The sequence below is a fragment of the Pseudomonas sp. TH39(2020) genome (assembly GCF_016650715.1).
In the GTDB taxonomy this organism is placed as follows: Bacteria; Pseudomonadota; Gammaproteobacteria; order Pseudomonadales; family Pseudomonadaceae; genus Aquipseudomonas; species Aquipseudomonas mandelii_C.
In genome coordinates, this window is the sequence record NZ_JAEKFF010000007.1 from 686,173 (window position 1) to 1,145,702 (window position 459,530).

The window sequence follows — 459,530 nt, forward strand, 5'->3', positions numbered from 1 at the left end:
GCAGTGTCGGCCAGGGCAACCAGCGGATCGAGTCCGGCGGGCACGGCCATATAACGGGGTTCCCAGTCTGGCTGGAACTTGTCTTTGAAGCGGCGCAAGCCTTGGAAGTTGTAGAGCTGCTCACCACGGCGGAAAACCATCGAGCCCAGACGCTGGGTCAGTGGTGCGCCACGACGGGGTTGCAACCCCGACAACGGCACCATGCCCAGGCTGAAGCGCGCGTATCCATGATTTTTATAATGTTGAATCAGGCCGACCATCATGAACTCCATGGTCAGCTTGGGGGCATCCGGGTGTGCGCGCATCAGGTCGAGACTGGCCAGGTCATGGCCATACGTCTCGAGCAGGTTGGCGAACGCCACCGGACGCCCTTCGAAACGAATCACCGCGACGCGGAAATGCTTGATGTAGTCATCGCTGAAACGGCCGAGCGAGAAGCCTTTCTCGCGCACGTTCTTGCCGGTCAGCCAGGCATCGGAAATCATCTTGAGTTCATCCATCGGCGCTTGCCCCGGATCAAAGATCTCCAGCGACAGGCCATCGCGAGTGCCGCGGTTCCAGGTGTAGCGCAGGTCTTTCATCTCTTTGCCTTTGGCCTCGAGATCAAAGCGAAGCAGATCGACCCGGGCTTCTTCGCCGAGTTTGATCGCGGTCAGGCCGATGTCCATGTAGTACGGCAGGTTCTCGGCGCGCACTTGGTAGAACACAGGACGGGCGTGGTGGATGTCGCAAAGGTCGCGGAACTGCCAAATCATTTCCGCCCGTTGCTGGGTCGGGCCGATCGGGTCATACAAAGCCACCAGGCTGCGACCACGGCGTGCGTACATCAGGAACGCCTGGTCGTTGGGGTGAAACAGCAGTGCCTTGTCACCGGTCAGAGCGAGGCCACCATCCGGTTGTGCGGAGGCCATCAGGATCTTTACCGCGCGGTCCAGTTCATCGGGCGTTGGCAGATGGATCACCGGGCGCGCGGTGCGCAGCAGCCAGGTCAGGGACACCACCACCAGCAGCACGGCGGCGCCGAGCAGCGAGCGCAAGCCACGCGGGGCATCGGCGTCGAGGGTGAACTGCCACCAGAGCTGATGACTGTAGGGGACGTCCTGATAGGCGAACAGCAACAGCCAGATCGACGCACCGAGTACGCACAGGCTCGCCACCAGATACAGCGGCGAGAACGGCACCTCGGTCAGACGACTGGGGCGATAGAACGAGCTGCGGAAAACCCCCAGTAAGCTCGCAGTCAGCGTCAGCAAGCAGGCTTCTTCCCAATCGAAGCCCTTGAGCAACGAGAGCAGGGCAGCGACCAGCAACAAGATGGTGGTCAGCATCCAGGCGGCCGATAGTCGGCGGCGCAACCCTTGGGCCAGCAGCAAGCAAAGCACGCCGATCAGGCTGGCCCCGAAGTGCGAGGCGTCGACCAGTCGATGCGGGATCAGAAAGCCGATGTGTTCCAGGCGTGTGTCGATTTCCGGGGTGGCGCCGGAGAACAACAGCACCACGCCGGACAGAAATACCAGCACCGCCAGAATCGGCGCGGCCAGGCCGGACGCCACCCTTAAGGACTGACGCGATTGAAACAGGCGCTGACCTTCATTGATCAGCAGGAATACGCAGGCCACCAGCAACGGCAGCACCACGTAGATCAGGCGATAGAGCAGCAGGGCGGCAGCGAGTGGCGCGGCACCGAGTTTGTCGGAAAAGGCGGCCAGCAAAATCGCTTCGAACACCCCGACCCCGCCGGGAACGTGACTGAGCACCCCGGCGGCCAGGGCCAGCAGGTACACCAGCAGGAACGCGCCGAAGGGCGGTGCTTCAGGCAGCAACAGATAGAGCACAGTTGCCGCGGCGGCAACGTCCAAGGCCGTGATGATCAGTTGCAGGAACGTCAGGCGTCGGCCCGGCAGGCGCAAGGTGCGGCGTCCAACCTTGACCAGCAGGTTGTCCGGGTAAGGTTGCTCTGGCAGGCGGCGGCGGTAAATCCCGATGGCCAGTACGCTGAAGAGCAGCAAAACGGCCACGGCGATGGCACCCAGCAACGTCTGGGACAGACCCAGGGCGGCAGAAGCGCCAGGCAGGTTGCTGAGGGTGGCGAGGGCGGCCAGTGGGGGCAGGGCGCAGCCGAGCGAGAGGCTGGCGAACAGCGTCATGTGAGCGACTTCAGAAGCGCCCAGACCATGACGTGCATATAAACGGTAGCGAACCGAGCCCCCCGAGAGCATCGAAAGGCCAATGGCATTGCCGATGGCGAATGCGGTAAACCCACCCAGAGCCAGGATTCGTGGCGCCAGTGTCACGCCTGCGTAGCGGCTGGCCGACCATTCGTAGCCCAGCAGGATAATGAAGCCGACCACGGTCGCGCCTAGTGCGCCCAATAAGGCCGGTTTCGGAACGTCGAGAATCGAGTCGTGCAGAGCGTACAGATCGAGTTCGCTCAGCAGGTGGCGACAGGCAATCAGCGCGATAGCGAACAACAGCAAAGTGACTGCCAGGCCGATGGGCTGGCGATATTTGCTGATTCGATCAAGCAAGCGCAGCCGCTCGGCCTTGATCGGTTGTGTCGCTGTGACGGTGTCTTGTGGATCAGACGAGTTGGCGCGCATCAATCACCTCTTGGATTGTGCGCGACAGGATGGGGGTATCCAGCCAAGTTACCAATCCCTGTAGAAAAAAATAATCACAAATATTAACGCCTCTCACCGGGTATCGGCGATGGTACGTCATCAGTCGTAGAAGGTTCTGTCTGTGGCTCAGCATAGTCTGGGCTCAGAACATCGGGGATCCCGAACGGCTCGGTACACAGTGGCAGATCATTGTTGCGAAAGGGCTTTTTCAGCAGATACAAAAAAGGCCACTCTTTCGAGTAGCCTTTTTTGATGTTTGGTTGCGGGAGCCGGATTTGAACCGACGACCTTCGGGTTATGAGCCCGACGAGCTACCAGACTGCTCCATCCCGCGTCTGTGTGGCGGCATTCTACAGGCGAACGCTAGAGTGTCAACCGTTAATCCTGAATAGGGTCAAATAAGCGTAAATGAGCGGCGAACGGTCGTGAGGAAGACTTAAGTTTCGGAATCGGAACGATTTCTCGTTTCTGCATCGTCAGCCGTTACCCGCTCTTTTCTATCTCGTGTTTACAAAAGAGACGCGCACAAAAAAGGCCACTCTTTCGAGTAGCCTTTTTTGATGTTTGGTTGCGGGAGCCGGATTTGAACCGACGACCTTCGGGTTATGAGCCCGACGAGCTACCAGACTGCTCCATCCCGCGTCTGTGTGGCGGCATTCTACAGGCGAACGCCGGAGTGTCTACCGTTAATCCTGAATAGGGTCAAATAAACGTAAATGAGCGGCGAACGGTGATGGGGGAGACTTAAGTTTCGGAATTAGAACGAATTCTCAATCCTGCGCCGTCAGCCGTTACCCGCTCTTTTCTATCCTGTGTTTACAAAAGAGACGCGCACAAAAAAGGCCACTCTTTCGAGTAGCCTTTTTTGATGTTTGGTTGCGGGAGCCGGATTTGAACCGACGACCTTCGGGTTATGAGCCCGACGAGCTACCAGACTGCTCCATCCCGCGTCTGTGTGTCGGCATTCTACAGAGGATCGGCAGGCTGTCAACCTTCAACCCAGAGAAAACCTCTTCCCGTTCAATCGCTTAGCTTGAAAACAGGGCTGAGTGATGGGCTGTAAGGTCGGTGTGGCAAGGCTTTCAGCTCTATCGGGTGAAGCTTTTCGATTAAGAAAATAAATTCATCGGCACTTTTCCTACAAGTAGAAAAGAACATTCAGAGTACTGGTGCTATATACAGGTGTCAGTGAGATACTGCCGATCTGACTCGCCAGTACTCCATTTCTTCACCATGAACACTGCTTTTATATGACGCAGCGAAAAATCATCCACGTCGATTGTGACTGCTTCTACGCCGCCATCGAGATGCGTGACGACCCGCGCCTGGCCGGGAAGCCTCTGGCAGTGGGCGGTTCTGCGGATCGACGTGGAGTGATCGCCACCTGCAATTATGAGGCGCGGGCTTATGGGGTGCGCTCGGCCATGTCTTCCGGACATGCCATGAAGCTGTGCCCGGACCTGACCATCGTCAAGCCACGCATGGAGGCCTATAGAGAAGCCTCTAAAGAAATTCACACGATCTTTCGCGATTACACCGACTTGATCGAGCCGCTTTCCCTGGATGAGGCCTACCTCGACGTATCGGACAGTGCGCATTTCGGTGGCAGCGCCACGCGGATTGCCCAGGACATTCGCCGTCGCGTCTCTAATCAACTGCACATCACCGTTTCGGCGGGCGTTGCGCCGAACAAGTTTCTGGCCAAGATCGCCAGCGACTGGAAGAAGCCAAACGGCTTGTTCGTCATTACGCCGGATCAGGTCGAGGATTTTGTCAGTGGTTTGCCAGTGAGCAAGTTACACGGCGTTGGCAAAGTGACCGCGGACAAATTAGGCAGGCTTGGCATCGTCGATTGTTCACATCTGCGCGAATGGGACAAGTTGGCGCTTGTGCGCGAATTCGGCAGCTTCGGCGAGCGACTCTGGAGCCTGGCTCGTGGGATCGATGACCGGTTGGTGCACAACGACAGTCGTCGGCAGTCGATCAGTGTCGAAAACACCTACGACGTGGACTTGCCGGATCTGGTGAGCTGCCTCGATAAATTACCCGAGCTACTGGAAACCCTGGCCGGCCGCATGGCGCGAATCGACAGCAGCTATCGACCGGGCAAGCCGTTCGTCAAAGTGAAATTCCATGACTTCACCCAGACCACTCTGGAGCAGGCCGGGGCAGGGCGGGATCTGGGGAGCTATCAGTTGTTGCTGACCCAGGCGTTCAATCGCGGCGGGAAACCGGTGCGGTTGCTGGGGATTGGGGTGCGGCTGGAGGATTTGCGGGGCGGGTTTGAGCAGATGGAGTTGTTTGAGCGGTAGTGGAAGCGTTTTGATTCGGCGGTGAATGACAGCCCGTCATCGCGAGCAGGCTCACTCCCACATTAGGCCGAGTTCGTTTGAACAACCCGATCAACTGTGGGAGCGAGCCGGCTCCGGGCGGCGTTCCGACGATGCTTTTGCTTTTAATTCGGTCCCGGATCCGCAACCAGTCGCCCGGCATCCTTGGTCAATGACTTGAGGAATTCGGTCTGCAACTCAGGATCGTTGCGCGTCAGTTCGATCAGGCTCTGTTCCAGCTCGGTGGCTTCTTCTTCCAGGCCCAGTTCCGACAAACGTTTGACCCGGTGTACCCACTGGCTCACTTCGTCGTCTTCGAGGTCGTCGTAAATCAGCCCGTGAGCTTCAAGCAGCTTGCCGCGCAAGGAGCTACTGACCGCCAGGGACGAGTTGGTATGCACGTCGTCCTGAGTATTCTGGACACTGATCAGCAGCCGGCTCAGATGATTGATGTCGTGTTCTGCGAACGGGCTGTCCAGCAGGTTCACGCGCAATACACCGTTTTTGTCGGTACTCATCTCGAACGTTTCCTTGCCGGCCTTGACCTCAACCGGACGCTCGCTCCATGGCAGGCTTGAGTATTCGGTGCGCTTGTCGAGCTGGACCTCGTCGATTCCCGCCAGGTTCTGTTGCGCGCGACCATGAGACTGCACGTTCATGAACGGGTTGAGCCCGGCGAAACCGTAGCTCAACCAGTCTTTCGTCACGCTGTCCGGCAGGTTGCCGAGGGCGAACACGTTGACCACGTTCGCACCGACACCGGCCACCACGGCCACCGCACCCAGCGGGATCTCGTAAGCCTCCCGCCAGGGTTGGTAAGGCGTGTAGCGGTCGTAGTGGCGTGTGACTTCGAATTCGGTGACTTCGAAAGTCTTCTGCTCGTGGATCTTCACCCGACGTTGGGGCAGCTCAAGCACCTTGGGCTCACCGACATCAATCTGCAGGCTGTGATCGAGCAATTTACGCTCGACACGTTCCTCGTGCTCGCTGCGTTGTGACATGTGATTGGCACAGCCGCTGACCAGCAGGGTGCCGCACAGGGCGGCACCACCGAGGCCTAAGGTGTTTCGCTTGAACATGACTTCTCTATCTGGTGTCAGCGGCGGATACGGGACTGAAGGAAGGACAGCACGTCTGCGACCGGCAGCGCTTGCGCGTCGGGTTCGGTGCGGCTCTTGTATTCAAGATTGCCTTCGGCGAGGCCGCGGTCACTGACCACGATCCGGTGAGGAATGCCGATCAGCTCCATGTCCGCGAACTTGATGCCCGGGCTGGTTTTCTTGTCGCGGTCGTCCAGCAGTACTTCGAAGCCGGCGGCAGTCAATTCTGCATACAGCTTGTCGGTGGCTTCGCGAACCTGTTCGGTTTCATAGCGCAGCGGTACCAGAGCGATCTGGAACGGGGCCAGCGTGTCACTCCAGATGATCCCGTTGGCGTCGTTGTTCTGCTCGATGGCCGCAGCCACCACGCGGGAAACACCGATGCCGTAGCAACCCATTTCCAGGGTGACTGGCTTGCCATTCTCGCCCAGCACTTCGCACTTCATCGCTTTGCTGTACTTGTTGCCCAGCTGGAAGATGTGCCCGACTTCGATGCCGCGCTTGATTTCCAGGGTGCCCTTGCCATCCGGGCTCGGATCGCCGGCGACCACGTTGCGCAGGTCGGCAACGGTCGGAACCGGCAGATCACGCTCCCAGTTCACGCCGAAGTAGTGTTTGTCGTCGATGTTGGCGCCGATGCCAAAGTCGCTCATCAATTCGACGGAACGGTCGATGATGATTGGCAGCGGCAGATTCAACGGGCCCAGGGAGCCGGCGCCGGCGCCAATGGCGTCGCGCAGTTCGGCTTCGGAGGCCATGACCAGCGGGCTGGCAACGCCAGGCTGGTTGCCGGCCTTGATTTCGTTCAGCTCGTGGTCGCCACGGATGATCAGGGCAATCAGCTTGCCTTTCTCTTCAGCGTGAACCACCAGGGTCTTGATGGTCTTTTCAATCGGCAGGTTGAAGCCTTCGACCAATTGCGCGATGGTCTTGGCGTTCGGCGTGTCGACCAGGCGCAGCTCTTCGGCAGGTGCGGCGCGGGAAGTCTCGCGTGGCACGGCTTCGGCTTTCTCGATGTTCGCGGCGTAGTCGGAACCGTTGCTGAAGACGATATCGTCTTCGCCGGATTCGGCCAGCACGTGGAACTCGTGGGAGCCAGCACCACCGATCGAGCCGTTGTCGGCTTCAACCGGGCGGAACTTCAGGCCCAGACGGGTGAACACGTTGCAATACGCCTGGTGCATACGGTCGTAGGTGACCTGCAGCGATGGCTGGTCAGCGTGGAAGGAGTAGGCGTCCTTCATGATGAATTCGCGACCGCGCATCAAACCGAAGCGTGGACGGATTTCGTCACGGAATTTGGTCTGGATCTGGTACAGGTTGATCGGCAGCTGTTTGTAGCTGCTCAACTCGTTGCGCATCAGGTCAGTGATGACTTCTTCGTGAGTCGGGCCGGCGCAGAAATCGCGACCGTGGCGATCCTTGAAGCGCAACAATTCAGGGCCGTATTCTTCCCAGCGACCGGATTCCTGCCACAGCTCAGCCGGTTGGGTGCTCGGCATCAACACTTCGAGAGAGCCCGCGGCGTTCATTTCTTCACGAACGACGGCTTCGACCTTGCGCATCACTCGCAAGCCCATCGGCAGCCAGGTGTACAGGCCCGAGGCGAGTTTGCGGATCATGCCGGCGCGCAGCATCAGCTGATGGCTGATCACGACCGCGTCGGAAGGCGTTTCTTTCTGTGTGGCGAGCAAAAATTGACTGGTGCGCATGGTTGGCCGTTGTCGGTTGCTGATGACGAGAAATGACGGAGCATTGTACGGGCGAGATCTGCTGGCGTACAGGCGTGCGGTCGGCGGGGTGTGGCGGGAGAGCGGGAACCCCCGCGCCCTCTGCGCTGCTTCCTGCTTGAGAGTCTACGATTCTTCCGCGACCTGGGTCGGAACCGGTTCTGGTGCTGGCGTTGGCGTCGGGCCTTCGCGACGGCTTTCCTGGAACCAGTGCAACGCGATCAACAGCAGCGTCGGAACGCCCAGCAGGGCAGTGATCAGGAAGAAATTGTGATAACCGAATTTCTCCACCATGACCCCCGAGTAGCCGCCGATCAGGCGTGGCAGCAAGAGCATGATCGAGCTGAGCAGGGCGTACTGGGTCGCGGAGAACTTCAGGTTGGTCAGGCTCGACAGGTAGGCGACAAACGCCGAGGTCGCCAGGCCCGAACTGAAGTTATCCAGGGAAATGGTGAGGATCAGCATGTTCAGGTTGGCGCCCATGTCGGCGAGCATCAGGAACAGCAGGTTGGTGCCGGCTGATGCAATGCCGCCGATGAGCAGAATCGGCAAGATACCGAAGCGCACGATCAACAGGCCGCCCATGCCGGCGCCGACCAGGGTCATGATCAGGCCAAAGACTTTACTGACGCTGGCAATCTGATCCTTGGTGAAGCCTTGGTCGATGTAGAACACGTTAGCCATCACGCCCATGACCGTATCGGACATCCGATAGGTGGCGATCAGCCCGAGCAGCAGGAACGCTTGCCAGCGGTAGCGCAGAATGAAGTCGTTGATCGGCGTCAGCACCGGCGCCAGGCCGCGGCGGCCAATGGCCGACAGGCACAGCGCGGTGAGCGTGGTGTAGAGGATCGCTCGCAGGAACGCGCGGTCTTCGAGCAGCAGGTTGAGCAGGCTCACGCCTTGGAAGAGCACGCTGGCAAAATCGGTGTTGTACAACTGGGTGAACATGGCCGGCACGGAAACCAGCAGCACGATCAGCACAAACACCGATGCCAGTTGATGCACAAAGCTGTAGCGCCCGGCCTGAAGCTGCGTGCGCAGCGGCACCGGCGGTTCGCGCATGAAAAAGGAGGTCAGCAACGCCGGAACCATCAAGACGCCGAACAGGATGTAGGTGCCGGCCCATGCCGAATGCTTATAGTTGAAACCGGTGGAGCCGAAGCCTTCAGCGAAGAACAGGGCGCCGGCGGTGGCCAGCAGCGCGGCGATCCGATAACCAGACATGTAACTGGCGGCGAGGGCGGCCTGACGAGTATCGTCGGCGATTTCCAGGCGATAGGCGTCGACCGCGATGTCTTGCGTCGCCGAAGCGAAGGCGACAACCACAGCAATAGCGATCAGCCAGGACAAATGCTTTTGCGGGTCGCAGAAACCCATCCCGATCAGGCCGAGAATGACCAGTGCCTGGGAGAGCACCAGCCAGGAACGTCGGCGACCGAGCTTGCCGAGAAATGGCAGGCGCCATTGGTCGAGCAGCGGTGACCAGACCCATTTAAAGGCGTAGGCCAGGCCGATCAGGCTTGCATAGCCGATGGTTTCGCGAGCCACACCGGCTTCGCGCAGCCAGACCGAAAGTGTCGAAAACACCAACATGTAGGGCATGCCGGCGGCGAAACCAAGCAGCAACAGTACAAGCGTCGAGGGGCTGGCATAGGCGGCGAGCGCGGCGCGCCAGGTTTTACGGGGCATGGGCTGGAGTCTGCCTCAAGAAATACGGAAACAAAGCGCGCACTCTAACCGCTGTGCTCTACCGGGCGCCAGCCATGGCGCTGAATATCAACACGATTGTTCAGGATACTGATGCCCTCCATGCGCAAGCGTGCGCGTTGTTCGTCCCCTGACGGGCTGCCCGCAGGCAGGCTGATACGCCCGCCAGCGGCGAGCACGCGGTGCCAGGGTAATTTGCTGTCGCCCGGCAGTTGGCTCAGCGTCCGCCCGACGAAACGGGCGGCGCGACCCAGTCCCGCCAACTCGGCGAGCTGACCGTAACTCACGACTTTACCCTCTGGGACTTGCGCCAGAGTCAGGTACAGCGCCGTGCGTCGGATTTGCGCCGGACTATCGGTTTCAGCGGTTGAGTCGGTCACGTCGGCAGTTCCTGAAAAAGTTCGCCTTACCGTCTGTAGAGTAAATCCTGGATCACCTATTGAGAAATGAACTCAATAGAAATAGTCGGGTCAGTCCTTGCTAGGGTCTTATTCGTATGGATAATGCCGACTTTTTTTCGCAAACTTGAGCCTGTATTTGCTTATGTTGTCCAGAACCCTGCTGTGCCTTGCTGTCGTCAGTGCCTCCACGCCTTTGCTCGCCGATACCGTCTGGTTGAAGAACGGTGACAAGCTGAGCGGCAAGATCACTGTTTTCGATGGCGGCAAGCTGTTGATCCAGACCGAGTACGCCGGTGCCGTACCGATCGACTGGAAGCAGGTTAAAACCCTGGAAAGCGATCAGGAATTGCTGGTCAAGCAGGATGCCTACACCGGCGAAAAGGCCAAGGCGCTGCATGCGGCAGAAGACGGCAAGGTCACCCTGGCTAACGGCGAGACGCCCAAGACTGTGGAACTGGCGAGCATTCAGCAGATTCTCAAGCCCAAGCCTGTCGTCGAGGATTTGGTGTGGAAGGGTAATGTCGATGCCGCGCTGGATTATCAGCGGGCCGAGAAAGATACCGACGATTACGATATCGACTTCAAGACCACTGCGCGTCATGGTAGATGGCGACACACCGCAGAAGGCGAGTACAACCGCGAGTTTCAGGATGGCGTGGTCACTACCGACAACTGGCGGGGCGAATACTCGCTCGACCGCTTCCTGACCGAGAAGTGGTTCTGGCAGGGTCGCGCAGTCTATAAGCGCGACAAGGTCGAAGAGCTCTCTCGTCAGCGCACCGTCGGTACCGGTCCGGGTTACCAGTTCTGGGATAACGAGCTGGGCGCATTCTCGCTGGGCTCGCTGGTCAACCGCACGGACTATGAGTTCGCTGACGGCAGCAAAGAAAACTTCTATTCCGTGGCGATGAAGTGGGATTACAACCGCTACCTGATCGGCAAGAAGGTGGAGTTCTTCACGAACGGCGAAGTGGGTAAGCCGTTGTCGGGCGTGGCGGATTACGCGCTCGATGCCGAAATGGGCTTGCGCTACAAAGTGACCGAATGGGCGTCGCTTAACCTGAAGGCCGAGAGAGACATCATTAGCGGCACCGACGATGCTGATTTGGACAAGACCCGGTACACCGCAGGGTTTGGCGTGGCCTGGTAAGAAGCAAAAAATCGCAGCCATGGGCTGCGATTTTTTTTGCCTGCAAAACAGACAGGCACAAAAAAGCCCCGCTTTTGAGGGCGGGGCTTTTTACTAAAGCAAGTACAAGTTAGATAACTTGAACTTCTTCAGCTTGCATGCCTTTCTGACCGCGGGTAGCGATGAAAGAAACCTGTTGGCCTTCTTTCAGGCTTTTGAAGCCGTCGGATTGGATAGCTTTGAAGTGAACGAACAGGTCGTCACCGGATTGTGGAGTGATGAAGCCGAAGCCTTTTTCATCGTTGAACCACTTAACGGTACCAGTTTGGCGATTAGACATGGTGTAACTCCTTGAACAAAGATAACTGCGACGCAGGAAGAACCCTGGCCGAGACTGAGTGCAAAGAGCAGGAAAAATTCTTGTAGATGGTTGGATCGAAATTCAACATATCGTGTAGAGATTCTCAGTGACACAAGCAGCACAGTGGCGCCACCTTAACCCTTTTTCCGGAACGTGCCAATGCTTCCTGCGAAGGTTTCTCTGTTTTCATGACTGACGGTCCGCCGGTTTACCCGCAAGAGCCGGAAATTACGGGGGATCGGCAAGATTTGTGACCCGGACTTTGAACCCGAAGCGCGCGCCCGGTAAGATGCCGGACAGATTTTTTCCACCTCGCTATTCAGGACACCCGCCATGAGCATCAAATCGGACAAGTGGATTCGCCGCATGGCGCAAGAGCACGGCATGATCGAGCCCTTCGTAGAGCGCCAGATGCGCGGCGAAGGCGCCGACCGAGTGATTTCCTACGGCGTGTCGAGCTATGGCTACGACGTACGCTGCGCCGATGAATTCAAAGTGTTCACCAACATCAATTCGGCGACCGTTGATCCGAAGAACTTCGACGAGAAGAGCTTTGTCGACGTCAAGAGCGATGTCTGCATCATCCCGCCGAACTCCTTTGCCTTGGCACGCACCGTGGAATTCTTCCGTATTCCGCGCAATGTGCTGACGATCTGCCTGGGTAAAAGCACCTACGCGCGTTGCGGCATTATCGTCAACGTGACGCCGCTTGAGCCTGAGTGGGAAGGCCACGTGACCCTGGAGTTCTCCAACACCACCACGCTGCCGGCAAAAATCTACGCCAACGAAGGTGTGGCTCAGATGCTGTTTTTCGAATCCGACGAAGAGTGCGAAGTGTCCTACAAGGACCGTGGCGGCAAGTATCAGGGCCAGCGCGGCGTCACCCTGCCACGCACCTGATCCGTTCGTCTGGCAAGTCGTGGGAATTCTTGAGCGGGTAGACACTCTATTGGGTGTACTGCCCGGTTCGCGCAACGCGGACGGGGCCATCGCTCAGGAGTGCTTTATGAAGATCGATCCCCGAATAAGTGCCGAACTGGCAAGGCTTGAGCCCAATCAGGTTGGCGTTTTGGCCTGGTCCTTGTTGGCACATCCACCTATCAGCATGGCAGGGGGCATTCCCGGTCAGCCTGATCCCGATACCCCCAACGAACAACCTACCGAGCCCGGTGAGCCGACTCTGCCGGATGAGCCGCCTCCCGCGCCTGTTGCCTAAGGTCTGACTACATGATTCCTGCAACCTGTAGGAGCTGCCGAAGGCTGCGATCTTTTGTGGATTGCGAGATTTTATAGCCGAAAAGCAAGATCAAAAGATCGCAGGCTTCGCCAGCTCCTACAGTGATCTGTAGCGGCGGGCGAAACCTGTGATTTTTTTACTTCAGGTTGCCGCTCAGGAACTGCTTCAACCGCTCACTCTTCGGATTGCCCAACACGTCTTCCGGTGTACCTTCTTCCTCCACCAATCCCTGGTGCAGGAACAACACCTGATTCGAGACCTTACGGGCGAAGCTCATTTCGTGGGTCACCATGATCATGGTTCGGCCTTCCTCGGCCAGGCCCTGGATCACCCTGAGCACCTCACCCACCAGTTCGGGATCGAGGGCCGAGGTGGGTTCGTCGAACAGCATCACTTCCGGCTCCATGGCGAGTGCCCGGGCAATCGCCACGCGTTGTTGTTGACCGCCGGAAAGAAACGCCGGGTATTGATCCGCGACGCGCGAGGCCAGGCCCACCTTGTCGAGATAGCGTCGGGCACGGTCTTCGGCTTCCTGCTTGCTGCACCCCAGCACCCGACGCGGGGCCATGGTGATGTTTTCCAGCACCGTCATGTGGCTCCACAGGTTGAAGTGCTGGAACACCATGGCCAGGCGGGTGCGGATCCGTTGCAGTTCATCGGCATCGGCCACGTGCATGCCGTGGCGATCCTTGATCATGCGGATGTTCTGGCCGTCCATGCTCATGGCGCCGTCGTTGGGCTGTTCGAGAAAGTTGATGCAACGCAGAAACGTACTTTTGCCCGAGCCGCTGGCGCCGATCAGGCTGATGACGTCGCCGGTGTTGGCCTTGAGCGAAACGCCTTTGAGTACTTGATGATCGCCATAGCTTTTATGCAGGCCTTCAATGGTCAGTTTGTACATGGGGCATGCATCCTCAAGGCGAAAGTAGGTAGCCGCTGCGATAGGCTTCGGTGCCCGCAATGTGGGCGATCACCATGCCGGCAGTGGCCATGCGCCGTAGCGAACGGGCGTACATCAACCCGGCGACGGTGCAATGAACGGGGGTGACGCGGTCAAAGATCGGGTCGATGATTTCAGCAATCAGTTGCCCGGCTTCGAGGTATTCCCCTGGTAGCGCGGTGAACACCAGCAGCCCGCCGACCGGTGTCGCTACCGGTTCAACACCGGCAAGCGGCGTAGCCGGGTAGGGCAGTTCAGGCAGCGACGCGGGTTCGCCGGCAATGGCGCCGAAGTGAATCAGGTAATTGATCAGCGCCTGGCAATCGAGGCTGGCCAGCGGGTGATTGACGTCACCCTGACCGCGCAATTCGACGGTGACCGAAAAACTGCCCAGTGGAATATTAAAGTGTTCGCCGAAGCGTTCCTTCAACTGCCACCAGAGCAGGGTGAAGCATTCATCGAACGACTGACCGCCGGAGTCGGTAGCCAGCAGGCTGGCTTCGGCACCGATGTACCGCGCCAACGGCTCGACCTGCGGCCAGGCCTCGGGCGTGGTGTAAAGGTGGGCGACCGCTTCGAAATCGCAATGCAGGTCCAGCACCATGTCGGCATCGCAGGCCAGCCGTTGCAGAGCCAGGCGCTGGGATTGCAGTTGCGTGCTGGCCGTCTGTTGGGCGAGGGCATTGCGCAGGCTGCTGCGAATCAGTTCGAGGTTGTGCTGCGGATCGTCGCCGAGCAGGCCTTCGATCTCGTTGCCAACGGCTTCGCTCAGATCGACGAACCAGCGATTGAAGTTCTGCCCGCTTTCGAGGTCGTAACGGCCCAGCGGCACATCCATCAGCACTTGTTCGAGGCCGACCGGGTTGGCCACCGGCACCAGCACGATTTCGCTGCGCAGGCGGCCGGCGGCTTCGAGTTCCGCCAGACGTTGCTTGAGGTGCCAGGCAACCAGCATGCCGGGCATTTCGTCGGCATGCAGGGATGACTGGATGTAAATCTTGCCTTTGGCCGATGATGGGCCGAAGTGAAAGCTGTGAATCTGTCGAGCGGTCCCCGGCAGCGGGGCCAGGAGGTCATGAATCTGGTGGCGCATGTCTCTTTATCCCTAAAGCGGGTCCTAGTGGGTCGGCCCGAGGAAGGCCAGCCATCGGCGTTCGGCGAGGCGGAACAGGCCGACCAGCGCAAAGGTTACGGTCAGGTAGATCAGCGCAGCAATGCCGAACGACTGGAAAGTCAGGAAGGTCGCCGAGTTGGCGTCCCGCGCGACTTTCAGGATATCCGGGATGGTCGCGGTGAATGCCACGGTGGTCGAGTGCAGCATCAAAATCACTTCGTTGCTGTAATAAGGCAACGAGCGACGCAGGGCCGAAGGCATGATCACGTAGGCATAAAGCTTCCAGCCTGTCAGACCGTAAGCCTTGGCCGCTTCGACTTCACCATGCGCCATGCTGCGAATCGCCCCGGCGAAAATCTCCGTGGTGTAGGCACAGGTGTTCAGGGCGAAGGCCAGGATCGTGCAGTTCATCGCATCGCGAAAGAATGCATCCAGTACGGGTTGGGCGCGCACGGCGGCCAGGCTGTAGATGCCGGTGTAGCAAATCAGCAGCTGGATATACAGCGGCGTACCGCGGAACAGGTAGGTGTAGAACTGCACCGGCCAGCGGACGTAGAAGTGCGGTGAAACCCGGGCAATGGACAGCGGAATCGACACCAGGAAACCGATGAAGATCGACGCACTGAGCAGCCACAGGGTCATGGCCAGGCCTGTGATGTTGTTGCCGTCGCTATAAAGGAAGGGTTTCCAGTATTCCTGCAGAAGTTCGATCATCGTACGGCCTCCCGGGAACCGGCGGCGTAACGGCGTTCAAGCCAGCGCAGGATGACGTTGGAAGCACTGGTGATCAGCAGGTAAATCACCGCCGCCAGCACCAGGAAGTAGAACAGCTGGTAAGTGCTTTTGCCGGCATCCTGCGCCGCCTTGACCAGGTCGGCGAGGCCGATGATCGAGACCAGTGCGGTGGCCTTGAGCATCACCATCCAGTTGTTACCGATACCCGGCAGGGCAAAACGCATCATTTGCGGGAACACCACGATCCAGAAACGCTGGCCACGCTTGAGGCCATACGCGGTAGCGGCTTCGACCTGGCCCCGTGGGACCGAGAGAATCGCGCCACGGAAGGTTTCGGTGAAGTACGCGCCATAAATAAAGCCCAGGGTGATGACCCCGGCGCTGAACGGGTTGATCTCGATGTATTCCCATTCCATGAAGTCGGTAAACGACGTCAGCCAGGTTTGCAGGCTGTAGAAGATCAACAGCATCAGCACCAGGTCCGGCACACCGCGAATCAGCGTGGTGTAGACCTGCGCCGGTACGCGCACCAGTTTGACTTTTGACAGTTTTGCACTGGCGCCGAGCAGGCCGAGCAACACGGCCACCAGCAGCGACAACGCCGATAATTTGATGGTCATCCAGGTGCCTTCCATCAGCAACGGACCGAAGCCCTTGAGGCTGAAGGCGGAGAGCCCCAGGTTTTGTAAGAGGTTTTCGAACATAAATCAGCAACCTGATCGGATGAAAAAAGCGCCCATCGAGAGATGGGCGCCGGGCATTATTTGCCGCTGTACAGATTCAGATCGCCAAAGTGTTTCTTCTGAATGGTGGCGTAGGTGCCATCGTCGTGTAACGCTTTGATACCTTTATCAAGAAGTGCCTTGAGGTCTTTGTTACCTTTCGAGATACCGACAGCTGTTTTGGCTGGCAGCAATTCGTTGTCGACCGGCTTGCTGACTTCGTAATTGGCACCTTGTGGCGACTTCAAAAAGCCCAGTTCGGCCTGCAGCATGTCCTGGATGCCGGCGTCGAGACGACCGGAAGTCAGGTCGGAATACACCTGATCCTGGTTGGCGTAGGCCTGGGTTTTCACGCCCGCCTTGTCCAGAACGGCTTTGGCATAGGCTTCCTGAATGGTGCCTTGTTCGTAGCCGACGGTTTTGCCCTTGAGCGAAGCGACGTCTGCGGTTACGCCAGAACCTTTCTTGGACACGTAAGCGGTTGGGCCGGAGAACAGCTCGCTGGAGAAGTCGATGACTTTTTCGCGGGCCGGGGTGACGGTCATCGAAGAGATCACACCGTCGAATTTATTGGCCTTCAAGCCCGGAATCATGCCGTCGAAATCGCTTTCGACCCATTTGCACTTGACCTTCAGTTCGGCGCAGATCGCGTTACCCAGATCGATGTCGAAGCCTACCAGGCTACCGTCAGCCGCTTTTGACTCAAACGGAGCGTAGGAAGGATCAACGCCAAAACGCAATTCCTTGTATTCCTTGGCCAGCGCGGAACCGGCTGCCATGCACAACGCCAGTGCAGAAAGGGTCAGCAATGCTTTTTTCATTATTCAATCCCTAAAAACCAATATGAGCGCTTGTGGCGCAGAATTATTGTTACTGGAAAGCGTAAGACCCTATGAAAGTAGCAATTTCCGAACCAGAGTCCCGAACAAGTGTTTTAAAAGGTGATTCAAGAAATGGCAAGGAGGGATTTGTGCACGAAAACGGGCGGCGGAAAACAGCCGCACCGATAAGGGGCGTAACTGATCGTTCCCACGCTCTGCGTGGGAATGCCTCCATGGACGCTCTGCGTCCAATCTGGGACGCGGAGCGTCCCGGGCTGCGTTACCACGCGGAGCGTGGGAACGATCAGAAGCTCGCTCCCACAAGGGATCGGATCAGCCGAGTAAATCCTGCAACGTTCCCAGATTGTCCGCTTCCTCAACCGACTTATCCTGCCGCCAGCGCAGCATCCTCGGAAACCGCACCGCAATCCCGCTCTTGTGTCGCCTGGACAGGGCGATGCCCTCAAATCCCAGTTCAAACACCAGGCTCGGCGTCACGCTGCTCACCGGCCCGAATTTCTCTACGGTGGTCTTGCGCACGATAATGTCGACCTGGCGCATTTCTTCGTCGGTCAGCCCTGAATAGGCTTTGGCGAACGGCACCAGTGCGCGTTCGCTCGCGTCAGACGGCCCGTCCCACACGGCGAAGGTGTAATCGCTGTAGAGACTGGCGCGGCGACCCTGGCCGCGTTGCGCATAAATCAGCACCGCGTCGACACTGAACGGGTCGACTTTCCATTTCCACCAGACGCCCATGTCCTTGGTCCGCCCGACGCCATACAACGCCTCCCGGGCCTTGAGCATCATGCCTTCGACACCGAGCTTGCGGGAGGCTTGCCGTTGTCGGGCGAGGTCGAGCCAGTCTTCGCCGGTGATCAGAGGTGAAAGGAGTAACACCGGGTTGTTGCTCCTGGCGACGACGTACTCCAGTTGAGTGCGACGCCGGGATTGAGGCTGGTTGCGCCAGTCTTCACCCTGCCACTCCAGCAGGTCGTAGGCGAGGACCACCACCGGCACTTCTTCGAGGATTTTTTTATCCAGGGTTTTACGGCCGATCCGCTGTTGCAGCAGCGCAAAAGGTTTTACCGCAGGTGAAGCCGGGAAATGAGGGTTGAAGGCGTCCTCGGTGGTGGGGCGTTCGGTTTTCCAGGCGACGATTTCACCGTCGATCACCGTGCCATCGGGCAAGCAGTGAACCAGACTCTCGAGTTCGGGGAAGCGCTCAGTGACCAGCTCTTCACCTCGCGACCAGATCCACAGTCGCCCGTCGCGTTTGACCACCTGGGCGCGAATGCCATCCCACTTCCATTCCACTTGCCAATCGCTGGCCGAGCCGAGCAGGGCTTCGAATTGTTCAACGGGTTGTGATAGCGCGTGAGCGAGGAAAAACGGGTACGGCTGACCGCCGCGTTGGGCATGTTCGTCAGACGATTCGGCGGCGATCAACTTCAAATAACCCGGCGCGCTCGGGCGGTTGGACAGGTCGGTGTAACCCACCAGTCGCTGGGCGACGCGTTTGCTGTCCAGCCCGGCCATGGCCGCCAAGGCGCGGGTGACCAGCAACTTGGAGACGCCAACACGGAAGCTGCCGGTGATCAATTTGATGCAGAGCATCAGGCTCTGGCGGTCCAGTTGCGACCACAGGGCAGGCAGTCGCTCGGCGAGGACTTGCGGGGTTTCACCGCGCAGCGGCAGCAGTTTGTCTTCAATCCAGGCCGCCAATCCATCGTTGGAGCTGTGAAGCACTTCGGGTAGCACCAGCGAAATGGTTTCCGCCAGATCGCCTACCGCCTGATAACTCTCTTCGAACAGCCACGGCGCGAGGCCGGAGATCTCCACCGCCAACTCTCGCAGGATGCGCACCGGCACCAGTTGCCGAGGTCGCCCGCCGGATAAAAAGTAAACAGCCCATGCGGCATCTTCTGGCGCGGCCTCGGCGAAGTAGTGTTGCATCGCCGCCAGTTTGGCGTTGCTCGACGTCGTGGCATCGAGTTCGGCATACAGCTCGGCGAACGCCTTCATGGCAGCACCTCGGCGCTCTCGGGTTCGATCACTGCGTTTTCTTCCTCATCGTCGCCGTACTCGGTACTGAAACTCATGGCATCGAGACCCTGTTCGCGCAGATGACGCACCAGTACCCCGACCGAACCGTGGGTGACCATCACTCGCTCAGCACCGGTCTGTTCGATGGCCCAAAGCAGGCCCGGCCAGTCGGCGTGGTCAGACAGTACAAAGCCACGATCCACGCCACGTCGCCGCCGTGTACCACGCAAACGCATCCAGCCGCTGGCGAAACCATCGCTGTAGTCACCGAAGCGACGCATCCAGCTGCTGCCGCCAGCCGAAGGCGGGGCCAGGACCAACGCCTTGTGCATCATGGGGTCGCTCTTTTTTACCTCGCCGGCATAGATCGTTGGCGGTAAATAAATACCACCTTCGCGGTAAACCTGATTGAGCGGTTCCACGGCGCCATGCACCAGAATGGGGCCGAGGCTGGCATCGATACCGTGGAGAATTCGCTGCGCCTTGCCGAAGGCATAGCAGAACAACACGCTGGTTTTGTCGGCGGCGGCGTTGGCTTGCCACCACTGATTGATCTCGGCAAAGACGTGCGCCTGGGGTTGCCAGCGATAAATCGGCAGACCGAAGGTCGATTCAGTGATGAAGGTATTGCAGCGCACGGGTTCAAAGGGCGCGCAGGTGCCGTCGGGTTCGATCTTGTAGTCACCCGACGCGACCCAGACTTCGCCGCCATATTCCAGACGCACCTGTGCCGAGCCGAGGACGTGGCCGGCGGGGTGAAAACTCAGGGTGACGCCCTGGTGGGTCAGGGGTCGACCGTAGGGCAGGGTTTGCAGGTTGATGTCCTGGCCCAATCGCGCACGCAAAATCCCTTCGCCGGGAGCGGCCGCCAGATAACGCTGATTGCCGGTGCGGGCATGGTCGCCGTGAGCGTGGGTGATGACTGAGCGTTCGACCGGCCGCCACGGGTCGATGTAGAAATCCCCGACCGGGCAATACAAACCTTCAGGACGCGCGATAACAAGATCCATGTTGTTACCAAAAATGGAGGGACTTGTTAGCTATGAGGTTTGCGCGTAGCCAGAAGTTCTATTGTTTTTTTCGGGGATAAGATCGTTCCCACGCTCCGCGTGGGAATGCAGCCCGTGACGCTCCGCGTCCCTAGAGGCATTCCCACGCAGAGCGTGGGAACGATCAATCGTGGAGGCGGGGTTACTTGCCCGGTGTCAGCGTCAACCGCGTCTTCCCATACACCTTGTCAAAGTTCTGCGGCTGCATCGGCAGACTCATGTATTGCCCCTTCAGCCACGGATCAATGCTGTCGAGGTAGTTCGGACTCGCCGGATTACCGGATTGCCCCGTACCGTTCTGCCCCATCAGCGGTTCCGCCTGGCCGAAGTCGACGATAAAGCGCATGGCTGGCGCCAGGGTGGTGTTGAAGTCCTGGCCCCAGGCGAATGCTGCAGTATTCAGCGTGGTGTGGTCGCCACCGGCCGCCAGTGGACCGCGCACTGTCTGGCCACTGGTGTTTTTCCACTCGTAGCGGTGCAGTTTGCCCCATTGCCAGGCTTTGTGATCGCCGCCCAACTGACTGTCGCCCGCGCTGATCGCCGCTGCCAGGCTGCGGGCTAGGATCGCCGGTTTATCTTCTTTTTGCGGTGTGCGAGCGTCATCCCAGAACGGACTGTCCTCACGACCCAGCAGGTGATCGGCCTGGGCCGCGTAGGACAACTTGCCGTTGGCGATAAAGGCTTTCCACGCCGGGCTGCTTTCCGGGCCCAGTTCGTCGAGGAAGATTTGCTGGGTGCTTTGCTGCAGGAACAACTCGTAAATCGCTGCATCAGCGGAGGTCGGGCTGAGTTTTCCGTCGAAGGCCATCAGGCGGGTATACGCCTCGCGAGCCTTGCCGCGATCCGCCACAGGTAACGCTTCGATGGCCTGTTTGAGCGGTTGGGCCATGCCCGGTGCGTCAAACATCTTCTTCAGCTTGGCAGCGAAAGTGGTGGTCTGGTCGTATTGCATGGCGATCAGACTGCGCGTGTCGTGTTTGCCCACACCCGCCAGTTCGGCCAGGCGTTCGCCACGCTCCGGCGCCGCCCAGGAGTTGGACAACTGCATGCCATAGCCATGGGGAATGACTCGCTGGTTGGCGGTGCCGAGCCAGCCTTGGGCCGGATCCTGGTCATAGGGATGGAGCATCGGGTCGGCGTAACCATCCCAGTCGTAACGACCTTCCCAACCTGGCGACGGCAGCAGGCCTTCGCCTTCGCGTCGGTTCGGGAAGCGACCGGTGACTTGCCAGCCAATGTTGCTGGCGTCGGCAAATACCAGGTTCAGCGCGATGGCGCGGATTTCGCGGCTGGCATCCGAGGCTTTCTCGACGGTCTGGGCGCGGGACAGGTCGAAAAACGCGTCCAGGGACTTGTCATCGGTGAAGTTCGGCGTCTGCAAGGCCAGGCCAAAACCATTAGCCAGCGTCGTGCCTTGGGCACTGTTGAGCAGCGGGCCATGGCGGGTTTCGTACACCACTTCGCGAATCGGCCGCTGGCCTTTGACGAAGTAGGTTTCGTTGCGCACGATCGCTGGCTGCCATTTGCCGCCGACCTCGTAGGAAAGACCATTGCCCTGGCGTTTGATTTTTTCCAGGAACAGGTCCTGGTTGTCGCCCATGACCGTGGTCATGCTCCAGGCCACTTTGCCGTTGAAACCGCCAAGCACCATCGGCAAACCGGCAATCGTCACACCAGAAGCCTGGTACTTCGGCGCGCGAATCTGCACGTAACTGAACAACGACGGCACGCCCAGTGGCCCATGGCTGTCGCTGGCCAGCAGGCTTTTGCCGCTGCGGCTGCGTTGCGGGCCGATCGCCCAGTTGTTCGACGAGGTGGCGCCCAGCAGATTCAGATCGGACAGTTGGCTCGTGGCTTTGCTGATCTCGGCCAGGCCCGGGATTTGCCCGTTGAGCTTGATGCCCTGAAGTTTTTCAGCTTCGGCCAGCGGCAGCTTTTCATCGGGGGCAGACGGCGTCAGCCACGGGAGTTTGTCGGTGCTGACGGTCTGGGCCAGCATCAGCGAGGAGATTTCTTCCGGCAGGTTGGCCGACTGGCTGAAGTTCAGCAGGCAGAAAATCAGCGCCGAGTCTTCCGGCTTCCAGTATTCAGGCTTGTAGCCGGTGGCCGCGAGGTCCGCTGGCAGTTTGTCGCGATAGCGGAACAGGTAGGCGTTGACGCCGCGGGCATAGACTTCGAAGAAGCGTTTGAGGCGCGGCGAAGACGCCTTGTACAGCTCGCCGGCGCTTTTCTTCAGATTGACGGCGCGCATGTAGCGGTCAGCGTCGAGCAGGTCCGAGCCAGACATCTCCGACAAACGGCCCTGAGCCAATAGGCGCAGGGTGACCATTTGCGTGATGCGGTCGGTGGCGTGGACGTAACCCAGGGTGAACAGCGCGTCGTGGAAGGTGTTGCTTTCGATCAACGGCATGCCCATGGCATTGCGGCGTACCGAAACGTTCTGCGCCAGGCCCTTGAGCGGCTGCACGCCGGTGGTCGGCGGGAGGGTGTCCTGGGTGTTCCAGGTCTGACAACCGGTCAGGCTCAAAACACCGGCCACTGCTGCGGCAACGCCGAACCGGGGAAGAAAATGTGTAAGGGCTGGCGAGGCCATGGCAAAGCTCCTGCGGGGGTAGTGGTGCCCGGCCTCGAAAGTCGCTGTTCACTTTTGACGGCGTCTAATGTCGCCAGACGGCGTTGCCGCTCCTCGCCATAGCGGGCTATGACTCGTCGCGGCGCCTTGTCTGACAACATTAGCCACTCGTCAAAAGATGAACGGACTTCCGAGGCCGGGCACATTAAAGGCGCTACGTTAGTGAGCAGGAGGTGGCCGCGCAAGCGGCGGCGGCGTTATTTCTTCACTGTGATCGTTCCCACGCTCTGCGTGGGAATGCCTCAACGGACGCTCCGTGTTCGGCTCTGGAAGTGACGCGGAGCGTCACGGGCTGCATTCCCACGCAGAGCGTGGGAACGATCGGGAGAATGGGTCAGGATTTAGGCGGGTTGATCTTGGCCACCAGGGCATACGCCTTCACCGTCGCCGGACGGCTCTGGATGCGGTTGAACCAGCGCAACACATTGGGGAAGTCCTCCAGGTTCTGGCTCTGCCACTTGTGGGAAACGATCCACGGGTAGATCGCCATGTCGGCAATGCTGTATTCGCTGCCGGCGACGAAGTCTTTATCGGCCAGCTGCTTGTCGAGTACGCCATAGAGGCGGGCGGTCTCGTCGATGTAGCGCTTGATTGCGTAGGGGATTTTCTCCGGCGCGAACTGGCTGAAGTGATGATTCTGCCCGGCCATCGGCCCCAGGCCGCCCATCTGCCAGAACAACCATTGCAGCGCTTGTTGGCGACCGCGCAGGTCTTTGGGCAGGAATTTGCCGGTTTTCTCTGCCAGGTACAACAGAATCGCCCCGGACTCGAACAGTGCCAATGGCTCACCGCCATCGGCCGGTTCGGGATCAACGATGGCCGGAATTTTATTGTTCGGGGAAATTTTCAGAAAATCGGGTTTGAACTGGTCGTTCTGGCTGATGTTGATCGGGTGCACGTTGTAGGGCAGGCCGGCTTCTTCCAGGAATATCGAGATTTTGTGGCCGTTGGGGGTGGTCCAGTAATACAGGTCGATCATGGAGTACTCCAAATCAAGAGATGTCGTTACTTGCGGACAGCAAACGCCGGCATCAGGTCGTCCTGTTTGCGTTCGATAGCTTGCCTGTAGGAACAGGTGATGCTGAAGTGCAGGAAATTCAATGACCCCGCATGAGAAAAACCGGCATGGAGCTCAAAGCAAGCGCGGCGCTGATCATCATCGATCAACAAAAAGGCATCCTGCATCCCAAACTGGGTCGCCGAAATAATCCTCAGGCCGAGCAGAGAATCCTCGATTTGCTAGGGGATTGGCGTCGAACGGGGCGACCGGTCATTCATGTGCAGCACTTGTCTCGTTCACCTGACTCGGTTTTCTGGCCGCAGCAATCGGGGGTGGAATTTCAGGAGCGGTTTCAGCCACAGACCGGTGAGCAGCTTATTCAAAAGCAGGTGCCGGATGCGTTTTGCTCGACCGGGTTGGAGGCGAGTTTGCGCGAGGCAGGGATTGATCAACTGGTGATTGTTGGCGTAGCGACTAACAACTCGGTGGAATCCACGGCACGAACGGCCGGTAATCTGGGGTTTGATACGTGGGTCGTGGAGGATGCGTGTTTTACCTTCGACAAGGCTGACTACTTTGGTAAAGCCCATTCAGCCGAGGAAGTGCACGCAATGTCATTGGGGAATTTGCATGGCGAATACGCGACGGTCGTGAGCACCGTGCAGATCCTGAAGTGAAGGGTGACTAACCGTCCGTCTTCGCGAGCAGGCTCGCTCCCACAGGGACTCACCGGGCCAATGTGGGAGCGACGGTGCGACGATTCGACCTGCTCGCGAAGACGATTCAACAGGCGAAGAAGTTCTTCGCCCGAAGCATCAAGCGCCGTGGCACTTCTTGAATTTCTTGCCGTTGCCGCATGGGCAAGGGTCGTTGCGGCCGACGTCTTTCAGGGCGTTGCGCACCGGTTCCTGGTGGGCGTGGCCGCAGTTTGGGCCGTGGACATGGCCATGGTCGTGATCATGGTGGTCGTGATGGTCATGATCGTGGTTGCAGTCAGGACCATGGACGTGGGGTTGCTGGGTCATCGGTTTTGCTCCGGAATTAAATCGGCGGGGATTATCACGCCATTGCGCGCCAGGTGCACGTAGTGCGCGATGAATAAACCGGTTTCCAGTTCACCTTCCAGACGATAGGGAATGGGCTGCCTGGGGTTTTTCAGCAGTTTCACCAGATCCCGCACCTTGGGCCACAGGTTGGTGCGGATCGGTACTTTAAAGTAGGCACTGCGTTTGGGACCGACCGTAAACCAATGTTCGTGCTCGCCTTCGGTCAGCAACATGTCGCCCAAGTGAATGCGGTACTCGATGCCCCGCACCGTCAGGTCACTGTCGTTGGGGTTGTCGACGCGAAAGTGCAGCAGGAATCGCTGCTGCATCAGTTTGGCCTGGACCACTTCGACCTTGACCAGATGCACCTGCGGTTCCGGTTCATCATCGCCGAACCAGGACACACAACCGCCGAGCCCCAGAAACAGGAACAGGGTGAGGGCGTGTAAGACGCGTCGCTGACTGAGCATGGACTGACTCCCTTTGATGCCCAGTCTAGCCTCTTGCGATTACCTCAACTGCTGAAATAACCCGCACAACACTTCTTGAACTTCTGCCCGCTGGCGCAAGGGCACGCATCGTTGCGTCCGGCCTTGAGTTGTACGGTGGGGTCGATGAAGTACCAGTGACCGGCGTTCTGCACGAACGACGAGCGTTCGCGGTGGCTGTGTTCTCCGCTGCCGTCGTGCCAGCGCGCGGTGAAAGTCACGAAGGCATGTTCCGGCTGGCCGCCCAAGACCTCGGAGCTTTCCACTTCAAGGCCCAGCCAGGTGCTTTGGGCGCTCCAGTCGCTGATGGACTGCCGATCCAGGCCTGCCTGTTGTGCGGGCAGGGTGGTCGCCACCAGATAATCGATCAGCCCCAGTACATAGGCGCTGTAGCGCGAACGCATCAAGGCTTCGGCACACGGCGCCGGATGACCGGCATGGTAATGACCGCAGCAGGCATCAAGCGGCGTGCCGCTACCACAGGGGCAAATGGATGTACTCATTGCGTTACCACCAATATTTCCCGAAGTTTTCCGGATTGGCCCAGAACCGTGAGTTGAGCCAGTCGGGGACTTGTTTGTAGTCAAGCAGATCATAGGTGAACAGGGTCAGCACTTGATCGTCGCGCTGGAAGCGTTCGCTGGCTTGCAGGGCCAGGGAGAAAAAATCGGTTTCCTGCCAGCCGCTGGCCGGCAAGTCCGCCAGCACCGCGATGCGACTGGCGTTGAGGTTACGGATCCCGCCCAGCAGGTTCAGGCCATCGCGTTTGGGCAGGTGTTCGAGGCAATCGACCACCAGCGCCAGGTCAAACCGGCGCGCCGCCAATTCGGCCGGCAACACCCCGGGGGCCGCGTGGGCTACACAAGTGTCCGGGTGCGCCAGCTTGAAGGCCTCAAGCGCGGGGAACTCGCTGGCGCCAATCAGCAACAGGCGCGCGGGGGCGTAACGATCAAGCAAAGCGGCCAACGCCTGCTGGGGCGTGCGCGAAGAAATACCTGCAATCATCGAAGATCCTCAATCAGAGCTGCCAAGACTAGCCTGCTCAAAGGGCCGGGCCTAGAGGTGGTTTGTCGCAAAAGCGTCGATCTACCGTGAACACGGGACAAAACTGCAATGGCCTATTGCTGGCGGAGATTAAAACTCGGGTCTTTACTACCTGAATCGGTTCTAAGCCGATCCCTCAGGAGAAAACTAGATGAGCATAGTTCGCACAGCATTACCCTTGGTTCTGCTAACCGGTGTGTTGACTGGTTGCGCAGGTTTGCAGAAAACCGACTGGCCGACCTGTGCGGCGGTCGGTGGTGTCGTGGGTGCAGGTCTCGGCGCGACCGAGAGCTCGGCATGGGCGGGGTATGGCGCGCTGCTCGTCGGCGGCACGGCTGCGGCTTATTGCTGGGTTCACGGTGATGGCGACGAAGACGGTGATGGCGTGCCGGATAGCCGCGACAAGTGCCCGGGAACACCTAGAGGCGTGCGTGTCGATGCCGACGGTTGCCCTCCACCGGTACCTGCGCCAGTGGTCGAAGAAGCGGCCGTGGTTAAAGAAGAAGTCATCGTCATTCGCGATGTCCACTTCCAGTTCGACAAGGCCACACTTACCCCGGCCGACAAATTGGTACTCGATAAAATTGCCACTCGCCTGAAAGGGGAAGCGCCTAACGCCCAACTGACTGTAACCGGTCACACCGACAGCGTTGGCAGCGATACCTATAACCAGAAACTGTCGGATCGTCGTGCTCATTCGGTGGTTGAATACCTGATTTCCCAAGGTGTACCCCGCAGCGAATTCGTGTCTGTTACCGGTGCCGGTGAAAGCCAGCCGGTTGCCGATAACAAAACCGCTGACGGCCGGTCGATGAACCGTCGCACGGAAATCAAAATCAACCGCTAAACCCCTCGTACTCCGCGGCTTGTGCAGTCGCGGATGCGGGTCTTTACTCCTGTGTGACCGGCATTGGCCGGTAACACAGGAGCTTTCACCATGAGCGTTCTCACACGGACCGTCTTGCCGGTCGTGCTGCTTGGCAGCCTGTTGACCGGTTGCGCTACTCACAGCGATGGCACCGCCCCCTCAATCAACGAACCTGGCCAATCTGCAGCGTGATCGGCGGCCTGGTCGGTGGAGGTCTGGGCGCTCTCGAAAGTGGCGGTTGGGCGGCCGGCGGAGCGGCGCTTGGTGTATTGACCGGTGGCTTGATCTGTTACGCCCAGGATGGCGACGAAGACAACGATGGTGTCTTCGATCGACGTGATCGCTGCCCTGATACGCCGGCCAATACCCCCGTCGAACATCATGGTTGCCCATTGCCGCAGTACCCGGCCAGTGTGAAACCTGAACCTGCTCAATCGGAGGTCATCACCCTGAGCGACGCGGGCGACGTGCTGTTTGCCTTCAACCAATCCGAACTGACCCCTGCCGCGCAGAGCAAGCTGGATTCGCTGATGCCCAAACTGCAAAGCGCCGATGTGGTGAGCATCAAGGTGATCGGACATACCGACAGCGTCGGCTCGGACACCTATAACCAGGCACTCTCGGAACGTCGCGCCAGTAGCGTGGCGGCCTACCTGTTGAGTCAGGGAGTGGCGCCGAACAAGCTCACCAGCGAGGGCAAGGGCCAAAGCCAGCCGGTGGCCGATAACGAAACGGAAGAAGGACGGGCGAAAAACCGTCGGGTGGAGTTGCACATCAATCGCTGAGCCCCGTGATAGAGCCGTCGGACCACAATTGCAGCCGGTCCGGCGGCCATTCGGCGGCCTTCATGAAGAATTTTCAGTTGCCCTCTGGCTTATCCCGCGTGTAAGCCGGTACTGTGCGCGCAAAGAATAATTCTCAACGGGGGAGCGTATGAACGTGTTTTGGGGGCTGGGGAAGCTGTTGACCCTGCTGTTCTGGCTGGTGGTGCTGGTCAATCAGCTCATGCCGTTTGTCAATCCTCTGCATCTGCTGGTCGATCTGGCCGGCGGCCTGCTGGCCTGCCTTCATCTTCTTGAGGCGGTGTTCTGTTTCCGCAGCCTCAGAGGTCGCACCCACCCTTGGCTTGATCGCCTGAAGATCCTCTTTTTCGGCGTTTTCCACCTGCAAACCATCCCGGCTCCGACCGCGCCTAAGGCTTCCCATGCGTAAACTCTGTCTGCTCGCTGCACTCATCAGCCCGTTGGCCTGCGCCCAAGTGGTGAGCGTCGAAACCAACTCGCTGATGCGTTTGCCCAACACCGCCAGCACCTTGCAGCTGGAACGCCTGGAAGTAGCCGACTACGGCACGTTGTTGATTCCCTCGAATGTGACCGAGGTATCCGTCGGTGAATTGCGTCTGGGTCGTGAAGCGCGGATTGCCATCGTACCCGGCGAACAGCCGCTTGAGCTGAAGGTCAGTCGTGCGCAGTTGTCCGAAGGCAGCCAGATCACGGCTCGCGGCGCGCCGGGAACTTACCTCAAGGCAGCCCGCTCCGGGCGTAACCTGAACTTGCAGATCAAGGCACTGAGTGCGCCGCAATTGTTGGTGGACGCTCGCGGCGGTGCGGGCGCACCGGGTTTTGTCGGTCTCGATGGGGCCAACGGTCAGGCACCGGGTTGTACCTGGGGCCAGGCCGGTCGTGGTGCCGATGGCAGTGATGGCAGCGACGGCCAGCCGGGCGCGCCGGGTGCATTGGTTCGTCTGGAAGTGCCGCGTGATTTCCCGGCGCAACTGATCAAGGTTCAGGTGGCTGGCGGTGACGGTGGTGTGGCCGGGCCTGGCGGTAAACCGGGCGCGGGTGGCAAGGCCAAGGGCTGTTTGGTTTACAAGGCCGATGGCGGCAAGAGCGGCCGCCCTGGCGCTGACGGTCAGCCGGGGCCTGCCGGTGCGGCGGGTTCGGTGACCGTGCAGCGGTTGTAACCCCTGACCGATCGTTGATCGTTCCCACGCAGTGGGAACGATCATGAGGCCCTAGAACATCGGTCGTGCCGCAGCAATCGCCACCAGCACCAACCCGACAATCAGATTAATCCCCACCAACTTGCGAATTTTCCCAAGCGTCGTAGCCCCGGTCGGCCAGTCCTGCGCCGCCACTGCCGTGCGCAACTCTGGCAACAACAACGCCTGAATCCGGATAAACAGCGCCGTCATCACCACGTACAACCCCATCATCACCTGCACATACCGCGGCGCCGCTTCAAAACCGCTGTACTGCAAATGAATCATGCCCACGCCGCTGACCGGCAACAGCACCACCGCGATCCAGACCCACCGGAAAAAACCTTGAAACACTTCTACCCACAGCTTCAAGCGGGCAGGGCCTTCCAAAGCCTTCATTGCCGCGGGCCGCAAGACCATCCACGCGAAAAACATGCCGCCGACCCAGACCAGGGCTGACAGGACATGCAGGGTGTAAAGGATGCCAAAAGGTGTCATTGGGGTACTCCGTTCTGCGCGGGATTAATTAGCGGGGTATGATAGCGGCCGATCCGAACCACTGAAAATTTATCCAGCGTTTTTTGCGCCCGACAATCCATGATCAGCACTGAACTCAAAACCACGATCCAGGGCGCCTACACGCGTTTTCTCGAAGCCAAGAGCCTCAAACCGCGCTACGGGCAACGCCTGATGATCGCCGAAATTGCCAAGGTCCTCGGTGACATCGACACCGACGACGAAGGCCGGCGCAGTGGCGACCCCGCGATTGTCGCGGTGGAAGCCGGCACCGGTACTGGCAAAACCGTGGCCTACAGCCTGGCGGCCATCCCCACGGCCAAGGCTGCCGGCAAACGTCTGGTAATTGCCACGGCCACCGTGGCCCTGCAAGAGCAGATCGTCTACAAGGATCTGCCCGACCTGATGCGCAACAGCGGGCTGAATTTCAGCTTTGCCCTGGCCAAGGGGCGCGGGCGCTACATGTGCCTGTCCAAGCTCGACATGTTGCTCCAGGAAGGTCACGCGCAAACCGCCACGGCGCAGCTGTTTGAAGAAGAAGGTTTCAAGATCGAGGTCGACGAGGCCAGTCAGAAGCTGTTCACCAGCATGATCGAGAAACTCGCCGGCAATAAGTGGGACGGCGACCGTGACAGTTGGTCCACCGCCCTGGAAGACGCCGACTGGGCGCGTCTGACCACCGATCACAGTCAGTGCACCAACCGCCATTGCCCGAACTTCGGCCAGTGCGCCTTCTACAAGGCCCGCGAAGGCATGGGCAAGGTCGACGTGATCGTCACCAACCACGACATGGTCCTGGCCGACCTGGCGCTGGGCGGCGGCGCCGTGTTGCCGGACCCGCGCGACACCATCTACGTGTTCGACGAAGGCCACCACCTGCCGGACAAGGCCATCGGCCATTTCGCCCATTACACGCGTCTGCGTTCCACCGCCGACTGGCTGGAAACCACCGCCAAGAACCTCACCAAATTACTCGCCCAGCACCCGCTGCCGGGCGATCTGGGCAAGTTGATCGAGCAGGTGCCGGAACTGGCCCGCGAGATCAAAACCCAGCAGCAATTCATGTTCAGCGCCTGTGAGCAGGTTGCCGATTTCAAACCCGGCGAAGACGTCGAAGGTCGCGAGCGGCCGCGTCATCGTTTCGTCGGCGGGGTGATTCCCGAGCACATGCGCGAAATGGGCGTCGAACTGAAGAAGGGCTTTGCCCGTCTGACCGATCTGTTTACCCGACTGACCGAACTGCTCAAGGAAGGCATGGACGGCGAGGTCAATATTGGCATCGCCAGTAACCAGGCCGAAGAGTGGTATCCGCTGTTCGGCAGCCTGTTGTCCCGTTCTTCGGGCAATTGGGAGTTGTGGGGCGCGTTCACCGCTGAAGACCCGGAAGACAACCCGCCGATGGCCCGCTGGCTGACCCTGGCCGAAAGCGGCTCGCTGTTCGACATCGAGGTCAACGCCAGCCCGATCCTCGCGGCGGAAATGCTCCGTCGCAATTTGTGGAACGTGGCTTACGGCGCTCTGGTGACCTCCGCGACCTTGACCGCGCTCGGCACCTTCGATCGTTTCCGTATGCGCGCCGGTCTGCCGAAAAAAGCCGTGACCGCAGTGGTCCCGAGCCCGTTCCATCATGCTGATGCTGGCGTGCTGCGGGTGCCGGACCTGAAGGCCGATCCGCGTGATGCGCCGGCCCACACCGCAGCGATCATCCGCGACTTGCCGGCATTGGTCGAAGGTTCGCGCGGCACGCTGGTGCTGTTCTCCTCGCGCAAACAGATGCAGGACGTGTTCGACGGCCTCGACCGCGACTGGCGCAAGCAAGTGTTCATTCAAGGCAACCTGTCGAAACAGGAAACCCTGAACAAGCACAAGGCGCGGGTCGATGGCGGCGATTCCAGTGTGTTGTTCGGCCTGGCAAGTTTTGCCGAAGGGGTCGACTTGCCTGGTGCGTACTGCGAGCACGTGGTGATCGCGAAGATTCCATTCTCGGTGCCCGATGATCCGGTCGAAGCGGCCCTGGCCGAGTGGATCGAGGCTCGGGGTGGCAATCCGTTCATGGAAATCTCCGTTCCGGATGCTTCGCTGAAGCTGGTCCAGGCCTGCGGTCGCTTGCTGCGCACCGAAGAAGACCGCGGCACCATCACCTTGCTCGATCGACGCCTGGTCACCCAGCGTTACGGCAAGGCAATCCTCAATGCGTTGCCACCCTTCCGACGTGAAATTTCCTGATACACCGGTGGGCAAATTTGCCCACCGCGTTGTCTATCTCTCTGTCATCGCTTTTCCACTGGCCATTGTTGGTCGTTAGGGAGAACTTCGTTCTTATGATCCGCCGTTCGTTGCCTGCTGTTTTCGCTCTGATGTTCGCAGCCCCTTTGCTGGCGGCCCCTGCCGGCCAACAGACGCTGTTCAACTTTGTGCGCCCCGCCGATGTGGTCCAGGTGGCGACTCAGGACGCCAGCCTGCCGCAATCCAACGCCGAGCAAACGGCCGAAGGCGAAGTGCTGCGTCGGGTGACGTTCAACCCGGTGGCACAACCGACCTTGCGTCTGACCCCGCAGACGGGCGCCTGGGACTGGTCGCAGTCGGGCTTCATGAGCTTGCGGATTCAGAGCGCAATGGACTGGGCCGTGACCCTGTACGTGAAAATCCAGAGCAACGATGGCAAGACGCTGGTCAGCCGCGTCGACTTGCCGGCCGGTCCTGCGCAAACTTTATTGGTGCCGCTGCAGCCATTTACGCCATTGAGCCTTGGCCTCAAAGCCGGCCCGCCAATGCCGATGACGTTCGATGGTCAACGTGTATTGCTGGCCAGCAGCGCCGGTGAGCTGGAGCGCAGCCAAGTGGTGTCGGTGACCTTGTCGATGGATCAGCCGAAAGTCGCGCAAAGCATCCTGCTGGAACGCTTTGGTGTGCAGGACGGCGATGCAGCTACCCAGGCGGCTTTTGGCGGCCTTGTAGACGCTTACGGCCAGTCGACCCGGGCCAAATGGCCAGAGAAAATCAGCAGCGACGAGCAACTGAAAAACGCCGCCGCCAAGGAACATCAGCAACTGAAAACCTGGCTGGCCGAGCGTGAGAAGTCGTCCCTGGACAAGTTTGGTGGCTGGAACAAAGGCCCGGCATTCAAGGCCAGCGGCTTTTTCCGCACTGAAAAACGCGACGGTCGCTGGTACCTGGTGACGCCGGAAGGGCATCCGTTCTATTCGCTCGGGGTCAACACCGTCACCCCGGACGTCGACCAGACCTACGTCGCCGGCCGCGAGTGGATGTTCGAGTCCCTGCCCAAACCCGACGAGCCGCTGGCCAGCCATTTTGGCGAAGGCGACAACCGTGGTGGCAACGGCGTCGATCAGGGCCGAGGCTACAATGCCGGTCGCTGGTACGACTTCTATGGCGCCAACTTGCAGCGTCTGTATGGTCCGCCGTGTGTGGTGACCAGCGACACCAAGGCCGGTGTCGCCGAAGCGGCCAAGGCTGACGCGGTTGCGGCAACGGCAACGGTGGAGAAGGCTGCGGAGCAACCTGTCGTTCCTTCGACGGCCGAATCTGGTGTCGCCGAAGCCGCCAAGACCGGCGCCGTTGAAGCGACCGCCGCGAAAGCAGCTGAGCAAACACCTGCCGAACCCTGCAAAGCGGTGGTTGATGAACAGCGCTGGGCCAGCCACACCCTTGATCGCCTGCAAGCCTGGGGCTTCAACACCATCGGCAACTGGAGCGCCCCGGCGCTGGCCAACGCTGATCGCGTGCCTTATACCTTGCCGCTGTCGATCGTCGGCGATTACGCCAGCATCAGCACCGGCACCGACTGGTGGGGCGGCATGCCTGACCCGTTTGACCCGCGTTTCGCCATGGCCACCGAACGTGCCGTGGCCATCGCCGCGCGCGACCATCGCGACGATCCATGGCTGATCGGCTACTTTGCCGACAACGAATTGGCCTGGGCCGGTCCCGGCGACGACCCGAAAGCCCGTTACGCCTTGGCCTACGGCACCTTGAAAATGACCACCGACGTGCCGGCCAAACGCGCGTTCCTCAAGCAATTGCGCGACAAGTACCGCAACCAGGCAGGCCTGTCGAAAGCCTGGGGCATTGACCTGCCAGCCTGGGAATTGATGGAAGATCCGGGCTTCGAAGCGCCGCTGCCAAGCGCCGAACACCCGGAAATCGAAGCCGACTTCAAATACTTCCAGAAGGTCTTCGCCGACACTTACTTCAAGACCATTTCCGATTCGCTCAAGTGGCACGCGCCGAACCAGTTGTTGCTGGGCGGCCGGTTTGCCATCAGCACCCCGGAAGCGGTTGAGTCCTGCGCCCAGTATTGCGACGTGCTGAGTTTCAACATGTACACCCTGCAACCGCAGGACGGTTACGACTTCGCCAAACTGCGCAGCCTGGACAAACCGGTGCTGATCACTGAGTTCAACTTTGGCTCGGCGGATCGCGGCCCGTTCTGGGGTGGTGTGACGCAATTGGCCAAGGAAGAAGACCGTGGGCCCGCTTACGCCAATTTCCTCAAACAGGCGATGAGCGAACCGTCGATCGTCGGCGTGCACTGGTTCCAATACCTTGATCAACCGGTTACCGGTCGTCTGCTGGATGGCGAGAACGGGCACTTCGGGCTGGTGGGCATTACCGATCTGCCGTTCCAGGGGTTCGTCGACAGCGTACGCAAGAGCAATTTGCAGACCGTCGATCAGCTCGGTAAAGAGGCCGAGAAGGCCAAGGCTGAGGCGGATAAAGCCGGTCAGGCAGCTGAGGGCGGCAGAAAAGGCGATGCTGGCAAAGGTGCAGGGCAGGGCGCTGGCCATGCGGGTGGGCATTCCGGCAATGGCCACTGAGTGCTGACAGGTACGTAAGATTTTCTGAGTGTTTCACCCGGGCGGGATGGCGACCGCCCGGCCCGGCCCTGTTCCCAAAACCTTCAATGGCTGGAACAATGCGGCCACTTTGTAGAGCGTTTATCCAGAGGAGTTGCGGGTGCAGATTCAGGGTTTTTACGAGCTGAAGTTCGAAGCGGTGCGTGAGGCTTTCGCGGCGCTGTTCGACGATCCTCAGGAACGTGGCGCAGCGTTGTGCATCCAGATCGGCGGTGAAACCGTGGTCGACCTTTGGGCCGGCAGCGCTGACAAGGATGGCACCGAAGCCTGGCACAGCGACACCATCGCCAATCTGTTCTCCTGCACCAAGACCTTTACTGCGGTGACCGCCCTGCAACTGGTGGCCGAAGGCAAGCTGCAACTGGATGCACCGGTTGCCCGCTATTGGCCAGAGTTCGCCGCCGCCGGCAAAGAGTCCGTGACCTTGCGTCAACTGCTCTGCCATCAGGCCGGTCTTCCGGCGGTTCGAGAACTGTTGGCGCCGGAAGCCCTTTATGACTGGCAAACCATGGTTGACGCCCTGGCCGCCGAAGAGCCGTGGTGGACGCCAGGGGTTGGCCACGGTTATGCGGCTATCACCTACGGCTGGCTGGTGGGTGAATTGTTGCGTCGTGCCGACGGACGTGGCCCGGGTGAGTCCATCGTGGCGCGGGTTGCGAAGCCTTTGGGCCTGGATTTCCACGTCGGCCTGGCGGACGAAGAGTTCCATCGTGTGGCGCACATCGCCCGTGGCAAGGGCAATGTCGGCGATACCGCGGCCCAGCGCTTGCTGCAGGTGACCATGCGCGAGCCGAATGCCATGACCACGAGGGCGTTTACTAATCCGCCGTCGATCATGACCAGCACCAACAAACCCGAGTGGCGGCGCATGCAGCAACCTGCCGCCAATGGCCACGGCAATGCCCGCAGCCTGGCCGGGTTCTATGCCGGTTTGCTCGATGGCAGCTTGCTGGAAAGCGAAATGCTCGAGGAACTGACGCGCGAGCACAGCGTCGGCGAGGACAAGACTTTACTGACCCGGACCCGTTTTGGCCTGGGTTGCATGCTCGATCAACCGGATGTCCCCAACGCCACCTATGGCCTTGGCCCTCGGGCCTTTGGACATCCAGGTGCTGGCGGCTCCATCGGCTTTGCCGATCCGGAACACGATGTGGCCTTCGGCTTTGTGACAAATACCCTGGGGCCGTACGTCTTGATGGATCCGCGCGCACAAAAGCTTGTGCGGGCACTGGCCACTTGTCTGTAAACCGCGCTCAGGGGTTCCAGGGCCGGAACCCCAAGGCCTTTTTGATTTCCAAGCGTCTGTTTATCCGGGTCAATCCGGCCTGATTTTTCATTACTTATTTTGTGGATATCCAATGTCTTCCCATAAAACTCTCGCCTTGGCCCTGTGCTTCGCTATTACCGGTTGCGCACAAACTCCACAAAATGACTCGGATGGCAGCAGCTGGTGGCCGTTCGGTTCTTCCGACAAAGTCGCCGCTAAAGGCCCGGCTCCGGCTCCGACCCCAGCCCCGGCACCTTTGAAACCTGCCGCGACCGCTCCGCTTGCCAAGGCTGAAAGCTCCAACCCTTGGTACTGGCCATTCGGTTCCGAAGAAGTTCTCGACAAGAAGCCAGAGGTAAAAGCGGAAGCCAAGCCTGAAGCCAAACCGGTCGAGGTGGCCAAGGCTGAGGCCGATGCAGGTGGCAAGTGGTGGTGGCCGTTCGGCGGCAAAGAGCAAAACACTGCCAAAGCCGTGCCGATGCCTGATCCTAAAGTTACCCAGGCCTGGCTCGACGACTACGAACCGCGCCTGCGCGAAGCGATCAAGGGTAGCAACCTGCAACTCGAGCGCCGTGAAAACGTATTGGTGGTGACCGCGCCGGTAGAAGGCTCGTTCAACCCTGACCGTCCGGCCATGTTGCTGCCGGTGACCCTCGGCCCGTTCACTCGCGTCGCGAAAATCCTTGAAGTCGATCCGAAAACTGCCGTACTGATTCTGGGCCACAGTGATACGTCGGGCGCCGCACCGGCCAACGTGAAACTGAGCCAGGAGCGTGCCCAGGCCGTGGCAGCGATTTTCCGCCTCAGCGGTCTGCAGCGCGATCGCCTGATGCTGCGCGGTATGGGTGGCGAAGCCCCGCGTGCTGCCAACGACAGCAATGAAGGCCGTGCCTTGAACCGTCGCGTCGAACTGCTGGTAACCCCGCAAAACACCATGGTCGCGTTGCTGAGCAAGTACAACATGCCAGCCCCGGCGCCAGTGAAGTTGGTCGCTGCCCAGGACGTCAAGCCAGTGGTCAAACCGGTTACCCCGGCGCCAGCCGCGAAGAAAGCCGATGTGCCTGCGGCGAAAAAAGCCCCGGCCAAGAAAGCCGCCGCCAAGAAGGCACCGGCTAAAACCGCGACCCCGGCGAAAAAGACTGCACCGGCCAAAGCCGCTGCCGACACGAAAAAAGTCGCGGACACCGCCGATACTGTAAAAAAGTGATTCGTTAACCAAAAGGAATGCGCCATGACCCAGGGCCTGGCTGATATGCGTCGCGACTACACCCGTGATGGCCTGACCGAGGCGCAAGCCCCGGCCGAGCCGTTCGCGCTGTTCCATCAGTGGTTCGCCAACGCGGTGAAAACCGAGCAGGCGCCGGTGGAAGCCAACGCCATGACCCTGGCCACCGTCGATCAGGACGGTCGGCCACATTGCCGCATTCTGCTGCTCAAGGGGCTGGACGAGCAGGGTTTCACCTTCTTCACCAACTACGACAGTGCCAAGGGCCAGCATCTGGCCGCGAATCCGTTCGCGGCGATGACCTTTTTCTGGCCGGCCCTTGAGCGCCAGGTGCGCATCGAAGGGCGGGTGGTGAAGGTTACGCCCGAGGAGTCCGACGCCTACTTCCAGGTCCGGCCGCTGGGCAGTCGTCTCGGCGCCTGGGCATCGCCCCAGAGCCGGGTGATCGCCGATCGTGCCGAGCTGGAAGCGCTGCTCAAGAACACCGAGCAACGTTTCAGCGACACGCAACCTCATTGCCCTGAGCACTGGGGTGGTTACCGTTTGTTACCGGAGCGCATCGAGTTCTGGCAAGGCCGTCCGAGCCGCCTGCACGATCGCCTCAACTACCGCTTTCAGGGCGCCGACTGGATTCTTGAACGTCTGGCACCTTAAGCCGTCTACCGATTGGGATAACCTGCTGCAGCGGCTTCAAGCCACTGGGGCAGGTCCCGGCGCTTGATCTTCTGCGCTTGAGCGTTCGCCAGTTGCTGGAGCATGAACGCTTTTTTCTGCTCGTCTTTACCCGCGAGTGCCAACGCCAGATCGCGGTCCATCCAGCGTTTGATCCGCACGTATAGCCACCAGTGGAAATACAATCCGGCAACGCTAGTGACGACAATGATGAAGTAATCCATGACAATCCTTGGGGCAGCGACGCAGATTCCGGAATTTGCCGCTACTGTGTGGTGAGTTCGTGGAGGTGTCTGTACCGGGCCTGAATCAAACCAATTTTATCCGGGCGAGGCCGTGACAGGCGTCAAGCTGCGGAGTTTAATGAATACCTGTCCTTTGGAGTTGATGCTATGCGTAAGTCTGTTCTGCTGGTTGCTTCTTTTTCCACGATGGCGATGTTGCTCACTGGTTGCCAGTCCAGCCTGACCGGTGACTCCTATTCCCGTGACGAAGCGCGTCGCGTGCAGACCGTTCGTATGGGTACTATCGAGTCCCTGCGGCCGGTCAAAATCGAAGGCACCAAGACCCCAATTGGCGGCGCCGCTGGCGCAGTCGTCGGTGGTGTCGGCGGTAGCGCCATCGGTGGCGGTCGCGGCAGCATCGTGGCAGCGGTGATCGGCGCCGTCGCCGGCGGTCTGGCAGGTTCTGCAGCCGAAGAAGGCCTGACCCGCACTCAGGGCGTGGAAATCACCGTGCGTGAAGACGACGGCAGCATGCGCGCCTACGTGCAACAGGTTCAGGAAAATGAAGTGTTCCGTGTTGGCGAGCGTGTGCGGATTGCCACTGTTGATGGGACTAGCCGCGTTTCGCATTAAGCGGGAATACGGGTAAAAGAAAACCCCGATCAGGTGACTGGTCGGGGTTTTTGTTTGTTAAGGATTTTCACGACGCGGCGCGGGGGCCTATGTAATATTCCAACCCCTCGGGTAAGTCGATTTCTAATAGTTCGGCAACCCGTAGGATTTGAGCACCTGTCAGCTCCAGCTCTCCAGGCTCTATTTCTTCCAGTTTTTTTGACTCGGTCAATTGAGCCAATGCCTGGTTCATCTCATAGTCTTTGATGGTCAGTTGGAACTGCAATGAATTGTCTTGTTTTTCATCAGGGTAAAAACCGGTGATGGATAGATAGCGCATAATTTTCTCTTCAGTTTCTTGAGGTTTTTCTACCAGGCTTTGCCTTTTTAGTTCGCTCGCCGGTTACGTGATTGAATTCGCCCAAATGCACTCCGAATTTATCGTAAAGCTCTACAGCACCGCTTTTGGAATCCCATTCATATATCCGGCCTCTGCGGTCTAGCCATCGGGCTCGTTTTTTACCTCCACCTCGAACTGAAACCTTCGGTTTTACGGGGAGTGCATCAGGGAAGCCAGGGAGAGTTTCTGGATCATCATAGTACTTATGATCCCCCGGCATGCTCATCACTACATAAACCGGATTTACCCCCGACCCCACCGGAAACACAAGAATGAAATCCTTGTACTCAGGCGGATACACCGGATTCACGATGATGCTATCCGCCGCTTTCGTCGGCGGATAAACCCAAATATGCGGCGCTTGCGGCGCAGCCTCCAGAGCTGGAATACCGAGGATGTCTGAACCATCCACGGCCGGTGTCCAGATCAGCTCAACACCATCCCCTAGATCCGCCACCTGCTGACTGCCGCGCAAGCTGAACTTCACGACATCAACCATTTCCCAATCGCGGTTCTTGCCGGTGTAGAAACCGTATCCCTTGAGACTGCCGTCAGCCTGTTGCTCGACTCTTAGCCGAACACGAGTTCGAGCCTGTTTCAGGGCGCGCAACTGATCTTCGGTATAGAGCGCGCTGTCGCCCAGGCTCGGCGTCCAGAAGAACGCGACCAGGCCGGCCAATAGGGTGGTTCCAGCAGCACCGAGTGCTGCGGTGGGAACAGCGATAGTCGGGGCGCGAAGAGCCATTCGACCAATACCGAGCGAGACGGTACTGCCGCTGATGGTTTCGAGATTCAGCAGCCCGGTATCGTCTACTTCGCGAGCGCCGAGCCAGGCGACTTCTCCGTAGTCCTTGAGGCTGTCGGTGGGCACCATTCCCGAAGGATTCGAGTAATCGATGATGGCGTCCGGCAGCTTGCAGGACTTGGCAAAGACGCAGCCCGCGCGAACGGTTTCGTGCTTTTTGGCGACGACCTCACGACTCCGTTCGAAGTTGTCTTGCCTCGCGAGCATGGCATCGTAAGCGTTTTGTCGGGCATCCCGCTCGGCCAGTTCGGTAGCCGTCATAAAGCGGTGAGTGACGTGATGACCGTCGCCTGACGGAGGGTTCTTAACCCGCGGAATGTCCTTATTGCCAGCCACTGATCTTCCTTGCGTTCGTACGTCGACAGTCCCCAAAAATGGGGCTGTGCGACGTTAACGAACGAGGCTGGTCGTGGCTGTAGGACGAGTCTTCAATGACTCTAAGAGTTGTCTCTGTTTATCAGGATTGCAGAGCGGCGCTCTTGCGACTCGCCGCCGCCGTCACCGCATAACCAATCAATGCCGCCAGTATCGAACCGGTCAAAATCCCCATCCGATCCATCCCGGCGTATTCACTGACACCCGGCTCAAACGCCAGGGAGCCGACAAACAGGCTCATGGTGAAGCCGATGCCGCAGAGGATTGCCACGCCCAACACCTGGCCCCAGTTGGCGCCTTGGGGCAGGGTGGCGATGCCGATTTTCACGGCCAGCCAGGTCAGGCCGAAGACGCCGAGGGTTTTGCCCAGCAGCAGACCGACAGCGATGCCCATCGGCACGTGGTGGGTGAAGCTTTCGACGGTCACGCCACTCAGGGACAGGCCGGCGTTGGCGAAGGCGAACAGCGGCAGGATGCCGTAGGCCACCCATGGATGCAGGGCGTGTTCGAGGGTCAGCAGCGGCGAAGGTTCGGCGTTTTTCGTGCGCAGGGGGATACAGAAGGCAAGGGTCACACCGGCCAGTGTCGCGTGGACGCCGCTCTTGAGCACACAAACCCAAAGGATCAGGCCGATGATCATGTAGGGCCCGAGCTTGACCACCCCGAGCCGGTTCATCGCGATCAGTGCCACGATGCACGTCGCGGCCAGAGACAGCGAAAGGGTCGAGAGCGTACCCGAGTAGAAGATCGCAATGACGATGATTGCGCCGAGGTCGTCAATAATCGCCAAGGTCATCAGGAAAAGCTTCAGCGACACCGGTACCCGCTTACCCAGCAGGGCCAGTACGCCGAGGGCGAAGGCGATGTCGGTGGCCATCGGAATGGCCCAGCCACCCAGGGCTGCCGGGTCTTCGCGGTTCAGAAACCAGTAGATCAGTGCCGGAACCACCATGCCGCCAATCGCCGCCGCGCCGGGCAGGACGATTTGCGACGGTTTCGACAATTGACCGTCAAGAACTTCGCGCTTCACTTCCAGACCGATCAGCAGGAAGAACAAAGCCATCAGGCCGTCGTTGATCCACAGCAGCGCCGGTTTGGCGATTTGTAACGCGCCGACCTGCGCCACGACCGGAGTGTCCAGAAAATTGCTGTAAAGCCACGACAGCGGGGAATTGTTGATGATCAAAGCCAGGGCAGCAGCGGCGATCAATAACAGTCCGCTGGCAGCTTCCAACTGGAAGAAACGCGTGAAAGTGCTACGCAGAGGCAAGGTCGCTCTCCATCGATGAATTCAAAAGGTGGCACACCCTAACCCGTACCGTTAGTTGTTAAAACAAAAGTTATATTCTTTTTTGTTATATGCCGTTACAACGCGAAGGGCCGGCAAGGACCTGAGCCTAGCAGTTGTCGGGCGTATTGAGCCTCAGCTGTATCTGTGCGTGATGTAGGTTTTTTCCTAAGCTTGTTAGCTGAGCCTTGCAACAAGGCCGACTCAACGAGAAAACCACCATGAGCGACAACCGACAGTGGGCCCGCGAAGCCATCCGGATCATCGAAGCCGACTTCCAGCGCAGCGCCGACACCCACCTGATTCCCTTGCCGCTGCCGGGTTTTCCGGGCATCGAGTTGTATTTCAAGGATGAGTCCAGTCATCCCACCGGTAGCCTGAAGCACCGTTTGGCGCGCTCGCTGTTTCTGTATGCGCTGTGTAATGGCTGGCTCAAGCCCGGGGCGCCGGTGATTGAAGCGTCCAGCGGTTCGACGGCGATTTCCGAGGCGTACTTCGCCAGTTTGCTGGGCTTGCCGTTCATTGCGGTGATGCCGGCGACCACCTCCAAAGAGAAGATCGCGCAGATTGCTTTCTACGGCGGCAAGAGTCATTTGGTCGACGATCCGACGCAGATCTACGCCGAATCCGAGCGGCTGGCCCGCGAACACGATGGGCATTTCATCGACCAGTTCACCTATGCCGAGCGCGCTACCGACTGGCGGGCGAACAACAACATCGCTGAGTCGATCTTCCAGCAAATGCGCTTCGAACTGCACCCCGAGCCGAGCTGGCTGATCTCCAGCCCCGGCACTGGCGGCACTACCGCGACGCTGGGCCGTTACGTGCGTTACCGCCAGCATTGCACCCGCGTGCTCTGCGCCGATGCCGAGCGTTCGGTGTTCTTCGATTACTACCAGACCGGCGACGCCAGTCTGCGTCTGGAATGCGGTTCGCGGATTGAAGGCATTGGTCGGCCTCGGGTAGAAGCGTCGTTCCTGCCCAAAGTGATCGATGCGATGGTCAAAGTGCCGGACGCGCTGTCTCTGGCGGCCATGCATTACCTGGCGCAGCGTTTGGGACGTCGGGTTGGCGGGTCGAGCGGGACCAACCTGATCGGCGCGTTGATGGCGGCCCAGCAGATGGCGGCGGCGGGGGAGTCGGGGTCAATCGTGGCGATTCTGTGTGATGGCGGCGAGCGTTATGCCACCACCTATTACGATCAGGCTTGGCTCAAGGCCCAAGGGTATGAGTTGAGTGGTTTGATGGATGCGGTGGCGGGGAGTGTCGAGCGCGGTGAGCCGTTGCCTGCGACTGTGCTGCGCGCCAACATCTGACACAACGCTGAACCAATGTGGGAGCGAGCCTGCTCGCGAAATGGATAGTTCAGTCAACCTATCTGTTGAATGTTAATCCGCTTTCGCGAGCAGGCTCGCTCCCACAGGGTATTGCGTTGTTTCAGGCGTTGCGTATCAGGCCTCGAGGCCGAGGATGTCGCGGGCCACGGCTTCTGCAATCCGAATCCCGTCGACACCCGCCGACAGAATCCCGCCCGCATAACCCGCGCCTTCACCCGCCGGGAACAAGCCCTTCACGTTCAGGCTCTGCATCGACTCGTCACGGGTAATCCGCAGCGGCGACGATGTACGTGTCTCGATCCCGGTCAACACCGCGTCGTGCAGCGAGTACCCGCGAATCTGCTTCTCGAACGCTGGCAAGGCTTCGCGAATGGCTTCGATGGCAAACGCCGGCAAGGCCAGCGCCAAATCACCCAAGGCAACTCCCGGTTTGTAAGACGGCTCTACGCTGCCCAACTCGGTGGACGGCTTGCCGGCAATGAAGTCACCGACCAGTTGCGCTGGCGCTTCGTAGTTGCTGCCGCCCAGCACAAAGGCGTGGGATTCCAGGCGTTCCTGCAGCTCGATTCCCGCCAGCGGGCCGCCCGGATAATCGACTTCCGGGGTGATCCCGACGACGATCCCGGAGTTGGCGTTGCGCTCGTTACGCGAGTACTGGCTCATGCCGTTGGTGACCACGCGGCCCGGCTCGGACGTCGCCGCCACCACGGTGCCGCCGGGGCACATGCAGAAGCTGTAGACCGAACGCCCGTTGCTGGCGTGGTGCACCAGTTTGTAATCGGCGGCCCCGAGTTTCGGGTGCCCGGCGTACTTGCCCAAACGCGCGCGGTCGATCAGTGACTGCGGGTGTTCGATGCGGAAACCCACCGAGAACGGCTTGGCTTCCATGAACACGCCACGGCCATGCAGCATGCGGAAGGTGTCCCGGGCACTATGGCCGAGGGCCAGAATCACGTGTTTCGAATGGATCTGCTCGCCGCCATTGAGCTCGACGCCGACCAGTTGGCCGTCTTCGATCAACACATCGGTAACGCGCTGTTGAAAGCGCACTTCGCCACCCAACGCACGAATCTGCTCACGCATGTTTTCCACGACACCGGTCAGACGGAACGTACCGATGTGCGGCTTGCTGACGTAGAGAATTTCTTCCGGCGCACCCGCTTTGACGAACTCGTGCAGGACTTTGCGACCGATGAATTTCGGGTCTTTGATCTGGCTGTAGAGCTTGCCGTCGGAGAATGTCCCTGCGCCGCCTTCACCGAACTGCACGTTGGATTCGGGGTTAAGCACGTTTTTACGCCACAGCCCCCACGTGTCCTTGGTGCGCTGACGCACTTCGGTGCCACGCTCGAGGATGATCGGCTTGAAGCCCATTTGCGCCAGCAGCAGCCCGGCGAAAATCCCGCAGGGGCCGAAACCCACGACCACAGGACGTTGCTCAAGATCAGCCGGCGCCTGGCCGACTACTTTGTAGCTGACATCCGGCGCCACGTTGACGTTACGGTCATCGGCGAACGTGTGCAGCACCGCCGCCTCATCGCGAACGTTAAGGTCGATGGTGTAGATGAAGCACAGTTCGGAAGACTTTTTGCGCGCATCGTAGCTGCGCTTGAACAAGGTGAAGTCGAGCAGGTCATCACTGGCGATGCCCAGGCGCTGCACGATGGCAGGGCGCAGGTCTTCTTCGGGATGGTCGATCGGCAGCTTGAGTTCGGTGATTCGTAACATGACAGGATCCGGTTCGCGGGGCGCACAACTGCGCCAAGGCGTTTGAAGCCCGCGATTATAAGCCTCAAAGAAAGATTCCCGTGAGGCTAAAACGATCAGTCGTTACGCGAACCGCCGAAATACCCGCAGCCACGCTGAACCTGGCCGTCGATGCGCAGTTCGGCGCTCATGTGCTGGACACTGCCGGTGGTGCTGTCGACGCAACGTTGCGGTGCAACCCACAATTCGATGTGCTGGTTGTTGGCTTCGGTGCTGAGGTTGAAGCGGCCATCGCCCAGTTGCTCTTCAACGTAGGGCACGGCCAATGGCGGCTGGCCGGCGCGCTCGATGACCATACCTTTACCGCTGACTTTCACGTTCCACTCAGGCCCATGGCCGGCGGCACGGAGGATAAGCAATTTGAAATTCGGATCGTTGCACGCGGTGCCCGAACGCTCGACGCGGTACAGCTGCGCAAGATCGAGGCGGCTGTCGACGACCCGCCCGCGTACGTCAGCAAAAAGCTTGCCTTGGTCATCGGCCAGGGTCGCGGCCTCTTGCAGCACGCTGGTGCCACCGGTGTCGTTGACCACATAACTGCGCTGTTCATTGCACGGCTGGAACAACAGCTTGCCGTCGGCCGCCGTCAACTGGCCCTGCATGCGGGTCTGGCCCACGTGGGAGGCACTTTCACGCGGGCCATCGAGCAACTGGCAGGCGGCAAACAGCGGAAGCAGGGCAACAAGGACTAAGGAACGGGCAACACGCATCTTTGAGTCTCCAGACAAGTGCCGCCACGTTACTCAGCCTGACCGTTCATCACAAGGGTTTAGCCCACGTGAAAGGTCTGGCCTGTTTGCAGGCCTTCCACACTTTTGGCGTAGGCCAATGCCACATCCGCTGCCGGAACCGGTTTGTAGCCGCGGAAATACGGCGCGTATTTGCCCATGGCTTCGACCAGTACGTTCGGGCTCACCGAATTAACGCGCAGACCACGAGGCAGTTCGATGGCGGCGGCGCGGACGAAACTGTCAAGGGCGCCGTTGACCAGCGCTGCCGAGGCGCCGCTGCGAATCGGGTCGTGGCTGAGCACGCCGGTGGTTAAGGTAAACGAGGCGCCGTCATTGGCGAACTCGCGGCCGATCAGCAGCAGATTGACCTGGCCCATCAACTTGTCTTTCAGGCCAAGCGCGAAGCTTTCTTCGGTCATTTCACTGAGGGGTGCGAAGGTCACGTTGCCGGCGGCGCAGACCAGTGCATCGAACTTGCCGGTTTTCTCGAACAGCTTGCGAATCGAAGCGCTGTCGCTGATATCCACATGCAAATCACCGCTGTTGCGGCCGATGCGGATGATCTCGTGACGCTCGGACAGCTCCTTGTCGACCGCCGAACCGATGGTGCCGCCTGCGCCTATCAAAAGAATTTTCATGCTGCTGTTCCTTGAATGGGTTGAAAGAGGCTTCAGTCTAGAGTGGTTTTTTCCATTGATAAGCGCGCTAATAGGCAACCTTTGGTTTTCAAATGGAAACAATCCATGAGCGAAATGGATGATCTGGCGGCGTTCGCGATATTGATTGAAGCAGGAAGTTTCACACTGGCGGCGCAGCAGCTGGGGTGCAGCAAAGGACAGTTGTCCAAGCGCATCAGCCAACTGGAATCGCGGTTTTCAGTGGTGCTGCTGCAACGCACCACCCGCCGTTTGAGCCTGACGGCTGCGGGTGCGGCGCTGTTGCCGCAAGCCCAGGCGCTCGTAGTCCAAGTCGAGAGGGCGCGTCAGGCATTGGCGCGGCTGAAGGACGACATGGCCGGGCCGGTGCGTATGACGGTTCCCGTGTCGTTGGGGGAAACCTTCTTCGATGGCTTGTTGCTGGAGTTCTCTGGCAAATATCCCGAGGTGCAGATCGAGCTGGACCTGAGCAACAGCTACCGTGATTTGTCCCGCGACGGGTTTGATCTGGCGGTTCGCTCCGAGGTGGGCAATGACGAGCGCCTGGTGGCCCGGCCGCTATTAGCCTGGCATGAAATGACCTGCGCCAGCCCGGCTTACCTTGAGCAATACGGCGAACCGTTGACGCCTCAAGCGCTCGCTGAACATCGTTGCTTGCTCAACAGCCATTACAGCGGTCGCGAAGAGTGGCTCTATCACCAGCAGCACGAATTGTTGCGGGTGCGGGTCTCGGGACCGTTCGCCAGCAACCATTACAGCCTGTTGAAGAAAGCTGCACTGGCCGGCGCCGGTATTGCGCGGTTGCCGTCCTACTTGTTGCAAGCCGAATTGGCTGACGGACGTTTGCGCTGGCTCCTGCGTGACTATCAGACCCGCCGTATGCCGATGTACCTGGTTCACCCGTATCAGGGAGGGTTGCCGAAACGCACCCAAGTGCTGGCGGATTACCTGATCGGCTGGTTCAAGCGCAGCGGCGAAGCGCTGGATCGACTCCAGCACACCACATAGATCCCTGTGGGAGCGAGCCTGCTCGCGAAAGCGGTAGGGCAGACAACATTTCTGTTGAATGTGAAATTGCATTCGCGAGCAGGCTCGCTCCCACAGGGGATTTTCATCGTTGCGGAGTTTGTGTCAGGCATAAAAAAACGGCCCGAAGGCCGTTTTTTATTTACCGCAATCACTCAACCGCCCAGATACGCCTCGCGCACTTTCGGATCAGTCAGCAGTGCTTCACCCGTGCCTGTCATCACCACCCGGCCGTTCTCCAGAACATACGCGCGGTCAGCAATTTTCAGCGCCTGGTTGGCGTTCTGCTCCACCAAAAACACCGTTACACCGTCCTTGCGCAGTTGTTCGATGATGTCGAAGATCTGCTGGATGATGATCGGTGCCAGGCCCAACGAAGGTTCGTCGAGCAGCAGCAGCTTGGGTTTGCTCATCAGCGCACGGCCGATGGCGAGCATTTGCTGTTCGCCGCCGGACATGGTGCCGCCGCGTTGGGCAAAGCGCTCTTTCAGGCGTGGGAAAAGTCCGAGAACCTTGTCCATCTGTTCCTGATAATCACCCTTGTCGGTGAAGAACCCACCCATGGCAAGGTTTTCTTCCACGGTCAGACGGGCAAACACCCGACGACCTTCCGGAACCACGGCGATGCTCTTGCGCATGATCTGCGCCGAGGTCTGCCCCACGAGTTCTTCACCCATGTACTTGATGCTGCCGCTGTGGGCTTGCGGTGAACCGCAAAGCGTCATCAGCAAGGTGGATTTGCCCGCGCCGTTGGCGCCGATCAGGGTGACGATTTCGCCCTGACGGATTTCCACGTTGACGCTGTGCAGGGCCTGGATCTTGCCGTAGAAGGTGGAAACGTTTTCGAATTGCAGCATTTACGCTTCCCCCAGGTAGGCTTTGATCACTTCGGGATTGTCGCGGATCTGTTCCGGCGTGCCGTCGGCCAGAGGCGTGCCCTGGTTGATCACGACGATGTGGTCGGAAATGCTCATGACCAGTTTCATGTCGTGTTCGATCAGCAGCACGGTGACATTGTGCTCTTCACGCAACATGCTGATCAGCGCCTTCAGGTCTTCGGTTTCCTTCGGGTTCAGGCCGGCGGCCGGTTCGTCGAGCATGAGGATCCGCGGACGGGTCATCATGCAGCGAGCGATTTCCAGACGACGTTGCTGACCGTAGGCCAGGGTGCCGGCCGGACGGTTGGCGAACGCCTTGAGGTTGACCTTGTCCAGCCAGAACTCGGCGAACTCCATGGCCTCGCGCTCGCTCTTGCGGAACCCCGGGGTCTTGAACAGACCGGCCAGGAAGTTGGTGTTCAGATGACGGTGCTGGGCGATCAAGAGGTTCTCGACCGCCGTCATGTCCTTGAACAGCCGCACGTTCTGGAAGGTGCGCACCACGCCTTTGAGGGCGATCTTGTGGCCGGGCAGGCCTTCGATCGGCTCGCCGTCCAGCAGGATGCTGCCGCCGCTCGGTTTATAGAAACCGGTCAGGCAGTTGAACACGGTGGTTTTGCCGGCGCCGTTCGGGCCGATCAGTGCCACGACCTGTTTTTCCTTCACGCTCAGGGCTACGCCGTTGACCGCCAGCAAGCCGCCGAAGCGCATGCTCAGATTTTCGACTTTAAGGATCTCGCGGCTCATTTGCGCAGCTCCATGTGAGGACGTTGCATGGGCAGCAGTCCTTGAGGACGCCAGATCATCATCAGCACCATCAAGGCGCCGAACATCAACATGCGGTATTCACTGAACTCACGCATCATTTCCGGCAACAGGATCATCACTGTGGCGGCGAGTACGACGCCCAGTTGCGAGCCCATGCCACCCAGCACCACGATGGCGAGGATGGTCGCCGACTCGATGAAGGTGAACGACTCCGGTGTCACCAGGCCCTGACGCGCGGCGAAGAAGCTGCCGGCGAAACCGGCGAAGCAGGCACCGAGGGTGAAGGCCGAGAGTTTGATGATGGTCGGGTTCAAGCCCAGCGCACGGCAGGCGATTTCGTCTTCACGCAGCGCTTCCCAGGCACGACCCAGCGGCATGCGCAGCAAGCGGTTGATGACGAACAGGGCAAACAGCGCCAGCAACAACGCAACGAGGTAAAGGAAGATCACCTTGTTGATCGAGTTGTATTCCAGGCCGAAGTACTCGTGGAACGTCTGCAGGCCTTCGGCGGCTTTTCGTTCGAAGGTCAGGCCGAAGAACGTCGGTTTCTCGATGTTACTGATGCCGTTCGGACCCCCCGTGAGGCCGGTCAGGTTACGCAGGAACAGACGGATGATTTCACCGAAGCCCAGCGTCACGATCGCCAGATAGTCACCGCGCAGACGCAGGACCGGGAAACCGAGCAGGAAGCCGAAGGTGGCCGCCATCAGGCCGGCGATCGGCAGGCAGATCCAGAAGCTCAGACCGTAGTAGTGCGACAGCAGCGCATAGCTGTAGGCGCCGACGGCATAGAAGCCGACGTAACCGAGGTCGAGCAGACCGGCCAGACCGACCACGATGTTCAGGCCCAGGCCGAGCATCACGTAGATCAGCACCAGCGTGGCGATATCCACCGCACCGCGGGAGCCGAAGAACGGCCAGACCAGAGCACCGATGATCAACGCGATGATGATCCAGCGCTGGGTGGTCGGCAAAGTCAGGAACGTACTGGCCTTGGCCGGCATCACCGGCATGTTCGGCGAGGATTTCCAGGCCGAGCTGATCTGCTGATCGAACAACACCCGCAGGAACATCAGCACCGAGCACACGGCGATGGTGATCAGCGTTGCAGTGCTGGTGCCATGGACTTCGAGGTTGATGCCGACAATGGTCAGTTTCAGACCGAGTACCGGGTAGGCAACGGCCCACACCAGCAAGGCGCTGAACAACGCCTGTTTAAGATTCCTAGTCATACTTTTTCAACCTCCGGACGGCCCAACAGGCCGGTTGGCCGGAACAACAACACCAGAACCAATAAGCCGAACGCCACGACGTCCTTGTACTGGTCGCCGAAGATATCGGCACCAAAGGCTTCCGCCACCCCCAGCACGATCCCGCCGAGCATGGCTCCGGGGATGCTGCCGATACCGCCGAGTACCGCTGCGGTGAAGGCTTTGAGGCCGACCAGGAAACCGGCGTTCGGGTTGATCACGCCGTATTGCATGCTCAGCAACACAGCCGCGATGGCTGCCAGTGCGGCACCGATGACGAAGGTCAGGGCGATGATGTTGTTGGTGTTGATACCCAAGAGGTTGGCCATCTTGATGTCTTCGGCACAGGCGCGGCAGGCGCGACCCAGGCGAGAGCGGGAGATGAACAGCGTCAGGCCGAGCATGGCGACCAGGGTCACCACGAACACCACGATTTGCATGTAGGAAATCAGCACTTCTTGTGCGCCACCTGGCCCGATGGAGAAGTTACCGGGGATCAGGTTGGGGATGGATTTGTCCTTGGAGTCTTGCGCCAGCAGAACCGTGTTCTGCAGGAAGATCGACATGCCGATGGCGGAAATCAGCGGGATCAGACGGTTGCTGCCGCGCAGAGGGCGGTAGGCGATCCGTTCGATGCTGTAACCGTAGGCACTGGTCACGACAATGGTCGCGAGAAAAGCGGCGGTCATCAACAGCGGAACACTGTCGAGTCCCATCATGGACAGGCCCGCAATGGCGATGAACGCCACGTAGGAACCAATCATGTACACCTCGCCGTGGGCGAAGTTGATCATTCCAATGATGCCGTAAACCATCGTATAGCCGATGGCGATCAGGGCATACGTACTGCCAATGGTCAGACCATTAACCAGCTGTTGGAAGAAGTGATAGATGTCAGGCATTACAGCGCTCCTAAAAACCTGATACGCATTTCACTGGTGGAGTCATTTTCCCGCTCGAGCCCCGTGGATCTGCATCCACTTCGAACGCGAGGTTTGCCAGCGAACCGCTGATGACGGTTTTGAGATTTTCAGGTGGGGAGACTGGCGGATCACGCCAGCGCAGCCCAATACGTTCGTAAAACAAAGCCCACGGCACGCCGTGGGCTTTATTGGCAGTCAGTCAGGCAACGCCTTACTGAGGCTTGGCTTCAGTTTTAGGTTTGCCGAAGTGCCACTCGTAAACCACAAATTTGAAGTCTTTCAAGTCGCCCTTGGCGTCGAAGCTCAGGTCGCCAGTCGGGGTTTTGAAGGAACCTGCGTGGATGGCAGCAGCCACTTTGGCAGGGTCTTCGCTCTTGGCAGCAGTGATACCACCAGCGATGACTTCAACAGCCGAGTAGGCCGGGAACACGAACGGACCGCTTGGGTCTTCTTTCTTGGCTTTGAACGCATCAGCCAGGGCGATGTTGGCCGGATCCTGGTCGAAGGATTTCGGCAGGGTTACCAGCAGACCTTCGGAAGCGTCTTTGGCAATCTGCGAAATGGAGTCGTTACCCACGCCTTCCGGACCCATGAACTTGGCTTTCAGGCCTTTTTCCTGGGCTTGACGCAGGATCAGACCCAGCTCCGGGTGGTAGCCGCCGTAGTAGACGAAGTCGACGTTGGCTTGCTTGAGCTTGGAGATCATCGAAGAGAAGTCTTTGTCGCCGGCGTTGATGCCTTCGAACACGGCAACCTTGACGTTTTTGCCTTCCAGGGTTTTCTTCACGGCGGTGGCGATGCCTTCACCGTATTGCTGTTTGTCGTGCAGAACAGCAACGATCTTCGGTTTTACGAAGTCGGCAATGTAGTTACCGGCGGCAGGGCCCTGGGCGCTGTCCAGACCGATAGTACGGAAGATCATTTTGTAACCGCGATTGGTGATGTCCGGGCTGGTGGCAGCCGGGGTGATCATGATCACGCCTTCGTCTTCGTAAATGTCCGAAGCCGGTTGAGTGGAGCTGGAGCACAGGTGACCGACCACGAACTTGACGCCGTCGTTGACGACTTTGTTCGCAACCGCTACCGCTTGTTTTGGATCACATGCGTCATCGTATTCAACGGCTTCGAGTTTCTTGCCGTCTACGCCGCCTTTGGCGTTGATCTGTTCGATGGCCATTTTGGCGCCACTGAACTGCATGTCGCCGTATTGGGCTACAGGGCCGGTTTTAGGGCCGGCGATGCCGATCTTGATGGTGTCAGCTGCGAACGAATGGCTGGCAACCCCGGCCAGAACCATAGCGGCAAACAGTTTGGAAATCTGCTTAGTAGCCTTAGTCATAGTGCTCCACTCTTACTGTTGTAGTTTTTATAGTCCTGGCGCCGTAGCAGCAGAACCGGGTCAGATATCTTCGATATCCTCCGGAAAATGCCCCCGGCAACTGTACCGGTACAGTGTAGAGCGCCAATTGTTAGCCTGGGAAGCTGGCGCCAGGGGGCAAAACCTGAGGGTGTCGCTTTATTGAAAGAAAAAGACAGAATGGCGGCGGGGGTTATAGCTGAAATATCAGCAATCCTTGGCTTTCCTGCTGTTTTCAATCGATCACTCAATTGCATCCGGGTTTTTCTGCCAGACCACCGACGTTATGATTGCGTCAATTTCTTTTCCGGACAGGACCCATGACTCAAGAACCTAGCACCCTCTATGCCAAGCTGCTTGGTGAAACCGCATCTATTACCTGGAAGGAGCTTGAGCCGTTCTTCGCCAAGGGTGCCCTATTGTGGGTCGATCCCGATCTGGATTTGATTGCTGCAGCGGAGGCAGTCGCGACCGATGACGGCGAGAAAGTGGCAGCCTGGCTGGCCGCCGACAAGGTCGCCAAGCTGTCTGAAACGCGGGCGCTGGATCTTTTCGAACGCGATCCGGAGCTGTGGGCAGTGGTCGTTTCGCCATGGATTCTGATCCAGGAAAGGGCGACGAGCTGAAAGCTTGCACTTGATTGGTGCATGACTTTGTCGGGCAAAAGTGTGTAGCCGAGTAGCGTGATGGCATGTTGCCGTAGAGAAAGGCCACAGAAGGGTCTTGGCGAGGGTGACGTAAACGTAACGGGAACAGTTTAAGGGGCAGCCTGATGGCTGCTTAATTGTTTCTGAATGTTGGATTTTGCGGTGAATCTACCGCCGCCTTCGCGAGCAGGCTCGCTCCCACAGGGATCAGTGACGACCTTGTGGGAGCGAGCCTGCTCGCGAATGGGGGCGACGCGGTTTTAGAAGGTTTTACCGGTATGGTTATTCAGCGAAATAACCTTGGTCTTGCCAATCCGGTGACGGTAGATCTCGCGCAAGTACTTGATCGCCTTCTTCACGCAGTCCCGGGACAGACGAATGTCATTGATCGAGACGAACTTGTCTTTGTCGTTGATTAGCTCGCGGTACTTCTTCTCGTACATCGGTTTGATCGCGTACCAGTTGGTGTCGAGGATCTTCGCCGGGTTCTCGAATTCATTCAGTAGTTCGTCGATCCGGTCCTCGTCAAACTCTTCATTGATGATGAAGTCCAGGATCGAGTTATCCAGAGTCTCGTCAAAGCGGTACGGGTTTTTCGCGAAGCAACGCTTGATGAAGGCCACGATCAGCGTCAGGAAGTCGTCCGACAGGCACGGGCTCTTGGCGATCAGGGTGGTCAGCGACAGGTTGGCCGAGGCGCCGATGACCAACGCATAGCGCTTGAGCGTGGTGTTCGGGAACAGGCTGTTGAGGTGGGTCTTCAACCGGTTCAAGTCCATGTAGGACAGCTTGTAGTCCTTTGGCAGCGAAACAATCGAGACCACCGACGAGCAGTTCTTGAAAAAGTGCAGGTCGTGCAACGCGGCCGCGTCGTATCCCGAATTCTTGTACTGCTCCAGCGAGGCGCGATAGCGCTTGGATTCGATCGGCAACAAGCTGATGCCTTCGATCGCCTGGGTCACTTTGTTGAAGTGCGGCAAGTCGATGGAGCGGAAGAACAGATCGTCGATGTTCAGGCGCTGCGGTTCTTTCTCGAACACCTTGAACTTGTCGCTGCTCGGCGGCGGGGTTTCCGGCACCACGGACTCGGCGTAGGCAATCGCTACGGGGCCGGCCAGACTCATGAACAGGTCGTTGGCGTCCAGGCGAATGGTTTCGCCAATGTCGATGCCGGCCCGACGGAAATAGTTCTGGTCGTAGTCGGTGGTGACCGCTTGCGCCGTCAGAATGTTGAAGATCTGCTGTGAGATGTACTGGTTGGCGTGCTTTTCCATCGCGTTGACGTCGATGTTCTGAATGTTGCCGTCATCGCTTTCTTCGGCGTAACGCATGATGTCGTTGGAGATCAGCATCATCGCGTTCCATGGGCGGATACGGCCCATGACACTGGCTTCGCTGCTGTCTTCGTTGGCGAAGTTGTAGGAGAAGTCCCACTCTTCCGACAGGTATTTGCACAGCAGGCGACCGGCGTTGATGTGCAACGCTTCGGACATTTCGCTGCGGTGATCGGAAATGTTCGGCAACACGCAAATGCCACTGGTGAAGATCGGTTCGAAGACGAAGGAATGACCGCTTTTGCCGTCGTGCTCGTCCATCGGTTTGGTATCGAACGTCTTGTTCATGTACGAGTGCTGCTGGGCCAGGCCGAATTCCGAGGCCATGCCCGAACCGGTACCGCCACCGGCGCTGAAAATCGAGAAGTACAGGCGCGACTGGTTGGCCTTGATCCCGCAGCTATCGATCAGGTACGAATGAATCATCTTCCAGTCAGGGCTGGAGAAACGCTGGGTGTCCTTGTTCAGGATGATCTTGGCCAGGTACTGACCGAGGATCGGCGCGTTACCGGCGCCACCGGCGTGGACTTCCGACAAGTCCATGATCTTCATTTTGCTGTAGTCGCGCAGGAAGCCGCTTTTTTCGCCTTTGCGCGAGAAACGGATGCGGCCGGCGATGTCTTTGTCCAGGTCGCCGAGCATGACCAGCGGTTCTACCAGAAACACCGGTTTGCTGGCCTTGTTCGAACCCAGGCGCAGGTTGTTGCGAATCCACTGTGCCGGGCTGTAGCCCTTTTCGGCGAAGCGTTTGTCCGGCGAAGGACGGTCTTCGTTATTGAATTCGTTGAGGTAGAACTTGCGGGCGTTGTACACCAGCTCCGCCACGTCCAGCGCGATGTTCGAACCGCAGCGGCCCAGGCCGATCAGGCACACCGACGGGAATTCCTGATCGCTGTGATGTTCACTGTCGCCTTCCAGATGCGGTGGGCGCGGGAACACCATGTCGCGCAGACCGTCGAGATTATCGAGAATGCGGTCGGTATTGGTTTCGGTGAAGTACAGGTATTGCTGAGTCGCCAACGGGCGCGATGGCGTCAATGGCTTCGACGGTGCGGGGCTGTTTGCCGCGGGGCTCAGCGTCAGATCGGATATCGCAGTGGCCGGATTATTTTTAGAAGTCATTGTGCGCCATGTACCTGGGCTGGTTGGTTGAGCGACACGATGTCGTCGAACCATCACGGATGGGATCTCGCGTCTTTTTTCTGCGCGTATTTGGCCCAAGCGTCAGGGCCTTGGCCTGAGCATCGCTCGGGGGAATCCTTTCCTAAGTCATGATGAATCGGCCAATATTCGACGATCTTTAATCAAAAGGAGGCCAAATGATGGCAACGTTACCTTCGCTCGGGTTTGCCGGGATCGGCTTGATGGGTTTGCCGATGTGCCAGCGACTGCTGGCAGCGGGTTATCCGCTGACGGTGTGGAACCGCAATCCAGCCAAGTGCGCGCCGCTGGTCGAGGGAGGTGCACGACAGGTCGCCACGTCGGCTGAGCTGTGTCAGCACGCCGACGTGGTGATGTTGTGCCTGGCGGACACCTCGGTGGTTCGTGAGGTGGTGTTTGGCGTGGCAGGGATTGCGCAAGGTGCGAAAAGCGGTCAATTGCTGGTGGATTTTTCCAGCCTGGAACCTACCGCGACGCGGGGAATGGCGACAGCGTTGGTCAGCCAAACCGGCATGAGCTGGCTGGATGCACCCGTGTCCGGCGGAGTGGTTGGCGCCGAGGCCGGCAGCCTGGCGATCATGGTGGGCGGTGAAACGGCGGATCTTGAGCGCGTCAGGCCTGTGCTGTTGAGCCTCGGCCAGCGCGTGACCCACATGGGCGCCGTCGGAGCGGGGCAGGTGACCAAGGCCTGCAATCAGATGATCGTCGCCTGCAACGCGCTGGTGATCGCTGAAGTGGTGGCGTTGGCCGAGCGTTCCGGGGTGCAGGCCAGTCTGATCGCAGAGGCGCTGGCAGGCGGGTTTGCCGATTCAAAGCCCTTGCAGATCCTGGCTCCGCAAATGGCCGAAAGCCGTTTCGAACCGGTGAAATGGCATGTGCGCACGCTGCTCAAGGACCTCGACACCGCGGTGAAGTTTTCCCGTGAGCAAGGCTCGGCCACGCCGATCAGTGGACTGGCCGCACAACTGATGCGACTGCATGGGAGCCAGGGATTCCTGGAAAAAGATCCGTCGACGCTAGTGCAGTTGTACCGCGAGCCAGACTCAAAGGGCTGACACTGTGCGGGTGCTTGCGCTGGTTGATTTCGCTCAGCACGGGACGCAATTGCGCCAGCGGTACCGGACGACTGAGCAGGTAGCCCTGCACGAAGTCGCAGCCGTTACGCTCCAGAAACTCGTATTGCTCAAGGGTTTCGACGCCTTCGGTCACCACCTGCAAATGCAGCGTGTGGGCCATGACGATGATCGCTTGAACGATTTCCATGTCCTGGGTGGCCTTGGGAATGTCCTGGATGAACGAGCGGTCGATCTTCAGCGTGTTGAGTGGCAGCCGTTTGAGATAGGCCAGTGATGAGTAACCGGTGCCGAAGTCATCAATCGACAGCGACACGCCGAGGGCACGAATCTGGCGCAGCAACACCAGCGTATCGGCGATGTTGCCCATCAGCGCATTTTCGGTCACTTCCAGCTCCAGCCGCTGCGGCGCCACTCCGGCGACCCGCAGCGCGTGTTCGATTTCATCGGCCAATTCGTCGCGCGCCAGGTTCAGGGGTGAGCAGTTCACGGCGATGTGGAGTTCCTCGCAACCCTGGCGCGACAACTCGCCCAGATCCTCACAGGCTTTGCGCAGGACCCAGTTGTCCAGTTCGGCGATCAGGCCGTTGGCCTCGGCGATGGCAATGAACCGGTCCGGTGCCAGCAGTCCGTGAACCGGATGTTGCCAGCGGATCAGCGCTTCAAGTTTGCTGACCTGAGCGGTTTTCAGGTCATAGATCGGTTGGTAATAGAGCATCAGCCCGGTGTTTTCGCGCAGGGCGTGGCGCAGCTCTTCTTCCAGTTGCAGTTCCAGCGTCGCGCGGGTTTTCAGGTTTTCGCTGAAGAAATTCAGGCCATTGCGCCCGCTGTCCTTGGACTGATACAGCGCCAGGTCAGCGTTTTTCAGTAACTCTTCACAGGTCTTGCCATCTTCCGGAAACACGCTGATGCCGATACTGGTGGTCATGACCATGCGCCGCCCGGACAGCTCGATGGGCTCCTTCATTTTCGCCATGATGCGCTGGGCCATGTGCCGCGCTTCATCACGATCATGCAGGCCGATGAGGATGCAAAACTCGTCGCCTCCGAAGCGCGCAACCACATCTTCGTGGCTGCGCACCGAACACTTTATGTGGTTGGCCAGGACTTTGAGCAATTCGTCGCCGGCATCATGGCCGAGGCTGTCGTTGATCCGCTTGAAATGGTCGATGTCCAGGAACAGCACCGCCAGCATGCCGCCTTCGTTGGTTTTCTCGATGAGTTTCTCGGCAAAAATCTGATTGAAGCCACGACGGTTGATCAGGTTGGTCAGGGGGTCGTAGTGCGCCACCTGTTGTAACGACATCCTCGCCTGGTCCAGTTGACTGAGCAGGGCGTTGACCCGTTGCAGGTCGCGCTCCTTGTTTTGCAGTTTCTTGTCCGCCAGCGCCGCGCTGATGCTGCTGCCGATGATCAGCAGCGTCATGACCGCCACCGTCAGACCCAGTTGCAGATGATTGTTTTCGCCGGGCAGCGGCTGGAGGCTGTCGGCGGGCAGCACCAGATTGAGCGCTGCCATGCCAGTGAAGTGCATGCTGACGATACCGGCCCCGAGCACCAGGCTGGCGGTGTATTTGAGTAGTTGATGTAACACACCGCTGCCTTCGCGCAGGTGACTGGAAATCAACAATGCGGCCAGGCTTGCGCCAATCGCGATCACGATGGAGAGGGCAAACAGGGCGGGTTGGTAATAGGCCGTCGCAACCGAACGCATGGCGGCCATGCCCATGTAGTGCATGGTCGCGATGCCCAGGCCAATCCACACGGCGGCCCGCAAGTATTGCCAGAAACTCAGATGAGGATGGCTGAGGGTATGCATCGCCAGCCACGAGGCCGTCAGCGCGAACAACAGTGAGATCAGAGTGATGGGCAGCTGGTAATGGATTTCGATCGGCGCCTGGAACGCCAGCATGCTGATGAAGTGCATGGCCCAGATACCGCCCGCCAGACACCCGGCACCGATCCAGCACCAGAGACGCTGGGACGCTGATTTTTCTGCATGGCCAACTCGTTCGGTTATGTCCAGCGTGGCGAAGCCGGCCACACAGGCGACCACATAGGCCAGTAACACCAGAAAGGGGTTATGAGCGCAATTGAGTATGACCTGCCCGAACTCTGGTAGTTGGGTAGTGAAATATAAAGCAGGCCACTCCATCGTACGCCCCGCATCCATTATTCTGGCCAACACCATGAACCTGGTGAATGCGTTGGAGTATAGGTGTCATGCACAGAGTGCAAGCGGTAGTGGCATATTGGTTCTAATGATTTTGGAATGAGCCTCTGAATTTTTAGAAATAAAATGTTGCATGGGCGGCGCCTCATTACATGGGGCGCTATCACCTTTACAAATAATGACAGACAGCTCTGGCGGGCCTGACTAGATTGCAGGTTCCGGGCTCGGATGCGCTGGCAGTGAAGCCCTAAAAACAATAAAAGAGACGGACCCATGCAGAACTCGACCCAAGCGGCGAATGCCTGGCGCATTCTGTTCCTGCTGTTCCTGGCCAACCTGTTCAACTTCTTCGATCGCACCATTCCGGCCATCATCATCGAACCGATCCGCATGGAATGGCACCTCAGCGACTTTCAGCTGGGGATCATCGGTACCGCATTCACCCTTGTTTATGCCATTGCCGGCCTGCCGCTGGGACGGATGGCCGATACCGGTTCGCGCAGTAAATTGATGGGCTGGGGCCTGGCGGCGTGGAGCGGGCTGACGGCGGTCAACGGCCTGGTGGGGAGTTTCTGGGCTTTCCTGATCGTGCGCATGGGCATCGGCATCGGTGAAGCCAGTTACGCACCGGCCGCCAACTCGCTGATCGGCGACCTGTTTCCGGCCCACCGTCGGGCGCGGGCGATGGGCATTTTCATGCTCGGCTTGCCGCTGGGGTTGCTGTTGGCGTTCTTCACCATCGGCGCCATGGTCAAGGCGTTCGACAGCTGGCGCGCGCCGTTCTTTATCGCGGCAGTGCCGGGGCTGATCCTGGCGATCTTCATGTTCTACATCAAAGAACCGAAACGCGGCGCCGCGGAGAGTGTGCAGGTTTCTCAGGAGCGCGTAGACCGGCCGATCCGTCGGGTGCTGGCGGTGCCGACTTTCCTGTGGCTGGTGATGGCGGGGCTGTGCTTCAACTTCGCCACGTATGCCTGCAACTCGTTTCTGGTGCCGATGTTGCAGCGCTATTTCCTGATGCCGTTACAGGAAGCGGCGGTGGCGACCGGGGTGATCGTCGGCGTGACCGGGTTGTTCGGCCTGACACTGGGCGGTTGGGTCGCGGACAAGATTCACCAGCGGGTGGCCAATGGGCGACTGCTGTTTGCCGCGTTCAGCTTGATCATCTCGACGGTGTGCACGGCTTGGGCGCTGCATGCCGGGCGGATCGAGATCGGGGTATTTGTGGCGGTGTTCAGTGTGGGCTGGTTGTTTGCCTACAACTTCTACACCTGCGTTTACACCGCCATTCAGGACGTAGTCGAGCCGCGCTTGCGGGCTACGGCCATGGCGCTGTTCTTTGCCGGGTTGTATTTGCTGGGGGGTGGTTTGGGGCCAGTGGTAGTGGGCGCATTGTCCGACCACTTTGCACATACGGCGATGCTCTCGGCCGGTGCTGACCAGATGACCGAGGCGTTCAAGGCTGTCGGCTTGCATGACGCGATGTATTTGATCCCGGTGGCGCTGTTTTTCACCATGGTGTTTCTGTTCCTGGCTTCGCGGTGTTTTGTGCGCGATGCCAAGCGGATGAAGGAAGGGTTGGTGGCGGTGGTTGAGCCTGTGGGTTCTGCGGTGACTGCCTAATGGCCTTCGCGAGCAGGCTCGCTCCCACAGGGGATTTGTGAACGCCACAGAACCAGTGTGGGAGCGAGCCTGCTCGCGAAGAGGTCATCAGCAGCACAGCAACAATCAAGCAGACAAAAAAAGGCCCGCATCGCTGCGGGCCTTCTTTTTATAGCGGGGTGGAGCAGGGGATTTAGCCCGCCACCAACACCCGAATCGCTTCCAGTCGCAGCGCAGCCTTGTCGAGCATGGCCAGGCCTTGCTCGCGTTGCTTGCGCAGGGCAATCAGTTCGCTGTCGCGCACGGTCGGGTTGACCGCTTGCAACGCAGTCAGGCGCGCCAGTTCTTCGTCGGTGTCGGCGGCCAGACGACGCTGCGCCTCAGCCACGCGCTCGGCGTGACGCGGGAAGATCTTCTCTTCGCCGGCGTTGATCCGTGGCGTCAGCTGATCGCGCTGGGCCTGGATGAACTTGTTGGCGCTGGCACGCGGCACGCTTTCCAGCTGATCGTTAAGGGTTTCGAACGACACACGGGCCGACAGGTCGTTGCCATTGGCATCGAGCAGGCAGCGCAGGGCGGCCGGTGGCAGGTAACGGCCCAGTTGCAGCGAGCGCGGGGCAACCACTTCGCTGACGTAGAGCAGTTCCAGCAGCACGGTGCCGGGCTTCAGCGCCTTGTTCTTGATCAGCGCCACGGCGGTGTTGCCCATGGAACCGGACAAGACCAGGTCCATGCCGCCCTGAACCATCGGGTGTTCCCAGGTAATGAACTGCATGTCTTCGCGAGACAGCGCCTGGTTGCGATCGTAAGTGATGGTCACGCCTTCGTCGTCGCCCAGCGGGAAGCTGGCGTCGAGCATTTTTTCGCTCGGCTTGAGGATCAGCGCGTTTTCCGAATGGTCTTCGCTGTCGATGCCGAAGGCGTCGAACAGGGTTTCCATGTAGATCGGCAGGGCGAACTGGTCGTCTTGCTCAAGGATGTCCTCGACCAGTGCATCACCTTCGCCAGCGCCGCCGGAATTGAGTTCCAGCAAGCGGTCACGGCCGGTGTGCAGCTCGGCTTCCAGGCGTTCGCGCTCGGCGCGGGCTTCGTCGATCAGCGCTTGCCACTCGCCGTCGTCGGCATTTTCCAGCAGCGGCAGCAGGCGCGGGCCGAACTGATGCTGCAGGGCGTTGCCGGTCGGGCAGGTGTTGAGGAACGCATTCAGCGCTTCGTGGTACCACTGGAACAGACGCTCTTGCGGGCTGGTTTCCAGGTACGGCACGTGCAGTTCGATGATGTGCTTCTGGCCGATCCGGTCCAGACGACCAATACGCTGCTCCAGCAGGTCCGGGTGCGATGGCAGATCGAACAGCACCAGGTGGTGCGAGAACTGGAAGTTACGACCTTCACTGCCGATTTCCGAGCAGATCAACACTTGCGCGCCAAATTCTTCGTCGGCGAAGTAGGCGGCAGCGCGGTCACGCTCAAGGATGTTCATGCCTTCGTGGAAGACGGTGGCCGGGATGCCGGAACGCACGCGCAGGGCGTCTTCCAGGTCCATGGCGGTTTCAGCATGGGCGCAGATCACCAGCACTTTGGTGCGCTTGAGCATCTTCAGCGTGTCGATCAGCCACTCGACGCGCGGGTCGAATTTCCACCAGCGTTCTTCTTCATTGGCGTCCGGCTGAGCCTGGAAGCTGACTTCCGGGTACAGCTCGGCGTGATCACCCAATGGCAATTCGAGGTATTCGTCGGGGCATGGCAGCGGGTACGGGTGCAGTTTGCGCTCCGGGAAACCCTGCACGGCGGCGCGGGTGTTACGGAACAGCACGCGGCCGGTGCCATGGCGGTCGAGCAGTTCGCGGACCAGGCGGGCGGCGGCTTCGGTGTCGCCATCGTTGACCGCAGTCAGTAGCGCTTCGCCTTCGTTGCCGAGGAAACCGTGAATGGTCTTGTGCGCTTCAGGCGACAGGCGCCCCTTGTCCAGCAGCTCCTGGACGGCTTCGGCCACCGGGCGATAGTTTTCGCTCTCGGCGCGGAAGGCGTGCAGGTCATGGAAACGGTTCGGGTCGAGCAGGCGCAGACGCGCAAAGTGGCTGTCCTGGCCCAGTTGTTCCGGGGTCGCGGTCAGCAGCAGGACGCCGGGAATGACTTCGGCCAGTTGTTCAACCAGCGAGTATTCCGGGCTGGCCTTGTCTTCATGCCACACCAGGTGGTGCGCTTCGTCGACGACCATCAGGTCCCAACCGGCGGCGAACAGCGCGTCCTGGGCCTTCTCGTCTTCCACTAGCCACTCGAGTGCAACCAGCGCGAGCTGGGTGTCTTCGAACGGGTTGGCGGCATCGCTTTCGATGAAGCGTTCTTCGTCGAACAGCGCGACTTGCAGGTTGAAGCGGCGGCGCATCTCGACCAGCCACTGGTGCTGAAGGTTCTCCGGAACCAGGATCAGCACGCGGTTGGCGCGGCCCGAGAGCAGTTGGCGATGGATCACCAGACCGGCTTCGATGGTTTTGCCCAGGCCCACTTCGTCTGCCAGCAATACCCGCGGCGCAATGCGGTCGGCGACTTCACGGGCGATGTGCAGCTGGTGCGCGATCGGTTGCGCACGCACGCCACCCAGGCCCCAAAGCGCGGACTGCAATTGGCGGCTGGTGTGTTCCAGGGTGTTGTATCGCAGGGAGAACCAGGCCAGCGGGTCGATCTGCCCGGCGAACAAACGATCGCTGGCCAGGCGGAACTGAATGAAGTTCGACAGTTGGGTTTCCGGCAGGGTAACCACTTCGTTATGCCCGTTGAGGCCGTGGTAAACCAGCAAGCCGTCGACGTCGTCGACTTCTTGTACGGTCAGTTTCCAGCCTTCGAAGTGAGTGATCGAGTCACCCGGCGAAAACCGCACGCGGGTGAGGGGCGCATTCCGTAGCGCGTACTGGCGAGTCTCGCCAGTGGCCGGGTAGAGCACGGTCAACAAGCGGCCGTCCTGTGCCAGAACGGTGCCTAAACCCAGCTCGGCTTCGCTGTCACTGATCCAGCGTTGCCCCGGTTGATACTGCTGCGCCATGCTGCCTGACTCCCACCTTGAAAAAGCGGGCTATCTTAACGGAATCGGCCCTCCAGACCAAAAGGTTTACGGCACAGGAGCTGCCGAAGGCTGCGATCTTTTGATCTTGGGGAACGCTTGAGTTCTATGTTGTCCGATAAAGATCGCAGCCTGCGGCAGCTCCTACAAGTGCCAAACGGGTCACAGTTTGCGACCGATGGCTCAAGTCGCCATCCCCGCAGCCGACAGCCTGCTGACAGGAGACTAATAATTATGCTGCCACCGATGCTCCCCTTGAGTGCCGTGCCAATCACCTCACAGCAGGATCCGATTCGCCAGCGGCCGGATATTCCGCCCGTGGTGCCGGTGCAGGAAAGCTCCAACGAAAGCACCATCGACCTGCAACAGCGCGATCCGGAAGAGGCGGCGTTTCAGCTGCGCGAGGAACAGCGCCGCAAGCAGGAACAGCAAAGGCGCCGCCGTGAAGCCGATGAAGATCCTGAAGAGCACCTGGCGATTCCCGGTGACGAGCTCAACGCTGACAATACCGTGCCAGTGGCGCCATTGATGGAAGATCAGCCACGGCAGGGTTTGTGGGTCGATATCCAGATTTGAGGTCACGGCTGGTCAGCGCCGCGATCAGACCGCATTATTGGCACATCCTTGCCTGCAGATGCGGCAACTGAATTTCATTCCAGGCGATGCACTGAGCACCATGAGCCAAGACGACAAGCTGATCGATCTCAACGCCGAACGCGCCAAGCGGGTTCATGACCTTAATGAAAAGCGCCTGAACGAAGTGCGCCAGGCGTTCGAGCACGCCATGCCGTTGGGTAAAGCGAAGAAAAAGCCGAAGAACAAACCGAAAAAGCGTTGAAACACCCTGCATCTGTTGATGCAGGTCAGTTATTTCCCCTCCTTTACGCCCAGTCTCGGGCGACATTGATCCCGGTCAATTTTTTCCCCTGCCTGATTGGTTAACTTAGCCCTATCGCAACAGAGCAAGTGCAGGAGGCCAGTCATGTTTTTCGACAACGTGGTGATCGCCGGAGTGCTGACAGTCGGCCTCATGGTTCTGTTTTTTGCAGGGTTTGGATATTTCATCTGGAAGGATTCGCATAAGCGCAAACCGTAGGTCCTTCTGGAAGCAATGAGCACGCAAGGCATTTTGGGCAACTTCGGTTGCCCTTTTTTTTGCCTGCGAAAATCTGTCGGATGTACATAGAACTACTGTGGGAGCGGCGGTGCGGCGATCCCACCGTTGATCGGTGGTGTAGCGAAGATTGCGGCATAAAAAAGGCGCGAACCTCACGGAACGCGCCTTTTTTTTAGCAGCGATGTATCAGCTGCCCAGTGCCTTAGACGCCAGCCAGAACAGGCCGGCCGACAGGCCCACTGTGGCTGGCAGGGTCAGGACCCAGGCCAGTAGGATGGTTTTGACCGTGCCACCTTGCAGGCCGCTTTTATTGGCGACCATGGTGCCGGCCACGCCCGAGGACAGGACGTGGGTGGTGGAGACCGGCAGGCTGAAGATGTTGGCCAGGCCGATCATGCACGCGGTGGTGATCTGTGCAGACATGCCTTGAGCGTAGGTCATGCCTTGCTTGCCGATCTTCTCGCCGATGGTCAGAACCACGCGCTTCCAGCCGACCATGGTGCCCAGGCCGAGTGCCAGGGCGACCGCGAGAATCACCCAGAACGGGGCATATTCGGTGGTGGTGGTCAGGTCTTTGCGCAGCTTGTCCAGGTCAGCCTTTTCACGGGGGGCGAGGCCAGGCAGCTTGCCCACTTTCTTCGCCGTGTCGTCCAGGCAGAGCAGATAACGACGCACTTCGATGCGGCTTTCAGACGGCAGCGAATGGTAGTCCGCTACACCTTTAAGGGTGCCGAGCAGGGCGGTGATGGTCGGTTCGGTCTGTTGCGGGTTGCAACGGAATTTCTCCGGCAGATCGCCTTCCACGCTTTTGCCCAAGGCCAGGTACTCACCCAGCGTTTCGGCATTGCGCTTATAGAACTGACTCAGGTGCAGGGTCGCATCGCGGGTCCGCTCGATCTGATAAGTCGTGCTGCTCAGGTCGAGTACGAACTGCGCCGGCACGATACCGATCAGCACCAGCATGATCAGGCCGATGCCTTTCTGGCCATCGTTGGAACCGTGCACGAAGCTCACGGCCATGGCCGAGATCACCAGTACCAGACGGTTCCAGAACGGTGGGTGCTTCTTGTCATCGAGCTTGCGGCGCTGGTCCGGCGTCTTGTGCATCTTCGACAGTGGGCGCCACCATTTCAGTCCGATCAGCACCAGAGCGGCAACGATGAAACCGGCCATTGGCGAGAACACCAGGGACGCACCGATATCAATTGCCTTCTGCCAGTTCACGCCATCAGCCAACGGAATATCGTTGATCAAGGCGTTGGCAAGGCCGACACCGAGGATCGACCCGATCAGCGTATGGGAGCTGGAAGCCGGGATACCGAAATACCAGGTGCCCAGGTTCCAGGTGATGGCTGCGGCGAGCAGCGAGAACACCATGGCCAGCCCGTGACCGGTGTTCACATTGATCAGCAGCTCTACCGGCAGCAGGTGGACGATGGCATACGCCACGCCGACACCGCCCAGCAGCACGCCGAGAAAGTTGAACACACCGGAAAAGAACACCGCCAGATGGGGCGGCATGGCTTTGGTGTAGATAACAGTGGCCACCGCGTTAGCGGTGTCATGAAAGCCGTTGATGAACTCGAAGGCGAGGACAAAGGCCAGGGCGAGCAAGAGGCTCACAAGCACCCAAGCATCTAGTCCGCTGAATAAATCGATCATGAAGGTTTTCTGACCCGGTCGTAAGGGGGCGCGATTATGCCAGAAAAGACTGCAAATCGATGCACTAGGTGCTCATCGGTAACATTCTTCAACGAATTAATTTGTGACAGCAGCCCAAGGCCCAGGTTTTTACTGGGTTTTGCAAGTCATTGAATTTCTTTGAAAAGGCCGCAGCCACAAGGCGTCCTCTCGTAGAAACAAGAGGTTTTAACGCTTGTGTGAAATATCTGAAAAGAGGGCCAGACATGCGCCATTTGCCTCATCCGGTGGGTGAGGTGGCCGCTGCCCGCTGGTAGCGGGCGCGAAAGGCATCATCGATACATCCCGTTTTTAACGGGTGCAGACGCAGACCCTTGAAAGGATTCAGGCCGAGGGCTTATGGCTCTTCGGCTTTGAGTTCCTTTTCCATTTTCTGCAATTCTTGAGTGAAAGCCTGATCCTGAACGGTGGCGCGTTTACGCCAGGGTTTGCGTTCCGGTTCGGGCTGAGCGGCGTAGGTGGTGACTTCCCCGCCATAAACTTCCTTGTAACGTTGTTCCTGGCGCTCAAGTTCCGCGCGCAGTTCGTCTTTCGTCACAGTGCTACCTGATTGAGTTGAGATAAACTCTGGTGAAACGCGCTGCATCAAATGTATTTGACCACGCTCGCCGAAAGGACAAGACCCGCAAAGGCATCATTTTTTACGGCATTGCGATCAATTACTTCCATGTTGCAGGCGGCCACGGCACCAGAGATAAACAGCTGACGTAGCATCAGTTTCCTGTTTCAGCGAACGCCTTGGCTAAGCATATGAAATAAATGTCAGGCGCTTGCTGCGGGTAACGGCGATGGAACATCGCGCTACCGGGTGGCGGAATCGGCAATTAAAAACCGGACACCACTGAATTGCATTATAGCGGTCGATTCGAAGAACACTATCACCAAAGAGTTAAAAGTGGGTCTTGATGTGTGATTGTTTTGTTACTCGCAACTTTATACGGCTAACTAGGTCGTTCGGCGGCACGACGTTACAGTGATGCCTTTCTGACGCCATTAAGTCGAACAAGTTAGGACAATTACATCGACCCTTTTAGTCTGCGTCAGAGCCAGTGTAAAAATAGGTGCAAGCCCGTTCAATAATCGGCTGGTCCGATTGCGATTATCGGTCGATGGTTCGATAATCGAACAGTCTTGGCTGTCCGGGGTTGTGTGAGGGACCGGCTGACGCTTGTAATAGCCGCTGAACCGTGTGGGAAAAGGACCTTATATGAACGATCAAATGCGCAATTCCTTCGCTTCAGTGGCGCCGCCGATCGTTGCCTCGCCCGCCAAGCGGATCCAGGCACTGACTGGCGACCCGGATTTCATGACATCCCTGGCCCGTGGCCTGGCCGTGGTGCAAGCGTTCCAGGAGCGCAAACGTCACCTCACCATCGCCCAGATCAGCCACCGCACGGAAATTCCCCGCGCCGCTGTGCGACGTTGCCTGCACACGCTGATCAAACTCGGCTACGCCACTACCGACGGCCGCACGTATTCGCTGCTGCCCAAAGTACTGACGCTTGGCCATGCCTATGTGTCCTCGACGCCGCTGGCGGTTTCCGCTCAGCCTTACCTGGACCGCATGAGCGAGCAACTTCATGAAGCCTGCAACATGGCCACTCTGGAAGGCGATGACATCTTGTACATCGCTCGTTCGGCCACCACCCAGCGACTGATTTCCGTTGACCTGTCGGTGGGTGGACGTCTGCCCGCCTATTGCACTTCAATGGGCCGGATTCTTCTCGCGGCGCTGGACGATACATCATTGCGCGAGTACCTCGACCATGCAGAGCTGCAAGCCAAGACCAGCCGAACCCTGCACACCCCCGAGGCGTTGCTCGAATGCCTGCAAGAGGTGAGACAGCAAGGTTGGTGCATTGTCGATCAGGAACTGGAGCAGGGCCTGCGCTCGATTGCCGTTCCGGTGTACGACGCTTCCGGCCAAGTCGTAGCGGCGCTAAACGTCAGTACCCACGCCGGTCGAGTCAGCCGCAACGAGCTGGAACAACGTTTCCTGCCTGGCCTTCTGAGCGCGAGTCGCGATCTCAGCGCGCAACTCTTCGCCTAAGCTGTTCGATAAACGCACAGAGTCGCGTTTATCGAATTGACGCTCTTTCCCTTGGATCATTAATGTCGCGGCAGCGTCATCCGGCGCTGCTGTTCTCGCTCCATTGCCGGACGACGACCCCAATAATAATGAGAAGAGGCACCTCCCATGCGTACGTTTCCCGACTGTCGCTGTTCCCATCGGTTTCCCTGCCGGAACCGCATCGCCTGATTCCGACACCTCTTTCTTGTGACAGTGTCAGCCTTGGCTGGCACCTGTCCGACTGCGTTCTTTGCGTGGAATAAAAATAATGAACCAGCCTCAGTCTGCTGTAGGAAACTGCCTCGACGTGCAGTCCTTCATCAATGCTCAACCCATTTCGCGCTACCAATGGCGAGTGGTGATCCTGTGTTTCCTGATTGTTTTCCTCGACGGCCTCGACACGGCGGCCATGGGTTTCATCGCGCCCGCCCTGTCTCAGGATTGGGGCATCGACCGCGCCAGTCTCGGCCCGGTGATGAGCGCGGCGTTGATCGGCATGGTCTTCGGTGCACTGGGTTCTGGCCCATTGGCTGACCGCTTCGGGCGAAAAATCGTACTGGTGGGCGCGGTCCTGTTGTTCGGCGCGTTCAGCCTGGCTTCGGCGTACAGCACCAACGTCGATCAGTTGCTGGTGCTGCGATTCCTCACCGGCCTGGGCCTTGGTGCCGGCATGCCGAACGCCACGACGCTACTGTCCGAATACACCCCGGAGCGCAAGAAATCCCTGCTGGTGACCAGCATGTTCTGCGGCTTCAACCTCGGCATGGCGGGCGGCGGTTTCATTTCCGCCAAACTGATTCCGGCCTTTGGTTGGCACAGTCTGCTGATGATCGGCGGGATATTGCCGCTGATCCTCGCCGTCGTTTTGCTGTTCTGGTTGCCGGAATCGGCACGCTACCTCGTTGTCCGCAATCGCGGCACTGACAAAGTGCGCAAGACCCTGGCGCCAATCGATCCAATCGTCGTCGCCCAGGCTGCGAGCTTCAGCGTGCCGGAACAGAAAACCGTGAAGGCGCGCAACGTGTTCGCGGTGATCTTCTCCGGCACCTACAGCACCGGCACCTTGTTGCTGTGGCTGACCTACTTCATGGGGCTGGTGATTGTTTATCTGCTGACCAGTTGGCTGCCGACGCTGATGCGTGACAGCGGCGCGAGTATGGAGCAGGCCGCGTTCATTGGCGCGTTGTTCCAGTTTGGCGGGGTGTTGAGCGCGGTGGGCGTGGGCTGGGCGATGGACCGGTTCAATCCGCACAAGGTTATCGGCATTTTCTATCTATTCGCCGGGGTATTTGCCTACGCGGTAGGGCAGAGTCTGGGCAACATAACGCTATTGGCGACGTTGGTGCTCGTGGCCGGGATGTGCGTCAACGGCGCGCAATCGGCGATGCCTTCACTGGCGGCGCGGTTTTATCCGACGCAGGGGCGGGCGACCGGGGTGTCGTGGATGCTCGGGATTGGCCGCTTTGGCGCGATTCTCGGTGCATGGATGGGCGCAACGCTGCTGGGGCTGGGTTGGAACTTCGAGCAGGTACTGACAGCGCTGGTGATTCCAGCGGCATTGGCAACCACGGCGGTGGTGATCAAGGGCATGGTCAGCCATGCGGATGCGACCTGACAGTCTGATCCTGAATCTCAAGTGGTTTTGATGGCCTCTTCGCGAGCAGGCTCGCTCCCACGGTTGATCGCGTTCCCCTGTGGGAGCGAGCCGGCTCCGGGCGGCGTTCCGTCGAAGCTTTTGGGGATCGGTAGGCAGACAACAATGTGTTCGATAATCGAACGATTAGTCGATTATCGGATTGTTTGGCGTTTTTAAGGGGCTTACTCTTCAGTCATTCCGGCGCTGCGCATCGCGCCTTTTTCTTCCACTGTCGGTTCATAACAAAACGGGAGCCTGCCCCATGGCTGAAATCCTTTCGCTGCACGACGCGGTGAAGCAATTCGTAAACGACGGCGATACGGTCGCGCTCGAAGGCTTCACTCATCTGATCCCTACGGCGGCGGGTCACGAAATCATTCGCCAGGGCAAGAAAGACCTGACCCTGGTGCGGATGACGCCTGACCTGATCTACGATCAGTTGATCGGCGCCGGTTGCGCTCGCAAGTTGATTTTCTCCTGGGGCGGCAACCCGGGCGTCGGTTCGCTGCACCGTCTGCGTGACGCCGTCGAGAAGCAGTGGCCCCATGCGCTGGAAATCGAAGAACACAGCCATGCCGACCTGGCCAATGCCTACGTCGCTGGCGCCTCCGGCCTACCGTTCGCGGTGCTGCGTGCCTACGCCGGTTCCGACCTGCCGAAGGTCAACCCGCTGATCAAAACCGTCACCTGCCCATTCACCGGTGAAGTATTGGCGGCCGTGCCTTCGGTGCGCCCGGACATCACCGTGATTCACGCGCAGAAGGCTGACCGCAAAGGCAACGTACTGTTGTGGGGCATTCTCGGTGTGCAGAAAGAAGCCGCACTGGCCGCCAAACGCTGCATCGTCACCGTCGAAGAAATCGTCGACGACCTCAATGCACCGATGAACTCCTGCGTGCTGCCGACCTGGGCCTTGAGCGCAGTCTGCCACGTTCCCGGCGGTGCGCATCCGTCCTACGCTCACGGCTACAACGAGCGTGATAACCGTTTCTACCAGGCCTGGGACCCGATTGCCCGCGACCGTGAAACCTTCACCGCGTGGATTAACGAGTACATCCACGGCTGCGCTGACTTCAGCGAGTTCCAGGCCAAACTGGCCGCTGCTTCGGAGGCCAAGTAATGACTTACACCACCAATGAAATGATGACCGTCGCCGCTGCCCGCCGTCTGAAAAACGGTTCGGTGTGCTTCGTCGGCATCGGCCTGCCGTCGAAAGCCGCCAATCTGGCGCGTCTTACTTCCTCGCCAGATGTAGTCCTGATCTATGAATCGGGTCCGATCGGTGCCAAGCCAAGCGTACTGCCGCTGTCGATCGGTGACGGTGAGCTGGCGGAAACCGCTGACACTGTCGTCCCGACCGGTGAGATTTTTCGCTATTGGTTGCAGGGCGGGCGCATCGACGTCGGTTTCCTCGGCGCAGCACAAGTCGACCGCTTCGGCAACATCAACACCACCGTGGTGGGCGACTACCATCAGCCGAAAGTCCGCCTGCCGGGTGCCGGCGGTGCGCCGGAGATCGCTGGCTCGGCCAAAAGCGTGCTGATCATCCTCAAGCAGTCGGCGCGTTCCTTTGTCGACAAACTCGACTTCATTACCTCGGTCGGCCATGGCGAGGGCGGTGATTCGCGCAAGCGTCTCGGCCTGCCGGGCGCCGGTCCGGTCGGCATTATTACCGACCTGTGCATCATGGAACCGGAAGCGGATACCCATGAATTCGTGGTCACCGCGCTGCACCCAGGCGTGACGCGTGAACAAGTGGTCGCCGCCACCGGTTGGGCGATTCGCTTCGCCGACACGGTTGAAAACACCGCCGAGCCCACCGAGGTCGAACTGAAGGCGCTCAGGGATCTGGAAGCCCGCACCGCGGCGGCCCACGGCCAAGCACCCGGAGAAGCCTGATGCGCGACGTTTATATCTGCGACGCGATTCGCACCCCCATCGGCCGTTTCGGCGGTGGCCTGTCGGCGGTTCGCGCCGACGACCTGGCCGCCGTGCCGATCAAGGCATTGATGGAGCGCAACCCGTCGGTGGACTGGAACGCGGTGGACGAGGTGTTCCTCGGCTGCGCCAATCAGGCCGGCGAAGACAACCGCAACGTGGCGCGCATGGCGCTGTTGTTGGCGGGCCTGCCGGAAACCATTCCGGGCGTGACCCTCAATCGCCTCTGCGCCTCGGGGATGGATGCCATTGGTACCGCCTTCCGCGCCATCGCCAGCGGTGAAATGGAGCTGGCGATTGCCGGCGGCGTCGAGTCGATGTCCCGCGCGCCGTTCGTGATGGGCAAGGCGGATGCGGCGTTCTCGCGCAACATGAAGCTGGAAGACACCACCATCGGCTGGCGTTTCATCAACCCGTTGATGAAAGCCCAATACGGCGTGGATGCGATGCCGCAGACCGCCGACAACGTGGCAGACGACTACGAAGTTTCCCGCGAGGATCAGGACGCTTTCGCACTGCGCAGTCAGCAGCGGACAGCCGCCGCGCAAGCCGCAGGATTTTTCGCCGAAGAAATCGTTGAAGTGCGCATTGCCCACAAGAAGGGTGAAAGTGTCGTCAGCCAGGATGAGCATCCTCGCGCCGACACCACGCTGGAAACCCTGGCCAAACTGAAACCGGTCAATGGTCCCGACAAAACCGTCACCGCCGGCAATGCTTCCGGGGTGAACGACGGTGCTGCGGCGTTGATTCTGGCCTCCGGCGACGCCGTGAAAAAGCACGGGCTGACCGCCCGCGCCAAAGTGCTGGGCATGTCCAGTGCCGGTGTTGCACCGCGTGTAATGGGCATCGGCCCGGTACCGGCGGTGCGCAAACTGACCGAGCGCCTCGGCCTGGCCGTCAGCGATTTCGATGTGATCGAACTCAACGAAGCGTTCGCCAGCCAGGGTTTGGCGGTGCTGCGCGAACTGGGGCTGGCGGACGACGCGGCCCAGGTCAACCCGAACGGTGGCGCCATTGCCTTGGGCCATCCGTTAGGCATGAGCGGCGCCCGCCTGGTACTGACTGCGCTGCATCAGCTGGAAAAGACCGGTGGCAAGAAAGGTCTGGCGACCATGTGCGTCGGCGTTGGCCAAGGTCTGGCCTTGGCGATCGAACGGGTCTGACACGCGGCGTGACTAATAAGAACTGAGGAAATGCTCCATGACTGACAAGCCTGGTTACCGCCGCCCGCAAGAGGGCACCCAGCCGGACTACCTGCACCCGGCCTATCAATCCACTAACCGTCGCTCGCCGTCCAAACCGTTGGTGTTTTTGCCCCATTCGCTGTCGGAAGTTACCGGTCCGACCATCGGTGCCGAGCGCATCCAAGCGCAGGACAACGACCTGACCGCCCAGCACAAGGGTGAGCCACTGGGGGAGCGCATCATTATCCATGGCCGCGTGCTGGATGAAGATGGTTTGCCGGTGCCGGGGATTCTGGTGGAGATCTGGCAGGCCAACGCCGCCGGTCGCTACAACCATGACCGCGACCTGCACGATGCACCGCTGGACCCGAATTTCACCGGTACCGGCCGCACCGTGACCGACGCTGACGGCTGGTACCAATTCCAGACCATCAAACCCGGCGCCTATCCGTGGGGCAACCACCACAACGCGTGGCGCCCGGCGCACATCCATTTCTCACTGTTCGGGCCGAGCATTCTGACGCGCCTGGTCACGCAGATGTACTTCCCGGGCGATCCATTGCTGGCGTATGACCCGATCTACAACTGCGTACCGGATACCAGCGCCAAAGAGCGTTTGATCGCCAGTTTCGACCTGGAAAAAACTATCCCTTCCTATGCCCTCGGTTATCGCTGGGACATCGTCTTGCGCGGCCGTGAAGCCACGCCGATGGAGAAATAAGATGACGCTGAACGCGACCACATCCCACACCGTCGGGCCGTATTACCACATCGGCTTGACCTGGTTGAACCGCGAAGACCTGACGGTCGAACAAACCCTGGGCGAGCGCGTGGCGATCACCGGGCAAGTCATCGATGGTAACGGCGACGTCGTCAACGACGCGATGCTGGAAGTCTGGCAAGCCAACGCCGCCGGCAAGTATGACCACCCCGAAGACGATCAGGACAAACCCCTGGACCCGAACTTCGAAGGGTTTGGCCGGGTGCCGGTGGATGCAGAAGGGCGCTTCCGTTTCACCACGATCAAACCGGGCACGGTGGAAGGCTTGAAAGGCACGACCCAGGCGCCGCATCTGGTGGTGTTGGTGTTTGCTCGCGGGTTGGTGAAGCACTTGCTGACGCGGATTTACTTTGATGGCGAACCGGCCAACGTGGCGGATCCGCTGCTGGAATGTGTGCCGTCTGAACGCCGCCATACCTTGCTGGCCAAGGCTGATACGTCGGGTGTTTACCAGTGGAATGTGATTTTGCAGGGCACTGATGCAGAGACGGTGTTCTTCGACTATTGAGTGAGCATCGCTAACCTTGTGGGAGCGAGCCTGCTCGCGAAGGCGTCGTATCAGCCACCATCAATGTTGCCTGTGCCGACGCTTTCGCGAGCAGGCTCGCTCCCACAGGGACTGTGTTGCGCTCAGGTAATGCATTTGTGGAACGGGGCTGTTGCAAAGTGTGTCTAGACTCTGACAGTCCCCATTGAGTAAAAAACAATGACAACTAACACCTCTACTACAGAGCACTACACCGGCGAAGAGCGCAGTAAACGGATCTTTGCGATTGTCGGCGCCTCGTCCGGCAACCTCGTCGAATGGTTCGACTTCTACGTCTACGCTTTTTCGGCGATCTATTTTGCCCCGGCCTTTTTCCCTTCAGATAATCCGACTGTACAGTTGGTCAACACGGCTGGCGTATTCGCCGCCGGGTTCCTGATGCGGCCCATCGGTGGCTGGATCTTCGGCCGTGTCGCGGACAAGCACGGGCGCAAGAATTCGATGATGATTTCGATTCTGATGATGTGCTTCGGCTCGTTGCTCATCGCCTGCCTGCCGACCTACAACAGCATCGGGGTCTGGGCGCCGATCATGCTGTTGTTCGCCCGCTTGATCCAGGGCCTGTCGGTGGGCGGTGAGTACGGCACCACCGCGACCTACATGAGCGAAGTGGCCCTCAAGGGCCAGCGCGGTTTCTTCGCCTCGTTCCAGTACGTGACGCTGATTGGCGGGCAGTTGCTGGCGGTGTTGGTGGTGGTGATTCTGCAACAGTTCCTCACCGAAGATGACTTGCGTGCCTATGGCTGGCGGATCCCGTTTGTGGTCGGTGCGTTGGCGGCGTTGATTTCGCTGTTCCTGCGTCGTTCGCTCAAGGAAACCACCAGCAAGGAAATGCGTGAGAACAAAGACGCTGGCAGCATCATGGCGCTGTTCCGCGACCACAAAGCCGCGTTTATTACCGTGCTCGGTTACACCGCCGGTGGCTCGCTGATTTTCTACACCTTCACCACGTACATGCAGAAGTACCTGGTGAACACCGCCGGCATGCACGCCAAGACCGCCAGCTACATCATGACTGGCGCACTGTTCCTTTATATGTGCATGCAGCCGCTGTTCGGCATGCTCGCGGACAAGATTGGCCGACGTAACTCGATGCTGTGGTTCGGCGCTCTGGGGACGTTGTTCACCGTGCCGATCCTGCTGAGCCTGAAAAGCGTCAGCAGTCCGTTTCTGGCGTTTGTGCTGATTACTGTAGCGCTGGCTATCGTCAGTTTTTACACCTCCATCAGTGGCCTGGTAAAAGCCGAAATGTTCCCGCCGGAGGTGCGCGCGCTGGGCGTCGGCCTGGCGTATGCGGTGGCGAATGCAATCTTCGGCGGTTCGGCGGAGTACGTGGCCCTGAGCCTCAAAGCCGGGGGTATGGAAAACTCCTTCTACTGGTACGTGACGGTGATGATGGCGGTGGCGTTCCTGTTCAGCCTGCGCTTGCCGAAACAGGCGAAGTACTTGCACAACGACCTTTGATCTTTACCCGTGGGCCTGATCGGCCCACGCCTCCAGGGACTGTTTATGAACGAGCGACCGGGCAATCAATTGTTCGATGCCTATTTTACTGCCCGCGACATGCGTGAGGTGTTCTGCGATCAGGGGCGGGTTCAAGCGATGCTTGATTTCGAAGCGGCACTGGCCCGGGCCGAGGCGCGAGTCGGGCTGATTCCGCAAACGGCTGTCGCGCCGATTGAAGCGGCCTGTCAGGCCGGGCATTACGACTTCGCCGCCCTCGGCGAGGCGATTGCCACGGCCGGCAATTCGGCAATTCCGTTGGTCAAGGCGCTGGGTAAACAGATCGCGGCCAACCATGCCGAAGCCGAGCGCTATGTGCATCTGGGCGCTACCAGCCAGGACGTGATGGACACCGGTCTGGTGTTGCAACTGCGTGGCGCGCTGGCGCTGATCGAAAGCGATCTGGCGCAACTGGGCGAAACGCTGGCGACCCAGGCGTTGCGCTACGTCGCCACACCACTGGCCGGGCGCACCTGGTTGCAGCACGCGACACCCGTCACCCTCGGCATGAAAATCGCCGGTTGGCTGGGCGCTGTCACTCGCAGCCGTCAACGTCTGCAACAACTCAAACCGCGACTGCTGGTGCTGCAGTTCGGCGGCGCCTCTGGAACCCTCGCGGCCCTCGGCGAGCAGGCGATGCCGATTGCCCAGGCGCTGGCTGAAGAATTGAAACTGACGCTGCCGGATCAACCTTGGCACACCCAGCGAGACCGCTTGGTGGAGTTCGGTTCGGTACTGGGATTGATCGCCGGCAGCCTCGGCAAACTGGGCCGAGACATCAGCCTGTTGATGCAGACCGAAGCCGCTGAAGTGTTCGAACCTTCCGCGCCGGGCAAGGGCGGTTCTTCGACCATGCCGCACAAACGCAACCCGGTGGGCGCGGCGGTGTTGATCGGTGCTGCGACGCGCGTTCCGGGTTTGCTCTCGACGCTGTTCAGCGCTATGCCTCAAGAACACGAGCGCAGCCTGGGCCTGTGGCATGCCGAGTGGGAAACCCTGCCGGAGATTTGCTGCCTGGTGTCCGGCAGCCTGAAACAAGCGATGCTGGTGGCGGATGGGCTGGAAGTGGACGCCGAGCGCATGGCCCGCAACCTCGATCTGACCCAAGGCCTGGTGCTCGCCGAAGCGGTGAGCATCGTGCTCGCCCAACGGGTCGGCCGCGACACCGCGCACCATCTGCTGGAGCAATGCTGCAAACGCGCCGTGACAGAACAACGTCATCTACGAGCGGTACTCGGCGACGAGCCGCAAGTGACTGCCGAACTGTCGGATGCTGAACTTGATCATCTGCTGGACCCCGCCCATTACCTCGGTCAGGCCCATACCTGGGTCGAGCGAGCGGTGGCTGAACATTCTGCGTTGACTGCCTGAAGGAGATTGCTGTGGCTTTCGTACAACTCGCCGAGGGCGAACTGCACTACCAAATTCAAGGGCCGCAACTCGATGGCCCGGCGGATGCGCCGGTGCTGGTGCTGTCCAACTCGCTGGGCACCGACCTGCACATGTGGGACGCGCAGATTGCGGCGTTCACCGAGCATTTCCGCGTGCTGCGTTTCGACACCCGTGGCCATGGCAAATCGCTGGTCACGCCGGGGCCGTACAGCATCGAGCAACTGGGCCATGACGTGCTGGCGTTGCTGGATGCGTTGCACATCGAACGCGCGCATTTCTGCGGTCTGTCCATGGGCGGGCTGATTGGCCAGTGGCTGGGGATCAACGCGGGTGATCGCCTGAACGCACTGGTGGTGTGCAACACCGCGGCGAAAATCGGTGATCCGTCGGTGTGGAACCCGCGCATTGAAACCGTGCTGCGTGACGGTCCGGCCGCCATGGTCGCGCTGCGTGATGCGTCGATTGCGCGCTGGTTCACCGCGGATTTTGCTGAAACCAATCCTGCCGCCGCGAAGAAGATTACTGACATGCTCGCCGCCACCTCGCCTGAAGGCTATGCCGCGAACTGTGCCGCCGTGCGCGATGCCGATTTCCGCGATCAGCTGTCCTCGATCAAGCTGCCGCTGCTGGTCATTGCCGGCACCGAAGACGCGGTCACGCCGCCGTCCGGCGGGCACTTCATTCAGGAACATGTGCAGGGCGCCGAGTACGCCGAGTTCTACGCCGCGCACTTGTCCAACGTCCAGGCCGGTGCTGCGTTCAGTGACCGGGTAGTGACGTTTTTGTCAGCTCATTAAGGGGATTGTTGTGGACGAGAAACAACGTTACGACGAGGGCCTGAAAGTCCGCCGCGCAGTCCTCGGCGACGCCCACGTCGACCGCAGCCTGAACGCGCTGACCGAGTTCAACTCGGAGTTTCAGGAGATGATCACCCGTCACGCCTGGGGCGACATCTGGACCCGTCCGGGGCTGCCGCGCCATACCCGCAGCCTGATCACCATGGCCATGCTGATCGGCATGAACCGCAACGAAGAACTCAAACTGCACCTGCGCGCCGCCGCCAACAACGGCGTGACCCGCGGCGAGATCAAGGAAGTGATCATGCAGAGCGCGATCTATTGCGGCATTCCGGCGGCGAATGCGACGTTCCACTTGGCAGAGTCGGTGTGGGATGAGCTTGGCGTCGAATCGCGGGAGTGATTCTGGCGATTTGCGGTGCCTGAGCTGACGCCTTCGCGAGCAGGCTCGCTCCCACAGTTTTCGGCGTGAACGTCAATTTTGTGTTCACTGAAAATCCCTGTGGGAGCCGGGCTTGGTCTGGGCGGCATTCCGACGATGGCGGTGGTGAGGTTTACAACAAACTGATCGGATAGCTGACGATCAACCGGTTTTCATCGAACTCGTTGTTGCTGAAATCCCGGCGAATGGTCGAGTTGCGCCATTTGACGTTGAGGTCTTTGAGCGCGCCGCTCTGCACGGTGTAACCCAGTTCGCTTTCGCGGCCCCATTCCTTGCCGTTGGTGATGGTGCCGGTGTGGACGTTGTCGCCGCTGATGTAGCGGTTCATCAAGGTCAAGCCGGGAATGCCGAGGGCGACGAAGTTGTAGTCATGCCGTACCTGCCAGGATTTTTCTTTCGCATTGTCGTAACTGGCGTTGTAACTGTCGTTGGCCAGGGTGCCGCCGCTGGTGCCATTGACCCGCATCCACGCGCTGTCGCCGGTGAGTTTTTGCAGGCCGACATAGAAGGTGTTGCCGCCGTATTTGGCCGAGAACAGGCCTGACCACGTCTTGTTGTCCAACTCGCCGGCCTGGGCGCCGCCGTCATCCTTGCCGTAGAAGAAACCGAGGTTGGCGCCCAGGGTCCAGTCGCCGATGGGCTGGCTGTGGATCAGATTCACGTATTGCTGGCTGTAGATGTCCTTGAGTTCGGCATTCCACAAACCAATCTGGGTGCGTTTCTCGTTAAAGGCGTATTCACCGCCCTGGAAGTTGAAACGGTCGGAGGTAAACGCCGGTTTGCCGGTCATCGACATGTCGCTCATGCTGCTGTCGTCGCGCGGGCTGTTGGCGCGGAACTGGCCGCCGTAGAGCGTCAGGCCGTTGATTTCCTTCGAGGTGATCTGGCCACCACGAAACGTTTGCGGCAGGGAACGACCGTCGTCCGAACGCAGGATCGGCAGCACCGGCATCCATTCGCCCACCTTCACTTCGGTCTGCGACAGCTTGGCCTTGAACGCCACGTTGGTGCGACCGAAGTTGTCCGCCGGGCGACCGTCGTGATCCAGCGGCAGCAACTGCGTACCGCCCGTGCCTTTACCTCCGTCGAGTTTCACCGAGTACAGGCCCAGCACATCCATGCCGAACCCGACGGTGCCCTGGGTGAATCCGGACTTGGCGTCGAGGATGAAACTTTGTGTCCACTCCTCTGCCTTGCCCTGAGCTTTGGTCGGGTTGGTGAAGTTGCGGTTGATGTAGAAGTTGCGCAGGTTCAGGTTGACCTTGGCACCTTCGACAAAGCCTGACTCCTCGGCCATGGCGGGCAGAGCCGTACTGGCCAGTGCAACGGCGATGAGGCTGGGGAACAAGTATTGAGTATTGGAAGGTGTCATGTGTCGGGTCTCTCTAATTTTTAGGTGTGAAACGGGGTGCTGCCGCCACCTGGGGGGTGCAGACAAAAATTTGAAATCAGGGCAAAAACGAACGAGATCAGCCGGACAGGGCAGGGCGCGGGGGCATGGTGTCGAACCTGTTGTTATTGGTCTTGTGCGACGAATGGTGCGGGGAATGGACTGGATGGTTCAATCGGGAAAAGCGGGTTTTGGGCGATTATCGAACATAAGATTGGCTGGGAATTTGTGTTGTCTGTTCCGGCCTCATCGCGAGCAGGCTCGCTCCCACAAGAGATTTGTGTCTGGCTCAAATTACATACACGCAGGTAGTCCCCTGTGGGAGCGAGCCTGCTCGCGAAGAGGCCAGTGAGGCCAACACAACTTTCCTGTGTTCAACAAAAAGCCCACCAATCGGTGGGCTTCTTGTTTTACAGCGCTATCAGAACAACTTCAGCTTCGGCGCTTCTTCTTTCAACGGTTCGTTCTTCGCCGTCTGCTCGTTCCAGCCACCGCCCAGTGCCTTGTACAGATTGACGGCACTGACCAGTTGCGCCAAACGGTCGGTGATCAGTACCTGTTGGGCACTGAACAGCTGACGTTGGGCATCGAGGAAGGTCAGGTTGCTGTCGACACCAATGCGATAGCGACGCTCGGCCAGACGGTAGTAGTCCTGGTTCGCGGTGACGAAATCACGCTGGGCCTGCAACTGATCGGTGTAGGTCTGGCGGGCGGCCAGGCCATCGGCGACTTCCTGGAAGGCCGTTTGAATGGACTTCTCGTAGTTCGCCACGCCGATGTCTTTCTGGATTTTTGAGTAATCCAGGCTGGCGCGCAGGCTGCCGGCGTTGAAGATCGGCAGGTTGATCTGCGGCTGGAACAACCAGGTGCCCGAACCGCCCTTGAACAGACCGGACAAGTCCGGGCTCAGGGTCCCGGCATTGGCGGTCAGGCTGATGCTCGGGAAGAACGCCGCCCGCGCCGCGCCGATGTTGGCGTTTGCCGCTTTCAGGTCGTATTCGGCCTGGAGGATGTCCGGACGACGATGCAGCAAGTCTGATGGCAGACCGGCCGGCACGTCGCTCAGCAGGTCGTCAGCCAATGGTTTGGCCGCTTGCAGGTTGGCCGGGACACCGGTGCCGAGCAGTAGCACCAGGATGTTTTCATCCTGGGCGACTTGACGGGTGTACTTGGCCTGTTGCGCGCGGGCGTTTTCCACCGAGGTACGCGACTGGGCGAGGTCCAGGGCCGAGGCGACACCCACTTCGTTGCTGCGGGCGGTGAGCTTGTAGCTCTCCTCGAACGCACCGAGGGTGTCCTGGGTCAGTTTCAGCAGTTCCTTGTCGGCCTGCCAGGTCAGATAGGCATTGGCCACGCTGGCCACCAGGCTGATCTGGGTGCTGCGGCGCGCTTCTTCAGTGGCGAAGTATTTCTGCAGGGCTTCTTCGCTCAGGCTGCGAACCCGACCGAACAGGTCGAGTTCATAGGCGCTGATGCCGACCGTGGCCGAGTAGGAACTGGTGATACCCGCTTCGCCGGTTTGCGAGGCCCGAGCCGGGACCCGCTGACGGCTGCCGGTGCCGTTGGCCGACACGGCCGGGAACAGATCGGCACGCTGGATGCGGTATTGGGCCGCGAAGGCGTCGATGTTCAGCGCCGCGACACGCAGGTCACGGTTGTTTTCCAGGGCGACCTGGATCAGCTGTTGCAGCGCCGGGTCATGGAAAAACTGCTTCCAGCCCTGTTCAGCGGCAGCCTGGGCAGGCGCCTGGGCCGAGGAATACGCCGGACCTTGCGGGTACTGGCCCGCCACCGGTGCTTCAGGCTGCTGATAATCGGGTATCAGCGAGCAGCCACCGAGCACGAAGGCGGCAACAGCCAGGGAAAGTAGCGACTTGCTCATAAGCCAGCCTCTTTAGAAGGTTCTAGAGCGTCGTCCTGGTCAGCGATTTTGCGCTGCCCCATGGCCGACACGGTGACGAAAAACAGCGGGACCCAGAATATCGCCAATACGGTGGCGGTGATCATACCGCCAATCACCACCGTACCGATGGCGTGCTGGCTACCCGAGCCGGCGCCAGTGGAAATGGCCAGGGGCACGACGCCGAGGACAAACGCCAGGGACGTCATGATGATCGGACGCAAACGCATGCGGCAAGCCTCGATGGCGGCCTCCTGCAAGCTCTTGCCCTGTTCATGCAGGTCTTTGGCGAACTCGACGATCAGAATGGCGTTTTTCGCCGCCAGACCAATGGTGGTCAACAGACCCACCAGGAAGTACACGTCATTGGACAGACCGCGCAGGCTGGTCGCCATCAAGGCACCGATAATCCCCAGCGGCACCACGAGCACCACCGCAATCGGAATCGACCAGCTTTCATACAACGCGGCCAGACACAGGAACACCATCAGGATCGACAACGCAAACAGCGCCGGCGCCTGCGAACCCGCCAGTCGTTCCTCGTATGACAGGCCGGTCCAGGATATACCAACACCGGCCGGCAGTTTCTGGGCCAGGGCTTCGACTTCGGCCATGGCTTCACCGGTGGAGTAGCCGGGTGCCGGGGCACCGAGGATTTCCATCGCCTCTACGCCGTTGTAACGCGACAGCTTCGGCGCACCGTAAATCCACTCACCCTTGGCGAACGCGGAGAATGGAACCATGGTGCCGGCGCTGTTGCGTACGTACCATTTCTTCACGTCTTCAGGACTCATGCGCGCGCCCGGCTGGCCTTGTACGTAAACCTTCTTCACCCGACCGCGGTCGATGAAGTCGTTGACGTAGCTACTGCCCAGGGCAATCGACAGGGTGCTGTTGATGTCGGCGATGGTAATGCCCAGGGCACTGGCCTTCTCGTCATCGATTTCCAGTTGGTATTGCGGTTCGTCGTTCAGACCGTTCGGGCGGACCTGCGACAGCACCTTGCTCTGCGCCGCCATGCCGAGGAACTGGTTGCGTGCAGCCATCAGTGCGTCGTGACCGATACCGGCACGGTCTTGCAAGAACACGTCGAAACCGGTGGCGTTACCCAGCTCCAGCACCGCCGGAGGTGCGAACGCAAACACCATGGCGTCACGGAAGGTGAAGAAATGCTGTTGGGCACGGGCCGCGACTTTGAACACGCTGTTGTCGGCGTTACGTTCGTCCCACGGTCGGAGCATGATGAACGCCATACCCGAACTCTGACCACGGCCGGCGAAGTTGAAGCCGGTCACGGTGAACACCGAGGCCACCGCATCACCTTCACCGCCGTCCTTGCCCGGACGCAGCAGGAACTCACGCATCTCGTCCACGACCACTTGCGTGCGCTGGGAACTGGAACCGGCCGGGGTTTGCACCTGGGCAAACAGTACACCTTGGTCTTCTTCCGGCAGGAACGCGGATGGAATACGCAGGAACAACCAGATCATGCCGACGACGATGATCACGTACACCAGCAGATACGGCACCTTGTTGCGCAGAATGTTGCCAACGCCGCGTTCGTAGCTTTTCACGCTACGGTCGAAGTTGCGGTTGAACCAGCCGAAAAATCCGCGTTTCGGGACGCCGTGCTCACCCTTGGGAATCGCTTTGAGCATGGTGGCGCAGAGCGCCGGGGTAAAGATCAGTGCAACCAGTACCGACAGGGCCATAGCCGAGACGATGGTGATCGAGAACTGCTTGTAGATCACACCGGTGGAACCGCCGAAGAATGCCATCGGCAACAGTACCGCCGACAGCACCAGGGCAATACCGACCAGTGCACCCTGGATTTGCCCCATGGATTTCTTGGTGGCTTCCTTGGGTGACAGGCCTTCTTCACTCATGACCCGTTCGACGTTCTCCACCACGACGATGGCGTCGTCCACCAGCAAACCGATGGCCAGCACCATACCGAACATGGTCAGGGTGTTGATGCTGAAGCCGAACGCCGCGAGGATCCCGAAGGTCCCCAGCAGTACCACGGGCACGGTCATCGTGGTGATGACGGTGGCGCGGAAGTTTTGCAGGAACAGGAACATCACCAGGAACACCAGCACGATCGCTTCGACCAGGGTTTCAACCACACCCTTGATCGACTCGGTCACCACCGGCGTGGTGTCGTAAGGGAATACCACTTCCATCCCTTGCGGGAAGAACGGCTTGAGGGATTCGATGGTCTTGCGCAGGGCTTTTGCAGTGTCGAGGGCGTTGGCACCGTTGGCCAGTTTCACCGCCAGACCGGAGGCCGGGCTGCCGTTGAACTGGGCGCTGATCGAGTAGTTTTCACCGCCCAGACCGACATCCGCCACGTCGCCGACACGCACTTGCGAACCATCCTTGTTGACCTTCAACAGGATCGCCTTGAACTGCTCAGCCGTTTGCAGACGGGTCTTGCCGATGATCGTCGCGTTCAACTGTTGGCCGGCCACGGCAGGCAAGCCACCGAGCTGACCGGACGACACCTGGACGTTCTGCGCGGCGATGGCGGTTTTCACGTCCCCCGGGGTCAGGTTGAAGTTGTTCAACTTGGCCGGGTCGAGCCAGATCCGCATTGCGTACTGGGCACCGAAGACCTGGAAGTCACCAACACCGGCGGTCCGCGAGATCGGATCCTGCATGTTCGACACGATGTAGTTGGACAGGTCGTCCTTGGTCATGCTGCCGTCGCGCGACACCACGCCGATCACCATCAGGAAGTTTTTCACTGCCTTGGTCACGCGGATACCCTGTTGCTGCACTTCTTGCGGCAGCAGCGGGGTGGCCAGGTTCAGCTTGTTCTGGACCTGAACCTGCGCGGTATCGGAGTTGGTGCCCTGCTCGAAGGTCGCGGTAATGGTCATGCTGCCGTCGGAGTTACTTTCCGAGGAGACATAACGCAGGTTATCGATACCGTTGAGCTGTTGCTCGATCACTTGCACCACGGTGTCCTGCACGGTTTGTGCGGACGCGCCAGGGTAAGTCACCTGGATCGCAATGGCCGGAGGCGCAATGCTCGGGTATTGGTTGATCGGGAGTTTGAGGATCGATAGAGCCCCGACCAGCATGATCACCAAGGCAATTACCCAGGCGAAAATCGGACGGTCGATAAAAAATCTGGACATGGTTTACTCCCCTTTGCCGCTGGAAGCCTTGTCAGCTACTTTTGCGGGGGCCGGGTTCTTTGCGCCAACGTTTGTCGCCTCAGTGGCTTTGACTTCAATGCCAGGTTTGACGAATTGCAGTCCTTCGGTGATCAGACGATCGCCGGCCTTCAGACCGTCTTCGATCAGCCACTGGCTGCCGACAGTGCGGCTGGCCTTGAGCTGACGCAGTTCGACCTTGTTGTCCGGGCCGACGACCAGCGCGGTCGGGGAGCCTTTGAGGTCACGGGTCACGCCTTGTTGCGGGGCGAGGATCGCCGCGCTGTTCACACCGGCCTGCAATTGGGCGTGTACAAACATGCCTGGCAGCAGGGTGTGGTCAGGGTTCGGGAACACCGCACGCAAGGTCACGGAACCGGTGGTCTGATCCACCGAGACTTCGGAGAACTCGAGTTTGCCTTCCTGTTTGTACTGGCTGCCGTCTTCGAGGGTCAGCTTGACCGCGGCCGCGTTGTCGCCAGATTTTTGCAGACGGCCGCTTTCCAGTTCGCGGCGCAGTTCCAGCAGCTCTACGGAAGACTGGGTCACGTCGACGTAGATTGGGTCCAGTTGCTGAATCACCGCCATCGCTTCGACCTGGCCGCTGGTGACCAGCGCGCCTTCAGTCACGGTCGAGCGGCCGATGCGGCCGGAGAGTGGCGCGTAAACTTTGGTGTAGCGCACATTGATCTGGGCGCTTTGCAGGGCGGCTTCCGATTGCAACCGGTTGGCCAGGGCTGTGTCGTATTCCTGACGGCTTACAGCCTGTTCGCTGACCAGTTGCTTGTAGCGATCCGAAATCGATTTGGTCTGCTGCAGATTGGCTTCGGCGCTTTTCAGGGTGGCGTCATAGACGGCCGGATCAATCTGATACAGCTGTTGGCCGGCCTTGACGTCGCCGCCTTCCTTGAACAGGCGCTTGAGAATGATGCCGTTGACCTGAGGGCGAACTTCAGCGATGCGGTACGCGCTGGTACGGCCCGGAAGCTCGGAGGTCAGGGTGAAGGCTTGAGGTTGCAGGGTAACGACGCCGACCTGAGGGGGTGGTGCGGCAGGTGCCGCCTCTTCCTTTTTGCATCCGCTGAGCAGCGATGCCAAGGCGAGGGCGGTGACCAGAGCGGTAACAGCTGGCTTGAATTGCATGAAAATCCTCGGGTCAGGCGCGCAAATTGCGCACTCGAAATGTGGAAAGGTAAAAAATGTGCGCTGAGTGGATAAGTAGCTTGCTAAGGAATATACTTACGTTCATGGTTGTTTGTAAATACCTTGGCCGCGTATCCACACCGTTACAAAAGCCGTTCAAGGGTTCGAATTGTAGGCCGGGGACGACGCCTGAGAGCGATCGCCCCACTTTTATTCAGCGGATGTTCAGACATCGCTGAAGCATCCTGATTGAGGTTGTACTGCCATGGTCCGTCGCACCAAAGAGGAAGCTCAAGAAACCCGCAGCCAGATACTGGAAGCGGCAGAAAAAGCCTTTTACGAAAGGGGCGTGGCGCGCACGACACTGGCGGATATCGCTACCCTGGCCGGGGTCACGCGCGGGGCCATCTACTGGCATTTCAGCAACAAGGCGGATTTGGTGCAGGCCATGCTTGATACCCTGCAAGAGCCGCTGGATGAAATGGCCAAGGCCAGTGAAAGCGAAGATGAGCTCGATCCCTTGGGCTGCATGCGCAAGCTGCTGATTCATTTGTTTCATCAAGTTTCTCTGGACCCGAAGACCCGACGCATCAATGAGATTCTGTTTCATAAGTGCGAATTTACCGATGAAATGTGCGACCTGCGCCAGCAGCGCCGAGCGGTCAGCCTTGATTGCAATGTGCGAATCGCCCTGGCCCTGAGTAATGCGATCAATCGGGGACAGTTACCGGAAAGCCTCGATACGGCCCGTGCGGCCATCAGCCTGCATGCGTATATCGATGGCATCCTGTATCAGTGGCTGTTGGCGCCCGACAGTTTTGAATTGCACACTGAAGCCGAGCGTCTGGTCGATACAGGGTTGGACATGCTGCGCTTGAGCCCCAGCCTGCGCAAATGAAACAAAATGCGTAATTGGATCCGGCCATGTCAACATTTGAGGGCGGATGAGGATCATCCCGACGCTCGCCTGATTGCAATGGGTTGCTTTTATATACGTAGGCTCGCCAGGTTGATAGGTAGTGAGCTACCTGATTTGTAGGGATTTTGTGAGTAACCCGGTTGCAAAAAAGCCCCGGCTCTTTCGAGTCGGGGCTTTTGCGTTTCAAGCGGGGACGCTTACAACACCGGGTAGTCGATGTAGCCAACCGCGCCCTTGGAATAAAACAGCTCAGGACGTGGCTCATTCAACGGCGCATCGGCCTTCAAACGTGCCGGCAGGTCCGGGTTGGCAATGAATGGCACGCCGAAGGCCACCGCATCAGCCTTGCCGCTGGCGAGCCAGGCGTTGGCGCTGTCTTTGGTGAAGCGTTCGTTGACGATGTACGGGCCGCCGAACGCTTCCTTCAATTGTGGACCCAGGCTGTCGCCATCTTCTTTCTCGCGGGAGCAGATGAAGGCGATGCCACGTTTGCCCAGTTCGCGAGCGACGTAAGTGAAGGTCTCTGACAAGTTGTCGTCACCCATGTCGTGGGAATCGGCGCGCGGTGCCAGGTGCACACCCACGCGGCCAGCGCCCCAGACTTCAATCGCTGCGTCGGTCACTTCCAGCAACAGGCGAGCACGGTTCTCCAGGGAGCCGCCGTAATTATCGGTGCGCTGGTTGGTGCTGCTTTGCAGGAACTGGTCGAGCAGGTAACCGTTGGCGCCGTGAATTTCCACGCCGTCAAAACCGGCCGCCTTGGCGTTCTCGGCACCGGTGCGGTAGGCGTCTACGATGTCGGCGATCTCAGCGGTTTCCAGAGCGCGCGGGGTTGGGTAGTCGGCCAAAGGACGGACCAGGCTGACATGACCTTTTGGCTGAACGGCGCTGGGTGCAACCGGCGCTTCACCGCCCAGGTACGACTCGTGGGAAACCCGGCCGACGTGCCACAGTTGCAGGAAAATCTTGCCGCCCGCGCCGTGGATCGCTTTGGTCACATTGGCCCAGCCACGCACCTGATCGTTGGACCAGATGCCCGGGGTGTCCGGGTAGCCGACGCCCATTGGCGTGACCGAAGTGGCCTCGCTGAGGATCAGGCCGGCCGAGGCACGTTGTACGTAGTACTCGGCCATCAGTGCGTTTGGCACGCGGCCTTCGTCGGCGCGGCAGCGGGTCAGCGGTGCCATGATGATGCGGTTGGCCAACTCGAGGTCGCCCAGTTTGATCGGATCGAAAATAGTCGTCATGAAGTAAAACCCTCGTGAGGTTAGTTGATAGCAGGAGCCAGTTCGGGGTTGCCGCTCTGGCGGAAAGTAATCAGGGTCACCAGCAGGGCGAGAACCGCCAGTGCGGCTGCCGCGAGAGGAACGCTGGTCAAGCCGAAACCGTGGGCGATGACGCTGCCGCCGACCCAGGCACCCAGTGCGTTGCCGATATTGAAAGCGCCGATGTTCAGGGTCGACACCAGGTTCGGTGCGGCCTTGCCGTAGGTCACTACGTTCACTTGCAGGGCGGGCACGGCGGCAAAGCACGCGGTGGCCCAGAGGAACAGGGTGATTTCGGTAGGAATCAGCGCAACGCTGGTCCAGGTCAGTACGGTGGAGATCACGGCCATCGAGATAAAGACGCCGATCAACGTTGCGGCCATGCCTTTGTCAGCCAGTTTGCCGCCGATGATGTTGCCGACCGTCAGGCCCAGGCCGATGAGCATCAGGGTCCAGGTCACGCCTTTGGGCGAGACGCCAGTGACATCGCCGAGCAGCGGGGCGACGTAGGTGAACAGGGTGAATACGGAAGCCGCGAACAACGCGGTCATGCTCAACGACAGCCAGATCCCGGCGCCTTTGAGGGCGCGCAGTTCGGCGCGCATGTCGAGTTTCTCTTCATCGCGCTTGGCCGGCAGGAAGCGAATCAGGCCGATCAACGCGATCACACCAATCACGGTCACCGCCCAGAAGGTCGAACGCCAGCCGGCTTCCTGACCGAGCGCGGTGCCCAGCGGAACGCCAAGCACGTTGGCCAGGGTCAGGCCGGTGAACATCAATGCCACCGCCGAAGCCCGCTTGTTCGCCGGAACCAGACCCGCTGCCACCACCGAGCCAATGCCGAAGAACGCACCGTGGCAAAGCGCAGTGACCACACGGGCAAACATCAGCACGTTGTAGTCGGTCGCCATTGCACAGAGCAGGTTGCCGACGATGAAGATGCCCATCAACGCTACCAGCGCGGCCTTGCGCGGCAATCGAGAGGTGGCCAGTGCCATGAACGGCGCACCGATGGCCACGCCCAGGGCGTAACCGGTCACCAGCCAGCCAGCGCCGGGGATCGATACACCGAGGTCCGCCGCCACATCGGGCAACAAGCCCATGATGACGAACTCGGTGGTGCCGATGGCGAAGGCGCTCAAGGCCAGTATGAGTAGCGAGAGGGGCATTGTTGATTCCTTATCGGCGTACTGACGTAAAGGGTCAGAGCTCTTTGCTGAAGGTTTTGAGGAATTCCTGAATGGTTTCCTCATTGCGTTTGAAAAAATGCCACTGGCCGACTTTGCGGCTGCTGATCAGGCCGGCGCGTTGCAGGGTTGCCAGGTGTGCAGACACCGTGGACTGCGACAAACCGCAACGTTGATCAATCTGCCCGGCGCAGACGCCGTGCTCGTTGCTGTGGGACTGGTCGGGGAATTCGACGGTCGGGTCTTTGAGCCAGTGCAGGATTTCTCGCCGTACTGGGTGTGCCAGGGCTTTTATTATTTCGTCGAGATTGATGGTCATGGTATTGGGCTCGTGATGAGTAAAACGCTATATCGCGATGAGGCGAACTTTAAATCTGTAATTCGCGATATACCAATATGATTTTGGTCTGAGGACCGCTTAATTCGGTATATCGAGTTATAACGATATGATGAGTGTAACGATACAAAGGCGCAGTGCTAAGCTGCGCCCATGAACTATCTCGCACATCTGCATCTCGGTGGCCAGCGCCCCGGTCAATTGCTCGGCAGTCTTTATGGCGATTTCGTCAAAGGGCGGTTGCAAGGGCAGTTCGATCCGGAGATCGAAGCGGCCATTCAGCTGCATCGCAGCATCGATGTCTTTACCGACCGCCATCCGTTGGTGGACGTTTCGTTGTCACGATTTTCCCTGACCCGCAGGCGTTACGCCGGGATCGTGCTCGACGTGTTTTTCGACCATTGCCTGGCCCGGGACTGGACACTCTATTCGGATCAGCCGCTGGAGCAATTCACTTCGGGCGTGTATCGGGTGCTGTCCACCGAGGCGCAATTGCCCGAGCGTCTGGCGCAGATCGCGCCGCACATGGTGGCTAATGACTGGTTGGGTTCATATCGGGAATTTGCGGTGCTTGAGCAAGTGCTGCGAGGGATTTCACGGAGACTGACGCGGCCGGAGGAACTGGCCGCAGCGATGCAGGAATTGCGGGTGTTGTATGAACCGTTGAGCAATGACTTTCGGTTGTTCTATCCGCAGCTTCAGGATTTCGTGGCGCAGCGTGTGTAGCCAGGATCAAAAGATCGCAGCCTTCGGCAGCTCCTACAGAGATCGGCGTAGGAGCTGCCGCAGGCTGCGATCTTTTTCTTTCAGGCAGCGATCAATTCGCCGACACGTCGCGGTTCGGCAGGTTTGGCCACTTCACCAAACAACGCCTTCTGCACCGCCTGCTGCGCCTCGAACGCCAGTGCCGCACGCTCGCGACCTTCACACGCGATTGGCTTGAGCAAATGAATCTCCACCTCACCCCGATCATGGGCAAACAAGCGCATCAGGTGCGAGAGCAAATCATCGTCGCCAATGAACGGCGCCAGCGCATCGAGCTCTCCGTCGCGCAGATAACGAATCGCCACCGGCTGCAGCTTCACTTCTGAGTCGATCGCTGCAGACAGCAATCGACCGTGGAAAGTGCGCAACGAACGGCCATCGGTGGTGGTGCCCTCGGGGAACATCAGCAACGGATGTTCCTGCTCCAGATGACGGGTCATCTGTTTGCGAATCAACTGACTGTCGCCCGACCCCCGGCGGATGAACAAGCTGCCAGCCTTGGCCGCCAACCAGCCCGCCACCGGCCAGGTGCGCACTTCGGCCTTGGACAGGAACGACAGCGGCGTGAGCATGCCCAGCAGCGGAATGTCGGTCCAGGACACATGGTTGCTGACCCAGAGCATCGGCGCCTTCGGCAATTCACCGTGCACGGTCACGCGAAAGGGCAGGGCATTACTCAGGCGAGCCATGAAAAACCGCGACCAGCGCTGGCGACGCACCATCGAATGAGCAATCCCCAAACGCTCGAATAGCCCAAACACTCCAGCCATGCTCAAACCCAGCGCCACCACCACCAACACTCGCGCAATCCGCGCGTACACCCGTAACCGACTCATCATACGGCCGCCTTGAAGTGCTTGGCATAACGTGGGCAGAGTTCGTCGCGCTTGAGCAGGATGAACACGTCGGCGACCTGGAAGTCTTCGTCCCAGCACGGCTCGCCGCAGATCTTCGCGCCAAGCCGCATGTAGGCCTTGAGCAGCGGTGGCATTTCGGCGATGACATTGGACGGGATGTCGAGGCTCGGCAGCGGCTTTTTCGGCTCCGCCCGCAGGTGTTCCGTACACAGGTAGCGCTCGCGTAGGCGCTGCATGATCGCGTGGGCCTGGATGCCGCCGTCCTGCATCGGGATGCTCGCGCAACCCATTAAGTAGCTGTAGCCGCCCTGGTTCAGCACTTCGGCCAGTTCGCCCCAGAGTACGGCGATGGTGCCGCCGTTGCGGTACGCCGGGTCGACGCAAGTGCGGCCGATTTCCAGGATCGGGCCTTTGAGATGGACCAGGCCGTGCAGGCTGAATTCTTCTTCGCTGTAGAACTTGCCCAGGCTGCTGGCGGCCGTGTGGTCGAGCAAACGGGTGGTCGCCACCAGACGCCCGGTGTTCAAGTCACGCACGCCGATGTGGGCGCAGTGAACATCATAGTCATCCATGTCCAGACCCAGCTCAGCGCCTTTGAGCTTGGCGTTGAATTCGCCGCTGAACACGTTGAAGCGCAAGGCCTGGGCTTCCTGCAAGGCCTCGGCGCCCACCAGGCGTTCGGCTTGCAGGCGGCGTTCATTGCCGGTGTCGCTGATGCGGGCGATCTGAGTCATTGCGAATCTCCATACGGGCCGGTCACCCGTCTTGGGTAGCAGCCGATCGACTTTCTTTATGCAGCCGTGTTGTGCAAAGTCAGGCTATGTAGCCCCGGTGTCATCGCCATGAAGCTTTGGTGATGCTTATATGACAGCCTTTGAGGAGCCTCTTATGCCCTGGCAAAACCTGCTGCGCCGCCGCGATCGCTTGCCCACCAACCCGGACCTGGCCGAGGGATTCGCGACCTTGTTGCACCAGTTGGGTAACGTCACGCCGTTCGAATTGGCGGTGGCCGGCGGGCGTTTGATGTCGACGCCAGGGCTGGCGTTTCTGGTGGGCTATCAGGCGGCGTTGCGGATGCTCTGGCCGAGCGCGCCGCTGAGCCTCGGCGCCTTGTGCGCGACCGAACAGCGCAGCCTGAAGGTGGCGGACATGCAGACCCGTCTGCACGATTTGCGTCTGAGCGGGCGCAAGGATTTTGTCACCGCAGGCGATGCCGCCGATTGGCTGCTGATTGCTGCCCGCAGTGAAGCTCCCGACGAAAAACCGCGCCTGAGTCTGGCGGTGGTTTATCCCGATGAACCGGGCGTGCGTCTGGAGAAGCTTCCGGCGATCCCGTTGATGCCGGACATCAGCCATGGCCGGCTGTTTCTCGATAACGCTCAGTGCGAACTGTTGGCGGGGGATGGCTGGGATGCTTACATCAAACCGTTCCGCACCCTTGAAGACATCTATGTGCTGAGCGCCATGACCGCTTGGCTGTACGGCATCGGTCAGGACAGCGACTGGCCACAAGCCTTGCAACTGCGTTTGCTGGCGCTGCTGGCCGGGTGTGCGGAAGTCAGCCGGCAGGCGCCGAATAATCCGTCCGGGCATGTGTTGCTCGCAGGCTTGTTTGCGCAGTTCGATGGGCTCAAGGCCGAGGTGGCTCAGGCACTGGCCGATGGTCCGCAGCATTGGGCGGCGATTTGGCAACGCGATCAGTCCGTCATGGATTTGGCGGTGGGTGCGCGGGGGAAGCGGTTGGCCAAGGCACTCGCTGGATCGTCAGTGGGCTGACTGGCCTCTTCGCGAGCAGGCTCGCTCCCACAAGGGAATGCATTTCAAAGGTGGGAGCGAGCCTGCTCGCGAAGAGGCCGCATTAATGACACAAATCCCGGAACTGTCATCAAGCGCGACTAGGCTCAGCAGGTCCATACCGCCGAGCCCCCACCATGTCCAAAGGCTTGTCCCTGGTTTTTATGCTCCTGCTCAGCCTCACGGCCCATGCCGAATACTGGCCTGCCGAGCAATGGTCAACCGGTCCGACAGTCAGCGGGCCGGCGCTTCAAGCGCTGGAGACTTACGCCTTCCCACCCCGTGATGAGGCCACCCGAAAAGGCATCCGCACCGACGCCTTGCTGGTGATCCGCGACGGTCAACTGATCTACGAACGCTACGCCGGTCCGACCATCGCCGACACCCCGCATCTGACCTGGTCCATCAGTAAAAGCCTGATGGCCACGGTCCTTGGCGTCGCCTATGGCGAAGGTCTGTTCAAGCTCCAGGACCCGGCGCTGAAGTTTTATCCACCGCTGGAAAAACACCCGACGATGACCATGGCCGACCTGCTGCACTGGGCCTCGGGCCTGGACTGGCAGGAAGACTATGAATACGCGCCGTTGAAATCCTCGGTGGTCGCGATGCTCTACACCCGTGGTCACCCGGACATGGCCGCGTTCACCGCCGATCACGGTGAATACGCCAAACCCGGTCAGGCATTCCGTTACTCCAGTGGCGACAGCAATCTATTGTCCGCCGCGCTGAAAACCATTGTCGGCCCGACCCGCTATCCGGACTATCCATGGACTGCTCTGTTCGAGCCTTTGGGGATTCGCCACGCCGTCTGGGAAACCGACGCCACGGGGGCATTCGTCGCTTCATCCTATGCCTACCTCACCGCCAGGGATCTGGCTCGAGTCGGGCTGTTGATGGCCCGCGACGGTCGTTGGGGCGAGCGCCAGTTGCTGCCCAAGGACTGGGTTTCTTTCAACCGCGAACCGTTCGCCCGCTATCAAGCCCATCAGGACGACGCCGTACCCGGCGGCCATTGGTGGCTCAATCGAGCAGCGGATGGCGCGGCAAAACCATGGCCCGATGCACCCGCCGACACCTTCGCCGCGCTGGGTCATTGGGGTCAGGCGATGTACGTGATTCCCAGCGAAAACCTGGTGATCGTGCGCTACGGCGATGACCGCGACGGCAGCTACCGGCACAACGATTTGCTCAAACTCGCGCTCAACGCATTTGCCGCGAAGGTGCAGCCATGAAGCGTCGCAGCTTTGTTCGTCGCCGACCGTTCAGCACGCTGTTGTTGATCCTGCTGATCGTCATGCTCGGCTGGATCTGGCAGGAGCGCGTGGCGCTGTGGGCGTTCCCGGACATCATCAGCGCCTACACCGCCAAGGAATATTGTTCGTGCCGTTACGTGATGAACAACCCGGCCGAGTACTGCCACGGCTATGTGAAGCAGTGGCTGCCGCCCCGTGGCTTTACCGATGACGCCGCCAGCAAGCGCGTCACCGTCAGCGGTATGGGCCGCAACAACAGCGCCGTGTGGGTCGGAGAACGCCAAGGCTGCCGCCTGTCACCCTGAAACCCTCCTCAGGTTCCACGTGGTGGAACCACATTCGATTGTCCTCGCGCCGAACTCGCGGTTATCTGGCGGTGAGCGCGACCTGCCTTGATGTGTCGCGAAATCACTGCGAACAAAAAGAACGGGAATACACCCGGCCCGAGGACAATCGTCATGACCCGACATCAGCATATTCTTGCCTGGCTCAACGACGTGGCCAGCGACCTGCACGCCACGCGCCAGGATATCCACGCCCACCCTGAACTCGGCTTCGAGGAAAACCGCACCTCGGCGCTGGTGGCCAAATCCCTTGAAGATTGGGGTTATGAAGTTCACACCGGGATCGGCAAGACCGGTGTGGTTGGCGTTCTGCGCAATGGCAGCAGTTCACGCACACTGGGGCTGCGTGCGGACATGGACGCCTTGCCGATCCTCGAGAATACCGGCGCGGCTTACAGCAGTCGGCATCAGGGCTGCATGCACGCCTGCGGTCATGACGGCCACACCACCATGCTGTTGGGCGCGGCACGTTACCTGGCGGCGACCCGTCAGTTCGACGGCACCCTGACCCTGATTTTCCAGCCCGCCGAAGAAGGTCAGGGCGGCGCCGAAGCGATGCTTGCCGATGGCCTGCTGGAACGGTTTCCCTGCGACGCGCTGTTCGGCATGCACAACATGCCGGGCTTGCCGGCGGGGCATCTGGGCTTCCGTGAAGGGCCGATGATGGCGTCCCAGGATTTGCTCACGGTGGTCATCGAAGGCGTGGGCGGACACGGCTCAATGCCGCATCTGGCGGTGGACCCGCTGGTGGCGGCGGCCAGCTTGGTCATGGCCCTGCAAACCGTGGTTGCGCGCAACATCGACGCGCAGCAGGCCGCCGTGGTGACCGTCGGTGCGTTGCAGGCCGGGGAGGCCGCCAACGTGATTCCGCAACAAGCGATTCTGCGTCTGAGCCTGCGTGCATTGAACGCCGAAGTTCGCGAGAAAACCCTCGACCGCGTGCGCGCGATCATCGAATCCCAGGCCCGCAGCTTCGGTTGCAGTTCGAAAATCGAACATCGCCCGGCTTACCCGGTGCTGGTCAACCACGCCGCTGAAACCGAGTTCGCCCGGCAAGTCGGTGTCGAGTTGCTCGGTGCCGACGCGGTGGATGGCAACACACCCAAACTGATGGGCAGCGAAGACTTTGCCTGGATGCTGCAACGCTGCCCCGGCGCCTATCTGTTCATCGGCAATGGCGTTTCGCGGCCGATGGTCCACAACCCCGCTTACGACTTCAACGACGACATCCTGTTGACCGGCGCGGCGTATTGGGGCGCGCTGACCGAGCGCTGGCTAAAGCCCGCCTGACGATCTCACTTTCTACTGCCGCTGGATCGGGCGCGCATTGTCGCGTCCGTTATCGCCCAACAGGTTTCTGGAGAGTTCCCCATGCAGACTTCGAGCACAGGCGTTTCGCGCACCCGGCAGGTGGTCGCCGCCGTTATCGGCAACGCGCTGGAATGGTATGACTTCATCGTTTACGGCTTTCTCGCGAGCATCATCGCCCGGCAATTCTTCCCGTCCGAGGACGAATACGCGTCACTGCTGATGGCGCTGGCGACCTTTGGCGTCGGGTTTTTCATGCGCCCGGTGGGTGGCATCCTGTTGGGCATGTATTCCGACCGCAAAGGGCGCAAGGCCGCGATGCAGATGATCATCCGTCTGATGACGGTGTCCATCGCGCTGATCGCTTTCGCGCCCAATTACGCCGCCATCGGCATGGGCGCGCCGTTGTTGATTGTGGTCGCACGGATGCTCCAGGGCTTCGCCACGGGCGGCGAATACGCCAGCGCTACGGCGTTTCTGGTGGAAAGTGCCCCCGCGCACAAAAAGGGTTTGTACGGTTCCTGGCAATTGGTCGGGCAATGTCTGGCGGTATTTTCCGGGGCGGGGATGGTGGCGTTGTTCACTCATCTGCTTTCCCCCGAGGCGCTGGATAGCTGGGGCTGGCGGATTCCGTTCATGATCGGTTTGTTGATCGGCCCGGTCGGGCTGTGGATTCGCAAGCACATGGAGGAACCGGAAGAATTTCTGGAGGCGCGTAAACAGGCCAAAGGCGCGAGCCCGAGCTTGCTGCAAGTGATCCGCGAACATCGGCGCAGCATTCTGGTGTCGATGGGCCTGGCGTGCGGCGCGACGGTATCGTTTTATGTGGTGCTGGTGAACATGCCGACCTTCGCCCATAAAAACCTCGGCCTGCCGCTGGATCAGGTACTGCTGGTGCAGATGCTCGCCGTCGCGGTGATGACCGTGATCATTCCGCTGTCCGGCGCGCTGTCGGACCGGCTCGGGCGCCGCCCGGTTTTGATGGCGTTCACGTTGGCGTTTTTCGTGATGGTGTATCCGCTGTACGTGTGGGTCGCGGCGGCGCCATCGGTGGAGCGTTTGCTGGTGATGCAACTGTTGCTGTGCAGCGCCATCGGCGGGTTCTTCGGCCCGGCCCCGACCGCGCTGGCCGAACAGTTTCCGATCGAAGTGCGCTCCACCGGGGTATCGGTGGCCTACAACGTTGCGGTCATGGTCTTCGGCGGTTTCGCGCCGTTGATTGTCACCTGGCTTAGCAAAGCGCTGGCGACACCCGTGGCGCCGGCCTTCTATGTCCTGTTCGCTTGCGTGCTGACGCTGATGGGCACTTACTGCATGCACGAAGCGCCACGCGCTAAAAAATCCGAAGCACTTAATCTTGAGGTGAAGCCTTGAGCATCAATCCGATTGTTGAAATGGACGCCGATGCGTTGTCCCGGGCGATTCACGCTCGCCGGGTTTCCTGCCGTGAAGTGATGCAGGCGTATCTGGCGCAGATCGAACGCTTCAATCCGCAGGTCAACGCGCTGGTCTCACTGCGCCCGGCCGATGAGTTGCTGGCGGAGGCCGACGCCTGCGACCGGCAACTGGATCTGGGCCAGTCCCGCGGCTGGATGCACGGCATGCCGCAAGCCATCAAGGATCTGGCGGCGACTGCCGGATTGCGCACGACCATGGGCTCGCCGCTGTTCGCCGAGCAGATCCCGCAACACGATGCGATCAGCGTGGCGCGTGTTCGCGACTGTGGGGCGATCATCATCGGCAAGTCCAATGTCCCGGAATTCGGCCTCGGCTCGCAGACTTACAACAGCGTGTTCGGCACCACCACCAACGCCTACGACCCGGCGTTGATCGCCGGTGGCAGCAGCGGCGGGGCGGCGGTGGCGCTGGCGTTGCGCATGCTGCCGGTGGCCGACGGCAGCGACATGATGGGTTCGCTGCGCAACCCGGCGGCGTTCAACAACGTGTTCGGCTTCCGACCGTCACAGGGCCGCGTGCCCCACGGCCCGGCGCCGGACGTGTTCGTCCAGCAACTGGCCACCGAAGGGCCGATGGGCCGCAGCGTGACGGATGTTGCCCGCCTGCTCGCCACCCAGGCCGGTTACGACCCGCGCGTGCCCTTGTCGCTGACGCAGAATCCGGAAATCTTCCACGACACGCTGGTGCGGGATTTCAGTGAGGTGCGGCTCGGCTGGCTGGGGGACTACAACGGCTACCTGCCGATGGACGACGGCGTGTTGAGCCTGTGCGAATCGGCACTCGAGGATTTCGAGGCGCTGGGTTGCCGGGTCCAGGCCTGCCAGCCGGACTTTTCCATGGAACGCCTGTGGCAAACCTGGCTGGTGCACCGACACTGGCTGGTGCAGGGCAGCCTCGGCGCGCTGTATGCCGACCCGCAAAAACGCGACCTGCTCAAACCCGAGGCACAATGGGAAATCGAGGGTGGTCTGCGCCTGACGGCGGCGGATGTTTACCAGGCGTCGGTCAGTCGCAGCGATTGGTACCGAGCCTTGAGCGAGTTGTTCGAACGTTACGATTTTCTGCTGCTGCCCACCGCGCAAGTGTTCCCTTTTGATGCACAAACCCCGTGGCCGCGCGTCGTCGGCGGGCAGAGCATGGACACCTATCACCGCTGGATGGAAGTGGTGATCGGGCCGACCCTGGCCGGCTTGCCGAGCATGAGTGTGCCGGTGGGATTCAACCCGGCCGGTTTGCCGATGGGCCTGCAAATCATCGGCCCGGCCCAGGCCGATCGGGCGGTGCTGCAACTGGCGTATGCCCATGAGCAACTGACGCAATGGGTCAAGCGCCGGCCGCCGGGTTGTCTGCAAGACGCCTGAGTTCACCGAGCGGGCCCGCATCTTGCTGCATAAAGCGATCATCCATCCGGGCTATTCCATCAGGGCTTAGGGAGATCGAAACCATGGACAGCAAGGCAGAAACCGGCAGCGTGCGTTCCGTTGAACGGGCGCTGGCCATCGTCGAACTGCTGGGCGAGCATCAGGCGTTGGGTCTGGAGGAGTTGCACTACCTGACGACCCTGCCCAAGGCCACGGTGTCGCGGATGTTGCTGACCTTGCAGGAGCAAGGCTGGATCTACCGTGGCTTGAGCGACCGGCGTTATCGGCTGTGTGCCAAGCGCCTGTTCGGCGACAGTCAGCAGCGTTTCAAACGGCGACTGGTGGAAAGCGCCGCGCCGCTGTTGCTGGAGTTGAGCGAACGCACCGGGCTGGTGGCGGACTTGTCGAGCTTCGACGGCGAGCGGGTGGAAGTCATGGAAAGCGCAATCCCCACGGTGCTGCGCAAGCGCTATCCGAACAACTGCCAGATCGTCGGTCAGCACGCCAGCTTGTTTCATTCGGCCATGGGCCGGGCATGCCTGGGCGAACTGGACACCCAGGAAGTGGAACGACTGGCCGGTCGTGAACGGCTGACCGATGAGAGCCTCTTCAGCGCCAGCGAACAGGCGTTGCATCAGGGTTTCGGCCAGCGCACCGAAGGTTACTGGGAATACCCGGTGCGCCTGCCGTTTCTGATTCGGGCGGTAGCCTTGCCGCTCCATGCCGACGGCCGACTGGTCGGCAGCATGGCACTGCACTGGCCGATGGATCAGGCACCGGTGGAGCGGGTGTTGAGCCTGCACCTGAACAGTTTGGCCTCGACCATCGGCGATGTGCAGCACGCGTTGGCCTGACATGCACACACCCTGTAGCAGCTGCCGAAGGCTGCGTTCGGCTGCGAAGCAGTCGCCAATCCAGCCACCTCGGTCTTCCTGAAAAACCGTGGTGCCTGATTTCACGACTGCTTCGCAGCCGAACGCAGGCTTCGCCAGCTGCTACACAAGTTTGCAATTGGCTCACGGGCGGTTAAGGTTCGTGCAGGTTTATCTGCCCCACGAGTCTCTATGTTCAACCGCTTCCTCTGCCAAACCCTCGCCTTCCTGCTACTGGCCGGAGCCGCCCTGTCGGCTCACGCCGATTGGTATCTGGATGGCGAGTCCTCGCGGCTGTCGTTCATCAGCACCAAAAACACCAACATGTCCGAAGTGCAGCGCTTTCTGGTGCTGCACGGCAAGGTCGATCCCAAAGGCCTGGCCGAGGTGGAAGTCGAGATGGACTCGGTCAACAGTGGCATCCCGCTGCGCGATGAACGCATGCGCAAGGACCTGTTTGAAATCCAGACTTTCCCCGAAACACTGATCACCGCGCAGATTGACCTACGCCCGATCAACGATCTGGCGCCCGGCGCGCAACTTGAATTGCGCCTGCCGCTGACCGTCAACCTCCATGGCAAACAACACGAATACACCGCCGAACTGCTGGCAACCCGTCTCGATGACCGACGCTTCCAGGTGGTGACCCTCGAACCGCTGATCATCAATGCCGCGGATTTCGACCTGGCCCCCGGCCTGGAAAGTTTGCGCAAGATCGCCGGTTTGTCGGCTATCAGTCTGTCGGTGCCGGTGGGTGCGGTACTGATTTTCACGGCGCGCTGACATGGCCGGCGCGATTTTCCCCTGGCGTGAAGGCAACCGTTTTGAACTGTTGATCGACGGTCCGCAGTTTTTTCCACGCATGTTGGTCGCGATTGCCCGCGCCGAAGAGCAGGTCGAGCTGGAGTTGTACCTGGTGGAGGCGGGCGCCTGTGCCGAAGCGATGGTTCAGGCGTTGGTCCAGGCTGCCGAACGTGGTGTACGCGTGCGCTGCCTGTTCGATGATTACGGCAGCCTCGCGTTCACCCTGACCTTGCGCCAGCGATTGATGGCGGCGGGGGTGGAGCTGCGCTTCTACAATCGCCTGAGCTGGCGGCGCTGGGTCGGCAACTTCTACCGCGATCACCGCAAGCTGTTGCTGGTCGACCAGAGTATGGCCGTGGTGGGCGGCACCGGGGTGACTGATGAATTCTGGACGCCGGGTGAAGACACCAGCGAATGGCACGAAGTGATGGTGGAAATCACCGGCCCCTTGGTCATCGACTGGCAGTTGCTGTTCGACCGCCAATGGATCGCCAACCGCCATCGGCGCGCCTGGAAACCCGCTTCGCATTTCGGCTTGCCGCGTCTGCCACGCGTGCCGCCCGTGGGCGAGGGCATGGGCCGGGTCGCTTATGCCGACGCCCGCCAGCACCGGGACATCCTGCAATCGTTGACTCGCGCGTTGAACAGCGGCCAGCGGCGGATCTGGCTGGCGACGCCGTATTTCCTGCCAACGTGGAAAGTCCGCCGCTCACTGCGCCGGGCCGCGGGGCGGGGTGTCGATGTGCGTCTGCTGCTGACCGGGCCACGCACCGATCACCCGTCGGTGCGCTACGCCGGGCATCGCTACTACCCGCGATTGCTCAAGGCCGGGGTGACGATCTTCGAATACCAGCCGTGTTTCCTGCACTTGAAAATGGTCCTGATCGACGACTGGGTGAGCATCGGCTCGTGCAATTTCGATCACTGGAATTTGCGCTTCAACCTGGAAGCCAACCTTGAGGCGCTGGACCCAGGGCTGACGCGGGCGGTGGCGGCGAGTTTCGAGAGGGACTTTGCGCAGAGCCAGGAAGTCAGCCTGGAGGCATGGCAACGCCGGCCGCTGTGGCGGCGGGTGAAGCAAAGGATTTGGGGATGGGTGGATCGGCTGGTGGTGAATCTGCTGGATCGACGGGGGTAGTCGTCACACCAAAAATCACTGTGGGAGCGAGCCTGCTCGCGAAGACGGAATAACATTCAACGAAGATGCTGAATGTCAGACCGCTTTCGCGAGCAGGCTCGCTCCCACATTTTTTTATTGCGGTGTGTCAGGGATTACAGCAGTTCAAAGCTCTGCTGCGTCACGTCCTGGGAATCCAGGCCGATCTCCACGTTGAACTTTCCCGGTTCTGCCGCGTACTTGAGCTGGGTGTTGAAGAACTTCAGGTCGTCCTCGGTGATGGTGAAGTGCACGACTTTCTGTTCGCCGGCCTTGAGCGTGATTTTCTGGAAATTCTTCAGTTCCTTGATCGGACGGATCATCGAGCCCGTCACGTCCTGGATGTACAACTGCACCACGGTTTCGCCGTCACGCTTGCCGGTATTCTTCACCATGACGCTGGCGTCGAGTTTGCCGGTTTTGTTCAGCGTGGTCGACGACAGTGCCATGTCGCTCAGGCTGAAATCGGTATAGCTCAGGCCGAAACCGAACGGGAACAGGGGCCCGGTGGTGTCATCGAAATACTGGGAGGTGTAGTTGCCCGGTTTGCCCGGCGTGAACGGTCGGCCAATGCTCAGGTGGTTGTAGTAGGTCGGAATCTGGCCTACCGAACGCGGGAAGGTGATCGGCAATTTACCCGACGGGTTGTAGTCGCCAAACAGCACGTCGGCGATGGCGTTGCCGCCTTCGGTGCCGGTGAACCAGGTTTCCAGAATCGCGTCGGCCTGTTCCTTCTCTTCGAGAATCGTCAGCGGACGGCCGTTCATCAACACCAGCACCAGCGGTTTGCCGGTGGCCTTCAGGGCCTTGATCAAATCGCGCTGGTTGGCCGGGATGTTCAGGTCGGTGCGGCTCGACGATTCGTGGGACATGCCACGGGATTCGCCCACCGCGGCCACCACCACATCGGCATCCTTGGCGGCTTTCACGGCTTCGTCGATCAGCACTTGGGCCGAACGCGGATCGTCCACCACTTCCGGTGCGTCGAAGTTGAGGAAGTTCAGGTAATCCAGCACCTTCTTGTCGCTGGTGATGTTGGCGCCGCGAGCGTAGATCAGCGTCGATTGCGCGCCCAGTGCAGTGGTCATGCCGTCGAACAGGGTCACCGATTGCGCGGGTTTCCCCGCGGCGGCCCAGCTGCCCATCATGTCGATCGGTGCCTTGGCCAGCGGGCCGACCAGGGCGATTTTTGCAGTTTTCTTCAGCGGCAGGGTTTCGCCCTGGTTCTTCAGCAACACCATGCTGCGGCGCGCGACGTCACGGGCCTCGGTACGGTGCAGGCGGCTTTCGGCGTAAGTGTCGGCCGGATCATCCTCAGCCTTGCCGATGCGCAGGTACGGGTCCTTGAACAGGCCCATGTCGTACTTGGCGGCGAGCACTTCACGCACGGCGTTGTCGATGTCGCTTTGCTGGATCTCACCCGCCTTCAACAGCCCCGGCAGCTCTTTACCGTAGAGGGTGTCGTTCATGCTCATGTCGATGCCGGCCTTGATCGCCAGCTTCGCGGCTTCGCGACCGTCACGGGCGACGCCGTGTTTGATCAGCTCGAAAATCGCCCCGTGGTCGCTGACGGCCAGGCCTTTGAAGCCCCATTGCTTGCGCAACAGGTCGTTCATCAGCCAGGTGTTGGCGGTGGCCGGTACGCCGTTGATCGAGTTCAGCGCGACCATCACCCCGCCAGCACCGGCGTCGATAGCCGCACGGTACGGTGGCAGGTAGTCCTGGAACATCTTGACCGGGCTCATGTCGACGACGTTGTAGTCGCGACCGCCCTCGACCGCGCCGTACAGGGCAAAGTGCTTAACGCTGGCCATGATGCTGTCGGCCGCGTTCGCGCCCGTGCCCTGGAAGGCTTTGACCATGACGCCGGCAATGCGCGACACCAGGTAAGTGTCTTCGCCGAAGCCTTCGGAAGTCCGGCCCCAGCGCGGGTCGCGGGAGATGTCGACCATCGGCGCGAAGGTGATGTCGAGGCTGTCCGCCGCGGCTTCCTTGGCGGCGATGCGCCCGGACAGGCCGATGGCGTCCATGTCCCAGCTTGAGGCCAGGGCTATCGGGATCGGGAAAATGGTGCGGTGACCGTGGATCACGTCATAGGCGAAGAACATCGGGATCTTCAACCGGCTGCGCATGGCCGCGTCCTGCATCGGACGGTTTTCCGGGCGGGTGATCGAGTTGAACGTGCCACCGATGTTGCCGGCGGCGATTTCCTTGCGGATCAGCTCCCGTGGCATTTCCGGGCCGATGCTGATCAGGCGCAACTGGCCGATCTTTTCATCGAGGGTCATTTGCTTCATCAGGTTGCTGATGAACGCGTCCTTGTTTTCCAGAGGTGCGGGCGTCGTGGCGGCCAGTACGTTATGACTGGCCAGGCTGACGAACAGGCCCAGCAAATACAGCTTCTTCATGAATAGTTTTCTCAAAAGCCTAAACGGCAGTGAATACGCGCCGGTCAGCCAAAATTTAGGGAGCGACTATTGTTGTTCAGGTAAATGCAGGCACACTTGCGCAGTGTTTTAGCGCAGGGGCATCTTTTAGCCCATTGGCGCGATGCAATCCAGTGGTCGCGGCAGATTTTGCCCCAAGAGCCGGGTTCAAAGTTCGAAGGTTGTTTTTCAACGGAACGTGCAAGGGAGCATCAACCAGATGAATGTACGACACCACTATCGGTCGAGCCTGCAGGTTGCAGTCTTGATGTTGCTGACCACACTGCTGGCCGGCTGCGGTATCAACACGATCCCGACCCTCGACGAACAGGCCAAGGCCGCCTGGGGCCAGGTGCAGAACCAGTACCAGCGCCGCGCCGACCTGATTCCCAACCTGGTGGAAACCGTCAAGGGCTACGCCAAGCACGAAGAAGAAACCCTGACCGCCGTGGTTGAAGCCCGGGCCAAGGCCACGTCGATCCAGGTCGATGCCAAGACTCTGGATAACCCGGAAAAACTCAAACAGTTCCAGCAGGCCCAGGATCAGCTGACCGGTGCCTTGAGCCGTCTGATGGTGGTGTCCGAGCGTTACCCGGACCTCAAGGCCAACCAGAACTTCCTGGCGCTGCAATCGCAACTTGAAGGCACCGAGAACCGCATTGCCGTGGCGCGTCGGGACTTCATCCTCGCCGTGCAGAAATACAACACGGAACTGCGTACCTTCCCCGGTCGCCTGTGGCACTCCGTGATGTACAGCGATTTGCCGATCCGCGAAACCTTCGAGGCCACCAGCCCCGATGCGGAAAAAGCGCCAGAAGTGAAATTCAAGTAAGTACCGGGATGGGTTTGAAGCGTCACCACGGATGAGGTTGCCCATGCGCGTGTTGAAAGTTGGCCTGATGCTGTTGCTCTGGGTGTTTGCCCTGACAGCCCAGGCTGCGTTGAAATTTCCGGAACTGACCGGGCGGGTGGTCGATAACGCCCAGATGATCGAGCCTGCGGTGCGTGAGCAGCTGACGCAACAGCTTCAGGCCCATGAAAAAGCCACCGGCGAGCAGTTGGTGGTGGTCACGTTGCCGGATTTGCAGGGCACCGACATTGCGGACTTCGGTTATCAACTGGGGCGCTACTGGGGCATCGGCCAGAAGGACAAGAACACTGGCGCACTGCTGATCGTTGCGCGTGATGATCGCAAGCTGCGGATTGAAGTCGGTTATGGCCTGGAAGACCGGCTGACCGATGCGCAAAGCTCGGTGATCATCAATCAGGTGATCACCCCGGCGTTCAAGACCGGCAATTTCAGCAAGGGCATCAGCGACGGGGTCGCGGCGATGCTCGTGGTATTGGGCGGCAATCCGCTGGATGAACCGTCCACGGTGTATGACTCCGGCGGCAATCAGGAAAGCGACTTCGTCTCACGGCATCCGGGGATCTTCGTGTTTCTGGTGATGCTGTTCATCCTGACGATGTTTGTGTGCCAGATGCTCGGGATCCTGCCCAGCGGCGGCGGTGGCCGAGGCGGTTCGAGCGGCGGGTTCGGCGGTGGAGGTTTTGGCGGCGGTGGAGGCGGGGGCTTCAGCGGCGGCGGGGGCAGTTTCGGGGGCGGCGGTTCCTCGGGCAGCTGGTGATCACACAACAATAGCGAGTGGGCATTCTTAGACATGGCATTACTGACCGAACACGAACAACGCAAAGTTGCCGAGGCGATTGCCCGGGTCGAGCGCGACACCGACGCCGAACTGGTGACCGTGCTCGCGGCCCGCGCCGACGACTACGCGTACATTCCGTTGCTCTGGGCCAGCCTGCTGGCGCTGGTGGTGCCGGGTATCGTGCATTACCTCACGGGCTGGCTGACCCTGCACAGTTTGCTGCTGGTGCAATGGATCAGTTTCATCGTGCTGTGCCTGGTGTTCCGGATTCCGAAAGTCACCACGCACCTGATTCCGCGCTCGGTGCGTCATTGGCGCGCCTCGAACCTGGCGCGCCGACAGTTTCTGGAGCAAAACCTGCACCACACGGTGGGCAGCACCGGCATGTTGATCTTTGTCTGCGAAGCTGAGCGTTATGTGGAAATTCTGGTCGATGAGGGGATTTCGAAACGGCTGGACAACAAGAACTGGGATGGAATTGTTGCGGCGTTTACCCTGCAGGTGAAGCAGGGGCAGACGTTGCAGGGGTTTGTCACCTGCGTCGAGGCGTGTGGCGAGTTGCTCAAGGTGCATGTGCCGGTGACGCATGTGAGGAATGAGTTGCCGAATCGGTTGGTGGTGTTGGGTTAAAAGCCCCCCTCACCCTAACCCTCCCGAAACGTCGGACCGCCCCGAGGGGCGAGGGGACTGACCGATGTGTTCTCTAGATATTTTGCGACCGGGGAAATCGAGTCGAACTCAGGTCCTGAAAAGCTTGAAGATCGGCTCCTTTCCCCCTCTCCCCATTGGGGAGAGGGCTGGGGTGAGGGGTGCTTTTCAAACCGTTCGGTAAATAACTGCGTGTCCCCAACCCCCATCCCCCTAAAATACCCGCCTTTCCCCGATCCGCACCGCCCGAGGCCGTTTTTCCCATGTCTGTCACCGCCACTCCCGCCAGCCTCGCGCCGGATCATCACGCCCAATTCATCGACCTGCTGCAAACCAGCCTTGACCAGAATGCCTTCATCAAACTGGTGCTGGCCAAGTACGTCGGCACTGAAGCGGACTTGCAGCGGCTGATCATCAAGCAGCTGACAGTCAAGGATCAGCCCTGCCTGTCCTTTGTCTACCGCTACAAGACGCGTGACATCACCAAGAATTTGCCGATTGCCGAGGGTGTAGCGACCATCGCCGCGCTCTTGCCGGCATCGTTCAAAAATGCGCATTTGCTGTCGCTGACGGATGAAGCTCAGCTGGAATACAGCAAAAAGGGCAAGTCTTCGCTGTTCAAGAGCAAACCTCAGCAATTGCGTGAAGTGCCGTCCGCTGAGCATAACCGCGAGAAGAACCGCTTTCTCGACCTGAACCGGCCGTTCCTCGCTGACCTCGGCGTGACCAACAAGCAACACGAGCTGATCCCGGCGATGTCGCGCAAGTGGAAGCAGATCAACAAGTTCATCGAAGTCTTCAGCCATGCGCTGACCACCTCACCACTGGCGCTGGACAAGCCGGTTCAGGTGGCGGATTTCGGCTCGGGCAAGGGTTACCTGACGTTCGCGATCCATGACTATCTGCGCAATACCTTGAAGGCCGAAGGCGTGGTGACCGGCGTCGAGTTGCGCGAAGAGATGGTGGATTTGTGCAATGCCGCGGCCGCAAAGCTCGAGCATCCAGGGCTAGTGTTCAAGTGCGGTGACGTACGCAGCGTCGCGCCGAGCGAGCTGGACGTGATGATCGCGCTGCATGCCTGCGACATCGCCACCGACTATGCGATTCACACCGGCATTCGTTCCGGCGCCTCGATCATCATGTGCTCGCCGTGCTGCCACAAGCAGATCCGCCTGCAAATCCAGAGCCCGGCGCTGCTCAAGCCGATGCTGCAATACGGTCTGCATTTGGGCCAGCAGGCGGAAATGGTCACCGACAGTTTGCGTGCGTTGTTCCTGGAAGCCTGCGGTTACGAGACCAAGGTGTTCGAGTTCATTTCACTGGACCACACCAACAAGAACAAGATGATCCTGGCGGTCAAACGTGCCGAGCCGGTTGATCCGGCCCAGCTGTTGGTGAAGATTCAGGAATTGAAGGATTTCTACCACATCCGCGAACATTGCCTCGAGACCCTGCTGCGGGCTGACGGTTATTTAGCCTGAATTCCCGGTGGTAACGTGCCCGGTTGCGCCGGGCGCACGCTGGTCTTGCGTCCGAGCATCACCGTCACGATCACCCCGGCGGCAAACAGCCAGGTGATCGGCTCGATGTGTTCGCCGAAGAACAGCGCCGAAAAAGCGATGGTGAAGAAGATCTGTAACAGCTGGATCTGACTCACCCGGGCAATCCCCCCCATCGCCAGCCCGGCGTACCAGGCAAAGAAACCGATGAACTGCGAGAACAGCGAGACGTAACCGAAGGCCCACCAGGTCTTGGCCGAAATCTCGCCCTGATGTTGCAGTGCCAGGTACACCACCGGCCCGATCAGCAGCGGCGTCGACAGCACCAACGCCCAGCAGATCACCTGCCAGCCGCCCATCTCCTTGGCCAACCGGCCGCCCTCGGCGTACCCCAAACCGCCCACGGCAATCGCCCCGAGCATCAGCAAATCACCGGCCTGAATGCTGCCGGCCCCGCTGATCAGCGCATAACCCAGCACCAGCGCACTGCCCAGCGCGGCGCAGGCCCAAAAGGCTTTCGACGGTCGTTCGTGGGACAACCACGCGGCGTACAGCGCTACGCACAACGGCTGTAAGCCGTTGACCAGTGCACCGTGAGACGCCGGCAAGGTTTGCATGGCCCAGGCCGACAACACCGGGAAGCCGAGGATCACCCCGGCAATCACCAGGGTCAGGCCTTTGACCTGCTTCCAGGTCGGCCACTTCTCCCGGCGCCACAGCAACAGCAACGCCGCCGGAACCGCCGCGAACAGTGCACGGCCCAGGCCGTTGAGCAGCGGATGGAGTTCCTGCACGACGATCCGTGTGAAGGGCAGGGTGAGGCTGAAGATCACAACGCCGAGCAGGCCGAGGGCCATGCCGGTGTTTTCGCGCGAGGACATGATGGCACCAGAATCTAGGGTGGCGGGAAGACCTTCATCTAGCCATAAACCGCGGGGATCGCGCTGTTACAGCTAGGTGCAGAGTTATCCGTACAGTTTGAGGACGCCTTCGCGAGCAGGCTCGCTCCCACATGGGAACGCATTCCAATGTGGGAGCGAGCCTGCTCGCGAAGAACGATAACGCCGTAGTAGCTGGTTATTACCCGACCTGCTGGATAAGGACTACCTTGAATACTCCTGCAGGCCCACGTATTTCCCAGAGGAGTCCTCCCCATGGCGGCTAAAAAAATTCTGATGCTGGTCGGCGATTACGTCGAAGACTACGAAGTGATGGTGCCGTTTCAGGCGCTGCTGATGGTCGGCCACACGGTGCACGCCGTTTGCCCGGACAAAACCGCCGGTCAGACCGTGCGCACGGCGATCCATGACTTCGAAGGCGACCAGACCTACAGCGAAAAACCCGGTCACCTGTTTGCCCTGAACTTCGACTTCGCCAAGGTCAAGTCCGAGGACTACGACGCCCTCCTGGTACCAGGCGGTCGTGCGCCGGAGTACCTGCGCCTGAACGAGAAAGTCCTGGAACTGGTGCGAGCGTTCGATAAGGCCGGCAAACCGATCGCCGCCGTGTGTCACGGCGCACAATTGCTGGCGGCAGCGGGGATTCTCGAAGGTCGCGAGTGCAGCGCCTACCCGGCCTGCGCCCCGGAAGTGCGCCTGGCGGGCGGTACGTTCATCGATATCCCGGTGACGGAAGGTCACGTTCAGGGCAATCTGGCCACTGCGCCAGCCTGGCCGGCGCACCCGAGCTGGCTCGCCGGTTTCCTCGGGTTGCTGGGCACCAAAATCACGCTGTAACGAGGGACCTTTCCATGTGCGAGCTCTACGTCAAAGCCGATCCGATTCTCTACGAATCGCGCTCCCGCTCGCTGCGCATCTGCGGGGTGGTCACCACCCTGCGGCTGGAGAATCAGTTCTGGGACATCCTCAGCGAAATCGCCGAGGTCGACGGCATGACCACCAACCAGTTGATCGCCAAGCTGTATGAAGAGGTGATGAACTACCGCGGCGAGGTGGTGAATTTTGCCTCGTTTTTGCGGGTCAGTTGTATGCGCTATTTGAGTCAGCGGCGGGTGCAGGCACCGGAGTTATCAGTGGTGCGTGCGGCGGTGAAGTAGGTGATTTTGCGCTGACCTTACCGGCCTCATCGCGAGCAGGCTCGCTCCCACAATGGATCGATGTACACAATTCCCCTGTGGGAGCGAGCCTGCTCGCGATGAGGCCCGGACAGGCGACAGATGTCCCAGCCTGGTCTTTACTCTGAGGCGCGAAACCTCTCAATTGCCAAGGAGAAAGAGCATGTCTGGATGGTATGAAGTGAACAAAAGCAGCAATGGTCAATTCAAGTTCGTCCTGAAGGCCGCCAACGCGCAAACCATTCTGACCAGCGAGCTGTACACCACCCGCGCTGCCGCCGACAAAGGCATCATGTCGGTTCAGAGCAACAGCCCGAAGGATGAACGCTACGAGAAGAAAACCACCAAGGATGGTCATCCTTACTTCAACCTCAAGGCTGGTAACCACGAGATCATCGGTAGCAGCGAGGCTTACACCTCCGCTGCCGCGCTGGAGAAAGGCATCGCCAGCGTAAAAGCCAACGGGCCGACCACGGTGATCAAGGACAAGACCTTGCCGGTGCTCTAAACACACCGACGATCTAATGTGGGAGCGGCGGTGCGACGATTCGACTTGCCCGCGAAGGCGTCAGCCGCGTCGCCGCCTAAACCTCGACCGGCACCGTCAGCTTCGGGCTACCCAACGCATGGGTCTTCGAATCAAAAAACCGCAACTCACTCCCGGTTCCTTCAAACACCTTCGCGTAATGCCGCTTCTGGTGCTGAATGAATGCCTTGCTGCGCGGATAAATCGAGATCGCCACCCTTTGCGGTTTCGCCTGGCGCAAGGCGTGAATGATGTGGCTGTCCTGCTCACCCAGGGCATGGCCAAACAGGCACAACCCGTCGCCATGGCCAAGTAACTGGTCGTAGCAGAACGACAGATAGTCCGAGCTGCGAATGGTTTTGAGCTTGTCCTGCGCCGGACCTTCATTGACGAACAGCGGCACGTCGTCGAGGGTCTTGATTGTGTTGTTGATCGCGAAACTGCCGAGCAACGTGCCCTCGGTCGACATCAGTTTGCGCGCCGTGCCGTCCTGATTACGCACCAGATGCAACCCGCCATGCAGGTAAAGCAGCCGGGTTTTATCGGTCGTCGTGGCGCTCAGATCAAAGCTTGATTCTGCACCCTGAAACAGGTCGCTGATCACATCAGGCTGGTGCTGGATCGCCCAGTAGCTGAGCAGATCGTAGTTGGTGGTGAACACAGTCCGGTAGCGGCCCAGTTCCTGATTGATCGTCGTCAGCGTCGAAGGCACCACCAGCCGCCATGGGATGTGCACCGCGTGCACAGTGTTGATCAGCGCTTCCTTGATCGCGTAGTAACGATTGCGCGGCGCGGCGGAACTCACGGCCAGGGCCTTGTTGACCCGGCTGGTGGTTTTCAGCGCGCTGAGCACTTGCTCGAAGCTGCGCGTCTGCAGGGCGTCAAACACGCTCAGCTCGGACTGGCTCAGGGGTTTTTCTTCGACGGTACGGGCGTTTTCGAACAGCGAGTCGTAGCCGAAGTCGTCCCACACGGCGCGGCTGGCGCCGTTGCCCACCAGCAGGCCGCTGAACGAGGCGGTGGCGCGCAAGGCGTTCCAGTCTTCAAGTTGGGCATCAACATCCTGGAAATCGGTCATTGCGGTCAAAGTCTCAAAGCAAAGGGGCTGATGGGCGGCGACTTTATCACGACCAAGACTTGAGCCAGATCAAGTTACTTCATGACCGATAGGTCGATTCTGTGGGCCCCGCCAGATCGGCGCTGCCGATTCGGCCTCAGCCAGGAGACTCGCTCATGAGCAGCACGTTTTTCATCCCCGCCGTAAACATCATGGGCATCGGTTGCCTGGACGAAGCCATGGACGCCATTCGCAAGTATGGTTTTCGCAAGGCGCTGATCGTCACCGACGCCGGGCTGGCCAAGGCTGGCGTGGCGAAGATGATTGCCGAGAAACTGGCGATGCAGGACATCGATTCGGTGATTTTCGACGGCGCCAAGCCTAACCCGAGCATCGCCAACGTCGAGAGCGGTCTGGGTCTGCTGAAGGAAACCCGCTGTGATTTCGTGGTGTCCCTGGGCGGCGGTTCGCCCCATGACTGCGCCAAAGGCATCGCGTTATGCGCGACCAATGGTGGGCAGATTCGCGATTACGAAGGCGTCGATCAATCCACCCAGCCGCAACTGCCGCTGATCGCCATCAACACCACCGCCGGCACCGCCAGCGAGATGACCCGTTTCTGCATCATCACCGACGAATCCCGTCACGTAAAAATGGCCATTGTCGATCGCAATGTCACGCCGCTGCTGTCGGTCAACGACCCGGCGCTGATGGTTGCCATGCCCAAGGGCCTGACGGCAGCCACCGGCATGGACGCGTTGACCCACGCCATCGAAGCCTACGTTTCCACGGCGGCCAATCCGATCACTGATGCCTGCGCACTGAAGGCGATCACGTTGATCAGCAACAACCTGCGCCTGGCCGTCCGCGACGGCAGTGACATGGCTGCGCGGGAAAACATGGCTTATGCACAGTTCCTCGCCGGCATGGCGTTCAATAACGCATCCCTGGGTTTTGTCCACGCCATGGCTCACCAGTTGGGCGGTTTCTACGACTTGCCGCATGGTGTGTGCAACGCGGTCCTGCTGCCCCACGTACAAAGCTTTAACGCCCTGGTTTGCGCCGATCGCCTCACCGATGTCGCCCTTGCGATGGGCGTCGATGTTCACGGTTTCACCCCGGAAGCGGGCGCCCAGGCGGCCATCGTGGCGATCCGCAGCCTGTCCAAAGACGTGGAAATTCCCGCCGGTTTGCGTGAGCTCGGCGCCAAGCTCAACGACATCCCGACCCTCGCCAGCAATGCCTTGAAAGATGCGTGTGGCGTGACCAATCCTCGCGTGGCGGATCAGCGCCAGATCGAGGAGATTTTCCGCAGCGCTTTTTAGGAGATTTTTCGACCGGGCGCGAGCATTACGCAGAGCATCGCGCCCAACGCCAGCAAGGTACACAACAGTGACAACGGCCATGCTTGTGGGCTCGCGATCAAACTGGCGATCCCGCCGATAACGGCAGCCATCAGCTGATGAATGAAACCGCTCAACGCCATCGCATACGCACCGCCAACCGGCGAACCGTCATTGGCCAGGGACAGGCTGATCGGATAAGTCAAAGACTGGCCGAACACCGCTACGCAATAGGGCAGCCAGAACAGCAGCGCCACTGAAGTGCCCGCCAGACTCCCCAGCAACATTACCGCGCTGCCAGCCAGCACCAGCCCCACACCCGCCGTTATCAACCCGCGTTGACCGGTGCGAAGTACAAAGCCATTGACCGCCAAAGCCCCCAGAAAATACGCCGCGCTGATTGGCCAGCCCAATAACCCGTATTCCACGGCCGACCAGTTGAACGGTCCTTGCAGAATCAGCGGCGCAGCGGTGTTGAACGCCACAATCACCCCGTACCCAAGGCCGCCGGTGAGGGCCGGCAACAGAAAGGCTCTATGACGCAAAATGCGCCAGTAGCTCGGCCAGGCGGATGACGGGGCATTCTCCTCGGTCAGCATCGGGAATGTCACCCGGGCCACGACCAGCCCCACCATCAGACTCACACCCCCCAACAGGTAGAAAATCGCCGGCCAGCCCAGCGCCACCTGGATGATCGACCCCAGGTATTGGCCGATCCCCAGCGCCACCACAAAGGAAATCGAAATCCAGGACAACGCCTTGGCCAGCAGGTCGCCGCGGAAACTGTCGCGGATCAGCACCCGGGCCATGACCGAAATGCCGCTGGCGCCAATGCCCTGAACCAGTCGAAACGCCAGGAACGATTCAAGCGACTGGCTCAGGGGCAGGGCCAGATTGCCCAGCCCGTAGATGCCCAGCGCGGCGAGCAGCACCGGTTTGCGACCGATGCGCTGGCCCAGGCTGCCCCAGAACAACATCGGCAGCGCCATGCCGATCAGATACACCGCCAGCCCCCAGGAAACCTGCGAGGCGTCGGCGGACAGATCCCGGGCAATCTCCGGCAGCGCCGGCAGGTAAATGCTCATGCCCAACTGGGCGAGGAAAACCGTGCAGCAGGTGACGAGGAGGGTGGTGCTGCTCTTCATTGAATCTTCCCTGGTTTCAGTTCAACAGCCGATTTCCCGGCCTTGAGTGCGTAAAAGCTCGGTAATCAATTCACAAAAGTGGCGGATCAGCGTCGGCTCCATGTCAGCGCGCAGGGTGATTCTGATGGCTGCCTTGTCTTGTGCGACCACCGGGAAAAACACGGCCGAGGTGAAGAAGCCGTGATTGGCCAGTTCCATGGCGATGCTGTTGGCCAGCGCTGCTTCGCCGCAGTTGACCAGTCGAATCGCCATGTTGCTGTTGTGTTGGTCGGTGCGTATGAGGCTGTCGAACAGGCGGATATTAACCTGAAGTTTTTCCTGCAACGCGGCAAATTCCAGCGTGCGATGAAGCTGGATGGACGCTATACCCGCGCCAATGGCTGCACTGTTCAGGCATTGCGACCAATTGCTGGGGCCGCCGTAGCGCGCAATGAGCTTCTTCTGCCGTTCATTGCCCAGCATCACCAGACCACCGCTGGCGCCAAACGACTTGGCCAGCGAGGCGACGATCAGGCAGTCATCCTCCAGGGCATGCATCCTGGGGCGCACGAGGCCAGCGCCCATTGTTCCGACGGCGGACAGCGCGTGGGAATCGTCCAGATAGAGAAACAACCCATAGCGGTCCTTCAGGTACAAAAGACTGTCCATGTCTGCGACCCCGCCCATGCTGTAGGCGCTGTCCGCGACATAGGCGACAGTGCGGTGTTGCTGGCACTGCTTCTCGAGAAAATCCATGTCGTTATGAGGACAGGTCACGACTGTGGTTTCATCAGCGCAGGCGGCTTTGAGGTGACTCATCGAGTAATGCGCCAACCGGTCAAAGACCATCACGGGAGGGCGGTTTTCCGTGAACACACCGCTGGCCAGCAACGGCAGGATTCCGGCACTCGCCGCGCTGCACGACAAGGTGCTCAGGCAACTGGCGCCGAACAACTCGGACAGTTCGGTTTCGTACTGTTCCAGAATGGCCAGCTTGCAGCGGTTCTTTGAGTTGGCGACGCGAAGGGTGCCGGTTTCCCACAGTGTATTCATGGCGCCGTCGAGAATGTCGGGATGGTGATCCAGGCCCAGGTACGAGGTCGTGCAGAAATGATGAAACGCGCGCCCGTGCTGATCGAGCATTCGGTTGGCACTTTTGATTTCGACGTTAAGCCCGGAAATTTTCCCGGCTTCAGCGCTCTCCCAATCGTGATCGGCCAACGCGATGACTTTGCGGTAGTTGGTGTAGCGGTTTGCCGCCTGTGCTGTCTGGTCCATATGAAAATGACTTTCCTTGAGTGAAACGATCCATGGGTTTGTTGCAATTCGTGTGTGTTTCCAGACTTTACAGAGCGCGGCGAAGGCTTTGAATCGGCTGTTTCCGGTACGGCTGAGTGTTACAAGAGATTTATGTGTAGGACGACGCCTCGTGATGTTGTGGGCCAAATGCTTTGTCGAGTCGCGTGGAAACCGGGCTATCCTGCCGACTCAGCCGAACAGAAGTCATTGAGCCCTCCATGCTGCAAAAAAGCCTGATCCGCCGCCTCGACCTGATCACTCTCCAACTGTTTGTCGCCGTTCATGAGGAGGGCACGCTGACCCGTGCCGCCGCGCGTGAAGCCATCGCTGTGTCGGCGGCCAGCAAGCGGCTGATGGAGTTGGAAGAAGCGCTGGGCATCAGCCTGTTCGTGCGCCAGGCCAAGGGCATGACCCTGACGCCGGCCGGGGAAACCTTGTTGCACCATGCTCGGCAGATGCTGTTCAACGTCGAGAAAATGGGGCTCGAACTGGGCGAACACAGCCACGGTATCCGCGGCTATGTGCGAATGCTCGCCAACCTGTCGGCGATCATTCAGTTTCTGCCCGAAGACCTGCGGGACTTTTCCGAGCGTCATCCTCAGGTCAAGACCGACCTCGAAGAACGCCCCAGCAGCGGGGTGATTCAGGGTGTGCTGGATGGCGTGGCGGACCTTGGGATCTGCTCCAGTGACAGCGACGTCAAAGGTCTGCACAGCGTGCTTTATCGACAGGACAAACTGATGGTGTTGATGCTGCCCGATCATCCGTTGGCGAGTCGTTCCAGTCTGGCCTTCGCCGATACGCTGGACAGCGATTACGTCGGTCTGCATTCCGCCAGTTCGATCAATATGCGTACCCACGCGGCCGCGCGCGAGGCCGGCAAAGTGCTGCGGCTGCGGATTCATGTCCCGGGTTTCGATGCCATGTGCCGGATGGTCCAGGCCAACATGGGCATCGGCATCCTGCCGCAAAAAGCCTATGAGCTGTTTGGTCGGGCGTTGGGCTTGCATGCGGTGCCGTTGATGGATGACTGGTCGGACCGCGCGTTGGTTCTGGTGGTGCGCGATGAAGCGGCGCTGTCGCCGGTGAGCCGGATGTTGTTCGAGCAGTTGCGCGGGCAGGTCTGAGAGATGTGTTGGCAGGGCCGGCCTCTTCGCGAGCAGGCTGACCTGAGGTCGCGGTAATCTCAGAGCGTTCGCGTTTCGCGAACGCTCGTTGCCAACTGAAGGTTGGATTCCTTCACCCGTGGTCCTCTAGCCTTGGCACCTATTCCAAGAACAACATGAGGTACCCCGCGATGACTGCCCCCTTGAGTGCAATCAAAGTGATCGAGATTGGCACACTGATCGCCGCGCCGTTCGCCGCACGCATGCTCGCCGAGTTCGGTGCCGACGTGATCAAGATCGAAGCCATGGGTCAGGGCGACCCGCTGCGCAAATGGCGCAAGCTGCACGAAGGCACGTCGCTGTGGTGGTACCTGCAATCGCGAAACAAGAAGTCCCTGGCGCTGAACCTGAAATCCCCCGAAGGTATTGAACTGGTCAAGCAACTGGCGACCAGCGCCGACGTGTTGATCGAAAACCTGCGTCCCGGCGCTCTGGAAAAACTCGGCTTGGGCTGGGACGTGTTGCACGCCCTCAACCCTAACCTGACGCTGGTGCGTATTTCCGGTTATGGCCAGACCGGCCCGTACCGTGATCGTCCGGGTTTTGGTGCGATCGGCGAGGCCATGGGCGGGATCCGCTACACCACCGGCACGCCCGGTTCGCCCCCGGCTCGGGTGGGCGTCAGCCTCGGCGATTCCCTGGCTTCTCTGCATGCGGTGATCGGTGCCTTGATGTCGCTGCTGCGGGTCAAGACCGGGCAGGGCGGTGGGCAAGTGGTCGATGTGTCCCTGGCCGAAAGTGTGTTCAACGTCATGGAAAGCCTGGTGCCGGAATACGACATGCTCGGCCATGTTCGTGAGCGCAGCGGTGGGGCCTTGCCGGGCATCGCGCCCTCCAACACCTATCTGACGGCCGATGGCGCCTACGTGGTGATCGCCGGCAACAGCGACCCGATCTACAAGCGCTTGATGGACGTGATCGGTCGTCGTGATCTGGCCGACGCGCCGGAGTTTGCCCATAACGACGGGCGTGCCGCCAAGAGCAACGTGCTCGACGCGGCGATTACTCACTGGACCAGCAGGCTGCCGATCGACGATGTGTTGTCGGCACTGGAAGCGGCCGAAGTCCCGGCCGGGCGCATCTATTCAGTCGCCGACATCGTCGCCGATCCGCACTATCAGGCGCGGGACATGCTGCTCAACGCCGACCTGCCTGGCGGCGTTACGGTGAAGATGCCCGGCATTGTGCCGAAAATGTCCGAGACGCCCGGTGGCGTGAACTGGTCCGGACCTACGTTGGGCCAGCACACCGACGGCATCCTCGCGGGACTGGGCCTTACAGGTTCGGACATCGAACGGCTGAAAGCTCAAGGGGTGGTGCAATGATCACTGATTTTTCCGAGACCCTGATTGTTCAGGAAGTCTCCCCCGCGACGGCTTGCAGATCGAGCCGACCTGGGTCGAAACCGTCGACAAGATTGCCTTGATCGATCAGCTGTCGCTGGCTGGTTTCAGCCGCATCGAAGCAGGCTCGTTCGTTTCGCCCAAGGCGATTCCGGCGCTGCGCGATGGTGAACTGGTGTTCAAGGGCATCACCCGGCAACCGGGGGTGATTTACGTCGCGCTGATCCCCAACCTGAAAGGCGCGCAACGGGCGCTGGCGACGAGGGCCGACGAGTTGAATCTGGTGATGTCCGCCAGCCAGACCCACAACCTGGCCAACATGCGCATGCGTTGCGAAACCTCATTGGCGGCATTCGGCGAGATCGTGCAATACGTTCGCGGGACGACGGTGCGACTCAACGCCAGCATCGCCACCACCTTCGGCTGCCCGTTTGAAGGCAAGATCGATGAGGATCGCGTACTGCAAATCGTCGAGGCTTATCAGGAACTCGGGATCCAGGGCATTACCCTGGCCGACACCACCGGCATGGCCAATCCGCGGCAGGTTGATCGTCTGGTGCGGCGGGTCTTGCAGCGCGTTTCACCCACGGACTTGACCCTGCATTTCCACAACACTCGCGGGCTCGGTCTGTGCAACGTGCTGGCCGCCTACGAAGCCGGTGCCCGTCGTTTCGACGCGGCACTGGGCGGGCTCGGCGGTTGCCCATTCGCGCCGGGCGCCTCGGGTAATATTTGCACCGAAGACCTGGTTAACCTGTGCGATGAGATCGGCATTCACACCGGCATCGATCTGCCGCTGTTGCTGCAATTGTCGCGAGGATTACCCGCACTGCTGGGCCACGAAGTGCCCGGTCAACTGGCCAAGGCCGGACGCAATTGTGATTTGCATCCAAGCCCTTCCTGACCCCACCGAAGAACCCCTGTGGGAGCGAGCCTGCTCGCGAAAGCGGTCTGGCATTCAGCATTGTCGGTGACTGACACACCGCCTTCGCGAGCAGGCTCGCTCCCACAGTAAAAGCTTTTCCAGCCTATCAACCAGACAACAAAAACAATCGGACACCCACGGGCAGTCCGCCTGGAGAACCATCATGAGCCTTAATGTACTGGAGGCGGGCGCGAGCTCGTCCGTTAGCCACGACGAAGAAAAAGCCCTGGTCAGCAAAGTCGCCTGGCGCCTGATGCCGTTGATCATGGTCTGCTACCTGTTCGCGTTTTTCGACCGCATCAACATCAGCTTTGCCAAGTTCCAGCTGCAGACCGACCTGAGCCTGAGCGACACCGCTTACGGCCTCGGCGCCGGGTTGTTCGTGGTCGGTTACGTGATTTTCGAAGTGCCGAGCAACATGATGCTGTACAAGGTCGGCGCCCGACGCTGGATCGCCCGGATCATGATGTCCTGGGGCCTCGCTACTGCGGCCATGGTCTTCGTCAATAGCGAATGGCAGTTCTACGCGCTGCGCTTTGTGATTGGCGCGATGGAGGCCGGTTTTGCGCCGGGAGTCCTGTATTACCTGACGCTGTGGTTCCCGCAGCACTATCGCGGGCGCATCACGTCGATGTTGTTTCTGTCGTCGGCGTTTGCCGGTCTGGTCGGCGCACCGTTCTCCGGGCTGGTGCTTCAACACCTCGACGGCTTCCTCGATATGCGCGGCTGGCACTGGCTGTTTCTGCTGGGCGGTGTGCCTTGCATCGGCCTTGGCTTACTGGTGCTGACGTTGCTCAAGGACCGCATCGAAGACGCCCATTGGCTGACGCCATCCGAGAAAACGCTGCTGGCCAGCCGTATCGCTCACCATGAACCGCACAAGAGTGGCGGCTCGTTGCTCGCCGCACTGCGGATTCCGGGTTTCCTGACTCTCGGGCTGATCTACTTCCTGATTCAGGTGGCGTCCTACGGCTTGAACTTCTGGGCCCCGCAACTGATCCGCAGTGCCGGCACCGAAAGCCCGGTGATGATTGGTTTGCTGACCGCCATCCCTTACATCTGCGGCGCCATCTGCATGGTGGTGATCGGACGGTTGTCCGACTCGACCGGTGAACGACGCAAGTTTGTCGCAGGTTTGGTCGCGGTGGGCGCGGTGGGGTTCTTCTGTGCGGGGATCTTCGCTAACCACACGACCTTCCTGATTGTCGCGCTGGGCTTGCTTGGTGCCGGGATCATCGCGTCTATCCCAAGCTTCTGGACCCTGCCGCCGAAACTGCTGGCCGGTGCTGGTGCAGGGGCTGCTGGCGGGATTGCGGTGATCAACACCCTTGGCCAGTTCGGCGGCATTGTCAGCCCGGTGATGGTAGGGCGGATCAAAGACCTGACCGGTAGTACCACGCCGGCACTGTATGTCATCGGCGTCGCTGCGCTGATCGCCGTCGCGCTGCTGATGTGGGGGTTGCCGCAGAAGCTGCGCACGCTCGACAAGTTTTAAAAAATCGCAGCCTTCGGCAGCTCCTACCTGGGACCACGCATCCCTGTAGGAGCTGCCGGAGGCTGCGATCTTTTGTTTTTCAAGAGGCTGCAATCAGCGCTTTGGCCGGTGTAGCGCTGAACTGAATCAACACCACTCCCGCCACTAGCAACAAAGCGCCAACCCCCCGCGACACGGTCATCTGCCGCTCGACCAATCCAAACATTCCGAAGTGATCCAGCGCCAGCGACGCAACCACTTGCCCGGCCAGCGCCAACGCCATAAACCCCGACGCCCCGAGCTTGGGCAACAGCATCAGCGCCAACGAAATGAAACACAGATGAATCTCCAACAGGTTTTGCTGGACTCTAGAGTATTCGTCACGCAGATTTAAATTCCAAATTTCTATCCAGAACATGCAGCAGATGAATGATCTTCGTCGCGTCGACCTCAACTTGCTAGTGATCCTCGACGCCTTGCTCAGCGAGCAACACGTGACCCGTGCCGCCGAGCGCCTGCACCTGAGTCAGCCGGCCGTCAGTCATGCCTTGGCGCGATTGCGTGATCTGCTCGGCGATCCTTTGCTGGTCCGGGCGGGCGCCAGCCTCGTGCCAACCCCGCGAGCCCTGGAGTTGATGGCTCCGTTGGCCGAAGCCCTTGCTCAAGTGCAATCGCTGCTGGCACCGAATACCTTCGATCCGGCCACCGCCAAGCGCACGTTTCGACTGGCAATGTCCGACTATGGCGCTGCAATCGTCCTGCCGGGGTTGATACGGACCTTGCGCCGGGAAGCGCCGGTCATCGATCTGCAAATCAGCCATGCCAGTCGCGAAGGCATGCTCGAGGGGGTGCTCAACGGCGACATCGACGTGGCGGCAGGCGTCTTTCCAGAGTTGCCGAACGAGTTGCGCAGCACCCCGCTGTTCGAAGAGCACTACGCTTGTCTGGTCGACCGCAACAGCCTGCCCGCCGATGGCGTGCTCGACCTGCCGACCTACCTCGCCCGCCCCCACATCCTGCTGGAAATGCGCGGCAGTGGCACCCCGGAAATCGAACGGGCTCTCACAGCCCTGCGAGAACGCCGTCGTGTGGCGATCAGCCTGCCGCACTGGAGCGTCGCCCCGGAGTTCATCAGCGGCACCGACCTGATCCTCACCGTCGCTTCCCGAGGGTTGCTCAATATCGATGAGCAGTCGTTGATCGTGGTTCCGCCCCCGTTTCATATTCCGTCGTTTACGTTTGTGTTGGTTTGGCACAAGCGGCGGGGAGGGGATCAGGCGTTGAATTGGTTGAATGGACGGATCGAGGAGGGGATAGTGCGCGGCTGAAACTGTCTGGGTTTTTGAGGTAAACAAGGAGCAGGGCATGACATTGAAGTCTGGGTTGATGGGGAGTTTGGCTGCGTGCAGCCTGATAATGACGGCCCAAGTGTTCGCCGAATGTGCGTCACCGCCGTTGAGTGACGAATTCGGTTTTTCCGTTTGTAAGGACTGGCCCGCTTATCCCGGCCTAACTCTGACTGCCACTTCGCAGCACGAAGCGAATCCGTCTTTCGATAGTTCGGGTAGTGACGGAATCTATGACCTCAGCCTTGCGGTCGTGTCGGGCAGTGATTTGAAACCTCTGGCGTCCTTCCATCAGGCGTCTGCCTTCGTGTCTGATGCATTTGGTATTGAAGACCTGCAACTGGATACCGCTCGCTACACACTCACGCCAGAACTGCGAGCCTTTGGCGTACGGATCAGATTCAGCGGTTCTTCTCGCGCCAATCCCATGGCTGAAACCTGGCTGTCGCTCTATGTAAAAGAAGGCAACAAGTTGCGCCCGATCCTGGACAGGCTCATCACGGAAGCGGAAAGCGGCGAATGGGATACCAATTGTGCTGGTGAGCGCTACAACACCGTTCGAACCGTCGAGATCGGCAAAACCAGCTCACATGGATTTGCGGATTTGATCGTCAAATCGGTGGCCACCCGTATTATCGGGAAAGGCGAGGGGGAGGCTTGTGAATCCAGATCAATCACCGCCAAACCCGTTCTGACGACACTCCGATACAACGGCAAAGCCTATGTCCTTCCACAAGGGTTCAAGGGCGTTTAAGTACTACGAGCGATTTGTGATGATCAGGGAAGACTATGACTACTATCAGGAAACTGCTGAGCTCAATTGCCGTACTCGGCCTCATCATTGCTGCCGGCCAGGCTCAAGCGGGTTGCGAAGATGAGGCGCCATTCGGCCAGCGTTCATTCACGCTGTGCAAGTTTTGGCCGGCTTATGACGACCTGACGATTGTTGCCACATCGACGTTTACCCCGGACTTCGTAGATGCAGGCAATGACGGCGGGAATGTCGATCTGGAGTTGTCGCTCATCCATTCATCCAATTCGAAGCGCCTGGCCAACTATCGAAAAAAAGACGCCTATTATTCGGACGCTGTGGCGTATGAAGGGCTGACCATTGATACGGCAAGGTACAAGCTGAACACTGACGAGCGTGCGTTTGGCATTCGTTCGAAATTTGCGCATGAGTCCAGTGTCAGCCCCTATTCGAAAACAGAACTGGCCCTGTATCTCAAGGATGGAAGTGTTCTACGCCCGGTGCTGGAAGGGCTGGTGGTCGACAGCAGCAATGGCGAGTGGGACGGCAATTGCGCAGGAGAGGGCGCGCGGACGCAGCGAACGGTCGGTATCGCCCCGTCGATGCAAAACGGGTTCGCGGACCTCATTGTCAGCTCCACTGTGACGCTGACGAAAAGCTTCAAGGTCGGCGAACTGTGCGATGGCGAATCCAAAAAATTGAAGACAACCCAAGTCACTCTCCGCTATGACGGTAAGCAATACGTCGTACCAGAAGCACTTAGAAGTTAATCGGTCGGCAACGGCCCTATGTGGGAATGAAGTTCTTCGACGATCAGTCAGTCGGGCCGCGGGGACCTGAGATAGACTTGCGTGCATTCACCCCGGCTCAACAGGACGTCCAATGACCCCATCGCTGCTAATGGCTGTTCTCGCCTCTGGCTTTATCTACGGCATCACGCCGGGGCCGGGTGTGTTGGCGGTGTTCGGCATCGGTGCGGCGCGTGGTCGGAGGGCCGGGGCGGGGTTTCTCTGCGGGCATTTGCTGGGGGATGTGGTCTGGTGCAGCACTGCGTTAATCGCGATTGTCGGTGCGCGGGAAATCGGCAGTACCGCATTCGATGTGCTGGGAGTACTCAGTGGGCTGTACCTGTTCTGGCTCGGTCTGCGCGCGGTTCGCGCTCGTCGCAGCAGTGACGAAGCCCCTCAAGGCCCGGCGCGGCAGCCGTTCTGGCACGGTATTCTGTTTGGCCTGACCAATCCGAAGGCTTACCCGGTGGCGGTAGCGACTTTTACGGCGCTGCTGTCCAGCCGTGCCGAATTGCTGCACTGGTCGATGCTGCCGTGGCTGATTGTCCTGAGCTTCGTCGGTGGCCTTTTGGCCTACGCTATCCTCATTGGGATCGTTGGTGCGCGACAGGTCCGTACCTTGTATCAACGCCATGAACTGGCGATTACCCGGCTGTGTGGGGTGATGTTTATCGGATTCGCCATCAATGCCCTGGCGCATGCATTACCGGGGCTGGTGACGAACAAGGCGTGAGGCTGATTGCAAGGAGGCGTCAGTTGTACTGATGGGGCAGGGAAGATTCTTTATTGCTGCATTGGCCGGGCACGCTCACCGCACTATGGCAACCAGAAATTCCGCGCCGTTGGCGAGCTTCATCGATCTCTTGCTGGACGCCGTCTGTGCGGTCGACAAACAAGGTCGCTTCGTATTTGTCAGCGCGGCCTGCGAGCGTATTTTCGGTTATACCCCCGAAGAGCTGATCGGCCAGTCGATGATCGATCTGGTGCACCCCGCCGATCGTCAGCGCACCCTCGATGCCGCGCAGGAGATCATGGGCGGCGACCCCAAGCTCAATTTCGAAAACCGCTACCTGCGCAAAGATGGCCGAGTGGTGCACATTCTCTGGTCGGCGCGCTGGTCGGAGGTCGACCAACTGCGAATCGCCGTGGCGCGCGACATCACTGAACGCAAGCAGGCCGAATCCCGGCAAGCGGCGTTGTATGCGATTTCCGAAGCCGCCCACGCGGCGGAAGATTTACTGGCGCTGTTCAAACGCGTCCATTTGATCATCGGTGAATGGCTGCCGGCGCTGAATTTCTCCGTGGCGTTGTATGACGAACACTGTGCACAGCTGAGTTTCCCCTATCACGTCAACGACCATGAGCAGCAACCCGAGCAGCCCGGAACGATCACCGGACGTCTCTGCGCCGAGGTGATTCGCAGCGGCCAGCCGATTCTGCTGACCCCGGATCAGGACAATCCACTGGCAGGGTTTGAGGCGCTGGTCGCGGGCCGGCATTCACCTTGCTGGCTGGGTGTGCCGTTGAGTTCACAAAACGGCACCATCGGTGCGCTGATTGTTAAAAGCGTGCCCGGTGGTGAGCGCTACACCGAGCAGGACAAGGAACTGCTGCAATACGTTTGCGCCCAGGTCGCCACAGCGATTGAGCGCAAGCAATTGCATGCCAGACTGCAGCGCATGGCCCAGTACGACCAACTGACTCAGCTGCCCAACCGAGAGTTACTCCGTGACCGGTTTAAAGATTCTCTGACGCTGGCGCGGGCGGACTCCGGCCGAATGGCACTGCTGTACGTCGACCTCGACCGCTTCAAGCAAGTCAACGACACCCACGGTCATGCGGTCGGCGACATGCTGCTGCAGGCTGTCGCCAATCGTCTCAAAGGCTGCGTGCGAGAAACCGACACGGTGGCGCGCATCGGCGGTGATGAGTTTGTAGTGTTGTTGCACAGCATCCACGCTTCGGAAGACGCCGACAGCGTAGCGGGAAAAATCCGACAGGTTTTGGCTCAGCCCCTGCGTCTGGACGGCCACAGCCTGATCATCCAGACGAGTATCGGCGTTGCGCGATACCCCGACGACGGCACTGAAGAAAAGCAGTTGTTCCGGCATGCCGATGAGGCCATGTACGCCGTCAAGCGCCAACATCATCAACGCCTCGGGACCTGAAAAATCTGCCACCGTTCGTCGCGGCGATTTCAACTTTTCTAAACCTTTGCGGTGATCGAAATTCTGATTCTATGCGGGCTCCTGCTCGCCGCGATCATCACCAAGAGGTAGAGAATCATGCCTAATTCAAGAAACTCGAACTCGGGAAACTTCGCCAACGATCGAACGAAGGCGTCTGAAGCGGGTCGCAAAGGTGGGAAAACTACCACCACGACCGTCGATAAAGACCCTGCGAAACCCGATATGGGCCGCAAAGGTGGTCAGAAATCGAAGTAGCGGTGAAGGTAGTTTTGATTGAGAGGCGGGAGCGTAAGCTCCCGTTTGAATTTTTTAGGAGGAGGGCGCGACCATGAGCCGGATGGCCACCCGATTACGCAATGCCAGTTTTGCTACGTTACTGGGCCTGTTTGCCTGCAGTGCCTTTGCCCAGTCCCCCGCCGAATTCATTAACGATGCGTCGGCCAAAGGCATGGCCGATATCGAAGCCAGCCGCCTGGCGCACCAGAAAACCGAATCCAAAGAGGTCAAGGACTACACCATTGTCGTCATCAACGACCGCACCACCGCCAACCAGCATCTGGCAAAAATCGCCAAGCAGCTGGATTTGCCGGTGGCCCCGCGCGAAGAGGTAGTCGATAAAGCCAAAGCCTTGATGCCGCAAGTGCAGGACGGCGCCAGCTTCGACCAGGCCTACGCGGCCAGTCAGGTGAAAACCACCCAGGAAGCCATCGAACAGCTTCAACAGGCAGCGCAGACCACCGACGTGCCTGAAATCAAAGCCTTCGCCGAAGAAACCCTGCCAAAATTGCAGAGCCATCTGCAAATGGCCAAGGCGCTGCAAGCCAGTCGCTAACCCACGAAGTACGCGGGTGACCTCGGGCCACCCGCGATGATCCCGATCAGCATTCATTCAAATCCTGCTTACCTTTTTCCTGGACGACGGTACCGTCCAGAGAAATCGTTTCGCCCTCGCCAAGTTGCCGATACTGCTTTCTCAGCGCTTCCAACTGCTTGAGGTCCAGCGCCTCAAGCCCCAGCATCGCGTTCTGCGCCTCCTTCGTCACCCGCAGCAACTCATCGACCTTCAAATGCAAAATGTCCGTATCGCGGTTCTGGGTGTTCTGGATCAGGAACACCATCAGGAAGGTGATGATGGTGGTCGACGTATTGATGATCAGTTGCCAAGTGTCGTTGAAGTGAAAAATCGGCCCACTCAGACCCCACAGAAAAATCAGAATGATCGCCCCCATGAACGTCTTGGGGCTGCCCGCCCACAGGGCAAGTTTCTGAGCGACTTTTGCGAATTTCATAGCCGTGTTCCTTATAGGGATGCGCCTGATTTTCAGACAGCGACGGCGTGTTGGAAATTCTAATTACATTTCCATATTCAATAAAAAAACCGGCCCTTGAGGCCGGTTTTTTTGGATTTCTGTTCACTCCGCCAACTTCACGTCCACCGTCCAACTGAAGTACCCCAATGCCTCGCAGCTTTTATTGATCAGCATGAATTTCAGTTCGCACGCCGCTACCCCAGCCGCCAATTGCGTGCAGTGCCAATAATGATCATCGGCCGTGTGGCTGCCCGGTTGGGTCGGGTTTTCGGGATCGGGTGCGGGGACTGTCAGGTTTGCGTGGACCACCAGTTCAGGCGGTGAAAGTACCCCGGCATCACCTACAGACATCTCGTAGAACACTACGCTGTGTTCGGCGAGCAAGCTGACGGTCCTGCCACGGATATGGAAGTTCTTTCCGTTATTTGCGGCAAGCGTCATTAAGCTGTCATTAATTGTACTTTGTGTGAGATTTGTATCGCTGATGGAAAAGATTAAACCTTCCTCAATCCCGGTCGGATTTTTCGGCTCAAGACTGGGTTGCGGATAGCGTGAAAGCAGTGATTCGGCATCGACGATCAGTAGCACATTATTGGCTGGCGCAATACTCGCCGAGGGGAAGGCAATCGGTTCGGAAGTCATCATGGATTCCTTTCATGATGTTGATTCAAGACGGCAGCCGCATCGGTTCAAGCAAGACATCCCGTCCCGGCCGAAGCGGCAACGAACTCGGCAGGCCCCTCGTCGCCAAGGGGCCTGGTCATCGTCAGTTACGGATGGTAATGAACGGATCCCACGAGCAGCAGCCTACGATCTTGCAGTCGCGATCAACGATCAGGAAGTGGAAGTGGTAGGTCACGCTACCGCACGAAAGTGTTTCTGAAGACCAGTAATGGTTGTCGACTTTCTGGCAGCTCGGTACCGACGGGTTGCTGGTGTTGGGAACGGCAACGCACGCTGTAGCCTTGCGGGGCGTGGGTGTGGAGATCAACTCGTTGCCGACATTGCCGATGAACTTGTAGAAAATCACTGCAGTCTCGAAGCTCTGCGACAGGCTGGTTTCACGCCAGCGAATCAAGTCGCCTACCTGGGCTTTCAAGTTAAGTTCGCCACCGGCCTGGCCGCTGACCACGTTGTTCTGATTGGTCACCATGTACACATGATTGACGTCGATTAACGTCGGCGAGGCAGGGTTTTTGCTGATGTTCGGGTAGTTTTTCAGAATGGTTTCAGTGTCGATTGAAACAAGTACATCCGTGACTCGAGACATAGTAAAGCTCCTTGTTCATAGTGAATGCCTGGCATCTTCCAGGCACAACAACGCTTGCTTGCCTTACGGCCGTTGCGAACACACTACGGGCGGAACCCACCTGTCACGGGCATGAGCTGGCCTTGCTCCTTGCGTGCAAACTAACGGGTTCGGGTTCCTTCCGACGGGCCGCGATTGGACTATAGATGTGAATTTTAGGCTGTCAAAATTGCTTGGCTTCTAGTTCGACGAACGGTCGGTTTGGTTATGACTTCAGAAGATTTTGCGATAAAAAATGCTCATTCAAATTCTCGTTGTTATGTCGGTGCCAAGTCATACAAGTTCAGGTAATAGACAGATACGACCTGCTACAAGATCAATTAGCCAAGCAGGAGCGTGGCTGGAAAAGGGGGGATTTTTGCTGATTCACTCAATGCGGCGGTCAAGCCTGAGGAGGCAGCATGTGGTTACGTTATATGGCGTTATTGGCGGTGATGTTCGCAGCGTCCGGCTGTGTGCAGGAGCGGGTCGTTCATGAGCGGCGTCCGGTGCAGCATGAGTACGTTGAAGTCATTGCACCGCAGCCGCCACCGGAACGCGTAATCGAAGTAGAGCCTGTGGCGCGTCCGGGGTACGTCTGGTCCCGAGGATACTGGCGTTGGGAAGGTGGGCGTTATGTCGCTGTTCATGGCCACTGGGTACCGGAACGACCGGGCTATCGTTATGTGCATCCCCACTGGGAGCAGCGTAATAATGGCTGGTATTGGCAACGAGGGGGCTGGGTCAACTGACATCTTTCGCCATAGGTCGGATAGGGCAGAGCACATCGGTCGGCGTATCGTAGCGGACTGTTATCTGCCCTGCCCATGACAACGCACCGACAGGAGAACGCAATGAGTTGGTCCGCCAAACAATACGTCGCTTTTGAAGATGAACGCACACGTCCCGCCCGTGACCTGCTGGCCGCAATCCCTGCTGTAGACGCGCGCTCGGCAATCGACATCGGTTGCGGCCCCGGTAATTCCACCGAGTTGCTGGTTGAGCGCTTCGCCAATGCCGCGGTGCGTGGCCTGGACAGTTCGACCGATATGATCGAGGCCGCCCGCAAGCGCTTGCCGCAGGTGCAATTCGATACGGCTGATATTGATACCTGGAATGAAAACGGCCCGTTCGATGTGATTTTCGCCAACGCGGTGTTGCAGTGGTTACCTGATCACGCGAAGTTGCTGCCTGCACTGGCGAGCAAGCTGGCGCCTGGTGGCAGCCTGGCGATCCAGATGCCGGACAATCTCAACGAACCTTCGCATCGCTTGATGCGCGAAGTTGCAGCCGATGGTCCATGGGTAGGCAAACTGGCGGGCGCCGCCGGGCAGCGGACGGAGATGGCAGATGCCAGTGGTTATTACTCGATGCTGCGAGCCCACTGTTCCCGTGTCGATGTGTGGCGCACGACTTACCATCATCCACTTGCTGGCGGCGCGTCTGGTGTGGTCGAGTGGTTCAAGGGCAGCGGATTGCGGCCGTTTCTTGATCCGCTGGATGAGGCGGAGCGGGCGCAGTATCTCAAGCAGTATCAGGCCGCGATCGAGCTGGCCTATCCGCAGTTGACCGATGGTTCAGTGCTGCTGCCGTTCCCACGGTTGTTTATCGTTGCGACGCGCTGATGCATTAATGAAAAAGGGACAGATTCCGCTCTTTTCGTCTGTCCCTTTCGCGTACCAATGGCCGAGAATTCCGTCGTAGCTAGGCGTCAATCAGCTGATCAATCAAAACCGCGTTGCTATAGATCAAGCTTCCATCACTCGCTCGATGCCCGACCAAATGGAACTGACCGCGTTCGTTGTGTATATAGACGCGCATTTGGCAGTCGGATAAAGGGCCGTATCCCTCCGGCAAGTTCAACTCCAGTGTGTCCATGTCGACATCGACCATGGCTTCACGCTCATGGGTCTTCTGCAGGCGTTCTTCAGCTTGCTCCAGACCCCGATGGAGGGGGCCATCGACGTAAAAATGGATTTCACCCACAGGGGTCGACTTTTGTTCTCCGTTGACTTTGCACCAGCCTTCGATCGTCAAGGCACTCATGACGAAATCTCCGTTGTGGACGGCTGGACGCTGTAGCTCTTGGCCGTCACTTGTCTGACCGCTATGCATAGGCAAAGACTTTTGCGGGCGCTTGCCGATCTTTGCCTTCCGTAATCAGACCTAATTATAGCTGGCAACCGGGCCCCGCTTACTCGACTGTCGTTCAGGCGAAATGTGTTGCTGAAGAGTTACAGTTATATATAGCGAATAGGTTTTAAGTGATCAAGTTGATGCTGAAGTTGGAATATCCAGGCAATAAGGCTTTTCAGCGAAAAGCGCTTGTTCCGGCCATGAACTATACTTCCTGCGGACTTTGCCACAAAGATAGGTGGTATTTGTCTAGCCTGTTTTGGCGTCAGATTAGTACGGATTTGACGATGTTGTTCTGTGGCGATGCTTATGCATGCCGATGAGTAACAGGAATAGGATGAAAGCAAAATGGCAATGGCAATTATTCTTGTACTAATCGTTATTGCATCAGTGCTGTTCCATATATTAGCGCCTTGGCATGCGACACCGGCAGCGTCCAACTGGGGGTCAATAGACACCACCCTGTTCATCACCCTGATCATTAGCGGAATATTTTTCATCGCCGTCACCCTGTTCATGGCGGTGGCCGTGATACGTTTCCGTCACAAGGAAGGTGCCAGGGCGGCCTACCAGCCAGAAAATAAAAAGTTGGAAACATGGTTGATTATCGTGACCTCGGTAGCTATTGCCGCGATGTTGGCGCCAGGCCTGGTTGTTTACAGTGACTTTATCCGGGTGCCGAAAAATGCTTATGAACTTGAAGTGGTTGCTCAGCAGTGGCAATGGGCCTTTCGTTTTCCCGGCCAGGACGGGAAGCTGGGCAAATCGGATATTAAGTTTGTTGATTCCACCAATCCCTTCGGCCTCGACCCCAAGGATCCTCTTGGGCAGGACGATGTACTTATAATAAACAATGACGTTCGCCTTCCGCTCGATAAGCCGGTAAAAGTTTTACTGCGCTCTAAAGATGTGCTGCACGATTTCTATGTCCCACAAATGCGCAGCAAGATGGACATGGTGCCAGGGATGGTGTCGTACTTTTGGTTTACACCGACTAAAACGGGGAAATATGAAGTCCTTTGCGCTGAATATTGTGGCGTAGGTCATTACAATATGCGCGGCCATATGATCGTAGAAGAACAGGATGCCTTCGATCAATGGCTGAACAGCCAACCAACTTTTGCGCAAACATTAACGACAGCTGCCAAACCCAGTCGGGACAGCGTGCTGGAAAAAGGTCGCCAGTTGGTCGAAAAACTCGGCTGCAGTGCCTGCCATAGCCAGGATGGCAGTGCCAGTCTCGGCCCGGGATGGAAGGGCCTGTACGGCCGCACTGAACAGCTTGCCGATGGCACCAGCGTGCTCGTCGATGAGGCCTACGTGAAAGAGTCGATCCTCGATCCGAAGGCCCGACTGGTACAAGGCTACCCGCCGGTCATGGTGACCTATACTCTCAATGACGATGAACTGGGTGCGCTCGTCGCCCTGATCAAATCACTCGGTGCCGGGCAGCAAGACAAAGAACCTACTCCCGGCGAAGCGTCGAGCCCAGGTGACGACTTGGCGGCACAGGGACAGAAGTTGGCTCAGTCGCTCGGCTGTCTGGCCTGCCACAGTGTCGATGGCAGCAAGGGTGTTGGCCCCAGCTGGCAGGGCCTGTATGGCAAGGCAGAAACCCTTGCCGACGGTACGAGCATAAAGGTCGATGAGGACTATATAAAAGATTCGGTTCTTAATCCCGGTGCCAAAATCGTCAAGGGCTACGCGGCCGTCATGCCGGCCTTTACTCCGAGCGACAAGGACCTGAACGCACTGATCGCTTTTATCAAATCCAAAGCGAATGCCGACGCTGATGCGAGCAAGACGCAACCAGGGAAGTAGCCGTAAAGCAGCCAGGAATGCACCGAAACTTCGACAGGAGGATGACGTGATGGCCTATGCGGAGCAAGCCGAAACAGAAGCACTACACGAACCCAAAAGCTTCCTGACCAAATATATCTGGAGTCAGGACCACAAGGTCATAGCCATTCAATATTCCTTGACGGCTCTGTTCGTGGGTCTTATCGCCGTGGTGTTGTCCGACTTGATGCGCATACAGATAGGCTTCCCCGGCAGCTTGGCGTTCATGGACGCCAGTACTTACTATCAGGCGATGACCATGCACGGCATGATCATGGTCATTTATTTGCTGACGGCCTTGTTTCTGGGGGGCTTCGGCAACTATTTGATCCCGCTGATGGTGGGCGCCCGCGACATGGTCTTCCCCTACGTCAACATGCTGAGTTACTGGTTCTACCTGCTAGCGGTACTCGTGCTGCTCTCCAGTTTCTTTGTTCCCGGCGGCCCCACCGGTGCGGGTTGGACGCTCTATCCGCCACAGTCCATTTCTCAGGGGACACCAGGGGTCGAGTGGGGCATCGTCCTGATGCTTGTCTCACTGGCGATTTTTATTGTCGCAGCCACCATGGGCGGGTTGAACTACGTCACCACGGTGTTGCAGGCGCGCACGCACGGCATGACATTGTTTCGCATGCCGCTCTCCGTATGGGGAATCTTCATGGCCTCGATCATGGCCTTGCTGGCCTTCCCGGCGTTATTTGTCAGTGCGGTCATGATGCTGTTTGACAAGCTGTTGGGCACCAGCTTCTTTATGCCGGCGATGGTCTCGTTGGGGCAGTCGCTCGATCACCAGGGCGGCAGCCCGATATTATTCCAGCACCTGTTCTGGTTCTTCGGCCACCCGGAGGTCTACATCGTTGCTCTCCCTGCGTTTGGTCTGGTGTCCGACTTGATCAGCACGCATGCGCGTAAAAATATCTTCGGCTACCGAATGATGGTGTGGGCCATTATTGCGATTGGCGTACTCAGCTTTGTGGTCTGGGCGCACCATATGTATGTCAGCGGAATGAACCCGTACTTTGGCTTTTTCTTCGCGACCACCACCTTGATCATCGCGGTGCCGACCGCACTGAAAGTCTACAACTGGGTGCTGACCCTGTGGCGCGGCGACATTCATCTGACTGTGCCGATGCTGTTTGCCCTGGCCTTTATCGTCACTTTCCTGGTCGGCGGTCTGACCGGCTTGTTTCTGGGCAATGTGATCGTTGATATCCCGCTCTCGGACACCTATTTCGTCGTAGCCCATTTTCATATGGTCATGGGGGTTGCACCGGTACTGGTGGTGTTCGGTGGCATTTATCATTGGTTCCCGAAAGTCACCGGGCGCATGTTGAACGACACCCTGGGCAAGTTGCATTTCTGGATTACCTTTCTGGGCACCTACGCCATCTTCTTCCCCATGCACTACCTGGGATTCCAGGGCATGCCACGCCGCTACTACGCCTATGAAAACTACGCGTTCATCCCGCAGTCAGCGCAAGAGTTGAATGCCTTCATTACGGTGATCGCATTGACCGTCGGCGTTTCACAGTTGCTGTTCCTGTTCAACCTGGCCTGGAGTGCATTTAAGGGCAAACCCGCAGGCAGTAATCCCTGGGGCGCGGCCAGTCTGGAATGGCAAACACCGAACACCCCGCCGATACACGGTAACTGGGGAGCCAAGCTGCCGGTCGTGCATCGCTGGGCCTATGACTACAGTGTGCCGGGGATAGAACAGGATTTCGTTCCGCAAACAGTCTCCGCCGAGGAGCTGGAGCAGATGCGGCAACTGAGTGCCGGAACCAAGATAGCGGACGTTAAAACATGAGCAGGTTGCTATTGAGAAACGCCGACGGCGCTGACCCCGGCGGCAGCTGGAATCGCGATCCGGAGGGTATTCAGGCCGGCGAGGGTGCCGACCGAAACCAAACCGCAAGAATAGGCCTGCGCTTATTTCTGGTCGTGGTGAGTTCGTTATTCTTTCTCTTCTTGCTCGCCTTTATCGCCCGTTCACAAATGACCGACTGGCTACCCCTGACAGAGCCCTTGGCACCGTTAGCCAATCTCTGGCAGTTATGGCTGAATTCGGCTTTTCTGGTGTTCAGTTGCGTCGCACTGCAGTGGTCACGCATGGCCGCGCGACAGGCTCGACTGGACGCAACGGTCATTGGCTTTGTATTGGGGGGCGTATTTGCAATTGCCTTTCTGGTGGGGCAATTCTGGGTCTGGCAGCAGTTTGTCGCCTGGGGCTACTTTGTCGCCAGCAATCCGGCCAACAGCTTCTTCTACCTGTTGACCGGTGTGCATGGGCTCCACCTGCTGGGCGGGTTGATCGCCTGGGGCAGAACCGTCGCCAAATTCCTGCGTCATGTGCCGCTGCCGCAACTCAGCGCTAGCGTGGAGCTGTGCGCCATCTATTGGCATTACTTACTGGGTCTTTGGTTCGTGCTATTCGCTCTGCTGACCAGCACGCCGCAAACCTATGAAGCCATCGCCAGATTCTGCGGCCTGAGGTGAAAAGCCATGGCATCGCATTCACCCGCCCCAGGCGAGTCCAGTTCATCCAATCCCCCCGGCTTGCCGCCTGCAGCAGGATGGCAGGGCATCGCCAGCGACTGGTCCTCGGATAAGGAGGCTTTCAAGCAGGTCCCCTGGGGCAAGGCGATGATGTGGATATTCCTGCTCAGCGATACGTTTATATTCACCTGTTTTTTAACCGGCTACATGTCGGTACGCATGACCATCACCACCGCCTGGCCGAACCCCAGTGAAGTGTTCGCATTGACGATCGGCGGTAGAGAAATCCCGCTTATTCTGATCGCCATCATGACCTTTGTGCTGATCAGCAGCAGCGGCACCATGGCCATGGCAGTCAATTTCGCCTATCGCCGTGATCGTGCGAAAACCACAGCCCTGATGCTGGCGACCGCTGCCTTGGGTGTGACCTTCGTCGGCATGCAGGCATTCGAATGGAGCAAGCTCATCGCAGAAGGGGTGCGTCCCTGGGGGAACCCTATGGGGGCGGCGCAATTTGGTGCGAGTTTTTTCATGATTACCGGTTTTCACGGGCTGCATGTGTCAATCGGCGCCATCTACCTCAGCATTGTGGCGTTGAAAGTAATGCGGGGAGATTATGAGCGCTCCGGGAACTATCAGAACGTCGAGATAGCCGGGCTTTACTGGCACTTCGTGGATCTGGTGTGGGTGTTTATTTTTGCTTTCTTCTATTTATGGTAGAGGAGCACGGGTGATGGCACATGCTCAGGGTCAACAACATCCGATTAGTTTGTATCTCAAAATCTGGGGGCTGTTATTCGTCCTCAGTACGATGTCGTATCTTGTCGACTATTTTCACTTCCAGGGCTACCTCAGGTGGTCCCTGATTATTACTTTCATGTTGTTGAAGGCAGGTTTAATTGTCTCCATCTTCATGCATATGGCCTGGGAACGGTTGGCCATGGTCTACGCCATACTGGTGCCACCTTTGTGTTTGCTGGTACTCGTCGGACTGATGGCCACCGAGGCGGACTATGTTTTCCTCAGCCGGGTCATTTCCTTCGGCCAATAAGCAGCTTCCGGATGGCCTTCAGTCTCCAGGGGCTAACCCGATATCACTCGCTTGAACTGATGCCATTTGTGCTGCCAGGCCACTGTCCAGTGGGGGGCTGCGGTTCCCGTGCCGGCAATCTCCAGCGCTGGGTGATGTTCGATAACCCCGTCCAATACCGACTCCTGAGCCGGCTCGACATCTACGAAGAAAATATGTTTTCCCTCTCCTACCACCTGTTTAAAACTGCGGAAGTGAGTGTTTGGCACCTGAATACCAAAAAAACCGCCTTCCCAGATGCAGAAGCCACATACAACAATGGCAAGAAAGATAAAAGGCATCCAGCCTGCGGCGGATTCGGTCCAGCCCAGCCAATAGGCGCCGCCAAGAACCAGCGCCGCGAGTGGCACACCGATCACTGCACCAATTTCGCCAGAGCGAACAACATCCTGTTCCATTAACGAGTTAACTTCGTGAAGGTGATGTTGTTCAACATCGGCAACGTGTTGACTGAGCACATGAATTTGTTCGGAATTGATGCCGCTGGCTTCCAGTTCATTTTCAACGGCTTCAAGATCGTCGAGATTATTGCTGATGTAATAGTGTCGATTCATGCCACACCTCCCATCTCGTGCTTGCCGTAGACCTCCTTTGTCTTGTAGCTGCCAGTCGAGATTTGCAGTCGGTATCAGTACCTGTGGGGAACGTTGTGCGCTTCATTCAAGCCATAAAAAAGTATAGCACTGCATATCATTCAGGCATGGGGACGGGAAGCATGCGGTCTGATGCTCCCGGCAGGTTCCCCGGCACCCTAAATTCTGGACATAAAAAAACCGGTCACAACGGACCGGTTTTTGTGTTCCTGCATCTCTCGTCAAAACCCTCCTGACGTGAGACCAAATTCGATTGGAGCGGGTGAAGGGAATCGAACCCTCGTTATCAGCTTGGGAAGCTGGAGTAATGCCATTATACGACACCCGCTCAGAGCGGCTGACTTTGTACCAGATGTGGGCGTAGAAATGAAGTTTTTCTTTGCGTGCGACGGCTTTAGCGCAGGTGAAACAAGACACAGACCGGGTGGCGGTCTATCGCGGGCAAGCCTTGCTCCTACAGGAACGCATTCAACACTGTAGGGCGAAGCCTGCTCGCGATGACGCTGTTTCAAATGGCCAATGCATGTTGGTTCTGGACGTAGTGATAACGCGGTCGGCTTTCGTGTTGCGAAGGTTTCAGAAAGCCCAATAGTGCGTTGCGGCTGTCTCGGCAAGCTGCTTTGTGCTCCATGTCGAGAAAGTGGCCGGTGGCCTGCAGGGTGCTGAAGGTGGCGTCCTGCACGTGGTTGGCGAACAATCGGGCGCCGTCGGCAGCGGTGTACTCGTCCCATTCGCCGTTCATGAACAGCACCGGCACGTTGATTTTCTCCGCGGCTTTGAAGAAGCACTGGCGATCACTGTGCAGCAGATCGCTGATGTGGAAGTGCATCTGCCCGTATTCATGCTCGGCCAAAGAGCTGACGTGCCGATAATTGAAGCGCTTGAACAGCGTCGGAAGGTGTTTGCCAATGGTGCTGTTCACCAGGTTGCCGACCCGGTCACCGTCCCGGCTACCGAGGTAATCGATGCCGCGCTCGAGGTAGTCGAGCATGTGCGCGTTGATCTCCGGGGAGAACGAACTGATCACGGCTTTTTCGATGCGCCGTGGCTGGTGGGCCAGGGCGACCAGGGTCGCGGCGCCACCCCAGGAAAACGACAGCACGTGTTCGGCGGCGAAGTGGTCGATCAGCTCCAGGAGGATCTGCCCTTCGACTTCCTTGGTCAGCAATTTCTCGTGCAGGTTGTGGGCTTTCGACTTGCCCGCGTAGGGCTGGTCGTAGCAGACCACATTGAACTGCGGGTGAAGGTTTTTCACGGTTTGTGCAAACGACGCAGTCGTGGCCATCGAGCCGTTGACCAAAATAATGGTCTTCTCAGCGGCGTCTGCGCGATAGAACTCCGTGTAAACCCGATACTGACCCTGTATATCCAGCACAGCGATTTCTGGCCTCATGTCATAAGACTCCAAGCAAGCGGGTATGCGCGCAAATGAGATTGCACGAGCTTTGTGACAGGTAGGCATACGCCTGGAATTTTGGAGCCCATGTCGATCCAATGCAGGCCGGTCGACGGGTATTGTTATTGGAGGGCAGTCTGCCGGGGGAAAGCGGAACCTGAGGGTTCTCTACCGGCAAAAAGTTTCTTAGAAGTATGTTGTGACTCGTCGGTCACATTTCGGCCGACGTCCTGATTCAAGCAGGGGTCACGTCATCGCGCAAGTATCTTTGGCAAATTGTTCGACAACTTCTGCTGAGCGGTCGTCTGCTTAGAACAATTGAATCTCTTCAGTGCGTAATGCGCGGTACTCGCCCGGTTTCAGGGCACTGTCGAGCACCAGCGGGCCCATGCTTTCGCGGTGCAGGCGCAGCACCTTGTTGTCGAAATGGCCGAACATCCGCTTCACCTGGTGATAACGGCCCTCGACGATGCTCAGTCGTGCGGAGGTTGGTCCGAGTACGGCCAGCTCGGCGGGTTGGGTGGTGAGGTCTTCGAAGGCGAAGTACAGGCCTTCGATGAATTTCAATGCGTATTGCGGGCCAATCTCTTGCTCGGTCTCTACGTAGTAGACCTTGGGCAGTTTGGTTTGCGGCTGGGTCAGGCGTCGCGACCAGCTGCCATCATTGGTGATCAGCATCAGGCCGGTGGTGTTGAAGTCCAGGCGTCCGGCGATGTGCAGGTCCTCCTTGTCCGGCTCATGGATCAAGTCGAGCACGGTCGGGTGTTGCGGATCGCGGGTGGCACTGACGCAGCCGGGCGGTTTGTGCAGCATGAAGTAGCGTGCAGGCTTGCCGACTTGCAGCAGCTCATCGTCGATTTCCACGCGGCTGAATTCCAGTACGTCGGCGTGAGGGTCGCTGACGATGTTTCCGTCGATCCTGACGCGCTTTTCCACCAGCAACAGACGCACTTGCTTACGGTTGAAGCGCGGCAGGTTGCTGAGAAAACGGTCAATGCGCATGACGAGGGATCGGTAGGAATGGGGCGCGTATCTTACGTGATCGGTTGTGCGGTTGCTTACAGCTGCGCTTCGACTTGCGCGCAGCGTGGGCACAAACAGGATTTGTCGCGCAGTTCGGGCGGCAGCGCTTCGAGCACCGCCGGGTCGATGCTGACGCCATAGCACCAGCAGGCCCGATCGGCGGTTCGCGGGTCGGCCAGCGTGCAGTCGTTGGAGGCGCCGCAGGCCGGGCAGAAATCTGGCTTATTCATGTAGGGTTATGCATAACTGGAGTGAGGCATTTCCACGCAGGTGCGGTTACGGCCGGCTTGCTTGGCCCGGTACATCGCATGATCCGCTCTCGACAGCAGCGTGTGCAAGGTGTCATCGGTCTGCAGGGTGGTCAGGCCGATGCTCACGGTCAGCTGCAAGGCATTATCGTTGTAGGCATAACGCTGTTGCTCGATATGCTGACGAATTTTTTCGGCGATCATCAGACCTGTCTCACCATCAGTGTCCTTGAGCAACACGATAAATTCCTCCCCGCCCCAACGGCAGACGATGTCGGAGTGGCGCAGGCAACTCTCCAGATCCCGTGCAAAGCCGATCAGCACCTGATCGCCGGCAAGGTGACCGTAGGTGTCGTTCAACGCCTTGAAATGGTCCAGATCCAGTAGCAACGCGGTCAGCGGTTTGGGCTCGCGCTGGGCTTCGTGCATGGCTTGCGCCGCCAACAGGTCGAAACCGCGGCGGTTTGGCAACTCGGTCAGGCTGTCGAGGACCGCCTGGGCCTGGATCTTGCCCTGGTAGCGCTTGATCACCCGGTTGAGCAGGATCAGCACGATCAGCGTGACGATCAGGCAGATCAAGAGGTTGAGGTACAGCGATTGGCGGATTTCACTGAGGGCGCCGTCTTCGCGTTTGTCGACGAACAAGTACCAGTTCAGCTCCGGAATGAAACGCACATTGAGGAAATGTCCCTGGCCCCGGACGGAATATTCGTAGCTACCGCTGTGAGGTTTGGGCAGTTGGCTGACCAGGTCCTTCATGCTGTCGAGTTCGCCGAGGCTCTGCCCGATCTTCGCGCCTTGCGGACCGCCCTCGGCTCCGGTGAGCACCAGGCGCCCGAAGTTGTCGACGAAGTACACACTGCGTTGGTAGCGCTGCTGATACTTGTCGATCAGCTTGATCACCGCATCCACCGTAAGACCGACACCGGCCGCGCCGATGAAACGGTTGTTGTAGTCATAGACCTTGTAGTTGATGAAGAAGGTCAGGTTGTCCTTGTTGGCAAGGTCCGGGTCAACATTGATCTCGTAGGGATCGGCCATGTCTCGTACGCGGAAATACCACGCATCGCGGGGTTCAGTGGCTTTGACCTGTTTGAGCACGCCCTTGGCGTGGTAGTAGGTGAGGCTGCTGTTAGAGACGAAAAATGCGGTGTAGGCGCCATAGTGGGTCATGACCTCGTTGAGATAGCGGGTCATTTTTTCGGGATCTAGCTCGCCGTTTACCACCCAGTCACGCATGAAGGTGTCGCGGGACATCATCGAGGAAATCAGGATCGGTCTGACGAGGTCTTTCTGGATTTCCGAGTAGACCGTGTCCGACGTCAGCGGCAGTTCGGTGTTGATGATGTTGTCGCGGATCGACGCTCGCGAGGCGTAGTAACTGAGCAAGGATGTGGCGAGAAAGCCTGCGCCCAGCAACGCGATCAGCGTGAGGACCAACGAACGTTGCGAATACAGCGGCGAGCGAAGCGGCATGACGATTCCGTTGGCAGTGACCCGATGGCAGGCATTCTAATGGCACTGCCGGGAAATAACTGCTCTATGTGCAGGGCGAATGATCGTACACACGCCCCTGAGTTGATCGTTCCCACGCTCTGCGTGGGAATGCCGCCCGGGACGCTCCGCGTCCCTTCGCGAGCGTGACGCAGAGCGTCACAGGATGCATTCCCACGCAGAGCGTGGGAACGATCATTTGGCGAGGTAGGCACGCCATCCGCCTAAATGGCTGATATTGGCGGCCCCCTCCAAGCCATACGCCTCACAGATAAACCCACTCTCCCAACGCCCATCCGCCAATTGCACCTTGCCCAACCCTAGTGGCGCCGGAATACCGGTCAGAAAAGAACCCAGCTCATGGCTCGGCAATTCCCAAACCTCGACGGCAATCGCCACACCCCCGTCCTTCACGCGAACCATCCCGGGACGAAACGGCGGGCCGCCGGCCAAGGCATACAGTTGATAGTCCGGCGAGCTGAACGTCGTCTCGACCCGTCGAGCCCCGCGCTGCCTCAATTGCCAATTCAGCGCCAACCCATCCAGATGCGCGCCACACATCACCAATCGCGCACGATCATTGCGTGCGACAGCCGACGGAACCGGTGTCGCCAAACCTTGCTGGCGCTGCAAGGCATCCGCCACGCTCAACAAATACTGATCAGTAAACGCCCGCCCGAACAACGTCACACCCCAAGGCAAACCATTGCCCATGAAACCGCTGGGCACGGCGACGGCGGCGTAATCGAGCAGGTTCATGAAATTGGTGTAGTAGCCCAGTTCCGAATTGCGCAGCACCGGCTCGGCGTCCAGTTCCGCCCGCGTGACGGGGCGGCCGATGGTGGGGGTGAGCACGCAGTCGAGACCGTCCAGCGCTTGGTCGCACAGGGCTTTCAGGGCTTGCAGCCGGTACTGGGCGCGGAAAGTTTGCACGCCGTTCACCGCTGGAGCCTTGGCCAGCACCGCACGAATCACCGGCAGTACGGCTTCAGGGTTTTGCTCCATCAATTCGCCAGCGACGCTGTAGCGCTCAGCCACCCACGGGCCTTCATAGAGCAAACGCGCCGCTTCAAGGAACGGTGAAAAATCCAGCTCCACGGCGTCACCACCCAAAGCCTTGAGCTGATCGATGGCATCACCGAACAACAACGGGCCTTCAGGGCAGCCGAAGAACTCCAGATCCTGAGCACGCGGCACGCCAAAGCGGAAGGGGCGAGGCGCACCAAACGCCGAGCCGTCATTCCACAACGGATTGCTACGGCTGTATTCATCGCGGGGATCAAGGTGCGCAGTGAGCGCGAGCAACTGACTGGCTTCCCGAGCAGTCGCGGTGAACGTGGTCACGCAATCGAGGGTGCGGCAGGCCGGAACCACACCGGCCGTGGAGATCAACCCTTTGCTGGCTTTCAACCCCACCAGATTGTTCAGCGCCGCCGGCACACGCCCGGAACCCGCCGTGTCCGTGCCCAGGGAAAAACTCGCCACGCCGAGCGCCACCGCCAGCGACGACCCGGCGCTGGAACCGCCCGATGGATATTCCGGCAACACGCTGTTTGGGCACGCGCCATAGGGTGAGCGACTGCCGTTAAGCCCGGTGGCGAATTGATCAAGATTGGTCTTGCCCAACGGAATCGCCCCCAGCGCCAGCAATTGCTCGACGATGGTCGCCGAACGTTCGGGCACGTAGGCAAACGCCGGGCACGCAGCGGTCGTCGGAATGCCCGCCAGGTCAATGTTGTCCTTGATTGCGAACGGCACGCCGAACAGCGGAAGGCTTTCAATGTCACGACCGTCGAGTGCCGCGAGGTACGGTTCCAGTTCTTCAACACTGAGCAAGTGGATGAACAGGTGATAGTCCGGGTTCAACGCCGCGGCTTTATCGCGCAGGCTCAGCAGCAGTTCACGGGACGTGATGTTGCCGATGCGATAAGCGCTGCGCAGGGCGTCGAGTTGCAGATTGATGTTCATGGCGTTAATCCTTTTCAAAATGGGTTCACTCAAGTTCCAGCACCACGACACGCTGTCCGGCGCGCACGGCCGAACCCGGTTGCACACGAATCTCGCGTACCACTCCGGCCGTGGGTGCGAGCAATGGGATTTCCATCTTCATCGACTCCAGAATCACCAGCACATCACCCGCGGCAACCCGGCTGCCGGTTTCAACCTGAACCTGCCAAAGGTTGCCGGCGATGTGGCTGTCGACGCTCTGTTGACCGCTGGCCAGCGGTGCGTCGTCGGTCACTTCCGGGACAAGTTCTTCACTGTCGAAATGCGCCTGGCCACTGGCAATCCAGCGCTCGCGTTCGGCGTTGAACGCGCCTTTTTGCTGATCACGAAACGCGGAAATGCTCTCGGCTTCCTTCGTCAGGAAGGCTTGGTAATCCGCCAGATTCAACTGACTGTGCTCGATGTTCAGATCGAATCGCCCGAGTGGGAAATCCCGTCGAGTGCGCAACAGTTCATCGGCACTGACCGGGTAGAAACGGATCTGATCGAAGAAGCGCAGCAACCACGGTTTGCCGTCGAATGCGGCGACCTCGCGATAGCGATTCCACATCTGCAAAGTGCGGCCGACGAACTGATAACCGCCGGGGCCTTCCATGCCGTACACGCACATGTAAGCACCACCGATGCCCACCGAGTTTTCCGCGGTCCAGGTGCGGGCCGGGTTGTATTTGGTGGTCACCAAGCGATGCCGCGGGTCGAGCGGCGTGGCGACCGGCGCACCGAGGTAGACGTCGCCCAGGCCCATCACCAGGTAGCTGGCGTCGAACACCGTGCGCTGCACTTCGTCGAGGTTTGGCAGGTCGTTGATGCGGCGGATGAACTCCAGATTGCTTGGGCACCACGGGGCGTCCTTGCGCACGGTGGTCATGTATTTTTCGATCGCCAACTGGCAGGCCGGGTCGTCCCAGGACAACGGCAGATGGACGATGCGCGAGGGCACTTGCAGGTCCTTGGCGGCGCACACGGCGTCCCATTCGCCGGCGACGATGCCGAGCAGATCGGCCAGCGGCAGTTGTTCGGGTTGGTAGTGCACTTGCAGCGAGCGGATGCCGGGTGTCAGGTCGATGACGCCGTGCAGGTTTTGGCTTTCCAGGGCTTGCATCAAGGCGTGGGCGCGGAAGCGCAGGACCAGGTCCAGTTCGGGGGCGCCGATTTCCAGCAGCAGGTGAGTGTCGCCTGACAGCCGTGCAACCAGCCGCGTATCCCCCTGGCCCAAATCCAACACCACAGGCGACACAATCCCCTGTGGGAGCGGCGGTGCGACGATTCGACTTGCTCGCGAAGAGGGCGTGTCAGTCGACATTGATGTGTCTGATACACCGCTTTCGCGAGCAGGCTCGCTCCCACAGTGGGTATTCCATTTCAAGACGAGGTTGCGGGCGGTCTTGAGATCGACCGGGAGGAACTGCACCTTATCCCCCGCCTTAAGCTGCCCCAGTTGCCAGAGGTCGGCTTCGATCACCGTCACCGGGCAGACAAACCCGCCGAGGCTAGGGCCGTCGGGACCGAGGATTACCGGCATGTCACCGGTAAAATCCACCGCCCCAATGGCGTACGGATTGTCATGGATATTCGACGGATGCAGACCCGCCTCGCCACCATCGGCACGCACCCATTCAGGCTTCGGCCCGATCAACCGCACGCCGGTTCGGCTGGAGTTGAAATGTACTTCCCACTGGGTGGCGAAGAAGGTGCCAATGTAGTTTTCGGTGAAATATTCCGGCGCACCATGAGGGCCGTAGATCACCCGGATTTGCCGCACGGTGGACAACTCGGTGACCTGTTCTACAGGCAGTTGAAGACCGGTGCTGCGATCGCTCAAAGCAAGGACATGCAACACGTCGCCAGCCCGCAACGCACGACCACCATGTCCACCAAACTGGCCGAGGGTGAAGGTGCTTTTGCTGCCCAGATAATCCGGCACTTGCAGGCCACCGCGCAGGCACAGATAGCTGCGGGCGCCTGCACCGGCAATTGTGCCAAGGCTCAAAGTAGCGCCCGCCGGTACGAGAAAAGCCGTGTTCATGGGCACCACTTCACCATTAAGGGTCAGTGGAATCACTGCCCCGGTGACCGCCACCACCACCTCGCAATTGAAGCGCAGCAGCGGCCCGCTCATGGTGATTTCCAGCGCCGCGGCGCCTTCGTCGTTACCCAACAAAAGGTTGCCCAAACGCAACGCACGACTGTCCATCGGCCCTGACGGCGGCACGCCCACGGCCCAGTAACCGAGGCGGCCGGGATAGTCCTGAACGCTGGTCTGAGTCCCGGCGCTGAGCACTTCAAACGTGTTGGCCTGATACACCAAGCCTTCCAGGCAACGCGTCCACGGCTGACCGCTGGCGAAAGGCACATCGAGCAGAATCTGCCGCAAATAATCGCGGTTGGTTTCCACCCCGTAGAGCTGGCTGTCGCCCAGCGCTTGATGCAGATCGGCAGCGGCTTCTTCGCGGGTCGGCGCCCAACTGATGACCTTGGCGATCATCGGATCGAAATACGGTGGAATCTCGCAACCGGCCTCGACCCATGTGTCGATGCGCAGGTGCTTGCCATCGGCGGCAGGGAAGTTCACGGCGGTCAGCAAGCCCGGGCTCGGCTGAAAATCGCGGCCCGGATCTTCTGCATAGAGCCGTGCCTGAATCGCATGACCATCGGCTTTCAAACCTTGGCTCAACGTGCTCAACGGCGGCAAATCCCCGGCCGCCAGTTCCACCATCCAGCGCACCAGATCCACGCCCCAGACTTGCTCGGTGACGCCGTGCTCCACCTGCAAACGGGTGTTCACTTCGAGAAAGTAGAAACGCTGAGCCTCGCTGTCGAAGACGAACTCAACGGTACCGGCGCTGCGGTAATTCACCGCTTTCGCCAGTTTGATCGCCGCTGCACACAGCTCTTCGGCCATGCCTTCAGGCAGGTTCGGCGCCGGGGTTTCTTCGAGGACTTTCTGGTTGCGCCGCTGCACCGAACAGTCGCGCACGCCGAGGGCAATGACTTCGCCCTGGCCGTCGCCGAACACCTGGACTTCCAGGTGACGGGCGCGCTGGATGTACTTCTCGATGAACACCCCGGCGTCGCTGAAGTTGTTCTGGCCGAGGCGTTTGACGGCTTCAAAGGATTCGCTCAACTCGGCCGCACTGCGACACACGCGCATGCCGATGCCGCCACCGCCGGCGGTGCTTTTGAGCATCACCGGGTAGCCGACCTGTTCGCCAGCAATCAGCGCCGCGTCGAGGCTGTCGAGCAACTCGGTGCCTTCGAGCATCGGCACGCCGTGTTGCTTGGCCAAGGCGCGGGCGGTGTGCTTGAGGCCAAACACTCTCAGCTGCTCTGGCGTCGGGCCGATGAAGGCGATGTTGGCGGCTTCGCAGGCTTCGGCGAACGCGGCGTTTTCCGAGAGAAAACCGTAACCCGGATGGATCGCCGTGGCGCCGGTGGATTTGGCGATGTTGAGGATTTTTGCGACGGCCAGATAGGTGCCGGCGGCTGCGCCTTCACCGAGGCTGTGGGCTTCATCGGCCTGCAAGATATGCAAACTGGCGGCATCGGCTTCGGAGTAAACGGCAACGCCCTGGACCTGCAACTCACGCAGGGTACGCAGGATGCGACAGGCTATGGCGCCACGGTTGGCAATCAGGACTTTTTCGAACATGGCATAACCCCCGGAGGCGATAGCGCATCAGCCTCGACCTGGGATGCGGGCCGTCCCGCAGTTTTTCGATAGGCGCCAGGGTCGTCCCCGACGGCAACATCAGTTCATTCCAAAACACCACCGAACCCCTGTGGGAGTGAGCCTGCTCGCGAAAGCGGTGCATCAGTCGACATCATTGGTGAATGTGCTGACGTCTTCGCGAGCAGGCTCGCTCCCACAGGTGGGGGTAGTGGTGTTTTTACTTTTTGAGGCACTGCCCGGAACGCGCCTGGCACAGGGCAAACAACCACTTACGCACACGCGATATTTTCAGTTCCATACCAGCAGCTCCGCAGGGGTGGGGTTGTAGGCGTTGCACGGATTGTTCAGTTGCGGGCAGTTGGAGATCAGCACGATCACGTCCATCTCGGCCCGCAGGTCGACGTATTTGCCCGGCGCCGAAATGCCGTCTTCAAAGGTCAGCCCACCATCCGCCGTGACCGGTACGTTCATGAAGAAGTTGATGTTCGGCCCGATGTCGCCCTTGCCCAGTCGCCCGTCGTGAACGCAGGCGCGCAGGTAGTTGTCGCGGCAGCTGTGCATGTAGCGTTTCTCCAACGCGTAACGCACGGTGTTGCTCTCTTGTGCGCACGCACCGCCGAGGGTGTCGTGACGGCCGCAGGTGTCGGCAACGATGGTCAGCATCGGCTTGCCGAGGTTGGAATAGAGCACGCTGCCGGTGCTCAGGTAGACGCTGTTCTGCCGGCGCAACGTGCGCTGCACGTCATAGCGTTCCTTTGGATTAGCGACGCTGTAGAACAAGGTGTCGACCGCTTGGTTGCCTTCCAGGTCGAGGATGCGCAAGGTCTGGCCGGCCTTGACCTCCATCAGCCACGGTTCCCCGGCGGGGATGGTGGCGCGGTAGATCGCGGTTTCGGGCAGCTGTTGAGCGGTAGCAATTGCGAGTGACATGGCAGCGATCCTCAGGCGAACAGACGGTCGGTGTTGATGAAGCCGCGCTCGTTTTCCGGGCGCGACGTGCGGCAGTGTTCGGCGACGCTGGCGTCAGCGTTCATCCAGCTGAGTTTCAGCGGTTTTGGTGCGTACTCGGGCGAAGGGTCCATCGGATGTTGCAACGCGGTGAGCACCACCAGCGTGTCCATCGGCGCATACAACTCGATGTAGTCAGTGGCCTTGGAATTGCCTTCGACGAAATGAAAACGCCCGGCCTCATCGACGTTTACGCGGCTGAACAGGTTGAGGGTCATCAGCAAATCGGACAGGCCCAACCCCCACTTGCCCAGTTCCACCAACAGGTTGTCGGTGCCGTTGCGGAAGAAGCCGTTGCGCAGTTCCTGATAGCGGCCCTGGCCGTATTTTTCCGCGACTTCTTCAGCGCAGAGCACACCGCCGAGGCTGTCGCTCCAGCCGCAGGTGTCCGCGGTAATGGCGGCCAGCACGCGGCCCATGTCCGAGTACAAACAGTGACCCGCGGTGAGCTTGGCGGTGTGTTGGCATTTGAGGCTGTCGGGCAGGTTCAGGCGTTCGGTTTTTTCGTTGGCGTTGAGCAGCGTCAGGCTGACGTTGGCGCCACCGCGCAGGTCGGTCAGGCGCAGCAGTTGGCCGCGTTTCAGAACGAAGGAACGATGGCCGCCACCGGGGAGCATTTCTTCGGCGAAGGGCGGGAACAGTTGGGTCGAATCAGTCATGTGCAAAGTCCTCTTAAGCGGTACGAAGCGTGCCTGCCAGCTCTGCCGGCAAGGCATCGACGGCGGCGCGATGGGCGCGGCGGTCGCTGTTCAAAGGGATGTCGTAGGTTATGCGCGCGCCATAGGCGCCGGGGGCATGCGGGTCGACGCGGACCTTGTCGAACACCAGCAGGCGCGTGCCGAGGCTGAAGCCTTCGGACAGGTCGTGGGTGACCATGAACACCGTCAGTTGCGTCTCGCGCCACAGCTCCAGCAGTAAACCGTGCATGTCCTTACGGATGCCTGGATCGAGGGCGCCGAACGGTTCGTCGAGTAGCAATACCCGAGGCTTCATGATCAGCGCCTGGGCAATCGCCAGTCGTTGCTGCATGCCGCCGGAGAGCTGCGCCGGGTACTTGTCCAGCGAATGGCCCAGGCCGACTTTGTGCAGCAGCACTGATGCCTGTTCTCGTGCATCTTTTTTTGCGCTGCCGAACAAACGTCCGAGCAGAGGCGAGCGCGGCAGTTCGAGGCCCAGGGCGACGTTGTCCAGCACCGTCAGGTGCGGGAACACCGAGTAGCGCTGGAACACCACGCCACGGCTGGCATCCGGCTCGCCGGCCAAGGCCTGGCCATCCAACAAAATCTCGCCGCGACTGGCGCGTTCCTGGCCGAGCAACAACCGCAGGAAAGTCGATTTACCGCAACCGGAGGCGCCGACCAAGGTGCAGAACTCACCCTCGTTGACGTTCAGGTTCAAGCCTTCGAGTACCACCTGATCAGCGTATTGCTGCCAGACGTTTTTCACCGTGATGAAGCTCATGCCCGCGCTCCTTCATACCAAGGGAACGCTCGCTGGGTCAGGCGTTTCAAGCCCCAATCCATCAGCCAGGCGAGCAGGGTGATCCAGACCACGTAGGGTAAAATCACGTCCATCGCCAAGTAGCGGCGCACCAGGAAAATCCGATAGCCGAGGCCATCGGTCGAGGCAATGGCTTCAGCGGCGATCAGGAACAACCACGCCGAGCCAAGCATCAGCCGCAGCGAGATCAACAAGCGCGGCAACAGTTGCGGCAGCACTACTCGCAGCATCAGCGTCCAGGTCGAAGCACCGAGGGTCTGGGCCTTGATCAGCAACTCGACGGGAATTTCCCGGGCGCGTTGCTCCAGATCACGGGCCAGGCACGGGGTGATGCCGATCACGATCAGCATCACTTTCGACAACTCCCCCAGACCGAACACGATGAACAGAATCGGCAGAATCGCCAGCGGCGGCACCATCGACAGCACCGTCAGCAACGGCGACAGCGGCGCGCCAAACAGCGGCAGCGTACCGGCGGCGATGCCCAGGCACAGCCCGGCCAGCGCGCTGATGCCGAGGCCGATGGCCAGGCGTCGCAGGCTGGACGCGGTGTCTTGCCACAACACGTATTCACCGGTGCGGGTGTCGGCGGTGAACGCCAGGCGTTTCACCGCGTCGGTCATCTGCACGGCGCTCGGCAACAGCTTGTCGTTGGGGTTGTCCGTCAGCCGCTCGGCCGAGCCCATGAAGTAGGCGAACAGCACCAGGGCGAACGGCAGGATCACCAACAGCAGGCGACTCGGGCGATCCGGGTGGCGATTGATCAGGCGCATGGCCAGGTCCTCCTGATTACAGCTTGGCGTCGGCGGCCATCTGCACGTAGGTCGGGTCGAAGCGCAGCTTGAGGTTGGTCTTGTCGCCGCTGGTCACGCCATTGGCGAAGGCCATGCCAACTGCGCTGGTGTCCTTGGCGCCCTCACCGAGCAAGCCGTGCTGGAACGAGAACTCGGCCACCTTGCGCATGGTTTCCGGCAGTTGCTTGCTGGTGGAGAAGTCCAGGGCTTCTTTGGGCGTGGCGAACAATTTGGTGGTGTCGAGTTGTGCCTGGAAACCGGCCAGGTCGGTGCCCGAGGCTTTGGCCATGTGTTCCAGCGCAGTTTTACTGGCGGCGTTTTTAGGGTTCATCAACTCGACCACTTCGAACCAGGCGCCGGTCAGCGCTTTGCCCAGGGCCGGGTTGTCTTTGAGGGTGGCGCTGTTGACCACCATCATGTCCATGATTTCGCCGGGGATCTGACTGGAGTTGAACACTTCGGTCACCGCGGGCTTGGCCTTGATGTCCGAAAGCATCGGGTTCCAGGTGGTGACGGCGTTGACCTGATCGGTGTTGAAGGCAGCCGAGATGTCGGCGTCGGAGGTGTTGACCACTTTCAGGTCTTTCTCGGTGAGATCGACCGAATCCAGCGCCCGGGCCAGCAGGTAGTGGGAAACCGACAGCTCCACCAGATTGACGTCCATGCCTTTGAGGTCGGTGACTTTCTTGCCGTCGCCCTTGAGCACAATGCCGTCGTTGCCGTTGGAGAAGTCGCTGACGATCAGCGCGGTGCTGTCGACGCCACCGGCCGCCGGAATGGTCAGTGCATCCATGTTGGTCATGGTGCAGCCGTCGAACTGGCCGGCGGTGTATTGGTTGATGGATTCGACGTAGTCATTGAGCTGCACCACATCGATCTTGATGCCGTACTTCTTCGCCCATTTATCGACGATGCCTTGGCTGCCAGCGTATTCCCAGGGCATCCAACCGGCATAGATGGTCCAGCAAACACTGAAGTGGTCTTTCTGGGCGGCTTGGGACGAGAAGCTCACGAAGGCTGCGAAAGCAGCGGCGAGCAGGGCGGGTAAACGAAGCTGGGACATGGGTGGTTCTCCAGTTGGTCAAGGGCGGGCAGGAGTCAACGCGGCACCGCGAACGGTGGCTTGTCTCCCGGGCTTTTATCCCGCCGTGTAACCTCAACTGGAGGTCGCCAACTCTCGGACCAGCCACTCGCCTTAGCGAGCCGGAACCCTAGTCAGCCATTGCAAATTGTGGTGCCGCGAACCTGTGATGACTCCTGCACGTCTTTGCTAAAGCGAGAGCCGTGCCAAGTCGGCTTGAACGCTCTAGCGTGGGCGATTACGCCATTGGCGCGTTGGAGACAGGTGGCGGCGTTGCCTTGTGATGGTGCATGGGTGCACCGCAATGGATCGGGCCGGCCGCTGATCTGAAGGTCCGGGCGGCTCGGCACTCGGCGCAGCATTGCCAGTCAAAAATGGTGTCAGCCGGCCTGTTCCGGCTGTGGGTCTTTCAGGAGGCCGCCATGTTTCGTCGATTGTTGTTCGGTGTTGTTCTCGGTCTGGGGGTGTCCGGCTGCTACTACTACGCCGGTGGCTACGATGTGTATTCCGAGCCTTATTACTACCCCGGCTATTCGCCCTATTCCTACTATTACGGACCGCGTTATTACTATGGTCCGCGCTTTTATGGCGGCTATCGCTACTACTATTGGGGCGGGCATTCGCCACGTTATTACGGCGGTGGATATCGTGGTGGCCACCATTAATCAGCGGGTGAATGGATGAAAAACCTTTCATCGGTGACTTGTTTCAATGTGTTTCAGGAACGCACCAGATTTGGAAAACGATGTCTGATCTTTCGACAGTCACCGAATAATTGACTGTCGCCTGCCAGCGTCGCTGGTGTGGCTCACTCGCGGTCCAGGAGGCCGCCATGTATCTGCGAATTCTTCTGATTGCTGTATTGGGATTGTCTCTTGGTGCATGTGTGCCTTATTCCGATGGAGGAGCCAGCTACTACAGTTCCGAGGTCTATACCTCGCCAGCCTATTATGACGGCGGGCCTTACTATTCAGGCGGCGGCGGTTACTACACGCAACCACGTCGGTACTACGCACCGCCAGCGCGGTATTACCAGCCAACGCCGCGGTATTACCACCAGCCGCGGGTTTATCAACCGGCACCACGCTATTACCAGTCGCAACGAGGCGACTATCGGGCCCATCAGAATCGCGGCTGGGATGGCCAAAACCGTGGCGGTTGGGACGGCCGTAACCGCGGTGGAGACAACGACTATCGCGGCGGCCATGGCGGACGCGACAACCGTGGCGGAAGGGGCGACCACAACGGTCGCGGTGATAACGATGGCCGAGGCGGCCACCGGTAGTCCTCACAAAAACCTCTACAAAAAATGCGGCGCATCAAGCGCCGCTTTTTTTTGGCTGAGTCAGGCATCGCTCGTTGGGTCGTGACTGGCGTTGGAGGTGAAACCCTCAACGAAATCGTACAGCCGGTGGCGGGAAAGAAAGAGGGGCGCTCCTACTCGATTCGAAAAATCACTCGTCTTGCCATCTCCTCGGGTGTTCTCGGAACCATCCTACAGTTTTACTTCTGCGCATTTGTTAGCGTTTGTGCATTCACATTGATGTTGGAAAACTTCAATTTATGGGGGTATCTAAGGAAAGAAGCCACTCAAATTATGAATCTACTTATTATTCATCAAAACTTTCCCGGTCAATTTCGGCATGTTGCTTTGGCGGCGCAGAGTTGCCCGGACATCGAAGTGACTGCGATAGGGCGAGATACCGCTCCAGGAGTTCATGGGGTAAAGCTTCTTCGATATCGACCTATAAGAAAAACATCGAATTTTGCTCATCCGTATTTGCATAAATATGAAGAGGCGATATTTGATGGGCAACAAGTTTTGGGGGTGTTGACAAGGCTCAAACAAAAGGGTTATTGCCCCGATGTGATACTCGCCCATCCGGGATGGGGTGAAACACTGTTCGTTAAGGATGTATATCCTGACATTCCGCTCATTCATTTCTGTGAATATTATTATCATTCAAAGGGTGCGGATATGGGGTTCGATCCGGAATTTCCGTGTGCCGTAGATGTATCATCAAGGCTTCGTCTCCTGAATTCGATGCATCTTTTGAACCTTGAGCAATGTGATGTTGGAATTTCACCAACACATTGGCAACGCAGTCTGTTCCCACCCATGTATCACTCTAAAATTCATGTGATTCATGAAGGCGTCCCTTCGCAATCTCCCGAGCCTGTGCCGGCTGCCTCTGTAAAGCTACCCAGTGGGCACGTGATAAAAGCCGGCCAATCAATCGTGACGTATGTTGCCAGAAACCTCGAACCCTATCGTGGATTTCATAGTTTCATGAGGTCCATTCCATACATTCAAGCCCAGTGCCCAGACACCCAAATCGTAATAGTAGGAGGAGATGGCGTAAGTTATGGGCGTATGCCTATAGGGTATGAAAGCTGGCGCAGCAAAATGGTGGCTGAATTAAAAGTGGATCTTTCCAGAGTGCATTTTACCGGCAAACTGCCTTATGAAACTTATAGGGCTATTTTGCGGGTTTCAGTAGTTCATGTTTATTTGACTTATCCCTTCGTTCTGTCTTGGTCATTGCTTGAGGCTATGGCGTCTGGATGTGTCGTTATAGGTTCCGATACCGCTCCAGTCAAAGAGGTGATTGTTGACGGTGTAAATGGATTGTTAGTGGATTTCTTCGATAGTGAATCGATAGCAGGAAAAGTTTGCAATGTTCTAAGGTCTCCTGGTGATTTTAGGCTAATTAAAAGATCTTCGGATTTGACAGCAAGCAGGTTTGATGTAAGGCATGGTGTCAAAGGCTATTTTGAGATTTTTGATCGCGTGATGTCTGGTTGTTGTTCTAGATAGGCTGTTTGATCATTTTAAAATGGAGTTTGAAATGCATAAATTGTTTCGCAAAGGTGTAAGTCGGTGGTGTAAGGCGATACTGAAGTACGGTTTGGTTTTGGCTCTGTGTTATTGGGTCGTGGATTTTTATATTGAATGGGAGCGCATGGCAGAAGCAAGAGAACGTCATTATCAGGAATCAAAAAAATGTAGTCAGAAACTTGCCGGTATGGAACACGTTCCTATATTGGGAGGGGGGCTCCTTGATAGAACTAAAATACCAGGGTTCCATTTTGGTTCTTCAACGAGGGACGGGCTGTGTATTGCAGATGTTCTTGAGGGTTCTTTTTGGTGGACGGGTACTGAGCTGCGCACAGAATATCAGGAGAGCGGGAAAGAGCCTTCATCTAGTTGGGGGCATTTCAATGTAGCGGCTAGGCTATACACCAGAAAACCATCCACCGAACCATACAATATGGGATTTAAGGTTGTTGATTGGCCTGAAGAACTGATTGTGAAACTCAAAAATTACCCAGGCTTGGAGCTTTGGCTTAATGAGCGACCTCCTAGTACAAAGAATGAGTTCTCAGTTACAGATTTTGTAATACGTGACTGGCGCCGACGTGACGGAACACCGCGCACGATATCGTGTGACGGTTTGGGCTCCCCGAGGAAGAAAACTTTAGAAAGTGGAGTGAGTAAGGCGGATCTGTTGAGGTTTAATAAAACGCAACTGGAGAATTTAGATTTTGGTGATTTGAGTGCCTATTGTACGGTCGGATTGCATGATTTCGATTTTGCAGGTGGAGATGCTCGTATAGGAACTGGAACTGAATCGTTACTTGGCGCTCCCATAGCGCTTCAGATGCTTAGTGAATATCTTTCGAACGCTATAATTACAGGGAAGTAACTATGAACTATGTTTTTAGTGTCTTAGAGAAAACAAGAATTTTCGATGTTGTCAGTATATGCAATGGGATGGTGTTTGATTCGGAAAAAGAACGGTACAAAGCAGTAGCTATAGATGGAAGAAATTGCACACCTTTCTATCAAGAACTGTCAGATATTATTGGTGAGAAACTTTCTGGGCGAGTTGTGTTCGATGGGAACGTCAAGCGTGCTTTAAAAAGTGCCAGGCTCTGGCTTGATGTGGCGATTGATGCCAATGGAGGAAACGGTGCTTACTCTGCTCTAATTCGTGCCTATACGTTACGGCAAGGACAGTTGAGGCTGAATGAAACGTTTAACGCTGGTTTGATGCAACAAGCGTCTAATGGGGTGGCAGTCAATTTTGTAAATGCTTTGATTTACGGGTCGGTTAAAGATAATTTGGCACCGTGGACCGTACCTTTAATTAGCCAAATCGCTTCCATCGATGCAAGAGCTGTCGGTGAAATATTGTTCGAAGAAAAGAGTGGTGCAGCAGACACTGCTTCAAGTCGTAACTCAGGATGGTCGGGCACAATCGCCTTTAGTCTGTTGGGTGGGGAGTATCCCTATGAAACGTGGAGGTTAATATCGGCAGGTGATCCCGGATCGGAAATAAAAGGCAGTCATGAACAAGCAAAGGTTAATAGAATCGATGATTTCAAGAACATCCTGTTTGCCATAGATTCATACAGTGTGGCGCTTGAAGCGGTGATCAAAAATTTCGGCAGAAATATTTTTGAAAGCTTGTTTTCAGTTGTGCCAGAGCAGATAAATGTGGCGCTTAGTAGTGGGAGTGTCAATCCGTTAATCCAGTATGTGGTTAAAGGCACACCTATTTCACCAGCGGTTAATCTGATATTAAGATACGGTGTGAATGCCTTCTTTGACATGTTTAGACGAACCTACGAAGGTGACGCTACTTTTACGGCGACCACGGATGAAACGTTTGCTGATAACGCCTATACATTTTTCTCATCGCTCTCACCGAGTCAATCCCAAAGCATTGTTGCCAAGACGATTGGGGAATACGGCAGCGCTTCGGAGTGGGGAGTACTAGCCGCCGAGGATACGTCTACCGGGCAGGCGTTACGTAACTCTCTCAAACACCTGAGTGAAATAGTTATAGAAAGAGGCGAAGATTTTTCAGGTGATGGTCTGGAACTCTATAACTCGAAAACCGGTGAAGGTGTCATTACGGAACAATGGCTACTTGATCGCGCAGACATGTTAGGCCGCCTGATAGCCAGAACCAACGGATCATTCGGTGAAAACACGGCTCAGAAGTTCTCTTACTCAGATCTCGCATCAGGTAAACAGGCGGCAATGACTACAGGGGTTTCAAATCCTCTGGTTATGTTTGGTGATGATGGAGGCCGTTCGTTCAGCGGTGGAACAAATATCGACCATCTCTATGGTGGCGCGGGCAATGACACGATCAACGGACTGGACAGGAATGATCATATTGAAGGTGGACATGGTAACGACTCGTTAACGGGCGGAGATGGGAATGATGCGCTGCACGGGATGTCCGGTGACGATGTATTAGTGGGTGGAAAAGGTAACGATATTCTGATTGGCGGGGCAGGCAATGATCGATATGAATTTTCGAGTGGCGATGGAGTCGATCAGATTTTCGATTTTAACGCCGATGGTCAGATACTTATAAATGGCCTTCCGATACCTCCCCCAAAACGTAGTGGCCCTCTGAGCAATACCTGGATCACTGAAGATGGCGCCATTACTTTAACCCTCATCGAAGAACTCGCTGAAAAAACACTTAATATCAAATACGGTCAGAATGACCTGATTGTCATAAGACACTACACACCGGGAATGTTCGGCATCCAACTGCCAGGCTACGTAAGCCTTCGCTTTGCGAAGCCCCATCTCACTATTACCGGTGACCGAAAAGCTGAAGATGCCGATCCGGATGTTCCCGGTGAGCAGCTTTCTTACGATGAACTAGGCAACGTTGTGGTGATGCCGAATGTAAAGCAGAGAAACAAGGCTGACATGCTGCACGGATCGCCGAACGACGACTTGCTCATTGGGCTTGGCGGTTCTGATCGGTTATTCGGTCGTGCCGGAAATGATCGTTTGTTTGGAGATAAGCAGACAACTATCGAAAAAGCGATGGTGGGTGGGGCCGTTGGTGGCCGAGCAAGCCGTGGCGATTGGCTAGATGGGGGACTAGGCGATGATCTACTGATTGGCACCCCATCCCGAGATGTGCTGCTTGGCGGAAACGGACTAGATACGCTAATTGGCGGGGCGGGTGACGATAATTTATCGGGTGATGATGCGACCACTGGCCTGGCGGAAAACTGGGCCTTTAAAACCGTTAACGTCCCTCTTGGCATTGGTGTTATCAGCAGGAGTGGCGTCCTTTCCAATGCCTCCTCCAGCAATGCCGTGGAGGGTGGTGACGACATTCTTTATGGTCAAGGTGGTCACGACTTTATGACGGGTGGCTGGGGCGACGATTTGCTCGATGGCGGAACCGGGAATGATGTCATGAGCGGTGATCAGGGAAATGACACCCTTCGCGGAGGCAGCGACGACGACATTCTGTTGGGAGACAACCTCGACTGGGCTGGAGGGCTCCAAAGCAGAAATCATGGAAATGATTTTTTAGACGGTGGGGATGGCAATGACGAACTTGCCGGTAATGGCGGTAGCGATGTGTTGTACGGCGGTCTCGGTAACGACTATTTAAAGGGTGATGATCCAGTCCTGCAGGGTATTGAGGGTAATGCCGCAGACTATTTCGGCAGTGATTTTCTTGATGGTGGTGCGGGTGACGACACCCTCCAAGGTGGCGGTGCCGACGATTCACTTTATGGTGGCGTAGGTAATGATCTTCTATCGGGCGATTACATCGATCACACAGTTCGTTACCACGGTAATGATTTTCTTGACGGAGGTGTTGGTGATGTGTAGTGGTCAACTAATCCCGGACACGACGTTAAGTTTTTCCTCGGCCCGAGCTGGCGCCAGCCCACCGTTGAATTGGTGAGGCCGAATCCGGTTGTACCGATGCATCAAAAAATGGCTGATGTCGCGCTGTGCTTCCTGCGCAGTTCTGTAGCCTAAGGTCGGTATCCATTCAGTTTTCAAACTCCGGAACACTCGCTCCATCGGTGCATTGTCCCAGCAATTTCCCCGGCGACTCATGCTCTGGCGTATGCGGTATCGCCACAACCGCTGGCGAAACAACCGGCTTGCATATTGGGACCCTTGATCCGAGTGGAACAGCAGATCCGAAGGCCTGCCACGCTGCTCGTAGGCCATATCCAGGGCTCGGATCACGAGTTCGGCGTCCGGTTTTTCCGACAGTGCCCAGCCCACTATCCGGCGCGTGCAGAGATCCAGAACGACAGCCAAGTAATGCCACTTTCCTTGTGCCCAAATATAGGTGATGTCACCGCACCAGACCTGATTGGGGGCTGGCACATCAAACTCACGGTTCAAGGTATTCGGGATATCAAGTCTTTCTACTGTCGCTCGTTTATAGGCATGTGAGCCGGGTTGTTTACTGACTAAATCAAGCTCACGCATCAAACTGCGCACTTTGAATCGACCGAGTTGCTCACCATCTTCACGCATCAGTGACAGGATGCTGCGACTGCCCGCAGCGCTGCGACTTTGCGAGAACAGCTCACTGACCCGGCTACGCAACCGAAGCCGTTCAACATCGGGAGTGCGGCGCCGCAGGCGCTGGGCGTAGTAGCACGAGCGGGTGACTTCAAACACCTTACACAGCCAATCAACCGGCTCATGGGCACTCAACTGATCAATCAGCGCAAACGCTCGTGATCTTCCGACATCAAGAGCGCGGTAGCCTTTTTTAGTATGGATTTTTCTCGCTCAAGCCGAGCGATCCGGGCTTCCAGTTCCTGAATTTTCTGCTGCTCTGGGGTCAGCGCCTTGCTCTGCGGAGTGACGCCTTGGTGCTCTTTCTGAACCTGGTCAACCCAGCGGCGCAGCGCTGACTCACCAATGCCGAGTGAGCGGCTGGCTTCGATGTAGCTGTAGTTTTGCTTGAGCACGAGGTCAGCAGCCTCGCGTTTGAATTCAGCAGTAAAGGAGCGGCGTTGTTTGGTCATCTGACACCTCGATCTGGCGAGTATTCTCGCCTAAATGGGTGTCCGGTTTCATTAGACCACTACAATGACACGCTTATAGGCATGGGTGGCTCAGATACGCTGATAGGGGGAGAAGGAAATGACGCCCTGGATGGAGATGAGCACAACCTGAAAGCGGGAGGAACTAATGATGACTACATTCAAGGAAATGCAGGAAACGACACGCTCTGGGGAGGCTTGGGCGCCGATACCCTTTATGGAGGTGCTGATGACGACTTCTTGCTGGGTGACTATGAGCTAAGACCCGAAACGGAACATGGCGCAGATTATCTTGATGGCGGTTCCGGGAATGACACTCTGTTAGGCGGCGGTGGAAACGACACGTTATATGGTGGTGCAGGTGTGGACTATCTTCGCGGTGGCTCCGGCAATAACGTTTTTGGAGGAGGCAGCGGCAACGACCATCTGGATGGGCTAGACGGCGATGATACTTATCATTTCGGCACCGGTGATGGTCTCGACGTTATCGCAGATACAGGCGGAAATAACGTCATAAAATTTGGATCTGGATTTACTGCGGATAGTTTAAAGGCTGACATCATTGTTGTTGATGTTGGGCCGGTATTACGGCTGTGGAATGGTTCAGGTGACGCCATTCTGATCCGTAATTTTGAAAAATGGCAAAATTCATCATTTAGTTTCAGTGACGGGGGGACTTTAAATTTTCAGGATGTTATGAAAATAGTCCAGGGGCCGGTAGACGTTTCATCTTTGGTAGAAACATCTCTGGTGGGTGGCGAAGATGGAAGTAGCGTCGGGGCTACAGATAACCCTAATGTTTCGGAGCAAGCCGGAGGTAGTGACAATTCTAATGGGGCGGCGGGCATTAATAATGCTGCGGCCGATACTCCGCGCCTTGAAGGTGATAATGAAAAGCTATGGGGCGAAGAGTTTCTGGCGAACATGAAAAAGCGCCGCTCGGCATTGATACTGGCATCGGGGTTCGTGCTAAATGCTCAGGGCGCCTGGGGCAAAAGCCATATTACTGATGATGAGTACAGCTACCACGAAAAAACCAATTTAATTGTTGAGAGCTTCCAGGCAGGATCATTGACGGAAACACCGGATCGAATGAGTCTTGTTTCTGGTAGAGCAGTACTCAGTGAGAGATCCTCAAATACAACGTCCCGCACTGAGTCAATACCTTCAGTGGTAGGTGGGCTGAAATATACGCCAAAACAAGAGCCGAAATACTATCCCTCTGGCTCAAGCTATAGCGGGTTTGCTTTAAGTGCTGGGGAAGTTGTCATCGAAAATAAAAGCGTCACAGGTGTCATTCAAGGTTGGTATGTTTATCCTGCTGGAAGCTTCGAAGATGGTGCGGTTAGTTACAAACAGTTCAGTTGGGATGTCACGACTGAAATCATTAGGCACCAAGTTGTTCAGGGCGATGATGCAGGCGGTAGGGTAAATCTCGAAGGTGGCAACATTTTTCATGGCGGGACGGGCGATGATTTAGTAGTCACCTGTAAGGATCCCGACGTTTATTATGGTGAACATGAAGGTAAGACACCCGGTGCGTTTCTTTCAGGCGGGGCAGGAGGAAACGATACGCTGCTTGGATCAGACGGTGCGGATTATTTAATCAGTGGCTCAGGGCATGATTGGCTTTACGGTGAGAACGGTCCTGATACTTATATAATAGGCGCGCATGCTGGAGCGACTACCATTATTGCGGATATGTTAAGCCCTGTTTTTCTCAGCCCTGAAGTTGGGGTTGCTGGGTGGAAGTCTGAGTCCGGACTAGACGACACTGATACCGTCAGACTTCCGGATGGGATAATTCTTGAGCAGTTGCAATTAAGTTGGGGTGCCGTATTGGTTGAAGCGGTCAATGTAGAGTTATCACCAAAACCACAGCGTGGCACCTATCGCAGTCCACCTCGAGGGCTGATGCTGTACTCAACAATTGATATTTCCTGGGGTAAGGAACAACAAGTTCGTATTGTCTTGCCGAATGCAAGTGATCCTGGTGGTTCTGGTATTGAAATTATAAAGTTTGCAGATGGTGCGACCATTCGCTTGGAACAGCTTATCGCTAACAGTAAATTAGGTCCTGCGCCTGATAATTACCATAGTGGTATTTTAGTAGCCGGTGCTCCTTTGGTCAGATCTTCTCGTGATAATAAAGCGCTTCCTCTCGTTGGTGGTCGAGGTGATGACACTTTGAGTGGGGCAGGTGAGATAAGAGGCATGCAGGGAGATGACTCGATTTCGGGCGGTCCAGGAGACGATGTTCTTTGGGGAGGACCGGGTGACGACACTCTAGCAGGTGGCGCGGGCAATGACGTTTACAAATATGACGGGCTGGGACGAGATTTGATTGTTAATGCATCTGGCGGTATTGATGGAATCGATTTTACGGATTTCGATACATCCATCCAACAGCTGAAATTTCACCGCGACAATGATGATCTCGTCGTAGTGGTGAATTATGGTTCGTCTCCGAAAATACGAGTGGTTAATCATTTTTTAGGAGGCGATGCTGCGATAAGTTTTATAAGAGTACAAGGAGTGGACAGAACTCCTCAAGACTACACTGCGGGCCAACTTGTTGAGCTTCTACACGCTTTACCCCCGCTAAGGGATGTGGAAGACATCTTGTTGCGTAATGACGATGAGGCGTTGCAGGCAGTGAAGGAAATAATACAATTTTATGGGCTTAACGGTTAACTATTACTTCGATGCCAAAGGTGATGACTACAAACTATTCCTCCGCTTGCGGTAAGAGGCTCGTTCCGGGAATAGGGTAGGAACGAAGTGCAGTTAACAACGTGTACGAGCATGGCTTGCCCGCGATAAGCCCTTGAGATAGCCATCGCGGGCAATGCCCGGATTTCAGTATTCCTACAGATCGGCCAGAGGATGCCGGCCTTCCCAGGCCTTGTGGAAATGCGCTTCTATCACTGCATCCGGCAGGTTATTGATGTCTGGCCAGTGCCAATGGGGTTTTTGATCCTTGTCGATCAACCGTGCGCGCACGCCTTCGCTGAACTCAGGATGACGGCAGCAGTTGAGGCTCATGGTGTATTCCATCTGAAAGACTTGCGCCAGCGACATGTGTCGGGCGCGGGCGATCTGTTCCCACACCAGATGAGCGGTCAGTGGCGAGCCTTCGCTCATGGTTTTCGCGGCGCGGCTGAGCAGCAGATCCGTGTTGTCGCGCAACTGGCTGATGGCCTTCCAGGCGCAGCGCACGTCACTGACATCCAGCAGCTCATCGATCTGCTGGCGTCGCGGTAGCCACTGAGCTTCAGGCATTTGCGTGATCGCTTCCTGCTGCAAGGCCTTGAGCAGGCTGTTCAGCTGCATCGGCGTCTGTTCCTGCCAGTTCAACTGCAGCAGGCCTTCCATCAGCTCTTCCTGCTGTTCGTCGAGCAGGAAACGGTCGGCCAGGTCCAGATCGATCGCATCGCGACCGTTCATATGGGCGCCGGTCAGGCCGAGAAACAATCCGAGCTTGCCGGGCAGGCGCGACAAAAACCAACTGGCCCCGACATCCGGGTACAAACCGATACTGATCTCCGGCATCGCCAGGCGGCTGCTCGGGGTAACAATCCGGATGCCCGCTCCTTGCAGCAGCCCCATGCCGCCGCCGAGCACATAGCCATGCCCCCAGCAGATCAGCGGTTTAGGGTAAGTGTGCAGATTGAAGTCCAGGCGATATTCCGCCGCAAAGAAATGCGCGGCCAGCGGCGGCACTTCGCCGGGATGGGCGCGACAGGCTTCCACCAGGCTGCGTACTTCGCCACCGGCGCAAAAGGCCTTGGTGCCGTTGCCGCGCAGCACGACGCAGACGATTTGCGGTTCTTTGGCCCAGACGTCCAGTTGATCGCGCAAGGCGTTGATCATCGGCAAGGACAGGGCGTTGAGGGACTTTTCGGCATCCAGGCTGGCGACTCCGATGCGTGCGCCGTCGGTGCCAGTGAGTTCTTCGAAGTGCAGATTCATCGTGACCTCGATCGGGAATTTGAGCGTTCAGTATGATCGCTATGTAGGAAAGTGCCGGATCTGCGTCAGATCAATTGACAAGCGTGATGGGCTTTCCTAGGGTTCGCCCCATTGTTTTTGCCGGATGTAACCATGACTGCTGACGACCGTATCAAACTCGAACCGAGCTGGAAGGAGGCACTGCGTGCCGAATTCGACCAGCCCTACATGGCAGAGTTGCGCAACTTCCTGCAAGAGGAGCGCGCGGCCGGCAAGGAAATCTACCCTCCAGGACCGATGATTTTCAACGCACTCAATTCGACGCCGCTGGATAAAGTCAAAGTCGTCATCCTCGGCCAGGACCCGTACCACGGTCCGGGACAGGCCCACGGCTTGTGCTTTTCAGTCCAACCGGGCGTACCGGCGCCGCCGTCGCTGGTGAACATCTATAAAGAGTTGAAACGCGATCTGAACATCGACATCCCGGCCCACGGTTGCCTGCAAAGCTGGGCTGACCAGGGCGTGCTGATGATCAACACCACCATGACCGTGGAACGCGCCAACGCCAACGCCCATGCGGGTAAAGGCTGGCAACACTTTACCGATCGGATTATCGAAGTGGTCAGTGAACACCAGCCACATCTGGTGTTCCTGCTGTGGGGCGCGCATGCCCAGAGCAAGCAGAAACTGATCGATGCCACCAAGCATCTGGTGCTGACCTCGGTGCATCCGTCACCGTTGTCCGCCTATCGCGGCTTCCTCGGGTGCGGGCACTTCAGTCGAACCAATAAGTATCTTGAGCAGAATGGCGAGACGCCGATCGAGTGGCGGTTGCCGCCAGTTTGATGCGTTGACCGAGTTGGCCTCTTCGCGAGCAGGCTCGCTCCCACAAGGATCACGCGAACCCTGTGGGAGCGAGCCTGCTCGCGAAGGGGGCGACTCGGTCTTTCAGACAGAATCCGGCTGCCGATTCCAATACTTGAACAACGGCTCCGCCAGAAACAACACAAACAACAGCCGCATCACCTGCATCGCCGTCACCAGCGGCACCGACAACTGCAATGTCTCTGCCGTCAGGCTCATCTCCGCAATCCCGCCGGGCATCATGCCTAACGTCAGCGAACGCAAATCCAAATGCGTCAGCGCACTCAACCCCAATGCTGCCAGCGTGGCGATCAACATGGTCAGCACCGTGCCGATCAAGGTCCGTCCCATAAAAGAAGGCGCACGCCGGAAAAACTGCCGATTGAAGTGACACCCCAACCCGCTGCCTATCAACCATTGGCCGATCTGGCTGCCGCCGTTGGGTAAGCCGATGTGCAGGTCCCAGCCGATACTCACCGCTGCACTCACCAGCAACGGCCCGAACAGCCAAGGGTTGGGTTGACGAAGACGTTCCCACAGCCACGCGGCCAAGGCGCCGGCCGGGAATAGAAAGACCAGCCACCACCAATTGACGGCGGACGGATGAAAAACCGGCGTGCCGCTGCCCAGCAAATACTTGAACGCCGCCGGCACACACAGCACCACCACCAACACCCGCAGACTTTGCCCTGCCGCAACACGACTGAGCACCGCGCCATTGCGGGCACCGAGGTTGACCATCTCCCCGGAGCCGCCTGGCATGCTGGAAAAAAACGCGGTCGCGCGATCTTCACCGGTACGCCGCATCAACCAGACCCCGACCACGGCCGACAGGCTGGTGACCAGCGCACCGAAGAAGATCAGACCGAAGTGGCTCAGGACCTGCTCCATCACCACCGGGGTGAAGTGCAGGCCGATACCGATGCCGACAATCCACTGGCCGCACTTGCGGCCGCCAGGGATTTCCGCCAATTGCCAGGGTGTCAGGCAACGCACCAGGATGATCGCCAACAACGAGCCGACCATCCACGGCAGCGGCCAGCCGATCTGACTGGCCAGGTAACCGCCCAGCAGACCGACCAGCGGGGTTCCCCACCAGGCTTTGAAGGGTGTTCGATCAGACATCGGCGATAGCGCGCCGGGCGACCGAACGTTTGCGCCAGATTCGCAGGATCGGCATGAGCAGCATGATTGCGGTCAGCACCCAGACACCGAAGGTGATCGGGCTGGACCAGAGGATTTCCAGCGCACCGTTGGAAATCGACAGGGCGCGACGCAGGTTCTGCTCCATCAGGCCACCAAGGATGAAGCCCAACAGAACCGGCGACAACGGGAAGTCCAGCTTGCGCAGGATGTAACCGAAGATGCCGATGCCGATCATCAGGAACAAGTCGAAGGTGGTGGCATGCACCGCGTAGACGCCGATTCCGGTGATGATCGCAATCACTGGCACCAGCGCCCAGTTCGGCACGGCCAGGATGCGGGTGAAGATGCGGATCATCGGGATGTTGAGGATCACCAGCATGATGTTGGCGACGAACAACGAAGCGATCAGGCCCCAGACAATGTCCGGTTGCTGTTGGAACAGCAGCGGACCCGGGGTGATGTTGTACAGCGACAGCGCGCCGATCATCACCGCCGTGGTACCGGAACCCGGAACGCCGAGCGTCAGCATCGGCACCAGGGCACCGCAGGCGGCGCCGCCGATGGCGGTTTCCGGCGCCGCGAGGCCACGCATGTCGCCTTGTCCGAACGTGCCATTGGCGCCGGCAATACGTTTTTCGGTCATGTAGGCCACGGCACTGGCCAGTGTTGCGCCGGCACCCGGCAGAACGCCCATGATGAAACCGAGCAGACCGCAACGGATGTTCACCACGAACACCGACGACGCTTCCTTGAAGTTGAACATCATCCGGCCGGTAGCTTTCACCGCTTCCTGGCCGCGATGGGTTTTTTCCAGCAGCAGAAGGATTTCACTGATGGAGAACAAGCCCAGTACCAGCACAACGAACTGAATACCGTCGGTCAAGTGGATGTTGTCCCCGGTGAAACGGTACACGCCGCTGTTGGCATCGATCCCGACGGTCGACAAAAACAAACCGATCAGCGCGGCGATAAAGGTCTTCAGTGGTCGATCACCGGCCATGCCGCCGAGGCAGACAATCGCGAACACCATCAGCACGAAATACTCCGCCGGTCCAAAGGCAATCGCCCATTTCGCCAGCAGCGGGGCAAACAGCACCATGCCGCAAGTGGCGATGAACGCACCGATGAACGAACTCCACGCCGACAGCGACAACGCTACACCGGCCAGACCCTTGCGGGCCATCGGGTAACCGTCGAGGGTGGTCATGACAGTGGAGGCTTCGCCCGGAATGTTCAGCAGGATCGAGCTGATCCGGCCGCCGTATTCACAACCCAGGTACACCGCCGCCAGCAGGATCAGCGCCGACTCCGGTGGCAGACCGAGGGCGAACGCAATCGGAATCAGCAGCGCCACGCCGTTGATCGGCCCCAGGCCTGGCAACAGCCCGACGACGGTGCCGATCAGGGTGCCGCACAGCGCGGTCACCAGGTTGTACGGGCTCAGCGCGACGCCGAAGCCCTGGCCCAAATAGCCAAGAGTATCCATATCAGTTCTCCAGAACGTCGAGCACGCCCAACGGCAGTGGCACGTCCATCACCTTGTCGAACAGCAGATAAAGACCGATAGCCATCAGGCTGATGATCACCGTGCTGGGTAGCCAGCGGCCGCCATACAGGCGTGCCATCGGGATCCCGATCAGAATGCTGGCGACGATGAAACCAAGGGGTTCGAAGGCCCCGGCGAACACCAGCAACAGCAGTACGCAGATGCCGATTTTGGTTAGGGTTTCACGGTCCAGTTTCGGGTCGTCATCGCTGTGGATGATCGGTGTCGGGCGAAACACCATGTACAGCAAGCCAAGGCCCATCAGGCCGAGCATCAATAGCGGGAAGGCTCGCGGCCCCACCGGTTCGTAGGAAAAAGACGCTTGATACGGCCACGCCATCAGCGCCAGGCCAACACAGACCAGCAACAGCGCCGAAGCGAAAATGCGTTGTAAGAGCATGGGAAACTCCTGTGCCGCGGCCCCGCAGAACGGGGGCCGCAGCCGCTAGACAGAGGCGATCACTGAATCAGGCCGAACTCTTTGGCCAGCACTTTGTAGTCCGCAACCTGCTTCTTCACGTAGGTGTCCAGCTCCGGGCCGGTCATGGCGAACGGGAAGAGCTCACGTTGATCGCGAAGCTTGGCGAATTCCTCGGAAGCCAGCAGCTTGTCGAAAGCGTCTTTCCACCAGGCGTAGTCTTCGTCGCTGACCTTTGGCCCGAGGTAGAAGCCGCGAACCACCGGCCAGACGATGTCGTAGCCTTGTTCTTTAGCGGTCGGAATGTCTTTCATTTCCGGCTCGTCCAGACGCTTCTCGGAGAACACGGCCAGCAGGCGCATGTCACCACTCAGGATGTGCGGCATGGAGTCGGAGATGTCGGTGCTGCCGACCTGGATATGGCCGCCGAGCAGGGCGGTGGCGATTTCACCGCCGCCTTCGAGGGCGACATAACGCAGGTCACGCGGGTTGATCCCGGCAGCCTTGGCGACCAGCGCGGTTTGCATCCAGTCCTGGCTGCCGACGGTGCCGCCGGAGCCGATCACCACTTTGCTCGGGTCTTTTTTCAGTGCCTGGACCAGGTCGTCCAGGTTCTTGTAAGGCGAATCGCTTTTCACCGCGATGGCGCCGTAGCTTGTTCCCACGGCGGCCAGCCAGCGCACGGCGTTTTCATCGAAACGACCAAACTTGCCTTGGGCCAGGTTCAGCAGCGAACCGCTGGACCACGCCACCAGTGTGCCGGCGTCGGCCGGACGCTGAGCGACCACCGCGTTGTACGCCACCGCGCCGACACCGCCGGGCATGTAGGTCACACGCATCGGTTTGGTCAGCAGTTTCTGATTGACCAGCGCGCTTTGCGCCAGCTTGCAGGTCAGGTCGAAGCCGCCGCCTGGCGAGGCCGGGGCGATGCATTCCGGGCGTTTGGGCTCGGCCATCAGTTGGCCAGCGAACAGCAGGGCGCTGGCGGTGAGTGCTATTTTACGCATTGATAAGTTCATTCAAGTCTCCTTGGGAGTTGTTGTTATAGGTGTATTGAATTACCAAAGGGCAACGCTATAGCTCACCAGCAGACGCACTTCATCGGCATCGCGAGCGGAGTAGTTGGAACGGTAGGTGGCATTACGCAGGCGCACGGCGACGTCCTTGAGCGCGCCGCTTTGTACGACGTATTTGATTTCGGTGTTGCGTTCCCACTCTTTGCCTTCGTCACCGTTCTTGAGCTTGATGTTGTCACCGCTCAGGTAACGGCTCATGAAACTCAGGCCGGGGATGCCGAGTTTGGCGAAGTCGTAGTCGTAGCGCGCCTGCCAGGAATGTTCTTCGGCGCCGGCAAAGTCGTTGATCTGAACGAAGTTGACCAGATACGGGTCACTGCCATCGACATAAGGAAACGCGCTGTCGCCGGACATGTGCTGATAGCCGGCGCTGAATTTATGCCCGTTCAAGGCGTAGCTCACCAGGCCGTTGAGGGATTTGTTGTCGATCTTGCCGCCACGGGCCGCACCCTGGTCATCACTGATGGCCAGGCGCAAATCGGTGCCGAAAGTGCCAGGGCCGAACGGTTGCGAAGCGACAACACCGAGGAAGTGCTGGTTGTAGACTTCATCAAGTTGCGCGAAGTGGTAGCTGCCGGTGATTTTGTCTGTGAACTTGTAGTCCAGGCCGCCAAAGTCGAAATGCTTGCCGGCTGCGGTGCCAGCGAAGCGGCTGTTCTTGTTGTTGAGGGCGATGTCCTCGAAGTCGGTGCTGTCGCGGTCCTTGGCTTTCTCCAGACGCCCGCCGGTGAAGGTCAGGTTCTTGATCTCTTTGGAGGTCAGCATTCCACCTTCAAAAGTCTGTGGCAGGATGCGCCCGTCGTTGGGCTTGAGGATCGGCAGTTCCGGAATCAGGCTGCCGATTTTAAGTTCCGTGGCGGAGATCTTCACTTTGCCGGTCAGGCCCAGCTTGGAGTACTCATCGGCGGCGCGGCCGTCGTCATGGGTTGGCAGCAGGCCGGTGCCGGTGCGGTCGGGACTCGAATCGAGTTTGACCCCCAGCATGCCCAGCGCATCGACACCGAACCCCACGGTGCCGTCGGTGTAACCCGATTGCAGATTGAGCATGAAGCCCTGGGCCCATTCGTCACGCTTGGATTGCTGGGCGCTGGTGCCGTCGCGAAAGTCGCGGTTGAAATACATGTTGCGGGTTTCGAGGGTTGCCGTACTGTCTTCGAAGAAGGCAGCCTGACTCAACGGCGAAAAACCGGCGAGGGCGGCGGCACTGGCAAGGGCGGTGTGGTTGAGGCGGGAAAAGCGAGCAGGCGGGCGAGCCTGAAGCTGCATGGACAGCATCTTGAAATACTCCGTTTATTGTTCTTATTGGCGAAAACGCTTCGAGGCGTTTTTCGTACGCTATGTGCGGTAGCGACGGCAGTCGAAACTGTCCGTGGCTGGACTCTAACCGGCCAACCTTTCGCTAACCTTTCAGAAGACTTTCACGGTTTTCGGGCTTCACAGCGGCGGTTGCGGCTGTAAACTCCGCGCCAAAGAATGGCATCGACCATCCCTGAATGAGGTAAAGATCCATGCGTGTTCTGCTCGTCGAAGACCATCTGCAGCTCGCCGAAAGTGTCGCCCAGGCGCTCAAGAGCACCGGGCTGACCGTGGATGTGCTGCACGACGGCGTGGCGGCCGACCTGGCGTTGAGCAGCGAGGAATACGCCATGGCGATCCTTGACGTCGGTCTGCCGCGCATGGATGGCTTCGAAGTGCTGGCGCGCCTGCGGGCGCGGGGCAAGAACCTGCCGGTGTTGATGTTGACCGCCCGCAGCGACGTCAAGGATCGGGTCCACGGCCTGAACCTTGGCGCTGACGATTACCTGGCCAAACCCTTCGAACTGACCGAACTCGAAGCCCGGGTCAAAGCCTTGCTGCGCCGCAGTGTGCTCGGTGGTGAGCGCCAGCAGCGCTGTGGCGTGCTGGCCTATGACCTGGACACTCGGCGCTTCTCCCTCGGCGAAGAATTGCTGACCCTGACCTCCCGCGAACAGGCTGTTCTTGAAGCGCTGATCGCCCGTCCTGGCCGGGTGATGAGCAAGGAGCAACTGGCCTCGCAAGTCTTCGGTCTGGACGAAGAGGCCAGCCCTGACGCCATCGAAATCTATGTTCATCGCCTGCGCAAAAAGCTCGATGGCCAACCTGTGGTTATCGTGACGTTCCGCGGTCTCGGCTACTTGCTGGAAAGCCGCGATGCATAAGCCCAGCAGCCTGCGTTGGCGGTTGCTGTGGAATCTGGCGTTGTTGCTGGTGGTGTTGATGTTGGCCAGTGGTCTGAGCGCTTACTGGAACGGTCGCGAAGCGGCCGATACCGCCTATGACCGGACCTTGCTGGCCTCGGCGCGGACCATCGCTGCGGGCGTCTCCCAGCGTGACGGCTCGCTGAGTGCCGACGTGCCGTACGTGGCCCTCGACACCTTCGCCTACGACAGCGCGGGGCGGATTTTTTATCTGGTCAACGACATCAATCAGAAACTGATCTCCGGCTACGAAAACCTGCCGCCACCGCCGCCGGGAACGCCGCGAACTGATGACTATCCGGCACTGGCGCGTTTCTATAACGCCAAGTACCAGGGGCAGAACGTGCGCGTGGTGAGCCTGCTCAAACCCGTGAGCGAGCCGAACATGAACGGAATGGCGGAAATCCGCGTGGCGGAAACGGATGAGGCGCGGGTCAGCATGGCCCGCAGCCTGGCGGCGGACACGTTGTTGCGTCTGGGCATGCTGGCGGTGGGGGCGTTGCTGTTAGTGTGGTTTGCGGTCAGCGCCGCGTTGCGTCCGCTGGAACGCTTGCGCACCGCGGTGGAAGAACGTCAGTCGGACGATCTGCGGCCATTACCGTTGGTGGAAGTGCAGCACGAATTATGGCCACTGGTGCGCGCGCTCAATCACTTTACCGAGCGCCTGCGCGGGCAGTTCGAGCGTCAGGCGCAGTTCATCGCCGATGCCGCCCATGAGCTGCGTACTCCCCTGGCGGCGCTCAAGGCACGACTGGAACTGGGTTTGCGCTCGACCGAACCTGAAACCTGGCGCAGTACATTGGAAACCGTCGCCCAAGGCACGGACCGTTTGACCCACCTCGCCAATCAATTGCTCTCGCTGGCACGGGTCGAAAATGGCGCCCGGGCCATCGCCGAGGGCGGCGCGCAGTTGCTTGACCTCAGTCAGCTGGCTCGCGAACTCGGCATGGCCATGGCACCGCTGGCCCACGCACGCGGTGTGGCGCTGGCGCTGGAAGCGGACGAGCCGGTGTGGTTGCGCGGCGAGCCAACGCTGTTGAACGAACTGTTGAGCAATCTGGTGGATAACGCGCTGGCGCACACGCCGTCGGGTGGCAACGTGATTCTTCGGGTCACGGCACCGGCCGTGCTGGAGGTCGAGGACGACGGCCCAGGCATTCCTCTTGAAGAGCGCGATCGGGTGTTCGAGCGCTTTTACCGGCGCAACCAGCAGGTGGCTGGTTCGGGGTTGGGGCTGGCGATTGTCGGTGAGATCTGCCGCGCCCACCTGGCTCAAATCAGCCTGCACGATGGCGAACAGGCGGGGTTGAAGGTGCGGGTGAGTTTTATTGCCGGGTAGTTTTGTGGTGTCCGGGCTGGCCCCTTCGCGAGCAGGCTCGCTCCCACAGGGAACTTCGGTACTACAAAGATTCAGTGTGGGAGCGAGCCTGCTCGCGAAGGGGGCCGCTGCAATTCCTCTATCAGTAAAACATCGACCGCGACTCTTCCAGATCGCGGCACATCGACTCGTTCTCCGGATCAATTCCCAGCTTTTTGAACGCCGGCACGCTGAATGCGTCGATGCGGGCGAGGGGATGGTCGGTGTCCTTGTGGTAATACAGGTTGGCCACTTGCACCAGATCGACATAATCGACCCGCTCGGACTGTCGCTTGAAGTCCAGATAAAGTCCCGGCAGCTGTACCAGCATTTCCGGAAATTCCCAGACTCTGAGCAGTTTGTCGCCGAGCAGTGGATGAATGTGATCGATCACATGGTTGAGGCTGACCGGATCCGCCAGCAGTTCATAGTGATCTTCGGCGTAGGTCAGGATCGGCAACACACCGATCTGATGCACCAGTCCGCCAAGGGCGGCCTGATCGGGCTTGAGCTGCGTGTACCTGCGGCACAATGCATAGCTGATCCCGGCGATTTCCAGGCTTTTGCGCCAGACATCGCGCATTTTGTGTTCCACCACCTCGGAGCGGGCATGGAAAATCTGTTCCATGACCAGACCGATGGCCAGGTTGCTGCTGTAATTGATGCCCAATCGAGTGATTGCCGTGTGCAGGTCAGTGACTTCCTGGGTCGCGCGCAACAGCGGGCTATTGACCACTTTGATCAGACGCGCCGACAGCGCGGTATCGCGGCCGATCACTTTGCTCAGGGTGCTGACACTGATTTCCGGGTCTTCAGCGGCCTTGCGAATCTGCAGGGCCACTTCCGGTAACGTTGGCAGAACCAGGTCATCGTTATCGATGGCCTCAACCAAATCCTGTTGGACCTTTTCCGCCAGCTCGCTCATTTCGTTTCTCTAGGTATTGCGACAAATGCTGCTGTTAACGCTGGATTTCGCGATCGCGATCCAGTTCGTAAGGCAGGTCGAGCAGGTGCAGGGCTGGCCCTTCGAGCGCGCCCAGATGGATATCACCCCCTTCTGCTGCTTCGGCTTGCAGCACGGCCAGGAGTTCAATGTTTTGCCCGGTGTTGGCGGCCAGTACCACTTCGCCGATAGAGCTGCCGTGGGTAGGGGAAAACAATTGTGTGCCAGGTTCAGGCTGGTCGTTGGCATCCAGTTTCAGGCGGTACAAGCGGCGCTTGAGTTTGCCCAGGTACTGCATGCGTGCGACGATTTCCTGGCCGGTGTAGCAGCCTTTCTTGAAGCTCACGCCACCCACGGCTTGCAGATTGAGCATCTGCGGGATGAACAACTCGCGAGTGCTTGGCATGACCTGACCGATCCCGGCGCGGATCTGGCCCAACAGCCATTGATTCAGGTCGCCTTCGGCCAATACGGCGGACAGCTTGCTCTTGATAAGGTCGGCCTGGTCAGCGGCGACCCAGAGTTCGGCGCGCTCCGGCGAGACGCGAATGGCGATCATGCCGTCATTGCGCACGACGCTGTCGGTGTCAGCTGGCAGCTCAAGACCGAGGCTGATCAGAGCCGCATCGCCATGGTCGATGCCGAAGCGGACCCAGGCAGCGCTTTCATCGGTCAGTTTGGACTTGGAAAACACTGCGTACTTTTTCAGATCCGCCAGTTGTGGTTCCAGCAGTTCGGTGGCCATGGCCATCAGAACGCCGTCGCCTTCCAGCAGGATGCGGAAACTCGACTGCATCCGGCCCTTCTGCGTGCAGCGGGCGCCGAGGCTGGCCTGGGTGTCACTCAGGTAATTGAGATTGCAGGTCAATTGGCCTTGCAGGAATTTGCCGGCATCCGCGCCGCGTACTGCGAGAACGCCTTCGTGAGACAGGGTGCAGAAAAAAGCAGAATCGGCCATGGGTCATCGCAGGGTAAAGAGTCTGGGGGACATCATAAGGGGGCGCTCTTGAAATGGGTAGTTCACAAAGGATCGTTGGTGGCCGACCAAAGCCGAGTGTTCGACTCCGCCTGGGGCTGTATACTTGCCGCCTATTTGAGGAGCGCTCCATGGTCGAAGATGTTGAACTGAATCGCCTCTACTGGCACAGCCGCCGCGGCATGCTTGAGCTTGACGTGTTGCTGGTACCGTTCGTGAAAGAGGTCTATCCGCACCTCAATGATGTCGACCGCGATTGCTACCGCAAGCTGCTCGAATGCGAAGATCAGGACATGTTCGGCTGGTTCATGGAGCGGGCCGAATCGGAAGATCCGGAGCTTCAGCGCATGGTTCGCATGATTCTGGATCGTGTCCAGCCCAAGTAATGCGTTCGAATGCCGCTGGCATGCCTCACGGCAATTGCTGGCGGCGTATCTTTTAGCCCAGCTGTTCGCGCTGGGTTCGCTCTTCCTTCTATCTATTCCGGTCTGGGCCTGTCTGCTCGGCGTTGTTTGCTGTCTGGCTCACGGCGCTTGGGCGTTACCGCGACAGATTCTGCTGACACACCCAAGGGCATTTCGCGGCTTGCGTCGCAATGCCGATGGCTGGCAATTGTGGAATCAGGAGGAGGGTTGGCAATCGGTGCAGTTGCGACCGGACAGCCTGGCGCTACCGTTGCTCGTTGTGCTGCGTTTTCGACTGCGGGGCGAACGACGAGTCAGGGCAGTTTGTGTGCCTCGTGACTCGCAGGCGGCGGATCTGCACCGACGCCTGCGGGTTCGGCTCACGTTCAGTCGACGTAGGTGGGCGGCACCAGAATAGTGTCCAGGGCAACCGGCAGCATGTTTGGATAGTCGAGGGTGTAATGCAGGCCGCGACTCTCCTTGCGTTCCATGGCTGACTGGATCATCAGTTCGGCCACTTGGGCCAGGTTACGCAGTTCGATCAAGTCCCGACTGACCTTGTAGTTGCTGTAGAACTCGTCGATTTCGTCCAGCAACAACCGCACACGGTGCTGTGCCCGTTGCAAGCGCTTGTTGGTGCGCACAATGCCGACGTAGTCCCACATGAATCGCCGCAGTTCGTCCCAGTTGTGCGCAATGATCACGTCCTCATCGGAGTCGGTGACCTGGCTCGCATCCCAGACGGGCAGGGCGATCGGAACCGAAACCTGCGGCAGTTGCTCAAGAATGTCCGCCGCCGCCGAGCGCGCGTAAACGAAGCACTCCAGTAACGAGTTGCTGGCCATGCGGTTGGCGCCATGCAGGCCGGTGAAGCTGGTTTCGCCAATGGCATATAGCCCCGGCACGTCGGTGCGACCCTGCTGATCGACCATCACGCCGCCGCACGTGTAGTGCGCCGCCGGAACCACTGGAATCGGTTGCTTGGTGATGTCGATGGAGAACTCGAGGCAGCGTTCGTACACCGTCGGGAAGTGAGTCTTGATGAACGCTTCCGGCTTGTGGCTGATGTCCAGATAGACACAATCGACGCCCAGGCGCTTCATTTCATGGTCGATGGCCCGGGCGACGATGTCGCGCGGGGCCAGTTCGGCGCGAGGGTCGAAGCGTTGCATGAAGCGTTCGCCGTTGGGCAGCTTGAGGTGTGCGCCTTCGCCGCGCAGGGCTTCGGTGATCAGGAAGCTCTTGGCTTGCGGGTGATACAGGCAAGTGGGGTGGAACTGGTTGAACTCCAGATTCGCCACCCGGCAGCCCGAACGCCAAGCCATGGCAATGCCATCACCGCAGGCGCCGTCGGGGTTGCTGGTATAGAGATAGACCTTTGCTGCGCCGCCCGATGCGAGGATCACAAAGCGAGCGCCGTAGGTGTCGACTTCACCGGTCCCGCGATTGAGGACGTAAGCGCCGAGGCAGCGATCACCTTCAAGGCCCAGGCGCTTTTCGGTGATCAGGTCGACCGCGACCCGCTGCTCCAGCAGTTCGATGTTCGGTCGTTGTCTGGCCTTGTCGAGCAAGGTTCTGAAAATCGCTGCGCCCGTGGCATCGGCGGCATGGATGATGCGCCGATGGCTGTGACCGCCTTCGCGGGTCAGGTGGAACTCGAATCCGCCATCTTCAGTGCCTGACTGTTCATCGCGGGTGAAGGGCACACCTTGGTCGATCAGCCATTGAATCGCCTCTTTACTGTGCTCGACGGTAAAGCGCACCGCGTCTTCATGGCACAGGCCGCCGCCAGCATTGAGGGTGTCATCGACATGTGATTCAACGGTGTCGGTGTCATCCAGGACGGCAGCGACGCCACCTTGGGCCCAGAAAGTCGAGCCATTGGCGAGGTCGCCTTTGCTCAGCACGGCGATGCGCAAATGACCGGGCAAGGTCAGGGCAAGGCTCAAGCCGGCAGCACCGCTGCCAATTACCAGAACATCGTGTTGAAACTGTTGGCTCATTTCAGGATTCCGCTCAAAGCGACCCGGGTCGGGGTTGGCGCAAGACACCTGGATCGGCGAGTCAAGACAGCCACACAGCCCACTAGTATATAGAGGGGGGGAGCGGCACAATAGCGAGCACACATGGCATTGTGAAACTACTGTGACGGAAAATACCTGACGCTTCGTCGGATGGTTTTTCGGCCGGTTCGGCGACAAGACGACTGTATCAACGATTTAACAGTCTTTTTCTATTCACGGTTGCACAATGTCGCTCTTGCGCAGCTATAAATATTTGGAACTTTTGCCAAAGGCCCAAGATCAATAGACCGTTGCCTGATTCAAGGGACAGTGTCGGCTTCAACGCGGGATCTGAGATTTGATCCTTGCCGGCGAATCCGATGACAAGATTATTCGCGCAGCCGGGTTGACCCGCGCTGCGCTTTTCGTGCGTGCCAAATCAGAGCCCGCAGGAAACTTGCTTGGAGGGGGAGAACTTTTGCGAAAAGCCCGAGTCTATGTTTGCAAGTCTGGTCGTTTAGTTATGCAAGCCTCCTCCGAGCTTATCGAGGAGTGTTCATGCTAACCCAGGAAGAGGATCAGCAGCTGGTCGAACGCGTTCAGCGCGGCGACAAGCGAGCTTTCGATCTGCTAGTGCTGAAATACCAGCACAAAATTCTCGGGTTGATCGTGCGTTTCGTGCACGACACCCATGAAGCCCAGGATGTGGCGCAGGAAGCCTTTATCAAGGCGTACCGTGCACTTGGAAATTTTCGCGGGGACAGCGCGTTTTATACGTGGCTTTACCGCATCGCCATCAACACGGCGAAAAATTATCTGGTTTCACGCGGCCGTCGGCCGCCGGATAGCGATGTCAGTTCCGAGGATGCAGAGTTCTACGATGGCGATCATGGCCTCAAGGATCTCGAGTCGCCAGAGCGTGCATTGCTGCGGGATGAGATCGAAGGCACTGTCCATCGAACCATTCAGCAACTGCCAGAAGATTTGCGTACGGCCTTAACTTTACGTGAATTCGATGGTCTGAGTTACGAGGACATTGCGGCCGTCATGCAATGTCCGGTGGGTACCGTGCGCTCCCGGATCTTCCGCGCTCGGGAAGCCATCGATAAAGCCCTGCAGCCGTTGTTGCAGGAAAACTGAGACAGCGGCGACAGCCAAGAGAGGAACGCCATGAGTCGTGAAGCCCTGCAGGAATCGCTGTCCGCAGTGATGGATAACGAAGCGGACGAATTGGAATTGCGTCGGGTATTGAATGCCTTTGACGATGTTGAAACCCGTGATACCTGGGCTCGTTATCAAATCGCTCGGGCAGTTATGCACAAGGATCTGCTGCTTCCACGTCTGGATATCGCTGCGGCAGTCTCTGCTGCGCTGGCTGACGAAGCTGTACCTGCAAAAGCCTCCCGTGGTCCATGGCGCAGCCTGGGTCGTCTGGCGGTCGCTGCTTCGGTAACCCTCGCCGTACTGGCAGGTGTTCGTCTGTATAACCAGGACGAGATCGCTGGGGTCGAACTGGCTCAACAATCCAGTCAACCAGGTCTGGCCGTTCCTCAGGTCAAGGGTCCAGCTGTATTAGCAGGCTACAATGAGAGTTCGGAAGCCACTGGCCCTATGGCCAACGGCGTATTGCAAGGTCAGCCAGGCTGGCACGATCAGCGTCTGCCAGGCTACTTGCGCCAACATGCTCAACAGGCTGCACTGAAAGGTACTGAGAGCGCTCTGCCTTACGCTCGTGCAGCAAGTCTGGAAAACCGTTAAGGAGGATCATGCGCGCCATCCCTCTACTTACGCTTCTGCTCGGTGGCTGGTTTGTTGTTCCAGCCCATGCTGATGAAGCCCAGGACTGGTTGACCCGTCTGGGCCAAGCCGAGCAACAGCAAAGCTTTCACGGTACATTCGTCTACGAGCGTAACGGTAGTTTTTCTACCCACAACATCTGGCACCGCGTCCAGGATGGCAAGGTCCGCGAGCGTTTACTCCAGCTCGACGGCTCGGCACAGGAAGTCGTGCGCATTGATGGGCGTACTCAATGCGTCAGCGGCATTCTGATAGCAGGGCTTGGAGATTCCCCCAGCTCCGCTGCTCGTGCACTCGATCCACAAAAGCTAAAGAATTGGTACGACCTTGCCGTCATTGGCAAGTCGCGTGTGGCCGGGCGTGCGGCAGTAATCGTTTCACTGACACCTCGCGATCAACACCGCTACGGTTTTGAATTGCATCTGGATAAAGAAACCGGCCTGCCTCTCAAATCATTGCTTCTGAATGAACGAGGGCAGTTGCTGGAGCGATTCCAGTTCACGCAACTGGATACCGCCGATGTTCCGTCCGACAGCGACTTGCAGCCTGGCGCCGATTGCAAAACCGTTGCCCTCGACAGTGACAAGGCTTCTGCGATCAAGGCAGCGCAAGTATGGCGTTCGGACTGGTTACCACCTGGTTTCGAGCTGATCAGCAGTACCTCCCGCAAGGATCCAGAGACCAAAACCCAAGTCAACAGTCTGATGTATGACGATGGTCTGGCCCGTTTCTCGGTTTTCCTTGAGCCGTTGAATGGCGCAACAATTACTGACACTCGCACCCAGTTGGGGCCGACCGTTGCAGTTTCCCGACGCTTGACTACCCCGCAAGGCGAGATGATGGTGACCGTGGTCGGTGAGATTCCGATTGGCACCGCTGAACGCATTGCGCTATCCATGCGCAGCGACGCCACTGCAACCAAGTAGTGAGCTGAAATCGAAATGTTTGGTGAGCATTTCAACTTGCAAATATCCCCGATTTTTTCTATAGGTCAGAGCCTCTCGGCTCTGGCCTTGTTTGTTGTTCCCGGAACAAAAATACCGGCGTATCGTTCCCGGTGTTCCTTGCTCCATATCGCTTAACCATGCTCGTCGTAACGGGAGCCGTATGTCGATACCACGCTTGAAATCTTATCTTTCTATTTTTGCCACCGTGCTGGTGCTTGGTCAGGCGGTCGCTGTTCAAGCGGCTGAGTTGCCTGACTTCACACAGTTGGTCGAGCAGGCCTCGCCCGCGGTGGTAAACATCAGTACCACGCAGAAACTGCCGGATCGCAAAGTGAGCGAGCAGATGCCCGACCTTGAAGGCTTGCCGCCCATGTTGCGCGAGTTCTTCGAGCGCGGTATGCCGCCACAACCGCGTACACCGCGCGGTGATCGTCAACGCGAAGCCCAGTCCCTGGGGTCAGGTTTCATCATCTCGTCTGATGGCTACATCCTGACCAACAACCATGTGATTGCCGATGCAGACGAAATCCTCGTCCGTCTCGCTGACCGCAGCGAATTGAAAGCCAAACTGGTTGGCACCGATCCGCGTTCCGACGTGGCTCTGCTGAAAATCGAAGGCAAGGATCTGCCGGTCCTCAAGCTCGGCAAATCCCAGGACCTGAAGGCCGGTCAGTGGGTCGTGGCGATTGGCTCGCCATTCGGTTTCGACCATACCGTGACCCAGGGTATCGTCAGCGCCATTGGTCGCAGCCTGCCGAACGAAAACTATGTGCCGTTCATCCAGACCGACGTGCCGATCAACCCGGGTAATTCTGGCGGTCCGCTGTTCAACCTGGCCGGTGAAGTGGTCGGCATCAACTCGCAGATCTACACCCGTTCCGGCGGCTTCATGGGCGTGTCGTTCGCGATCCCGATCGACGTTGCCATGGACGTTTCCAATCAGCTCAAAAGCGGCGGCAAAGTCAGCCGTGGCTGGTTGGGTGTGGTGATTCAGGAAGTGAACAAGGACCTGGCCGAGTCGTTCGGTCTGGAGAAGCCAGCCGGCGCGCTGGTGGCTCAGATCCAGGATGACGGCCCGGCTGCCAAGGGTGGCCTGCAAGTAGGGGACGTGATCCTGAGCATGAACGGCCAACCGATCGTCATGTCCGCCGATCTGCCACACCTGGTGGGCGCGCTAAAGGCCGGCTCGAAAGCTGATCTGGAAGTGATTCGTGAAGGTAAGCGCAAGAATGTCGAGTTGACTGTCGGCGCTATCCCGGAAGAAGGCAAAGAGCTGGATGATCTGCCAAAATCTACCACCGAGCGCAGCAGCAATCGGCTGGGTGTTTCCGTGGTCGAGCTGACGGATGAACAGAAGAAAACCTACGACCTCAAAGGCGGCGTCGTGATCAAGGAAGTCCAGGACGGTCCCGCTTCTCTGATTGGCTTGCAGCCAGGCGATGTGATCACTCACCTGAATAATCAGGCAATCGGTTCCACCAAGGAATTCACGGATATCGCCAAGGCGCTGCCGAAGAACCGCTCGGTGTCGATGCGGGTTCTGCGTCAAGGACGCGCCAGCTTCATCACCTTCAAACTGGCTGAATAATCAGGTTGTCGGTTGAATAAAAAACCGCCTCGAAAGAGGCGGTTTTTTTATGTCTGAAATTTTTTCTGATAAGCGTCAGCCCATCATGTCCTTGATCATGCGCTCCTGTTCCATCAGCTCCCGTTGCCGTGCGTCGATCCGCGATGACAGCGGGAAATTGGTTCCTGCCTTGCGCTTGGCGAAGTCCAGTTGCTGAATGGCCTGACGATAGTCGCCGACCAATGCAAAATACTCGGCGCGGGCCTGATGCAGGCCGATGATGTTGCCTGACAGACCGCGAGTCTCGGCCACCATGTACCAGACATCCGGATCGTCAGGACGGCTCTTGAGCAGGTTCTCCAGTGCTTTTTCCGCCTCGGGCGCACGGTTCTGCTTGAGCAGCAGGTCAACACGCACCGAATTCAGCGGATAGTTGCCCGGATACTGCGTCAGCATTCGGTCAACCCGGGACTGGGCGTCCGGCAGACGATTGTTGGTGATGTCCAGATCGACCTGCGCCAGGTTGTAGATGATCTCGTTCGGCGACTTGGCCAGAAGCAGCTTGAGGTTTTCCCGTGCTTCATTCAGCTGGCCGCCCTTGATCTGGGCGATGGCCAGGCCATAGCGAGCGACATCATTTTTCGGGTTTTCATCAAGCTGGGCGCGAAAGCGTTTGGCGCCCAGGCCTGGGGTTTCTTCATAGATCAACTGGACCCGTGCACGAATCAGCTGATAACGCATCGTGTCTTCGATGCCGCCGGGTTTTGCCTGTTCGGCGCGGTTGCGCGTGTCAGCGATCCGCGACTCGGTCACCGGGTGAGTCAGCAGAAATTCCGGTGGCTTGGCGTCAAAGCGGTACTGGCGCGCCAATCGCTCGAACATGGTCGGCATCGAGCGCGGGTCGTAACCGGCCTTTTCCAGATTGAGGATGCCAATGCGGTCAGCTTCCTGTTCGTTCTGGCGAGAGAAACGCCGTTGTTCCTGAATGGCTGCCGCCTGCGTGCCCGCAATGGCCGCGATCCCGGCATCGCCGGCGCCGGCTGCGGCAATCACGATCCCGGCCAGCAGCGCGGCCATCATCGGCACCTGCATGCGCTGTTGGGCTTCGACGCCACGGGCGAAGTGGCGCTGCGACAAGTGAGCCAATTCGTGAGCGAGTACGGAGGCGTATTCGCCTTCGGTCTGGGCATTGAGGAATAAGCCGCCGTTAACCCCGACAATGCCGCCCGGTGCGGCGAAGGCGTTGAGTTGCGGGCTGTTGATCAGGATGAACTCCAGGCGCCGGTCATTGACCTGGCTGGTCTCTACCAGTCGGTAGACGCTGGATTCGACGTAGTCCTTGAGCTGTGGATCGTTGAGCTGCGAAACCTGGCTGCGCAAAAGCGCCAGCCAGGCACGGCCCAACTGATATTCCTGTTGCGGCGAGACGATGGCAGAACTGGCGTCGCCGAGTGACGGCAAGTCGTCGGCGAAGCCCGGTGAGGCAAGCAGGCAAGCGAGCGTCAGCAGGGTAGGGCGCAAAAAAGTCATGCACAAAGCCTTAGTCGACAAAGACCTTACTGTAGCCGGACACTACGCTTCGGACCAGATATTCTAGCCGCTCGACCACCTGACTCCGGAGTGATGCAATGACCGACGCTGTAGCCCATGACGCCGAGCTCGACGCCAGCGGCCTGAATTGCCCCTTGCCGTTGCTCAAGGCCAAGATGGAACTCAATCGACTGGCCAGCGGGGCAGTGCTGAAGGTAATCGCCACCGATGCGGGCTCGCAGCGCGACTTCCGCACCTTTGCCCGATTGGCCGGTCATACGCTGCTTCGTGAAGAAGATGACGCGGGTGTTTACCGCTACTGGTTGAAAAAAGCCTGAATTCTGCTGCGTTCGTTTCTAAGGATTATTGATGTTCAAAGTGTTACGCGACTGGATTCAGCGCTACTTCTCCGATGAAGAGGCCGTTGTGCTGGCGGTCCTGCTGTTTCTGGCGTTTACCGCCGTGCTAACGCTGGGCGGCATGCTTGCGCCAGTGCTGGCCGGGATGGTGCTGGCGTATCTGATGCAAGGGTTGGTCGTCACTCTCGAACGCCTGCGCATGCCGGGCGGGGTGGCGGTGGGGTTGGTCTTTGCGTTGTTCATGGGGCTGTTGCTGGTGTTCATCGTAGTTGTGGTGCCGTTGCTCTGGCATCAGTTGATTACGCTGTTCAACGAGTTACCCGGCATGCTCGCCAAATGGCAGTCGCTGTTATTGCTGCTGCCCGAGCGCTACCCGCATCTGGTATCCGATGAGCAGGTGCTGCAGGCCATCGAAGTGGCGCGGGGCGAGATTGGCAAGTTCGGTCAGTGGGCGCTGACGTTCTCGCTGTCGAGTCTGCCGTTGCTGGTGAACATCATGATCTACCTGGTGCTGGTGCCGATCCTGGTGTTTTTCTTTCTCAAGGACCGGGAGATGATCGGTCAGTGGGTGCGTGGTTACTTGCCCCGTGAGCGGGCGCTGATCACCCGCGTCGCTCATGAGATGAACCGGCAGATCGCCAATTACATTCGCGGCAAGGTCATCGAGATTTTCATTTGCGGTGGGGTGACCTACATCGGTTTCGTTGTTCTGGGGCTCAACTACGCGGCGCTGCTGGCATTACTGGTGGGCGTGTCGGTGGTGGTGCCTTATGTCGGCGCAGTGGTGGTAACCGTGCCGGTCATGCTGATTGCACTGTTCCAGTGGGGCTGGAGCGATCAGTTCATCTATTTGATGGCGGTCTACGGGATCATCCAGACGCTGGACGGCAACGTGCTGGTGCCGCTGCTGTTCTCGGAAGCGGTCAATCTGCATCCAGTGGCGATCATCTGCGCGGTGTTGTTGTTTGGCGGGCTGTGGGGCTTTTGGGGCGTGTTCTTTGCGATTCCGCTAGCAACCCTGTTCAAGGCTGTACTGGACGCATGGCCGCGCAAAGAGCCGGTGGTGGCGCCGCTGCTTTAACTGCCGGGCTTGATTCTTGAGTAAGGCATAAGGCCTCTTCGCGAGCAGGCTCGCTCCCACATTAAACCGCGTTTGCCTGGACAGCTCGGTCAACTGTGGGAGCGAGCCTGCTCGCGAAAGCGTCCGAAAGGACGCTAAAAAATCAGGCCTTGTTCAGTGCCTGAGCCGCCGCTAATACAGCATCCACATGACCCGGCACCTTCACACCACGCCATTCCTGACGCAACACACCGTCCTTGTCGATCAGGAACGTGCTGCGATCAACGCCCATATATTCTTTGCCATAGAGCTTTTTCAACTTGATCACGTCGAACTGCTGGCAGAGCGCTTCTTCCTTGTCGCTGATCAGCTCGAAGGTGAACGCCTGCTTGGCCTTGAAGTTTTCGTGTGATTTAAGGCTGTCGCGCGACACGCCAAAGACTTCGGTATTGGCAGCTTTAAAGGCGTCGAGCTGGTCACGAAAGCCCTGACCCTGAGTGGTGCAGCCTGGCGTGCTGTCCTTCGGATAGAAGTAAATCACCACCTGCTTGCCTTTGAGGCTCGCGAGGTTGACGGTCTGCCCGCTGGTGGCGGGTGCTTCGAAGTCGGCAACCGGTTGGTCGATGGCAACGGCCATGAAAGCTTCCTTACATTGGGTTTTGTGGGCGCCACGGTTCGATCAGGGCGTCCAGGTTCAGCGCGTCGGCGAAATCCAGGAACTGATCGCGTAGCCAGCTGATTTGCACACCGGCGGGCAAGGTCACGGTAAACGTGGCATTGAGCATGGTGCCGCCGGTTTGCGGAGCCTGATAGGTGTCGCAGGTCAGGTTTTCCAGCTCGACGTTGTGGTCCATGAAGAACTGGCATAGCTCGTTGATGATGTCCGAGCGGTACGCCGAGCTGACATAGGCGACGTATGGCAGGGCCTGAGGACGATTCTCCAGCGCCGCGCTGCGCACGACATTAACGGTGAATGCGTGCTTCTTGGCGAGGCTCGACAGGCTGCCTTCGAGGCGCGCCAGGGCGTCCCAGCTGCCGGAGATCTCGAGGATCAACGCGCTGCACTCGCCATGACGCGTCAGGCGAGAGGTGACCACGGCGCAGCGGTTTTCATGGCTGGCGCGGCACAGGACGTTAGTCAGCTCCATGGGGTTGGCGCCGAGGGCACTGATGACAAGGAATTGTTCGCGAACTGTGGGGGTGGACATGCAGCATTCCTAAAGCGATGAGCGGTCGATACTTCTACGGGCTTTTTTTACCGGGAGCGAGCCTGCGGATGCGAATTCAAAAAACCCGAACCGCAAGGTTGCAACGTGCTCCAGAGTGGCAAGAGCGAGGGGTGGCAACGCTGGATCGGGGCTTGTGATGCCGAAAATGGAGGCTGGAACCCGGCGTACGAGCTTATCAGTACCGATCAAAGTCTGAAGGGTAGCGAAAAGCAGCGCCAAGGGGAATGGCAGCAGCGCAGTACTTCGCTTGTACAAGCATCTTGGCGCCAGTACCATTACCGCTCTCTTTTTCCGGCAGGAGCGGTTGCATGATTGCGGGCAGTATGGTGGCACTGGTCACACCCATGGATGCACAAGGTCGTCTCGACTGGGACAGCCTGAGCAAACTGGTGGACTTTCACCTGCAAAACGGCACCCACGCCATCGTGGCGGTCGGCACCACAGGTGAATCGGCCACCCTTGACGTGAACGAGCACATCGAAGTGATTCGTTACGTGGTGAAGCAGGTTGCAGGGCGCATTCCGGTGATCGCCGGTACCGGCGCCAACTCGACGCGCGAAGCCATCGAGCTGACCACCAATGCGAAGACCGCCGGTGCCGATGCTTGCCTGCTGGTGACGCCGTATTACAACAAACCGACCCAGGAAGGCCTGTACCAGCACTTCAAGGCCATCGCCGAAGCCGTCGACATCCCGCAGATCCTTTATAACGTGCCCGGCCGTACGGCGTGCGACATGCTGGCCGAAACCGTGATCCGCCTGTCGACCGTGAAAAATATCATCGGTATCAAGGAAGCCACCGGCGACCTGTCCCGTGCCAAGGCCATCATCGACGGCGTGAGCAAAGACTTCCTGGTGTTCTCCGGTGACGACGCCACCGCAGTCGAGCTTATGCTGCTTGGCGGCAAGGGCAACATCTCGGTGACCGCCAACGTTGCCCCGCGCGACATGGCCGACCTGTGCAACGCTGCTCTGAAAGGCGACGCCGTGACGGCCCGCGCGATCCACGAGAAGCTGATGCCACTCAATAAAACCCTGTTTATCGAATCCAACCCTATCCCCGTGAAATGGGCACTGCATGAAATGGGCTTGATGCCGGACGGTATCCGTCTGCCGCTCACCTGGCTCAGTGCTGCCTGTCACGAACCGCTGCGGCAGGCCATGCGCCAGTCCGGCGTCCTGGTTTAATTGAGGAAGTACTACGCATGAAGCGATTGGCCGGACTTTCCGCACTTGCCTTGATCATCTCCAGCACCAGTGGCTGCGGATGGGTCTGGGGCCCGGAAGGTTATTTCCGTGACCGCGGTAGCGATTACCTGGAAGCGCAACAGACTGCACCCATGCAATTGCCGTCGGATGTCAGCACCGCCAAACGTCTGGATCCGCTGTTGCCGATCCCGCGCAACGTGGCCGATGACACCGTCAAGGGCGAGTACATCGTTCCTCGCCCGCAGCCGTTGTCGGCAGGGGCTGACGCCAGCGCCTACTCCCTGCAAAAGACCGGTGATTCGCGTTGGATCGTCGCTCAGAACCCGCCGGCCGAAGTCTGGCCAGTGGCCGTACAGTTCTTCCAGGACAACGGTTTCCGTCTGGACGAACAGCGTCCGCAAACCGGCGAATTCACTACCACCTGGCAGCATTCCGACGAACTGTCCGCCGCTATGGCCAAGCGCCTGAGCGCAGCCGGTGTCGGCGCTGACAGCGAAACCCGCGTGCGGGTCCGCATCGAGCCAGGCGTGCAGCGCAACACCAGTGAAGTCTACGTGGTCAGCGCCGAGCGTCCTGCCGGTAGCACCTCCGACGTGGCCTTCACCAACCGTTCGGTCAACACTGGCCTGGACGCGGCACTGGTCGACGACATGCTCGCGAGCATGAGCCGCACCTCGGAGAAGGGCGGTTCGGTCTCCATGCTGGCTTCGCGTGACTCCGATACGCCAAGTCGTGTCAGCCTGAGCGAAGACGGCAGCGGTAACCCTGTCCTGAACGTCGGCAGCGACCTGGATCGTGCCTGGTCGAGCGTCGGTCGTGCGTTGGAACAGGGCGAATGGCGCGTTGAAGACATCAACCGCAGCCTGGGCTTGTACTACATTAACCTGTCGGAAAAAGCCGAGAAGAAAGACGAGAAGCCTGGTTTCTTCAGCGGCCTGTTCGGCAGCGCGCCGAGCAAGGAAGAAGTTGAAGCCCGTGCCGAGCGTTATCAGGTTCGCCTGAGCAAGGTTGGCGACAACGTCCAGGTCACCGTCGAGAAAAACATCAACACCGTGGCGCCGGCAGATGTGGCGCGCAAGGTATTGAGCGTGATTCAGGACAACCTGGGCTGATCTCATGCGTTTTGCCGTTCTCGGCAGCGGTAGCCAAGGGAACGGCACGCTGATAGCCAGCGCTGACACGTATGTGCTGGTGGATTGTGGTTTCTCCCTGCGGGAAACCGAAAAACGCCTGCTGCGCCTGGGTGTGAACCCTGCGCAACTGAGCGCGATACTCGTGACCCACGAACATGCCGACCACGTGCATGGCGTGGGTTTGCTGTCTCGGCGCTACAATCTGCCTGTCTACCTCAGTCGCGGTACCCTGCGCGGGATGCGCAAACCAATTGAACCGGCTGGCCTTCTGGCCGGCGGCGAGCAACTGCAGATCGGCGCACTGAGCATCGGCGTCATTGCCGTGGCCCATGATGCACAGGAGCCGACGCAATACGTCTTCAGTGACGGTGAGCGGCGTTTCGGCCTGTTGACCGACCTGGGCTCGTATTGCAACAAGGTGCTGGACGGCTATCGGGATCTCGATGCGTTGATGATCGAGTCCAACCATTGCCGTGACATGCTGGCTCGCGGTCACTACCCGTACTTTCTCAAGCAACGGGTAGGCGGTGAACTGGGGCATTTGAACAACCATCAGGCGGCATTCCTGGTGTCCGAGTTGGGCTGGCAAGACCTGCAACATCTGGTCCTGGCCCATCTGAGCAGCAAGAACAACCTGCCGCAGCTGGCCCGGCAATGTTTTGTCGACACCCTCGGGTGCGACCCGGACTGGCTGCAACTGGCCGATCAAGATTCAGGGCTCGACTGGCGACACATCGCCTAGCCCACCTACTTAGCAAGCGGAGCCCATCATGGAAAAACGTGAAGAACTCTACCGCGGCAAAGCCAAATCGGTTTTCAAGACCGACGACGCTGACCGCTTGATCCTGCTGTTTCGCAACGACACTTCGGCGTTCGACGGCAAGCGCATCGAGCAGCTCGACCGCAAAGGCATGGTGAACAACAAGTTCAACGCCTTCATCATGCAGAAACTCGAAGCAGCCGGCGTGCCGACCCAATTCGACAAACTGCTGGGCGACAACGAATGCCTGGTGAAAAAACTCGACATGATCCCGGTCGAGTGCGTCGTGCGTAACTACGCCGCCGGCAGCCTGGTCAAGCGCCTGGGCGTCGAAGAGGGCATGAAGCTCAACCCTTACACCTTCGAACTGTTCCTGAAGGACGACGCCAAGGGCGATCCGTTCATCAACGAATCCCACGTCGTGGCATTCGGTTGGGGCACCGCCGAGCAACTGGTTCGCATGAAAGAACTGTCGCTCAAGGTCAACGAAGTCCTGAGCAAACTGTTCGACGACGCCGGCCTGCTGCTGGTCGACTTCAAACTGGAATTCGGCGTGTTCTCCGACGGCTCCATCGTCCTGGGCGACGAATTCAGTCCGGACGGCTGCCGTCTGTGGGACAAGGCCACCGGCAAGAAAATGGACAAAGACCGCTTCCGTCAGGGCCTCGGTGACGTCATCGAAGCCTACGAAGAAGTTGCCAATCGTCTGGGCGTACCGCTTTAATCGACGCAAGCATCTGATAGCACGGAAAAATTTCGCTTAGGGGGTTCGCTTCCGGCAAAAGTGTTGTTATGATGCGCGCCGTTGGAGAGATGCCAGAGTGGCCGAATGGGACGGATTCGAAATCCGTTGTACCTTCACCGGTACCTAGGGTTCGAATCCCTATCTCTCCGCCATTATTGAATAAGACTAAGCCCCTGAAATTGTTAAAGATTTCAGGGGCTTTTTCGTTTCTGGCATTTCGTTTAGGGCAAATTTTCCGCTTTGTTTTCTCGGCGAGCGGTACGAGTTTCTCGCGAAACATAGACGGTATCGCTCTTTGCTATCGAACCTGAACTCTCGCCTGGATCATCCACAATCCCAGCAAAGTCAGAACAGCAAAGCCCCCACCCATCAAGAAAGTGCCTTGGAAGCCTACCGTGTCCCACAGCGCCCCAGCGATGACGCTGGCCAGCAGCAAGGTCAACCCGGTCAACAGATTGAACATGCCAAATGCCGTTCCGCGCAGTTCAGCCGGCGCGCAATCGGCGATCAGGGCGGCGAATATCCCTTGGGTGAACCCCATGTGCAGCCCCCATAGAACGACGCCGACGACCAGGCCATAGACACCCGGCGCGAACGCCAGAGTCAGGTCGGCAGCAATCAGCAATATCAGACCTACGCCGAGCACCGCCACGCGACTGACACGATCAGACAAAGCCCCGGCGGGGTAGGCTGACAGTGAGTACGCCACCCCCATCAGGACAAGCACCGCTGGTGCCCACATCGGCGCCAACCCGACGGCCTGTCCGCGCAGAATCAGAAAGGCTTCGCTGAAGCGCGCCAGGGTGAAAACCGCAGCGACACCCACCACCCACCAGTAGCCAGCACCCAGTCGGGCTAGTTCCCGCCGGCTCAAAGGTGCACGCACCCGGTGCGTCCCTTCCACTTGTTTGGGCTCATGAACGAACACCAGCAGCACCGCGACGGCAAGGAAGGCCGGGATGACGGCCACCCAGAACACAGTCTGGAAGTGGTTCGCGGTTAGCCACATCAATCCGATCGCCAGCAACGGTCCCAGGAATGCACCAACGGTATCCAGAGTTTGCCGCAGGCCGAAAGCTGCCCCCCGTATCGCGGGCGGCGTGATGTCGGCCACCAACGCATCGCGCGGGGCGCCGCGAATACCTTTGCCAATGCGGTCGATAAAGCGAGCTCCGATCAGCCAGTCCAGCGAGCCCGCCAAAGGAAAGATCGGTTTGGACAGCGCCGCCAGCCCATACCCCAGCGCCGCGAGCAGTTTACGCTTGCCCAATCGATCACTGAGTGCCCCGGAGAATACCTTGGTGATCGAGGCCGTAGCCTCGGCTATGCCTTCGATGAGACCCACGGCCAACACGGAGGTACCCAGTACCGTGACCATATAGAGCGGCAACAATGCATGGATCATCTCTGAGGAGATGTCCATCAACATCGAGACGAAGCCCAACGCCCAGATGCCGCCAGGCATGGTGCGCCAGACGTTGCCGGTTGACGTCTTCTTGATTGGCGCAGTAACCGAAGTGCCATCTGACTTGTCAGTGGTTTTCATCATGAGCCTCGAAAGCCTGTTTGGCATAAGGCAGCTTATAGCGCCTCGCGATCCCACATCAGCGTTTTCTGGCTTTCGGTGTAACCCTGGTCATTAGCTATCATGCAATACAGAGCAAATCACCGGATGACGGGGGAATGCATGAACAGATGGCGACGGATTTGGGTGTTTGTGAAGCTGGTGGCAGCATTTGCGGCATGCCTGACCGTTGCTGTTCAGGCTTTTAGCTACATGTTGGAAAGCCCCGATGCAGCGCAAATTCACCCTTTGAGCATTTTGGTTGTTGGACTGATCTTTGGCTTCATCACCTATGGAATCCTTTCACTGATTGAAAGGGCTGTGCGGGGTTTGCTGCCCCATCCTGACCCGGCTCAACCTCAAACAGAACTTGAGGAAGATGCCGTGCTGATGGAAGAACAGCCTCTGGCCCTGTCAGCTGACGATTCAACTCAGCAGAAAAATCAGTGAACAGTCGGTAAGGCATGTATTACTGGACGATCACCAAAGGCTCGAATCAGAGTTTTGACGTCGGACCAGACAGTATCGCAGCGTAAGAAAAATATGCCTCTTCAAGGGAAAAGTTACTCAGCGCAGTCACCCAATTTACCGTCCCCCGAATCTGTTGGTCGTCCCGCCAATCAAGGCTGTATCTGAGAAACATCCCCTGACATTGAAAGACCCTGCTGCAAAAAATCCTCATCTACTCTCGTTTCGCAGGTCACTGATCTGCCGTCATCAGCAATCGCAAGGAGCGAGCAATGTATTTTGAGATTTACAGGCAAACCCGTGGCATCGCACAGACCGGCAAAGGTCAATGGCGGTGGCGTTTGAGGGCGGGTAACCATGAAACGATTGCCAGCGGGGAGGCTTACGTCAATAAGTCTGATTGTGTGCATGCCATCAGTTTGATCAAAGGGACCCACGATCAGACCCCGGTCAAGGAAATCTAGGTTTCAGGTGGTGAAGCTGCTCAGTCAGAGCAGCTTCGTTTTAACGGGCGGTCTTACGGTTATGAGTGCCGCTGCCTGGATCCGGATTAAACGCAAAATGCTTGAGTCGCATAGACGCCGATTGCGACACCTACCTAAACTGTCATCAGATTTGGGAGCGGGGTCAGTGGATGAATCGTAACGAACTACGCAAGGCCGACATCAACCTGATGGTGGTGTTTGAAACGCTGATGCTCGAACGCAACGTCACCCGGGTGGCGGAGAAATTGTTTCTCGGCCAGCCGACCATCAGTTCGGCGCTCAATCGCTTGCGCACGATGTTCAACGACCCGCTGTTCATACGTGTCGGGCATCGTATGGAGCCGACGGCGCGGGCCGAGGAGATTATTCTGCACCTGTCGCCGGCGCTGGATTCGTTGTCGGTGGCGTTGAGCCTGACCCATGATTTCGACCCCGCCAGCAGCACCATGACCTTTCGTATCGGGCTGTCGGACGATGTCGAGTTTGGCCTGCTGCCGCCATTGCTGCGTGCCTTGCGCCAGGAAGCACCCAAGGTGGTGTTCGTGGTGCAGCATGTCGATTACTGGCGGATTCCGGATTTGCTGGCGTCCGGCGATATCACCGTTGGTATCAGCCAGACTCGCGGGCTACCGGCCAACGCCAAGCGCAAGTTGTTGCGGCACATCCTGCCCAGCATTTTGCGGGCGGACGCATCGGACACACCGCTGACGCTCGATGAGTATTGCGCGCGACCGCACGTGCTGGTTTCCCACACCGCCAATGTCAGTGGTTACGCCGATGAGTGGCTGGCGGAGATTGGTCGTACGCGCCACGTCGTCCTATCCGTGCCGCAATACAGCTCGTTGCCGGCCTTGCTAGCCGGGACCGATCTGATCGCCAGTCTGCCGGACTACGCCGCTGAAGCGATGGCCGCATCCGGCCAGCTGTTCAAGGAGCCGTTCCCGATCAAGGCGCCGACCCTGGATCTGTCGATGGTCTGGCTCAGCCATGTCGATACCGACCCGGCCGAGCGCTGGTTGAGGTCGCGGCTGGAGGCGTTCATGAGTGAACGCGCGGTTTTACCACTCGAGTGAGTAGGGCGATGCTGTGTTATATGTACGACCTTTCTGCCAACTTTCAGGAGCTCAGTCATGCCTCACCTGCACATGGAATACACCGCCAACCTGCCCGAGCTCAATGCCGATGTGGCGTTGATTCGTCTCAATAATGCGTTGGTGGCTTCCGGTCAGTTTGCTGCCGAATATGACATCAAGAGCCGAGCGGTGAAGGTTGAGACGTTCAAGGTCGGCACGGTGTCCGGTGAGCGAGCTTTTGTGCATGTGAAACTGGCACTGTTGAGCGGTCGTTCACCGCAGATCAAGCAGCAGTTGTCCGAAAGTTTGCTGGCTGTGGTGCAGGATCTGTGTGAATGGCCGACAGACATTGAAGTCCAGCTGGCCGTGGAAATCCTCGACATCGATCGAGAGTCCTACACCAAGATTGCCATCAGCCACTGAGTTTCAGGCCATTTCCTGCTCGGTGCAGGCCTTGACCACTTGCTCGCGCAGCCAGGTGTTGGCGCTGTCCTGATCGACATTCTGGCTCCACTGCATGTCGAGGCTGAAACCCGGCAAGCCGTTGGGTGCTTCGCAATGATTGAAGATCGCGTCGTTGGCCAGCAATTGCTGGATACGCCGAGGCAGGGTCAGGATGAAGTCGGTACCGGTGATCATCTTCAGTGCGGCGCTGTAGCTGTTGGAGCGCGCGACGATCTGCCGTTTTTGCGCCTGCTGCGCCAGCCAGCCGTCGACCATGTTGGTGGTGGAGGTCCAGGGTGTCGGGAACACGTGCCGGCGTTCGACGAAGGCTTGCAGGCTTAAACGCGGCTCCGGCGGTGTGGCACGTTTATCGAAGACACAGACCAGGTCGTCCTCCAGCAGCATCCGGGATTTGAAATCGCCGTGACTGCGATGAAAGTTCGGGCCGAAGCAAACCACAAGGTCGAGGCTGCCGTCGCGTAGTTCTTCGGCCGGGATGTCGGTTTCGAACTTGTGCATGTTGACCATGACTGGAAGGTCGGCGAAATCGAAGCTTTTCAACAGACGCGGCAGGATCAACTGCTCGAAGTATTCCGGTGCGCAGATATTGAAGGTGACGGGTTGCAGGGTGGGGTCGAATGCTGGCGCACCGGCGTGACACAGGTTGATGCTTTCCAGGATCTTCAGCACATGGGCGTACATGGTGCTGGCTTTGTAGGTAGGGCGCATGCCCGCGCGGGTATTGATGAACAGTTCGTCTTCGAAACTGGTGCGCAGCTTTTTCAGGCAGTAACTCACGGTGGACTGGCTGACGCAGAGCGCCTCGGATACACCGCTGACGCTGCTTTGCTCATACACGGCGATAAACACCATGAGGTCCTGCATATCGAGCTTTCTAAGCAAGTTACTGTTCAGCATCCGTTGGGTCTCGCTGTGCTCCTTGCGCTGACTGTGCGCAAACTTGTGCGAGTGATCCTAACGGAACGATGGTGCCAGGAGAATGCCTTGCAGGAGTTTTCATGGAAAGTTGTGGGGCAGTTCCAGAGGTTTTCAGCCCTGAACGGCGGCAGGCACCCCGCGGCGGCTGGACATCAGCAGTGCCCACATACCGACTCCCACCAGCAGCGCCCCGATGATTTCCAGCGGCAACGGCGACTGACGTAACCAGAACCAGTGAAACAATGTGAGAAACAGCGTGCTCAGGTAAATGTAGGAAATGACCGAGGAAGGGGCGATAACGCCGATGGCCCGATGCAGCAGCCAGAAGGTCGCCAGTGTGGCGAACACCGCCAGGTAAATCAGCCACCAGAAATCGCTCACGGTCAGCAATGACGCCGATCGCCAGCCGCCGCTGAACCCACAGAATGCCAGCAGAAACAGCGCGCCGAACAGCATGTTCCAGAAAGTCATGCCCACCGGGCCGCGTCCCTTGAGGCTGCTGGCCTTGAGCCGTTGACTCAGGGGCGAGTAGAGCGCCATCGCCAGGCATCCGATGCCATACACCGACATTGCATACAGCGAAGGCAGCTCACCAGGGCCTGCGCCTTTCAAAACCAGCAACACGGCCCCGGCAGCGGCAATCAGCATCGGCAGCACCCGCTGTTTCAGGTTGCTGTCGGGCATCAAAACGGCTTCAAACAGCAAAGTCAGCAAAGGCACCAAGGTGAACATCGTCCCGGTGTTGACCGCCGAGGTATAGCGCAGTGCCTCGAACAGCGAGCCGAAATACACCGCCAGCAGCAAGCCGAGCACGGCATGGCCGAACAGTCCGCGGGCGGTCATGGCGGTATCGCCCTTGAACAGCAGCAGCGGCAAAAACACCAGGGCGCAGAACAGCAGGCGCAAACCGGTCAGCAGGATCGGGTCGATGGCCTGGCTGACCTGTGCCGCCGCAGAAAACGATGCAGCGATCAACAGTGCCCAGAGCAACATGCCGGCGTGAGCGGCGGCGAAACCGGTGTATTTCATGATGTGGGTTCCTGGGTCAGTGAATGTGTTGGGCGTAATGCCGCGGATCGAAGCGCAAGACCATCAGGATCATCAGTGCCATGACGCCGGTCAGAGACCACCAGGCCCATTCGAAGCCCCCGAGCTGATCGCGGATCAACCCGGCAATCAGCGGCGAGAGACCGGCGATCAGATAGCCGATGCCTTGCACGAACGCGGTCAGGCCACCGGCACGCTGGGGATTGTCCAGATGATCCAGGGACACGATCAGGCTCATCGGGAACAGTCCGCCGATGCCGAGCCCCAGCAGACATGGCCACAACAGAGTCAGGTGTTGCGGGCTGAGAATAAGCCCGCAGAAACCGGCCATGATCAGCGCCAGCAACACCACCAGCACCACGCGCCGGTCACGTCTGCGGTTGGCGATGGCCGGTGTCAGCAGGCCGGACAACACTTCCATGGCGGTCAAGAAACCCAGCAGCAACCCGGCGTTTTGTTCGCTCCAACCCTTTTCCACGTAGTACGGCGCCAGCCAGGCCAGCACACAGGTGTAGGACGCCGTGCCCAGGCCGAAGAAAATGGCGAGCAGCCAGGCGCGGGAATTGCCGAAGAAAGGCCCATTGCGTTGCGCTTGAGCAGGCTGCACTGGCATCCGTTCACGTTGCAGGCACCAAAACAGCAGCGCTACCAGCGCCAGTGCCGCCCAGATCGCCAGGCCCACGCGCCAGCTGCCGGTGCGGATCATCACCAGCGGCGCAAACGACGCCGCAATCGCTGCGCCGCCCATGATCGAGGTGACGTAGAGCCCCATGCACACGGAAACGTGATCGCTGAAGCGGGATTTGATCAGCACCGGCATCAATGCCTGGATCAGCGCGATACCGAAACCCGCCAGCACGGCGCTAATGATCAGTTCGGCCGCCGAATCGAGGAATAACCGCGACACCGTGGCCACGCCGATGATCAGCAGCGAGAGCACCACGGTGCGTTGTTCGCCGATTCGTTGGCTGACGCCCAGCCCAAAGAACATTGCCAGCCCCATCGTCATCACTGGCAGCATGGTCAACAGCGAGGCCAGGCTGAAACTCAGTGCGATGTCGCCGCGAATCGCCGACAGCAAAGGACCGACGGCGGCCATGGAAGGCCGCAGGTTCAGGGCGACAAGAAGGATGCTGAACATCAGCCAGAGGGCGGGGCGGGAGATTGCACGAACGTTTTCCATCTATCGGACCTTGAATGACAAGGAGCCGATTAGGCGCGCGAGGCCTGCGGGCCGCAAATCAGAAAGTCCGGAGTATTATTTAGAAATTAAATATCTCTCCCGCAATGGATAGGTGGTGTCTTGGAGTTGATTGTTTAGCCAGCCCACAACCAAAGTTCTTCAAATCCTGATTTAACGACTTATCTACCCGTGTGACGCTGCGGCTCATCTGTTTCCTGTGGTTTTTTCTATGGACGGTTGTCCCGTCGCACTTCCCTCCGAATTAGCCTTTTGGGCGCTGTGGCACTGCCGTCACGCGCGCCCACCGGATTCCTGCATTTCCCGTTGATTGTTCTTACAGGTCCCGCGCTATGCGCCGGGATCAAAGCGGCGACGCCTGTGCGTTTGCCTGACGCGGAAATAAGAGAATTCCCATGAGTGTTGCCACAACATCTTTCGCCTCCAAGCAAGAAGCCCTGACCTTTCTGGAACAGAACCCGGATATCGAGATGTTCGAGTTGTTCATCCTCGACAACAACGGTGTACCTCGGGGCAAGTTGCTGCATCGCGATGAACTGCTGGCGGTGTACGAAAGCGGGCGGCCATTGCCGAGCACCATTCTTGGCCTGACCATCAACGGCGATGACGTGGAAAACTCCGGCCTGGTCTGGGACGTTGGCGATATCGACTGTCGGGCGTACCCGATCAGCGGCAGTTTGACGCGCATGCCGTGGCGGCTGATTCCTACGGCGGCGGTGCAGGTCAGCATGCACCCGAAGGAAGGCATGCCCGCGACAATTGCCGATCCACGGCATCTGCTGGCGAAAGTCATCGAAGGTTTGCAGGCCGACGGGTATTACCCGGTGATGGCGGCGGAGCTGGAGTTCTACCTGCTGGATCAGCAGCGTGATAGCAACGGGCGACCGCAACCGGCGCGGGATGTCGATGGCGGGCGGCCGCGAGGGACTCAGGTCTACGGCTTGCGTGAACTGGAACAGATCGAGCCGTTTCTGGCCGATCTCTATAGCGCCTGCAAACTCCAGGGCATTCCTGCGCGCACGGCGATTTCCGAATACGCGCCGGGGCAAGTGGAAATCACCCTCGAACACCGCACCGACGCCTTGCAGGCGATGGACGAAGCGGTGCGCTACAAACGACTGGTCAAGGGCGTGGCGCACAAGCACGGGATGACGGCGTGCTTCATGGCCAAACCTTTCGACGACCTGGCGGGCACTGGCATGCACATGCACGTCAGCCTGGCGGACAAGGAGGGCAACAACCTGTTTGCCAGCGAAGCCCCGGACGGCACGCCACTGCTCAAGCAGGCGGTCGGCGGGATGCTCAGCACCTTGCTCGATTCGTTGCTGCTGTTCTGTCCGAACGCCAACTCTTACCGTCGCTTCCAGACCAACAGCTATGCGCCGCTGGCACCCACGTGGGGCGTGGACAATCGCACCGTGAGTTTGCGCGTGCCCGGCGGGCCGGCGTTTTCCCGGCACATCGAACACCGCATCTGTGGCGCCGACGCCAACCCGTATCTGGCAGCCGCAGCGATTCTGGCCGGGATCCATCGCGGTATACGCGAACAACTCGATCCTGGTGCGCCGGTGGAGGGCAATGGCTACGCCCAGGCCACGGAACTGTTGCCGACCGACTGGCTGACTACGTTGCGAGCGCTGGAAGGTTCGAGCTGGGCTCGGGAAGCGTTCGGCGGTGAGTTCCTCGGCGTGTACCTGGCAGTAAAACGTGCCGAGTATCGACAGTTCATGGGCGAGGTCGGCGAGCAGGACTGGCGTTGGTATTTGAATCAAGCCTGAACAGAACCTGAATCATTCTCAAATAAGTTGAGCGTTTTGGCCTCGCTCCATGAGCCAACTAATCGTTGGCTTCTTTTTCACAAAAAATTGATGGTTGGCAGCCTAAAATCAGTGATGTTACGGCCAATGAAATTTTCACATTTGGCGAAGGCACTTTTATTCAGGAACAGCCGATCATCATGTTGAAGATTAAAGCCGTGCGCCCCGAATGGGTAACACTGATTGCCAGCGCCTTTCTATTGGCAGGATTCAATTTAGTTCTCTGGCAACACCTGTTTGAAATCACGGCCTCTGACGGTCAAGGCATCGTCATGCGGGTGGCATTCGGGGCGATGATCCTTGCTGCTTTCAACATTGTGCTGACCCTGCTGGCGTTCCGGCCGGTAATGAAACCCGTTTTGACGCTGATCTTTATGGTCAGTGCCAGCGTCGCGTACTTCATGGGTCAATATGGCGTGCTGATTGACACCGGCATGTTGCGTAACTTTGCGCAAACGAATGCGACGGAAGTGCGTGACTTGCTGTCGTTGAAGTTGCTTGTTTATATCCTTCTGCTGGGTGTCTTGCCGTCGTTGTTGTTGTGGCAGATCCCGGTTAATTACCGTCGCTGGCACCGTGAGCTATTAAGTAAAGCACTGGTAACTGTCGCGTCGGTTGCCGTGATTGGTGGCGTTGCACTGGTTAACTATCAGGGCCTGTCTTCGTTGTTTCGCAATCATCATGAATTGCGCCTGATGGTCGTGCCAAGCAATTACATCGGTGCCTCTTTCGGCTTTCTGCGTGAGCAGGTCGCCTCTGCGCACCAGCCCTTTGTCAAACTGGGTGAAGATGCCCAGCGAAATCCCGCCTTGCAAACCCACGGCCGCAAATCCCTGACCGTACTGGTGGTGGGCGAAAGTGCCCGGGCCGAGAACTTCGGCATCCTGGGGTATGACCGTGACACCACACCAAAACTGAGTAAAGAAGCCGGCCTGATCGCTTTTACCGATGTGCATTCCTGCGGGACGGAAACAGCGGTGTCGGTGCCGTGCATGTTCTCCGACATGGGCCGCAAGAATTACAACGCCAGCAAGGCGAAGAACCAGGAAGGTCTGCTGGACGTGCTCAAACGCGCGGGTCTCGACGTGATCTGGCGCGATAACCAATCGGGCTGCAAGGGCACTTGCGATCGGGTCACCCTCGACGACGTCAGTAACCTGAAAGACCCGGTACTGTGCGCCAATAGCGAATGCCGCGATGAAATCCTGCTGCAGGGTTTGCAGCACTTCATCGATACCCTGGATAAAGACACGGTACTGGTGTTGCACCAGATGGGCAGTCACGGTCCGGAATACTTCAAGCGCTACCCGAAAGAATATGAGCACTTCACCCCGGTTTGTGAAAGTAACGCCCTGAACAATTGCAGTCGCGAAAGTATCGTCAATGGCTACGACAACACCTTGGTGTATACCGATCACGTGTTGTCCACCCTGATCGATTTGTTGCGTAGCAATCAGAACAAAGTCGACACCGCGATGCTCTATCTGTCGGACCATGGCGAATCCCTGGGCGAGTACAACTTGTTCCTGCATGGCACGCCTTACATGCTGGCACCGGAACAACAAAAACATGTTGCGATGCTGGCCTGGTTTTCCGACAGCTATCAAAAGTCGTTCTCGGTGGACGCTAATTGCCTGCAACAGAGTCGTGAAAAACCCTTGAGCCAGGACAACCTGTTCCATTCGATGCTCGGTCTGCTGGAAGTCAAGAGCAAGGTGTACAACCAGAATCTTGATATGTTTGCCGGATGTCGTGGTGCGGTAATCGACGGTGTGTTGGCCAAAGACTAAATGCCTCAACCTTTTTTCATGCGCCGGCCCCCTAATCAGCGGCTGGTAGAGTTTCCCCCGAGAGCCATTGCACATGTCCGCTCAACCCCCATCTGCCATCGAGCTTGAGATCGCCCGGCGCTACGATCAGGAGCACGCCCGCGTCTGTCTTCAGCCGGGGCCGCGTGGTCTGGCCGGGCGGTTGACGTTCTGGCGTGACGAGCAACTGGTGCGCAATGCGCTCAAGGCTGCCGGCGAGCCGGGTCTGGTGCTAGATGTGGCTTGCGGTGTCGGGCGTTTCTGGCCAGTACTGGCCGAGCATGCAAACCGGGTGATCCTCGCGGCCGATCCGTCTCAGGACATACTCGATCATGCCCGCACCCACCATCCGCAGAGCTTGCTGGAGCGGGTCAAGACCTTTCAGAGTTCAGCGTTCACCATCGGCTTGTCGGCGAATGCGGTTGATTGCATTTTTTGCATGCAGCTGTTTCAAGACATCGTCTGCCCCGAGCATCGTTTGGCCATGCTTAAGGAATTCCATCGGGTCAGTCGCGATACGGTGATTGTGGCGGTACGGGTCGATGCTCATTTCAAAGGCAGGCGCACGGATGCACAGGGCGTTCCGGCCCGACCGTTGGCCAGCAAGGCCGACGTAGAAGCCGAGTTCAAGCGCGCAGGTTTGCGCTTGCTCAGTCATCAGGACTTCCTTCCCGGCTGTGCGCGGATGCGCGTCTACGTACTGCGTAAGGCCGGCTAGTCTCCGCTTGTCAGACATTTCTTGCTGTTTGGAAGGCATTTTCGCTAAAGCTCTTGTTCAGTGGATGCGCGGAAATTGCCGGGGGCGATATATACTGCGCGCCATTCTTCAAGGGAGAGCCGTGTGGCCATCGATATTCACTGGATTCGCGACAACGATAGCCTCGGTCAGTTTTGCGCCGAGTGGCAGCAGCTGCCATTCGTTGCCCTCGACACCGAATTCATGCGGGTCGACACCTTTTATCCGATTGCAGGCCTGCTGCAGATCGGCGATGGCGTACGCGCTTACCTGATTGACCCGCTGAGCATCGACAACTGGCAGCCTCTGGCCGCGTTGCTGGAAAACCCGGCCGTGGTCAAAGTCGTCCATGCGTGCAGCGAAGACCTCGAAGTCCTGCTGCGCCTGACCGGCAACCTGCCGGCGCCGCTGTTCGACACTCAGTTGGCCGCCGCTTACCTGAACCTCGGTTTTTCCATGGGCTATTCGCGGCTGGTGCAGGAAGTGCTGGGCATCGACCTGCCCAAGGGCGAGACCCGTTCCGACTGGCTGCAACGTCCACTTTCCGACACCCAAATCAGCTACGCCGCCGAAGATGCTTTGCACTTGGCGGAAGTTTTCGTACAGCTTCGTCCGAAGCTTTCTGACGACAAGTACGCTTGGGTCCTGGAAGACGGCGCCGAGCTGGTGGCCAACCTGCGCCGCGAAGTTGATCCATATGAGGTCTATCGCGAAGCCAAGCTGGCCTGGAAGCTCTCCCGTGCCCAACTCGTCGTATTACGTGAACTGTGCGCCTGGCGCGAGCGCGAAGCCCGCGCCCGTGATCTGCCGCGTAACCGCATCGTGCGTGAGCATTCCCTGTGGCCGCTGGCGCGGACTCAGCCGGACAACCTCGGCGCGTTGGCGAAAATCGAAGACATGCACCCGCGTACCGTGCGTCAGGACGGCGAGTTTCTGCTTGATCTGATCAAACGCTCTGGCAGTGTGTCGCCTGATCAATGGCCGCCAGCGGTGCCGGAGCCTTTGCCGGTGGACGCCGCCACGCTGGTCAAACAGCTGCGGGCGATCGGCCAGGCCGAAGCCGAACGCCTGAACATTGCGCCGGAGCTGATGCTGCGCAAGAAAACCCTGGAAGCGCTGCTCAAGAGCGGCTATCCCAACGGTCCTTACCAATTGCCTGATTCGCTGCGTGGCTGGCGCCGCGAGTTAATGGGCCAAGCGCTGCTCGACAGCCTGGCCACCGCCGGAGAACAGCCTTGAAACGTATTTGTTCCATCTATCGAAGCTTGAAGAAAAACGAGATGTACCTCTATGTGCTCAAAAGCGATGCACTGGAGCGCGTCCCGGAAAGTCTGATGGCCGCCTTCGGCAAACCGCATCACGCCTTCGACCTGGTGCTGACCCCCGAGCGAAAGCTATCGCGCGAGGACATCACCGTGGTGCTGGAAAACCTTGAGAAGCAGGGTTACCACTTGCAAATGCCGCCGGCCGAAGACGAGTACATCGAACACTTGCCGGAAGAATTGCTGCGCCGCAACGACCCGATGTAACCGGCAGACAGGCTCTGTTCAGAGCCTTTATGAAACACTGGAATGATTTTGGCGAGGGCCAGGGCGATGGGGCGTTACTCCATCGGCGGCCGTCTGCACTGTTTTTGAAAGGTTTGAACCATGCGCGTTCTGATTGCTGAACACGACCACCCGGTGTACGCCCAGCTGTTGCGTCAAGCAGCGCCTGACCTGGAAGTGCTGACCAGCGGCGACTCCGCCGAACTGGCCAGCCAAGCCGCTGATTGTCCGATCTGGCTCGGTCAGCCGGACCTGCTGGCGACCTTGCTGCGTCAGGGGCACGAGCCACAATGGCTGCAATCGACCTGGGCGGGCATCACGCCGCTGCTGGCCGACGGCTTGCCTCGTCACTATCGCCTGACTCGGGCGGTGGGCATTTTCGGCCAGGTCATGGCCGAATACGTGCTGACCTACATGCTCGGCCACGAGCGCGAAGTGCTGCCGCGGCTGGTCAGCCAGGTCGAGCGCAAGTGGGACAGTCGCCAGGGCCAAAGCCTGGCCGGCCGCAAAGTGTTGATCGTCGGCACCGGTGACATCGGCCAGACCGTGGCGCAGTTCCTGGTGCCGTTTGGCGTCGAGTTGTACGGCATCGCCAGCGAAGCCCGCGAGCAGGCGCCGTTTGTCGAAGTCGGGGCGCTGGCTGATTTGCCGCGTCTGGTGGGTGAAGTGGATTACGTGATCAATCTGCTGCCGAATACGCCGAACACCCATGACCTGTACGACGCGGCGCTGTTCAAGCAATTCAAACCGACCGGGTTGTTCATCAACGTCGGACGCGGCGTGGCAGTGGTCGATGCGGACCTGGTGGAAGCCTTGAAAGAGGGGCATCTGGCCGGTGCGGTGATCGACGTCTGCCGCCAGGAGCCGCTGCCGCAACGTCATCCGTTCTGGACCGCCTGGGGCTTGCTGCTGACCGGTCACAGCTCGGCCCCGACCTCGCCATCGATGATGGTCAATCTGTTCGTCGAGAACCTTCGGGCGTATCAGGCGGGTGAGGCATTGCGCGGGGAAGTGGATTTCAACCGCGGCTACTGAATCCACCGCTTACTTGAATATTGTGCAAAACCTGTGGGAGCGAGCCTGCTCGCGAAAGCGGTCTGTCAGTCAACAGTGATGTTGAATGTGATGGCCCCTTCGCGAGCAGGCTCGCTCCCACATTGGTTTTTCGGTGTGGTTTAGAGGGTGAAGTCGCCTTCGGCAGCGAGTTCGCTCAGCGGACGACGCGGGCTTGGCTCTTCACGCGCTTGCAGGTAATCCGCCAGCGTCGCCTTGTCGCCCAGTTTGCCCACCGCCACCGCCGCGTGCAGTGCATAACCCTCGGGAATGTTCAGCTCCTTGCGGGTCAGGTCCTGGTCGAAACCGGCCATGCCGTGGGTGTGCCAGCCGCTGATGCTAGCCTGCAGCGCCAGATGACCCCAAGCGGAACCGGTGTCGAAGGTGTGCCACAAGGCCGGGGTCTCTTCGGTGGCGCCAGGCACCGCGAAGGTGGTTTTCGAGATCACGATCACCAGTGCCGAGGCGTGTTGCGCCCAGCTGCGGTTGAACTCATTCAGCAGGCCCAGAAAACGCTCCCAGTTTGGCGTGTCGCGACGCGCATACAGAAACCGCCAAGGCTGCGAGTTGTAGGCCGATGGCGCCCAGCGTGCAGCTTCGAAGAAGCTCAGCAGGGTTTCTTCGGAGATCGCTTCGCCGGTGAAGGCGCGGGGCGACCAGCGGTCGGTGAACTGAGGGTGGATGGCATAGTCGGCAATGCGTGGATTAGCACTCATCAAGAGATTCCTTGCTACGTTTGAAAGTGAGGGTCGTCTGAAACCTGCGGGCGCAGTTGAGCTGAGCGATGAGGTTTGTCGGGAGCCTGGGTCGTTCACCTGAATGCAATGCGGTTGAGCATTAATGGCACGCAGGTCCGGTTCCTTGCGACTGGCAAAACTACATTGGCGGCGCAATAACTGACAAGCTCCTTCTACCGGCAGTCGCCAATGCTTGGCCCACAAGGGCCTTGGCACTAGACTGGCGGCCTTTTCACCACCTGATGTTGATGCTTGAGCCATGGCCGCCAAAGTCGAACCGTTCTGGATACGCAAAACCCTCGATCAACTCGATCAAGAGGAATGGGAATCGCTGTGCGACGGCTGTGGCCTGTGCTGCCTGCAAAAGCTCGAAGATGAAGACGACAACAGCGTCTATTACACGCGTATCGCCTGCAAACTGCTGGACCTGAATACCTGTCAGTGCACCGATTACCCGAACCGCCGCGATTTCGTCCCCGACTGCATCCAGCTCACACCGGGCAAGGCTGACGAATTCAAATGGCTGCCACCGACCTGCGGCTATCGACTGGTCAGCGAAGGCAAGGACCTGCCGCTCTGGCACCATCTGGTGTGCGGTGATCGCGATGCGGTGCACCACGAACGTATTTCCCAGTCCGGGCGCATGCTCGCCGAAGGCAGCGTGGCCGAAGACGATTGGGAAGACCATCTGATTTTCCGGGCGGGTTAAACGCCAGGCGTATTAACGTTTCACGAAGGAGTGTGTATGGCTGTGGGATTGCGGCTGGCGTTGACCTTTGGGCTTTTGGCTCTGAGCTCGTCCGTATGGGCGGCGAAGAAGGTTGATCTGGATTACCACGTGCGCCTGTTGCCGCAAAGCGATCAGGCCGAAGTGCGGCTGACCCTGGCCCAAGGTTCGGCAGTACGCAGCCTGGATTTTGACCTGGGCGACGGTAGCCAATACAGCGACTTCAAGGCCGATGGCCAATGGCAGCTCACGCCGGGCAAGCAAGCCCGTGGCGTCTGGCGTCCGGCCGCCGACAAGGCCAGCCTGACCTACCGCGTACGCATCAGTCATGGGCGCAAGAGCGGCAGCTTCGATACGCGCATGACGCCAACGTGGGCGCTGATGCGCGGCGACGATCTGGTACCGGCGGCCAAACTCGATCAGCAGGACGGCATTGAGCTGGTTTCACGCCTTGAATTCGAATTGCCGACCGGCTGGAAAAGCGTTGAAACCGCCTGGCCGCGAATCGGCAAGAACAAATTTCGGGTCGATAACGTTTCGCGCTTGTTCGACCGGCCCACGGGCTGGATGCTCGCCGGCCACCTCGGCAGCCGCCGCACGCTGTTGGGGGAAACCGAGGTCACCGTCGCCTCGCCTCAGGGCCAGGGCATGCGCCGCATGGATGTGCTGACGCTGCTGACTTTTGTCTGGCCGCAAGTGCAGGCGGTGTATCCCCGTCATCCCGTCAAACTGCTGATCGTCGGCGCCAACGACCCGATGTGGCGTGGCAGTCTGGGCGCGCACGAATCGATCTATCTGAACACGCGTCTGCCGCTGGTCAGCGAAAGCGGTACCAGTGCGCTGGTGCGGGAATTGGCCCAGGTGTTCGGGCGGATCAACGATCAGCAGCGCAGTGACTGGATCAGCGAAGGATTTGCCGAGTATTACGCCATCGAACTGGTGCGCCGCGCTGGCGGCATGAGTGATGAGCGGTATGAAAGTTTGCAGAAGAAGTTGGCCAAGGACAGCCAGAAGGTCAGCACATTGCGCGGTGAGCAGGTCAGTCCGGCGCAGGTCTCGAAAGCGGTCGTGTTATTGCAGGAACTGGATCGCGAGATTCGCCTGAAGACCCGCAACAAGCGTTCGCTGGATGATGTGTTGCTGGGGGCGATGCATTTGGAGAGTGTGGATACCAAGGAATTTGTTCAGCTCAGTGAAAGCGTTATTGGCGAGTCTTCCAAGGTCCTCGATACCGAGTTACTGCAGTAGCACCGCCTTCGCGAGCAGGCTCGCTCCCACAGGTGACCGCATTCCAATGTGGGAGCGACGGTGCGACGATTCGACCTGCTCGCGAAGGGGCCCTAAGCCTCAATGAAAATCTCCGGTTAAACCCCGGTTTTCGGCGACTTCAACGAATCATTGCCAGTCACGGTAGCGGTATTGGTCGCCGCTTCGGCATTCGCCTTCAACCGGTTCAACTCTTCACCCGCCCGCTGAATCTTCGCCCGCACGTTGTTCATGTCCTGACGGCTTTTCTCCAGCAGGCTTTTCGCCGAACTGTGCCCGGTAATACCACGCGCCAGGGCCACACCGCCGATCGCCACTTGAATCAACCCGAACACACCACCGCGACGCAGGCCCTTGCCGAGCATCACCACGCCGCCGGCCAGGGAACCGATGCGCTCCCAACCCTGCACGTTCTGCTCCGTGTGAGTCTGGAACGGGGTGGATTCGATGCGTTCTACGCGTTTGAGTTCGCTCATGATCTGTCTCCTGGCTGGAATGGCTTTCAAGAATAGATAATTAAGCTGACTGCCGAGGCGGGCGGCTTGTTCCATCGGATGTGCGCTGAATCAGCGGAATTTCGCCCCGGAGCGGGTGTTGAGCCCCTTGGACATGCGGTCATAGAGCACGACGTTGACAGTGGCCGCCAGGTTCATGCAGCCGGTAGTCGGGATGTAGACCACGTCTTCGCACCAGTCGCGAATCTCTTTATCCAGCGAGCCGTCTTCCGGGCCGAAGATGTACAGCGCGCGGTCCGGATGGGTGTATTCCGGCAGTGAACGAGCGCCGTCCACCAGTTCCACCGCGACCGGAACGCAGCCCAGCGGCAGGATTTTTTTCAGGTCGTCGATGCCGATCAGCGGAATGTCGTAGTGGACGCGCTTGGTGTCGGTGACGAAGTCGGCGGCACGTTCATAACGCTTGCCAGTGTAGAACACGGACGCCACGCCATAACAACCAGCGGCGCGCATCACCGAACCGACGTTCTCCGGTGATTTGGGGTTATACAAACCAATGCAGCTGTACCGTTTGTCTGCCACGAGCGGGTGCCTTCGGGGAAAAAAGCGCGATTATACGGGGATTGGAGGAGGGGTGTTCGGTTTGGAGATTGGTGGTGTCTGGTCAGCCGCCTTCGCGAGCAGGCTCGCTCCCACAATGGATCCTGAGTGTTCACAAATGTTGTGTTCACAGAAGATCCCCTGTGGGAGCGAGCCTGCTCGCGAAGGGGCCGGTCGAGGCGCTGAAGATATTACTCGTCTTTCTTCATCAGGCCGGCCAACGCGGCAAACGGGTTATGCGTCGCCTTGGCGATTTTCGGCGAGCTCAGCGAGCCTTCACCGAAATACTGTTGATCGGTGTACCGCGAGTGTTCGTTGTCGTGGCAATACAGGCACAACAATTCCCAGTTCGAGCCGTCCTGAGGGTTGTTGTCGTGGTTGTGGTCGCGGTGGTGCACGGTCAGTTCGCTCAAGCGCTTGCCGGAAAACTCACGGGCGCAGCGACCGCACACGTGCGGGTACATTTTCAGGGCTTTGTCGCGGTAACCCATTTCCTTGTCGCGCTGATTGTCGGCAAGGATGCGGTCCAGTTTCGACGTGTTGGTCGGAGGCGTTGACGAACTCATGGTTCACCTTTGTAAAAGACTAATGACGGTATTAAACGCAGTTTAGCTCAGCCCTTGAGCTTCTCGGCAATCCAGATGGTGTGGCGGGTGCCTTTGTTGCCGTGGGCGAAGACCTGGACTTCCTCGGCCTTGAAGCCGGCTTTCTTCAGTTTGTCGGAAAACTGTCGGTCAGCGCTCGCGGACCAGACGGCCAGCACACCTTTGGGCCGCAGGGCCTTGGCGCAGGCGCTCAGGCCGCCAGCGGAGTAGAGCCAGCTGTTGGCCTTCTGGGTCAGGCCTTCGGGGCCGTTATCGACGTCGAGCATGATCGAGTCAAAACCTTGCGGCTCGGCTTGCAGGACTTTGGCCACGTCTTCCATGCGAATGACCGTGCGCGGGTCCAGCAGCGGGTTCCCGGCTTTCTCACCCAGCGGTCCACGGTTCCACTCCACCACGCCCGGCACCAGTTCGGCGACCACCACTTCAGCGGTCTTGCCCAGATGCTTGAGGGCCGAGGCGAGGGTAAAGCCCATGCCCAGGCCGCCGATCAGCACGCGCGAATTCGGCCGACCGGCCACTTTACGGCACGGGATCTCCGCCAGAGCGTCTTCCGAGCCGTGCATGCGGGTGTTCATCAATTGCCCGCCGTCGCCGCCCTGGATCTTGATGACGAAATCCTCGCCGTATTCGAACAGGCACAAGGCACCGCCATTTTCAGGAATTGGAGTGGTGTCGAGCAGAACGAAACGTTTCATGGGGCTCACTTGAGGAGAAATTGGCATAAGAGGGGGAAGGCAAACACGCGCAGTTGGGAGTAGCCTGCAAAACGACAACAAGGCCAACGGAGCCATTGATGAAGCGCACCATTCTAACGGTCATTGCCTTGGCCGCGCTCTCGATAACTGCAGTGCAGGCCCTGCAGTTGCAAACCATTCCGACCAGCCCTGCGCCGCAGCCCGGTTCGCCCGGCACCGCGACACCGACACCGTACCCGCAAATCACCCCGACCAGCGCACCCAGGGTCGGGCCCGGCAGTGGCGGTCCGCCGTTGGTGCCCATTGAAATGCCTAGCCCGCCCACCAAGGACCAGCCACTGCCGGTGCCGGGGCAAAACCCGTCGAAAGTCAAATCGCCCGGCGGTTAAACCGGCTGCGAGAGCAGTTGCCCATCGGCCATGCGCAAGCGTTTGGAGAGGGAGACGGCGAGGGCACGGATGATTTTGGCGGCGATTTTCGGCGCATCGTTGAGCATCTTTTCCAGCGAATCCTTGCCCAGGTTGAGCAACTGGCAATTGCTCGCGGCCACGCAACTGGCCGAGCGGCGTTCGCCGTCGAGTACGGCCATTTCGCCGAACGCCCGACCGCTGCGTAACGTTGCCATGGTCACCAGGTGCCCTTCGCTGTTGGTTTTCTGCACCGCCACCTGGCCGGTGTGGATGATGCACATGAAGCTGCCGGCATCCCCCTCATGGAAAATCTCTTCGCCCTGAGCAATGGTGCTGATGCTGAAGTAGCCCGAGGCCGCGGCGAAGTCCGCCGGCAGCAGTTGATCGAACAGGCCACAGTCCATCAGCCAGTCGCGAATTTCGTTGTTCAGTAAGGTCGGTTCTGACATGTCGTCACGGTCTTTTTCTTGTGTCTGTTGCTGTTCCGGTCTAGTGAGAATTTCGCGATTCTCTGTAGCAGCTGCCGAAGGCTGCGTTCGGCTGCGAAGCAGTCGTTAATCCGGCTTTCTCGGTTTATCTGACGAACCGCGTTGGCCGATTTTACGACTGCTTCGCAGCCGAACGCAGGCTTCGCCAGCTGCTACAGGGAGCAGCGTCAGCCCGGTGTTCGGTGTTCGGTGTTAAGACCGACACGCCGGGCCAAGTTCCTCAGGCGATGCCCAAAACCTTGAAAACAAATGCGTATTCGAGTGCTACGTCACGTAATCCCTGATAACGACCGCTCATCCCGCCGTGCCCGGCACCCAATTCGGTTTTGAGCAGCAGGGGATTTGCGTCGGTTTTGGTCGCGCGTAATTTCGCCACCCACTTGGCTGCTTCCCAGTACTGCACGCGACTGTCGTTGTAGCCAGCGATCACCAGGGTCGCCGGATAGGCTTGCGCGGTGACGTTTTCGTACGGGGCGTAGGCCTTGATCCGCTCATAGACGTCCGGTTCTTCAGGATTGCCCCACTCGTCGTATTCGGTGACGGTCAACGGCAGATCCGGGTCGAGCATGGTGTTCAGCACGTCGACGAACGGCACTTCGGCAATCGCCGCGCCGAACAGCTCTGGCCGCTGATTGAGCACCGCGCCGATCAGCAGACCGCCGGCGCTGCCGCCGCTGATCGCCAGTTGCTGTGAAGTTGTGAAACCATTGGCGATCAGGTGTTCGGTGCAGGCGATAAAGTCGCTGAAGGTGTTGTGCTTGTGTTCCTGCTTACCGGCGCGATACCAGGCTTCGCCCAGTTCGCCGCCGCCACGCACGTGAGCGATGGCGAACGCCACGCCACGATCCAGCAGACTCAGGCGGGCGTGGGAGAACCACGGGTCGAGGCTTTCACCGTAGGCGCCATAGCCGTATAGATAAAGTGGTGTTGGCTTGCCGAGTGCTTCGCGTTTGACGACGAGGCTGATCGGCACTTTCGTACCGTCTGGTGCCGTCGCCCACAGGCGCTGACTGACGTAGGCATCGGCGTCGAACGGGCCGAGCACCGGGGTTTCCTTGAGGACTTTCTGCTCGCCGCTGCCCAGCTCTAGCTGACGGATTTGCGCCGGACGGTTCAAGGCTTCGTAGCGCAGACGGATCTTGTCGCTGACGAACTCCAGACTGTTCTGCACATGAAGGCTGTAGGCCGCATCCGGTAATTGCACACGGTAGCTCGGCAGGTCTTGCGGATGAACTTCGATGATCGGCAAGCCACCCTCACGCAAGCTCAGGGTCATGGCACCGGCATTCAGGCTCATGCCTTCGATCATCACCGTGTCGCTGTGCGGGATCAGGTTCTGCCAGTCGGCCTCGGTCGGCGCCACGCCGGTGTCTACGGCGTGGTACAGCGCAAAGTTGATGCCGTCGCGATTGGTGCGAATGAACCAGGTCCATTGACCGTCGAGCGCGCCGTGGTCGACGTCGTACTCGTGGTCTTCAGCCCTTGGTGCGATGCAGGTAAAAGCCTGCTGCGGCTGGAACGCGTCAAGCACCCAGACTTCGCTGGTGGTTTTGCTGCCCAGGGACAGCAGTAATTGCTGCTCGGAACTGGAGCGGTAGCAATGCATGAAGAATCGACCGTCCGGCTCATGGAACACTTCTTCGGCCGCCGTACCGTCCAGCCGATAGCGGAACAGCTTGTGCGGGCGATGGGTGTCATCCAGTTCGCCGAAGAACAGCGTCAGGCTGTCATTGGCCCAGGTCATGCTGCCGTCGCAATCCTGGAATTCCAGTTCGCTGACACGGCCGTTGGACAATTCCTTGACGAACAGCGTGAAAATCTCCTCGCCCGTGGCGTCGATGCTGTAGGCCAGACGCTGGTGGTCCGGGCTGATACTGAAGGCGCCCAGGGAAAAGAAGCCGCCGTTGGCCAGTTCATTCGGGTCCAGTAGCAGCTGTTCCTGGCTTTCGTCGAGCTGCAGGCTGTCATCGGCAGGGCGCGGGCAGCGGTAGTGACGGGCATATTCATCACCGGCCGTGGTGCGCGTGTAATACAAGTACGGACCCCAAGGGGAGGGCAAGGACAGGTCGGTTTCGAGAATCCGGGCCTTGATCTCTTCGAACAGGGTTTCACGCAACCCGGCCTGGTCGGCGGTTTGCGCCTCTTGGTAGCGGTTTTCCGCTTTCAGGTAGTCGAGCACCGCGTCGGTGTCGCGCTCCTGCAGCCAGGCATACGGGTCGTCGCCTTCGGCCTTGTGGGCAATGGGAGCGTCGGAAACGTTGACGGATAGGGGCATGAAGGACTCTCGAACAATGTACGGAATAGAGGGCTTCGCAACCTGTGGGAGCGAGCCTGCTCGCGAAGGGGCCAGCACATTCAACATCAATGTTGACTGATCCACCGCTTTCGCGAGCAGGCTCGCTCCCACATGGATTGTGCTTGGGGCAAGCCTGACGTGCGAAAAGTCGTTACTATAAGCGCCTCTTTGCCTGCCTTGCCATGGACACCATGACCGAGAACGACTATCTGATCGCTTGGGGCCTCTACGCCATCGCCGCTTTGGGCTGCCTGTTGGTGTGGATGCGTATCACCCGCTGGATGTGGCGTTGGCTGCGTGAGCCGTTACGGCTATTGGTTGCTGTGTTGCTGTTCAGCCCGACCATCATTGATCCGGTGAAGGAAAAGGTTGCCCCGGCCATAGCCATTACTGCCCTCGATCTATTGTTCAAGGTCGGCAACAACGCCTGGCGGGCGATTTCCGACCTGTTCATGTACGGCATGATCGCCTTCGGCATTTACCTGGTATTTGTGGCGATCCGTTTCCCTATCGAACGTGCGTCCAACGCTCGCAAGGAACAGGCTGCCGCTGCCAAGGCTGCGGCCCGGGCCGATGACCCTGAAGACGATCATCCATTCGGCGGTGCGGGCGATGATCGTTACGGTCGTCCACCGGTGCCGAGCAACCCTCAGCGATCGCGGGTCGAGCCGCGTCTGTAACCTTGCCCCTGCCTTTGAGCGAGAATCCGAGCATGTGTGAGTTATTGGGCATGAGCGCCAATGTGCCGACCGATATCGTGTTCAGCTTCACCGGGCTGATGCAGCGCGGCGGCCGTACCGGTCCGCACCGTGACGGCTGGGGCATCGCTTTTTACGAGGGCCGTGGCCTGCGCCTGTTTCAGGACCCGGCGGCGAGCTGTGAGTCCGAAGTCGCGAATCTGGTGCAACGCTATCCGATCAAGAGCGAAGTGGTGATCGGGCACATCCGCCAAGCCAACGTCGGCAAGGTCTGCCTGTCCAATACCCATCCGTTTGTGCGTGAGCTGTGGGGCCGTAACTGGTGTTTCGCCCACAACGGCCAACTCGCGGAGTTTCAACCGATCAAGAGTTTTTACCGCCCCGTTGGCGATACCGACAGCGAGGCGGCGTTCTGCGATTTGCTCAACCGCGTGCGCGCAGCGTTCCCGGAACCGGTAGAGGTCGAAGAACTGCTGCCAGACCTGGTGGCCGCCTGCGCCGAATACCGCAGCAAAGGCGTGTTCAACTGCCTGCTCAGCGATGGCGACTGGTTGTTCTGCTATTGCTCGACCAAACTGGCGCAAATCACCCGTCGCGCGCCATTCGGCCCGGCGCGTTTGAAGGACGTCGATGTGATCGTCGACTTCCAGGCTGAAACCACGCCCAACGACGTGGTCACCGTGATCGCCACCGAACCCTTGACCGAAAACGAAACCTGGACCCGCTACGAACCGGGCCAATGGAGCCTCTGGCGACGCGGTGAATGCGTCAGCCAGGGCAAGACCGAATAAGGATTTCCCCTCATGTTGCTCAGTTATCTACGGCTGGTGTTGTTCGCGGCGGGCCTGTTGATCGGTGTCCAGGTGCCGGGGTTCATCAGCGATTATGCCAAACGGGTCGAAGCGCATCTGATTGAGGCGCAGACCGGCCTGAGCGGTTTTCAGGGCACGGCGAATCAGTTCTTCAAGGGTGACATGCAGGCGTTGGTGGCCCATTACCGCGCCAGCGAAGACCCTATCTTTCGCAGCGATGCCGACAGCCTGAGCACCTTGCTGACCCGTCAACTGGCCCTCGATAAGCAGTTCCAGGCCATGCAGGGCCCGTGGTACATCCGCTTCCTGCAAGTGGCATTGGCCGCCGATCCGGATATTCGCAAGGAAACCTGGAATGGCTACAGCTACCAGATCCTGCTGACGCCGGAAGCGATGATCTGGGGCATGAGCGGGGCGTTGCTGTTGTCGTTCGGCATTGAATGCCTGTTCCGTCTGATCGACTGGGTGGTGCTGGGCGGCAAACGCCTGCGCCAGAGCCGGCCGATCGAAGATCGGGATGTGCGCGGCCTGTAATGAGCGCCACCGACCTGTAGCAGCAGGCTTCGCCAGCTGCTACAAAGTTAGCGTGCGAGGACGATGTAACCCTCACCCACCTTGCGCGCATACCCGTCCAGCACCTGCTGACACAACGCCACGATTTCTTCGACCCACTCCACGCCAACCCGCCACGACACCACCACCTGCAAATTCGGTGGCCGTTGGTCGATGGCCAGCAAGGTCAACTCCCCCCGCGCGAGTTCCTCGGCGACCAGCACCGGTGGCAGCGCGCCAATACCGAAACCGTCCCGCAGCAACCGGGTGATCGCCGATACCGAGTTCACGCAGTTCAACCGTGGCGTCATGATGCCGTTGGCCTGCATCAGGGCAAGAATCTCCTGGTGCGGATGAGAGTTTTTCGAATAGGTAATGATCCGTTCCCGCGCCAGGTCGGCAATGCCTGAATACTCGCGGTTGTAGATCGAGTTAGTCGCCACAATCCAGCCCATCGGGTGACTGGCCAGCTCAAGGCTGCGCACGCTTTCCTGACGCAGCAGGTCGGTTTGCAGGATCAGATCGAGAAAGCCTTTTTGCAACTGATCGCAGAGGTTGAGTGCGGTATCGGCCACTAACTCGATTTCCACCAGCGGATAGTGATCCATCATTTGCGCCACCAACGGGCTCAACCAGGTATGGATGACCGTGTCCATCACGCCGATGCGAACCCGTCCGACCTTGCTCGAGCGGGTTTCGATCGACTGCTTGAGGGCTTGCATGGTGTCCATCATTTGCTCGGCGTACTCGAGCACCTTCAAGCCTTCGGGCGTCAGGCTCACGCCACGTGAATCGCGCAGGAACAGCTTCACCCCGAGCTCGCCTTCGAGCACGGCAATGCGACTGGAAATCGATGCCTGGGTGGTGAAGAGCTTGTCGGCCGTCAGGCGAAAACTCTTGAGTCGGGCGACCCAGACAAAGGTCTCGAGAAACTTCAGGTTCATAAGGACAAGTTTTTCTTATGTCTAGAGCGGGTTTTTATTAGTTGGACGTAACAGCGCCGGCAGCCCAAAAATCAGGTCATCCGGTTCCCACGATAGGCGTCGTCGGGGCTCAGAACAATACCAATAAAAATTAGCGCGGAGATTTGCCATGAGTGCGCCCGACACGCTCGACATCCCAAAAGCCACGGTTCGCCCGGGACCTTTCGACTGGTACCACAACATCAACAAGCAGGAACGCCGCACCTTCTGGAGCTGCAAGATCGGCTATGGCCTGGACGGCATGGACACGCAGATGCTCAGCTTCGTGGTGCCGACCCTGATTGCGATGTGGGGCATCACCACCGGCGAGGCCGGGCTGATTCACACCAGCACCCTGATCGCCTCGGCCATCGGCGGTTGGGTGGCGGGGATTCTCTCCGACCGCATCGGTCGCGTACGCACCTTGCAACTCACCGTGCTGTGGTTCGCCTTCTTCACCTTCCTCTGCGGCTTCGCCCAGAACTACGAGCAACTGCTGATCAGCCGCACCCTGATGGGCTTCGGTTTCGGCGGCGAATGGACCGCTGGCGCGGTGCTGATGGGTGAAGTGATTCGCGCCAAGGACCGCGGTAAAGCGGTGGGCATGGTGCAATCCGGCTGGGCATTGGGTTGGGGACTGACGGCGATCTTGTATGCGCTGCTGTTCTCGGTGCTGCCACCGGAAGACGCCTGGCGCGCACTGTTCATCCTTGGCATCGTGCCGGCGATCTTTGTGATCTTCGTCCGCCGACTGGTCAAGGACCCGGAAATCTATCGCGAAGCCAAGGCTAAGCAAGAGCCCAGCAACCCGGCAAAATTCTACGAGATATTCGCCCCCGGCATCCTGTTCACTACGATTCGTGCGTCGGTGCTGACCACCGGTGCTCTGGGCGGCTACTACGCGATCACCTCCTGGTTGCCGACCTTTCTGAAGAACGAACGCGGTTTGAGCGTACTCGGTACGGGCGGGTATCTGGCGATGGTGATCGTCGGTTCCTACATCGGCTATGTCATCAGCGCGTATTTGACTGACATCCTCGGGCGTAAAAAGAACTTCATTCTGTTCGCGGTCGGCTCGTTCACCATTGTTCTGCTCTACACCCAATTGCCGGTCAGCAATGGCGTGATGCTCTGGCTGGGCTTTCCTTTGGGCTTCTTCGCTTCGGGGATTTTCAGTGGCATGGGCGCGTTTTTGACCGAGCTGTTTCCGACGCGGATTCGCGGTTCGGGTCAGGGCTTTTGCTACAACATCGGCCGGGCGCTGGCGGCGTTGTTCCCGCTGTTGATCGGCGTGATGAGCCAGAAGGTGCCATTGAGCGTGGGAATCGGTGCTTTTGCGGCTGTGTCCTACGGGGTAGTGATCCTTGCGGCGCTGAGCTTGCCGGAAACCCGTGGCAAGCAACTCGAAGCCGAGTAACTGATAATCTGCGGGCAAATGCCTACAGCTAAAAGAATAAAACCTACAGGAGTGTTCACCGTGAACCGCCTGCTATTGAACTGCGACATCGGCGAGAGTTTCGGCAACTGGACCATGGGTCTGGACGCCGAGGTCATGCCCTTCATCGATTGTGCCAACATCGCCTGCGGCTTTCATGCCGGCGACCCGAGCATCATGCGCAAGACCGTCAGCCTGGCCTTGAGCAATGGCGTGCAGATCGGCGCACATCCGGCGTATCAGGATCTGGTCGGCTTCGGCCGCCGTTCCATGGCCTACACCGCCCAGGAACTTCAGGACATTGTGCATTACCAGATCGGCGCTCTCGACGGCATTTGCCGGGCTCAGGGCGGGCGGGTGAGTTACGTCAAGCCACACGGTGCGATGTACAACGACATGATGGCCAACCCGGCGCAATTGCGCGCGGTGCTTCAGGCCGTGGCGTCCTATGATCGTGAGTTACCGCTGATGTTGATGGCCACTCGCGACAACAGCGCAGCTCAGCAATTGGGCGATGAATACGGCGTGACCCTGTGGTTTGAAGCTTTCGCCGATCGTGCTTACGACAGCGCGGGAATGCTGGTCTCGCGGCAACTGCCGGGCGCAGTGCATCACGATCCCGAAACAATCATCGAGCAGGCGCTGACCATTGCCCGCGGCGGCAACCTCACGGCCAGCGATGGCAGTGCCTTGCATTTGCAGGCCAATACCCTTTGCGTACACGGCGACAATGCCAGTTCGGTAGCCGCCGTGCGGCGTATTCGCGTAGCACTTGATCAGCAGAGCGCGCCATGAACCTGCGGGTAGAAGTGGTGGCGCTGGATTGCTTGATGGTCCGTCTGTTTGATGAGATCAGCGAGGCCAACATGCCGTGGATGCTCGCCGCCAGTGAAAGCCTGCGTGCTGCATTCGCCGGGCATCTGATCGATCTGGTGCCGTCTTATACGACATTGATGGTGCATTACGATCTGACCGCGTTGAGTCCGGCTCAGGCTCGGGAGCTGATCGCTGAGGCCTTGATCGATCTGTCGCCCAACGCCTGCACCCGCGGCAAATGTCATGTGTTGCCGGTCTGGTATGACTTGAGCGTTGGCCCGGAGTTGAGCCTGTTGTCCCAGCGCAGCGGATTGGCCGTGGATGAAGTGATCCGCCGCCACAGCGAGCGCGAATATCAGGTGTTCGCCTTGGGTTTCGCACCGGGTTTCGCCTTCATGGGGCTGGTGGAAGAAGCGCTGGCGGCGCCGCGTCTGAACACTCCGCGTAAAAAGGTAGCCGCCGGCAGTGTCGGCATCGCCGAACGCCAAACGGCCGCTTACCCGGTGGTGTCCCCCGGTGGCTGGAATCTGATCGGCCGCACCCCGGCCAAATTGTTCGACCGCGAACGCGACGGCTACAGCCTGATGCAACCGGGCGATACAGTGCGCTTCGAAGCCGTCAGCCATGCCGAATTCATCAATCTGGGCGGTGATGACACGCCGTTGGAGGCGCAGGCATGAGCCGTCTATCAATAGAAGCGAGTACACCGCTGTGCCTGTTGCAGGATGCTGGCCGTTTTGGCGTGCGGCATCTGGGCGTGACCCAGGGTGGGGCGGCGGATTGGCGATCGATGTCGTGGGCTAATTGGTTGCTGGGCAATGGCCTGGATGCACCGGTGATTGAAATCACCCTTGGCGGGTTCACCGTCGTTGCCGAAGAGGATTGCGTGCTGGCGTTGGCCGGGGCGGATCTGGGGGCGCAGGTGGATGGCGAGGCGCTGGCACCGTGGCGCAGTTTCAGGCTGAACAAAGGTCAGCAATTGCAATTCACTCAACCGCTGCTTGGGGCCCGGGCTTATTTGGCAGCCCCGGGCGGATTTGATGCGCCAAAGGTGTTGGGCAGTAGCGCAACGGTGGTCCGTGAGGAACTCGGCGGGCTGGATGGCATGGGCCGGCCGTTGGTCAAAGACGCGCAGCTGAGCTATTCGGGGAGCTCGCTGCTGTTGCTGCGGGCGTTGGCGCCCGAACAGGTGCCGGATTTCAAACTCAACGCGCCACTGGACCTGGTGCTCGGTGCCCAGATTGGCGAGTTCAGTGGACAGAGTTCGTTTGACGCGTTCAACAGCGTCTGGACCCTCGACAGCCGTGCCGACCGGATGGGCATCCGCTTGCTGGGAACGGCGTTGCAGTATCAGGGTAAAGCGATGATTTCCGAAGGCATCCCGCTGGGTGCGGTTCAGGTGCCGCCGGACGGGCAGCCAATTGTGTTGCTCAATGATCGGCAGACCATTGGTGGCTATCCGCGATTGGGCGCCTTGACGCCGTTGGCGCTGGCGCGATTGGCGCAGTGTCTGCCGGGGGCGCGGGTACGGTTGAAACCGGTGGTGCAGGATGTCGCGCATCGGGAGCAAGTCGAGTATTTGCGGCGATTCCTGAATAGCTAAAAGCTTCGTCGGAACGCCGCCCGGAGCAAGCCCGCTCCCACATTGGATTTTGGTCGTACACAAGTAATGTGTCCGCTGGAGATCAACTGTGGGAGCGAGCCTGCTCGCGATAGCGTCAGACCAGCCAACAGAGATTATTTGGAAAGAAACCGCATCCCTTCCTCCAACCCTCGCAACGTCAGCGGGTACATCTGGTCGTTAATCAAGTCCCGCACAATGTTGGTCGACGACGTATAGCCCCACGTATCTTTCGGATACGGGTTGATCCAGATGACCTTCTTGTACTTCTCCATGAACCGCTGCATCCACACATAACCCGCTTCTTCGTTCCAATGCTCGACGCTGCCGCCGGCCTGGGTGATTTCGTACGGCGCCATGGCGGCGTCACCGATGAAGATCACTTTGTAGTCGGCACCGTATTTGTGAAGCAGGTCCTGGGTCGAGGTGCGCTCGGACGTGCGGCGCATATTGTTCTTCCACACCGATTCATAAACGAAGTTATGGAAGTAGAAGTACTCCAGGTGCTTGAACTCGGTCTTGCAGGCCGAGAACAGCTCTTCGCAGATCTTCACGTGGGCGTCCATCGAGCCGCCGATGTCGAACAGCAGCAACAACTTGACGGTGTTGCGCCGCTCCGGACGCATCTGGATGTTCAGCAGCCCGGCATCGCGCGCGGTGTGGTCGATGGTGCCATCGATGTCCAACTCTTCCGCCGCACCCTGGCGCGCGAATTTGCGCAGCCGTCGCAGGGCGACCTTGATGTTGCGCGTGCCCAGCTCCACCGAATCGTCGAGGTTCTTGTACTCGCGCTGATCCCAGACCTTGACCGCTTTGCCCTGGCGCTTGCCGGCATCGCCGACCCGAATGCCTTCCGGGTTGAAGCCGCCGGAGCCGAACGGGCTGGTGCCGCCGGTGCCGATCCACTTGTTACCGCCGGCATGGCGTTCTTTCTGTTCTTCGAGGCGTTTCTTGAACTCTTCGATCAGCTTGTCCAGGCCGCCGAGGGACTGGATCGCGGCCCGCTCTTCGTCGGTCAGCGAACGCTCGAATTCCTTGCGCAACCAGTCCTCCGGGATCAAGGCCTGAAGGTGATCGTCGAGTTTTTCCAGGCCATTGAAGTAAGCACCGAAGGCCCGGTCGAATTTGTCGAAATGCTTTTCGTCCTTCACCAGAATCGCCCGGGACAAGTAATAAAACTCGTCCATGTCGGCGAAGGTCACGCGTTGTTTCAGCGCGTTGATCAGGTCCAGCAGCTCCCGTACCGAGACCGGCACCTTGGCTGCGCGCATTTCATTGAACAGGTTAAGCAGCATGACTATCGCCCTCTATCTTGTTAAACAGAGGGATCAGCGAGTGCCGCGACGGCTCATGAACGCCAGACGTTCAAGCAATTGCACGTCCTGTTCGTTCTTCACCAAAGCGCCTGCCAGCGGCGGAATGGCCTTGGTCGGATCGCGCTCGCGCAGTACCGCTTCGCCGATGTTGTCGGCCATCAGCAGCTTCAGCCAGTCCACCAGTTCGGAGGTCGATGGCTTCTTTTTCAAGCCCGGCACCTTGCGCACGTCGAAGAACACGTCCAGCGCTTCGCTGACCAGGTCTTTCTTGATGTTCGGGTAGTGCACGTCGACGATTTTCTGCAGCGTGACGCGGTCGGGGAACGCGATGTAGTGGAAGAAGCAACGGCGCAGGAAGGCGTCCGGCAGCTCTTTCTCGTTGTTGGAGGTAATGATGATGATCGGGCGTTTCTTGGCCTTGATGGTCTCGTCGATCTCGTAAACGTAGAACTCCATCTTGTCGAGTTCTTGCAGCAAGTCGTTCGGGAACTCGATGTCGGCCTTGTCAATTTCGTCGATCAGCAGGATCACCCGCTCTTCGGATTCAAACGCTTCCCAGAGCTTGCCCTTTTTCAGGTAGTTGCGAACGTCGTGAACCTTTTCCGTTCCCAGTTGCGAGTCGCGCAGACGGCTGACCGCGTCGTACTCGTACAGGCCCTGATGCGCCTTGGTGGTGGACTTGATGTGCCAGGTGATCAATTTGGCGCCGAAGGACTCGGCCAGTTGCTCGGCGAGCATGGTTTTACCGGTGCCCGGCTCGCCCTTGACCAGCAGCGGGCGCTCCAGAGTGATGGCGGCGTTGACCGCCAGCTTCAGGTCATCGGTGGCGACGTAGGCCGGGGTGCCTTCGAACTTCATCTGCTAATCCTCGAACGGTAATGCCGACCTGAACGAGGCAGGGCGGGGCGCAATAATTGTGGTACCCGACTATAACGCGGTGCCCGGTCGACTGTGAACGCAGACGGCTTATTCAGTCTCTGAATGGGGCGTCACATCTTGACTCAGTCTCGGCCGCTAGCCAGTCTTGAGCTATCGCCATTTTGGCGATAGCTTGCCCCTCAGGTGCAATTGCTGGAGGATTGGAAACGATGTTACCCATGAAACGACCACGGCTGTCGTCCGTGCAGGCGTTGCCGGATCACCGCCTTATGCTGACCTTTATCGACGGTCAGCAACTGAACCTCGATTTGAGTCGGGACCTGCGTGCCTATCCAGGATTGCAGCCATTGCTGGAGGCTGGCGCTTTCGAAGGGGCCACCCTGGGCGACGATGGCTGGAGTGTCGAGTGGCCCGAACTGGACATCCAGATCGGCGCAGACACCCTTTATCTGGATGCTCTCGCACAAAATGCGTTGGACGAAAACACCCGGATCTTCATCGACTGGCGCGCTCGCACCGGGCTGCCGCTCAATCAGGCGGCCGAAGCGTTGGGGGTCAGTGCCCGCAGCATTACGCGTTACAGCAGTGGTCGTGAAGTCGTACCGCGATCGCTGGCACTGGCCTGCCTGGGCTGGGACTTCTTGCAGCTGCAATCGAACCCGGCACGGGCGGCCGAAGAAACCGGTCGTTACACCGTCATACGTAAGTATTAACCAGCGTCCGGCTTGGGTCGTTCGTATTGGGCATTGAACGCCTGGATGAAACCGTTGCGTAAAATCTGCAAAAAAGCCTCGAATGCGCTGATATCTCGGCGATGCACATTGCCGCTCAGTTCCACGCGAGTCGCAAACTGGTTCTTGCCCTGGTTTTTCAGCACCGTTTCGGAGCCGCCGACGATGGCCTCCCAAATGGAGCGGAAAATCCCTTTGTCCTTGTTCTCGACGTCCTGCTGCCAATTGAACACGTCGACGTCTTTCAGCAGTGGTTTGATGTAACCCGTTAATTGAGCTTTTTTAGCCTGCGCTTCAATGACCACATCACCGTGACCTGCATTGAAGTCGAACTTGCCATAGGCTGAGGCAAAATCGTTCATGCGTTTGAGCTCGATGTCTTTGGCCCGCAGGCGGAACTCGAAATCTTCAAAGTTGCTGAAAGGGTCGAAGGTGGCGGTGGTTTCCAGTGGTGCGTGTCCGAGTAGCAGCGCCTTGCCGTCGAAGCGAGCGTCGCGTTTGCCTTTGATGTCGACCACGTTGGTCAGGTTGTAAATGCTGGCATTGACCTGAGTGGCGTTCATGTTCACGGGGGGCTTGGAGTTGAAGTTGCGGAAACTGATCTTGCCATCGTTGATCCGCACTTCGTTCAAGGTAATGGGTGCCAGTTTGCTCAACTGCGCACGCCAGTCGGTGCCCTGACCAGTCTGGGAGTTTTGCTTGTTGGCGCCGCCGTCGACGAAGTTCACCTCGGGTTTGAAGAACTGCACCTCGGCCACGACGGCGTGGTCGTACAAGAGCGAGTGCCAGCTGACGGAAAGGTCGATCAGCGGCGCGTTGACGAAAGGCACCGGAACCTTGCCCTCGACCTTGACGATTTTCAGCCCGTTGATTTTGTACGCACCGCGCCACAGGGCCAGGTCCACATCGGTGATCTGGCCACGGTAATCGCCCATGTCCGCCAGCCTGTCATTCAGGTAGTCGCGCACCACGTAGGGCAGGGCGATGTGCAGGGCAATCAGCAGCACAACGAGGCCGGCGAGGGTCCACAGGGGCCAACTGTATCTGCGTTTCATGGTGGCAAATCTCTGGCGTTGTACAACGATTGACTGCTGCGGTTACGGGACGTTCGACTGACTGGACGATCAAGGGCAACAGGCATACCTTGGAGAGCTTATTTAACGCTGTATAAGGACCCAGCCATGAGCCGTATCTACGCTGACAACGCCCATTCCATCGGCAATACACCGCTGGTGCAGATCAACCGTATCGCCCCGCGCGGCGTGACCATCCTGGCCAAGATCGAAGGGCGTAACCCCGGTTACTCGGTCAAGTGCCGGATCGGTGCAAGCATGATCTGGGACGCCGAAAGCACCGGCAAACTCAAGCCTGGCATGACCATCGTCGAACCGACCTCAGGCAATACCGGTATCGGCCTGGCGTTCGTCGCTGCGGCTCGCGGTTACAAGCTGATGCTGACCATGCCGGCGTCCATGAGTATCGAGCGACGCAAAGTGCTCAAGGCACTGGGGGCCGAACTGGTACTGACCGAACCGGCCAAGGGCATGAAAGGAGCAATCGAGAAGGCTGCTGAAATTGTCGCCAGCGACCCGGCTGCCTACTTCATGCCGTCGCAGTTTGAAAACCCGGCCAACCCGGCCATCCACGAAAAAACGACCGGTCCGGAAATCTGGAACGACACCGACGGTGCCGTCGACGTACTGGTGGCAGGGGTCGGAACGGGTGGAACCATTACGGGGGTTTCGCGGTATATCAAGAATACCCAGGGCAAACCGATTATTTCGGTGGCGGTGGAGCCCGCGGTGTCGCCGGTCATCACCCAGGCAATGGCCGGTGAAGAAATCAAGCCGAGCCCTCACAAGATCCAGGGTATTGGTGCCGGTTTTGTGCCGAAAAATCTTGATCTGTCGATGGTCGATCGGGTTGAGTTGGTCAGCGATGAAGAATCCAAGGCCATGGCCCGGCGCCTGATGCAGGAAGAAGGGATTTTGAGTGGCATTTCCTGCGGCGCCGCCATGGCGGTGGCCGTCCGCCTGGCGGAAACCCCGGAAATGCAGGGCAAGACCATCGTGGTGATCCTGCCGGACTCCGGTGAACGCTACCTGTCGAGCATGCTGTTCAGTGATCTGTTTACCGAGCAGGAGAATCAGCAATAGGCGTTGCGATTTTTTGATCCAGTGGGAGGGGTTGATTCAGGTCAGCCCCCGTTCAGGAACCTTATGTTAAGAAGTGCTTTATTGCGCAATCCTTAACACTGAATGTTGGGATACACGGGTGTTTCCCGAGGCCGGTAATGTTTATCATGGCCGGCTGCCACGTCGGGTAAATGGCGTTGCGCAGAGTTGTCTACTATCAAGGAGTTGTTGATGACCTTTTCCCTTGCCGCGAAAGCGTCGCTGTTGCTGCTGTTCCTCGGCAGCACTCTCTATGTGCATTTGCGCGGCAAGGCACGATTGCCGGTCCTGCGTCAGTTCGTCAACCATTCAGCTTTGTTCGCGCCCTATAACGCCTTGATGTACCTGTTCTCCAGTGTGCCGTCCAAACCCTATCTGGACCGCAGCAAGTTCCCGGAACTGGACGTGCTCAAGGACAACTGGGAAGTCATCCGCGACGAAGCGATGCATTTGTTCGACGAGGGTTACATCCGCGCCGCCGAAAGGAACAACGACGCCGGTTTCGGATCGTTCTTCAAAAAAGGCTGGAAGCGCTTTTACCTCAAGTGGTACGACAAACCACTGCCATCGGCTGAAGCCCTGTGCCCGAAAACCGTGGCACTGGTCAGCAGCATTCCCAACGTCAAAGGCGCCATGTTCGCGTTGCTGCCAGGCGGCAGCCACCTCAACCCGCACCGTGATCCATTCGCTGGTTCCCTGCGTTATCACTTGGGGCTGTCGACACCGAACTCCGACGATTGCCGGATTTTCGTCGATGGTCAGGTCTACGCCTGGCGTGATGGCGATGACGTGATGTTCGACGAAACCTACGTGCATTGGGTCAAGAACGAAACGGACAAGACTCGGGTCATCCTGTTCTGCGACATCGAACGACCGCTGAGCAACCGCCTGATGACCCGCATCAACCGCTGGGTCAGTGGCCTGCTCGGTCGCGCGACTGCGCCGCAGAACCTTGATGACGAACGTGTTGGCGGAATTAACCAGGCTTACGCCTGGAGCAAGAACTCCAGCGACAGGTTCAGCGGTGTGGTCAAGCGGTGGAAGCGTCGTAATCCCAAGGCGTACCGCGTGCTGCGGCCGGTGTTGGCGGTGGTGGTGCTGACGTTGTTGGGGTATTGGTTGTTTGGCTGATACCGATTCCTGAATGAAAAAAACGCTCCTTGGGAGCGTTTTTTTTATGCCCCTGTTCGCCACGGGGATTGGTGTAAGACTCTTGCTTATGGGTTCTTCAGCCAAGTCATTGCAATCCATGTGACCAGCTGGTTATAGTCGGCGCTCGGTGACTCCTAACCCACCGTCCTCCTCATCAAAAAAGATCAGCCCAATGCCTGCTTCCCCCATCAACGCGGTAGTCGATTCAGCGGTCAACGCTGGCGTCGTGCCGTGCGGGAATCAGCAGCCTGCGCAGATCAGTCATTACCCCCCACCTGTCAGTAGCACGCCGGTGTGCGCAGTCGTATCACCGCCAGGCGTTGGCTTTTCGGGCTGATCAGCTTTTTTCTGCTGCTCCCGCGCCCGTCTGAAAAAGCGCCCGCTTAAAAAAACTACTGAATTTCAGCTTCGGCTGAGTTGGCTTTTTGCCTGACTACAGGTGGTATTCATGTTTGTCCTTTCGAAAAACACCGCGCTCGCGGCGGCGTCCACGAGCCTGTTCGTTCTGCTGTGGAGCAGCGGGGCGATCTTCTCCAAATGGGGCTTGGCTCACGCCTCACCCTTTGCCTTTCTACTGTTTCGCTTTGCCATCGCGCTATTCGGTCTGGTGCTGCTGGTGCCGTTGCTCAAGCTGAAGCTGCCCAAGGGCGGCAAGCCGATGTTGTATGCGATGGCCACGGGTGTGGTGTTGCTGGGGGCTTATCAGATTTTCTATCTGCTGGCCCTGGACCTGAAAGTCACCCCGGGAGTGATGGCGACGATCATGGGCGTGCAGCCGATTCTCACGGTGGTGATCATGGAGCGTCAGCGATCAACCAGCAGAATGTTCGGTCTGGCACTGGGTTTGGCCGGCTTGATCATGGTGGTTTACCAAGGCATCGGTCTGGCCGGTATGTCGTTGGCCGGGATGTTCTTCGGTTTGCTGGCGCTGGCGAGCATGACGTTCGGCTCGATCATGCAGAAGCGCATCACCGACAATCCACTCGGCACGCTGCCAGTGCAGTACCTGGCCGGGCTGTTGCTCTGCGGGATCTTCGTACCGTTCCAGCCCTTTCATTTCGAACACGGCACCGGTTTTATCGTACCGGTGTTGTGGATGGGATTGGTGGTGTCGGTGCTGGCGACGTTGTTGCTGTATCGCTTGATCGCCCGGGGCAACCTGGTCAATGTCACCAGTCTGTTTTACCTGGTGCCGGCGGTGACGGCGGTGATGGACTACCTGATTTTCGGCAACCGGCTGGCGGCATTGAGCATGCTCGGCATGTTGCTGATCATCGTTGGTCTGGTGTTCGTATTCCGTAAAAACGCTTGAAGCAAAACAAGGCCTGGGGCATGAGCTCCAGGCCTTTTTTATTTGGCCAGCGCATGCTCGGCCCGCACCGAATTCATGAACGCCTGCATCGCCGACGATTGAATACGATGACGCCGAGTGATCAGCCCAAACGGCGGTAACCGCGCTTCGAATTTGATCGGCAAAACCGCCAGCAAATCACGCCCAGGATAATCCTCCACCACCGACACCGGCGTGACGCCGAGCATGTCAGTCTGCTGCACCAACGAGAGCAAGGTCATGATCGAGGTGGTTTCAACGATGCTGCTGGGGATGTCGACCCGCGCGTTGTGGAACACCTGATTGATGATTGCGCGCATCGGGCTTGGATGCTGTTGCAGCACCCAGGTCATGTTTTGCAATTCCGCCCAGCTCAGCTGCGTCTCCTTCGCCAGTGGGCCACCCAAGCGGCCCCGCGCAGCAAACGCGGGTACGGATCGCTTTGATTTTCATGAATACAGCGTTTGGCGATGGCGCGGCTGGCCGATGTCGAGCATCAACCCGGTGTTCCTGTTGCCCGAAGCGCTTGCGGTGCGTGGTGAGCAGATCGCTGCACAATTGGCCGGTTCGGTGACGCTGGGCTGTGGCCAGTTCTGCACCAATCCAGGCTTGGTCATTGGCCTAAGTTTGCGGTGATCGAACCACCGCTTTCGCGAGCAGGCTCGCTCCCACATTTAATCCAAGTGTTCACAAATATTGTGTTCACAGGAGATCCACTGTGGGAGCGAGCCTGCTCGCGAAGGCGTCATCAGCAACACCACACATCTACTTGGCAGCCACCCCAACAGCCTTCACCAACGAAGGCTTCAACACCAACCACAACGCCGCCGCAATCAACACCCCGCCATAGATGTGCGCCATCGACAACGGCTCATCCAGCAACAACGCCCCCCACAACACCCCGAACGGCGGGATCAGAAAGGTCGTGGTCATCGACTTCACCGGCCCGACCGAGCTGAGCAACCGGAAGTAAATAATGTACGCAAGCGCCGTACACACCAGCCCCAACCCCAGCAGCGACAACCAGACACTCCAGCCGCCCCAGCTTTCCGGTGGCTGGCTAATCACGCTGTAACCGAACAGCGGCAATAGAAACAAGGTTGCGCCGAGCATGCTGCCCACCGCCGACAGTCGACTGTCGAGACCACCTGCCTGATCAAGCCAGCGGCGCGCGAGGAATCCGGCGAAACCGTAGCAGGTCGTGGCGAGCAGGCAGGCGAGGGCGCCCATCAGCAGTTCCATGTCGAACGCCACCGGACCGGCACGGGTCAGGATGCCCACGCCAAACAGCCCGAGGAACACGCCGCCAAGCTTGGCGGCGGTGAGCTTTTCATGGAAGAACAGACCGCCAATCAGCACGCCCATCAGTGGCGTGGTGGCGTTGAAAATCGCCGAATAACCGGCCGGCAACACTTGCGCAGCCACCGAATAGAGGGTCGCCGGAATCCCGGAGTTGATCACGCCGAGCAGCATCACGGTTTTGAGTTTGCCTTTGAAATCCCAGCTGATGCGCATCAGCCCGAGAATCACCAACAGGCCGGTCGCGGCAATCGATACGCGGAAAAAAGCAGTGGGGATTGTGCCAATCACCGGGGCGATGATGCGCATGAACAGAAAGCTCGCGCCCCAAATGGCGGCAAGCGATAACAAACGCAGAGTATCGACGGGGTTCACAGCACTTTCCTTCCTTGATTGGCACGCAAGTGTCGCGCCAGCCAGGACGCAAGGCAATGGTTGCGTTGCGTAACAAAGGGCCACTAAGCTCAGGCCCCACGATAAGCATCAGCCGCCGAGGTTTTACCTATGCCGCAGCAATGGCCAGCCGCCGACATCGCCCGAATGATCCTCGATGGCTTTGACGATTACCGCGAGCATTTCCGCCAGATCACCGACGGCGCCCGAGCTCGCTTCGAGCAGGCCAAGTGGCAGGAGACGCAAACGGCGTCGGCCGCGCGGATCAATCTCTACGAAGAAAAAGTCAGCGAAACGGTGGGACGGCTGCGTATCGCGTTTGATGCCGACACGCTGGATGTCAGCTGCTGGCCGCTGGTCAAAAGCGCTTACATCACGCTGATCGACCTGCGCTTCGACGATGAACTGTCCGAAACCTGGTACAACTCGATTTTCTGCGGGCTGTTCAGCCACGACCTGATCAGCGACGGCTGCATGTTCATCCACACCACGCGGCCGAGCCTGCGCCGGGCCCGCGCCGCGCAAACCCGCACGTACAAGCCCCAGGGCCAGTTGTCCGGGATGCTGGCGAGCATTTTTGCCGACTACCGCTTCAGCGAGGATTACGCCAACCTGGCGGGCGACCTGAACCGTCTCGAAGGGCAATTGCGCGAGAACCTGCCGGACTGGGTCTGCAAGGACCCGGAATTGAGCGTCGAACTGTTTTCCTCGGTGCTTTACCGCAACAAAGGCGCGTACCTGGTCGGGCGCATCTACACCCAGGACGAACAATGGCCGCTGGTGATTCCGCTGCTGCACCGCGAAGGTCGCGGCATTCAGATCGATGCGCTGATCACCGATGAAGCGGACGTGTCGATCATCTTCTCGTTCACCCGTTCGTATTTCATGGTCGACGTGCCGGTACCGGCGGAGTTCATCGGTTTCCTCAAACGCATCCTGCCGGGCAAGCACATCGCCGAGCTGTACACCTCGATCGGCTTTTACAAACACGGAAAATCCGAGTTCTATCGGGCGCTGATCAATCACCTGGCCAACACCGACGACCAGTTCATCATGGCCCCGGGCGTGCGTGGCATGGTGATGAGCGTGTTTACCCTGCCGGGCTTCAACACCGTATTCAAAATCATCAAGGACCGCTTCTCGCCGTCAAAGAACGTCGACCGCGCCACGGTGATCGAGAAGTACCGTCTGGTGAAAAGCGTCGACCGGGTCGGGCGTCTGGCCGACACCCAGGAATTTGCCGACTTCCGCTTCCCGTTGAGCAAGTTCGACCCGGCCTGTCTGGAAGAATTGCTCGAAGTGGCCGCGTCCACCGTGTCGGTAGAGGACGACACCGTGCTGATCCGCCACTGCTGGACCGAACGGCGGATGACACCGTTGAACCTGTATCTGGAGAACGCCAACGACGCTCAGGTCCGCGAGGCGCTGGAAGATTACGGGCTGGCGATCAAGCAACTGGCGGCGGCGAACATCTTTCCAGGCGACATGCTGTTGAAGAACTTTGGCGTCACTCGTCACGGGCGGGTGGTGTTTTATGACTATGACGAGATCTGCTTCCTGACCGAAGCCAACTTCCGGCATATCCCGCAACCGCGTACGCCGGAAGACGAGATGGCGTCGGAGCCTTGGTATTCGATCGGACCGCTGGATGTGTTTCCTGAAGAGTTTCCGCCGTTTTTGTTTGCTGATTCCGGGCAACGCAAGTTGTTTGATCAGTTGCATGGTGAGTTGTACAACGCCGATTACTGGAGAAGTCTGCAGGAGGCGATTCGGGCGGGGAAGGTGATTGATGTGTTCCCGTATCGCCGCAAGGGCCTCGATAACGAATAGCCCACACCGCCACACCTGACACTGATCGTTCCCACGCTCCGCGTGGGAATGCAGCCCGGGACGCTCCGCGTCCCAAGAGCGGACGCAGAGAGTCCATTGATGCATTCCCACGCGGAGCGTGGGAACGATCACAGCAGGGCGCAAATCTGCGACAATCCGCCCCCTGCGCCACTAGACGACTTATTGCGTACCTGATGACTGACGAATCGCCTTCCATCGACAAACTGCTGAAAAATCTCGATCACGCCATGCTCGCCGACCGCCACCGGCTGCGGCGGCAGTTGCTTGAGCTGCGCAAAAAACCTGACGAGGCCAAGCTGGCCCAGTGGGTGACGCGCATGCAGGCGTCCTGTGATCAGGTGTTGGCGCGGCGCGCCAGCCTGCCAGTGATTCGTTACGACGACAGCCTGCCGATCGCCGCCAAGCGCGACGAAATCAAAGCAGCGCTGCTCAAGCATCAGGTGCTGATCATTGCCGGTGAAACCGGTTCGGGCAAAACCACCCAGTTGCCGAAGATTTGCCTGGAAATCGGTCGCGGCCAGCATGGCCTGATCGGCCACACCCAGCCGCGTCGAATCGCCGCCCGCAGCGTGGCGAGCCGGGTCGCCGAAGAACTGGCGACGCCGTTGGGCGCGCTGGTCGGCTATCAGGTGCGGTTCGAGGATCAGAGCGATTCCAACACCCTGATCAAACTGATGACCGACGGCATCCTGCTGGCGGAAACCCAGAACGACCGATACCTCGAACGCTACGACACGATCATCGTCGACGAAGCCCACGAACGCAGCCTCAACATCGACTTCCTGCTGGGTTACCTGAAGACCCTGCTGCCCCGTCGTCCGGACCTGAAAGTCATCATCACCTCGGCGACCATCGACCTGGAGCGTTTCTCCAAGCACTTCGATGACGCGCCGATTGTCGAAGTCTCCGGCCGTACTTTCCCGGTGGAAACCTGGTACCGCCCGCTGACCCTGGAGCAGGACGAAGAGGGCAACCGCGTCGAGGACGACTTGACGGTGGATCAGGCGATTCTCGCCACCCTCGACGAAATCGCCGCGTTCGAACGCAGCGAACGCAAGAGTCCCGGCGATGTGCTGGTGTTCCTGCCCGGCGAGCGCGAGATTCGCGACGCGGCGGACATGCTGCGCAAGGCCCAGCTCAAGCACACCGAGATTCTGCCGCTCTACGCACGACTGTCGCCGGCCGAACAGCAGCGGATTTTCCAGTCGCACCCAGGGCGGCGCGTGGTGCTGGCGACCAACGTCGCGGAAACCTCGCTGACGGTGCCGGGCATTCGTTATGTGATCGACAGCGGCACCGCGCGCATCAGCCGTTACAGCTACCGCGCCAAGGTCCAGCGCCTGCCCATCGAAGCGATTTCCCAAGCCAGTGCCAACCAGCGTAAAGGTCGTTGCGGGCGGGTCGAGCCGGGTATTTGTATTCGTCTATATGGCGAAGAAGATTTCATGGGTCGGCCGGAATTTACCGACCCGGAAATCCTGCGCACCAACCTCGCCGCGGTGATTTTGCAGATGCTGCATCTGCGCCTCGGCGAGATCACCGATTTCCCGTTTATCGAGCCGCCGGATGGCAAAGCCATCAGCGACGGTTTCAACCTGCTGCAAGAACTCTCGGCGGTCGACCGCAACAGCCAGCTGACCCCGCTCGGTCGCCAGTTGGCGCGGCTACCGGTGGACCCGCGGATGGGCCGCATGCTGCTGGAAGCGGCAAAACTCGGCAGCTTGCAGGAAGTGCTGATTGTCGCCAGTGCCATGTCGATTCAGGACCCGCGCGAGCGTCCGCCGGAACGTCAGCAAGCGGCGGATCAGGCGCACGCGCAATGGAAAGACGTGGACTCGGACTTCGCCGGGCTGGTCAATCTGTGGCGCGGTTTCGAAGAACAGCGCCAGGCGCTGACCGCCAGCCCGCTGCGCAATTGGTGCCGCAAGAATTTCCTGAATTACCTGCGTCTGCGCGAATGGCGCGACTCCCATCGTCAGTTGAGCCTGATCTGCCGCGACATGCAGTTGAGCCTCAACAAGGAACCGGCGGATTACCCGAAACTGCACAAAGCCGTGCTCTCGGGGCTGCTCAGCCAGATCGGGCAGAAAACCGATGAAGGCGATTACCTCGGCGCCCGCCAGCGACGCTTCTGGATTCACCCGTCATCGGGCCTCGGTAAAAAACGTCCGCAATGGCTGATGGCCGCCGAACTGGTGGAAACCACCAAGCTCTACGCGCGCATGGTGGCCAAGATCGACTCGGACTGGATCGAGCCCTTGGCCGGGCACCTGATCAAGAAAAACCACTTCGAACCGCACTGGGAGAAGAAGCGCGGCCAGGTCGTGGCCTTTGAGCAAATCACCTTGTTCGGGCTGATCGTGGTCGGTCGCCGGCCGGTGCATTACGGGCCGATTGATCCCGTAGTGTCTCGTGAGTTTTTTATTCGCGAAGGTCTGGTGCGCGGCGAGATTCAATCCAAGGCCAAGTGCCTGACGGCCAATGCGCAACTGCTGGAGCAGCTCGACGAACTGGAAGCCAAGGCTCGCCGTCGCGACATTCTGGCCGACGAAGAAACCCTGTTCGCCTTCTACGATGCGCGACTGCCGGCGGAGATCCACCAGACTGCGACTTTCGACAGCTGGTACCGGGTCAACAGCCAGAAAGACCCACAGCTGCTGATCATGCGCGAAGAGGACGTGCTGGCCCGCGAGGCGAGTGAAGTCACCGCTTTGCATTACCCGGACACCTTGCACATCGGCGATCTGGAGTTGGCGCTGAGCTACCACTTCGAACCGAACCATCCCCGTGACGGCGTGACCCTGCGTGTGCCGGCGCCCCTGTTGCCAATGTTGCCGCCAGAACGCCTGGAGTGGCTGGTGCCGGGCGTGATCGAGGCCAAGTGCATCGCGCTGGTGCGCAACCTGCCTAAAGCCCTGCGCAAGAATTTCGTACCGGTGCCGGACTTCGTCAAAGCCGCATTGCAGCGCGTGACTTTCGCCGAGGGCTCGTTGCCTCAAGCGCTGGGCCGTGAACTGTTGCGCATGACCGGCGCGCGGGTCAGCGATGAAGCCTGGGCCGAAGCATCGCAGCAGGTCGACAGTCATTTGCGGATGAACCTGGAAATCGTCGACGGCCAGGGCAAGTTCCTCGGCGAAGGGCGTGATCTGGCGGAACTGACCGCACGTTTTGCCGAAGCCAGTCAGGCGGCGTTGGCCGTGCCGCAAACCGCGAAAAACCAGCAACCGGTGGAGCCGAAAGTGTTTGCCGCCGTCGCCGAGAAAACCCAGCAGAAGATCGCCGGGCTATCAATGACGGTGTATCCGGCGCTGGTGGAAGAGAGCGGCACGGTCAAGGAAGGGCGTTTCTCGACGCCGGCCGAGGCAGAGTTTCAACATCGCCGCGCCTTGCAGCGTTTGCTGATGCAGCAATTGGCCGAACCGGCGAAGTTCCTGCGCGGCAAGTTGCCGGGGCTGACCGAATTGGGCTTGATGTACCGCGACATGGGGCGCATCGACAGTCTGGTCGAAGACATTCTGCTGGCCAGCCTCGACAGCTGCATTCTCGACGGCGAAGACCCGCTGCCACGGGATGGCGCCGGGTTGGCGTCACTGGCCGAACGCAAGCGCGGCGGCTGGACCGAGCACGCCGAGCGCCTGGCCAGGCTGACACTGGAGACTCTCAAGCTCTGGCACGGCCTGCAAAAACGCTTCAAGGGCAAGATCGATCTGGCGCAAGCCGTGGCCCTGAACGACATCAAGCAGCAGCTCAGTCATCTGGTGTATCCGGGCTTCGTCCGTGAAACCCCGATGCAGTGGCTCAAGGAGTTGCCGCGTTATCTGAAAGCGGTCGAGCAGCGCTTCGAGAAAATCGGCGCTCAGGTGCAGAGGGACCGGGTCTGGAGCGGTGAGTTGTCTGGCCTGTGGACGCAATATCAAACCCGCGCCAACAAGCATGCCCAGGAAGGCAAACGCGATCCGCAACTGGAGCTCTATCGCTGGTGGCTGGAGGAATACCGGGTATCCCTGTTCGCCCAACAATTGGGGACCAAGGTGCCGATCTCCGACAAGCGCCTGAACAAGCAATGGACCCAGGTAGAGCCCTAATCCCTGTGGGAGCGAGCCTGCTCGCGAAGGTGGTGTGTCAGTCAACATTGATGTTAAAGCTGACGCCCTCTTCGCGAGCAGGCTCGCTCCCACATTAGGTGTGCCATTACTCTCGCAAAAGGCGCCAAAACCCAATGTTTATGGCAAACTTCGCGCCTATAAACGCCGGCCCCGCGGTTTTGAGCCTTCACAGGTCTGGGCGGATCGGAATAAAGCGATGCCAGGTTTGCGTCCCCTGACGGGAGCAGATCCTTTGTGTGTTGGTACGTCGGTGCCAACACTTTCTGCCTGAACAGATTAGAGAAACGACCATGCATAACGTCGTCATCAGCGGCACCGGCCTGTACACCCCGGCCAACAGCATCTCCAACGAAGAGCTGGTGCAGTCTTTCAATGCTTACGTCGCGCTATTCAACGCCGACAACGCCGACGCCATCGCGCGTGGCGAAATCGAAGCGTTGACCGAGTCCAGCGCGGCGTTTATCGAAAAGGCGTCAGGCATCAAAAGCCGCTTTGTCATGGACAAGGACGGCATCCTCGACCCGCAACGCATGGCGCCACGCCTGCCGGAACGCTCGAATGACGAGTGGTCGGTGCTTTGCCAAATGGCCATCGGCGCCGCCGAGCAAGCCTTGCAGCGTGCCGGCAAAACCGCCGCGGACATCGACGGTGTGATCGTCGCCTGCTCCAACCTGCAACGGGCCTATCCGGCCATCGCCATCGAAGTCCAGGAAGCCTTGGGCATCCAGGGTTTTGGTTTCGACATGAACGTCGCCTGCTCCTCGGCGACCTTCGGCATTCAGGCTGCGACCAACAGCGTGCAGCTGGGCCAGGCCCGGGCGATCCTGATGGTTAACCCGGAAGTCTGCACCGGTCACCTGAACTTCCGCGACCGTGACAGCCACTTCATCTTCGGCGACGCCGCGACTGCGGTGATCATCGAACGCGCTGACCTGGCGACGTCCAAGTACCAGTTCGACATCGTCAGCACCAAACTGCTGACCAAGTTCTCCAACAACATCCGCAACAACTTCGGCTTCCTCAACCGCGCGGCGGAAGAGGGCATCGGTGCCAAGGACAAGCTGTTCGTGCAGGAAGGCCGCAAGGTGTTCCGCGATGTCTGCCCGATGGTCGCTGAGCTGATCGCTACGCACCTGGAAGAGAACACGCTCAACATCAGCGACGTGAAACGCTTCTGGCTGCATCAGGCCAACCTCAGCATGAACCACCTGATCGTCAAGAAGCTGCTGGGCCGCGAAGCCACCGAAGAAGAAGCCCCGGTGATTCTCGACACCTACGCCAACACCAGCTCCGCCGGTTCCGTGATCGCGTTTCACAAGAACCAGGACGATCTGGCTGCGGGTTCGCTGGCAGTGCTCAGCTCATTCGGCGCCGGTTACTCGATTGGCAGCGTGATTCTGCGCAAGCGCTGAGTTTGGCTTAAAAGATCGCAGCCTGCGGCAGCTCCTGCACGGGATTGGATTTCAACGCGATATCGCGGTTGGAATACGGTCGGTGTAGGTGCTGACACAGGCTGCGATCTTTTTTTGCGCCAACAAAAAAAACTCGCGCTGCAGTATCGGACGGATGATGGGGACCGATACCACAACGCGAGTTTGTAAAAGCGGCTCGGGCTTCCTTGCCCGGGTCGTGTAGCGGGGAATCAGAACTTGGCTTCGGCGTCCAGTTGCAGGGTATTGATGTCCGAATCTTTGAGAGTGGCGTTAGTGTAGTCAGAGTTAGCCATGAAGTACGTCGCGCCGAGGTTGAAGTTTTTGTCCAACTCGTAGCTCACTTTCAACTTGCTGCCACGCGAACCGGTGAAACCGTTGGCGAAGTCGGAGTCGGTGAAGGCGCCGACTACCGCGTTACGCTGTACGTCGCGGTAGTTGTAGTCCACTGCGAAGCCGTAGAACTTGGTCTTTACACCGGCCAGCCAGGCAGAGTCCTGATCGTTGCTGGCATCTTTGTTGTTCACGTACTGACCGTACAGCGAGAGCGGCATAGGCAGGCCACCGATGTCGAGCTGACCAAAGCCTTCGTACAGTTTGAATTGCTCGTTCGGGCTGTTGCCGTTAATGGCCAGTGCGGCTGGAATACTGGTGCCGCCTGGGGTGATGTCGTCGTCGTTGTCGTAGCCGTAGACGCTGCCACCCAGGGTCAGTTTCAGGTTGTCGGTGATAGCGAAGCGCGCGCCCAACTGACCGGCGTACAGACGCAAGTCGTGTTTGAACTGCACACCGTCGCCGTCGACGTTGTCCTTGAGGGTGTAGTGACCGGCGCTACCGAACAGCTCGGTGCTGGCGCCCAGCGGGTATTTGTAAGCCACCGACAGACCTTCCGGGCTGATGTCGCTATCCCAGATGATGTCGCCCATGCTCACCCATTGCTGCGGCATCTTGCCGCCAACGATGTGCAGGTTCTTGATGGCGTCCGGGTGGTAGTCGACGTAACCCTGATCCAGCCAGATCTGCTTCTTGTCGAAGTAATTGTCCAGACTCTGGTTGGTGGAGCGAGCGTCGTCGTTGTTACCGGTGGCGATACGGATGCCGGTGTCGACTTGCGGGTTGATCTCGCTGTAGGCACCCAGGCGGGCACGAATGCGCTGACGATCCTGGTCTTTGCTGTTTGAAACGCCATCGTTGTGGACGTTTTCCTGACGGAAACGCACGTCACCCTTGAATTGGGTCTTGGCGGCCCACGCCAGTTTCTGGTCGAAGGTACTCAGTTCATTGGTTTTCTTCGCAGTCGCCGCAATCTGTTCGTTGGTCTCTTGCTGAGCCTGGCGGGCGATTTGCTGGTCTTTCTGATCCTTGGCCAGCTCGGCTTGCAGTTCGGTGTACTGCGCAGGCGAAATCGAGCCGTTTGCCTTGAGCATGTCGAGCAGTTTGGCGTCAACTGCAGCGCTGGCCGGAACACTCATGGCCAGCAGCAACCCACCACACAAGGCCGCCGCAGTTTTCGTGGAAGCAAGACGCATATCAATCTCCGAAGATGTAATGGGATGACTGAGCCATCCAGGACACAACCGACCGTTGACGGACGGAAAACAGTGACCAGGTTTAGAACCTGGCGCTTTAAAAACAGGCGCCAGTATCGCGATGGTTTATGACAGGGCAGTGGCAAAGTGATGGCGTCTCGATGACGATACAAATAGGGCGTACACCCTTATCCAGAGCCCTGTCGGCGGATTGCTCGTGTGGATTTTTTGGCGATGGGCGATACTCGCCGGGCTTTCACGCAAAGAAGTAAGGAAGAACTGATGCCGCTGCAACGTCTGGAAAGTCTGTCCGAAATCGCGTCGCAGACGTGGGACGCCCTGGTGCCCGAGAATCAGCCCTTTTTACGCCACGCCTTTCTCAGCGCGCTGGAAGACAGCGGCAGCGTCGGCCCTCATTCAGGCTGGCAACCCGAACACTTGTTGCACATCGAAGGCGATCGCCTGATTGCCGCGCTGCCCAGTTACCGCAAATGGCATTCCTACGGCGAGTACGTGTTCGATCACGCCTGGGCTGATGCCTGTGAGCGTGCCGGTATCGATTACTACCCCAAGCTGCTGACGGCTGTGCCGTTCAGTCCGGTCAGCGGCCCGCGTTTGCTGGCGGCCACGCTCGAGGACGGTTTCGAACTGTTGAAAAGCCTGCCGGGCTACCTTGAAATCGAACAACTCTCCAGTGCCCACATCAACTTCACCGACCCGTTCACTGACGCAGCCTTGGCCGAGCAGCCAGGCTGGTTACAGCGAATCGGCTGTCAGTACCACTGGCAAAATCGCGGGTATCGGGATTTTCAAGACTTCCTCGACGCCCTCAGTTCGCGCAAGCGCAAGCAGATGCGCAAGGAACGCGAACAAGTGGCGGGGCAGGGCATTGATTTCGAATGGCTTGAAGGTAGGCAACTCGATCAGGCGCAGTGGGATTTTGTCTATGCCTGCTACGCCAATACCTACGCAGTGCGTCGGCAAGCGCCGTATCTGACGCGGGAGTTTTTCAGTTTGCTGGCCGAGCGCATGCCAGAGTCGATTCGTGTGGTGTTGGCCAAGCAAGGCTCACGGCCGGTGGCCATGGCCTTCAGTCTGGTGGGTGGCGACAGTTTTTACGGTCGTTACTGGGGTTGTCTGGCGGAGTTCGACCGTCTGCACTTCGAGACCTGTTTCTACCAGGGCATGGACTACGCGATTGCCAATGGCTTCCAGCGTTTCGATGCCGGTGCCCAGGGCGAGCACAAGTTGATTCGCGGGTTCGAACCCGTGATCACTCATTCATGGCATTACTTGCGTCATCCCGGCCTGAAAGCTGCCGTCAAAGACTTCCTGCAGCAAGAGCGCGTTGGTGTGCTGGCGTATGCCGAGGAAGCGAGGACAGCCTTGCCTTACCGGCAAGAGTGATCCTCGCCCCGCTTCAGCTGCTTTCCTTGCCCAGCTATCGATACGTCACAAGTCCATGTAGCAGCTGGCGCAGCCTGCGTTCGGCTGCGAAGCAGTCGTTAATTCAGCGGATGCGTTATGCCTGAAATACCGCGCTATAGGATTTTGCGACTGCTGCGCAGCCGAACGCAGGCTGCGCCAGCTGCTACAAGGATCTCGGCGACCGGCATTTAGTCGATCCCGACAAACCCACCTGTCTGGTGCTGCCACAACCGCGCATACAACCCGCCATGGGCCAGCAGTTCGGCGTGGCTGCCGGTTTCGGCGATCTTGCCTTTTTCCAGTACCACCAGCCGGTCCATGCGGGCGATGGTCGAGAGCCGGTGAGCGATGGCGATCACGGTTTTGCCCTGCATCAGGGTTTCGAGGCTTTCCTGGATCGCTGCTTCGACTTCCGAGTCGAGCGCCGAGGTGGCCTCGTCCATGATCAGGATCGGCGCGTCCTTGAGCAGCACGCGGGCGATGGCAATGCGCTGACGCTGGCCGCCGGAGAGTTTCACCCCGCGTTCACCGACGTGGGCATCAAAACCGGTGCGACCTTCGGAGTCCGACAACAATGGGATGAACTCGTCGGCGCGGGCCTTGTGCACCGCCTCCCAGAGTTCGGCGTCGGTGGCGTCGGGTTTGCCATACAACAAATTGTCGCGGATCGAGCGATGCAGCAGGGACGTGTCCTGGGTGATCATGCCGATGCGCTCGCGCAGGCTTTCCTGACCGACTTCGGCGATGTTCTGGCCGTCGATGAGGATGCGTCCGCCCTCCACGTCATAGAGGCGCAGCAGCAGGTTGACCAGGGTTGACTTGCCTGCGCCGGATGGACCGATCAGGCCGATTTTCTCGCCGGGCTTGATGGTCAGGTTGAGGTCGCCGATGATCCCGCTCTTCTTGCCGTAGTGGAAATCCACGTGCTCGAAACGCACTTCGCCACGGGTGACTGCCAGCGGTTTGGCCTGCTCGCGATCAGTGACGCTGACCGGTTGAGAAATGGTCTGCAAACCGTCCTGAACCATGCCGATGTTTTCGAAAATGCCGGTGACCACCCACATGATCCAGCCGGACATGTTGACGATGCGGATCACCAGGCCGGTGGCCAGGGCAATCGCGCCTACGGTGATCAGTGATTGCGTCCACAGCCACAGGGCCAGGCCGGTGGTGCCGACGATCAGCAATCCGTTCATGCTGGTGATGACCACGTCCATGCTGGTGACCACCCGGCCGGCCAGTTGGGCTTTTTCGGTTTGTTCCTTGATCGCTTCGCGAGCGTATTGCTGCTCAAAGTTGGTGTGGGCGAACAGCTTCAGGGTAGTGATGTTGGTGTAGCCGTCGACGATCCGCCCCATGAGTTTGGAGCGCGCATCGGATGACACCACCGAACGTTCCTTGACCCGTGGCACGAAGTAGTAAAGGGCACTGATGAAGGCGACGATCCAGGTCAGTAGCGGGATCATCAGGCGCCAGTCGGCTTCGGCGAACAGCACCAGCGAACTGATCGCGTAGATCAGCACGTGCCACAGCGCATCCACCGCTTGCACAGCCGAATCGCGCAGCGAGTTGCCGGTCTGCATGATGCGTTGGGCGATGCGCCCGGCGAAGTCGTTCTGGAAAAAATTCAGGCTCTGTTTGAGCACATAACTGTGGTTCTGCCAGCGGATCAGGCTGGTCATGCTGGGGCTCAGGGTCTGGTGCACCAGCAGGTCATGCAGGCCAACAAAAATCGGCCGAAAAACCAGGGCTACCACCGCCATCCAGGCGAGCTCGATGCCGTGTTCCTTGAAGAAATCGACGTTAGGTGTGCCTTGGGTCAGGTCGATGATGCGGCTCAGGTAACTGAACAGCGCCACTTCAATCAGCGCACCGATCAGACCGACGAACAGCAGGACAGCGAAACTCGGCCAGACTTGCTTCAAGTAATAGGTATAAAAAGGGAGAACCCGATCCGGCGGAGCGGCCGTCGGGGCCTCGCGGAAAATGTCGATCAGTTTCTCGAAACGGCGATAAAGCATCAGTTCTCCGCCCGCGCACGGGCTCTCCTTTGAACAGTGTGAGCGGCGCACTCCGGCAGCCGCTCAAGACTTCCTGTGTAGCTTAGTCGATGACTTTGGCCGACTTGATGAACACAGGGTCGGCTGGCACATCTTTCATGCCGCCACGGGTGGTGGTTTGCGAGTTGACGATGACGTCCACCACGTCCATGCCTTTCACGACCTTACCGAAGACCGCATAGCCATCACCGCTGTCGAGGAAGTCATTGTCTTTGACGTTCACGAAGAACTGGCTAGTGGCCGAATCAGGATTAGAGGTGCGGGCCATGGACAGCGTGCCACGGACGTTATGCAGACCGTTTTTGGACTCGTTCTTGATCGGTGCCTTGGTTTCTTTCTGCTGCATTTGTTGAGTGAAACCACCGCCCTGGATCATGAACCCTGGAATCACACGGTGAAAAATCGTGTTGTTGTAGAAGCCGCTGTTGACGTACTCAAGGAAGTTCTTGGTACTGATCGGCGCCTTGACCGGGTCCAGTTCGATTTCGATCTGGCCGTTGGTGGTCTCCAGCAGCACGTGGGGCGCCTTGGCGGGCGTTGCGGCCATCAGGTTGGCGGCAAACAGAACGGAGCCAGCGACGAGGGCGATTTTTTTCAGCATGGGTCAGTGATCCTGAGTGAGGTGGTGTCGACTGCGGTGAGAAACTCGAGCAGCGTTTGGTTGAACATTTCGGGTTGATCCAGCGGGGTGGCGTGGCGCGAATCGGCGATCACCACCAGCCGCGCATCGGGCAGCAGTTTTACATAGGTCTCTTTCAGCGAGACCGGTGTGTAGTCACGGTCGGCGCTGACGATGAGGGTTGGACAGGAGACCCTCGAAAGTCGTTCCTGAACCCCCCAGCCAACGATTGCATCGAAGCTGGCGAGATAAGCATGTTTGTCGTTTTTTGCCCAGCGCTCGGCCATTTTTTGTCGTAAATCTGCCTGTTCCGGTTTGGGAAACAGCTTGCCTCCAAGGGCCGTGCCGATGGCGCCGAGACTGAGAACGCGCATCAGGCTCCAGCGCTTGAACCACTGCCAATAGTCGTCGCGGCTGCGCAATTTGACTTCGGGCGCGCTGTTGATGATGCACAGGCTTTTGAGCAGTTGCGGCTGATCCACGGCCAGTTGAAAGCCGATCATGCCGCCCATGGAAAGTCCCACATAGTGTGTCGGGCCGAGGTTCAGGTGTTCAATGAGGGCGACCAGGTCGGCGCTGAACCCGGCGATGCTGTAGCGCTCGCGGGGTTTGTCGGAGCGACCGTGGCCGCGTACATCCGGGACGATTACCCGGTAGCGGGTCGACAGCGCCGGGATCTGCTTTTCCCAGTCCAGGGTGCTGGAACCCAGCCCGTGAACCAGCAGCAACGGCGTACCGTGGCCATATTCCTCATAGTGCAGGTTGCAACCTTCGTGTTCGAAATAGGCCATGCATACACTCCGTGTCAGGCTTGTTCAGGGGCGGCGAAAGGGGCATCCAGCGGCGCGGTATCGAAGGTGCGCAGCAGTTCGATGAGAATCTGCGTGGCCGGGCCCAACGGTTTGTCCTTGTTCGAATACAGGTAGAAGCTCGGGTTGCGACTGCCGCCCTGGTCCAACGGTAGCAGCTTGAGCAAGCCTTCCTTGATTTCCCTTTCGATCATGTGCCGAGGCAACCAGGCGAAACCCAGGCCGCTGCTGACAAATGTCGCGGCGGTGGCCAGGCTGCCGACGGTCCAGCGCTGTTCCGCGCCGAGCCAGCCGACGTCCCGTGGCTGCTGGCGGCCGGAGTCGCGGATGACCACTTGCATCTGGGATTCCAGATCCTGGAAGTTCAGTTCGCGGTTCAGACGATGCAGTGGGTGTTCGGGGTGAGCGACAGCCACAAACTCTACATCGCTCAATTCCGCACCCAGGTAACCGGGAATGCTCAGGCCGGTGATGGCCAGGTCGGCCACGCCTTCGAGCAAGACTTCCTCTACGCCGGATAGAACCTCCTCACGCAGACGCACCCGGCAGCCACGGCTCTGCGGCATGAACGCGGTCAAGGCGCGAACGAGGCGGGCGCTCGGGTAGGCGGCGTCAACCACCAGCCGCACTTCCGCTTCCCAGCCTTGTTCCATGTGATGGGCCAGGTCTTCCAGTTGACTGGCCTGTTTCACCAGTTGCCGCGAACGGCGCAGCAGCACGCCGCCGGCTTCGGTCAGCACTGCTTTGCGGCCGTCGATGCGCAACAGCGGCACGCCGAGTTGGTCCTGCATGCGCGCCACGGTGTAGCTCACCGATGATTGCGAGCGGTGCAGCGCTTCGGCGGCCTGGGCGAAACCGCCGTGGTCGACCACGGCCTGTAACGTTCGCCATTGATCAAGGGTCACGCGGGGCGCTTTCATGAATAGCTCCTCTTGTCCTAAGCTGGCAGTCCTTTTTGGAGACTGCTGAATGAAAAAGCTTTGTTGTGTGGTATCGGGTTGTGTGCTGCTGGCGATGCTGCCGCTGACGGCGTTTGCCTATCCGATCGACGTTGAAAAACAGCTGAACGGCTTGAGCATCGACTACAACGCGTATGACACGGATAGCGACATCGCCTCCATTCAGGTGAACAACTACGGCACCACCGATGCGGCCTGTAAGGTCGTTTTCAACAATGGCCCGGAAGCGCCACGCACCCGCAATATCGAAGTGGCCGCTGGTAAACACAAAAATGCCACCGCCAAGTTCAACCGAAGCATCATCAAGATGCGTATCAAACTGACCTGCACCCCCAAATGACCTCAAGCTACTGTGGGAGCGAGCCTGCTCGCGAAAGCGATTTACCATTCAACGTTTATGTTGACTGACACTCCGCTTTCGCGAGCAGGCTCGCTCCCACAGGGCATGCTCTGCTTATAAACGAATTTATTGATGGTTTATAGCAGTTATTTGCGCTTTTTCATCGATTTAACTCCGTTTAACCTTCACTCCATCGACTTACAGCATTCTCAGATGGAGCCTACATCCCATGTCCCGCGTTCTGATCATCGAAAGCAGCGCTCGTCAGCAAGACTCGGTTTCGCGTCAACTGACCCAGACCTTCATCAGCCAGTGGCAAACCGCGCACCCGAACGACCCAATCACCGTTCGTGACCTGGCTGCCAACCCGGTGCCGCATCTGGATATCAACCTGTTGGGCGGCTGGATGAAACCTGCCGAGCAGCGCACCGACATCGAACAGGTTTCCCTGGAACGCTCCAACCAGTTGACCGACGAATTGCTGGCCGCCGATGTACTGGTCATGGCCGCGCCGATGTACAACTTCGCCATCCCGAGCACCCTTAAAGCCTGGCTCGACCATGTGCTGCGTGCCGGCGTGACCTTCAAGTACACCGACACCGGCCCGCAAGGCTTGCTCAGCGGCAAGCGTGCCTACGTGCTGACTGCGCGCGGCGGGATCTACGCCGGCAGCACCGCGGATCACCAGGAACCGTACCTGCGTCAGGTCATGGCGTTCATCGGGATTCACGACGTGACGTTCATTCACGCCGAAGGCATGAACCTGGGCGGTGACTTCCAGGAGAAAGGCCTGAACCAGGCCAACGCCAAGCTTGCCCAGGTCGCCTGAGGCTTTAATCGCCAGATAATCCCTTGATGTTCAAGTGACCTGGCGCAACCCCTTCATGGCTATACGCGCATCGAACCTCCCTTTGCACTTGTTGCTCCTGAGTGCTGTAGCCCGATTGAACGCTTTAGCGAGATCGGGCTTTTTTTTGCCTGCGATTTAGTGAATGAGCACACACCCCCTGTGGGAGCGAGCCTGCTCGCGATTGTGGTGTGTCAGCCAACATCAATGTTGAATGTAACGCCGTCATCGCGAGCAGGCTCGCTCCCACAGGGGGTTGTGTTGCCTGACAGGTCGCGATGGCTGGCAAAAACCGCTATCGTCGCCGCCATTCGACACGAGGCGAGCATGGGCTATCTACTTTTTGTCACGCTGATTCAGGCGTTTTCCTTCAGTTTGATCGGCGAGTACCTGGCGGGTCATGTCGACAGTTACTTTGCGGTGCTGGTGCGAGTGGTACTGGCGGGGCTGGTGTTCATTCCGTTGACCCGCTGGCGTTCGGTTGAACCGGCGTTCATGCGCGGCATGCTGCTGATCGGCGCGTTGCAGTTCGGCGTGACCTACGTCTGCCTGTACCTGAGCTTTCGGGTTTTGACGGTGCCAGAGGTGTTGCTGTTCACCATCCTCACACCGTTGCATGTGACCTTGATTGAAGATGCTTTGAACCGACGCTTCAATCCGTGGGCATTGGTCGCGGCACTGGTGGCGGTGATGGGCGCGGCGGTGATTCGCTACGACCGGATCAACCCCGATTTCTTCATGGGCTTCCTGCTGCTGCAACTGGCCAACTTCACCTACGCCGCCGGGCAGGTGCTCTATAAACATCTGGTGGCCCGCCATCCAAGCGATTTGCCGCATTACCGGCGCTTTGGTTACTTCTACCTGGGGGCATTGGCGGTGGCGTTGCCGGCGTTTCTGTTGTTTGGCAAACAGAACTTCCTGCCCGAAGCGCCTCTGCAATGGGGCGTGCTGGTGTTCCTCGGCCTGGTCTCTACTGCGCTCGGGTTGTACTGGTGGAACAAGGGCGCGTGCCTGGTGAATGGCGGGACGCTCGCGGTGATGAACAACCTGCATGTGCCGGTGGGGTTGCTGATCAATCTGCTGATCTGGAATCAGCATGAAGAGCTGGGGCGGTTGTTCCTCGGCGGGTCGGTGATTTTGCTGGCGGTGTGGATCAGTCGGTTGGGCGTCAGGCGAGCAGTGCTGCCGTTGCGGGAGCGGCCATGACGGAACTGATCGCCGCCATCGAGCAGATCTACAAGCCCGCAGGTATGACGTTAACGGATGAAGCTCGGCGCGAGGAGGAGAGTGCCGACTACGGCGCCTGCCGCTTTGGCCTCGATGATCAGGTGATTGTCTTCCGTGTGGCGAAAACCACGCCGACCAAGATTGGCCAATTCGTCACGCTGTGGAAGCGGCCAACGCCTGCCAGCGAGATTGCACCGCTCGACACCGGCGATGGTGTCGCCTTTGTGGTGGTGAGCGTTGCTGATGAAACCCATCGCGGGCAGTTTGTGTTTGACCAGAAGATACTCGCCGCCAAGGGTGTCATGTCGATTGATGGCGAAGGTGGCAAGCGGGCGATTCGTGTCTATCCGCCATGGTCCAGACCCGTTGCCAAACAAGCGGTGAAGACGCAGCAATGGCAGCTGGAATATTTCCTTGCGCTGGACCAAAGCGGTAATGCCGATCCCGTTCAGGTGCGCCGGCTCTTCAGAACATAGACACCTGACCCTGTGGGAGCAAGCTCGCTCCCACAAGGGATTTTCGGTGTTACATGACGTGTTTTTCGGGCTCGGCGAGATGGCTTGAACCCAACACCGCAGGCAATAACCCCGCCCGCAAATCCCCGCCACTAGGCTGCTGATAAAGGCTCAAGCCAAACTCCGGCAACACCGCCAGCAAGTAATCGAAAATATCCCCCTGAATCCGCTCGTAATCCGCCCACGCGGTGGTACGGGTGAAGCAGTAGATTTCCAGCGGAATGCCATGAGCAGTGGTTTGCATCTGGCGAACCATACAGGTCATGTTCGGCTGAATCTCCGGGTGGCTTTTCAGATACGCCAGTGCATAGGCGCGGAAAGTCCCGATATTGGTCATCCGTCGACGGTTGGCCGACATCGCCGCCACATTACCCTGGGCTTCGTTCCAGGCCTTGAGTTCAGCCTGCTTGCGACTGATGTAGTCGGTCAGCAGGTGAACCAGAGAAAGTTTCAGCTCTTCGTCATCGCGCACAAACCGCACGCCACTGGCGTCGATGAACAGGCTGCGCTTGATCCGTCGGCCGCCGGACTGCTGCATCCCGCGCCAGTTCTTGAACGACTCGGACATCAGGCGCCAGGTCGGAATCGAAACGATGGTCTTATCGAAATTCTGCACCTTGACCGTGTGCAGCGTGATGTCGACCACATCGCCGTCGGCGCCGACTTGCGGCATCTCGATCCAGTCGCCAACCCGCAGCATGTCGTTGCTGGTCAGCTGCACGCTGGCGACGAACGACAGCAGGGTGTCCTTGTAGACCAACAGAATCACCGCCGACATGGCGCCCAGCCCTGACAGCAGCAATAGTGGCGAACGGTCGATCAGCGTGGCGACGATGATGATCGCGCCAAACACGTACAAGACCATTTTTGCCAGTTGTATGTAGCCTTTGATCGAGCGGGTACGGGCATGTTCGGTGCGCGCGTAGATGTCGAGCAGGGCGCTGAGCAGGGCACTGACCGCCAACAGCAGGAACAGAATGGTGAACGCCAGCGCCACATTGCCAAGGAAGATCAGGCTGGTCTTGCTCAACTCCGGCACCAGATACAGGCCGAACTGGATCACCAGCGACGGGGTCATCTGTGCCAGGCGATGAAACACCTTGTTGTGCCGCAAGTCGTTGACCCAGTGCAACGCGGGCTGGCGACCGAGCAATTTGGTCGCATGCAGAATGAGGTAGCGCGCCACTCGTCCGAGGACCAGCGCAACCACCAGCAATACCACCAACGCCAGGCTGGAATGCAGGAGTGGGTGCTGATCAAGGGCACCCCAAAGGTCTTGGACGTTGAGCCAGAGCTGTTTGATATCCATGGGCAAAAACGGTTCTTCTGTAGGACGCGACGGGGCGATTAGAGCATTTAAGACGCTTTGGATGACGTTTGAGGACAAAAGACGCCACAAAAAAACCACTGTTTAGCGCCGTTTGTATAAAGAAACTCGGCCTTAGCGCTCGAAACCGTTACCCTATGCAGCTGTTTTTTTGTATTTCTTCGAGGTAGCACCCGTGTTTTCCCAATTCGCCCTGCACGAACGCCTGCTCAAAGCCGTGGCCGAGCTTAAATTTGTCGAGCCAACGCCTGTGCAAGCAGCGGCTATTCCGCTGGCGCTCCAAGGGCGTGACCTGCGGGTGACAGCGCAAACCGGTAGCGGCAAAACCGCTGCATTCGTTTTGCCGATCCTCAACCGTCTGATCGGCCCGGCTAAAGTCCGCGTCAGCATCAAGACCCTGATCCTGTTGCCAACCCGCGAGCTGGCCCAGCAGACCATCAAGGAAGTTGAGCGTTTCGCTCAGTTCACTTTCATCAAGTCCGGCCTGATTACCGGCGGTGAAGACTTCAAGGTCCAGGCCGCCATGCTGCGCAAGGTGCCGGACATCCTGATCGGTACGCCGGGCCGGATGATCGAGCAACTGAACGCCGGCAACCTCGACCTCAAGGAAGTCGAAGTACTGGTCCTCGACGAAGCCGACCGCATGCTCGACATGGGCTTTGCCGAAGACGTCCAGCGTCTGGTGGAAGAGTGCACCAACCGCCAGCAGACCATGTTGTTCTCCGCCACCACCGGTGGTTCGGGCCTGCGCGAGATGGTCGCCAAGGTACTGAACAACCCTGAGCACCTGCAGCTCAACAACGTCAGCGATCTGAATGCGACCACCCGTCAGCAGATCATCACCGCTGACCACAACCAGCACAAAGAACAGATCGTGAACTGGCTGTTGGCCAACGAGACCTACCAGAAGGCCATCGTGTTCACCAACACCCGGGCCATGGCCGACCGTATCTACGGTCGCCTGGTGGCGCAGGAATACAAAGCGTTCGTCCTGCACGGTGACAAAGACCAGAAGGATCGCAAGCTGGCCATCGACCGTCTGAAGCAGGGCGGCGTGAAAATCCTCGTCGCCACCGACGTCGCCGCTCGCGGCCTCGACGTGGAAGGCCTGGACCTGGTGATCAACTTCGACATGCCGCGCAGCGGCGACGAATACGTTCACCGCATCGGTCGTACCGGTCGCGCCGGCAACGATGGCCTGGCCATCTCGCTGATCTGCCACGGCGACTGGAACCTGATGTCGAGCGTCGAGCGCTACCTCAAGCAGAGCTTCGAGCGCCGCACCATCAAGGAAGTCAAAGGCACCTACGGCGGACCGAAAAAGGTCAAGGCCTCGGGCAAAGCCGTTGGCGTGAAGAAGAAAAAGGTCGACGCCAAAGGCGACAAGAAGAAAACCGGCGCCAAGGCCCCGACCAAACGCAAAATCGCCAACCGCCCGAAGACCGACGCCCTGTCGCTGGTCAGCAAGGACGGCATGGCACCGCTCAAGCGCCGCAAGCCGGAAGCGCCGGCTGCTGAATAAGCAGTTCTAGCGACCCATAAAAAAAACCGGACCCAGGTCCGGTTTTTTTATGCCTGGGATTCCTGAGCCGGATCAACCCTCGGTTTTCTTCTCCGCGGAATCCAGCTCCTTCAATCGCTGATCGATCAACTGGCACTTGTCCGGCAGATCCTTGCTGGCCGTCCCCAGATCCATCTTCTGCAGCTCATCGTTGATCTCCTTGGCCTTGGCTGGGTTCTGCTCGGTGAGCTTGGTCACTTCCTTGGCCAATTGTTCGCGTTTGGCGGTGGCTTCCTCAGGTGTGCAGGCCCAAGCGGGAAGGGCGCAGGCGAGAGTGGCGGCGAGGGTGAGTTTCAGCAGGGTGGTTTTCATCAGCAGGCCTCATTGATCAATTTCCACGACGTTACTGAGTTGAGGGTTCATCGAGCCGGAAAGTTCAGGCAATGCAGCCAAACACCTGCACTAGAGCGTCCGCCAAAAACACTCTGAACGGCTTATTGACGCCAGAATGATGGCAACTTAACATTGTGCCATCACATTGATATCACTTCGCCGTTTCGAGGGACCGAACAGACCATTCGCACGCTGGATGCAATGGTCGTTTACGCCACGCTTTGGACCTTCTGACCCAAGCGCGTATTTATCCCCTTATGACGTATTCGCTCTGCAAATGCCCCCAGCGTTTGCCGTGTCGGGAAGGCTGTGTCTGTGAATTGCTCATTCCATTCTTGCCGATCGAAACGAGACCTTTTGACATGGACGTTCGCCACTACGCCTTCCTCGCTGACCAGCCTTCTGCTGCGGTCAAAAACCGTGAGCACTTCTGGGGCATGCCCAAACGCGGGTTGGCGTTCCTGTTGGCCAACGTCATGTTCTGGCAGCCGATGTGGGCGCAGGCCGACGGGATTGTGGTGGCCACGCCGGGCACCAGTCTCGGCCAGGCAGGCAACGGGGTGCCGATCGTCAATATCGCCACGCCGAATGGCAGCGGGCTGTCGCATAACCAGTTCCACGATTACAACGTCGGCACCCAGGGCGTGATCCTCAACAACGTCGCCGCGCAGACCGGTGCGACGCAACTGGGCGGCATCATCGTCGGCAACCCCAACCTGACCAACCGGATCGCGGCGCAAACCATCCTCAACGAAGTGATCGGCGGCAGCCCGAGCCAGTTGCGCGGTTACACCGAAGTGGCGGGGCAGTCAGCCCGCGTGATCGTCGCCAACCCTTACGGCATCAGTTGCAACGGTTGCGGGTTTATCAATACGCCGCGTGTGACGTTGACCACCGGCAAGCCGGTGCTGGACAACGGTCGACTGGACCGCTTTCAGGTGGATCAGGGCAGCGTCTCCATCGACGGCACCGGGTTGAATGCCAACAACGTCGACAGCTTCGAAATCATCACCCGCAGCGCGAAGATCAATGCCGAGATTCAGGCGAAGAACCTGACGATTGTCGCTGGTCGTAACGACGTCAACGCCGACAGCCTCGACGCCACCGCCCGTACCGATGACGGCAGCGCCAAACCGCAATTGGCCATCGACTCTTTAAAACTGTTGCTTCGGGCACGCCGGAGGCCTCCAGTGAGGGGTCTATTTTTGGCCAGCAGCGTAATTTCTGGTCAAAAGATCCTATTCAATTTAGTGGGAACAAGGTTTATCAACGCAATGATTTGTTTGATCCGAATTTGCCAACAAGCTGGCGTGAAGCTGGAAAGGTAGTAACAGGTACTAATTTAGAACGCATGGCTTCTGGTCGAGCGCCCATCGGTACAGATGGAAAGTCAGTGAATCTGCATCATATGACCCAAACTCAGGCAGGACCTATTGCTGAAATGACACAGAGCTTTCATCAAACCAATAGCGCAACTATTCATATCAACCCAAATACCATTCCCTCAGGTATTGATCGGGGTGCATTTGATAAGTGGAAGGTTCTATACTGGCAGCAACGGGCAGTGGGTCTGAGGAATTGAGTATGAGCAAGGTTACGGCGCAACAAGTTGAAGAGCTGATATCGTTACATCCTGATGTCGCGTGCTTTGGCAGTGAGGCGGATCGGGTGGGTGATGATTGGGTAAAGAAAGCGGAGGAGAGACTAGGGTTTGCTCTGCCTGAGTCGTATAAGTGGTTCTTAAGGACTTATGCGGGTGGAGAAGTTGGTTCTGAAGAAATTTATAATATCTATGGTTTGGAATTTGAAAGTGTTAATGGTGGGGATGTTGTTTATCAGCATATAGTGGGAATGAGGAATAATCTGATAGACGACAAAAAACTCGTCGTGAGTGAAACCGATGTTGGGGAGGTTTTTTTCTTTGATTATTCGAAATTTAAAGATGGAGAGTGCCCAGTGAGTCTTCGGATTCCATCTGGAGAAAGTATTCATTATTCTTCAGATTTTTATGAGTTTTTATATAAGCGGATTGTTGCTCATTTATCATAGTTGTTTTCAGTCAGCACCGGCCTCACTCCGGTGATTTTTTATCCCTGTCTCGCTGATTGGCGTAACAGGGGACGAGTTTGTTATTGTTTCTGAACAGGTAAAAAGGGACACCCATTAGCCGGTCTCAAGTCAAGGCTAATGGGTGTCCCATTTTTTTTGCTCGTGATCAGCCCCGTAGGACGGTGCCCGGAAACGTCCTACCTCTTCCTGACGCTTTCGACATCACTTCAAGACATTTCCCGCTGCTGCGCCGGAACCGTCCGGTTTAGGTGTTTTCGCTCGTCGATTGAGCTTTATGGATCCAATCATTTATTGACGCCAGAATAGTGGCCCTCTAATATCGCGCCACTATTATGCTATCAGTCTCCATTTCGAGGGATCGAACATGTACCCACCCGCCCTCGTGGCGAGGTTGTGCCTGGCTTTGCTGTGCCTTTCTCCGCTGAATCTTGCTCACGCCGCCCCCACCCCCGGTGAAACCGACCTCATCCGCGAACGTCAGGATCGCTTGCTCGAAGAGCAGCGTCGGCGTCTTGAAGAGCTCAAGGAATTACCCGGCAAGGAAGCCAAACCCACGCAACCGGCGGCCCCGGCCGACGCGCGTTGCTTCCCCATCAAGGACATCGAGCTCAAAGGCGCCGACAGTCTCTCCGAGAGCGAGAAAAATCGCCTGCTCAAGCCTTACATCGGCCAGTGCCTGGGCGTAACCCAGCTCAACGAACTGCTGAAAGTCATCACCGACCACTACATCGAAAAAGGCCTGGTCACCAGTCGTGCCTACTTGCCGCAGCAGGATTTGTCGGGCGGGCATCTAAAGGTGCTGGTGGTCGAAGGCAAGCTCGAAGGCTTGAAAGGCGCGGAGGGCAGCAAGCTGTCGGAGCGCGAGTTGGGCATGGCTTTTCCCGGCAAGACTGGCGAGTTGGTCAACCTGCGGGAAATCGAACAACTGGTCGATCAGCTCAACCGTTTGCCATCGAATCAGGCGCAGATGGAGTTGGCGCCGGGCAAGAACGTCGGCGGCAGTGAAGTGCTGGTCAAGAACACCCCGCAAAAGCCCTGGCGCGCCGGGTTGTCCCGCAGCAACGACGGCCAGCGCAGCACCGGCGAGCAGCAGTGGGGCACGACATTTGATTGGGACAGCCCGCTGGGTTTGGCGGATCAGTTGATGCTGCGCGGTGGTCACGATGCGATGACCGATCACCAGCACACCTCCAACAACGCGATGCTCTATTACAACCTGCCGTGGGGCTGGTGGAACTTCAGTTACACCTACAGCCAGAGCGAGTACCGCTCGCAAGCGCAGGCCAACGGTTTCAATTTCAAGCAGACCGGCGACAGTCAAAACCATCAACTGCGCGCCGAGCGGGTGATCCATCGCGATGCCGTGAGCAAGACCTCCCTCAGCACCGGTCTCTCGTACCTGCGCACCAATAACTTCATCGAAGACAGCAAACTCAAGCTGAGCAGCAACCGCATCAGCGAAGCGCAGTTCGGCATCAACCACGGTCGGCGAGTCGGCAGCGCGTTCGTCAACATTGATCTAGGCATGCAGCAAGGCATCGGCGCGTTCGATGCGCAGGGCAACGGTCACCCGGGCCCCGGCGAACCGGATGCGCGCTATCGCAAATACACCGCCACCGCGAGCTACCTGCAACCGTTCAAGGTGTGGGGCGAGTCCTTCAGTTTCAGCAGCCTGATGACCGGCCAGCGCAGCGAAGACGTGCTGTTCAGCCCGCAGCGCACCAGCCTCGGCGGGCAATCGTCGATCCGCGGTTACAAGGATCAATCCTTGTCCGGCGACAGCGGCGGCTACTGGCGCAACGACCTGCGCTGGAGCCGTCCGGTAACCTTGGAATGGCTGCGCCCGGCGTTCGCCGAATACGGCACCAGCCTCGGCTACGACCAGGGCGTGATTCGCGGCGATCGCTACAACGACGATCAGCACGGGCGCATGTCCAGCAACTCGGTGGAGCTGTTTGCACGCGGTCAGCACCTGGCCGCCAGCGTGACCTTCGCTCATTCCCTGGAACGTCCTGACGCATTGAGCGAGCGCGAAGCGCCGATCTATTTCCGCGTGGATTTCTTCCTCTAAATTCTGCTCTAGCGAGATACAAATCATGGACGTTCGCCATCACGCCTTCCTCGCGCGCCAGCCTTCTGCGGACCTGAAAACCTGCGAACACTTCTGGGGCATGCCCAAACGCGGGTTGGCGTTCCTGTTGGCCAACGTCATGTTCTGGCAGCCAATGTGGGCCCAGGCTGACGGGATTGTGGTAGCCACGCCGGGCACCAGTCTCGGTCAGGCGGGCAACGGGGTGCCGATCGTCAATATCGCCACGCCGAATGGCACCGGGTTGTCGCATAACCAGTTCCACGATTACAACGTCGGCAGCCAGGGTGTGATCCTCAACAACGTCGCCGCGCAGACCGGTGCGACACAACTAGGCGGCATCATCGTCGGCAACCCCAACCTGACCAACCGGATCGCGGCGCAAACCATCCTCAACGAAGTCATCGGCGGCAGCCCCAGCCAGTTGCGCGGTTACACCGAAGTGGCGGGGCAGTCGGCCCGCGTGATCGTCGCCAACCCTTACGGCATCAGTTGCAACGGTTGCGGGTTTATCAATACGCCGCGTGTGACGTTGACCACCGGCAAGCCGGTGCTGGACAACGGTCGATTGGATCGCTTTCAGGTGGATCAGGGCAGCGTTTCCGTCGATGGTGCCGGGCTGAACGCCAACAACGTTGACAGCTTCGAAATCATCACCCGCAGCGCGAAGATCAATGCCGAGATTCAGGCGAAGAACCTGACGATTGTGGCCGGTCGCAACGACGTCAATGCGCAGAGCCTAAAAGCTACCGCGCGCGCCGATGACGGCAGTGCCAAACCGCAATTGGCTATCGACTCCTCAGCCTTGGGCGGCATGTACGCCGGGGCGATCAAACTGGTCGGTACTGAGTCGGGTGTCGGGGTGAAACTCGACGGCAAACTGATCGCCAGCGGTGGCGATATTCAGCTCGATGCCAACGGCCACTTGAGCCTGGTCGACACCTCGGCGACTAACGGCGCGGTCAATGTCAAAGCCGCCAGTCTCGATGCGCGCGGTCCGGTCTATGCGGGCACGGCGCTAAACGTACAAACCCAAGGCAACCTGAGCAACCAGCAAACCCTCGCCGCCCGCGACAGCATCGTGCTGAGCGCCGGTGGTCAGTTGACCAACAGTGGCGTCATCGAGGCCGGGGTCAACGCCGACGGCAGCCGCAACGCCAACGGCGATGTGAGCCTCAGCGCGCAGAATCTCGACAACACCGGCAAAAGCCTGGTCGCCAGCCGCACTCTCACCATCAACACTGCTCAGACCTTGAGCAACGAGGGCGGCACGCTGAGCGGGCAAAGCACCCACATCACCGCCGCAACCCTGGACAATCAAAACAACGGGCGAGTACTGAGCAACAGCACGTTGAACCTCAATGCCAATCAGGTGCTGAACTCGAAAGGCGTGATCAACAGCACCGGCAATTTCACTGGTAATGTCGGCCGATTGAGCAACAGCAGCGGCGAGCTGAGCAGCCTGGCTGATGTTGTCCTGAACGTAACCTCACTGGATAACGTCGCCGGCCTTGTGACAGCCGGTCGCCTGCTGGACATCACCGCCAGTGGTGGAATTAACAACGTCAGCGGCACCCTGGGGGCGAAACAAGCTCTGACAGTCCGCGCACAAAACCTCGACAACAGCCAACAAGGAAAGCTGAGCAGCGAAGGCCAACTGACCACCCGAGTCAGCGGTCTCCTGAACAACCAGAGCAAAGGGCTGATCCAGGCCAACGGCGCGATGGATGTGCAAGCCACGCACCTGGACAACCGTGAAGGGAAGATTTCCGGTCTAAACACCCTAAACGTCAGCAGTAATAACACCGACAACCGCAACGGCGTGATTCGTGCCGATCAGGCGGTGAAGCTGCTGATCACTGACTTGGACAACCGTGACAAAGGCCGGCTCGAAAGCAAAGCTGCACTGACCTTTGACGGCAACAAACTGGACAATCGCAACGGTGGCCTGCTGACCGCCACCGGTCCGCTGACCCTCAAGGCCAAAGAAGTCGCCAACAATGGCGGCCGAATTTCCGGCAAGGGTGATATCGAAGCCAATATCGATACCTTGAGCCAGCAGGCTGGCGAACTGGTTGCCGAGGGCAATCTGAAGTTGACCGGCAAGACGCTGGACAACCGTAATGACGGCCTGGTCGCGTCGCTCAAATCGCTGACGGTTAACGTCGGTCAGATCGACAACCGTGGCGGTTCACTGTCCAGCCAGACCGACCTGCACATCAACGGTGCGAGCCTGAACAACAGCGACAACGGCAAAGTGCTCTCTGACACGACGCTGGCACTGAAGGTCGATCAGATCATCAACCAGTCTGCAGGGCTGATTTTCAGCAAAAGTGCGAGCACGCTCAACGGCCTCGGGCTCGACAACTCGGGCGGCAAGATCGTCAGCCAGAACAACCTCGCCTTGACCTTCGACGACATCAAGAACAACCAGCAAGGGTTGATCAGCAGCGAAGGCATACTGGTGCTCAACGGCGGCAGTCTGGACAACGGACTGGGCAAACTCTCGAGCCTCGAAGCCATGACGCTCAACGTAGCGGCAGCCCTGCAAAACCAGGGCGGTTTGATCGCTTCGCAAAAAGGTTTGACGCTGGCCAGCGCCAGTCTCGATAACAGCGACAAAGGCATCATCAGCGCCAAGGCAGCATCGACCGTCACTACAGGTGAATTCAACAACAGCAAGGGCGGCAGTCTGGCGACTGACGGCACTCTCGACCTGACCGCCAAACACCTGGATAACTCGGCCGGGCAAATTGGCAGTCAGCAGCAATTGAACGTCTCGGTCACGAGCCTGGATCAAGACGGTGGCGAGCTGTTCAGCAACAGCGACCTGACCCTCGACCTGAACAACGGCCTGCTGAACAACCAGCGTGGCAACCTCCATACGCCGGGTCTGTTGCTGTTGAAAAACCTCAAGGAGGTGAACAACAGCGGCGGTGAAATCTCCGGTGCCAAGGCCTACAGCCTCACTGCGCAAAGCCTGAACAACGATGGCGGCAAGCTGCTGAGCAACGAGAAACTCACCCTCGTTATCGACCGTGCACTGAGCAACGTCAAAGGGCTGATCGCCTCCGCCGGCCTCGACAGTCGCAGTGCCAGCCTGAACAACACCAGTGGTGAAATCCGTGGCCGCGGCGAAGTGGATCTGACGGTTACCAACGCTTTCGATAACCAGGCCGGTGTGGTCATTGCCGATGACGGGCTGACCGTAACAGCCGCCAGCCTCGATAACCGCCAGGAGGGTTTGGTAGGGGCCACAAAAGCGCTGAGCCTGACCGTCGATGACATCGATAACCGTAACGGCGAACTATCGAGCAAGGCTGATGTGACACTGATCGGCCAACAACTCGACAACAGCGACGCCGGTTACATCCTGGCCAGTGGCAACCTTGCACTGACCGTAGACAAGGTCATCAACCGCAACAAAGGGCTGCTGTCCGGTGATGCGGGGCTGACGCTGACCGGGAAAACCCTGGAAAACAGCGGTCGGCTGACCACGCTGAACAACCTCACGGTGAACCTCACTTCGGATCTGGACAACAATCAGGGCAGCCTCGTCAGCGAGGGTAAATTGGCGATCAATGCCCAGAGCCTGAGCAACAACGGCGGCACGATTTCCAGCGCCAAGGCGCTCACAATCGATAGCAAAGGCGCGGTCAGCAACCAGGGCGGCAAACTGTTGACCGACAGTAAACTGACCCTCACTAGCACCCGCCTGGATAACCAGCAAAAAGGTGCGATCAGCAGCAAAGGTGGAATGAGCATCACCACCGGCGCGCTCAATAACAGCCAGGCCAGTATTTACGCGGGCGACCGCCTGGAGCTCAGTGCCGGCCAGGTCACCAACACCGACGGCAGCATTGGCGCGGCCACCTCGCTGGTTGCCAACGTTACAGGCCTGGATCAGCAAGACGGCAAGCTCTTCAGCAAGGGCGCCTTGAGCCTTGACCTGAGCGGCGGGGCTTTGAACAACCAGGACGGCTTCATTAGCGCACCCGGTCAACTGCTGCTGAAAAACCTCGCCGGTGTGGACAACCGCAATGGTGAAATCTCTAGCGAAGAGGCCTTCGAACTGGTCGCCAAACAGCTGGATAACAGCGATGGCCAGGTGCTCAGCAACCAAAAACTCACGCTGCGTATTGAGCAGGCGTTGACCTCGGTCAAAGGCAAAATTGCCGCCGCAGCATTGCAAGTCCGCGCCGCCAGTCTGGATAACAGCGCCGGCACTCTGCTCAGCGATAGCGATCTGCAAGTGACCGTCGACGGTCTACTGACCAACCAGAACAAAGGCCTGATCAAAGCGGCCGGACAACTCACCCTCAACAGCAACGGTCTGGATAATCAGGGCGGTACGTTGCTGGGCAGCACTGGCCTGAGCATCGATCTGGGTGCAACACCTGCCGACCTGAATAACCAGAACGGCCTGATCAACACCAAGGGCGTGTTGAGCATTGCGCACCTGCGTGACCTGAATAATCAGAAAGGCGAAATCTCCAGCGTCCACAGCTTCAGCCTGACCGGCAACACGTTGGATAACCGTGGCGGCAACCTGATCAGCAATGATCAATTGACCCTCAACGCCACCCGCCTGAATAACCAGGGCGGCCTGGTTTCCGGCTGGAACAAACTCGCCGTTGCCGGCGGTAGCCTCGACAACAGCCAGGAAGGCACGCTCTCCAGCTTGCTCGGTAATCTGAACATCGACCTCAGCGGTGCGCTGATCAACAACGCCAAGGGTGGCCTGGCGGGCTTAGGCGACGTGTCCATCACTGCCGCCAGTCTCGACAACAGCAACGGCATCGTCACCAGTGGCGGCAAGCAGACGCTGACAATGACTCAAGGTGCAATCAACAACGCATCGGGTGGCTTGATCGAAAGCAGCGGCACACTCGATATCAGCGCGACCTCCTTGAACAACGCGTCGGGGAACGTCACCGCGAACAAAGCGCTGACCTTCACTGGTACGAGCCTGGATAACAGCAACGGCAGCCTGGTCGGCGAAGACAGCATCACCCTCGATCTGCTCGGTACGCTGACCAACATCAAAGGCGCACTGGGTAGTACGGGACCGCTAGTGGTCAAGCGTTCCAGCAGCATCGATAACCAGGGCGGCCAGCTGCTCAGTCAAGGTTTGTTGAGCCTGTTGACTGGAAGCCTGAATAACAGCCAGGAGGGCACCGTGGCTGCCAATGGGCAGCTCGACCTCACCGCCACCGGCAGTGTTCGTAACGACGCCGGCGGCCTGATCTCCAGTCGCGATGCAGGCCTCAATGTCAAAGCCGCTTCCCTCAACAATGCCGGCGGCGCGCTGCAAAGCCAGGGTGCATTGATCCTGGACGTGAAGGGCGGCGCCATCGACAACCAGGGCGGCAAGGTCATCGCCCAGAACGGTGAGCTGAACATCACCGCCGACAGCCTCGACAGCCGCGCCGGGGTGCTGTCGAGCCTCAAAGGTTTACTGCAGACCCGCCTGACGGGTGTATTGCGCAACGGCCAGGGCGGCAAGATCGAAGGCAATCGCCTCGACCTCCAGGCCTTGGGCGGAATCTACAGCGACAGCGGACGCATCGCCGCCAATACCGGCAACATTCTGCTTAACGCTGGCAACGCGGTTATCGATAACAGCAACGGCGGGATTTACGCCAAAGGCCAGGTCAAGGTTATTGGCGGTGCGCTGAACAACAACGCCGGCAAGATCAGCGGCGATGGTATCGACGTCGTTCTCGATAGCAATCTCTCCAACCGCGGCGGTCTGATTGAAAGCGCCGGCACCCTCGCAGTGCGTGCCGCCAGCCTCGATAACCAGACGGGCAAACTGCGTGCGCTGGGTATCAGCGGGAAAACCAACTTCCAGATCGGCAGCCTGTTCGATAACCGTAATGGCCTGGTGGAAACCGCCAACACTGACCTGACTCTCGCGACGCCGAGCTTCTTGAATGCGGGCGGTACCGTGACCCATGTGGGCGTGGGTGAGTTCGACATTTCGACAGCCAACGTCATGAGTGCCGGCGGTTCGCTGGTGACGCGTGGCGGGCTGACGTTGAACGCGGATAGCTGGACTAACAGCAGTGTGATTCAGGCGGGGCGGTTGCGAGTTAACGTCAATAACTTGATACAAACCGCAGGCGGCCAGTTGCTGGGCTCCGACAGTTTCATCGGCAGCGGGGTCAATTGGTCCAACGAAGGCCTGCTGGCCAGTAATGGCACCTTCAGCCTCGACTTGAGCGGAGCATACGGCGGAAACGGACGGGTCAGCAGTGTCGGGAATCTGGGGCTTACAGCCTCTCAGATCGACTTAACTTCTGTGGCCAGTATCACCGGTGCTTCGGCTTCTACGGTTACTAGTCGTGGCAGTCTGAACAACTTTGGTCGAATCACTTCGGCTGACAGTCTGACCGTCAATGCCGCCTCGCTGACCAACAACGGCACCCTCGGTGGTGCCGGCAAGTTGCGCATCAGCAGTAACTCATTGCTCAATCAGAACGGGCTGATTTTCAGTGGTGGCGACATGGCCCTGCGCGTGGGGACGCTCACCAATCGCTACGCGGACATCTATGGCTTGGGCAACATCAGCATCGCCCGGGACGACAGCAATGGCTGGAGTTCATCGATCAATAACATCTCGGGGACCATCGAAAGTGTCGGCGATATGACCTTGGCGGCCGATCACATCGAGAACCGCAAGGATGTGTTTCAGGTAACCGGTGGCGGGCTGGTTTCGGGTGCAATTGGGCTGCAGTGCTACTCATGTTCATCGTTTGATGGCTTTGCACCTCATTTCCCTGGATATCTGGTTTGGGTGGAAAACTACCAATCTCAGATCATTCAGGACTCGGCATCTGCCAGTTTGACAGCAGGTCGAAACTTTAGTGGTAACGGTCGAGAGCTACTGAATAACGCCTCCACTATCAGTGCAGGAAACGACCTGTCGTTAAATCTGCAGAACTTCACTAACCAGGGGGCGGCGGTTGGCGATTACAGCATAAGACGCTCGCTTGGTGGGGCGAAGGATTCCTTGCATCAGTGGCGGGCGATCATGGATTACAACGCTGCCAATGACCCGTCTTATGATCCGGGTCCCTCCGGGTATAGGGATGGACGTTTGATCAGTCCAAACTTGCGTGTATGGAACAGCGAAGGCGTTGAGTCTCTCGAGCGCATAGGGGGGCGTTCCAGTGGTGGTGAGGCGATTCGCTACATTAGGTTTGGGTCAATATGGGTGGAATATGAAGGGAGCTACGAGTTTACACGTCCACATTACAGTGATGGAGTCAGGAGCGAAGCCCCTGACTTTGTCAAAAACGCCGTCTTTTCTGAAAACACCATTACCTATAGCGGTCCGTCGTCTTTTGCCAATGCTGTTGTTCAGGCCGGTGGCAAGGTTTACATCAACGCCACTCAGAACCTGACCAACAGTGTGGTTCGTGACGGTGTAGCCGCGGGAGCCGGCGCCTCTCGTCTGGGGTCTACGCAACTCGCCGGTCAAGTTACCCCAACCGTCATCAGTATCAACTCACAGTTGCCACCGGACCTGGCCCAACAACAAGTCAACCCGCTGACACTACCTGGCTTCACCCTGCCGACCGGCGATAACGGTCTGTTCCGCCTTAGCGGTAAAGGCGGCACCGAGCAAACGATCGTCCCCGGGCAGAGCTGGACCATTGGTTCCGTTACGGCCGGTACCACGCAGCGTTCGGACGGCATGCCTGTCAGGCAAGCCACCGAGTTCCAGTTCGACAAGAACGACCCGGTCTCGGTCAAAAAACGCGAGCTGGCTCTGGCCAGTCGCCCATCGGTGAACCTCAACGACAAGACCGCTCTGATCAACGTCAATGCCGCCGCCGGTGACGGTCCGGTCGGTATGTTGTTGCCCAATCGCGGGAACATTTCCTTCGACGTGCCGCGTGTGCAGGGACTGCCTGACACCAGCGTGCGCTCCAACCCGCACAAATACCTGATCGAAACCAACCCGGTTCTCACCAACCTCAAGCAGTTCATGAGTTCGGATTACCTGCTGAGCAACCTCGGCTACGACCCGGACACCAGCGCCAAACGCCTGGGCGATGGTTTGTTTGAGCAACGCCTGGTCCAGCAGTCGATCGTCGCACGCACCGGCCAGCGTTTCCTCGACGGTCAGACCTCTGACGAAGCCATGTTCAAGTACCTGATGAACAACGCCATCGCCAGCAAGGACCAGTTGAACTTGTCCATGGGCGTAACTCTCACCGCACAGCAAGTTGCCGCGCTGACCCACGACATCGTCTGGCTCGAAGAGCATGTGGTGAACGGTGAAAAAGTATTGGTGCCGGTGCTTTACCTGGCCCAAGCGAACAACCGTCTGGCACCCAATGGCGCATTGATCCAGGGTGGCGACGTCACCCTGATTGCCGGCCAGGATTTGAACAATGCCGGGACCTTGCGAGCCACCAACAACCTTTCGGCCGAGGCCGGCAACGACCTCACCAACACCGGTTTGATCGAGGCGGGTGATCGCCTGACGCTGAAGGCGGGCAACAACATCGTCAACAAATCGGGCGGGATCATTTCCGGTCGCGACGTCAGTCTGACGGCAACCAATGGTGATGTGATCAACCAGCGTGACGTGACCGGTGTTGATGTCCGTCGGGGTGGAAGTCTGCAGCATCGCGATTATCTCGATAACGCGGCACGGATCGAGGCAGCCAACGATCTGAGCATCGATGCGGGGCGTGACATCAACAACATTGGTGGTGTGTTGCAGAGTGGGCGTGACCTCGATCTAAGTGCGACTCGCGACGTCAACATCACCTCAGTCCAGGATCGCAGCACTAATGCGCGTGGCAGCCATTTCCTCAACCAGACCATTACCCAGCATGCTGCTGAAGTGACGTCTGGCCGGGATCTGTCGATCAGCGCTGATCGTGACGTCGCCATTGTTGCAAGTCGCCTGGACGCCAAGCGTGATATCGGGGTCGATGCAGGCAATGACATTGTCATCACCTCGGCAGCCAACGAGAGTGATTACGTCTCGCGCAGCAAAAAGCGCGCGCAGGAAAGCCACAGCACTACTCAGCAGGCTTCCGTGCTGAACGCTGGTCGAGACATTGCCCTTAATGCCGGCAACGATTTGGGCATCATCGCCAGTCGGATCAAAGCTCAGGAAGACATCAGCCTCGACGCGGTGCAGGACATCACCGTCGCTTCAGCCAAGGACGAAAGTTCTTCCTACTACTACAGGAAGAAAACGGGCTCGTTCGGTCGCAGTAGCACCACTCAGAAAGAGAGCTACGACAGCACTAACGTCGCCTCGGTGATAGAGGCGGGGAATGATCTGACCGTCAACACCTCCAAGGATGGGGACGGCGCGGTCAGCCTCGATGGTGGACGTAACGTCACCATCATCGGCAGTCAGTTGAAGGCCGGTAACGATCTGGTGGTCGGTGCGACCAACGATGTCGCCGTGCTCTCAGCCACCGAGGAAACCGGTGACTACAGCAAGAAAACCAAAACCGGTCTGTTCGGCATGTCGAGCAACGGCAATAGTCAACTGCAAACCACCGTCACCCAGATCGGTAGTGAACTGGATGCAGGCCACGATGCGGTCATTCTAGCGGGGCGCGATGTGCGGTTGAACGCCAGTGAAGTCAATGCCGAAAATGATGCCGAACTGCACGCCGGGCTGGTGGACAAAACCGGTGACATCACGCTGTCGTCCTCCGATGATCTGGCCTACAGCCGTGCCGAGGAGTACAAGAAAAAGCTGGGTCTGACACTCAAGGACGCTATTGGCTGGGCGGTGGGCACGCCAAGTTTCGGGGGTGACATTACGGTCAACTCGTCAAACAAAGAGGGGCGCGAGGTCGTCAGTTCCAACAGTGTTGGCAGCCAGGTCAACGCCGGAAATGACGCGATTCTGAATGCGGCCCGTGACATCAATATCATCGGCAGCGGCATCAGCGCCGGTAACAACGCGAAGCTGGATGCCGGGCGTGATGTTAACGTCGTCGCCTCCACCGATCAACAGCGCAGCAACAGTTGGGAAACCGATAAAAGCACCGGCCTCAAGCAAAACGTCGACAACAACGGGTACACCACGTTTGTCGGCAATGAAACCATCAAGCACGGGGTCGACAGCAGCGGTTATACCGCAGCCGGCAGTTCCATCGATGCCGGGTTTAACCTCATCGTCAATGCTGGTCGGGATATCAATCAGCAGGGTTCTGACCTGCAAGCCGAAAACAACATCAAGCTCAAGGCCGGTCACAACATCAACATTGATGCGGCGGAAGAAGCCAGCATCGTCACCACCCGTGACAGCGTGAAACGTACCGGCTCGACCACCACCGTCGCTTACAACTACGGCAACACTGTTGATAGCCTCAAAGGCACTGGCAAAGGTGAGGATGGGGTCAGCAAGGGTTCCAGCGTTCTAAAGTCGGTAGATGCCCTTGATCAGTTCTTCAGCGGGCCCAAGTTCGATGGTCATCTGGGCTCATCCAGTACCAGCCAGACTCACACCCAGACATCGATAACCAATCGCCCATCCAGTTTGTCGGCCGGTGGCGACATCACGCTTGAAGCTGAAAATGATGTCGACGTGAAAGGCAGTCAGTTCGATGCCGGGCGCGATATCAATGTCTCGGGCCGTAACATCACCTTCGATGTAGCACACGGCACCGAAAGCAGCGAAGACAATCAGACCCAAAGCAAAGGCGGTATCAAGGGGGGCACCAGCGGCGGGTTCAAACTGGGTGTAGGTATCAGTAATGCCGGCAACCAGGGCGAGTCGAGTCAAGGCACCTCTACGGCGACGCAACTCAACGCCGGCGGCAGCATCAATCTGGACGCGAAAAACGATCTGACGCTGATCGCCACTCAGGCGACTGCTGAACGGGATATCAAACTTAAGGCCGGCAACGACCTGAACGTGTTGTCCACACAAAATGCTTACAGCAGTGAAAACGACCGCCGCAGCTGGGGAGCAGAGGGCGGCATCATCCTAGGCAAAGACGGGTTTGGCATCTATGGCTCCGCCAATATCGGAATTGGCGATCTCAACCGCGAAGGTGTGAAGCAGCAGGAAGCCTACCTGTACGCAGGCAACAAGCTGGACTTTGAAAGTGGACGTGACACCAATATCGCTGGCGCCACATTGCGTGGCGATGAAGTCGTTGGTGATGTGGGTCGCAATCTCACAGTGAGCTCGGTGCCGGATACTGGAAAAGTGCGTGGGCAGGAACTGGACCTGAGCATCACTGGTTCGTTTTACGGTGTCAGTGGTTCGGTCGGGTATGGCAAAACCACTGGCCAGACCAACTGGGTCGAAAACCAGACGGTGATCAGCGGTAAAAACAAAGTCGATATCCACACCGAAGGTCACACGCAGCTGGATGGCGCAGTGCTGACCGCCGACAACGGCAATCTCAAGCTGGATACCGATACCCTGGGTTTCCGCAACATCACCGGCAAGGACAACGAGCACGGTTACTACCTGAATGTCAGCGGTAGCTACGGCGCGGAGGGTGGCTCCCAAGCCGACAAACCTAACAAAGGCATGGAAGCCCCGGATAAGAACAGTTGGGCGGTGGAGGGTTACAACTACACCAAGGATCGTGAGCAGACGCTGAACGCCACAGTGGGGGCGGGCGAGATTGTCGTGCGCCATGACAAGGCTACTGGGCAGGACTCAACGGCCGGGCTCAATCGCGATGTGAACAAGGCTTACGAAGTGACTCGGGATGAGGAGCATCGTACGGATCTGTATGCCAGCAGTTCTTCGATTGATGCGGTCATGGATCCGGTAAAGACCGTCAATGACTGGAAGAACAACGTCGTTGATTTCCCCAAGAACCAGAAGGAGCAGGTCACCAAGCTTTTAACTGCCATTGACGACAAATGGAATGAAATCCAGGCGCAGCACGTGGATAACAGCGATGTGCCGAAAAACGTGTGGGACATGTTTGGCGACGAGCGTGCCCTTGCAATCACCAAGAATCTTGTGCGCGCAGGTGCCGATCCGAAAGCGCTTGAGTCACTGGATGAGAGTGTGCTGAAAGCACTGGGTGATTTTGCTAATCAAGCGGCGGCTTATGATGGACAACTGCATGTCCTCAACGACAACAAAAATACCACTGATAACACCCAGTCTGACTGGAAAAAGGGCGATGTAGTACAGCTCGGATGGACAGAAATTGATCCTCTCCCTCGCAACGCAGGCGAGGCCATGCTCAACCCGCTCATAAAGGCTTTGGAAACTGCCGGCAAGCTCCCGGTAGAACAAATTCAGGCCATTTCGCTGTCTCTTCAGGCGATCATGGGACCATTGAAATTTGCGGTCAGCTTGGCAGCCCATGCGGCGATCGACCTGACGATTGGGGAACAATACCAGCAGAAGAAAGAGGAAGCGGCAATCAAGCTGGCGGCCGCGCTGACCGACCGTACTCTGAAGTACATGGAGGAAGAACACAGCGAGGCTAAATCGAATGCCGACAGCGTTCTGAAAGGCGATCCGTACGTTGTTGCTGTCGAATTTCTGATTGATGCTGTGGTGGGTGAGTTCAAGACGCTGGGGATTAAGGCTGGCGGTAGGATCATTCAGGTTGCAGAGAAAAGGGATCCAAATGACGTCCTGGGTGGCGCGCACAGGGATACGACCAAACCTCGAAACGACGGTTTAGATTCTCACCACTGTCCTGCACAGGGTTGCTATAAGGGCGCTCCGATCAGTAGTCGGAACGGCCCGGCGGTCAAGATGGATCCGGCAGATCACGAGTTGACTGCAAGCTACGGTCGCAGTGCAGAAGCCAAAGCCTACAGGGCAAAACAGAAGGAGTTGCTTGAGGAAGGCAGGCTGATGGATGCTATTCAGATGGACGTGGATGACATCAGAAGTAAATTTGGTCATAAATATGACGAAGGCATCAAGCAAATGTTGGACTATGCCTCCAAGCTAAATCCAAGCGACTTTAGGAGGTAGGGAATGGATTTTACGTATTTTAAATCCGGTGCGGTCGGCCCCTTGAATGGAACATTGTCTAGGCCGCAGGCTCGTAGAGTTTTGGGTGGCGGGTTCAAAGAGTTCAAAAAAACGACAGCAGCATTGAACACGACCGACGCTTTTAATCTTCATCATCTGCATGTTTACTACGATGTAAATGATGTGGTGAAAGGGGTTGAGTTTTTCCGGGGAAGCAAGTTTACCTGGAAAGGACATTTGCTGGTGGGAGAGGAATCTTCTAAGGTGCTGGACTTGTTTCGTCGAGAGGGAATACACCCAGCTATTGATGACGACGGTTTCGATGTTGAAAAATTAGGTATGAGTTTTTATGTGCCTGATATTGACGAAGTAGAGGGTGCGGTGATTGAAACTTTATATATTAACTTTCGCCCAGAGGAGTAGAGCTCTAAGTTGTAGCAGTGTAAGGACGAAATTTGGTGGAGTTCCAGTTTGTTGGTAGCCGCTGTGAGCAGCATAGCTACGATATAACGCAGCCTCAGGAACGCATTCCCGTGACGAGCGTGCCCTCAATGTAAAAGGGAAGATTTATTTGGTTTGGTTGAGATAAACAAGTACAGATCACATTTTCCTGAGGGGCAGTGGCTCTTCGATTTAAACATGGTTGATCACTCACCAGAATGGTCCCGGAGGGGTATGAATAATGAGCGAAGACGATATTTATCTGCAACTCGGGCAGATTTTGCTGGACACATCCCCCGCGACGGCTATGAAGGTCATAGTCGAGGCGGAGCTATCTCCAGAGAACGATCATTGCCAGCTTCTATTTGATTATGTGGACGAGGAAGGTAAACAGGACTGGTTTAGCCCCGTCAGCGCTCAAGTGGATTCAGAATTATTTGATTGTCTTGTAAAACTTCGAAAAATCTATATTCAGAACGGAATGACGGGTGGGTGTCCGATCTGGAGTGGCTGCGTAATTGCATTGGATGTTGCTGTCAGTAAGTTGGCGGTTGAATTTAAATATGATTAGCTTGGGCCGGGACATAAAGGAGGCGGATATATTTGTTTGGGATGGAGTATGGAGAAAGCCTTTATTCGTCCTTTGATTCGTGTATTCCAAAAATTGAGCAGGCATTAAAAACGGACGACCCACAGGTCGCCCATTTTCATTCACTCCGCAGCCTGCGCCCGCAACCGTCTGCTAATCACATCCATCAAATCACAGCCATCGCGCAATGGTATGGCCAGCAGTTTAGAAAAGTCAGATAGCACAACCGTGTCGCAACCAATCTCGGCACGAAAGGCGATGTTCTCCAGCGCCTGAGTGACAGTGCGGATGCGGTAATCCGCCATGGCTTGCAGGACGTCGAGCGGCGCTTGGGTGTCGATGAGCAGTGATGCCGGGATCAGGTCGATTCCGGTGAGGGGCATGTATCTATCCATAGGTGGAGTCTCTCGTAATTAAAAAGGACTCTCTATGATCAGGTCGCCAAACCCGGTCGCCTTTTGGGCGACGGTTTGACTATAAGGATCAGCCTCCCAGCGGTACAGAGCCCCAGTTCTGAATTTGATGTAGGGGAAAATGTCCTGGTGCGGTCGGACAGTCGCTTGGCAAATTGCTGATGACTAAGTACTGCCGACATCTGTGGGAGCGAGCTTGTTCCGGGCGGCGATCCAACGATAGCGGTGTATCAGTCGATATCAGTGTTGAATGTTTGTCAGTCATCGTCGGATCGCCGCCCGGAGCAAGCTCGCTCCCACAGTTGATTTGCGGTGTTTGGGATAGGGTGTTCGGCAGATGCTCTACCCCCCATGGCAGCAGCCGGCTGGCGCCTCGTCGTCATACCGATCATGAAGCCTTACCCACTCCATGATTTCCTCTTCATTACGCCCCTTGGGCGTCAGGTCCAAGTAGTTGTAAGCCCCAACCAACATGTCCAGGCCTCGGGCATAGGTGGAATAGGTGTGGAAGATTTCACCGGCCTCGTTGCGATAAAACACGCTGAGGCCAGGAAGTTCTTCTTCGGCACCGTCAGTTTTTTCGTAGTTGTAGGTGGCTTTACCGGCGATGACGTCTTCTGCTCGGGCCGAGACGCCGAAGTCGTAATTGAAATCGCAGCCTTCTGACGACACCCAATCGAATTTCCAGCCCATGCGCCGTTTGAAGGCCTGGAATTCGGCGAACGGTGCGTGGGAAACCGCCACCACGGCGACGTCATGATGGGCCAAGTGCTGGTTGGCGCCGTCAATGTGATCGGACAGGAACGAGCAGCCAGAGCAGCCTTCGTCCCAGCCTTTACCAAACATGAAGTGGTAGATGACTAATTGGCTACGGCCGCCGAACAGGTCAGCCAGTTTCAGTTCGCCGTTCGGGCCCTGAAAGCGATAGTCCTTGTCGATTTTCACCCAGGGCAGGGCGCGGCGTTCGGCGCTGAGTTTGTCTCGCTCTTTGGTGAAGGCTTTTTCGTGGGCCAGGTGTTGCTTGCGGGCGGCGAGCCATTCTTCTCGGGAGACGACGGGGTGATTCTGTACGTTCATTTGGGATTCTCCTGCGGGGTGCTGGGAGGTGACTTACACAGCCTAGTCGTTTGGCCTGCGCTCAATTCGACATACCGCCGGTCGGTACAGGCAAAAACCTCGGCTGAACGGCTACGAAACGCGTCGGTCACAACCTATGAAGGCCATCTCACTCGCGGGCACTGGAGGTTGATCAGGATGACGACTTATAACTGGGATTTGATTGAACGCTTGCTGCACGAGGTGCAGAACGGTGCAAGTAGCTTCACGCCACGGCCCTATGCCGAACAGTATGCAGCGGAGAAAGCGGCGGAGGGCGAGACTATTGAAAACCTGGATCACCTGAAAGCGGTGGCCGGTGAGTATGAAAAGTTACTGTTGGCGCGTGGTTATATCGAGCCTCGGCCTGAGGAGCAGGGTGGCACCGGATCGAATTACATTTTGACGCCTCGGGGCTCGAGTTTATTGAGCCTGATCGACAGCAGTATTCCGGGGAATGACCATCCGCGGCAGGTGTTGGATGAGCAGGAAGATGCGCTGGATGAGGTGACGTTTGATACGGTCGCATCTAAGGCACAGATTGCCTGAAGATCACATCAAGCCCCTGTGGGAGCGAGCTTGCTCGCGATGAGGGAATCACATTCAACATTGATGCTGAATGTTAGGCCGCTATCGCGAGCAAGCTCGCTCCCACATTTTATTTTGTGTTGCGCCTAACCCTTCTGCACCGCCTTCAAACACTTCAAATCACTGAAATCCTTCCTCACCCCGTCGATTTTCTTCAGCAACCGCTGGCGCTGTTCTGGCGTGCTCTCTGCCATCAAATCCACAAATAGCCCCCGTGCCTGAGCTTCGGTGTTGGCGTAGGCCTGGCGATAAGCGGGCGTCCACAAGCTCTCTCGATTCACCAGAAGCGTCTCGATTCTCTGTGGGAATTCTGGACTCTGGCGCTGCGCAACTGCCGCACTGAACTGCTTCTGCCAATGGACGCGGTTGGCGATCCATTGCGTGTTCTGGTCACCCAAGGCGTTTGACCACGCGACAACACGCAGCTGCTGGGTTGCGCTGAGCGGGCCGAGCCAATCATTCAGACGTTTTTCCATACGCTGGCTGCGTGCCTTGATCTGTTGATCAAGAGACGGTTTGAGGTATTGCTCCTGGCGTTTGCGCTGGTCCTTGGCAAAGGCCTCATTCATCTCCGCGACTTGCTGGTCATTCAGTCCCCGTAACAGCTCAATGGCCGATGGGGTGATTTCCCTCGCGGTCTGGGCGATGGCCTGTTTGGCTTCCTGGGTGCGGGCTTGCAGCGCAGCGTCTGTGACCTGGTTGGTCTCGACCATGACTTGCAAGCGGTCCAGCCAGTCGAGGTAGCCCGGCAGTTGCGTGGTGCAGTGCCAGCTCAGGTGTTCCTTGAGGCGCTCGTTGAACCAGCCTTTCTGCTCGCCGTTCATGTCCAGGTAGTCGCTGAGCGTCCACGGAATGATCACGTCGAGGTTGCGATAGGCCAGGCCCACGCGGCTGCACGCACCGAGGGCGAGACTGAGGGTGATAACGACGACGAGACACTTCAACCAGCGCGACATGGGCGAATCCTTTGCGAAGGCCTGGCTTTTTTAATGGGCTTCTTTATGTGAACGCAGGATGAGCCTCGCAGTTCAGCCGATCAATAAAAGGCGCGTTCGGCCTTGAGGGTGAGCAGCCCGTCGCATTGGCTGTTGTGCCCGGAATAGGCGGAGCAGCTGTTGCCGCTCAGGCTGGAGTCACTGTAGATCAAGTCCAGATCGACGCCCATGAACGGGCGGGACAGTTGCACTGACCAGTCGGTGAAGTTGCCCACATAGCCACCGTCGACGGACACCGGCGTGTTGAGCTGGTGGGTGGTGTATTTCATGCTGATGCCGATGCCGAACGGCTGATTGCCGCCCAGGTCGGCGAACACGGTGCTGTTTTGCTTGTCCGGATCGTTGCTGAAGGCTGCGCCGAAACGGCTGCCCAGAAAGGTCAGGCCACCGAAAAGCTCCTGGCTGTCGAGGGTGTCCACTTTCGGATAGCTGTAACGGATCATGCCGACTTCGTACCCGAGGGTACTATCGAAAGGCTGTTTAAAGCCCATGTAGGAGTCGACTTCAAGGTTGGCCCCTGGCGTTAAACCCATGCTGGGTGCCCATTGGCCCACGTAAAAACCGCTGTCGTGACTCAGGTCGAGCCCACCGTGGAACGAGCCGGTGCTGGAAGGTTTGACTAGTCCCTGGGCCATGCTGCGGCTGGGGGTGGTGCCGAGTTTGAGATCGAAGTCGCCCAGTTCACGCTGAAAGATTTGCGCATTGGCGACCGAGCACGACAGCAGGGTGCCGAGCAATAAATAGGAGGGTTTGAGCATGCGTCACTCCATGACAGCGAGGTGCAGGCACTAAAAACCTACTGGAACGCTTGATCTAGACGTGTGCAAGCATACCGGCGAATGCTCGGCATTGAGGGCCGTTCGTCGATTTTTGAAATATTGGTTTGTTTGCGGGGGTGTGGCGAGGAGGGTTCCAGTCCAAGCGCTTCGAAGCTCAAAGCGCTTAGGGACCAGGTGACGCGGCGGATCTTGGGGAAGTTACTTCTTGCCCAGAGTGATCTGCTTGGACGGGCCGAACGTCTGGCCGCTGACGCCTTTGGCAATTTGCTGGATCTCTCCGCCGGACTTGAGGAATGCAGCAATCTGGTTGTTGATCGATTCGCTGGTTTCAACGGCTGGAGCTGGCTTTGCTTTGCTGTTGGATGCTTTTACACGCATGGCGGCCATTAACCTATAGAAAATTAACTTGGCCAGGCATCGTACAGGAAATACTTGACAATTGCTTGGTAAATATCCCCCCGAAATACACGGGGCAGATGAAGAGTTAATCACAAGTTATTATTCTGAATAGGCCTCTAAGCTGCTGTTTTAACTAAGAACGGTCGTGAAAAACTACAGTTTTTCGCTTGGTGGGCAGGTGCGAAAATCGCCAGAACGGCCTGACGAGCGGCCAGGCGCGTGCGGTAAAACCCAGGAAAATTAAGCCCTTCAGAGGATTTTCTTGCGCCACCGGGCTGGCCAGCGAACGCAGCCCGCAAAACCGGGTAGAATGCCGCCCACGCAATGAGGGTATTGGAAATGGCTTTAGTCGGGCGCTACAACAGTTTGCAAGTGGTTAAACACACTAACTTCGGTTTATATCTGGACGGTGGCGCGGATGGCGAAATCCTCCTGCCTAATCGTTATATTCCCAAAGATATTCCCAGCGAAGATGAAGACTGGCTCAACGTTTTTATTTATCTGGACAGCGATGACAAACTCATCGCAACTACCGAAAAGCCGAAAGTTCAGGTCGGTGAGTTCGCCAGTTTAAAAGTCGTTGAAGTCAACAGCATCGGTGTTTTCCTGGATTGGGGTTTGCCGAAGGATCTGTTGCTGCCGTACTCCGAAGAAAAGCGTCAGATGACCGCCGGCGAGTATGTCGTGGTGCACGTCTACCTCGACAAGCACACCCGCCGCATCACCGCGACGGCGCGTCTGGACCGCTACCTCGACAAGACCCCGGCCAACTACACCCCTGGCCAGGAAGTTGATTTGCTGGTTGCCGAAGCCACCGATATGGGCTTCAAGGCAATCATCAACAACAAGCACTGGGGCCTGATTCACAAGAACGAAATCTTCAAGTTCATGCGCGCCGGTAAAGAAGAGAAGGGCTTTATCAAAGAAGTCCGCGCCGACGGCAAGATCAGCCTGAGCCTGCAACCGGTCGGCGAAGAAGCCGCCACCAGCCTGAACTCGAAGATTCTCGCCAAGTTGCGCGACAACAATGGCAGCCTGCCGGTCAGCGACAAGAGCGACCCGACGGTGATCAGCAGTATGTTTGGCGTGAGCAAGGGCAACTTCAAAAAGGCCATTGGTGCGTTGTACAAGAACGGCCAGATCGTCATTCATGCCGATCGCATTGAGCTGAGCTGACCGTAATACCAGTCAAGCTCTTGTAGCAGCTGTCGAGCCCCGGCGAGGCTGCGTTCGGCTGCGAAGACGCAGCCTCGCCGGGGCTCGACAGCTGCTACAGGGGGGCGTTTTGCCCTATGCCGGGCTTTGTTTTTTTCTGCCGAGTTTCTGCCATGGATTGTGTTGTCGAGGTGTTCCGGTGAGTGCCACCCGGCGCAGCGCCGATGGGTTTGCCCTGCAAGTGATGATTGGGTTGTGCCTGATCTGGGGTATTCAGCAAGTGATGATCAAGTGGGCGGCGCCAGACATCGCGCCGGTCATGCAGGCCGCCGGGCGCTCGGGTATTTCCGCGTTACTCGTAGGATTGTTGATCTGCTGGAAGGGCGGCTGGGATCAAGTGGGCAATACCTGGCGCGGTGGACTACTGGCTGGCGCGCTTTTTGGCCTGGAGTTCTTCTTCATTTCCGAAGGCCTGCAACTGACCACGGCCGCGCACATGTCGGTGTTCCTTTACACCGCGCCGATCTTCACCGCACTGGGCGTTCATTGGCTGTTACCGAGTGAGCGTTTAAGGCCGGTCCAGTGGCTGGGGATTTTCCTCGCCTTCGTCGGGATCGCCATCGCCTTTGCCGGTGGGGTGTCCTGGGATAATCTCGATCACCGTATGTTGATGGGCGATGCGCTGGGCGTACTGGCCGGCGCGTCCTGGGGCGCAACCACGGTGGTGGTGCGCGCCTCTCGCCTGTCGGAAGCGCCGGTGACCCTGACGCTGTTCTATCAATTGATTGTTGGTTTCGTTGGCCTGTTGCTGATCGCGATCCTCAGCGGCCAGGTCACCCACGTCAGCCTGACCACCGTGGCGGTGGCCAGTGTGTTGTTCCAGGGATTGGTGGTCTCGTTCTTCAGTTACCTGACCTGGTTCTGGCTGTTGCGCCGTTATCTGGCGGCAAACCTGGCGGTGTTTTCGTTCATGACGCCGCTGTTCGGCGTCACGTTCGGCGTGGTGCTGCTGGGCGAAGCGCTGAGCTTCAACTTCGTTGTCGGCGCGGTGCTGGTGTTGTTGGGCATCACCTTTGTCAGCGCCGAGCAGTGGGTGCGCCGTCGCTTGCGCAAAGCCCTTGGGCAGAGCTGACCGAGCGCAATAACAGACCGCCAGCGACAATCAAACCGCTGCCGGCGAACACCAGTGCGAGTTGCAAACCACCGCTGAAGTGGCTGCTCAACGCGGCCAGCAACGGCCCGCTGAGCTGGCCCACGGCAAAGCACGCCGTCAGCAGCCCGGCGTTGCGCTGGGTGGCGTGGGGCGCCAGTTCCCGGGAACGTTGCATTACCAGCTGCATGCAGGCCAGGAACGGCGTGCCGCAAAGGATCACGCCCAAGGCCAGGCCTGGGCCGCTGCCCAACAAGCAAGCGAAAACCCCAGCCGCTTGCAGCCACAATGTCGCCATCAGCCAATAGCGAGTGCCCTGCGGGTGTTGTCGACGCAGACTCACCAGCACCACCCCGATGGCCGAAGCAAGACCGAAGCAAGGCCAGAACAGATCGGCCTGCCATTGGCCATGGAACTGCGCATTGGCCATTTGCGAGAGGAAAGTGGCCGGAATGATGTAGCCCAAACCGTACAATCCATAGACCACACCTAAACGGCCGATGCCATGATTTCCCGAACCAGCGACGCTGGGAGCGGCGGCCACGGTTGTAGCCGGTTGCGGCAGGAAGGGCAGAATCCCCAACAACATCGCCAGCCCGACGCCGGCATACACCAGCCACAAGGCAGCAGAAGTCTGCCCCAGCAGGTTCGAGCCCAAGGCCAGCAAGCCCGTCAGAAAAATCCCCAAACCCGGTCCGGCAAATACCAGGGCGCCGAGCCGTGGACGACCGGCCGCCGCGGCCAACGGCTGGCTCAACGCGGTGATCATCACCAGCACCCAGGCGCTGGCCACGCCTGTGCCGAACCGCAGCACCAGATGGGACCAAAACCCGTTGGCCCAGAACGAGGCCAATGTCAGCAATACACAGAGCCACAAACCGCCGAGCAAACGCCGGCGCACTTGCTCGGGGCGGCGAGAGAACATCGCGTCCACCGCACCGACGAAGTAGCCGAGGTAGTTGGCCGCGGCAATCAGACCGGCGGCGGTCAGGTCAATTTGGCCTTCACTGAGCAGGTGCGGCAACTGAGGCGTGAGGGCGAAACGCCCGATACCCATGGCCATCATCAGTGCGATGAAACTGGCGAGTAAGCGAATCAGAGGGGACATGGTCTGAATTCCAACAGAGGATCAATGACCGTCAGGCTAGGACTGATTGACTTTCTTTTAAAATGAATAATAGTGAGTAACTTGTTCTGATTTGGAGAAAGGTGTGGAATTCAGCCAATTGCGGATTTTCCAGGCAGTTGCGGAGGAGGGTTCCATCACCCGTGCTGCCGAACGCCTGCACCGGGTGCCATCGAACCTGTCTACCCGGCTTAAACAGCTGGAAGAGCAACTCGGCGTAGAACTGTTCGTGCGTGAACGTCAGCGTTTGCAATTGTCGCCTGCAGGAAAAGTCCTGCTGGATTACACCGCCAAGTTGTTCAATCTGCGCGACGAAGCTCAAGCGGCGGTGCAGGGCGGGCAACCGGCTGGGGACTTCGTGCTCGGCACCATGTACAGCACGGCGGCGATTCATCTGCCGGGGTTGTTGGCGCGTTATCACCGCACTTACCCGGCGGTGAACCTGCAAGTGCAGTCCGGGCCAAGCGGCGAATTACTTGAAGGTTTACTCACCGGTCGCCTCGATGCGGCGTTGGTGGACGGTCCGCTGGAACTGGCCGGGCTGGACGGCGTGCCGTTGTGCGACGAACGGCTGGTGCTGATCAGCGAGGCCGATCACCCGCCGATTCTCAGCGCGCTGGATGTGGAAGGGCGGTCGGTGTTCACCTTTCGGCAGGGTTGTTCCTACCGGATGCGCCTGGAAGCCTGGTTTGCCCATTACCATGCGGCGATGGGCCGGGCGATGGAAATCGAGTCTTATCCGGGGATGCTTGCCTGCGTGATCGCTGGCTCTGGCGTGGCGCTGATGTCAGAGTCGATGCTCGCCAGCCTGCCGGGCCGCGAAAGCGTGGCGGTGCATCCGTTGGTCGAGCCATTTGCCAGTGCCACCACGTGGCTGATGTGGCGCAAAGGCATGGTCGGGGCGAACTTGAACGCCTGGCTTGAGCAGCAACAATTGGTCTATCCGTCGGCGCCGAGTCAGGCCTTGGCGATGGCTTGAACTATCGGTCAGGTATTTTGATCAATTCAGTAACAGATCATTGCGACTTTGGGCGAGCATTACGTAGGACTTCGGACTATTATCAGTGCGAAGTGGCTACAGAATTTTGGCCACTCGGCACTACCCTGAAGGGGGCACCATGAAAGAGAAAATCCAAAACTGGCTGCACGACCTGGGTGTTGCACTCGGTTTGATCGAACCACCTCTGCAACCTGTGCCTATACGCACTGACGACGAACAACGCCGACGCCAGCAGCGTCGCCGGTAAGCGCGACGCAGCCGTTGTTGTAGCAGCTGCCGAGCAGCGCGAGGCTGCGTTCGGCTGCGGAGCAGTCGTAATCCGGCTAACGCGGTGAGTTTGAAAGAATGAAGTCGCAGGTTTCACGACGGCTGCGCCGCCGAACGCAGCCTCGCGCTGCTCGGCAGCTGCTACAGGGGCCCAGGTGAATTCAAGAGAGTGGGCGGGCTTAGTGCCTTCCGATCTCCATCAAAAACAGGCTCAAGTCATTCGCCGTCCTGGCGGTCTTGAGCATCTGATCTTCCTCGGCCGTAAACGCCGTCAATCCCAGCTCATCTTCCAGATGGAAGATCAGTTCTTCGATATCTTCTTTATCCAATCCCAATTGAGCGAGGCTCGCGTTGTCGTCGAAGTCATCCTGACCCTCCAGCAGGCGGCGGATGAAGCGATGCACGGCAGCACGAACGGCAGCTCTTTTCATGGTGGTTCTTCGAGGGCGTTATTGTTGTTGTCCCTTGGGGCTGAGTACAGCAGGCTTCAGACGTGCAAGCGCTGCCACTCGTCAATCATCGTGCGCAAATGTTCCCCGGAAAAACTCCCGAAATGCCCGCCGTGCACCGTGCGGATCGGCAACTCGCGCAAACGCTGCAGGCTGCGGGCGTAGTCGTCAAGGTTGGAGTGGTAGGCGTCTTCGATCAGCGGCCCGTCGTAGATGATGTCGCCACTGAACAGGGTCTCGGTCGCCGCTTCGTACAGGCTGATGCCGCCCGGTGAATGCCCCGGCGTGTGCAGCACTTGCAGCGTGCGGTTGCCCAGATCCAGCACGTCACCTTCTTCGATCAAACCTGTGGCTGGTGCGGCTTTGACCCGATACTCGGCGTAGCATAACGGGCAATCCGGGTGCGCTTCGAACATCTCGTCGCCGACAAACGCCGTGCTCAGTGTGTTTTCGCCGTCCGGTGACGCGAGGATCTGCGCTTCAGCCGGATGCACCAGTCGTTCAGGAAATTCGTGATGGCCGGCGATGTGGTCGAAATGGCAATGGCTGGCCACGGCGACCAGCGGCCGCTCGGTGATCCACGGCAGTTGCTCGCGCAGGCTGACCAGCCCGGAACCGCTGTCGAGCAGCAAGTCTTTGTCGCGGCCCTGGATGTGCCAGAGGTTGCAGCGATAGAAGGGGCGGATGTAAGGCTCGTGAATCAGGCGAATGCCATCACTGAGCTGTTTCACCTCGAACCACTGATCGCGAGAAACAATCTTCATCAAAGGTTTTCTCCAGACGAAAAAAAACGGGTGTGGCAACCGACGCCACACCCGTCGAAGAAAGCATCAAGTCGTTATGTTCAGCTTAGGCGGCGTTGGCCACCATTACCGGGCGACGGGACATCAGGCTGACCAGCACGAAGCTCACCAGACCAACGCCGAGGCTGTAGTAGATCGGGGTGTTGGCATCCAGACCGTCTTTGAACATGAACACCAGCGCCGTGGCGAAGCCCATGCCCATGCTGGCGATAGCGCCCGCGGTGTTTGCACGTTTCCAGAAAATCGCACCGATCAGCGGGATCAGCATGCCGCCCACCAGCAGGTTGTACGCCAGGGTCAGGGCACTGATCACGTCATTCACGACCAGAGCGATGCCAAGTACCACGATGCCGGTCAGCAGGGTGAACAGGCGGTTCATGCCCAGGCTCGACTGTTTACCACCGCGCAGTTTCGGCAGCAGGTCTTCGGTCAGGGTGGTGGCAGCGGCGAGCAGGCCGGCACTGGCGGTGGACATCATGGCCGCCAGGGCGGCGGCGATCACCAGGCCACGGATACCATCCGGCAGGGACAGTTTGACGATGGCGGCGAAGGCGTTGTTGACGTTGTCCAGGTCCGGGATCAGTACATGAGCGGCCATGCCGATCAGGGCACAAGCCAGGCCGTAGAAGATGCAGTAGATGCCCGCGAAAGTACCGGCGTACTGAGCGACTTTGGCGGTGCGGACGGTGAACACACGCTGCCAGATATCCTGGCCGATCAGGATCCCGAAGAAGTAGATCATGAAGTAGGTGATGATGGTGTCCCAGCCAATCGTGGTGAAGCTGAAGGCGGTTGCCGGCAGTTTCAGCACCAACTCATCCCAACCACCGACGCGGTACAGGCAGATTGGCAACAGGATGAACATCAGGCCCACGGTCTTGATGACGAACTGGACGATGTCGGTCAGGGTCAGGGACCACATGCCGCCGATCGCCGAATAAATCACCACCACGCCACCACCGACCAATACTGACAGCCAGAACGGCAGGTCGAACAGCACTTGCAGCACGGTGCCAATGGCCAGGATCGAGACCACGCCGATCATCAGCGCGTAGGCCAGCATGATCACCGCGCTCGCGGAGCGGGCCATCGGGTTGTAGCGTTTTTCCAATACCTGGGTAACGGTGTAGATCTTCAGTTTCAGCAGCGGTTTGGCGAGAAACAGGTTCAGTGCCACGATCCCGCAACCGAGGGCCGCGCAGAGCCAGAAACCGGAGATGCCATAGACGTAGCCCAGGCGCACGGTGCCGACGGTGGACGCGCCGCCCAGGACGGTGGCGGCCATGGTGCCCATGTACAGGCTCGGGCCGAGGTTACGACCGGCGACCAAAAAGTCTTCGTTGGTCTTGGCCTTGCGCATGCCGTAGTAGCCGAGTATCAGCATCGCGGCGGCGTAGATGAGTACGACGAATAAATCCAATGCCATGATGGCGTGTCTCCGATTGTCTTTTTTATGGTGAAACAAAAATATTTCTGTGGGGCATCCTTCTGTGGGAGTGAGCCTGCTCGCGATAGCGGTCTTGCAGTCACATCAATGTTGGATGTGCCGCCGTCATCGCCGGCAAGCCGGTCTCGCTCCCACAAGGGAAAGGTTGTCAGGCGGGCTGACGTAGTTCAGGTTTTGCCATGGTGCTTGCACCCTTGCTGCGTGCATCGTTTGGACCGAACACCGCGGCCGATTCCGGGAACAGGCTCAACAGCGCCAGGTACACCAGCGACGCCAGGCCAAGGGTGACCGGCAAGCTGATGTCGATGCCGCCGGCCAGTTCACCGAGCGGGCCAACGAACTGCCCAGGCAGGTTCACAAAGCACAAGCCCACCGCAGCACTCGGGATCCAGGCACCCAGCCCACGCCAGTTCCAGCCATGCGTGAACCAGTAGCGGCCACCTTTTTCGCCGCGGGTGAACACTTGCAGGTCATCCGGGCAGTAGAAGCCACGGCGCACCAGCAGGCCGATGATCATGATCACCATCCACGGAGTGGTGCAGGTGATGATCAGCACGGCGAAGGTCGACACGCTCTGCACCAGGTTCGCTGCAAAACGGCCGATGAAGATGAAGGCAATCGACATTACGCCGATCAACAACGTGGCCTTGACCCGCGACAGCACACGAGGGAACACGCTGGACATGTCCAGCCCGGTGCCATAGAGCGAGGTGGTGCCGGTGGACATGCCGCCGATCACCGCGATCAGGCACACCGGCAGGAAGAACCAGCTTGGTGAAACTGCCAGCAGGCCGCCGACGTAGTTGTTGGCCGCGATGTAGTCCGGTGCCTTGATCGCTACGATGGTGGCGGTGGCGAGGCCGAACAGGAACGGGATGAAGGTTGCGATCTGCGAGATCACCACCGCCGCCATGATCCGGTGCTTGGAGGTATCACGCGGGATGTAACGCGACCAGTCACCGAGGAACGCACCGAAGGAAATCGGGTTGCTCATTGCCACCAGCGCCGCGCCGATGAAGGCGGCCCAGAAGCCGGGTTGGCCCATGCTGACGGTGCCGGCGTAGTTCACATCGAACGGGCCGATGAAGGCGAAGATGCCCAGCAGGAACAACAGGCTGGCACTCCACACTGCGATCTTGTTGACCCACAGCAGGAAGCGGAAGCCATAGATGCAGACTGTCAGTACCAGGATCGCGAACAGACCGTAGGCCAGGCCCAGGGTCAGGTCGGTTTCCGGAAGACCGATCAGGCGTTTGGCGCCACCGATCAGCGCATCACCCGAACTCCACACCGAGAGCGAGAAGAAGGCGATGGCGGTCAACAGCGACAGAAACGAACCGACGATCCGCCCGTGCACGCCGAAGTGTGCACCGGAAGACACGGCGTTGTTGGTGCCATTGATCGGACCGAACAGGCCCATTGGCGCGAGGATCAGCGAGCCCAGCAACACGCCCAGCACAATCGCCCAGACGCCCGCCTGAAAAGACAGGCCGAACAGTACCGGGAAACTGCCGAGCACGGCGGTGGCAAACGTGTTGGAACCACCGAAGATCATCCGGAACAAATCCGTCGGGCCTGCGGTGCGTTCACTGTCCGGGATCTGTTCGACCCCGTAGGTTTCAATGTGCGTAAGGCTTTGGTCTTTGTTGTTGTTATTCATGATCAGCTCCGATCATAAAGGCGCGCTCATCGTGTGCGAGCGTCACCTGTTTGGCTAAGGGGTTGGCAGCCCTTCCGGCATCGCGGACAAATGTTCGTGGCAGGCCAGCCATGGGCCTTGTTGTTGTCGGCGAAACACAATCGTCTCGCGCTCCTGGCTGAAGTGTTGCTCCCCTTGCATGCGCAGCTCGGTGGCCACGTCATGGATGAAAATCGCCACGTCACCCTGCAGGCTGACGAAGGCGTTGCTTGAAGTACACGAAAGCACTTCGAAGCCATCCTCCGAGCGCCAGGTGTCCCACAACGCCTGATAGGCATCGCGCGACAGCAGGGGCTGCTCGAGGGTGTAGAACACGAAGCTGGCGTCGGCGCTGAAGGCGCCGAAGTAAGCTTCGCGATCATTACGGGCAAAGGCGGTTACCAGATCGGCAGCGGCCTTGAGTACCTGATCACGTTCGTTCACGACCAATCCTCAGCGGTGGACCACGCCAGGCAGTACGCAGAGCATTTCGTACAGCAGGTTGGCGGCCAGCAGCGAGGTGTTGCCGGTGGTGTCGTAAGCGGGCGAGACTTCTACCAGATCGCAACCGACCAGGTCGAGGCCTTGGCAGCCGCGAACGATTTCAATTGCCTGAATGGTCGTCAGACCACCGATTTCCGGGGTGCCGGTACCTGGCGCCCAGGCAGGGTCGATGCCGTCGATGTCGAAAGTCAAGTACACCGGACCGCCGCCGACTTTCTCGCGAACTTCAGCCATCAACGGGGCCAGGGATTTGTGCCAGCACTCTTCGGCCTGAACCACGCGGAAGCCTTGATTGCGGCTCCAGTTGAAGTCGTCAGCGGTGTAGCCCTGAGCGCGCAGACCAATTTGCACGACACGGTCGTTGTCCAGAAGGCCTTCTTCAACGGCGCGACGGAAGGTGGTGCCGTGGGCGATTTTCTCGCCGAACATGTGATCGTTCACATCCGCGTGAGCGTCGATGTGCACCAGGCCGACCTTGCCGTGCTTCTTATGGATCGCACGCAGGATGGGCAGGGTGATGGTGTGGTCGCCGCCGAGGGTCAGGGGGATCACATTGTGTTCGAGGATTTTGTGGTAGGACTCTTCGATGATCCGTACCGCGTCCAGCAGGTTGAACGTGTTGATCGCCACGTCACCGATGTCGGCAACCGACAGCGAGTCGAACGGTGCAGCGCCGGTGGCCATGTTGTACGGGCGGATCATCACCGATTCAGCGCGGATTTCGCGAGGTCCGAAACGGGTGCCTGGGCGCAGGGACGTGCCGATGTCCAGCGGGACGCCAACGAAGGCAGCATCCAGACCGGCAGCGGTTGGCAAATGGGGAAGGCGCATCATGGTGGCGATGCCGCCGAAGCGCGGCATTTCATTGCCGCCCAGTGGTTGGTGAAGAATCTTGTCCACGGGTAAGGCCTCATCGTCGTTGTTTTATTTATGTCGGTTGCGCAGGTCGGGGAGACGCAGGCACCGCTGTGGGGGCAATTCTGCGAAATGTAGTGGCCGGGAAGAATCGCTACGGGCAAATACTTAGTTCAGATTTTTCTAAACTAATGGCTGGAGGGGGATTAGACTTTGCGGCATTGAGATTTGTGCTCGCCTCAAGAACGACCCCTCACCCTAACCCTCTCCCCAGGGGGGAGAGGGGACTGATCGAGGTGTTCTCGGGAATTACATCGACCTGAAATATCGAGTCAAACTCAGGATTTGAAAGCCATGGAGATCGGCTCCCTTTCCCCTTCTCCCCAGGGGGGAGAGGGGACTGACCGAGGTGTTCTCGGGAATTACATCGACCTGAAATATCGAGTCAAACTCAGGATTTGAAAGCCATGGAGATCGGCTCCCTTTCCCCTTCTCCCCAGGGGGAGAGGGGACTGACCGAGGTGTTCTCGGGAATTACATCGACCTGAAATATCGAGTCAAACTCAGGATTTGAAAGCCATGGAGATCGGCTCCCTTTCCCCTTCTCCCCAGGGGGGAGAGGGGACTGATCGAGGTGTTCTCGGGAATTACATCGACCTGAAATATCGAGTCAAACTCAGGATTTGAAAGCCATGGAGATCGGCTCCCTTTCCCCTTCTCCCCAGGGGGGAGAGGGGACTGACCGAGGTGATCTCGGGAATTACACCGACCTGAAATATCGAGTCAAACTCAGGATTTGAAAGCCATGGAGATCGGCTCCCTTTCCCCTTCTCCCCAGGGGGGAGAGGGGACTGATCGAGGTGTTCTCGGGAATTACATCGACCTGAAATATCGAGTCAAACTCAGGATTTGAAAGCGATGGAGATCGGCTCCCTTTCCCCTTCTCCCCCGTGGGGAGAGGGCTGGGGTGAGGGGTGGATTCAACAGGCAACACATTTCTAAAACCCGGAGCCCCCATGGCCAACGCATTACCCGACCTGAAACTGTTGCGCATCTTCGTCAGTGTGGTTCGCCATCAGGGGTTTGCCAACGCCCAGCAAGAGCTCAACCTCTCGACCTCGGCCATCAGCACTTACATGAGCCAGCTCGAAACCGCCCTCGGTCTGGTGCTCTGCCATCGCGGTCGTGGTGGTTTCAGCCTGACCAGCAAAGGCGAACTGTTCCACCAGGAAACCCTGCGTCTGCTCGGTGAACTCGAAGGCTTCGAGCAATACGCTGCCGCCCTCAAAGGCGAACTGCGCGGCACCTTGAACCTCGGCGTCATCGACTCCACCGTCAGCGACAAGGCCTTGCCGTTCGCCGAAGCCATTGGCGCCTACAGCCAGGAACACCCGGCCGTGCATTTGCATTTGTCGGTCATGAGCCCTTACGAACTGCAACTCGGCGTGCAGGACAACCGCCTCGACCTGGCCATCGGCGCGTTCTCCACGCGCATGAGCGGTCTGGTCTACATGCCGCTGTACCGCGAACAACACTGGTTGTATTGCAGCAGTCGTCATCCGCTGTTCACCGAGCGGCGCATTCCCGAGCAAGTCATCACTCAGCAACGCATGGTTGGTCGTGGATACTGGAGCCAGGCGGAACTGGCACGCCACGGCTTCAAACACAGCGCGGCGACGGTGGAAAGTATGGAGGCGCAGCTGATTCTGGTGCTGTCGGGCGCCTACATTGGTTACCTGCCGGAGCACTACGCGCAGGCTTGGGCGGATAAGGGCGATTTGCGAGTGCTGCTGCCGGCGACCTTCGGTTATCAGGCGCCGTTTTCGATGATCGTGCGTCGTGGCCGCAGCCGCGAGCCGCTGATCCAGACCTTTCGCGATTTGCTCAAAGCGCAACTGAATCAGGCTTGAAAACTATGTCCAGAATCCAATGTACGCGCTGCCTGCGTCCGCAAACCCATTGCCTGTGCCCGCTGATTCCGAGCCTCGACAGCCGCACCCGAGTGCTGTTGTTGCAGCATCCCAGCGAAGTGAACCATGCGCTGAACACCGCGCGGTTGGCGGCGTTGGGGTTGAAGAATGCCGAGCTGATGGTTGGCGAGGTGTTCGAGGATTTGCCAGCGCTGTTGAATCAACCGGGGTATCAGGCGCGGTTGTTGTTTCCGGCTGACGATGCGCAGTCGTTGCAGGCGTACACCGCGAATGACGAGCCGCTGTTGCTGGTCGTCCCGGACGGCACCTGGCGCAAGGCGCGCAAGATGCTGCACCTCAATCCGTTGCTGGCGGCGTTGCCACGAGTGACGTTGGCGGACGGCGGGGTGTCTCGATATCGACTGCGCAAAGCCCCCGGGCCGGGGGCGTTGTCGACGGTGGAGGCGATTGTGCAGGCGTTGCAGACACTGGAAGCGCCGAGCTCTTTTGAACCCTTGTTGAAACCGTTCGAGGCGTTGATCGAGGGGCAGATTGCGGCGATGGGGGAGGAGACCTACCAGCGTAACCATGGGCCGAAATAACTGGCGGCTGTAAGGGCCTCTTCGCGAGCAGGCTCGCTCCGACAGTTGATTTGTGGACGACGCAAAACCACTGTGGGAGCGAGCCTGCTCGCGAAGACGATAGAACAATCACCACCCATTCCGGCAAGAAACTACCGCTCGCGCATCGCCTCGGTCCGGGCTTTGAGTACCGGTTTGAGCAAGTAATCCAGCACACTTTTCTCCCCGGTAATGATATCCACCGTCGCCACCATCCCCGGAATGATCAGCAATGGTTTGATGTCGCCACCCAAATGGTTTTTATCCGTGCGTACCTGAATCAGGTAGAAGCTGTTGCCCTTGTCATCCGTAATCGTGTCCGCCCCAATCAACTCCAGCTTCGCACTCAACCCACCATAAATCGTGTAGTCGTAAGCACTGAACTTGACCATGGCTTTCTGTCCCGGGTGCAGAAATGCGACGTCCTGCGGCCGGACCTTGGCTTCGATCAGCAAGTTGTCTTCAATGGGCACGATTTCCACCATGTCGCTGCCCGGCTGGACCACGCCGCCGATGGTGTTGACCTTCAGCACTTTGATAATCCCGTGAACCGGCGACACAACCGTGGTACGGGTTACGCGGTCATCAATAGCAATGCTCGATGCCGTGATTTTCGACAGGTCTGTGCGCTTTTCATTCAGCTCTTTCGCCGCGTCGGAGCGGAAGGATTGTTCGGACTCATCAATCTTGCTTTTGATCTCATTGATCGCCGATTCCGCACGGGGAATCGCCAGGGTCGTAGCGTTCAATGAGCCGCGAATCTCCACCGCACTGCGTTTGAGTCGCAGGATTTCCACCGGCGAAACCGCCCCGGTGCCCACCAGCGGCGCGGACATGTTCATCTCTTGTTGCAGCAATGCCAGGCTTGAACTGAATTGGCCCTGCTTCGAGCGGAACTCCGCCAGTTCCTGGGATTTCTGCCGAAGTTGCTCACTCAGGGTGCGCTGTTCGCTGGCCAGTCGCCGTTGCCGTTGCTCGTACAGTGAGCGCTCGTCTTCGGCCACTTGCGGCGCCTTGGCGATCACTTCCGGGGACAGCTTGAACGGCCGGCCTTCCGCTTCGGCCGACAGCCGTTCGACCTGCGCGGTCAGCGCATAACGATCCGCCTCGCTTTCGCCCTTGTTCGACAGGAATCGAGTGTCATCGAGGCGCAGCAAGGTGTCGCCCTTGTTCACCATTTGCCCTTCGCGAACGAAGATCTCAGTGACGATGCCGCCCTCCAGGTTCTGGATCACTTGAACTTTGCTCGACGGAATCGCCTTGCCTTCGCCCATGGTCACTTCCTGCAGCACCGCGAACTTGGCCCAGACCACCGCCGTGATAATCAGCGCCGCCGCCAGCCACACGGTGATCCGCGACCAGCGTGGGGAATCCTGCAATGAGGCGCCGGCGGTTTCCGGCATGAATTCGCTTTCGGCGCTTTTGCTGAAACTGCCAAAGTAGCCGCGTGGCTTCGAATTAGAGCGCGACGCGTCGGATGATGAACGGGCCATGGCTAGCTCCTAGACAGCCGCAGAGCCGACACGGCCCTTGCGCAGTGCATCGATGACCACTTCTTTCGGACCGTCGGCGACGATCCGCCCGTTGTCCAGCACCACCAGCCGATCCACCAGGCTGAGCATCGAGGTACGGTGGGTCACCAGCAGCAGGGTTTTGCCCTGGACCCAGCGGTGGAGTTTTTGCCGCAGAACGTCTTCGCTGCTGTTGTCCATGGCGCTGGTGGGTTCGTCGAGCAACATGATCGGCGGATCCAGCAACAAGGCGCGGGCCAGCAACACCGCCTGACGTTGACCGCCGGACAGCAGTTGTCCGCGTTCACCCACCGGCCGGTCGAAGCCTTGCGGATGCTGACGCGCCAGCTCGGTGACACCGGTCAGCTCGGCGACTTCGAGCATCCGTGAATCGCTGATGTAGCGTGCGCCGAGGGTCAGGTTGTCGCGCAGGCTGCCGGCCAACAGTGGCAGGTCATGGGCGACGTAACCGATTTGCTGACGCAGGTCGGCGACGTCTAGTTGCCGCAAGTCCAGGCCATCGAGCAGCAGCTGGCCTTCTTCCGGTGCGTAGAAACCCATTACCAGCCGCGCCAGCGTACTTTTGCCTGAGCCGCTGCGACCGATGATGCCGATCCGCTCGCCGGGTTTCACGCTGAAGCTGATGTTGGCCAAGGCCGGAGCGTTCTGGCCGTTGTAGTGGAAGGTCACACTGCTGACGTCTATCGCGCCTTGCAGTTGCGTGCGTTCCAGCGGCCGTTGTTTGGCGTCGCGTTCCTGCGGCAAGGACATCAGCGCATCGGTGCTTTTCATGGTCAGTTGCGCTTGCTGGTAGCGAGTGATCAAACCGGCAATCTGCCCCAGCGGCGCGAGCACCCGGCTGCCGAGCATGTAGGTCGCCACCAGCGCGCCGACGCTGAGGTTGCCGGCGATGATGCTGTAGACCCCGGCGACGATGGTCGCCATGCCAGAGAATTGCTGGATGAACAGCGTGCCGTTGGTGGCCAGTGCCGAGAGGTTGCGCGCATGGCTGTCGAGGCGGGTGAGGGCGCCGTGGGTGCTTTCCCATTTGTGCTGGCGTTCGCTTTCGGCGCTGCAGGCCTTGAGGGTTTCCAGACCGCCGAGGGTTTCGATCAGCAGTGCCTGGCGTTCGGCGCCCAGGGTCAGGCTTTTCTGTACGGTGTCGCGCAGGCGCACCTGGATCACCATTGCGAAGATGATCGTGATCGGAAACGCCAGTAACGGAATCACCACCAGCCAGCCGCCGAGCAGGCCGATCACCACCAGCATCAGCACGGCAAAGGGCAGGTCGATGAGGCTCGTCAGCGTTACGGCGGTGAGGAATTCCCGCAGGCCCTGGAAGTCATGGATGCTTTGGGCGAAACCACCAATGGTCGCCGGCCGCGCTTTCATCGCCATGCCGGTGATGCGTTCGAACAACGTGGCCGAAAGGATCACGTCGGTTTTCTTCCCGGCGGTGTCCAGCAGGTGCGCGCGCACCACCCGCAACACCAGTTCGAAACCGGTGCCGATCAGCAAGCCGATGGACAGCACCCACAACGTCGACGTGGCTTGGTTCGGCACCACCCGGTCGTAGGTCTGCATCACGAACAGCGGCACCATCATCCCCAGCAGGTTGATCAGGAAACTCGCCAGAATCGCGTCGCTGTACAGCCACTTCGACAGCTTCAACGTGTCGCGAAACCACGCCTCCACCCGTGGCACCAGCGGTGAGCGCAAGTCTTCGAGTTCATGCCGTGGCCGCGCGAACAAGGCCTGGCCGCTGTAATTCTCGGCCAGCTCGTCCGTGCTGACCCATTGTTCACCGCCGTCGGCTTCGCTCGGCAAAATCAGCAACTGCCCGTCATCGCCAAAGCGTCGTAGAACGGCAGTACGGCCGTTGTTGAGGATCAGCATTACAGGCAGGTTGAGGGCGGAAATGTCCGCCAGTTCACGGCGCAGCAATCGCGCCTGCAAACTGGCCCGGGCCGCTGCGCGAGGCAGCAGGTCCAGGCTCAAGCGTTGTTTGTTCAGGGGGAGCCCGGCACTCAGGCTGGCGCGACTGACCGTCGCACCATGGAGTTTGCAGAGGATCAACAGACCGTCCAGAAGCGGGTCATCGAAGCTCAGCCGCGGATCAACACTGATGTTGCCGGGTTCCATGCTGGTCACATTGATCGCTCCCGTTGGCATAGGTATCTACACATCTCTCTGTAGGAGCTGCCGCAGGTTCGGGCCGAGTTCGGACGATCTTTTGATCTTGTTTTTTTCAGGATCAAGATCAAAAGATCGTCCGAACGCGGCCCGAACCTGCGGCAGCTCCTGCAGGGGTTACTTCAGTTCAGGCAAACGGGCTTCGTTTTTTACTTCCGTGGAGGCGATCGCATCGGCGGGCAACACCACCCTTTGTTTGCTCAGCAACTGCCCCATGTTCGCCAGCACGCGGTACATCGAGAACTCCTCGGTGTAGCGCACTTCGGTGTAGCGGCGGTTGGCGTTGTAGAGCTCGTTTTCACTGTCCAGCAGGTCGAGCAGGGTGCGTTGACCGAGGCCGAACTGGTCCTGATACGCCACGCGCACGCGTCGGCTGGTATCCGCGTATTCGCGGGCGGTCGGGGTTTGTTTCTTGGCATTGACCATGGCGTTCCAGGCCAGGTGAATGTTCTCGTTGAGTTGGCGCAGGGCATTGTTGCGGATGTCCATCGCCTGGTTGATCAGGTGCGCATCGGAGGCCAGGCGAGCCTTGTCGCTGCCACCGCGGAACAGGTTGTAGTTCATCACCACGCCGACGCGCCATTCGTTGTCGTGGCCTTCATCGCCCTGCACGTTGTTGTTCGCACCCACGGCGGCTTCGGCGTCGAAGCGAGGGTAGAACGGCGACTTGGCAACTTCGTACTGGCTCTCGGCCGATTGCACATCGGCCTGGGCGGATTTCAGGTACGGGTTGTTTTCCACCATGCTTTGCTGGGCTTCCTGCAGGGTGGCGGGCAGTTCGCCGCGGGTCGAGGGCGGGGCTTCGAGTTCATCGGGCAGGCGCCCCACGACGGCGTAGAAGTTCGACTCGGCATCCGCCAGATCGACTTCAGCGGTATCGAGGTTGTTTTGTGCCAGTGCCCGGCGAGCGACGGACTGATCGGAGTCGGCGGTGCTGCCGATACCACGCTGGGTGCGCAGACCGATCTGATCGTTGACCCGCATGTGCGCTTGCAGATTGTTCGTGGCCAGGGTCACCAGTTCGCGGCGCTTGAGCACTTCGAGGTAGACCTCAATGGTGCGCAGCGCCAGATCCTGAGCGGTGCCCTGAGCGTAATAGGCCCGGGAATTGACCACGCCTTTGGTTCGCTGGACTTCGTTCGAGGTGTTGAAACCATCGAAGAGCATCTGCCGCAGACGTAATTCCGATTGGGTGTAGGTCAGGATTTCGGTGTGGTGATTGCCGAGTGCCCGGGTGTTGGTGTTATCGCTGTACCCGCGCCCGTAGGCGGCATTCAGATCAACCGATGGATAAAATCCTCCCTTGGCGACTTTCACTTGCTCATCGGCCGAGAGGCGGCTGTCTACACGCGACGCCAGCTCCGGGTGGGTCGCGATGGTGCTCTGGATTGCCTCCGTCAATGACATGGCCTGAGCCTGTGAAGTGCAGGCCATGGCCAGCAGAATTGCGCTGCAGAGGGGGGTTAAAACGCGCATGGGTGCCTCTCCCTGATTCCTAATGGTGCTTATCAGTCGCCAAATATTTGACGGCATTTATAGTGAAAACCGTTTCATGCTTGTAACAACAGAGCTAAGAACATTCTAGAGAGAACCATAGAAGAATTTTTCATAAAGTATATGCCAAAAAAAACTTATGCGCTCCGTAAAATCCAGCACATTGTTCACTGCGAAAGCCCTTGATTTCTGAGCGTTAGGGCGCTCTTCGGGGTTTGAGGAAAGTTCCAGACCACATATCGACATAGGGCGGGGAAGTGCTGGAGGGGAGGGAAGCGGACGGTTTTGAGGTGACGGTTTTTTGTCACCTTGGTGGATCAAAACCGTTACGCATCGCTCAAAGGGCGAATTGTTGCGCAAGTGGATCCCGATGCCATTGATTGCAGAGGGTTTTTATCGCGCAGCAGACACGTCGCCCGCGAGCGGTACGCTTGGCGAGAACGGCGCCAGGGCAGCGGCTTACTTCAGGTAACCACTGCCAGCAGGCGATTCCGCCAGGCAACCCGTTAGAGCCAGGAGCACGTTCTTCGCAAAAACAGGATGCCGACAGCGGTTGGCAGCGGAGGAAGTGCACATGGCTACGCTCATCGGTATTGTCAGTAAGGTCATTGGTCAGGTGTTCGCGGTTGCGAGCGATGGCACCCGACGCGGGCTGGTCGAGGGGGACCGGTTATTCGTCGGCGATCAACTGGTCACCGGGGCCGAAGGCGCGGTGGCGGTTCATCTGCAGAGTGGCCAGGAACTGACACTTGGGCGTGGCAGCAGTATGGAGATGACGCCTCAGTTACTCGCGCATCAGGCACCCCATGTAGACACCGCTGAAGCGGTGACACCGACTCAAGCGCAACTGACCGATGTCGAACAACTGCAAAAAGCGATCGCTGCCGGCGACGACCCAACCCAGACTGCTGAAGCTACGGCGGCCGGACCGGGTTCGACCGGTGCACCTGGTGCATTGGGCGGTGGCCACTCGTTTGTCATGCTTGAAGAGGTGGGCGGGCGGGTCGATCCGACGATTGGTTTTCCTACCGCAGGCTTCAACGGCATTCCCGAATTTCCCCTGGGGCGGCTGGCCGGAAACCCGGACAACGGCGACAACGGTGCAGGTGGTGCAGGTGGTGCAGGTGGTGCAGGCGGTGCAGGTTCAGATGGTTCAGGCGGTTCAGGCGGTTCAGGCGGTTCAGGAGGGACAGGCGTTCTTCCTGTGACACCAGTAGTTCCTGATGTGCCGAACAATCCGGTCACCCTCACCGGCCTGACGGTGGCAGGGGGCGAACTGACCCTCAATGAGGCCAACCTGGCCGACGGTTCGGCCCCCAACCCTGGGGCGCTGACCAAGACCGGCACGTTCAGCGTGTCTGCTCCTGACGGGCTGACCAGCCTTAGCATCGGTGGGATCAACGTGATCAGCGGTGGCGTTGCCGCAGGCTTCCCGCAATCGATCACCACCCCGTTGGGCAACACCCTGACCGTCACCGGCTACAACCCGGCCACGGGGGTTGTGAGTTACAGCTACACCCTCATCGACAATGAAACCCATCCGGCCGGTGACGGCACCAACAACCTCAGCGAACACTTCACCGTGGTGGCCGGCGACAGCAATGGCGATACCACCACCGGTTCCCTGGACGTCAACATCACCGACGACGTGCCCAAGGCGGTCGATGACAGCCATCTCAGCACCGCGTCGGAAACCTTACTGACGCTCAATGGCAATGTGCTGACCAACGACGTGCAAGGTGCCGACCGCGTGACCACCGGGGAAAGTACCGGGCCGATCACCCCAGGCACATTCACCGGGATTTACGGCACCCTGGTGCTCAACGCCAACGGCACATACACCTACACCCTGAACACCAGCGACGCGGACTTCAAAGCCTTGCACGCGGGTGGCAACGGCACCGAAACCTTCACCTACAACCTGACCGATGCCGACGGCGACACCAGCACGGCCAACCTTGTGCTGAACATCCATAACAACGATGACCCGGTCACGATTGGCGGCCTGAACGTCGAGGGCGGCGAAATCACCGTCTACGAAAAAAACCTCACTTACGGCTCCGACCCTGATGCCCCCGCCCTGACCCAGAGCGGCACCTTCACCGTCAACGCACCGGATGGCCTGCAAACCCTGACCGTGGCCGGCGTCGCGGTGGTCAGCGGTGGGGTGGCGGTAGGTTTCCCGCTATCCGCCACCACCTGGACGGGCGCCACCTTCACCATCACCGGTTACGACCCCGCCACGGGCGTGGTGAGCTATAGCTACACCCTCAATTACGACAGCGACCACCCCAATGCCGGCGGCGCCAACAGCATTTACGAGAACTTCGACGTCGTTGCCACCGATAGCGACGGCAGCACGGCGACCGGGCAAATCAACGTCAACATCGTCGATGACCTGCCGACCGCCAACCCTGATGCGATTTCGGTCGCAGAGGGCGGCATCATCAGCGGCAGCGTGTTGTGGAACGACGTCGGCGGCGCCGATGGCCCCGCGGCAGGGGGCGCGGTGGTCGGCGTGCGTGCCGGTTCAGATACCTCTACCCCGGTCATTGGCGGCCTGAACACTCAGATCAATGGCACCTACGGTTACCTGACGCTGGATGCCAACGGCAACGCCGTCTACCACAGCAACCCGAACGCCGTGAGCGGCCCCGGGGCGACCGACACGTTCACCTACACCCTGCGCGATGCCGACGGTGACCAAAGCACCACCACCATCACCATCGACGTGAACAACAGCTCCATCAGAGCGGTCAGCGACAGCGACGTGACCGTGTATGAAAAAGCCCTCGACCTGAACCAGGACGGCCAGGACCTAGCGCCCGGCACCGTTACCGGGAGTTTGCCGAGCAATACCGGCGAAACTGCCAGTGGCACCCTGGTCGGCTCCGTCACGGGCGCGGTCGGCGCAATCACCTACACCCTGGTCGGCAGCGCCACCGGCACCTACGGGCAAATCCTGCTCAATCCTGATGGCTCCTACACCTACACGCTGACCTCGGCGCCAAGCACCACGCCGCATGCGAACGACGGCGCCAACACCCTCAGCGAAAGCTTCACCTACCAAGCAACCGACGCCCTGGGCAACAGCACCACCAGCACCATCGTGATCAACGTCGTCGATGACGTGCCGACTGCTCATGCCGACGAGACTTCGGTCGCCGAAGGCGGCATCGTCAGCGGCAACGTGCTGTGGAACGACGTCGGCGGCGCCGATGGCCTCGCCGCAGGAGGCGCGGTGGTCGGCGTGCGTGCCGGTTCAGACACCTCGACCTCGGCCGTTGGCGGCCTGAACACTCAGATCAATGGCACCTACGGTTACCTGACGCTGGACGCCAACGGCAACGCCGTCTACCACAGCAATCCGAACGCCGTGAACGACCCCGGGGCGACTGACGTGTTCACCTATACCGTGCGCGATGCCGACGGTGACCAAAGCACCACCACCATCACCATCGACGTGATCAACAGCGGGATCAGGGCGGTCAGCGACAGCGACGTGACCGTGTATGAAAAAGCCCTCGACCTGAACCAGGACGGCCAGGACCTAGCGCCCGGCACCGTTACCGGGAGTTTGCCGAGCAATACCGGCGAAACTGCCAGTGGCACCCTGGTCGGCTCCGTCACGGGCGCGGTCGGCGCAATCACCTACACCCTGGTCGGCAGCGCCACCGGCACCTACGGGCAAATCCTGCTCAATCCTGATGGCTCCTACACCTACACGCTGACCTCGGCGCCAAGCACCACGCCGCATGCGAACGACGGCGCCAACACCCTCAGCGAAAGCTTCACCTACCAAGCAACCGACGCCCTGGGCAACAGCACCACCAGCACCATCGTGATCAACGTCGTCGATGACGTGCCGACTGCTCATGCCGACGAGACTTCGGTCGCCGAAGGCGGCATCGTCAGCGGCAACGTGCTGTGGAACGACGTCGGCGGCGCCGATGGCCTCGCTGCAGGGGCGGTGCTCGGCGTGCGTGCCGGTTCCGACACCTCGACCTCGGCCATTGGCGGCCTCAACACTCAGATCAATGGCACCTACGGTTACCTGACACTGGACGCCAACGGCAACGCCGTCTACCACAGCAACCCGAACGCCGTGAGCGACCCCGGGGCGACCGACGTGTTCACCTATACCGTGCGCGATGCCGACGGTGACCAAAGCACCACCACCATCACCATCGACGTGATCAACAGCGGGATCAGGGCGGTCAGTGACAGCGACGTGACTGTCTACGAAAAAGCCCTCGACCTGAACCAGGACGGCCAGGACCTGGCGCCCGGCACCGTTACCGGGAGCCTGCCGGGCAATACCGGCGAAACTGCCAGTGGCACGCTGGTCGGTTCGGTCAGCGGCGCGGTCGGCGCGATCACCTACACCCTGGTCGGCAGCGCCACCGGTACCTACGGGCAAATCCTGCTCAATCCTGATGGCTCCTACACCTACACGCTGACCTCGGCGCCCAGCACCACGCCGCACGCCGACGATGGCGCCAACACCTTGAGCGAAAGCTTCACCTACCAAGCAACCGACGCCCTGGGCAACAGCACCACCAGCACCATCGTGATCAACGTCGTCGATGACGTGCCGACTGCTCATGCCGACGAGACTTCGGTCGCCGAAGGCGGCATCGTCAGCGGCAACGTGCTGTGGAACGACGTCGGCGGCGCCGATGGCCTCGCCGCAGGAGGCGCGGTGGTCGGCGTGCGTGCCGGTTCAGACACCTCGACCTCGGCCGTTGGCGGCCTCAACACTCAGATCAATGGCACCTACGGTTACCTGACACTGGACGCCAACGGCAACGCCGAATACCACAGCAACCCGAACGCCGTGAGCGGCCCCGGGGCGACTGACGTGTTCACCTATACCGTGCGCGATGCCGACGGTGACCAAAGCACCACCACCATCACCATCGACGTGATCAACAGCGGGATCAGGGCGGTCAGTGACAGCGACGTGACTGTCTACGAAAAAGCCCTCGACCTGAACCAGGACGGCCAGGATCTGGCGCCCGGCACCGTTACCGGTAGCCAGCCAGAACGCACGGCTGAAACCGCCAGTGGCACCCTGGTCGGCTCCGTCACCGGTGCCAGCGGCGCCATCACTTACACCCTGGTCGGCAGCGCCACCGGCACCTACGGGCAAATCCTGCTCAATCCCGACGGCTCCTACACCTACACGCTGACGTCGGCGCCCAGCACCACGCCGCACGCCGACGATGGCGCGAACACCCTCAGCGAAAGTTTCACTTACAAAGCCACCGACGCCCTGGGCCATTCCACCACCAGCACCATCGTGGTCAACATCGTCGATGACCTGCCGACCGCCAACCCCGACATGGTCTCGGTAGTGGAGGGCGGCATCGTCAGCGGCAACGTGCTGGCGAACGACTTCGGCGATGCCGATGGGGGTGGGGTGGTCGGCGTGCGCGCCGGTTCAGACACCTCGACCTCAGCCATCGGCGGTTTGAACAGCCAGATCAATGGCACCTACGGTTACCTGACGCTGGATGCAGCGGGCAACGCGGTCTATCACAGCAACCCGGACGCCGTGAACGGTTCCGGTGCGACCGACGTGTTCACCTACACCTTGCGCGATGGCGATGGCGACGAGAGGACCACCACCATCACCATCGACGTGAACAATAGCTGCATCAGCGGCAACGACGGCGACCTGGCCGGTTCGACGTTGCCGGACCCAGTCATTGCGAACGCGCCACCGGTGGCGGTCGATGACCACGTCATCACCAACGTGCTGTCGGGCAACATCGTGGTGCCGGGCGAGTTGTTGCTGGCCAACGACACCGACCCCAATGGCGACCCGCTGACCGCTTCGCCGACCACCGTCAACACTGGTTGGATTGCCAAAGGCGCGGACTTCACCGGCACCCATCAAAACTTCAGCTTCACCGGCGGTAACGAGCAGGCGGTGACCCTCGCCCGCAGTGCATTCGTCGCCAACACGGCAGCCATGACGGCAGTGTTGGTGGTCAGCGGGGCGCTGGGAGCGGTCAACAACACCCACGATGAGGACCGCATCACCGTCGACCTCAAACAGGGTGAAACCCTTAACCTGGATCACAATCTGGCGGCCGGTCATGTCGCCATGGAGTACTCAATCAACGGCGGCGCATGGATCGCCCTCGCGGACGGGCAAACCCTCACCGCAACGTCGGACAGCACCTGCCAGATCCACATCACCAACATCGACGACGGTGGTCCGGGCAACAGCGGGAAGGGCGCGGAAAACTACCAGCTGACCATGACCGTCAACTACGCCGGGGCCCACGACATCGCGCCAGATGTCCACGGCACCTACACCGCCAGCGACAGCCATGGCGGCAGCGACAGCGGTGCCGTGACCATCACCTATCAGGACGGCCACACCCTCACCGGCACGGCGGGCGACGATGTACTGGTGGCAGGCACCGGCAACAACGTGATCAATGCCGGCGACGGCAACGACGTACTCACCGCCGGTTCCGGCAACAACGAAATGCACGGCGGCGCCGGCAATGACTTGCTGTACAGCGGTGCGGGCAACGACCTGCTCGACGGCGGCACTGGCGTCGACACCGCGAGCTATGCCCACGCCACCGCCGGGGTCACCGTCGATCTGAGCCTGCTCACCCCGCAGAACACCGTAGGTGCCGGGACCGACACCCTGACGGCGATCGAAAACCTGACCGGCTCAAACTTCAACGACAGCCTCACCGGCGACAACCACAGCAACATCATCAACGGCGGCCTGGGTAACGACATGCTCAACGGTGGGGGCGGCGACGACTTCCTCATTGGTGGCCTGGGCAACAACACCCTCACCGGCGGCAGTGGTACCGACACCTTCCAGTGGCTCAAAGGCAACAGCGGCCACGACGTGGTCACCGACTTCACGCCGGGCATCGACAAACTCGACCTGTCACAACTGCTGCAAGGGGAAAACAGCACCGCGGCGTCGCTGGATGACTACCTGCACTTCAAAGTCACCGGCAGCGGCGAATCACTGGTCACCAGCATCGACGTCAGCGCCATGGCTGGCGCCGCGCCGAACCAGACCATCGACCTGGCGGGTGTGAACCTGGCCAGCCATTACGGCGTAACGCCGGGGGCGGGTGGGGTGATTGCGGGGGGCACGATACGGCGACGATTATCAACGGGATGCTCAATGACCATTCGTTGAAGGTGGATACCGTGTGATCTGAAGGCTGAAACGACAAAACCCGCGATCCCCGTAGAAAGGGATGGCGGGTTTTTTGTTGTTTGGGGGCGTCGCTTGATCGTTCCCACGCTCCACGCAGAGCGTGGGAACGATCATTAAGTAACGTGGGGTGGCCCTTAAACATGGGCTGCCGATAACACAGTCCGACTGATGCCTCACATCGGCTCCGGCGGCCCAATCAATCGGCCCATCACCCCAAACAACCCCAACTCCCGGATCACCTCCAACTCCCCCTTGGTCTCGACCATCTCCGCAATCAACGGCAAATCAATGCTGTTGGTCGCCCGAAAAATCGCCTCGATGAACAACCTTTTATCACTCTGCTCATCAATGTGACGGATGTACGCACCGTCGATTTTCAAGTAAGCCAGCCCCAGTTGAGTCAGGTTGCCGATCTGGCCGAAGCTGCCGCCAAAATGCTGCAGACCGATGCGGTAACCGGTGTTGAGCAGGCTGTGGCTCAGGCGTTGCAGTTCTTCCTGAGGTGGCAGTTGGCGTTCGTCGATTTCCAGAATCAGCAACGTTGCGAGTTCGGGCAGCGATTCGAGCATGTCGAGGATGTGTTGCAGCTGCGCGGGATCGCGCAGGGTGCTGCCGGACAGGCTTAACGCCAGGGGCCAACGATTGACGATGAGGTAGTCGAGGGTGGCTTCGAGCATGGCCAGGTCGAAGCGCGCCGACCAGCCGAGTCGCTCGATCCACGGCAGGAAATGCCCGGCAGCAATGGCCTCGCCCTGCGGGTCGAGCAGGCGTGCGAGGACTTTGTGATGCAGCACCTGGCTGGTGTCGGCGCATTGCACCACCGGCTGGAAATACAGTTGCATCTTGCCTTGGTTCAGGGCGTCGTCGATCCAGGTTTGCCAGTCGTTTTGGGATGGGTTCGGCGCGGTGATGGAATCGGCCAAGTGAACCCACGGGCGCTCGGGATGTTGCCGGGCTTCGGTCAACGCCTGATCCAGTCGCGTCAGCACGTCACTGGCCGGCTCACCGGGGTGGTAAGGGGCGATCCCCAAATGCGCCACCGGCATGGAGTCGCTGGCGCCGGTCAGGCGCAGGTTTTCCAGGGTGGCGCTGATTTCGCAGGCCAGGCGTGCGGCGTCGGTGCTGTCCAGCCCTGGCGTCAGCAGGCTGAATTCACCGCCACGATTACGCGCGGCTAGCCAGGTGCGACGTTCCGGTGGCTGGGTAAGGCGCTTGAGCAATTCACCGACGGCGCTGATCAGCGCATCGGTGCGCTGGCCACCCAAGCGTTGGTTGAGACCGACCAGATCGTTGATTCGCAGCATCAGCAAATGGCCGTCGCTGCTCTGCTCGGAGACCAGCAGCTCGTCGGCCAACTCTTCATCCAGCAAGCGTCGATTGGCCAGGCCTGTAAGGCTGTCCTGATAGGACTCGACCCGCAGCTTTTCACTGCGTGCGACCTCTTCGGCGAACAGCGCCTTGAGCTTCTCGACCATCTGGTTCATGGCCAGTACCACGCGTTTCAATTCCGGTGTGCGCGGCAGTTTCGGCAGGCTGAGGAACTCGCGTTTGCTGATGGCTTCGGCCTGTTTGACCATGGTGTCGAGTGGACGAAATTGCCGGCGCAGCAACCAGCCACCAAACACGGCACTGAGCAGGCCGCACACCAGCAACCAGATCAGGCTGCCGAGAGTGCTGTCCCAGAGTTTGGCCAGGGCGAACTGCGGATTGCTCAACACTTCGACCCGTGCCGCCTGGACCCAGCCGCGCATGATCAGCGCTTCGCCACCGGGTGGGTGCAGGTTGACCAGGTTCACAAACCAGGCGGGAACGCCCTCAATTTGCCCCGGCGCACTGCGCTCCACCAGCACCTGCGCATTCTCGATGTTGATGATTCGAATGCTGCTGAAATAACCGCTGTCGAAAATCGAGCTGACCATTAATTCGATCATGGCCGGGTCATCGATTTGCGCCGTCAACGACAAACCCAACGCGGTGGCGGCGTCCTGGGCGTGGGAGCGCAACTGGCCGAGCATCTGGTCGCGAGAGCTTTCCAGGCTGACAAAAAAGCTGCCGCTGAACGCCACCAGCAAGAACAGGCAGATGGCGAGAAACAACTGTTTACGCAGTGACATAAATCGCTCCTTGCTCAGGTGGCTAGCCGTCGCCCACGGCGAACCCTTCGACCTGCATCTTTTTTAGTACGTCCTGCCAGCGCGACAGTTTTTTCGAGTCGCTGCTGCGTTTGCCGCCATTGGCTCCCGGCAAGTACAGGCCTTCTGCGTTGAAGGCGTACACCGGCAGCAAGTCTTTGCGTTGGGAGGCGGGGCGGACCTCGCCGATCAAGTTGTCCAGCACCAGAGGATCGGCCGTGGGGCTGTTGTAGAACGTCAGCACCATGTGCGCCTGGTTCTGGGTCAGGGCTTTCACGTAGGTGATGCGTAGTTTTTCGCTGGGAATTCCCAAGTAGCGCAGGCTGAAATATTTCGCCAGTGCGTAGTCCTCGCAATCAGCGGCACCCTTGATCAGGGATTCGACGGGCGTGGCCCAGTAATCGGTCTGATGCCAGATGCGGGTGTCGTCCAGAAAGCTCAGTTGCTGATTGAAGAAGCGATTGACTGCGATCAGTTGCTCGCGCTCGGGGGCGTTGACTTCGCTTTGCAGCATCTGACTCCAGGCCTCGATCCTTCCCCGTCCCGGGCCGAGGGTGCCGTAGCGATTTTCGGCGGTTTGCAGAATTTGCGTAAAACTCCAGTTGGCCCCGACACTGCCCAGCCCGGCGAACAGAAAAGTGATCAGCAACAGCCATCCGCCGAGCCGAAGTCGGAGCGTTGACCATCCTGGACTACGCGGACTGCGGGACATGTCTGGCCGCTCCGGTACAGATGTCTGAAGTCTAGGCGGTGTTTTCAGCTAGGCAGGACAGATCGTCGGGTTGGTACGCGGACTTGTAGCAGCTGGCGAAGCCTGCGTTCGGCGGCGGAGCGGTCGTAAACCCTGCACACGCGGTTTGCCTGATAGACCGCAGCGGATGGCCTAGCGACGGCTTCGCCGCCGAACGCAGCCTTCGGCAGCTGCTACAGGGATTGTGGCGTTTTCAGGATTTATGCAGGGTTTTCTGTTTGAGGATGTAGAGGGTCACCAGCACGGCGCTGGTCAGCATGAACCCCCGCGCCCACGGCAGGGGCACCAGATAGCAGGAGAGCAGGATGCTCGCCCACATCAGGCCGATGGCGTAGACCTTGCCTTTGAGCGGGATACCGTTGCCGCTCAAGTAATCGCGAATCCACGGCCCAAGCCGCGGATGTTCAACCAGCCAATGATAAAAGCGCGGCGAACTGCGGGCGAAACAGGCGGCCGCCAGCAGCAGGAAGGGCGTGGTGGGCAACACAGGCAGGAAAATCCCGATCACTCCCAGCGCTACGCTCAGCCAGCCGATGGCCAGCAGCACGTAACGCAACATCAGGGAGCGGTTGCCTATGGGGTTGTCCATAGGCAAAACCTTAGTGGTGACGAGGCTTGAGGATCGCCGGTTTTTCGTCTGGCGCCTGGCACAGCAGGTACAGCGCGGTCAGGGCTTCCGGGATCTGCACGATCATGTCGTCCATCAGGTTGGCGTCTTTGGCGATGTCTTCGAACTCAGGCTGTTCGTCGAACAGACCCGAACCGACCATGATCGGCAGCAGCATTTCGCTGACTTCGTCTTCGGCGGTTTCGAACCAGGCCGCTTCGCGCAGGAACACGCCTTCCATGAAGCCGATGCACCAGCCGCGCAGGTCGGAGTCATCCGGCTCTTCGCCCAGGTCCAGGTCGCAGGGCAGCTCGAACTCTTCATCGGACGCCAATTGGCGTGCGATGTGAGCCTTGAGGGCCAACAGAGTGGATTCAATCGCTTCACGCTCGGTGTCGTCGGCGTAATGCGGCTCTTCGGCGAAGAGGGCGTCGATCCATTCACGGTCGGGAACGGTTTCGGAACAGATCGACAGCGCAGTGAGGTAGCCGTGGGCGGCCACATAGTCCAGCGCCTCGTCATGCAGTTCGTCGGCGTCGAGGAAGACTTGCAGGCGGGTTAGTTGCTCAGCGAAGGACATTAAAGGGCTACCTTGGGAATTAAACAGATGCGGGAATTCTAGGCCTTCTTGAGCGCTTGGGCCAGCCGCGCGGGATATTTGCCCCATCGCGGCCCCGCGAAACACCGCAATCCCTGTGGGAGCGAGCCTGCTCGCGAAGACGGCAATACATTCAGCATCATTGTTGACTGGCCCACCGCTTTCGCGAGCAGGCTCGCTCCCACAGGTTCTGCGTTGCACAGCTTTCAAGTGTCTTATCAGCGGCACCCTTAGCAGGGGAGGGGTCGGGTATACTCCCGCGTTTTGTGATGCCCTGCCGGCGTCGCGGCTGAAATGTGAAGCGTCATGCAATGCGCACTTACGATTTGTCGGTGCAGCCTTCGTGGTTCTGAACCAGCCTTGCAGGGATGTTTTTGTGATTTTTGGAGTTTCTATGCTCGAACAGGCTCAACGCGTCCTCAAGGACATCTTCGGCTACGACAGTTTCCGTGGCCGTCAGGGTGCAATCATTGAGCGCGTGGCCAGTGGCGGCGACGCCCTGGTGCTGATGCCTACCGGTGGCGGCAAGTCCTTGTGCTTCCAGGTGCCGGCGCTGTTGCGCGAAGGCCTGGCGGTGGTAGTGTCGCCGCTGATCGCACTGATGGACGACCAGGTCGCCACCCTCGAAGAGCTGGGTGTCGCTGCGGCGGCATTGAACTCCACGCTCAGCGCCGAGCAGCAGCGCGATCTGGCGGCACGGATCAAGCGTGGAGAAGTGAAAATGCTTTATCTCGCGCCCGAGCGTCTGGTTCAGCCACGAATGCTGGCCTTTCTGCAAAGTCTTGAGATTTCCCTGTTCGCCATCGACGAAGCCCACTGCGTGTCCCAATGGGGCCACGACTTCCGCCGCGAATACCTGCAATTGGGCCAGTTGGCGGAATTGTTCCCCAACGTCCCGCGTATCGCCCTGACCGCGACCGCCGACAAGCGTACCCGGGAAGAAATCGTCGACCGCCTTCATCTTCAGGATGCCGAGCGCTTCCTGTCGAGTTTCGATCGCCCCAACATCTTCTATCGCATCGTGCCCAAAGAGCAGCCGCGCAAGCAGTTGCTGGCGTTCCTCGCCGAACGGCGAAGCGATGCCGGCATCGTCTATTGCCTGTCGCGCAAGAAAGTCGACGAAGTGGCGGTGTTTCTCAGCGAACAAGGCTTCCCGGCGCTGCCGTACCACGCCGGTTTGCCCAACGATACCCGGGCTCACCACCAGAAGCGCTTCCTCAACGAGGAAGGCCTGATCATGGTCGCCACCGTGGCGTTCGGCATGGGCATCGACAAGCCCAACGTGCGCTTTGTCGCTCACCTCGACTTGCCAAAATCCCTTGAGGCTTATTATCAGGAAACCGGTCGCGGCGGCCGAGACGGTCTGCCGGCAGACGCCTGGATGGCCTACGGCCTGCAAGACGTGGTGATGCTCAAGCAGATGTTGCAGAACTCCGAGGGCGACGAGCGCCACAAGCGTCTGGAGCAGCACAAGCTCGACGCCATGCTCTCGCTCTGCGAAGAAACCCGTTGCCGTCGCCAGACGCTGTTGGCTTATTTCGACGAAGACATGCCCGAACCGTGCGGCCATTGCGACAACTGCGTCGATGGCGTGCAGACCTGGGATGCCACTGAGCCGGCCCGTCAGGCACTTTCGGCGATCTACCGCACCGGCCAGCGTTACGGCGTCGGGCACCTGGTGGACGTATTGCTGGGCAAGGACAACGAAAAGGTCCGCAGCTTCGGCCATCAACATCTGTCGGTATACGGTGTAGGCAAGGCGATGGGAGAGAGCGAATGGCGCTCCCTGTTCCGACAACTGGTTGCCCGCGGTCTGGCGGACATCGACCTCGAAGGCTACGGCGGTCTGCGCCTGAGTGACACCTGTCGACCGCTGCTCAAGGGCGAAGTGACCCTCGAATTGCGCCGCGACCTCAAGCCGCAAACCACGGCCAAAAGCAGCAAGAGCCAGGCGAGCCAACTGGTTCGCGGCGAAGAACGCGAACAGTGGGAAGCCCTGCGCGCCCTGCGTCGAAAACTCGCCGAAGAGCATGGCGTACCGCCGTATGTCATCTTCCCCGACTCGACACTGCTGGAAATGCTCCGCAGCCAACCGACCTCGCTGTCGGAAATGGCCACGGTCAGCGGCGTTGGCGCGCGCAAGCTGGAGCGTTACGGCGAGGCCTTCCTCGAAGTCCTCGGCGGGCAAGTCGAGGCGCCGAAAGTGGTGGCCGACCTGCGCCACGAACTGATCACCCTGGCCCGAGCCGGCATGACACCGTTGCAGATCGCCGGTCAGCTGCAATGCTCGGAAAAGAACGTCTACACACTGCTCGCCGAAGCGATTGGCAAGCAGCAGTTGTCGCTGGAGCAAGCGCTGGATCTGCCCGAAGAGTTGATGGGTGAAATCCAGGATGCGTTCCTCGACGGCGAGGGCGAATTGCCACCCGTGTCAGAGATTGCCGCCCTGTTTGCCGGGAGAGTGCCGGAAGGCGTTTTGTACTGTGTTCGGGCGGCGCTGCAATCCGAATTCGAGATTTAGGTGATCTGCCACATAGATGTAACGATTCAGTACGGAGCAAGCCTTGCCTCTGGCCAAGGGTCATGCTTAGCTGACTAATAATTAGTTTTTCTCTATTTCAGTCTAATCATGAGTGTTTTATGCCGTTAACCGACCAACACCGCTTTGGCATGCAACTGGCCCAGATGTCGCGCGGCTGGCGTGCCGAACTGGACCGCCGTCTGGCTGGCCTGGGTCTGTCCCAGGCGCGCTGGCTGGTGCTGCTGCACCTGGCGCGTTTTGATGATGCCCCGACCCAACGTGAACTGGCGCAGAGCGTTGGCGTTGAAGGGCCGACCCTGGCTCGTCTGCTCGACAGTCTCGAAAGCCAGGGGCTGGTGCAACGTCAATCGGTGCTGGAAGACCGCCGGGCGAAGAAAATCGTCCTCTGTGCCCCGGCCCTTCCCTTGATCGAACAAATTGAAACCATTGCCACCCAACTGCGCCACGAGTTGTTCGACGGCGTCGATGAGGCGGACTTGAAGGTCTGCATGCGTGTCCACGGGAACATTCTGGCCAACCTGGAAAAATCTTGAGGCAGAAACGCACCCAGGACTTTTGAGATACTCCGTTGGGCAGACTATAAAGAACTACTTGGCAATATCGTGTTCGTACCGGATGTGCGAACGCGTACAAGATGTTTCTGGTTATCTAAGGGATGCTCATGCTCGAGAGTTGGCACATGGCTTTACGGTGTTGCGCCAGGCTGCTTCTGGTCGGTGGTGCTGTCACTTACTCGGCATTGGCGCCCGCGTTAGGCTTGGGCGATATCACCCTGCATTCGGCGCTGAACCAGCCGTTGCGTGCCGACATCGCACTGGAAGATGCCGTAGGTCTGGAGGAGGGTGAACTCTCGGTCAGCCTGGCGACAGCGGACGAGTTCAGCCGCGCCGGCATCGATCGGGTGTTCTTTCTCAATAATCTGAAATTCACGCCAATCCTGCGCGGCAACCGCAGCCTTATCCGGGTGAGCTCCAGTAAACCGGTCAATGAACCTTTCCTGAATTTCCTGGTGCAGCTCAATCAGCCCAACGGGCGTGTGCTGCGCGAGTACACGGTCCTGATCGATCCGCCGGGTTCACCGGGGATTGTTCCCGTCACTGACGAACCGTCTACCGACGTTCAGTCCTCTGGATTCCCGACGGTTGAGCCGGCCGTTGCGCAGCCACCTGCAGCGAAAAGCAAAAAGTCGCCACTCCCTCCTGCCGCAGCGCCTGTGAGTGATCCCGTTGCCGAACAACTGGCCGCCAGCGTGCTGCGAAACCAGCAGCTGCAAGCAACCATCGATGAATTGACTGCGAAGCTTCAGGCCCAGGAGGAGCAGGTCGCCGGTCAGAAAAAGCAGGTGACTGAACTGCAAACCCAATTGGCGGAAATCAAGACCGCCGCGGTGGAGCCGGTTGCACCCGCCGTTGTGGCTCCCGTGCCGGCCATTGTTGAAGAGCCTGAGGCTACTAACTGGGGGCTGATTTTCGGGTTGTTGGCGGTGGTGGTTCTGGTGTTGCTGGGGTTGTTCGTTCGGCGTCAACGACAACAGGTTCAGGCATTGCCCGACGCTTTACCTGTTTTGCCGTCACGGCATGAACCGGCGCTCAATCGCACTGCAGAACCGGTTGGCCAATCGTCAGAGCTGCAACCGGCAACTCAATCGGGTGAAGAGTCGCCCGCAGGCGATGTGCTTGAAGGGGTTGATATCTATCTGGCCTATGGTCGTTTTCCCGAAGCGGCCGGTTTGTTGCGAGAGGCGCTGATCAAGGAGCCGCAACGCGCGGATCTAGCCGTTCAGCTGTTGGACGTTTTGGGTAAACAGGGTGATGTACCTGCCTATGAAGCCCAGGAAAACAACCTGCGTGACGCCGGATACGACCTGCAAGAACTTCAGAATATTCGCGCCCGACACCCGAAATTGAGCAGTGCGGCACCGCTGGCCGTTGCAACGTCAATTACTACCCCCAAGGCTGCGATACCCGAAGCAGCGCCCAACGATGAGTTTCAGTTGAACCTGGATGACCTGTCGATGGATTCGAGTTGGGACCTGATCAGCCCTTTTGAACACTCGCCGTCCGCCGCGAAGCCATCGAGCGAATCCGCGCCGGTCGAGCCGCCGTTTATCTCGAACCTGCACGTCTTGCCCGAGGTGTTTGAAATGCCCGACGAGTCGACGCTGGACGAGCCCGAACTTGAATGGGTCGCCGAGCCTGACTCGCAGTCTCTGGATGACACCTTTCTCAACGAGTTCAGCGATCCCGGCCAGTCGCTGGAGCTGGAACCGCTGAACCTGGAACCGGCCGAGCCGAGCAGCGCCGACAAACTCGAACAAGCCCAGACCTGCATTGATGATGGCGATGTGGACAGCGCCATCGAACTGCTCAACGAGTTGCTCAAGGAAGGTAACGAGCCGCTGAAGCAGACCGCCCGGAACCTGCTCGCCGGGCTATCATAGCGGCGCCCTCTGGCTCAGGAGTTTTGCCAATCATGACTGCACGCAAACCGGAAATCATCATCACGTATTGCACGCAATGCCAGTGGCTGTTGCGTGCTGCCTGGCTGGCCCAGGAGCTGCTCAGCACGTTTGGCGATGATCTTGGCAAAGTGTCGCTGGTGCCTGGCACCGGTGGGGTGTTTCACATTTTCTGTGACGATGTGCAGATTTGGGAGCGCAAGGCTGATGGCGGTTTCCCGGAGGCCAAAGTGCTGAAGCAGCGGGTCCGCGATCAAATTGATCCGGACCGCGACCTGGGGCACAACGACCGCACTCAGTGAGAGGCGGCTTCTGCCGCAACGGTCTTCTTGCTTGAACCACCCGAGAGTCGGCTGGAGACCACGATCGCCACGATGATCAACGCGCCACCGATCAGCATGCGCAGCGTCGGATTTTCATCAAACAGCAGCCAGGCCATGGTGATGCCGTAAACCGGCTCAAGGGCGAACACCACTGCCGCCGTCCGCGCCTTGATCACTGCGAGGCTGGCAACAAACAGACTGTGAGCGACGCCGGTGCAGAACACCCCGAGCAGACCGATCCACAGCCAGTCGATGGCGCGCACTTCGCTCAACTGCGGTGCCGCCACCGGCAGCAGGCACAACGCGACCACCACGTTCTGACACAACGCCGCCTGCACCGCCGGGATTCGCCCGGAGCTGGCGCGGTTGGTCAGCGATAGCAGAGAGAACAGCAAACCTGAACCCACCGCCCACAGCAGACCCATTGTGGCGCCGCTGGCCAGATCGAAATCAGGGGTGACCAGTACCAGCCCGACACTGACCAGCACCACCAGCAGGATTTCGTTGGCGCGAATTCGCTCGCGGAAGATCAACCCTTCAAGGATCACGGTAAACGCCGGGAAGCTGGCGAAACCCAGGGTCGCGATTGCCACGCCTGCGACTTTCACTGCAATGAAAAAACTCACCCAGTGTCCGGCCAGCAGCAAACCGCTGAGCAATAGTCGGCGCCAGTCCACAGCCTCGAGTTTCTGCCAGCGAGTAGTGCTGGCGAACCGCGCAAAAACGGCCAACGCCAGCACAGCGAACGCGGCACGCCCGAAGACAATGACGGCAGGAGAGGCGGCAGCCAGTTTGCCGAACACGCCGGTCAAGCCGAACATCAGTGCGCCAATATGCAAAGCGTCAAGGGCGGTACGGGGAGTCATTGCAATCCTTGATAAACGAGACGTGTAGGACATTAAATCCTGCCAAGCCAGCTACGTCTGTCGCCAGACTATCGTCCTTTGTCGCCAGCCTCGCGCCGCAATTTACCGGGCGATGCGCCAAACTCCCGCAACACCGCGGCCGCGAAGGCACTCTGCGAACTGTAACCGACCCGACTGGCAACCTCGCCGATGGGCAATGGCGAATCCCGCAGCAGTCCCACAGCGATATGCAGACGTCGACTGCGGATGTAATCCATCGGCGTCTGCCCGCATTCAGCAACGAACCGCGCATGCAGCCGAGCGCTGGACAGACCGGCGACGCGCGCCAGATCGGCGACTTGAAGTGGATAGGCTGCGTACTGATCGATGTGCGCATTCAGCGCCGCATAAGGCAGGCGCCGACCACCGACGATCTCGGGTTTGGCGTTGTTGAGGCTGGCCAGCAACAACACCGCGCCTTGTTGCGCGATCAGTGGATCGCTGACCTGACTGCCCGCCAACCAACTGACCAATTGGCTTTGTCCGGCATCCAGCGACAGGCGACCGGCGTTGTCGAGTAAACGACGACTGGCTTCGGCGTGATCACCCAGGGACTGAGAAACCCATTGATCGCTGGGCACATCCAGTACCAGGCAACGGCTGCCATTGGCGCTACCGCAGGCGTGATGGAAACCGGACGGCACCACCACGAAACTCTGTTGAATCACCTGACTGCCACGCCCGTCGACCTCGAAATCCAGCGCACCCGACAGCCCAAACACCAGCTGCGCGTGGTCGTGGCTATGGACGATCAGGTCATGAGTGTATTGGCGTAGCGTGAGGATCGGTCTCATCGCAGGTCTCCCGGGCAAGGCTGCCAGTCTACACCGAGGGCAATCGTGGGGCGCTGTCACAGGACTGACTCGCCACTGTCATGGGCAATTAACCCGACCGGCGCAAGCTTGCAAAAACTTTTCCAGAGGGTTGCCCATGACCAGCGCCGAGCTCGCCAAACCCAGTCGTAAGCAACGTGTGCGGACCTTGTGGATTTCCGACGTGCATCTGGGGACCCGGGATTGCCAGGCCGAACACCTGTCGCAGTTTCTCAAGGGCTATCACGCGGACAAGATCTACCTGGTCGGCGACATCATCGATGGCTGGAAGCTGCGCGGCGGCATGTACTGGCCTCAGGCGCACACGAATGTGATCCGCCGCTTGCTGACCATGAGCAAGCGCGGCACCGAGGTGATCTACGTCACCGGCAACCACGACGAATTCCTGCGCCGCTATTCGAAGCTGATTCTGGGCAATATCCAACTGGTGGATGAAGCCGTGCACGTGACCGCCGATGGTCGCCATCTTCTGGTCATTCATGGTGACCAGTTTGACGTGATCACGAGGTATCACCGCTGGCTGGCCTTTCTCGGCGACTCGGCCTACGAATTCACCCTGACCCTCAACCGCTGGCTCAACCATTGGCGCGCACGCTATGGCTACGGTTACTGGTCGCTGTCGGCGTATCTCAAGCACAAGGTCAAAACCGCGGTCAGCTTCATCAGCGATTTCGAAGAAGCCATCGCGCACGAATGCGTCAAACGCGAGTTGCACGGCGTGGTGTGCGGGCACATTCACCATGCCGAGATTCGCAAGGTCGGCGGGGTGGATTACCTCAATTGCGGGGATTGGGTGGAGTCATGCACCGCGCTGATCGAGCATTGGGACGGATCGATCGAGTTGTATCGATTGGCGGATGCCCAGGCGCGGGAGGCTGAGTTGAAAGCCATCAAAATCGCAGAGCCTGCTTAAGAAAAAGGTGTTTGGGCGGGCCTCTTCGCGAGCAGGCTCGCTCCCACATTTTTGATCGTATTTTCCTGAAAGAACTCGGTCACCTGTGGGAGCGAGCCTGCTCGCGAATGGACTGCGCAGCAGTCCCCAGCAGTTTTCAGGCCGGCGAATGTTCTTCCATCGCCGCCTTGTAAATCGAGTGCTTGGGCTGCGCAAACAACCGTTCCATCATCGGTTCAAAGAAGCTCAGCGGCAGGGTGTCATACGCCGGATCAAACGCCGCTGCGTCATATTTGGCGCAAAACTCAATGGTCGCCTGATACTGCGGATGCCCGCTGAATTGCTCGCGCAAATGCCGATCCATCCCTAGATGATGGAAGAAGTAATACCCCTGGAAAATTCCGTGTTTCTCGACCATCCACAGGTTCTCGGCGCTGACGAACGGCTTGAGGATTGCCGCAGCGATGTCCGGGTGGTTGTAGGAACCCAAGGTGTCGCCAATGTCGTGAAGCAGCGCGCAGACCACGTATTCTTCATCGCGGCCATCGCGCCAGGCACGGCTGGCGGTTTGCAGGGAATGGGTCAGACGATCCACCGGGAAGCCGCCAAAATCACCCTCCAGTAATTTCAGGTGCGCCACAATCCGTGTCGGCAATTGCCTTGCATAGGCACCGAAATCTGCGGCGATGATCGCCCAGTCTTCCTGCGTGCCGTCCTGCATATGGGTGAAACGGGCGCTGGCATTCATCGGCCATCCTCTTGTTCTTATCGAAAGGGATTTTTTGAGTGTAGGACCTGGATCCAATACCGCACTGGCTGAGCAGGACGCTTTTGTGGCCCATCGGGCCTAGAACGGCACGCGACCCAGAATCATGTCTCGGTACATGACGAAATCGCCGAGCAGACTGTAAAACGGATGTTGAAAGGTCGCAGGACGGTTCTTCTCGAAGAAGAAATGCCCGGCCCAGGCGAAGCTGTAACCCGCCAGCGGTAGAGCCAACAACAGCAGCCAGGCGCCTTTGCCGATAGTCAGGGCCAAAATGAAAATAACCAGCGTCGTGCCGATAAAGTGCATTCGTCGGCAGGTACTGTTGCTGTGTTCGCTGAGGTAATACGGGTAGAACTCAGCGAAGCTGTTGAAACGTTTGATGTTTTCCACGACTGCGATCTCTGTGGTTATTGTTCTGACTGCAAGATGTTCTGCGGGTAGCTTATTTGAGTCTAGAGTGATCATTGGCATCAGCCAGTGACAATAGGCGCCACTTTAGTATCCTTCGGAAATTGGCCGTAGCATGCGGCTCATCATGTAAGTGGACGACATGAGCGAACGAACGACTTCTGCAAGCTGGGCGATGGGGATTGTCAAAGCACTGGAGATGGACGGCCTGGATTGCCGGGTTCTGTTCAAGCAGCTGGGGCTCGACTACGCGGCACTGGATGATCCGGATGCGCGCTTCCCGCAAGATTCCATGACACGACTGTGGCAGCGCGCGGTTGAGCTGTCCGGTAACCCGGCGATTGGCCTGAACATGGGCAAGGTGGTGCGACCGGCCTCCTTCCATGTGGCGGGCTACGCCTTGATGTCCAGCCAGACCCTGGCCGAAGGCTTTCAACGGCTGGTGCGCTATCAGCGGATCATTGCCGAAAGTGCCGACCTGAGTTTCCGGTTGTTGGAGGAGGGTTATGCGCTGATTCTGACGGTCCACGGCGACCACCTGCCACCGACCCGGCAGAGCGCCGAAGCGTCACTGGCCTGTGCCCTGGCGCTGTGCGGCTGGTTGACCGGGCGCACTCTGCAACCGCGCAAGGTGTTGATGCAGGGCTATGAACCCGCCAACCTCGAACCCTACAAACAAGCCTTTCATGCGCCGCTGCTGTTCAACGCACCTTATGATGCCTTGATCTTCGAACGCGCTGACATGGAGGCACCGCTGCCTACCGCCAATGAGGCGATGGCGCTGTTGCATGACCGGTTTGCCGGTGAGTACCTGGCGCGGTTTTCCGAGAGTCGCGTGACCCACAAGGCGCGGCAGGTGCTGTGCCGTTTGCTGCCCCAGGGCGAACCCAAGCGCGATACCGTGGCGCAGACGCTGCACCTGTCGCAACGCACCTTGCAGCGACGCTTGCAGGAAGAGGGCACGAGTTTTCAGACGTTGCTGGACGACACGCGACGTGAACTGGCTGAGCAATACCTGGCGCAGCCGACCATGACCCTGCTGGAAATTGCCTACCTGCTGGGGTTCGCCGATCCGAGCAACTTCTTCCGCGCTTTCCGCCGCTGGTTCGACGCCACCCCCGGCGAGTACCGGGCGCGGCTGATGGGCGCGCCTGCTCCCGTCAGTGACGCCAGAACGCCGGAATACACAGAACAAACACCGTAATGATCTCGAGCCGGCCCAACAGCATGCCGAACGAGAGAATCCACTTGGCAGCGTCCGGCAGGGTGGCGAAGTTGCCCGCCGGGCCAATGGTCTCGCCCAGTCCCGGACCGACGCCGGACACCGTGCTGGCTGCACCGGTAAGGGCGGTCATCCAGTCCACGCCGAGCAATGACAACAGCAGCGCGATGACGCAGATGGTGATGGCGAAGAAGAACGAAAAGGTCAGGATCGAACGTACGATCTCTTCGTCGAGGCGGTGGCCGTTGTACTTCTGCTTGATCACTGCGCGCGGGTGAATCAACTGGCTAAGGTTGGCCTTGAGCAGGATGTAGGCGACCTGGAAGCGGAAAATCTTGATCCCGCCGGCGGTGGAGCCCGAGCAGCCGCCGACAAAACCCAGATAGAAGAACAGCATCAGCGAGAAATTGCCCCAGAGGCTGTAGTCCCCCAGCGCAAATCCTGTGGTCGTTACCACCGAGGTCACGTTCAGCGCCACATGCCGCAGCGCCTCCAGCCAATGCAGCTGGGTGGTCCACCAGTACCAGGTGCCGAGCACCAGCCAGGTCACCAGCAACATGCCGAGCAAGCCTTGAACCTGCTGATCCTTGATCAGTGCTTTGCGGTTACCGCGCAAGGTCGCTACATACAGGGTGAACGGCAGGCTGCCGAGGATCATGATGACGATCGCCACCCAGTGCACCGCCGGTTGCGTCCACTTGGCCAGAGACTGGTCGGACGTTGAGAAACCACCGGTGGAAATCGCCGACATCGCGTGGTTGATCGCATCGAACAGGCTCATGCCGGCCCACCAGAACGCCAGGCTGCCGACAATGGTGATGCCGACGTAGGCCGCAACGATCAAACGCGCCACCATGTGCGAACGGGGCATGATTTTTTCGGAACGGTCCGACGACTCGGTCTGAAACAGCCGCATGCCACCGATGCGCAGCAGTGGCAGAATCGCTACCGCCATGCCGATGAAGCCGATGCCGCCGATCCAGTGCAGCAACGAGCGCCACATCAGAATGCCGGGGGACATGGTGTCCAGGCCCGTGAGCACCGTCGACCCGGTGGCGGTAATGCCGGACATGCTTTCGAAGAACGAGTCGGTGTAGCTGATGCGCTGGGTCAGCAGAAATGGCAGCGCAGCGAAGATGCACACCACCACCCAGCTGCTGACGGTCAGCAGGTACATGTCTCGCGGACGCAGGTGTACATGTTCCGGGCGACCGGGGATGACCAGGGCGAGGCCGGCGACAAAGGTAATCATGCTCGCCCAGAGAAACGACGGCAGGTCGCCCGTGCGGTCGAAAATCACCAGCGTGGCCATGGGCACGACCATGGCGATGGCCAGCGTGATCAGGAAGATGCCGATGATGAAACCAATAGTCCGTAAGGTCGGCAACGCCATGAAGTCCGCTCGGGCTGAAATAGGGAAGGGCGCCATTCTACCTGCGGGGCAGGGCATGTAAACCGGCACTCCCGGAGTGGTTGCAGCTAGAATAGCCAAACATTTTTTTCAGGAGGTGGCCGATGCAGGCTCTCGACGCTTTGCTCAACCGTGTTTCCGTTCCACGACTGCTCGAACCGGCACCGACCGCAGAACAACGCGAAGTGCTGTTTGGCGCCGCGATGCGAGCGCCAGACCATGGTCACTTGCAGCCTTGGCGCTTCCTGACAGTCGAAGGCGCGGCGCGCGAGCAAATGGGCGAGTTGCTGGCCGAAGCGGCGAAGCTGCCGGACAGTGAGGTGTCCGAGGCAGCGTTGGACAAGGCGCGTAACGGTCCACTGCGCGCGCCACTGGTGGTTGTGGTGATCGCGCGGTTGCAGGATCACGTTAAATATCCGAAGTCCGAACAACTACTGGCGGCGGGTTGTGCCGCTCACGGGATTTTGCTGGCGGCTTATGCGCAAGGGATTGGCGCGGTGTGGCGCACGGGTGAACTGGCGTATTCGGCGCATGTGGCCAAGGGGTTGGGCCTGGCTGAAGGGGAAGAGGTGATTGCGTTTCTTTACCTTGGCACGCCGCAGAAGGAACCGCGCGTGGCGGAGAAAGTCGACCTGGCTGAATTCGTCAGCGCCTGGCCCGGAAAGGCCTGACACCACCGTTCAAATGTGGGAGCAAGCCCGCTCCCACAGGGGGTCAGGGTTGGACGATGATTCCGGGTACTAACGGCAATTCCAGGCTGGCGATAAACCCGCCGTCGGGATGATTAGCCAGCACCAGACTCCCGCCGTGCCGTTCCGCCGCACGGCGCGCAATCGCCAATCCCAAACCATGCCCGGCCGCCGTCTGCCCCGGCGCCCGATAGAACGGTTCACCCAACTGGCTCAAATGCGCAGCCTCTACGCCCGGCCCATGGTCGCGCACACTGACCACAATCCGCTCACCTTGACGCACCGCCTGCATTTCAATCGATTGCCCCACCGGGTTGAACCGCTGAGCATTGCGCAGCAGGTTGTCGACGGCGCGCTCGATCATCGTCGGCCAGCCTTTAAGGTTCAGCTGCGGCTCGGCCTCAAGGTGCACGTTCTGCTCCGGCGAACCCAATTGAGCATCCTTTTGCAGCGTGTTGAGCAGTGCATTGAGATCAACCTCTTCAGCGCTGGCGTTGTCGGCATCGACCCGAGCCAGAACCAGGATTTCGCTGATCAGTGCTTCCAGTCGATCGCACTCCCGAGTGAGGCGCGGCCAGAGTTTTTCCCGTTCTTCAGGGTTGGCTCGCTCGGCCAGGGCCAGCGCAATGCGCAACCGGGCAAGCGGTGAGCGCAGCTCATGGGACACATCCCGCAGCAACTGTCGCTGGCTGCCGATCAAACTTTGCAGACGCGCGCCCATGCGGTTGAAGTCGTTGGCCAGCACGCCGAACTCATCGCGGCGGTTGGCCAGTTTCACCAGACTGTTTTGTTGGTAGGTGGTTTGCCCCAGATCATGCACCGCGCCGCGTAAACGGCTGAGGGGACGGGTGATGGAAAGGGTAACGAGCAAGCTGAACAGGGTCAGTACTACCAATGCGATACCCAGCGCACTCAATGGCCAAAGCAAGCTTTCGCGATGCCAGGCGTCCAGTTCCGGGTGCGGAATGCGATAAATCAGAAGGTAGGTGTCGCCGGTTTTTTCGCTGGTGTACTCGGCGGTCAGACGGCGCCATGGCAGGCGACGGTCGTCGTTGTTCTGCCGCGCTTCGAAGGCAGCCGCCCTGCGTGGGAAGGTACCGCGCACCACCGGATCACCGCTCTCGTTGAGCACTTGAACGTCGATGTGATATTGGCGCTTGCGCTGTTCCAGAATGTCCTGGGCCGCGTCTTCACCCTGTGACTCGTAGGTTTGCGTCCACTGCTCGGCCAAGGTATTGAGGCCCGGATGGCGGCTGAGAATCCACGCGTCCTGATTGAGCATGTGCCCCAGCAGAATGGAAAGCCCTGCAACCAGGGCGATGGCCAGCCAGAAGCTGGCCAGAATACGCCAGAACAATGAGCGCACAGAAAATCCTCAAGCAAAGAAAGCCCAACGGCGATTAACCGTTGGGCTGTGATATGACGCTAGAACATTATTGCGCCTTTTGCGGCTGTTGCGCTTTCCAGGCCTTGAACTCGGCCCATTCAGCGCGACGCTCAGCCTGTTTCTTCTGGATCTCGTCGAATTGCTTCTGTTGATCCGGTTTCAGCAAGGCACGCACGTCGGCTTCAGCTTTCTTGTGGTTGGCTGCCATTTCATCTTTCATGGCTTTCTGGTCGGCTGGCGAAAGTTTTTCCAGGTACTTGTCGACCACTTGCTGACGCTCATGCATCTGCTCGCCCATGATTTTGCGGATCTGCTCGCGCTGTTCGCGGCTCAGGTCCAGCTGGCTGTACGGGCCTTTGCCGTGCATGCCGTGCATCTGACCGCCATGGCGTGAGCCGTCCATCGGGCCACCCATCGGGCCGGCACCTTCAGGCATGGCCATGGCAACGGTCGGCAGGGCGGCAGCGAACATCAGAGCGATAAGAGTCTTGCGCATGGTGAATCTCCTTGTCTCGTTCCCGGTACGTTCCGGATTGAGTACAGATTACGGAGATCAAGGTCAGCGGCGGTCAGCGGAGCGTAAAGCTTGGGTAAAGACGAATTTGGACCTTCCTGACAAATCCACATCCCTGGCGAAACACGATCGATGTAGCAGCTGTCGAGCCCCAGCGAGGCTGCGTTCGGCTGCGTAGCAGTCGTGAAATCAGGCGATGCGTTTTTTCAAGTAAAACTCGTATTCAGGGTTTACGACTGCTGCGCAGCCGAACGCAGCCTCGCTGGGGCTCGACAGCTGCTACGAAGGTTTGCGTTGGGTTTCAGAGGCTGTAGTAATAACCGCGGCTGCGCAGGGCCACGATGCGCGGGCGGCCGTCGGGGTGCGGGCCGATTTTTTTGCGCAGGTTGCTGACGTGCATGTCCAGGCTACGGTCGTACAGCGTCAGCTTGCGGCCGAGGGCGATTTGCGCCAGTTCCTGTTTGTCCAGCGGCTCGCCGGGTTGCTTGAGCAAGGCTTCGAGCAAACGGCTTTCGGAGACGGTGAGGGTGAATTCCTGTTCATCGATGCTGACCACGCCGCGCACCGGACTGAAACACAAGTCGCCGAGTTCGAGCTGACTGGAGACTGCTGCCGGATGACTGCGGCGCAACACGGCGCGCAGGCGGGCTGTCAGTTCCCGTGGGTCGCACGGTTTGGCCAGGTAATCGTCGGCGCCGAGTTCCAGTCCGAGGATGCGGTCCAGCGGCTCGCCGCGAGCCGAGAGCATCAGCACCGGCAAGTCCGGGTGATCGCTGCGCAATTGCTTGAGCAGCTCCAGGCCGCTGCCGTCCGGTAGCATCACGTCCAGCACCACGGCTGCCGGCGACGTTTCGGCCAGTGCGCGACGGGCGCTCTGACCATCGTGGCAGGCGCGGACCTGGAAGCCTTCCTGGCTCAACCAACTGCTCAGGAGCTCACACAGTTCCTGGTCATCATCAATTAATAACAGCTCGCTCATGACTCACTCAATTTAGCCATTGCCTACGTTTTCTGGTGGCACCACTGGCGAAGATACCGCAGAGCAGCGCCAATAGCGCTACTCCGCCGCCGATGACGAACCACTGTTGCTGATCGGTCAATAGACGCGGCAGCGGGCTGCTGGCCTGGGCTTCCTTAAGTTGCAGCTTGAGGCGCTGATTCTCTTGGCGCAACCGGCTCAGCTGAGCGCTTTCGCGTTCGGCATCGGTATTTTGCAGTTGTTTGCTCAGTTCTTCTCGTTGCTGTTCGCTTACCTTCAAGCGCTGTTGCAACTGGGTGATCTGGCTGCCGGCGCTCAGGGACAATGGCGTGGAACTACCGCCCTCGGCGCTTTCTTCACCGTGGGCAGGGGCCACAATCGACAACGTCACCAACATCAGACACAACGGACCTTTGCGCATCGCCACTCCTGATTCCAATACGAGTATTGGGCAGGTTGTCGGCCGGTAAACGAGAATAATGAGCGTTGAGAGCACGATGAACCGATGAGGTTCATCGCGCTGGAGGGATATTACGGCAGGACTTGCTTGAACGGCTTGACCGAAACGTTGGCGTAGACGCCTGCGGCGATATACGGGTCGGCGTCGGCCCAGGCCTGTGCGGCGCTCAGTGAGTCGAATTCGGCGACGATCAGGCTGCCGGTAAAACCCGCAGCGCCCGGATCATTGCTGTCGACCGCCGGGTGTGGACCGGCCAAAACGATGCGGCCTTCACCTTTGAGCACTTGCAGGCGCTCAAGGTGTGCAGGCCGTGCGGCCAGGCGGGCTTCCAGGGAGTTGGCGACGTCTGTGGCAATGATTGCGTAAAGCATGTCAGTCCTCGGTTTTTGGCGTTGTGGTATCGGCGTCGTGCAGGTGGCGGGACAGGTAAATGCCCTGGCCGACCAGGAACAGCAGCGTCATGCCCAGGCTGCCGAAGACTTTGAAGTCAACCCAGTAGTCCTGAAAGGTGAACGCGACGAACAGGTTGGCGGCACCGCAAAACAGGAAAAACCCGATCCAGGCGATGTTCAGGCGGGTCCAGACCGGCTCCGGCAGGGTCAGCGCGTGGCCCATGATGCGTTTGATCAGCAGTTGTTCACCGACGAAGTGGCTGCCAATGAACGCCAGGGCGAACAGCCAGTTCACCACCGGGGCTTTCCATTTCAGGAAGGTTTCGCTGTGGAACGCCAGGGTCAGGCTGCCGAAGACCAGGCAGGCGATGAGGGTCAGCCACTGGCTCTTCTCGAGCTTGCGCTGCTTGATGAACAGCGTGCCGTAAACCACCAGGGAGCTGATGATCAGCATGGCGGTGGCGCTGTAAATACCGCCTACAGTGACCTCGTGACCGGCGATGTCGACGACCCTGGGATCGAGTTTGAAAACGATGAAGAACAGCAGAAGCGGGATGAAATCGATGAATTGTTTCACAGTGGCAGCCAGAAGCAGGATGTGGCGGCATAATAACAAACATATGGGCGCGCGATAGCGCCAGCTGATTTGAGGTAAAAAAGTCCTGTGAATGTTGATTTGCACTGCCATAGCACGGCCTCCGATGGCGCTCTCGCGCCTGCAGTACTGGTTGCGCGTGCGTTCGAGAAAGGCGTGCGAGTCCTGGCCCTGACCGATCACGACACCCTCGAAGGCCTCGATGAGGCCCGCAGCACCGCGACTGCACTGGGGATGCAACTGGTCAATGGCGTCGAATTGTCCTGCACCTGGGGCGGCGCGACCATTCATGTGCTGGGCTACGGATTCGACGTCAACGCCCCGGCGTTGGTCGAGGCGATCGCAAAATTGCACGATGGCCGCTGGCTACGGTCCGAAGAAATAAGCCGAAAACTGGCATTGAAAGGCATGCCGGGCGCGCTGGAAGGTGCCCGGGCCATCCAACAGGAGCTGGGTGACAGCGGCAACGCGCCGGCCCGCCCGCATTTCGCCGACTGGATGGTGCGTGAAGGTTTCGTCAAGGACCGCGCCGAAGCGTTCCGCAAATGGCTGGGCGCCGGCAAGCTGGGGGACGTCAAGCAACACTGGCCGACCCTGGAAGACACGGTCGAAACCCTGCGCGCCGCCAAGGCCTGGGTCAGCCTGGCGCATCCGTGGCACTACGATTTCACTCGCAGCAAACGTCGCCGGCTGATTGCCGACTATATTCAAGCTGGGGGCCACGCTATCGAAGTGGTCAATGGCCATCAGCCCGCCGAGCAAGTGGGCAGCCTGGCGATTCTCGCCCGTGAGTTCGGTCTGCTGGTCAGCGCCGGCAGTGATTTTCATGCTCCTGGAGGCTGGTCCGAGATCGGTGAGTACCGCCCGCTCCCGGAGGATCTGCCACCACTGTGGTGTCGATTCAAACATGACCCAATTATTGCCGCCGTCTGAACAGGTAGAGAATGTGAGTCAATTTTTCCAGATTCATCCGGAAAACCCGCAAGCGCGCCTGATCAAACAGGCTGTCGAGATCATCCGCAACGGCGGGGTGGTGATTTATCCCACAGACTCGTCCTACGCCATTGGTTGCCAGATCGGCGACAAGAACGCCGTGGAACGCGTGCGCCGTTTGCGCGGGCTGGACGACAAGCACAATTTTGCGCTGATTTGCAGCGATCTGTCTCAACTGGGGCTGTTCGCCAAGATTGACACCGGCCTTTTCCGCTTGCTCAAGGCCCACCTGCCGGGACCGTACACCTTCATTCTGAACGCCACCCGCGAAGTCCCGCGGCTGTTGTTGCACCCGAAAAAACGCACCATCGGCCTGCGCGTACCGAGCCATCCGATTGCCCTGGCACTTCTGGAAGAACTCGGCGAACCGCTGATGAGCGTGACCCTGATCCTGCCCGGCGAAACCGATCCGATGACCGATCCTTACGAAATGCGCCAGGTACTCGAGCATCAGGTCGACCTGATCATCGATGGCGGTTTCGGCGGGATCAAGGCGTCCACCGTGATCAACCTCGCCGACGGCGAGCCGCAAGTGATCCGCGTTGGTTGCGGCGACCCGACGCCGTTCATGGCCGAGGCGTAGATGTCTGCAGTAGAACCCGTTGTCGACAGTCAGGCCGGAGCCCAGCAAGAGCTGCCCTTCGCGATGGTCTATGGCCAGGCGGTCATGGAAATGCCGCTGGACCTGTACATTCCGCCGGACGCGCTGGAGGTCTTTCTCGAAGCCTTCGAAGGCCCCCTCGACTTGCTGCTGTACCTGATCCGCAAACAGAACATCAATATCCTCGACATCCCGGTGGCGGAAATCACCCGTCAGTACATGGGCTATGTCGAGTTGATGCAGTCGGTGCGTCTGGAACTGGCCGCCGAGTACCTGGTCATGGCCGCGATGCTGGCCGAGATCAAATCGCGGATGCTGCTGCCGCGTGCCGAAACGATCGAGGCCGAAGAAGACGACCCTCGCGCTGAACTGATCCGCCGCTTGCAAGAGTACGAACGCTTCAAGGCTGCTGCCGAAGGCATCGATGGCCTGAGCCGGGTCGGTCGTGACGTGGTGGTGCCCAAACTGGATGCGCCGGAGGCCCGGGCGCGCAAGCTGTTGCCGGATGTGCGCTTGTCAGAGCTGCTGTTGTCCATGGCCGAGGTCCTGCGCCGTGGCGACATGTTTGAAAGTCACCAGGTCAGCCGCGAGGCGCTGTCTACCCGCGAACGCATGAGCGATGTGCTGGAGCGCCTCAAGGGCGGCGGTTTCGTGCCCTTTGCCGAGCTGTTCACCGCTGAAGAAGGACGTCTGGGGGTGGTGGTGACCTTCATGGCGATTCTCGAACTGGTCAAGGAATCTTTGGTCGAGCTGGTGCAGAATGAGCCGTTCGCAGCGATCCACGTGCGGGCCCGAGCCGAATAACGAGTTGAATCATGAACCTGACTGAACCCCGCGAGCTGGCGCCACTGCTTGAAGCCTTTCTGTTGGCCTCGGGAAAACCGCAATCGCTTGAACGCCTGTTCGAACTCTTCGAAGAGGGCGAGCGGCCGGAGCCGCCAGTCTTCAAGAAAGCCCTGACGATTCTCGCCAAGTCCTGCGACGGCCGGGCCTTCGAGTTGAAGGAGGTGGCCTCCGGGTATCGCTTGCAGATCCGCGAAAAGTTCTCGCCGTGGGTAGGACGTTTGTGGGAAGAGCGCCCGCAGCGGTATTCCCGTGCCATGCTCGAAACCATTGCGCTGATCGCTTATCGCCAGCCAATCACCCGGGGCGAAATCGAAGACGTGCGGGGCGTGGCGGTCAACAGTCACATCGTCAAAACCTTGCTGGAGCGCGAGTGGATCCGCATCGTCGGCTACCGCGACGTGCCGGGTAAACCGGCGATGTTTGCGACCACCAAGGCCTTTCTCGATCACTTCAACCTGAAAAACCTCGACGATTTGCCACCGCTGGCGGAATTGCGCGAGCTTGAGCCTGATCCGGTGCTCGATTTCGACGACGCGCCGGTGCCTGCCGGACTGCAGGAGTTGGCCGACGCCAGCGCCGAGCCGGAAGAGCCAAAGGAAGAAACCAGTTTCCACACCCTGTTGCTGGAACTGGACACCATGGAGGAGGGGCTCAAGACCGACTTCGACGATCTGTTGCGCGATGGCGAGGTGACCGAGACCGAAGAGACCCTGGATCAGCCCGAGCCCGAGCCCGAGCTTGAGCTTGAGCCTGAAGTCGAAGTTGAACTTCAGGTCGAGCCCGAAGCCACTGTCGAAGAAGAGCAGGAAGATGATGTGCTTGGCGTTGCCGAAGCTCGCGAGAAACTCCTGGCCGCTGTCGCTGCCCTTGAACAACACAAGCCCGAGCCCGAGTTGACCGACGAAGAAGCCGAAGCCCGGGCCCTCGCCGAAGCGATCGAGGCCGAACGCCGCGAATTTGAAGACGACTGATCAGCATGAGCTCAACCAAAGACCCCTGCATCAGCGTCTGCAAATTCACCGACGACATCTGTATCGGCTGTGGCCGCAGCAAGCGTGAGATCAAGGCATGGGCGAAACTCGACAAGGTCGACAAGCGCACGGTGCTCGCCGAAGCGTCGCTGCGGTTGATCAAGCTCGGCGCCACCGGTCGGCGGAAATCCAGGTAAGTCGCCGTTGATCAGCTAGTCTCTGATGCGCGAACGCTCCCATGAGCGTATGATTCGCGACCCTTCGGCGATCCCTTCGCCAAGTACCCCGTTTTACAGACCACACCGGGAGGTGCCCAGATGAGTATCAACGACCAGAAAGACGACCAGGAAATCGGCCCAGCAGGCGAGAAACTGCAGAAAGTCCTCGCCCGTATCGGCGTCGGCTCGCGCCGTGACGTAGAAGCCTGGATCAGCCACGGCCGCATCAAGGTCAATGGCAAAGACGCCACCCTTGGGCAGCGCGTCGACATGCACGACGCCATCACTATTGATGGCAAGGTGATCAAGCGCGAAGAAGCCGCCGAGTCGGTACGCCGTGTGATCATGTACAACAAGCCTGACGGCGAAATCTGCACCCGCCTTGATCCGGAAGGCCGTCCGACCGTTTTCGACAAGATGCCGCGCCCGAAAGAAGGTCGCTGGATCAACATCGGTCGTCTGGACATCAACACCACCGGCCTGCTGATGTTCACCACCGACGGTGAGCTGGCCAACCGCCTGATGCACCCTTCCTACGAAATGGACCGTGAATACGCGGTACGTGTGCGTGGCGAAGTCGATGACGAGATGATCGAGCGCCTGAAAGCAGGCGTCGTCCTCGAAGACGGCCCGGCCAAGTTCACCGACATCAAGCAGGCGCCAGGTGGCGAAGGTTTCAACCACTGGTACCACTGCGTGGTGATGGAAGGTCGCAACCGCGAAGTTCGTCGTCTGTGGGAATCCCAGGGCCTGGTGGTCAGCCGTCTGAAACGTGTGCGTTTCGGTCCGGTGTTCCTCAACTCCGACCTGCCGATGGGCCGCTGGCGCGAAATGAGCCAGTACGAAGTCGACATTCTGAGTGCTGAAGTTGGCTTGACCCCAGTGGCCATGCCGCAGATGAACGCCAAGAGCAAAGACAAGCTCGATCGCATGCAGCGTAAATCGTCGCGTCCGATGGGCAAGACCGAGCGTGTGCGTTCGTTGCGTCCAGCCATCGGCAATCAGACCGCTGCTACGCCACGTGATACCCGCGAACCGCATATCGAAGGCGAGCGTCCAGCCCGTAAACCAGCAGCACCTCGTGCTGACGGCGAGCGCGGTCCACGCACGCCGCGTCCGGCCAATGGTCGCACCGAGCGCGGCGAAGGCCGTGGTGCACCAAGCGGTGGTCGCAGTGATCGCGGTGCTCCAGCCGGTCGTGGCGAGTCTCGTGGTGAGTCGGGTCGCGGTACGCCGGTGGCAGACCGTCCTTCCGACACCAAGCGCCCGGCCAAGGCACCGGCGAAGAAGCGTCCAGGCATCGTTCTGGTCGACAAGGATGCACCCTCGGGCAAACGCCGTGGTGCACCCGCCGGTTCGGGCCAGCGTCCGGGCTTCGGTCGTCGCAAGCCTGAGTAATCGGTAAGCGCCCCATGAAAAACGCCAACCTTCGGGTTGGCGTTTTTTTTCGTCTGACTTTAAGTAAGGTGGTGACTGTTCGGGCCCTTCGCGAGCAGGCTCGCTCCCACAGTGGACCGAGATATCAGGGAGGAACGCGATCCAATGTGGGAGCGAGCCTGCTCGCGAAGGCGCCAGTAGCGGCACCGCCTACTTTGTGGTTAAAACACAAACCGCCTGTCAAACACCGGATCATCATCGAGCGCCAACACGCCGCTGGAGAAGATCAGGTCCAGGTGATGGCTGCCCTTGGCGCCGCCGCCCAACCCCAGATGTAACCCGCAATGGCGCTCCTCGAACCCTGCATTGCGCGCATACAGCGTCTTCACGCCTTCATTGGTGCCGATCCCCAACTCCTCAATGCGCCGATTGGATGGATTGGCCTCCAGGTACTTGTTGAAGTCATGTTCCAGCCCCAGTACCTCGGTGGCGATTTTGCTGATGGTCGAGTTCTCGATCCACAACTCTAGCGGCGACTCCAGCACCCCGTATTTGCGGGCAAATGGAATGGTGCTGAGAAAAGTCCCCATGAACTTGACCCGGCCGTTAATGGCTTCGCTGTGCGTGGCAATCTCACCAGGCGCCAGATCGAAGTTGCCGACACCGTTGATGTCGGTCCACTTCTTGATACTGCTCAACGGTGTTTCGAACCACGAGCCGTGATCATCTTTGAAACTTAACGTGGTGGCATGGGACATGCGCTGGATCAAGTGGCTGTTCAACCCGGCAATGCGCTGCGGGGTGACACTGAACGTGTCGTAGAAGTAATCGCCGTAATCCTTGAACAGCAGCGACTTCTTCCAGTTCTCGGCCATGACGCCTTGCAGCGCGCGGACAAAATCCGGGCCGTCGGGGCGTGGGTTGGGCAGGGTGGAAGAGTCGTAGAAGAAAATGTACAGATCGCTGTCGGCTATCGCCTGGGCCAGCAATTCCGTGGGTTCCAGATCCAGTCGCATGGCGCTGAAGCTGAAGCGTGGGCTGGCACCGGCCTGTTCGGCGATGGCGCTCGTCAGTGCCTGGTAATCAGCCGTGTGGCCGAGCAAGACCTTCGCCGGGTTGATGCCGGCAAGGGCAGGGTGATGTTCGAGGTAGTAAAGGAAATGCGAAATGGCGCGTTGCTTATCCATGTAGTCCTCCCTGACAAACCGAGAAAAAGTGGCAGGCACAACCGGCCGGATCGTGCCTGCCGGGATGTCTTACAGAGGCCACATCGCCGTGCCGAACGGAACAATCGCGTCGGCTTGCATCATTTCAACGGCGGCGTCATGGGTCGGTGCTTCAAACCAATCGTCCAGTTGCAGTTCAGTTTCCAAGTCTTTTTCAAGTGCTTGCATTGTGAATCTCCTAGATGACTTTTCGGTAAGTGCAGCGGCGCGTTTTCAGTCATTGAATAACCCGCCAACTTGCTGATTGATGCGTCTCGGCAAGTCGCTGAAAACCTAGTTCACAGGTTTTTAAATTGCAAAAAAATAATCAAATAAGATTTATTTGAACTTTTTATTCTGTTTTTTATCAGGCAATTTTTTAATAAAAAACAAAAAACTAACTCGACCTTTCCCTGCGGAAACGTCCTACCGTCAATTTGCAGTCAGCCTACAGTCAGATCTGATTCGGAAAATTTACGTTACGGGATGTAAAGAAATGCTGACGAAATCAAGGCTCAAGGCCCTTGGTTTGACGTTTGCGGAAGGGATGTAAGGAAAACCTTCCGCCTGACAGCCAATTAACCTTTCCGCAGGGCTCTGGCCCGCTTGTTTCAGGCGCGGTTGAAGGGTGAGATGCGCCCCATGCCTGTCGTGCAGGTGCATAACAAGAAGGAGGCGCAATGTACGCCGTGATTCATCTTCACCTCTCCCGTGGGGCGATTTTTCCGTCGCTTCCGTCGATGACCCGCAAAGGTCTGACTCTATTTTTGCAGCCGCCCGAGACCCTCGTGGCGGACACAGGCAATCCCGGCAAATGACACGCTGATCCAGTGGTGTCTGGCAGCAGGGGGTTACAGGTGTACAATGCGCCGCGTTTTAACTGTGACCTCCTGCGCATCTGCGCAAACCTCAAGGCTATCCGCCTTGTTCACTCCGCCGCGCCACAAGCGTGTCGGGTTCGATTTCGTCACAGATAAAAACAAACAGGTGACGCATGACCGTTGTAAAAACGCTGAACTCCTTTTGCCTTCGCTGGGGTTTGATTGGCGCTGCTTGAAATCGCAACCGAGCAGCAACGTCTAATGAACATCATCAAACCTTGCGTGAGACCCTTTTCATGAGTGGACAAAACTCGCATTCAGGCGAGCTGAAACGCGGCCTGAAAAATCGCCACATTCAACTGATCGCCCTCGGTGGCGCGATCGGTACCGGGCTGTTCCTCGGCTCGGCCGGGGTACTGAAGTCCGCCGGCCCGTCGATGATCCTCGGCTACGCCATCTGCGGCTTCATTGCCTTCATGATCATGCGCCAGCTCGGCGAAATGATCGTCGAAGAGCCGGTGGCCGGTTCCTTCAGCCACTTCGCCCATAAATACTGGGGCGGTTTCGCCGGCTTCCTGTCGGGCTGGAACTGCTGGATTCTGTACATTCTGGTGGGTATGTCGGAGCTGACCGCGGTCGGCAAATACATTCACTACTGGGCGCCAGACATCCCGACCTGGGTCTCGGCCGCCGGCTTCTTCGTCTTGATCAACCTGATCAACCTGGCCAACGTCAAAGTCTTTGGTGAGGCCGAGTTCTGGTTCGCGATCATCAAGGTCGTGGCCATCGTCGGCATGATTGCGCTGGGCAGCTATTTGCTGGTCAGCGGCAACGGCGGCCCGCAAGCCTCGGTGAGCAACCTGTGGTCCCACGGCGGCTTCTTCCCGAATGGCGTCAGTGGTCTGGTGATGGCCATGGCGATCATCATGTTCTCCTTCGGTGGCCTGGAAATGCTCGGTTTCACCGCAGCAGAAGCTGACAAGCCGAAAACCGTGATCCCGAAAGCCATTAACCAGGTGATCTACCGGATCCTGATTTTCTACATCGGTGCACTGGTGATCCTGCTTTCGCTGACACCATGGGACAGCCTGTTGGCAACCCTGAATGCGTCCGGTGATTCCTACAGTGGCAGCCCGTTCGTGCAAGTGTTCTCAATGCTCGGCAGTAACACCGCTGCGCACATCCTCAACTTCGTGGTCCTGACCGCGGCGCTGTCGGTGTACAACAGCGGCACTTACTGCAACAGCCGCATGCTGCTAGGCATGGCCGAGCAGGGCGATGCACCGAAAGCCTTGTCTAAAATCGACAAGCGCGGCGTGCCGGTGCGTTCGATCTTGGTCTCGGCGGCGGTGACGTTGATTGCCGTGTTGCTGAACTACCTGATCCCGCAAAACGCGCTGGAACTGTTGATGTCGCTGGTGGTTGCCACCCTGGTGATCAACTGGGCGATGATCAGCTTCTCGCACTTCAAGTTCCGCCAGCACATGAACAAGACCAAGCAGACGCCGCTGTTCAAGGCCTTGTGGTACCCGTACGGGAACTACATCTGCCTGGCGTTCGTGGTGTTCATTCTGGGCGTCATGCTGCTGATTCCGGGCATCCAGATCTCGGTGTATGCGATTCCGGTGTGGGTGGCGTTCATGTGGATCTGCTACGGCATCAAGAACAAGCGCAGCGCTCAACAGGCGCTGCAAGCTGCAGTGAAATAACGCAGCAGGCAGCAAGACAAACCCGGCCATGTGCCGGGTTTGTCGTTTATGCGTCAGGCGTTATTTCTGGTCCAGAAAACTCTGTACCGAAGCATTGAAAAACTCCGGGTCCTGGATAAAGGCGAAATGGCTGACATTCGGCAGGATCAGCAAACCGGCGCCGGGGATGGCCGATGCCATGTATTCAGTGTGTTCACGCTTGATGGCTTCGTCATGGTCGCCATCAACAATCAACACAGGGCTTTTGATTTTCGCCAGGTCCTCTGTCGTCCAGTTCGGCTGGCTCGCCCACATATGGCTGATTTGCTCGACGAACGCGTCGTACTCTTTGGGTGTCGGCGACAGCTTCACGTATTCCTTGCCGGCGCGTTCGATGTAGGCGGCGAACGTCGGGTTCTTCTCGATACCTTCCTTGACCCCCGACGTTTGGGTGTTGGCGGCGAAGGCGAAGACCTTGCCGGTGCGCTGCGGGTAGCGCATCGCCAGGTCCAGCCCGAGGATGGCGCCGTCGCTCCAGCCCACGATGTCGGCGCGTTCGATCTTCAGTTTATCGAGCACCGCGATCACGTCGTCGGCCATCAGATCGTAGCCGTATGGTCGCGCGTCCCGGGAACTGCGGCCGTGGCCACGACTGTCGAGGGTAATGACGGTGTGTTTCGCCGAGAGGGCCTTGACCTGATGACCCCAGTAATCGGAGTTGGCCAGGCCACCGTGCAGCAACACGACGGGTGAGCCATGGCCGGTGATCGAGTAGTAGAGCTTGATGCCGTTGACATCGGCACGGCCGGTTTTGGCGCTGGTGATCGGGGCCGGGGTGGCCGGCAATGTTTCCCAGCGTTCTGCGGCATGAGCAATGTTGAATGACAGCAGGACACAGAAAGCAGCAAGCAAGCGACGGGGCATAGGTGTCTCCATTCAAAAGGCCTGATCGGCGTGATCCGGATCTTTAGCGTAGAAGCCTGCCGTCAGAAGGCTAGGCGTCGGTGTTTAAAATCATGTTGCGGATAGCTTTGTAATGTTCTGAAGTCTGGTCCTACATGCGAAGTTGCCATGTACTACAGTGTTTTCTGAAAACTCAAAAAATAGAGTAACGTTCGTTAATTCGGAATTGGCCTACAACCCGCTGGATTATTTTTGTCATAAACTGGTGCTCCAAAACATTAACGAGCGGCGCATGTGGCCAGTAACAGCTACATGACTATTACCGGTAAGCGACAAGGGTTTATTTCTGCTGGTTGCTCAGGGCATAGCTCTATAGGTAACAAATGCCAGTTTGATCACGAAGACGAAATCATGGTGTTGGCGTGCTCGCATGATATGTCTACGGGCAATGAAGGCGGTGTTGCAGATGGCAGGGGCAAGCACATGCCTATCATAATCACCAAAGCAATTGATAAATCATCACCTCTGTTGGCGAGTGCGTTGCATGAGCGTGAAGAGGTCGAATGCACAATCAACTTCTACCGCACCGCTTCGGCTGGAGGGCAGGAGCGCTATTACTCAATACATCTCACCGGTGCGCGTATTGCGCATATCAGTCAGCAAGTGCCCCACGCTATTCGTATGAACGATGCAGAGCCGCAAGAACTAGTGGCTATTCGGTATAGAGAAATTGCCTGGGCGCACGTGACTGCCGCTACAAGTGCTTATAGTTCTTGGGGGGGAAGAGAGTGAATGAAGACTCTTGTGATCTTCATGATGTAACGAAGGCAGCCTCTGATCTGGTTGCAGTCGGATGCAGCATTGGTACGACGCATTTTCCTGACGGTCTTACGCGGCTTCGATTTGGTTCGATTATTTCGTCCTATGCCAATGAGGTTATCCAAGCGGTCGATGAAGGGCTAATCAGCGCTTGGGAAGGGGTTGAGGAGATCAGGGCTGAGTATGAAGGGTTGTCGTCAAAGGCGCGGTTTTACCTTCAGAACGGTATTGGGGTTGCGGCGGGTGTTATGCAGGTCAGAGCGGGTGTCACGGTTGCTGGAACCCCGGGGATGTTTGGAGTCGTGCCGGGGGTGCTGCTGGTAGCACATGGCACCAATAATATATATGAGGGGTTAAGTAATATCTATTATGGGCCAGATGTGCCTAGTACGCTTGGCCCTGTTAGGCGTGGTTATCAAGTAATGCTGAGGGATGATTATCGAGGAAATATGATTTATTATTCATTGGACTTGTTTTTGTCTGGATACGGGGTTTTACGGTCGGTGCCGAAGTCTGGTATGTTCGAATTGTTTCGGCGCGATTATGAAAGGGCTTATCAGCAATCCGGAAGATTAGCTTTGACTTTGGAGGCGTTCGTTGATTTTTTTACTGTGAATGCAATAGCTCAAGAGAATTCTGGTTTTTATGATGGAGTCGCGAAACCTTGATTTTTTTTATATTTTTCCGCGCATTCTTGGGATGTAAATTCGCAAGCCAAAAATAACGATAATTACGTAGATTGTTAAGTACAGCATGACCATGTTTTTCCTGTCTAGGGGTATTAGTTCGGTTATCCCCCATCCAATGATGCCTGCGGGTAGACCCGAGGAGCCTAGAACTAAACAGGTTACACATAAGTAATATCTTATATTTTCTAGGCTCATTAACGATCATCTCGTTCAGTGGGGTCTTAGATTAATACAGGAATTAAAATAAAAACAACTGTCTTTGCATGCAATAACTGGCGGCCCTAACTGAAACCGGCTTCTTTAATGATCATCTGCAATTGGGCAAGGCATTCGCGGTATCCTACACGCCCTGAACCCGGACGCTTTTCCATGCTGGTGATTTCCAACAACGTGCACCTACCGGATGCCGAGATCGAGTTGACCGCCATCCGCGCCCAGGGCGCCGGTGGGCAGAACGTCAACAAGGTCTCCAGTGCCGTGCACCTGCGTTTCGACATTCCGGCCTCATCCTTGCCCGAGTTCTACAAGGAACGGCTGCTGGCGCTGCGCGACAGTCGCATCACCAGCGAAGGGGTGTTGATCATCAAGGCCCAGCAATACCGCACGCAAGAAGCCAATCGCGCGGATGCGCTGGAACGGCTGACCGAGTTGATCCTCAGTGCCACCAAGGTCGAAAAGAAACGTCGTCCGACCAAACCGACCCTCGGTTCGAAGAAGCGTCGGCTCGAATCCAAGACCAAGCGTGGCAGCATCAAGGCCGGGCGCGGCAAGGTCGATTTTTAGCGGGCTTGGCGCTCTTCCCGGTACTTTTCATTGAGGTGCTTCGGCGCCTGCCGGTACAAGTAAACACTCAGTGCCAGACCGCTCAACGCGGCGAGTGCAGCGAACAGGAAGATCGAGGCAAAGCCAAAGCCTGCCGCAATCGCACCGGCCAGCGGCCCGGTAATCCCCAGCGACAAATCGATGAACAACGAATAAGCCCCGACGGCTGCGCCACGACTTGAGGCCGGCACCAGGTTGACCGCTTCCACCCCCAGGGCGGGGAACACCAGCGAGAAACCGAACCCGCTCAGCGCCGCACCGGCCAATGCCCAATGAGCGTCCGGCGCCAGCCACAGCAGCAACAGCCCCAGCGTTTCCACCGACAGGCAGGCAATCGCCACGCGAAAGCCGCCGAGGCGGTTGATCAGGTTGCCGAACAGCAGCCGCGCACCGATGAAGCTGGCGCCGAACAGGCTCAGGCACAGCACCGCGTTGTCCCAGTGCTGCGTGGCGTAATACAGGGTGATGAAAGTGGCGATGGTACCGAAACCGATGGAACCCAGCGCCAGACCGCAACCATGTGGCAGCACGCGACCGAGCACATGCATGAACGGCAAACGTTCACCGACCACAATCGGCGCAGCGGTCTTCGGCCAGGCCAGCACCAGACCGAGGACGGCCAGCAACACGATGCTCACGCCCATGCTCCACAAACCCAATTGACTGACCAGCAGCACGCCCAGCGGTGCGCCGACCGCCAGTGCGCCATAACTGGCGATGCCGTTCCAGGAGATGACCTTGGCGGTATTCGCCGCGCCGACCCGACCGATGCCCCAGCCGATCGAACCGGAGCCCACCAGGCTTTCCGCGCTGCCGAGCACCAGACGTCCGATCAACAGGCTGATCAAGCTCAAGGTCGGCAGGCTTTGGGTCCAGGCGGAAATCAACATGAACACGCCGCTCAAACCGCAGCCGGCGAGGCCGTACATCACGGCGAGTTTACTGCCCTTGTTGTCGATGATTTTCCCTGCAAACGGACGGCTGAGCAGGGTGGCCAGGTATTGCACGCTGATCACCAGCCCGGCGATGACGGCGCCGAAGCCCAGATCGCTGTGGACGTAGCCCGGCAACACGGCCAGGGGAATGCCGATATTCAGATAGCCGATGAAGGTGAACAGGACGATGGAAACGACTTGCAGCGTGACCGCCAGGGGGCGCTGGTTTTCAGACATGGGTAAAGATCCACGGGGAAGCAGGATAGATAGGCTGCTTATGATAGCGGCGCGAGCGGCTGCGGGTCGTGGAAAAAGTAAAACTATTTGCCGGGCGGGGATGAGAATCAGGTTTTGGCGGGAGCGACCAGGTGCGTGGTGACCAGGGCGGCCAGGGCGTTTTCTTCGCTGCCGAAACGGGCGAGCAGCGCGGCGCGTTTCTCGGGGGACAGGCGATTCCAGATCTCGATCATCTTCTCGGTAGTACCGATCAGGACGCTGGCTTGCTGAGCTTCGTCAAAAGTAGGGCTGAAGTCGTCGGTCATGGTGGGGCTCGGGATTCAGGCGGTGTGGAAAGCGCATGTTAGCGCTTTCCACACGGTCTGGCATTGCAGGTGAATCAGTCTTCGCTGTCGGCCTTGCGGCGTTCAGTGGCTTCTTTCGGCTCGGGCTGTTGGGCACCGGCTTGGTGCGTGGGCGTCTGCTCAGTTTCGTGCAGGCTTGGGAAGGGGAGATTAGGGATCTCGTGCATATCGCGCTCCTCGCAAAGTCTGTTGATAGATCTGGTAGATCCGCGCTTTTAAAAAGCTTGGGGAGGATACAGCAGAAGAAATGACAAATAGACTTTTATATCCAATTGTTGCGACGGATGGGATTGTCTAGACAGGTCTGCAAGAGGGGCGACACAAAACAATGTGGGAGCGAGCCTGCTCGCGAATGCGGTGGATCAGTCAATGTTGATGTCGACTGACACTCCGCCTTCGCGAGCAGGCTCGCTCCCACAGGGAGGGGCTGTGCAGGGTTTGATGGTTACTTGCAGACTTCGGCGATTGCCTCGGCCAGCAGGTCCAGACGCGTCGCATCAATCCCGGCCACGTTGGCCCGGCCTGAGTTGACCATGTAAACGCTGTGATGATCGCGCAGTTGTTTGACCTGGTCCGGCGTCAAACCGGTGTAGGAAAACATCCCGCGCTGTACGCCGATGTGCGCAAAGCGCTCGCGCAAACCATGAGGTTCAAGCGCTTCAACCAAACCGCTGCGCAGTTGGGCGATACGCAAACGCATGGCTTCCACTTCGTCGGCCCAGAGGCTTTTCAGCTCCGGATCACCGAGGATGGTCGCTACCACAGCAGCGCCATGATCCGGTGGTGTCGACCACAGGTTGCGGGCGATGTGGGCCAGTTGGCTGCGGATATCCACCAGCTTGTCAGCGGTTTTCGCGCAGACAATCAGCGCGCCGGTGCGGTCGCGGTACAGGCCGAAGTTCTTCGAGCAGGAACTGGTGATCAGCACTTCCGGCAACGCGGCAGCGAACAACCGGGTCGACCAGGCGTCCTGTTCCAGGCCATCGCCGAAGCCTTGGTAGGCGAAGTCGATCAGTGGCACCAAATCGCGACTGCGCACCACGTCCAGCACCCGGCGCCAGTCGTCATGGGACAGATCGAAACCGGTCGGGTTGTGGCAGCAGGCGTGCAGCAGCACCACATCGCCCTTCGGCGCTTCGTTGAGTACTGCGAGCATCGCTTCGACGTCGAGGCGGTTATCGCTGCCAACATACGGGTAGTGACTGACCTTGACCCCGGCTGCCGCGAAGATGGTTTCGTGGATCGGCCAGGTCGGGTTGCTCAGCCACACGCCACGGCCCGGCAGGCACTGGGCGATAAAATCGGCGCTCAAGCGCAGCGCACCGGTACCGCCCGGTGTTTGGGTCGCGCCGGTCCGTTGTTCGGCGATCAACGACGAATCGGCACCTAGCACCAATTCAACGATGGCCTTGCCGAACGCTGGTTCACCGTGACCACCGATGTAGGTCTTGGTGGTCTGGCGATCCACCATGCGCTGCTCGGCCAGCTTCACGGACTGGGGAATCGGTGTCAGGCCCTGGGCATCTTTATAGACGCCCACGCCGAGGTCGAATTTGCGCGGGTTGGGGTCCTGCGCATAGGCCTCCATCAGGCCGAGAATCGGGTCGCCGGGTACTCGACCGATGGCGTCGAAATGCATTATTTGCGGCCCTCGGCGTCCTTGGCCACTTCGTCAGTGCGCGCGGCCATGATGAAATCATTGCGGTGCAGGCCTTTGATGGAGTGGCTCCACCAGGTCACGGTGACTTTGCCCCACTCGGTCAGCAGGCCCGGGTGGTGACCTTCAGCCTCGGAGATTTCACCGACGGCGTTGGTGAACGCCAGGGCGTGCTTGAAGTTCTTGAACAGGAAAACTTTTTCCAGCTGCATCACGCTGTCGCGCACTTCAATGTTCCAGTCAGGAATCTGCTTGATCAGTACCGGCAGTTCTTCGTCGCTGACCTGAGGGGCATCGGCGCGGCAGGCTTCGCAGTGGGCTTGGTTCAATGTGGACATGATGGGTTCCTGAAATCGAATTATTGGAAATCGGCCGTCAGTGTCACCACGCTAAACCAAAGCGTCGGTTCCTGACAGGCTCACTTGATTCTAAAAGCTGCGGATCACGCAGCTTTTGGCGGAAATTTTGGTGTGTGCAAGCCCAGCTGCATGCCTTGCTTGACCATGCCCATGATGTCTTCGTGGGCGAGATCGAACAGGCGCTTGAGGTTTGGCAGGACAAAGTACAGCGGTTGCAGGATGTCGATGCGGTAGGGCGTGCGCATGCATTCCAGTGGATCGAAGGCCTGATGCTCAGGTTCGTCCGAGAGGCAGTAAACGGTTTCTTTCGGCGAGGAGAGAATACCGCCGCCGTAGATGCGCTGGCCTTCTGGCGTATCGACCAGACCAAACTCGATGGTCATCCAGTACAAGCGCGCCAGGTACACGCGTTCTTCCTTGGAAGCCTGTAGGCCAAGTTTGCCGTAGGTGTGGGTGAATTCAGCGAACCAAGGGTTGGTCAGCAGCGGACAGTGGCCAAAAATCTCGTGGAAAATGTCCGGCTCTTGCAGGTAATCCAGCTCTTCGCGGGTACGAATAAACGTCGCCACCGGAAACTGCTTGTTGGCGAGCAATTCGAAAAAGGTCTGGAACGGGATGAGTGCGGGTACCCGGGCGACCTGCCAGCCTGTGGTTTCACCGAGGACTTTGTTGATTTCACCGAGTTGCGGAATGCGGTCGTGGGGCAGACCGAGTTTTTCGATACCGTCCAGATATTCCTGGCACGCACGACCCTCGATCACTTTCAGTTGGCGAGTAATCAGCGTGTTCCACACCGCATGTTCTTCGGCGGGGTAGTCGATAAAACCTTGCGCATCGGGCTCGCGAGCCACGTATTGCGTCTGCTTCATGCTGCTCTCCTGCTAGGGGATTTCGTTCTTGTTATGTCCTGCTATGGACCTAGAAATACCTCAAGAAATGCAGTGTTGCAGCGCGCGAGTTGCGCTACGCGTAGGAAAATTCGTCGATTTTTGTAAAGTATTCGTTACGGATTGGCCGCAATGGCGCAGGGATTGAGATTTTCGGGTTTGAAATGGTGTGCAGGTGTCACATAATCTTGACGACTAAGTTGGCGCCTGTGCAGAAAAATCCTTGCTCAGGCCCTCGATCACTCCTGTTTCGGGCCTTTATATGCGTATCAAAGTCCATTGCCAGAACCGCATCGGCATCCTGCGCGACATTCTCAACCTGCTGGTGGAGTACGGGATCAACGTCGCTCGCGGCGAGGTCGGCGGTGAGCATGGCAATGCGATCTACCTGCATTGCCCGAACCTGATCAACATTCAGTTCCAGGCGTTGCGTCCGAAGTTCGAATCGATTGCCGGGGTGTTTGGCGTCAAGCGTGTAGGGCTGATGCCTAGCGAGCGTCGGCACATGGAACTCAATGCGTTGCTCGGCGCCTTGGAGTTTCCGGTGCTGTCGATCGACATGGGCGGCTCGATCGTTGCGGCCAACCGCGCGGCGGCGCAGTTGCTCGGCGTGCGGGTAGACGAGGTGCCGGGGATTCCGCTGTCGCGTTATGCGGAGGATTTCGACTTGCCAGAACTGGTGCGCGCCAACAAGTCGCGGATCAACGGGTTGCGGGTGAAGGTGAAGGGCGACGTGTTTCTCGCCGACATCGCGCCGCTGCAATCAGAGCATGACGACAGCGAAGCCATGGCTGGCGCGGTTCTCACGCTGCACCGCGCCGACCGGGTAGGTGAGCGCATCTATAACGTGCGCAAGCAGGAGCTGCGAGGTTTCGACAGCATTTTCCAAAGCTCGAAGGTGATGGCCGCGGTGGTTCGCGAAGCCCGACGCATGGCGCCGCTGGATGCGCCGCTATTAATAGAAGGTGAAACCGGGACGGGTAAAGAGTTGTTGGCGCGCGCCTGCCACCTGGCGAGTCCGCGTGGGCAGTCACCGTTGATGGCGCTCAACTGCGCCGGCCTGCCGGAATCCATGGCTGAGACGGAGCTGTTCGGCTACGGCCCCGGCGCTTTCGAAGGGGCGCGGGCCGAAGGCAAACTCGGTCTGCTGGAGCTGACGGCGGGCGGTACGCTGTTTCTCGATGGTGTCGGGGAAATGAGCCCGCGTTTACAGGTGAAATTGCTGCGTTTCCTGCAGGACGGTTGCTTCCGTCGTGTGGGCAGCGATGAAGAGGTTTATCTGGATGTGCGGGTGATTTGCGCGACGCAGGTCGATCTGTCCGAGTTGTGCGCGCGCGGTGAGTTTCGCCAGGATTTGTATCACCGCTTGAACGTGCTTTCACTGCACATCCCGCCACTGCGCGAATGCCTCGATGGTTTGACGCCGCTGGTAGAACACTTCCTCGATCAGGCCAGTCGGCAGATCGGTTGCCCGCTGCCGAAACTGGCGCCGGCGGCGATGGAGCGGCTCAGTCACTACCATTGGCCGGGCAATGTTCGGCAATTGGAAAATGTGTTGTTCCAGGCGGTTTCCTTGTGCGAAGGCGGGACCGTCAAGGCCGAACATATTCGCCTGCCGGACTACGGCGTGCGTCAGCCACTTGGCGATTTCTCGCTCGAGGGCGGGCTGGACGAAATTGTCGGGCGTTTCGAGAAAGCGGTGCTTGAGCGCTTGTATTCGGAACATCCGAGCAGCCGGCAGTTGGGCAAGCGGCTGGGGGTTTCGCATACGACCATTGCCAATAAGTTGCGAGAGTATGAGGTTGGTAAAGAACCCGGCAACACATAGGTCCCTGTAGCAGCTGCCGAGCTTGCGAGGCTGCGTTCGGCTGCGCAGCAGTCGTGAATTCAGGCGCCGCATTGTTTCAGGATGACCGCGCGCGCCGGGTTTACGACTGCTGCGCAGCCGAACGCAGCCTCGCAAGCTCGACAGCTGCTACAACAACGCGTTGAGCCTAAGAGTCGGCACTTGCCGCGAAGCGGCATAACACCGCCGGTTTTTCGTCTTCGACACAATCCTCCAAACCCTCCTGAACCCCTCAAGTCCTTTGTTTGCCGGGCCCTGCGCCGCCAGAAAAAAGTTGGTCTGCAAATTGCTTGTGGCTCAGCAGTACAGCAGTGGGCGGCAAACGTCCGGCATGCAGAGGAAAGAGCGTGGACAAGTACCTTTATGTGGCAATGACCGGCGCCAGCCAGAATGCACTGGCGCAGAAGGCTCATGCCAACAACCTGGCGAACATCTCCACCAACGGCTTCCAGAAAGACCTGGAACAGGCTCGTTCGATACCGGTGTTCGGCGACAGCTTTCCGGCGCGTGCGTTTGCCCTGTCCGAACGTCCGGCCACCGACTTCTCTCCGGGCGCCTTGGTTCAAACCGGTCGCGACCTCGATGTCGCGGTGCAAGGCAATGGCTGGATCGCCGTGCAGAACCCTGACGGCGGCGAAAGCTACGTGCGCACCGGTAGCCTGAATGTCGACGCCCTGGGCGTGCTGCGGGCCGGCAACGGTATGCCGGTGATGGGCAATGGCGGGCCGATTGCCGTGCCGCCCGAGCAGCAAATCGAAGTGGGCGAGGACGGCACTATCAGCATTCGTGCGATGGGCGAAGGTCCTCGCGTGATGGCGGAAGTCGACCGCATCAAACTGGTCAACCCAGACTTCAAGAACATGACCAAAGGCCTGGACGGTTCGATTCACACCAAGGACGGCAAGCCGGCGCAAGCCGATGCCGACGTCAAACTGGTGTCCGGTTTCCTTGAGTCGAGCAACGTCAACGCCGTGGAAGAGATGACTTCGGTGCTGGCCCTGGCCAAGCAGTTCGAGCTGCACATCAAGATGATGAACACCGCCAAAGACGATGACCAGGCCATGGCTCGGGTCTTGCAGATCAGCTAATTATCAGAACGTAGCGCCGTAAAACAGGCGCACGAGGAGAATCGAATGCTTCCGGCTCTATGGGTTGCCAAAACAGGTCTGTCCGCCCAGGACACCAACCTGACGACCATTTCCAACAACCTGGCCAACGTGTCGACCACGGGTTTCAAACGTGACCGCGCCGAGTTCCAGGACTTGCTCTACCAGATCAAACGCCAGCCAGGCGCCCAGTCGACCCAGGACAGCGAACTGCCGTCGGGTCTGCAAGTGGGTACCGGTGTGCGCATTGTCGGCACCCAGAAAAACTTCACCGCCGGTAGCCTGCAAACCACCGAGCAGCCGTTGGACATGGCCATCGACGGTCGCGGTTTCTTCCAGATTCTGCAGCCGGACGGCACGACGTCCTACACCCGTGACGGTACGTTCCACCTGGACTCCAACGGTCAGATCGTGAACGCCAGCGGCTTCGCCCTGGAACCGGCCATCGTCATCCCGAACGATGCCCAGACCTTCACGGTCGGTCGCGACGGCACCGTGTCCATCACCGTTGCCGGCAACCCGGCATCCCAGGTGATCGGCAACCTGCAAACCGCTGACTTCATCAACCCGGCCGGTCTGCAGGCAGTAGGCAACAACCTGTTCCTGGAAACTGCTGCCAGCGGCGCGCCGCAAGTCGGTACCCCGGGCCTGGCCGGTTTCGGCACCACGCTGCAGAACACTCTGGAAACCTCGAACGTCAGCACCGTTGAAGAGATGGTCAACATGATCACCACTCAGCGCGCTTACGAGATGAACTCCAAGGTGATCTCCACCGCCGACCAGATGCTCTCGTTCGTAACGCAGAATCTGTAACCAAGTCTATGAGGCGGCCATGAGGTCGCCTGCAACACCGTGAGGTAGGGTCATGAATCGCTATGTATCTGTTCTGGCACTGAGTGGGATCGCCGCGCTTTCGGGTTGCGTCGGTCCGACGCCCAAGCCCAATGACCCTTACTACGCCCCGGTGTTGCCGCGCACGCCGCTGCCGGCTGCGGCCAATAATGGCTCGATCTACCAGGCCGGTTTCGAACAGAACCTGTACAGCGACCGCAAGGCGTTCCGGGTCGGTGACATCATCACCATCACCTTGAACGAGAAGACCCAGGCCAGCAAGAACGCCAATTCCCAGGTCGGCAAGACCAGCAAGACCAGCATTGGCCTGTCCTCATTGTTCGGCAGTACGCCCAACACGAATAACCCGCTGGGCAGCGGCGACCTGAGTCTGGACGCCAGCTACAGCGGCGACCGCGCGACCAAGGGCGACAGCAAGGCAGGACAGGGCAACAGCCTCACCGGTTCGATCACCGTGACCGTCGCCGACGTGTTGCCCAACGGCATCATCGCCGTGCGCGGCGAGAAGTGGATGACCCTCAATACCGGTGACGAACTGGTACGGATTGCAGGGCTCGTTCGCGCCGATGACATCGCGACGGACAACACCGTTTCGTCGACCCGTATCGCCGATGCACGCATCACCTATTCGGGCACCGGTTCGTTTGCCGATGCGAGTCAGCCAGGCTGGTTCGACCGTTTCTTCCTCAGCCCGCTGTTCCCTTTCTAGGTGGCTATGTTGAATCTTAAACACCTGATGGTGGCCGCCCTGATGCTGTCCGCAGCGTTCAACGCTCAAGCCGAGCGGCTGAAGGATATCGCCAGTATTTCCGGTGTGCGTTCCAACCAATTGATCGGCTACGGCCTGGTGGTCGGACTTAACGGTACCGGTGACCAGACGACGCAAACCCCGTTCACCCTGCAGACCTTCAACAACATGCTCTCGCAGTTCGGCATCAAGGTGCCGGCGGGTTCGGGCAACGTGCAGTTGAAGAACGTCGCGGCGGTGTCGATCAGTGCTGATTTGCCCGCGTTCGCCAAGCCAGGTCAGCAGGTCGACATCACCGTCTCGTCCATCGGTAACTCCAAGAGCCTGCGCGGCGGCACCTTGCTGCTGACGCCGCTCAAGGGTATCGACGGCAATGTCTATGCGATCGCCCAGGGCAACCTGGTGGTCGGCGGTTTCGACGCCGAAGGTCGTGACGGTTCGAAGATCACCGTTAACGTTCCGTCGGCCGGTCGTATCCCGGGCGGTGCGTCGGTTGAGCGTTCGGTGCCGAGCGGTTTCAACCAGGGCAACAGCCTTACGCTGAACCTCAACCGTTCGGACTTCACCACCGCCAAGCGCATCGTCGACAAAATCAACGACATGCTCGGCCCTGGCGTTGCCCAGGCCATCGACGGCGGTTCGATCCGCGTCAGTGCGCCACTCGATCCGAGTCAGCGCGTCGACTATTTGTCGATCATCGAGAACCTTGAAGTCGACCCGGGTCAGGCGGTGGCGAAAGTCATCATCAACTCGCGGACCGGCACCATCGTGATCGGCCAGAACGTCAAGGTTTCCCCGGCCGCCGTGACCCACGGCAGCCTGACCGTGACCATCACCGAAGACCCGATCGTCAGCCAGCCCGGCCCTCTGTCCAATGGGCAGACGGCGGTCGTGCCGCGCTCGCGGGTCAACGCCCAGCAGGAAGCCAAGCCGATGTTCAAGTTCGGCCCGGGCACCACCCTCGACGAAATCGTGCGTGCGGTGAACCAGGTCGGCGCGGCGCCGGGTGACTTGATGGCCATCCTCGAAGCACTGAAACAGGCCGGCGCGTTGCAAGCCGACCTGATCGTGATCTGAGGACGGCGACCATGGATATGCGCAAGGGCGGATTGGGGGTCAGCAGCAACGATTCGGGTTCCTATTCGGACCTCAATCGCCTGAACCAGCTCAAGGTCGGCGACAAGAACAGCGACGGCAACATGCGTAAGGTGGCGCAGGAATTCGAGTCGCTGTTCCTCGGTGAAATGCTCAAGTCCATGCGCTCGGCCACTGAAACCCTGGGCCAGGACAATCCGCTCAACACGCCGGCAGCCAAGCAATATCAGGAAATGTACGACCAGCAGTTGGCCGTTTCCATGTCCCGTGAGGGTGGCGGTATTGGTCTGGCTGACGTGCTGATGCGTCAGATGTCGAAGAACAAACCGATGGCCCCGGGCGAGGCCGCTGCCGCGTCAGCCGCCAAGCAAGCTGCCGCGAAAGCCGCCGTGGAAACCCCGATTGCCGCCGGTACGGTCGCCACCAACGGGCCGCTGTCGCGCCTCAATGGCGAGCGTCCGTTGTGGGCTTCGCGCTCGGTGAAGTCGGCAAGTGCGGGCGAGGGCACTCATCGCAATGATATGGCGCTGATCAATCAGCGACGTCTGGCGCTGCCGCCGAAACTGGCCGACCGCTTGCTCGCAGGGCTGGTGCCGTCGGCATCGACCACTGCCGCGACCGCCACGACGGCGCAGCACAGCATCCAAATGCCGCAGAGCACCAAAACCGGTGCCGGTCCCCTGTACAACGGCGATTGGCTGGCTGCGCAAACAGATTCGACCTCTGCCGGTCGCCTGCAGGTTTATGGCCGTGCCATGGCTCAAATACCGCTGGCACCGGCGAAGAAAGCGTTCAGTTCCGCTGACGAATTCGTCAACACCATGCTGCCGATGGCCAAAGAGGCCGCCGAACGCATTGGTGTCGATCCGCGTTACCTGGTGGCGCAGGCCGCCCTGGAAACCGGATGGGGCAAATCGGTCATGCGCACCCAGGATGGCAGCAGCAGTCACAACCTGTTCGGCATCAAGGCTGGCAGCAGTTGGAAAGGCGAATCGGCGCGGGCAATCACCAGTGAATTCAGGAATGGCGAGATGGTCAAGGAGACGGCGCAGTTCCGTTCCTATGACTCTTACAAGGACAGCTTCCATGACCTTGTGACGCTGCTGCAAACCAACAATCGCTATCAAGATGTTGTGAAGTCGGCCGATAACCCAGAACAGTTTGTGCGCGAGTTGCAAAAGGCCGGTTACGCAACCGACCCGGACTACGCAAGCAAGATTTCGCAGATAGCCAAGCAGATGACGAGTTACCAGAACTACGCTGCGGCGGGCGCTACCACCACGCCTCTATAGGCATAAGCTATAAGGTCTGAACCATGAGTTTGCTCAACATCGGGATGTCGGGGCTGTCAGCCAGCCAATCGTCGTTGATGACTACGGGTAACAACATCGCCAACGTCGATACCGCGGGTTACTCGCGTCAGCAGACCGTGCAGGGCACCAAAGCCTCGCAGCAGTTCGGCAATGTCTACATCGGTACCGGCACGACCCTGGCTGATGTACGTCGGGTGTACAACAGCTACCTTGACGCCCAACTGCAGACCACCACGTCGCTCAACAGCGATTCGGCCGCGTACCTGGGTCAGGTCACGCCGCTGGACAAACTGCTGTCGGACAGCGGCACTGGCCTGAACGGCGCACTGACCAAGTTCTTCGCCTCGGTGCAGAACGTCAACGCCAAGCCGGGTGACGACGCTTCACGCCAGCTGCTGCTCAGCGATGCCCAGGCCTTGAGCAACCGTTTCAATTCAGTGTCCAGCCAATTGAACGCGCAGAACGCGAACATCAATGGCAACCTGACGAACATGGCCGATCAGGTCAACAAACTGGCCGCCACCGTGGCGCAGTTGAACCAGAAGATTACCGAGATTTCCAGCTCTGGCGGCATGCCGAACGAGCTGCTCGACGCCCGTAACGAGACCGTACGCCAGCTCTCGACCTTTACCGGCGCGCAGATCGTCGAACGCGAAGGTAACGTCGATATCTATCTGGGCAGCGGCCAGCCGCTGGTCATGGGCAATACCGTCAACAAACTCGAAGTCGTGCCGGGCAAAGACGACCCGAACCGCTTGGCGCTGCAACTCAATCGTGGTTCGAGCACCATCGATATCACGTCGATCATGACCGGTGGCGAAATCGGCGGTTTGCTGCGCTATCGCAGCACCGTGCTCGACCCGGCCATGAACGAACTGGGTCGCGTCGCTCTGGTCGTCGCCGATCAGATGAACAGCATTCAGGCCCAGGGCATCGACAAGAACGGTGACTTCGGTTCGAACCTGTTCAACAGCATCAACAGTGCCGCGCAGATGGCTCAGCGCAGCATCGCTTCGGGCAATAACAGTGCAGGCTCGGGCAACTTCGATGTCAGCATCGAAGACACTGGCAAGTTGACCATCAACGATTACAAGGTGACGTTCACCAGCGCCACCGACTACACCGTGCAGCGCCTGCCAGACAATTCGTCTATGGGCAGCTTCAGCACGCTGACCACGCCAGCGCCGGTGATCGACGGTTTTTCCTTGAATCTGACCGGTGGCACCGCGGCTGCAGGCGATACCTTCAAGATCACCCCGACCCGTAACGCGGCCGCCAACATCAAGACCGAGATGACCGACTCCAAACGTCTGGCCATCGCGGCACCGTTGGGTGCGGCCATTGCAGCAGGCGGCAGTGGCACGCTGACGATTCCAGCCAGCGGCCAGCCGACCCTGACCACGAAGTTCGATATCTACGACGCGGCCACCACCACCGCGATGCAGAACGGCCTGAAAAACTCCACGCCGGTCAAAATCGTGTTCGGTGCGACGGGCGGAGCGACCCAGACTTACCAAATGCTCGATGCCAAGGGGAATCCGCTCAGCAGCGGCACCATCGTGCCGGGCCAGAACAATACGTTGTCGCTGAGTATTCCTCTGGTCGACGCCAGCGGGGCCCCGATCAATGATCCGGGGCCGCCAATCGTGCAGCGCACTGCAACGTTCGACATGACCATCGCGGGCTCGCCGGGTGCCTCGACGGCGATCAACGTGACGCTCAATCAGCCGGGCAGTCTGGACAACCGTAACGGTACAACGCTGGCCGGTTTGCAGACCGCACAGACCGTGGACACCGGTTCGGCGAGCAAGGGTATTTCCCTGAACGACGCCTACGGCAAACTGGTCGAGGGTGTTGGTTCCAAGGCCGCCCAGGGCAAGCTCGACAGCGCCGCGACCGAAGCCATCCTGGCGAACGCCAAAGGTGCGCGCGACTCGCTTTCGGGTGTCGACCTCGATGAGGAAACCGGCAACCTGGTCAAGTATCAGCAGTACTACACCGCCTCTTCGCAGATCATCAAGGCTGCGCAGGAAATCTTCAGCACATTGATCAACAGCATTTAAGGAGTCGTAGCCCATGCGCATTTCTACCGCCCAGTTTTACGAGTCCTCGGCTGCCAATTACCAGAAGAACTTCGCGAATGTGGTCAAGAGCAGCGAAGAGGCCAGCAGCCTGGTTCGCGTGAACACCGCAGCCGATGATCCGGTCGGCGCTTCGCGCTTGCTGCAATTGGGGCAGCAGGCTTCGATGCTGGATCAGTACGCGGCCAACACCAACACCCTCAAGGCGACCCTGGGTACGACCGAGGCGGTGATGACCAGCATCAACAACGTGCTGACCCGTGCCAAGGAATTGGCTGTCAGTGCCGGCAATGCCGGGTACACCGACGCCGATCGCCAGGCCACGGCTTCGGAGTTGGGTCAGATCGAAGAGCAGCTGCTGAGTCTGATGAACAGCAAGGACGAGAACGGCAAGTACATCTTCTCCGGCTCGAAGGGCGATACCGCGCCGTTCTCGCGCAACAACGACGGCACCTACAGCTACAACGGCGATCAGGTCACACTGGATCTGGCAATCGGCGACACCATGTCGATGGCGACCAACAGCACCGGTTGGGATGCGTTCCAGCAGGCGATCAATACGAGCCGCAGCCAGGTCACCATGACCGCGCCGGCCGTGGATGACGGCCGCGTCACTCTTTCCAACGGCCAGGTGTCGTCAAACATCACCTACAACAACAAGTTCCGTAGCGGCGAGCCGTACACCGTGGACTTCGTCAGCGGCACCCAGTTGAAAATCACTGACTCGGCCGGCAATGACGTGACCGCTGAAGCCAGTCAGGGCGGCGCTTTCGATCCATCCAGCGCGGCGGGTCAGGCGGTCACTTTCCGCGGCGTCGAGCTGACCCTCAATATCAATCTGGGCGTCGGTGATACTGCGGCGACCGTGCTGCCGGGCCACAGCTTTACCCTGGCGGCCAAGCCCGACGCCTTCACCACGACCCGTAGCCCGGGTAACCCGTCGGCGACACAGATCAGCGGCAGCAGCGTCACTAACCCTGCGAACTACCACGCCAGTTTCCCGACTGGCTCGGCGATCCTGAAGTTCACCAGCGCCACCGCATTTGACTTGTACGCGGCGCCGTTGACTGCCAGCAGCACACCGGTGTCTTCCGGTTCTGTGGCTGCCGGTGTGGCGACGGCGTCGGGCGTTAGCTTCTCGCTGACCGGTGCTCCGGGTGCGGGTGATCAGTTCAGTATTGCGGTGAACACCCACGAAACCCAGAACATTCTGGACACCGTGAGCCAGTTGAAAACTGCGCTGAACACGCCAACCAATGGCAATGCGATTGCAACCCAGAAGCTGCAAGCGTCGTTGGCCGCGGGCAATGCCAACCTGGCCAGCGGCACTGACCAATTGTCCAGCGCCTTGAGCTCGGTGGGTGGCCGTGGCCAGGCCCTGGCAAATCAGAGCGATACCAACCAGAGCCTGACCCTGGCCAACGCCCAGACCCAATCGTCGATCCGAGATTCCGATCCAGCTGAAGTGATGACCCGTCTGACCTTGCAACAAACCATGTTGCAAGCCTCGCAACTGGCCTTCAGCAAGATTGCTCAGTTGGGCTTGTTCAACAAGGTCTGAGTCTGTGCCTGTCGAGCTGCCAACCGTCTTTTCCTAAGCGGTTCCGTGGCCTCTGCCTGAAAGGGTGGAGGCCCGCCGCTCGAGAGTTTCCCGTCGTGAATCAACGCCCCCTCGTCAGTATCGTCATCCCTGCCTTCAACCCGCGATTTTTCAGCCAGGCGCTGGAAAGTGCGCTCGCCCAGACCTACGAGCAGATCGAGATCGTCATCTGCGATGACTCCTCCAGCGACGAGATCTGCGACATCGTTGACAGCTTTGCCGAGCTGGCGCACCCGATTCGTTATCTGCGCAATCCCCAGCGTCTGGGGCTGCAGAAAAACTTGCTGCGTTGCGTTAAAGAAGCCCGGGGCGAGTTCATCAAAGTGCTGTGCGACGATGATCGTCTGTTTGCGCCGAGTATTGCCTTGCAGGCTCAGGTGTTGATCGATCATGCCGATGTCAATGTGGTGTTTGCCCTGCGCATGTTCAATGACGCCGGCAATTTCCTGCTGCCGCCGCGGGTCGGCAATTGCCGCTTCGTGCCGAACGATGCGTTGCTCAAGGGCGACGATATGTTGGCGATCTTCGAAGGCACGCCCAAGAATTTCCTCGGTAACTTCAGTTCGACTCTGATGCGTCGAGCCGATGTATTGGAGTTGTTGCCGACACTGATCCAGGAAGGTGCCGGCTTCGTCGCCATGCTCGATTTCGCCCTGTTCGTGTGCCTGATGCGTCGCGGCAATCTGGTGTCGCTCAGCACGGTGCTGAGTACCGAACGACTGTATCCGGAACGCCTGAGCAAGACCCCGGAGATGGTCGCGGCAGCGGCAGTCGAGTGGAGCTGGCTGGCGCAGATGCTGGCGGCGCGCAGCGGTGAATCGGCACCGGCGTCGGGCTGGGTACGCTATATCGAACTGGCCAGAATCACCGACCAGCCCCATGCCTGGGAAGAGTTGTGCGTCGTGCGAATCCTGGGCAACCGCAACACTGTGATTGACGGCCGGGTGGGTGGGGAAAGCGAGAGTTACGCCGACTTCTATCGCGAGTGGCTGGCGATCCGCCGGTTCTCGGATGTCGAGAAGCAGCATATGCCGCAGCGTATCGACAGCTGGGCCTTTCGCCCACAGATCGTGCCAATTGTGATCGACAGCAGCGCTGACAGTGCGGCGCTGAAGACTACGCTGCAGAGCATCAGTGCTCAGCTCTACGCCCCCCAGGCGGTGGTGGTGCTGTCCGATGCGTTCTGCGCGGCTGACGATCGTGTCGTGCAGTTGCCTTTCCAGGCAGACTGGGTGCAACAGCTCAACGCTGTGGTGCCGCAACTGGAGGGCGCTCACTGGTTTTATCTGCTGCGGGCCGGCGACACCTTGCGTGAGTCCGCTCTGCTGGTTCTGGCAGAGCGCATTGCAGGTGTTGCGGGCATCCTCTGTGCTTACAGCGACGAGGGTGCGCTGCTCGATGGAGAGTCGATCGACCCGGTGTTCAAACCCGATTTCAACCTCGACCTGATGCGCGCTTATCCCTACGTCGGGCGAACCCTGGCCTTTGAGCGTCAGCGCTTCATGGCGTTGGGCGGTTTTGATTCGGCTCACGGTGAGTTGGCACCCCATGATCTGTTGTGGCGTCTGGTGGAAGAGGCCGGGCCACAGACCATCGAACACATTGCCGAAATCCAGGTGGAGTCCGGCCAGACCTTCGCCGAATGGTTGTCGTTACCCGAAGTGATCGAGTGCAACGCCGGGATGGTCGGCGCACATCTGGATCGTATCGGTGTGGCACACGCTATCCGGCACGAAGAGCTGCCGCTGATCAACCGCATCGACTATCGGCATGGCGCGCGTCCGCTGGTGTCGATCATCATCCAGACAGGTGATTCGCTGTTCGCATTGCAGCGTTGCATCGAAGGTTTGATCGAGCGCACCGCTTACACCCAGTACGAAATCCTGATCGTCGACAGCGGCACTGACGATTTGGCGATGCTCGACTGGCTGGCTGCGATGGCGCAACTGGGCGCTGCCATGTTGCGGGTGCTGCGTTACGCGGGTGACGCCAACGACGCGGCGATCCGCAACTTCGCTGCTAGCCTGGCGCGTGGCGAGTACTTGCTGCTGCTCAGTCCTCAGGCGGTGATCTGCGACAACGACTGGCTGGACGAATTGCTCAACCATGCCCAGCGTCCCGAAGTGGGTGTGGTTGGTGCCCGACTTCTCACTCCTCAGGGCTCGATCGTCAGCGCCGGGTTGATTCTCGGATTGGCAGGCCCGGTCGGTTCGCCATTTGCCGGTGAGGTCTCCAACTGTCGCGGTTACATGCAGCGTTTGCATGTGACCCAGAACTGGAGTGCGGTTCGCGACGATTGCCTGATGGTGCGCAAGGAGGTTTTCGATAGTCTGGGCGAACTCGATGAGGTGACGTTTACTCAGGGCCTCAGCGATGTCGACTTGTGCCTGCGAGCGAACAAGGACGGTTACCTGGTGGTCTGGACGCCATATTCCAGTGTGGTGCTGGCCCCGGAAGACGAGTCGCCGATGCAACCTTCCACGTTAGCTGTGCATGAACTCGAACAGGAAACCTTCTATCGCAAATGGCTGCCGAAGATCGCCAAGGATCCGGCCTACAGCCCGGCGCTGAGCCTTGGGGTTTCCAGTTTCAGTCTGGAGCCTTCGCTGCGCAATAACTGGAATCCGTTCTGCAGCCGCGCATTGCCGTTGATCCTCGGTCTGCCGGTCAACAGCAGTGCGGTCGGCCACTACCGGGTGACCGCGCCGCTAGCGGAACTCGAAGCAGCCGGGCGAGTGATCGCGCGGGTGGCTTACGAATCGCCGTCAACCGTGGAGATCGAGCGTTTATCGCCGGATACTATTGTTCTGCAGGGGCGTTACAGTGAAGGCGCCGCCAGCGACATTCTGCGGATGAAAAAGTATTCCAGCGCCCTGCGGGTTTTCGAACTCGACGACTACATCGTCAGCGCACCGAAGAAAAATACCCACGCGCGCAACAAGCCGCTCAACACCGAACAAATGCTGCGCGACGGCATCGCCCTGTGTGATCGCGTGGTGGTGACGACTCAGCCATTGGCCGATGCCTTGTCGAGCATGCACAGCGAAATTCGCGTGGTGCCGAACATGCTGCCGCCGGACCCTTGGGCGACGCTGACCAGTCGCCGCCGCACCGCCAGCAAACCGCGTGTAGGCTGGGGGGGCGGCACCAGCCATTCCGGTGACCTGGAGATCATCGCCGACGTGGTGCGCGAGTTGGCGGACGAAGTCGAGTGGGTGTTCTTTGGCATGTGCCCGGATGCGTTGCGTCCGTATGTGCACGAGTTCCACTCCACCATTGGCTTGCAGAGCTACCCGTTCAAACTGGCGAGCCTGAACCTCGACCTGGCACTGGCACCGCTCGAATTCCACATCTTCAACGACTGCAAAAGCAATCTGCGGTTGCTGGAGTACGGTGCTTGCGGTTACCCGGTAATCTGCACCGACACCGAGGCCTATCGCGGCCACTTGCCGTGCACCAAGGTCTACAGCAACAGCACGGACGAATGGCTGCAAGCCATTCGCATGCACTTGGCCGATCCGGATGCGAGCTACCGCATGGGCGATGAACTGCGTGAAGCGGTACATCGTGATTTCATGCTGCGTGGCGACAATCTTCAACATTGGCTGTGGGGCTGGATGCCGGACTGATTCCGTCGCTGGCCATCAACCTTCAAGAAAACGTCCGAACGCAGCCCGCGTCCGGACGTTTTTTTTGTCCTGTGCAATTGGCTCACTTCCTGCAAGTCACCTGTATATCGCCATAAAACCTTCACCCCAAGAGCGTGAACGGCCACTGGTTGCGGGCAAATGATGTGCATCTGACGGTTCGCCCACCCCTGCGGGGTACGGGCCGCGCGAAGAGCAAGAGGACAGCGATGAAGGCAGTAATTCTGGCAGGTGGTCTCGGTACGCGGATCAGCGAAGAGTCGCACCTCAAGCCCAAGCCGATGATCGAGATCGGCGGCAAGCCAATTCTTTGGCACATCATGAAGCAGTATTCCGCCCACGGGATTCATGACTTCGTGATCTGCCTTGGCTACAAGGGCTACGCGATCAAGGACTTCTTCGCCAACTACTTCCTGCACACTTCCGACGTCACCTTCGACATGCGCAACAACCGCATGGACGTGCATCAGAACTACAGCGAGCCATGGAGCGTCACCCTCATCGACACCGGCGAGGAAACCATGACCGGTGGCCGCTTGCGGCGCGCCGGCCGTTACCTCAAGGATGAAGAGGCCTTCTGCTTTACCTACGGCGACGGCGTCTCCGATATCAATATCCGTCAACTGGTGGACTACCACACTGCCCACGGTCGTCTGGCGACCGTCACCGCCGTACAACCGCCGGGACGTTACGGTGCCCTGGAGCGTCACGGTGATCAGGTGCTTGGTTTCACCGAGAAGCCCCGTGGTGACGGTGGCTGGATCAATGGCGGTTTCTTTGTGCTTTCGCCGAAAGTGCTCTCGTACATCGGCGGTGATGACACCACTTGGGAAGCCGAGCCGTTGGCCCGTCTGGCCCAGGACGAACAATTGAAAGCCTTCGAGCATGAAGGCTTCTGGCACCCGATGGACACTCTGCGCGACAAGAACTACCTCGAAGCGCTGTGGCAGAGCGGGGAGGCCCCATGGAAGCAATGGGACTGAGCCCGGAATTCTGGCGCGGCAAACGCGTTTTGCTGACCGGTCACACCGGGTTCAAGGGCAGTTGGCTGACCCTGTGGCTGCAAAGCCTCGGTGCCGAGGTCAGCGGTTTTGCCCTCGACCCGTCGACCGAACCGAGCCTGTTCGAACTGGCCCGGGTGCACGAGGGCATCAACGATCAGCGCGGCGACCTGCGTGACCTCGGCGCCTTGCTGGAACTGATCACCGAAGCGCAGCCGGAAATCGTCCTGCACCTGGCGGCCCAGCCGCTGGTGCGCGAAGGCTATCGCGATCCGCTCGGCACTTACTCCAGCAACGTCATGGGCACCCTCAACCTGCTCGAAGCGATCCGTCAGGTCGGTGGCGTGCGCGCCTGCGTGCTGGTGACCACCGACAAGGTCTACGCCAACAAGGAATGGCTGTGGCCCTACCGCGAAGACGAAGCCCTCGGCGGCCACGACCCTTACAGCAGCAGCAAGGCCTGCTGCGAGTTGCTGGCCCAGTCCTATGCTGCGTCGTTCTTCCCGGCCGAGCGCTACGCTGAACATGGCCTGGCGCTGGCCACGGCCCGGGCCGGCAATGTGCTGGGCGGTGGTGACTTCGCTCCAGAACGCTTGATCCCTGATGTGCTCAAGGCCTGGTCGGCGGATGAGCCGGTGACCCTGCGTTACCCGCAAGCCGTGCGCCCGTGGCAGCACGCCCTGGAACCGTTGGCCGGTTACCTGCAACTGGCCGCCGGTCTCTATGAAAAAGGCGCTGCGTTTGCTGGCGCCTGGAACTTTGGGCCGAGCGAAGCGGACATGTGCAGCGTCGGCGAAGTGGTCGAACTGCTCGCCAACCGCTGGCCGCAAGCACGCGGGTTGCGCATCGAACCGAGCGATTTGCATGAGGCCGGTCTGTTGCGCCTCGACAGCAGCCGCGCCCGTCAACTGTTGGCCTGGCAACCGCGCTGGTCGTTGCAGCAGTGCTTGACCCATACCCTCGATTGGCACCTGGCCTGGCAAAACGGCGACGACATGCGCGCCATCACGTTGGGCCAGTTGAACCTGTACCGAGGCGCGCTATGAGCGAGTTTCTGTTGAAGTCATTGCCGCTGGCCGGACTGTTCAGCGTGCAGCACAAACGCTTCGAAGATGAGCGTGGGCACTTTGCGCGACTGTTCTGCGAAGGCAGCCTGAGCGCCTTCGGCCAGCCGTTTCATATCCACCAGATCAACCATTCCTGCACCCGTGAGCGGGGCAGTGTGCGGGGGCTGCATTATCAGAACGCCAGCGCACCGGAAGCCAAATTGATCACGTGTCTGCGCGGTGAGGTCTGGGACGTGGCGGTGGATTTACGCCCGGACTCGGAGACCTTTCTGCACTGGCACGCCGAACACCTGCGCGCCGGCGATGGCCGCAGCCTGTTGATCCCGGCCGGTTTTGCCCATGGTTTCCAAACCCTCACCGAAGACGCCGAATTGCTTTACCTGCACAGCGCTGATTACACGCCTGCGCATGAGGGCGGTTTGTCGGTGAACGATCCACGGCTGGCGATTGCCTGGCCGTTGCCTGTCAATAATCTGTCGGCCAGGGATTCCAGCCATCCCGTGCTCGATGAACACTTTGCTGGAGTGCGTGTATGAATTGCCGTGGTTGCGCTACTCCTCTGGCTTTGCCGCTGATTGACCTTGGCACTTCGCCGCCGTCCAACGCCTACGTGCGCGCCGATCAGCTGGAACGCGCCGAGCAATGGGTGCCGCTGAAGGTAGCGGTGTGTCAGCAATGCTGGCTGGTGCAGACCGAGGATTACACCAGCGCCGACAGCCTGTTCGATGCCGAATACGCTTATTTCAGTTCGTTTTCCAGCACCTGGCTGGCCCATGCCGAGCGTTATGTGGGCGAGATGGTCGAGCGTTTCGACCTGACGGCTGACAGCCGTGTGGTGGAAATCGCCGCCAACGACGGTTACCTGTTGCAGTACGTGGCCGGGCGCGGCATCCCTTGCCTGGGCGTCGAGCCGACCCGCAGCACCGCGCAAGCTGCACGGGGAAAAGGCCTGGAGATTCGCGAGCTGTTCTTCGGTCGTGATACCGCGTTGCAGCTGACAAGCGAAGGCTGGGCCGCCGACCTGATGGCCGCCAACAACGTGCTGGCCCACGTGCCGGATATCAATGATTTTCTCGGTGGTTTCGCGACCTTGCTCAAGCCGACGGGCGTGGCGACATTCGAGTTTCCGCAATTGCTGACCCTGATGGCAGGGCAGCAATTCGACACGCTGTATCACGAGCACTATTCCTACCTGTCCCTGACCGCTGTGCAGACGCTGTGTGAACGCAATGGCCTGGAAGTGTTCGATGTCAGTCAGCTGTCGACCCACGGGGGTTCGCTGCGCGTGTTCGTTCAGCGCGTCGACGGTGTGCGCCGCGAAGTCCAGCCAGCGGTTCAACAGCAACTGCAAGCCGAGCTCGATGCCGGTGTAAAAGACCCCGAGTACTACGCAACCCTCGCGCCCGCCGCCGAACGCATCAAACACGAACTGCTGCGCTTCCTGTTGCAGGCGAAAGCCGACGGCAAGCGTGTGGTCGGGTACGGCGCCGCGGCCAAGGGAAATACCTTGCTCAACTACGCCGGGATCAAACCGGACTTGCTGGCGTGGGTCGCCGATGCCAACCCGCACAAGCAGGGCAAGTACCTGCCGGGCAGTCGCATCCCGATCGTTTCGCCGGCGCAGATCGACATCGAAAAACCGGATTACGTGCTGGTCCTGCCGTGGAATTTGTTGCATGAAGTCAGTCAGCAGCTGGTTCAAGTGCGCGAGTGGGGTGGCCGATTCGTCATCGCCGTGCCTGAGTTGACCGTACTGTGAAGGTTCTGGTCACCGGGGCCACCGGCTTCGTCGGCCGGCATCTGGTCGCTGCCTTGCTCGCCCGAGGCTGTCAGGTCCGGGCCGTTGCGCGCAACGCCGAGACCGCCGCGAGCATGCCGTGGATCAATGCGGTGGAGTTCATTGCCGCGGATATTCACGCCGCTGACCTGGACATCGCCAAGCTGACCGCGGGTGTCGATACCCTGGCGCATCTGGCCTGGCCGGGATTGCCGAACTATCAGGCACTGTTCCATTTCGAGCACAACCTGATGGCCGACTACCGTTTCATCAAGTGCGCGGTAGAGGCGGGTGTCTCGCAGGTTTTGGTGACGGGCACCTGTTTCGAATACGGTCTGCAGAGCGGGCCGCTTAGCGAGCAGGCCGCGCCGCAGCCAAGCAACCCTTATGGGCTGGCAAAGAATGCCTTGCGCGTGTTCCTCGAAAATTTGCAGCGCGTGCAGCCGTTCACCCTGCAATGGGCGCGGCTGTTTTACCTGCACGGCAGCGGACAGAACCCCAATAGTTTGCTGGCAGCGCTGGATCGGGCGATCGATGCCGGCGACGAACGTTTCAACATGTCGGCCGGTGAGCAACTGCGCGATTACCTGGCCGTTGATACTGCCGCCGGTTATCTCGCGGCGATCCTGCAACAGCGGGACTTCAATGGCGTGATCAATTGTTCCAGCGGCCAGCCGATATCGGTCAGAGCGCTGGTCGAGCAGCGGTTGCGTGAGCGTGGCGCATCGATCAGTTTGAACCTCGGTCACTACCCATACCCGACCCATGAACCGATGGCGTTCTGGGGCGTGGCGGACCGCTTGCAACAGCTACTGGGAGCAGAGCATGAGGCATGAGTTGTATCGGGTCGCCGACCTGCCGGTGTTGCAGAATCGCACCTTCGCCGACCCGCAATCGGCCAGGGCTTCGACCTCTGCCGACATGGTGTTGGTACAGGATGAGCAGAGCGGGTTGATCTTCAACCAGGCCTTCGATGCCGACAAGCTCAGCTACGACGCCGACTACCAAAACGAGCAGGCGCATTCGGGCCAGTTCCAGAAGCACCTGAGCGATGTCGAAGGCATCATTGCCCGGCACTTCAAGGGCCAGGAACTGATCGAAGTCGGCTGCGGCAAAGGCTACTTTCTCGAACTCCTGAAAGGTCAGGGCTATGCCATCACCGGCATCGACCCGGCCTACGAAGGCGACAATGTCGACGTGATCAAGGCCCCGTTCACGCGCGGGCTGGGTCTGGCGGCGGACGCCATCGTGCTGCGTCATGTGCTCGAACACATTCAGGATCCGGTGAGCTTCCTTGCCGAGATCGCCGGGGCCAATCAGGGCGGGCAGATCTACATCGAAGTGCCGTGCTTCGACTGGATTCTCGAGCACCGCGCCTGGTTCGACCTGTTCTACGAGCACGTCAATTACTTCCGCCTCGATGACCTGCGCCGGATGTTCGGCACCGTGCAGGAGGCCGGTCACCTGTTCGGTGGCCAATACCTGTACATCGTTGCCGATCTCGCCACGCTGCGCCTGGTCCCGGAACAACCCGTGCCGCGCCTGACGCTGCCCGAAGGTTTCACCTCCAGTCTTGACCGCGCCGTTCAGATTATTCAGGCCGCCCCCGAACAAGGTTCGGCGATCTGGGGGGCATCGTCCAAAGGGGTGATCTATTCACTGTTCCTGCAACGGGCCGGTGTGGCGGTGGATCGTGTGGTGGATATCAATCCGGCCAAGCAGGGGCGTTATCTGCCGCTGAGCGGTGTGCGGGTGTCCTCTCCACAAGAGGCCATGGATGCTCTGCCCGAAGGCGCCCATTTGTTTGTGATGAACTCCAACTACCTCGAAGAGATCAAGCGGATGACCGGTGGACGCTACGTCTATCACGCCGTCGACAGCGCTTCGTTCCAGTGACCATTGAGAATTTTCAAATGACCGATAACAGCATCCATAAAGCCTTCGAAGCCGAATGCCAGGCAGAAATCGCGCGTCAGGGCGATGACCAGAAACTCACCGGCCTGGCCCGGGATTTCTTCAATGAATCGGCAAGGCACAAATACAGCTACCACTTCTCGTGGATGGGCCGTCCGATCATCCAGTTGCCGCAAGACATGATGGCCATGCAAGAGATCATCTGGCAGGTCAAACCGGACCTGGTGATCGAATGCGGTATCGCCCATGGCGGTTCGATCATCTACTACGCATCGCTGCTGGAGCTGCAAGGCCACGGCGAAGTGCTGGGCATCGACCTCGACATTCGTCCGCACAACCGCGAGGCCATCGAGAGCCACCCAATGAGCAAGCGCATTTCGATGATCGAGGGTTCGAGCATCGATCCTGCTATCGCCGCACAAGTGCGTGCCGCTGCCGAAGGCAAGAAAGTCATTCTGGTGCTCGACTCCAACCACACCCACGATCACGTACTCGAAGAGCTGCGCCTGTACGCGCCGTTGGTCTCGGTGGACAGCTACTGCGTGGTCATGGACACCGTGGTTGAAGACATGCCGGCCGACTTCTTCCCGGATCGTCCATGGGGCCCGGGCGATAACCCGAAAACTGCCGTATGGAAGTATCTGGAAGAGAACAAAGACTTCGAAATTGACCAGCAACTGCAAAACAAGCTGCTGATCACCGTGGCGCCGGACGGTTATCTGCGTCGCGTTCGTTAATCAAAAGTGGTTTCAGGTTCTTGGCGATTGGCCGGTTGTGGGGATAGAAAGATGCAGGTTCAAAACAGTGCTCAAAACAACGTTGCGCCGCTGAACGAGCGGTTTACGGTGGTGGTGATTTCCCACAACCGGAAAGCGTTCCTGCGACGCACTTTGCAGTACTACAGCAGCTATCCCTGCACGGTCCTGATCCTGGATTCGTCCGTTGAGGGCGATAAAGACATTTCCCGGGATTTCCCGTCGGTCGACTATCGCCATTTGCCGCAATACACCTACAAGGGGCTGCAGGAAAAACTCACCTACGGCGTTAATCAGGTCACCACGCCGTACATGGTGTTCGCCGCTGATGACGATTTTCTGCTGCACCGCGCACTGACCGAGTCAGTGGAGTTTCTCGAAGCCAACCCTGACTACGGTCTGTGCCATGGCTACGGGATCATGTACCTGTCCCGGGCTACCGAGGTGAACTACTATCGCCGCGACCGCAAGGTGCATGAGGATTACAACTCGGAGTTGGCTGAGGATCGGGTCGTCCGGTTCATGGACAACTTCCTGCCGCCGTTCTATGCGGTGACCCGTACCGACCTGCTGCAACAGTGGTACAGCCTGCTGCCACCGGGTACCGGTTTCGAGTGGCAGGAAATCGGCCACACCTTCTACCTGCTGGCCTGCGCCAAGGCGCGGATTCTGCCAATTCCGTTTGCCGTGCGGGAAATAAACTACGGCGCCTCGGACCACAACACCAACGTGTTGACGGTGCTGACATTCAAGGATGCGAAAAGCGAGGCCGAGCGCGAGCACTTTGCCGAGTTCCTGGCCTCTATCCCGACGCCGCTCAGCGCCAAGGGCCTGGCCCAGGCCAAACAGATTGCCCTCGACAGCTTTGCGGCGATGGCCGATTGCTTGCTTGAAGGTCGCTCGCTCAAAGGCACGTCGATCATTCGTTCGGCCTGGCGCGAGGCGGGGGAAGAGCCGATTCGTAGCTTCGGCTCCGAGCAGTTTGTTGAAATGCCGTTCTACAACAAACCGGTGTTCGACCTGCTGACAGAGTTCGAATTCCTGCTGCACGCCATGCCCGCCGGCCGCCTGCAACTTCAGGAACTGGAAGGCATCCTGCTCAAGCAGCATGAGTTGATGCGCATTCATCCCAATGACACCGATCGCACAGTGCGTAGCCGCTTGTGGGAAGCCCTGAGCCTGAACGTGTTCAACCGTGCCGTGGTCAAGCGCCTGGCGGAGTCATTGAAGGACAGCGAAGAGCCGGAAGAGGGCCTCAAGCTGCAAGCCTGGGCCGAACGACTGGACGCCCTGCCGGGTCAGCAAGACCGCCGGCTGTTCGAGAACATGCCGTCCGGCCGGTTGCTCAACTGGCTCGAGGCGCGCAACCCGGATACCGCGCAACTCAAGACGATCGCTGCGCATTTGGCCAAACACAACGGTGGTCCGCAGTTCGGCATTCTGTTGCTGGATCTGGATGCCGACATGTTCAAGTTGCAGGCGACCTTCGACAGCCTGGTCGGTGGTCACTGCAAGGCGTTCAACGTGGTGGTGTTCACCACCGGCGATTTACCGGCGACTACCACCGTGCGCGACACCGTGCACTTCGTCAAAGTCACCGCAACCAATTACGTCGAGCGCATCAACCAGATCGTCGCCCAGTCCACTGCCGACTGGCTGTTGCTGGCCGAGGCCGGTGATCAGTTCACTGCCAGCGGTCTGCTGCGTGCCAGCCTCGAGTTGCAAGGTGCCGAGGGCTGTCGCGCGGTGGCCATGGACGAACTTCAGCGCAAGGCCGATGGCGCCCTGAGCGATGTATTCCGGCCGGGGGTCAACCTCGATCTGCTGCAAAGCGTTCCATCGCTGATGGCGCGCCACTGGCTGATTCGCCGTGATGTGCTGGCCCAGGCTCGAGGTTTCTCGGCCCAGTACACCCAGGCGCTGGAATTCGATCTGTTGCTGCGTCTGATCGAAGAAGGTGGTCTGGCGGGTCTGGCGCACCTGGCCGAGCCGTTGTTGATTTGCAATGCCCCGGTGGAGGAAGCCAACGCTCAGGAACAACAGGTGTTGACTCGATCTCTGGCGGCGCGGGGTTATCGCGCTCAGGTCAGTTCGGCGCTGCCGCTGACCTATCAGATCGACTATCAACACGCCGAGCGGCCGCTGGTGTCGATCATTCTCCAGAGTCAGGACAACCTTGAGGCACTGCAACGTGCGCTGGTCAGTGTGCTGCAACGCACCCGCTATCAGCGTCATGAAATACTGATCGCCGACAACCACAGCCAGTCCCAGGAACTGGCTATCTGGTTGAGCAGCCTGGAAGGCAAGGGTGATCGCATTCGCGTACTGCGCAGCACTAAGCGCCTGAGTGCATCGGCGCTGAACAACTTCGCGTGCGCCGAGGCCAAGGGTGACTACCTGGTACTGCTGTCGGCCGAATCCGAGGTGGTCAACGCCAACTGGCTCGAGAGTCTGGTCAATCAGGCCCAGCGTCCGGAAGTCGGAATCGTTGGCGCCAAGCTGATGGACATCCGTGGTGTTACGACTCAAGCCGGATTGATCCTTGGTTTGAATGGCGATCTTGGCTCGGCGTTTATCGGTGAGCGTAAAGACGCCAAGGGCTACATGAATGGCCACCAGGTGGAGCAGAACTATTCGGCGGTATCCGGTGCGTGCCTGATGATTCGCAAGGCGTTGTATGAAGCGGTCGGTGGCCTGGATGAAGAGCATTTCGATGAAGCCTTTGGCGATGTCGACCTGTGTCTGAAAGTCGCCGACGCAGGCTATCTCATTGTCTGGACGCCTCAGGCGCAGCTGCTGCACCCGGGTGTGTTGCCTGAGGCACCTCAGGCCCGCGCGGCGCTGCGTGACAAGTGGCAGGCGCGCTTCGCTCAGGATGCGGCCTACAACCAGAATCTTTCCCTGACCGGCAAGGGCTTTACCCTCGGCGAAGCTTCCAGTGTGAACTGGGCGCAGCTGCTTGCCTAAGTTGTCTGACCCAGTAAAAGGACTCACGACATGTTCAACGGCAAATTGCTCCTGAAAGATGCGCGTACCTGCCTGCTCGATGTGCATTGCGTTGAGTCACGGTCATGACGCCTTACCGCATTCCCTACGGCCGACAAAACATTGATCAGACGGATATCGATGCCGTCATGGAGGTACTCAAGTCGCCCTGGCTGACTCAAGGGCCAACCATCGAGCGCTTTGAAAGGGCACTGGCCGATCACTGCCAGGCCGAGCACTCGGTAGCGGTCTGTAACGCCACGGCGGCGTTGCACATCGCTTGCCTCGCCGCCGGGCTGGGGCCGGGCGATTATCTGTGGACAAGCCCGAACACCTTTGTCGCGTCCGCCAATTGTGGGCGCTACTGTGGCGCCGAAGTCGATTTCGTCGACATCGATCCTCACACCCTGAACCTGGATGCGCGGTTACTGGCAGAGAAACTCGAGGTTGCCGAAGCGGCCGGGAAGCTGCCCAAGGTGGTGGTGGCGGTCGCGTTCGCGGGGCAGAGTTGCGACATGCGCACGCTATCGCAGCTGTCTGAGCGGTATGGTTTTGTCCTGATCGAGGATGCTGCCCATGCGGTGGGTGCCTCGTACCTGGGGCGACCGGTCGGCTGTGGTCAATATGCGGCCATGACTATTTTCAGCTTCCACCCGGTCAAGATCATTACCAGCGCCGAGGGTGGCATGGTGCTGACCAATAATGCCGAGTATGCCGAGCGTTTGCGGCGGCTGCGCAGCCATGGCATCACGGGTGATCCGGCACAGATGAAGGTACCGGAGACGGGGTTGTGGTACTACCAGCAACTGGAGCTGGGGTTCAATTACCGGATGACCGATTTGCACGCCGCATTGGGGCTGTCGCAAATGGCGCGTCTTGACGCGTTTGTCGCCAGACGTCGTCAACTGGCCGCGCGTTATGAAACACTGCTCGTTGGCCTCGCTGTGACATTACCGGTCGTTCAGCCAGGCGCAGAGTCGGCCTGGCACCTGTATGTGGTTCGATTGCAGCTTTCGCGCATTACTCTCAGTCAACCGCAGGTGTTCGAAGTATTGAGGGCGGCGGGGCTGGGCGTGAACCTGCATTATATTCCAGTGCACTTGCAGCCTTACTACCGTGAACAGGGTTTCAAAGACGGCGATTTCCCTCAGGCCGAGCGTTATTTTGCCGAGGCCATCAGCCTGCCGTTGTACCCCGATCTGACGGATGAGCAGCAAGATGAAGTGGTGGAGCATTTAAGGCGAATCCTGGGTTGAACATCATGATTTATCGCGTGGGCACTTCTCACGACGTCAGGCTCATGCTGGAACACCGGCTGTGAGCTGCGTCGCCATCATTCCTGCCCGAGGTGGCAGCAAACGGATACCCCGCAAGAACCTCAAGCTGTTCGACGGCGTGCCGATGATTGTCCGTTCGATCCGTACGGCACTGGCATCGAACCTGTTCGATCAGGTGATCGTCAGCACCGACGATGAGGAAATTGCCGAACTCGCGCGGGCCAACGGCGCTGAAGTTCCGTTCATGCGTCCCGTCGCGCTTGCCGATGATTTCACGGGGACTGCCGCGGTCATCGTTCACGCCTTGAATCAACTGCCGGCGTTCGACTATGCGTGCTGTATCTACGCGACCGCGCCGCTGTTGCAGGCGAAGTATCTGCGTCAGGGGCATGAATTACTGGTGCAGCATCCGGACAAGTCCTTCGCTTTTTCCGTGGCCGGTTTCGACTTCCCGGTGCAACGTGCCTTGACCCTCGACGAGCAGGGTGCCTTGACCTCGCTCTATCCGGAGTTCCGCAACACCCGCTCCCAGGATTTGCCTGAAGCCTATCAGGATGCCGGCCAGTTCTATTGGGGGCGCACAGAAGCCTGGTTGCGCGGCGATGTGCTGTTTTCTCCGGCGAGCCTTCCGGTGATTCTGCCGCGGCATCTGGTGCAGGACATCGACACCCTCGAGGACTGGACGCGGGCCGAATACCTCTATGCCGCGTTGAAAGCTGGCGGAGAGCTGCAATGAGAGTGCTGATCCGCGCCGATGCGTCGCCGACCATTGGCAGCGGTCACATTGCTCGCTGTTTGACCCTGGCCAAAGTCTTGCGCAAGCAGGGTGCACAGGTAGCCTTTGCTTGCCGCCTGTTGCCGGGCCATCGACTGGATGCACTGCAAGCCGAGGGCTTTGAAGTCTTCGCCCTGGCGGCTCGTTACCCTGATGAAGACCCGCAGCAGGCAATCGAATCTTTGCTGCCTTGGCAGGCGGACATCGCCGCGCTTGGGCAGGCGCTGAGTAATCATCCGGCTTTCGATTGGGTCATTGTCGACCACTACGGCCTCGACCATCATTGGCAGACCGCAGCCCGCCGTTGGGCGCCAAGGATTGCTGCTGTGGACGACCTCGCCACTCGAACCTACAGCGTCGATTTGCTGCTCAACCAGAATTTATCGGGTACGCCCCAAGCTTATGCTTCGCTGCTGGCGCCCGGTTGCCAGACCTTGCTCGGCCCACGTTTTGCCCTGCTGCGCGATGAATTCTGCTGTCCGGCGATTCCGGTGAAGCCCCAGGTCAGGCGAGTACTGGTGAATTTCGGCGGCTTCGATGTGGCGATGCAAACCCATCACGCGATGTTGGCAATGGCGGATTTGCATGAACTCGAAGTCGATTTCGTCGCCGGTGCCGACAACCCGGCCTGGGCACAGATGCAGGCCTTGACGGCGTGTCGTCCGAACTGGCGCTTGCACAGCTTTGTCAGCGACTTTTACCGACTGATGACCGAGGCCGACCTGTTTGTCGGTGCCGGTGGCGGTACCAGTTGGGAGCGGGCGGCCATGGGGCTGCCGACGATCTGCATTGCGGTCTCGAATAATCAGCAGGCCAACGGCGAAATCATGGCGACCTCGGGTTCCCATGTGTATTTGGGCTCCCGCGAGCATGTCAGTGTCGAGCAGTTGCGTCAGGCCATCGCTTTTCTTGCGGGCAATCGGGGGTTGCGCCAAAGCCTGGCCGAACACTCGCGTCAGTTGGTCGATGGGCGGGGTGCGCAGCGGGTTGCGGCAGCACTCGCCGGTGCGGTATTGCAGGTTCGCAAGGCGTCCCTGGATGATGCGCAGTTGCTGTTTGAGGGGCGAAATGCCGAGTCGGTGCGGCGCTGGTCGCTGGATACGCAGGTCATCGATTGGCAGCGGCATCAGGACTGGCTGGCCGCGAGCTTGAGCAACCCCGGGCGATTACTGTTGATCGCCGAGGCGGATGATGGCCCGGTCGGGGTACTGCGTTATGACCTGGACGGACTGGCAGCCGAAGTCTCGATTTACCTGCTTGAAGCCCGCCTCGGTCTGGGGTGGGGCAGGGCTCTGCTGGCGCGGGGCGAAGCCTTCGCTACCGCCCACTGGCCGCAACTGCAGGCCATCACCGCGCAGGTGTTGCCGACCAATCAGCCGTCGCTGAAGGTTTTCCGAGAAGCAGGTTTCACTCAAAGTGCTTGCGCGTTCACGCGCGTATTGAAGGATCACAGCAATGACTAGTTTCAAGATCGGCAATCGCTTGATCGGTGCTGATACGCCGCCGTTCATCATCGCCGAGATGAGTGGCAACCATAACCAGTCCCTTGATGTGGCGCTGCAGATCGTCGAAGCCGCAGCCAAGGCCGGTGCCCATGCCTTGAAGCTGCAGACCTACACCGCCGAGACCATGACCCTGGACCTGTCCGAAGGTGAGTTTTTCATCAAGGACCCGAACAGCCTCTGGGCCGGCTCTTCGCTGTACGCGTTGTACGAGAAGGCCCACACACCGTGGGAATGGCACGCGCCGATTTTCGCCCGGGCCAAAGAGCTGGGCATGCTCGCGTTCTCCACACCGTTCGATGACACCGCGGTGGACTTCCTCGAAAGCCTCGACGTACCGGCCTACAAGATCGCCAGTTTCGAAAATACCGACCTGCCACTGATTCGGCGGGTCGCCGCCACCGGCAAGCCGTTGATCATTTCGACCGGCATGGCCAGCATCGCTGAACTCGACGAAACCGTGCGTGCCGCCCGTGAGGCCGGTTGCAAGGACCTGGTGTTACTCAAGTGCACCAGCACTTACCCTGCAACGCCTGCCAACAGCAACGTGCGGACGATTCCTCACTTGCGTGAATTGTTTGGCTGCGAAGTTGGCCTGTCCGATCACTCCATGGGTGTGGGAGTGTCTGTCGCCGCGGTGGCGCTGGGGGCGACGGTGGTGGAAAAACATTTCACCCTCGACCGTGCCGCGGGTGGTGTGGATGCCAGTTTCTCCCTCGAACCTGCGGAGCTGGCCAGCCTGGTGATCGAAACCGAACGCGCCTGGCAGGCCATGGGCCATGTGCATTACGGCGTGACCGAAGCCGAGCGCAAGTCCCTGGTGTACCGTCGTTCGCTTTATGTGACTCAGGACATGGCTGCCGGTGAACCCTTCACCGCCACCAATGTGCGGGCCATTCGTCCCGGCCTTGGGCTGGCGCCTAAACACGCGGAAAGCCTGCTGGGCCGCCGCGCCCGCCAGGCCATCAAGCGTGGTACGCCGCTGGATTGGTCGTTGGTCGAATAACCTGTTGTGGGGCTGATTCGGCAAAATAGAGTGACCTGCGAGTCATAACGCGCATCTTCACTGTATTGTATTAATCGGGGAGGTGGCGCCTGGTGTCTTTTTGACCCAGTGATAGCCTTTTATTCTTCCCGTCTGTCGCTCCCTCGGGGCGACATTTTTCTCTGTTTGTCGGCGCCCCTCGAATCCTTGCGAGCGGTGGTATTGGGCTGTTTATTATTGGGAAGCCGTAATGATTGGCATAAAGAGCATTGCGAGCTACGTTCCTGTAGCCGGCGTGGACAATTACGCACAAGGTGCAAAGTTCGAAAAGGATGAAGAATTCATCCTGGGCAAAATCGGTTCGGCCTTCCTGCCGCGCAAAGATGCCGGGCAGGAAACTTCGGACCTGTGTGTCGAAGCAGTCAATGCGCTGTTCGCCAACAATCCCGAATTGAACCGTGAATCCATCGACGTGCTGATCGTCGTCACTCAGAACGGCGACGAAGAAGGCCTGCCGCACACGGCGGCGATCGTTCAGGACAAACTCGGACTGCCGACCACGGTCGCCGCGTTTGATATTTCCCTGGGTTGCTCCGGCTATGTCTACGGCATCTATGCGATCAAGGGGTTCATGGAAGCCGCCGGCCTCAAGAATGGCCTGTTGGTGACTGCCGATCCGTACTCGAAAATCGTCGATCCGGAAGACCGCAACACCACCATGCTCTTCGGTGATGCGGCTACCGCCACCTGGATGGGCGAAGACGCGCCATGGCAGTTGGGCAAGGCCAAGTTCGGCACTGACGGTTCCGGCGCACCGCATCTGAAGGTCACCGATGGCGTGTTCTACATGAACGGCCGTCAGGTGTTCAACTTCGCGTTGCTCAAAGTCCCGGCGCATTTGCATGAGCTGCTGGGCGACTCAGGCCTGACGGCCGACGATATCGATGCTTTCTGCATTCACCAGGGCAGTGCTGCGATTGTCGACGCGGTGGCACGACGCTTTGAAGGTGAACCCGAGAAGTTCATCAAGGACATGGTCGAGACCGGCAACACGGTGTCTTCAAGCATTCCGTTGCTGTTGGAAAAACATGTCATGGACTCCGCCTGGAAGCGTGTCGCGTTGAGCGGTTTTGGCGTTGGTCTGTCATGGGGTTCGGCGATCATCTATCGTCCTTGAACCTCGGCTCTTTAGTCAAAGAATGCCAGGCACAAAAAAAAGCGTTCAAGGTGTAATCTTGAGCGCTATTTTTTTGCCCGAATGAAAAGCGAGGCTCCATGAGCGAGTTCTTTGAACGCAACGTTGACGTCATACAGCGACGCTGGCCGATGCTGTCTGCGCGCTTGCTGGTTGAGAACACACGCTTGTTGCAGGCTGAGCTGGTGGAAGGCATGGGCTCGACGCTGAGCATCGATGGCATTCAACTGACCAGCCGCCATGACCGCGTCCGTGAGGCCAGGCTTCAGGCCGACAGCCTGCCAGCCGACAGTCCGGTGGTGCATGTCTACGGCACCGGGCTTGGCGATCTGCAAGTGGAGCTGCTGACGCGCACCGGGCTTGAACGCTTGTATGTGCACATCCTCAACGGAGCGGTGTTTGCGCTGGTGCTGCAACTGCTGGATCAGCAGCAGTGGCTCGGCGATCCGCGGGTCCAGCTGATGTACGCCGGCGATCTGGCGGAAATCCAACTACCGTTTTTCGCCTTGCCGTCCGAGTTGGTGCTGGCCGATGACTTCAATGCCAAGATCCGCGATCGCCTGATCAGTGAAACCCACCTGACGTTTAATAATCGTGAGTTCGACCCTCAGGCTCCAAGCATTGTCGAGCGCTTGCAGGCGAGTCTGACGCTGGTGCAGGCCGATGGCGATGTGGCTGAGTTGTTCGGTTCCTGTGCCGGGCAGGAAGTGTTCGTCATTGCCACGGGCCCGAGTCTTGAGCTGCACTTCGATCGCTTGCGGGCGATTCGCGAGCAAGCGGTGCGACCGTTGTTCATTTGTGTCGATACGGCTTATCGGCCGCTACTCAATCATGGCATTCGCCCCGATGTGGTGGTCAGCATCGACCAGCGTATTTCGACCCGGCATCTGCCGCCTGAAGGCACATCCGCGATTACGCTGGTGTACATGCCGATGGTCGATCCTCTGGTATTGAGTGCCTGGCAGGGGTCGCGTTATACCGGTTACTCCGCCAGCCCGATCTATCAGCAGTTGCGTCAGCAATGGCCCAAGGGTGAGCTGTATGGGGGGGAGCGTGATTCATCCAGCGGTGGACCTCGCGGTGAAAATGGGCGCAGTGCAGGTCACCCTGTTCGGCGCCGACTTCGCCTTCCCCGGCGACAAGACCCATGCCGGCTGGAGCGATGGCGACCTCGGCCCGCAATTGGGAGCGGCCAAACACTGGGTGCTCGACGGGCATGGCCAGCGGATCAAGACGCAGCTCAACTTCCGCAGTTATCTGTGTGAGCTGGAGCGTTTTATCGCCGGTCATCCACAGGTGCGTTTCTATAACAGCAGTCGGGCAGGGGCGATGATCGCCGGTACCGCTTTTCACCCGGAGTTGGCGTTATGAGTGCGCTTGAGTCCTTTGTGATCGACGCGCAGCACTGTGCAGCATTGTTCCGCCTGGGGCGTGATGTGGAGGCCGGGCTGGCGATGATCGAACTGATCGGTGCGCTGCAGCCGTCCTTCGATCTGGCGTTGCCGGCTGCTCAGCAGCAGTGGGTGCGTTTGCTGGGGCCGATGCTCGAGTGTCAGGAGTCACTGAACTGGCTTGCCCTGGCGGACTACCTGGAATACGAACTGGTCCAGTTGTTGACTGACAGTCTGTCCATTTAAGCAATTTCGCTTCCGCCGGTGCCGGCGAGTCCTCGCCAACTTGTCACCGGCATTTCCCTGACGTCATTTTTTCGCTGCTTGATCGCGGCCAAGTCCTTTGTTTACGGGGGGTGGCAACGTGATGGCAAATATTTTTGAAAATCCCCTAAAGCAAGTTGCAATCCCGACGATAACTATTACGAAGGTTCTCTAGGCCATACCCGGCGGTTGCCAGGGCCGGAAGCCGCAGTACCCAACCAACGAGGAATTCGTCATGGCTTTAACAGTAAACACTAACGTCACATCGTTGAACGTTCAGAAAAACCTGAACAAGGCTTCCGATGCTCTGTCTACTTCGATGACTCGCCTGTCTTCCGGCCTGAAAATCAACAGCGCCAAAGACGACGCCGCCGGCCTGCAAATCGCTACCCGTATGACTTCGCAGATCCGTGGTCAGACCATGGCGATCAAAAACGCCAACGACGGTATCTCGATCGCTCAGACTGCTGAAGGCGCGATGCAAGAATCGACCAACATTCTGCAGCGTATGCGTGAACTGGCTGTTCAATCGCGAAACGACTCCAACGGTACCGACGACCGCGCTGCTCTGAACAAAGAGTTCGCAACCATGTCGGACGAACTGACCCGTATTGCCAAGTCGACCAACCTGAACGGTAAAAACCTGATCGACGGCACCGCTGGCACCATGACCTTCCAGGTTGGTTCCAACACCGGCTCTACCAACCAGATCACCATCACTCTGGACAGCGGCTTCGATGCTGCCACCCTGAGCGTTGACTCTGCTGCCATCGCCATCACCGGTAACGACAGCGCCACTGCTGAAGCCAGCACCGCTGCTGCAATCGACGCAATCGATGCTGCACTGAAAACCATCAACACCAGCCGTGCGGACCTCGGTGCTGCCCAGAACCGTCTGACCAGCACCATCTCCAACCTGCAGAACATCAACGAAAACGCCAGTGCTGCACTGGGTCGCGTACAAGATACCGACTTCGCTTCGGAAACTGCACAGCTGACCAAGCAACAAACTCTGCAACAAGCTTCCACCGCAGTTCTGGCTCAGGCCAACCAACTGCCATCCGCTGTACTGAAACTGCTTCAGTAATAGCTGAATGTGTTTTGGCGGGGGAGTGCGCACGTCGCGCTCTCTCGCTTTTTTGGTTTAAGAGGTGATGGACATGGATATGAGCGTGAAGCTGAACTTGTCTTATCCTGCGCACCAGCAGGCGACAAAGACTGTTGCCGATAAGCCGGCGCACAAGCCTCTAGCGGAAACTGCGCCAGTGGTTGCCGTCAAGGAAGAAAGTAAAGGCACCCAGACCGAGCAGGAACAACTGAAGATGGCCGTTCAGGAAATTGAAAAGTTTGTTCAGTCGGTCAAGCGTAACCTGGAGTTCTCGATTGACGAGCCTTCAGGCAAAGTTGTGGTAAAAGTGATCGCCAGTGACTCCGGTGAGGTGATCCGCCAGATCCCCAACGAAGAAGTCCTTAAACTGGCCAATAGCTTGAATGATGCAAGCAGCCTGTTGTTCAGCGCAAAAGCCTGACAGCTGGCATGAATTTTGTTGCTATGTTCTTTTGGGCGTTGTAGTGGTCAAAAGGCCGGCGACACACTGAAGGGAGTTTCACATGGCAAGTCCAATTCTACCGGGCACGGGTTTAGGCTCCGGCCTTGATACCGGTGCTATCGTCAAAGCCTTGGTGAACGCTGATAAAGCGGCCAAGCAAGGTCAGATTGACCGTGGGACTGCAACCAACACCGCAAGCATCTCCGGTATCGGGACCTTGAAGTCCTTGATGGCTGCGTTTACCAAATCCATGACTGATTTGGGCAGTAAAACCAACCCGCAGTTTCCCGGGTTTGCTGCGACTTCCTCTGATGTGAAATTTGTCACGGCCACCGCCAGTAACTCGGCCGTGGGCGGCAACTATGTCATCAACGTCGGCAATCTGGCCACATCGTCCAAAGTGGCCAGTGCCGCGTTTGCTGGTGGTACGAGCAGTGCTATCCCCACGGGCACGCTGACCATTAACCAGAGTGGCAAGAATTTCAACGTCAATGTGGCCGCCGGAGCGACATTGCAATCGGTTCGCGACTCGATCAACGCCGACAGCTCGCTCAAGGCTGCCGGTGTCAGTGCCAACATTGTCACCGACTCCTTTGGTTCGCGTCTCGTGCTGGGCTCCAGCAACACGGGCGCGGGCTCTGATATTTCCGTCAGTGGTATTGCCGGGCTTGAAATCGATGGAACTAACGTCGTCGGCACCACCGGCTCTCCAATGACCGCCACGTCAGCTGGCGCGATCGGTGCAGTGGCACTTGATGCCAAGTTCACCGTCGACGGCATGGCGTTGACCAGCAAGACCAACGCAGTCGACAAAGCCGTTTCCGGCCTGACGTTCAACCTGATTGCTGTAGGGACCTCGACTGTTACCGTGGCGGCGAATACCGATGGCTTGAAGGCGTCGATCCAAAAGTTCGTCGATGCCTACAACGCTATCGCCAACAGCGTCACTGCGTTGACCAAGCCTTCGCTCGATGATGATGGTAAGCCGACCGTTCCGGCAGCATTGACCGGTGATGCGCTGCCGCGTTCGATCCTGTCGGCGATTCGTGGTCCGTTGTCTGAAACCGGCTCGGGAGACAAGCTCACGGTGCTGGCGCAGTTGGGCATTACCACCAATCAGAAGACCGGTGCGCTCGATTTTGACAGCACCAAGTTCACTGCTGCGATGAATGACAAAAAACTGGGCGGTGAAGTCCAGGAGTTATTCACGGGTGACAACGGTCTGCTGGAGCGCATGAATAAGGCTATTGCGCCTTTTGCAGATACCGGCGGTATTCTGGATCAGCGTACAACCAGTCTGAACAAGACCAAGACCAAGCTGACCAACGACCAGGCTGCTCTGGATCGTCGTATCGAGACCCTGACCGCCGTACTGACCAAAAAATACAACGATATGGATACCCTCGTCGGCAAGCTGAAAGCCACTGCCAGCAACATCACCTCGATGTTCGAAGCAATGACCGCACAGCAGAAGAACAGCTGATGGTCTAGTAGCGCCAAAAGCCCGGCAGCGTTGTTAAACGCTCCGGGCTTTTGTGTTTTGCGACTAAAGTTTTTTGACGCGTCGTCGATACAGTGGTTATACGAACCACAGATTTTTTGATGAGGTACAACATGAATCCAATGTTAGCCCTTCGCCAATACCAGAAGATTGGCGCTCAGGCGCAGACTTCCGAGGCCAGTCCTCATCGTCTGGTACAGATGCTTATGGAAGGTGGGCTGGATCGTATTGCGCAGGCCAAAGGCGCGATGGAGCGTAAGGACATCCCGAACAAGGGCGTTCTGATTGGTAAGGCCATCGGCATCGTCGGCGGTTTGCGTGAAGGTCTGGATCTGGAAAACCAGGCTGAATCGGTGGGTGAGCTGGATAACCTCTACACCTACATGATGAAGCGTCTGGCCGAAGCCAACATCAAGACAGATCCAAAGATTCTCGACGAAGTCGCTGATTTGCTTCGCACTGTCAAAGATGGGTGGGATGCTATCGCCGTGCCGGGTCCGCAGTTTTAAGGAGATCACCATGAGTCTTGTATTGCAGCGAATCGAACAAACCCGTGAAGGCCTGGTCGGTGCTTTGGCCGAGCGTAACTGGGAAGCCATTGGTGAATTGGACCTGGCTTGCCGTTCCTGCATGGAAGACGTCTTGAGTGAAGCTTCGGTGGACGAGGCCGCGTTGCGCGATAATCTTGAGGAGTTGCTGGGGGTGTACAAACAGCTTCTTGAGGCGGCGACAGGAGAGCGGCAAGCGATAGTTGATGAGATGTCGCAGATCCACCAAGCACAGAGCGCGGCAAAGGTTTACCATCTGTTCGGTTAATTAATCCCCGGTTAATCCAAACATAGTGCGCCATAAATTTGACTGTGCACGGTTTTTTGACTTAACTAGTGGCTGATTCCAGATTTCAGGCGTCTACAGGCATAACGTGTCTGAAAGCGTCTAGCTTGCCCCAGCATTTGGGCATTGAGTTGACTAGGGAAGTTGCTATTGCATGTGGCGTGAAACCAAAATTCTGCTGATTGATGACGATAGCGTCCGTCGCCGCGACCTGGCGGTGATTTTAAATTTTCTTGGCGAAGAAAATTTACCCTGCGGTAGCCATGACTGGCAGCAGGCTGTCGGCTCATTGTCATCAAGTCGTGAAGTAATCTGTGTCCTGATCGGGACGGTTAATGCTCCTGGTGCACTTGTGGGCTTGTTAAAGACACTCTCAACCTGGGATGAGTTCCTTCCGGTTTTGTTAATGGGCGATAATTCTTCCCTTGACTTGCCAGAAGACCAGCGTCGCCGAGTGCTTTCGACCCTCGAGATGCCACCCAGCTACAGCAAACTCCTCGACTCCCTGCACCGTGCCCAGGTCTATCGCGAGATGTACGACCAGGCCCGCGAGCGCGGCCGTCATCGCGAACCCAATCTTTTCCGCAGTCTTGTCGGCACCAGCCGGGCGATTCAACACGTCCGTCAGATGATGCAGCAAGTCGCCGACACCGACGCCAGTGTGCTGATCCTCGGTGAGTCCGGGACCGGCAAGGAAGTGGTCGCGCGCAACCTGCACTATCACTCCAAGCGTCGTGACGCGCCGTTCGTACCGGTCAACTGCGGGGCGATCCCGGCCGAGTTGTTGGAAAGCGAACTGTTTGGCCACGAGAAGGGCGCCTTCACCGGGGCAATCACCAGCCGCGCCGGGCGTTTCGAACTGGCCAATGGCGGCACGCTGTTCCTCGATGAAATCGGCGACATGCCGCTGCCGATGCAGGTCAAGTTGCTGCGCGTATTGCAGGAGCGCACCTTCGAGCGCGTGGGCAGCAACAAGACCCAGAGCGTCGATGTGCGGATCATCGCGGCGACCCACAAGAATCTCGAAAGCATGATCGAGATCGGTACCTTCCGCGAAGACTTGTACTACCGCCTGAACGTATTCCCGATCGAGATGGCGCCGCTGCGCGAGCGTGTCGAAGACATTCCGCTGCTGATGAACGAGTTGATCTCGCGCATGGAGCACGAGAAGCGTGGGTCGATCCGTTTCAATTCCGCGGCGATCATGTCGCTGTGCCGCCACGGCTGGCCGGGCAACGTCCGCGAACTCGCCAACCTGGTGGAGCGCATGGCGATCATGCATCCGTATGGGGTGATCGGCGTGGTCGAGCTGCCGAAGAAATTCCGTTACGTCGACGACGAAGACGAGCAACTGGTCGACAGCTTTCGCAGCGATCTTGAAGAGCGCGTGGCCATCAACGGTCACACCCCGGACTTCTCGGCCGGTGCCATGCTGCCGCCAGAAGGCCTGGACCTGAAAGACTACCTCGGTGGTCTGGAACAAGGGCTGATTCAGCAGGCGCTGGATGATGCCAATGGCATCGTGGCGCGCGCGGCAGAGCGGCTGCGTATTCGTCGCACCACACTGGTGGAAAAGATGCGCAAGTACGGTATGAGCCGTCGTGACGGTGATGAACAGGCAGATGATTGACGCCTGTTTTTCAAGTCCTTCATTTGTAGGCGGTTTTTTTTAGGCACGGGTATTGCTACATCCCTCGCAACGTTCCGTTTAACTGACGGTCAGCCAAGCGAGAGAGCACGATGCCCCAAGCCGCCCAGATGTCTCCTGTCCCTGACGCTTCGGGACAACCGTCGTCCGTAGAGCAGGCGAGCCGGCTTGGCCTTGAGCAGGCGTTTGCACTGTTCAACCAGATGTCGAGCCAATTGACCGATTCCTACAGCATGCTCGAAGCCCGGGTCCTCGAGCTCAAGGGTGAACTGGCGGTGGTCAGCGCTCAGCGCATGCAGGAGCTGGCGGAAAAAGAACGCCTGGCCAACCGGCTGCAAAACCTCCTCGATCTGTTGCCCGGCGGCGTCATCGTCATCGACGCCCAAGGCATTGTGCGCGAAGCCAACCCCGCTGCCTGCGAACTGCTCGGTCTGCCCCTCGAAGGCGAGTTGTGGCGTCATGTCATTGCCCGCTGCTTTGCGCCCCGTGAAGACGACGGTCACGAAATCTCGCTCAAGGACGGTCGGCGTTTGTCGATCTCCACTCGTTCGCTGGATGCCGAGCCCGGTCAGTTGGTGTTGCTCAACGACCTGACTGAAACCCGTCATCTGCAAGATCAGTTGGCCCGCCACGAACGTCTGTCATCCCTCGGCCGAATGGTCGCTTCGCTGGCTCATCAGATTCGTACCCCCTTGTCCGCCGCCTTGCTCTACGCCAGTCATTTGACTGAGCAAGCGTTGCCGGTCGAGACCCAGCAGCGTTTTGCCGGGCGCCTGAAAGAGCGTCTGCATGAGTTGGAGCATCAGGTTCGCGACATGCTGGTGTTTGCGCGCGGCGAGCTGCCGCTGACCGATCGCGTCACGCCCAAAGTGCTGATGCAGTCGCTGCAGGCGGCCGCACTGACCCATGTGCAGGACCTGCCGATTCGCTGGCAATGCGACAGTCATTGCGGCGAGTTGCTGTGCAATCGTGACACGCTGGTCGGGGCGATCCTGAACCTGATCGAGAACGCCATCCAGGCCAGTGCCGGTGATGTTCGCTTGAAGGTCCACCTCTATACCCGTGACGACAATTTGCGCGTATCTGTCAGTGACAGCGGCAGTGGCATCGACACGAAGGTGCTGGCACGACTCGGCGAGCCGTTTTTTACCACTAAAACCACCGGGACGGGCCTTGGCCTGACCGTGGTCAAGGCAGTGGCACGTGCCCATCAGGGAGAATTGCAGCTGCGCTCGCGGCTGGGGCGCGGCACTTGTGCGCAGGTCATCCTGCCGCTTTTTTCCGGTGAAAAGCCCCACGCTCAGGGAGCGGAGTGAAGGACATGGCAATCAAGGTTTTACTGGTCGAGGATGACCGCGCGCTACGCGAAGCACTGGCGGATACGCTGCTGCTCGCCGGGCACGATTTCAAAGCCGTCGGTTCGGCGGAAGAAGCGCTGGCAGCGGTCGGTACCGAGGCGTTCAACCTGGTGCTGAGTGACGTCAATATGCCGGGCATGGACGGCCATCAACTGCTCGGATTGCTGCGCACTCGTCAGCCGCAGCTGCCGGTGTTGCTGATGACCGCTCACGGTGCTGTCGAGCGGGCGGTCGATGCGATGCGCCAGGGCGCGGCGGATTACCTGGTCAAACCGTTCGAGCCTAAAGCCTTGCTCGATCTGGTGGCGCGTCATGCGCTGGGCAGTCTCGGCGCGACCGAGGGTGAGGGGCCTGTAGCGTTCGAACCGGCCAGTGCGCAGTTGCTGGAATTGGCCGCACGGGTGGCGCGCAGTGATTCCACGGTGTTGATCTCCGGTGAGTCCGGGACCGGCAAGGAAGTGCTGGCGCGTTACATCCATCAGCACTCTCACCGCGCCAGTCAGCCGTTCATTGCGATCAACTGTGCAGCGATCCCGGACAACATGCTCGAAGCCACCTTGTTCGGTCACGAAAAGGGTTCGTTCACTGGCGCCATCGCCGCGCAGGCCGGCAAGTTCGAGCAAGCGGATGGCGGCACGATCCTGCTCGATGAAATCTCCGAAATGCCCCTGGGCCTTCAGGCCAAGTTACTGCGGGTATTGCAGGAGCGCGAAGTCGAGCGAGTCGGCGCTCGCAAGCCGATCACGCTGGACATTCGAGTGGTCGCCACCACCAACCGTGACCTGGCCGGTGAAGTGGCAGCGGGGCGTTTTCGTGAAGACCTTTACTATCGCCTGTCGGTGTTTCCGTTGGCCTGGCGTCCGTTGCGCGAACGTACCGCCGACATCCTGCCATTGGCCGAGCGTCTTCTGGCCAAGTACGTCAATAAAATGAAGCATGCCGCGGCAAGGCTGTCGCCCGAGGCGCAGGCGTGCCTGATCGGTTATCCATGGCCGGGTAATGTGCGTGAGCTGGATAACGCGATTCAGCGGGCGCTGATCCTGCAACAGGGCGGATTGATACAGCCTGAGGATTTCTGTCTGGCCGGACCGGTCGCTTGTGCGCCATTGCCAGCCTTGGCGCCAACGTCCGTGCGAACCGTGGAGGTCGAATCCGAGTCGGCCGGGGCGCTGGGTGATGACCTGCGTCGCCGTGAGTTCCAGATGATCATCGACACCTTGCGCTCCGAACGCGGCCGTCGCAAAGAGGCCGCCGAGCGTTTGGGCATCAGTCCGCGCACCCTGCGTTACAAGCTGGCGCAGATGCGTGATGCCGGAATGGACGTGGAAGCTTATTTGTTCGCCACCTGATCCGATTTTGGTAGCAGCTGGCGAAGCCTGCGTCCGGCTGCGCAGCAGTCGTGAAATCAGTCAGCGCGGTGTTTCAGAATGACCGAGTGTTCAGGTTTTACGACTGCTGCGCAGCCGGACGCAGGCTTCGCCAGCTGCTACAGATTGCATTACGACTTGAAAGACTGGGCTTTTGTTTAGAGCGGCCATGGAGCTGGCACCCTTGTTGCTAACACCTCACTACCCGCCGAGTGAGTGTCAAAAAATTGCGGGTCGCCAAAGACGTAGCTCGTCAAAGAGAGAAGCCATGAGCCAAGGTATTGAATTCAATCGATTGATGCTGGACATGCGTTCCATGCAAATGGATGCCATGTCTGCGTCGAAATCGACTGCCGCCGTTCCTGAACTGGGTGGCAGCAGCTTTTCCGACATGCTCGGTCAGGCCGTCAATAAAGTGAACGAGACGCAGCAGGCGTCCAGTCAGTTGGCCAGTGCCTTCGAGATCGGTAAGAGTGGCGTCGACCTGACGGACGTGATGATTTCCTCGCAGAAGGCCAGCGTGTCTTTTCAAGCGTTGACCCAAGTACGCAACAAGCTGGTTCAGGCATACCAAGACATCATGCAGATGCCGGTTTAAGGACGAATTGAGTCATGGCAGAAGCAGTCGCCGATAATGTTCCGGCCAAGGCCACTCCAATAGACGGCAAGCCGCCGCTGTTCGGGTTGTCCTTCCTGGAAAACCTCTCCGAGATGACCATGTTGCGTCAGGTAGGCCTGTTGGTCGGCCTGGCTGCGAGCGTGGCGATTGGCTTTGCCGTGGTGTTGTGGTCCCAGCAGCCGGACTACCGGCCTCTATACGGCAGCCTTGCCGGTATGGACGCCAAACAGGTCATGGATACCCTGGCCGCAGCCGACATTCCCTATACCGTTGAACCGAACTCCGGTGCCTTGCTCGTCAAGGCCGATGACCTGTCCCGTGCGCGAATCAAACTCGCAGGCGCTGGTGTCACTCCCAGTGATGGCAACATCGGTTTTGAAATTCTCGACAAGGACCAGGGCCTGGGCACCAGCCAGTTCATGGAAGCGACCCGTTATCGTCGCGGTCTCGAAGGCGAACTGGCCCGCACCATCTCCAGCCTGAACAACGTCAAGGGTGCCCGCGTGCACCTGGCGATTCCGAAAAGTTCGGTGTTCGTGCGCGACGAGCGCAAGCCGAGCGCTTCGATTCTGGTGGAACTGTACGCCGGCCGCTCGCTGGAGCCTGGCCAGGTGCTGGCGATCATCAACCTGGTGGCCACCAGTGTTCCCGAACTCAGCAAATCCCAGATCACTGTCGTCGACCAGAAGGGCAACCTGCTGTCGGATCAGGCGGAAAACTCCGAACTGACCATGGCCGGCAAGCAATTCGATTACAGCCGTCGCATGGAAAGCATGCTGACTCAGCGCGTGCACAACATCCTGCAACCGGTGCTGGGCAACGATCGCTATAAAGCCGAAGTCTCGGCCGATGTGGATTTCAGTGCCGTCGAGTCGACCTCCGAGCAATTCAACCCGGACCAACCGGCGTTGCGCAGCGAGCAGTCGGTCAACGAACAACGTACCGCCAGCAATGGCCCACAAGGTGTGCCGGGTGCCCTGAGCAACCAGCCGCCGTCGCCTGCCTCCGCACCGCAAACCACCGGTGGCGCTACCGCGTCGGCCGGCATGGTGCAGCCAGGCCAGCCACTGCTGGATGCCAACGGTCAGCAAATCATGGACCCGGCCACCGGCCAGCCTATGCTTGCACCGTACCCGGCGGACAAGCGTCAACAGTCCACCAAGAACTTCGAACTCGACCGTTCCATCAGCCACACCAAACAGCAGCAGGGCCGATTGAATCGCCTCTCGGTGTCGGTGGTGGTGGATGACCAGGTCAAGATCAACGCGGCCAACGGTGAAACCACCCGTGCGCCGTGGACCGCCGATGAATTGGCGCGCTTCACTCGCCTGGTACAGGATGCCGTAGGCTTCGACGCCAGCCGTGGTGACAGCGTCAGCGTGATCAACATGCCGTTCTCCGCCGAGCGCGGTGAAGTGATTGCCGAAATTCCGTTCTACTCCCAGCCTTGGTTCTGGGACATCGTCAAGCAAGTGCTGGGTGTCTTGTTCATCCTGGTGCTGGTGTTCGGTGTGCTGCGTCCGGTGCTCAACAACATCACCGGCGGCGGCAAAGACAAACAGCTAGGCATCGGCAGCGACGTCGAGTTGGGTGGCATGGGCGGCCTGGACGGCGAACTGGCCAACGACCGCGTCAGTCTCGGCGGCCCGACCAGCATCCTGTTGCCGAGCCCAAGCGAAGGCTATGACGCACAGCTGAACGCAATCAAGAGTCTGGTGGCAGAAGATCCGGGTCGCGTGGCCCAGGTCGTGAAAGAGTGGATTAACGCAGATGAGTGATAACCGAGCCGTTGCCGCCAAATTGTCCAAGGTCGACAAAGCCGCGATTCTGCTGCTGTCCCTGGGTTCTACCGACGCTGCCCAAGTGCTGCGCCACATGGGGCCCAAAGAGGTCCAGCGTGTGGGTGTGGCCATGGCCCAAATGGGTAACGTGCACCGCGAGCAGGTCGAGCAGGTGATGAGCGAGTTCGTCGACATCGTCGGCGACCAGACCAGCCTCGGCGTCGGCTCTGACGACTACGTGCGCAAAATGCTCACGCAGGCCCTGGGCGAAGACAAGGCCAATGGCCTGATCGACCGGATCCTGCTGGGCGGCAACACCAGTGGCCTCGACAGCCTGAAGTGGATGGAACCGCGCGCCGTCGCCGACGTGATCCGTTACGAGCACCCCCAGATCCAGGCGATCGTGGTGGCGTATCTCGATCCGGACCAGGCCGGCGAAGTGCTCGGCAACTTCGACCATAAGGTGCGTCTGGACATCATTCTGCGGGTTTCCTCGCTGAACACTGTGCAGCCTGCGGCCCTGAAAGAACTCAACCAGATTCTCGAGAAGCAGTTCTCCGGCAACTCGAATGCCTCGCGCACCACCCTGGGTGGCATCAAGCGTGCGGCAGATATCATGAACTTCCTCGACAGCTCGATCGAAGGTCAGTTGATGGACTCGATTCGCGAAGTCGACGAAGACCTGTCCGGTCAGATCGAAGACCTCATGTTCGTGTTCAACAACTTGTCCGATGTCGACGATCGCGGTATTCAAGCGCTGCTGCGCGAAGTGTCTTCCGACGTGCTGGTGCTGGCCCTCAAGGGGTCGGACGAAGGCGTCAAAGAGAAGATCTTCAAGAACATGTCCAAACGGGCGGCCGAACTGTTGCGCGACGACCTCGAGGCCAAAGGCCCGGTGCGCGTCAGCGACGTGGAAACCGCGCAGAAAGAAATCCTCACCATTGCCCGCCGTATGGCCGAAGCCGGAGAAATCGTTCTCGGCGGGAAGGGCGGCGAAGAGATGATCTAAGGTCACTATGTCGTCCAAACATGATGAGTCCAACACCGACCTGATCCGCGGCAAGGGCGTCGATGGTTTCGACGTCTGGTCGCTGCCCAGTTTCGATCCGTTCGTGCCGGAACCCGAGCCGGAACCTGAGCCCGAGCCGCCGGAAATGGAAGAAGTGCCCCTGGATGAAGTCCAGCCACTGACCCTCGAAGAACTCGAAAGCATTCGCCAGGAGGCCTACAACGAAGGCTTCGCAACCGGCGAGAAAGAAGGCTTCCACAGCACAACGCTCAAAGTCCGTCAGGAAGCCGAGTTGGCCCTGGCCGCCAAGATTGGCGCTCTGGAGCAGCTGATGGGGCATTTGTTCGAGCCGATCGCCGAGCAGGATACCTTGATCGAAAAGTCCCTGGTCGACCTGGTGCAGCACATCACCAAACAGGTGATTCAGCGCGAGCTCGCCATCGATTCGACGCAGATCGAACACGTCATGCGTGAAGCCCTCAAGCTCTTGCCGCTGGGCGTGGGCAATGTGCGGCTGTACATCAATCCGCAAGATTTCGAACAGGTCAAAGCCCTGCGCGAACGCCATGAAGAAACCTGGCGCATCGTCGAGGACGAGGCATTGTTGCCCGGCGGTTGCCGGGTCGAGACTGAACACAGCCGCATCGACGCCACGGTCGAAACCCGCGTTGCGCGGGTCATGGACAAGCTCTTCGATCAGTTGCACGAACAGGCCTTGCACCCGGCCGAACCGGATCTGAGCCTGGAGCTGCCGATCAGCGACAAGCCAGCGGTCGTGCCGGTCGAACCTGAACCGGACGTTCCCGATGCGCCTTGATCGCACCAGCTTCGCCAAGCGCCTCGGCAGCTACGCCGAGGCCACGGAGCTGGAAGGCGCGCCGATCCTTGAAGGCCGCTTGCTGCGCATGGTCGGCCTGACCCTCGAAGCCGAGGGCTTGCGCGCCGCCATGGGCAGCCGCTGCATGGTGATCAACGACGACAGTTATCATCCGGTGCAGGTCGAAGCCGAAGTCATGGGCTTCTCCGGCAGCAAGGTGTTTCTGATGCCGGTCGGCAGCGTTGCCGGCATCGCTCCCGGTGCCCGTGTGGTTCCTCTGGCGGATACCGGCCGTCTGCCAATGGGCATGAGCATGCTCGGGCGGGTGCTTGATGGCGCCGGTCGTGCGCTGGACGGCAAGGGTGGGATGAAGGCCGAAGACTGGGTGCCGATGGACGGCCCGACCATCAACCCGCTCAAGCGCGAACCGATCAGCGAGCCGCTGGACGTGGGTATTCGCAGCATCAACGGTTTGTTGACGGTCGGTCGCGGTCAGCGTCTGGGCCTGTTTGCCGGTACTGGCGTGGGCAAGAGTGTCCTGCTGGGCATGATGACCCGCTTCACCGAGGCCGACATCATCGTCGTCGGGCTGATCGGTGAGCGGGGTCGGGAAGTTAAAGAGTTCATCGAGCACATCCTCGGTGAAGAAGGGCTCAAGCGTTCGGTGGTGGTGGCGTCGCCAGCGGACGATGCGCCGCTGATGCGTCTGCGCGCTGCGATGTACTGCACGCGAATCGCCGAGTATTTCCGCGACAAGGGCAAGAACGTCCTGTTGCTCATGGACTCCCTGACCCGTTTCGCCCAGGCCCAGCGGGAAATCGCCCTGGCCATTGGTGAGCCGCCAGCGACCAAGGGTTATCCGCCATCGGTGTTCGCCAAACTACCGAAACTGGTGGAGCGGGCCGGTAACGCCGAGAAGGGCGGCGGTTCGATCACCGCGTTCTACACCGTACTGTCCGAAGGCGATGACCAGCAGGACCCGATTGCCGACGCCGCACGAGGCGTGCTCGACGGGCACATCGTTCTGTCCCGGCGCCTGGCCGAGGAGGGTCACTACCCGGCCATCGATATCGAAGCGTCCATCAGCCGGGTCATGCCGTCGGTGGTTACGCCCGAACACATGATGCGCGCCCAGTATTTCAAGCAACTGTGGTCGCGGTATCAGCAGAGTCGCGACTTGATCAGCGTCGGCGCCTATGTCGCGGGTGGTGATCGGGAAACCGACCTGGCGATCTCCCTGCAACCTCAGCTGGTGAAATACCTGCGCCAGGGTCTGAACGACAGCATCGGCCTGGGCGAAAGCGAAGCCTATCTCGGCACGATTTTCGCTCCCGCGGCCGGCGGCTAACCGACCATGGCCCAGAGCCGAGCCGCGCGCCTGGCCCCCGTGGTCGAAATGGCCGAAAAGGCCGAGAAAACCGCGGTCCTGCGTCTGGGGCACTTCCAGGGGCAAGTCCGTCTGGCAGAAAGCAAACTCGCCGACCTCGAAGCCTTTCGTCTCGACTATCAAGAGCAATGGATCGTGCGCGGCAGCAGTGGCGTGTCGGGCCAATGGTTGCTGGGTTATCAAGGCTTCCTTGCGCAACTGGGGACCGCCATCGACCAGCAGCGACAAAGCCTGGTATGGCATCAAAACAACCTGAACAAGGCGCGGGAATCCTGGCAACAGGCGTTTGCACGAGTCGAAGGCTTGCGCAAACTGGTGTTGCGCTATATGGATGAGGCGCGGCGTCTGGAAGACCGGCGTGAGCAAAAGCTGCTGGATGAGTTGTCCCAGCGGTTGCCGCGTCAGGATCCGTATTGAATCAGGTGGACCGCGTCATCGTTCTTCGCGAGCAGGCTCGCTCCCACAGGAGCTCGTGTTCATTTTAGGGAATACGGACAACCTGTGGGAGCGAGCCTGCTCGCGAAGGCGTCCTTAAGGTCAGCCTTGCTCCCATCTGCGCCAAGTGCTAAACCTTGTACACGTACGCTCACCCATGACAAGGAAGCCGTTAAATGTCAGTCGTTACAGAAGTATCCAAAGATGGGCAAAAGCTGACGATATCGATCAAGGGACGATTCGATTTCGCCAAGCATCAGGAATTTCGCGAATCCTACGAAAGGCTTGAGCAAAAACCCGAGTCTTTCGAAGTGAATCTGAAAGACGCCACCTACCTCGACAGCTCAGCGCTTGGCATGCTCTTGCTATTGCGTGATCACGCTGGCGGCGAGAATGCCGAGATCACGTTGACCAACGCTAACGCAGATGTGCGCAAGATTCTCGCCATCTCCAACTTCGAACAAATCTTCGACGTGGCGTGACCGCCATGCAGTCCTTGTTCGAACCGCTGACGATCCTGATCGCCGAAGACAGCGCGGCCGATCGCATGCTGCTGTCGACCATCGTTCGTCGTCAGGGGCATGAGGTGCTGACGGCCGCCAACGGTGCCGAAGCCGTTGAAGCGTTTCGCCAGCAGCGACCGCAACTGGTGCTCATGGACGCGATGATGCCGGTGATGGACGGTTTTGAGGCAGCGCGGCAGATCAAGGTATTGGCCGGGGAAACCCTGGTGCCGATCATCTTCCTCACCTCGCTGACCGAAAGCGAAGCACTGGCCCGCTGTCTGGAGGCCGGGGGCGACGACTTCCTGGCAAAGCCCTACAACCAGGTGATCCTCGCCGCCAAGATCAAGGCGATGGACCGCTTGCGACGATTGCAGGCCACGGTGTTGCAACAGCGCGATCTGATCGCCAGGCACCACGAGTACCTGCTCAACGAGCAGCGCGTGGCCAAGGCCGTGTTCGACAAGGTGGCCCACTCCGGCTGCCTGAGTGCACCGAATATTCGCTACCTGCAATCGCCCTATGCGTTGTTCAACGGCGATCTGCTGCTGGCCGCGTTCACCCCGGCGGGCGACATGCACGTGCTGCTCGGCGATTTTACCGGTCACGGTTTGCCGGCCGCAGTCGGTGCCATGCCCTTGGCCGAAGTTTTCTATGGCATGACCGCCAAGGGTTACGGCCTTTCCGAAACCCTGCGCGAGATGAATGCCAAGCTCAAGCGCATCCTGCCGGTGGACATGTTCTGTTGTGCAACGCTGCTGTGCCTGAGTTTTCTGCGACGCTCGGTGGAGGTCTGGAACGGCGGAATGCCGGACGGCTACCTGCACAGCATCGCCAGCGGTGAGCGAACGCCGCTGACGGCTCGGCATTTGCCGCTCGGCGTGCTGAGCCCGCAATCCTTTGATGACCGCACCGAGGTGTTTCCGATGGCGGTCGGGGATCGGGTCTTCCTGTTGTCCGACGGGGTGATCGATACCTGCGATGCCAACGAACAGTTGTTTGGTGTGGAGCGATTGCAGCAGGTGTTTGCGGCCAATCGTCAGCCTGATGAGCTGTTCGAAGAGATCGAGCAGGCGTTGCGAGACTTTCGCGGCGAGGCCCGTGATGACGTGAGCATGGTCGAGGTCAGTCTGCTGGAGGCCGCACAACTGAGCCCGCCGGCGCTGGTGTATTCCGACAGTGGTCAGTCCTGCCCGCTGGACTGGTCAGTGAGTTTCGAATTTCGCGCCGCCACGCTCAAACGCTTCAATCCGCTGCCGTATCTTCTGCAATTGCTGCTTGAGGTCCACGGTCTGCGGGCTCAGAGCGGGGCGCTCTACAGTGTATTGGCTGAACTGTATTCCAATGCCCTGGAGCATGGAGTGCTGGGGCTGGATTCGGCGCTCAAGAGCGATGCCTCGGGTTTCACCCGCTATTATCAACAGCGCAATGCGCGCTTGGATGCTTTGCAGGACGGCTTCGTGCGGGTGCATTTGCAGGTGACACCCAAGGGCAAGGGCGGGTGCTTGGCTGTTCGGGTTGAAGACAGTGGCAAGGGTTTCGATGTCGCGCGGGTGATGGAGCGGCCCGTCGATGGTGTCCGTCTGTCGGGACGTGGCGTCAGTCTGATCCGTCAACTGGGCCACAATGCGAGTTGGTCCGACGATGGTCGAAGTGCCCGCGTGGAGTTTTTCTGGGAGGCTCTGGCATAATCCACGCATTCTTGATCAAGGAGTGAGCAAGTGGCTGACACACACCTGGACCGCGACGTGCTGAACGCGTTGCAAGAGGTCATGGAGGATGAGTATCCGATGTTGCTGGATACCTTTCTCGCCGATTCCGAAGAGCGTTTACGCATCTTGCGAAAGGCTGAAGATGCCGCGCAGCTCATGAATGCTGCCCATAGTTTCAAGGGCAGCAGCAGCAACATGGGCGCCATTCGCCTGGCTGAGTTGTGCCATGAGCTGGAGCAGCGCGCCAAGCAAAAAAGCCTCGCCGGCATTGAAAAACTGGTGGGCGAAATTGATGACGAATTTGCGTTTGTCCGGCCGCTCTATGAGGCCGAGCGTCAGCGTTCTCTCTCTGCCAATGAGACCGTCCGGCGCTTTTAGCGCCTGTCACTCAAACCTGGCGCGACCTTTGCACTAATCTCCGTCAACTGTACCTACGATCCCAGTGCAGCGGAGACCGTTCCATGCCCGTTACCCCCAATATGCTTCTTCAGGCCGCCGCGCAGGCCAAGACTCAAGCCACTTCCGCCAATACACCGGCGCCGGCTGCTGAGCCTGGGGATAAGGCATCCAGCTTCGCTCAGGTCTACGCCAATCAAGCCCAGAACAAACCCTCTGCGGTGGGTGATGGATCGGCCAAGCCGATACGCGATAAAGCGCCGGACAGCCACGACAAAAAGGACGTCAGCAACGACAAGTCTGCCGCCCCGGAACCTGCGGTTGCCGATAGCGGCAAATCCTTGCCCGCCGATAAACCGGCGCAGGCTGACGACAAGGCTGCCAGCGATGATGCGTCGGAGGCTGCGGAACCGCCGGTGGTCGACACCGCGCCGGTTGATCCAACCCTCGATCCTTCGTTAGTGCCACCGTTTCAGGTAGTAGTGACAACCCCCGTTCCGGAAGCTCAGCCAGTGGTCGCCACCGTGCCGCCGCAGGTCGAAGCGCCAGTGGCTGCGGCAGTGACGGCGGCGCCAGTTGCTGCTGCAACGGCGGATAGCGATTTCGATCCCGAAGCCGATCCCCTCGACGCACTGCCCGCCGTGCGTATGGCCATGGAGCAGGGCGGCCATATTTCGGCTGCGAGTCAGGCTCAGCCCAAAGCGGCACCGACCTCGGCCCAGGCCCAGGCCGACGGCGAGTCAACCTCGGCGCAGACCTTCGCCGCAGGCATGGCAAGTATGCTCGATGTGCAAGTCGACAAGGACAGCACCAGCCAGGGCGGCGACAAAGCCTTCAGTGGTCTTATCGATGACGGTCTCAAGGACCTGAAGTCCGCGAGTGGCGATACCCGGGTCGACGATTTCGCCAACCGTCTGGCAGCACTGACCCAGGCGGCCACGCCGAAAACCGCCAACGCAGTGCCGGTCAATCAGCCGATCGCCATGCATCAGAGTGGCTGGACCGAAGAAGTAGTGAACCGGGTCATGTACCTGTCCAGTGCCAATCTCAAGGCTGCAGACATCCAGTTGCAACCGGCCGAACTGGGGCGGCTGGACATTCGGGTGAACATGGTTCCGGATCAGCAGACTCAAGTGACGTTCATGAGTGCCCATCCAAGCGTTCGCGAAGCGCTGGACGGGCAGATGCATCGCTTGCGTGACATGTTTGCGCAGCAGGGCATGGGCCAGGTCGACGTCAATGTGTCCGACCAGTCCCGTGGCTGGCAGGGGCAGGGGCAGGAACAGGCTCAACAGGGTCAAAGTCAGGGGGGGCGCACCAACGCCAGCGGTGGTCGTCTCGATTCGATGGACGAAGAGCTTCCGCCAACGGTGGCCGAAGTAGCGGCCAGCACCACCAGCGTCATTGGCTCCAGCGCCGTCGACTACTACGCCTGATAAAGCCCTGCACCAATCCCTGTGGGAGTGAGCCTGCTCGCGATGAGGCCTGAACAGTCAACATCTTCATTGGCTGTTCAACCGCTATCGCGAGCAGGCTCGCTCCCACAGTGGATTTGCAGCGTTCTTCAAATTGCTGTCAGTCCCACCCATCTCCCTTCAGACACTTCTGGCATAACACTTGCTCTTGCCTTGCCGTGCGACTGTGAAAACCCGAATAGTGACGGATTATTGGCATGGCGAAGAGCGAAGCAGCAGTAAAAGACCCCGCAACCAAAGGCAAACTCAAGCTGATCATCGCGGTGGTGGTGGCCCTGCTGCTGGCGATCGGCTTGTCCGTGGGGGCGACCTGGTTCTTCATGCACAGCGCCCAGAGCAAGCCTGCCGCCGCGGCTGAAACCGCCCCGGTCGGCAAGCAGCCAGCGATTTTCGAGCCCATGGCTCCAGCCTTCGTGGCCAATTACAACCAGAACGGCCGTCAGCGCTACATGCAGGTGAGCATCACCATGCAGGGTCGCAATCAGGCCGATCTTGACGCGCTCAAAGTCCACATGCCCGTCATCCGCAATAACCTGGTCATGCTGTTCTCCGGGCAGGACTTCGCCACCCTGGCATCGCCTGTCGGGCAGGAAATGTTGCGTCAGAAAGCCACGGCCAGCGTCCAGGAAGTGGCGCAGAAAGAACTCGGCAAAGTGGTCATCGAACAGTTGCTTTTCACTAATTTCGTACTGCAGTAGGAACACGACATGGCCGTGCAGGACCTGCTGTCCCAGGATGAGATCGATGCGCTGTTGCATGGCGTCGACGATGGTCTGGTACAGACCGATACCGCTGCTGAACCCGGCAGTGTCAAAAGCTACGACCTGACCAGTCAGGATCGCATCGTCCGTGGACGGATGCCGACCCTGGAAATGATCAACGAACGTTTCGCCCGTTACACCCGCATCAGCATGTTCAACATGCTGCGCCGTTCGGCGGACGTTGCCGTCGGTGGCGTGCAGGTGATGAAATTTGGCGAATACGTGCACTCGCTGTACGTGCCGACCAGCCTCAACCTGGTCAAGATCAAACCGTTGCGCGGCACCGCACTGTTCATCCTCGACGCCAAACTGGTGTTCAAGCTGGTGGACAACTTCTTCGGCGGCGACGGCCGTCACGCGAAGATCGAAGGGCGTGAATTCACGCCCACCGAATTGCGTGTAGTGCGCATGGTGCTGGAACAGGCCTTCGTCGATTTGAAAGAAGCCTGGCAGGCGATCATGGAAGTGAACTTCGAGTACATCAACTCGGAAGTGAACCCTGCCATGGCCAACATCGTCGGTCCGAGCGAAGCGATTGTGGTGTCGACGTTCCACATCGAGCTCGATGGCGGTGGCGGCGACCTGCACGTGACCATGCCGTACTCGATGATCGAACCTGTACGCGAAATGCTCGACGCCGGCTTCCAGTCGGACCTCGACGATCAGGACGAACGCTGGGTCAACGCCTTGCGTCAGGACGTGCTGGACGTTGACGTACCGATCGGTGCCACGGTTGCCCGTCGCCAGTTGCGCCTGCGGGACATTCTGCACATGCAGCCGGGGGACATTATCCCGGTCGAAATGCCGGACGAAATGATCATGCGCGCCAACGGCGTTCCTGCGTTCAAGGTCAAGATGGGGTCGCACAAAGGCAACCTCGCGTTGCAAGTGATCGAGCCGATCGAGCGCCGCTGACCGGCGCTCCTAACCCCCTGTGCTTTTAACTGACGGCTCCAGATTGAATGGATGCCCGCCGAGGACAAATTGATGGCTAACGATATGAACACCCAGGACGACCAGGCGCTGGCCGATGAATGGGCTGCTGCCCTGGAAGAAACCGGTGATGCCGGCCAGGACGACATCGACGCCTTGCTGGCCGCCGACGCCGCCAGTTCGCCGTCCAACCGTCTGCCGATGGAAGAGTTCGGCAGCGTGCCGAAAAACCACGAACCGGTCACCCTCGACGGTCCGAACCTGGACGTGATTCTCGATATCCCGGTGTCGATTTCCATGGAAGTCGGCAGCACTGATATCAACATCCGTAACCTGCTGCAGCTTAACCAGGGTTCGGTGATCGAGCTCGATCGTCTGGCCGGTGAACCGCTGGACGTGCTGGTCAACGGCACGCTCATCGCTCACGGTGAAGTGGTGGTGGTCAACGAGAAGTTCGGCATCCGCCTGACTGACGTGATCAGCCCAAGCGAACGCATCAAGAAGTTGCGCTGAGTGAAAAAGGTTCTCGGGGTTTTGCTCGCCTTGCCGTTCAGCGTTATGGCTGCCGAGCCGGTAGCGACCGCTACTGCGGCCGCTGCACCCGCGGTCAGCAGCGGTGTGGCCGGGCAATTGACGCAGTTGGTGTTCGGTTTGCTGCTGGTGCTGGGGTTGATCTTCTTCCTTGCCTGGTTGCTGCGTCGGGTGCAACAGGCCGGGCCGGCCGGCAAAGGGCAGGTGATCGAGCTGATCGGTTCCCGCGCGCTGGGCCCGCGTGACCGTCTGATGCTGGTGCAGGTCGGCAACGAGCAGATTCTGCTTGGCTTGAGCCCCGGCACCATCACCGCGTTGCACGTGCTCAAGGAGCCGGTGCAAGTGCCCAGCGGTACTGAAAAAGCGACCCCCGAGTTTGCCCAGCGCCTGATGGAGCTGATGGGCAAGGATCAGAAGGATAAGAAGTAATGGGTGCGCTACGCATCGTCTTGACGCTGGCCCTGATGCTGGCCGCGCCGCTGGCGTTCTCCGCCGATCCGTTATCGATCCCGGCAATCACCCTGGGCACCAACGCCAACGGCGCTCAGGAATACTCGGTCAGCCTGCAAATCCTGCTGATCATGACTGCGCTGAGTTTTATCCCGGCGTTCGTCATGCTGATGACCAGTTTCACCCGGATCATCATCGTCTTCTCGATCCTGCGTCAGGCCCTCGGCCTGCAACAAACGCCGTCGAACCAGATCCTCACGGGCATGGCGCTGTTCCTGACCCTGTTCATCATGGCGCCGGTATTCGACCGGGTTAATCAGGATGCCTTGCAGCCGTATCTGGCGGAGAAACTCACCGCTCAGGACGCCGTGGCCAAGGCGCAGGTGCCGATCAAGGATTTCATGCTCGCCCAGACTCGCAGCAGCGATCTGGAGTTGTTCATGCGCTTGTCCAAACGCACTGATATCGCGTCGCCGGATCAGGCGCCGCTGACGATTCTGGTTCCGGCGTTCGTCACGTCCGAACTGAAAACCGCGTTCCAGATTGGCTTCATGATCTTCATTCCATTCCTGATCATCGACCTGGTCGTGGCCAGTGTGCTGATGGCCATGGGTATGATGATGCTCTCGCCGCTGATCATTTCCCTGCCATTCAAGATCATGCTGTTCGTGCTGGTGGATGGCTGGGCGTTGATCATCGGTACGCTGGCGAGCAGCTTCGGCGGTGTATCGCCATGACGCCAGAAGTTGCGGTAGACATCTTCCGGGAAGCGCTGTGGCTGACCACCATGATGGTTGCCGTGCTGGTGATTCCGAGTTTGCTCGTGGGTCTGTTGGTGGCGATGTTTCAGGCCGCTACGCAGATCAACGAACAGACCCTGAGCTTCCTGCCGCGCCTGCTGGTGATGCTGGTGACGTTGATCGTCGCCGGTCCGTGGCTGGTGCAGACCTTTATGGAATACATCCTGCAGTTGTACGGCAGTATTCCTCAGGTCATCGGCTAAACCATGTCGCTGCTCCAGCTGACCGATACCCAGATCAGTACCTGGGTGGCGACGTTCATGCTGCCGCTGTTTCGTATCGGTGCCTTGCTGATGGTCATGCCGGTTTTCGGGACGACTCTGGTGCCCAAGCGAGTGCGCCTTTATTTTGCCCTCGCGATCACGGTAGTGATTGCCCCCGGGTTGCCGCCGATGCCGCCGGTCAATGCGCTGGACTTGAGCGGGCTGCTGCTGATCGCCGAGCAGATCCTCGTCGGTGCAGTGCTGGGTTTCTCCTTGCAGCTGTTCTTCCAGGCCTTTGTGGTCGCGGGGCAGATCGTCTCCATTCAGATGGGCATGGGTTTCGCTTCGATGGTCGACCCTACCAACGGCGTCTCGGTGGCGGTGATCGGGCAGTTCTTCACCATGCTGGTGACGCTGTTGTTCCTGTCCATGAACGGCCATCTGGTGGTGTTCGAAATCCTCACCGAAAGCTTCACTACGCTGCCGGTCGGTAGCGGGTTTTTGGTCAATCAGTACTGGGAGCTGGCCGGCAAACTCGGTTGGGTCCTCGGGGCCGCGCTGTTGCTGGTGTTGCCGGCGATCACTGCGTTGCTGGTGGTCAACATCGCCTTTGGCATCATGACCCGGGCGGCGCCACAGCTGAACATCTTCTCCATCGGCTTCCCGCTGACCTTGGTGCTCGGGCTGTTCATTGTCTGGGTCGGGCTGGCGGACATTATCAATCAGTATCAACCGCTGGCCTCCGAGGCCTTGCAGTTGTTACGCGAACTGGCACGGGCGCGCTGAGTCATGGCTGAGAGCGAAAGCGGTCAGGACAAAACAGAAGACCCCACGGAGAAGCGCAAGAAGGACTCTCGCGAGAAAGGCGAGATCGCGCGTTCAAAAGAGCTCAACACGCTGGCGATCATGCTGGCGGGTTCCGGTGCGCTGCTGATTTTCGGCGGGGCGCTGGCGCAAGACTTGATGGAATTGATGCGGCAGAATTTCTCCCTGTCCCGTGAAGTCATTCTCGATCAGCGCTCCATGAGCACTTACCTGTTGAGTTCAGGGCTGACAGCCTTGCTGGCGATTCAGCCGATCATGATCACCCTGGTGCTGGCCGCGTTGATCGGGCCAATCTCCCTGGGTGGATGGCTATTCGCAGCGGGTTCCCTGGCACCGAAGTTCAGTCGGATGAACCCTGCCGCCGGCCTCAAGCGGATGTTTTCGTTCAAGGCGGTGGCGGAGCTGCTTAAGGCGTTTGCGAAGTTTTTGATCATCCTGGCGGTGGCCCTGCAGGTGTTATCGTCAGACATCGATGACCTGATACGCATCGCCCACGAACCTTTGGAGCTGGCCGTCATTCACTGCCTGCAGGTAGTGGGCTGGAGTACGTTATGGATGTCCTGTGGGCTAATCATCATCGCCGCGGTGGACGTGCCGGTGCAGCTCTGGGAGAGCCACAAGAAACTGCTGATGACCAAGCAGGAAATACGCGACGAGCATAAGGATCAGGAGGGGCGCCCGGAGGTCAAACAGCGGATTCGCCAGCTGCAGCGCGACATGTCCCAGCGCCGGATGATGGCGGCAATCCCCGACGCCGATGTGGTGATCACCAACCCGACTCACTACGCCGTAGCGCTCAAGTACGATCCGGACAAGGGTGGGGCGCCGATGCTGATCGCCAAGGGCAGCGACTTCCTGGCCTTGAAAATCCGTGAAATCGCTGTGGCCAACGAAGTGCTGCTGCTTGAGTCGCCAGCACTGGCGCGTTCGATCTACTACTCCACCGAACTTGATCAGGAAATCCCTGGCGGGCTCTACCTTGCCGTCGCCCAGGTGCTCGCTTACGTCTACCAGATCCGCCAGCACCGCGCCGGCAAGGGTAAACGCCCGGATCCGCTCAAGGACGACCTGCCGATTCCGCCCGACCTGCGGCGCGATTCCTGAGAGAGACGCGTGTAGCAGCTGTCGAGCCTGCGAGGCTGCGTCCGGCTGCGCAGCAGTCGTAAACCTTTGCGAGAACTTCGTTCTCGGACGCAGTCTCGCAGGCTCGACAGCTGCTACAAAGCTCAATACACCCCTCTATTCCCCGCCTCGGCAAAAGTTGGAAGGCTTCTTGCAGTAGCCGCTCTGCGCCTGCTTCAGGCGTCAAAAAGTTTGCTTTAAGGGACGGGGAAAACCGGTGGATCGCTCTCAGTTATTCAACAGTGCTCGCACAAACGTTGCCGACTTAAGTCGAGGCAATCTGGGTGTGCCGTTGTTGCTGCTGGTCATGCTGGCGATGATGATGTTGCCGGTTCCGCCGTTCCTGCTGGACGTGTTCTTCACGTTCAACATTGCCTTGTCGATCGTCGTGCTGCTGGTGTGCGTCTACGCCTTGCGGCCGCTGGACTTTGCGGTGTTCCCGACCATTCTGCTGGTGGCGACCCTGTTGCGACTCGCGCTGAACGTGGCCTCCACGCGCGTGGTGATGCTCCACGGTCAGGATGGCCATGCCGCTGCCGGTAAGGTGATCCAGGCCTTCGGCGAGGTGGTGATCGGCGGTAACTACGTGGTCGGTATCGTCGTCTTCGCGATTTTGATGATCATCAACTTCGTTGTAGTGACAAAGGGTGCCGGACGGATTTCCGAGGTGAGCGCGCGTTTCACCCTCGATGCGATGCCCGGTAAACAAATGGCGATCGACGCCGACTTGAACGCCGGCCTGATCGACCAGAACCAGGCCAAGCTGCGCCGGATGGAAGTCGCCCAGGAAGCCGAGTTCTACGGTTCCATGGACGGTGCCAGCAAGTTCGTTCGCGGTGACGCCATTGCCGGTCTGCTGATTCTCTTCATCAACCTGATCGGCGGCATGGCGGTGGGTATCTTCCAGCACGGCATGACCTTCGGCGACGCCGGCCGGGTTTACGCGCTGTTGACCATCGGTGACGGTTTGGTGGCGCAATTGCCATCACTGCTTTTATCTACAGCTGCAGCGATCATGGTGACCCGTGCTTCCGGTTCGGAAGACATGGGCAAGCAGATCAATCGCCAGATGTTCGCCTCGCCCAAAGCGTTGGCCGTGGCGGCGGGTTTGATGGCAGTGATGGGCCTGGTGCCCGGCATGCCGCATTTCTCCTTTCTCAGCATGGCAGCCCTGGCAGCTGGCGGCGCGTACCTGTTCTGGAAGAAGCAGAACGTGGTCAAGGTTCAGGCCTTGCAAGAGGTCAAGCGTCAGCAGGAGCTGTTGCCATCGCCGGCTCGCGCTCAGGAAACCAAAGAGCTTGGCTGGGACGACGTCACTCCGATCGACATGATCGGCCTGGAAGTCGGCTACCGGCTGATTCCGCTGGTGGACCGCAATCAGGGTGGTCAGTTGCTGGCGCGGATCAAGGGCGTGCGCAAGAAGCTGTCCCAGGATCTGGGCTTCCTGATGCCGACCGTGCACATCCGTGACAACCTCGACCTGGCGCCCAGTGCCTATCGCCTGACCCTGATGGGGGTGATCCTGGCCGAAGCGGAGATTTACCCGGATCGCGAACTGGCGATCAACCCGGGGCAGGTCTACGGCACGCTCAACGGCATTACCGCCAAAGATCCGGCTTTCGGTCTGGAGGCGGTCTGGATCGAAATCAGCCAGCGTGCCCAGGCTCAATCCCTCGGTTACACCGTGGTCGATGCCAGTACGGTAGTGGCAACCCACTTGAACCAGATTTTGTACAAGCACTCGAGCGAGTTGATCGGCCACGAAGAAGTGCAGCAACTCATGCAATTGCTGGCCAAAAGCTCGCCAAAACTGGCCGAAGAGCTGGTGCCTGGCGTGGTCTCCCTGTCGCAGCTGCTCAAAGTATTGCAGGCGTTGCTGGCCGAACAGGTGCCAGTACGGGACATTCGCAGCATTGCCGAAGCCATCGCAAACAATGCCAGCAAGAGTCAAGATACTGCCGCGCTGGTGGCCGCGGTGCGCGTCGGCGTATCCCGCGCAATCGTCCAAAGCATTGTAGGGACTGACTCCGAGCTACCAGTAATCACTCTGGAGCCAAGGTTGGAACAAATATTGCTCAATAGTCTTCAGAAGGCAGGACAAGGCTCGGAAGAGGGCGTTTTGCTGGAGCCAAGCATGGCTGAGAAACTGCAACGCTCGTTGATCGATGCGGCGCAGCGTCAGGAAATGCAAGGTCAACCGGTGATTCTGCTGGTAGCCGGTCCGGTTCGCGCGATGCTGTCGCGATTCGGCCGATTGGCAGTCCCGGGTTTGCATGTGTTGGCTTACCAGGAAATTCCTGACAACAAGCAAGTGACCATCGTTGCGACAGTAGGGCCCAACGGCTGAGGTAGTGGTTTATGCAAGTTAAGCGTTTTTTCGCCGCCGATATGCGTCAGGCCATGAAACTGGTTCGTGATGAGCTGGGCGCTGATGCCGCCATCATTGGCAACCGCCGGATCGCCGGTGGTGTCGAGCTGACGGCTGCCCTGGATTACAAGTTGTCGGCGCTGGCTCCGCGCGTTCCGAACATGGAACTCGAAGACGAGCTGCGCAAGACCCAATCGCGGATCGTCACCGCCCAGGCCGAACTGAGCCTGCGCAGCGATGGCGAGAGCGATAAGTCCACCAATCGCCAATTGTTCGCCGGCCTGCCACTGACTGCCGCCGAGCCGCTGATCGAGCCGACCTACACCGAACCCCGTCGTCCTGCACCGGCCGCGGCACCTGCCACCGGTGGCGTCGACCCACGGGCGTTCGACTCGATGCGTTTCGAGCTCAACAGCCTGCGCGAACTGATGGAAGTGCAACTCGGCTCCCTGGCCTGGAATCAGCTGCAAGGCAGCCGCCCGGCCCAGGCCAATCTTTGGCGTCGCCTGCAACGCATCGGTCTGTCCGGCCCGTTGTCGCGCGATTTGCTGGCGCTGATTACCGATATTGAAGAACCTCGTCAGGCCTGGCGCATGTTGCTGGCGCACCTGGCGCGAATGATCGCCACACCGGAAGTCGAGCCTCTGGAAGAGGGTGGCGTGATTGCCATGGTCGGCCCCGCCGGCATGGGCAAGACCACCACCCTGGCCAAACTCGCGGCCCGTTACGTGCTCAAGTACGGCGCGCAAAATATCGCGCTGGTCAGCATGGACAGCTACCGTATTGGTGCTCAGGAACAACTCAAGACGTTGGGCCGGATCCTCAATGTGTCGGTGACGCATGTCGATCCGGGCCAGTCGCTGGTGCAGGCGCTGGAGCCTTTGTTGCGCAAACGCGTGGTGCTGATCGATACCGCGGGCCTTCAGGCCAGCGATCCGGCACTGCGCATGCAGCTAGAAAGCCTGGCCGGTCGTGGCATCAAATCGAAAAATTACCTGGTTTTGGCAACCACCAGCCAGAAACAGGTTCTAACGGCCGCTTATCACAGTTACAAACGCTGCGGGCTCGCTGGCTGCATCCTGACTAAACTGGATGAAACGGCAAGTCTGGGCGAGGTGTTGAGCCTGGCCATCAGTCATGAGTTGCCGGTGGCCTACCTGACCGATGGCCCGCGGATTCCGGATGATTTGCATCTACCGCGTCGTCATCAGTTGGTCAGTCGCGCCGTAAGCGTGCAAATGCAAGAAGAACCCAGCGAAGAAGCCATGGCTGATATGTTCGCTGATATTTACCACAGCCCGACCAAGCAGGTCGGCTGAGGTATTAATGAACAGTTTTTGTACCTACATCGATGGTCTGCCATGCATTGTTCAGTTAATGAACGCGCAGCCAGTAATGTGGCCTCCGTCTAAGTAAGACAAGGTAAAGAAAATTCATGGGCAGCATGCATCCCGTACAGGTGATCGCGGTGACCGGCGGCAAAGGTGGCGTCGGGAAAACTAACGTGTCAGTGAACTTGTCCCTGGCTCTAGCTGAGCTCGGCCGGCGCGTCATGCTGTTGGACGCCGATCTGGGGCTGGCGAACGTCGACGTTCTGTTGGGGCTGACACCCAAACGTACTTTGGCCGACGTGATCGAAGGCCGCTGCGAGCTGCGCGACGTTCTGTTGCAAGGCCCTGGCGGCATTCGCATCGTCCCGGCCGCGTCCGGCACACAGAGCATGGTTCATTTGAGCCCGGCTCAACACGCCGGCCTGATCCAGGCGTTCAGCGATATCGGCGACAACCTCGACGTGCTGGTGATCGACACCGCGGCGGGCATTGGTGAATCGGTCGTCAGTTTCGTCCGCGCAGCGCAAGAAGTCTTGCTGGTGGTCTGCGACGAGCCGACTTCGATCACCGATGCCTACGCACTGATCAAACTGCTGAACCGCGATTACGGCATGAACCGCTTCCGCGTCCTGGCCAACATGGCCCAGAGTCCGCAGGAAGGGCGCAACCTGTTCGCCAAGTTGACCAAGGTCACGGATCGCTTCCTTGACGTCGCCTTACAATACGTCGGCGCGGTGCCTTACGACGAAAGCGTGCGCAAGGCTGTGCAGAAGCAGCGCGCCGTTTACGAAGCCTTCCCGCGTTCCAAGTGCTCACTGGCGTTCAAGGCGATTGCACAGAAGGTCGATACCTGGCCGCTACCTGCCAACCCGCGTGGGCACCTGGAGTTTTTCGTCGAGCGCCTCGTGCAACAAACGGCAGGACCGGTGCTATGACAGCCAGTGGCTACAACCTCTACAAGAAGTCGGCACGTGACGCGCAGTACGAGCTGATCGAGCGTTACGCGCCACTGGTTAAACGCATTGCTTACCACTTGCTGGCGCGTCTGCCGGCCAGTGTCCAGGTTGAAGACCTGATCCAGGCCGGGATGATCGGCCTGCTTGAAGTGTCGACCAAATACGACGCCAGCAAAGGCGCGAGTTTCGAGACGTACGCGGGCATACGAATCCGTGGCGCGATGCTCGATGAAGTACGCAAGGGGGACTGGGCGCCACGTTCGGTCCACCGCAATACCCGGATGGTCAGCGACGCCATTCGCTCGATTGAAGCTAAAACCGGCCGTGACGCTAAAGATCACGAGGTTGCGGCCGAACTCCAATTGAGTCTCGACGATTATTACGGGATTTTGAACGACACCCTGGGCAGCCGCTTATTCAGTTTCGACGATCTGTTGCAGGACGGCGAACACGAAGGGCTGCACGAGGGTGGCGCCAGTGCTCATCTCGAGCCGTCACGCGATCTGGAAGATGGACGCTTCCAGGCGGCGCTGGCGGACGCGATTGCCAATTTGCCGGAGCGTGAGCGACTGGTGTTGGCGCTGTACTACGACGAAGAGTTGAATCTCAAGGAAATCGGTGAGGTCCTGGGGGTTAGCGAATCTCGGGTCAGCCAGTTACACAGCCAGTGCGCGGCCCGTTTGCGGGGGCGTTTGGGGGAGTGGCGAGCGCGCTGAAGGCAGTGTGGGGACACTGCGAACGCGGCTGGTGGGGTGTTGAACCGTACCGGTCCCGATCTGTTGTGCTCCAGACAGTCATTGAGTGCTTTGCCGGATTGATTGAAATGGCGCGTCCAGGTGCTGGGCGCGTTTAAGACTGCTTGGAGGTCGAATTGGACAAGAACATGAAAATCCTCATCGTTGATGACTTCTCAACGATGCGGCGGATCATTAAAAACCTGTTGCGTGACCTTGGGTTCACCAACACGGTCGAGGCTGACGATGGCACTACTGCCATTCCGGTTCTCAACAGCGGCAGCATCGACTTTCTGGTAACAGACTGGAACATGCCTGGCATGACCGGTATCGATCTGCTGCGCCACGTGCGTGCCGATGAAAAGCTCAAGCACCTGCCGGTGCTGATGGTGACCGCTGAAGCCAAGCGCGAGCAGATCATCGAGGCAGCCCAGGCCGGAGTTAACGGCTATGTGGTCAAGCCCTTCACGGCCCAGGCGTTAAAAGAAAAAATCGAGAAGATTTTCGAACGCATCGGTTGATGTGCGAAGCCACTGCGCCACGGGGGAGCTATGGAGCATAACGAGTCTTCACAGGGCGATTTCGAATCGACTCTGAAAAAACACGCGGTCGAACTGGTCGAAAGCCTTGAAAAAGGCAGGTTCGGCGACGCTGTGCAACTGATCCATGAGCTCAATCAGACCCGTGACCGTGGCCTGTATCAGGAAGTGGGCAAGCTCACTCGCGAGCTGCATAGCGCGATCGTCAATTTCCAGATTGACCCGAACATGCCGCAAGCCGAGGAAGTGTCACAGATCACGGACGCCACCGAGCGTCTGGGCTATGTGGTCAAGCTGACCGAGGCTGCTGCCAACCGCACCATGGACCTGGTGGAAAACGCCACGCCGCTGGTCAATGGCCTGAGCAACGAAGCCCAGGCCTTGAGCACCGATTGGGGACGGTTCATGCGTCGCGAAGTCGGGGCTGAAGAGTTCCGCGAGCTGGCCCGGCGAGTCGACGGTTTCCTGACACGCAGCAGCGAAGACAATCGCGTTGTGTCGAGCAACCTCAACGACATTCTGCTCGCTCAGGATTACCAGGACCTCACCGGTCAGGTGATCAAGCGTGTGACCCAATTGGTCACCGAAGTTGAAAGCAACCTGCTCAAGCTCGTGCTTATGGCCAGTCAGGTGGACCGCTTTGCGGGCATCGAACATGACCGTGAAGCGATGCTTGCAGAAAAAGATCCGCAAAAACATCTCTCTCAGGGTGAAGGTCCGCAGATTCATGCCGATAAAAGAGAAGACGTTGTGTCCGGTCAGGACGATGTGGACGATTTGCTATCCAGTCTTGGATTTTAGGTTTTTAGGTTTTTAGACCTTTAGGAGCACCCCCTTAATGAGCTTCGGCGCCGATGAAGAGATCCTTCAGGATTTCCTGGTTGAGGCCGGCGAGATTCTAGAGCAACTGTCCGAACAGCTGGTCGAGCTTGAAAGCCGACCCGATGATGCGGACTTGCTCAATGCAATTTTTCGCGGTTTTCACACTGTAAAAGGAGGCGCCGGCTTCCTCCAGCTCAACGAGCTGGTGGAGTGCTGTCACATCGCCGAGAACGTGTTCGACATCCTGCGCAAGGGTGAACGTCGCGTCGACTCGGAACTGATGGACGTGGTTCTCGAAGCGCTGGATGCGGTGAACGGCATGTTCACCGAAGTCCGCGAGCGCAGCCCGATCACGGCTGCCACGCCTGAATTGCTTGCGGCACTGGCCCGTCTGGCCGAGCCGCAAACTGAAGACGCCGCACCGGTCGCCGAGGTGGTGGAAGAACCTGCCGCCGAGAGCGAATCGGGTGACATCACCGATAACGAATTCGAACAACTGCTGGACTCACTGAACGCCGTCAAGGCTCAGGCAGAAGCCCCGGCAGCTGTGCCAGCGCCGAGCAGCAATGCAGCGGCCAGCGACGAAATTACCGATGCCGAGTTCGAGTCGTTGCTCGATCAGCTGCACGGTAAAGGCCAGTTCGCCGTTGATGCGGTAGCCCCGGCGCCAGTGGCGCCGGCTGCCCCGAAAGCGGCAGGCGACAGCTCCGATATCACCGACGACGAGTTCGAAGCTTTGCTCGATCAGTTGCACGGCAAGGGTAACTTTGCTGTCGACGCGCTGGAATCGGCCATTGCTGCGGCTCCGGCCCCGGCTGCGCCAACCGCTAAGGCGGCTGGCAGCGACCTGATCTCCGATCACGAGTTTGAATCGCTGCTCGACGAATTGCACGGCAAGGGCAAGTTCACTGAAGTGGGCACCGCGTCCGGCGCCAGCGCATCGGTTGTGGCGCCAGCGGCCAAGGCTGTTGCACCGAAACCCGTTGCCAAAGCGCCCGAGCCTAAAGCCGAAGCGCCGAAGCCTGCCGCTGCTGCTGCCCCGGCTCCGGCTCGTGCCCCGTCCGCGCCGCCACCGGAAAAACCGGCCAGCGAAGCCGAGACCACCGTGCGGGTCGATACCGCGCGTCTCGACGAAATCATGAACATGGTCGGCGAGTTGGTACTGGTGCGTAACCGCTTGGTCCGTCTGGGCCTCAACAGCGGCGACGAAGCCATGTCCAAGGCCGTGTCGAACCTCGACGTGGTCACGGCCGACCTGCAAACCGCGGTCATGAAGACCCGGATGCAACCGATCAAGAAGGTCTTCGGGCGCTTCCCGCGCCTGGTTCGCGACCTGGCTCGCCAGCTCAAGAAAGAGATCAACCTGGAACTGGTCGGCGAAGAAACCGACCTCGACAAGAACCTCGTCGAGGCCCTGGCCGACCCGCTGGTCCACTTGGTGCGCAACTCGGTCGACCACGGTATTGAAGAGCCGGCCGAGCGCGAAGCGATGGGCAAGCCTCGCAGCGGCAAGGTGATCCTGTCCGCTGAACAGGAAGGCGACCACATCCTTCTGTCGATCTCCGATGACGGCAAGGGCATGGACGCCGATGTTCTGCGCGGCATTGCCGTGAAGAAAGGCTTGATGGACAAGGATGCCGCGGATCGCCTCAGCGAATCCGATTGCTTCAACCTGATCTTCGCACCGGGTTTCTCGACCAAGACCGAAATTTCCGATGTCTCCGGACGCGGCGTGGGCATGGACGTGGTGAAAACCAAAATCGCCCAGCTCAACGGCACCATCAATATCTATTCGACCAAGGGCAAGGGCTCGAAGATCGTCATCAAGGTCCCGTTGACCCTGGCGATCATGCCGACGCTGATGGTCATGCTGGGCAACCAGGCGTTTGCGTTCCCGCTGGTGAACGTCAACGAGATCTTCCACCTCGACCTGTCGCGCACCAACGTGGTGGACGGCCAGGAAGTGGTGATCGTGCGGGACAAGGCGCTGCCATTGTTCTACCTCAAACGCTGGCTGGTCAGCTCCGCCGCTCACGAAGAGCAGCGCGAAGGCCATGTGGTGATCCTTTCGGTGGGCACTCAGCGGATCGGCTTCGTCGTCGATCAACTGGTGGGCCAGGAAGAAGTGGTCATCAAGCCATTGGGCAAAATGCTCCAGGGAACCCCGGGCATGTCCGGCGCCACCATCACCGGTGACGGCCGCATTGCGCTGATTCTCGATGTTCCGAGCATGCTCAAGCGTTACGCCGCACGGCGTATTTGATTCTGGTGGGGCGGGGCGACTGAGCCTTGCTCCGTCTAACGGAGTGTTTATGGCAGTTAAAGTCCTGGTGGTGGACGATTCGGGGTTTTTCCGCCGCCGCGTCTCGGAAATTCTTTCAGCGGATCCGAATATCCAGGTCGTCGGCACGGCGACCAACGGAAAAGAGGCGATTGATCAGGCGCTGGCCCTCAAGCCAGACGTGATCACCATGGACTACGAGATGCCGATGATGGATGGCATCACGGCGGTGCGGCACATCATGCAGCGCTGCCCGACCCCGGTGTTGATGTTCTCCTCGCTGACCCACGAAGGCGCTCGGGTAACCCTCGACGCGCTGGACGCTGGCGCGGTGGATTTCCTGCCGAAGAATTTCGAAGACATCTCCCGTAACCCGGAGAAGGTCAAGCAACTGCTGTGCGAGAAGATTCTCAGTATTTCGCACAGTAACCGTCGCGCCAACACCTACAGCGCTCCGGCACCTGTCGCCGCACCCGCCCCGACGCCCGCACCTTCGAACGTCAGCAGCTACGGCAGCAGCGCGCCTGCGCGTCCCGCACCGGCGCCGATTCCGGCGCGTACCCACGCGCCAGCCTCGTCGTCGCCAGCGCCGAAACGCAAAGCCTACAAACTGGTCGCCATCGGTACGTCCACGGGCGGCCCGGTTGCCTTGCAGCGGGTTCTGACCCAATTGCCGGCTAACTTCCCTGCACCCATCGTATTGATCCAGCACATGCCGGCCGCCTTCACCAAGGCCTTCGCCGAACGACTGGACAAGCTCTGCCGCATCAGCGTCAAGGAAGCCGAGGATGGCGACATCCTGCGTCCGGGCCTGGCGTTGCTGGCGCCGGGTGGCAAGCAAATGATGATCGACGGCCGTGGCGCGGTGAAAATCCTGCCGGGTGACGAGCGTTTGAACTACAAGCCGTGTGTGGACATCACCTTTGGTTCCGCGGCCAAGTCTTACGGTGACAAAGTTCTGGCGGTCGTATTGACCGGCATGGGCGCCGATGGTCGCGAAGGCGCGCGTCTGCTCAAGCAGGGCGGCAGCTCGATCTGGGCTCAGGATGAAGCCAGCTGCGTGATCTACGGCATGCCAATGGCCATCGTCAAAGCCGAACTCGCCGATGCGGTGTACGGCCTGGACGATATCGGCAAGCATCTGGTCGAGGCTTGTATCTGATGGATGTTTTAAGCCTCATCGGGATCATCATGGCGTTTGTCGCCATCATTGGCGGCAACTACCTTGAAGGCGGTCACCTCGGCGCTCTGGCCAACGGCCCGGCGGCGTTGATCGTACTCGGTGGGACCATCGGTGCGGCGCTGTTGCAAGCACCGATGAGCGCTTTCAAGCGTGCCATGCAGATTCTGGCCTGGATCCTGTTCCCTCCACGCATCGACCTCGCCGGTGGCGTCGATCGCGTCGTCAACTGGAGCCTGACCGCACGCAAGGAAGGCTTGCTCGGACTGGAAGGGGTGGCTGACGCCGAGTCGGACAACTACTCGCGCAAAGGTCTGCAACTGCTGGTGGACGGCGCCGAGCCGGAAGCGATTCGCAGCATTCTGGAAGTGGATTTCTACACTCAGGAAAGCCGCGACATCGAAGCCGCCAAAGTCTTCGAAAGCATGGGCGGCTACGCGCCGACCATCGGGATCATCGGTGCGGTGATGGGCCTGATCCACGTGATGGGCAACCTGGCCGATCCATCGCAACTGGGTAGCGGCATTGCCGTGGCCTTTGTCGCGACCATCTACGGCGTGGCCAGTGCCAACCTGGTGCTGCTGCCGATTGCCGCCAAACTCAAGTCCATCGCTTTGCGGCAGTCGCGTTATCGCGAAATGTTGTTGGAAGGCATTCTGTCGATCGCCGAAGGTGAAAACCCTCGCTCTATTGAGTTGAAGCTTCAGGGCTTCATGGATTGATGGGAGACATGGACCATGGCACGTCGTCGCCAACCTGAAGAACACGTTAATCACGAGCGCTGGCTGGTGTCCTACGCGGACTTCATCACCTTGCTTTTTGCTTTCTTCGTGGTGATGTACTCGATCTCTTCGATCAACGAAGGCAAGTACAAGGTTATTTCCGAAGCGTTGATCGGGGTCTTTACCGACTCCGACCGCGCCCTCAAGCCGATCCCGATCGGTGACGAGCGACCGAAGACCGTGACCCCGGCCAAGCCGCTGGTTAAAGACGCCGAGCAGGTCGACGCCGGTATCGCGGGTGCCAGTGATCCGCTCAAAAGCATCGCCGACGACATCAGCGCCGCGTTCGGCGACTTGATCAGCTCCAACCAGATGACCATTCGCGGCAACGAGCTGTGGGTCGAGATCGAACTCAATTCCAGCCTGTTGTTCGGCAGCGGCGACGCCATGCCCAGCGACATCGCGTTCAACATCATCGACAAGGTTGCCGCGATTCTGAAGCCGTTCGACAACCCGATTCACGTCGAAGGTTTCACTGACGATCAACCGATTCGCACCGCGCAATACCCCACCAACTGGGAGCTGTCCTCGGCCCGGTCGGCGAGCATCGTGCGCATGCTGGCGATGCAGGGTGTGAACCCCGGTCGCTTGGCGTCGGTGGGTTACGGCGAGTTCCAGCCAGTGGCCAACAACGCGACTGCCGAGGGGCGGGCGCGTAACCGTCGCGTGGTGCTGGTGGTGTCACGAAATCTCGATGTGCGCCGCAGCCTTACCGGTACCGGAACCGCTAATGCGAAACCGGATGCCGCGTTGAAGCGTGCTGGCACACAAACTGCACCGACCCCGGTCAAGTCGCCGGGACGAGAGAGTGCCGTCAATTCTCCGTCACCCGCATTAATACGTTGAGCTATTTCTCGGTCGACGATTTCGACCGGGAGGAACAATCCGAATGAGAGTCTGGGCCGTTGCCAATCAAAAGGGTGGTGTTGGTAAAACCACTTCCTCTATCGCTTTAGCCGGTTTACTGGCCGAGGCGGGCAAGCGTGTGGTTGTGGTCGATCTCGACCCCCACGGCTCCATGACCAGCTACTTCGGTTACGACCCCGACAGCCTGGAGCACAGCAGCTACGACCTGTTCCTGCACAAGGGCAGTGTGCCGCAAGGCTTGCCCGGCCAGTTGTTGTTGCCCACCAGCCACGAGAGTATTTCCCTGTTGCCGTCGAGCACCGCACTCGCGACCCTCGAGCGCCAGTCGCCGGGGCAGAGCGGCCTGGGCCTGGTGATTGCCAAGAGCCTGGCGCAACTTTGGCAGGACTTCGATTACGCCGTGATCGACAGTCCGCCGTTGCTCGGCGTGCTGATGGTCAATGCCTTGGCGGCGAGCCAGCAATTGGTGATCCCGGTGCAGACCGAACACCTGGCGGTCAAAGGCCTCGAACGCATGGTCAATACACTGGCGATGATCAACCGTTCGCGCAAACAGGCGCTGCCCTTCAGCATCGTGCCGACCCTGTTCGACCGCCGCACGCAGGCTTCTCTCAGCACGCTTCGGGTGTTGCGCGACAAGTACCCGGAAGAAATCTGGCAGGGCTACATTCCGGTCGATACCCGCTTGCGCGACGCCAGCCGTGCTGGTGTGACGCCTTCGCAGTTCGACGGCAAGAGCCGTGGGGTTCTCGCCTACCGCGCATTGCTCAAGCACCTGTTGGCCGCACAACTCGCCCCGGCGGTGGCCTGATGAACCCAATACCTACGGTGGTGCGCGCATGAACCGGCCGGTGAAGGTCACCTCGCGTCCGCAGTTGGCGCTCCAGTCTTATCTGGACAGCTTGCTGATGGAGGCGACTGAAGAGTTGCCGCTGGAAGTCGAAGCACTGGTTGAAGTCATTGAAGTTGTCGAAGCGGTCGAGGTTGAGGCAGCGCTGGACGAGTTCCAGGCTGCGGTGCTCGAAGAACAGGCCCGGGATGCGCAAAAACCTGGCGCCGTCGCCGCGCCCGCAGCAGCGCCAGTCGTCGAGAAAGCACCGGTAGCCGTGATCGAAGCACCAGCGCCGGTTCTCGCATCGATCTCGACCATCGCCCCGCTGCTGCAAGCCTTGGTGCCACCGGTGGTCGAAGTCCACCTGCCACCGAGCAACACGCCACCACCCGTGGAAACCGATGGTCGCCCGTCTTGGGCCGCCGAGCCATTCGAATGCCTGTTGTTCGATGTCGCCGGGCTGACCCTGGCGGTGCCGCTGGTGTGTCTGGGCTCGATTTATTCTTTGGCCGGTCACGAGCTGACACCGCTGTTCGGTCAGCCGGAGTGGTTCCTCGGGATCCTGCCGAGCCAGGCCGGCAACCTGAAAGTACTGGACACCGCGCGTTGGGTCATGCCCGACCGTTACCGCGACGATTTCCGCCAGGGCCTGCAATACGTTATTTCGGTTCAGGGCTACGAATGGGGGCTGGCGGTGCATCAGGTCAGCCGCTCGTTGCGCCTGGACCCTAACGAAATCAAATGGAGAAGTCATCGAGGTCAGCGGCCATGGCTCGCCGGCACGGTGATTGAGCACATGTGTGCACTGCTGGACGTATCCGCCCTGGCCGAGTTGATCGCCAGTGGCGGGGCAAAGCACATGGGCGGCAGCAAGCCGCTACACAAACCGACATAGCTGCCGACATAACAAGTATGCGACGGCATTGTTGAATGCCGCCAACAGAACACACACCGCCAGAAGCGGTTTTTCGAGGGGTCAGGGTATGAGTAGTCAAGCGACGAATGCAAAAGGTTCCGAAGATCCGATCCTGCAATGGGTAACCTTCAAGCTGGACAATGAAACCTACGGCATCAACGTGATGCGCGTTCAGGAGGTCCTGCGCTACACCGAAATCGCCCCGGTGCCGGGTGCCCCGAGCTACGTACTGGGCATCATCAACCTGCGCGGTAACGTGGTCACCGTGATCGACACCCGTCAGCGCTTCGGCCTGATGAATGCCGAGATCAGCGACAACACCCGTATCGTCATCATCGAAGCCGATAAGCAAGTCGTCGGGATCATGGTCGACAGCGTGGCCGAAGTGGTTTACCTGCGTCAGTCGGAAATCGAGACCGCGCCGAACGTCGGTAACGAAGAATCCGCCAAGTTCATTCAAGGCGTGTGCAACAAGAACAACGAACTGCTGATCCTGGTCGAGCTGGACAAGATGATGAGCGAAGAAGAATGGTCGGATCTGGAGAACATCTGATTGATTCTTGAGGTTGCAGTCATTGTCCTGTTCCTGTTTTGGGCAGGCACGCTGGCGATGTTTCTGGCGTACGTACGAGGCCAACGACTGATCGCCGCGCAACAGGCCCAGGGCGATGCGCTGCGCGATCAGCGCATCAAGGACCTGGCCAAACGCGTCGACAACTACCAGAGCGGCAACGTGCGCATGGGTGAAGACCTGCACGAACTGCGCGCGGTGGTTGGCCCGTTGCCGGACAAACTGGCTCAGCTGGAACAGCGCGACCCGTCGAGCCTGTCGTTTGCACAGGCGGCAAAACTGGTCGGTATGGGCGCGAGCGTCGATGAACTGACTCAGTCCTGCGGGTTGACCCAGGCTGAGGCGGAGTTGATGAGTAAGTTGCACAAGAACTGATGCCTGCCAAAGATCGTTCCCACGCTCTGCGTGGGAATGCCTCTTGGGACGCTCCGCGTTCCGCTCTTGAACTGTGACGCAGAGCGTCACGGGCTGCATTCCCACGCAGAGCGTGGGAACGATCAATCAGTAGTCATCCCCGCGTTCGGTAACGTCCTTCTCGACCATCGGCGCATCCGGATCCTGCCCCTGCGGAAACTTACCCTTCAAATTCCACGCAAACGCAATAATCTCGGCAATCGTGCGATACAACTCCTCCGGAATACTCTCCCCCAACTCCATCCGCGCCAGCAGCTTCACCAGCTCGGGGTTCTCGTAGATCGGCACTTCGCATTCGCGGGCAATCTTCAGAATGGCTTCGGCCAGTGCTTCGTCACCTTTGGCCGTGAGGGTAGGGGCGTGGCTGCCGTCGTACTTGAGGGCAATGGCCTGGCGCGGGGTGTTGGGGTTTTTCATGCGGTTTCGTCGACCCAGCGTTGTTCGAGACGGGTTTGGGGGCCTTGTGGCGGTGTGCCGAGATGGCAATCGAGGTCGCCGACATTCAGGCCGGACGCCAGCAGCCGTTGGCGCAGTTCGGCCAGATGACTTTCGATCAGGCTGGCGGTGTAGGGGCGTTCAGCCCACAGCTGGCTGGACAGGCTGCCTTTGATCAGTTGTGCCTGTATTTGCAACGGGCCCAAGGGCTCCATGTCAAACGCCAGGTCCACTCGCCACAATTGTTGTTTGGGTTCGCGCTCGTCGCGGCGTTCGTTTTGCGGTTCCTTCTCGGGCGCTTCTTCGCGCTGGAACTTGACCTGCAGCGGCACGATGTCTTGCAGATTGCGCATCGGGATTTCCAGTTGCCAGGTGCTCATCAACCGTCCGTCGTCAGTGACGCCGGTCTGTTCCAGGCTCGACAGTTGATGGCTTTGCAGGCGTGAAACCGCCGCTGCTGCCAAACGCAGCAAGTGCTCGAGATCGCCTTCGCCGTCCATGCTTTGTAGCAAACGCTCGGGCAGCGGGAAGCGGGTAGGCTGCGGTTTGGCGCTGACCTGACCGAGCATGCCGAGGGCGCTGCGCACGAAGTTCGGCATGGCCTGGGCCAGTGTGTTGGCGGCAATGATCGCGTTGAGATTGGTGTTGGCCGGCAGGCCTGGGGTCAATTGTGCGATCAGCTTGAGCAGATCGCCTTTCATGTCCGGGGCCAATGTCGGGTTCTGACCGCTGAGCAGTTTGGCTTCAAGGAACAGGCCGCTATTGGCCAGTGCCTGGGCCAGCCCCTTTGGCGTGCTGAGTTGCTGAACGTCGGGCAGGCCGGCGAGCAACCTGTCGACGGCGGCACGCAGATCACTGGACGTCTGGTCCGAGGACGGTAGGTTTTGCAGGAGCTTGAGCAGGCCATCCAGCGAACCTTGGCGGCTCTGTTGGTTGACCAATTGCTGGGTCACCGCCAATTGCTCCTGGCGGCTGCTCAATGGCACGAACTTCAATGTCTGGGTGTCCTGCACCAGCGCGCTCAGCAAAGTGCCGATGCGCAACGGCGTCGGGCTGTCGATGTTCAGGGTGCTGCCGCTCAACGCGGTGTTGAGCAAGCTCACCATCGAGCGAAACACCGTCGGCTGGCCCGGCACCTGCGGCAACACCTGAGAGGTCAGCACTTTGCCTTGCAACAGGGTGCCAATGGGCAATTGCGCCGTGTCGATACGAGTGAGGGTGGCGACGCTGGAAGCGATGGCCTGTTGCACGGTGACGGCCAGATTACCCGCCGACGGCTGAGTGATCGCCAGGCTGGTGCCCTGAGGCAACGGTTGGGTGCTGGTGGCCTGGACCGTGGTCTGACGGCCGCTGTCGAGGGTGACCTTGAGCAACAGTTGAAAGGTCTGATCCGCCTGCTTGAGCGACAGCACTTCGGCCTTGGCGGTCTGGCCGGCAGTGATCAGGCCCTCCATCGGCGTCAGTAACTTCAGCAGGTCGCCACTCATCACCAGCGGTCGCGAAGTCGCGGGCGTGGTTTGCGGTAGCGGAAGGATGTTCATTTCGCCTGTCATACGCGGTCACAACCTGAGGAAATTGCCCTCTTTAGAGTAGGGCATGGCATGTATAATGCCGCCCCGTTGTATCCGGGGCGCTGAAAACATTTCAAATACTTGATCCAGCTCCTTAGAACGGGCCGCCAATGCATTTATCCTGCATATCTTTAACGGCCGCTCCACTGCCGACTTGAACCCAAAAGGCCCGTGATCTCTTGACCAGTCCTGTCCTGCAAACCGTTGCCCTCGCCTGTGAGCGAGACCTTCGGCTGCTCTTCGAAAATCTCGAATTGAGACTGGCCAGTGGCGAAATGTTGCAAATCAGCGGCCCCAACGGCAGTGGCAAAACCAGCCTTTTACGTCTGCTTTGCGGGCTGATGCAGCCGACTGCCGGTCAGGTGCTGCTCAACGGCCAGCCATTGAACGAGCAACGCTTTGAGCTGGCGCGTAACCTGCTGTGGATCGGCCATGCTGCCGGGATCAAGGACTTGCTGACGCCGGAAGAGAATCTGAGCTGGCTTTGCGCCTTGCATCAACCGGCCTCCCATGAGGCGATCTGGCAGGCGCTGACGGCTGTCGGACTGCGCGGCTTCGAGGATGTTCCTTGCCATACGCTGTCTGCCGGGCAGCAACGCCGGGTCGCGTTGGCGCGGTTGTACCTGGAAAGCCCGCCGCTATGGATTCTCGATGAGCCGTTCACTGCGCTCGACAAACAAGGCGTGGCGCAACTCGAAGAACACCTGGCCGCACACTGCGAGCGCGGTGGCATGGTGGTTTTGACCACTCACCACACGCTGACCCGGATGCCGGCCGGCTATCGCGACATTGATCTGGGGAACTGGGCCGTATGAGTGTTTTCGGCCTGTTGGTCGCCCGTGAAGCCCGATTGTTGTTCCGCCGTCCGGCGGAGTTGGCCAATCCGCTCGTATTCTTCGCGATCGTGGTTTCCCTGTTCCCGTTGGCGGTTGGACCCGAGTCTCAATTGTTGCAAACCTTGTCTCCGGGACTGGTCTGGGTAGCGGCCCTTTTATCGGTTTTGCTCTCGCTGGACGGGCTTTTCCGCAGTGATTTCGAAGATGGATCGCTTGAACAGTGGGTCCTTTCGTCGCACCCCCTGCCTCTTCTGGTTTTGGCCAAGGTACTGGCACACTGGTCCTTCTCTGGCCTGGCACTGGTTTTGCTCGCTCCATTACTGGCATTGATGCTCGGTTTGCCAACCGCCTGTCTGCCGGTATTGCTGCTTTCTTTGTTGCTGGGTACACCGGTGCTGAGCCTGCTCGGTGCGGTGGGCGCAGCCCTGACGGTGGGATTGAAGCGCGGTGGCCTGTTGCTGGCGCTGCTGATTCTGCCGTTGTACATCCCGGTGTTGATTCTCGGCAGTGGCGCCTTGCAGGCGGCATTGCAGGGTATGCCGGCGACCGGTTATCTCCTGTGGCTTGGTAGCCTGACCGCCCTGGCGATAACCCTGACACCTTTTGCAATAGCTGCTGGCCTGAAGATCAGCGTCGGCGAATAATAATGAGGCCTGGTCAAAAGTTGATCACTTCTTTTGATGAAAGGCAGGACCCTTGGCTCTTCATAGCGAAGAGCAACCGTGATGGAAACAGTAATGAACTGGACTTGGTTTCATAAGCTCGGCTCGCCCAAATGGTTTTACGGCATCAGCGGTAAACTGCTGCCGTGGCTGAGCGTCGCGGCGTTGCTGCTGATCAGCGTTGGTGTCGTGTGGGGCCTGGCCTTCGCGCCGCCGGACTACCAGCAAGGCAACAGCTTTCGCATCATTTATATCCACGTTCCGGCCGCCATGCTGGCCCAGTCCATCTACGTGATGCTGGCGATCTGTGGCATCGTCGGGCTGGTGTGGAAGATGAAGCTGGCCGATGTCGCCCTGCAATGCGCGGCGCCCATCGGTGCCTGGATGACCGCCGTGGCGCTGGTCACCGGCGCGATCTGGGGCAAACCGACCTGGGGTTCGTGGTGGGTCTGGGATGCACGACTTACGTCCATGCTTATTCTGCTGTTTCTGTACTTCGGTCTTATTGCGCTGGGCAACGCGATCAGCAATCGTGACAGTGCCGCCAAGGCCTGCGCGGTATTGGCGATTGTCGGCGTGATCAACATCCCGATCATCAAATACTCGGTGGAGTGGTGGAACACCCTGCACCAGGGCGCGACGTTCACCCTCACCGAAAAACCGGCAATGCCCGCCGAGATGTGGCTGCCACTGCTGCTGACGGTGCTGGGTTTCTACTGTTTCTTCGGCGCGGTGTTGCTGCTGCGCATGCGTCTTGAAGTGCTCAAGCGCGAAGCCCGCGCCAGTTGGGTCAAGGCCGAAGTGCAGAACAGTCTGGAGGCCGCTCGATGAGTTTTGCTTCATTCGGCGACTTCCTCGCCATGGGCCATCATGCCCTGTATGTCTGGTCAGCCTATGGCATTTGCCTGGCGGTGCTGGCCCTCAACGTGGCGGCGCCAATCCTGGCCCGCAAGCGGTATCTGCAACAAGAGGCGCGTCGTCTGCGCCGGGAGAACGGCAAGTGAATCCGCTGCGCAAAAAGCGTCTTATCATCATTCTAGCGATCCTGGTCGGCGTCGGCGCTGCTGTCGGCCTGGCCCTGAGCGCCCTGCAGCAGAACATCAATCTGTTTTACACCCCGACCCAGATCGCCAACGGCGAAGCCCCGCAAGACACGCGCATCCGCGCCGGCGGCATGGTCGAGAAAGGTTCGCTGCAACGTTCCGGCGATTCGCTGGACGTGAAATTCGTCGTTACCGACTTCAGTAAGTCCGTGACCATCAGCTACCGCGGCATCCTTCCGGACCTGTTCCGCGAAGGGCAGGGCATCGTTGCCCTGGGCAAGCTCAACGCCGACGGCGTGGTGGTGGCCGACGAAGTGCTGGCCAAGCACGATGAAAAATACATGCCGCCGGAAGTGACCAAGGCTTTGAAAGACAGTGGTCAATCTGCTCCAACGCCCGCGAAGGAGGGTTGATCGATGACGTCCGGACTCTATATTCCTGAACTCGGCCACCTGGCCATGATTCTGGCGCTGTGCTTCGCGCTGGTTCAGGCCGTGGTGCCGTTGTTCGGTGCCTGGCGCGGTGACCGCTTGTGGATGAGCCTCGCCCAACCGGCTGCCTGGGGGCAATTTGCGTTTCTGCTGTTCTCCTTCGGTTGCCTGACTTACGCCTTCATGGCCGACGATTTCTCTGTCGCCTACGTTGCCAGCAACTCCAACAGCGCGTTGCCGTGGTACTACAAGTTCAGCGCGGTGTGGGGCGCGCACGAAGGTTCGTTGCTCCTGTGGGCTTTGATTCTCGGCGGCTGGACCTTCGCGGTGTCGGTGTTCTCCCGGCAGTTGCCGCAAGTGATGCTGGCTCGCGTGCTGGCGGTGATGGGCATGATCAGCACCGGTTTCCTGCTGTTCCTGATCCTCACGTCCAACCCGTTTGCACGGATCCTGCCGCAGATTCCTGCGGACGGTCGTGACCTCAACCCACTGCTGCAAGACATCGGCCTGATCGTTCATCCGCCGATGCTGTACATGGGCTATGTCGGTTTCTCCGTGGCGTTCGCTTTCGCCATCGCAGCGCTGCTGGGTGGTCGTCTTGATGCGGCGTGGGCTCGCTGGTCCCGTCCGTGGACCATCGTCGCCTGGGCCTTCCTCGGTATCGGTATCACCCTCGGTTCGTGGTGGGCGTACTACGAACTCGGTTGGGGCGGCTGGTGGTTCTGGGACCCGGTGGAAAACGCCTCCTTCATGCCATGGCTGGTGGGTACGGCGCTGATTCACTCCTTGGCGGTCACGGAAAAACGTGGCGTGTTCAAGAGCTGGACCGTGTTGCTGGCCATCGCTGCTTTCTCGTTGAGCTTGCTCGGAACGTTCCTGGTACGTTCCGGCGTGCTGACCTCGGTTCACGCCTTTGCGTCCGACCCTGAGCGCGGCGTGTTTATCCTGATCTTCCTGCTGTTTGTGGTCGGTGGTTCGCTGACGTTGTTCGCCCTGCGCGCTCCCGTGGTGAAGAGCCACGTTGGCTTCAACCTCTGGTCCCGGGAAACCCTGCTGCTGGGTAACAACCTGGTGCTGGTGGTGGCGGCGTCGATGATTCTGCTGGGCACGTTGTATCCGCTGATCCTCGATGCCATGACCGGCGCGAAGCTGTCGGTCGGCCCGCCGTACTTCAACGCACTGTTCATTCCGTTGATGGCTTTGCTGATGATGGTGATGGCGGTCGGCATGTTGGTGCGCTGGAAAGACACCCCGGTCAAATGGCTGTTGAGCATGCTGACCCCGGTGTTGCTCGGCAGCGCCGCGCTGGCCGTGGTAGCCGGTGTCGCTTATGGCGATTTCAATTGGGCAGTGATCGCGACGTTCATGCTCGCTGCCTGGGTGTTGCTGGCCGGTGTGCGTGACATCTTCGACAAGACTCGCCACAAAGGCTTGATCAAAGGTCTGCCGACCCTGACCCGCAGTTATTGGGGCATGCAGGTCGCTCACCTCGGCATTGCCGTGTGTGCCCTCGGCGTCGTGCTGTCGAGCCAGAACAGTGCCGAGCGCGACCTGCGTCTGGCACCGGGCGAGTCCATGGACCTGGCCGGTTATCACTTCGTATTCGAAGGCGCCAAGCATTTCGAAGGTCCGAACTTCACTTCTGACAAGGGCACCATCCGGGTGATCCGCGACGGTAAGGAAGTCAGCGTGTTGCACCCGGAAAAACGCCTCTACACCGTGCAGAACTCGGTGATGACCGAAGCCGGGATCGACGCCGGTTTCACCCGCGACCTCTATGTCGCACTCGGCGAACCGTTGGGCGATGGCGCCTGGGCCGTTCGCGTCCATGTCAAACCGTTCGTGCGCTGGATCTGGTTCGGTGGTCTGCTCACCGGTTTGGGCGGGTTGCTGGCGGCGCTGGATCGCCGTTACCGGGTCAAGGTAAAAAGCCGTGTGCGTGAAGCACTGGGCATGACGGGAGCCACGGCATGAGACGTTGGTTGATGCTGTTGCCGTTGGTGGTTTTTCTGGTGGTGGCTGTTTTCCTTTACCGCGGTCTGTACCTGGACCCGGCCGAGTTGCCTTCGGCGATGATCAACAAGCCATTCCCGGAGTTTTCCCTGCCGGCCGTACAGGGCGACAAAACCCTGACCAAGGCCGACATTCTGGGTAAACCGGCACTGGTTAATGTCTGGGGCACCTGGTGCATCTCTTGCCGGGTCGAGCACCCGGTGCTGAATAAACTGGCCGAGAAGGGCGTTGTGATCTACGGCATCAACTACAAGGACGTCAATGCTGACGCCTTGAAGTGGCTGGTGGAATTCCACAACCCGTACCAGCTGGACATCCGTGACGATGAAGGCACTTTGGGTTTGAACCTGGGTGTGTACGGCGCTCCGGAAACCTTCTTCATTGATGCCAAGGGCATCATCCGCGACAAGTTCGTTGGCGTGATCGACGAACAGGTCTGGCGCGAAAAACTGGCGGCCAAATATCAGGCGCTGGTTGATGAGGCCAAGCCATGAAGCGCTGGATAGCCGCCGCGGTATTGGGTTTGAGCATGGCCGGCGTGGCGCACGCGGCCATCGACACCTACGAGTTCGCCAAAGAAGGTGATCGCGAGCGTTTTCGCGAGCTGACCAAAGAGCTGCGTTGCCCCAAGTGTCAGAATCAGGACATTGCCGATTCCAATGCACCGATCGCCGCTGACCTGCGCAAAGAGATTTTTCGCATGCTCGGCGAGGGCAAGGACAACCAGCAGATCATCGATTTCATGGTCGACCGCTACGGTGATTTCGTCCGCTACAAACCCGCTCTGAACGCCAAGACTGCTGTGCTCTGGTTCGGCCCTGCCGGCCTGCTGCTGGGCGGTTTTGTGATCATCGCCGTGATCGTCCGCCGTCGTCGCGTGCAACGCGCTGACACCAAGGATGAGCTTTCCGCCGAGGAGCGTGAGCGCCTCGACCACCTGTTGGATAAAACCAAGAATGATTGATTTCTGGCTCGCTGCAGGTCTGCTACTTCTGGTTGCCCTGAGTTTTCTGCTGATTCCCGTCCTGCGTGGTCGTCGCGCCCAGCTTGAAGAGGATCGTACGGCCCTGAACGTCGCGCTGTATCAGGAGCGCGTGGCTGAGTTGCAGACTCAGCAGGAAGAGGGCGTTCTCGACGCCACGCAAATGGACACCGGTCGCGCCGAAGCCGCCCGTGAATTGCTCGCCGACACTGAAGGCGTCGAGGCACCACGCGTGTCCTGCCTGGGCAAACCGTGGCCCTTGCTGGCGGCGATTCTGGTGCCGGTGCTGGGTCTTGGCCTGTATCTGCATTTTGGGGCGAGCGACAAGGTCGAACTGACCCGTGAGTTCTCCCAGGCGCCACAGTCGATGGAAGAGATGACCCGTCGCCTGGAGCGTGCGGTCGCGGCTCAGCCGGATTCGGCCGAAGGCCTGTATTTCCTCGGTCGCACTTACATGGCTCAGGATCGCCCTGGCGATGCGGCGAAGATCTTCGAACGCACGGTGACCCTCGCCGGTCGTCAGCCGGAACTGTTGGGCCAATGGGCGCAGGCCCAGTACTTCGCCGACGGCAAGAAGTGGTCTGACAAGGTTCAGGCCCTGACCGACGAAGCACTCAAAGCCGATCCGAAAGAAGTCACCAGTCTTGGCTTGCTCGGTATTGCTGCCTTTGAAAGCCAGCGTTATCAGGACGCCATCGACTACTGGAATCGCCTGCTGGTGCAACTGCCACCGGAGGACAGTTCCCGCGCCGCGCTGCAAGGCGGCATTACTCGGGCTACCGAGAAACTCGAAGCCAGCGGCGGCAAGGTGGCCCAGGCGCCCGCCGCCAAGGTGGCGGCCCTGCTCAAGGTGCGAGTGGATCTGGCACCAGAGCTGAAAGCCAAGGTCCAGCCGGGCGACAGCGTATTCATCTTCGCCCGCGCCACCGCAGGGCCTCCTGCGCCATTGGCCGCCAAGCGCCTGACCGTGGCCGACTTGCCGGCGACCGTTGAACTGGGCGACGCCGACGCAATGATGCCGCAGTTGAAACTGTCGAACTTCCCTGAAGTCCAACTGGTTGCGCGCATCTCCCGCGCCGGCAAACCCACTGCCGGCGAATGGATCGGTCGCAGCCAGCCTCTGGCCAGCAGCACCACGACGCAGCAAACACTGACCATCGACAGCCCGGACAAATGACAGGAAACGCCACTATGACCGTCATCGCTCGTATCACCCTGCTCAGTATGGTTTTGGGGTTAAGCGCTTGCGTGGTCCAACCGCAGCAGCCTGAACGGCTGCCACCGATTCCGCCGTCGCAGCCGCGTCCGACGCCGTCCCCGACACCGACACCGGGCAAGCCAAGCATTCCGACCAAGCCCGCCAAGCCGCTGCCACGTACCTCCGCGAGCTTCGCGCCGCCACCGGGTGGCAACAGCCATTGGGATGCCAAGCTCGGCGTGTACGTACTCGATGATCAGACCAACACCTTCTACCGCCAGCGCACGTACTATCGCTGGGACAACGGCTGGAGCCGATCGATCAGCCCGGACGGGCCATGGGAAGAGACCGACATCCATGGCGTGCCGGGCGGGTTAGGGCGGCAATTCGGGCAGTAAACAGAAACGGCGATCCTTGGATCGCCGTTTTGCTTTTTAGAGTCTGAGAAAGTCGTTTAGAGAATGGCGCGGTATTCGGTCAATGCCTTGCTCGACTGAACCAGGCCTTGGCGCAACAGAAGATCAAGATAGCTGCTGACATTCATCGGTGGCATTTTCAGTTGCTTGCGTTGGCGTTGCGCCGCCGCGATCACTGCCGCCGGGTCGAGGTTGAAGAGGTTGTCGACGAACTCGTCAGGATGCTGAGCCTCGATACCGAAAGGGCCCAATGCTTCACCGGGGAAGTCTTTCTGATTGAACGTGACGATGACGCTGGCGTTGCAGCGAATGGCGGCTGCCAGCACATGTCGATCATCGATATCTGGCAGCGTCAGCCCTTCGATCAGGTCTTCGTATCCTGTGACACAAGCGTCGGATAAGGCCTGATCCATCAGTTCGGACGTGCGATCCAGTTGCTCGACGGTTAGATCCGGACGGTTTTTCAGGAGATTGCGTTTCCATTCGTTGTGTATCTCCAACGACCATTTCGCTCTAAAACGTCCGGAAAGCGCGAGCCACATCAGAAAATCTCTCAGGGGCGCGGGGTAAAGAACACATGCGTCATATACAGCGGTAAAAGAGGAGTGCCTCACTCGTATCCTGTCCTTAACGCTTGTGCCTGCTCGGCGAGAAGCGTCATTGCTTGCTCGCTGGCAGTGTCGCGCCGGTTTTTATAGTCCATCAAATCGGCAAAGCGCACACGTCGGTGCTTGCCGGTTTTGTGGTAGGACAACTCGCCGGATTCCAGCAGTTTGATCAGGTGCGGACGTGAGACGTTAAGCAGGTCGGCGGCTTCCTGGGTGGTCAATTCGGCGTGAACCGGGACCACTTTGACGGCGTTGCCCGCTGCTAGCTCAGCCAGAATGTCGACCAGCAACCTGAGGGCTGAGGTGGGTAATTCGACAGTATGAGCTTCATTCTGCTCGTCGAAGATCTGGATGTGCTGAGTTTCGAATTGAGTGGCGAGGTAGGCAGCCAGAGCGCGTTGGCCTTCGATAGCAGCCTGTACTTCGCGCTCCATGGGTAGATTGATCGGTGGTTGGATGACTGGCGACATGATGGTTTCCGACATTCTGAAAAAACAATGCTGGAAGGCTATTCGAATCAAACGAAAATCGCAATAAACGAAACGAGTGGGTTTCAGGCCTCCTTGGTCAGCAACCCCTGCACATACTCCGCAAACGCCCGAGCCTTTGCACTGGCCATTCTGCCCGTGGGAAACACCGCCCAAAGGTCCTGATTCGGCAACGTCCAATCCTTCATCACTTCCCTGACCGCGCCGTTGGCTAGTTCCGGTGCAAACATCCATTCGGATGCCATGGTCAGCCCTTGATGGGCGAGCACGGCTGCACGCAGACCTTCGGCGGCGTTGACGCGGATTCGCCCGCTGATGGTGACTGACTGATCATCTGTTCCGTTGCGAAATTGCCAATTGGCACCACCGCCCAAGGTGTAGATGACTGCTTGATGTTTGCTCAGATCGGCAGGGCAGGTGGGGTCGCCATGTTTTTCGAAATAGGCGGGCGTGCCCAGCACCATGCGCCGACACTCGGCGATCTTGCGGGCGGTGAGGCCGGAGTCGCTCAAAGCGCCCATGCGCAGGGCGATGTCGACGCCTTCTTCCACCAGATTGACGTTGCGATCGTCCAGCATCAAATCGATGTTCAAGTCCGGGTTCTGATCGAGGAAGGGCCCGAGGTGCGGAACGATGTGCAGTCGGCCAAAGGTCACGGCAGCGCAGATACGCAGGTTGCCGGTCAGGCCGCTGGCGGCACCGCGAGCGGCATTGTCAGCCTCGTCCGCTTCTTCGATGGCACGCTTGGACCGTTCGAAAAAGGCCAGGCCAGCTTCGGTGGGTGTCAGGCCTCGGGTCGAGCGCAACAGCAGCCTGACCGCGAGGCGCGCCTCCAAATGCGCGATAGCTTTCGAGACGGCGGGCTGGCCGATATTCAAGCGCCGGGCAGCGGCGGAAAAGGAGCCGGTTTCCACCACGTAGACGAAGGTTTCCATTGCGGCGAGGCGGTCCATCTACAGTCCTTGTTTTGATCAATGTTCAGCTCAGAAAGCCGCTTTGCCTATCGAAGACCCACCGTCGACAAACAAGGTTTGCCCGGTGATAAACCCGCTCTGCTCGGACAACAAAAACGCAATCGCCGCCGCGATCTCCTGCGGCTGCCCCAACCGCCCCATCGGCACACCGGCCAGATAACGCGCTTCACCCTCACTGCCTGGCGGGTTGTTGGCGCGAAACAGTTCGGTTTCGGTCGGGCCCGGGGCCACGGCGTTTACCGTCACGCCGGTTTGCGCCAGTTCCAGCGCCCAGGATCGCGTGAAGCTGATTAACGCCGCTTTGGCCGCGGCGTAAGCAGTGCGCTGCGTGATACCCAGCACGGTCAGGCTGGAAATGTTGACCACCCGACCCCAGGCCTTGGCGCGCATGTTCGGCAGCAGTGCCTGAGTAGCTTGTAAGGCCGAATGCAGGTTGACCCGCATCACATCGTCGAACGTGTCGAGGTCGATTTCGCCCAGTACCTGCGGGCGCACCAGACCGACGTTATTCACCAGCCCGTCGAACTCATAAGTCCTGGCCAGATCCGCCAGCACTTCCTGAGTCAGTGGCCTGTCGCTCAGATCCAGCGGAAACAGAATGCCGGGAAAGCTCAGGTCGGGCGATCGGGCGATTCCTACCACCCGATGACCCGCGCGGTCCAGGTGCTCGGCGACCGCGCGGCCGATGCCTTTGCTGGCGCCGGTGATGAGGAAGGTACGTCGGGTCATTGCACACTCCTTGAAAGAACATGCCGCGAGTCAGGCGGCATTTGATCGGTTCGTCCGCGAATCGCATCCAGCATCGCGTCAGGCTCAGGACGCTGAGTGTAATCCGGGTTGACCTCGGCGTAACGGATCAAGCCATCCTGACCGATAACATAACGCGCTGGAATGGGGGCTTTCACATCCTGAAAAACAACGTGAACTGACCCTGTCCGGTATCTATGGTCCAGTGGCGCTTCATTAAGCTGATGCTTCGCTGGAGGAACCGCTGTGCACTATCCAATCATTATCGAGAGGGGGGATGAGCGAACTGCAACCGGTATTGAAATACCTGACATCCCGGGTGCAGTGACCGCTGGTGATACGTTTGAGGAGGCGTATGACGCAGCCATCGAAATCGTGCAGATCTTGCTACAAAAGATACGAGCGGAAGGTTTGCAGATCCCATTGCCAACGTCAGTAAACACACATCGGGACAATCCGGAATTCGCAGGCAGAGGTTGGGGGATGTTGAAGATTTGAGGCGCGGAAAATCTGCTACACATCAATCCGGGCAAGCCGCACTCCCTTGGCAGGAGAGAGGCTTGTCCGGGCGGCGATCCGGCAAAACGTCTGGCGCCTTAAGCCGTGGCCAACGAACGCTTCTCTGAGACACTCAAGAACCGCAACAACGCCAGCAGCGGAAACGCACTGCCCACAATCACGATCCACAACCAGCCACCGTGTTCATACACCGCACTGGCCACCGAAGAACCAAACGCACCACCGATGAAGATGCTGGTCATGTACAGCGCATTCAGGCGGCTGCGGCTTTTGGCGTCGAGGGCGTAGACCGCGCGTTGGCCGAGGACCATGTTCATTTGTACGCAGAAGTCGAGCACCACACCGGTGACCGCGAGGCCGATGACGCTGTAGGCCGGGTGGATGAAGGCGGGCAGGAAGCTCAGGCTGGCGAACAGCAGGGCCAGCAGTGAAGCAATGCGAGTGTGGCCGGCATCGGCCAGTCGACCGGCAATGGGGGCGGCGATGGCGCCGATGGCCCCGACCAGGGCGAAGATCGCGATCTGGGTTTGCGACAAGCCATGATTGCGCGCCAGTTCCAGCGGCACGGCGGTCCAGAACAGGCTGAACGTGGCGAACATGCAGCCCTGATAAAACGCGCGCTGACGCAACACCGGTTGTTGACGCAACAGGGTCCACAGAGACCCCAGCAACTGACCATAAGAAGCGCTGTGATCAGGCTGACGCTTGGGAATCGTCAGCGCCAGCACGATGCTGATCGCCGCCATCAACACCGCCGCAATCACAAACATCGCGCGCCAGCCGAAGTGGTCAGCCACCACGCTGGACACCGGTCGCGCCAACAGAATCCCCAACAGCAATCCGCCCATGATCCCGCCGACCACACGGCCGCGAGACTCTTCCGGTGCCAAATGCGCGGCGAGTGGAATCAGGATCTGAACCGACACCGAACTGAACCCCACCAACAACGAAATCAGCAGAAACACGTTTGGCTGATCGGTGAACGCTGCACCCAATAGACTGGCAATCGCCACCACGGTAGTGATGATCATCAATCGGCGGTTTTCCAGCAAATCACCCAGCGGCACCAGGAAAAACAAACCCAACGCATAACCGATCTGGGTCAGCGAAACGATCAGGCTGGCCATGGTGCTGGTCAGGCCGATGTCCGGCGCGATCAGGCCGATGATCGGTTGCGCGTAGTAGATGTTGGCAACGATGGCGCCGCAGCAGAAGGCAAACAGCAGCACCATGCCTCGGGTCATTGTTGCGGTGCCGTGGGGCACTTGGGTAGCTGGGTTCATAACGGGTCTCGCTCAGCAAAAGAGAATGCGCGCAGGCTAAAGGGCTATCGGAATGGGCGGAAGGGGGCTTGGAGTGATAGCAATCATTCCTTTGCGGAATGAGTGACGGACGTGTGTGATGTCCGTCGAGGAACCTTGCGTCAAAACATTGAGGTCCGATGATACATTTACTTACATCCTGTTCGATAGCGTGCTTATGTTCTCTCCTCACGTTTCATAACCGGAAGGCACTTCCATGAATGCGATGTTCCGTCACCTGATTCGCGGCGCTTCAGCCATTAGCCTGATCACCTTGTTCACGGCAGGTCTCGCCCAGGCCGCCGACGCGCCGGGCATGCGCATCGGCGTTCGCGGCGAAATCACCGGCGTCAGTCCCGACGTGCTGAAAGTCCACGTCAACAGTGGTGAAAACGTGGACATCAACCTGACCAAAGACACCAAAGTCCGCGCCGTTACACTGGCCAATATCGAAGACATCAAACCTGGCAGCTACATCGGTTCGGCTGCCATACCGCAGGAGGACGGAACCCTCAAGGCACTGGAAGTCCACGTTTTTCCACCGGAACTGGCCGGCAGCGGCGACGGGCATCGGCCGTTCGATCTGGCCAAGGGCAGCAGCATGACCAATGGCAGCGTGGGCGATCTGGTGGTCAGCAATGGCCGGGTCTTGACCGTCAACTACAAGGGCGGCCAGCAGAAGATTCTGGTGCCGGAGGATGTGCCGATCGTCAATCTGATGCCGGGGGATCGCAGCTTGCTGAAGGTGGGCGTGAAGATCGTGACGTTTGTGACCCAAAGTGCTGACGGGACGCTGACTGCGCAATCGATTTCCGCGGGCAAGGACGGCGTAACACCGCCAATGTAGCTGCTTGGCGCAAACCCTGTGGGAGCGAGCCTGCTCGCGATAGCGGCGTGCCAGGTAACAAATTTATCGAATGGATATATGTCATCGCGAGCAGGCTCACTCCCACAGGGGATCTTCAGCGAACACGAATTTTGTGTTCGACCACAAAAAAGGCGACCTTCTCAGGTCGCCTTTTTCATTGGACTCAGGAATTACTGACCGCTGTAGATCTGATCAAAGATCCCACCATCATTGAAGTGAGTCTTCTGCACGGTCCGCCAGTCACCAAAGGTTTTCTCTACCGACAGGAAATCCACTTTCGGGAAACGATCGGTGTACTTGGCCAGCACCGCCGGATCACGCGGACGCAGGTAGTTCGCCGCCGCAATCTCCTGACCTTCCGGTGACCACAGGTACTTCAAATATTCCTCGGCCGCAGCGCGAGTGCCTTTCTTGTCGACGGTTTTGTCGACCACCGACACCGGCGGCTCGGCTTCGGCGGAAACACTTGGGTAGATCACTTCAAACTGATCACGACCAAACTCACGGGCAATCATTTCCGCTTCGTTTTCGAAGGTCACCAGCACATCACCAATCTGGTTGGTCATGAAGGTCGTAGTGGCTGCGCGGCCACCGGTGTCGAGCACCGGCGCTTGTTTGAACAGCTTGCCGACGAAGTCTTTGGCTTTGTTTTCGTCACCACCGTTTTTCAGCACATAACCCCAGGCCGAGAGGTAGGTGTAGCGGCCGTTACCCGACGTTTTCGGGTTTGGCACGATCACCTGCACACCGTCCTTGAGCAAGTCGGGCCAGTCTTTCAGGGCTTTCGGGTTGCCTTTGCGGACGATGAACACGGTGGCTGAGGTGAACGGCGCGCTGTTGTTCGGCAGGCGGGTGACCCAGTTGTCCGGGATCAGTTTGCCGTTGTCCGCCAGGGCGTTGATGTCGGTGGCCATGTTCATGGTGATGACGTCAGCCGGCAGGCCATCGATCACCGAACGCGCCTGTTTGCTGGAGCCGCCGAAGGACATCTGCAGGGTGATGTTTTCGTTGTGCTCGGCTTGCCAGTGTTTCTGGAAGGCAGTGTTGTAGTCCTTGTAGAAATCGCGCATCACGTCGTAGGAAACGTTAAGCAGGGTCGGTGCGGCCTGAGCCACGCTGGACAGAGCCAGGCCCGCGGCCAGAAGTGAGGCGCCAAAGAGTTTTTTCACTGCGCAGTCCTTGTTCTAAACAGTTTTTATTGAAAAGTGAGGCTATTTGCCAGCGACTATAACGGGGCTCGCATAGTCCTTTAAAGATTAAAAAGCACTTTACTTATTCCATTTTCTTAAATAACGCATTCCCGCATCGGGAGCAGAACGCCGCCCCATGTTCGTGGCTGTTTTTCTTGCACACCGGGCAGTCGTGTTGCAGTTGTTCGCCGCGCATCGCGTTGGCCAGTTCGGCGGTGAAAATTCCCGTCGGCACGGCGATGATCGAGTAACCGGTGATCATCACCAGCGACGAAATTACCTGACCCAGCGGTGTCTTCGGCACGATGTCGCCGAACCCCACGGTGGTCAGCGTGACGATAGCCCAATAGATGCCTTTGGGAATGCTGGTGAAGCCGTGCTCCGGGCCTTCGATCACGTACATCAGCGTACCGAACACCGTCACCAGGGTGCAGACGCTGAGCAGAAACACCACGATCTTCTGCTTGCTGCCGCGCAATGCGGACATCAGATAGTTGGCTTGCTTGAGGTACGGGCTGAGCTTGAGCACGCGGAAAATCCGCAGCATCCGAATGATCCGGATAATCAGCAGGTACTGCGCATCGGCGTAATACAACGCAAGAATGCCGGGCACGATCGCCAGCAAATCCACCAGTCCATAGAAGCTGAACGCGTAGCGCAACGGCTTGGGCGAACAGTACAGTCGCAGGCCGTATTCGATGGCGAAGATGACCGTAAAGCCCCACTCGATGTACGCCAGCACGTTGGCGTAGTTCTGGTGAATGGAATCGATGCTGTCGAGCATCACGATCACAATGCTGGCGAGGATGATCAACAACAGGATGCCGTCGAAACGCCGCCCGGCCACTGTGTCGCTCTGGAAAATCATGACGTAGAGGCGATGGCGCCAGTCGTTGTTACTGTCCATAAGGTCTTGCCCAAGCCGAAAATCAGAGAAGCGTGGGTGATTGACGAGGATTGCGCAAGCGGGACGCCGGGTACGCCATGTTCAGGCGGTTCTAGTCGCTCATGACTTAAGAAATTGATGATCTCGTCGATATATCGACTTCCCACAGAACAAGAACCTTTGTCTCGATGTGCTGCCCGGATTTCAGGCGATGGGTTTCAAAACCACACGGAAGCGATATGGATAGTAAGTTTTTCAAGAAAAGCCTGCTGGCAATGGTTGTCAGCGCTTCGACCGCTCAGGCATTTGCCAGCGAGTACAACCTGAGTCAGGGTTTCAAGGATTGGACGGGTCAAAACCTCGGTGAAACCTTGACCCTGACGGGGCAACGAACCCGCCAGAGCAACACGGACAATAAAGGTGTCACGTTCTTTCAGAACACTGTCGCGGGCTCACTTATTAACCGCGGCGACTTCACTTTCGACGCTCAAGGCGCGACGGTGACCGGGATCGGACTGGATGCCGGTTACCATGGCTTGAACTCCATCGGCAGCAACATCCAGGGTGACTTCATCAATGCCGGCAAGCTATCTCTCTCCAACGTGAATAACGCTGAGGGAATCGAGATCGGTAATACAACTATCACCGGCAATGTCATCAACGCCGGGACTGTCTCCATCACCCAGGCATCGGGAGCCAATATCTATGGCGAGCCTGAGGGCATCTACCTCCATGGGACCACTATTGGCGGCGATCTGATCAACAGTGGTGTTGTCGATGTGCAGGGTAACTATGCCATGGGGCTGATTCTGGATTCCCATGCCACGTACCCCGTGAGCATCGCCGGCAGGCTTCTCAACTCAGGGACGATTCGTGCCACGGGACAGGGTGCGTCCGCTTTTCACGTAGAGACCCAAACCAGCGCGTTGAGGATCGAGAACAGCGGCTCGATCATAAGCGCTGGCAAGAACTCCGAGGCTATCGGGTTTTTGGATGGTTCAATCGATTATTTGCTCAATACCGGGACTATTGAGGCATCGGGTGAAGACGCCGTGGGCATCAAGCTCGGCGGTGCCACTTTCACGCAGAATGCTGTGTCTGGCGCTCGGGGCATTATCAACTCCGGCAATATCACTGCGGACGGTGTTGCGATCCGGGTCGATGCGGACCAGACATCAGCGTTCGAGATCAACCAGCAAGGTGGCGAAATTCGCAGCAATCATGCAGCGGCCATCGATGGCGCAGGGTTGGCGCACCTGAACTGGACCGGCGGTGCGATCAAGGGCGATCTGCTCAACCTCAATGGGGTGAATGTCGCGGGTCAGGCCAATTACACCGGTAGCAAAATCGACAGTACGGTTTCCGTCGTTTCGGGATCCCTGAATCTTCAGAACCAGGGGACCGAAATTACCGGCGACCTGAACGTCGGTACCAACAGTGGCATCGATATGTTGCTTTCGGATCGCGTCACGCCCGGTACGCCTTATTTGACGGTGGACGGCAAGGCCACCTTCGCTCAGTCCTCCAAAGTGACGCTGAATGCCAAACCAGGTGATTTCACGCCGACCGCTACCGGCACTCAATACACCCTGGTCAAGGCCAGCAGCCTGCAGAACAACGGGTTGAGCGTTACCAGTTCGTCCTCTTTGTTAAACGTCGCCAGCTATACAACCGATGCCCAGACGGTCAATGCACTGGTCACACTGAAAAGTGACAATCAGGTGGATGAAGAGCAGGGGAGCATCGGTACTTCCAGAAGTACCCGCGAGATTCTCAATCGCTTCAAGAATGGCCCGCTGGGACAATTGAACAGTGATGACGCGGTCTTCAAAGCCTTTGCCAACGCCTCCTCTCAAAAGGAACTGGCAAAGCTCGGTGAGCAACTGGCTCCGGAAGTCAGCGGTGGGGCGGTCAATGCGGCTGTGTCGGGTCAGGCGATGATGAATGGAGCGATCAGCAACCGCGTGTCCGGCCTGCGCTCGGGGCTCTCATCAGGGGATTCGCTGGCAGAAACTGGCGTATGGATTCAGGGTTTGAGCAGCAATCAGGATCAGGACAGCCGTGATGCAGTCGCCGGTTATTCGGCCAACAGCAGCGGTGTTGCTGTCGGGGCGGATGGCAAGCTGAATGACAATTCCACTGTGGGCTTGGCCTATTCGTATCTGAACACCAACGTCACCTCCGATACCGGAAATAAAACCGACGTACAGGGCAACGCGTTGACGCTCTACGGTAGCTGGGACCAACGCAACTGGTTTGTCGATGGCAGCCTCAGTTACGGGCGCAATGACAATGACAGCAAACGCTATATCGCCAACAGCGTGGCCAAAGGCAGCTACAACAGTGACGCGTGGGCACTGAGCGCCTTGAGCGGTTATACCTTCAAGCTCACTGACCAACTGATTGTCGAACCGCGCGTCGCCGCACGTTACACCAATATTCAGCTGGACAGCTTTAATGAGCATGGCTCTTCGGCCGCCCTGCATTCCAATGCCCAGCGCTTCGAAATTGGCGAGCTGGGTGCCGGGTTGCGGATGGCCGCTGACGTGCCATTGCTCAATGGCACCCTTACACCTGAAGCGAGTGTGATGGCTTACCATGACTTCATCGGTGACCAGATCAATCAGACCTCCAGTTTCACCTTGGGGGGCTCGCCTTTCATTGTCGCGGGAGCCAGTCCGGTGCGTGATAGTTATGAAGGTCGCGTAGGGGTGAAGTATCAAATTGATGCGCTAACCCTGGGGACCAGTTACAGCTATCAGGCGAAGACTGGTTTCAACGCCGACACCTTTACCCTTGAAGCGCGCTACGCTTTTTGATCGACTGGATTGCAACGGTTCGCGCTGGCGGACCGTTGTGTCTGATCAACAGGTTAAAACCATGTTTAAAGCACTGGCCGCCATCGGCTTCGCGCTCCTCGGGCTCAGCGGGTGCGCGGGTAAAGTCGATTTGCAGGCGGTAAGCCAAGGCTCTTCGCTTACTCCTGGAACGCTCGATAGTTCACCTTACACACTCATGGCCTTGCTCCCGCCACCAGGGGGTTACAAGCATCTGCGTGTTTACATTGAAGGCGATGGTCGGGCGTGGGCGACACGGTCTCAACCGAGTATCGATCCAACCCCTCGCGTGTCCTTGATGGCGAGATTGGCCGCTGGAGATCGGGGGCCCAGTGCCTATCTGGCGCGCCCTTGTCAGTTCGTGACATCACCGGGTTGCAACACCGATTTGTGGACCTCCGGTCGTTTCAACTCATCAGTCATAGAGACCATGAGCGCGGCGCTTGATCGTCTGAAAAGTCGCTTTGCAGTGGAGCAGTTCGAACTGGTCGGATACTCGGGCGGCGCGGCGATTGCCTTGATCCTTGCGGGTTCTCGTAACGACGTCACTCAGGTGCAAACGATTGCCGGGAATCTCGACCCTGTAAAGTGGGCGAAGCTGATGCAGCTCGCGCCATTCTCGAAACCGGTGACACCTCTGGAGTTTCGCGACAAGTTGCGTGCGCTCCCGCAACGTCATTTCATCGGTTTGAATGACAAGGTCGTGCCGCCTCAAATGCTCCAGGTCTATACCACGCAGCTTCAGGGCAAATGCCTGGAAGTGGTCGAAACCCTAGCCACCCACGATCAGGGATACGATGAAAGTTGGGGCTCGCGGTCGGATCTGCCATTGGCTTGCGAGACTGACCCATTGCGCTGAATGCAGATTCAGCCCTTTCAGGCGCCTCCCTTGGTTTGGCGCTCAATTGCGCAAGGCGCACTGTCGACAGCGGTCTGGCGTAGCACTCGATTACCGGCACGGATCAGCCAGCAGGCGAGGATGAACGGCGCGGTCAGCGTTGGCAGACCGATGGCGGCAAACACCGGCGTCAGCAACAGCGCTGATGTAATACCGATGAGCGGCAGCCACGGCAGCCAAGGCTTCTGGCGCTGCGAGCTGAAGGCGAGGGCGGCGAGTACGGCGTTATAGCCACCGAGGCCGATCAATGCGGTGTAGAAGTCGTGATGTAGCAGGCTCCAGCCCATGCCTGCGACAGACGCCAACAACGCCCAGCAGAATGCGCGGCGATCAGCGATCAGCAAACCCACGGCAATCATCGCACCGGCCAGCGGATGACCGAGGAACATCACCTGGCCGAGGCCTTTCAGTGGTGCGGCGAGCATGTTCAGCGTATTGATTTCGATCAGGTGCGCATTTGTCGAGGGCGTGGCGAAGCACAGCAGCAACCAGCCCAGCCCCACGAAGGGCGCCGTATAGGCAGGCAGGTATTGGCTGACCCGGACGCGCTTGAGCCATTGTTGAGTGAACATCGCGCTGAGTCCGCCCGCAGCAATGATCAGCGGCGGCAACAGCGCGGACCAGGGGAAATACAGGCTCAGCAGCAAGCCGAGCAAGACACCGTTGTAACTGAACAGCCCTGCCTGGCGATCGGCCTTGGCGTAACCGCGTCGTTGCGCGGTGAGCAACCCGGCGACTCCGCCCAGCAGCGCACCGCCGAGCAGGGCGGGTGCGGTGAAAAGAATGGCCAACAGGCACAGCAGTCCGCACAGCGGGTTGCGCTGGAGGAAGATCTGGCTGAAGCCGTTGAACAGGGCAGTCGCCCAATCGGGGCAGTGGGTGTTGAAGTGGTTGGCAGGCATGGCAGTTCTGAAAGACAAAGGGAGCGAGTCGTCGAGCGCGACCCCGGCTGATCGCCAGCAGGCTGGCTCCCACACTGAATCTCAGTTCAGTCTTGATTCCGTGATCGACACAAAACCAATGTGGGAGCCAGCCTGCTGGCGATGAGGCCGGTATGGGCGCTCTAGATCAACGTCTCGATACGCAAGGAGTTAGTCGACCCCGGCTGCCCAAACGGCACACCCGCAGTGATCAATAACGTGTCCCCGCGCTTGGCCATGCCTTGTGCCTGGGCAATTTCCAGCGCCGTCGAGCACACCTCATCCACCTGTCGCAGCCGATCATTGACCACCGAGTGCACGCCCCACGCCACCGTCAACCGGCGAGCGGTTTGCAGGTTTGGCGTCAGGTTGAGGATCGGCACCGTCGGCCGTTCCCGCGCCGCACGCAAACTCGACGTGCCGGACTCGCTGTAATTCACCAGCACCGCCACCGGCAGCACATTGCTGATGCGACGAATCGCACAGCTGATCGCATCGGAAACAGTCGCTTCAGCCTTAGGCCGGCTGACGTCCAGTTGCGCCTGATAGTCCGGGCCGTTTTCCACTTGGCGAATGATTTTGCTCATCATCTGCACAGCTTCCAGCGGGTACTCACCGGACGCGGTTTCCGCCGACAGCATCACCGCATCCGCACCTTCGGCCACGGCGTTGGCAACATCGGTCACCTCGGCACGGGTCGGGGCAGGGGAGAAGCGCATCGACTCCAGCATCTGCGTCGCCACCACCACCGGTTTGCCGAGCTGACGGCAGATGGTGATGATGTTTTTCTGAATCTGCGGCACGCTTTCGGCCGGCACTTCCACGCCCAGGTCACCGCGAGCAACCATGATCGCATCGCTCAACTCAGCGATTTCGCGCAGTTGCGTCACGGCCGAAGGCTTCTCGATCTTGGCCATCAAGAACGCTTTGTCGCCGATCAGCTCGCGCGCCTCGCGGATGTCTTCCGGGCGCTGCACAAACGACAGTGCGACCCAGTCCACACCCAGCTCCAGACCGAAGCTCAGATCACGACGATCCTTGGCGGTCAGCGGGCTCAGTTCCAGCACCGCTTGCGGTACGTTCACGCCTTTGCGATCCGACAGCTCCCCGCCATTCAGCACCGTGGTGTCGATGGCGTCGGAGTACTTTGTCACCACGCGAAGTCGCAGCTTGCCGTCATCCAGTAGCAGGTCCATGCCCGGTTCGAGCGCCGCGATGATTTCCGGGTGAGGCAAGTTGACCCGGCGCTCGTCCCCCGGCGTCGGGTCAAGATCCAGACGCAGCGCCTGACCGCGATGCAATTGCACCTTGCCCTCGGCGAACTTGCCGACCCGCAGTTTCGGGCCTTGCAGGTCCATCAGAATGCCCAGTGGATAATTCAGCTGGCGCTCGACTTCACGAATCCACTGATAGCGCTGAGCGTGGTCGGCGTGATCGCCGTGGCTGAAGTTCAGGCGAAAGATGTTGACCCCGGCCTGCACCAGCTCACGGATGTCGTCGATCCCGTGAGTGGCAGGACCGAGGGTGGCGAGGATTTTGACCTTCTTGTCAGGCGTCATTTTTAGGGCTCTCGAGAATCAGGATGGCACGGAAGTCGTTGACGTTGGTGCGGGTCGGTTCAGTGACGATCAGCGCATCCAGCGCCTCGAAATAGCCGTAGCCATTGTTGTTGTCCAACTCGTCGCTGGCGCTCAGGCCGAGGACGGCGGCGCGGGCGTAGCTGTCCGGGGTCATGATTGCGCCGGCGTTGTCTTCGGAGCCATCGATGCCATCGGTGTCGCCGGCCAGCGCATAGACGCCGGGCAGGCCTTTGAGGCTGTCGGTCAGGCTCAGCAGGAATTCGGCGTTGCGTCCGCCACGGCCATTGCCGCGCACGGTGACGGTGGTTTCACCGCCCGAGAGGATTACGCAGGGCGCCGCCAATGGTTGACCGTGCAGCACGACCTGACGGGCAATACCTGCGTGAACCTTGGCCACTTCGCGGGATTCACCCTCCAGGTCGCCAAGGATCAGCGGGCTGAAACCGGCCTGACGCGCTTTCACCGCAGCGGCTTCAAGCGACTGTTGTGGGCGAGCGATCAACTGGAAGTGACTGCGCGCCAGGCTAGGGTCGCCGGGTTTGACCGTCTCTGATTCGGGGCTCTGCAGCCAGTTGCGCACCGAGGCCGGGACTTCGATGTTGTAGCGTTTGAGGATCGCCAGGGCTTCGGCGGAGGTGCTCGGGTCGGCCACGGTGGGACCGGAGGCGATGACCGTGGCGAGGTCGCCCGGTACATCGGAAATCGCATAGGTATAAACAGTGGCAGGCCAGCAGGCTTTGCCGAGGCGGCCGCCCTTGATCGCCGAGAGGTGTTTGCGTACGCAATTCATCTCGCCAATGGTGGCGCCGGATTTGAGCAGGGCTTTGTTGATCGACTGCTTGTCGGCCAGGGTGATGCCGGCCGCGGGCAACGCCAGCAGGGCAGAGCCACCGCCCGAGAGCAGGAAGATCACACGGTCGTCTTCGGTCAGGTTGCTGACCAGTTCCAACACGCGTTTGGCGACCGCCAGACCGGCAGCATCGGGCACCGGGTGAGCGGCTTCGACCACTTCGATTTTTTCACACGGGGCGCCGTGACCATAACGCGTCACCACTAAACCTGATACTTCACCCAGCCAGCAACGTTCCACCACTTGGGCCATGGCCGCGGCGGCTTTGCCGGCGCCGATGACGATCACCCGACCGCTGCGATCGGCAGGTAAATGGGCTTCGAGGACTTGCTGCGGATGGGCCGCGTCGATGGCTGTGGCAAACAGCTCGCGCAGGAATTGTTGCGGATTGACCGACATGGCGGGCTCCCGGATTTCTTGTTATTGGGTTTGACGCGAACCCTGTGGGAGCGAGCCTGCTCGCGAATGCGGTGTGTCAGCCAACATAAATGTTGAATGTGAAGCCGCTTTCGCGAGCAGGCTCGCTCCCACAAAGTTTTGTGCAGGTCTGGCGTTATTTATCGCGAATCGAGAAATTCGCCATGTGTTCCAGGCCCTTGATCAGCGCTGAGTGGTCCCAGTTGCTGCCACCGATCGCTGCGCAGGTGCTGAACACTTGCTGGGTGTTGGCGGTGTTCGGCAGGTTGATACCCAACTCGCGCGCGCCGGCCAGGGCCAGGTTCAGGTCTTTCTGGTGCAGGCTGATGCGGAAGCCTGGGTCGAAGGTGCCTTTGATCATGCGCTCGCCGTGCACTTCGAGGATCTTCGAGGATGCGAAACCGCCCATCAGCGCTTCACGGACCTTGGCCGGATCGGCACCGTTTTTCGAAGCGAACAGCAGGGCTTCGGCCACGGCCTGGATGTTCAGCGCCACGATGATCTGGTTCGCCACTTTGGCGGTTTGACCGTCGCCGTTGCCGCCCACCAGGGTGATGTTCTTGCCCATCGCCTGGAACAGCGGCAGGGCGCGTTCGAAGGCGTCGGCATCGCCGCCGATCATGATGCTCAGGGTCGCAGCTTTGGCACCGACTTCACCGCCGGACACGGGCGCGTCGAGGTATTGAGCGCCTTTTTCGTTGATCTTCGCGGCGAAGGTTTTGGTGGCGGTCGGCGAGATCGAGCTCATGTCGATCACGACTTTGCCTTTACCAACACCGGCCGCCACACCGTCGGCACGGAACAGCACGTCATCGACCTGCGGGGTATCCGGCACCATGACGATGATGAATTCGGCTTCTTGCGCGACTTCTTTCGGGTTTGCCAGGGCGACGGCGCCACCGGCAATCAGGTCAGCAGGCGCAGCGTCGTGGTGCGCCGACAGGAACAGGCTGTGACCGGCTTTCTGCAGGTTCAACGCCATTGGGTGGCCCATGATGCCGGTGCCGATAAATCCGATTTTAGCCATGAGAAAATCCTCTTGTTTTTGTGTTACTCAAGCAAATAGGTAAGCGCTGCTTTTTTGTGGGAGTGAGCCTGCTCGCTCCCACAAGGGAAATTGCGTCAGATCGCGTTATGGGTTTTAAGCCAGCCTAGACCTGCCTCGGTGGTGGTCAGCGGCTTGTATTCGCAGCCAACCCAACCCTGATAACCGATGCGGTCCAGGTGTTCGAACAGGAAGCGGTAGTTGATCTCACCGGTGCCCGGTTCGTTGCGCCCAGGGTTGTCGGCCAACTGGATGTGGTTGATCTCGCCCAGGTGCGCAGCCATGGTGCGGGCCAGGTCGCCCTCCATGATTTGCATGTGGTAGATGTCGTATTGCAGGAACAGGTTGGCGCTGCCGACCTGTTCGCGAATCGACAGGGCTTGCGCCGTGTTGTTCAGGTAGAAACCCGGGATGTCGCGGGTGTTGATCGCTTCCATCACCAGTTTGATGCCCGCCGCTTGCAGCTTGTCGGCGGCGTACTTGAGGTTGGCGACGAAGGTTTTTTCCACGGTGGCATCGTCGACGCCTTGTGGACGAATACCGGCCAGGCAGTTGACCTGGGTGTTGCCCAACACTTTCGCATAGGCAATCGCCAGGTCGACACCGGCGCGGAACTCTTCAACCCGGTCCGGCAGGCACGCGATACCGCGCTCGCCCTTGGCCCAGTCACCGGCCGGCAGGTTGAACAGCACCTGGGTCAAGCCATTGGCATCGAGCTTGGCTTTGATCTCGGCGGAGCTGAAGTCGTAAGGGAACAGGTATTCGACACCACTGAAGCCGGCCTTGGCGGCAGCTTCAAAACGGGCAAGAAAATCCTGCTCGGTGAACAGCATGGACAGGTTGGCTGCGAAACGCGGCATGGTGGTCTCCTCGTGCAGATTAAATACAGATGGCCCGGCTAAACGCGATCAGTCCCCTCTCCTGGGGGAGAGGGTTAGGGTGAGGGGGAATCTGAAGTCTGATCCCGATAATGCGAGCGCCGCAAAACCTTTCCCTCACCCCAGCCCTCTCCCGGGGGGAGAGGGGGCCAGACCGGGTCAATCCAGCAGCGAAATTGCAGTCGGCGCATCGTTGCCGACCAGCGCCAGGTCTTCGAATTCGTTGACGGCGTTGATCTCGGTGCCCATGGAAATGTTGGTCACACGCTCCAGAATAACCTCGACGATCACCGGCACCTTGAACTCTTCGATCAGCTCCTGAGCCCTGCGCAGGGCAGGCTGGATCTGGCTCGGTTCGAACACACGCAGCGCCTTGCAGCCCAGGCCTTCGGCGACTGCGACGTGGTCGACACCGTAACCGTTGAGTTCCGGAGCGTTCAGGTTGTCGAAGGACAGCTGTACGCAGTAGTCCATGTCGAAACCGCGCTGAGCCTGACGAATCAGCCCCAGGTACGAGTTGTTCACCACCACGTGGATGTACGGCAGCTTGAACTGCGCGCCCACCGCCAATTCTTCGATCATGAACTGAAAGTCATAGTCGCCCGACAGTGCCACGACCTTGCGGGTCGGATCAGCCTTGACCACACCCAGCGCTGCCGGAATGGTCCAGCCCAACGGGCCGGCCTGACCGCAGTTGATCCAGTGACGCGGTTTGTAGACGTGCAGGAACTGCGCGCCGGCAATCTGCGACAGGCCGATGGTGCTGACGTAGCACGTGTCTTTGCCGAACACCTGGTTCATCTCTTCGTAAACCCGCTGCGGCTTGACCGGCACGTTGTCGAAGTGAGTCTTGCGCTGCAGGCTGGATTTGCGCTGCTGGCAGTCTTGCAACCAGGCACTGCGGTTTTTCAGCTTGCCGGCGGCTTGCCATTCGCGAGCGACTTCGATGAACACGGTCAGCGCGGCAGCGGCGTCGGACACGATGCCCAGGTCCGGGGTGAACACGCGGCCGATCTGGGTCGGTTCGATGTCGACGTGAATGAACTTGCGGCCTTCGGTGTAAACGTCGATCGAACCGGTGTGACGGTTGGCCCAACGGTTACCGACGCCCAGCACCAGGTCGGACTTGAGCATCGTCGCGTTGCCGTAGCGGTGCGAGGTTTGCAGACCGACCATGCCGACCATCAGTGGGTGATCGTCCGGGATCGTGCCCCAGCCCATCAGGGTCGGGACCACCGGAATACCGGTCAGCTCGGCGAACTCGACCAGCAATTCGCTGGCGTCGGCATTGATGATGCCGCCACCGGCCACCAACAACGGACGCTCGGCCTGATCGAGCATGGCCAGGGCCTTCTCGATTTGCACGCGGTTAGCGGTTGGCTTGGCCAGCGGCAGTGGTTCATAGGCGTCGATGTCGAATTCGATTTCAGCCATCTGCACGTCGAACGGCAGATCGATCAGCACCGGGCCCGGACGGCCGGAGCGCATTTCGTAGAAGGCTTTCTGGAACGCGTAAGGCACCTGACCCGGTTCCATGACGGTGGTTGCCCACTTGGTCACTGGCTTGACGATCGCGGTGATGTCGACAGCCTGGAAGTCTTCCTTATGCATACGGGCGCGGGGGGCCTGGCCGGTAATGCAAAGAATCGGGATCGAGTCGGCCGAGGCGCTGTAGAGCCCGGTGACCATGTCGGTACCGGCAGGTCCGGAAGTGCCGATGCACACGCCGATGTTGCCGGCCTTGGTGCGGGTGTAGCCCTCGGCCATGTGCGAGGCGCCTTCAACGTGGCGAGCGAGGACGTGATCGATGCCACCGACCTTCTGCAAGGCGGAGTACAGCGGGTTGATCGCGGCGCCCGGGATGCCAAAAGCGGTATCAACCCCTTCACGGCGCATCACCAGAACGGCGGCTTCGATTGCTCTCATTTTGCTCATGGTTTTGGTGCCTCTTACGTTTTATAATTGTATACAAGTGGCTTTGCGCAGAGTGTATTCACGGCGGACGGCGCAGGTCAATCCATTTTCTCAAGCGGCCGTTTCATTCGTCGGAAGCCCGATCTACTGTGGCTTTTCGTCGCATGTGGCGCTTTTCGAGAATTATTGTATACAAAAAAATAACTCATTGTGTTCTATTTGTTGCATCGGACTGCTTAACAAAAAACAGTCCAACCGCTTTCCCTATAACAAAATGAGGACGGCACCATGAGCGCTTTAACCTTGAAAGTTGCAGTCAACCTGGCCAATCAGGCTATCTCCGCAGGGCGTGCAATCTCGGCGGCTCCATTGACCATCGCAGTACTGGATGCGGGTGGGCACTTGGTCACCCTGCAGCGTGAAGACGGCGCCAGCCTGCTACGCCCGCAGATCGCCATCGGCAAAGCCTGGGGCGCCATCGCCCTGGGCAAAGGCTCACGCCTGCTGGCGCTGGACGCACAACAACGCCCGGCGTTTATCGCCGCTTTGAACAGTCTGGGGCAGGGCAGCGTCGTCCCGGCACCGGGCGGCGTTCTGATTCGGGATCAGGAAGGGAATGTGCTGGGGGCTGTTGGGATCAGCGGTGATCTTTCTGATGTTGATGAGCAATGTGCGATCAACGCAATCGAGGCGCTGGGGTTGCGGGCGGATGCGGGGGTGACTGCTTGATTTTGTAGTGACTGATCTACCGCCTTCGCGAGCAAGCCCGCTCCCACATTGGTTCGTCTGTGGACACAAATTGTGTGAACACTGTAGATCAACTGTGGGAGCGGGCTTGCTCGCGAAGGCGGCCTCTCAGACACATCCAGCTAAAAGTCTGCCGCACCCTCAAGCATTCGCACGTCTAGCCTTCTCATGAATTCATCATGAGAGAAGGCAAAGGAATGCCTGAACCGTCAGCTTCACATCGCCTGCGAATCGGCCGCTATGCCGAGCAAAACCGGATCTATCTCTTGACTGCCAATACCCTGAAACGGGAGCCGGTTTTCAGGGATTTCACCTTGGGAAGATTGGTCGTACACCAATTCAAGCAAGCACAGGACCAAGGGTTTGCCGACTCTTTGGCCTTTGTCGTCATGCCTGATCATTTTCATTGGCTTGTCCAGTTGCAAAAAGGGTCGCTGGGCCAGTTGATGTGCCAGGCAAAATCGTTAAGTACTCGAACAATCAATGCCGCCACTGGCAGGACGGGCAGTCTTTGGCAGCAGAGTTTTCATGATCATGCATTGCGGCGGGAGGAGGATTTGGTGAAGCTTGCTCGATATGTTGTCGCCAACCCATTGCGGGCGGGGCTGGTTGATAAACTTGGCGACTATCCGTTGTGGGACGCCATTTGGCTTTAGTCTCAGGACTGAGTTGCCCCATTCGCGAGCAAGCCCGCTCCCACAGGGGATCTTCGGTGTGTTGGAGATCGAGTGTGGGAGCGGGCTTGCTCGCGAATGGCCGCACCACGGTTTAACGGTCGGGCTCACACCCCTTGAGCACCAACCGGATAATCGTCTGCGCCGCCGCTTCATAGTCGGCCTCATCCAGCTTGGCCTTTCCGGTTACCGCGGAAATCTGCCAGTCGAAGTCGGCATAGGTCTGGGTCGCGGCCCAGATGCTGAACATCAGGTGGTTGGGGTCGATCGGGGCGATCTGGCCGCGGTCGATCCAGGTCTGGATGCAGTCGATGTTGTGCTTGGCCTGGCCGTTGAGCCGTTCAACCAGATCGGCGCTCAGGTGCGGGGCGCCGTGCATGATTTCGCTGGCGAACACCTTGGAGGCGAAGGGCAGGTCGCGGGAGATACGGATTTTCGAGCGGATGTAGCCGCTCAGCACTTCACTGGGCACGCCGTCGGCATTGAACGGTGTCGAGGCCTGCAGGATCGGCTCGATGATGCTTTCCAGGACCTCGCGGTAGAGGTTTTCCTTGGATTTGAAGTAGTAGTAGACGTTGGGCTTGGGCAATCCCGCCTTGGCTGCGATGTCACTGGTTTTGGTCGCAGCGAAGCCCTTGTCGGCAAATTCTTCACTGGCGGCACGCAGGATCAGTTCTTTGTTGCGCTCGCGGATAGTGCTCATAAACCAGGGGGTTCCTTGCCTGTTCTGGCGGTTGCGCATGGTAGCACCGGCCTCGCGCGGCGCTCAAGAATGCCCCGTGCGGCACCCGGCCGCGTTATGCTGCGCGGCATCCACTCAAGAAGGAAACCTGATTCATGGCAGGAAGCAGTTTGCTGTTGCTGATCGACGACATTGCCGCGGTACTCGACGACGTGGCATTGATGACCAAAATGGCCGCCAAGAAGACTGCCGGCGTGCTCGGCGACGATCTGGCGCTCAATGCCCAACAGGTTTCCGGTGTGCGTGCCGAGCGGGAAATCCCGGTGGTGTGGGCGGTGGCCAAGGGCTCGTTTCTCAACAAGCTGATCCTGGTGCCCTCGGCGTTGGCCATCAGCGCGTTCATTCCGTGGCTGGTCACGCCGTTGTTGATGATCGGCGGCGCGTACCTGTGTTTCGAAGGTTTCGAGAAACTGGCCCATAAATTCCTGCACAGCAAGGCTGAAGACCAGGCGGAGCATGCAGAGCTGGTCGAGGCCGTGGCTGATCCGGCGGTCGATCTGGTGGCGTTCGAGCAGGACAAGATCAAAGGCGCCATCCGCACCGATTTCATTCTCTCTGCAGAAATCATCGCCATCACCCTCGGCATCGTGGCGGATGCCTCGCTGACCCAACAAGTCATCGTGCTTTCGGGCATTGCCATCGTCATGACCATTGGCGTGTATGGCCTGGTGGCCGGCATCGTCAAACTCGACGACCTCGGTTTGTGGCTGACCCAGAAGCCTGGCCAGATGGCCAAAAGTATCGGCGGCGGGATCCTGCGTGCGGCGCCGTACATGATGAAAAGCCTGTCGGTGATCGGCACGGCGGCGATGTTTCTGGTGGGTGGCGGAATTCTCACCCACGGCGTGCCGGTGGTTCATCACTGGATTGAAAGCGTCAGCGCGGGTGCGGGTGGTGCCGGGTTTATCGTGCCGACGTTGCTGAATGCGGTGGCGGGGATTGTGGCGGGGGCGGTGGTGTTGGCGGGTGTGATGGTTGTCAGCAAGCTCTGGAAAGCAGTGAAAGGTTGAAGCCGGGCACTGTCTAAATGTGGGAGCGAGCCTGCTCGCGAAGAGGCCATAACATTCAACATCCTCGTTGACTGATACACCACTTTCGCGAGCAGGCTCGCTCCCACAGTTGACTTGTGGTGATTGAGATTACGGGCATGAAAAAGGCCATTCGATCTGCATCGAATGGCCTTTTTTGTTGAATTACTCGGCGATCTGCAACTTGCGCGACTCGGTGTACACGTAGCGCACTTTCTCGTACTCGAACGGCGAGTTCAGCTGGCCATAGCGGAAGCTGTTCTGGTAGCGCTTGTCGACGCCACGCAGTAGCCAGACCTCAGGATGGTTGGAGCTGACCTCGGAGACGTTCAGGAAGTTGATCGCCGATTCCGCGCTGAAGTCCACCACCAGGCCGCCGGTATCGCGGATGTTCGAAGGGCCGAGGATCGGTAACACGAAGTAGGCGCCGCTGGGTACACCGTAGAAGCCCAGCGTCTGGCCGAAGTCTTCGTTCTGGCGCGGCAGACCCATGGCGGTGGCCGGGTCCCACAGGCCGGCAATGCCGACGGTGGTGTTGAGCAGCAGGCGCGCGGTGGTTTCCATCGAGCGCTGCCCCTTGAACTGCAGCAAGCTGTTCAACAGGTTCGGCACGTCACCGAGGTTATTGAAGAAGTTGCTGACACCGGTGCGCAGGAAACTCGGCGTGATGTAGCGATAGCCATCGACCACTGGCAGGAATACCCATTGGTCGAAACGGTAGTTGAAGTGGTAGACGCGACGGTTCCACTCTTCCAGCGGGTCGTAGACGGCCAGCGCGCTAAGCGTCGAGCGTTCGAACTCGCGCTGATCCAGCCCCGGGTTGAATTTGAGTTTGCTCAGCGGCTCCTTGAAGCCGTCACTGTCAATCACAACCGGCGCGTTGGCTTTGCTGTTGTCGGCATTGGCGACACCTGCACAGAGTAGCGCTGCGATAAGCAGGAGGTATTTAGCCACGGAAGAACTCCAGCATGGCGTCGCTGTTGACGCGGTAATTGAGGTTGCCGCAATGGCCGCCCAGTGGATAAACGGTCAAACGATCGCCAAAGGTCTTGCGCAGGAAGCCGAGGTCACCAGGGCCGAGAATCACGTCGTCGGCATTGTGCATGACGGCGATTTTCGGGCTGTCGTGCAGGTAATCCTTGAGTGCATACAAACTGACCTGGTCGATCAGTTGCAGCAGGCTGCCGCCGTCGGTGCGGGCGCGCCACATCGGAATGACTTGCTCGGTGATGTAGCAGTCGAAGTCGCACTGCAGCGCGCGTTTGAGGAACGGCGTGAGGGTGGTGCCTTCGGTGATCGGGTATTTCGGTGGAGTGATCAGTCCGCGACGGTTGATCAGGTCCGAGGTGAAGGCAATGTCGGCTGCCGAGAAGCGGAATGAAGTGCCGATCAGCATGGCCATCTGTTCGTTGCTCAGGTGCTGCTTGGACTGCTGGAAGTCGTAGAGCAGGGCATCGTTGAGGTCGATGTAGCCTTTCTGCTGGAAGTAGCGGGTCAGTTTGTTCAGCACCAGTTCATAGAACGTTGTGCTGTTGTTGATGCCTTTGACCTCGGTCTGGACGAGCTTGTCCAGATTGGTAATCGAGGTGTAGAGGTTGACCGGCGGGTTGAGCAGCAAGACTTTCTTGAAGTTGAAGCTGCGGCGGGTTTCATCCAGATGCGCGACGAACGCCGCATCCAGTGCGCCCAGGCTGTAACCGGTCAGGTAGTAATCGGTAACTTCCACATGCGGGTTTTGTGCCCGCACGGCCTGCATCACCCGGTACATGTCTTCGGCGTCTTCCTTGGTGATACCGGGCGTGGCAAAGCGTGAGGCGGCGCTCATGAAGTCGAAGCTGGTGGGCGACGACAGTTGCACCACGTGGTAGCCGGCCTTGTAGTAGAGCTTCTTCAGGTATTCATTAAGGCTGCTGTCATAGCGCGCGCCGGTGCCGGCGATCAGGAAAATCAGCGGAGCGGCTTTATCCTGGGTGGCGATGCGGTAGGTGAGTTTCTTCACCGGCCAGAAGTTGTCTGGCAAATCGAACTCACGCTCCGGGCGTAACCTGACGCTGCGGGTTTCCTGGTTGATGTCATCGTCCAGCGGCAAATCCGGACGCAGGTCCGGCGGTGTCGTCGCGATGGTCGCCTCGAACGGGTTGGTCAAGGGGTAGCCATAGCTGGCAGCGTCGATATCGACGGCCAGTGCGGACGCACTCAAAATAAGGCCGCCAAACAGGGCGGCGAAGCGCAAGGAACGGAGCATGACTAGATCCCTTAGAGAAAGGTGCCGAATGAAGTTCGCAGGCTATGACCACGGGGGTTGCGCCAAAGTGCCATGGATCGGCACCAATCAGGCCTAATTTTGGGGTAATAGTAGACGGACGATACACTTTGCAGCTATTTCGTGGCCAATTATCTGTTCCGCGCGTTTGCTTACCGCTAGCGGCAGATTAAGCTGGCCGCCGTTTTCGTTTATTGGAGTGCTTCATGTCCCGCCGTCTGCCTGTGATTCTGCTGCTCGTTCTCCTGCCGTTATGGCTGGCCGCCAGTTATGGCGCGCGTTATGGCTTTATGGAGGATGCTCAATGGGTCGGCATCTGCGTGGACGAAGCGAGTCGCTGGGAATGCCAGGTTCGTTCGAGCCTGGGCCTGATGATTCACTTCAATGTCTTGGGTTTCGCGGCATTGGCGGCAGCCGTTACCGGGTTTGTGCTACCGGGCCGGGCAGGGTGGTGGTTGGCGGTGCTGGCGCTGGTGTTCGGGTTTCCGGCGCTGGCGTTGTACAACACGACGTTGGCTGTTTTTGCGGTGGTCATTGCTGGATTGCGTTTGGTCCGCGCGACCCGCGTCGCCTGATAGTCAGTATTCGAGAGCAGGCCGGCAGATGCGCCGAAGACTAAGCCTTGCGAACCCGCAAACTGCGCCACAACGCTGCAACCATCAACACACTCACCAGCGCCCAACCCCATGCCTGCTGATTCTGCAACCCTTCACGGTAAAGCTGCGGCGCAATGCCAGCACCGATGATGAAGGTCAGCAGGGCAATCTCCCGACGCGGCACGCTCACCGGGCGGCACAGATAGACCAGCGCCGGCAGGATAAATGCGACACTCGGGAAGCTGCGATAACGCGGATCGAACACCAGCTCCAGCATCGTCACCGCAGCGGCAAAACCGGCCGCTGCGAGCAACCAGCCCGCCCGACGTTCCAGCGTGTTGAACGCGCGTCCGCGCCAGCCGGTGCGAGCGCTCAGGGTCAGTGCCGCATGGGCCAGCACCAACACATTCAAAGCCGTCAGCAAAGCGACCCACAACCATTCACTGGTAAACCGCGTAGTGACACGGGCCAGGTCGCCCCAGGCGCCAATCGAGCAAGCGGCCAGCGCACCGAGCAACGGTAGAACCAGCGCGGCGCGAGTACTGCGTACGCGGCCGCCGAGGATTAGCGTGCCAAGGAAGATCAAACCACCCACCACCAGCCACTGTGTCCAGTAAGGCACGTTCGACACCGGACCGGCGAGCACGCCCTTGTCCTGGCGATCGGCATCGAACAGCCCCCAGTAACCACCGACCGCACCTTCGCTGGCGCGCTTCCATGGCTGGTCGAACGCTTCGATCAGGTTGTAATGCCAACCTTGCTGCTCCGCCATGATGACAAAAGCACGAATGAACTTGGCTTCATTGACCCGGCTCGGCAGGGCGGTTTCACGCTGACGGCCTTCGCTGGGCCAGCCGGTTTCGCCAATCATCACGTCCTTGGGCGCGAACTTGTTGCCGAACACCTGACGTACTTCGGCCACATGCTGCAGGGCGGCGTCGATATTTGACGGGTCATCTTCCCAGTACGGCAACAAATGGATGGTCAGGAAGTCCACCGCCGGGGCGATTTCCGGGTGCTTGAGCCAGAACTCCCAGACGTCGGCGTAAGTGACAGGTTGTTTGACCTGGCTTTTGACTTTGTTAATGAGCTTGGCCAGCTGCGCGCCAGTGACTTCTTTGCGTAACAGGGTTTCGTTACCGACGATCACCGAGGTCACTACGTCCGCGTTGGTGTTGGCCGAGGCGATCAGCAGGTCGACTTCCTTGGCAGTGTCCACAGGGTTGCTGTTGACCCAGGCGCCGATCATCAGTTTCAGCCCGTGCTTGCGCGCCAGGTCGGGCAGGGCCTCGAGGCCGGTCATGGAATAGGTGCGGATGCATTCGAAGCTTTTGGCCAGCAGCGCGAGGTCGGCATCCATGCGCTCGGGGCGCAGTTTGAACGGCTGATCGAACGGCGATTGGTCCTTGTCGAACGGGGTGTAGGAGGCGCATTGCAACTTGTGCGTCGCGCTGGCCACGTCCGGCAGCACCACCGGTTTCCCGAGGCCGTACCAGAAGCCACCAAGGGCAAAAAGCCCCAGCAGGCAGGCGAATAGATAAGCAAAAAAAGGAAAGCGGGATGTCGCGGGCATGGTCAGGCCGTCTGGGAGCAAAGCCGCGCATGTTACCTTCATTTGCCGCGTGCTTGGTGGCCTGCATACTTTTGACATGCAAAGTTTGGGCGGATTGGCCGGCGGGCTTCCGGTGGTCTAGATTAATGGCGTTCTGATGTCGTTTCTCGATGCCTTGAGGTCGCTGGCAGAGAAGGTCGCCATTGTCGTGAGGTTGATTATCGACGCATCAGTACTCCGCTGATGTTCGGACGAGTTTGCGGTGGGCGTGATGGGGGCGCTGTGCACCATAACAATACGTTGACGCGACTCGGCATCCGTCGAGCGCAGCACTTTCGGGGAAGTAACGATGAAGATGCGACGACTCTTGGGCGCAGGTGCCGCTTTGGTGCTGGCGATCAGTTCTACTGTAGCCAGCGCCGAAGGCAAGGCAGTGACTATCGGTTATGTCGACGGCTGGTCGGACAGTGTTGCCACGACCAACGTGGCCGCTGAAGTGATCAGGCAGAAACTCGGTTATGACGTGAAACTGCAAGCAGTCGCCACCGGGATCATGTGGCAGGGCGTGGCCACTGGCAAACTCGATGCCATGATGTCTGCGTGGTTGCCTGTGACTCATGGTGAATACTGGACCAAGAACAAGGATCAAGTCGTCGATTACGGTCCGAACTTCAAGGACGCAAGAATTGGCCTGATCGTGCCGGAGTACGTCAAAGCTAAAAGTATTGCCGATCTGAAAACCGACGACAGCTTCAAGGGTCGCATCGTCGGCATCGACGCCGGTTCGGGCGTAATGCTCAAGTCCGAACAGGCAATCAAGGACTACGATCTGACCGGCTATCAACTCAAGGCCAGTTCCGGCGCCGGCATGATTGCCGAGCTGACCCGTGCCGAGAAGAAAAACGAATCCATTGCTGTCACCGGTTGGGTGCCGCACTGGATGTTCGCCAAGTGGAAACTGCGCTTCCTGGACGACCCGAAAGGCGTTTATGGCGCGGCTGAAACTGTAAACAACATCGGCAGCAAAGAACTGGCAACCAAGGCTCCGGAAGTTGCCAAGTTCATGAAGAACTTCCAGTGGGCGTCGAAAGACGAAATCGGCGAAGTCATGTTGGCCATTCAGGATGGTGCCAAACCTGAAGCCGCCGCGAAGGATTGGGTCGCCAAACACCCGGAACGCGTTGCAGATTGGACTAAATGATTTGAGCTGACGCGTCTAGTCAGCACCTTACAGGGCCGCTTGGTATCACTGCCAAGCGGCCTTTTGCATTCCCGCATTCTTGTAGATAGAAGATGGGTGCAAAGCAGGCTAATTATTATTTGCTGAAAAAGGCAAAACCGTCATGTCGTTCTAATACTAAGGTCGTCTGGAACCAGTTCCGTAGCCGCATAGAGTGGATAGCGTTCCAACTTCATCTGTGCTGCGAGGATAAAAACAATGAACGACAGCATTTACCTCTCGATTCAAAACAGCCCGCTCTTCAAGGAGCTGGTTAGTAAGCGAGAACGGTTCGCCTGGATTCTTTCGGCGATCATGCTTGGGCTTTACTCCGGATTCATCCTTTTGATTGCTTACGGGCCGCATATTCTGGGGGCGAAAATCAGCCCCGAGTCTTCAATTACCTGGGGGATACCGATTGGTGTCGGGCTGATTCTCTCGGCCTTTATCCTGACTGCAATCTACGTACGACGCGCCAATGGCGAATTCGACGACCTGAACAATGCGATTCTCAAGGAGGCTCAGCAATGATCCGGCGTCTAATGGCTCTATTGAGCATCGCAGCCTTTGCACCTGGCGCCTGGGCAGGTGAAGCCCTGACCGGCGAAGTGCAAAAACAACCGCTCAACGTTTCCGCGATCCTGATGTTCGTCGCGTTCGTTGGTCTGACCCTGTGCATCACCTACTGGGCTTCCAAGCGCAACAATTCGGCAGCCGACTACTATGCGGCGGGTGGCAAGATCACCGGCTTGCAGAACGGTCTGGCGATCGCCGGTGACTACATGTCGGCGGCGTCCTTCCTGGGTATTTCCGCCCTGGTGTTCACTTCTGGCTACGACGGCCTGATCTACTCGATCGGGTTCCTGGTGGGCTGGCCGATCATTCTGTTCCTGATCGCCGAGCGCCTGCGTAACCTGGGTAAATACACCTTTGCCGACGTGGCGTCCTACCGCCTTGGGCAAACCCAGATCCGCACGCTGTCTGCTTGCGGTTCGCTGGTGGTGGTGGCGTTCTACCTGATCGCGCAAATGGTCGGTGCCGGCAAGCTGATTCAGCTGCTGTTCGGTCTCGACTACTACGTTGCCGTGATCCTGGTCGGTATCCTGATGTGCATGTACGTGTTGTTCGGCGGCATGCTGGCGACCACTTGGGTGCAGATCATCAAGGCCGTGTTGCTGCTGTCCGGTGCTACGTTCATGGCGCTGATGGTCATGAAGCACGTCAACTTCGACTTCAGCTTGCTGTTTTCCGAGGCGATCAAGGTTCACCCTAAAGGTGAAGCGATCATGAGCCCGGGCGGCCTGGTGAAAGATCCGGTCTCGGCATTCTCGCTTGGCCTGGCACTGATGTTCGGTACCGCTGGCCTGCCGCACATTCTGATGCGCTTCTTCACCGTGAGTGACGCAAAAGAAGCTCGCAAGAGCGTGCTGTATGCAACCGGCTTCATCGGCTACTTCTACATCTTGACGTTCATCATCGGCTTCGGCGCGATCTTGCTGGTCAGCACCAACCCTGCCTTTAAAGATGCTGCTGGCGCGCTGTTGGGCGGCAACAACATGGCGGCGGTGCACCTGGCCAACGCGGTAGGTGGCAGTATCTTCCTGGGCTTCATCTCGGCAGTCGCGTTCGCAACCATTCTGGCTGTGGTGGCTGGTTTGACGCTGGCCGGTGCTACGGCGGTGTCTCACGACCTTTACGCCAGCGTGATCAAGAAGGGCAAGGCCAACGACAAGGACGAGATTCGCGTTTCGAAAATCACCACCGTCTGCCTGGGTGTGTTGGCGATCGGCCTGGGCATTCTGTTCGAAAGCCAGAACATCGCGTTCATGGTGGGCCTGGCGTTCTCCATCGCGGCAAGCTGTAACTTCCCGGTGCTGCTGCTTTCCATGTACTGGAAGAAGTTGACCACGCGTGGGGCGATGATCGGTGGCTGGTTGGGTCTGATCAGTGCCGTTGGTTTGATGGTCCTTGGTCCTACCATTTGGGTGCAGATCCTGCATCACGAGAAGGCTATCTTCCCGTATGAGTACCCGGCGCTGTTCTCCATGGCCATTGCGTTTATCGGGATCTGGTTCTTCTCGATCACTGACAAGTCGACGGCCGGCGTTAATGAGCGTGCGCTGTTCTTCCCGCAGTTTGTTCGTTCGCAGACTGGTTTGGGGGCGAGTGGGGCGGTAGCTCACTAAGGCTTCAGGTTTATCTGTGTAAGTTGCGTTAAATGCAAATGCCCCGGTCGAGAGATCGGGGCATTTTTTTTTGTGGGCGGTTATCGGATTGTTAGTGGGTGGGCTTGTTTGTTGTGGCGGCCTTTGGGCCGACCATGCTGTTGTTGACTGGGGTACATATCCGTTCCTGCGGTAACGGCTACTTAGGGTTTCGCCCTTACGGCGACTCACTTTTTTTGACAAGCGCCTCAAAAAAAGTAAGCAAAAAAAAGGCTCGCCCCGGCGTCCGGCCCCTCGCTAGGGCTCGGTGTTCCTTCGTTCCGGCATTCATCTGGGGGCATCGCCTCCGGTCGGCTTCGCTTCGACCTCCTCTCGATGTGTTCGACTTCGTCGAACGGCGCTACGCGCCAGCCCCCCAGATGAATGCCTCCACTCAGCCTTCCGAAGGGCGGGTAGATCAAAATCAAAAGCAAGATCAAAAGCTGAAGGCGAGCTAACGCTCGGCCTGATGAGTGGTTAAGAGCGAAGCGGGTACGCCGATTCATTGTGGGAGCGAGCCTGCTCGCGATGGCGGCGGTTCAATCAACATTGCTGTGCCTGATCCACCGCCTTCGCGAGCAGGCTCGCACAGCCCTTGATCTGCTTTTGATCTTTCGCCCCTTCGGCAGGCCGAGCGTAGGTGTCCATCAGGGGGTTAGGCGCGTAGCGCCGTGCGGCGAAGCCGCACACATCGAGAGGAGGTCGAAGCGAAGCCGACCGGAGGCGATGCCCCCTGATGGGCACCGTAGCGAGGCGCCGTACGCCGGGGCGAAGCCTTTTGTTTACTTTTCGCTGGGCCGGCATTCCGGCGTCTGGAAAAGTGAGTCGCTGTAAAAGCGAAACCCTAAGTAGCCGTTACCGCAGCAACGGATATGCCCCCAATCCCACACCACGCCACCGCCGCACAAACAAAAACGGCCTCTATATAAATAGAGGCCGTTTCCGGTGCAACTCAAGACGTTATCGCAAGACAGGTCTTATTTGCGGTCTTCCAACTTGGTGATGTCACGCGACTCGTAGCCGGTGTACAGCTGGCGCGGGCGGCCAATCTTGTACGGGCTGGAGAGCATTTCTTTCCAGTGGGAGATCCAGCCGACGGTCCGTGCCAAAGCGAAGATGACGGTGAACATGCTGGTTGGAATGCCGATCGCCTTGAGGATGATCCCCGAGTAGAAGTCGACGTTCGGGTACAGCGAGCGTTCGATGAAGTACGGGTCGGTCAGGGCGATCTCTTCCAGGCGCATGGCCAGTTCGAGTTGCGGATCGTTGGTGATGCCCAGTTCCTTCAGCACTTCGTCGCAGGTCTGCTTCATGACAGTTGCGCGTGGGTCGCGGTTTTTGTAAACACGGTGACCGAAGCCCATCAGTTTGAACGGATCGTTCTTGTCCTTGGCCTTGGCGATGTACTTGTCGATGTTCGACACATCGCCAATTTCATCGAGCATGGTCAGAACAGCTTCGTTCGCGCCGCCGTGGGCAGGGCCCCACAGTGCAGCGATGCCGGCGGCGATACAGGCGAACGGGTTGGCACCCGAAGAGCCGGCCAGGCGTACGGTGGAAGTCGATGCGTTCTGCTCGTGGTCGGCATGGAGGATGAAGATCTTGTCCATGGCGTTGGCGAGCACCGGGCTGATCGGTTTGATCTCGCACGGGGTGTTGAACATCATGTGCAGGAAGTTTTCCGCGTACGTCAGGTCGTTGCGCGGGTACATCATGGGTTGCCCCATCGAGTACTTGTAAACCATCGCTGCCAGGGTCGGCATCTTGGCAACCAGGCGGATCGCGGAGATTTCGCGATGCTGCGGGTTATTGATGTCCAGGGAGTCGTGGTAGAAGGCCGAGAGGGCGCCGACTACGCCGCACATGACGGCCATCGGGTGGGCGTCGCGACGGAAGCCGTTGAAGAAGGTCTTCAGCTGCTCGTGAACCATGGTGTGGTTCTTCACGGTGCTGACGAACTGGGCCTTCTGTTCTGCGGTCGGCAATTCGCCGTTGAGCAGCAGATAGCAGGTTTCCAGGTAGTCCGACTTTTCAGCCAACTGTTCGATCGGGTAGCCGCGGTGCAGCAGGATGCCGTTGTCGCCGTCGATATAGGTGATCTTCGACTCGCAGGAAGCTGTCGACATGAAACCAGGGTCAAAGGTGAAACGGCCCGTGGCCGTCAGGCCCCGAACATCGATTACATCGGGACCAACGGTGCCGGTTAAAATGGGCAGCTCGACGGGGGCTGCGCCCTCGATGATCAACTGCGCTTTTTTGTCAGCCATGTGGCCTCCTATTTATGCTTGAAATCATCAGACAGACCCCCCACGCAGGGCCCGCACCACTATAGTGAGATAAATTCGAATGTCAATTTGCCTAAAGTCTTGCTCCAGAAGGCTTTAACCGGACTTTTTCCTCGAAATTGACTGCCATTTACGCCTTTTATGCGACTTGTGCAATGAGCTATTAGGGGGAGGTGAACGCGTTGTCATTAGTAGCCTAACTGTCTATACTCGGCCACCGACCGCCAGGGGCTTTTTGGCCTGCTTTGTTGGGGGTCGCATCCCTGGGTAGTGGTTACCTGACCAGTGCACTCCCCAACAACTTTGCCCTGATTGTTAGGGGCTCTTCAGTGTGAAAAAAAAGCCGTGAAAAGCCAACGACCTGTAAACCTAGACCTTAGGACCATCAAACTCCCCATCACCGGCGTTACGTCGTTTCTTCACCGTGTTTCCGGCATCATCCTCTTCCTGGGCCTTGGCTTCATGCTGTATGCATTGGGCAAATCTCTGGGTTCCGAGGAAGGTTTTGTCGAGGTGAAGGCATGCTTGACCAGTCCGCTGGCCAAGTTCGTAGCATGGGGCCTCCTCTCTGCCTTGCTGTATCACATGGTAGCCGGCGTGCGCCATTTGATCATGGACATGGGCATCGGTGAGACGCTGGAAGGCGGCAAGCTGGGCTCGAAAATCATTATCGCCGTGTCTGCGGTGTTGATCGTTCTGGCGGGAGTTTGGATATGGTAACCAGCGTAACGAACCTGTCGCGTTCCGGCCTCTATGACTGGATGGCGCAGCGTGTGTCTGCGGTTGTTCTCGCGGCTTATTTCATTTTCCTGATTGGATACCTGGCAGCGCACCCTGGCATTGGCTACGCCCAATGGCACGAGCTGTTTGCAAGCAACGGGATGCGTATCTTCAGTCTGCTGGCCCTGGTGGCCCTGGGCGCTCACGCCTGGGTTGGCATGTGGACCATCGCGACCGACTACCTGACGCCGATGGCGCTGGGCAAGTCCGCGACTGCAGTACGTTTCCTCTTCCAGGCAGTATGCGGCATTGCGATGTTCGCCTACTTCGTCTGGGGTGTGCAGATTCTTTGGGGTATCTGATTCATGTCTACTACAGTTAATACGCTTTCGTTCGACGCCATTATTATTGGCGGCGGCGGTGCTGGCATGCGCGCTGCGCTGCAACTGGCACAAGGTGGTCACAAGACTGCCGTGGTAACCAAGGTTTTCCCGACTCGCTCGCACACCGTATCCGCCCAGGGTGGCATCACCTGCGCCATCGCCTCGGCAGATCCGAACGATGACTGGCGCTGGCACATGTACGATACCGTCAAGGGTTCCGACTATATCGGTGACCAGGACGCTATCGAATACATGTGTTCCGTAGGCCCGGAAGCGGTCTTTGAGCTCGAGCACATGGGCTTGCCGTTCTCCCGTACCGAGCAGGGCCGCATCTATCAGCGTCCGTTCGGCGGTCAGTCGAAAGACTTCGGTAAAGGTGGCCAGGCTGCCCGTACGTGCGCCGCTGCCGACCGTACCGGTCACGCACTGCTGCATACCCTGTACCAGGCCAACCTCAAGGCCGGCACTGTATTCCTCAACGAATACTACGGTGTCGACCTGGTGAAGAACGAAGATGGTGCCTTTGTCGGCATGATCGTCATCTGCATCGAAACCGGCGAAACTTCCTACGTCCGTGCTAACGCCACTGTACTGGCGACTGGCGGTGCAGGCCGTATCTACTCGTCCACCACCAATGCCCTGATCAACACCGGTGACGGCGTCGGCATGGCTCTGCGTGCTGGCGTACCGGTACAAGACATTGAAATGTGGCAGTTCCACCCAACCGGCATCGCCGGCGCCGGTGTACTGGTTACTGAAGGCTGCCGCGGTGAAGGCGGTTACCTGATCAACAAGCACGGCGAGCGTTTCATGGAGCGTTATGCTCCGAACGCCAAAGACCTGGCTGGTCGTGACGTTGTTGCTCGCTCGATGGTTAAAGAAATCATCGCCGGCAACGGTTGCGGTCCGGATGGCGACCACGTAATGCTGAAACTCGATCACCTCGGTGAAGAAGTTCTGCACAGCCGTCTGCCAGGCATCATGGAATTGTCCAAGACCTTCGCCCACGTCGACCCAGCCGTGTCGCCGATTCCGGTCGTTCCAACCTGCCACTATATGATGGGCGGCGTGCCGACCAACATTCACGGTCAGGCAATCACTCAGGATGCCGACGGCGTTGACCAGATCATCCCGGGCCTGTTCGCAGTAGGCGAAGTGGCTTGCGTATCGGTTCACGGTGCCAACCGTCTGGGCGGCAACTCGCTGCTCGACCTGGTAGTGTTCGGCCGTGCCGCCGGCCTGTTCCTGGAACAGACCCTGAAAGAAGGCGTCGACTACACCCGCGCTCGCCAGTCCGACATCGACGCTGCCCTGGCACGTCTCGATGGCCTGAACTCGCGTACCGAAGGTGAAGACGTCGCCACCCTGCGTAAAGAGCTGCAAAGCTGCATGCAGAACTACTTCGGTGTATTCCGTACCGGCGAATACATGCAGAAGGGTATTGCCCAGCTGGCTGATCTGCGTGGCCGTATCGCCAACGTCAAGATCAACGACAAGAGTCAGGCGTTCAACACCGCTCGTATCGAAGCTCTGGAATTGCAGAACCTGCTGGAAGTGGCCGAAGCTACCGCCATCGCCGCAGAAATCCGCAAAGAGTCCCGCGGCGCTCACGCCCGTGAAGACTTCGAAGAGCGCGATGACGTTAACTGGCTGTGCCACACCCTGTATTTCCCGGGTGAGAAGCGCGTTACCAAGCGTGCCGTGAACTTCTCGCCAAAAACAGTCCCGACCTTTGAACCAATGATTCGGACTTATTAAGGGTAGCCGCCATGTTGCAAGTCAGTGTTTATCGCTACAACCCTGATCAGGACGCCGCGCCGTTCATGCAGGAATTCCAGGTCAATACCAACGGTAAAGACCTGATGGTGCTGGACGTGCTGGCCCTGATCAAAGAGCAGGACGAGGGTTTCTCCTATCGTCGCTCTTGCCGTGAAGGTGTTTGCGGTTCCGACGGCATGAACATCAACGGCAAAAACGCTCTGGCGTGCGTCACGCCGCTGTCCGCTGTCGTAAAAGGTAACAAGCTGATCGTTCGTCCTCTGCCAGGTTTGCCGGTTATCCGTGACTTGGTCGTCGATATGAGCATCTTCTACAAGCAATACGAAAAGGTTAAGCCATACCTGCAGAACGACACGCCGGCTCCGGCCATCGAACGTCTGCAGACTCCTGAAGAGCGTGAAAAGCTCGACGGTCTGTACGAGTGCATCCTGTGCGCTTGCTGCTCGACCTCTTGCCCGTCCTTCTGGTGGAACCCGGACAAGTTCCTGGGTCCAGCTGCTCTGCTGCAAGCGTATCGCTTCCTGGCAGACAGCCGCGACACCAAGACTGCCGAGCGTCTGGCTTCGCTGGATGACCCGTTCAGCGTATTCCGCTGCCGCGGGATCATGAACTGCGTCAACGTCTGTCCGAAAGGCCTGAACCCGACTAAGGCCATCGGTCACGTACGTAACATGCTGCTGCAAAGCGGCGTGTGATTCAGCTGCTGTAACCCGGCTGTTGTAAATGTAGTACCGCTGTACCCGTAGATGCTACGGCGCAGGCTTCAACCGGCGCCGTAGTTTTAACCTGAGCAGCAGCTTATAAGGCTGCGGCTCTTATTTTGAAGAAATGAGACAAGCAGGGGCATCCGGGCTGGTACCCGGACTATCAGCGTGATCCTAAGTGGCTTGTTTTAGTCGCTGCATTCGGACTTCTGCAAGCGTGCTCGGTGTCGACGCCGGTGGTGTTCCCCTAACCGAGGGTGACCAAGCATGCAAGAAAGCGTGATGCAGCGCATGTGGAACAGCGCCTACCTATCCGGTAGTAACGCTGCCTATGTGGAAGAGCTCTATGAGCTCTACCTGCACGACCCTAACGCTGTGCCAGAAGAGTGGCGCACCTACTTTCAGAAGTTGCCTGCTGACGGCAACACTGCCACCGATGTTTCGCACTCCACAATTCGCGATCATTTCGTCTTGCTGGCAAAGAACCAGCGCCGCGCCCAACCGGTTTCCGCCGGCAGCGTGAGCAGTGAGCACGAGAAGAAGCAAGTTGAAGTGCTGCGATTGATCCAGGCCTACCGTATGCGTGGCCACCAGGCAGCCCAGCTTGACCCGCTGGGGCTGTGGCAGCGTCCTGCACCTGCAGACCTGTCGATCAATCATTACGGCTTGACCAATGCCGATCTTGATACGACCTTCCGTGCCGGCGACCTGTTCATCGGCAAAGAGGAGGCGAGCCTACGCGAAATTCACGAAGCGTTGCAGCAGACATATTGCCGCACCATCGGCGCTGAATTTACGCACATCACCGATTCCGAGCAGCGCCAGTGGTTCCAGCAACGTCTGGAAAGCGTGCGCGGCCGTCCAACGTACTCCGCCGACATCAAGAGCCACTTGCTCGAGCGCGTCACGGCCGGCGAAGGTCTGGAAAAATACCTGGGTACCAAATACCCGGGTACCAAGCGTTTCGGTCTGGAAGGCGGCGAGAGCCTGATTCCGATGCTCGACGAGCTGATCCAGCGTTCCGGTTCCTACGGCACCAAGGAAATCGTTATCGGCATGGCCCACCGTGGTCGTCTGAACGTACTGGTCAACACCTTCGGCAAGAACCCGCGCGAGCTGTTCGACGAGTTTGAAGGCAAGAAGAAGGTCGAGCTGGGTTCCGGTGACGTTAAGTATCACCAGGGCTTCTCGTCCAACGTGATGACCACCGGCGGTGAAGTTCACCTGGCGATGGCGTTCAACCCGTCCCACCTGGAAATCGTATCCCCAGTGGTCGAGGGTTCGGTTCGCGCCCGTCAGGATCGTCGTAACGACCCTACCGGCGAGAAGGTTCTGCCGATCTCCATCCACGGTGACGCTGCAATCGCAGGTCAGGGCGTGGTCATGGAAACCTTCCAGATGTCGCAGACCCGCGGTTTCAAGACCGGCGGCACCGTGCACATCGTAATCAACAACCAGGTTGGTTTCACCATCAGCAACCCGCTGGACGCGCGCTCCACCGAGTACGCGACCGACGTTGCGAAAATGATCCAGGCGCCGATCCTCCATGTCAATGGCGATGATCCGGAAGCTGTATTGTTCGTGACCCAGCTGGCCATCGACTACCGCATGCAGTTCAAGCGCGACGTGGTCATCGACATGTTCTGCTACCGTCGTCGCGGCCACAACGAGGCCGACGAGCCAAGCGGCACCCAGCCCATGATGTATCAGCAGATCACCAAGCAGCGCACGACCCGTGAACTGTATGCCGATCATCTGACCCAGAGCGGTGTGCTGGACGCAGAGCGTGTTCAGGCGAAGATCGACGAATACCGCAACGCGCTGGACAACGGTCTGCATGTTGTAAAAAGCCTGGTCAAAGAGCCGAACAAAGAGTTGTTCGTGGACTGGCGTCCGTATCTGGGCCACGCCTGGACCGCGCGTCACGACACTCGCTTCGATCTGAAAACCTTGCAGGAACTGTCCGCCAAGCTGCTGGAAATTCCGGAAGGCTTCGTGGTTCAGCGCCAGGTCTCGAAAATCTACGAAGACCGTCAGAAAATGCAAGCCGGCGGCCTGCCGATCAACTGGGGTTACGCCGAAACCATGGCGTACGCAACCCTGGCGTTCGAAGGTCACCCGATTCGCATGACGGGTCAGGACATCGGTCGCGGTACGTTCTCGCACCGTCACGCTGTCTTGCACAACCAGAAAGACGCGGGCACCTACATCCCGCTGCAAAACCTGTACAAGGGCCAGCCACGTTTCGACCTGTACGATTCGTTCCTGTCCGAAGAAGCCGTGCTGGCGTTCGAATACGGTTACTCGACCACCACGCCTGAGGCGCTGGTGATCTGGGAAGCCCAGTTCGGCGACTTCGCCAACGGTGCCCAAGTGGTTATCGACCAGTTCATCACCAGTGGCGAGCACAAGTGGGGCCGTCTCTGCGGTCTGACCATGCTGCTGCCGCACGGTTATGAAGGTCAGGGTCCGGAGCATTCTTCGGCTCGCCTGGAGCGTTACCTGCAACTGTGCGCCGAGCACAATATTCAGGTCGCCGTCCCGACTACGCCGGCTCAGATCTACCACTTGCTGCGTCGTCAGGTGATTCGCCCGCTGCGCAAGCCATTGATAGTCCTGACGCCGAAGTCGCTGCTGCGTCATAAACTGGCCATCTCGACCCTGGAAGATCTGGCCGAAGGTTCGTTCCAGACCGTTATCCCGGAAATCGATGTTCAAGACCCGAAAAAGGTCGAGCGCATTGTTCTGTGTAGCGGCAAGGTCTACTACGACCTGCTGGAAAAACGCCGTGCCGAAGGTCGTGACGACATCGCCGTCGTGCGTATCGAGCAGCTGTACCCATTCCCTGAGGACGACTTGAACGAAGTCCTGGCTCCGTACACCAACCTCAAACATATCGTTTGGTGTCAGGAAGAGCCGATGAACCAGGGTGCCTGGTACTGCAGCCAACACCACATGCGTCGCATCGTTGGCAATCACAACAAAGCACTCTTTCTCGAGTACGCCGGTCGTGATGCTTCTGCTGCACCTGCTTGTGGTTATGCATCGATGCACGCTGAGCAGCAGGAAAAACTGCTGCAAGACGCCTTTACTGTTTAACGCCTTCGCGCACCTGAAACCGAATTTAAGGACCCACAGATAATGGCTATCGAAATCAAAGCCCCCACTTTCCCGGAATCGGTTGCCGATGGCACCGTTGCCACCTGGCACAAAAAGCCGGGCGACGCCGTCAAGCGCGATGACCTGATCGTCGACATCGAAACCGACAAAGTCGTACTGGAAGTGTTGGCCACCGCTGACGGCGTGCTGGGCGCTATCGTCAAGAACGAAGGCGACACCGTTCTGTCCGACGAAGTCCTGGGCTCCATCGAAGCGGGCGGCGCTGCTGCCGCTCCAGCTGCTGCCGCTGCTCCGGCCGCTGCACAAGCTGCTGCTCCTGCCGCTGAAGGCGAAGATGATCCTGTTGCTGCGCCGGCTGCTCGCAAGCTGGCTGAAGAAAACGGTATCAACATCGCTTCCGTTGCCGGCACTGGCAAAGGCGGTCGTGTGACCAAGGAAGACGTTGTTGCCGCTGTAGCTGCCAAGAAAGCCGCTCCGGCTGCCGCGCCTGCCAAGGCTGCTGCTCCTGCCGCTGCCGCTCCAGTGTTTGCTGCCGGCGATCGTATCGAGAAGCGCGTACCGATGACCCGCGTGCGGGCCACCGTAGCCAAGCGTCTGGTTGAAGCTCAATCGAACATGGCGATGCTGACCACTTTCAACGAAGTCGACATGACCGAAGTCATGGCCCTGCGTTCGAAGTACAAGGACCTGTTCGAGAAGTCCCACAACGGCGTGCGCCTGGGCTTCATGTCGTTCTTCGTCAAGGCTGCCACCGAAGCGCTGAAACGCTTCCCGGCTGTCAACGCGTCGATCGACGGTGCTGACATCGTTTATCACGGCTACGCCGACGTCGGTGTTGCTGTTTCCAGCGACCGCGGCCTGGTTGTTCCGGTTCTGCGTAACGCCGAACTGATGAGCCTGGCTGAAATCGAAGGCGGCATCGCCACCTTCGGCAAGAAGGCTCGTGACGGCAAACTGTCGATGGACGAGATGACCGGCGGTACGTTCACCATCACCAACGGTGGTACCTTCGGTTCGATGATGTCGACCCCGATCGTCAACCCGCCGCAAGCGGCCATCCTGGGCATGCACAACATTCTGCAGCGTCCTATGGCGATCAACGGTCAGGTTGTTATCCGTCCGATGATGTACCTCGCGCTGTCCTACGATCACCGTCTGATCGATGGCAAAGAAGCTGTGACCTTCCTGGTTACCATCAAGAACCTGCTGGAAGACCCGGCTCGTTTGCTGCTGGATATCTGATTTCGTTGCACGGGCCGTCCAGTGATGGACGGCCCTCCTGTAATGACCAGCTTCGTCCCACGACGGTCCCCAAAAGGGAGCGTCCGGTTTGATTCGAGAAGGAATGACACATGACTCAGAAATTCGACGTGGTAGTGATTGGCGCGGGCCCTGGCGGCTACGTGGCTGCCATTAAAGCAGCGCAACTGGGCCTCACCACTGCCTGCATCGAGAAATACACCGACAAGGAAGGCAAACTGGCCCTCGGCGGTACTTGCCTGAACGTCGGCTGCATTCCATCCAAGGCGCTGCTGGACAGCTCCTGGAAATACAAGGAAGCCAAAGAAGGCTTCGCGATCCACGGTATCAACCACGCTGGTGTGACCATGGACGTGGCTGCGATGGTCGGCCGTAAAGCCAACATCGTCAAAGGCCTGACTTCGGGTGTTGCCACCCTGTTCAAGGCTAACGGTGTGACCTCGATCGAGGGCCACGGCAAACTGCTGGCCGGCAAGAAAGTCGAAGTCACCAAGCCTGACGGTTCGGTAGAAATCATTGAAGCCGAGAACGTGATTCTGGCTCCGGGCTCGCGTCCGATCGACATTCCACCCGCTCCGGTCGACCAGAATGTGATCGTCGATTCGACTGGCGCGCTGGAATTCCAGTCCGTGCCAAAACGTTTGGGCGTGATTGGCGCTGGCGTGATCGGTCTGGAACTGGGTTCGGTCTGGTCCCGTCTGGGCGCAGAAGTGACTGTTCTTGAAGCGCTGGACACCTTCCTGATGGCCGCTGACGCTGCCGTTTCCAAGGAAGCGCTGAAAACCCTGACCAAACAAGGTCTGGACATCAAGCTGGGTGCTCGCGTTACCGGTTCCAAAGTGAACGGTGACGAAGTCGTTGTGAACTACACCGATGCCAACGGCGAACAGAACATCACCTTCGACAAGCTGATCGTAGCCGTTGGTCGCCGTCCGGTGACCACTGATCTGCTGGCTGCTGATTGCGGCGTGACCCTGGACGAGCGCGGTTTCGTGCACGTTGACGATCACTGTGCCACCACCGTACCGGGCGTTTACGCCATCGGCGACGTGGTTCGCGGCATGATGCTGGCACACAAGGCCTCGGAAGAGGGCATCATGGTCGTCGAGCGCATCAAGGGCCACAAAGCCCAGATGAACTATGACTTGATCCCTTCGGTTATTTATACTCACCCGGAAATCGCGTGGGTCGGCAAAACCGAGCAGGCCTTGAAGGCTGAAGGCGTTGAAGTTAACGTTGGCACCTTCCCGTTCGCAGCCAGTGGCCGTGCCATGGCAGCCAACGACACCGGCGGTTTCGTGAAAGTCATCGCTGATGCCAAGACTGACCGCGTATTGGGCGTCCACGTGATTGGCCCGAGCGCTGCAGAACTGGTTCAGCAGGGCGCGATCGGTATGGAATTCGGCACCAGCGCGGAAGACCTGGGCATGATGGTTTTCTCCCATCCGACCCTGTCCGAAGCCTTGCACGAAGCAGCTTTGGCTGTGAATGGCGGCGCCATCCACATTGCCAACCGCAAGAAGCGTTAAGACAAGACAATAAGAAACCACGGCGGAAGGCCCGTCGTGAGCCTTGCGTGCAAGACTCACCGCGGAATGTCCGCCGGACGCAGCCTTGCGTAGTCTCACCGGTTATCCGGAACACCTACGCAAGCAGCAGTCACAGGTGGTGCGGCACTTGAACAAGTGCAGCACCGAATGCGCAGTACCTAACGAAGACGGTAATAAGCATGAATCTTCACGAGTATCAGGGTAAGCAGCTGTTCGCTGAATACGGCCTGCCAGTATCCCAGGGTTTCGCCGTAGACACCCCGGAAGCAGCAGCAGAAGCGTGCGACAAAATCGGCGGGACCGAATGGGTTGTCAAAGCCCAGGTTCACGCAGGTGGTCGCGGTAAAGCGGGCGGCGTTAAGCTGGTTCGCAGCAAAGAAGACGCCAAAGCATTCGCTCAACAGTGGTTGGGCAAGCGTCTGGTGACTTACCAGACTGATGCCAATGGTCAGCCAGTCACCAAGATCCTGGTTGAATCGTGCACTGATATCGCTAAAGAGTTGTACCTGGGCGCTGTCGTTGACCGTTCGAGCCGTCGCATCGTGTTCATGGCTTCCACCGAAGGTGGCGTGGACATCGAGAAAATCGCTCACGACACCCCTGAGAAAATCCTCAAGGCCACTATCGATCCACTGGTTGGCGCTCAGCCATTCCAGGGTCGCGAGCTGGCATTCCAGTTGGGTCTGGAAGGCAAGCAAGTTGCTCAGTTCGCCAAGATCTTCGTAGGTCTGGCCAAGCTGTTCAAGGATCACGACCTGGCTCTGCTGGAAGTGAACCCGCTGGTGATCAAGGCTGACGGCGATCTGCATTGCCTCGACGCCAAGATCAACATCGACGCCAACGCCATGTACCGTCAGCCTAAGCTGAAGACTTTCCACGATCCGTCGCAAGACGATCCGCGCGAAGCGCACGCTGCCAAGTTCGAACTGAACTATGTAGCGCTGGAAGGCAACATCGGTTGCATGGTCAACGGTGCTGGCCTGGCCATGGGTACCATGGACATCGTCAACCTGCATGGCGGCAAACCAGCCAACTTCCTCGACGTGGGCGGCGGTGCTACCAAAGAACGCGTTACCGAAGCGTTCAAGATCATCCTGTCCGACACTAACGTCGCTGCAGTATTGGTCAACATCTTCGGCGGCATCGTTCGTTGCGACATGATTGCCGAAGGCATCATCGGCGCTGTGAAAGAAGTCGGCGTGAAAATCCCGGTTGTTGTTCGCCTTGAAGGCAACAACGCTGAGCTGGGCGCTAAAGTACTGGCAGAAAGCGGTTTGAACATCATCGCTGCTACCAGCCTGACCGACGCTGCTCAACAAGTTGTCAAAGCTGCGGAGGGCAAATAATGAGCGTCCTGATCAATAAAGACACCAAAGTTATCTGCCAGGGTATTACCGGTTCGCAAGGTAGTTTCCACACCCAGCAAGCCATCGAATACGGCACCAAGATGGTTGGCGGCGTTACTCCTGGTAAAGGCGGCACCGAGCACCTGGGTCTGCCAGTGTTCAACACCGTGAAAGATGCTGTAGCTGCCACTGGCGCCACCGCCAGCGTGATCTACGTTCCAGCTCCTTTCTGCAAGGACTCCATCCTGGAAGCAGCATTCGGCGGCATCAAGCTGATCGTTTGCATCACTGAAGGCATTCCTACCCTGGACATGCTGGATGCCAAGGTCAAGTGCGACGAACTGGGCGTAGTCCTGATCGGTCCTAACTGCCCAGGCGTGATCACTCCAGGCGAATGCAAGATCGGCATCATGCCAGGTCACATTCACTTGCCAGGCAAGGTCGGTATCGTTTCCCGTTCCGGCACCCTGACCTACGAAGCTGTGAAGCAAACTACTGACGCCGGTTTCGGTCAGTCGACTTGCGTCGGCATCGGCGGTGACCCGATCCCGGGCTCGAACTTCATCGACATCCTGAAGCTGTTCCAGGAAGACCCGAAGACCGAAGCGATCGTGATGATCGGTGAGATCGGCGGTTCGGCTGAAGAAGAAGCGGCTGCCTACATCAAGGCACACGTGACCAAGCCGGTTGTTTCCTACATCGCTGGTGTGACTGCTCCTGCGGGCAAGCGCATGGGCCATGCTGGCGCAATCATCTCTGGCGGCAAAGGCACTGCAGACGAGAAGTTTGCTGCCCTGGAAGACGCAGGCGTTAAAACCGTGCGTTCGCTGGCAGACATCGGCAAGGCTTTGTCCGAGCTGACCGGTTGGGCGATCAAGTAAGCCTCGCGCTTATCTGACGCTTCACCAAACAAAGGCCACCTTCGGGTGGCCTTTGTCGTTTCCGGGCGATCGTTCCCACGCAGAGCGTGGGAACGATCTGTGCTGAGGTAGGAAATTTAGATATGTAAACGCGACACGGAAATGTCGCGTATCGGATAGTTCGCACCCTAACAGTGCGTTTGTCGGGCAAATTCGTTAGGCTAGCAGCCATTTTTGCGTCCGCCGCCCACAAGGTTGCTACGCGCTAAACGGGTCAGTCCTATACGGACCGACAGCATTTCCCTCACCCCTCAGGGAAATCCCTCTCTAAATTCCGATTCAGTAGTGTGGTATTTCCTTAATGAAAGTGTTGAAAGGCCAGGACATCCTGGCACTTGGTTTTATGACGTTTGCCCTGTTTGTCGGGGCTGGCAACATCATCTTCCCGCCTATCGTCGGTCTGCAGTCCGGTCCAAACGTCTGGATGGCGGCGCTGGGCTTTCTGATCACCGCGGTCGGTCTGCCGGTGATCACCGTTGTCGCCCTGGCCAAGGTCGGTGGTGCCATGGATGCCTTGAGCAGCCCGATCGGGAAAGTCGCCGGTGGCCTGCTGGCAGCCGCGTGCTACCTCGCTGTCGGCCCGCTGTTCGCGACACCGCGCACCGCCACCGTGTCATTCGAAGTCGGTTTGGCGCCACTGACTGGCGAGAGCCCGCTGGCGCTGTTCCTCTACAGCTCGGTGTACTTCCTGCTGGTGTTCTTCATCTCGCTCTATCCGGGCCGGCTGCTGGATACCGTAGGACGTTTCCTCGCACCGCTGAAGATCATCGCCCTGGCCGCGCTCGGCATCGCCGCGTTTGCATTGCCGGCCGGTGATGTCGGCGTGGCCACCCCGGAATACGTGGCAGCACCGTTCTCCCAAGGCTTCATCAATGGTTACCTGACCATGGATACCTTGGGCGCGCTGGTGTTTGGCATTGTCATTGTCAACGCAATCCGTTCCCGTGGCGTCGAGTCGCCGGTGTTGATTACCCGTTACGCGATCATCGCCGGGCTGATTGCCGGCGTGGGTCTGGCGCTGGTTTACGTCAGCCTGTTCCGTCTCGGTTCGGGCAGCCATGAAGTGGCCGCGGGTGCCACCAACGGCGCGGCGGTGTTGCACGCATACGTGCAACACACCTTCGGCTCTCTGGGCAGCGGTTTTCTGGCGGTGCTGATCTCCCTGGCCTGCCTGGTGACGGCGGTGGGTCTGACCTGTGCCTGCGCCGAATACTTCAGCCGTGTGCTGCCGCTGTCCTACAAGACATTGGTCATCATCCTGGCCGCATTCTCCCTGCTGGTGTCCAACCTGGGCCTCACCAAGCTGATTGCGTTCTCGATCCCGGTGCTGACCGCGATCTACCCGCCGTGCATTGCCCTGGTCGCCCTGAGCTTCTGCAAGGACTTCTGGCATGAGCAGGGTCGAATCGTCGGTCCGGTGATGCTGGTGTCGTTCATCTTCGGTTTGATCGACGCCCTCAAGGGTGCGGGTCTGGCGGACTGGATGCCGACTCAGTTGTCCCACCTGCCGCTGAGCGAGCAAGGCTTGGCGTGGCTGGTGCCGTCGGTCATGACCCTGGTCGTCGCGGTGGTTTGCGATCGCTTGCTGGGCAAACGCGAAGAAGCACTGGCTTAAGCCGCTTCATGGCCCGCCACAAGCGGGCCGTGAACACACATGGAAATGCCCCGTATCAATCGATACGGGGCATTTTTTTTGGAGTCGGTGCAGTGTCTTTTTCCTTGAGCTAACGTCGAAGCAGTGCCAAGACCTAATGTGGGAGCGAGCCTGCTCGCGATAGCGGTAGATCAGTCAACATATGTGTTGAATGTAAATCCGTCATCGCGAGCAGGCTCGCTCCCACAGGAATTATGTACTCCGCATCTACATCCCAAGGACCTGCATGTCGTTCATCCACGCCAACATGATCCACATCCTCGCCGCGCTCTGGTTTGCCATCTGCTGGGGCGGCTACACCCGTTATGCGACGTGGAAGGGCCGCGACACCGCGTGCCTGGCCAGCGTGCTGCACCTTTATCGCGAAGACTGGATGCGCCGCATGCTGTTGCGCGACAACCGCATCGCTGACGCCAGCGTGATCGGTAACCTGGAGCGCAACGCCTCGTTCTTCGCCTCCAGCACATTGATTATCCTGGCCGGCATTCTCACGGTGCTCGGAGCCTCCGAAAGGGCAGTATCGTTATTGGCGGATATCCCGATGGTGCAGCAGGCATCCCAGGGGATGTCGGAGATCAAGTTGCTGTGCCTGGCGCTGGTGTTTGTCTATGCGTTCTTTACGTTCAGCTGGTGCATGCGCCAGTACAACTTTGCGGCAATTCTGGTGGGCTCGGCGCCTATGGTCGGTGAGCGTCATGTTTCCGAACAAGAGCGCAAAGCCTTTGCTGCCCGGGCGGCCCGCGTCATTTCCATGGCCGCCAACCAGTTCAACTTCGGACTGCGCTCTTACTACTTCGGCATGACCATGCTGGCCTGGTTCGTCAGCCCGTGGTTGTTCATGTTGATGAGTGCCGGCGTGGTGTTGGTGTTGTATCGCCGGGAGTTTCATTCCGACGTTCTCGACGTGATGGTCTATACACCTACAGAGGCGCCATTGCCCGAGGCGATTAAAGAGGCTGTTTGATGAGTATTCCGTTCTGGTGTGTATTTATCAGTGCCTTGCTGATTTTTGTGGCAAAAATTCCCGTGGCCAAGGCAATGAATGACCATGGTGGTTATGACAACCATCTACCGCGTCAGCAGCAGGCGCAACTGACTGGCTTTGGTGCCCGTGCGTTGGCGGCTCATCAAAACTGCTTTGAGGCGTTCATTCTTTTCGCTGTTGGGGTGTTGATGGCGCACACCACGCAGACAGCGGGGTGGCTGATCGACTTGCTGGCAATCATCTTCGTGGTCACACGAGTCATTTATTTGCTGTGCTATTGGGTTGATCTGGCCTGGCAGCGGAGCCTGGTATGGGGCGTCGGACTAGTGTGTTCGTTGCTGTTGATGATTAGTCCGACTTTTAAAACTATTTTGCTGTAACGCCTGCTTTGCAAACAAAAACCAGGCAAAAGAAAACCCGCACTTGGCGGGTTTTCTTTATCACGCTAAAAACTGTTTTAGTTTTTAGGTGCTTCTTTTGTGGCTGCTTCGTTCGATTCAGCCTGAGCTTTGGCGGCTTCGGCGTTTTCTTTCGCCGCGTCGTTCACTTTATCCTGAGCTTTGCTCATGTCTTGCTGAGCTTGCTCGGCATGTTTGTTGGCATCTTGAGCTTTGTCCTCGGATTTTTTATCGCAGGCTGCGAGACCGAGGGAAGCGGTCAACATCAAGGCAATAGCTAAAGTCTTACGCATGGGGTGTTTCTCCTTATGGAAAATATATCTACTGGCCTTTCGAGCGCAGCCCATAGCGTTAAGTTCCTCAATTCATACAGATATATAAGTTTATTCCGTCGGGAACTTTTACTAAAAACGCCTAGTGCGTTGCCTGAACACTAAGAAGAGTTTTATCAAAATGGCCGAAAACCCCGTTTTTGAGCGCGCTACACGATTTCTCTCGGCGCTGCGACATTGTCAGGTACTTGGGCTGCGGGTTCACAGCGCCAGCAGCGAAGGCCTGACGGTCATCTTGCCGTACAGTCCTCAAATTGTTGGCAACCCGCAAACCGGCGTGATTCATGGCGGGGCGCTGACCTCGCTGATGGACACGGCCTGCGGTATGTCCACCCTCTGCGTGTTGCCCGAGTTCGAAGTTTGTCCGACCCTCGACCTGCGCATCGACTACATGCACGCCGCCGAGCCGCATAAAGATGTCTACGGTTTTGCCCAGTGCTACCGGGTGACCACGGATGTGATCTTTGCTCGCGGTTTCGCCTATCAGGACAATCCCGAGCAGCCCATCGCCCACGTGGTGGGCACCTTCATGCGCATGGGCAAAGCCATCAAGGGCACCAAAGGCTTTGGCGGCGTCATCGCCGGAGGTGCGAAATGACTGACGCGTTCAAGGAACAACTTCAGCAGGCACATGAGCAGGGCGACTACGCCTCGCTGCTGCACCTGATTCCCTACGCCAAATTGATCGGCATCGAATGTTCGCGGGTGGGGGATGATCTGCTGTTTCGCTTGCCGGCCAACAAGGACAACATTGGTAACCCTTTACTGCCGGCGATTCATGGTGGCGTGATCGCCGGGTTCATGGAGTTGTCCGCAGCGCTGCACCTGCTGATTTTCACCGGTTCGCCGGGTGTGCCGAAGATCATCGATTTCTCCCTCGACTATCTGCGCGCCGGGCAGTTTCGCGACACCTGGGCCAGATGCCAGGTTTGCCGGCAGGGCCGCCGGGTAGCCAACGTTGCGATTACGGCCTGGCAAAGCACTGAGGTCGAACCGATTGCCACAGC

415 protein-coding genes, 5 tRNA genes, 9 pseudogenes and 1 riboswitch (2 of these 430 only partly in view) are annotated in these 459,530 nt (G+C 59.0%); of the genes and pseudogenes, 259 read left to right on the forward strand and 170 right to left on the reverse strand.

The window, feature by feature from the left end; genetic code table 11:
• The 4 genes from mprF to JFU47_RS23590 form a co-directional block, all read right to left on the reverse strand.
• Positions 1–2,600, reverse strand: partial view of a bifunctional lysylphosphatidylglycerol flippase/synthetase MprF gene (gene mprF, locus JFU47_RS23575; RefSeq protein WP_201185966.1) — the 5' portion only. It extends 43 nt beyond the left edge of the window; only the first 2,600 of its 2,643 coding nucleotides appear in the window; its start codon is at positions 2,598–2,600; its stop codon lies off the left edge, out of view.
• 278 nt (positions 2,601–2,878) lie between these two features.
• Positions 2,879–2,955, reverse strand: a tRNA-Met gene (locus JFU47_RS23580).
• A gap of 231 nt (positions 2,956–3,186) precedes the next feature.
• Positions 3,187–3,263: transfer RNA gene (locus tag JFU47_RS23585), tRNA-Met, on the reverse strand.
• A gap of 231 nt (positions 3,264–3,494) precedes the next feature.
• Positions 3,495–3,571 (reverse strand) — tRNA-Met (locus JFU47_RS23590).
• A 300-nt stretch (positions 3,572–3,871) separates the two neighbouring features.
• Here JFU47_RS23590 and dinB point away from each other — a divergent pair.
• Entirely contained in the window at positions 3,872–4,933 is a 1,062-nt protein-coding gene (gene dinB / locus JFU47_RS23595; RefSeq protein ID WP_123365891.1) for a DNA polymerase IV, read from the forward strand.
• Between the two features lie 143 nt (positions 4,934–5,076).
• Here dinB and JFU47_RS23600 read toward each other — a convergent pair whose 3' ends face one another.
• From JFU47_RS23600 to JFU47_RS23615, 4 genes are all read right to left on the reverse strand, one after another.
• Positions 5,077–6,030 (reverse strand): hypothetical protein, encoded by a 954-nt coding sequence (locus JFU47_RS23600; RefSeq protein ID WP_123365892.1) that lies wholly within the window; start codon positions 6,028–6,030, stop codon positions 5,077–5,079.
• Between the two features lie 17 nt (positions 6,031–6,047).
• Positions 6,048–7,763 (reverse strand): proline--tRNA ligase, encoded by a 1,716-nt coding sequence (locus JFU47_RS23605; protein ID WP_123365893.1) that lies wholly within the window; start codon positions 7,761–7,763, stop codon positions 6,048–6,050.
• A 144-nt stretch (positions 7,764–7,907) separates the two neighbouring features.
• A complete protein-coding gene (locus tag JFU47_RS23610; protein ID WP_201185968.1) occupies positions 7,908–9,473 on the reverse strand; it encodes an AmpG family muropeptide MFS transporter in 1,566 nt (521 codons plus the stop codon).
• A gap of 44 nt (positions 9,474–9,517) precedes the next feature.
• Positions 9,518–9,871 (reverse strand): MGMT family protein, encoded by a 354-nt coding sequence (locus JFU47_RS23615; protein ID WP_123365895.1) that lies wholly within the window; start codon positions 9,869–9,871, stop codon positions 9,518–9,520.
• A 163-nt stretch (positions 9,872–10,034) separates the two neighbouring features.
• On the opposite strand from JFU47_RS23615, the gene JFU47_RS23620 reads away from it, so the two are divergent.
• The gene (locus JFU47_RS23620) at positions 10,035–11,042 is read left to right on the forward strand and encodes a DUF481 domain-containing protein (RefSeq protein WP_140677587.1); all 1,008 of its coding nucleotides are present in this window, start codon (positions 10,035–10,037) and stop codon (positions 11,040–11,042) included.
• A gap of 109 nt (positions 11,043–11,151) precedes the next feature.
• Here JFU47_RS23620 and JFU47_RS23625 read toward each other — a convergent pair whose 3' ends face one another.
• Positions 11,152–11,361, reverse strand: coding sequence for a cold-shock protein (locus tag JFU47_RS23625; RefSeq protein WP_002554837.1), 210 nt, complete (start codon positions 11,359–11,361; stop codon positions 11,152–11,154).
• A gap of 354 nt (positions 11,362–11,715) precedes the next feature.
• Between JFU47_RS23625 and dcd the strand changes: the two genes are divergently transcribed.
• Both dcd and JFU47_RS23635 read left to right on the forward strand, forming a co-directional pair.
• Complete coding sequence (gene dcd / locus JFU47_RS23630) at positions 11,716–12,282, forward strand: dCTP deaminase (RefSeq protein ID WP_074874089.1); 567 nt, start codon at positions 11,716–11,718, stop codon at positions 12,280–12,282.
• Positions 12,283–12,388: 106 nt separating this feature from the next.
• Positions 12,389–12,598, forward strand: a complete 210-nt coding sequence (locus JFU47_RS23635; protein WP_017336784.1) for a hypothetical protein — start codon at positions 12,389–12,391, stop codon at positions 12,596–12,598.
• A 157-nt stretch (positions 12,599–12,755) separates the two neighbouring features.
• On the opposite strand, the gene JFU47_RS23640 is transcribed toward JFU47_RS23635, so the two are convergent.
• The 9 genes from JFU47_RS23640 to JFU47_RS23680 all read right to left on the reverse strand — a co-directional run bounded on the left by JFU47_RS23640 (position 12,756) and on the right by JFU47_RS23680 (position 23,654).
• On the reverse strand, positions 12,756–13,520 hold the full coding sequence (locus tag JFU47_RS23640; protein ID WP_201185976.1) for an ABC transporter ATP-binding protein: 765 nt from the start codon (positions 13,518–13,520) through the stop codon (positions 12,756–12,758).
• A gap of 13 nt (positions 13,521–13,533) precedes the next feature.
• Positions 13,534–14,652 carry a succinylglutamate desuccinylase/aspartoacylase family protein gene (locus JFU47_RS23645; protein ID WP_201185978.1) on the reverse strand — a complete coding sequence of 373 codons (1,119 nt, stop codon included), beginning with the start codon at positions 14,650–14,652 and terminating at the stop codon, positions 13,534–13,536.
• Between the two features lie 24 nt (positions 14,653–14,676).
• On the reverse strand, positions 14,677–15,387 hold the full coding sequence (locus tag JFU47_RS23650) for an ABC transporter permease (RefSeq protein WP_140892483.1): 711 nt from the start codon (positions 15,385–15,387) through the stop codon (positions 14,677–14,679).
• Entirely contained in the window at positions 15,384–16,112 is a 729-nt protein-coding gene (locus tag JFU47_RS23655; RefSeq protein WP_140677583.1) for an ABC transporter permease, read from the reverse strand. Before JFU47_RS23655 ends, JFU47_RS23650 begins: the two co-directional genes overlap by 4 nt.
• Positions 16,113–16,168: 56 nt before the next feature.
• Complete coding sequence (locus JFU47_RS23660) at positions 16,169–16,951, reverse strand: transporter substrate-binding domain-containing protein (protein ID WP_140677582.1); 783 nt, start codon at positions 16,949–16,951, stop codon at positions 16,169–16,171.
• A 333-nt stretch (positions 16,952–17,284) separates the two neighbouring features.
• On the reverse strand, positions 17,285–18,973 hold the full coding sequence (locus tag JFU47_RS23665) for an ATP-dependent DNA ligase (protein ID WP_201185986.1): 1,689 nt from the start codon (positions 18,971–18,973) through the stop codon (positions 17,285–17,287).
• Positions 18,970–20,004: a ligase-associated DNA damage response exonuclease gene (locus JFU47_RS23670; RefSeq protein ID WP_201185988.1), complete on the reverse strand. Its 1,035-nt coding sequence runs from the start codon at positions 20,002–20,004 to the stop codon at positions 18,970–18,972. Before JFU47_RS23670 ends, JFU47_RS23665 begins: the two co-directional genes overlap by 4 nt.
• A 181-nt stretch (positions 20,005–20,185) precedes the next feature.
• Complete coding sequence (locus JFU47_RS23675; RefSeq protein ID WP_201185990.1) at positions 20,186–22,636, reverse strand: penicillin acylase family protein; 2,451 nt, start codon at positions 22,634–22,636, stop codon at positions 20,186–20,188.
• A gap of 373 nt (positions 22,637–23,009) precedes the next feature.
• Positions 23,010–23,654, reverse strand: coding sequence for a glutathione binding-like protein (locus JFU47_RS23680; RefSeq protein WP_201185992.1), 645 nt, complete (start codon positions 23,652–23,654; stop codon positions 23,010–23,012).
• A 146-nt stretch (positions 23,655–23,800) separates the two neighbouring features.
• On the opposite strand from JFU47_RS23680, the gene JFU47_RS23685 reads away from it, so the two are divergent.
• Positions 23,801–24,352, forward strand: coding sequence for a cysteine hydrolase family protein (locus JFU47_RS23685; RefSeq protein ID WP_201187316.1), 552 nt, complete (start codon positions 23,801–23,803; stop codon positions 24,350–24,352).
• A gap of 138 nt (positions 24,353–24,490) precedes the next feature.
• On the opposite strand, the gene JFU47_RS23690 is transcribed toward JFU47_RS23685, so the two are convergent.
• From JFU47_RS23690 to JFU47_RS23705, 4 genes are read right to left on the reverse strand one after another with little or no spacing between them, the layout of a single operon-like run.
• On the reverse strand, positions 24,491–24,700 hold the full coding sequence (locus JFU47_RS23690) for an SEC-C metal-binding domain-containing protein (RefSeq protein ID WP_007906737.1): 210 nt from the start codon (positions 24,698–24,700) through the stop codon (positions 24,491–24,493).
• The gene (locus JFU47_RS23695) at positions 24,697–25,191 is read right to left on the reverse strand and encodes an LEA type 2 family protein (RefSeq protein ID WP_201186001.1); all 495 of its coding nucleotides are present in this window, start codon (positions 25,189–25,191) and stop codon (positions 24,697–24,699) included. Before JFU47_RS23695 ends, JFU47_RS23690 begins: the two co-directional genes overlap by 4 nt.
• Before the next feature lie 44 nt (positions 25,192–25,235).
• Complete coding sequence (locus JFU47_RS23700; RefSeq protein ID WP_140677568.1) at positions 25,236–25,712, reverse strand: YchJ family protein; 477 nt, start codon at positions 25,710–25,712, stop codon at positions 25,236–25,238.
• Between the two features lie 4 nt (positions 25,713–25,716).
• Positions 25,717–26,214 (reverse strand): DUF6231 family protein, encoded by a 498-nt coding sequence (locus tag JFU47_RS23705; RefSeq protein WP_140677566.1) that lies wholly within the window; start codon positions 26,212–26,214, stop codon positions 25,717–25,719.
• 190 nt (positions 26,215–26,404) lie between these two features.
• Here JFU47_RS23705 and JFU47_RS23710 point away from each other — a divergent pair, with 190 nt between their 5' ends.
• From JFU47_RS23710 to JFU47_RS23725, 4 genes and pseudogenes are all read left to right on the forward strand, one after another.
• A complete protein-coding gene (locus JFU47_RS23710) occupies positions 26,405–27,100 on the forward strand; it encodes an OmpA family protein (protein ID WP_201186003.1) in 696 nt (231 codons plus the stop codon).
• Between the two features lie 90 nt (positions 27,101–27,190).
• Positions 27,191–27,906: pseudogene (locus JFU47_RS23715) on the forward strand (OmpA family protein).
• A gap of 148 nt (positions 27,907–28,054) precedes the next feature.
• Positions 28,055–28,333 carry a DUF1145 domain-containing protein gene (locus tag JFU47_RS23720; RefSeq protein ID WP_201186005.1) on the forward strand — a complete coding sequence of 93 codons (279 nt, stop codon included), beginning with the start codon at positions 28,055–28,057 and terminating at the stop codon, positions 28,331–28,333.
• Positions 28,326–29,084: a collagen-like protein gene (locus JFU47_RS23725; RefSeq protein ID WP_201186007.1), complete on the forward strand. Its 759-nt coding sequence runs from the start codon at positions 28,326–28,328 to the stop codon at positions 29,082–29,084. The genes JFU47_RS23720 and JFU47_RS23725 overlap by 8 nt, the downstream gene beginning before the upstream one ends.
• 51 nt (positions 29,085–29,135) lie before the next feature.
• Here the strand turns inward: JFU47_RS23725 and JFU47_RS23730 are convergent, their stop codons facing one another.
• A complete protein-coding gene (locus JFU47_RS23730) occupies positions 29,136–29,600 on the reverse strand; it encodes a CopD family protein (protein WP_201186009.1) in 465 nt (154 codons plus the stop codon).
• 99 nt (positions 29,601–29,699) lie between these two features.
• On the opposite strand from JFU47_RS23730, the gene dinG reads away from it, so the two are divergent.
• From dinG to pdxH, 5 genes are all read left to right on the forward strand, one after another.
• Entirely contained in the window at positions 29,700–31,844 is a 2,145-nt protein-coding gene (gene dinG / locus JFU47_RS23735; RefSeq protein WP_140677557.1) for an ATP-dependent DNA helicase DinG, read from the forward strand.
• A 95-nt stretch (positions 31,845–31,939) separates the two neighbouring features.
• Positions 31,940–34,456, forward strand: coding sequence for a beta-galactosidase (locus JFU47_RS23740; RefSeq protein WP_201186011.1), 2,517 nt, complete (start codon positions 31,940–31,942; stop codon positions 34,454–34,456).
• A 139-nt stretch (positions 34,457–34,595) separates the two neighbouring features.
• Positions 34,596–35,741, forward strand: a complete 1,146-nt coding sequence (locus tag JFU47_RS23745; protein WP_201186013.1) for a serine hydrolase — start codon at positions 34,596–34,598, stop codon at positions 35,739–35,741.
• A gap of 112 nt (positions 35,742–35,853) precedes the next feature.
• On the forward strand, positions 35,854–36,969 hold the full coding sequence (locus JFU47_RS23750; RefSeq protein ID WP_201186015.1) for an OmpA family protein: 1,116 nt from the start codon (positions 35,854–35,856) through the stop codon (positions 36,967–36,969).
• A gap of 24 nt (positions 36,970–36,993) precedes the next feature.
• The gene (gene pdxH / locus JFU47_RS23755) at positions 36,994–37,641 is read left to right on the forward strand and encodes a pyridoxamine 5'-phosphate oxidase (protein ID WP_201186017.1); all 648 of its coding nucleotides are present in this window, start codon (positions 36,994–36,996) and stop codon (positions 37,639–37,641) included.
• Between the two features lie 5 nt (positions 37,642–37,646).
• Here pdxH and JFU47_RS23760 read toward each other — a convergent pair whose 3' ends face one another.
• The gene (locus JFU47_RS23760; protein WP_140892460.1) at positions 37,647–37,883 is read right to left on the reverse strand and encodes a hypothetical protein; all 237 of its coding nucleotides are present in this window, start codon (positions 37,881–37,883) and stop codon (positions 37,647–37,649) included.
• Between the two features lie 168 nt (positions 37,884–38,051).
• On the opposite strand from JFU47_RS23760, the gene JFU47_RS23765 reads away from it, so the two are divergent.
• Entirely contained in the window at positions 38,052–38,516 is a 465-nt protein-coding gene (locus tag JFU47_RS23765; protein ID WP_056739294.1) for a glycine zipper 2TM domain-containing protein, read from the forward strand.
• Between the two features lie 67 nt (positions 38,517–38,583).
• Here JFU47_RS23765 and JFU47_RS23770 read toward each other — a convergent pair whose 3' ends face one another.
• From JFU47_RS23770 to nhaA, 3 genes are all read right to left on the reverse strand, one after another.
• Entirely contained in the window at positions 38,584–38,835 is a 252-nt protein-coding gene (locus JFU47_RS23770) for a pyocin S6 family toxin immunity protein (RefSeq protein ID WP_201186019.1), read from the reverse strand.
• A 10-nt stretch (positions 38,836–38,845) separates the two neighbouring features.
• Positions 38,846–40,036, reverse strand: coding sequence for an S-type pyocin domain-containing protein (locus JFU47_RS23775; protein ID WP_201186021.1), 1,191 nt, complete (start codon positions 40,034–40,036; stop codon positions 38,846–38,848).
• Positions 40,037–40,157: 121 nt separating this feature from the next.
• Positions 40,158–41,345, reverse strand: a complete 1,188-nt coding sequence (gene nhaA, locus JFU47_RS23780) for a Na+/H+ antiporter NhaA (protein ID WP_201186023.1) — start codon at positions 41,343–41,345, stop codon at positions 40,158–40,160.
• Positions 41,346–41,584: 239 nt separating this feature from the next.
• Between nhaA and JFU47_RS23785 the strand changes: the two genes are divergently transcribed.
• Positions 41,585–42,679 carry a PLP-dependent cysteine synthase family protein gene (locus JFU47_RS23785; RefSeq protein ID WP_140677541.1) on the forward strand — a complete coding sequence of 365 codons (1,095 nt, stop codon included), beginning with the start codon at positions 41,585–41,587 and terminating at the stop codon, positions 42,677–42,679.
• Positions 42,680–42,814: 135 nt separating this feature from the next.
• Here JFU47_RS23785 and JFU47_RS23790 read toward each other — a convergent pair whose 3' ends face one another.
• From JFU47_RS23790 to JFU47_RS23800, 3 genes are all read right to left on the reverse strand, one after another.
• Positions 42,815–44,428, reverse strand: a complete 1,614-nt coding sequence (locus tag JFU47_RS23790; protein WP_140677540.1) for an NAD(P)/FAD-dependent oxidoreductase — start codon at positions 44,426–44,428, stop codon at positions 42,815–42,817.
• 95 nt (positions 44,429–44,523) lie between these two features.
• Positions 44,524–45,177, reverse strand: coding sequence for a COG3650 family protein (locus tag JFU47_RS23795; RefSeq protein WP_201186025.1), 654 nt, complete (start codon positions 45,175–45,177; stop codon positions 44,524–44,526).
• A gap of 59 nt (positions 45,178–45,236) precedes the next feature.
• Positions 45,237–45,836 carry a short chain dehydrogenase gene (locus tag JFU47_RS23800; protein ID WP_201186027.1) on the reverse strand — a complete coding sequence of 200 codons (600 nt, stop codon included), beginning with the start codon at positions 45,834–45,836 and terminating at the stop codon, positions 45,237–45,239.
• Between the two features lie 105 nt (positions 45,837–45,941).
• Here JFU47_RS23800 and JFU47_RS23805 point away from each other — a divergent pair, with 105 nt between their 5' ends.
• Positions 45,942–46,862, forward strand: a complete 921-nt coding sequence (locus JFU47_RS23805; RefSeq protein ID WP_201186029.1) for a LysR family transcriptional regulator — start codon at positions 45,942–45,944, stop codon at positions 46,860–46,862.
• A 173-nt stretch (positions 46,863–47,035) separates the two neighbouring features.
• On the opposite strand, the gene JFU47_RS23810 is transcribed toward JFU47_RS23805, so the two are convergent.
• The 5 genes from JFU47_RS23810 to JFU47_RS23830 all read right to left on the reverse strand — a co-directional run bounded on the left by JFU47_RS23810 (position 47,036) and on the right by JFU47_RS23830 (position 52,038).
• Positions 47,036–47,737 carry an ABC transporter ATP-binding protein gene (locus JFU47_RS23810; RefSeq protein WP_046046223.1) on the reverse strand — a complete coding sequence of 234 codons (702 nt, stop codon included), beginning with the start codon at positions 47,735–47,737 and terminating at the stop codon, positions 47,036–47,038.
• Positions 47,738–48,505 (reverse strand): high-affinity branched-chain amino acid ABC transporter ATP-binding protein LivG, encoded by a 768-nt coding sequence (gene livG, locus JFU47_RS23815; protein ID WP_140892443.1) that lies wholly within the window; start codon positions 48,503–48,505, stop codon positions 47,738–47,740.
• On the reverse strand, positions 48,502–49,758 hold the full coding sequence (locus JFU47_RS23820; RefSeq protein ID WP_123366880.1) for a high-affinity branched-chain amino acid ABC transporter permease LivM: 1,257 nt from the start codon (positions 49,756–49,758) through the stop codon (positions 48,502–48,504). The genes livG and JFU47_RS23820 overlap by 4 nt, the downstream gene beginning before the upstream one ends.
• Positions 49,755–50,678 (reverse strand): high-affinity branched-chain amino acid ABC transporter permease LivH, encoded by a 924-nt coding sequence (gene livH / locus JFU47_RS23825; RefSeq protein WP_123366879.1) that lies wholly within the window; start codon positions 50,676–50,678, stop codon positions 49,755–49,757. Before livH ends, JFU47_RS23820 begins: the two co-directional genes overlap by 4 nt.
• 232 nt (positions 50,679–50,910) lie before the next feature.
• The gene (locus JFU47_RS23830) at positions 50,911–52,038 is read right to left on the reverse strand and encodes a branched-chain amino acid ABC transporter substrate-binding protein (protein WP_123366878.1); all 1,128 of its coding nucleotides are present in this window, start codon (positions 52,036–52,038) and stop codon (positions 50,911–50,913) included.
• Positions 52,039–52,376: 338 nt separating this feature from the next.
• On the opposite strand from JFU47_RS23830, the gene JFU47_RS23835 reads away from it, so the two are divergent.
• Positions 52,377–52,682 carry a DUF2288 domain-containing protein gene (locus JFU47_RS23835; RefSeq protein WP_201186031.1) on the forward strand — a complete coding sequence of 102 codons (306 nt, stop codon included), beginning with the start codon at positions 52,377–52,379 and terminating at the stop codon, positions 52,680–52,682.
• Positions 52,683–52,963: 281 nt separating this feature from the next.
• On the opposite strand, the gene JFU47_RS23840 is transcribed toward JFU47_RS23835, so the two are convergent.
• Positions 52,964–55,159 (reverse strand): hypothetical protein, encoded by a 2,196-nt coding sequence (locus JFU47_RS23840; RefSeq protein ID WP_201186033.1) that lies wholly within the window; start codon positions 55,157–55,159, stop codon positions 52,964–52,966.
• A 197-nt stretch (positions 55,160–55,356) separates the two neighbouring features.
• On the opposite strand from JFU47_RS23840, the gene JFU47_RS23845 reads away from it, so the two are divergent.
• Entirely contained in the window at positions 55,357–56,253 is an 897-nt protein-coding gene (locus JFU47_RS23845; protein WP_201186035.1) for an NAD(P)-dependent oxidoreductase, read from the forward strand.
• Here the strand turns inward: JFU47_RS23845 and JFU47_RS23850 are convergent.
• On the reverse strand, positions 56,144–58,426 hold the full coding sequence (locus JFU47_RS23850; RefSeq protein ID WP_201186037.1) for a putative bifunctional diguanylate cyclase/phosphodiesterase: 2,283 nt from the start codon (positions 58,424–58,426) through the stop codon (positions 56,144–56,146). The two genes, JFU47_RS23845 and JFU47_RS23850, sit on opposite strands and share 110 nt — an antisense overlap.
• Positions 58,427–58,717: 291 nt before the next feature.
• Between JFU47_RS23850 and JFU47_RS23855 the strand changes: the two genes are divergently transcribed.
• Positions 58,718–60,067: a spinster family MFS transporter gene (locus JFU47_RS23855; RefSeq protein ID WP_201186039.1), complete on the forward strand. Its 1,350-nt coding sequence runs from the start codon at positions 58,718–58,720 to the stop codon at positions 60,065–60,067.
• A gap of 172 nt (positions 60,068–60,239) precedes the next feature.
• Here the strand turns inward: JFU47_RS23855 and rapA are convergent, their stop codons facing one another.
• The gene (rapA, locus tag JFU47_RS23860) at positions 60,240–63,086 is read right to left on the reverse strand and encodes an RNA polymerase-associated protein RapA (RefSeq protein WP_201186041.1); all 2,847 of its coding nucleotides are present in this window, start codon (positions 63,084–63,086) and stop codon (positions 60,240–60,242) included.
• Between the two features lie 252 nt (positions 63,087–63,338).
• On the opposite strand from rapA, the gene JFU47_RS23865 reads away from it, so the two are divergent.
• From JFU47_RS23865 to ccoM, 3 genes are all read left to right on the forward strand, one after another.
• Complete coding sequence (locus JFU47_RS23865) at positions 63,339–63,680, forward strand: aspartate-semialdehyde dehydrogenase (protein WP_095128015.1); 342 nt, start codon at positions 63,339–63,341, stop codon at positions 63,678–63,680.
• A 100-nt stretch (positions 63,681–63,780) separates the two neighbouring features.
• The gene (locus JFU47_RS23870) at positions 63,781–63,942 is read left to right on the forward strand and encodes a hypothetical protein (RefSeq protein WP_095128014.1); all 162 of its coding nucleotides are present in this window, start codon (positions 63,781–63,783) and stop codon (positions 63,940–63,942) included.
• Positions 63,943–64,086: 144 nt separating this feature from the next.
• On the forward strand, positions 64,087–64,200 hold the full coding sequence (ccoM, locus tag JFU47_RS33395; protein WP_054046898.1) for a cytochrome c oxidase subunit CcoM: 114 nt from the start codon (positions 64,087–64,089) through the stop codon (positions 64,198–64,200).
• Between the two features lie 207 nt (positions 64,201–64,407).
• Here ccoM and JFU47_RS23875 read toward each other — a convergent pair whose 3' ends face one another.
• From JFU47_RS23875 to JFU47_RS33300, 3 genes are all read right to left on the reverse strand, one after another.
• Positions 64,408–65,883 carry an inorganic phosphate transporter gene (locus JFU47_RS23875; RefSeq protein WP_123366871.1) on the reverse strand — a complete coding sequence of 492 codons (1,476 nt, stop codon included), beginning with the start codon at positions 65,881–65,883 and terminating at the stop codon, positions 64,408–64,410.
• Between the two features lie 376 nt (positions 65,884–66,259).
• Complete coding sequence (locus JFU47_RS23880) at positions 66,260–66,460, reverse strand: hypothetical protein (RefSeq protein WP_007935837.1); 201 nt, start codon at positions 66,458–66,460, stop codon at positions 66,260–66,262.
• A 47-nt stretch (positions 66,461–66,507) separates the two neighbouring features.
• Positions 66,508–66,636, reverse strand: coding sequence for a hypothetical protein (locus JFU47_RS33300; RefSeq protein WP_259696353.1), 129 nt, complete (start codon positions 66,634–66,636; stop codon positions 66,508–66,510).
• Between the two features lie 493 nt (positions 66,637–67,129).
• On the opposite strand from JFU47_RS33300, the gene pcaR reads away from it, so the two are divergent.
• From pcaR to pcaC, 11 genes are all read left to right on the forward strand, one after another.
• Positions 67,130–67,972 carry a pca regulon transcriptional regulator PcaR gene (pcaR, locus tag JFU47_RS23885; protein ID WP_008147316.1) on the forward strand — a complete coding sequence of 281 codons (843 nt, stop codon included), beginning with the start codon at positions 67,130–67,132 and terminating at the stop codon, positions 67,970–67,972.
• 289 nt (positions 67,973–68,261) lie between these two features.
• A complete protein-coding gene (locus JFU47_RS23890) occupies positions 68,262–69,608 on the forward strand; it encodes an MFS transporter (RefSeq protein ID WP_201186043.1) in 1,347 nt (448 codons plus the stop codon).
• Between the two features lie 283 nt (positions 69,609–69,891).
• Positions 69,892–70,749: a CoA transferase subunit A gene (locus tag JFU47_RS23895; protein ID WP_007947285.1), complete on the forward strand. Its 858-nt coding sequence runs from the start codon at positions 69,892–69,894 to the stop codon at positions 70,747–70,749.
• Positions 70,749–71,528, forward strand: a complete 780-nt coding sequence (locus JFU47_RS23900) for a CoA-transferase subunit beta (RefSeq protein ID WP_140677521.1) — start codon at positions 70,749–70,751, stop codon at positions 71,526–71,528. The genes JFU47_RS23895 and JFU47_RS23900 overlap by 1 nt, the downstream gene beginning before the upstream one ends.
• Entirely contained in the window at positions 71,525–72,730 is a 1,206-nt protein-coding gene (gene pcaF / locus JFU47_RS23905; RefSeq protein WP_191623471.1) for a 3-oxoadipyl-CoA thiolase, read from the forward strand. The genes JFU47_RS23900 and pcaF overlap by 4 nt, the downstream gene beginning before the upstream one ends.
• A 37-nt stretch (positions 72,731–72,767) precedes the next feature.
• Positions 72,768–73,472: a protocatechuate 3,4-dioxygenase subunit beta gene (gene pcaH / locus JFU47_RS23910; protein ID WP_201186045.1), complete on the forward strand. Its 705-nt coding sequence runs from the start codon at positions 72,768–72,770 to the stop codon at positions 73,470–73,472.
• Between the two features lies 1 nt (position 73,473).
• On the forward strand, positions 73,474–74,040 hold the full coding sequence (gene pcaG, locus JFU47_RS23915; RefSeq protein WP_201186047.1) for a protocatechuate 3,4-dioxygenase subunit alpha: 567 nt from the start codon (positions 73,474–73,476) through the stop codon (positions 74,038–74,040).
• Positions 74,041–74,238: 198 nt separating this feature from the next.
• Positions 74,239–75,543, forward strand: coding sequence for an MFS family transporter (locus JFU47_RS23920; protein WP_201186049.1), 1,305 nt, complete (start codon positions 74,239–74,241; stop codon positions 75,541–75,543).
• A 45-nt stretch (positions 75,544–75,588) separates the two neighbouring features.
• The gene (locus JFU47_RS23925; protein WP_201186057.1) at positions 75,589–76,953 is read left to right on the forward strand and encodes a 3-carboxy-cis,cis-muconate cycloisomerase; all 1,365 of its coding nucleotides are present in this window, start codon (positions 75,589–75,591) and stop codon (positions 76,951–76,953) included.
• Between the two features lie 11 nt (positions 76,954–76,964).
• Entirely contained in the window at positions 76,965–77,771 is an 807-nt protein-coding gene (gene pcaD, locus JFU47_RS23930) for a 3-oxoadipate enol-lactonase (protein WP_201186059.1), read from the forward strand.
• A 10-nt stretch (positions 77,772–77,781) separates the two neighbouring features.
• A complete protein-coding gene (gene pcaC, locus JFU47_RS23935; RefSeq protein ID WP_033060940.1) occupies positions 77,782–78,174 on the forward strand; it encodes a 4-carboxymuconolactone decarboxylase in 393 nt (130 codons plus the stop codon).
• 151 nt (positions 78,175–78,325) lie between these two features.
• On the opposite strand, the gene JFU47_RS23940 is transcribed toward pcaC, so the two are convergent.
• From JFU47_RS23940 to JFU47_RS23955, 4 genes are all read right to left on the reverse strand, one after another.
• A complete protein-coding gene (locus tag JFU47_RS23940; RefSeq protein WP_201186061.1) occupies positions 78,326–79,585 on the reverse strand; it encodes an OprD family porin in 1,260 nt (419 codons plus the stop codon).
• Between the two features lie 439 nt (positions 79,586–80,024).
• Entirely contained in the window at positions 80,025–81,485 is a 1,461-nt protein-coding gene (gene emhC, locus JFU47_RS23945; RefSeq protein WP_201186069.1) for an efflux RND transporter outer membrane subunit EmhC, read from the reverse strand.
• The gene (gene emhB / locus JFU47_RS23950; protein WP_046046199.1) at positions 81,482–84,646 is read right to left on the reverse strand and encodes an efflux RND transporter permease subunit EmhB; all 3,165 of its coding nucleotides are present in this window, start codon (positions 84,644–84,646) and stop codon (positions 81,482–81,484) included. Before emhB ends, emhC begins: the two co-directional genes overlap by 4 nt.
• 3 nt (positions 84,647–84,649) lie before the next feature.
• Positions 84,650–85,807 (reverse strand): efflux RND transporter periplasmic adaptor subunit, encoded by a 1,158-nt coding sequence (locus tag JFU47_RS23955; protein ID WP_140677501.1) that lies wholly within the window; start codon positions 85,805–85,807, stop codon positions 84,650–84,652.
• Positions 85,808–86,072: 265 nt separating this feature from the next.
• Here JFU47_RS23955 and emhR point away from each other — a divergent pair, with 265 nt between their 5' ends.
• Positions 86,073–86,705: an efflux system transcriptional repressor EmhR gene (gene emhR, locus JFU47_RS23960; protein ID WP_123366858.1), complete on the forward strand. Its 633-nt coding sequence runs from the start codon at positions 86,073–86,075 to the stop codon at positions 86,703–86,705.
• 218 nt (positions 86,706–86,923) lie between these two features.
• Here emhR and JFU47_RS23965 read toward each other — a convergent pair whose 3' ends face one another.
• The 3 genes from JFU47_RS23965 to JFU47_RS23975 are packed head-to-tail and all read right to left on the reverse strand — an operon-like array spanning position 86,924 to position 89,497.
• Positions 86,924–87,973, reverse strand: a complete 1,050-nt coding sequence (locus tag JFU47_RS23965; RefSeq protein ID WP_123366857.1) for an alkene reductase — start codon at positions 87,971–87,973, stop codon at positions 86,924–86,926.
• 20 nt (positions 87,974–87,993) lie between these two features.
• On the reverse strand, positions 87,994–89,160 hold the full coding sequence (locus JFU47_RS23970) for an MFS transporter (protein WP_201186071.1): 1,167 nt from the start codon (positions 89,158–89,160) through the stop codon (positions 87,994–87,996).
• A 34-nt stretch (positions 89,161–89,194) separates the two neighbouring features.
• Complete coding sequence (locus JFU47_RS23975) at positions 89,195–89,497, reverse strand: ArsR/SmtB family transcription factor (RefSeq protein WP_007983055.1); 303 nt, start codon at positions 89,495–89,497, stop codon at positions 89,195–89,197.
• A gap of 171 nt (positions 89,498–89,668) precedes the next feature.
• Here JFU47_RS23975 and JFU47_RS23980 point away from each other — a divergent pair, with 171 nt between their 5' ends.
• On the forward strand, positions 89,669–90,241 hold the full coding sequence (locus JFU47_RS23980; RefSeq protein WP_140677497.1) for an acyl carrier protein phosphodiesterase: 573 nt from the start codon (positions 89,669–89,671) through the stop codon (positions 90,239–90,241).
• Between the two features lie 80 nt (positions 90,242–90,321).
• On the opposite strand, the gene JFU47_RS23985 is transcribed toward JFU47_RS23980, so the two are convergent.
• Together JFU47_RS23985 and olsB are read right to left on the reverse strand one after the other, a co-directional pair.
• On the reverse strand, positions 90,322–91,116 hold the full coding sequence (locus JFU47_RS23985; RefSeq protein WP_201187318.1) for a lysophospholipid acyltransferase family protein: 795 nt from the start codon (positions 91,114–91,116) through the stop codon (positions 90,322–90,324).
• Positions 91,116–91,871, reverse strand: a complete 756-nt coding sequence (olsB, locus tag JFU47_RS23990) for an L-ornithine N(alpha)-acyltransferase (protein WP_008152922.1) — start codon at positions 91,869–91,871, stop codon at positions 91,116–91,118. The genes JFU47_RS23985 and olsB overlap by 1 nt, the downstream gene beginning before the upstream one ends.
• A gap of 154 nt (positions 91,872–92,025) precedes the next feature.
• Here olsB and JFU47_RS23995 point away from each other — a divergent pair, with 154 nt between their 5' ends.
• The 9 genes from JFU47_RS23995 to JFU47_RS24035 all read left to right on the forward strand — a co-directional run bounded on the left by JFU47_RS23995 (position 92,026) and on the right by JFU47_RS24035 (position 101,469).
• Positions 92,026–92,913 carry an acyl-CoA dehydrogenase family protein gene (locus JFU47_RS23995; RefSeq protein WP_201186073.1) on the forward strand — a complete coding sequence of 296 codons (888 nt, stop codon included), beginning with the start codon at positions 92,026–92,028 and terminating at the stop codon, positions 92,911–92,913.
• Positions 92,914–93,068: 155 nt separating this feature from the next.
• Positions 93,069–94,163, forward strand: coding sequence for a serine hydrolase domain-containing protein (locus JFU47_RS24000; RefSeq protein ID WP_201186075.1), 1,095 nt, complete (start codon positions 93,069–93,071; stop codon positions 94,161–94,163).
• Complete coding sequence (locus JFU47_RS24005) at positions 94,160–94,489, forward strand: amidase (RefSeq protein ID WP_201186077.1); 330 nt, start codon at positions 94,160–94,162, stop codon at positions 94,487–94,489. The genes JFU47_RS24000 and JFU47_RS24005 overlap by 4 nt, the downstream gene beginning before the upstream one ends.
• A gap of 153 nt (positions 94,490–94,642) precedes the next feature.
• Positions 94,643–95,818, forward strand: coding sequence for a M20 aminoacylase family protein (locus tag JFU47_RS24010; protein WP_201186079.1), 1,176 nt, complete (start codon positions 94,643–94,645; stop codon positions 95,816–95,818).
• Between the two features lie 81 nt (positions 95,819–95,899).
• Positions 95,900–97,210: a citrate-proton symporter gene (locus tag JFU47_RS24015; RefSeq protein WP_056739368.1), complete on the forward strand. Its 1,311-nt coding sequence runs from the start codon at positions 95,900–95,902 to the stop codon at positions 97,208–97,210.
• Positions 97,207–98,655 carry an amidase gene (locus tag JFU47_RS24020; protein ID WP_274610002.1) on the forward strand — a complete coding sequence of 483 codons (1,449 nt, stop codon included), beginning with the start codon at positions 97,207–97,209 and terminating at the stop codon, positions 98,653–98,655. Before JFU47_RS24015 ends, JFU47_RS24020 begins: the two co-directional genes overlap by 4 nt.
• Positions 98,656–98,738: 83 nt before the next feature.
• On the forward strand, positions 98,739–99,509 hold the full coding sequence (locus JFU47_RS24025) for an IclR family transcriptional regulator (RefSeq protein WP_140892406.1): 771 nt from the start codon (positions 98,739–98,741) through the stop codon (positions 99,507–99,509).
• A gap of 210 nt (positions 99,510–99,719) precedes the next feature.
• The gene (locus JFU47_RS24030) at positions 99,720–100,310 is read left to right on the forward strand and encodes a YceI family protein (RefSeq protein WP_201186081.1); all 591 of its coding nucleotides are present in this window, start codon (positions 99,720–99,722) and stop codon (positions 100,308–100,310) included.
• A 1-nt stretch (position 100,311) separates the two neighbouring features.
• The gene (locus JFU47_RS24035; RefSeq protein WP_201186082.1) at positions 100,312–101,469 is read left to right on the forward strand and encodes a phospholipase D-like domain-containing protein; all 1,158 of its coding nucleotides are present in this window, start codon (positions 100,312–100,314) and stop codon (positions 101,467–101,469) included.
• Positions 101,470–101,603: 134 nt separating this feature from the next.
• On the opposite strand, the gene bglX is transcribed toward JFU47_RS24035, so the two are convergent.
• The gene (gene bglX / locus JFU47_RS24040; protein WP_201186084.1) at positions 101,604–103,895 is read right to left on the reverse strand and encodes a beta-glucosidase BglX; all 2,292 of its coding nucleotides are present in this window, start codon (positions 103,893–103,895) and stop codon (positions 101,604–101,606) included.
• Between the two features lie 238 nt (positions 103,896–104,133).
• On the opposite strand from bglX, the gene JFU47_RS24045 reads away from it, so the two are divergent.
• The 4 genes from JFU47_RS24045 to JFU47_RS24060 all read left to right on the forward strand — a co-directional run bounded on the left by JFU47_RS24045 (position 104,134) and on the right by JFU47_RS24060 (position 107,691).
• Positions 104,134–104,745 (forward strand): LemA family protein, encoded by a 612-nt coding sequence (locus JFU47_RS24045; protein ID WP_201186086.1) that lies wholly within the window; start codon positions 104,134–104,136, stop codon positions 104,743–104,745.
• 43 nt (positions 104,746–104,788) lie between these two features.
• On the forward strand, positions 104,789–105,541 hold the full coding sequence (locus JFU47_RS24050) for a TPM domain-containing protein (RefSeq protein ID WP_201186094.1): 753 nt from the start codon (positions 104,789–104,791) through the stop codon (positions 105,539–105,541).
• A 33-nt stretch (positions 105,542–105,574) separates the two neighbouring features.
• Positions 105,575–106,192 carry a TPM domain-containing protein gene (locus JFU47_RS24055; RefSeq protein ID WP_123366842.1) on the forward strand — a complete coding sequence of 206 codons (618 nt, stop codon included), beginning with the start codon at positions 105,575–105,577 and terminating at the stop codon, positions 106,190–106,192.
• Positions 106,193–106,473: 281 nt separating this feature from the next.
• Positions 106,474–107,691, forward strand: coding sequence for a class I SAM-dependent methyltransferase (locus JFU47_RS24060; RefSeq protein ID WP_201186097.1), 1,218 nt, complete (start codon positions 106,474–106,476; stop codon positions 107,689–107,691).
• On the opposite strand, the gene JFU47_RS24065 is transcribed toward JFU47_RS24060, so the two are convergent.
• Positions 107,679–108,590 carry a DMT family transporter gene (locus JFU47_RS24065; RefSeq protein ID WP_201186099.1) on the reverse strand — a complete coding sequence of 304 codons (912 nt, stop codon included), beginning with the start codon at positions 108,588–108,590 and terminating at the stop codon, positions 107,679–107,681. The genes JFU47_RS24060 and JFU47_RS24065 overlap by 13 nt on opposite strands.
• Positions 108,591–108,863: 273 nt before the next feature.
• Between JFU47_RS24065 and JFU47_RS24070 the strand changes: the two genes are divergently transcribed.
• The 3 genes from JFU47_RS24070 (at position 108,864) to JFU47_RS24080 (ending at position 110,291) form a co-directional block, all read left to right on the forward strand.
• Positions 108,864–109,445: a DJ-1/PfpI family protein gene (locus JFU47_RS24070; protein ID WP_008152949.1), complete on the forward strand. Its 582-nt coding sequence runs from the start codon at positions 108,864–108,866 to the stop codon at positions 109,443–109,445.
• Between the two features lie 14 nt (positions 109,446–109,459).
• Positions 109,460–109,765 (forward strand): ribbon-helix-helix domain-containing protein, encoded by a 306-nt coding sequence (locus tag JFU47_RS24075; RefSeq protein WP_201186101.1) that lies wholly within the window; start codon positions 109,460–109,462, stop codon positions 109,763–109,765.
• A gap of 181 nt (positions 109,766–109,946) precedes the next feature.
• Positions 109,947–110,291: a YegP family protein gene (locus JFU47_RS24080; RefSeq protein ID WP_201186104.1), complete on the forward strand. Its 345-nt coding sequence runs from the start codon at positions 109,947–109,949 to the stop codon at positions 110,289–110,291.
• A gap of 76 nt (positions 110,292–110,367) precedes the next feature.
• Here JFU47_RS24080 and JFU47_RS24085 read toward each other — a convergent pair whose 3' ends face one another.
• Positions 110,368–111,387: a DUF4917 family protein gene (locus JFU47_RS24085; RefSeq protein WP_201186106.1), complete on the reverse strand. Its 1,020-nt coding sequence runs from the start codon at positions 111,385–111,387 to the stop codon at positions 110,368–110,370.
• A gap of 155 nt (positions 111,388–111,542) precedes the next feature.
• Between JFU47_RS24085 and yiaY the strand changes: the two genes are divergently transcribed.
• Positions 111,543–112,691, forward strand: a complete 1,149-nt coding sequence (gene yiaY, locus JFU47_RS24090) for an L-threonine dehydrogenase (RefSeq protein WP_201186108.1) — start codon at positions 111,543–111,545, stop codon at positions 112,689–112,691.
• On the opposite strand, the gene JFU47_RS24095 is transcribed toward yiaY, so the two are convergent.
• Complete coding sequence (locus JFU47_RS24095) at positions 112,688–113,854, reverse strand: MFS transporter (RefSeq protein ID WP_201186110.1); 1,167 nt, start codon at positions 113,852–113,854, stop codon at positions 112,688–112,690. The two genes, yiaY and JFU47_RS24095, sit on opposite strands and share 4 nt — an antisense overlap.
• 21 nt (positions 113,855–113,875) lie before the next feature.
• Positions 113,876–115,111, reverse strand: a complete 1,236-nt coding sequence (locus JFU47_RS24100) for an aminotransferase class I/II-fold pyridoxal phosphate-dependent enzyme (protein ID WP_201186118.1) — start codon at positions 115,109–115,111, stop codon at positions 113,876–113,878.
• Positions 115,112–115,350: 239 nt separating this feature from the next.
• On the opposite strand from JFU47_RS24100, the gene JFU47_RS24105 reads away from it, so the two are divergent.
• From JFU47_RS24105 to JFU47_RS24120, 4 genes and pseudogenes are all read left to right on the forward strand, one after another.
• Positions 115,351–116,259, forward strand: coding sequence for a LysR family transcriptional regulator (locus JFU47_RS24105; RefSeq protein ID WP_140677461.1), 909 nt, complete (start codon positions 115,351–115,353; stop codon positions 116,257–116,259).
• Between the two features lie 170 nt (positions 116,260–116,429).
• A complete protein-coding gene (locus tag JFU47_RS24110) occupies positions 116,430–117,623 on the forward strand; it encodes a CaiB/BaiF CoA transferase family protein (RefSeq protein ID WP_201186120.1) in 1,194 nt (397 codons plus the stop codon).
• A pseudogene (locus tag JFU47_RS24115) lies at positions 117,620–118,545 on the forward strand (hydroxymethylglutaryl-CoA lyase). The gene JFU47_RS24110 and the pseudogene JFU47_RS24115 overlap by 4 nt, the downstream one beginning before the upstream one ends.
• A gap of 184 nt (positions 118,546–118,729) precedes the next feature.
• Positions 118,730–120,061 carry an MFS transporter gene (locus JFU47_RS24120; protein WP_201186122.1) on the forward strand — a complete coding sequence of 444 codons (1,332 nt, stop codon included), beginning with the start codon at positions 118,730–118,732 and terminating at the stop codon, positions 120,059–120,061.
• Positions 120,062–120,140: 79 nt separating this feature from the next.
• On the opposite strand, the pseudogene JFU47_RS24125 reads toward JFU47_RS24120, so the two are convergent.
• Positions 120,141–120,380: pseudogene (locus JFU47_RS24125) on the reverse strand (DMT family transporter); the annotation flags it as partial.
• Positions 120,381–120,456: 76 nt separating this feature from the next.
• On the opposite strand from JFU47_RS24125, the gene JFU47_RS24130 reads away from it, so the two are divergent.
• From JFU47_RS24130 to JFU47_RS24160, 7 genes are all read left to right on the forward strand, one after another.
• A complete protein-coding gene (locus tag JFU47_RS24130; protein ID WP_201186124.1) occupies positions 120,457–121,368 on the forward strand; it encodes a LysR substrate-binding domain-containing protein in 912 nt (303 codons plus the stop codon).
• 37 nt (positions 121,369–121,405) lie between these two features.
• A complete protein-coding gene (locus JFU47_RS24135; protein WP_201186126.1) occupies positions 121,406–122,140 on the forward strand; it encodes a hypothetical protein in 735 nt (244 codons plus the stop codon).
• 35 nt (positions 122,141–122,175) lie between these two features.
• On the forward strand, positions 122,176–122,907 hold the full coding sequence (locus JFU47_RS24140) for a hypothetical protein (protein WP_201186128.1): 732 nt from the start codon (positions 122,176–122,178) through the stop codon (positions 122,905–122,907).
• 112 nt (positions 122,908–123,019) lie between these two features.
• Positions 123,020–123,658 (forward strand): LysE family translocator, encoded by a 639-nt coding sequence (locus JFU47_RS24145; RefSeq protein ID WP_123366824.1) that lies wholly within the window; start codon positions 123,020–123,022, stop codon positions 123,656–123,658.
• An 85-nt stretch (positions 123,659–123,743) separates the two neighbouring features.
• Positions 123,744–125,093, forward strand: coding sequence for a sensor domain-containing protein (locus JFU47_RS24150; RefSeq protein ID WP_201186135.1), 1,350 nt, complete (start codon positions 123,744–123,746; stop codon positions 125,091–125,093).
• A 117-nt stretch (positions 125,094–125,210) separates the two neighbouring features.
• Complete coding sequence (locus JFU47_RS24155; RefSeq protein WP_010462447.1) at positions 125,211–125,369, forward strand: KGG domain-containing protein; 159 nt, start codon at positions 125,211–125,213, stop codon at positions 125,367–125,369.
• A 73-nt stretch (positions 125,370–125,442) separates the two neighbouring features.
• Complete coding sequence (locus JFU47_RS24160; RefSeq protein WP_140677450.1) at positions 125,443–125,946, forward strand: DUF4142 domain-containing protein; 504 nt, start codon at positions 125,443–125,445, stop codon at positions 125,944–125,946.
• 46 nt (positions 125,947–125,992) lie between these two features.
• Here JFU47_RS24160 and JFU47_RS24165 read toward each other — a convergent pair whose 3' ends face one another.
• From JFU47_RS24165 to JFU47_RS24175, 3 genes are all read right to left on the reverse strand, one after another.
• Complete coding sequence (locus JFU47_RS24165) at positions 125,993–126,403, reverse strand: low affinity iron permease family protein (RefSeq protein WP_008152989.1); 411 nt, start codon at positions 126,401–126,403, stop codon at positions 125,993–125,995.
• A gap of 123 nt (positions 126,404–126,526) precedes the next feature.
• Positions 126,527–127,066 carry an AidA/PixA family protein gene (locus tag JFU47_RS24170; protein ID WP_201186137.1) on the reverse strand — a complete coding sequence of 180 codons (540 nt, stop codon included), beginning with the start codon at positions 127,064–127,066 and terminating at the stop codon, positions 126,527–126,529.
• Between the two features lie 124 nt (positions 127,067–127,190).
• Entirely contained in the window at positions 127,191–127,694 is a 504-nt protein-coding gene (locus JFU47_RS24175; RefSeq protein ID WP_046046162.1) for an inclusion body family protein, read from the reverse strand.
• Positions 127,695–128,134: 440 nt separating this feature from the next.
• On the opposite strand from JFU47_RS24175, the gene JFU47_RS24180 reads away from it, so the two are divergent.
• Positions 128,135–128,464, forward strand: coding sequence for a YXWGXW repeat-containing protein (locus JFU47_RS24180; protein ID WP_082555838.1), 330 nt, complete (start codon positions 128,135–128,137; stop codon positions 128,462–128,464).
• 102 nt (positions 128,465–128,566) lie between these two features.
• Complete coding sequence (gene tam / locus JFU47_RS24185) at positions 128,567–129,337, forward strand: trans-aconitate 2-methyltransferase (RefSeq protein ID WP_201186139.1); 771 nt, start codon at positions 128,567–128,569, stop codon at positions 129,335–129,337.
• A gap of 79 nt (positions 129,338–129,416) precedes the next feature.
• Here the strand turns inward: tam and JFU47_RS24190 are convergent, their stop codons facing one another.
• Complete coding sequence (locus tag JFU47_RS24190; protein ID WP_140677443.1) at positions 129,417–129,758, reverse strand: hypothetical protein; 342 nt, start codon at positions 129,756–129,758, stop codon at positions 129,417–129,419.
• Between the two features lie 438 nt (positions 129,759–130,196).
• On the opposite strand from JFU47_RS24190, the gene JFU47_RS24195 reads away from it, so the two are divergent.
• Genes JFU47_RS24195 through JFU47_RS24215 form a run of 5 tightly spaced genes read left to right on the forward strand, consistent with a single transcriptional unit; the run spans position 130,197 to position 135,234 of the window.
• Positions 130,197–131,669, forward strand: a complete 1,473-nt coding sequence (locus JFU47_RS24195; protein WP_201186141.1) for a c-type cytochrome — start codon at positions 130,197–130,199, stop codon at positions 131,667–131,669.
• Between the two features lie 49 nt (positions 131,670–131,718).
• Positions 131,719–133,494, forward strand: coding sequence for a cytochrome c oxidase subunit I (ctaD, locus tag JFU47_RS24200; protein ID WP_201187321.1), 1,776 nt, complete (start codon positions 131,719–131,721; stop codon positions 133,492–133,494).
• Positions 133,491–134,183, forward strand: coding sequence for a cytochrome c oxidase subunit 3 (locus tag JFU47_RS24205; protein WP_201186143.1), 693 nt, complete (start codon positions 133,491–133,493; stop codon positions 134,181–134,183). Before ctaD ends, JFU47_RS24205 begins: the two co-directional genes overlap by 4 nt.
• A 6-nt stretch (positions 134,184–134,189) precedes the next feature.
• Entirely contained in the window at positions 134,190–134,903 is a 714-nt protein-coding gene (locus JFU47_RS24210; protein ID WP_201186145.1) for a heme-copper oxidase subunit III family protein, read from the forward strand.
• Between the two features lie 13 nt (positions 134,904–134,916).
• Positions 134,917–135,234: a cytochrome C oxidase subunit IV family protein gene (locus JFU47_RS24215; protein ID WP_123366811.1), complete on the forward strand. Its 318-nt coding sequence runs from the start codon at positions 134,917–134,919 to the stop codon at positions 135,232–135,234.
• Between the two features lie 32 nt (positions 135,235–135,266).
• On the opposite strand, the gene JFU47_RS24220 is transcribed toward JFU47_RS24215, so the two are convergent.
• From JFU47_RS24220 to JFU47_RS24280, 13 genes are all read right to left on the reverse strand, one after another.
• Positions 135,267–135,827 carry a magnesium transporter gene (locus JFU47_RS24220; protein ID WP_140677435.1) on the reverse strand — a complete coding sequence of 187 codons (561 nt, stop codon included), beginning with the start codon at positions 135,825–135,827 and terminating at the stop codon, positions 135,267–135,269.
• 293 nt (positions 135,828–136,120) lie between these two features.
• Positions 136,121–136,194: transfer RNA gene (locus JFU47_RS24225), tRNA-Gly, on the reverse strand.
• Positions 136,195–136,374: 180 nt separating this feature from the next.
• Complete coding sequence (locus JFU47_RS24230; RefSeq protein WP_140677433.1) at positions 136,375–137,259, reverse strand: alpha/beta fold hydrolase; 885 nt, start codon at positions 137,257–137,259, stop codon at positions 136,375–136,377.
• A gap of 312 nt (positions 137,260–137,571) precedes the next feature.
• Positions 137,572–138,264 carry a pseudouridine synthase gene (locus JFU47_RS24235; RefSeq protein WP_140677431.1) on the reverse strand — a complete coding sequence of 231 codons (693 nt, stop codon included), beginning with the start codon at positions 138,262–138,264 and terminating at the stop codon, positions 137,572–137,574.
• 56 nt (positions 138,265–138,320) lie between these two features.
• Positions 138,321–138,515, reverse strand: coding sequence for a cysteine-rich CWC family protein (locus tag JFU47_RS24240; protein ID WP_008153014.1), 195 nt, complete (start codon positions 138,513–138,515; stop codon positions 138,321–138,323).
• Positions 138,516–138,521: 6 nt separating this feature from the next.
• Complete coding sequence (locus tag JFU47_RS24245; RefSeq protein WP_201186153.1) at positions 138,522–140,009, reverse strand: sensor domain-containing diguanylate cyclase; 1,488 nt, start codon at positions 140,007–140,009, stop codon at positions 138,522–138,524.
• A 213-nt stretch (positions 140,010–140,222) separates the two neighbouring features.
• The gene (gene atzF / locus JFU47_RS24250; protein WP_201186162.1) at positions 140,223–141,995 is read right to left on the reverse strand and encodes an allophanate hydrolase; all 1,773 of its coding nucleotides are present in this window, start codon (positions 141,993–141,995) and stop codon (positions 140,223–140,225) included.
• 25 nt (positions 141,996–142,020) lie between these two features.
• Positions 142,021–145,683: an urea carboxylase gene (uca, locus tag JFU47_RS24255; protein ID WP_201186171.1), complete on the reverse strand. Its 3,663-nt coding sequence runs from the start codon at positions 145,681–145,683 to the stop codon at positions 142,021–142,023.
• Between the two features lie 309 nt (positions 145,684–145,992).
• Positions 145,993–146,634, reverse strand: a complete 642-nt coding sequence (locus tag JFU47_RS24260) for an urea amidolyase associated protein UAAP2 (protein WP_076030050.1) — start codon at positions 146,632–146,634, stop codon at positions 145,993–145,995.
• An 11-nt stretch (positions 146,635–146,645) separates the two neighbouring features.
• Positions 146,646–147,371, reverse strand: coding sequence for an urea amidolyase associated protein UAAP1 (locus tag JFU47_RS24265; protein WP_201186173.1), 726 nt, complete (start codon positions 147,369–147,371; stop codon positions 146,646–146,648).
• 13 nt (positions 147,372–147,384) lie between these two features.
• On the reverse strand, positions 147,385–148,173 hold the full coding sequence (locus JFU47_RS24270) for an ABC transporter ATP-binding protein (protein ID WP_201186174.1): 789 nt from the start codon (positions 148,171–148,173) through the stop codon (positions 147,385–147,387).
• Positions 148,170–148,985 carry an ABC transporter permease gene (locus JFU47_RS24275; protein ID WP_033054095.1) on the reverse strand — a complete coding sequence of 272 codons (816 nt, stop codon included), beginning with the start codon at positions 148,983–148,985 and terminating at the stop codon, positions 148,170–148,172. The genes JFU47_RS24270 and JFU47_RS24275 overlap by 4 nt, the downstream gene beginning before the upstream one ends.
• Positions 148,986–149,001: 16 nt before the next feature.
• Positions 149,002–150,069, reverse strand: coding sequence for a putative urea ABC transporter substrate-binding protein (locus JFU47_RS24280; protein ID WP_201186176.1), 1,068 nt, complete (start codon positions 150,067–150,069; stop codon positions 149,002–149,004).
• Between the two features lie 62 nt (positions 150,070–150,131).
• Positions 150,132–150,232, reverse strand: a riboswitch (guanidine-I (ykkC/yxkD leader).
• A 277-nt stretch (positions 150,233–150,509) separates the two neighbouring features.
• Here JFU47_RS24280 and JFU47_RS24285 point away from each other — a divergent pair.
• The 5 genes from JFU47_RS24285 (at position 150,510) to JFU47_RS24305 (ending at position 156,754) form a co-directional block, all read left to right on the forward strand.
• The gene (locus tag JFU47_RS24285; protein WP_140677947.1) at positions 150,510–150,752 is read left to right on the forward strand and encodes a hypothetical protein; all 243 of its coding nucleotides are present in this window, start codon (positions 150,510–150,512) and stop codon (positions 150,750–150,752) included.
• A 167-nt stretch (positions 150,753–150,919) separates the two neighbouring features.
• The gene (locus JFU47_RS24290; protein WP_201186178.1) at positions 150,920–151,372 is read left to right on the forward strand and encodes a hypothetical protein; all 453 of its coding nucleotides are present in this window, start codon (positions 150,920–150,922) and stop codon (positions 151,370–151,372) included.
• Positions 151,373–151,396: 24 nt separating this feature from the next.
• A complete protein-coding gene (locus tag JFU47_RS24295; RefSeq protein ID WP_242485154.1) occupies positions 151,397–152,905 on the forward strand; it encodes a glycosyltransferase family 4 protein in 1,509 nt (502 codons plus the stop codon).
• A gap of 31 nt (positions 152,906–152,936) precedes the next feature.
• Complete coding sequence (locus tag JFU47_RS24300; protein ID WP_201186180.1) at positions 152,937–153,794, forward strand: hypothetical protein; 858 nt, start codon at positions 152,937–152,939, stop codon at positions 153,792–153,794.
• Between the two features lie 2 nt (positions 153,795–153,796).
• A complete protein-coding gene (locus JFU47_RS24305) occupies positions 153,797–156,754 on the forward strand; it encodes a calcium-binding protein (protein WP_242485155.1) in 2,958 nt (985 codons plus the stop codon).
• Between the two features lie 3 nt (positions 156,755–156,757).
• Here the strand turns inward: JFU47_RS24305 and JFU47_RS24310 are convergent.
• A protein-coding gene (locus JFU47_RS24310; RefSeq protein WP_201181195.1) for an IS3 family transposase occupies positions 156,758–157,920 on the reverse strand; the annotation gives its coding sequence in 2 pieces (ribosomal slippage) (positions 156,758–157,665 and positions 157,665–157,920; 1,164 coding nt in all).
• Here JFU47_RS24310 and JFU47_RS24315 point away from each other — a divergent pair.
• Positions 157,909–160,632, forward strand: coding sequence for a calcium-binding protein (locus tag JFU47_RS24315; protein WP_242485156.1), 2,724 nt, complete (start codon positions 157,909–157,911; stop codon positions 160,630–160,632). The two genes, JFU47_RS24310 and JFU47_RS24315, sit on opposite strands and share 12 nt — an antisense overlap.
• A gap of 174 nt (positions 160,633–160,806) precedes the next feature.
• On the opposite strand, the gene JFU47_RS24320 is transcribed toward JFU47_RS24315, so the two are convergent.
• Entirely contained in the window at positions 160,807–161,910 is a 1,104-nt protein-coding gene (locus JFU47_RS24320; RefSeq protein WP_201186182.1) for an enoyl-CoA hydratase/isomerase family protein, read from the reverse strand.
• 132 nt (positions 161,911–162,042) lie between these two features.
• On the opposite strand from JFU47_RS24320, the gene ung reads away from it, so the two are divergent.
• Positions 162,043–162,735: a uracil-DNA glycosylase gene (gene ung / locus JFU47_RS24325; protein ID WP_201186185.1), complete on the forward strand. Its 693-nt coding sequence runs from the start codon at positions 162,043–162,045 to the stop codon at positions 162,733–162,735.
• Between the two features lie 102 nt (positions 162,736–162,837).
• On the opposite strand, the gene JFU47_RS24330 is transcribed toward ung, so the two are convergent.
• From JFU47_RS24330 to JFU47_RS24350, 5 genes are read right to left on the reverse strand one after another with little or no spacing between them, the layout of a single operon-like run.
• The gene (locus JFU47_RS24330) at positions 162,838–163,878 is read right to left on the reverse strand and encodes an AbrB family transcriptional regulator (RefSeq protein WP_140677409.1); all 1,041 of its coding nucleotides are present in this window, start codon (positions 163,876–163,878) and stop codon (positions 162,838–162,840) included.
• Positions 163,871–165,385: a tripartite tricarboxylate transporter permease gene (locus JFU47_RS24335; protein WP_123366797.1), complete on the reverse strand. Its 1,515-nt coding sequence runs from the start codon at positions 165,383–165,385 to the stop codon at positions 163,871–163,873. The genes JFU47_RS24330 and JFU47_RS24335 overlap by 8 nt, the downstream gene beginning before the upstream one ends.
• Before the next feature lies 1 nt (position 165,386).
• Positions 165,387–165,845: a tripartite tricarboxylate transporter TctB family protein gene (locus tag JFU47_RS24340; protein WP_140677407.1), complete on the reverse strand. Its 459-nt coding sequence runs from the start codon at positions 165,843–165,845 to the stop codon at positions 165,387–165,389.
• Between the two features lie 59 nt (positions 165,846–165,904).
• Positions 165,905–166,882, reverse strand: coding sequence for a Bug family tripartite tricarboxylate transporter substrate binding protein (locus JFU47_RS24345; RefSeq protein WP_201186187.1), 978 nt, complete (start codon positions 166,880–166,882; stop codon positions 165,905–165,907).
• A gap of 39 nt (positions 166,883–166,921) precedes the next feature.
• A complete protein-coding gene (locus JFU47_RS24350) occupies positions 166,922–168,214 on the reverse strand; it encodes an OprD family porin (RefSeq protein WP_201186195.1) in 1,293 nt (430 codons plus the stop codon).
• A 233-nt stretch (positions 168,215–168,447) separates the two neighbouring features.
• Between JFU47_RS24350 and JFU47_RS24355 the strand changes: the two genes are divergently transcribed.
• On the forward strand, positions 168,448–169,119 hold the full coding sequence (locus JFU47_RS24355; protein WP_201186203.1) for a response regulator: 672 nt from the start codon (positions 168,448–168,450) through the stop codon (positions 169,117–169,119).
• A complete protein-coding gene (locus tag JFU47_RS24360; protein ID WP_123366792.1) occupies positions 169,112–170,497 on the forward strand; it encodes a sensor histidine kinase in 1,386 nt (461 codons plus the stop codon). Before JFU47_RS24355 ends, JFU47_RS24360 begins: the two co-directional genes overlap by 8 nt.
• A gap of 121 nt (positions 170,498–170,618) precedes the next feature.
• On the opposite strand, the gene JFU47_RS24365 is transcribed toward JFU47_RS24360, so the two are convergent.
• Entirely contained in the window at positions 170,619–171,440 is an 822-nt protein-coding gene (locus JFU47_RS24365; RefSeq protein ID WP_201186204.1) for an HDOD domain-containing protein, read from the reverse strand.
• A gap of 34 nt (positions 171,441–171,474) precedes the next feature.
• Positions 171,475–172,416 carry a CAF17-like 4Fe-4S cluster assembly/insertion protein YgfZ gene (ygfZ, locus tag JFU47_RS24370; RefSeq protein WP_201186206.1) on the reverse strand — a complete coding sequence of 314 codons (942 nt, stop codon included), beginning with the start codon at positions 172,414–172,416 and terminating at the stop codon, positions 171,475–171,477.
• 149 nt (positions 172,417–172,565) lie between these two features.
• Here ygfZ and JFU47_RS24375 point away from each other — a divergent pair, with 149 nt between their 5' ends.
• Complete coding sequence (locus JFU47_RS24375; protein WP_007944081.1) at positions 172,566–172,820, forward strand: FAD assembly factor SdhE; 255 nt, start codon at positions 172,566–172,568, stop codon at positions 172,818–172,820.
• The gene (locus JFU47_RS24380; RefSeq protein ID WP_140677397.1) at positions 172,804–173,256 is read left to right on the forward strand and encodes a protein YgfX; all 453 of its coding nucleotides are present in this window, start codon (positions 172,804–172,806) and stop codon (positions 173,254–173,256) included. Before JFU47_RS24375 ends, JFU47_RS24380 begins: the two co-directional genes overlap by 17 nt.
• Here JFU47_RS24380 and nadB read toward each other — a convergent pair.
• Complete coding sequence (nadB, locus tag JFU47_RS24385; protein ID WP_033054068.1) at positions 173,225–174,841, reverse strand: L-aspartate oxidase; 1,617 nt, start codon at positions 174,839–174,841, stop codon at positions 173,225–173,227. The two genes, JFU47_RS24380 and nadB, sit on opposite strands and share 32 nt — an antisense overlap.
• 558 nt (positions 174,842–175,399) lie before the next feature.
• Between nadB and rpoE the strand changes: the two genes are divergently transcribed.
• The 4 genes from rpoE (at position 175,400) to JFU47_RS24405 (ending at position 179,173) form a co-directional block, all read left to right on the forward strand.
• Positions 175,400–175,981, forward strand: coding sequence for an RNA polymerase sigma factor RpoE (gene rpoE / locus JFU47_RS24390; RefSeq protein WP_007944079.1), 582 nt, complete (start codon positions 175,400–175,402; stop codon positions 175,979–175,981).
• 30 nt (positions 175,982–176,011) lie between these two features.
• A complete protein-coding gene (locus JFU47_RS24395; protein WP_033054066.1) occupies positions 176,012–176,599 on the forward strand; it encodes a sigma-E factor negative regulatory protein in 588 nt (195 codons plus the stop codon).
• Between the two features lie 8 nt (positions 176,600–176,607).
• The gene (locus JFU47_RS24400; RefSeq protein ID WP_140892337.1) at positions 176,608–177,564 is read left to right on the forward strand and encodes a MucB/RseB C-terminal domain-containing protein; all 957 of its coding nucleotides are present in this window, start codon (positions 176,608–176,610) and stop codon (positions 177,562–177,564) included.
• Positions 177,565–177,745: 181 nt separating this feature from the next.
• Positions 177,746–179,173, forward strand: a complete 1,428-nt coding sequence (locus tag JFU47_RS24405) for a DegQ family serine endoprotease (RefSeq protein WP_140677394.1) — start codon at positions 177,746–177,748, stop codon at positions 179,171–179,173.
• A gap of 75 nt (positions 179,174–179,248) precedes the next feature.
• On the opposite strand, the gene JFU47_RS24410 is transcribed toward JFU47_RS24405, so the two are convergent.
• Entirely contained in the window at positions 179,249–180,682 is a 1,434-nt protein-coding gene (locus JFU47_RS24410; RefSeq protein ID WP_056742551.1) for a M48 family metalloprotease, read from the reverse strand.
• A 98-nt stretch (positions 180,683–180,780) separates the two neighbouring features.
• Here JFU47_RS24410 and JFU47_RS24415 point away from each other — a divergent pair, with 98 nt between their 5' ends.
• Both JFU47_RS24415 and JFU47_RS24420 read left to right on the forward strand, forming a co-directional pair.
• On the forward strand, positions 180,781–181,020 hold the full coding sequence (locus tag JFU47_RS24415) for a sulfurtransferase TusA family protein (protein WP_123366784.1): 240 nt from the start codon (positions 180,781–180,783) through the stop codon (positions 181,018–181,020).
• Positions 181,021–181,051: 31 nt separating this feature from the next.
• Positions 181,052–182,122 carry an AI-2E family transporter gene (locus tag JFU47_RS24420; RefSeq protein WP_046055715.1) on the forward strand — a complete coding sequence of 357 codons (1,071 nt, stop codon included), beginning with the start codon at positions 181,052–181,054 and terminating at the stop codon, positions 182,120–182,122.
• Between the two features lie 142 nt (positions 182,123–182,264).
• On the opposite strand, the gene JFU47_RS24425 is transcribed toward JFU47_RS24420, so the two are convergent.
• Both JFU47_RS24425 and JFU47_RS24430 read right to left on the reverse strand, forming a co-directional pair.
• Complete coding sequence (locus JFU47_RS24425) at positions 182,265–182,738, reverse strand: peroxiredoxin (protein ID WP_008153083.1); 474 nt, start codon at positions 182,736–182,738, stop codon at positions 182,265–182,267.
• Positions 182,739–182,748: 10 nt separating this feature from the next.
• Positions 182,749–183,309, reverse strand: a complete 561-nt coding sequence (locus tag JFU47_RS24430) for a glycine cleavage system protein R (RefSeq protein WP_046055714.1) — start codon at positions 183,307–183,309, stop codon at positions 182,749–182,751.
• Between the two features lie 329 nt (positions 183,310–183,638).
• Between JFU47_RS24430 and dapA the strand changes: the two genes are divergently transcribed.
• The 5 genes from dapA to JFU47_RS24455 all read left to right on the forward strand — a co-directional run bounded on the left by dapA (position 183,639) and on the right by JFU47_RS24455 (position 187,328).
• Complete coding sequence (gene dapA, locus JFU47_RS24435; RefSeq protein ID WP_123366783.1) at positions 183,639–184,517, forward strand: 4-hydroxy-tetrahydrodipicolinate synthase; 879 nt, start codon at positions 183,639–183,641, stop codon at positions 184,515–184,517.
• Between the two features lie 17 nt (positions 184,518–184,534).
• Positions 184,535–185,650 (forward strand): outer membrane protein assembly factor BamC, encoded by a 1,116-nt coding sequence (gene bamC, locus JFU47_RS24440; RefSeq protein ID WP_140677388.1) that lies wholly within the window; start codon positions 184,535–184,537, stop codon positions 185,648–185,650.
• A 4-nt stretch (positions 185,651–185,654) separates the two neighbouring features.
• On the forward strand, positions 185,655–186,413 hold the full coding sequence (locus tag JFU47_RS24445; RefSeq protein ID WP_201186220.1) for an MBL fold metallo-hydrolase: 759 nt from the start codon (positions 185,655–185,657) through the stop codon (positions 186,411–186,413).
• Positions 186,414–186,441: 28 nt separating this feature from the next.
• The gene (gene purC / locus JFU47_RS24450; protein WP_008034929.1) at positions 186,442–187,155 is read left to right on the forward strand and encodes a phosphoribosylaminoimidazolesuccinocarboxamide synthase; all 714 of its coding nucleotides are present in this window, start codon (positions 186,442–186,444) and stop codon (positions 187,153–187,155) included.
• An 83-nt stretch (positions 187,156–187,238) separates the two neighbouring features.
• Positions 187,239–187,328, forward strand: a tRNA-Ser gene (locus tag JFU47_RS24455).
• 146 nt (positions 187,329–187,474) lie between these two features.
• On the opposite strand, the gene JFU47_RS24460 is transcribed toward JFU47_RS24455, so the two are convergent.
• Positions 187,475–188,641 (reverse strand): MFS transporter, encoded by a 1,167-nt coding sequence (locus tag JFU47_RS24460; protein ID WP_201187325.1) that lies wholly within the window; start codon positions 188,639–188,641, stop codon positions 187,475–187,477.
• A gap of 222 nt (positions 188,642–188,863) precedes the next feature.
• Here JFU47_RS24460 and JFU47_RS24465 point away from each other — a divergent pair, with 222 nt between their 5' ends.
• The 4 genes from JFU47_RS24465 (at position 188,864) to JFU47_RS24480 (ending at position 191,189) form a co-directional block, all read left to right on the forward strand.
• Positions 188,864–189,190 (forward strand): hypothetical protein, encoded by a 327-nt coding sequence (locus JFU47_RS24465; RefSeq protein WP_170206190.1) that lies wholly within the window; start codon positions 188,864–188,866, stop codon positions 189,188–189,190.
• A gap of 290 nt (positions 189,191–189,480) precedes the next feature.
• A complete protein-coding gene (locus JFU47_RS24470) occupies positions 189,481–189,672 on the forward strand; it encodes a YegP family protein (RefSeq protein ID WP_008074435.1) in 192 nt (63 codons plus the stop codon).
• Positions 189,673–189,842: 170 nt separating this feature from the next.
• On the forward strand, positions 189,843–190,766 hold the full coding sequence (locus JFU47_RS24475; RefSeq protein ID WP_201186229.1) for a LysR substrate-binding domain-containing protein: 924 nt from the start codon (positions 189,843–189,845) through the stop codon (positions 190,764–190,766).
• Between the two features lie 57 nt (positions 190,767–190,823).
• Positions 190,824–191,189, forward strand: a complete 366-nt coding sequence (locus JFU47_RS24480) for a 5-carboxymethyl-2-hydroxymuconate Delta-isomerase (protein ID WP_201186234.1) — start codon at positions 190,824–190,826, stop codon at positions 191,187–191,189.
• Between the two features lie 3 nt (positions 191,190–191,192).
• On the opposite strand, the gene JFU47_RS24485 is transcribed toward JFU47_RS24480, so the two are convergent.
• The 3 genes from JFU47_RS24485 to JFU47_RS24495 all read right to left on the reverse strand — a co-directional run bounded on the left by JFU47_RS24485 (position 191,193) and on the right by JFU47_RS24495 (position 194,379).
• Positions 191,193–192,128 carry a LysR family transcriptional regulator gene (locus JFU47_RS24485; protein WP_201186236.1) on the reverse strand — a complete coding sequence of 312 codons (936 nt, stop codon included), beginning with the start codon at positions 192,126–192,128 and terminating at the stop codon, positions 191,193–191,195.
• 132 nt (positions 192,129–192,260) lie between these two features.
• Positions 192,261–193,178: a DMT family transporter gene (locus JFU47_RS24490; RefSeq protein WP_201186237.1), complete on the reverse strand. Its 918-nt coding sequence runs from the start codon at positions 193,176–193,178 to the stop codon at positions 192,261–192,263.
• A 16-nt stretch (positions 193,179–193,194) separates the two neighbouring features.
• Complete coding sequence (locus JFU47_RS24495) at positions 193,195–194,379, reverse strand: cyanate transporter (RefSeq protein ID WP_201186242.1); 1,185 nt, start codon at positions 194,377–194,379, stop codon at positions 193,195–193,197.
• 413 nt (positions 194,380–194,792) lie between these two features.
• On the opposite strand from JFU47_RS24495, the gene JFU47_RS24500 reads away from it, so the two are divergent.
• The 6 genes from JFU47_RS24500 to JFU47_RS24525 all read left to right on the forward strand — a co-directional run bounded on the left by JFU47_RS24500 (position 194,793) and on the right by JFU47_RS24525 (position 201,340).
• Entirely contained in the window at positions 194,793–196,175 is a 1,383-nt protein-coding gene (locus JFU47_RS24500; RefSeq protein ID WP_140677361.1) for a glutamine synthetase family protein, read from the forward strand.
• Between the two features lie 179 nt (positions 196,176–196,354).
• A complete protein-coding gene (locus JFU47_RS24505; RefSeq protein ID WP_201186243.1) occupies positions 196,355–198,004 on the forward strand; it encodes a phosphoethanolamine transferase in 1,650 nt (549 codons plus the stop codon).
• 73 nt (positions 198,005–198,077) lie between these two features.
• A complete protein-coding gene (locus tag JFU47_RS24510; RefSeq protein ID WP_201186245.1) occupies positions 198,078–198,740 on the forward strand; it encodes a class I SAM-dependent methyltransferase in 663 nt (220 codons plus the stop codon).
• Positions 198,741–198,863: 123 nt separating this feature from the next.
• Positions 198,864–199,997 (forward strand): ribonuclease D, encoded by a 1,134-nt coding sequence (rnd, locus tag JFU47_RS24515; RefSeq protein ID WP_201186246.1) that lies wholly within the window; start codon positions 198,864–198,866, stop codon positions 199,995–199,997.
• Positions 199,994–200,287, forward strand: a complete 294-nt coding sequence (locus tag JFU47_RS24520; RefSeq protein WP_007898694.1) for a YcgL domain-containing protein — start codon at positions 199,994–199,996, stop codon at positions 200,285–200,287. The genes rnd and JFU47_RS24520 overlap by 4 nt, the downstream gene beginning before the upstream one ends.
• Positions 200,288–200,407: 120 nt before the next feature.
• Positions 200,408–201,340: a D-2-hydroxyacid dehydrogenase gene (locus JFU47_RS24525; RefSeq protein ID WP_123366771.1), complete on the forward strand. Its 933-nt coding sequence runs from the start codon at positions 200,408–200,410 to the stop codon at positions 201,338–201,340.
• Positions 201,341–201,480: 140 nt separating this feature from the next.
• Here JFU47_RS24525 and JFU47_RS24530 read toward each other — a convergent pair whose 3' ends face one another.
• On the reverse strand, positions 201,481–202,074 hold the full coding sequence (locus JFU47_RS24530) for a nitroreductase family protein (RefSeq protein ID WP_123366770.1): 594 nt from the start codon (positions 202,072–202,074) through the stop codon (positions 201,481–201,483).
• A gap of 280 nt (positions 202,075–202,354) precedes the next feature.
• Here JFU47_RS24530 and JFU47_RS24535 point away from each other — a divergent pair, with 280 nt between their 5' ends.
• Positions 202,355–202,804: a YcgN family cysteine cluster protein gene (locus JFU47_RS24535; protein ID WP_201186248.1), complete on the forward strand. Its 450-nt coding sequence runs from the start codon at positions 202,355–202,357 to the stop codon at positions 202,802–202,804.
• A gap of 36 nt (positions 202,805–202,840) precedes the next feature.
• Entirely contained in the window at positions 202,841–204,070 is a 1,230-nt protein-coding gene (locus JFU47_RS24540) for a hypothetical protein (RefSeq protein WP_201186250.1), read from the forward strand.
• Between the two features lie 116 nt (positions 204,071–204,186).
• Here the strand turns inward: JFU47_RS24540 and JFU47_RS24545 are convergent, their stop codons facing one another.
• The 4 genes from JFU47_RS24545 to JFU47_RS24560 all read right to left on the reverse strand — a co-directional run bounded on the left by JFU47_RS24545 (position 204,187) and on the right by JFU47_RS24560 (position 206,443).
• Positions 204,187–204,564, reverse strand: coding sequence for a YgaP family membrane protein (locus tag JFU47_RS24545; RefSeq protein WP_192406642.1), 378 nt, complete (start codon positions 204,562–204,564; stop codon positions 204,187–204,189).
• A 90-nt stretch (positions 204,565–204,654) separates the two neighbouring features.
• Positions 204,655–205,125, reverse strand: coding sequence for an RNA methyltransferase (locus tag JFU47_RS24550; protein ID WP_007944014.1), 471 nt, complete (start codon positions 205,123–205,125; stop codon positions 204,655–204,657).
• Between the two features lie 209 nt (positions 205,126–205,334).
• Complete coding sequence (locus tag JFU47_RS24555; protein ID WP_056742523.1) at positions 205,335–205,709, reverse strand: YajD family HNH nuclease; 375 nt, start codon at positions 205,707–205,709, stop codon at positions 205,335–205,337.
• A 47-nt stretch (positions 205,710–205,756) separates the two neighbouring features.
• Positions 205,757–206,443, reverse strand: coding sequence for a spermidine synthase (locus JFU47_RS24560; protein ID WP_201186252.1), 687 nt, complete (start codon positions 206,441–206,443; stop codon positions 205,757–205,759).
• A gap of 98 nt (positions 206,444–206,541) precedes the next feature.
• Between JFU47_RS24560 and JFU47_RS24565 the strand changes: the two genes are divergently transcribed.
• Positions 206,542–206,832: a hypothetical protein gene (locus tag JFU47_RS24565; RefSeq protein WP_201186255.1), complete on the forward strand. Its 291-nt coding sequence runs from the start codon at positions 206,542–206,544 to the stop codon at positions 206,830–206,832.
• Here the strand turns inward: JFU47_RS24565 and JFU47_RS24570 are convergent.
• Both JFU47_RS24570 and JFU47_RS24575 read right to left on the reverse strand, forming a co-directional pair.
• The gene (locus tag JFU47_RS24570; RefSeq protein WP_201186256.1) at positions 206,829–207,302 is read right to left on the reverse strand and encodes a cyclic nucleotide-binding domain-containing protein; all 474 of its coding nucleotides are present in this window, start codon (positions 207,300–207,302) and stop codon (positions 206,829–206,831) included. The genes JFU47_RS24565 and JFU47_RS24570 overlap by 4 nt on opposite strands.
• A 259-nt stretch (positions 207,303–207,561) precedes the next feature.
• A complete protein-coding gene (locus JFU47_RS24575) occupies positions 207,562–209,616 on the reverse strand; it encodes a S9 family peptidase (RefSeq protein WP_201186258.1) in 2,055 nt (684 codons plus the stop codon).
• A 203-nt stretch (positions 209,617–209,819) separates the two neighbouring features.
• On the opposite strand from JFU47_RS24575, the gene JFU47_RS24580 reads away from it, so the two are divergent.
• The 3 genes from JFU47_RS24580 to JFU47_RS24590 are packed head-to-tail and all read left to right on the forward strand — an operon-like array spanning position 209,820 to position 211,681.
• The gene (locus tag JFU47_RS24580; protein WP_201186260.1) at positions 209,820–210,317 is read left to right on the forward strand and encodes an MFS transporter; all 498 of its coding nucleotides are present in this window, start codon (positions 209,820–209,822) and stop codon (positions 210,315–210,317) included.
• Positions 210,318–210,349: 32 nt separating this feature from the next.
• Positions 210,350–211,126, forward strand: coding sequence for a class II glutamine amidotransferase (locus tag JFU47_RS24585; RefSeq protein ID WP_046046095.1), 777 nt, complete (start codon positions 210,350–210,352; stop codon positions 211,124–211,126).
• A gap of 12 nt (positions 211,127–211,138) precedes the next feature.
• Positions 211,139–211,681, forward strand: coding sequence for a DUF2937 family protein (locus JFU47_RS24590; protein ID WP_123366761.1), 543 nt, complete (start codon positions 211,139–211,141; stop codon positions 211,679–211,681).
• Between the two features lie 47 nt (positions 211,682–211,728).
• On the opposite strand, the gene JFU47_RS24595 is transcribed toward JFU47_RS24590, so the two are convergent.
• Entirely contained in the window at positions 211,729–212,643 is a 915-nt protein-coding gene (locus tag JFU47_RS24595; RefSeq protein ID WP_201186263.1) for a LysR family transcriptional regulator, read from the reverse strand.
• Positions 212,644–212,791: 148 nt separating this feature from the next.
• Between JFU47_RS24595 and JFU47_RS24600 the strand changes: the two genes are divergently transcribed.
• Genes JFU47_RS24600 through JFU47_RS24615 form a run of 4 tightly spaced genes read left to right on the forward strand, consistent with a single transcriptional unit; the run spans position 212,792 to position 216,515 of the window.
• Positions 212,792–214,078, forward strand: a complete 1,287-nt coding sequence (locus JFU47_RS24600) for an MFS transporter (protein ID WP_207203061.1) — start codon at positions 212,792–212,794, stop codon at positions 214,076–214,078.
• A 60-nt stretch (positions 214,079–214,138) separates the two neighbouring features.
• A complete protein-coding gene (locus JFU47_RS24605; protein WP_201186265.1) occupies positions 214,139–214,891 on the forward strand; it encodes a 5-oxoprolinase subunit PxpA in 753 nt (250 codons plus the stop codon).
• The gene (locus JFU47_RS24610; RefSeq protein ID WP_008153155.1) at positions 214,888–215,592 is read left to right on the forward strand and encodes a 5-oxoprolinase subunit B family protein; all 705 of its coding nucleotides are present in this window, start codon (positions 214,888–214,890) and stop codon (positions 215,590–215,592) included. The genes JFU47_RS24605 and JFU47_RS24610 overlap by 4 nt, the downstream gene beginning before the upstream one ends.
• Positions 215,589–216,515 carry a 5-oxoprolinase subunit C family protein gene (locus JFU47_RS24615; RefSeq protein WP_201186267.1) on the forward strand — a complete coding sequence of 309 codons (927 nt, stop codon included), beginning with the start codon at positions 215,589–215,591 and terminating at the stop codon, positions 216,513–216,515. The genes JFU47_RS24610 and JFU47_RS24615 overlap by 4 nt, the downstream gene beginning before the upstream one ends.
• A gap of 134 nt (positions 216,516–216,649) precedes the next feature.
• On the opposite strand, the gene JFU47_RS24620 is transcribed toward JFU47_RS24615, so the two are convergent.
• Positions 216,650–217,828: a vWA domain-containing protein gene (locus JFU47_RS24620; protein WP_008153157.1), complete on the reverse strand. Its 1,179-nt coding sequence runs from the start codon at positions 217,826–217,828 to the stop codon at positions 216,650–216,652.
• A gap of 33 nt (positions 217,829–217,861) precedes the next feature.
• The gene (locus tag JFU47_RS24625) at positions 217,862–218,707 is read right to left on the reverse strand and encodes an AAA family ATPase (RefSeq protein WP_140677330.1); all 846 of its coding nucleotides are present in this window, start codon (positions 218,705–218,707) and stop codon (positions 217,862–217,864) included.
• 230 nt (positions 218,708–218,937) lie between these two features.
• Between JFU47_RS24625 and JFU47_RS24630 the strand changes: the two genes are divergently transcribed.
• On the forward strand, positions 218,938–219,441 hold the full coding sequence (locus JFU47_RS24630; RefSeq protein ID WP_201186269.1) for a DUF2442 domain-containing protein: 504 nt from the start codon (positions 218,938–218,940) through the stop codon (positions 219,439–219,441).
• Here JFU47_RS24630 and JFU47_RS24635 read toward each other — a convergent pair.
• Positions 219,438–220,514, reverse strand: a complete 1,077-nt coding sequence (locus JFU47_RS24635) for a DUF748 domain-containing protein (RefSeq protein WP_201186271.1) — start codon at positions 220,512–220,514, stop codon at positions 219,438–219,440. The genes JFU47_RS24630 and JFU47_RS24635 overlap by 4 nt on opposite strands.
• A gap of 126 nt (positions 220,515–220,640) precedes the next feature.
• Here JFU47_RS24635 and cysK point away from each other — a divergent pair, with 126 nt between their 5' ends.
• From cysK to JFU47_RS24650, 3 genes are all read left to right on the forward strand, one after another.
• Entirely contained in the window at positions 220,641–221,615 is a 975-nt protein-coding gene (gene cysK, locus JFU47_RS24640; protein WP_123366754.1) for a cysteine synthase A, read from the forward strand.
• 210 nt (positions 221,616–221,825) lie between these two features.
• On the forward strand, positions 221,826–222,764 hold the full coding sequence (locus tag JFU47_RS24645) for an aspartyl/asparaginyl beta-hydroxylase domain-containing protein (RefSeq protein ID WP_201186279.1): 939 nt from the start codon (positions 221,826–221,828) through the stop codon (positions 222,762–222,764).
• Positions 222,765–223,233: 469 nt separating this feature from the next.
• Positions 223,234–224,097 (forward strand): DMT family transporter, encoded by an 864-nt coding sequence (locus JFU47_RS24650; RefSeq protein ID WP_140892298.1) that lies wholly within the window; start codon positions 223,234–223,236, stop codon positions 224,095–224,097.
• A 38-nt stretch (positions 224,098–224,135) separates the two neighbouring features.
• Here JFU47_RS24650 and JFU47_RS24655 read toward each other — a convergent pair.
• Positions 224,136–224,513: pseudogene (locus tag JFU47_RS24655) on the reverse strand (LysR substrate-binding domain-containing protein); the annotation flags it as partial.
• A gap of 88 nt (positions 224,514–224,601) precedes the next feature.
• On the opposite strand from JFU47_RS24655, the pseudogene JFU47_RS24660 reads away from it, so the two are divergent.
• A pseudogene (locus tag JFU47_RS24660) lies at positions 224,602–224,739 on the forward strand (hypothetical protein); the annotation flags it as partial.
• A gap of 141 nt (positions 224,740–224,880) precedes the next feature.
• On the opposite strand, the gene JFU47_RS24665 reads toward JFU47_RS24660, so the two are convergent.
• On the reverse strand, positions 224,881–225,789 hold the full coding sequence (locus JFU47_RS24665; RefSeq protein WP_201186281.1) for an EamA family transporter: 909 nt from the start codon (positions 225,787–225,789) through the stop codon (positions 224,881–224,883).
• Between the two features lie 129 nt (positions 225,790–225,918).
• Between JFU47_RS24665 and aceK the strand changes: the two genes are divergently transcribed.
• From aceK to JFU47_RS24680, 3 genes are all read left to right on the forward strand, one after another.
• Positions 225,919–227,637: a bifunctional isocitrate dehydrogenase kinase/phosphatase gene (gene aceK / locus JFU47_RS24670; protein WP_201186283.1), complete on the forward strand. Its 1,719-nt coding sequence runs from the start codon at positions 225,919–225,921 to the stop codon at positions 227,635–227,637.
• 194 nt (positions 227,638–227,831) lie between these two features.
• Positions 227,832–231,743 carry an ATP-dependent RNA helicase HrpA gene (hrpA, locus tag JFU47_RS24675; protein ID WP_201186291.1) on the forward strand — a complete coding sequence of 1,304 codons (3,912 nt, stop codon included), beginning with the start codon at positions 227,832–227,834 and terminating at the stop codon, positions 231,741–231,743.
• Between the two features lie 311 nt (positions 231,744–232,054).
• Positions 232,055–233,176 carry a beta-ketoacyl-ACP synthase III gene (locus tag JFU47_RS24680; protein WP_201186293.1) on the forward strand — a complete coding sequence of 374 codons (1,122 nt, stop codon included), beginning with the start codon at positions 232,055–232,057 and terminating at the stop codon, positions 233,174–233,176.
• Positions 233,177–233,406: 230 nt separating this feature from the next.
• On the opposite strand, the gene JFU47_RS24685 is transcribed toward JFU47_RS24680, so the two are convergent.
• The gene (locus tag JFU47_RS24685; RefSeq protein ID WP_201186295.1) at positions 233,407–234,723 is read right to left on the reverse strand and encodes a putative porin; all 1,317 of its coding nucleotides are present in this window, start codon (positions 234,721–234,723) and stop codon (positions 233,407–233,409) included.
• Between the two features lie 282 nt (positions 234,724–235,005).
• Between JFU47_RS24685 and JFU47_RS24690 the strand changes: the two genes are divergently transcribed.
• The gene (locus tag JFU47_RS24690) at positions 235,006–236,130 is read left to right on the forward strand and encodes a GNAT family N-acetyltransferase (RefSeq protein WP_123366745.1); all 1,125 of its coding nucleotides are present in this window, start codon (positions 235,006–235,008) and stop codon (positions 236,128–236,130) included.
• A 209-nt stretch (positions 236,131–236,339) separates the two neighbouring features.
• Here the strand turns inward: JFU47_RS24690 and JFU47_RS24695 are convergent, their stop codons facing one another.
• From JFU47_RS24695 to JFU47_RS24710, 4 genes and pseudogenes are all read right to left on the reverse strand, one after another.
• Complete coding sequence (locus JFU47_RS24695) at positions 236,340–238,172, reverse strand: ABC transporter ATP-binding protein (RefSeq protein ID WP_033056130.1); 1,833 nt, start codon at positions 238,170–238,172, stop codon at positions 236,340–236,342.
• 82 nt (positions 238,173–238,254) lie between these two features.
• Entirely contained in the window at positions 238,255–238,812 is a 558-nt protein-coding gene (locus tag JFU47_RS24700; protein WP_123366743.1) for a peptidylprolyl isomerase, read from the reverse strand.
• A 3-nt stretch (positions 238,813–238,815) separates the two neighbouring features.
• Positions 238,816–239,621: pseudogene (locus tag JFU47_RS24705) on the reverse strand (alpha/beta fold hydrolase).
• 14 nt (positions 239,622–239,635) lie between these two features.
• Positions 239,636–240,559, reverse strand: coding sequence for a LysR family transcriptional regulator (locus JFU47_RS24710; RefSeq protein WP_201186299.1), 924 nt, complete (start codon positions 240,557–240,559; stop codon positions 239,636–239,638).
• Between the two features lie 49 nt (positions 240,560–240,608).
• On the opposite strand from JFU47_RS24710, the gene JFU47_RS24715 reads away from it, so the two are divergent.
• The 4 genes from JFU47_RS24715 (at position 240,609) to JFU47_RS24730 (ending at position 243,488) form a co-directional block, all read left to right on the forward strand.
• Positions 240,609–240,938 carry a hypothetical protein gene (locus JFU47_RS24715; protein ID WP_056742660.1) on the forward strand — a complete coding sequence of 110 codons (330 nt, stop codon included), beginning with the start codon at positions 240,609–240,611 and terminating at the stop codon, positions 240,936–240,938.
• A 229-nt stretch (positions 240,939–241,167) separates the two neighbouring features.
• The gene (locus JFU47_RS24720; protein WP_201186301.1) at positions 241,168–241,767 is read left to right on the forward strand and encodes an FMN-dependent NADH-azoreductase; all 600 of its coding nucleotides are present in this window, start codon (positions 241,168–241,170) and stop codon (positions 241,765–241,767) included.
• Between the two features lie 345 nt (positions 241,768–242,112).
• On the forward strand, positions 242,113–242,991 hold the full coding sequence (locus JFU47_RS24725; RefSeq protein ID WP_201186303.1) for a carboxylate/amino acid/amine transporter: 879 nt from the start codon (positions 242,113–242,115) through the stop codon (positions 242,989–242,991).
• On the forward strand, positions 242,988–243,488 hold the full coding sequence (locus tag JFU47_RS24730) for a MepB family protein (RefSeq protein ID WP_201186305.1): 501 nt from the start codon (positions 242,988–242,990) through the stop codon (positions 243,486–243,488). The genes JFU47_RS24725 and JFU47_RS24730 overlap by 4 nt, the downstream gene beginning before the upstream one ends.
• 49 nt (positions 243,489–243,537) lie before the next feature.
• Here JFU47_RS24730 and JFU47_RS24735 read toward each other — a convergent pair whose 3' ends face one another.
• A complete protein-coding gene (locus tag JFU47_RS24735) occupies positions 243,538–244,836 on the reverse strand; it encodes a mechanosensitive ion channel family protein (RefSeq protein ID WP_201186307.1) in 1,299 nt (432 codons plus the stop codon).
• Between the two features lie 193 nt (positions 244,837–245,029).
• Here JFU47_RS24735 and JFU47_RS24740 point away from each other — a divergent pair, with 193 nt between their 5' ends.
• Entirely contained in the window at positions 245,030–246,376 is a 1,347-nt protein-coding gene (locus JFU47_RS24740; protein WP_008153197.1) for a DEAD/DEAH box helicase, read from the forward strand.
• A gap of 72 nt (positions 246,377–246,448) precedes the next feature.
• On the opposite strand, the gene JFU47_RS24745 is transcribed toward JFU47_RS24740, so the two are convergent.
• Entirely contained in the window at positions 246,449–246,727 is a 279-nt protein-coding gene (locus tag JFU47_RS24745; RefSeq protein ID WP_111450774.1) for a hypothetical protein, read from the reverse strand.
• 383 nt (positions 246,728–247,110) lie between these two features.
• Between JFU47_RS24745 and JFU47_RS24750 the strand changes: the two are divergent.
• From JFU47_RS24750 to JFU47_RS24780, 7 genes and pseudogenes are all read left to right on the forward strand, one after another.
• Positions 247,111–247,911: pseudogene (locus JFU47_RS24750) on the forward strand (filamentous hemagglutinin N-terminal domain-containing protein); the annotation flags it as partial.
• A 131-nt stretch (positions 247,912–248,042) separates the two neighbouring features.
• On the forward strand, positions 248,043–248,330 hold the full coding sequence (locus JFU47_RS24755) for an HNH/ENDO VII family nuclease (RefSeq protein ID WP_446739649.1): 288 nt from the start codon (positions 248,043–248,045) through the stop codon (positions 248,328–248,330).
• Positions 248,331–248,332: 2 nt separating this feature from the next.
• Positions 248,333–248,797 (forward strand): SMI1/KNR4 family protein, encoded by a 465-nt coding sequence (locus JFU47_RS24760; RefSeq protein ID WP_201186309.1) that lies wholly within the window; start codon positions 248,333–248,335, stop codon positions 248,795–248,797.
• Positions 248,798–249,182: 385 nt separating this feature from the next.
• A complete protein-coding gene (locus JFU47_RS24765; protein WP_201186311.1) occupies positions 249,183–250,889 on the forward strand; it encodes a ShlB/FhaC/HecB family hemolysin secretion/activation protein in 1,707 nt (568 codons plus the stop codon).
• Between the two features lie 25 nt (positions 250,890–250,914).
• Positions 250,915–263,862: a hemagglutinin repeat-containing protein gene (locus tag JFU47_RS24770; protein WP_201186319.1), complete on the forward strand. Its 12,948-nt coding sequence runs from the start codon at positions 250,915–250,917 to the stop codon at positions 263,860–263,862.
• 3 nt (positions 263,863–263,865) lie between these two features.
• Positions 263,866–264,285, forward strand: coding sequence for a hypothetical protein (locus JFU47_RS24775; protein WP_149630937.1), 420 nt, complete (start codon positions 263,866–263,868; stop codon positions 264,283–264,285).
• Between the two features lie 259 nt (positions 264,286–264,544).
• Positions 264,545–264,874, forward strand: coding sequence for a hypothetical protein (locus JFU47_RS24780; RefSeq protein ID WP_149630938.1), 330 nt, complete (start codon positions 264,545–264,547; stop codon positions 264,872–264,874).
• A 140-nt stretch (positions 264,875–265,014) separates the two neighbouring features.
• Here JFU47_RS24780 and JFU47_RS24785 read toward each other — a convergent pair whose 3' ends face one another.
• Positions 265,015–265,287 carry a hypothetical protein gene (locus JFU47_RS24785; RefSeq protein ID WP_149630939.1) on the reverse strand — a complete coding sequence of 91 codons (273 nt, stop codon included), beginning with the start codon at positions 265,285–265,287 and terminating at the stop codon, positions 265,015–265,017.
• A 360-nt stretch (positions 265,288–265,647) separates the two neighbouring features.
• A complete protein-coding gene (locus tag JFU47_RS24790; protein ID WP_201186321.1) occupies positions 265,648–266,382 on the reverse strand; it encodes a DUF899 domain-containing protein in 735 nt (244 codons plus the stop codon).
• 177 nt (positions 266,383–266,559) lie between these two features.
• Between JFU47_RS24790 and JFU47_RS24795 the strand changes: the two genes are divergently transcribed.
• Positions 266,560–266,949, forward strand: coding sequence for a transcriptional regulator (locus tag JFU47_RS24795; RefSeq protein ID WP_201186323.1), 390 nt, complete (start codon positions 266,560–266,562; stop codon positions 266,947–266,949).
• A gap of 125 nt (positions 266,950–267,074) precedes the next feature.
• Here JFU47_RS24795 and JFU47_RS24800 read toward each other — a convergent pair whose 3' ends face one another.
• From JFU47_RS24800 to JFU47_RS24810, 3 genes are all read right to left on the reverse strand, one after another.
• On the reverse strand, positions 267,075–267,944 hold the full coding sequence (locus tag JFU47_RS24800; RefSeq protein WP_201186325.1) for a DUF6279 family lipoprotein: 870 nt from the start codon (positions 267,942–267,944) through the stop codon (positions 267,075–267,077).
• 80 nt (positions 267,945–268,024) lie between these two features.
• Complete coding sequence (locus JFU47_RS24805) at positions 268,025–268,741, reverse strand: TorF family putative porin (protein WP_123364468.1); 717 nt, start codon at positions 268,739–268,741, stop codon at positions 268,025–268,027.
• 219 nt (positions 268,742–268,960) lie between these two features.
• Positions 268,961–269,149: a hypothetical protein gene (locus tag JFU47_RS24810; RefSeq protein WP_017337097.1), complete on the reverse strand. Its 189-nt coding sequence runs from the start codon at positions 269,147–269,149 to the stop codon at positions 268,961–268,963.
• A 351-nt stretch (positions 269,150–269,500) separates the two neighbouring features.
• Between JFU47_RS24810 and JFU47_RS24815 the strand changes: the two genes are divergently transcribed.
• Both JFU47_RS24815 and JFU47_RS24820 read left to right on the forward strand, forming a co-directional pair.
• Positions 269,501–270,337, forward strand: coding sequence for a CvfB family protein (locus JFU47_RS24815; RefSeq protein ID WP_033056115.1), 837 nt, complete (start codon positions 269,501–269,503; stop codon positions 270,335–270,337).
• 178 nt (positions 270,338–270,515) lie between these two features.
• Positions 270,516–271,448 (forward strand): DMT family transporter, encoded by a 933-nt coding sequence (locus tag JFU47_RS24820; protein WP_123364470.1) that lies wholly within the window; start codon positions 270,516–270,518, stop codon positions 271,446–271,448.
• Here JFU47_RS24820 and JFU47_RS24825 read toward each other — a convergent pair.
• On the reverse strand, positions 271,393–272,574 hold the full coding sequence (locus JFU47_RS24825) for an MFS transporter (protein WP_201186327.1): 1,182 nt from the start codon (positions 272,572–272,574) through the stop codon (positions 271,393–271,395). The two genes, JFU47_RS24820 and JFU47_RS24825, sit on opposite strands and share 56 nt — an antisense overlap.
• Before the next feature lie 103 nt (positions 272,575–272,677).
• Between JFU47_RS24825 and ptrR the strand changes: the two genes are divergently transcribed.
• Both ptrR and JFU47_RS33305 read left to right on the forward strand, forming a co-directional pair.
• On the forward strand, positions 272,678–273,571 hold the full coding sequence (ptrR, locus tag JFU47_RS24830; RefSeq protein WP_201186329.1) for a putrescine utilization regulator PtrR: 894 nt from the start codon (positions 272,678–272,680) through the stop codon (positions 273,569–273,571).
• Positions 273,572–273,710: 139 nt separating this feature from the next.
• Positions 273,711–273,839, forward strand: coding sequence for a PA1414 family protein (locus JFU47_RS33305; protein ID WP_007914492.1), 129 nt, complete (start codon positions 273,711–273,713; stop codon positions 273,837–273,839).
• Between the two features lie 199 nt (positions 273,840–274,038).
• Here JFU47_RS33305 and JFU47_RS24835 read toward each other — a convergent pair whose 3' ends face one another.
• From JFU47_RS24835 to speB, 6 genes are all read right to left on the reverse strand, one after another.
• Positions 274,039–274,290 (reverse strand): acyl carrier protein, encoded by a 252-nt coding sequence (locus JFU47_RS24835; protein ID WP_123364473.1) that lies wholly within the window; start codon positions 274,288–274,290, stop codon positions 274,039–274,041.
• Between the two features lie 56 nt (positions 274,291–274,346).
• On the reverse strand, positions 274,347–275,072 hold the full coding sequence (locus tag JFU47_RS24840; RefSeq protein ID WP_201186331.1) for an MBL fold metallo-hydrolase: 726 nt from the start codon (positions 275,070–275,072) through the stop codon (positions 274,347–274,349).
• Between the two features lie 85 nt (positions 275,073–275,157).
• Positions 275,158–276,537, reverse strand: a complete 1,380-nt coding sequence (locus tag JFU47_RS24845; protein WP_201186333.1) for a sodium:solute symporter — start codon at positions 276,535–276,537, stop codon at positions 275,158–275,160.
• Positions 276,538–276,706: 169 nt separating this feature from the next.
• Positions 276,707–278,218 (reverse strand): purine-cytosine permease family protein, encoded by a 1,512-nt coding sequence (locus tag JFU47_RS24850; protein ID WP_201186335.1) that lies wholly within the window; start codon positions 278,216–278,218, stop codon positions 276,707–276,709.
• Between the two features lie 54 nt (positions 278,219–278,272).
• Complete coding sequence (locus tag JFU47_RS24855; protein ID WP_140895625.1) at positions 278,273–278,680, reverse strand: YybH family protein; 408 nt, start codon at positions 278,678–278,680, stop codon at positions 278,273–278,275.
• A gap of 9 nt (positions 278,681–278,689) precedes the next feature.
• Positions 278,690–279,640 carry an agmatinase gene (gene speB / locus JFU47_RS24860; RefSeq protein WP_123364478.1) on the reverse strand — a complete coding sequence of 317 codons (951 nt, stop codon included), beginning with the start codon at positions 279,638–279,640 and terminating at the stop codon, positions 278,690–278,692.
• A gap of 971 nt (positions 279,641–280,611) precedes the next feature.
• Here speB and JFU47_RS24865 point away from each other — a divergent pair.
• Positions 280,612–281,505 carry a LysR family transcriptional regulator gene (locus JFU47_RS24865; protein WP_201186337.1) on the forward strand — a complete coding sequence of 298 codons (894 nt, stop codon included), beginning with the start codon at positions 280,612–280,614 and terminating at the stop codon, positions 281,503–281,505.
• A 5-nt stretch (positions 281,506–281,510) separates the two neighbouring features.
• Entirely contained in the window at positions 281,511–282,107 is a 597-nt protein-coding gene (locus JFU47_RS24870) for a tRNA-uridine aminocarboxypropyltransferase (RefSeq protein ID WP_201186339.1), read from the forward strand.
• A gap of 131 nt (positions 282,108–282,238) precedes the next feature.
• Here the strand turns inward: JFU47_RS24870 and JFU47_RS24875 are convergent, their stop codons facing one another.
• The 3 genes from JFU47_RS24875 to JFU47_RS24885 all read right to left on the reverse strand — a co-directional run bounded on the left by JFU47_RS24875 (position 282,239) and on the right by JFU47_RS24885 (position 287,305).
• Entirely contained in the window at positions 282,239–283,618 is a 1,380-nt protein-coding gene (locus tag JFU47_RS24875; protein ID WP_201186342.1) for an HlyD family type I secretion periplasmic adaptor subunit, read from the reverse strand.
• A 9-nt stretch (positions 283,619–283,627) separates the two neighbouring features.
• Positions 283,628–285,787 carry a type I secretion system permease/ATPase gene (locus JFU47_RS24880; RefSeq protein WP_201186344.1) on the reverse strand — a complete coding sequence of 720 codons (2,160 nt, stop codon included), beginning with the start codon at positions 285,785–285,787 and terminating at the stop codon, positions 283,628–283,630.
• Positions 285,788–285,946: 159 nt separating this feature from the next.
• Complete coding sequence (locus JFU47_RS24885; protein WP_201186345.1) at positions 285,947–287,305, reverse strand: TolC family outer membrane protein; 1,359 nt, start codon at positions 287,303–287,305, stop codon at positions 285,947–285,949.
• Between the two features lie 592 nt (positions 287,306–287,897).
• Between JFU47_RS24885 and JFU47_RS24890 the strand changes: the two genes are divergently transcribed.
• Positions 287,898–294,509, forward strand: coding sequence for a retention module-containing protein (locus JFU47_RS24890; protein ID WP_446739645.1), 6,612 nt, complete (start codon positions 287,898–287,900; stop codon positions 294,507–294,509).
• A 194-nt stretch (positions 294,510–294,703) separates the two neighbouring features.
• Here the strand turns inward: JFU47_RS24890 and lapD are convergent, their stop codons facing one another.
• The 4 genes from lapD to JFU47_RS24910 all read right to left on the reverse strand — a co-directional run bounded on the left by lapD (position 294,704) and on the right by JFU47_RS24910 (position 298,600).
• A complete protein-coding gene (lapD, locus tag JFU47_RS24895; RefSeq protein ID WP_201186347.1) occupies positions 294,704–296,644 on the reverse strand; it encodes a cyclic di-GMP receptor LapD in 1,941 nt (646 codons plus the stop codon).
• A gap of 22 nt (positions 296,645–296,666) precedes the next feature.
• The gene (lapG, locus tag JFU47_RS24900; protein WP_201186350.1) at positions 296,667–297,374 is read right to left on the reverse strand and encodes a cysteine protease LapG; all 708 of its coding nucleotides are present in this window, start codon (positions 297,372–297,374) and stop codon (positions 296,667–296,669) included.
• Positions 297,375–297,606: 232 nt separating this feature from the next.
• On the reverse strand, positions 297,607–298,002 hold the full coding sequence (locus tag JFU47_RS24905; protein WP_140684332.1) for a YbaN family protein: 396 nt from the start codon (positions 298,000–298,002) through the stop codon (positions 297,607–297,609).
• A 10-nt stretch (positions 298,003–298,012) separates the two neighbouring features.
• Positions 298,013–298,600, reverse strand: coding sequence for a UPF0149 family protein (locus JFU47_RS24910; RefSeq protein ID WP_008156162.1), 588 nt, complete (start codon positions 298,598–298,600; stop codon positions 298,013–298,015).
• Positions 298,601–299,012: 412 nt separating this feature from the next.
• Between JFU47_RS24910 and recQ the strand changes: the two genes are divergently transcribed.
• From recQ to JFU47_RS24930, 4 genes are all read left to right on the forward strand, one after another.
• Complete coding sequence (gene recQ / locus JFU47_RS24915; protein WP_140684330.1) at positions 299,013–301,139, forward strand: DNA helicase RecQ; 2,127 nt, start codon at positions 299,013–299,015, stop codon at positions 301,137–301,139.
• 119 nt (positions 301,140–301,258) lie between these two features.
• The gene (locus tag JFU47_RS24920) at positions 301,259–301,693 is read left to right on the forward strand and encodes a MarR family transcriptional regulator (protein ID WP_140684328.1); all 435 of its coding nucleotides are present in this window, start codon (positions 301,259–301,261) and stop codon (positions 301,691–301,693) included.
• A gap of 128 nt (positions 301,694–301,821) precedes the next feature.
• Complete coding sequence (locus tag JFU47_RS24925; RefSeq protein ID WP_201186352.1) at positions 301,822–303,600, forward strand: FimV/HubP family polar landmark protein; 1,779 nt, start codon at positions 301,822–301,824, stop codon at positions 303,598–303,600.
• A 32-nt stretch (positions 303,601–303,632) separates the two neighbouring features.
• The gene (locus tag JFU47_RS24930; protein WP_033055915.1) at positions 303,633–303,920 is read left to right on the forward strand and encodes a SelT/SelW/SelH family protein; all 288 of its coding nucleotides are present in this window, start codon (positions 303,633–303,635) and stop codon (positions 303,918–303,920) included.
• Here JFU47_RS24930 and JFU47_RS24935 read toward each other — a convergent pair.
• Positions 303,914–304,807, reverse strand: a complete 894-nt coding sequence (locus JFU47_RS24935; protein ID WP_201186354.1) for a DMT family transporter — start codon at positions 304,805–304,807, stop codon at positions 303,914–303,916. The two genes, JFU47_RS24930 and JFU47_RS24935, sit on opposite strands and share 7 nt — an antisense overlap.
• Before the next feature lie 68 nt (positions 304,808–304,875).
• Positions 304,876–305,640: a helix-turn-helix transcriptional regulator gene (locus tag JFU47_RS24940; RefSeq protein WP_140893411.1), complete on the reverse strand. Its 765-nt coding sequence runs from the start codon at positions 305,638–305,640 to the stop codon at positions 304,876–304,878.
• Positions 305,641–305,776: 136 nt separating this feature from the next.
• On the opposite strand from JFU47_RS24940, the gene JFU47_RS24945 reads away from it, so the two are divergent.
• Positions 305,777–306,592 carry a UDP-2,3-diacylglucosamine diphosphatase gene (locus JFU47_RS24945; RefSeq protein ID WP_008156147.1) on the forward strand — a complete coding sequence of 272 codons (816 nt, stop codon included), beginning with the start codon at positions 305,777–305,779 and terminating at the stop codon, positions 306,590–306,592.
• A gap of 136 nt (positions 306,593–306,728) precedes the next feature.
• Here the strand turns inward: JFU47_RS24945 and JFU47_RS24950 are convergent, their stop codons facing one another.
• Entirely contained in the window at positions 306,729–307,319 is a 591-nt protein-coding gene (locus JFU47_RS24950; protein WP_123364498.1) for an HD domain-containing protein, read from the reverse strand.
• A gap of 99 nt (positions 307,320–307,418) precedes the next feature.
• The gene (locus tag JFU47_RS24955) at positions 307,419–307,730 is read right to left on the reverse strand and encodes a DUF962 domain-containing protein (RefSeq protein WP_140684320.1); all 312 of its coding nucleotides are present in this window, start codon (positions 307,728–307,730) and stop codon (positions 307,419–307,421) included.
• Positions 307,731–307,890: 160 nt separating this feature from the next.
• Here JFU47_RS24955 and JFU47_RS24960 point away from each other — a divergent pair, with 160 nt between their 5' ends.
• Entirely contained in the window at positions 307,891–308,952 is a 1,062-nt protein-coding gene (locus JFU47_RS24960) for an AraC family transcriptional regulator (protein ID WP_201186356.1), read from the forward strand.
• On the opposite strand, the gene JFU47_RS24965 is transcribed toward JFU47_RS24960, so the two are convergent.
• Positions 308,909–310,363 (reverse strand): TrkH family potassium uptake protein, encoded by a 1,455-nt coding sequence (locus tag JFU47_RS24965; protein ID WP_201186358.1) that lies wholly within the window; start codon positions 310,361–310,363, stop codon positions 308,909–308,911. The two genes, JFU47_RS24960 and JFU47_RS24965, sit on opposite strands and share 44 nt — an antisense overlap.
• Before the next feature lie 122 nt (positions 310,364–310,485).
• On the opposite strand from JFU47_RS24965, the gene JFU47_RS24970 reads away from it, so the two are divergent.
• Positions 310,486–311,052 (forward strand): nitroreductase family protein, encoded by a 567-nt coding sequence (locus tag JFU47_RS24970; RefSeq protein WP_201186366.1) that lies wholly within the window; start codon positions 310,486–310,488, stop codon positions 311,050–311,052.
• A 43-nt stretch (positions 311,053–311,095) separates the two neighbouring features.
• Here the strand turns inward: JFU47_RS24970 and JFU47_RS24975 are convergent, their stop codons facing one another.
• The 6 genes from JFU47_RS24975 to JFU47_RS25000 all read right to left on the reverse strand — a co-directional run bounded on the left by JFU47_RS24975 (position 311,096) and on the right by JFU47_RS25000 (position 315,379).
• Positions 311,096–312,436 carry an ATP-binding protein gene (locus tag JFU47_RS24975; RefSeq protein WP_201186368.1) on the reverse strand — a complete coding sequence of 447 codons (1,341 nt, stop codon included), beginning with the start codon at positions 312,434–312,436 and terminating at the stop codon, positions 311,096–311,098.
• Between the two features lie 67 nt (positions 312,437–312,503).
• Positions 312,504–312,953, reverse strand: coding sequence for an LTXXQ domain protein (locus JFU47_RS24980; protein ID WP_056742175.1), 450 nt, complete (start codon positions 312,951–312,953; stop codon positions 312,504–312,506).
• A 319-nt stretch (positions 312,954–313,272) separates the two neighbouring features.
• Positions 313,273–313,950: a response regulator transcription factor gene (locus JFU47_RS24985; protein WP_027922300.1), complete on the reverse strand. Its 678-nt coding sequence runs from the start codon at positions 313,948–313,950 to the stop codon at positions 313,273–313,275.
• A 7-nt stretch (positions 313,951–313,957) separates the two neighbouring features.
• The gene (locus JFU47_RS24990; protein WP_123364504.1) at positions 313,958–314,371 is read right to left on the reverse strand and encodes a translation initiation factor 2; all 414 of its coding nucleotides are present in this window, start codon (positions 314,369–314,371) and stop codon (positions 313,958–313,960) included.
• Positions 314,372–314,481: 110 nt separating this feature from the next.
• A complete protein-coding gene (locus tag JFU47_RS24995; protein WP_008156126.1) occupies positions 314,482–314,781 on the reverse strand; it encodes a YciI family protein in 300 nt (99 codons plus the stop codon).
• A 1-nt stretch (position 314,782) separates the two neighbouring features.
• Positions 314,783–315,379 carry a septation protein A gene (locus tag JFU47_RS25000; RefSeq protein WP_123364505.1) on the reverse strand — a complete coding sequence of 199 codons (597 nt, stop codon included), beginning with the start codon at positions 315,377–315,379 and terminating at the stop codon, positions 314,783–314,785.
• Positions 315,380–315,466: 87 nt separating this feature from the next.
• Here JFU47_RS25000 and JFU47_RS25005 point away from each other — a divergent pair, with 87 nt between their 5' ends.
• From JFU47_RS25005 to rluB, 6 genes are all read left to right on the forward strand, one after another.
• The gene (locus tag JFU47_RS25005; protein ID WP_201186370.1) at positions 315,467–316,330 is read left to right on the forward strand and encodes a PHP domain-containing protein; all 864 of its coding nucleotides are present in this window, start codon (positions 315,467–315,469) and stop codon (positions 316,328–316,330) included.
• Positions 316,331–316,343: 13 nt separating this feature from the next.
• Positions 316,344–316,973: an L-threonylcarbamoyladenylate synthase gene (locus tag JFU47_RS25010; protein WP_140684338.1), complete on the forward strand. Its 630-nt coding sequence runs from the start codon at positions 316,344–316,346 to the stop codon at positions 316,971–316,973.
• Between the two features lie 123 nt (positions 316,974–317,096).
• The gene (locus JFU47_RS25015) at positions 317,097–317,795 is read left to right on the forward strand and encodes a segregation and condensation protein A (RefSeq protein ID WP_176471533.1); all 699 of its coding nucleotides are present in this window, start codon (positions 317,097–317,099) and stop codon (positions 317,793–317,795) included.
• A gap of 11 nt (positions 317,796–317,806) precedes the next feature.
• A complete protein-coding gene (gene scpB, locus JFU47_RS25020) occupies positions 317,807–318,808 on the forward strand; it encodes an SMC-Scp complex subunit ScpB (protein ID WP_201186377.1) in 1,002 nt (333 codons plus the stop codon).
• A gap of 5 nt (positions 318,809–318,813) precedes the next feature.
• Entirely contained in the window at positions 318,814–319,005 is a 192-nt protein-coding gene (locus tag JFU47_RS25025) for a DUF1289 domain-containing protein (RefSeq protein ID WP_201186379.1), read from the forward strand.
• 120 nt (positions 319,006–319,125) lie between these two features.
• The gene (gene rluB, locus JFU47_RS25030; RefSeq protein WP_008156114.1) at positions 319,126–320,424 is read left to right on the forward strand and encodes a 23S rRNA pseudouridine(2605) synthase RluB; all 1,299 of its coding nucleotides are present in this window, start codon (positions 319,126–319,128) and stop codon (positions 320,422–320,424) included.
• A gap of 200 nt (positions 320,425–320,624) precedes the next feature.
• On the opposite strand, the gene JFU47_RS25035 is transcribed toward rluB, so the two are convergent.
• Positions 320,625–321,590, reverse strand: a complete 966-nt coding sequence (locus JFU47_RS25035) for a leucyl aminopeptidase (RefSeq protein ID WP_201186381.1) — start codon at positions 321,588–321,590, stop codon at positions 320,625–320,627.
• A gap of 69 nt (positions 321,591–321,659) precedes the next feature.
• Positions 321,660–321,797, reverse strand: coding sequence for a hypothetical protein (locus tag JFU47_RS25040; RefSeq protein ID WP_170206655.1), 138 nt, complete (start codon positions 321,795–321,797; stop codon positions 321,660–321,662).
• 491 nt (positions 321,798–322,288) lie between these two features.
• Between JFU47_RS25040 and JFU47_RS25045 the strand changes: the two genes are divergently transcribed.
• Together JFU47_RS25045 and JFU47_RS25050 are read left to right on the forward strand one after the other, a co-directional pair.
• Positions 322,289–322,426, forward strand: coding sequence for a hypothetical protein (locus tag JFU47_RS25045; protein ID WP_161990829.1), 138 nt, complete (start codon positions 322,289–322,291; stop codon positions 322,424–322,426).
• 299 nt (positions 322,427–322,725) lie between these two features.
• Positions 322,726–324,138, forward strand: coding sequence for an amino acid permease (locus JFU47_RS25050; RefSeq protein WP_201186382.1), 1,413 nt, complete (start codon positions 322,726–322,728; stop codon positions 324,136–324,138).
• A 60-nt stretch (positions 324,139–324,198) separates the two neighbouring features.
• Here the strand turns inward: JFU47_RS25050 and JFU47_RS25055 are convergent, their stop codons facing one another.
• A complete protein-coding gene (locus tag JFU47_RS25055) occupies positions 324,199–325,041 on the reverse strand; it encodes an alpha/beta fold hydrolase (RefSeq protein ID WP_140893404.1) in 843 nt (280 codons plus the stop codon).
• A 273-nt stretch (positions 325,042–325,314) separates the two neighbouring features.
• Between JFU47_RS25055 and JFU47_RS25060 the strand changes: the two genes are divergently transcribed.
• The 3 genes from JFU47_RS25060 (at position 325,315) to arfB (ending at position 327,311) form a co-directional block, all read left to right on the forward strand.
• Positions 325,315–325,812: a type VI secretion system tube protein TssD gene (locus JFU47_RS25060; RefSeq protein WP_201186384.1), complete on the forward strand. Its 498-nt coding sequence runs from the start codon at positions 325,315–325,317 to the stop codon at positions 325,810–325,812.
• Positions 325,809–326,507 carry a DUF4225 domain-containing protein gene (locus JFU47_RS25065; protein ID WP_201186386.1) on the forward strand — a complete coding sequence of 233 codons (699 nt, stop codon included), beginning with the start codon at positions 325,809–325,811 and terminating at the stop codon, positions 326,505–326,507. The genes JFU47_RS25060 and JFU47_RS25065 overlap by 4 nt, the downstream gene beginning before the upstream one ends.
• 390 nt (positions 326,508–326,897) lie before the next feature.
• Positions 326,898–327,311 (forward strand): alternative ribosome rescue aminoacyl-tRNA hydrolase ArfB, encoded by a 414-nt coding sequence (gene arfB, locus JFU47_RS25070; protein ID WP_008010994.1) that lies wholly within the window; start codon positions 326,898–326,900, stop codon positions 327,309–327,311.
• On the opposite strand, the gene JFU47_RS25075 is transcribed toward arfB, so the two are convergent.
• The 6 genes from JFU47_RS25075 to phhA all read right to left on the reverse strand — a co-directional run bounded on the left by JFU47_RS25075 (position 327,308) and on the right by phhA (position 331,751).
• Positions 327,308–328,522 carry an MFS transporter gene (locus tag JFU47_RS25075; RefSeq protein ID WP_201186388.1) on the reverse strand — a complete coding sequence of 405 codons (1,215 nt, stop codon included), beginning with the start codon at positions 328,520–328,522 and terminating at the stop codon, positions 327,308–327,310. The genes arfB and JFU47_RS25075 overlap by 4 nt on opposite strands.
• Positions 328,523–328,629: 107 nt before the next feature.
• Positions 328,630–328,827 carry a hypothetical protein gene (locus JFU47_RS25080; protein WP_201186390.1) on the reverse strand — a complete coding sequence of 66 codons (198 nt, stop codon included), beginning with the start codon at positions 328,825–328,827 and terminating at the stop codon, positions 328,630–328,632.
• A gap of 74 nt (positions 328,828–328,901) precedes the next feature.
• Entirely contained in the window at positions 328,902–329,033 is a 132-nt protein-coding gene (locus JFU47_RS33310; RefSeq protein WP_259696211.1) for a hypothetical protein, read from the reverse strand.
• A 278-nt stretch (positions 329,034–329,311) separates the two neighbouring features.
• The gene (locus tag JFU47_RS25085) at positions 329,312–330,505 is read right to left on the reverse strand and encodes an amino acid aminotransferase (RefSeq protein WP_207203069.1); all 1,194 of its coding nucleotides are present in this window, start codon (positions 330,503–330,505) and stop codon (positions 329,312–329,314) included.
• Positions 330,505–330,861 (reverse strand): 4a-hydroxytetrahydrobiopterin dehydratase, encoded by a 357-nt coding sequence (locus tag JFU47_RS25090; protein ID WP_008030478.1) that lies wholly within the window; start codon positions 330,859–330,861, stop codon positions 330,505–330,507. Before JFU47_RS25090 ends, JFU47_RS25085 begins: the two co-directional genes overlap by 1 nt.
• Before the next feature lie 104 nt (positions 330,862–330,965).
• Complete coding sequence (phhA, locus tag JFU47_RS25095) at positions 330,966–331,751, reverse strand: phenylalanine 4-monooxygenase (RefSeq protein WP_123364516.1); 786 nt, start codon at positions 331,749–331,751, stop codon at positions 330,966–330,968.
• A gap of 280 nt (positions 331,752–332,031) precedes the next feature.
• Between phhA and JFU47_RS25100 the strand changes: the two genes are divergently transcribed.
• The 64 genes and pseudogenes from JFU47_RS25100 (at position 332,032) to JFU47_RS25415 (ending at position 401,516) form a co-directional block, all read left to right on the forward strand.
• Entirely contained in the window at positions 332,032–333,597 is a 1,566-nt protein-coding gene (locus JFU47_RS25100; RefSeq protein ID WP_201186392.1) for a sigma-54-dependent transcriptional regulator, read from the forward strand.
• A 365-nt stretch (positions 333,598–333,962) separates the two neighbouring features.
• On the forward strand, positions 333,963–334,703 hold the full coding sequence (locus JFU47_RS25105) for a flagellar basal body rod protein FlgF (protein ID WP_140682039.1): 741 nt from the start codon (positions 333,963–333,965) through the stop codon (positions 334,701–334,703).
• Between the two features lie 45 nt (positions 334,704–334,748).
• Positions 334,749–335,534, forward strand: coding sequence for a flagellar basal-body rod protein FlgG (flgG, locus tag JFU47_RS25110; protein WP_008011001.1), 786 nt, complete (start codon positions 334,749–334,751; stop codon positions 335,532–335,534).
• Between the two features lie 52 nt (positions 335,535–335,586).
• Positions 335,587–336,282, forward strand: a complete 696-nt coding sequence (gene flgH, locus JFU47_RS25115) for a flagellar basal body L-ring protein FlgH (RefSeq protein ID WP_201186393.1) — start codon at positions 335,587–335,589, stop codon at positions 336,280–336,282.
• Positions 336,283–336,288: 6 nt separating this feature from the next.
• Entirely contained in the window at positions 336,289–337,398 is a 1,110-nt protein-coding gene (locus JFU47_RS25120; protein WP_140682033.1) for a flagellar basal body P-ring protein FlgI, read from the forward strand.
• An 11-nt stretch (positions 337,399–337,409) separates the two neighbouring features.
• Positions 337,410–338,708: a flagellar assembly peptidoglycan hydrolase FlgJ gene (gene flgJ / locus JFU47_RS25125; RefSeq protein WP_201186395.1), complete on the forward strand. Its 1,299-nt coding sequence runs from the start codon at positions 337,410–337,412 to the stop codon at positions 338,706–338,708.
• Between the two features lie 23 nt (positions 338,709–338,731).
• Positions 338,732–340,792, forward strand: a complete 2,061-nt coding sequence (gene flgK, locus JFU47_RS25130; protein WP_201186397.1) for a flagellar hook-associated protein FlgK — start codon at positions 338,732–338,734, stop codon at positions 340,790–340,792.
• Between the two features lie 13 nt (positions 340,793–340,805).
• Complete coding sequence (locus tag JFU47_RS25135; RefSeq protein ID WP_201186398.1) at positions 340,806–342,371, forward strand: flagellar hook-associated protein 3; 1,566 nt, start codon at positions 340,806–340,808, stop codon at positions 342,369–342,371.
• A 95-nt stretch (positions 342,372–342,466) separates the two neighbouring features.
• Positions 342,467–346,039, forward strand: a complete 3,573-nt coding sequence (locus tag JFU47_RS25140) for a glycosyltransferase (RefSeq protein ID WP_201186400.1) — start codon at positions 342,467–342,469, stop codon at positions 346,037–346,039.
• Positions 346,040–346,266: 227 nt separating this feature from the next.
• Positions 346,267–347,040, forward strand: a complete 774-nt coding sequence (gene rfbF, locus JFU47_RS25145) for a glucose-1-phosphate cytidylyltransferase (RefSeq protein ID WP_201186402.1) — start codon at positions 346,267–346,269, stop codon at positions 347,038–347,040.
• Positions 347,022–348,104, forward strand: a complete 1,083-nt coding sequence (rfbG, locus tag JFU47_RS25150) for a CDP-glucose 4,6-dehydratase (protein WP_201186410.1) — start codon at positions 347,022–347,024, stop codon at positions 348,102–348,104. The genes rfbF and rfbG overlap by 19 nt, the downstream gene beginning before the upstream one ends.
• Positions 348,101–348,661 (forward strand): dTDP-4-dehydrorhamnose 3,5-epimerase family protein, encoded by a 561-nt coding sequence (locus JFU47_RS25155; RefSeq protein ID WP_140682022.1) that lies wholly within the window; start codon positions 348,101–348,103, stop codon positions 348,659–348,661. The genes rfbG and JFU47_RS25155 overlap by 4 nt, the downstream gene beginning before the upstream one ends.
• Entirely contained in the window at positions 348,658–349,884 is a 1,227-nt protein-coding gene (locus JFU47_RS25160; protein WP_201186412.1) for a class I SAM-dependent methyltransferase, read from the forward strand. The genes JFU47_RS25155 and JFU47_RS25160 overlap by 4 nt, the downstream gene beginning before the upstream one ends.
• Positions 349,881–350,738: an NAD-dependent epimerase/dehydratase family protein gene (locus JFU47_RS25165; RefSeq protein ID WP_201186414.1), complete on the forward strand. Its 858-nt coding sequence runs from the start codon at positions 349,881–349,883 to the stop codon at positions 350,736–350,738. The genes JFU47_RS25160 and JFU47_RS25165 overlap by 4 nt, the downstream gene beginning before the upstream one ends.
• Entirely contained in the window at positions 350,728–351,798 is a 1,071-nt protein-coding gene (locus tag JFU47_RS25170; protein ID WP_201186416.1) for a class I SAM-dependent methyltransferase, read from the forward strand. Before JFU47_RS25165 ends, JFU47_RS25170 begins: the two co-directional genes overlap by 11 nt.
• Positions 351,799–351,815: 17 nt before the next feature.
• Positions 351,816–352,553 (forward strand): cephalosporin hydroxylase family protein, encoded by a 738-nt coding sequence (locus tag JFU47_RS25175; protein ID WP_140682014.1) that lies wholly within the window; start codon positions 351,816–351,818, stop codon positions 352,551–352,553.
• Positions 352,554–352,604: 51 nt separating this feature from the next.
• Entirely contained in the window at positions 352,605–355,538 is a 2,934-nt protein-coding gene (locus JFU47_RS25180; RefSeq protein WP_201186418.1) for a TIGR00180 family glycosyltransferase, read from the forward strand.
• A 104-nt stretch (positions 355,539–355,642) separates the two neighbouring features.
• Positions 355,643–356,812, forward strand: a complete 1,170-nt coding sequence (pseC, locus tag JFU47_RS25185; RefSeq protein WP_201186428.1) for a UDP-4-amino-4,6-dideoxy-N-acetyl-beta-L-altrosamine transaminase — start codon at positions 355,643–355,645, stop codon at positions 356,810–356,812.
• Positions 356,813–356,873: 61 nt separating this feature from the next.
• On the forward strand, positions 356,874–357,569 hold the full coding sequence (pseF, locus tag JFU47_RS25190) for a pseudaminic acid cytidylyltransferase (RefSeq protein WP_201186430.1): 696 nt from the start codon (positions 356,874–356,876) through the stop codon (positions 357,567–357,569).
• Positions 357,566–359,071 carry a UDP-2,4-diacetamido-2,4,6-trideoxy-beta-L-altropyranose hydrolase gene (gene pseG, locus JFU47_RS25195; protein ID WP_201186438.1) on the forward strand — a complete coding sequence of 502 codons (1,506 nt, stop codon included), beginning with the start codon at positions 357,566–357,568 and terminating at the stop codon, positions 359,069–359,071. Before pseF ends, pseG begins: the two co-directional genes overlap by 4 nt.
• Positions 359,064–360,116, forward strand: coding sequence for a pseudaminic acid synthase (gene pseI, locus JFU47_RS25200; protein ID WP_201186440.1), 1,053 nt, complete (start codon positions 359,064–359,066; stop codon positions 360,114–360,116). The genes pseG and pseI overlap by 8 nt, the downstream gene beginning before the upstream one ends.
• 229 nt (positions 360,117–360,345) lie before the next feature.
• A complete protein-coding gene (locus tag JFU47_RS25205) occupies positions 360,346–361,272 on the forward strand; it encodes a ketoacyl-ACP synthase III (RefSeq protein WP_201186442.1) in 927 nt (308 codons plus the stop codon).
• A 98-nt stretch (positions 361,273–361,370) separates the two neighbouring features.
• Positions 361,371–362,661, forward strand: a pseudogene (locus JFU47_RS25210) (motility associated factor glycosyltransferase family protein).
• Positions 362,658–362,927: a hypothetical protein gene (locus JFU47_RS25215; protein WP_123364539.1), complete on the forward strand. Its 270-nt coding sequence runs from the start codon at positions 362,658–362,660 to the stop codon at positions 362,925–362,927. Before JFU47_RS25210 ends, JFU47_RS25215 begins: the two are co-directional and overlap by 4 nt.
• 253 nt (positions 362,928–363,180) lie before the next feature.
• Positions 363,181–364,032, forward strand: coding sequence for a flagellin domain-containing protein (locus JFU47_RS25220; RefSeq protein ID WP_201186444.1), 852 nt, complete (start codon positions 363,181–363,183; stop codon positions 364,030–364,032).
• A 73-nt stretch (positions 364,033–364,105) separates the two neighbouring features.
• A complete protein-coding gene (locus JFU47_RS25225; protein WP_201186446.1) occupies positions 364,106–364,474 on the forward strand; it encodes a flagellar protein FlaG in 369 nt (122 codons plus the stop codon).
• 82 nt (positions 364,475–364,556) lie between these two features.
• On the forward strand, positions 364,557–365,978 hold the full coding sequence (gene fliD, locus JFU47_RS25230; RefSeq protein ID WP_201186455.1) for a flagellar filament capping protein FliD: 1,422 nt from the start codon (positions 364,557–364,559) through the stop codon (positions 365,976–365,978).
• A 131-nt stretch (positions 365,979–366,109) separates the two neighbouring features.
• The gene (gene fliS / locus JFU47_RS25235; RefSeq protein ID WP_140681992.1) at positions 366,110–366,505 is read left to right on the forward strand and encodes a flagellar export chaperone FliS; all 396 of its coding nucleotides are present in this window, start codon (positions 366,110–366,112) and stop codon (positions 366,503–366,505) included.
• A 10-nt stretch (positions 366,506–366,515) separates the two neighbouring features.
• Positions 366,516–366,812: a hypothetical protein gene (locus tag JFU47_RS25240; protein ID WP_008151048.1), complete on the forward strand. Its 297-nt coding sequence runs from the start codon at positions 366,516–366,518 to the stop codon at positions 366,810–366,812.
• A gap of 172 nt (positions 366,813–366,984) precedes the next feature.
• Positions 366,985–368,460: a sigma-54 dependent transcriptional regulator gene (locus JFU47_RS25245; protein ID WP_123364544.1), complete on the forward strand. Its 1,476-nt coding sequence runs from the start codon at positions 366,985–366,987 to the stop codon at positions 368,458–368,460.
• 128 nt (positions 368,461–368,588) lie between these two features.
• Positions 368,589–369,794, forward strand: coding sequence for a sensor histidine kinase (locus tag JFU47_RS25250; protein WP_201187332.1), 1,206 nt, complete (start codon positions 368,589–368,591; stop codon positions 369,792–369,794).
• Positions 369,795–369,799: 5 nt separating this feature from the next.
• The gene (fleR, locus tag JFU47_RS25255) at positions 369,800–371,185 is read left to right on the forward strand and encodes a sigma-54-dependent response regulator transcription factor FleR (protein WP_140681986.1); all 1,386 of its coding nucleotides are present in this window, start codon (positions 369,800–369,802) and stop codon (positions 371,183–371,185) included.
• A gap of 286 nt (positions 371,186–371,471) precedes the next feature.
• The gene (gene fliE / locus JFU47_RS25260; RefSeq protein ID WP_140681984.1) at positions 371,472–371,801 is read left to right on the forward strand and encodes a flagellar hook-basal body complex protein FliE; all 330 of its coding nucleotides are present in this window, start codon (positions 371,472–371,474) and stop codon (positions 371,799–371,801) included.
• Positions 371,802–371,815: 14 nt separating this feature from the next.
• The gene (fliF, locus tag JFU47_RS25265; protein ID WP_033055977.1) at positions 371,816–373,600 is read left to right on the forward strand and encodes a flagellar basal-body MS-ring/collar protein FliF; all 1,785 of its coding nucleotides are present in this window, start codon (positions 371,816–371,818) and stop codon (positions 373,598–373,600) included.
• Entirely contained in the window at positions 373,593–374,612 is a 1,020-nt protein-coding gene (gene fliG, locus JFU47_RS25270; RefSeq protein ID WP_007948903.1) for a flagellar motor switch protein FliG, read from the forward strand. Before fliF ends, fliG begins: the two co-directional genes overlap by 8 nt.
• Positions 374,613–374,619: 7 nt before the next feature.
• Positions 374,620–375,429: a flagellar assembly protein FliH gene (gene fliH / locus JFU47_RS25275; RefSeq protein WP_201186463.1), complete on the forward strand. Its 810-nt coding sequence runs from the start codon at positions 374,620–374,622 to the stop codon at positions 375,427–375,429.
• Positions 375,419–376,777, forward strand: coding sequence for a flagellar protein export ATPase FliI (gene fliI, locus JFU47_RS25280; RefSeq protein WP_201186465.1), 1,359 nt, complete (start codon positions 375,419–375,421; stop codon positions 376,775–376,777). Before fliH ends, fliI begins: the two co-directional genes overlap by 11 nt.
• Positions 376,778–376,783: 6 nt before the next feature.
• Positions 376,784–377,233, forward strand: a complete 450-nt coding sequence (gene fliJ / locus JFU47_RS25285; protein ID WP_201186467.1) for a flagellar export protein FliJ — start codon at positions 376,784–376,786, stop codon at positions 377,231–377,233.
• A 194-nt stretch (positions 377,234–377,427) separates the two neighbouring features.
• On the forward strand, positions 377,428–377,733 hold the full coding sequence (locus JFU47_RS25290) for an STAS domain-containing protein (protein WP_201186469.1): 306 nt from the start codon (positions 377,428–377,430) through the stop codon (positions 377,731–377,733).
• Positions 377,734–377,738: 5 nt separating this feature from the next.
• A complete protein-coding gene (locus JFU47_RS25295) occupies positions 377,739–379,445 on the forward strand; it encodes an ATP-binding SpoIIE family protein phosphatase (RefSeq protein WP_201186471.1) in 1,707 nt (568 codons plus the stop codon).
• Positions 379,446–379,475: 30 nt separating this feature from the next.
• Positions 379,476–379,844 (forward strand): Hpt domain-containing protein, encoded by a 369-nt coding sequence (locus JFU47_RS25300; protein WP_201186473.1) that lies wholly within the window; start codon positions 379,476–379,478, stop codon positions 379,842–379,844.
• Positions 379,845–379,927: 83 nt separating this feature from the next.
• On the forward strand, positions 379,928–381,298 hold the full coding sequence (locus JFU47_RS25305) for a flagellar hook-length control protein FliK (RefSeq protein ID WP_201186475.1): 1,371 nt from the start codon (positions 379,928–379,930) through the stop codon (positions 381,296–381,298).
• A gap of 236 nt (positions 381,299–381,534) precedes the next feature.
• On the forward strand, positions 381,535–382,035 hold the full coding sequence (gene fliL / locus JFU47_RS25310; RefSeq protein ID WP_140681970.1) for a flagellar basal body-associated protein FliL: 501 nt from the start codon (positions 381,535–381,537) through the stop codon (positions 382,033–382,035).
• A gap of 9 nt (positions 382,036–382,044) precedes the next feature.
• Positions 382,045–383,013 (forward strand): flagellar motor switch protein FliM, encoded by a 969-nt coding sequence (fliM, locus tag JFU47_RS25315; RefSeq protein ID WP_008151077.1) that lies wholly within the window; start codon positions 382,045–382,047, stop codon positions 383,011–383,013.
• A 72-nt stretch (positions 383,014–383,085) separates the two neighbouring features.
• Positions 383,086–383,544: a flagellar motor switch protein FliN gene (gene fliN, locus JFU47_RS25320; protein WP_111451927.1), complete on the forward strand. Its 459-nt coding sequence runs from the start codon at positions 383,086–383,088 to the stop codon at positions 383,542–383,544.
• Positions 383,545–383,991 (forward strand): flagellar biosynthetic protein FliO, encoded by a 447-nt coding sequence (gene fliO / locus JFU47_RS25325; protein WP_201186477.1) that lies wholly within the window; start codon positions 383,545–383,547, stop codon positions 383,989–383,991.
• A complete protein-coding gene (gene fliP, locus JFU47_RS25330) occupies positions 383,991–384,749 on the forward strand; it encodes a flagellar type III secretion system pore protein FliP (protein WP_123364555.1) in 759 nt (252 codons plus the stop codon). Before fliO ends, fliP begins: the two co-directional genes overlap by 1 nt.
• On the forward strand, positions 384,746–385,015 hold the full coding sequence (gene fliQ / locus JFU47_RS25335) for a flagellar biosynthesis protein FliQ (protein WP_007948918.1): 270 nt from the start codon (positions 384,746–384,748) through the stop codon (positions 385,013–385,015). The genes fliP and fliQ overlap by 4 nt, the downstream gene beginning before the upstream one ends.
• 3 nt (positions 385,016–385,018) lie before the next feature.
• Positions 385,019–385,801, forward strand: coding sequence for a flagellar biosynthetic protein FliR (fliR, locus tag JFU47_RS25340; protein WP_140681966.1), 783 nt, complete (start codon positions 385,019–385,021; stop codon positions 385,799–385,801).
• 3 nt (positions 385,802–385,804) lie between these two features.
• Positions 385,805–386,944, forward strand: coding sequence for a flagellar biosynthesis protein FlhB (gene flhB / locus JFU47_RS25345; protein ID WP_123364557.1), 1,140 nt, complete (start codon positions 385,805–385,807; stop codon positions 386,942–386,944).
• A gap of 235 nt (positions 386,945–387,179) precedes the next feature.
• The gene (flhA, locus tag JFU47_RS25350; RefSeq protein ID WP_140681964.1) at positions 387,180–389,309 is read left to right on the forward strand and encodes a flagellar biosynthesis protein FlhA; all 2,130 of its coding nucleotides are present in this window, start codon (positions 387,180–387,182) and stop codon (positions 389,307–389,309) included.
• 11 nt (positions 389,310–389,320) lie between these two features.
• Positions 389,321–390,649, forward strand: a complete 1,329-nt coding sequence (flhF, locus tag JFU47_RS25355; protein WP_123364560.1) for a flagellar biosynthesis protein FlhF — start codon at positions 389,321–389,323, stop codon at positions 390,647–390,649.
• A gap of 116 nt (positions 390,650–390,765) precedes the next feature.
• Positions 390,766–391,596, forward strand: a complete 831-nt coding sequence (gene fleN / locus JFU47_RS25360) for a flagellar synthesis regulator FleN (RefSeq protein ID WP_007975361.1) — start codon at positions 390,766–390,768, stop codon at positions 391,594–391,596.
• Entirely contained in the window at positions 391,593–392,333 is a 741-nt protein-coding gene (gene fliA, locus JFU47_RS25365) for an RNA polymerase sigma factor FliA (RefSeq protein ID WP_201186479.1), read from the forward strand. The genes fleN and fliA overlap by 4 nt, the downstream gene beginning before the upstream one ends.
• A 167-nt stretch (positions 392,334–392,500) precedes the next feature.
• Complete coding sequence (locus JFU47_RS25370; RefSeq protein WP_003183998.1) at positions 392,501–392,872, forward strand: chemotaxis response regulator CheY; 372 nt, start codon at positions 392,501–392,503, stop codon at positions 392,870–392,872.
• Positions 392,873–392,902: 30 nt separating this feature from the next.
• The gene (locus JFU47_RS25375) at positions 392,903–393,691 is read left to right on the forward strand and encodes a protein phosphatase CheZ (RefSeq protein ID WP_074874578.1); all 789 of its coding nucleotides are present in this window, start codon (positions 392,903–392,905) and stop codon (positions 393,689–393,691) included.
• A 37-nt stretch (positions 393,692–393,728) separates the two neighbouring features.
• A complete protein-coding gene (locus JFU47_RS25380; protein ID WP_201186481.1) occupies positions 393,729–395,975 on the forward strand; it encodes a chemotaxis protein CheA in 2,247 nt (748 codons plus the stop codon).
• 49 nt (positions 395,976–396,024) lie between these two features.
• Positions 396,025–397,155 (forward strand): protein-glutamate methylesterase/protein-glutamine glutaminase, encoded by a 1,131-nt coding sequence (locus tag JFU47_RS25385; RefSeq protein WP_201186483.1) that lies wholly within the window; start codon positions 396,025–396,027, stop codon positions 397,153–397,155.
• Complete coding sequence (locus tag JFU47_RS25390) at positions 397,155–397,895, forward strand: flagellar motor protein (protein WP_201186485.1); 741 nt, start codon at positions 397,155–397,157, stop codon at positions 397,893–397,895. Before JFU47_RS25385 ends, JFU47_RS25390 begins: the two co-directional genes overlap by 1 nt.
• 15 nt (positions 397,896–397,910) lie before the next feature.
• Positions 397,911–398,801 (forward strand): flagellar motor protein MotD, encoded by an 891-nt coding sequence (gene motD / locus JFU47_RS25395; RefSeq protein WP_008155811.1) that lies wholly within the window; start codon positions 397,911–397,913, stop codon positions 398,799–398,801.
• A 43-nt stretch (positions 398,802–398,844) separates the two neighbouring features.
• Complete coding sequence (locus JFU47_RS25400) at positions 398,845–399,633, forward strand: ParA family protein (RefSeq protein WP_140681956.1); 789 nt, start codon at positions 398,845–398,847, stop codon at positions 399,631–399,633.
• A gap of 28 nt (positions 399,634–399,661) precedes the next feature.
• Positions 399,662–400,549: a CheW domain-containing protein gene (locus JFU47_RS25405; protein ID WP_201186487.1), complete on the forward strand. Its 888-nt coding sequence runs from the start codon at positions 399,662–399,664 to the stop codon at positions 400,547–400,549.
• An 88-nt stretch (positions 400,550–400,637) separates the two neighbouring features.
• Positions 400,638–401,123 carry a chemotaxis protein CheW gene (locus tag JFU47_RS25410; RefSeq protein ID WP_010456928.1) on the forward strand — a complete coding sequence of 162 codons (486 nt, stop codon included), beginning with the start codon at positions 400,638–400,640 and terminating at the stop codon, positions 401,121–401,123.
• Positions 401,124–401,516, forward strand: a complete 393-nt coding sequence (locus tag JFU47_RS25415; RefSeq protein ID WP_140681952.1) for a DUF2802 domain-containing protein — start codon at positions 401,124–401,126, stop codon at positions 401,514–401,516.
• A 126-nt stretch (positions 401,517–401,642) separates the two neighbouring features.
• On the opposite strand, the gene JFU47_RS25420 is transcribed toward JFU47_RS25415, so the two are convergent.
• Both JFU47_RS25420 and fliK read right to left on the reverse strand, forming a co-directional pair.
• On the reverse strand, positions 401,643–401,972 hold the full coding sequence (locus tag JFU47_RS25420; RefSeq protein WP_140681951.1) for an EscU/YscU/HrcU family type III secretion system export apparatus switch protein: 330 nt from the start codon (positions 401,970–401,972) through the stop codon (positions 401,643–401,645).
• Positions 401,969–403,543: a flagellar hook-length control protein FliK gene (gene fliK / locus JFU47_RS25425; protein ID WP_201186489.1), complete on the reverse strand. Its 1,575-nt coding sequence runs from the start codon at positions 403,541–403,543 to the stop codon at positions 401,969–401,971. The genes JFU47_RS25420 and fliK overlap by 4 nt, the downstream gene beginning before the upstream one ends.
• A gap of 197 nt (positions 403,544–403,740) precedes the next feature.
• Here fliK and ccmA point away from each other — a divergent pair, with 197 nt between their 5' ends.
• The 10 genes from ccmA (at position 403,741) to JFU47_RS25475 (ending at position 411,124) form a co-directional block, all read left to right on the forward strand.
• Positions 403,741–404,376, forward strand: coding sequence for a cytochrome c biogenesis heme-transporting ATPase CcmA (gene ccmA, locus JFU47_RS25430; protein ID WP_007894233.1), 636 nt, complete (start codon positions 403,741–403,743; stop codon positions 404,374–404,376).
• The gene (gene ccmB / locus JFU47_RS25435) at positions 404,373–405,041 is read left to right on the forward strand and encodes a heme exporter protein CcmB (protein ID WP_008155797.1); all 669 of its coding nucleotides are present in this window, start codon (positions 404,373–404,375) and stop codon (positions 405,039–405,041) included. Before ccmA ends, ccmB begins: the two co-directional genes overlap by 4 nt.
• A 93-nt stretch (positions 405,042–405,134) precedes the next feature.
• On the forward strand, positions 405,135–405,890 hold the full coding sequence (locus JFU47_RS25440; RefSeq protein WP_046054301.1) for a heme ABC transporter permease: 756 nt from the start codon (positions 405,135–405,137) through the stop codon (positions 405,888–405,890).
• Positions 405,887–406,063 carry a heme exporter protein CcmD gene (gene ccmD, locus JFU47_RS25445; RefSeq protein WP_008145547.1) on the forward strand — a complete coding sequence of 59 codons (177 nt, stop codon included), beginning with the start codon at positions 405,887–405,889 and terminating at the stop codon, positions 406,061–406,063. The genes JFU47_RS25440 and ccmD overlap by 4 nt, the downstream gene beginning before the upstream one ends.
• A complete protein-coding gene (gene ccmE, locus JFU47_RS25450) occupies positions 406,060–406,515 on the forward strand; it encodes a cytochrome c maturation protein CcmE (protein WP_056742064.1) in 456 nt (151 codons plus the stop codon). Before ccmD ends, ccmE begins: the two co-directional genes overlap by 4 nt.
• Before the next feature lie 3 nt (positions 406,516–406,518).
• Positions 406,519–408,507 carry a heme lyase CcmF/NrfE family subunit gene (locus JFU47_RS25455; RefSeq protein ID WP_201186491.1) on the forward strand — a complete coding sequence of 663 codons (1,989 nt, stop codon included), beginning with the start codon at positions 406,519–406,521 and terminating at the stop codon, positions 408,505–408,507.
• Positions 408,504–409,040, forward strand: coding sequence for a DsbE family thiol:disulfide interchange protein (locus tag JFU47_RS25460; RefSeq protein ID WP_140681943.1), 537 nt, complete (start codon positions 408,504–408,506; stop codon positions 409,038–409,040). The genes JFU47_RS25455 and JFU47_RS25460 overlap by 4 nt, the downstream gene beginning before the upstream one ends.
• The gene (locus JFU47_RS25465; RefSeq protein ID WP_008145552.1) at positions 409,037–409,510 is read left to right on the forward strand and encodes a cytochrome c-type biogenesis protein; all 474 of its coding nucleotides are present in this window, start codon (positions 409,037–409,039) and stop codon (positions 409,508–409,510) included. The genes JFU47_RS25460 and JFU47_RS25465 overlap by 4 nt, the downstream gene beginning before the upstream one ends.
• Positions 409,503–410,705: a c-type cytochrome biogenesis protein CcmI gene (gene ccmI / locus JFU47_RS25470; RefSeq protein WP_201186500.1), complete on the forward strand. Its 1,203-nt coding sequence runs from the start codon at positions 409,503–409,505 to the stop codon at positions 410,703–410,705. The genes JFU47_RS25465 and ccmI overlap by 8 nt, the downstream gene beginning before the upstream one ends.
• 14 nt (positions 410,706–410,719) lie before the next feature.
• The gene (locus JFU47_RS25475; protein ID WP_201186502.1) at positions 410,720–411,124 is read left to right on the forward strand and encodes a hypothetical protein; all 405 of its coding nucleotides are present in this window, start codon (positions 410,720–410,722) and stop codon (positions 411,122–411,124) included.
• 56 nt (positions 411,125–411,180) lie between these two features.
• On the opposite strand, the gene JFU47_RS25480 is transcribed toward JFU47_RS25475, so the two are convergent.
• The 4 genes from JFU47_RS25480 to JFU47_RS25495 form a co-directional block, all read right to left on the reverse strand.
• The gene (locus JFU47_RS25480; protein ID WP_201186510.1) at positions 411,181–411,756 is read right to left on the reverse strand and encodes a PIN domain-containing protein; all 576 of its coding nucleotides are present in this window, start codon (positions 411,754–411,756) and stop codon (positions 411,181–411,183) included.
• Entirely contained in the window at positions 411,753–412,220 is a 468-nt protein-coding gene (locus JFU47_RS25485) for a helix-turn-helix domain-containing protein (RefSeq protein ID WP_140681935.1), read from the reverse strand. The genes JFU47_RS25480 and JFU47_RS25485 overlap by 4 nt, the downstream gene beginning before the upstream one ends.
• Positions 412,221–412,303: 83 nt before the next feature.
• Entirely contained in the window at positions 412,304–413,191 is an 888-nt protein-coding gene (locus tag JFU47_RS25490) for a LysR family transcriptional regulator (protein WP_201186512.1), read from the reverse strand.
• Between the two features lie 30 nt (positions 413,192–413,221).
• Entirely contained in the window at positions 413,222–413,941 is a 720-nt protein-coding gene (locus tag JFU47_RS25495; protein WP_201186514.1) for an SDR family oxidoreductase, read from the reverse strand.
• A 264-nt stretch (positions 413,942–414,205) separates the two neighbouring features.
• Here JFU47_RS25495 and JFU47_RS25500 point away from each other — a divergent pair.
• A pseudogene (locus JFU47_RS25500) lies at positions 414,206–414,454 on the forward strand (type II toxin-antitoxin system HicB family antitoxin); the annotation flags it as partial.
• A 101-nt stretch (positions 414,455–414,555) separates the two neighbouring features.
• Here the strand turns inward: JFU47_RS25500 and JFU47_RS25505 are convergent.
• On the reverse strand, positions 414,556–415,761 hold the full coding sequence (locus tag JFU47_RS25505) for an MFS transporter (protein ID WP_201186518.1): 1,206 nt from the start codon (positions 415,759–415,761) through the stop codon (positions 414,556–414,558).
• 235 nt (positions 415,762–415,996) lie between these two features.
• On the opposite strand from JFU47_RS25505, the gene JFU47_RS25510 reads away from it, so the two are divergent.
• A complete protein-coding gene (locus JFU47_RS25510; RefSeq protein ID WP_123364580.1) occupies positions 415,997–416,626 on the forward strand; it encodes a hypothetical protein in 630 nt (209 codons plus the stop codon).
• A 191-nt stretch (positions 416,627–416,817) separates the two neighbouring features.
• Here the strand turns inward: JFU47_RS25510 and JFU47_RS25515 are convergent, their stop codons facing one another.
• The gene (locus tag JFU47_RS25515; protein WP_140893374.1) at positions 416,818–417,816 is read right to left on the reverse strand and encodes a sulfate ABC transporter substrate-binding protein; all 999 of its coding nucleotides are present in this window, start codon (positions 417,814–417,816) and stop codon (positions 416,818–416,820) included.
• A gap of 103 nt (positions 417,817–417,919) precedes the next feature.
• A complete protein-coding gene (locus JFU47_RS25520; protein ID WP_201186520.1) occupies positions 417,920–418,744 on the reverse strand; it encodes an ion transporter in 825 nt (274 codons plus the stop codon).
• A gap of 218 nt (positions 418,745–418,962) precedes the next feature.
• On the opposite strand from JFU47_RS25520, the gene JFU47_RS25525 reads away from it, so the two are divergent.
• Positions 418,963–421,542, forward strand: coding sequence for an autotransporter family protein (locus tag JFU47_RS25525; protein WP_201187334.1), 2,580 nt, complete (start codon positions 418,963–418,965; stop codon positions 421,540–421,542).
• 61 nt (positions 421,543–421,603) lie between these two features.
• Positions 421,604–422,419, forward strand: a complete 816-nt coding sequence (locus JFU47_RS25530; RefSeq protein ID WP_201186522.1) for an alpha/beta hydrolase — start codon at positions 421,604–421,606, stop codon at positions 422,417–422,419.
• Between the two features lie 17 nt (positions 422,420–422,436).
• On the opposite strand, the gene JFU47_RS25535 is transcribed toward JFU47_RS25530, so the two are convergent.
• The 6 genes from JFU47_RS25535 to gcl form a co-directional block, all read right to left on the reverse strand.
• Entirely contained in the window at positions 422,437–423,360 is a 924-nt protein-coding gene (locus JFU47_RS25535) for an urea transporter (protein ID WP_201186524.1), read from the reverse strand.
• A gap of 161 nt (positions 423,361–423,521) precedes the next feature.
• A complete protein-coding gene (gene pyk / locus JFU47_RS25540) occupies positions 423,522–424,937 on the reverse strand; it encodes a pyruvate kinase (protein WP_134098036.1) in 1,416 nt (471 codons plus the stop codon).
• A complete protein-coding gene (locus JFU47_RS25545; protein WP_201186526.1) occupies positions 424,927–426,207 on the reverse strand; it encodes a glycerate kinase type-2 family protein in 1,281 nt (426 codons plus the stop codon). Before JFU47_RS25545 ends, pyk begins: the two co-directional genes overlap by 11 nt.
• A gap of 154 nt (positions 426,208–426,361) precedes the next feature.
• Positions 426,362–427,252, reverse strand: coding sequence for a 2-hydroxy-3-oxopropionate reductase (locus JFU47_RS25550; protein ID WP_201186528.1), 891 nt, complete (start codon positions 427,250–427,252; stop codon positions 426,362–426,364).
• Between the two features lie 95 nt (positions 427,253–427,347).
• On the reverse strand, positions 427,348–428,130 hold the full coding sequence (gene hyi, locus JFU47_RS25555; RefSeq protein WP_010456880.1) for a hydroxypyruvate isomerase: 783 nt from the start codon (positions 428,128–428,130) through the stop codon (positions 427,348–427,350).
• Positions 428,131–428,307: 177 nt separating this feature from the next.
• Positions 428,308–430,083 (reverse strand): glyoxylate carboligase, encoded by a 1,776-nt coding sequence (gene gcl, locus JFU47_RS25560; protein WP_201186530.1) that lies wholly within the window; start codon positions 430,081–430,083, stop codon positions 428,308–428,310.
• Between the two features lie 267 nt (positions 430,084–430,350).
• On the opposite strand from gcl, the gene JFU47_RS25565 reads away from it, so the two are divergent.
• Entirely contained in the window at positions 430,351–430,791 is a 441-nt protein-coding gene (locus JFU47_RS25565) for a GlcG/HbpS family heme-binding protein (protein ID WP_149629130.1), read from the forward strand.
• Between the two features lie 215 nt (positions 430,792–431,006).
• A complete protein-coding gene (locus JFU47_RS25570; RefSeq protein ID WP_201187335.1) occupies positions 431,007–431,465 on the forward strand; it encodes an REP-associated tyrosine transposase in 459 nt (152 codons plus the stop codon).
• Positions 431,466–431,577: 112 nt separating this feature from the next.
• Here JFU47_RS25570 and JFU47_RS25575 read toward each other — a convergent pair whose 3' ends face one another.
• On the reverse strand, positions 431,578–432,186 hold the full coding sequence (locus JFU47_RS25575; RefSeq protein WP_046054318.1) for a TetR/AcrR family transcriptional regulator: 609 nt from the start codon (positions 432,184–432,186) through the stop codon (positions 431,578–431,580).
• A gap of 134 nt (positions 432,187–432,320) precedes the next feature.
• On the opposite strand from JFU47_RS25575, the gene JFU47_RS25580 reads away from it, so the two are divergent.
• Complete coding sequence (locus tag JFU47_RS25580) at positions 432,321–433,235, forward strand: DUF808 domain-containing protein (protein WP_201186532.1); 915 nt, start codon at positions 432,321–432,323, stop codon at positions 433,233–433,235.
• 183 nt (positions 433,236–433,418) lie between these two features.
• Here JFU47_RS25580 and JFU47_RS25585 read toward each other — a convergent pair whose 3' ends face one another.
• Together JFU47_RS25585 and JFU47_RS25590 are read right to left on the reverse strand one after the other, a co-directional pair.
• Entirely contained in the window at positions 433,419–434,207 is a 789-nt protein-coding gene (locus tag JFU47_RS25585; RefSeq protein ID WP_201186534.1) for an MlaA family lipoprotein, read from the reverse strand.
• The gene (locus JFU47_RS25590; RefSeq protein WP_201186536.1) at positions 434,200–435,498 is read right to left on the reverse strand and encodes a serine/threonine protein kinase; all 1,299 of its coding nucleotides are present in this window, start codon (positions 435,496–435,498) and stop codon (positions 434,200–434,202) included. The genes JFU47_RS25585 and JFU47_RS25590 overlap by 8 nt, the downstream gene beginning before the upstream one ends.
• Before the next feature lie 224 nt (positions 435,499–435,722).
• Between JFU47_RS25590 and JFU47_RS25595 the strand changes: the two genes are divergently transcribed.
• Positions 435,723–436,091 (forward strand): hypothetical protein, encoded by a 369-nt coding sequence (locus JFU47_RS25595; RefSeq protein WP_201186538.1) that lies wholly within the window; start codon positions 435,723–435,725, stop codon positions 436,089–436,091.
• Positions 436,092–436,131: 40 nt separating this feature from the next.
• On the opposite strand, the gene JFU47_RS25600 is transcribed toward JFU47_RS25595, so the two are convergent.
• Entirely contained in the window at positions 436,132–437,727 is a 1,596-nt protein-coding gene (locus JFU47_RS25600) for a glycoside hydrolase family 17 protein (protein ID WP_201186540.1), read from the reverse strand.
• A 286-nt stretch (positions 437,728–438,013) separates the two neighbouring features.
• Between JFU47_RS25600 and JFU47_RS25605 the strand changes: the two genes are divergently transcribed.
• The 3 genes from JFU47_RS25605 to JFU47_RS25615 all read left to right on the forward strand — a co-directional run bounded on the left by JFU47_RS25605 (position 438,014) and on the right by JFU47_RS25615 (position 441,069).
• Entirely contained in the window at positions 438,014–438,865 is an 852-nt protein-coding gene (locus JFU47_RS25605; protein ID WP_056745045.1) for a glycine betaine ABC transporter substrate-binding protein, read from the forward strand.
• Positions 438,866–439,102: 237 nt separating this feature from the next.
• Positions 439,103–439,414 carry a DUF485 domain-containing protein gene (locus tag JFU47_RS25610; RefSeq protein WP_129442278.1) on the forward strand — a complete coding sequence of 104 codons (312 nt, stop codon included), beginning with the start codon at positions 439,103–439,105 and terminating at the stop codon, positions 439,412–439,414.
• Positions 439,411–441,069 (forward strand): cation acetate symporter, encoded by a 1,659-nt coding sequence (locus tag JFU47_RS25615; protein ID WP_123364597.1) that lies wholly within the window; start codon positions 439,411–439,413, stop codon positions 441,067–441,069. The genes JFU47_RS25610 and JFU47_RS25615 overlap by 4 nt, the downstream gene beginning before the upstream one ends.
• Positions 441,070–442,064: 995 nt before the next feature.
• On the opposite strand, the gene gltA is transcribed toward JFU47_RS25615, so the two are convergent.
• The gene (gene gltA, locus JFU47_RS25620) at positions 442,065–443,354 is read right to left on the reverse strand and encodes a citrate synthase (RefSeq protein WP_008148584.1); all 1,290 of its coding nucleotides are present in this window, start codon (positions 443,352–443,354) and stop codon (positions 442,065–442,067) included.
• Between the two features lie 363 nt (positions 443,355–443,717).
• Between gltA and sdhC the strand changes: the two genes are divergently transcribed.
• The 12 genes from sdhC to JFU47_RS25680 all read left to right on the forward strand — a co-directional run bounded on the left by sdhC (position 443,718) and on the right by JFU47_RS25680 (position 458,173).
• Positions 443,718–444,092, forward strand: coding sequence for a succinate dehydrogenase, cytochrome b556 subunit (gene sdhC / locus JFU47_RS25625; protein ID WP_046048044.1), 375 nt, complete (start codon positions 443,718–443,720; stop codon positions 444,090–444,092).
• On the forward strand, positions 444,086–444,454 hold the full coding sequence (gene sdhD / locus JFU47_RS25630; protein ID WP_123364598.1) for a succinate dehydrogenase, hydrophobic membrane anchor protein: 369 nt from the start codon (positions 444,086–444,088) through the stop codon (positions 444,452–444,454). Before sdhC ends, sdhD begins: the two co-directional genes overlap by 7 nt.
• A 3-nt stretch (positions 444,455–444,457) precedes the next feature.
• Entirely contained in the window at positions 444,458–446,233 is a 1,776-nt protein-coding gene (gene sdhA / locus JFU47_RS25635; protein WP_140681893.1) for a succinate dehydrogenase flavoprotein subunit, read from the forward strand.
• Between the two features lie 11 nt (positions 446,234–446,244).
• Positions 446,245–446,949: a succinate dehydrogenase iron-sulfur subunit gene (locus JFU47_RS25640; RefSeq protein ID WP_140681891.1), complete on the forward strand. Its 705-nt coding sequence runs from the start codon at positions 446,245–446,247 to the stop codon at positions 446,947–446,949.
• A gap of 276 nt (positions 446,950–447,225) precedes the next feature.
• Complete coding sequence (locus tag JFU47_RS25645) at positions 447,226–450,057, forward strand: 2-oxoglutarate dehydrogenase E1 component (RefSeq protein WP_201186542.1); 2,832 nt, start codon at positions 447,226–447,228, stop codon at positions 450,055–450,057.
• Positions 450,058–450,099: 42 nt separating this feature from the next.
• On the forward strand, positions 450,100–451,320 hold the full coding sequence (gene odhB / locus JFU47_RS25650; RefSeq protein WP_010456848.1) for a 2-oxoglutarate dehydrogenase complex dihydrolipoyllysine-residue succinyltransferase: 1,221 nt from the start codon (positions 450,100–450,102) through the stop codon (positions 451,318–451,320).
• 110 nt (positions 451,321–451,430) lie between these two features.
• A complete protein-coding gene (lpdA, locus tag JFU47_RS25655; protein ID WP_123364600.1) occupies positions 451,431–452,867 on the forward strand; it encodes a dihydrolipoyl dehydrogenase in 1,437 nt (478 codons plus the stop codon).
• Positions 452,868–453,067: 200 nt separating this feature from the next.
• The gene (gene sucC / locus JFU47_RS25660) at positions 453,068–454,234 is read left to right on the forward strand and encodes an ADP-forming succinate--CoA ligase subunit beta (protein WP_008148602.1); all 1,167 of its coding nucleotides are present in this window, start codon (positions 453,068–453,070) and stop codon (positions 454,232–454,234) included.
• Positions 454,234–455,115, forward strand: a complete 882-nt coding sequence (gene sucD / locus JFU47_RS25665; RefSeq protein ID WP_008148605.1) for a succinate--CoA ligase subunit alpha — start codon at positions 454,234–454,236, stop codon at positions 455,113–455,115. Before sucC ends, sucD begins: the two co-directional genes overlap by 1 nt.
• A 340-nt stretch (positions 455,116–455,455) precedes the next feature.
• Positions 455,456–456,769 (forward strand): branched-chain amino acid transport system II carrier protein, encoded by a 1,314-nt coding sequence (gene brnQ, locus JFU47_RS25670; RefSeq protein WP_129442292.1) that lies wholly within the window; start codon positions 455,456–455,458, stop codon positions 456,767–456,769.
• Between the two features lie 265 nt (positions 456,770–457,034).
• Entirely contained in the window at positions 457,035–457,772 is a 738-nt protein-coding gene (locus JFU47_RS25675) for a DUF599 domain-containing protein (protein WP_008148609.1), read from the forward strand.
• On the forward strand, positions 457,772–458,173 hold the full coding sequence (locus tag JFU47_RS25680; RefSeq protein WP_201186544.1) for an MAPEG family protein: 402 nt from the start codon (positions 457,772–457,774) through the stop codon (positions 458,171–458,173). Before JFU47_RS25675 ends, JFU47_RS25680 begins: the two co-directional genes overlap by 1 nt.
• Before the next feature lie 77 nt (positions 458,174–458,250).
• On the opposite strand, the gene JFU47_RS25685 is transcribed toward JFU47_RS25680, so the two are convergent.
• Positions 458,251–458,484 carry a hypothetical protein gene (locus tag JFU47_RS25685; RefSeq protein ID WP_123364604.1) on the reverse strand — a complete coding sequence of 78 codons (234 nt, stop codon included), beginning with the start codon at positions 458,482–458,484 and terminating at the stop codon, positions 458,251–458,253.
• Between the two features lie 160 nt (positions 458,485–458,644).
• Here JFU47_RS25685 and JFU47_RS25690 point away from each other — a divergent pair, with 160 nt between their 5' ends.
• Complete coding sequence (locus tag JFU47_RS25690; RefSeq protein ID WP_123364605.1) at positions 458,645–459,121, forward strand: PaaI family thioesterase; 477 nt, start codon at positions 458,645–458,647, stop codon at positions 459,119–459,121.
• Positions 459,118–459,530, forward strand: partial view of a PaaI family thioesterase gene (locus JFU47_RS25695; protein WP_201186546.1) — the 5' portion only. 25 nt of this gene lie beyond the right edge of the window; the window shows 413 of its 438 coding nt (coding positions 1–413); its start codon is at positions 459,118–459,120; its stop codon lies beyond the right edge, outside the window. The genes JFU47_RS25690 and JFU47_RS25695 overlap by 4 nt, the downstream gene beginning before the upstream one ends.

What these genes read in the sequence shown, in the direction of transcription:
- JFU47_RS23810 (WP_046046223.1), bottom strand. Translation starts at nt 47,737, where the DNA reads ATGCTGCAATTCGAAAACGTTTCCACCTTCTACGGCAAGATCCAGGCC.
- fleR (WP_140681986.1), top strand. Translation starts at nt 369,800, where the DNA reads ATGGCAATCAAGGTTTTACTGGTCGAGGATGACCGCGCGCTACGCGAA.
- flgK (WP_201186397.1), top strand. Translation starts at nt 338,732, where the DNA reads ATGAGTTTGCTCAACATCGGGATGTCGGGGCTGTCAGCCAGCCAATCG.
- pcaH (WP_201186045.1), top strand. Translation starts at nt 72,768, where the DNA reads ATGACTGACAAGCCTGGTTACCGCCGCCCGCAAGAGGGCACCCAGCCG.
- JFU47_RS23740 (WP_201186011.1), top strand. Translation starts at nt 31,940, where the DNA reads ATGATCCGCCGTTCGTTGCCTGCTGTTTTCGCTCTGATGTTCGCAGCC.
- JFU47_RS24970 (WP_201186366.1), top strand. Translation starts at nt 310,486, where the DNA reads ATGCAGGCTCTCGACGCTTTGCTCAACCGTGTTTCCGTTCCACGACTG.
- fliA (WP_201186479.1), top strand. Translation starts at nt 391,593, where the DNA reads ATGACAGCCAGTGGCTACAACCTCTACAAGAAGTCGGCACGTGACGCG.
- JFU47_RS24470 (WP_008074435.1), top strand. Translation starts at nt 189,481, where the DNA reads ATGTATTTTGAGATTTACAGGCAAACCCGTGGCATCGCACAGACCGGC.
- JFU47_RS24725 (WP_201186303.1), top strand. Translation starts at nt 242,113, where the DNA reads ATGGGCTATCTACTTTTTGTCACGCTGATTCAGGCGTTTTCCTTCAGT.
- hrpA (WP_201186291.1), top strand. Translation starts at nt 227,832, where the DNA reads ATGACTGACGAATCGCCTTCCATCGACAAACTGCTGAAAAATCTCGAT.
- JFU47_RS24465 (WP_170206190.1), top strand. Translation starts at nt 188,864, where the DNA reads ATGAACAGATGGCGACGGATTTGGGTGTTTGTGAAGCTGGTGGCAGCA.
- JFU47_RS24005 (WP_201186077.1), top strand. Translation starts at nt 94,160, where the DNA reads ATGAAGCGTCGCAGCTTTGTTCGTCGCCGACCGTTCAGCACGCTGTTG.
- fliN (WP_111451927.1), top strand. Translation starts at nt 383,086, where the DNA reads ATGGCTAACGATATGAACACCCAGGACGACCAGGCGCTGGCCGATGAA.
- JFU47_RS24080 (WP_201186104.1), top strand. Translation starts at nt 109,947, where the DNA reads ATGTCTGGATGGTATGAAGTGAACAAAAGCAGCAATGGTCAATTCAAG.
- fliI (WP_201186465.1), top strand. Translation starts at nt 375,419, where the DNA reads ATGCGCCTTGATCGCACCAGCTTCGCCAAGCGCCTCGGCAGCTACGCC.
- pseC (WP_201186428.1), top strand. Translation starts at nt 355,643, where the DNA reads ATGACGCCTTACCGCATTCCCTACGGCCGACAAAACATTGATCAGACG.
- lapG (WP_201186350.1), bottom strand. Translation starts at nt 297,374, where the DNA reads ATGTCCCGCAGTCCGCGTAGTCCAGGATGGTCAACGCTCCGACTTCGG.
- ccoM (WP_054046898.1), top strand. Translation starts at nt 64,087, where the DNA reads ATGTTTTTCGACAACGTGGTGATCGCCGGAGTGCTGACAGTCGGCCTC.
- bamC (WP_140677388.1), top strand. Translation starts at nt 184,535, where the DNA reads ATGAAGCGATTGGCCGGACTTTCCGCACTTGCCTTGATCATCTCCAGC.
- nadB (WP_033054068.1), bottom strand. Translation starts at nt 174,841, where the DNA reads ATGAGCCAACAGTTTCAACACGATGTTCTGGTAATTGGCAGCGGTGCT.
- JFU47_RS23725 (WP_201186007.1), top strand. Translation starts at nt 28,326, where the DNA reads ATGCGTAAACTCTGTCTGCTCGCTGCACTCATCAGCCCGTTGGCCTGC.
- JFU47_RS23900 (WP_140677521.1), top strand. Translation starts at nt 70,749, where the DNA reads ATGACTTACACCACCAATGAAATGATGACCGTCGCCGCTGCCCGCCGT.
- emhC (WP_201186069.1), bottom strand. Translation starts at nt 81,485, where the DNA reads ATGAGCAAGTCGCTACTTTCCCTGGCTGTTGCCGCCTTCGTGCTCGGT.
- JFU47_RS23710 (WP_201186003.1), top strand. Translation starts at nt 26,405, where the DNA reads ATGAGCATAGTTCGCACAGCATTACCCTTGGTTCTGCTAACCGGTGTG.
- JFU47_RS24050 (WP_201186094.1), top strand. Translation starts at nt 104,789, where the DNA reads ATGCGCGTGTTGAAAGTTGGCCTGATGCTGTTGCTCTGGGTGTTTGCC.
- JFU47_RS24610 (WP_008153155.1), top strand. Translation starts at nt 214,888, where the DNA reads ATGAACCTGCGGGTAGAAGTGGTGGCGCTGGATTGCTTGATGGTCCGT.
- JFU47_RS24085 (WP_201186106.1), bottom strand. Translation starts at nt 111,387, where the DNA reads ATGACCGATTTCCAGGATGTTGATGCCCAACTTGAAGACTGGAACGCC.
- JFU47_RS24340 (WP_140677407.1), bottom strand. Translation starts at nt 165,845, where the DNA reads ATGCTCTTACAACGCATTTTCGCTTCGGCGCTGTTGCTGGTCTGTGTT.
- JFU47_RS24920 (WP_140684328.1), top strand. Translation starts at nt 301,259, where the DNA reads ATGCCGTTAACCGACCAACACCGCTTTGGCATGCAACTGGCCCAGATG.
- JFU47_RS24625 (WP_140677330.1), bottom strand. Translation starts at nt 218,707, where the DNA reads ATGAAGTTCGAAGGCACCCCGGCCTACGTCGCCACCGATGACCTGAAG.
- JFU47_RS24475 (WP_201186229.1), top strand. Translation starts at nt 189,843, where the DNA reads ATGAATCGTAACGAACTACGCAAGGCCGACATCAACCTGATGGTGGTG.
- JFU47_RS24960 (WP_201186356.1), top strand. Translation starts at nt 307,891, where the DNA reads ATGAGCGAACGAACGACTTCTGCAAGCTGGGCGATGGGGATTGTCAAA.
- flgJ (WP_201186395.1), top strand. Translation starts at nt 337,410, where the DNA reads ATGGATATGCGCAAGGGCGGATTGGGGGTCAGCAGCAACGATTCGGGT.
- JFU47_RS23995 (WP_201186073.1), top strand. Translation starts at nt 92,026, where the DNA reads ATGCCCTGGCAAAACCTGCTGCGCCGCCGCGATCGCTTGCCCACCAAC.
- atzF (WP_201186162.1), bottom strand. Translation starts at nt 141,995, where the DNA reads ATGAACATCAATCTGCAACTCGACGCCCTGCGCAGCGCTTATCGCATC.
- motD (WP_008155811.1), top strand. Translation starts at nt 397,911, where the DNA reads ATGGCACGTCGTCGCCAACCTGAAGAACACGTTAATCACGAGCGCTGG.
- JFU47_RS24070 (WP_008152949.1), top strand. Translation starts at nt 108,864, where the DNA reads ATGGCGGCTAAAAAAATTCTGATGCTGGTCGGCGATTACGTCGAAGAC.
- JFU47_RS23855 (WP_201186039.1), top strand. Translation starts at nt 58,718, where the DNA reads ATGCAGAACTCGACCCAAGCGGCGAATGCCTGGCGCATTCTGTTCCTG.
- JFU47_RS24480 (WP_201186234.1), top strand. Translation starts at nt 190,824, where the DNA reads ATGCCTCACCTGCACATGGAATACACCGCCAACCTGCCCGAGCTCAAT.
- JFU47_RS24400 (WP_140892337.1), top strand. Translation starts at nt 176,608, where the DNA reads ATGCGCGCCATCCCTCTACTTACGCTTCTGCTCGGTGGCTGGTTTGTT.
- JFU47_RS25680 (WP_201186544.1), top strand. Translation starts at nt 457,772, where the DNA reads ATGAGTATTCCGTTCTGGTGTGTATTTATCAGTGCCTTGCTGATTTTT.
- JFU47_RS24350 (WP_201186195.1), bottom strand. Translation starts at nt 168,214, where the DNA reads ATGCTGTCCATGCAGCTTCAGGCTCGCCCGCCTGCTCGCTTTTCCCGC.
- JFU47_RS25550 (WP_201186528.1), bottom strand. Translation starts at nt 427,252, where the DNA reads ATGGCTAAAATCGGATTTATCGGCACCGGCATCATGGGCCACCCAATG.
- fliS (WP_140681992.1), top strand. Translation starts at nt 366,110, where the DNA reads ATGAATCCAATGTTAGCCCTTCGCCAATACCAGAAGATTGGCGCTCAG.
- JFU47_RS24710 (WP_201186299.1), bottom strand. Translation starts at nt 240,559, where the DNA reads ATGAAAGCGCCCCGCGTGACCCTTGATCAATGGCGAACGTTACAGGCC.
- cysK (WP_123366754.1), top strand. Translation starts at nt 220,641, where the DNA reads ATGAGCCGTATCTACGCTGACAACGCCCATTCCATCGGCAATACACCG.
- JFU47_RS25290 (WP_201186469.1), top strand. Translation starts at nt 377,428, where the DNA reads ATGTCAGTCGTTACAGAAGTATCCAAAGATGGGCAAAAGCTGACGATA.
- JFU47_RS23845 (WP_201186035.1), top strand. Translation starts at nt 55,357, where the DNA reads ATGATGGCAACGTTACCTTCGCTCGGGTTTGCCGGGATCGGCTTGATG.
- JFU47_RS23750 (WP_201186015.1), top strand. Translation starts at nt 35,854, where the DNA reads ATGTCTTCCCATAAAACTCTCGCCTTGGCCCTGTGCTTCGCTATTACC.
- JFU47_RS25580 (WP_201186532.1), top strand. Translation starts at nt 432,321, where the DNA reads ATGGCAGGAAGCAGTTTGCTGTTGCTGATCGACGACATTGCCGCGGTA.
- JFU47_RS24580 (WP_201186260.1), top strand. Translation starts at nt 209,820, where the DNA reads ATGGACACCATGACCGAGAACGACTATCTGATCGCTTGGGGCCTCTAC.
- JFU47_RS24430 (WP_046055714.1), bottom strand. Translation starts at nt 183,309, where the DNA reads ATGTCCACCCCCACAGTTCGCGAACAATTCCTTGTCATCAGTGCCCTC.
- JFU47_RS24375 (WP_007944081.1), top strand. Translation starts at nt 172,566, where the DNA reads ATGGTCGAAGATGTTGAACTGAATCGCCTCTACTGGCACAGCCGCCGC.
- JFU47_RS24910 (WP_008156162.1), bottom strand. Translation starts at nt 298,600, where the DNA reads ATGTCCTTCGCTGAGCAACTAACCCGCCTGCAAGTCTTCCTCGACGCC.
- JFU47_RS25535 (WP_201186524.1), bottom strand. Translation starts at nt 423,360, where the DNA reads ATGCCTGCCAACCACTTCAACACCCACTGCCCCGATTGGGCGACTGCC.
- JFU47_RS24485 (WP_201186236.1), bottom strand. Translation starts at nt 192,128, where the DNA reads ATGCTGAACAGTAACTTGCTTAGAAAGCTCGATATGCAGGACCTCATG.
- JFU47_RS23985 (WP_201187318.1), bottom strand. Translation starts at nt 91,116, where the DNA reads ATGAGTCGGTTACGGGTGTACGCGCGGATTGCGCGAGTGTTGGTGGTG.
- JFU47_RS24585 (WP_046046095.1), top strand. Translation starts at nt 210,350, where the DNA reads ATGTGTGAGTTATTGGGCATGAGCGCCAATGTGCCGACCGATATCGTG.
- JFU47_RS23865 (WP_095128015.1), top strand. Translation starts at nt 63,339, where the DNA reads ATGCTGCCACCGATGCTCCCCTTGAGTGCCGTGCCAATCACCTCACAG.
- JFU47_RS23785 (WP_140677541.1), top strand. Translation starts at nt 41,585, where the DNA reads ATGAGCGACAACCGACAGTGGGCCCGCGAAGCCATCCGGATCATCGAA.
- JFU47_RS25155 (WP_140682022.1), top strand. Translation starts at nt 348,101, where the DNA reads ATGAGCGAGTTTCTGTTGAAGTCATTGCCGCTGGCCGGACTGTTCAGC.
- JFU47_RS23890 (WP_201186043.1), top strand. Translation starts at nt 68,262, where the DNA reads ATGAACCAGCCTCAGTCTGCTGTAGGAAACTGCCTCGACGTGCAGTCC.
- JFU47_RS24210 (WP_201186145.1), top strand. Translation starts at nt 134,190, where the DNA reads ATGGCATCGCATTCACCCGCCCCAGGCGAGTCCAGTTCATCCAATCCC.
- odhB (WP_010456848.1), top strand. Translation starts at nt 450,100, where the DNA reads ATGGCTATCGAAATCAAAGCCCCCACTTTCCCGGAATCGGTTGCCGAT.
- JFU47_RS24395 (WP_033054066.1), top strand. Translation starts at nt 176,012, where the DNA reads ATGAGTCGTGAAGCCCTGCAGGAATCGCTGTCCGCAGTGATGGATAAC.
- JFU47_RS24025 (WP_140892406.1), top strand. Translation starts at nt 98,739, where the DNA reads ATGGACAGCAAGGCAGAAACCGGCAGCGTGCGTTCCGTTGAACGGGCG.
- JFU47_RS24825 (WP_201186327.1), bottom strand. Translation starts at nt 272,574, where the DNA reads ATGTCCCCTCTGATTCGCTTACTCGCCAGTTTCATCGCACTGATGATG.
- JFU47_RS24940 (WP_140893411.1), bottom strand. Translation starts at nt 305,640, where the DNA reads ATGAGACCGATCCTCACGCTACGCCAATACACTCATGACCTGATCGTC.
- fliE (WP_140681984.1), top strand. Translation starts at nt 371,472, where the DNA reads ATGAGCCAAGGTATTGAATTCAATCGATTGATGCTGGACATGCGTTCC.
- JFU47_RS25225 (WP_201186446.1), top strand. Translation starts at nt 364,106, where the DNA reads ATGGATATGAGCGTGAAGCTGAACTTGTCTTATCCTGCGCACCAGCAG.
- JFU47_RS23705 (WP_140677566.1), bottom strand. Translation starts at nt 26,214, where the DNA reads ATGATTGCAGGTATTTCTTCGCGCACGCCCCAGCAGGCGTTGGCCGCT.
- JFU47_RS24560 (WP_201186252.1), bottom strand. Translation starts at nt 206,443, where the DNA reads ATGAAACGTTTCGTTCTGCTCGACACCACTCCAATTCCTGAAAATGGC.
- JFU47_RS24365 (WP_201186204.1), bottom strand. Translation starts at nt 171,440, where the DNA reads ATGAGCGAGCTGGCGGAAAAGGTCCAACAGGATTTGGTTGAGGCCATC.
- JFU47_RS25545 (WP_201186526.1), bottom strand. Translation starts at nt 426,207, where the DNA reads ATGTCGGTCAATCCGCAACAATTCCTGCGCGAGCTGTTTGCCACAGCC.
- JFU47_RS25605 (WP_056745045.1), top strand. Translation starts at nt 438,014, where the DNA reads ATGAAGATGCGACGACTCTTGGGCGCAGGTGCCGCTTTGGTGCTGGCG.
- JFU47_RS24195 (WP_201186141.1), top strand. Translation starts at nt 130,197, where the DNA reads ATGGCAATGGCAATTATTCTTGTACTAATCGTTATTGCATCAGTGCTG.
- gltA (WP_008148584.1), bottom strand. Translation starts at nt 443,354, where the DNA reads ATGGCTGACAAAAAAGCGCAGTTGATCATCGAGGGCGCAGCCCCCGTC.
- fliR (WP_140681966.1), top strand. Translation starts at nt 385,019, where the DNA reads ATGTCGCTGCTCCAGCTGACCGATACCCAGATCAGTACCTGGGTGGCG.
- JFU47_RS25085 (WP_207203069.1), bottom strand. Translation starts at nt 330,505, where the DNA reads ATGCATTTCGACGCCATCGGTCGAGTACCCGGCGACCCGATTCTCGGC.
- JFU47_RS25250 (WP_201187332.1), top strand. Translation starts at nt 368,589, where the DNA reads ATGTCTCCTGTCCCTGACGCTTCGGGACAACCGTCGTCCGTAGAGCAG.
- JFU47_RS24935 (WP_201186354.1), bottom strand. Translation starts at nt 304,807, where the DNA reads ATGACTCCCCGTACCGCCCTTGACGCTTTGCATATTGGCGCACTGATG.
- JFU47_RS24130 (WP_201186124.1), top strand. Translation starts at nt 120,457, where the DNA reads ATGCAGCAGATGAATGATCTTCGTCGCGTCGACCTCAACTTGCTAGTG.
- JFU47_RS24685 (WP_201186295.1), bottom strand. Translation starts at nt 234,723, where the DNA reads ATGCGTCTTGCTTCCACGAAAACTGCGGCGGCCTTGTGTGGTGGGTTG.
- fliK (WP_201186489.1), bottom strand. Translation starts at nt 403,543, where the DNA reads ATGACAGGCGAAATGAACATCCTTCCGCTACCGCAAACCACGCCCGCG.
- JFU47_RS25440 (WP_046054301.1), top strand. Translation starts at nt 405,135, where the DNA reads ATGAACTGGACTTGGTTTCATAAGCTCGGCTCGCCCAAATGGTTTTAC.
- brnQ (WP_129442292.1), top strand. Translation starts at nt 455,456, where the DNA reads ATGAAAGTGTTGAAAGGCCAGGACATCCTGGCACTTGGTTTTATGACG.
- JFU47_RS23920 (WP_201186049.1), top strand. Translation starts at nt 74,239, where the DNA reads ATGACAACTAACACCTCTACTACAGAGCACTACACCGGCGAAGAGCGC.
- JFU47_RS24630 (WP_201186269.1), top strand. Translation starts at nt 218,938, where the DNA reads ATGTTACCCATGAAACGACCACGGCTGTCGTCCGTGCAGGCGTTGCCG.
- JFU47_RS24235 (WP_140677431.1), bottom strand. Translation starts at nt 138,264, where the DNA reads ATGCGCATTGACCGTTTTCTCAGCAACCTGCCGCGCTTCAACCGTAAG.
- JFU47_RS25045 (WP_161990829.1), top strand. Translation starts at nt 322,289, where the DNA reads ATGTACGCCGTGATTCATCTTCACCTCTCCCGTGGGGCGATTTTTCCG.
- JFU47_RS23625 (WP_002554837.1), bottom strand. Translation starts at nt 11,361, where the DNA reads ATGTCTAATCGCCAAACTGGTACCGTTAAGTGGTTCAACGATGAAAAA.
- JFU47_RS24845 (WP_201186333.1), bottom strand. Translation starts at nt 276,537, where the DNA reads ATGGCATTGGATTTATTCGTCGTACTCATCTACGCCGCCGCGATGCTG.
- JFU47_RS25640 (WP_140681891.1), top strand. Translation starts at nt 446,245, where the DNA reads ATGTTGCAAGTCAGTGTTTATCGCTACAACCCTGATCAGGACGCCGCG.
- JFU47_RS23980 (WP_140677497.1), top strand. Translation starts at nt 89,669, where the DNA reads ATGAACTATCTCGCACATCTGCATCTCGGTGGCCAGCGCCCCGGTCAA.
- JFU47_RS24950 (WP_123364498.1), bottom strand. Translation starts at nt 307,319, where the DNA reads ATGAATGCCAGCGCCCGTTTCACCCATATGCAGGACGGCACGCAGGAA.
- JFU47_RS25220 (WP_201186444.1), top strand. Translation starts at nt 363,181, where the DNA reads ATGGCTTTAACAGTAAACACTAACGTCACATCGTTGAACGTTCAGAAA.
- JFU47_RS24775 (WP_149630937.1), top strand. Translation starts at nt 263,866, where the DNA reads ATGGATTTTACGTATTTTAAATCCGGTGCGGTCGGCCCCTTGAATGGA.
- olsB (WP_008152922.1), bottom strand. Translation starts at nt 91,871, where the DNA reads ATGACTCAGATCGCCCGCATCAGCGACACCGGCAATGAACGCCGCCTG.
- JFU47_RS23600 (WP_123365892.1), bottom strand. Translation starts at nt 6,030, where the DNA reads ATGTTCAAGCGAAACACCTTAGGCCTCGGTGGTGCCGCCCTGTGCGGC.
- ccmD (WP_008145547.1), top strand. Translation starts at nt 405,887, where the DNA reads ATGAGTTTTGCTTCATTCGGCGACTTCCTCGCCATGGGCCATCATGCC.
- JFU47_RS24865 (WP_201186337.1), top strand. Translation starts at nt 280,612, where the DNA reads ATGGCCAACGCATTACCCGACCTGAAACTGTTGCGCATCTTCGTCAGT.
- JFU47_RS24075 (WP_201186101.1), top strand. Translation starts at nt 109,460, where the DNA reads ATGTGCGAGCTCTACGTCAAAGCCGATCCGATTCTCTACGAATCGCGC.
- fliF (WP_033055977.1), top strand. Translation starts at nt 371,816, where the DNA reads ATGGCAGAAGCAGTCGCCGATAATGTTCCGGCCAAGGCCACTCCAATA.
- JFU47_RS24680 (WP_201186293.1), top strand. Translation starts at nt 232,055, where the DNA reads ATGCATAACGTCGTCATCAGCGGCACCGGCCTGTACACCCCGGCCAAC.
- JFU47_RS25465 (WP_008145552.1), top strand. Translation starts at nt 409,037, where the DNA reads ATGAAGCGCTGGATAGCCGCCGCGGTATTGGGTTTGAGCATGGCCGGC.
- JFU47_RS24690 (WP_123366745.1), top strand. Translation starts at nt 235,006, where the DNA reads ATGCCGCTGCAACGTCTGGAAAGTCTGTCCGAAATCGCGTCGCAGACG.
- JFU47_RS23765 (WP_056739294.1), top strand. Translation starts at nt 38,052, where the DNA reads ATGCGTAAGTCTGTTCTGCTGGTTGCTTCTTTTTCCACGATGGCGATG.
- JFU47_RS24035 (WP_201186082.1), top strand. Translation starts at nt 100,312, where the DNA reads ATGGCCGGCGCGATTTTCCCCTGGCGTGAAGGCAACCGTTTTGAACTG.
- JFU47_RS24220 (WP_140677435.1), bottom strand. Translation starts at nt 135,827, where the DNA reads ATGAATCGACACTATTACATCAGCAATAATCTCGACGATCTTGAAGCC.
- JFU47_RS24045 (WP_201186086.1), top strand. Translation starts at nt 104,134, where the DNA reads ATGAATGTACGACACCACTATCGGTCGAGCCTGCAGGTTGCAGTCTTG.
- JFU47_RS24870 (WP_201186339.1), top strand. Translation starts at nt 281,511, where the DNA reads ATGTCCAGAATCCAATGTACGCGCTGCCTGCGTCCGCAAACCCATTGC.
- JFU47_RS25075 (WP_201186388.1), bottom strand. Translation starts at nt 328,522, where the DNA reads ATGTCTGAAAACCAGCGCCCCCTGGCGGTCACGCTGCAAGTCGTTTCC.
- JFU47_RS24095 (WP_201186110.1), bottom strand. Translation starts at nt 113,854, where the DNA reads ATGAAGAGCAGCACCACCCTCCTCGTCACCTGCTGCACGGTTTTCCTC.
- flhB (WP_123364557.1), top strand. Translation starts at nt 385,805, where the DNA reads ATGGCTGAGAGCGAAAGCGGTCAGGACAAAACAGAAGACCCCACGGAG.
- JFU47_RS25590 (WP_201186536.1), bottom strand. Translation starts at nt 435,498, where the DNA reads ATGCTCCGTTCCTTGCGCTTCGCCGCCCTGTTTGGCGGCCTTATTTTG.
- JFU47_RS25240 (WP_008151048.1), top strand. Translation starts at nt 366,516, where the DNA reads ATGAGTCTTGTATTGCAGCGAATCGAACAAACCCGTGAAGGCCTGGTC.
- JFU47_RS24285 (WP_140677947.1), top strand. Translation starts at nt 150,510, where the DNA reads ATGTTTCGTCGATTGTTGTTCGGTGTTGTTCTCGGTCTGGGGGTGTCC.
- JFU47_RS24595 (WP_201186263.1), bottom strand. Translation starts at nt 212,643, where the DNA reads ATGAACCTGAAGTTTCTCGAGACCTTTGTCTGGGTCGCCCGACTCAAG.
- JFU47_RS23975 (WP_007983055.1), bottom strand. Translation starts at nt 89,497, where the DNA reads ATGACCATCAATCTCGACGAAATAATAAAAGCCCTGGCACACCCAGTA.
- JFU47_RS24330 (WP_140677409.1), bottom strand. Translation starts at nt 163,878, where the DNA reads ATGTCTGATCGAACACCCTTCAAAGCCTGGTGGGGAACCCCGCTGGTC.
- JFU47_RS24460 (WP_201187325.1), bottom strand. Translation starts at nt 188,641, where the DNA reads ATGCCTGGCGGCATCTGGGCGTTGGGCTTCGTCTCGATGTTGATGGAC.
- JFU47_RS24770 (WP_201186319.1), top strand. Translation starts at nt 250,915, where the DNA reads ATGGACGTTCGCCATCACGCCTTCCTCGCGCGCCAGCCTTCTGCGGAC.
- JFU47_RS24290 (WP_201186178.1), top strand. Translation starts at nt 150,920, where the DNA reads ATGTATCTGCGAATTCTTCTGATTGCTGTATTGGGATTGTCTCTTGGT.
- JFU47_RS25305 (WP_201186475.1), top strand. Translation starts at nt 379,928, where the DNA reads ATGCCCGTTACCCCCAATATGCTTCTTCAGGCCGCCGCGCAGGCCAAG.
- purC (WP_008034929.1), top strand. Translation starts at nt 186,442, where the DNA reads ATGGAAAAACGTGAAGAACTCTACCGCGGCAAAGCCAAATCGGTTTTC.
- JFU47_RS24835 (WP_123364473.1), bottom strand. Translation starts at nt 274,290, where the DNA reads ATGAAAAGAGCTGCCGTTCGTGCTGCCGTGCATCGCTTCATCCGCCGC.
- JFU47_RS25595 (WP_201186538.1), top strand. Translation starts at nt 435,723, where the DNA reads ATGTCCCGCCGTCTGCCTGTGATTCTGCTGCTCGTTCTCCTGCCGTTA.
- JFU47_RS24175 (WP_046046162.1), bottom strand. Translation starts at nt 127,694, where the DNA reads ATGTCTCGAGTCACGGATGTACTTGTTTCAATCGACACTGAAACCATT.
- bglX (WP_201186084.1), bottom strand. Translation starts at nt 103,895, where the DNA reads ATGAAGAAGCTGTATTTGCTGGGCCTGTTCGTCAGCCTGGCCAGTCAT.
- JFU47_RS25410 (WP_010456928.1), top strand. Translation starts at nt 400,638, where the DNA reads ATGAGTAGTCAAGCGACGAATGCAAAAGGTTCCGAAGATCCGATCCTG.
- JFU47_RS25120 (WP_140682033.1), top strand. Translation starts at nt 336,289, where the DNA reads ATGTTGAATCTTAAACACCTGATGGTGGCCGCCCTGATGCTGTCCGCA.
- JFU47_RS24345 (WP_201186187.1), bottom strand. Translation starts at nt 166,882, where the DNA reads ATGAACTTATCAATGCGTAAAATAGCACTCACCGCCAGCGCCCTGCTG.
- JFU47_RS23830 (WP_123366878.1), bottom strand. Translation starts at nt 52,038, where the DNA reads ATGACTAAGGCTACTAAGCAGATTTCCAAACTGTTTGCCGCTATGGTT.
- pdxH (WP_201186017.1), top strand. Translation starts at nt 36,994, where the DNA reads ATGACCCAGGGCCTGGCTGATATGCGTCGCGACTACACCCGTGATGGC.
- JFU47_RS24230 (WP_140677433.1), bottom strand. Translation starts at nt 137,259, where the DNA reads ATGAGGCCAGAAATCGCTGTGCTGGATATACAGGGTCAGTATCGGGTT.
- JFU47_RS25610 (WP_129442278.1), top strand. Translation starts at nt 439,103, where the DNA reads ATGAACGACAGCATTTACCTCTCGATTCAAAACAGCCCGCTCTTCAAG.
- JFU47_RS24495 (WP_201186242.1), bottom strand. Translation starts at nt 194,379, where the DNA reads ATGGAAAACGTTCGTGCAATCTCCCGCCCCGCCCTCTGGCTGATGTTC.
- JFU47_RS23760 (WP_140892460.1), bottom strand. Translation starts at nt 37,883, where the DNA reads ATGGATTACTTCATCATTGTCGTCACTAGCGTTGCCGGATTGTATTTC.
- pseG (WP_201186438.1), top strand. Translation starts at nt 357,566, where the DNA reads ATGAGAGTGCTGATCCGCGCCGATGCGTCGCCGACCATTGGCAGCGGT.
- JFU47_RS23680 (WP_201185992.1), bottom strand. Translation starts at nt 23,654, where the DNA reads ATGATCGACCTGTATTACTGGACCACCCCCAACGGCCACAAAATCTCG.
- pseI (WP_201186440.1), top strand. Translation starts at nt 359,064, where the DNA reads ATGACTAGTTTCAAGATCGGCAATCGCTTGATCGGTGCTGATACGCCG.
- ccmB (WP_008155797.1), top strand. Translation starts at nt 404,373, where the DNA reads ATGAGTGTTTTCGGCCTGTTGGTCGCCCGTGAAGCCCGATTGTTGTTC.
- JFU47_RS24205 (WP_201186143.1), top strand. Translation starts at nt 133,491, where the DNA reads ATGAGCAGGTTGCTATTGAGAAACGCCGACGGCGCTGACCCCGGCGGC.
- JFU47_RS25600 (WP_201186540.1), bottom strand. Translation starts at nt 437,727, where the DNA reads ATGAAGGTAACATGCGCGGCTTTGCTCCCAGACGGCCTGACCATGCCC.
- fliQ (WP_007948918.1), top strand. Translation starts at nt 384,746, where the DNA reads ATGACGCCAGAAGTTGCGGTAGACATCTTCCGGGAAGCGCTGTGGCTG.
- JFU47_RS24600 (WP_207203061.1), top strand. Translation starts at nt 212,792, where the DNA reads ATGAGTGCGCCCGACACGCTCGACATCCCAAAAGCCACGGTTCGCCCG.
- JFU47_RS23795 (WP_201186025.1), bottom strand. Translation starts at nt 45,177, where the DNA reads ATGCGTGTTGCCCGTTCCTTAGTCCTTGTTGCCCTGCTTCCGCTGTTT.
- JFU47_RS24415 (WP_123366784.1), top strand. Translation starts at nt 180,781, where the DNA reads ATGACCGACGCTGTAGCCCATGACGCCGAGCTCGACGCCAGCGGCCTG.
- JFU47_RS25180 (WP_201186418.1), top strand. Translation starts at nt 352,605, where the DNA reads ATGCAGGTTCAAAACAGTGCTCAAAACAACGTTGCGCCGCTGAACGAG.
- JFU47_RS24720 (WP_201186301.1), top strand. Translation starts at nt 241,168, where the DNA reads ATGTCCCGCGTTCTGATCATCGAAAGCAGCGCTCGTCAGCAAGACTCG.
- JFU47_RS33310 (WP_259696211.1), bottom strand. Translation starts at nt 329,033, where the DNA reads ATGCACGAGATCCCTAATCTCCCCTTCCCAAGCCTGCACGAAACTGAG.
- JFU47_RS24760 (WP_201186309.1), top strand. Translation starts at nt 248,333, where the DNA reads ATGAGCAAGGTTACGGCGCAACAAGTTGAAGAGCTGATATCGTTACAT.
- JFU47_RS24120 (WP_201186122.1), top strand. Translation starts at nt 118,730, where the DNA reads ATGAGCCTTAATGTACTGGAGGCGGGCGCGAGCTCGTCCGTTAGCCAC.
- rluB (WP_008156114.1), top strand. Translation starts at nt 319,126, where the DNA reads ATGAGTATCAACGACCAGAAAGACGACCAGGAAATCGGCCCAGCAGGC.
- JFU47_RS25615 (WP_123364597.1), top strand. Translation starts at nt 439,411, where the DNA reads ATGATCCGGCGTCTAATGGCTCTATTGAGCATCGCAGCCTTTGCACCT.
- JFU47_RS23895 (WP_007947285.1), top strand. Translation starts at nt 69,892, where the DNA reads ATGGCTGAAATCCTTTCGCTGCACGACGCGGTGAAGCAATTCGTAAAC.
- JFU47_RS24965 (WP_201186358.1), bottom strand. Translation starts at nt 310,363, where the DNA reads ATGGCGTTGCCGACCTTACGGACTATTGGTTTCATCATCGGCATCTTC.
- JFU47_RS25090 (WP_008030478.1), bottom strand. Translation starts at nt 330,861, where the DNA reads ATGTCCACATTGAACCAAGCCCACTGCGAAGCCTGCCGCGCCGATGCC.
- phhA (WP_123364516.1), bottom strand. Translation starts at nt 331,751, where the DNA reads ATGAAGCAGACGCAATACGTGGCTCGCGAGCCCGATGCGCAAGGTTTT.
- lpdA (WP_123364600.1), top strand. Translation starts at nt 451,431, where the DNA reads ATGACTCAGAAATTCGACGTGGTAGTGATTGGCGCGGGCCCTGGCGGC.
- JFU47_RS24995 (WP_008156126.1), bottom strand. Translation starts at nt 314,781, where the DNA reads ATGCTTTACGCAATCATTGCCACAGACGTCGCCAACTCCCTGGAAGCC.
- JFU47_RS24765 (WP_201186311.1), top strand. Translation starts at nt 249,183, where the DNA reads ATGTACCCACCCGCCCTCGTGGCGAGGTTGTGCCTGGCTTTGCTGTGC.
- JFU47_RS25645 (WP_201186542.1), top strand. Translation starts at nt 447,226, where the DNA reads ATGCAAGAAAGCGTGATGCAGCGCATGTGGAACAGCGCCTACCTATCC.
- JFU47_RS24545 (WP_192406642.1), bottom strand. Translation starts at nt 204,564, where the DNA reads ATGAGCGAACTCAAACGCGTAGAACGCATCGAATCCACCCCGTTCCAG.
- JFU47_RS25040 (WP_170206655.1), bottom strand. Translation starts at nt 321,797, where the DNA reads ATGCAAGCACTTGAAAAAGACTTGGAAACTGAACTGCAACTGGACGAT.
- JFU47_RS23645 (WP_201185978.1), bottom strand. Translation starts at nt 14,652, where the DNA reads ATGCGCCACCAGATTCATGACCTCCTGGCCCCGCTGCCGGGGACCGCT.
- JFU47_RS25390 (WP_201186485.1), top strand. Translation starts at nt 397,155, where the DNA reads ATGGATGTTTTAAGCCTCATCGGGATCATCATGGCGTTTGTCGCCATC.
- JFU47_RS23660 (WP_140677582.1), bottom strand. Translation starts at nt 16,951, where the DNA reads ATGAAAAAAGCATTGCTGACCCTTTCTGCACTGGCGTTGTGCATGGCA.
- JFU47_RS24990 (WP_123364504.1), bottom strand. Translation starts at nt 314,371, where the DNA reads ATGCGCAAAGGTCCGTTGTGTCTGATGTTGGTGACGTTGTCGATTGTG.
- JFU47_RS25170 (WP_201186416.1), top strand. Translation starts at nt 350,728, where the DNA reads ATGAGGCATGAGTTGTATCGGGTCGCCGACCTGCCGGTGTTGCAGAAT.
- JFU47_RS24500 (WP_140677361.1), top strand. Translation starts at nt 194,793, where the DNA reads ATGAGTGTTGCCACAACATCTTTCGCCTCCAAGCAAGAAGCCCTGACC.
- JFU47_RS23970 (WP_201186071.1), bottom strand. Translation starts at nt 89,160, where the DNA reads ATGCCCCTCTCGCTACTCATACTGGCCTTGAGCGCCTTCGCCATCGGC.
- JFU47_RS23800 (WP_201186027.1), bottom strand. Translation starts at nt 45,836, where the DNA reads ATGAAAATTCTTTTGATAGGCGCAGGCGGCACCATCGGTTCGGCGGTC.
- hyi (WP_010456880.1), bottom strand. Translation starts at nt 428,130, where the DNA reads ATGCCGCGTTTCGCAGCCAACCTGTCCATGCTGTTCACCGAGCAGGAT.
- JFU47_RS24355 (WP_201186203.1), top strand. Translation starts at nt 168,448, where the DNA reads ATGCGTGTTCTGCTCGTCGAAGACCATCTGCAGCTCGCCGAAAGTGTC.
- JFU47_RS25485 (WP_140681935.1), bottom strand. Translation starts at nt 412,220, where the DNA reads ATGTCGCCAGTCATCCAACCACCGATCAATCTACCCATGGAGCGCGAA.
- JFU47_RS24165 (WP_008152989.1), bottom strand. Translation starts at nt 126,403, where the DNA reads ATGAAATTCGCAAAAGTCGCTCAGAAACTTGCCCTGTGGGCGGGCAGC.
- JFU47_RS24615 (WP_201186267.1), top strand. Translation starts at nt 215,589, where the DNA reads ATGAGCCGTCTATCAATAGAAGCGAGTACACCGCTGTGCCTGTTGCAG.
- pcaG (WP_201186047.1), top strand. Translation starts at nt 73,474, where the DNA reads ATGACGCTGAACGCGACCACATCCCACACCGTCGGGCCGTATTACCAC.
- JFU47_RS24530 (WP_123366770.1), bottom strand. Translation starts at nt 202,074, where the DNA reads ATGAGTGCTAATCCACGCATTGCCGACTATGCCATCCACCCTCAGTTC.
- JFU47_RS24180 (WP_082555838.1), top strand. Translation starts at nt 128,135, where the DNA reads ATGTGGTTACGTTATATGGCGTTATTGGCGGTGATGTTCGCAGCGTCC.
- JFU47_RS23875 (WP_123366871.1), bottom strand. Translation starts at nt 65,883, where the DNA reads ATGATCGATTTATTCAGCGGACTAGATGCTTGGGTGCTTGTGAGCCTC.
- JFU47_RS24840 (WP_201186331.1), bottom strand. Translation starts at nt 275,072, where the DNA reads ATGAAGATTGTTTCTCGCGATCAGTGGTTCGAGGTGAAACAGCTCAGT.
- JFU47_RS24170 (WP_201186137.1), bottom strand. Translation starts at nt 127,066, where the DNA reads ATGACTTCCGAACCGATTGCCTTCCCCTCGGCGAGTATTGCGCCAGCC.
- pyk (WP_134098036.1), bottom strand. Translation starts at nt 424,937, where the DNA reads ATGACGCCTGACAAGAAGGTCAAAATCCTCGCCACCCTCGGTCCTGCC.
- JFU47_RS24405 (WP_140677394.1), top strand. Translation starts at nt 177,746, where the DNA reads ATGTCGATACCACGCTTGAAATCTTATCTTTCTATTTTTGCCACCGTG.
- JFU47_RS24620 (WP_008153157.1), bottom strand. Translation starts at nt 217,828, where the DNA reads ATGCTGCTTAACCTGTTCAATGAAATGCGCGCAGCCAAGGTGCCGGTC.
- JFU47_RS24925 (WP_201186352.1), top strand. Translation starts at nt 301,822, where the DNA reads ATGCTCGAGAGTTGGCACATGGCTTTACGGTGTTGCGCCAGGCTGCTT.
- JFU47_RS24445 (WP_201186220.1), top strand. Translation starts at nt 185,655, where the DNA reads ATGCGTTTTGCCGTTCTCGGCAGCGGTAGCCAAGGGAACGGCACGCTG.
- JFU47_RS24160 (WP_140677450.1), top strand. Translation starts at nt 125,443, where the DNA reads ATGAGCCGGATGGCCACCCGATTACGCAATGCCAGTTTTGCTACGTTA.
- JFU47_RS23835 (WP_201186031.1), top strand. Translation starts at nt 52,377, where the DNA reads ATGACTCAAGAACCTAGCACCCTCTATGCCAAGCTGCTTGGTGAAACC.
- JFU47_RS24295 (WP_242485154.1), top strand. Translation starts at nt 151,397, where the DNA reads ATGCGGCGCATCAAGCGCCGCTTTTTTTTGGCTGAGTCAGGCATCGCT.
- dinG (WP_140677557.1), top strand. Translation starts at nt 29,700, where the DNA reads ATGATCAGCACTGAACTCAAAACCACGATCCAGGGCGCCTACACGCGT.
- JFU47_RS24590 (WP_123366761.1), top strand. Translation starts at nt 211,139, where the DNA reads ATGTTGCTCAGTTATCTACGGCTGGTGTTGTTCGCGGCGGGCCTGTTG.
- flgG (WP_008011001.1), top strand. Translation starts at nt 334,749, where the DNA reads ATGCTTCCGGCTCTATGGGTTGCCAAAACAGGTCTGTCCGCCCAGGAC.
- JFU47_RS24010 (WP_201186079.1), top strand. Translation starts at nt 94,643, where the DNA reads ATGACCCGACATCAGCATATTCTTGCCTGGCTCAACGACGTGGCCAGC.
- JFU47_RS23940 (WP_201186061.1), bottom strand. Translation starts at nt 79,585, where the DNA reads ATGACACCTTCCAATACTCAATACTTGTTCCCCAGCCTCATCGCCGTT.
- JFU47_RS24215 (WP_123366811.1), top strand. Translation starts at nt 134,917, where the DNA reads ATGGCACATGCTCAGGGTCAACAACATCCGATTAGTTTGTATCTCAAA.
- JFU47_RS23850 (WP_201186037.1), bottom strand. Translation starts at nt 58,426, where the DNA reads ATGGAGTGGCCTGCTTTATATTTCACTACCCAACTACCAGAGTTCGGG.
- JFU47_RS25460 (WP_140681943.1), top strand. Translation starts at nt 408,504, where the DNA reads ATGAGACGTTGGTTGATGCTGTTGCCGTTGGTGGTTTTTCTGGTGGTG.
- JFU47_RS25505 (WP_201186518.1), bottom strand. Translation starts at nt 415,761, where the DNA reads ATGAACCCAGCTACCCAAGTGCCCCACGGCACCGCAACAATGACCCGA.
- JFU47_RS24150 (WP_201186135.1), top strand. Translation starts at nt 123,744, where the DNA reads ATGGCAACCAGAAATTCCGCGCCGTTGGCGAGCTTCATCGATCTCTTG.
- JFU47_RS24030 (WP_201186081.1), top strand. Translation starts at nt 99,720, where the DNA reads ATGTTCAACCGCTTCCTCTGCCAAACCCTCGCCTTCCTGCTACTGGCC.
- ygfZ (WP_201186206.1), bottom strand. Translation starts at nt 172,416, where the DNA reads ATGGCCGATTCTGCTTTTTTCTGCACCCTGTCTCACGAAGGCGTTCTC.
- scpB (WP_201186377.1), top strand. Translation starts at nt 317,807, where the DNA reads ATGAACCTGACTGAACCCCGCGAGCTGGCGCCACTGCTTGAAGCCTTT.
- JFU47_RS25385 (WP_201186483.1), top strand. Translation starts at nt 396,025, where the DNA reads ATGGCAGTTAAAGTCCTGGTGGTGGACGATTCGGGGTTTTTCCGCCGC.
- JFU47_RS24745 (WP_111450774.1), bottom strand. Translation starts at nt 246,727, where the DNA reads ATGAAAACCACCCTGCTGAAACTCACCCTCGCCGCCACTCTCGCCTGC.
- fliH (WP_201186463.1), top strand. Translation starts at nt 374,620, where the DNA reads ATGTCGTCCAAACATGATGAGTCCAACACCGACCTGATCCGCGGCAAG.
- JFU47_RS24260 (WP_076030050.1), bottom strand. Translation starts at nt 146,634, where the DNA reads ATGTCACTCGCAATTGCTACCGCTCAACAGCTGCCCGAAACCGCGATC.
- arfB (WP_008010994.1), top strand. Translation starts at nt 326,898, where the DNA reads ATGCTGGTGATTTCCAACAACGTGCACCTACCGGATGCCGAGATCGAG.
- rfbG (WP_201186410.1), top strand. Translation starts at nt 347,022, where the DNA reads ATGGAAGCAATGGGACTGAGCCCGGAATTCTGGCGCGGCAAACGCGTT.
- JFU47_RS24645 (WP_201186279.1), top strand. Translation starts at nt 221,826, where the DNA reads ATGACCTTTTCCCTTGCCGCGAAAGCGTCGCTGTTGCTGCTGTTCCTC.
- JFU47_RS24695 (WP_033056130.1), bottom strand. Translation starts at nt 238,172, where the DNA reads ATGCTTTATCGCCGTTTCGAGAAACTGATCGACATTTTCCGCGAGGCC.
- JFU47_RS23635 (WP_017336784.1), top strand. Translation starts at nt 12,389, where the DNA reads ATGAAGATCGATCCCCGAATAAGTGCCGAACTGGCAAGGCTTGAGCCC.
- dinB (WP_123365891.1), top strand. Translation starts at nt 3,872, where the DNA reads ATGACGCAGCGAAAAATCATCCACGTCGATTGTGACTGCTTCTACGCC.
- JFU47_RS23955 (WP_140677501.1), bottom strand. Translation starts at nt 85,807, where the DNA reads ATGCAATTCAAGCCAGCTGTTACCGCTCTGGTCACCGCCCTCGCCTTG.
- JFU47_RS24105 (WP_140677461.1), top strand. Translation starts at nt 115,351, where the DNA reads ATGCTGCAAAAAAGCCTGATCCGCCGCCTCGACCTGATCACTCTCCAA.
- JFU47_RS24505 (WP_201186243.1), top strand. Translation starts at nt 196,355, where the DNA reads ATGTTGAAGATTAAAGCCGTGCGCCCCGAATGGGTAACACTGATTGCC.
- JFU47_RS23720 (WP_201186005.1), top strand. Translation starts at nt 28,055, where the DNA reads ATGAACGTGTTTTGGGGGCTGGGGAAGCTGTTGACCCTGCTGTTCTGG.
- JFU47_RS25245 (WP_123364544.1), top strand. Translation starts at nt 366,985, where the DNA reads ATGTGGCGTGAAACCAAAATTCTGCTGATTGATGACGATAGCGTCCGT.
- JFU47_RS23690 (WP_007906737.1), bottom strand. Translation starts at nt 24,700, where the DNA reads ATGACCCAGCAACCCCACGTCCATGGTCCTGACTGCAACCACGATCAT.
- JFU47_RS24525 (WP_123366771.1), top strand. Translation starts at nt 200,408, where the DNA reads ATGCGCGTTCTGATTGCTGAACACGACCACCCGGTGTACGCCCAGCTG.
- JFU47_RS25205 (WP_201186442.1), top strand. Translation starts at nt 360,346, where the DNA reads ATGATTGGCATAAAGAGCATTGCGAGCTACGTTCCTGTAGCCGGCGTG.
- emhB (WP_046046199.1), bottom strand. Translation starts at nt 84,646, where the DNA reads ATGTCCAGATTTTTTATCGACCGTCCGATTTTCGCCTGGGTAATTGCC.
- JFU47_RS24015 (WP_056739368.1), top strand. Translation starts at nt 95,900, where the DNA reads ATGCAGACTTCGAGCACAGGCGTTTCGCGCACCCGGCAGGTGGTCGCC.
- JFU47_RS25420 (WP_140681951.1), bottom strand. Translation starts at nt 401,972, where the DNA reads ATGAAAAACCCCAACACCCCGCGCCAGGCCATTGCCCTCAAGTACGAC.
- flgH (WP_201186393.1), top strand. Translation starts at nt 335,587, where the DNA reads ATGAATCGCTATGTATCTGTTCTGGCACTGAGTGGGATCGCCGCGCTT.
- JFU47_RS24575 (WP_201186258.1), bottom strand. Translation starts at nt 209,616, where the DNA reads ATGCCCCTATCCGTCAACGTTTCCGACGCTCCCATTGCCCACAAGGCC.
- JFU47_RS25380 (WP_201186481.1), top strand. Translation starts at nt 393,729, where the DNA reads ATGAGCTTCGGCGCCGATGAAGAGATCCTTCAGGATTTCCTGGTTGAG.
- JFU47_RS23650 (WP_140892483.1), bottom strand. Translation starts at nt 15,387, where the DNA reads ATGATCGAACTTCTGCAGGAATACTGGAAACCCTTCCTTTATAGCGAC.
- JFU47_RS23685 (WP_201187316.1), top strand. Translation starts at nt 23,801, where the DNA reads ATGGAGCTCAAAGCAAGCGCGGCGCTGATCATCATCGATCAACAAAAA.
- JFU47_RS25370 (WP_003183998.1), top strand. Translation starts at nt 392,501, where the DNA reads ATGAAAATCCTCATCGTTGATGACTTCTCAACGATGCGGCGGATCATT.
- JFU47_RS24930 (WP_033055915.1), top strand. Translation starts at nt 303,633, where the DNA reads ATGACTGCACGCAAACCGGAAATCATCATCACGTATTGCACGCAATGC.
- JFU47_RS24905 (WP_140684332.1), bottom strand. Translation starts at nt 298,002, where the DNA reads ATGGACAACCCCATAGGCAACCGCTCCCTGATGTTGCGTTACGTGCTG.
- JFU47_RS25575 (WP_046054318.1), bottom strand. Translation starts at nt 432,186, where the DNA reads ATGAGCACTATCCGCGAGCGCAACAAAGAACTGATCCTGCGTGCCGCC.
- JFU47_RS25100 (WP_201186392.1), top strand. Translation starts at nt 332,032, where the DNA reads ATGCGTATCAAAGTCCATTGCCAGAACCGCATCGGCATCCTGCGCGAC.
- JFU47_RS25050 (WP_201186382.1), top strand. Translation starts at nt 322,726, where the DNA reads ATGAGTGGACAAAACTCGCATTCAGGCGAGCTGAAACGCGGCCTGAAA.
- JFU47_RS24135 (WP_201186126.1), top strand. Translation starts at nt 121,406, where the DNA reads ATGACATTGAAGTCTGGGTTGATGGGGAGTTTGGCTGCGTGCAGCCTG.
- JFU47_RS24155 (WP_010462447.1), top strand. Translation starts at nt 125,211, where the DNA reads ATGCCTAATTCAAGAAACTCGAACTCGGGAAACTTCGCCAACGATCGA.
- uca (WP_201186171.1), bottom strand. Translation starts at nt 145,683, where the DNA reads ATGTTCGAAAAAGTCCTGATTGCCAACCGTGGCGCCATAGCCTGTCGC.
- JFU47_RS24535 (WP_201186248.1), top strand. Translation starts at nt 202,355, where the DNA reads ATGGCCGCCAAAGTCGAACCGTTCTGGATACGCAAAACCCTCGATCAA.
- rpoE (WP_007944079.1), top strand. Translation starts at nt 175,400, where the DNA reads ATGCTAACCCAGGAAGAGGATCAGCAGCTGGTCGAACGCGTTCAGCGC.
- JFU47_RS23670 (WP_201185988.1), bottom strand. Translation starts at nt 20,004, where the DNA reads ATGGATCTTGTTATCGCGCGTCCTGAAGGTTTGTATTGCCCGGTCGGG.
- JFU47_RS33305 (WP_007914492.1), top strand. Translation starts at nt 273,711, where the DNA reads ATGAAAGAGAAAATCCAAAACTGGCTGCACGACCTGGGTGTTGCACTC.
- JFU47_RS25530 (WP_201186522.1), top strand. Translation starts at nt 421,604, where the DNA reads ATGTTTAAAGCACTGGCCGCCATCGGCTTCGCGCTCCTCGGGCTCAGC.
- JFU47_RS23605 (WP_123365893.1), bottom strand. Translation starts at nt 7,763, where the DNA reads ATGCGCACCAGTCAATTTTTGCTCGCCACACAGAAAGAAACGCCTTCC.
- JFU47_RS24240 (WP_008153014.1), bottom strand. Translation starts at nt 138,515, where the DNA reads ATGAATAAGCCAGATTTCTGCCCGGCCTGCGGCGCCTCCAACGACTGC.
- JFU47_RS24800 (WP_201186325.1), bottom strand. Translation starts at nt 267,944, where the DNA reads ATGTCGCGCTGGTTGAAGTGTCTCGTCGTCGTTATCACCCTCAGTCTC.
- JFU47_RS25685 (WP_123364604.1), bottom strand. Translation starts at nt 458,484, where the DNA reads ATGCGTAAGACTTTAGCTATTGCCTTGATGTTGACCGCTTCCCTCGGT.
- JFU47_RS23730 (WP_201186009.1), bottom strand. Translation starts at nt 29,600, where the DNA reads ATGACACCTTTTGGCATCCTTTACACCCTGCATGTCCTGTCAGCCCTG.
- JFU47_RS25495 (WP_201186514.1), bottom strand. Translation starts at nt 413,941, where the DNA reads ATGACCCGACGTACCTTCCTCATCACCGGCGCCAGCAAAGGCATCGGC.
- JFU47_RS25490 (WP_201186512.1), bottom strand. Translation starts at nt 413,191, where the DNA reads ATGGACCGCCTCGCCGCAATGGAAACCTTCGTCTACGTGGTGGAAACC.
- fliL (WP_140681970.1), top strand. Translation starts at nt 381,535, where the DNA reads ATGGCGAAGAGCGAAGCAGCAGTAAAAGACCCCGCAACCAAAGGCAAA.
- JFU47_RS24570 (WP_201186256.1), bottom strand. Translation starts at nt 207,302, where the DNA reads ATGTCAGAACCGACCTTACTGAACAACGAAATTCGCGACTGGCTGATG.
- JFU47_RS24245 (WP_201186153.1), bottom strand. Translation starts at nt 140,009, where the DNA reads ATGCCGCTTCGCTCGCCGCTGTATTCGCAACGTTCGTTGGTCCTCACG.
- JFU47_RS24270 (WP_201186174.1), bottom strand. Translation starts at nt 148,173, where the DNA reads ATGAGCTTCATCACGGTGAAAAACGTCTGGCAGCAATACGCTGATCAG.
- JFU47_RS25135 (WP_201186398.1), top strand. Translation starts at nt 340,806, where the DNA reads ATGCGCATTTCTACCGCCCAGTTTTACGAGTCCTCGGCTGCCAATTAC.
- JFU47_RS23610 (WP_201185968.1), bottom strand. Translation starts at nt 9,473, where the DNA reads ATGCCCCGTAAAACCTGGCGCGCCGCGCTCGCCGCCTATGCCAGCCCC.
- JFU47_RS24700 (WP_123366743.1), bottom strand. Translation starts at nt 238,812, where the DNA reads ATGCTGAAAAAAATCGCCCTCGTCGCTGGCTCCGTTCTGTTTGCCGCC.
- JFU47_RS23925 (WP_201186057.1), top strand. Translation starts at nt 75,589, where the DNA reads ATGAACGAGCGACCGGGCAATCAATTGTTCGATGCCTATTTTACTGCC.
- tam (WP_201186139.1), top strand. Translation starts at nt 128,567, where the DNA reads ATGAGTTGGTCCGCCAAACAATACGTCGCTTTTGAAGATGAACGCACA.
- JFU47_RS25160 (WP_201186412.1), top strand. Translation starts at nt 348,658, where the DNA reads ATGAATTGCCGTGGTTGCGCTACTCCTCTGGCTTTGCCGCTGATTGAC.
- lapD (WP_201186347.1), bottom strand. Translation starts at nt 296,644, where the DNA reads ATGTCACTGCGTAAACAGTTGTTTCTCGCCATCTGCCTGTTCTTGCTG.
- JFU47_RS25525 (WP_201187334.1), top strand. Translation starts at nt 418,963, where the DNA reads ATGGATAGTAAGTTTTTCAAGAAAAGCCTGCTGGCAATGGTTGTCAGC.
- aceK (WP_201186283.1), top strand. Translation starts at nt 225,919, where the DNA reads ATGCCGCAGCAATGGCCAGCCGCCGACATCGCCCGAATGATCCTCGAT.
- JFU47_RS25175 (WP_140682014.1), top strand. Translation starts at nt 351,816, where the DNA reads ATGACCGATAACAGCATCCATAAAGCCTTCGAAGCCGAATGCCAGGCA.
- JFU47_RS25080 (WP_201186390.1), bottom strand. Translation starts at nt 328,827, where the DNA reads ATGACCGACGACTTCAGCCCTACTTTTGACGAAGCTCAGCAAGCCAGC.
- JFU47_RS24305 (WP_242485155.1), top strand. Translation starts at nt 153,797, where the DNA reads ATGAACTATGTTTTTAGTGTCTTAGAGAAAACAAGAATTTTCGATGTT.
- JFU47_RS24510 (WP_201186245.1), top strand. Translation starts at nt 198,078, where the DNA reads ATGTCCGCTCAACCCCCATCTGCCATCGAGCTTGAGATCGCCCGGCGC.
- JFU47_RS25520 (WP_201186520.1), bottom strand. Translation starts at nt 418,744, where the DNA reads ATGGACAGTAACAACGACTGGCGCCATCGCCTCTACGTCATGATTTTC.
- JFU47_RS25405 (WP_201186487.1), top strand. Translation starts at nt 399,662, where the DNA reads ATGAACCGGCCGGTGAAGGTCACCTCGCGTCCGCAGTTGGCGCTCCAG.
- JFU47_RS23820 (WP_123366880.1), bottom strand. Translation starts at nt 49,758, where the DNA reads ATGACTAGGAATCTTAAACAGGCGTTGTTCAGCGCCTTGCTGGTGTGG.
- JFU47_RS24985 (WP_027922300.1), bottom strand. Translation starts at nt 313,950, where the DNA reads ATGAGCGAGCTGTTATTAATTGATGATGACCAGGAACTGTGTGAGCTC.
- JFU47_RS24780 (WP_149630938.1), top strand. Translation starts at nt 264,545, where the DNA reads ATGAGCGAAGACGATATTTATCTGCAACTCGGGCAGATTTTGCTGGAC.
- JFU47_RS24145 (WP_123366824.1), top strand. Translation starts at nt 123,020, where the DNA reads ATGACCCCATCGCTGCTAATGGCTGTTCTCGCCTCTGGCTTTATCTAC.
- JFU47_RS24490 (WP_201186237.1), bottom strand. Translation starts at nt 193,178, where the DNA reads ATGAAATACACCGGTTTCGCCGCCGCTCACGCCGGCATGTTGCTCTGG.
- emhR (WP_123366858.1), top strand. Translation starts at nt 86,073, where the DNA reads ATGGTCCGTCGCACCAAAGAGGAAGCTCAAGAAACCCGCAGCCAGATA.
- JFU47_RS24785 (WP_149630939.1), bottom strand. Translation starts at nt 265,287, where the DNA reads ATGGATAGATACATGCCCCTCACCGGAATCGACCTGATCCCGGCATCA.
- JFU47_RS24715 (WP_056742660.1), top strand. Translation starts at nt 240,609, where the DNA reads ATGAAAAAGCTTTGTTGTGTGGTATCGGGTTGTGTGCTGCTGGCGATG.
- fliJ (WP_201186467.1), top strand. Translation starts at nt 376,784, where the DNA reads ATGGCCCAGAGCCGAGCCGCGCGCCTGGCCCCCGTGGTCGAAATGGCC.
- JFU47_RS25375 (WP_074874578.1), top strand. Translation starts at nt 392,903, where the DNA reads ATGGAGCATAACGAGTCTTCACAGGGCGATTTCGAATCGACTCTGAAA.
- JFU47_RS24565 (WP_201186255.1), top strand. Translation starts at nt 206,542, where the DNA reads ATGAAGCGCACCATTCTAACGGTCATTGCCTTGGCCGCGCTCTCGATA.
- fliG (WP_007948903.1), top strand. Translation starts at nt 373,593, where the DNA reads ATGAGTGATAACCGAGCCGTTGCCGCCAAATTGTCCAAGGTCGACAAA.
- sdhA (WP_140681893.1), top strand. Translation starts at nt 444,458, where the DNA reads ATGTCTACTACAGTTAATACGCTTTCGTTCGACGCCATTATTATTGGC.
- sucD (WP_008148605.1), top strand. Translation starts at nt 454,234, where the DNA reads ATGAGCGTCCTGATCAATAAAGACACCAAAGTTATCTGCCAGGGTATT.
- JFU47_RS24945 (WP_008156147.1), top strand. Translation starts at nt 305,777, where the DNA reads ATGACCAGCGCCGAGCTCGCCAAACCCAGTCGTAAGCAACGTGTGCGG.
- JFU47_RS25510 (WP_123364580.1), top strand. Translation starts at nt 415,997, where the DNA reads ATGAATGCGATGTTCCGTCACCTGATTCGCGGCGCTTCAGCCATTAGC.
- JFU47_RS25565 (WP_149629130.1), top strand. Translation starts at nt 430,351, where the DNA reads ATGAGCGCTTTAACCTTGAAAGTTGCAGTCAACCTGGCCAATCAGGCT.
- JFU47_RS24850 (WP_201186335.1), bottom strand. Translation starts at nt 278,218, where the DNA reads ATGAATAACAACAACAAAGACCAAAGCCTTACGCACATTGAAACCTAC.
- JFU47_RS24100 (WP_201186118.1), bottom strand. Translation starts at nt 115,111, where the DNA reads ATGGACCAGACAGCACAGGCGGCAAACCGCTACACCAACTACCGCAAA.
- JFU47_RS24140 (WP_201186128.1), top strand. Translation starts at nt 122,176, where the DNA reads ATGACTACTATCAGGAAACTGCTGAGCTCAATTGCCGTACTCGGCCTC.
- pcaR (WP_008147316.1), top strand. Translation starts at nt 67,130, where the DNA reads ATGAACGATCAAATGCGCAATTCCTTCGCTTCAGTGGCGCCGCCGATC.
- JFU47_RS24650 (WP_140892298.1), top strand. Translation starts at nt 223,234, where the DNA reads ATGTTTGTCCTTTCGAAAAACACCGCGCTCGCGGCGGCGTCCACGAGC.
- JFU47_RS24275 (WP_033054095.1), bottom strand. Translation starts at nt 148,985, where the DNA reads ATGCGCCTGATCAATCGCCACCCGGATCGCCCGAGTCGCCTGCTGTTG.
- JFU47_RS25025 (WP_201186379.1), top strand. Translation starts at nt 318,814, where the DNA reads ATGAGCTCAACCAAAGACCCCTGCATCAGCGTCTGCAAATTCACCGAC.
- JFU47_RS24810 (WP_017337097.1), bottom strand. Translation starts at nt 269,149, where the DNA reads ATGGCCGCCATGCGTGTAAAAGCATCCAACAGCAAAGCAAAGCCAGCT.
- JFU47_RS24065 (WP_201186099.1), bottom strand. Translation starts at nt 108,590, where the DNA reads ATGTCCTCGCGCGAAAACACCGGCATGGCCCTCGGCCTGCTCGGCGTT.
- JFU47_RS24410 (WP_056742551.1), bottom strand. Translation starts at nt 180,682, where the DNA reads ATGACTTTTTTGCGCCCTACCCTGCTGACGCTCGCTTGCCTGCTTGCC.
- JFU47_RS23840 (WP_201186033.1), bottom strand. Translation starts at nt 55,159, where the DNA reads ATGACTTCTAAAAATAATCCGGCCACTGCGATATCCGATCTGACGCTG.
- JFU47_RS25690 (WP_123364605.1), top strand. Translation starts at nt 458,645, where the DNA reads ATGGCCGAAAACCCCGTTTTTGAGCGCGCTACACGATTTCTCTCGGCG.
- JFU47_RS24730 (WP_201186305.1), top strand. Translation starts at nt 242,988, where the DNA reads ATGACGGAACTGATCGCCGCCATCGAGCAGATCTACAAGCCCGCAGGT.
- JFU47_RS24735 (WP_201186307.1), bottom strand. Translation starts at nt 244,836, where the DNA reads ATGGATATCAAACAGCTCTGGCTCAACGTCCAAGACCTTTGGGGTGCC.
- livH (WP_123366879.1), bottom strand. Translation starts at nt 50,678, where the DNA reads ATGCCTGACATCTATCACTTCTTCCAACAGCTGGTTAATGGTCTGACC.
- flhF (WP_123364560.1), top strand. Translation starts at nt 389,321, where the DNA reads ATGCAAGTTAAGCGTTTTTTCGCCGCCGATATGCGTCAGGCCATGAAA.
- JFU47_RS25570 (WP_201187335.1), top strand. Translation starts at nt 431,007, where the DNA reads ATGCCTGAACCGTCAGCTTCACATCGCCTGCGAATCGGCCGCTATGCC.
- JFU47_RS24265 (WP_201186173.1), bottom strand. Translation starts at nt 147,371, where the DNA reads ATGACTGATTCGACCCAACTGTTCCCGCCCTTCGCCGAAGAAATGCTC.
- JFU47_RS25455 (WP_201186491.1), top strand. Translation starts at nt 406,519, where the DNA reads ATGACGTCCGGACTCTATATTCCTGAACTCGGCCACCTGGCCATGATT.
- JFU47_RS24320 (WP_201186182.1), bottom strand. Translation starts at nt 161,910, where the DNA reads ATGAATCTGCACTTCGAAGAACTCACTGGCACCGACGGCGCACGCATC.
- fliP (WP_123364555.1), top strand. Translation starts at nt 383,991, where the DNA reads ATGGGTGCGCTACGCATCGTCTTGACGCTGGCCCTGATGCTGGCCGCG.
- JFU47_RS23770 (WP_201186019.1), bottom strand. Translation starts at nt 38,835, where the DNA reads ATGCGCTATCTATCCATCACCGGTTTTTACCCTGATGAAAAACAAGAC.
- JFU47_RS24815 (WP_033056115.1), top strand. Translation starts at nt 269,501, where the DNA reads ATGGCTTTAGTCGGGCGCTACAACAGTTTGCAAGTGGTTAAACACACT.
- yiaY (WP_201186108.1), top strand. Translation starts at nt 111,543, where the DNA reads ATGAGCAGCACGTTTTTCATCCCCGCCGTAAACATCATGGGCATCGGT.
- JFU47_RS25475 (WP_201186502.1), top strand. Translation starts at nt 410,720, where the DNA reads ATGACCGTCATCGCTCGTATCACCCTGCTCAGTATGGTTTTGGGGTTA.
- JFU47_RS33300 (WP_259696353.1), bottom strand. Translation starts at nt 66,636, where the DNA reads ATGCTACGTCAGCTGTTTATCTCTGGTGCCGTGGCCGCCTGCAACATG.
- JFU47_RS24000 (WP_201186075.1), top strand. Translation starts at nt 93,069, where the DNA reads ATGTCCAAAGGCTTGTCCCTGGTTTTTATGCTCCTGCTCAGCCTCACG.
- JFU47_RS24190 (WP_140677443.1), bottom strand. Translation starts at nt 129,758, where the DNA reads ATGAGTGCCTTGACGATCGAAGGCTGGTGCAAAGTCAACGGAGAACAA.
- JFU47_RS24635 (WP_201186271.1), bottom strand. Translation starts at nt 220,514, where the DNA reads ATGAAACGCAGATACAGTTGGCCCCTGTGGACCCTCGCCGGCCTCGTT.
- JFU47_RS23700 (WP_140677568.1), bottom strand. Translation starts at nt 25,712, where the DNA reads ATGAGTACATCCATTTGCCCCTGTGGTAGCGGCACGCCGCTTGATGCC.
- JFU47_RS24425 (WP_008153083.1), bottom strand. Translation starts at nt 182,738, where the DNA reads ATGGCCGTTGCCATCGACCAACCGGTTGCCGACTTCGAAGCACCCGCC.
- livG (WP_140892443.1), bottom strand. Translation starts at nt 48,505, where the DNA reads ATGAGCCGCGAGATCCTTAAAGTCGAAAATCTGAGCATGCGCTTCGGC.
- JFU47_RS23620 (WP_140677587.1), top strand. Translation starts at nt 10,035, where the DNA reads ATGTTGTCCAGAACCCTGCTGTGCCTTGCTGTCGTCAGTGCCTCCACG.
- ung (WP_201186185.1), top strand. Translation starts at nt 162,043, where the DNA reads ATGACTGCTGACGACCGTATCAAACTCGAACCGAGCTGGAAGGAGGCA.
- JFU47_RS24420 (WP_046055715.1), top strand. Translation starts at nt 181,052, where the DNA reads ATGTTCAAAGTGTTACGCGACTGGATTCAGCGCTACTTCTCCGATGAA.
- fliM (WP_008151077.1), top strand. Translation starts at nt 382,045, where the DNA reads ATGGCCGTGCAGGACCTGCTGTCCCAGGATGAGATCGATGCGCTGTTG.
- JFU47_RS23665 (WP_201185986.1), bottom strand. Translation starts at nt 18,973, where the DNA reads ATGAAGGCGTTCGCCGAGCTGTATGCCGAACTCGATGCCACGACGTCG.
- JFU47_RS24110 (WP_201186120.1), top strand. Translation starts at nt 116,430, where the DNA reads ATGACTGCCCCCTTGAGTGCAATCAAAGTGATCGAGATTGGCACACTG.
- JFU47_RS23655 (WP_140677583.1), bottom strand. Translation starts at nt 16,112, where the DNA reads ATGTTCGAAAACCTCTTACAAAACCTGGGGCTCTCCGCCTTCAGCCTC.
- JFU47_RS23965 (WP_123366857.1), bottom strand. Translation starts at nt 87,973, where the DNA reads ATGACGACTATTTTCGATCCGATCAAACTGGGCGACCTCGAGTTGGCC.
- JFU47_RS24875 (WP_201186342.1), bottom strand. Translation starts at nt 283,618, where the DNA reads ATGGCCCGTTCATCATCCGACGCGTCGCGCTCTAATTCGAAGCCACGC.
- fliD (WP_201186455.1), top strand. Translation starts at nt 364,557, where the DNA reads ATGGCAAGTCCAATTCTACCGGGCACGGGTTTAGGCTCCGGCCTTGAT.
- recQ (WP_140684330.1), top strand. Translation starts at nt 299,013, where the DNA reads ATGCTCGAACAGGCTCAACGCGTCCTCAAGGACATCTTCGGCTACGAC.
- JFU47_RS23640 (WP_201185976.1), bottom strand. Translation starts at nt 13,520, where the DNA reads ATGTACAAACTGACCATTGAAGGCCTGCATAAAAGCTATGGCGATCAT.
- rfbF (WP_201186402.1), top strand. Translation starts at nt 346,267, where the DNA reads ATGAAGGCAGTAATTCTGGCAGGTGGTCTCGGTACGCGGATCAGCGAA.
- JFU47_RS25055 (WP_140893404.1), bottom strand. Translation starts at nt 325,041, where the DNA reads ATGCCCCGTCGCTTGCTTGCTGCTTTCTGTGTCCTGCTGTCATTCAAC.
- sucC (WP_008148602.1), top strand. Translation starts at nt 453,068, where the DNA reads ATGAATCTTCACGAGTATCAGGGTAAGCAGCTGTTCGCTGAATACGGC.
- JFU47_RS24890 (WP_446739645.1), top strand. Translation starts at nt 287,898, where the DNA reads ATGGCTACGCTCATCGGTATTGTCAGTAAGGTCATTGGTCAGGTGTTC.
- JFU47_RS23870 (WP_095128014.1), top strand. Translation starts at nt 63,781, where the DNA reads ATGAGCCAAGACGACAAGCTGATCGATCTCAACGCCGAACGCGCCAAG.
- JFU47_RS23805 (WP_201186029.1), top strand. Translation starts at nt 45,942, where the DNA reads ATGAGCGAAATGGATGATCTGGCGGCGTTCGCGATATTGATTGAAGCA.
- JFU47_RS24540 (WP_201186250.1), top strand. Translation starts at nt 202,841, where the DNA reads ATGGCTGTGGGATTGCGGCTGGCGTTGACCTTTGGGCTTTTGGCTCTG.
- ctaD (WP_201187321.1), top strand. Translation starts at nt 131,719, where the DNA reads ATGGCCTATGCGGAGCAAGCCGAAACAGAAGCACTACACGAACCCAAA.
- JFU47_RS24790 (WP_201186321.1), bottom strand. Translation starts at nt 266,382, where the DNA reads ATGAACGTACAGAATCACCCCGTCGTCTCCCGAGAAGAATGGCTCGCC.
- JFU47_RS24055 (WP_123366842.1), top strand. Translation starts at nt 105,575, where the DNA reads ATGGCATTACTGACCGAACACGAACAACGCAAAGTTGCCGAGGCGATT.
- gcl (WP_201186530.1), bottom strand. Translation starts at nt 430,083, where the DNA reads ATGAGCAAAATGAGAGCAATCGAAGCCGCCGTTCTGGTGATGCGCCGT.
- JFU47_RS24805 (WP_123364468.1), bottom strand. Translation starts at nt 268,741, where the DNA reads ATGCTCAAACCCTCCTATTTATTGCTCGGCACCCTGCTGTCGTGCTCG.
- JFU47_RS24280 (WP_201186176.1), bottom strand. Translation starts at nt 150,069, where the DNA reads ATGTCCCAGCTTCGTTTACCCGCCCTGCTCGCCGCTGCTTTCGCAGCC.
- JFU47_RS25215 (WP_123364539.1), top strand. Translation starts at nt 362,658, where the DNA reads ATGAGTGCGCTTGAGTCCTTTGTGATCGACGCGCAGCACTGTGCAGCA.
- JFU47_RS25035 (WP_201186381.1), bottom strand. Translation starts at nt 321,590, where the DNA reads ATGGATAAGCAACGCGCCATTTCGCATTTCCTTTACTACCTCGAACAT.
- JFU47_RS24980 (WP_056742175.1), bottom strand. Translation starts at nt 312,953, where the DNA reads ATGCGCAAGACTCTTATCGCTCTGATGTTCGCTGCCGCCCTGCCGACC.
- rapA (WP_201186041.1), bottom strand. Translation starts at nt 63,086, where the DNA reads ATGGCGCAGCAGTATCAACCGGGGCAACGCTGGATCAGTGACAGCGAA.
- JFU47_RS24555 (WP_056742523.1), bottom strand. Translation starts at nt 205,709, where the DNA reads ATGAGTTCGTCAACGCCTCCGACCAACACGTCGAAACTGGACCGCATC.
- ccmI (WP_201186500.1), top strand. Translation starts at nt 409,503, where the DNA reads ATGATTGATTTCTGGCTCGCTGCAGGTCTGCTACTTCTGGTTGCCCTG.
- JFU47_RS25400 (WP_140681956.1), top strand. Translation starts at nt 398,845, where the DNA reads ATGAGAGTCTGGGCCGTTGCCAATCAAAAGGGTGGTGTTGGTAAAACC.
- fleN (WP_007975361.1), top strand. Translation starts at nt 390,766, where the DNA reads ATGGGCAGCATGCATCCCGTACAGGTGATCGCGGTGACCGGCGGCAAA.
- JFU47_RS24885 (WP_201186345.1), bottom strand. Translation starts at nt 287,305, where the DNA reads ATGCGCGTTTTAACCCCCCTCTGCAGCGCAATTCTGCTGGCCATGGCC.
- JFU47_RS24795 (WP_201186323.1), top strand. Translation starts at nt 266,560, where the DNA reads ATGACGACTTATAACTGGGATTTGATTGAACGCTTGCTGCACGAGGTG.
- JFU47_RS24335 (WP_123366797.1), bottom strand. Translation starts at nt 165,385, where the DNA reads ATGGATACTCTTGGCTATTTGGGCCAGGGCTTCGGCGTCGCGCTGAGC.
- sdhD (WP_123364598.1), top strand. Translation starts at nt 444,086, where the DNA reads ATGGTAACCAGCGTAACGAACCTGTCGCGTTCCGGCCTCTATGACTGG.
- JFU47_RS23675 (WP_201185990.1), bottom strand. Translation starts at nt 22,636, where the DNA reads ATGGCCTCGCCAGCCCTTACACATTTTCTTCCCCGGTTCGGCGTTGCC.
- JFU47_RS24060 (WP_201186097.1), top strand. Translation starts at nt 106,474, where the DNA reads ATGTCTGTCACCGCCACTCCCGCCAGCCTCGCGCCGGATCATCACGCC.
- JFU47_RS23695 (WP_201186001.1), bottom strand. Translation starts at nt 25,191, where the DNA reads ATGCTCAGTCAGCGACGCGTCTTACACGCCCTCACCCTGTTCCTGTTT.
- dcd (WP_074874089.1), top strand. Translation starts at nt 11,716, where the DNA reads ATGAGCATCAAATCGGACAAGTGGATTCGCCGCATGGCGCAAGAGCAC.
- JFU47_RS24360 (WP_123366792.1), top strand. Translation starts at nt 169,112, where the DNA reads ATGCATAAGCCCAGCAGCCTGCGTTGGCGGTTGCTGTGGAATCTGGCG.
- JFU47_RS23790 (WP_140677540.1), bottom strand. Translation starts at nt 44,428, where the DNA reads ATGTTACGAATCACCGAACTCAAGCTGCCGATCGACCATCCCGAAGAA.
- JFU47_RS25295 (WP_201186471.1), top strand. Translation starts at nt 377,739, where the DNA reads ATGCAGTCCTTGTTCGAACCGCTGACGATCCTGATCGCCGAAGACAGC.
- dapA (WP_123366783.1), top strand. Translation starts at nt 183,639, where the DNA reads ATGATTGCGGGCAGTATGGTGGCACTGGTCACACCCATGGATGCACAA.
- JFU47_RS25675 (WP_008148609.1), top strand. Translation starts at nt 457,035, where the DNA reads ATGTCGTTCATCCACGCCAACATGATCCACATCCTCGCCGCGCTCTGG.
- JFU47_RS24300 (WP_201186180.1), top strand. Translation starts at nt 152,937, where the DNA reads ATGCATAAATTGTTTCGCAAAGGTGTAAGTCGGTGGTGTAAGGCGATA.